Consider the following 461,373-nt stretch of genomic DNA (forward strand, 5'->3'; position numbering starts at 1 on the left):
CGCGTATTGCCGATCAGCACGTAAGCGCCCGGCCGCTCCTCCAGCATGAAGCCGAAGTCTTCGGACGTCATGTTCGGCGGCACGTCCCGGTACAGGCGCTGGTCTCCGAACGTGTCGCGAATCACCGCTTCGCACAGCGCCGTCTCGGCTGGCGTGTTGACCGTGGCCGGGTAGTACTGAAAAAACTCCACGTCGACCAGCGCGCCATGAGCCGCGGCTAGTCCCTCGCACGCAAGCTGGACGTCGCGCTGCAGCTTCTGCTGCAACTCGGACGACAGCGTGCGAATCGTGCCGCGCAACTCGGCAGTGTCCGGAATGACGTTGTCCGTCGTACCCGCATGGAACATACAGACGGAAATAACGGCCGGATCGACGGGATCCTTGTGTCGCGCGGCGATGGTCTGACACTGCAGCACCATCGCGCACGCGAGCGGTACCGGATCGATGCCCAGATGCGGCTGCGCTGCATGCGCGCCCTTGCCCGTTACCGTAATCCTGAAGCGGGAGCCCGCGGCCATGATCGGGCCGGTGCGCAGCCCGAAATGCCCGGCGGGCAAGCCGGGCCAGTTGTGCATGCCAAACACCGCTTCGGTGGGATATTGCTCGAACAGGCCGTCGTCGATCATCTTGCGGGCGCCCGCGCCGCCCTCTTCGCCGGGCTGAAACACGAAATGAACGGTGCCCGGCAATTGCGGCAGTTCCTTCAGGATGCGCGCGGCGCCCAGCAACATGACGGTATGGCCGTCATGCCCGCACGCGTGCATGATCCCGTGCGTGCACGATGCGTGCGCGAAGTCGTTGGCTTCGCGGATTGGTAACGCATCGAGATCGGCGCGCAGCACGATGCCGCGGCCCGGATCCGCACCGCCCAGGCTCGCGACGACACCCGTGCCGCCCAGCCCGCGCGACACCGAATAGCCGAGCGCTTCAAGCTCGCGAGCGACGACGCCGGCCGTTCTGTGCTCCTCGAACCGCAGTTCGGGATGCGCATGCAGATCGCGGCGCAATCCGGCCCAGTGCGCTTGATGCGCGCTCAGCGACATTTCGGAATCAACGGAGTCTTCCAATTCAGGCACCTTCGGAAAGTCGATGGCTTACATCCTGTACTGTCGGCGCCTTTGCGCGCAGCGGCCGCGTCAGTCGTAGTATCCGAGGATCGACTTGACCTCCATGTACTCCTCCATCCCTTCGATCCCGTACTCGCGGCCGTTGCCCGATTGCTTGTATCCGCCGAATGGCGCCTGCGGATCCCACGCCGGATAGTTCAGATGCACCTGCCCCGACCGGATGCGCGCGGCCACCGCGTGCACGCGTTCCATGTCCGTGCCCTGCACATGCGCGCCGAGCCCGTATACCGTGTCGTTCGCGATCGCGACGGCCTCGTCAACGGTGTCGTAAGGCAGGATCGCGAGGACCGGACCGAAGATCTCCTGCTGCGCGATCGTCATGTCCGTGCGCACGTCCGAGAAAATCGTCGGTCGCGCATAAAAACCCTTGTCGAAGCCCGCAGGCCGCCCTGGTCCACCGGCGATCAACCTGGCGCGTTCGTCGAGGCCTACGTCGATCATCTGCGCGACCCGCCCGAACTGCGCGCGATTGGCGAGCGGCCCATGCGTCGTTGCTTCGGCGAAAGGGTCGCCGACGATGAGCCGCTGCGCTGCCGCGATGGCCTGTTCTTCGACCGCGCCGAGCACGTTGCGCGGCACGATCATGCGGGTCGGCGCGCTGCACGACTGCCCCATGTTCCGGAACGCGGCGGCCACGCCCGGCGCAATAGCCCGCTCCAGGTCCGCGTCCGGCAAGACGATGTTCGGCGACTTGCCGCCGAGTTCCTGCGCGACGCGCTTGACCGTCGGCGCAGCCGCCTGCGCAACCAGCACGCCCGCCCGCGTCGATCCGGTGATCGACACCATGTCGACCTCAGGGTGCGCCGAAAGTGCAGCGCCTACCTCCGCACCGCTGCCGCTCACAAGGTTGAATACGCCGGCGGGCACGCCCGCATCGGCGATCACTTCCGTGAACAGCAGCGCGCTGAGCGGCGCTAGCTCGCTCGGTTTGAGCACCACCGTACAGCCGGCGGCAAGCGCCGGCCCGACCTTAGCGGTGATTTGATAGATCGGCCAGTTCCATGGCGTGATCAGCGCGCACACGCCGATCGGCTCGCGCGCGATCGCGGTAGTCCCCCGCCGCGTGACGAACGAGTAGCTCGCGAGGTTGTCGCGCGCAACCCGGATATGTTCGGCTGCGAGCGGCACATGCGCGGCACGCGCATAGCCGATGGGCGCGCCCATCTCCATGGCGAGCGCGGTAGCAAACAGTTCCGCACGCTCGATGATCAACGCATGAATGCGGTCGAGCAGCGCGGCGCGCTCTTGCGGCGAAGTAGCCGACCAACGCTCGAACGCCCGGCGCGCAGCGCTTGCGGCCCGGTCGGCGTCGCGCGCGCTGCCGAGCGGGATCTCGCACAGTGTGCCCTCGGTGGAAGGGCACACGACCGCGAACCGGTCGCCGCCGTCGGGCACGCTCCAATCGCCATCGATGAAGAACCGGTCCAGCCTTCCGGCTTGCATCAGGTGAGTCACGGGAGAAATCATTGCAGGATGTCCTTGAGTCGATAGCACGCTCCGCCGAACGGCAGAAACCAGGGCTTTCCGAAGTGACCTGGAATCGCCGGCCAGTCAAAGCCCGTCCACGTTTTGAGACCGGCGCGCCTGCCCATGATCTCCGCCATCAGCGTCGCCATGTGCGTGCCGTAGCTCACGAATGGCTCGCACGTATCCAAGCCAGCATGAGCCGAAATGCATGACAAACTCCAGGGCTGGCGGACTGATGCGAGCCCATTCGATCCGCCTCATCCCGAGGCCGCCACCGTCATCCGCGTGACGGCCCCGCCCTAGAAATCGGCAACCTTACCCCACGAGGAATCGTTGAACCGGCCCGGCTGATACGGCACCGGGTCGACCAGCGGTTGCGCGCCGGTCGCGAGATCCGCGATGAGGTGCCCGGCGCCCGGTCCTATCCCGAAACCGTGGCCCGAAAAGCCCGCAGCGAGGATCAGCCCCGGCACGCCCGGCACCTCGCCGATGCCCGGCACGCCATCCGGCGTGCTGTCCACGAACCCGGCCCATGCGTGCGTGATCTTTGCGTCGCGAAGTTCGGGCAGGAGCTCGACGGCGCGGCGGTACGTTTCGTGGATCGTCCGCATGTCGGGCTTCGGATCCAGGATGCGTACCGCCTCCATCGGCGTGGGCGCATCGAGGCGCCAGCGCTTCAGCGATTCATGGCCGCCGCGCATCCCTTCGAGGCCGCCCGGCAGTAGATTGCGCCAGCGCTTCGCGAACATCGGCACGAATTGCGGCGCAAAGCGCAGGAACTGTTGCGTCAAGTCCACGCGCGCGCGGCCGCTGATTGCCAGGGCGTAGCGTCCGTCGCTGCGGCGCGTAACGGAAACGCCGGACGTGTACAACGCATCCGGCAGCGGATGCTCGACGGGCGAAACGCTCAGGATCGACTGACGGATCGAGGCCTGCGGAAAACGGATGCCGAGCTGGCGGCAGAACGACGACGCCCATGCGCCACCGGCGAGCACGACCGTCCTGGTCTTGATGACGCCCGCCTCCGTGACGACGCCGCTGACACGCCCGCCCTCGAGTTCGATGCCGCGCGCCGCGCAGTGCTGATGGACACTGCCGCCGAGCTTCATCAGTGCGGTGGCCACGGCGGGTGCGGCCTTCCCCGGGTCGGCCGTGCCGTCGCTCGGCGAGAATACGCCGCCTTTCCACTGCCGCCCGGTCGCGTGCCCACGCTCGGTGGCCTGCTTGCCGTCGAGCATGTACGTTGTCACGCCCGCGGTCTTCGCGAATTCCCCCCAGCTGGCCCAGCGGGACAGCTCGGCGTCGTCATTGCTCAGATACAACAGCCCGCAGCGATGAAAGCCCGTGTCTTCGCCGGATTCGGCCGCGAATCGCTCCCACAGATCGATGCTCTTGCTCGCCATCGGCAACTCGCGCTCGTCGCGGTTTTGCTGCCGGCACCAGCCCCAGTTGCGGCTCGACTGTTCCGCGCCGATTCGCCCCTTCTCGACGAGCGCGACCGACACTCCGCGCCGGGCGAGGTAATAGGCGGCAAAGACGCCGATGATGCCGCCGCCGATCACGACGACATCGGCCAAAGCGGGCGGCGTGGCCGGAGTTGCGATATGGTGCAGCGGAGGGGACATGATCAGTCTCGCTCGGTGGATGCATTGACGTTCTGCGCGACGTAGAACTTCGCCACGCGTTCGCTGCTTTCCCAACCGATCGATGCACCCCGCGGCACGAACAGCGCGTCACCGGCACCGAGCGACAGTACGCTGCCATCGGGCGCGGCGAACCGTACGCCGCCGTCGAGGAGGAGCATGAACTCGTTCACGCGATGCGCGCGGACGATCCGGTGATAGGGCGTCGAATCCCACGTGCCCGCGCAGTACGCGGCGCCGTCGTCGACGAACACGTTGTCGCTGCGGCATTGCGGCGCCGGGCCGAGCAGCACCTCCGCCGGCAGCGTTGCGGACGGTTTGAAGTCGGCGTCGGCATGTAGCGCAAAGAGGCCGCGCTTCGTCGGTGTCGTGCATGCGGCCGCGCAGAACATCAGCAGCACCCGCGATTGCGCGACGATGCGAAGCGCGGTGCCGCCGCCGATGACGGCGCCTTCTCGCGGGCCGAGCACCAGCGGCGCGGCCCCGGCCGCCTCGAGCGTCAGCTCCCCTTCGACGACGATGATCGTTTCAATGTGCGGAAAGCTCGGCACGTCGAGCTCACCGACGAAGCCGATACGCCCCGCGGCCATCGCGTCGGGCCCCTCCCATGCAATCTCCCGGTATTGCGCGAACGGATCGCTCTCGCCGAACGCATGCTTGCGGAATGCGGTTGAAGAAGGTGCGCCGTCGGCACGGTGCAACACGAAAGCTGCCGTCATTTCTGCTCCTGTGCAGTGCGTGACGGTCTGACTGAAAACGCCACGCAATATCGGAAATCGTCGTTCGCCGGCTCTCCTGCCGGAAATCTTAAGGTCTACATACCATCTGTGATCGTTCTTACGCCGCGTGACACGTCGCTTCACGGCCTTCTGCGCACGTGCGCGTTTGCGACGTGCGCGTTTGCGACAGGCTCGCCGTCGCGCAGCCTTCCCGCGCGGCTACGTAATCACGCGGCGTGATCCCTAGCACCCGCCGGAAATGTCGGCACAGATGGCTCTGATCGAAGAAGCCGACGTCGGTCGCGACAACCGACGGCGCGAGACCGGCGCGCAACAGGTCCTGCGCACGCCGTACCCGCACGAGGCACAGATACCTGTGCGGCGACAACCCGGTTTCGCCGCGAAAGCGCGCAGTGAAACGCGACACGCTCAAGCCGGCTACCGATGCGAGTGTGTCGAGGTTCAGCGGCTGCGCGAACGATGCGTCGATCGTGCGCAGCACATCGCCGATCGCCGGCGATATGGGCCGCCCGGCACGAGCCAGGCCAACGAATTGCACTGTCATATCGAATCCTCCCGGCGCTCGTTTCAGTGCAGGAAATCCTGCATCCGGTAGTACGCGCCGACGAACGGCAGGAACCACGCGTGGCCGAAATGGCCGGGCATCGCGGGCCAGTCCAGCTCGCGCCACGGATTCGACGCGGCCGCGCCATACAGCACATCAGCCATCACGCGGCCCATATGCACGGACATCTGCACGCCGTGGCCGCTGTAGCCCATCGAGTAGTAGAGCCCGTCGTGCTGGCCCGCGCGCGGAAGGCGGTCGGCGGTGATGTCGACCAGCCCGCCCCAGCAGTATTCGAGCCGCACGTTGGCCAGTTCCGGGAAATAGCCGGCCATACCAGCACGCAGGATCTCGCCGCTTCTCGCGTCGGAGCGCGGGCTCGACATGGCGAAGCGCGCGCGGCCGCCAAACAGCAGCCGGTTGTCGTGCGTCACCCGGAAGTAGTTGCCGATCTGGCGGGACGTCACATACGCACGGCGGTTCGGGAACAGCCGGTTCAGCTGCGTGTCGGGCAGCGGCTCGGTGACGACGATGAAACTGCCGACCGGCGCGATGCGTCGCCGGAACCACGCGAACGGCCCGTGCTGCGATGCGCCGGTCGCGACCAGCACACGATCGGCGATGATCGTGCCACGCGTGCAGGCGACCGTATGGCGCTCGCCGTCGAGCCGCTCGAGCTGCGTGACGGCAGCGTGCTCGAAGATTCGTGCGCCGGAGCGCACCGCCGCCTGCGCCAGGCCGACGCCGAATTTGCCCATGTGCATCTGCGCGCCGTTGCTCTGCAAGAGCCCGCCGTAGAAACCGTTGGAATCGACTTCATCGCGGATCCGCGACGGCTCGATCAGTTCGATGTCCGGATCGACGTCCCGTCGCAACAGCTCGAACGTCTTCGCGAGTCCTGCGAAATGCTGCGGCTTCGCAGCGAGCTTCAGCTTGCCCGCACGCCGGAAGTCGCAGTCGATCGCATGTTCTGCGACGATCGACTCGACGCTCTTCACTGCGCTCTCGTATGCGCGATAGAACTGCTTCGCCGGCTCGGCGCCGAGTCGCGCGACCAGCGACGCGTAGTCCTGCGCAACGCCGGTGTTGCACTGGCCGCCGTTGCGGCCCGATGCTTCGCCCGCGATCTGCGCGGCCTCCAGCAGGACCACCGATGCGCCGCGCTGCGCGAGCGCGAGCGCCGCCGACAATCCGGTGAAGCCACCGCCGATCACGACCACGTCCGCACGCCCTTCGACGGGCCCTTCGCTGCCGGCCCCAAACGCGGGGCGGGTATCCAGCCAGTACGATTCCAGTTTCATCGAATCCTTCTCGATCATTCGTGCGACGACCATCGGCGACCGTCCATTGCAAGCCATTTAATCACTGTCCGAAAGCGCAGTTGCCGCGCATTTGCGTGCGGAACGCGTACAAATCGCCGTTTTGCGCGATCGCCGCAGCAGACTATGCGGAACGCCGGCTACCGCGGCACGCGGGTGACAAGCCGCGTATCGCACCCTACGGATGCACCGGCTGCACCGGCGCGATGCCAACCTGAAGCGGCTCGGCCTGGAAGCGCGCGAGATCTTCCTCGCTGCGATGGCACAGCACCTGCGCACCGTTCTCGAGCGTGCGCAGCGCCGGCGCCGTCCGGTTGCAGACGCCGTCCACCCGCATCGCGCAGCGCGGCAAGAACGAGCACAGCTCGGTGTCAACTGTGCTCGCGCCGATCGGCACCAGCGGCCGGTGGCAACGCTCGCCGGCTTCGTCGAGCCAGCCCGCGCGCAGCTCGGGCGCAGACGACACGAGCAAGTGCGAATACGGGTGGTAAGGCGGCGCACACAGCGCGTCGCGGCTGCCGGTTTCGACGCGGCGGCCCGCGTACAGCACGACGATGTCGTCGCTGATCGCGCGCACCTTCGCAATGTCGTGCGTGATGAACACGTACGACACGCCGAGCTTCGCCTGGAGCTCGCGCAGTAGATCCATGATCGCGGCTCCGACCACGGTGTCGAGCGCCGACGTGACCTCGTCGCACAGAATCAGGTCGGGCTCGGCCGCGAGCGCGCGTGCGAGGTTCACGCGCTGCTTCTGGCCGCCGGACAGCTCGCCGGTGCGCCGCGCTGCGACCGCCTGCGGCAGCCGCACCAGTTCGAGCAGCTCGGCGACGCGCTGCCGCGCGCGCGCGCCCCTGATCCCGTGATAGAACGCGAGCGGCCGCGCCAGCGTACGCTCGACCGTATGCACCGGATTGAGCGCGGTATCGGCGTTCTGGAACACGATCTGCACGCGGCGGTGCTGCTCTTTCGTGCGCTTGCCGATGTCGAGCGCGAGCGGTTCGCCGTCGAGCAGGATCTGCCCGCCCGTCGCCGGCACGAGCCCCGCGATCACCTTCGCGAGCGTCGTCTTGCCGGAGCCCGATTCGCCGATCACGCCGACCGTCTGTCCGCGCCCGATGCGCAGGTCCACTTCGTGCAAGATCACCTTCGCGGGCCAGCCGTTCGCGGCGCGGCTGCCATAGCCGGCGATCACACCGCGCACATCGAGCAGCGGGCCCGGTGCGGCGGGCGTCGGTTTCTCATCTCGTTGCGCATCGCTCGGCGTGACCGCCGCGATCAGGCTCTGCGTGTAGGGGTGCGTCGGCGCATGCAGGATCTGTTCCGTATCGCCGGTTTCGCGGATCACCCCGTCGCTCAGCACCACGATCCGGTCGGCCATTTGCGCAACCACGGCCAGGTCGTGCGACACGTAGACCGCGCTCATCCCGCAGCGCCGGATCACGTTCTTGAACGCCTGCAGCACGTCGATCTGCGTGGTCACATCGAGCGCGGTGGTCGGTTCGTCGAGGATCACCAGCTCCGGATCGGTGATCAGCGCCATCGCGGCCATCAGCCGCTGCAGTTGCCCGCCCGACACCTGGTGCGGATAACGCTTGCCGATCGTCTCCGGCTCGGGCAGCGCGAGCGCGCGAAACAGCTCGACCGCCTTCGCCTGCGCTTCGCGCTTCGTCAGCGTCCGGTGGATCAACGCGCTCTCGATCACCTGGTCGAGGATCGTGCGCGACGGGTTGAACGCGGCAGCCGCGCTCTGCGCGATGTATGCAACCTTGCGGCCGCGCAGCGCGGTCAGCGCCTGCGCCGGCAGCCTGCAGACGTCGATGCCGCCGAGCTTCACCGAGCCCCCGGCGATGCGGCAGCCGGCACGCGCATGGCCCATCAGCGACAGCGCGATCGTTGTCTTGCCGGAGCCCGACTCGCCGATCAGCGCGAGCACCTCGCCGCACCCGATGTCGAAGTCAACGTCGTGGACGATCGTCGTTTCCGCGCCGCCCGGACGGCCGCCGACCACGCGCAGCCCGCGAACCTCGACGAGCGGAGTCGATTGATCTCGCATCAGTGTTCTCCCGCGGCCACGGCTGCGCCCTTGCGGCGGCCGCGATGCGGCAGGCCGTCGATCAGGAGGTTGACCCCCACCGTCAGGATTGCGATCGCGACCGCGGGCATGATCGCGACGGCCGAGCCGTCGCCGAGGCTGGCGATGTTCTCGCGCACGAGCGAGCCGAGGTCCGCATACGGCGGCTGTACGCCGAGCCCGAGAAAGCTCAGGCCGCTCAGCAGCAGCACGACGAACGTGAAGCGTAGCCCGGTATCGGCGAGCATCGGGTGGATCATGTTCGGCAGCATCTCGACGCACGCGATGTACAGCGCGCTCTCGCCGCGAGCCCGCGCAACCTGCACGAATTCGAGCGTGCTGATGTTGACCGCCAGCGCGCGCGCGATCCGGTACGAGCCCGGCATGTAGCTGACCGCGGCGGTCAGGATCAGGAGCGGCAGCGACGAGCCGAACGCGGCGACGAACATCAGCGCGAACATCTTCGACGGAATTGACGTGAGCGCGTCGAGCAGTCGGCTCATCGTCTCGTCGACCGCGCGGCCCGACACGGTCGCGAGCAACCCGAGCGTCGTGCCGGTCAGCGCGGCGAGCAGCACCGCCGCGAGCGCGAGCAGCACGGTGAGCCGCGTGCCGTACAAGATCCGGCTCAGCATGTCGCGGCCGAGGAAGTCGGAGCCGAACGGCAGCTTCGCGCTGAACGGCGCGAACACGTCCGACGTGACGATCTCGCCGACGTCGTGCGGCGCGAGCAACGGCGAGAACGCCGCGATGAACAGCATCAGGCCGACCATCGACAGCCCGACGCGGCCGCCGGCCGTCAGTTTCATGCGCGGCGCGCGGCGCCTGGGCGGCTGATCGGGGGAAGGCGCGGCCGGCGGCACGCCGCCCCGCGGCGGGGGGGGCTCGCTTGACGGCTGCAGCGTGCTGCTGCGTTGAACGGATTCGCTCGGGTGCATGGTCGGTATCTCTGTAGAAGGACGAAACACTCAGCTGCGCAGTCGCGGGTTTGACACGATCGAGCACAGATCGGCGAACAGCACGAGTGTCAGGTAAGCGACGCAGAAGATCAGCGTGCAGGCCTGAACCAACGGGAAATCACGGTTGCCAACGGCATCGACCATCAGGCTGGCGAGGCCGGGATAATTGAAGATCGTCTCGACGACGATCACCCCGCCGAGCAGATACGACAGGCTCAATGCGATCGCATTCGCGATTGGACCGATCGCGTTCGGCAGCGCATGACGCAGCACGACTCGCGCGGGGCTCGCCCCCTTGAGCACGGCCATTTCGACATACGACGCGCTCAGCTGCTCGATCACCGCGGCGCGCGTCATCCGCGCCATCTGCGCGATCACGACCGCGCACAGCGTCAGCACAGGCATCGCATACGCACGCAGGAAATCGTGCACGCTGTCGATCGGGCCGCCGTACGACAGCGCGGACAACCACCGCAGCTTCACCGCGAACACGAGCACCGCGACCGTCGCGATCAGGAATTCCGGCGTCGCGACGAGAGACAGCGTGCCGAGGCTGATCACTCGATCGATAGCCGACTCGCGCTTGACTGCAGCGACGATGCCGAGCAGCAGCGCGATCGGCACCGACACGGCGGTCGTGATTGCCGCGAGCGCGAGCGACTTCGGCAGGCGTCCGCCGATCATCTCCGACACCGGCATATCGCCGGACAGCGAACGGCCGAAATCGCCGTGCAGCAGCCCCGCGAGCCAGTGCAAGTAGCGCACGTGCGCCGGCAGGTCGAGGCCGAACTGCTGGCGCAGCGCGGCGATCGTCTCCGGCGTCGCCGACTGGCCCAGCGCGGCCTGCGCGGCGTCCCCCGGCAGCAGGTTCGTGATCGTGAAGATGATGGCGGACACGATCAGCAGCGTCAGTGCGGTTACCGCGATGCGCCGGCCGATCAGCGCGACGAGGATTCGGTTCATGAAGCAAGACTCCCGAAAAAGCCGCGCGCGGCGGCGGCAAGCGACAGCGTCAGGCGTTCCACCACACGTACTCGGCGAACATGCCGCCCATCATCGGGCCGGTGGGGATCGAACCGAGGCCCCCGAGCCGCTTGTCGTACCCGTCGAGGAAACTGATGAACGCGGGGATCCCGACCCGGCCCTGCTGCGACACGATCGTCTGCATCTCGCCGTACATCTGCTTGCGTTTCGCATCGTCGGTTTCGGAGCGAGCGGCAAGCAGCAATTGGTCGAAGTTCGCGTTGTTCCAGCCCGACTCGTTCCACGGCGCGTCCGACTTGAAGAACTGCGTGAACAGCACATCGGCACTCGAGCGCGGGTTGATGTTGCCGAAACCGAGCGGATGCTTCATCCAGTGGTTCGACCAGTAGCCGTCGGCCGACACGCGGTTCACCTGCAGGTTCAGGCCGATTTTCTGGCCGGCCTGCTGCAGCAGCACGGCCATCTCGATCGAACCGTTCGCGTCGGACGTCGCATAGATCGGCGGCAGCGTGGTGCCAAGCGCGCCGGCCTTCTGGAACAGGAATTTCGCCTTGTCCGGGTCGTGCGGCCGCTGCGGCAGCGACGCGTTGAAGTAGCGATGCCCCGGCGGAATCGGCTGGTCGTTGCCGATCACCGCGTAGCCGCGGAACACGGCCGAGCGGATCTGTTCGCGATCGAACAGGTACTTCATCCCTTCGACGAAATCGGGGTTCGCGGTAATCGGGTTTTCGCTACGCACGATCAGATCGGTATACAGGCCCGACTTGGTTTCCTTCAGCGCATAGCCCGGCGTGGATGCGACCCGCTGCGTCGAGCGCGGATCGATCGCGTTGACCAGGTGCACGTCGCCCGAAAGCAGCGCATTCAGCCGCGCTGCGCTGTCGCTGATGCCGATCAGCTCGATCTCGTCGAGATGCGGCATGCCCGGCTTGAAGTAGCTGTCGTTGCGCACGCCGACCGTCGACACGCCCGGCTTGAACGTCTTCAGCTTGTAAGGGCCGCAGCCGATGCCGGTCGAGAAGTCGGTGGTGCCGTCCTTGACGATCACGAACTGCGGCGTCGCGAGGATCACCGGCAGGTCCGCGTTCGCGCTGGCGAGCGTGAGCGTGACTTCGTCTGGGCCGCTCGCCTTCGCGTCCGCGAACTGGTCGGCGAGCGTCTTGACCTTCGACGCGGTGGTCGGGTTCTTGTGGCGCATCAGTGAAAACACTACGTCGGCCGGTCCGACCGGTTTCCCGTCGTGGAACGTGACCCCCTTGCGCAGCTTGATGACCCACGTCTTCGCGTCTGCCGTGTGCAGCGACTCGGCGAGATTCATCTGCGGCGTCAGGCTCTGATCGAGTTGCGTGAGACCGCTATAGAACATGAAGAAGCGGATGTAGTCCGCGCCCGTCGAGCCCTTGGCCGGATCCAGCGTATCGGCCGTCGAACTGGCATCGTTCGCGACCCGGATCTTGCCGCCGCGCTGCGGCGCGGGCGCGGCGAAGGCAGTCCGGGGGTGCACCAGCAGTCCGCCGGCGCCGGCGGCCATCATGCCGCTTGCCGCCATGACCCGCATCATGTCGCGGCGCGTGAAGCCACCGTTGCCGCCGCCGTTGTCGATATCGTCGCTCATCCGAACTGCTCCTGACTGTGGTAAGTGGATCGTGGGGTCCAGCGTGGTTCTTCAACCCCGCCGCGCCCGCTTGCTGGTGGCGGGCGTGACGTCGTGCGCATGCGATTCATTTAAGCACCGCCAAAATGCGGTTTGTCGCGATTCGGGCCGCCCTCACGATATGAATCGACCGTTTTGAGCCATCCGCGCAGCATTGTTTGCTGCGTGCGCGCATGTATCGCCGTTTGCCGAACGCAGAATGACGGCCGCCGCCTGTTAACCGTTCGGTACAGAATTCGGCGCGGGCGCTGCTTACAGCCCGAGTTGCGTCGCGAGATGGCCGATGTCCGACACTTCGTAATAGTTGTAGAAAGGCGTGCCCGGCTCGTGGCCGCGATTGACGAACGCCTTGTGCTTGATGCCGAGATCCTCGGCCGTCATCAGGTCGTAGCGCAGGCTCGACGACACGTGCAGCACATCCTCCGGCTTGCATCCGAGCTTGTCGAACATGTATTCGAAGCCCCGCATCCGCGGCTTGTACGACTGCGCCTGCTGTGCGGTGAACACCGCATGGAACGGCGCGCCGAGCTTGTCGACGTTGCTCATGATCTGGTCGTCCGACGCGTTCGACAGGATCACCAGCCTGTATTTCGTCGCGAGCCGCGACAGACCCGCGGGCACGTCCGGGTGCGGACCCCAGGTCGGCACTGCCAGATAGAAGCGCTCGGCTTCGGCTTCGTCGAACTTCACGCCGACCCGCGCGCAGGTGCGCCGGATCGCATTGACGACGACGTCGCGAAACGGCTTCCACGCGCCGAGCACCTCGTCAAGCCGATAGGCGGCGAACGCGCGCACGAACTGTTCGAGCGCGACCGGCGACAGCCTGTCCGCGTAGACCTCGCGCGCCATCTCGGCCATTCGGAAGTGGATCAGCGTGCCGTAGCAGTCGAACGTGATGTACTTCGGTTCAAATTGAATCATGGTGACGTCCTGTCGGTGTGAAGCCCCGGCAGGGCCGGGGACGGGCTGGGTTCAACGAAATTGAATCAGGGCAATAAGTCGTTCGCGCATCGTTCGGCGCGGCTCCAAACGCAGAATCGTCGCGTATTGCACGCAGCGAGCAGCACGATCTGCCGCGGCCGAACGAAGCGCTGCCGTGGCCTTCGCGGTCCTGCCGCGCGGCCTCCAGCGGTGCGGCATGGCGACGAACGACGACGCCGCCATGCTTGCATCGTAGTGGCATGCGCGCAGCAGAAGCTGCCGGATCGATGCGCCGCGGCGGCACGAAACGCGCGTTCGTCGGCACCGGGCACGCCGGATTGCGTTGATTTCGAACGCGCGGCCACTGCCGCGGCGAAACAGGCGAATCGTCCTATCCGGGCCGCACCGGCGCTGGCAGAGTGAGGACGTCATTTCTACCGCTTTGGAGTCTGGCGTGGCCGACCTCAATCCTTCCCGCACGCTTATCTATCGCCCGTTCACCGAAACCGACCTGCCCGCCGCGCATCGACTGTCGGAGGCGGTCAAGTGGCCGCACCGGCTCGACGACTGGCGCTTTGTGTTGCAGCTCGGCAGCGGCTTCGTCGCCGAGGACGAATCCGGCGTCGTCGGCACCGCCCTCGGCTGGCCCTTCGGCGACGCGCACGCGGCGCTCGGCATGGTGATCGTGTCGCCCGGGCATCAGGGCCGCGGCATCGGCCGCGAACTGTTCTCGCGTGTTCTCGACAGCCTCGGCACGCGCACGATATTCCTGCATGCGACGCCGTCCGGAGAACCGCTCTACGCGAAGTTCGGCTTCAAAGCGATCGGCACGATCGATCAGCACCAGGGCGCGGCGTTCCAGCCGCCGCTGATCTCGCTGCCGCCGGGCGAGCGCCTGCGACCGCTCGGAATCAACGACGGCCCGCGCCTGGCCGCGCTCGCATCGCGCGCGGCCGGCTACGAGCGCGGCGCGGTGATCGACGCACTGCTCGACTTCGCAAACGGGATTGCGCTCGATCGCGATGGCGAACTGCTCGGCTTCGCGCTCTTTCGCCGCTTCGGCCGCGGACATGTGATCGGCCCGGTGATCGCGCCTGACGCGCTGCGCGCGCAGGCGCTCATCAGCCACTGGCTCGCGCTGCACGAGGGCATGTTCCTCCGTCTCGACGTGCCGGGCGACAGCGGGCTGTCGGACTGGCTGCAGGGGCTCGGCCTGCCGCGCGTCGATACCGTCGTCGCGATGGCACGCGGCGCTGTGCCCGCCCGCGAACCAGCGCCGCGGGCGTTCGGGATCGTCAGCCAGGCGCTCGGCTGAGCAGTACGGGATGAGTTTCCTGTACAAATCCGACCCGGTACGGGGCGCGCAATGGGCTCAGCGCTTCGCACAAAAAGCGCCCGACCTCGCGTTCCGGATCTGGCCCGACATCGGCGATCCCAACGCCGTCCGCTATCTTGCCGCGTGGCAGCCGCCGGACGACCCCGTCGCACTGCTGCCGAACCTCGAGGTCGTGTTCTCGGTGGCGGCCGGCATCGACCAGTTCGATCTGTCGAGCGTGCCCGCGCATATCCCCGTCGTGCGGATGATCGAGCCGGGCATCGTCGAAGGCATGGTCGAGTACGTGACGCAGGCGGTGCTGACGATCCACCGCGACCTGTTCGACTACGCGGCGCAACAGCGCGCGCAGGTGTGGGGCGAGAAGCCGGTGCGCGCGGCCGCGTCGCGCCGCGTCGGCGTGCTCGGCATCGGCACACTGGGGCAGGCCGTGCTCGACATGCTGCGCCGCTTCGGTTTTCCGTGCGCCGGCTGGAGCCGCACCCCGCGCACGCTCGACGGCGTCGACTGCTACGCGGGCGACGCGGCGCTCGATGCGTTCCTCGCCCGCACCGACCTCCTGATTTGCCTGCTGCCGCTCACCGAGAGCACGCGCGGGCTGCTCGGCGCGCGCGTGTTCGACGCGCTGCCGGCCGGTGCATCGCTCGTGCAGGTCGGGCGCGGCCCGCAGCTCGACGCGGCCGCGCTGCTCGCGGCGCTCGATGGCGGCCGGCTAGACAGTGCGATCCTCGACGTGACCGATCCGGAGCCGCTTCCGGCAGGCCACCCGTTCTGGACGCATCCGCGCATGCGGATCACCCCGCACATTGCCAGCGCAACGCGGCCCGGCACCGCGGTCGACGCCGTGCTCGCGAACATCGCGCGCCATCGCGCAGGACAGCCGATGATCGGCGTGGTCGACCGCGCGCGCGGCTACTGACGCGCGCGCTGCCCAGCGAGGCGTACAGCAGAAAATGCGGAAGCGTCCCGTGCAAACGCCGTGTCCATACGTTTCAGGCCGCAAATTGAAGGCGCATGCGGACTTCTCGCCCGGTAGCATGAACTCACCGCTGACAACCGACGAGAGCCCCGCCCCGCCATGAACCAAGCCGAGCTGATCGAAGCCGATCGTCAACACCTGATCCACCCCGTCGTCAACTATCGCGCCCACGAGGCGCGCGGCGTCACCATGCTCGAGTCTGCGGAAGGCGTGTTTCTGCGCGACGCCGAAGGCCATACGCTGCTCGACGCATTCTCGGGCCTGTGGTGCGTCAACGTCGGCTACGGCCGCGACAGCATCGTCAAGGCCGCGGCCGCGCAGATGGCGAAGCTGCCGTACGCGACCGGCTATTTTCATTTCGGCTCGCAACCCGCGATCGAGCTGGCCGACCGGCTCGCGTCGCTCGCGCCGCCGTCCCTGAACCGCGTGTACTTCACGCTCGGCGGCTCGGACGCGATCGACTCCGCCATGCGTTTCATCACGCACTATTTCAACGCGACCGGCCGCCCGTCGAAGAAGCAGATGATCGCGCTCGAACGCGGGTATCACGGTTCATCGTCGATCGGCGCCGGCCTTACCGCGCTGCCGGCGTTCCACCGCCACTTCGACCTGCCGCGCGCGGACCAGCACCATATTCCGTCGCCCTACCCGTACCGCCACCCGCTCGGCGACGATCCGCAGGCGCTGATCGCCGCGTCGGTCGCCGCGCTCGAGGCCAAAGTCTCGGAACTCGGCGCGGACAACGTCGCGGCGTTCTTCTGCGAGCCCGTGCAGGGCTCCGGCGGCGTGATCGTGCCGCCGGCCGGCTGGCTGCGTGCGATGCGCGACGCGTGCCGGCGCCTCGGCATCCTGTTCGTCGCCGATGAGGTGATCACCGGCTTCGGCCGAACCGGGCCGCTGTTCGCGTGCGAAGCCGAACGGGTCGACCCGGACCTGATGACCGTCGCGAAGGGGCTGACCGCCGGCTACGCGCCGATGGGCGCAGTGCTGATGTCCGACGAAATCTACGAAGGCATTGCGGGCAGCCGGTCAGAGTCGGCCGTGGTCGGACACGGCTACACGTATTCCGCTCATCCGGTCAGCGCGGCGATCGGCCTCGAGGTGCTGAAGCTCTATCACGAAGGTGGACTGCTCGCGAACGGCCAGGCGATGGGGCCGCGCTTTGCCGCAGGACTCGACGCGCTGCGCGCGCATCCGCTCGTCGGCGATGCGCGTTCGATCGGCCTTCTCGGCGCGCTCGAACTGGTGGCCGACAAGGCGAGCAAGACGCGCTTTGACCCGGCGCTCGACTTGCCCGACAAGATTGCCGCCGCCGCGTATGCGAACGGCGTGGTGTTCCGCGCCTTCAGCGACGGCGTGCTCGGTTTCGCGCCGGCACTGAGCTTCACCGCGGGCGAGTTCGATCTGCTGTTCGAACGCGTGCGCAAGACGCTCGACGACGTGCTGGCCGATGCGGCCGTGCAGCGCGCGCTGGACGTCGCGCACTCGCAGCCAGCATGAGCCAGTATGCGAAGCCGGGCTTGTGGCGGCCAACGTTCGACTCTAAAGTAACCAGACATTCCATTTTCGCCTTTTCACGTGAACATTACGGACAGCAAGCTGGATCGCATCGACCTGCGCATCCTCTCCCAGTTGCAAAAGCGCGGCCGCATGACCAACGTCGAGTTGGCCGATGCGGTCGGGCTATCGCCCAGTCCATGCCTGATCCGGGTGAAGCGGCTCGAGAAGGCCGGCTACATCGGCGGCTACGGCGCGCACATCCAGCTCGAGAAACTCGGCGACGTGCAGGTCGTGTTCACCGAGGTCACGCTGGCCGACCACCGGCGCGAGGACTTCGACCGTTTCGTCGCTGCGATCCGCAACGTCGACGAGATTGTCGAGTGCCACCTCGCGAGCGGTGGCTACGACTATCTGCTGAAGTTCGTCACACGCAGCGTGAGCCATTACCAGACGATCGTCGAAGGGCTGCTCGAGCAGAACATCGGCATCGAGAAGTATTTTAGTTACGTGATCATCAAGTCGCCGTTCGTCAAACGGCACTATCCGCTCGAATCGCTGTTCGGCGAACGAAACTGACGGTCGATGTGCGCCCCTGCAACGCGGCAGCCCGCTGTCCGCGCGGGAGTCGCGCGCCCGCACCGCCGCCGTCGTCGCTGGATCGCTTCATCCAAGGACCTGCCATGCCGCTTACGCTGACCCGAACCGAACTCCTGCGCTCCGCCAACCTGATCGACGGCACCTGGCGCAACGCGCTCGACGGCGCTCGCTTCGACGTCGTCGATCCGGCGACGCTCGAGACCGTCGCCCACGCACCCGACAGCGGCGCGGCCGACGCGCGCGCCGCGGCCGACGCGGCCGCACGCGCGCTCCCCGCATGGCGCGCGACGCCCGCTCGCGAACGCGCTGCGATCCTGCGCGCCTGGCACGCGGCAATCGTCGCGCACACCGACGATCTCGCGAAGCTGATGTCGCGCGAACAGGGCAAGCCGCTCGCGGAGGCGCGCGGCGAAGTCGCCTACGGCGCATCGTATGTGCTGTGGTTCGCAGAGGAAGCAACGCGCACATACGGCGACATCATTCCGCAGCAGCAGCGCGGCAAGCGGCTGAGCGCGGTCAAGGAGCCGATCGGCATCGTCGCCGCGATCACGCCGTGGAATTTCCCGCTCGCTATGATCGCGCGCAAGATCGCGCCCGCGCTCGCGGTTGGCTGCACGGTGGTCGCAAAGCCTGCGGAGGACACGCCGCTGACCGCGCTCGCGCTCGCGTTCCTCGCGCAGGAAGCCGGCGTGCCGCCCGGTGTGCTGAACATGATCGCCGCGTCGCGCGAGCACGGCATCGACGCGGTAGCCGATTGGCTCGCCGACGGCCGCGTGCGCAAGATCACGTTCACCGGATCGACGCCCGTCGGCAAGCTGCTCGCGCGTGAGTCGGCCGCGACGGTGAAGAAGCTCTCGCTCGAGCTCGGCGGCAATGCGCCGTTCATCGTGTTCGACGACGCTGAGCTCGATGCCGCGGTCGACGGATTGATGGCGGCCAAGTTCCGCAACGGCGGCCAGACCTGTGTGTCGCCGAATCGCGTGTACGTGCAGACCGGCATTTATGATGCATTCGCCGCGAAGCTCGCCGCGCGCGTGGCAGAGCTGAAGGTCGCGCCCGCGACCAATCCGGCCGCGCAGATCGGCCCGATGATCAACGCGCGCGCGGTCGACAAGATCGCGCGTCATGTCAGCGACGCCATCGAGCGCGGCGCACGCGTGCTCGCGGGCGGCAAGCGTCTGCCCGAACTCGGGCCGAACTACTACGCGCCGACGGTGCTCGCCGACGCCACCGCCGACATGCAGCTCACCTGTGAGGAAACCTTCGGTCCGGTCGCCGCGCTGTTTCCATTCGACACCGAGGACCAGGCCGTCAACGCCGCGAACGACACGCCGTTCGGGCTCGCTGCGTATTTCTACACGCAGGACTTAAGGCGGATCGCACGCGTGTCGGCGCGGCTCGAGACGGGCATCGTCGGGATCAACGAGGGGGCGCTCGCGAGCGAGGCCGCGCCGTTTGGCGGCGTGAAGGAATCGGGCTACGGGCGCGAAGGCTCGCGCTACGGCCTCGACGACTACTTGTCGATCAAGTACCTGTGCCAGGGCGGGCTCGACTGAGTCGCGCCGAATCCGCGAGCGCCGGCGCCTATAAGCCGCCGCGATAGCGGTCCGGGCCGACCTTTCCTGGCCGCGCCAGTGCGGCCGCCGAGCCCGTGATTCCGCCGCCCTACCAGCGCCGGATATCGGGATTCGCCGCCAAGAGAGGAACGTTCACAACGGATTCCATCTCCATTAATCTGTTCTACAAAATATTTGAGTTCCAGGCGAGCGCAACCACTTGGGGCTATACAACTGCAACCGCCTCGATCTCGATCTTCAGACCGAAGTGCAGTGCCGGAACCGGCACGACGGCGCGAGCGGGTCTCGCATCGCCGGCCCAGCGCGCGTAGATCTCGTTGAAACTCGCCCAATGCCCGACATCGACGATATAGACGCGGACCTGGGCCAGTTTCTTGACGTTGCTGCCTGCACCGACAAGCGCGGAAGACAGATTTGCCAAAACCTGCTTGGCCTGCGCTTCAAAAGAGCTGTCCGTGAGTTTTCGGCCGGTTGCATCGATCGGAAGTTGACCCGATACAAAAACCAGGCCATTTGCCATTGAAACGTGACTGTAGTGGCCGCCCGGCGTTGCCAGCCCAGCGGGGTTCATCGTTCGAGGGTACTGCGTACCGTGTTCATACTGATCCATAAAGGCCACTTTAAGTACAATAAACCGGCCGGCGCGCTTGCGCCGTGCCAGGCGGGAAGGCTGTCAGTTTTAGAGTCGCCTCGCCAGTCCGCCTCCAGTGTGGATCGGCCCACGGCGGTTGCCAGCTGACGCGACGTACTATAGAAATAAATATCTTGGTCGTGTTTAATAACTGATGAATCCGTCGTTAGCGAGTTCTTAATGCTTCAGCTCGAAGACATGCAGTTACTCCGTGCGCTTGGCGTATCAAAGTCGCTTGCGGCAGCGGCCAGGCTACTGGATCTAACGCCGCCCGCGGTTACGGTACGTCTTCAGCGCATAGAAGAACGTATCGGGGTGAGCCTTGCGACACGCGCAGCCAGAGGCATTTCTCTCACTGATGAAGGCCACCGCTTCGTTCAGGAAGCGATCGAAATCCTGGAGCGGATCGAGTCCATTGCGTCCCGCGTCTCGGGAAAGGCGAGCGGTGTTAGCGGCCATTTACGCGTCGTAGCACCGTTCGGGTTCGGCAGGGAATACGTCGCGCCGCTCGTTCGGGACTTGCATCGCTCGCATCCCAATTTGGGGATTTCGCTCGTTTTGTTCGAAAGTCCGCTCGCTGCCGCGTCGGGCGCCGACGTAGTCATTTCAATCGGCCACATCAAAGGATCGTCTTGGGTAGGACATTACCTGGCCCCGAACGAGCGCTTCCTCTGCGCGAGCCCCGCTCTTGCACATAGCTTGTCACAGCTTAAGCATCCGTCCGAACTCACCCGGCACGCGTACCTGACGCTACGAGAAAACGATGAAGACGTGACGCGTCTGCGTTTCAGTCAATACGACGCCAAAGGCAAACGCATCAGCAAGGCCGTAACAGTTCGCCTGAACAGCATTTTGTCTTCGAACGACGGCACCGTGGTGAGGGATTGGGCGGTTGACGGCCTCGGCGTTGTCGCGCGATCCGAATGGGATTGCGCACGGCTAATCGCCGAGGGAAAGCTAAAGCGCGTGTTGCCGGCATGGCGCCTTGAACCCGCACCGGTAATAGCCCTGACGCCCACGCGTCAGGGCTTGACCATCCGTCAGCGCGTGTTTTTGGAAGCCGCGAAGCAAGCCTTCGACCCAGTGCCCTGGCGGAATTGACTCAGCATTGAACGTTGCTTAAAGGTGGATTTATCGGTCATTAAGCACAAGTTCGCAGCGAACTCCTATAGTGGCTTTTCTTCACGCGCGAGATTGGCATCGAACATCGATCGCGCGAATACTCGCCAGGAGTTACAGATGAACTTGGAGTCATTGAACACCCCAGCAGCGTTGATCGATGTGGTTCGCATGCACCGCAATATCGAACGGATGCAGCGACGCATGAATGCGCTCGGCGTGAATTTCCGGCCGCACGTCAAGACAACCAAATGCGAGCAGGTGGTCACTGCGCAAATGAAGGCCGGCGCACACGGTATCACGGTGTCCACGCTCAAGGAAGCCGAACAGTTCCTGGCACGCGGCATCCGCGACATCGTATACGCAGTGGGCATGGCCCCGACGAAACTCCCGCAGGCACTGGCGCTGCGCCGGCAAGGCTGCGACCTGAAGATCGTCGCCGATAGCGTCGTATGCGCCGAAGCCATCGTTGCATTCGGGCGGGAACACAATGAACGGTTCGATGTGTGGATCGAGATCGACGTGGATGGCCATCGCTCGGGCATTGCACCCGAGGATGACACACTTCTCGCAGTCGCAGCGACGCTTTCCAACGGCGGGATGCATCTCGGCGGCGTCTTGGCCCACGCGGGTTCCAGCTATGACTACGACACGCACGAGGATCTCGTCCGCATCGCGGAACAAGAACGTTCGGGCTGTGTGCGCGCCGCCGAGCGCATTCGCGCGGCCGGCCTGCAGTGTGACGTCGTCAGCATCGGATCGACGCCGACAGCGCTGGCCGCCGAACATCTGGAAGGCGTGACGGAAGTTCGCGCTGGCGTCTACGTGATGTTCGATCTCGTCATGCATAACGTGGGCGTCAACGACACGTCAGAGATTGCATTGAGCGTATTGACTACTGTCATCGGCCACCAAAGCGAGAAAGGCTGGGCCATCGTCGATGCGGGCTGGATGGCAATGAGCCGCGACCGGGGTACTCACCGCCAGAAGCGCGATTTTGGCTACGGCCTCGTCTGCCTCGAAAACGGGGAGGTGCTAGACGGATTTGTGATGAGCGGCGCGAACCAGGAGCACGGCATAGTGTCCCGGTCAGGAACGCCAGATCACGAGATCGAGCAGCGCTTTCCAATCGGGACACGTCTGCGCATCCTGCCCAACCATGCGTGTGCCACCGGCGCGCAGCATCCCGTCTATCAGGCCGTCGGTCCTGACGGAAGAGTCGAAACCTGGCCACGCTTCTATGGCTGGTAAGACGAACGGTGGGCGCGTGATTCAACTGTTGCCATTCTCAATTTCCGGGCGCGGACGAAATCGGGGGGAGATGCTCCGAGGCTAGACTGTAGCGGTTGATCTACCCGGGGAGTCGGCCATGAAACTGCGCTGGCAAATTCTTCCGAAACGACAGGGAACGGACGAGACGGTCTCCGTTTGCTCTCTTCGGCGCTATGAACTGGCTTTGTCGCAGTAAGATTGAAGGCGCAAGCGGTGTTGAGATGCCAAGTACTGCTTATGTTACGAGATCGTAGAACTGATCGACAGCAGACGGTTGGTGTTGCCGTCCCTGATGACGGCCCGGTCGAGATAACGCCATTCCCCGTTGACGCGAATGCATGTTTCGTCCATTCGCCAGTTCTTGCCAACCAGGCGCTTGCGGCGGCGGAACGCCTTCTCCAGCACCGGCAACAGCTTGATGGCCCAGTGATGCACAGTCGAGTGATCGACCGAAATGCCGCGCTCGGCCATCATGTCTTCCAGGTGCCGCAGGCTCAGCGGACAGGCCACGTACCAACGCACGCAAGTCGGGATCACTTCGAGCGGTAATGCAGGCGCTTGAGCACTCGGGCTACCGCCGGCTTCAACGTCTTCATCGAGCTTTCTGTCATTCATGTCGTTCCGCACATCATAGCGGAGCGCCTTATTGCAACAGAACCGCCGATGCGGGGGTTAATGCCGCCCGCAGCCAATCCACGATGATTCGAGTTATTAATCAGATTTCTACGCAATATAAATCCCGCGAGCGCACCGCGTTGCACTGGAGATTACCTGAACGAAACGAACATACGCCCTCGCGCCTGACCGAAGCTCATGCACCGAACTGACGAGTGGTTTTGATATGATTTCCCAAAAATCGTAGCGAGCTCCGTCCATGAAAGACGTCGGCGCAATTCGGGGATCATTTGCATGAATACAGTGCCGTCGACGGCGACTCGCGCACGCACGCTCCTGCAAGCCATTGCGCTCGGCACGCTCTATTACCTGCTCGCCCGCCCCGTCGCGAACCTCGAGAGCGCCAACTCCCTCGCTGCCATCGCCTGGCCGGCGCCGGCCACCGCAATTGCTTTTCTCTGGCCGCTGCCGCCGCGACAGTGGTTCCCTTTTCTGCTCGCAGTCCTGGCCGCAGTCGCGTCCAACGGCCATTTCAGTGCCGAATCCTGGCGTAGCGACGTCGGCTTTTGCCTCCTCAACGTCTTCGAGGTGGCGTTATGCGCGTGGCTGGGCCGGCGCTATGTCGGCGCGAGCGGCATACTGTCCACCACCTCGGCGCTGATACGCTTTCTCGTGCTGCTGCCGCTCGTGGGCATCGGGCTCACTGCCATGCTGGGCGCCACATTCGCGGCCGATCTGGGCGGCGACAGCTGGTGGCGGGAATGGCAGATCCTCTTCGTCGGCAATGGCGTCGCCGTGCTGGTGCTCGTGCCTGCCCTGCTCGCATGGCGGGACCGATCATCCGCCGCGGCGCCCGGCGGGCGTCTCAGTGCGCTGGCAGGATGCCTCGCCGTCGTCACGATACTCGCCGCAACGGCCGCCCTGCACCTTTCCGAAGAAGTGCAGCGCGGGATGCTTGCGCTCGTGCTCGCCGCCGTTGCCATTTACGGCGGCCTGCCCGCGGCTGCGGCGACAGTGGCGACCGCGGCAATACTCGGCGTCAGTCTGACGCTCGTGCATCTCGGCCCCTACCAGTACGAGGGTGCGAACAGCTCCTGGAGCCTGCAGGTCGATATAGCCGGGCTCGCCATTCTGACTTTCTTCGTCGCCGTGGCCACGCGCGAGCGCCGGCAGCTTGCATTGCGCCTCGAGCGGGCGCGGCGCATGGAGTCGCTCGGCCTGCTGGCCGGCGGCGTTGCGCACGACTTCAACAATATCCTCGCGGCCGTCGACGGCTACGCGGAAATCGCCCATGATCGCCTGCCCGAGGGTTCGTCCGCCCGCCCGGCGCTGGACGAGGTGCGGACCGCATCTGCGCGGGGCCGTGACCTGACCGAGCAGATTCTGCTCGCCGCGCGCCGCGGCGATCGTGTGCGCGAAATGCACGAGCTTGCGTCGGTCGTCGGCGAAGCCGTCGCGCTCGCGCGCCCGCTCAGCCGCAACGGCGTCGTCATCGATATCGAGGCAAACGCAGGCCCGTGGCCCGTCATCGCGCACCGTGGCCAGCTCGTGCGCGCCGTGCTCAATCTCGTGCGCAATGCATGCCTCGCCGCGCGCTCGCGTGTGGTCGTGCGCGTGGCCAGCGCCGGGTCGATAGCTGCGCCGCTCGCCGTTGGCGACGCGCCGCCGGGCTCCTCCGTCTGGATCGAGGTGGAGGACGACGGCGGTGGCATTCCCGCGGAACACCTTGCGCATCTGTTCGAGCCGTTCTATTCAACGCGCGCACAAGGAAACGGCACCGGTCTTGGCCTTGCGATCGTTGCTGGCGTCGCCTGCGAGCACCAGGGCGGCGTGAGTGTCGAGACGAGCGGCGCTGGCACGCGCTTTCGACTCGTCCTGCCACTGGCCGAAGCAGCGCCCTTCCCGCCAGCCGGGCAATTGGGCAACGGCGAGGCCGTCGTGCTGATCGGCGGCGATCCGGCTTCGCGCGAGCGCAGCGAAAACTGGCTCGCGGAACTGGGCTTCGAGCCGCTCGGCTATGGCGACGCGAGCGAGGCGTTCGAAGCGCTCGCCGATGCCACCGATCTGCGCGACAGCATTGCGCTATTGCTGGCCGACCTCGACGGCCTGTCGATGGACGGCGCCGACCTCGCTGAGCACCTGCGCGACCAGGTGCCGGCGCTGCGCGTGATCCTGTGCTCGGATAACTCCGATGTCGTCACTGTCGCGCGGGCCGCGCGTGCGACGGTCCTCCCCAAACCTTTCGACCGCGAGGCGCTCGGCCGCGCCGCCGCGTCCGCCCTCAAGAGCCTGCCATGACCCTGCCGCCGCAACCTTCCATTCTGATCGTCGACGACGACCACTCGATGCGCACCATGCTGATCGAGTACCTGTCGGGTCACGGCTATCGCGTGGATGGCGCCGCGAGCGCCGTCGAGGCGATGAGCGTGTTCGACGCGAAGCCCTATGATCTCGTGCTGCTCGACCTCGGCCTGCCCGACGGCGACGGCACGGAGCTCGCGCGCCGCTGGCGCGAGCAGGCGCCGGTGCCCATCGTCTACATCACGGGGCGCAACGAGGAAGCCGACATGGTGATGGGGCTCGAGCTCGGCGCAGACGACTACATCACCAAGCCCTTTTCGCTGCGCGAGGTGCTGGCGCGCCTGCGGGCCGTGATGCGCCGCGCGGGGCAGACGACGCAGGCGCCGATGACGCGCGGCAAGCATCCGCGCGCCTATCGCTTCGCGGGCTGGACGCTGAACCTGAACACGCGCCGGCTCACCTCGCCCGACGAAAGCGTCGTGCCGCTCACCAACGCTGAATTCAATCTGCTCGTGGTGTTCCTGAGCTCGCCGCAACGCATCATCTCGCGCGAGAAGCTGCTGGAGAGCACGCGCGCGTTCGACGACATCTACGACCGCGCCATCGACGTGCAGATCCTGCGGCTGCGCCGCAAGATCGAGCGCGATCCGAAGAACCCGACGCTGTTGCGCACCGAGCGCGGCGCGGGCTATCTCTTCGATGCGGTCATCGAGCCGCTGTGGACCTGAGCGCCCTTCCCGACCAACTTTTCCAGACAGCCCATTGCCCAGTGAACGACTACACGAGCCTCGCAACACAACCGGTCAGCGAAGCGCAGCCCTGCGGCGCCGACGTGCGCGACGAACCCGAATTCGAGTCGCTGCAGAACGAAATCGCCAGGATGTCGAACCCGGCGGCTAGCGGCACGCCGGACTGGGAGCAGGTGGTACAGCTCTCGTCGACGCTGCTCGCGAGCAAGGGCAAGGATGTGCTCGTCGCCTGCTATCTGGCCGGCGGCCTGCTCGTCACGCGCGGCCTGCCGGGCTTGAGCGACGGCGCGCAGATGCTGGCCGCGCTGCTCGACATGTGGTGGGATCAACTGCATCCGCCGCTCCCGCGGCTGCGCGCGCGGCGCAACGCCGTGCAATGGCTGATCGACCGCGTGCGCGCGCATGCCGAGGAACACGACTGGTCGAGCTGGCCGCCGCAGGACCCGCAGCAGGTCGAGAGCCTGCGCACGGCGCTCGATACGATCGATCGCGTGCTCGCCGACAAGGACAGCGAAGCGCCCTCGATGCAGCCTTTGCGCGCACTCGCCGGCACCGTGCCGATCGCCGAAGCCGCGCCGCCCCCGCCTGTCGCCGAAACGCCGGCGGCAACCGATGCCCCCGCAACGGCAACCACGCCGGCCAGTGCGCCGCGCAGCGAGGCCCCTGCTGTGGCCCCAGCGCTCACCTCCGCCGCGCCTGCCGCAACGGCGTCCGGCTTGGCGGACACCGCGCTCGCGTCCACGGCAGTCGATGGGCCCGAAAGCGCCGAGCGCGCCGCGACTGAAGCGCTCGAGCGGCTCGCGAATATCGGCGCCTGGTACGCCGAAGCCGATCCGTCCAACGCGATGGGTTTCCGCCTGCGGCGCATCGCTGTGTGGACCGGCATCGAACGCGTGCCGGTGGGCGCCGGCACGGACACCGCGCTGCCCGGCCCGATCCCGCCGCTGCAGGACGCGCTGCGCGCGCTGCAGTCGCGCGCGGCGCACGCCGATCTCGTGAGCTTCGCCGAAACCCAGCTGCGTCAGCATCCGTTCTGGCTCGACCTGAACTGCGTCGCCGCGGCGGCGCTCGCGCAACTCGGCGAGACATGGGCCGCCGCGCGCAAAGAGGTGTGCAACGAAACCGCGAAGTTCGTCGACCGCATGACGTGCATCGCACAGCTGAAGTTTGCCAACGGCGTGCCATTCGCGAACTCGGACACCGTGCAATGGCTGCAGTCGCTGGCGGCAGGCAGCGGCGGCGAAGCCGCGGCGGCACCCGATCCGCTCGCCGGCGCGCTGTCGCGGGCGCGCGCGCTCGCGGCCGAAGGTGAACTGGCCGACGCCGCGCAGTGCCTGCAGGACGCGATCGAGTGCAACGCCGCCGTGGGTGCGCGGCTGCGGCTGCGCACGGCGCTCTGCGATCTGCTGCTCGAGCATCGCCCGGGCGCGCGGCTCGATTCGTTCGCGCGCGCCGTGGTCGCGGAGATCGACCGCTACGGCGTCGCCGCATGGGACCCGGCGCTCGCCGCCGACGGCCTGCGCGCGGCCTGGGCAGTGCTTAGCCGCAACGACGAAAACCAGGCTGAAACCGACGCCCTGCTCGCGCGCATCGCGCCACTGAACGCGGCCACGGCCGTGCGCCTGATTATCTGATTGCCTGAGCGGCGCGTCGCCGCTTCGTACGCCCCCACCACGCACAACAATGCAAGCGAGAGACCATGAAGACGAACCCGGCAGTGACTCCCCATTTCCTGATGCGCCGGCGCGTGCTAGGAACGGCGCTGTGCGGCGCACTGAGCGCGTGCGGCGGTGGCGCGGTGGTCTCGCTCGGCCCGGACGGCCCGGTGTCGGACACCCAGATCGACAACGCGCTTGCGCAACTCGACGCGCTCGCCCGCAACCTGATGGCGAGCTCGGGCATTCCCGGAATGTCGGTCGCGGTCGTGCAGGGCGCGAAGTCCGTCTTCGCCAAAGGCTATGGCGTCACGAGCGTGAAAACGCAGCAAAGCGTCGACGCCGACACCGTCTTCCAGCTTGCTTCGGTATCCAAATCGGTCGGCGCGACGGTGGTCGCCGCGCAAGTCGGCAAGGGTGTCGTGAAGTGGGACACCCCCATGTCCAGCGTGCTGCCGTGGTTCACGCTGTCCGATCCGGCCGTCACCGCGGAGGTGACGGTCGGCGATCTCTACGCCCATCGCTCGGGATTGCGGGACCATGCCGGCGACAGCCTCGAAGAGATCGGCTACGACCAGACGCAAATACTGCAACGTCTGCACTACCTCGGGCTCGACCCGTTCCGCACGACCTATCACTACACGAACTTCGGGCTCACTGCGGGCGCGGCCGGCGTCGCGGCCGCGGCGGGCACGGACTGGGCCACGCTTTCGCAACAGGCAATCTACGCGCCGCTCGGTATGACACGCACCAGTTCGCTCTACGCCGATTTCGCCGTGCGCACGAATGCCGCGGCGGGCCACGTCCTGGTCAACGGCCAATACGTGCCCGGCCCGCTGCGCGACCCCGACCCGCAATCGCCGGCGGGCGGTGTCAGCTCGTCCGCGAACGACATGGCCCGATGGCTCGCGATGTTGCTCGGCAACGGCACCGTCAACGGCCAGACGGTGATTCCCGCCAGCGCGCTCCAGCCGGCACTCTCGCAGCAGATCCAGAGCCGCGCCGCCAGTGCGACGCTGCCGGCCTCGTATTACGGTTTCGGTTTCGTCGTGAGCACGCTCGATAGTGGCCGCGTGACGTTCAATCACTCCGGTGCATTCACCACCGGCGCCGCCACCACCTTCATGGTCGTGCCGTCGATGAACCTCGCGATTGTCGTGCTCACCAATACGGCGCCGATCGGTGTGCCCGAAACGCTCGCCTACCAGTTCCTCGATCTCGTGCAGTATGGCAAGGCCCAGCGGGACTGGGCGACGTTTTTCAGCACGACGTTCGGCCAGTACTCGAAACCCACGGGCGCGCTGGCGGGCGCAACACCCCCGGCATCGCCGACACCCGCGCAGCCGCTCGCAAATTACGCGGGCGTCTACGCCAATGATTATTTCGGTCCGCTACAGGTTGCCGTCCAGAACAATGCGCTCGTGCTCACGCTCGGTCCCGCCGGCACCCAATTCACCTGCACGCACTGGAGCGGCGACGTGTTCAGCTACGTCCTGCCGCTCACGGAGGCGCCGGCCGGCTCGCGCTTCGAGGTCAGCTTCGCGGGGCAGCAGGTGACGCTCGACTATTTCAACGACGAGGGCCTGGGGACGTTTACGCGCACCGCGTAGCCGGGCGCACAAATGCGGTTCGGCGGCGCGGCGCACGCGCCGCCCGCCTGACTCGCCCGCCGTCGCGGCGCGCCTTACATGCCGTCGCCGCGCGCCGCGCCCGCGAGCACGGGCGCATGCCAGCAGGCGCCGATGATCGCGGGCAGCCCGAGAGTCGCAAGGCTCGGCGCGCTGCCCGCGACGCTCGGCACCGACGCCGGCAGCGGCGGATTCTGCGCGGCCATCTGATCGACAATGCTCAGTTGCTGGCGTTGCGCCTGCGCGTCCTGGATCTGCTGCTTCTGCTCCGCCGTGGTCTTCTGCAGCGTCTCGTAGGTATTGATCGCGCGCGCCGCGTCGAGCACCGTGTCGTTGCCTGTGAACGCGTAGCTCACCGTGAGCGTGCGCACGCCGAGCGCATCGAGCGCGGCCTGATCGGCCGGGAAGTCGGCCGGCACGAACTGGCGCTGGCCGTTGGCGAAGTCCTTGAGGAACGCGGCGACGCCAAGGGGACCCGGATAGCTGCGGGTCAGCACGAGATTGCCGATCTTGATCTGCAGCCGCGTGTCGCCGCACTGGCCGGCCGTCCACGCAAAGCTGCTGCTCACCGGGAAGTTGTAGTTGTTGAGCGTCTGCACGCCGGCCGCGCACTGAACGGTGAGGATCGTCGCGTACGGCTTGGACTTCGCGCCCGCGTTGACGCCCGTGGGCTGCGCCGTGATCGTGAGCGGGACCGAGAGCGCGCGGTCGGCGTCGGCCTGCTGCTTCGCCGTAGCCAGCGTCCGGTCGAGCTGGTCGAGCGTCTGCTGCGCCTGCAACTGGGCTTGTTGCGCCTGCAACTGCTGCGTCTGCTTTGCGGCGGCGCTGCGCTGCTGCGTCTGCTGCTGGGCGACCTGGCGTCCGAGCGCACCGTTGAGCAGGGTCACGAAGGCCGGCGTGAACGGCACGCTGTAGCCCTGCGTCTGCACGACGTCGTAGCGGCTCGCGTCGCGCACGAGGAAGGGTTTGGCGGCCCCGTCCGCGAACGCCCATACCGTGCCCTTCGCGCCGAATAGCTGATCGACCGCCGCGCTCTTGTCGAGCGCGCCTTGCAGCGGCCACACCACGCTCGAATCCCAGTTGCGCTGCAGCTCGCACGAGGTCTGCTGCTCGATATAGCTCGAGAGGAAATCGAACGGCCCGCGAATCAGCCGCCAGGTCACGAGATCGGAACCGTCGCCGGCACCGATCAGCGTATGCAGGCGCGTGAGCGGCTCCAGCGCGCCCATCATCAGCGAGGGCTGTGGCTGCGCGCTCGTTGCGACCTGATGGAATTCCGCCGCGAGCTGATAGTCCTTGCCGCTGCCCGTGCCGCTGTCGATCGCGAGCTTGTTCAAGGCTCCGAGGTAAAGGCTCAGCGCGTCCACGGCGCCCAGGTTGCTGTTGACGGTCTGGCCGCCCGCGATCGGGCCGCCCGCCAGCGTCTCGCGGATGGCCGAGGCGCCCACCGCGTTGAGCGCGCCGGCCAGCTTGATGGCCCGGTTCGTCGCGCCGAGTCGTGTCGCCTGCTCGCGTAGTTGCTCGAACTGCCGTGCGAGCGTGAGCCAGCCCGGCAGCGGCGCTTCGTCGGCGGCGGCACCGCGCGAGGTTTGGAAGTCGTCCTTGAACTCGTCGGCGAGCCGTGCGATCAGGCGGAAGTAAGGGCTCTGCGCGCCGCTCACGGTGCCGAGCGCGGCGCGCCAGTCGGCTTCGTTCGAATACGGCGTCGCGCCGCTCGCGAACGCGTCGGTGAAGCGTTGCCACGCCGTCACGCGCTGCGCGCGATACCAGGTATCGAAGGCGGCGCGCTCGCGGTCGAACTGCGCCGTGTCGCTCACGGCAGCGCGGATCTGCGCCGCGAGCCGGTCGAGCGCCTGCTTGCCCGCCACCGTGTAGACGGCCGGCACGACGACCTCGGGTGCGCTGTCCACCTGGGACGCTTGCGCGATCTGGGTGGGTTGCCCCATCGGCGCTGCCTGCGGCGCGCGGCTCACGAGGCCGCTGCCCCAGTAGTCGCTCGCGCGCACGGGTGCCGCGCCCGCGCCATCCGGCACGAGGCCGACAAGCCAGGTCATCTGCGGATCCGCGCTCACGAGCTGGTCGAGCAGCGCGCGCTGCGCCTTCACGCGTTCGCGCAGCCACGGCGCGTCCTCGTGCGACCAGACGAGCGACGAGATCGCGAGCTGGTTCAGTTGCTCGTTCAGGCGCGTGGGATAGAGCTGGGTCGGCACCGGCTGCGGCAGCGCCTCCAGCGCTGCGCGATCCGCGCCGCCGAGGCGCGCCTGCTCGATGCCGATGGAGCGCGCGAGGTTCAGGATCTGGCTCGCCGCCTCGACGGGCGCGTTACCCGCGGACGCGAGCGCGGCCTGCTCATTCTGGTCGACGGCGGGCTGGATCGCCTCGCGGTACTGCTTCACGAATACGCCATGCAGGCGCGCTTCCAGATCCGGCAGTCCGGCGCCGTTGCCAAGCAGTCCCGACAGCCAGCGCCGGTCGTTCTGCGCGACCTGCGTGAGCACGTCGTTCGACACGGCCAGCACATTGGCATCGTGAGCCAGGTTGCCGTTCAATGCGGGCTGGTCGGGGCGCGTGCTGCGCACGAACGCAAGAGTCTGCATGTTGCCGGCGAACGAGACCGACAGCAGGATGCCGATCATCACGAGCAGCAGCAGCCACGCCGCGATGCCCACGCTTTGCGTGACGCGCCGCCAGTGATTGACGAGCACGGCCGGCTTCGCCGTATGCCGGTCTTGCGGCAGGATGCGGCCGAAGAAGTCGTGCAGGAACAGCCCGGCGCGCCCGCCCGCGTGCACGGGCGTCGGCGGCAGCGGCACGCCCGGCAGCGACGACACCGCCCCGCCCTCCTGCTGCCCGCTGCTGAAGAAGATGCCGCGCAGCAGCGGCCGCTCGAGGTACGGGTTATCGGCGAGACAAGCCGCGAGAAATTGCGCGAGCCCCGTGCGCAGCTGATGAAGCTCGTTCGGAAACATCAGCAGGTCGGGCGACGCGTCCGGGTTGCGCGCGACGAGCGCGAGCCGCAACGCGGCAAGACGTGCGCCGATCGAGTCGAGCGCGCGCGCCGCGAAGGCGGCCTCGCCGTCGCTGGCTTCGTCGGCGAGATAGCCCATCGCCTGGTCGAGCGCGTCCGCGGGCAGCGCCTGCGCCCACGCCTCGAAGCCGTACAGGCGGTCGCATTTCGTAATCAGCACGTACACGGGAAAGCGCTTGCCGAACATCTTGATGAGTTGCTCGATGCGCGCGCGCACCACGCGCCCTTCGTCCGCGAACCCATCGGCGTCGGGCGCCGCGAGCCGGTCCGCGCTGACCGCGAGCACGAGACCGTCGAGACCCTCGCGTGGCCGGTAGCGCCCGAGCAGGTCCAGACCGAGTTCCCACTCGCGGCGATCCTGGTCGATGTCCTCGGCCTGGACGTAGCGGCCCGCGCAGTCGATCACGACGGCGCGATCGAAGTACCACCAGTCGCAGTTGGCGGTCTGGCCGATCTCGGCCTGCTGGCTGACCTTCTGGATCGGCGAGGACAGCCGCGCGCGCGTAAGCGCCGTGGTCTTGCCGGTACCGGAGCGGCCGATCACCATGTACCACGGCAGCACATAGAGCGGATCACCCTGGCTGCGCAGGTTCGACTGGCGCAGCGTCGCCACGGCGGCTTTCCACTTGCGCCGCAGCAGCGTTTCGGGCGCCACGGTCGTGACGGTCTCGCTACGCAGCGCCGCCGACTGCTGCGCGAGACGGCTGCGCGAGCGCATCATGACGATCATGCGTCGCACGAAGCCGGCGAAAAAATACAGCGCGAGCACGCCGATGAAGATCGCCAGCGCGACCCACAGCGGCCAGCCGAAGTACAGGACCACGCCCCAGCTCACGAGCGCGAGCACGATCAGGGCGAGCAGCCAGAGCAGCACGAGGCCGAGCTTTTTCATAAGTGGATCTGTGCAAGAAGCGTATCGACCGATTGCCCGACGACGTAGTGATAGGTGCCAAAGAGAAGCACCAGCAGAAACAGCGGCAGCAGGATCGCGGCCAGCGCCGCGCGCGACCAGCGCGTGGCGAGGCGCGCGCGCAGCGTCGGCCGCGCGGAGTCCTGCGCACCGGAGGCCACGCCGTAGCCGTCCGGAAACAGCAGCGCCTGCGCGCTCGCGCTCAGTTCGGTGTCGGGCAGCAACATCGCCAGGTTGGCGCGCTTGATGTCGGTGAGCGCCTTCTGGTTACGGTCGTATGCATAGCGCCCGCCGAAGCCGAGCGCGAGGCACAGGTAGAACACCTCGCGCACCGCCCGCTCTGCGGGCGCGAGCTGCGCGAGGCGCTCGTAGAACGCGACGCCGGCGTTGCTCAGGTTAAAGTAGCGGCGCTGCAGCAGGTGGCGCTGCCATTGCGCGGCGCCCTCCCAGCGCGTCGTCAGCAGCACTTCGTCGGCCCATGCGGCGAACGCGAACAGCGCGGCATCGACGTCGGCCTGCGCGTGGCCCGCGTCCTGGGCGCGGTGGCGCGCGGCGGCGATGGCGTTGTCGAGCTGCACGGTGAGCGTTTGCGCATCGCCCGAGGGCGCCTGGGCAAACGCGCGAACCTGCGCGAACAAAGGCATCAGGCAGTCGATGAGCGTCATGCTACCTCCGCAGCACGACGATTTCCGCGCGCAGATCCTGCGGCGCGTCCGGCCATTGCAGCGCGATGCTTTCGTCGCGCTCGACGGCGTCCCATAACTCGCTCGCCTGCTCGATGCGGAAATAGCTCGACGACGAGCGCCGCGGCAAGCCTTGCGGCGCCTGCGGCAGGTGAATCAGGTCGAGGCCCGGCAACGCGTGCGCGACGAGGCGCGGGACGTCGGCGGCATTGGCAAGACGCGCGTCGCGCAGCGCGCCGTCCACCACCTGCGCGGCGTTCTCGTCCGAGCGCAGCACGAGATAGAAGCGATTGCGCCGGTCGAAGAACGCGCGCGGCAGCTCGCCCGCATACAGCCCGTCACGATACTCGAGCACCGCGAGGTGCTCGGGGCCCGTGGCGATCTCGCCGAGCAGAAAACCGATCAGCACCTGCGCGCGCGAAAAGCACGCGTACAGATCCATGTGGTCGTAGGCGGGCAGCCCGGGGGTGCCGTCCTGCGCTTCCCCGAGCATATCGAAGCGCTCCGAAAACGCGCTCAGCTCGCCGATCAGCCGGCGCAGCTCGCCGTACAGCAGCCATGGATGTACCGCGGGTGTCTGCGTCAGATGCACGAGACCGGGGCTCGCGCGCGAGAGCGTGCGCATGGCGAGCAGCAGCGTCATGTAGCCGGGATCGAACTCCGCCTTCTGCAACTCGCGCGGGCTCTTGAGCTCCTGCAGATGATGCGCGCGCCCCACGACGTCGTCGCGGATCTCGCGCGCGATGCGCAGCAGCGCGTCGGACGCCGTGAGCGCATAGCATGGCGCGATGTAGCGGTCCGAGAGCTTGACCGTCTCGCCCACGCGCACGAGCTGCGCGACCGGAATCAGGTCGTACTGGCCGAGGTTCGCCTGCTCGCCCTCGAAGAACACCTTCACCACGTGCAGGAGCGTGTGCACCGACGCGGGCGGTCCGTCCGAATGGAGGTCCGGCACCTCGGGCGGGTTCGCGATGCTGGCATAGCGCGTCGGCGCGGCCATGGCCTCGTCGGGCGTCTCGCACAGCGTGACGTTGTTGCCGTCGGCGGCGAGCTTGCGCACGCCGAGGTAGACGGTGAGCGCGCGCCCTTCGCCGACGGCAGCCGCATCGAACTCGCGTGGCGCAATCACGGCATTGCCGGGAAACTCGACGTAGGTATGGTCGGGGAAGATCAGCTGCGCCGCGCGCATCTCGATCACCTGGCGCGCGATCGCGCTCGGCGCGATGTCGAGCGCGCCAGCGCCCCAGAAGTGCGGCAGCCCGGTTTCGAACACGGGCTTGACGCGAAACTGCTCGTACAGCGCTGCCAGCTGGAAGTGCTGGGGCTGCATGAACATGCCCTGATGCCAGTAGATGCCCTTGTTGTGATCCATGCTAGTTCCCGACCTTGCGCAAAGGGGTCTCCTGAGTATTTGCGGCGCCGACCACGCCTGTTTCGCTGCCGCTCGCGCCGCCGGACGCCGTGCCGCTCGCGTTGCCGTTGCCATCAAGGCGGATCTGCTTGCCGCCGCCCTCCACCTGCTGCGCGCGTTGCAGCGCCGCCTCGTCGGGACCCTTGGGCAGCACCACGGCGTTGAGAATGCCCTGCGCACCGAGATTGAGCTGCACGACGAGCGGCGCGGGCAGCTTGGTGCGCGTCTTGAAGATGAAGCCGCTGGTCTTCGTGACGACGGGCACGTCGAACTGGCGCGCTGCGTTGGCCACGCCCATCTGCGCATAGCCGGCCGCGATGCCGACCGAGCGCGTGTTTTGCGCGCGATCGAGGATCAGGTATGAATGCTGGCCCGGCGCCACCACGTAGCGCGAGAACTGCGAGAACGTCGTCGGCGCTTTGCCGCCCGCCATCGTGCCCGCCAGTGCGGCTGGGTCGGCCGCGAGATTGCGGAACGCCTGCGCGTCCGCCGTTTCGTAGATGCCGAGCAGCAGCGTGTGCGGCTGCCCGTCGTAATCGTTCAGGCCAGCGTCGGCCGTGATTTCGAGTATCACGGCGTCCGTGGCGTAGCTCCACGAGACGTCCGCGAGCGGGTCTTTCGGCGGCCCGCCGCCGCAGCCGCTCAGCACGAGCGCGGCGCTTAATGTACCCAACGTACCCAGCGCGCGCACCGCTCCAGCCAGCCATGCCGGCCGGCCCGCGCTGTTCCGGTCAACCGTTGCTCCGGCGCCCCCCGCTACCGCCCCTCTCATTCGCTCTGCCCCACTCTTGTCTTATCGAGTCTAACCGCCCGTCCAGCCGAGCATTCTCCAACAAAAGCCTTGCCCGTATATAAAAAAACCAATGCAGTTACTGTGACGCCGCGATTCTGTTGCATAGATGTCTCAGAAAAGCCGCGCCGAAGGATCTTCAGGCAGCGCGGCGCTGGCGCGACTTCAGACCAGCGGCAGGATCGTTGCGTCGGCCTCGTTGTCCTCGGTATAGGGCATGAAGAGGATCGACTCGGGCTCGCCTCTCACGCGCGCGTAATAGGCTTCGCCCGGACCGAGCCGGTTGCGCACCGCCCAGGCCGTGAAGGCGCGCTCGCCCACCTGCAGCGTGAGGCCCTCCTGCGCGTACTCGAGCACGGTCTTCTCGGGCAGCGCGCCGCGCGGGCCGACTGCCTGAAAGTCGATCTTCGCGTCACCGCCTTGCACGCCGAATACGACGCCCGTCCATACTCCCTCGCGCGGGCCGATTGCGAACCACTGGCCCAGTTGCTCCTCGCCGACCACCTCGAGCCGGTAGTCCTGCGCCTCGCCCGCCTTCGCGACGTTCGCGCGCGCAACGATCTTCGCCGGCCACGCGGGATGACTCTCCACGAGCGTGATGGCGTTTTCGAGCATGGGGGGAACAGTATCGGCGCCCATACTGGCCGACTGCGCGGACAGCACGACCGGGAAGCCGAGGCCGCGCGCCTCGCGCAAGCTCGCCGCGAAGAGCGACAGGCCATAGCGCACCGAAGGCTTCGCCAGGGCGTCGGCGTCGGCGAGCACGAGCCACAAGTCGGCGCGCGCGGCCGCGAGCGCTTCCAGCCCGACGCGCCAGGCAAGCCTGGCCGGCTCGTCCACCCAGAAGTGCCCCTGCGTGGCGAGGCCGTAGCGCTTGAGCAACTGCGAGACGGCGCTCACGCGCGCGGCGTCCTTTTGCTTGTCGAAGGCCGTGATCCAGACGGTTTTCATGATGTAGCGCGCCCCCTCAGCTCATGACCATCACGACCGACTGGCTCGGCGCGAGCACGGCGCCGACGATATTGCCGTCGTTATGCTGGGTCGGGTCGGAGAGCCGCACGGCGGGCGAGCCTTCGAGCTTGACGGTCATGCTGCCGCTCGCGAACTGCACCTTCCCCATCACCTTGGACGACACGACGCCGCCGGCCACGCCCGCCTCGTCGCCCGACGTCATCGGAATCTCCGACGACTTGTTGAGCGCCGGCATGCCCGCGATCAGCACCGTGGTGGTGGCCGGGTTGCCCATCGGCGGCATGCCGATGTTCGGATAGGGCATGGGCACCGGCGGCGCAGGCGGCGCAGGTGTCTTGCATACATCGGGCGCTGCCATGCACTGGCCGCCCGCCTTGGTGACTGCAAACATATCGCACTCCTATCCCAGATCGATCTTGCTGGCGTCGATCTTCACCTGCCCTTCGGCCAGCACCGTAGCATGGCGCGCCGACACGTGCAGCCGCTCGTCCACCTGCATGCGCAGGCGGCCGGCGCGCGTTTCGTCGGCGTTGTCGGTCCAGCGCAGGCTGTCGCGGGCGCGCTGGACCAGCCGGCCAACCGTCGTCGTGATCTGCTGTGCGACCGTGCTCACGGCGCCAAGGCCCGCGTGCAGCTGCTGGATCGCCGCATCCACGCGCTGGAATTTCATCTCGCCGCGCACGCCGTCCATCACGATCTCGGGCGCGTGCACCGCTACGCCGCGCGTGGCGCTCAGGTCCACCTGGGCCGCTTCGACGCGCAGTGCGCCTTCGCTCGTATGCAGCGCCACGTCGCCGGGCAGCACGAGCGCCGCGCCGCTGGGCACCGCGCGCGCGAGCACCGCGAGGATATACGGCACCGTGCCGGGACCGCCGGAGCAAACGAGCACGGTGTCGCCGCAATCGGGCTCGATGAGGCAGCTGTCTGCGCGCAGTGCGCGCTGCGGCGCGTTCGGCGAAGCGTCGAAGAGGTACCACGGGTCGGCGCGGCCAGTCACCGTGGCGTACGTGAGGCCGGCCTGCAGATCGTTGCCGGGTCGGGACATCGTGACGAGCGTGCGGTTCATGTCCAGGGTTCCTTTACGGATGTTTATTTCGGCGCGCCCGGCTTAGGGGCGTCCGGCCGGGGAGCGGCACGCGGCTGCCAGCTTTCGGCGCGCGCGAGGACGGGATCGGTTTCACGCACGCCGTCGAGCCGCGCGCCGTTCAGGCGCGTGCCGTTCTGCGTGAGCGCGTGCAGATTTGCGCCGCTGAAGTCGGCCTGCGAGCAATCCGCCACGGACAGATCGGCATGCGAAAGATCGCAATAGGTGAAGCGAGCCGATTTCAGCGAGGCGGCGCGCCAGGCGCTGGCGGTCAGCACCGCCTTGTTCCAGCGCGACGCCTCCGCACGTGCCTCGCCGAAGTCGGCTTCGCTGGCGTTGACCATTTCACAGACGGCGCCGCTCAGGTCGGCCTGCGTGAAGACCGCGTTCATGAACGCGGCGAAGGTGGCGTTCACGCCCTGCAGGTTGGCGTTCTGCAACTGCGCGCCGATCAGGCTTGTGCGGTCGAGCCGCGCGAGCGCGAGGTTGGCGCCGCGCAGCCGCGCGCCGTCCATGATCGTCATGGTGAGGTCGCAACTGCGCAGGTCCTGGCCGCTCAGGTCGCAGCCGCGCAAAAACGCCTGCACGAGCGACGCGCCGTCGAACCGCGCGCCGCTCAGGTCGGCGTCCATCGCGGTGTGGCGATGCAGGTCGGCGCCCGAGTAGTCTGTGCCCGCGTGGACGCAGCCGTGCGCGTCGCTGCGCACGAGACGCGCGGATGCGAACGAGGTGCCGGTGAAGTTGCAGCGATCGAAGGCGGCATGGGTGAAATCCGCGCCGCGCGCCTCGGCCCCGCTGAAGTCGACGTTTTCGAAGCGCGCCTGCTGCGCGTTCGCGGCGCCCAGCAACGCGCGCGCGAGCGACACGTTCTGCAGATCGGCATCGGCGAGATTCGCGCGCTGCAGGTCGGCGCCGGCAAGCACGACGTTGTGCAGGCGGCAGCCGGCCAGATCGGCGCCGGCAAGGTCGGCGCCCGACAGATCGGCGTCGGCCAGCGCGCGGTTCGCCGCGAGCGCCGCGCGGGCTTCGTCCGCGCTCATGCGTGCCGGGGCGGTGGTGTGCGTGGTGCTCATAGGACGGGCGGCCTGAATTGAAGAATGGTGCAGTCGATGTTCGAACCTTCGAGCATCGCGACAGTGGGCCGCGTGCCGTCGAAATCGACGCCGTACAGGTTCGCGAAGCGCAGGTGCGCGCCGCTCACGTTCGCTTTACGCAATGAGCCGCCGAACAGGTTGACCGCGTCCAGGTTCGCGCCGCTCAGGTCGGCGTTCGCGAGGCGCGCGCCCTTCGCCGACGACATGCCGAACTGCGCGGCCTGCGCCTGCGCGCCAGTGAAATCGGCGTAATCGAGCACGGCTTCCTCGAACTTCGCACCGCGCAGCTGCACGCCTTCCCAACAGGCGCGGTTGAGCTGCGTGCGCGCGAAGCGCGCTTCGTCGAAACGCGTGTCGGCGTCGGCGCGCGAGCCGTTCAGGTTGGTGCCGGCGAACTGCGCCGCCTGCGCATCGGCGCCGTAGAACTCGGCCTGCTGGCACGCCGCGGCGGAAAAGTCGCTGCCGGCAAGACGGCTGCCGCTGAAGCTCGCCTTCGCGAGCGCCGCGCCGCCGAACTTCGCGTTTGCCAGATCACAGCCCGTGAAGCTCGCGTGCTCGGCCCGGCAGGCCGATGCGTCGACGCCCGGCATTTTCGCGGTGTCGAACACCGCACGGCGCAGATCGGCGCTCGCAAGCTGCGCGGCGGAAAAATCGGCACCCGTAAAGTCGCCGACGGCCAGTTGCGCCTCCCGCAGGTCGGCGTTTGCGAACGTTCCGTTCGCAGCACTGACTCCCCCCAATTGCGCGCGCTGCAGACCGGCTTCGCTGAAATCGGACTCGCGCAGCAGGGCCTGGGTGAAATCGGCGCCGTCAAGGCGGCTCTTCGCGAACGAGGCCTTGTCGAGCGCGGCGCCCGAAAAATCGGCACCGGACAGATCGAGGCCGGAGAGATCGAGACCAGAGAGGTCGTAACCCGCAAGGCTTTGCCGCGCCGCGTAGCGAGCGATCACATCTTCGCGCGTGAGCGGCGCGGCCGCCCGCACCGGCAGTGCCGCCGCCGCGGCTTCCGGCAGCTTGCCCGACAGTTCGAGCGCGGGTGGCGACGGCGGCTTCAGCACCGCGCCGAGCGCGGCAAAGGCGGATTGCGCTTCGCCCCCCGCAAACGACAGCGGTCCCAGAGTAGCGGCGGTTTCGGCGGGCAGCATGCGCGCCACATCCGCTTCGGTCAGGTTGTGCTGCTGCATCAGCGCGCGCGCCTCGATCTTGACGTCGTCGGCGAGCTTGCCGATCTCGGCGAGCGTCGGCACGCGCTCAGGCGTATCCGCCTTCAGGAAGCGCGCGATATCGGCATCGGTCAGGTTGTGCTGCTGCATCCTCGCGCGCGACTCGGCATTGAGCCGCTCGGCCATCTGCTCGACCTCGGCGAGCGAATACGTGCGCTCGGGCGCTTCCGGCTTCAGGAAGCGCGCGATATCGGCATCGGTCAGATTGTGCTGCTGCATTCGCGCGCGCGACTCGGCATTGAGCTCCTCGGCCAGCGCGCGAGCGATCGCGAGATGCGGCTCGGCGGCCAGCGCCGGGTCCGCCACTGCGGTGGCAGACGCCGCGGCGGCCAGCGGTACCGCGGCAGCGGGTTGCGCTTCGGCGACGGCCGCCCCGGCCTCGGGCGCAATAGCTGGCGCCGCTGCGGGCGTCGCGCCGGCCGCTTGCGTCAGCAGTTCATGCAAGCGCGCGCGATAGTGTTCGAACGGCAACGGCGCTTCGTCCATGCGCTCCCATTCGGCCATGACGTGGATGACGTCACTGCCGTCGGCGTCCGCCACGTCGGCGAGCGCGCGGTACAGCACCGCGCCGCATTCGAACTCGGGGAACAGCCACACCGTTTCCGCACGGGTCTGCAACTCGCGCAACGCTTCGCCCTCGGACGTGCGCACGTTCACGAAGCACCGCGCGCGCAGCGCGGGCAGCGAGCCCGCGAGGCGCCGCGCATGCGGATGCAGGTTGTCGAGCTCGAAGCGCTCGTCTCCTGCGAAGTAGCCGGACAGCCTCTGGTCGAGCGGCGCGCTCAGGAACAGCTCGGGCCGCGTATCGGACGGCAGGTGCGGCCACTCCTCTTTCACCCAGCGCTCGTCGCAGACGCCGAGGTGCTGCTGGCGCAATGGCGCCGCCATGTCGAAGCCCCAGAATCCGGCTGGCACGGCACGCTCGCCGCGGCGCAAGAAACGCTGCCCCTCGGCTTCGACATTGGGCAGCGGCCAGGCGCGCGTACCGTCGTCGTTGACGATTTCGGCAAAGCCCTTGCCGTGCGGATTGTCGACGCATCCGGCGCCGCCAAATGCGGTGGCCGGCGCAATCGGCATGCGTGCGTAGGGCTTGGGCGCCGTGATCGCGCCCAGCGCATTGAACTCGCGGTCGCCGAGGACGATCAGCGCCTTCGACAGCGCGCCGATCCGCACGCCCGCGCGCATCTCCGCGACCTGCGTGCCGGCCGGCGCATGCGCCGTGCCGTAGACCTTGTATTCGCCGGCCGGCTTGGGATAGCCCTCGTCGAGGATCGCGTCCTTGCCGAGCGCTGCGGCGACGACCGGCCAGAACGCGTCTTCCGTCATCAATCCGTCGAGGCCGGCCGGCTCGAAGCGAAAGCCCGCGATCATGCCGACGGCGAGCGTGTCGCGCCGCGCGAAGCGCAGCGCGCGGTAGACGAGCGCGAGGTTGTCGGGCTTGAGGATCTTCATACCGTCGTCATTCCAGTTGGCTCAGCGGGCCGCTGAACTTCGGCGTCGAGCCGTTGAATTTCACCTGCGCCGCGTTCGCGCTGAACGCATTGCCGACGCTCAGGCCGATATCGGTGGCGACCGGAAACTGGCCGAAGGGCTTGTCGTGAAATCGGATACGCCGAACGGCGGGGCGGTCACGTCCCGTCACCGCCCGCTCACCACGTTCAGCCCGCTCAGGACTTCGGCGCGAGCCACGAGTCTTCCGCCTCGATGCCGTCCGGGTCGAACGTCCACGTGATCTTCTCGTAGGTGAACGAGATATCCTCCATGTGACCCATCTGCTTGTTCTCCAGCGCCAGGCAGTTCGGCGTCCATGCGCGGACGTTCGTCAGGATCGCGTTCGACAGCTTCACCGTGTAGTACTTCTCTTCCGTGCCCTTCGGCGAGATGCGGTAGTACTCCAGCGTCACGTCCTTCATCTGCTCGCCAGAGGTCAGCGCCTGGAACAGCTTGGGCGAGGACTTGTCGATTTCCTTGGTCAGCGTCATCGGCAGGTGCACCCGCTTGCCCGTGGGCAGCCCCGTCTGCGGGCTCTTCGGAATTTCAATGGTGTGGTCCACCGCCTGCACAAGGATCTTTCCCTCGTGGCCCTTGACCTTCGTCGAGCCTTCGATCTTTCCCTGGTTCTGGCCTTCGAGTACGAGATAGCACGGCATCGGCATGATAGTTTTCCCCGGTTTAACTGGTGGCAAGTCGTCAATGGCGCCAGGGCTCGGCGCCCCGGCTGTTCTGCCCAGCTTCCTGTGTGCGCTGCGCATGATTCACATCATGCAGGCGCTCCGTTAGCGCGGCGTTTCAGCTGTGTTACATACGAAACATCGAACCGAAACTTCGCCGCAGCTCTTTTATTTCTTCTCCAGCTTGCCCACCAGCGACAGCGTGAACGACGCACCCATGTACTTGAAGTGCGGACGCACCTTCAGGTCCACCCGGTACCACCCCGGATCCCCTTCCACATCCGCCACCACGATCTCCGCCTGGCGCAGCGGCCGGCGGCTGCGCACCCCTTCGGCCGGATTGTCCATGTCCGCCACGTACTGCCGGATCCACGTGTTCAGCTCGCTCTCCAGATCCACACGCTCCTTCCACGTGCCAATGTGCTCGCGCTGGATCACCTTGATGTAATGCGCCAGACGGCTCACCACGAACATATACGGCAGTTGCGTGCTCAGCTTGTAGTTCAGCTCCGCTTCCTTGCCTTCCTTCGTGTTGCCGAAGAACTTCGGCTTCTGCGCCGAATTCGCCGAGAAGAACGCCGCGTTGTCGCTGTTCTTGCGCATCGTCAGCGCGATGAAACCCTGCTCCGCAAGCTCGAACTCCCGCCGCTCCGATATCAGCACCTCCGTCGGGATCTTGTTCTGCAGCTCGCCCATCGACTCGTACGTGTACACCGGCAGGTCGCCCACCGTACCCCCGCCCTGCGGCCCGATCACGTTCGCGCACCACCGGTAGTCCGCAAAGCTCGACGTCAGCCGCGAGGCGAACGCGAACGCCGCGTTGCCCCACAGGAACTGCCCGTTGCCGCCCGACACGTCTTCCCTGTAGTTGAACTTCTTCGCCGGCACCGTATCCGCCCCGTACGGCACACGCAGCAAAAAGTGCGGCAGCGTCAGCCCCACGTAGCGCGCGTCCTCCGACTCCCGGAACGCGTTCCACTTGACGAACTGCGGACCCTCGAAGATCGACGACAGGTCCTTCAGGTTCGGCAACTGGTCGTAGGTGTCCACCCCAAAGAACTGCGGACCCGCCGCCGCGATGAACGGCGCGTGGCTCATCGCCGATACGCTCGCCGCGTACTGCAGCAGCTTCACGTCCTGGGTGCCCGGCCCGAACTCGTAGTTCGCCACGATCGCGCCGAACGGCTGTCCGCCGAACTGGCCGTACTCCGCCGTGTACAGGTTCTTGTACAGCCCCGAATTGGTGATGTCCGCCGCGTCCTGGAAGTCGTCGAGCAGCTTGCCCTTGCTCACGCTGAGCACCTGGATCTTGACGTTCTCGCGGAAGTTGGTGCGCTCGACCAGGAACTTCAGCGAGCGCCACGCCGACTCCATCTTCTGGAAATCGCCGTGATGCAGGATCGCATCGACCTGCGCGCACAGCTTCTGGTCCAGATCGGCGATCATGCTGTCCACCGTCGCCTGCGTGATGCGCTCCACCGCATGCTGCGGCTCGAGCAGCTGCGAGATGAACGCCTGGATGCCCTGGCGCGTGATCGAATACGCCTCGTCGCCGGGCTTGATGCGCGCCGACTCGATCAGCTGATCGAGCAGCGAGCCCCCCGCGGCCGCCTGCTCTGCGACCGCCTGCTCCTGCTGCTTTTGCTCTTCACTCATGTGCTGTCCCCGAATGGATACGGACGAAATCGACGATATGGACGATGCCCGCCCGGCGCAATCACTTCTCGCCGATGCCCAGCTCGCTCAGAAGACGCGCGCGCACGCCCTCGTCCTCGATGAGATCCTGAACCCGCTTGCGGAAATCCGGGATGTTGCCCAGCGGCCCCTTGAGCGCCTTGAGCGCATCGCGCAGCGCAATCATCTGGCGCAGCTCCGGCACCTTCTCGACAATCGCGTCCGGCGAGAAGTCGTCGATCGACTCGAACTTCAGGTTCACCGCGAGCGCGGCGTCCGGATCGGCATTCGCTTCCAGGCGGTTGGGCACCGCCAGATCCAGCGACAGTTTCTGCCCCTTGAGCACGTCGTTGAAATTGTCCTTGTCGACGTTGACCGGCTTCATTTCCTCGATCGGCGTGTCGTCGTCGCGCAGCGTGAAGTCCCCCAGCACCAGCAGCTTCAGCGGCAACTCCACCTCCGCCTTGGCATCCCCTGTCGCCGGACGATATACGATATTGACGCGCTCCTTCGGAGCGACTGACCCGTCAGATGCCATGGCCGATCCCCTTCTTCTTTGTACCGCTTCGTTAGTTAGTAAACCCGAGCGCTTTCTTACAGCGCGATGAGCATAGCGCTTAGCTATTCTTCACGCTACAAGAATCTGCCGCGCACCTATGGGCACCGCGAATCTTCAAGAAAGCGAACCTTCGTTCGCTGCTTTAAACAAGGGCTATCCGGCATCGACGACATGCCGCGCGGATGATTCCCTTGTTATTTTTTTGAAAACCTCGAAGTTATTGCCCTGCATACCTTAACAAAGCACACATAAAGCAGGAATACACATCCTGCCCCAGCTCGTTTTGCAACGAATAAATGAAATGCATATCGGGTGATATGGGTCGCCAATTGCAATTCGGTCCTCATACCGTTGTCATCCGAGCTGGATCAGCCTGCCGTTGATCTTGGCGGTCACCGCGGTCACCCTGAACGCATTGCCTGCCTCCAGGGCGACGTCCATGTCTGCCACAACGGAGAGCTTGGCGCCGGTGATCGATACGTTCGACACCGCCTCGACCGAAACGCCCGCACCGGCCTTGACGCCGACACTACCGGCCGTGGCCTCGATGCTGACAGCACCGGTATCGGCCTTGACGCCGACACCGGTACCGCCCGTGACGCTGGCGCTGGTACCGGCTTTGACGCTGGCGGTGCTCGTGCCTTCGAGGCTTGCCATCGCGCCCTTCGCGGCGACGCCCTGGCCATCCACGACCACCGTGTTCGTGGCCGCCGCCGTCACTGTGACACTCAGGCTCGTGACGTCGATGCTGCCCTTGGCTGCGGCGTTCGTTACCGAGAACTCTCCCGTCAGCGGCGTCAGCTTAAGCTGTCCGCCGGCGGCGGCCACGCCGGCCATGGCCGTGATGCCGGAAATATCGAGGTCGATATTGCTCGAATAGGTCGGCGCGGCCGCAACGGCTGCGGCAATCGAATTACCGGCATTGCGCAGTACCCGGAACAGGTTGAGGCCGGCGCCGACCGCGCCGGCCATCTGCCCGGCCGTCGTGCCGTAACCCCACGGGTTGGCGATGTCGAGCTTGCCGTTGGTCTTCTCCCCGCCGCCGAGGTACACGCCGGCAGTCACCGTGCCGCCCGCCGCGACGCCCAGCGCAGCATTGACGGCCGTGCTGATCTGCGCGGCGCGCAGAACCGATTTTTTCGCAGCCTGAACCGCCGTATCGATTGCCGGCTGCATCCCGCCGGAAAGCTTCAAGGTGGTACTGCCCTGCAGCTTGGCGTCGGTCTTCAGCATGACGGTTTCGGCGTCGCTCAGCGACACATTCCGTCCTCCGGTCCACCCGACATTCTGGCCCCACGTCACGTTCACGTTCGAGCCCAGCGTGTAATTGCTGTTCACGCCGGCCGAAAGCGCAACCGAGGTGCCGACCGTGATGGCGGTCTTCGGCCCGACCGTCACACCGTTGTTCGCGCCCACGGTCACGCTTTCCGAGGTGCCGGCCGTCGCCATCCACAGGCTGCCGCCGCCCTTCGGGTCGGTCGAGCCGATGCCCACCGAGCTGTTATGGAACGGCGAGTGCAGCCAGATCACTTCCTTGCCCTCGCCGTCGCCCATGTAGACCTGATTGCCGCCCGCCGTGCTGATCCGGTTCGCCTGCGCGATCTCCTGCGTCACCACGCTGGGATTCTCCGAATTCGGCAGGCTGCCCACGATCACCGGCTGGTCGGGGTCGCCGTCGATGAACGACAGCAGCACCTCCGCGTCCTTGTGCAGCGGAAAATGCATGCCGTGGTCCGTGCCTGCGTAGGGTGTGGCCATACGCAGCCGCGCCGAGCCCTTGTTCGGATTCTTGTCCGTCACGTCGAACGGCAACTGCACCTTGTACTGGCCGAACTCGTCGAGCTCCGCGTACTGGCCGTCGCCTTCGCTGTCGATCGTCGCGTTCATCGTGCCCGCCACGCGCGGCTTGGCCGTCACGCGCTCGGGGCGAAACTGGGTCGCCGCGGGAATCGCGCGGAAGCTGTTGCGATAGGCGATTTCGCCGCCGCGCGCGCCGTCGCTGTACGGGCTCGCCACGCCGCTGAGCAGCGCGCCTGCCTGGGATCCCTGATGATGCACCTCAGTCACGAGGTACTCGCCGTTGAAGTCGTCGCGATAGTGATGCGAGAGCGTGCAGAAGTAGCCCGCGCGCAGCCCCATCGCCGTGCCTTCGCCGGAAAACACCTTGCTTGCGCAGACGATTTCCTGCGCGCGCAGCTTCGCGTAGCGCTCCCCTTCGTCCTGGGTGCGGAAGTTCTCGCCGTACAGCACGACTTCGCCGATCCCCGAATCCGAAACCGTTGCGCTCGCCTTCAACTGCAGCGCCGCCTTGCGGTAGTTGTAGTCCTGCAGTACGACTTCGTGCGGCAGCGGGCGCTGCCGGCACACGAAGTCGCGCACCGAATCGGCCGCCACACCCGTATCGAGCGAATCGTCGGGCCGGTACGAGACCGGCAGCGCCTGGGAGTCAAGCATGACCTTGTCGTCGACGATGACGAGCTTTTCCGTGCTGCCGGAATGGTCGAAGTAGTAGTAGATGCCTTCCTTCTCCATCCAGCGCGAGAGGAAGTCCAGATAGGTCTCCTGGTACTGGCACACGAAGCTGCGCGGCCGGTACGTGCCCGTGAGGCGGAACTCGTAGTCGGCCGAGTTGAGCCGGCCGTTTTCGAGCACCGTGCGCAGCGTGTCTACAATCGACTGCTCGCCGAGGTAGACCTCCGAGATGCGGAACAGCGACAGCCGCCACAGGCGCGGCACCAGCACGGCGCGGTAGAACACGTAGCCATCCGCGCGATGCAACTGCTCGAATTCGGCGAGGATGCCGTGCCGGGGCGTGCGGATCTCGCCCTCCGGGCCGAAAATCTCGAACGTCGCCGGGTGGCTCAGCATCGAATCGAAGTCGATCGACGCATCGTCCGATACCAGCGTGAGCACGAAACGGAACGGCTGCGAGATCGACTCGAACCCCTCCATTTCCACGACCGCGAACTTGTCCGCGCCAAACGCTTGCGAGCTGAACGCGAAGCGCTTGTTCGCCAATATCCGATCGGCCATTGAGACCATGCTGATTCTCCGTACAGGTGATTTCTTTCTATTCTCGCGGCGCTGCTTTGCTGCGAGATTGCAATCGCGTTACATCTGAAACGGTGCTTCGCGGCTCACGCGTGAGCGCCGGGGAAGGTCACGACGAACTCACCGTCCTCGTCCACGTCGAGCGCCACCTCTTCGAGCGCCACGCCCTCGCTCATGCGTGCGAGAATCTCCTGCGACATCAGCGGCAGCACGTTGCCGCGCAGGATGAAGTCGATGTTGCGCGCGCCCGTTTCCACCTCCGTGCAGCGCGCGGCGATCTGTGCCACCACCGCGTCGCTATAGGTGAAGCGCATCTTGTTGTTGTGCGCGACGCGCCGCACCACCTTGTCGAGCTTCAGGCGCACGATGCCCGCGAGCGCCTCGCCCTGCAGCGTGAAGTAAGGAATCACGGTCATGCGCGCGAGCAGCGCGGGCTTGAAGTGATTCGAGAGGATCGGGCGCACCGCGGAAAGCAGCGTCGCCGCGTCGGGCTTGTCGTCGCCGACCGTCATTTCAGTGATGACGTCGGTCGCGAGATTTGAGGTGAGGAAGATCACCGTGTTCGAAAAGTCGATTTCCTTGCCCTCGCCGTCCGAGAGCATGCCTTTGTCGAACACCTGGTAGAACAGGTTCATCACGTCGAGGTGCGCCTTCTCCACCTCGTCGAGCAGCACGACCGAATAAGGCCGCTGGCGCACCGCCTCGGTCAGCACGCCGCCCTCGCCGTAGCCCACGTAGCCAGGCGGCGAGCCGATCAGGCGGCTCACGTTGTGCTTCTCCTGGAACTCGCTCATGTTGATGACGGTGGTGGACTTCTCGTCGCCGAACAGGATGTCCGCCACCGAAAGCGCCGTCTCTGTCTTGCCCACGCCCGACGGTCCCGCAAGCAGGAACACGCCCATCGGCTGCTGCGGGTCCTTCAAGCCCGACTTCGCTGTCTTGAGCACTTCGGCGATCAGCTCCATCGCGTGATCCTGGCCGCGGATCCGCTCCTTGAGCGTGGCGGCCATGCCCAGTACGCTCTGCGCCTGGTCGCGCAGCATCTTGCCCACGGGAATGCCGGTCCAGTCGGAAATCACCCGCGCCACGACATCGGGATCAACGTCGATATGCACGAGCGGCTCGTCGCCCTGCGCGGTCCTGAATGCTTCGGCGGCCCCGGCGATCGCCTGCGCCAGCCGCTGCAGTTCCTCGGGCGCGGCGCCATTGGCCTTGGCCTCGTGGCGCGCGGTGCGCGCATCGAGCAGCACCTTCGCCGCTGCTTGCTGCCGCTGCCAGACTTCGCGCAGCGCCGCGGCTTCGGCAGCGAGGCTCTGCAACTCCGCGCCGATCGCTTCGAGACGCGCGCGGTCCACCGGCTGCTGGTTGTCCTCGTCGCGCTCGAGGCCGCGCTGTTCGCGCTCGAGCGCCTGAATGCGGCGCTCCTTGTCTTCGAGCACGTCAGGCTTCGCGCTTTGCAGCACCTTGACGCGGGCGCAGGCCGTGTCGAGCAGGTCCACCGCCTTGTCCGGCAATTGCCGCCCCGTGATGTAGCGGCTCGACAGCTCGGCTGCGGCGATGATCGCGTCGTCGCGCAGCACCACTTTGTGAACGTCCTCGTACTTCTCCTTCAGGCCGCGCAGGATCAGCACCGCGGTGGCGAGATCGGGCTCATCGAGCTTGACGAGCTGGAACCGGCGCGCAAGCGCCGCGTCCTTTTCGAAGTACTTCTTGTATTCGGCCCACGTGGTGGCTGCGACCGTGCGCAGTTCGCCGCGCGCGAGCGCCGGCTTGAGCAGGTTGGCCGCGTCCGAAGTGCCGGCCTGGCCGCCCGCGCCGATCAGCGTGTGGGCTTCGTCGATGAACAGGATGATCGGTTTCGCCGATGCCTTGACTTCGGTGATCACGCCCTTCAGGCGGTTCTCGAATTCGCCCTTCACGCTCGCGCCGGCCTGCAGGAGGCCCATGTCGAGGCCGAGGATCGTCACGTCCTTGAGCGAATCGGGCACATCGCCCTCGACGACGCGCAGCGCGAGCCCTTCCACGACGGCCGTCTTGCCGACGCCGGGGTCGCCCACGCAGATCGGGTTGTTCTTGCGACGCCGCGCGAGAATGTCGACCATCTGGCGGATTTCCGCGTCGCGGCCGAACACGGGATCGAGCTTGCCGGCCCGCGCCTTTTCGGTGAAGTTCTCGCAAAAGCGCGCAATGGCGCTACCGTCGGCGCCAGCGGGCGCCGCGGTCGCGCCCTCGCCGCCGCCGGACTCGCGCTCGCCCGCTTCGATCGAGCCGCCGCAGATCTGATCGAACGAACGCAGCAGGAGTTCGCGATTGAGCTCGCGCAGCGGCGCCGCGTAATCGCCCGTTGCGTAATAGGTCGGACGCGCGAGGAACGCCAGCAGCACGGCACCCGAGCGTATGCGCGGCTCCTGCAGGTCGACCGAGGCGATGAGCCACGCGTCCTGCAGCAGCTCGAGCAGGAGCGGCGAGAACGCCGGACGGCCCGCGTTGCCCGTCTTCATGTCTTCGATCGAGAGATTGATGCCGCGCTGCACGAGCGCGGGGTCGATACCGTGCTGACGCAGCAGCAGCGCGAGGTCGGCCTGGATATCGTCGAACAGCTTGACGAGCAGGTGCTCGACTGTGATCTCGTAGTGGCCGCGCGACACGCACAGCCCCACGCCATCTTCGAGTGCCTGCTTGCAGTAGGCGTTCAGTCGCCCCACGAGGGGCTTGAGCTCGACCAGCAGCATGTTGGTTCTCCTCTCTTGTTCTATCCGTAGCGTAAGGGTCTGTTTACATATGAAACGTGCATGCGTTGCCCCGAGAACGGCCGCTCGCGAGGCGCGCGACGCTGCGAATACTCGACGTATTCGCAAGTAGCGCAACGCGGCGAGTGGCCGTTCTCGGGGCAACCCCATTATTGAAATGTATTCCAGGGGAATGCCCGAAATCGCCCGTATGGCGGCGTCGATCGTCACTTGTTTGGCCGTGCCAAACGGCGCTCCTCACTCCTTGCCCTACGAGCGATTTCGGGCATTCGCATGCACGTTTCATATGTAAACAGGCCCTAAAGACGGTAGCGGACGCGTGTGGGCAGATCGGCCAGCCCGGGATTGAGCCACGTGTCGTAGCCGAGCCGCGACCAGGTGCTGCGACCACAGCGCGCCGCGTGCGCCTCCTCGCGGCGCAGATCGAGCTCGACTTCCACGTCAAGCGGATCGATCAGGTAAAAGCGCGTGAGAAAGCGCAGCCGCGCATGCCCCGCGCCGCCCGGCAGGAGTTGATGAAAGAGCGGCTGCGGCACGTCGGCGAACTGCACCTTGATCGTGCCGCCGTAATCGTCGATCAGCTCGCCCAGCCATGCATCGTCGCCAAGATGGCTGCCCTGGGCACCGAGTTGCCAGCGCTGGTCGGCGGGAATCGGCTGGGCGCGCCGCAGGCCGCATTCGACGCGGATCCGCGCCGGCGCGAACGCGTCGGCCAGCATCGTCTTCAGGCCGAGCGCCGAGCGCGGCCGCTGGTTGAAGAGGCCCGCGTAGCGCAGCAACTCCGCGCTGGCCGGCAGCAGCTCGACGCGCAGGTCCGCATCGTTCAGCCCGACGAACGCGTAGAGATGATTGAGCACCGTCTCGTCGCGGTCCTCGACGATGCGCTGCTCGATGCGGTACTTCGCCCACGCGTCGAACAGCAGCGGATACAGCGCGTGGTGAACGATGTCGAGAAAGTCGCGCGTGACATGACGTCCCTCGCGCTGCTCCTCGAACAGATCTTCGGTGTAGTACGTCGGCAGCGGCGAGGACACGCCATACAGGCCGAAAAAGTTGGCCGTGATGCGATAGCCGCCGCCGGGCAGCGCCTCGATGCGGTCGATGTCGTTTTCGGGGAAGCCAAGCCCGAGGCGCGGGCGCACGCGCAGATTCTCCTGGCGCAGGCCCGTATGCCGGTCGTACAGCCGCAGCAGACGGATCGCCTGAAACCAGGAGTACTTCTCACCGTTCGTGAGCAGCAGGTCCTTTACAGCGTCGGCTGTTGCCCGAGTCTCTGCGGCCATTTGAAGACGGTTCCTGAATGCGCGCCTTCGAGCTCGACGCGGGTGTACGAATTGATGCCGGCGTAATCGCCGAGAAAGCGCTCCAGCACGCAGCCGAACAGATACAGGTCGCCGAGCCCGGCGTAGTGATCTTCGCGGCAGCGCATGCGGATGAGCTGGCCGCGCTGGATGCCGCCGCGGCCGACGAGGCGCGTCTCGCGCGTGACGCTCAGCTCGAGAATGCCTTCGATGCGCCGGCGATTGGCCGCCTCCGGTCCCTGGCGCCCCGAGAACACGTACAGGCCGAGCAGTTTGCGCAGGTTCTCCGCGTTGGCAAGGGAAAGCAGGTTCAGCGAGACGTGCGAGATGAGGCACCACAGCAGTTCCTCGCCGGCCGGCGGATCCTGGGCGGGTGTCACCGCGCGGATGTTGCTGAACGTCATCTGATCCGGCGAGGTGCTGGTGGGCTGGCTGATGTCGCCGAGCTTGAGACTCTCCGGCAGCGCGCGGTTCGTGCAGGTGATGCGGATCGACAGCGTCTCGGGCAACGGCGTATCCGAGGGTGGATAGTTGAGCGAGAGATAAACTTCGCTGCCGCGCTCCACGTTCGCGCTGCGCACCGAGGTGCGGTAACTCAGCTGCGCGCCGCGCCCGTCGTGGCGGAACATGCCGAAGGGCTGGTAGACGCGCTCTCGCGCCTGGCCTTGCTGGTAGCCCAGCACTTGGTCGACCGAGTAGACCTGGTGATGGCGGCGGTCCCGCCCTTCGGGCACGACGCGGTATTCGGTGGCGCGATGGTTGTGCGCGATCGGATCAGCCGCGTGAGAGAACACGTTGATGGCCGGGACCACGTTGAGCATGAAGCTTTCGTTGCCGATCTCGGGCAGCCATTCGGGCAGCGAATCGAGCGTCATGACCACGCTGAAGCTGGTCCCCTTCGCGTTCGCCGTCCAGCGTTGCAGGCCCGCGATGTCGACGAACAGGAACTTCTCCGGCTGCGTGAAGAACTCCTGGATCGTGCGGTAGCCGCTGAACGCCTGGCTCGGATAGGGCAGCAGATCGTGGTCGAAGCCGCTCATGCGCAGGCACTTCGCGCCGAGCGAGAGCCGCTCGCCGTTGCCGCTCGAAATGCGCACGCCGACGACGTGGTTCATCAACAGCAGCAGCAGCTTCGAGGCATCCACATAGCCACCGCCGAGAAACAGCCGCAGGCTGTCGCCGCCCCACTGCGCGATGGACAGGCCGCCCTGCATCTCGAAATCGATCATGAGCACGGGCGCGGCGCCCGCGTGGCTCAGCAGATTGACCTCGGCGATGGCGAGCGGCTCCACATCGAGATCGCAGGCGGTGCGAAAGCGGCACGGCGTGCCATCCACCGGCACCGACGCGAGCTCGGTGCCAGCCGCCACGCGCGCCGCCTGCGAGCGCGGCCCTTTCGCGGCGAAACGGATCAGCGTGGACGCCGGCACGGGCCGCAGATAATGCGGGAACAAAAGGTTCGTGAGCTCCTGGACGAACTCAGGGAATTCGTCGTCGAGCTTCTGGCGCGTAAGGCCCGTGAGGAACGCCACGCCTTCGAGCAGGCGTTCGACGTCGGGGTCCGCGGACGCGCCCGAAAGCATGGGCGCAATCGCGGGATTGACCCGCGCGAACTCCGCAGCCAAGCCTTTCAGCTTGTTCAGCTCATCCAGGTAATATTGATTGAACATGGCTGCCCGACTGACTGACACAGGAGCGGAAAGATATGTGGACCCGACGCTCAGGCAATGCTCACCCGGCCGTTGGCGCCCACCGTTGTCGATATGCGTAGCGGAATTTCGCGGTCGTCCACTTCCAGCGCTCCTTCGAGCGCGAAGCGGATCGACAGCACGTCGGTCTCCTCACGATTGAGCGTGACGCGCGGCGACTTGATTCGCGGCTCGTAGCGCAGCACCATGCGGCGGATCTCTTCCTCGATCTCGCGCGTCGAGCCCATCGCCGTCGTGCCCGCGAGGTTCGTGAAGTCGGGCACGCCGAACAGCGGGTCGATCTGCACACTGCCCTGCCGCGTGTTGAGCAGGCGCGTGAGGTGATTCATCACCGAGCGCACGAGCACGTCCACCTGCGTCTGGTTGGTGCGGGCATCGCCCTCCTCGCCCGCCTCCCAGCTCGCAATCCGTTCGAGCAACCGACGCTCTTTCACCCTCGCCCCCGCTTTGTCAATGCATTGTCACCGCCCGCTCACCACGTTCAGCCCGCTCAGGACTTCGGCGCGAGCCACGAGTCTTCCGCCTCGATGCCGTCCGGGTCGAACGTCCACGTGATCTTCTCGTAGGTGAACGAGATATCCTCCATGTGACCCATCTGCTTGTTCTCCAGCGCCAGGCAGTTCGGCGTCCATGCGCGGACGTTCGTCAGGATCGCGTTCGACAGCTTCACCGTGTAGTACTTCTCTTCCGTGCCCTTCGGCGAGATGCGGTAGTACTCCAGCGTCACGTCCTTCATCTGCTCGCCAGAGGTCAGCGCCTGGAACAGCTTGGGCGAGGACTTGTCGATTTCCTTGGTCAGCGTCATCGGCAGGTGCACCCGCTTGCCCGTGGGCAGCCCCGTCTGCGGGCTCTTCGGAATTTCAATGGTGTGGTCCACCGCCTGCACAAGGATCTTTCCCTCGTGGCCCTTGACCTTCGTCGAGCCTTCGATCTTTCCCTGGTTCTGGCCTTCGAGTACGAGATAGCACGGCATCGGCATGATAGTTTTCCCCGGTTTAACTGGTGGCAAGTCGTCAATGGCGCCAGGGCTCGGCGCCCCGGCTGTTCTGCCCAGCTTCCTGTGTGCGCTGCGCATGATTCACATCATGCAGGCGCTCCGTTAGCGCGGCGTTTCAGCTGTGTTACATACGAAACATCGAACCGAAACTTCGCCGCAGCTCTTTTATTTCTTCTCCAGCTTGCCCACCAGCGACAGCGTGAACGACGCACCCATGTACTTGAAGTGCGGACGCACCTTCAGGTCCACCCGGTACCACCCCGGATCCCCTTCCACATCCGCCACCACGATCTCCGCCTGGCGCAGCGGCCGGCGGCTGCGCACCCCTTCGGCCGGATTGTCCATGTCCGCCACGTACTGCCGGATCCACGTGTTCAGCTCGCTCTCCAGATCCACACGCTCCTTCCACGTGCCAATGTGCTCGCGCTGGATCACCTTGATGTAATGCGCCAGACGGCTCACCACGAACATATACGGCAGTTGCGTGCTCAGCTTGTAGTTCAGCTCCGCTTCCTTGCCTTCCTTCGTGTTGCCGAAGAACTTCGGCTTCTGCGCCGAATTCGCCGAGAAGAACGCCGCGTTGTCGCTGTTCTTGCGCATCGTCAGCGCGATGAAACCCTGCTCCGCAAGCTCGAACTCCCGCCGCTCCGATATCAGCACCTCCGTCGGGATCTTGTTCTGCAGCTCGCCCATCGACTCGTACGTGTACACCGGCAGGTCGCCCACCGTACCCCCGCCCTGCGGCCCGATCACGTTCGCGCACCACCGGTAGTCCGCAAAGCTCGACGTCAGCCGCGAGGCGAACGCGAACGCCGCGTTGCCCCACAGGAACTGCCCGTTGCCGCCCGACACGTCTTCCCTGTAGTTGAACTTCTTCGCCGGCACCGTATCCGCCCCGTACGGCACACGCAGCAAAAAGTGCGGCAGCGTCAGCCCCACGTAGCGCGCGTCCTCCGACTCCCGGAACGCGTTCCACTTGACGAACTGCGGACCCTCGAAGATCGACGACAGGTCCTTCAGGTTCGGCAACTGGTCGTAGGTGTCCACCCCAAAGAACTGCGGACCCGCCGCCGCGATGAACGGCGCGTGGCTCATCGCCGATACGCTCGCCGCGTACTGCAGCAGCTTCACGTCCTGGGTGCCCGGCCCGAACTCGTAGTTCGCCACGATCGCGCCGAACGGCTGTCCGCCGAACTGGCCGTACTCCGCCGTGTACAGGTTCTTGTACAGCCCCGAATTGGTGATGTCCGCCGCGTCCTGGAAGTCGTCGAGCAGCTTGCCCTTGCTCACGCTGAGCACCTGGATCTTGACGTTCTCGCGGAAGTTGGTGCGCTCGACCAGGAACTTCAGCGAGCGCCACGCCGACTCCATCTTCTGGAAATCGCCGTGATGCAGGATCGCATCGACCTGCGCGCACAGCTTCTGGTCCAGATCGGCGATCATGCTGTCCACCGTCGCCTGCGTGATGCGCTCCACCGCATGCTGCGGCTCGAGCAGCTGCGAGATGAACGCCTGGATGCCCTGGCGCGTGATCGAATACGCCTCGTCGCCGGGCTTGATGCGCGCCGACTCGATCAGCTGATCGAGCAGCGAGCCCCCCGCGGCCGCCTGCTCTGCGACCGCCTGCTCCTGCTGCTTTTGCTCTTCACTCATGTGCTGTCCCCGAATGGATACGGACGAAATCGACGATATGGACGATGCCCGCCCGGCGCAATCACTTCTCGCCGATGCCCAGCTCGCTCAGAAGACGCGCGCGCACGCCCTCGTCCTCGATGAGATCCTGAACCCGCTTGCGGAAATCCGGGATGTTGCCCAGCGGCCCCTTGAGCGCCTTGAGCGCATCGCGCAGCGCAATCATCTGGCGCAGCTCCGGCACCTTCTCGACAATCGCGTCCGGCGAGAAGTCGTCGATCGACTCGAACTTCAGGTTCACCGCGAGCGCGGCGTCCGGATCGGCATTCGCTTCCAGGCGGTTGGGCACCGCCAGATCCAGCGACAGTTTCTGCCCCTTGAGCACGTCGTTGAAATTGTCCTTGTCGACGTTGACCGGCTTCATTTCCTCGATCGGCGTATCGTCGTCGCGCAGCGTGAAGTCCCCCAGCACCAGCAGCTTCAGCGGCAACTCCACCTCCGCCTTGGCATCCCCTGTCGCCGGACGATATACGATATTGACGCGCTCCTTCGGAGCGACTGACCCGTCAGATGCCATGGCCGATCCCCTTTCTTGTACCCGTAGCTGTTGGTGAAAACAGAGAGCTTTCTTGTAGCCCCGGAGAATAGCGTTTACCCAATTCGCACGCCACAAAAATCTGTTTCTCACGCATTGGGCAATGCTTTTCTTTGCATGACGCGATTACGATCCATAAGGAAATTTGCATACCACATCGATGTGGTATGCAAACGAGTCAGACTGAATATTTTTATCGGTTTTTTTCCCACTTCGATCCGCGCACGGTACGTGATACGCTACGCGCGCCATACGCCCGATTCACGTGGGCGCGACATTGCGAGAACTATGGATGCCATGGAGCATTGACGGTTTCTTTGTCAATCGTTTGAAAGCTTTTTAGTTGCCCCAACCGCCTGTTTCACAAGACGCAATCATAAAATTGGGCGCGTGAATTCCCTGGGTGGCGAGTACATGAACGATAACGTCCACACCACGGCTTACCGTTGCAACGGTAAACAGCGGTAAACCATTGCACGAGAGACCATGTTGGCAAACCAGTATGAAATGCACGGAGATGTGCTAGTAGCGAACCTCGAAGGCGCGCTCAACAGCACGAACTCCGCGCAAGTCGAGGCCGAGATTCTGCGGCAGCTCGACCGGGGGATCAATCAATTGCTGATCGACTTGAGCGCGCTCGACTACATTTCCAGCGCCGGGCTGCGCGTCGTGCTCGTGGCGGCCAAGCGGCTCAAGCAGTCCGCCGGCCTGCTCGTGCTGTGCGGCGTGCAGAACCAGATTCGCGAAGCCTTCGAAATCAGCGGCTTTCTATCGATCCTGAGTGTCGCGGACACGCGCGCGCAGGCACTCGAGCGCTTTAATCAGGTCGCCTGAGAGAAACACGCCGGGGCAGCGCGTATTTCATCGGTAACACGGTGCGGCTTTCCTGAAACAGGCTCGTAATGGCCCGCGACCAGAATTCATCCCATGCGCAGAGACGAACTCTGAGCAACGACTGAAGACAACGCCGCAACCGAATACCAACTGGAGAAATCATCATGCCGATGCCGTGCTATCTCGTACTCGAAGGCCAGAATCAAGGAAAGATCGAAGGCTCGACGAAGGTCAAGGGCCACGAGGGAAAGATCCTTGTGCAGGCCGTGGACCACACCATTGAAATTCCGAAGAGCCCGCAGACGGGGCTGCCCACGGGCAAGCGGGTGCACCTGCCGATGACGCTGACCAAGGAAATCGACAAGTCCTCGCCCAAGCTGTTCCAGGCGCTGACCTCTGGCGAGCAGATGAAGGACGTGACGCTGGAGTACTACCGCATCTCGCCGAAGGGCACGGAAGAGAAGTACTACACGGTGAAGCTGTCGAACGCGATCCTGACGAACGTACGCGCATGGACGCCGAACTGCCTGGCGCTGGAGAACAAGCAGATGGGCCACATGGAGGATATCTCGTTCACCTACGAGAAGATCACATGGACGTTCGACCCGGACGGCATCGAGGCGGAAGACTCGTGGCTCGCACCGAAGTCCTGAACGGCACACACAATCCGGGCCGCGCCTGAACCTGCGGCTGAGCGGCAAGGGGCCCGCCGCAAGGCGGCCCGTCACGCATGGGCAAGCGAGGCGCGACGCTCAGGCGCCGTTGCCCGAAAGCGCGGCAAGCGCCGCCGCGCGGTCTGGCAGAATGCGAAACAGCGAGTCGAAGCCGATCACCTGGAACACCTCGTGAACCGGCGCCGCGAGTCCCGCCAGCACGAGATCGTGCCCGGTGCCCTTCGCAATCTTCGCGGCCTTGAGCATCACGCGCAGCCCCGCCGAACTCACGTACTGCACGTCGGTGAGATCGAGCAGCACGCACGACGCGCTCTGCACGCGCTCGGGCAACACTTCTTCGAGCTGCCCCGCCGTCGTGCTGTCCACGCGCCCCGACACGGCGATTGCCAGCACTTCGCCCTCGTTGACTTCGCTGATATTCATGTTTCCCTCGTAGATCAGTTTCGCGCGGGCGCGATGCGCTTCGCGAAGCTCAAACAGTTGTACGGCTCGCGGCGTTCATAGGCCACCTTATCCATCATCTTCTTGACGAGAAAGACACCCAGCCCGCCAATCGCGCGATCCTCGACGCTGCTCGTCACGTCGGGGTCGGCGAGCTGCAGCGGATCGAACGCGACGCCGTCGTCGATCACCTGTGCCCACACCTCGTCGGCCGCGACCGTCACGTGAATGCGAATCGGCTGCTGCGCCGAGCCGTAGGCCGCGATGTTCGAAACGACCTCGTCGAACGCCATCGCAAAAGACTGCAGCAGCGCATGCGGCAAGCCGTGCGCGGCAAAAAATATGTCGAGTGAATCGACAAGGCCGCCGATATCCGGTGCGTGCACCGTCAACTGCGTATCGAATCGGTCGCTCACGTTCATGCCTTCATCGGCCCGGCCGCTCCATAGTGAACTGCCAGGCAGGTAATGTCGTCGGACTGCGGCGCGCCATCGGCGAACTCGTAGACGCTGTCGACGAGCCGCTTGAGCAGCGCCTCCACGCCGAGTCCCGCCGAAGCCGTAAGATGTCCGGCAAGGCGCGCTTCGCCGTACTCCTCGTCGGCGGGGTTGAACGCCTCGGTAATGCCGTCGGTGTAGAGCAGCAGCGTCGAGCCCGAAGCGATCTGGGCGCTCGCTTGCACGAACGGCACGCCTTCGATCACGCCGAGCGCCATGCCGCCCGTGCCCGGCAATTGAGAAACCGTGCCGTCCGGCGCGACCAGCCAAGGCGAATTATGCCCGCCGTTCGCGTATTCGAGCATACCCGTGCCCGTATCGAGAATACCGTAGAACAGCGTCACGAACATCGTGGCCTCGTTATCCTGCGCGAGCAGGTCGTTGGCAAGCGCGAGGCAGGCGCCGGGACCGGCTGCGCTTGGCGCGATCGCGCGCAGCAGCGTGCGCGCCACGGCCATGAACAGTGCGGCGGGCACGCCCTTGCCCGAAACGTCGGCGATCACCACGCCGAGCTTCTGGTCGGACAGCCAGAAATAGTCGTAGAAGTCGCCGCCCACCTCGCGCGCCGGAATCATGCGCGCGAACATCTGCAGATCGGGGCGCGAAGGAAAGCGCGTGGGCACGATCGACTGCTGCATGCGCCGCGCGACGTCCAGCTCCTGCTGGATCGACACGAGCTGCGTGTGTGCGTTGAATACGTTCTGGATCGTGAGGAACCAGGGGCGCCATGCCTGCGGAATATCGGGGATCGATTTTACCGAGCCGCGGTCTTCCTCCTGGATATAGCGCACGAGTTTTTGCGCGGGCACGATCGCGTCGCGATAGGTGAAGCTGCTCGCGATCAGCAGCATCAAGGTCAGGCCCATGACGAGCAGCAGCACGCTCGGCACGCCCGTTTCCAGCGCCACCTTCACGAGATTCCAGCGCGGCACGAGCAGCACGAGATGGAACGGCGCGTTCTGGATGCCAAGCGTCTCCACGTAATAGCCGTCCAGCTCGACGAGGTCGCCGTCCGCCGCCTGCAGCGTGGCTGGCAGATCGCGGCGCAATGCCAGAGGAAACGCTTCAGCGGCCTGCAGAATGGTTTGTGCTCCCGAACGCACGAGGGTGGGATGCGCGAGCAACTGCCCGCGATCGTTGATGATGAAGAGCGTGCCGAGGCTCTCGTCCCAGTTGCGCACGAACTGGTTGAGCCGCACGAGCGTGAGATCGAGCGAGACCGAACCGCGAAACGCCTTGTCGTCGTAGACCCCCGCCGAGGCCGTCACCATCACGCCCTGGCCCGCTTCGTCCAGATACACCGGCGTCCAGAGGATGTGCCGCGACGGATCCGCGGCGGGCTCGACGCCGGCGAAGAACTCCTTCTGCTTGAGCGAATCCGCGTAGAAGAAGTTTTTCGACGACACCCACGGATAGATATTGATGAAGCGGTACGCCGACGTGTAATAGACCCAGGTCGCGCCGGGCAGATTGGCCTTGAGGGTCTTGAATGTGCCGTTCAGGCTCAGCGCCATCTCCAGTTCGCGGTCGATGGCGGGCGTGCGCACGCCGACGAGCCCGGTCAGGTTGCCGGCGTCGGCGACGGTCCACGGCGGCGGCAACTGCTCGAGTTCGATGCTGCCGGGCGCGGCGCCCGGTTGCAGCGCGCGCAGCAGCACGGAAGGCGCGGCGCCCTGTGGATGCAGGCGAAACCAGGTTTGTGCCTGGATGCGCATCGTGTTGACAGCGTCCGAGGCGGTCTTGACGATGGCGTCGAGCGACACGGCCTGCTCCTGCATGCGCTGGCCCAGGCTGGACGTCTCGGCGCCCAGCGTCATCCGGAACTGGATGTAGACGAGCGCGCACGCGACGATCAGGACACCGACGAAGGTGCCGCGCATGACGCGGTTGTAGCGGGCGAACAATGCCGCCGTCAGGTCAGCCATACGCTGCCTCGCTCCGTGGGAATCCGGCGCCATGCCGGGTGAGGTCGCGCAGCATCATCGGGCCAGGTTCGCGGCCATGGCCGGCGCGCTTGCGGTGCGGTCCCGCTGCGCTTCGTCGAAGCCGATATGCGTGAGCCGCTTCTGGAACACGCCGAGGCTCGTCAGACGCAGGATCGCCGAAAACGCCTTGCGCGCCATCGAGCCAGGATCGGCAGCACGCGCGCCCTGCTCGGCGCCCAGCACGGCGATCAGCTCCTGGTAGTCCTCGATGCCGGCCACCATCACGTCGAACCAGCTGAGCCACGCCGCCTCGATCGACGCATCCTGCAGCAGCACCTTGCACATGCGGCCGATGCGCGTAGCCTGATCAAGCAGGATCACGTCGATCTCCTCGTCGTTGGCGCTCAGGCGCTGGCGCAGCTCGCGGTCCCAGCGCACGCTGATCTCGGGAAGAAAAATGTAGCGCAGCCCCTGCACGAGACCGATGCGCCGCTCGGCGGAGGGAATGGTCGTGAAGCCGTCGATGGGCCATCCGTCGCCCGGGAAATCGATGATCTGCCGCACGAGATCGGTTGTGTCGGCAATGCGCCGCGGCTCCTTGAAAAGCACCGTGAGGCCGGGGCGCGCATTGTCGGTCCATTCGCCTGGCGACAGCACCCGGCCGACGAACGCGTCGATCTGCGCGGCGGCCTGCGCGAGCCGGAACACGCCGGCGGCGAGCGCCGCCGCATTGAAGCCCGCCGCCGCCTTAACCTCCAGGCCGACCGAGAGCTCCTGGCTCACGCCATAGCGCCCCAGCACGGGGCGCAGCACGATCTCCCGCACGTGGTCGTCGCCATTGAGCAGGCGCAGCAGCGGCTGCACGAACTCGTCGAAGCGCGCGCCCACCGGATAGACACGCGAGGCCGGCAGCGTCACGACACCATGCCCGCGCAGGCGCGCCAGTCCGCCTGCGCTGGACTGCTGCGTCAAACCCACGAAATAATGGTCTGTATGGTCGACCATCCACATTCCCCGAACGCGGCCCCTTGAATGCAGCAGCATGCATGCGTTGCAACCGCCACCACCTCAGCGCAGAGGACAAACGGGAACGCACGCCTCGCGCCGCCTCGCGGCGAGACTTTCACAGGCCTGCCCCCTCATGCCGTCTTTCTCGGTATTGCTGTTGACTGCGCAGGGTCGCTGCTGACGACAACGAGACGAAAACTCGCGAAACCGCGCACAAGTTCGAATACGTCCGTACGTTTTTGTGCGGGACCGTCCATGCAGCAAAACGCGCAGTGAAGGTACCCAAACAAACCGGCAGTGTCAATCGCGACCTCGGCAAAGCGCGCATCGCCACATCGCTTCGAGCTTGCTGGCGACGGCGGTTCATTTCGGCGTGGCTCAAGTCTTGATGTTCATGGTCGTAAACCCGATTGCCGCGTAATGCAAGCCACTACCGTTGCAAAACAGGAAGAACCGTGGCGCCGAAGCGCAAGGGCTGTCCACCGGATGGCTCGACCATGGATTCGCCGCCGTGGTCCGGGAGGGAGTATCCCTGATGTTGAAACACGAACCTGACATCGGGCAACGCACTACATATGGCGTTGTCGTCCGCAGATGCTCGTTTCCCAATCTTCAATCGTGGCACGATTGCGAACGAAAGAAGCCGCATATTTATCTGGATTGCTTATTAATTTACCGGGATCGCGGCGGGATCATGCGGCGCCCTTTCCCCGCTGTCCGGGACGCACCGACCAGGCATCGCATCGCATCGCATCGACTAACCAGGGGGCATGATGAGTCTCGCGTTGCTGCTGGGCGGCGAAAGCTTTCAATGGCAGCGCCAAAAGAACCATTCAGCAGCGTGACCGATGCGCAGATGAAGCAACGGCGAATATGCCGACCTTCGCTCCCCCCGCAATTTTCCCTCAACTCACTTTAACAGCACGATGAAGTAATGGTGAACATGCCATTTTTCGCCCACGAATGCAATTTGAACCACAACACCCTCATGACGGCGACGGCAAACTCATCGCCGGGGCAAGTATTCAGGATGCTGGAGTAAACGTTCGACTGCCGACCGTCATGGTCGGCGTGCCGTTCACCGTTCCAAAAGCGACCTCGTTCAGGTCGCGGAACATGTTGACGGCCATGCGTGCACGTGCGCTGTCGTTCGGGACAGGCAGGAGCAACTGGCCGTTTTGGAGGATCGGTCCGCCACCGGTAAGGAGTACATAGCCTGGCAGTTCGTTAAGGCTGCCGATGACGGTGGGCGCTTCCATCACACTCGGAGCGACCTTCCATAGCGTGGAATCCGTGGATTCGTTACTGATCGTCCACTGTGTTCCCACGCGCTGCTGCCACACGGCGTCGAGTGCCGGCGCCCGCGGCAGTTGCTGGGCCAGCACGCTGACGTCACCGGAAGCGGCGCGCGCCATCAGATAGCAAAAAGTGGTGGCATTGCCGTTCGAATCCTCGCCCGGTACGACCTCGAAGCGGTAGCTCGGCACACCGCTGGTGCTGCTCCACCACCAGCCGTCTTCGCGATATTGATAGCTCGTCACGCCTTCATTGATGGGTGGCCATGTGTAGGGTGTGACGGTCGAGTCGAGCGTTGCGAGCGTGAGACTGCCGTCCGCAGGATTGACGGTAACCTGGATGGGACCGGTATTGTTACCGTAGATGCCGGTCATGGCCGCGACATTCGGGGCCGGGGCCTGCGATGGGATCTGCGCGGCAGTCGCGCTGGCCGGCAGCGCGGCAATCGTTCCTTCCTCCTGCAGCGCACGCAGCGCGATGCCTCGGGCAATGTGGCCCGGATAGAACGCGTCGTTCAGGAAATTTCTGCCGCCGCAGACGAGAACGGCCAGTTGCGCCTTCGGCACCACGATGAAGTCGGTATAGAAGCAGATGGAACCGCCGGTCTTCTCCCAGGCGGTGACGCCTGCCGCGGACAATGCGGGGAGCTGCACATTGTCCCAGCCCAGTCCCCAGCGACTTTCCGGCAACAGGTTGATCGGCAGTGTCGTCGTCTGGTCGGTGCCCATCTGGGCGACGCCGGCCGCGGACACGATGCGCTGCCCCTGAAAGACACCGCCCGCAATGAGCATCTGCGCGAGGTTCATCATGTCGCCCGGCGTTGTGTTCAGGCCGCCCGAAGCGTAGGTGTTGTAATACTCGAGCTGGCTGGTCGGGACGCCATTGATGTACGGATGCGCAAACTCAGCCCCCGCCGACGTCTGCGCGCTCGTCAGGAAGCCCGAATTCGTCATGCCGAGCGGCGCGAGAATGTTCTGCGTGACGAAGTCCGGGTAGCTCTGCCCGCTCACCGCCTGCACGACAGGCTCGATCATCGTGAAGCCGTCATTGTTGTAGCTGGCCATCTGCCCCGGCAAATGCTTCAGGTGCATGTTCGCGAATGCCTGCATCGTCAGTTCCGCGTCGCCGGGAACCGGCACGAACGCAGAAGCATCGTGACCACAGACGAACCCGGGCAGGCCCGAGGCATGCGAGAGCAGATGCCGCGTCGTGATCTGCGTATAGGCCGGTGAGAGCATCTTGAATGACGGCAGGTATTGAACGATCGGCGTATCGAGGTTCAGCAGCCCGCGATCCTGCAGGATCATCGCCGCCAGCGCGGCCACCACCTTGCTGACCGAACCGATGTTAAAGCGCGTGAGCGTGGTCGCCGCCGTATTGCTGGTGGCCGAGCCAAACGCTTTCTGCCAGACGATCTGGTTGCCTTTGAGCAGCGCCATCGACACCGCCGAGCCGTCGGTCTGTCCCAGATTTATGGCCTGTTGGACGGCGCTCTCGGCCCAAGCCCGGGTGTTGGCGTACGTGCTGGCGGAGCTATTGGCCGTGCCGCTGCCGCAGCCCGGTAACGCGACGGCCAACATGCCGGCTCCCGTATAGCCGAGGAATCTGCGACGGCCCGCGCTCTCCAGTATCGCCCCGGCGGCCGTTTCCAACGGCTGGAGCGTTTCCCCCGAAGTCCCTGCAATCTTGTTCATGGCGTGTGGTCCGTCTTTTCGTTTACATTTTGCCCACGCGGCACGCAAATCGTACCGGCATTCGTTTAAAGATGGCCAGCAAATAGAATTGTGCGGATGCAGTTTTGGCGATGCCATCATCCTGCATCTGCGTTTTTGGAGCGCGACAGACCGCTATCGCCTCTACTGGCCTGATTACACTGGAACCCTGACGAATTGCAGTCCGCCAACGGTCATGGTCTCCGAACCGTCAGCGGCAACGGAAAAGCTGATTTCATTCAATTCTCTGCCCGCCTCGTTGGGCGCCCGGACGGACACCCCGCCACGATCGTCCGCTAACGGCGTGAGCAACTGGTACCCCCACGGATCGTTCCCGCCAAACAGGATGTATCCCTCGAATTCGGAAAGGCTGCCGATCGTGGTGTGCCATGTGGCGGCTCCGCGGAGCGCGGTGATTTCGTCGGTGGAAGTCAGGTTGGTCGGCACCCATGTCGAATTCAGGCGCGCTTGCCATGCGGACGAAAGCGGCAGTGATTGCGCCGTCAATTGTTGGGCTATGACGTCGCCGCCCAGGGTACTGCTGCCGCTCGTGCGTTGAACCAGATAGCGGTAACTGAATGGCTGGCCGTCCAGATCGGTTCCGGACTGGATATTGAAGCTGTAGCTGTGTCCGGTGTTGTCGCTCCACCACCAGCCGTCGCTGCGATACTCGTATTTCGTCACCCCGTCGTCCAGTGGCTGCCACATGCTGTTGCCGGTACCGGTCCCCGCATACCGGTTGAGGACGAGACTGCCGTCCGTGCCGACCTGCACGTGGATCGGCGCCGAATGGTTGCCATACATGCCCGCGGCTGTCGTGACGTCCGGTGCCGTCGCAACCGGTGGGACGACCGCCCCGAGCAGAGGCGCCGACGCACGGATAGAACCGTCTTCCTGCATGGCCTGCTCCACGAGCCCGTAGGCCAGCGCAAATGGGTTGTAACCCGTATGGCCCGTCAGCATCACGGCCAGTTGCGCATCCGGCAGCACGATGAACATGCTGGAGAATGCGGGCGTCTCACCGTCCTTTATCCACGTCGTATTGCCTGCATAGGCCAGTGCGGAAGACTTGACCCAGTCCCAACCCAGTCCAAATGAATACACCGGCGTCGGATTGACATGAAGCTTCGTTGTCTGGTCGCGGCCCATCTCGGCGATCGCCGCAGGCGACACGATTTGCCGTCCCTGGAACGCACCGCCGTCCAGCAGCATCTGGGCGAAGTTCATCATGTCCCCCGGTGTCGAGCACAACCCGCCGCTCGCGTACACGTTCGAGAATTCCTGCGGATACCATGCGCCATTGATGCCATAGGGCATGGCAAACGTGCCGGTGGTCGGCGCGCTTGCCAGGAAGCACGAGTTGGACATGTTCAGCGGAGTCAGGATATTGTGCTGCACAAACTCGACATAGCTCTGTCCGCTCACCGCGGCAACGACAGGGTCGACGAGCGTGAAGCCATCGTTGCAGTAGTTCGCCATTTCCCCCGGCGGATACTTGAGGTGTTCGTTCGCGAGTGCAGTCAGGGTGTTTTCGACGTACCCGGGCATCGCTACGCCGCCCGTGAATATATTCCAATTGTTCTGTCCGCCTAATCCCGAGGAATGTGACAGCAGATGGCGTGTAGTGATCCGCGTGTAGTGCGGCGAGAGCATGGAGAACGACGGCAGATATTTCGCGATCGGCGTATCGAGGTCCAGCAGCCCCCGGTCCTGCAGGATCATCGCGGCCAGCGCGGCGACGACTTTGCTGACCGAGCCGATGTTGAAACGTGTCTGGTTCATGGCCGGCGTGTTGGCCGACGCGTTGCCGAAGGCCTGTTGCCAGACGATTCGGTTGCCCTTCATCAGCGCGACCGACAGGGCGGCGACTTTACCCGTAAGCGCGGCCTCACACTGCTGCCGGCCCCATGCAATGGTGTGGCTGTATGCGTTGCCGGTGCTGCTGCCGGAGCATGCGGGCAGCAGCGCGGCGAGGATCCCCGCACCCGTATAGCTGAGGAACTGCCGGCGGCCTGCGATGCCGAGCGTTGCGTCGATGTTTCCGATCGGATTCCAGCTGTCACTATTCTTCACGTCTTCCCCGTTTGCGTTTCAGAATGAGTCTGCGCCCATCGCCGGCCGACACGGACGCCGGCCGTCCCCTCGAAATGAGGGAGATTCTGGCACAAGCGTAGTCAATCCGTCTCAACTGCTTACTCGCTCGTAAAACCAAAGCCGTGCCTACGTTGTGCACCGCTCAATTTCGCGCCACCGCCGGATAAGCATCGGCGGAATTTTCCAACGCAAGGAAAAAAGGTCGTATCGAGTTGCTGTTTGTACCGACGCGGACGTCGACCTTTTTACCCTTCTCACTCTATCCGAGGGACCATGCGCACAATTTTGTGCTTGCGCACCCGGCATGTAATCGCAGCAAATCCGACACGCTCGCGGCAAGTCCCCACCTCGAGCGCTGGCTGGAAAAACTGATGACAAAATCTGATGCACTCGACGAAATCGGCGTTTTGTCGCGCCTGGCAAATGACAGGATCACAGCGAATCGCGTCGCGGCGTGGGCTTACGCTGCCGCAAATGCTACTGGTGGGCCCGCCTGGCTGTCCGCGTCGAACTATGAACCCGTAACGCCCCGCTATCTTCGCCTCCTGGAGGCAGAGTATTGAGCGAGCATGTGTTTCGACGAGAGGTAATGTCGATAGCAAAGACGCTTTGACGATCTAGCCGCGTCTTGTTCCGCAGGATAGCTGGGGAGGAGCAAGAAAGACAGCCGAGCGGTTTAACCAAACTATTGCATCCACCGGTTGAATCCGCCAACCTCAAGCTGCCTCAAGAACGGCGACACCTGAGCGTCAGCAACCGCCGACAACTTGTCGGCGGCGACCCGGCACGAATGGCGCAACGTCCACTTTTTATTCTTCTCGCATACACCGCTCTTCAGTTTAGTTCGCTTATGCAATTCGCTTAACAATATTCAGGATCGCCCATTGCTCACTTTGCATAGCGTCGATTCGTTTTCTAGAATCGTCTCTAATGCGTTCATCTTGGGGGAGAGGAATGTGCAACGAAATAAAACGGGGAAGCGACAACAGACAATTGCCGGACCAAAAGTGGACTGTGAAAAATGTAGCAAACCGAACTATCTTTCTTGAGTTCCCAAAGAATTTTATGCGGCGACACATCGCGCTCGCGTCAAAAAATGGGGTAGACGGTCAAACGAAGATAGCAAACAAGGCCTCAAAACGACACATCCTTACCTTGAAATCCGATGGTGTAAAGAGCTTCGGTTACTCGTCCCGATCTGCAGCTCATAACGAATTGAGGGCCCGCTATAACGGCGGCGCCACTGGAGCGCAGCATATCATCGACTGCTCGATCACTGACATCAACATAGTAATGACGACCTTGGCGACAAAGCTTGCAGAACTCGACAGCGGCGATTGGAATCGGGGAGACGAACGTTCAGTCCCGTTCACTTTTGAGCACGCATGCGTTAAAAAAGCAGACCCGACTGGCGCAACAAAAAGTGATTACAAGCCGAATTTAACCGCACTTCAAAATATCACGATCGACGTTGTAAAAACTAACGACAACACCTTCGCGTTTATGCATGTTGGCGGGTGACTCATCACTGGCGCCTTTCTCCAGCTACGACCTTGATTCGCCGGTTGTGGTGCAAATCGGGTGGACCGAGGTGTAACGCTCAGGCTTCTTGCGAAAACCAGGCCGCCGTGAGCGACCTCGGAGGCATCGACTGGTTGTTCAGTGGCTGTCACTTCGACCGCGATGTCATCGTCATGTGTGTTCGATGGCACCTGCGTTACAAGCTCACCCTTCGAGACCTCGTCGAAATGATGACGAACGTGGCTTATCGCTCGTGCGGCGAGCTGTCGTTCGGCTCGGTGATGCGGCCAGCGCCAGCAATCCGCCACGTTGCTGCCATAGAACCAGGCGCGCCTCAATGTCCGCTATGACCGAGGACTTGCCGGCCGATACGCCGCGCGAATGGCCGCTCCAGTTTGCAACCGGCCATAGCCATCGCGCTGGGTCGAAAGGCAGCAACGAATCGACTACTCCCCTTGACAAAAAGCATCCGGAGCGATGGCTTCCCCGGTTGCAAGAATGTTGGCGGAGACAGTGGTGTCATGCGATGCACGAACCCAAAATATCCGCATGACGGGATTCGCATTTCACTGCCGTGTGTGCTCATCGGCTTGCACAGGAAGCACGCGTTGGCGACGAGGCGAAGATTTACACCGCTGAGATAATCAGTTCACCGATGTCGAATGAATTGACGGCTGGACCTGGCCGGCGGCTGTGGCGATTTTGTCGCCGACGTCGTCGGGAACAACAATGCTTGGAGCATAAATGTCGAAACGCGTATTGTTTGCGTTGTTGCTGCTGACGCTTGGCGTGATTGGGCATCATGCGGCCGCCCAGCCCGCGATCGAACTTACGATAGCGGGGAAGACCCAGTCGTTTAGCCAAGAAGCGTTGCTGGCGCGTCCAGACACCGCCGAGATCCACGTTCCGCGAGATGTCGCCTACAGTGCGTCGACGACCTACCGCGCCGTGCCGCTGGCCGCCCTGCTCGACGGTGCGGCGTTACCTTCGGACAGCGTGCTCGAGGCGCGTGCAACTGACGGCTTCGCCGCGCAACTGCCGATGGATCTCGTGCGCAACCGTGATCCAGCGACAGCCGTCGCTTGGCTCGCGGTCGAGGATCCGGCTCAGCCGTGGCCAAAGCTGCCGGGCAAGCCGGTCAGCGCGGGACCGTTTTACCTCGTTTGGGTCGGCAGGGAAGCGGCATCCGTGCGCAGCGAGCAGTGGCCCTACCAGGTCGCGCAGCTTGCTACGCAACCGTCCCCATCCGTGCGCTGGCCGGCGCTCGCCGTCGATCCGGCGCTACCGGCAACCGATCCGGTCCGCGCGGGCCAAAGTCTGTTCATCATGCAGTGTCTGGCCTGCCATCGGCTCAACCACGCGGGCAGCGCGGACACGGGCCCCGACCTCAACGTGCCGATGAATCCTGTCGAGTACTTCAAGCCGCCTGCATTGCACCGCTATATTCGCAATCCGGCATCGGTTCGAGACTGGCCCGGCCGGACCATGCCGGCTTTCGCGCCAGATCAACTGAGCGATCGCGAGATCGATCTGATCGTTGCCTATCTTGCTTACACGGCGCAGCGAAAGGTCGAACCGTAAGTCCTACGGATTAAGGCCCGGACGATGCGCAATAGTCCTCGACCGGCCAGTGCAACGTGGAATTTGCTTTGACAGGCGGTCGCTGTCGCGGGCAGGGTTCGGCCAACTGCAACCTTTGGGCCAAGACGAGGTTGCCAACGATCCATCGTCCGCAATGCCGCCGCATGCGGCCAATTCTACATACGTATTACTGGCCGTTGCCTGGCTAACGTGCGCGTATCTTCGCTGGAAGTCCGGCTGCGCTAATGACACTGGCTGTACTGGCACGCACAAGCGGGGCCAGCAAAAAGAGCCCGTAGCGTCAGCTGTGCGCCGCAACTGACGAGCAATGCATCGATCTGGTCCAATGCGCTGAGAGGAAGATCCTGTGCAAGCAGTATGCGAGCCTCGTAGGTACGGTTTCGACATGCAGGCTTGTCTGAAATAGCGCGTTCCAACAAATCGATAAATCGCGTGATTTCGGCGAGCAGACCCTTTCGATCGATAGATCCGGTGCCCACGGCCATATTCCGAAGAGCGACGTCCAGCACGAGAAAATCGCTGATCTCTGAAGTCAGTCCGAAGCCGTCCATTGCAGCTCTCCCTGTGAATGATCACAGCTTCCGCGCGTGCTGCTTGAGTCACTGTACTGCATTCCGGACGATGGCGGGGCGGCCGAAAGGCAAGCGTTTTGGCCAGCGATGATGCACTGGGCCTGGGGCGTCTGAGAATTGCATGCTACGGTCGAAAGGCCGAGAGACTCCTTTAAAGCAGCCATTGATGCCGCGCCAACGCAAACGGCTGCTCCGGATCGTTTCCGGAAGCTCGCGCGACGCCCACAGTCAGCGGTCACCGCGTGGTTAGGGAACTTCCGGGATCGGACCAAAAGCTGTCCTTGACCGTTACATTTCGCTTCGGCGCTCGAATGCGCGCCCCTCACTGGCCAATCACCACCTGAGGGCTGACGATGACGGCTGGAGCAGGTTGATAAATCACGGCGGGAGACGGCCCGCCCTTGCACTTGCTCTTCTCCTTGTATTCGCCGTTTCCTTTCCATTTGCGCTCAACCTTGCACGCCCCATCCCAATATTCTTCCTTGTAATCCCTGCCGTGATGTTTTTCATCTTTCCACGGGTCGGCATGAGCACCAAGGGACACGATGGCGAGCAGGGCGGGGAGCAAGGCGCTCGACAGCAATTGGCAGGACACTTTCATGGCGGATATGGAGTGGGTCTTCAAGCTAGCAGGTTAGCGACTGGCTCATCGGCAATGTGTATCAATGGGTTACTGTTGGTAAAGCTTCCACACGACGTTAAGCGCGCAGGCATGCCGGCAACGTCCGCCCTGGCGAATATTGAGTGGCCGCAGCGGGTCGCGTGCTACCGATCACTGCTTGGCTTTCAACGGCAACCTCTGCGCGCGCTCGATCGCGCAGCCTCGCTCCTGCTGAACTGCGGGGCGCGACGAACGATCCGGCTTCAACGAACGCGCACCCCGGGGATCGGAGCCGATAGCGGCCCGCGACCGGGTATCCAGGCGCTTTCCGTTTGACCCGCGCGAAAAGGGGCGACAGTTGCTACACTTGTGCCGCAGCGAGGTGTAAGCAAAAGCGTCGCCGATGCTCACCATGATCCGCTCGATCGCTGCCTTGTAAATGGAGATGGCGCCAGATCGCCGTTCTCAGTCCTGCCGGATCTCAACAAAGGAACGAGTTGACTACTGTAATTCTGAAACCCGACGAACCCGTGGACGTTGCGTTGCGCCGCTTCCGTCGCGCCATTGAGCGCACAGGCCTGATTCCGGAACTTCGTGCCCGGACAGCCTATGAAAAGCCTACTGCAGAACGAAAGCGCAAAAAGGCTGCCGCAGTGGCGCGTGTGCGCAAGCAGATAAAACGGTCGTTACCACCGAAAAAGCGCTACTGACCGAAGCGACGGCGGCCGCCGCTGATAAAGCGGCCGTCCATCGCATAGCCCAGGCTGCTCACGCGGAACATCGGCAAGGAGGCCGTACAAAGTGGCGAACGCCTGCTGGCGCAGTCCAGCCGTACGCCATGCCTAATGAGGGGTGCAGGCAATCGGGGCCGCATTGTTCAACCACCTGAACGGCTGCATGGAGCAACAGTTACAAGTTAAGTCTTGACGCTGGCACGCACGCGCGGTTAGTGTGTCACCCGAAGGTCAAGAAGTTCGATTGCTGTTCATCAATTGCTCGCTCCTCAGCGGTATTCGTGGTCCTCTCCCTCCTTGTCGCTTCACGCGCTCTCATTAAGAGAGCGAATCTTCGTATTTTCCCTTCAAGGATTATTCATGGAAACCGGTACCGTTAAGTGGTTCAACGACAGCAAAGGCTTTGGCTTCATCACCCCGGACAAGGGTGGCGACGACCTCTTCGCTCATTTCTCCGAGATCAAGACCGACGGCTTCAAGACGCTCGCTGAAAACCAGAAGGTGAGCTTCGAAACGAAGCAAGGCCCGAAGGGTCTGCAAGCGGCTAACATCAAGCCGATGTAAATTTTGAAGAACCCGGCCACCGACGACGGACGCCGGGTTGCAGCGACACCCTCGCGGAGCGTTGTCTCCCAAAGTTGGCGCGATTGCCCTTAGCTGCCCGTATATCCGGCAGCTTGCCAGACGCCATATGCCTCGTTGCACCTCACTCTCTCCCTCGACTCCTACGCCTTTTCGCTTTCCGACTGCTCCAGACTCGGCTCGCAATGGCATTGAATCGGCTCGCCTGTGCACGTTTCTCACGACACACGCGCATTCGGATATCAATAAAATTAAAATGCAAAACAAACACTTTCAACAATACAACGGCTATGCCGTTCAGCCGTCCGCACATCGTTTGCCTGACGGTAGTTTTTCATCCAATCTGCTGCTCGAACGCGCCGATAGCGCGCAATTCGAAGGCTGCTATCAGTTCTATTCGCTCAACTACTTCGCGAGTGAAGAACAGGCACTGGAGCACTCGACGCGCTGGGCACGCAACTGGGTCGACACGCGCGGATAGAGCGCCCCCCACTTGACGCATCATTGGCCCCAGAGCGAGCGCAATAGCCAAACTGACAGTTAAGGCCCACCATTCTCGTTTGGTGAAAATGTCAATACAGTCGGCTGGGACCCGTCATTCACCACGATATTCGCTGGCCCCGCAGCCGGTCCGCGTGGTGCGTCAGGGCCTCCCTTGCCTTGTGACCGATGGGCGCCGCAAAGCGCATGCGGCTCAAAAAAGACGACCCTTAACGTCCGGTCGGCTATCATGCCATTCCTCTCCGAAGTAGCTCCTTATGATTTCCGTCCGTAATGTCACGCTGCGCCGCGGCGTTAAAGTCGTGCTCGACCGCGCGTCCGTCACCTTCACCCCCGGCGAAAAGATTGGTCTTGTCGGCCGCAATGGCGCCGGCAAGTCGTCCTTCTTCGGCCTTCTCAACGGCACGCTGCACGAAGACAGCGGCGAGTTCTCGATTCCAGCCGCATGGAGAATGGGCCAGGTCGCGCAGGAGATGCCGGAAACCGAGCAGGGCGCGACTGACTTCGTGGTCGAGGGTGACACCGCCCTTCTGGCTGCCCACGCCGAAGTCGCCGCCGCCGAGGCCAGCGACGACGGCATGCGCATGGCGCACGCCTACATGGCCCTGCATGATGCCGGAGCACACGATGCCCCCGCACGTGCCCAGGCGCTGATCCTGGGACTGGGCTTTACGGCCGCGCAGCTTGATCAGCCGGTCAACAGTTTCTCCGGCGGCTGGCGCATGCGACTTCAACTGGCGCGCGCACTGATGTGCCCGTCCGACCTGCTGCTGCTCGACGAGCCAACCAATCACCTTGACCTGGACGCGCTGGTTTGGCTGGAAGCCTGGCTCAAGCGCTATCAAGGAACCCTGGTCGTGATCAGCCATGACCGCGAATTCCTCGACGCGGTGACACAGGTGACGGTGCACGTCGACAACGCCAAGCTGGTGCGCTATGGCGGCAACTACAGCAAGTTCGAAGACATGCGCGCCGAGCAGCTCGAGTTGCAGCAGGCCGCGATGGCCAGGCAGGCGGACAAGATCGCCCACCTGCAGAAGTTCATCGACCGTTTCAAGGCCAAGGCCTCGAAGGCTAAACAGGCGCAGAGCCGGGTCAAAGCGCTCGAACGCATGGAGAAGATCGCACCGGTGCTCGCGGAAGCGGAGTTCAACTTCGAATTCAAGGAACCCCTCAACGTCCCGAACCCGCTGTTGTCGATGCTGGACGCGAGCTTCGGCTACCCCGCGCCGACTGGCGCACTGTCGGGGACGCCGCCTACGGTCATCGTGCGCGGCATCAATCGTTCCGTACTGGCAGGGCAGCGCATCGGCATTCTCGGTGCCAACGGCCAAGGCAAGTCCACGCTCGTGAAGACGGTAGCGCACGCGCTGGAGCCGATTGCCGGCGAAATCAGCGAAGGCAAAGGCCTGAACATCGGCTATTTCGCCCAGCAGGAGCTGGACGTGCTGCGCCCGCTCGACACGCCGATGGAACACATGATCCGCCTCGCCAGGGACACACCGGCGCACTTGCGCGCTCCAGGCCAGAGCGGCACCGAGCAATCGCTTCGCACCTTCCTCGGTACCTTCAACTTCAGTGGCGACACGGTCCACCAGGCGGTGAGCACGATGAGCGGCGGCGAAAAGGCGCGGCTCGTGTTGTGCATGATCGTATGGCAGCGCCCCAACCTGCTGCTGCTCGACGAGCCTACCAACCACCTCGACCTGGCAACACGCGAAGCGCTAGCGATGGCGCTCAACGAATTCGAAGGGACGGTGATGCTGGTCAGTCACGACCGGGCCCTGCTTCGCGCCGTCTGTGACGAATTCTGGCTGGTCACCAAGGGCGGCGTCGAACCCTTCGACGGCGATCTGGACGATTACCAGCAGTTCCTGCGCGACGAAGCCCGTCGCATGCGCGAACAGGCTGACGCAGAGCAGAAGGTTATCGCCTGAAATCCAGCGCAGGATTTCGTCAGGGGTTGTCGAGCAGCGGCGATAGCGCTTCGATCGTCGCGAAGAGTCCGCGAGAGCCGCGATGCGATCGCATGCGAGTTATTCCGCACAGACTTTGCTGTGAGACCGCTCAGTGTCGGACCAGATATTCAAAAAGAAATAGAACGCAGTCAGGAGGGGCAAACGCAACCTGCTAAACTCGGCGATTGCTGGCCTTTATGTCTTTGTGTATGCCTATCATCAAGAGCAGTTCGAAGGGTGGCCTCGTTTACTCCACAGATGGCGGGCGGATGTGTCCCGAGTGCCGGCACACGGTCACGGAATGTATATGCAAGACGATTGCCAGGACACAACCCGCAGGGGACAGCGTCGCGCGGGTAGTTCGCGAGACCAAAGGGCGGGGCGGGAAGAGCGTGACGGTCGTGAGAGGGTTGGCGCTCGACCCCGTTGCCCTGGCCTCGCTGGGCAAGCAATTGCGCGCCGCTTGCGGCTCGGGTGGAACGGTCAAGAATGGTCTGATTGAAGTGCAGGGTGACCATTGTGGCCGTATTATCGAAGAACTCAAAAAGTCCGGTCATCGGGTGAAGCGCGCCGGGGGCTAATTCCTTCGGTTGGCGCAGGCGAAAAGCGCAATCGACCACGCTCGGGCGGTAACACGCCAATATCGTCTATTCGCGAATGTCGTCTCGCAAGTGAGCGCTGCCCGTCACAGTCATCCAATCCAGCATGGATCGACCCCACCACTCTCTGGGCGCACGGATGACGACACAAGCCGCGCCATACGCTCCGACCTCGCGACGAACTAGCGGATCGCGCCAGATCAAGATCACCCGCCCGTTCAAACACGCGTGACTTCTGTTGTCGGGGCCATGGTATTCGCGAGACATCAATCATGCTGAAGAGGAGCAAATGAAGAAAGGAAAGACGAAACTCACGCGTCTTGAAGCTGAACGACTCTTCGAGGGACTTCCCGCCTCGAACGCAAGCGTGTCGAGTCGGCCCGAGAACCCATTCGACGCAGGGACGTTCACCGAGATCAGGCGCGTCGACGACGAAGCCAAACTCTGGAAAGACAACCTCATCACACTCCCGCTAGCGATCGCATTGCCTGCTGGATACGAATCGATATCCGCCTTGCGCGAGGCGATGGTGCGCGCATGGCGCGTGAGGTGGGTACGGGAGGAGGAAAGCCACGTTGTCGCCGAATTTCCTGAGGGATGGACAGCCGTTCGTCCGCAAAGTGGGCCCATAGAGTTGCGCGATTCCACTGGTGTTGTCCGCGCCCTTTTTGGGTGGGCCGAGGACGCTGAACTCCGGATTCTGCCCAGGTATCTGGTTGAGTCGCAGGCGAACAGTTCAAGTGGGCTGGGCAGCCTGGTTGTCCGTGATCGAGGAAACGGCCAGATTCTCGAGAGATCGTCAATCTGGTCCGCGAAAACGGGTACTCATCATCCGGATTGGAGCAGGCTGTCACTATGGCTCAGTTCACGTTACCCACAACATGGGGATCCGCTGCGCTACTGGAACGATTGCGAGGAAAATATCAAAAATTAGGCGACTTCTGCGGGCCCCGTTCCTCGTGCGCAAACTACCGAATCCGAAGTTGAGGGCGCGCCAGCAGGGGGCGGCGCTTCATTGAGCTTCCGCGTTCGGCACCAGGATCAGATTCGCTCGTCTCGTTCTCTATGCGCCTTTCAGCCAAGACATTTCCACAGGTGACACCACCAATTGTCGGAACTCACGCTCCAGTTCGAAGATGAACCCGACCAGGATCATGGAGTCGGCATAGGGAATCGGGAATACGTGAGGGTTTTCTGCAGCACGTAGCGGGCGCGTGGGCGTGTCCGCCGTCGTTGCGGCGTTCTCGCGGACGCTTTCCAGTTCGTCAGCCATTGCCTGCCCACTTACTTTCATGACGCGGCTACGCAGGTCGCTGAAGGGTTCAATGCGCGCCCCGTCTTCATTGTATTCGGGCACTTCATAGATAAACCAGGACATTTGTCTCTCCCAGAAAAAGGCCGCTATTCTAACAGCGGGGGTAAACGGTTGTCCCAGGCAACCCAACGCTGCTGCTTCGATCGTTCACCGTCAAGTGACGACAATGCAACGGGTTACGCTGTGATGCAGATGTGCTGCCAAAGAACTCGGCTTGGATTGCTAATCAATTCTGGCATGACCGGTTCAGATGATGGTCAAGGAACATTTGCGTACAGCCGGTAACGGCATCGCGAGACAGCCCCTCCGTAGCGTAGGCGTTCGCAGCAGCGCGGACCGACCATCTGCAATGAGTCGGGTTGCGCGCCAGGCATGAGGGTCGCGCTCTAGACGAATCTCGCGCGCGGTCATAGGGTGTTGTCCTGCCAATTGCGGACGTTCAAAGTCGATATCGTTGTTGCCAACAATTGAAAGCCCGGATTGACGAACAAGGCTGCGGCCACGTTGTGGTCCGCTTGGCTCGAGCGCGCAATACTGTTGATGTTCGACGCATGCCGTCGGAGCATCGTGAAGTGGCGAGGGTACGGCCACCATCAGCCAGTCAGGCACATTGAATAAGTGACGTTTGACAGTCTTTCCTGCATTCGAGAGCCGTCATTCGCCGTATCACTTATCTCTGTGGCAGTAGCCGGGTTGCAATTCAGGCGCGCCGCTCAATTGCGGATCTCCGCATGGACAGCCCGCAGTTGCCGAACATGTTGTGATTGATGCCATGAAGCATCAGGACGCTTTTCATCGGGTTCTCCTTTACGCGATCAGTCGAGCGGCACAGTGAGAGAGTCGATGACCGCGGCCGTCTGTGGACGCACGCCGCGCCACCATGCAAAGGCTTCGGCGGCCTGCTCGACCAGCATGCCCACGCCGTCGGCGACGCCATGCACGCCTGCGTTGCGCGCGAGCCGCAGGAACGGCGTGAGCCGCTTGCCGTACGCCAGTTCATAGGCGGTGCCATCGGAACTGAATACGCTCGGCGGGACGGGTGGCAGTTCGCCCGTCAGGCTCGCGGAGGTCGCATTGACCACGAGATCGAATCGGCCCATCGCCGCAAGATCGCCATAGCCGCGAGCACGCAGCGCAGCGCCACGCGCACCGATCTGGGCTGCCAGCGCCTCGCCCTTGGCAACGTCGCGGTTGGCGATGACCAGTTCGGCGGGACCTGCGTCGAGAAACGGCAGCAGCGCACCGCGGGCCGCGCCGCCTGCACCAAGCATCAACACGCGTTTGCCGGCAAGCGGAACGCCGAGATTGACCTCGATATCGCGCAACAAGCCAATGCCATCGAAATTCTCGGCAATGATCCGGCCGCTTTCGAACTTCAGCGCATTGGCGGCACCGGCCAACGCCGCGCGTTCGCTGCGCTCGTCGGCGAGCGCGAAGGCCTTCAGCTTGAAGGGCGCGGTGACGTTCATGCCCTTGCCCCCTTCCGCCGCGAACTGTCGCACGACCTTCGCAAAGCCCTCTTCAGGGTCAAGCGGTCCTTCTATCGAGACGTAGGACATCGCCTGTTGCGTCGCTTCGGCAAACAGACCGTGAATCAACGGCGATTTCGTGTGTCCGATCGGATTCCCGATCACTGCATACCGGTCAGTCATGGTGTCTCACTTCGAGTAGAGAACGCCTTCGCTTTGCATCGCGTCGATCTCGGCGGCAGAAAAGCCGAGCGATTGCGCGACCTCCGTGTTGTGCTGCCCGAGATCAGGCGCGACATCACGAATGGTCGTGTCGCAATGAGAAAAGCGGAAGGGCAGGTTGGGCAGACGCAGCTTTCCATAGCGCGGATGATGCTGCTCGACCACCATGCCGCGCGCCTGGATTTGCGGATCGTCGAGCACCTCGTCGATGCGCTGCACCTTCGCACAAGGCACATCGATGCCATCCAGCAGTTCGAGCACCTGCGCGACGGGGCGCGCGGCAACCCACGGCTCTACGACGGCGAGAATCGCCTGCCGATGTGTATTGCGGCCGACGCTATCGTAAAAGCGCGTATCGCTCCCGAATCCCGCAGGTCCGCCATGCGTTTCGATCAGCGCGGCGAGGCGCTTCCACGCGTCGTCCACCTGCGCCGCAATCACGAGGTCGCCGTCGGCGGCGCGAAATACGCCATAGAGCGTCGAGGTCGGCATGTCGTGGCCTGTCTGCTCCGGCAGCACGCCTTGCAGCGTGTAGCACTGCACCGCGTACTCGTGCATCGAGACGAGCGTGTCGTAGAGCGCCATGTCGATGTACTGGCCGTGTCCGCTCTTAACCCTTCCGAACAGCGCCGCGTTGATCGCCGCCACCGCGTGAATGCCCGTGTACATGTCGCCGAGCGAAATGCGCAGCAGCGGCGGCGGCTCGCCGGGCGTGCCCACCATCTGTATGATGCCGCTCTTCGCTTCCGCGATCAGGCCAAAGCCGGCGCGATGTGCGTCGGGGCCCGTGTGGCCGTATGCCGAAATCGAGCAGTAGACGAGACCTGGATTGCGCGCGGATAACGCCTCATAGCCCAGCCCGAGCTTGTCCAGCGCGCCGGGACGGTAGTTCTCGACGAACACATCTGCCGAGTCGCACAGGCGGCGCATGAACTCCTTGCCGCGTGCGTCTTTCATGTTGACGCTGACGCCGCGCTTGCCCATGTTCAGTTGCAGGAAATAGCCGCTTTGCTGGTCGTCCAGCACGGTCGCGTGCTGGCGTCCGGCGTCGCCGCTACCGGGACGCTCTACCTTGATGACTTCGGCGCCAAGCGCCGCGAGGCAGCGGCCCACGTACGGACCGGCGAGGAAGTGGCTATAGTCGATAACGCGAATGCCTTCGAGAGGACGGGCCTGCATCAGTGCGCTCCCGGCCGGCGCGGCACCATCAGGCGATGCTCGCCGCGCTGAACTACCTGGTCATCCTGATTGATCAATTCAGATGGCAGCACGACGATACCCCAGCCCGGACGGCTGTTGCTGGGCCGCATGGCGCCGACGCGAAACTTCACATGCAGAACGTCGTTGACCCGGATGGGCAACAGGAAATCCCAGGTCCAACCAAGCGACATGCCGGGCAGAAAACGATATTCGCTCTGGGTCTTGAGGCCGTCGGCAATCGAAAGTCCAAACAGTCCATGCGCAACGAGGCAGCCGAAGTGGCTCGCTTTGGCATAAGCTTCGTCCACATGCACGGGCGTATGGTCGCCAGTGAGGTCGGCGTAGGCGAAGATGCGCTCCTTCGTCACGGTGTAGTTCGGGCTCACGCACTCGTCGCCTTCGCGGGCGTCGTCCCAGTATTTCTCGATGATCGTCATGCTCACGCCTCCGCGCGCGGGTTGATGCTCATCGCCTGCGCGACACACGACGCAGGTTTGGACTGAATCAGTTCGACAGCGAGCCCGTCGGGCAGACGCAGCCAGTTTCGTCCTTGCGGCATTTCGCTTACGCCATAGGCCTGGGCCGCAGCCAACGCCGCTTCCAGGTCTTCGCACATGACGCCCAGATGGGCAAGGCGCCCTTCGGGGCCTTCGTGCTGCGGGGCATGAATGAACTGCAGGCCGCCGAGCGTCCAGTACTGGCGCGGTGCGTCGGCGGTGCCGTCGACTTCGCGCATGCTCATGCCGAGCACGTCTTCGAAGAAGCGGATATGCCACTGGATGTCCTTCACCCAGATCGCAACATGCTCCAGATAAGCCTTCGTGCCGCTCATGCCGTTGCCTCCTTGCGCTGCTCGTCGGCCATCGCGCGTTCGATGCCCTTGATGCATGCCACCAGCGTCGCGTTGACGGGCGTCGGCACACCGAGTCGTTGTCCCCAGCGCACCACCGAGCCGTTGATGAAATCGACCTCCGTGACGGAGCCTTTCTCGAGGCTTTGCAGCATCGACGTCTTGAACGCGGGAGAGAGGCCTTCGGCCGCAAGTGTCCAGGCCTGTTCGGGGTTCGTCATCGACAGCGCGATGCCGGCCGCCTGCGCGGCCGCGATGGCCTCGCCGATGGCCGCGAGCGCCGTCGCCTTCAACAGCGGTTCCTCATAAAGCTGACCGTAGGTCAGACGCGTGATGCCCGTGATCGCGCCCGTGGCGACGTTCACGAGCAGCTTGTCCCACATCGTGCCCATGATGTTGTCGCTGACTGTGGTCATCAGCCCGGCAGCGTTGAATGCCTCGGCGATCGCCCGCACGCGCGGCGTGATCTGTCCATCGAGTTCGCCGATATAGGTCGCCTTGCCGGCGACACCCGACTGGATATGCCCCGGACCGCACAACACGCCGCCGACATAGGTCTTGCCCGCGAGCACGCGTGCGCGGCCCACGATATCGGCGAGGACGTCTTCGTGCCCGAGTCCGTTTTGAAGCGACAGCACGAGCGTTTCGGGTCCGATCAGCGCGAGTGCGCCGCGCATCGCAGCGTGGGTGTGGAAGGACTTGACCAGTACGACGACCACGTCGGCCACACCGACTTCGCTCGCCTGCGTCGCGGCGCGCACCGCGATGCGTCGCGAGCCGCTATCGTCGTCGACCCGCAGACCGTCGCGACGCATTGTTTCGACATGAACGGGCGAACGGTCCAGCAGCCAGGTTTCGTGGCCGCCTTCCGTGAGAGTGGCGCCGATCGCGCAGCCTAGTGCGCCGGCGCCGAGAATCGCAATCTTCACTGAGTTTCTCCTTGACGTGCAGGCACACGATAGGCGTTGCTGCTCATATGGACAATGCAATGCCTACAATGGTGTCATTGCACCAGACAATAATGTGCGCTACGCCATGATGCCGACCGACCTGCCCGATCTGAAACTGTTACAGCTGTTCGACCTTCTGTACGACGCGCGCAGCGTCACGCGCGTGGCCGAGCAACTGGGCCAGAGCCAGCCCACCATCAGCATCTGGCTCGGGCGGCTGCGAGAGTATTTGCAGGACCCGCTTTTCATCCGCACGCCCGGCGGCATGGCGCCGACGCCGCAGGCCGACGCGCTGATCGGGCCTTGCCGCGAAATTCTCGAATCGCTCAGGCGCTTCGTCGCGTGGGAGATCGCGTTCGATCCCGAAACCGCGCAGCGGCGCTTTCGCATCTGCATGACGGACGCGAGCCATATCACGCTGCTGCCGAGACTGCTCGCACATGTGCGAGCGCAGGCGCCCGGCATCCGGCTCGAGGCGGCGCGAATCGACGGCAACACGGAACGGGCGCTGGAGTCGGGCGAAGCCGACCTCGCCATCGGCTATGTGCCGTGGCTCAGCGGCGGTATCTACCAGCAGCAGCTCTATCAACAAGACTGGGTGTGCCTGACGAACCGGCACCATCCGCGCGTTCGCGGGCGGCTCGGGTTGAAGCAGTACCGTTCTGAGGGGCATGTCGCCATCGAAGCGGGCACGGGTGCTCAGTTGCTCGAACAGGCGCTGGCTCGCGAGCGCATCGAGCGTGACGTCGTGCTGCAACTGCCGGGTTTCCTGGGGCTCGGAACGATCGTCCAGACCACCGACCTGGTCGCCACGCTGCCACGTCACATTGGCGAAACGCTCGCTCAGGCCAACGATCTCGCCGTTCATTCATGCCCGATTCCCGTGGATGGCTTTGCCGTCCGGCAACACTGGCATGCGCGGTATCACCACGAGGCCGGGAATCGCTGGCTGCGTGGTGTGGTCGTTCAGCTGTTCGGGGTTTCACTGTGAGAATGACCTTAAGGCACCGCGCCCCATTTCACGAAAATTCGACCGTTGTACCTCTGTAGCATGGGCATCGCGCGTGTCTCCCCGCGCACGGATCTCACAAGGCAAGCCCCGGATATTGCAGTGCAGCGAACCTGCACGGCTTTAACGCGTCAGACGACGTGCTGAAAGCCGCCGGCGTTCGATACGACGCCCATTGGACGCTCATGCTGCGCGCGCTCGCGCACAAGCCGTGCGCGCTTGTATTTGGCAGAGCGCCCGAATTTCGCCAATAATTGCCGGACATCCACTACTGGACGATGGCGGCCATGGATTACCCTCCCGAAGCCATCCGCACAGTCGCGCTCGTTGGGCACGCCGGCTGCGGCAAGACCTCGCTCGCCGAAGCGCTGCTGCATCAAGGCGGCGCGCTCCACGCACCGGGCAGCGTGAATCGCGGCACCGCCCTGTGCGATTTCGATCCGCTCGAGCGCAAATACCATCATTCGCTCAATTCCGCGCTCGCGCATCTCGACTACCAGGACACGCGCATTTATCTGCTCGACACGCCGGGCTACCCCGACTTCGCGGGCCTGTCCATCAGCGCGCTGGAAGCCGTGGAAACCGCGGCCATCGTGATCGACGCGCGCACCGGCATCGAGATGACCACCAGCCGCATGATGAGCTGGGCGCAGCAGCGCAAGCTGTGCCGGATGATCGTCGTGAACGGCATCGACGGCGAAAAGGTCGATCTGCCCGGCCTGCTCGCGCAAATTCAGGAACTGTTCGGCAAGCAGTGCCTGCCCATCAATCTGCCCGCGCAAAACGGCAGCGAGGTAGTCGACTGTTTTTTCAATCCCTCAGGCGTGGCCGATTTTCATTCGGTGGAAGCCGCGCACAATGCGCTGGTGGACCAGGTCATCGAACTGGACCCCGACTTGATGGAGCTGTATCTGGAGCAAGGCGAAGCCATCCGCCCCGAGCAATTGCACGAGCCCTTCGAGCGGGCGCTGCGCGAAGGACATCTGGTGCCGGTGTGTTTCACTTCGGCGGCAACGGGCGCGGGCGTTGCGCAATTGCTCGACGTGTTCGTGCGTCTCCTGCCCAACGTCACCGAAGGCAATCCGCCGCTGTTCTATCGCGAGAGCGAGGGCAAGCGCACGCCCATGCAAGCGGAGCCGGATCCGGAGAAGCACGTGCTCGCGCATGTGTTCAAGATCGTGGTGGACCCGTATATCGGCAAAGTGGCCGTGTTCCGCATTCATCAGGGCACGGTCACGCGCGACAGCCAGCTGTATATCGGCAACGGCCGCCAGCCCTTCAAGGTCGCGCATCTGCTGATGCTGCAGGGCAAGGATCACACCGAGATCCAGCGCGCCGGTCCCGGCAATATCTGTGCGGTGGCCAAGGCCGACGACATCAGCTTCGACGACGTGCTGCACGACGCCCCCGAGGATGGCGATATCCACCTCACACCGTGCGAGTTTCCCAATCCGATCTACGGCCTTGCCATCGAGCCGGCGCGGCGCGGCCACGAGCAGCGGCTCTGGGAGGTCCTGCAAAAGCTCGCCGCCGAGGACCCTTGTTTGCTGATCGAGCATCCCGAGGGCACCAACGAGACGGTCGTGCACGGCCTGGGCGAACTGCATCTGCGCTACATGCTCGAGCGCCTCACGGAACAGCACAAGCTCGAAGTCATCACGCGGCCGCCCACCATCGCGTGGCGCGAGACCATCGGCGGCAAGGCTGAGGGCCATTGCCGCCACAAGAAGCAGACGGGCGGCGCGGGCCAGTTCGGCGAGGTCATGCTGCGCGTGGAGCCGCTGCCGCGCGGCGCGGGCTTCGAATTCGTCGACGCGGTCAAGGGCGGCGCGATTCCCTCGCAGTTCATTCCCGCGGTGGAGAAAGGCATTCAGCAGGTGATCGAAAACGGGCCGCTCGCGGGCTTCCCGATGCAGGACGTGCGCGTGACCGTGTACGACGGCAAGAGCCATCCGGTCGATTCGAAGGAAGTGGCGTTCGTCACGGCGGGGCGCAAGGCTTTTATCGATGCGGTGCTCAAGGCGCAGCCCATCGTGCTCGAACCCATCGTCGACATCGAGGTGATGACGCCCGAAGCGGCCATGGGCGACATCATCGGCGATCTGTCCTCGCGGCGCGGCCAGGTGCACGGCACGCGCACGGCGGGCGGCCATGCGATGGTGATTGCAGGCAAGGTGCCGCTCGCCGAACTCAACGACTACCAGTCGCGCCTGAACTCGCTCGCAGGCGGCCACGGCAACTACAGCATCCAGCTAAGCCACTACGACCCCGTGCCGCCCGCGCAGCAGGACAAGCTCGCAGCGCAGCACAAGGCGCGCGGCGAAAGCGCCGAGTAAACGCCGGGAAGCAGCGAACCGCTGCGGCGTCGAGCGCGTCCAGCCGGCCGCCCGGCGCCTGCCGCGTTTCGGCGCGCGCCGGCGCGCCATGAAGCGCGGCGTGCGGGCGGCTAACGACGCCTGGCGTTTCCGTACCCGCAACATAGCGGGTGCGTTCTATGTGCTGGCGGCCAAAAAATGGCTTACTCCTTGCATCGCTACGATACCTGGAGACCCTCACATGTCCACCGACGTTCGCCCGCATCAGTACGTCCTGACCCTGTCCTGCCCGAGCGCCGCCGGACAGGTGGCCGCCGTCGCCAGCTTTCTGGACGGCCACCATTGCTACATCGACGAACTGACCGTCTTCGACGACGACATCAGCTCGCGCTTTTTCCTGCGCTGCGTCTTTCACGAAGTGATTCGGGGGGCCAACGGCGAGCTCGACCTCGCGAGCCTGCGCAGCGAATTCGAGGCCACCGCGCGCCAACATGAAATGACGTGGGCGATCCACGACCTGCAGGTCCGGCCCAAGGTGCTGATCCTGGTGTCGAAGCTCGAACACTGTCTCGCCGACCTGCTGTTCCGCTGGCGCATGGGCGAACTGCAGATGGACATTGCGGCCATCGCCTCGAACCATGCCGATTTCGAGCCGCTCGCGCGCCAGCACGGGCTGCCGTTCCGGCATCTGCCGGTCACGCCGGAAACGCGCCAGCAGCAGGAAGCCGCGATCCTCGACCTGTTCGAATCGACGGGCTCCGAACTGCTCGTGCTCGCGCGCTACATGCAGATTTTGTCTGACGAAACGAGCAAGCGCCTCGCGGGCCGCGCGATCAACATCCACCATTCATTCCTGCCCGGCTTCAAGGGTGCGCGCCCCTATCATCAAGCGCATGTGCGCGGCGTGAAACTGATTGGCGCGACGGCCCACTTCGTCACCGACGATCTCGACGAAGGCCCGATCATCGAGCAGGAGGTACAGCGCGTGGATCACAGCTGCAAACCGGAGCAACTGCTCGCGGTGGGCCGCGACGTCGAGTGCGTGACGCTCGGACGCGCGGTGAAGGCATTCCTGGAGCGCCGCGTGTTCATCAACGACGGCCGCACGGTGGTGCTCTGAATCCCTGGGTACCCGGGTCCCGCTAACACCACCATCTGGACAACTGGCCACGGCCGCCGTCTCCATGGCGGCATGGCCAGACGAAAAATCGGCAATGACTCTGGAGGATTGAGCCGGATGCGATCGGGCGTTGCCGACCCAGATCGGCCGCGCAGATCGTGCTCGACATTTTGACCGCGCGGCTACAAGGGTCATTGAAACTGCGAGCTCGCGGGTCGAGTCAACTGATCTTCTGCTGGAGCCAGGGCTCGGAGTATGATGCTTGGGTATTCACGCATTGGCGCGAACCAGAACGAAAACAAATCGCCCAGGCGGCGCTCAAAGTCGCCTTCCTTGATTAACAACTTCTCCAAACCATCATGCGTTTATGGCGGCTCGAACGTCCCAGTCTCTCAGGGAACCTCGATCTTTCGCGGGCAACGAGCCTGGTTTCCGCCATTGGGTCTGATGATGCCAACGCATTCGCCGCAGAAGTTTTGAAGTTACTAGGCGACGCCGCAGGCATCTCGCAATGCACGGTGTTTGCGTACGAATTCAACAATCGCCCGCGAACGGTGTCGGTGGCAGACCACCGCGGCGGCCGATTCCTCCGCAATGTCGCGGATGTCTATGCCAGGACCTTTTACGCGCTGGACGGTAACCAGGCGGTCATTTCGGCGGCCCGGCCGGAGAAACCCGACTCGGCAGTGCTGCTCCACCAGCAAGCCGTCGAAGACATCACGCATGAGGGATATCGAGCCGCGTGTTACCACCAACCTGACGTGTCAGGCCGTGTCTCCCTGCTACTGCAGCCGGCACAGGACATCTGGCTTTCCGTCAATCTCTACCGCGACCGCCGGCGCGGACATTTTCATCCAAACGAGATCGCGCTGATCGAAGCGTTTTCTCCGCTCATCACCCAATCCGCAAAGCACCATTACTCGCTGTGCGGGCCGATTCAGTCCGGGATTCCGCAACTCATGCTCGCGCGCATCCGCAGGATATGCCCCGATTTATCGAAGCGAGAGGTCGATGTGCTTTGCGGAGTTCTGGAAGGCCGCACCGCGCAGGAAATCGGCGATGTAATGGGGGTGAAGGCTTCAAGCGTCGCGACCTATCAGAAGCGCGCGTACCGCCGCCTTGGCATTTCGAGCCAGCGGCAATTGTTCGCCTTGTGCCTGGCTCCGGATAAAAGCTGACCCGCGCGGTCCGTCGCCCCACGTCGGACGCCCGCCCGGTCGATTCGAACCAGGGGTTTTCTCTAGTCCGCTTCCCCTGCCAACTTGTACCCGTTTTGGGGACAGCGCCAGTTCGTCGCCCTCGCATACTCCAGTCATCGCCATACCTCGCATCCCTGCCGAGCCGACGCGATTGCATTGAGTGCCGTAGCGCTCGACATAGACCTGGATCTGGAGACGACTCATATGGAAACCACCCCGCTGGCTGACCGCAGCCTGGTTCCTGGTGGACCGCACCATAACGCTGGACCGCGCGCTTCGCGCTCCGAGCAGCATGTCATTGCGAAGGTATCGCGACATCTGCTCTGGTTTCTCTTCATTCTGTTCTTCTTCTCGTTTCTGGATCGGATCAATATCGGCTTTGCCGGACTCACGATGATGAAAGACCTTGGTCTTTCGGGAGTCCAATTCGGTCTGGCGACGACATTGTTTTATATCGCTTACATTGCGTTTGGCATCCCGAGCAATATCGTTCTGACGCGCATCGGCGCACGCAAATGGATCGGGGCCATCATGATCGCGTGGGGCTTCGCATCCACCGCAACCATGTTTGCATCGAGTCCAGGCACGCTCTATCTTTTACGCATCCTGGTCGGCGTCACGGAGGCGGGCTTTCTGCCCGGCATCTTGCTGTATATGACCTACTGGTTTCCGGGCGCTTATCGTGCGAGAGCGAACGCCATGTTCATGATCGCCATGCCAGTGACAGCCGCACTCGGGTCTGCGCTCTCAGGGTACATCCTGGCCCTGGATGGAACACTTGGCCTCAAAGGCTGGCAATGGCTGTTTTTTCTTGAGGGCTTGCCTTCCGCAATTTTGGGTCTGCTCGTCTTCGCCTACCTTCGCGACGTCCCTGAAAAGGCAGCGTGGCTCAACCCGGAAGAGAAACGTACGCTCTCACATATCCTCGCGGCCGAGCACAAAACCGATCCCGTGCCTCATGGCGAATCTGTGGCAGAGAAAAGCCTTCTTGGCGAACTCTTGTCGCCGACCGTCATCAAGTTCGCGTTGGCGTACTTCTGCCTGGTCAACACGCTTGCCATGGTTGCCGTGTGGACTCCGTTGATCGTGAAGAGTTTCAGCGCAGGCGCGAGCAATCGCACCGTGGGCCTTCTGGCTGCGATCCCGCAAATCTGCACTATCGTCGCCATGATCTGGTGGGGAAGGCGCTCGGATCGGAAGCAGGAACGCAAATGGCACTTGATGTTGCCGATGCTCTGCTCCGCTGCAGGCTGGCTGTGCACGGCCTACTCGACGCTGCCTGTGGTCCAGCTGCTGGGCATCTGCCTGGCGTCCGCAGGATCCTATACCGCCATGTCGATCTTCTGGACGACCCCGGATCACGCGCTGAGCTTCCGTGCCCGCGCCGTTGGCATTGCGGTGATCAATGCGACCGGCAACATTGGCTCGGCTTTGAATCCGTTGATTGTCGGCTGGATGAAAGATCTGACGCACAACTTCTCGGCCGGCTTGCTCTATGCGGCGGCTTTGCTTGTGATCGGCGCCCTCATTGTCGCGGTGCTGCCGATCCAGGCCAAGCGCCCGCAGCATGCGGAATTATCAAATAACGCGCGTTAACGCGTGCCGACTTTGCGCAATGCGCCAGACCGCGAGATGCTCCGATGAAACCGGACGCTTATGGCTCTGGCGCGGCAATTCCAGGAACACGTTATGGAGCAAACGATGGAGTTTAAGCCCTACCCTTTCAGTGCGAAAAAGTTCGCTGCTACCGTACCGGCACTCGACAACGGTCTCGAGATAAAGCGACATGCAGTGACGATTGTGGGCGGCGGCCCGGTCGGACTGACCGTGGCACTCGGCCTTGCCAATCACGGCGTCCCCTCGGTTTTGATCGAAGCCGACGACTCCGTTTGCTACGGTAGTCGCGCCATCTGTATCTCCCGCCGCAGCCTCGAAATTATGGATCGTCTCGGCGCGGTAGACGGGTTCTTGAAAACCGGGCTGCCGTGGACCGGCGGTCGCAGCTTCTATCGCGACACCGAAGTGCTGCACTTCAAGATGCCGCAGGACGAAAACCAGAAGCTGCCGCCCATGGTGAACCTCGCGCAATACCATATCGAACAGTTTCTTCTGGACGCTGCGCAGCGACGGTCCGACCTGATCGATATTCGATGGCAGACCCGCGTAAGCGCCATTGAATCTCGTCCGGACGGCGCAACGCTGCGCCTCACGACGCCGGAAGCCGACTATTCCCTCAATACGGACTGGGTGGTCGCGTGCGACGGCGGCCGCAGCACGATTCGCGAGGGACTCGGTCTGCAGCTCAAAGGAACAAGTTACGAGGGACGCTACGTCATTGTCGATATTGAACTTGAGAGTGATCGACCGACCGAGCGGCTTGCGTACTTTGATCCGTCGTCCAATCCAGGCTCGACTGTGTTGGTCCACAAGCAGCCTGACAATGTTTGGCGCATCGACTACCAGCTGCGTGACGGCGAGGACGCCGAGCAGGCAGTGAAGCCAGAAAACGTCATGCCGCGAGTGCAAAGCCTGTTGGACATGATGGGTGAGCGCGGCGCCTGGTCGCCTATCTGGATCACCATCTATAAGGCTAACGCTCTGACATTGGAGCGCTATCGTCATGACCGCGTGCTGTTTGCGGGCGACGCTGCCCACCTGGTGCCGATCTTCGGTGTGCGTGGCGCAAATTCAGGCATCGATGACGCAGACAATCTGGCGTGGAAGCTTGCATTTGTCGTCCGTGGCGTCGCTGGAGAGGGACTGCTCGACAGCTATTCCGACGAGCGAGTTTTTGCGGCGCACGAAAATCTCAGACACGGCACCAAAAGCACCGAGTTCATGGCGCCACCGTCGTTTGCGTTCGACTTGATGCGAAAGGCCGTGCTGGGTCTGGCGGCAAAGCACGAACGGCTGCGTTCATTGATCAACCCGCGGCAGACCTCGGCTATCAGCTACACGGCATCTTCGCTCAATACGCCGGAAGCAGATTCAAGCGCATTTGAGGCGGGGCCCATGCCAGGAGCCGTGCTTACCGAGTGTCCGTTGACGATTGTCGAGCGCGGCGAGGCCAGAGAAGCTCACCTGACCGACTTGATTGCGCCCTGCTTCACCGTCTTGCACTTCAGCGAAGACGGCGCAGTGCCCGCCGATTTCACCGACCTCGAAGCAACACTCAAGCATGAGAAGCTGCCCTTCAAACTGATCCCGGTAACGGCTCATTTGCATTCCGGGACGAAGAGCGATCACAACTGGGACCATACGGGTCGATTGTTCGCCATGTATGGCGCGAGACCGGGCACGGTGTACCTCGTTCGCCCAGATGGTCATGTGCTGGGGCGCTGGCACTCGACGGCCGCCGCTGACGTCGGCGCCGCGATCCACCGGGCCCTTCAAAAATGACCATGACCCATCCTACCCAGGAGTACGCCATGACCGATAGCGACCTCGACAACGTCTATACCCAACTGTGCAAAACCATGACCCAATTGGGCGAGGCCAACGCTCCCCTGTTTCTCGCTCGCTTTGCGATGCTTGCGATCGATACGATTGACGATCCGACCATCGCGCTAAGCCTGATTGAGAATGCTAGCGCGGGTATGCCCGAATAAGGATCATCGGCAAGCCCATAGTGCTTGCCGATGGACCCGGTTAGTTCAGCGGCTTTGCGTTATCAATGCGCGGGCAGGAGCTCGACGTCTCCGTACCAGGCGCGCGTCGTAGTACCGGTATTGTCGGTATCGGTCAACAGCCCGTAGCCGGTGATTCGTCCTGGCGATTCGTGAAAGACCCGCTCGTAGTCTTGCACGATATTGCGGCGCAGGCTTTGCCAGTGACCCGCGTCGCCGGACAACCCAGAAACCACGATCATTTGTACGCGGTTCGTGTGAGGATTGGCAATGATGGTGCCTGGCGCAGCGGTGGCCGACCAGATATACATCAGCGTGGCATAGGGCAGTTCTTCGCCACCCATGCGCTTTGCCAGGTCCATCTTGGCGCGGTCGAAAAACGATAGCTTGCTTTTGTCGCCGTCAAATGTGAAAACCAGTCGCGCCGGCGCGTCTTCTTTGGATCCGACGCGGTTGTCGGCGCCCTCTATCGGCTCTTTTGCTTTCCAGCGCCACGCCACGACGGGTGTGCGAACGAGGTCGATATTACCTTCGTGCATCAGCGCCGAAGCCGAGCGGTTCGCGTCCGCCTGCAGGACGGTGGTGTTGCCGTCGTGAACGAGCGTGTATTGCGTCAAGCGCTTGCCGTGCGCGACCGGCAGGTTCTTCCAGCCTGCGGGCAATGGTTCGCCGGGCTCGATCGTGGAAAAGGCAACACCCGGCTTTTCGTCCTGGGCAACGAGGGCTGCCGGCAACAGCAGGAGCGCGACGCACACGGCGAGCCAGACTGGCCGGGCTGTTCGTTTCCGCGCTTGATGAATCGAGGTAAGAGGCATGGCTGGTCGCATTCGTCTTTTTGACAGCATCCATTGTAGTCGGCTCAGCCGACGGCATTTCAGCCGAGCCACCGCCCCGGCGGTTATCCGAAGGGCGCCGCGAACCGAACGCTAGCGGCCGACATATTGCGCATTTGCTTTTCACCATGGATGGGCGAGCTGCGCCCAGCGGCGCTCCTTCGGCAAACCGCCATATGGAACGGCGCCATACGAACTCTACCCCCTCGATTTATTTTCCAATCCGAACTAAATTTGCGCGCAACGCCGCTTGGCCCATTCACTGACGACGGGAAGTTCCAGATAGCGCCGGTCGATGGGCCATGCGGGTTCACCAACGACAGGCGAACGTTGGCGCTTTAACCCCGATGGCGGCGCTGCGCCTCCTGCGCGAGGCAGGCCAGCGCCGTTTCGCTGAGCCGCGCCGTCACGCGCTGCGCATAGTCGTGATGCCGGCCCTCCAGCGTGGCCCCGAGGCACCGCGCGTGCAGATAGCGCAGCAAGCCGATGCGCTGGTGCCCGCGCGCCATGCTCTGCTCGAGCAGGGCGAGCGCAGCGGCGGCGTCGCCATGGCTGGCACGCTGGTTGAGATCGACGGTTTTGGCGCGCGGCTGGTGCGGCACGGTGGAGAGCCCTGGCGGTGGAATCGGGTGAAACCCGGTGGAATCGGGTGGAGTTGGGTTGAATCGGCTCCGCCGAGTGTCGCCAAGCCGGCCAAGCGCCGATAGAACAAATGCGCCGTGGCCGCGGAACACCCCCGCCACGGATCGCGCCATGGCCGCTGAATTTCGCTTTGACGCAGATCCCTGACGCATAATCACAAGTGCCGGCGCGCCGGATAAGCGACGCTTGAGCGGACTGCAGCGCCACGGGTTTGATGCGTTTTGGCATTCCCGGGCCGCAGACGTTCATTCGCATGCGTTTTCCCGAGCCGCCCGCCGCCATGTCCCACCCGCTTCCGATCGCTCTCTCGCCCGACGCCCAACCCAAGGAGCGCATCCGCTTCGGCATCGTGCTGCTGCCCAATTTCACGCTCACGGCTTTTTCGGGTTTCGTGGACATGCTGCGCCTCTCGGCCGACGACGGCGATTCGAGCAAGCCGGTGCGCTGCTCGTGGCGCGTGATCGGCGAGACGCTCGCGCCGGTGCGCGCGAGTTGCGGCATCCAGGTCACGCCATGGGAAACCTTCGAAGAGGCCGAGCCCGTGGACTATCTCGTCGTCGTGGGCGGTCTACTGCATTCCGGCCCGCAGGCGAGCGAGGAAACGCTGCGCCATATCCGCAGCGCAGCGGCCAACGGCACCACGGTGGTGGGCATCTGCACCGGCGTGTTCGCGATGATGCGCGCGGGCGTGCTCGAGCAGCATCGCATCTGCGTAAGCTGGTTCCACTACTGGGACTTCATCGAGCGCTTCCCCAACGTGAACGCCGACGCACTGGTTGCCGACCGGCTCTTCGTGATCGACCGCCGCCGCATTACCTGCTCGGGCGGGCGCGCGTCGATCGACGTGGCCGCCGCGATCCTGCTGCGCCATTTCGACCACGCGACCGTGCAGAAGGCGCTGCGCATTCTGCTGGTGGGCGAGATGCAAAAGGGCAACGCGCCCCAACCGCATCCGCCGGGCCTCGAGCCCGCGACGCATCCGAAGGTCAAGCGCGCGATCCTGCTGATGGAGCAGCAAGTCGGGCGCAACATCCCGCTCGAAGAATTGGCCTGCAAACTCAATCTTTCGCCACGCCAGCTCGAACGGCTCTTCAAGGCCGAGACGGGCAAGAGCCCGCGCGCGTTCGCCAACGTGCTGCGCCTGCGCACCGCCGCGTGGCTGCTCACGAGCTCGGACCGCACCGTGGCCGATATCGCTTCGAGCTGCGGCTTTGCGGACGCCTCGCACCTCGGGCGCGAATTCCGCAAGCAGTTCGGCGTGCCGCCGATCATGTACCGCGAGCAGCGCAGCGGCCAGGAGCCTGCGCAGATGCCAGACCTCGACGCGTTCTTTCGCACTGGTCTGCCCGGGGCGACAGCTGAGGCGAGTGCGCCGGTTTCTGCCGCGCTGCACTGACCGCGTCTTGCCACCTACTCGTCGAACTGAATCTCGCCGCCCTTCATCACCAACTCGATGCGCTCGCCCTGCCCGAGCAGGCAGGAAATATCCCCGATTTCTATGCGATCGCGCGGAGATGGCCGGCGACCTCGTCAGCGTGCGTGCGCCGTTCGAAGCCCCCGACCGGGTGATCAGTCTGTACTGGCATCAGCGCAACGAAACAGTGCCCGCGCACCGCTGGTTGCACGAGCAACTGGTGGATATGTTTGCTTCGCCGCAGTTGGCCGTGCCCGGTCCGAAAAACATGCAGCAACAGTGAGTCCGCGGGCCTGGAAGTCGGCTGGAAGTCGGCTGGAAGTCGGCTGGAAGTCGACCGGCATACGGCCGGCCGCCCGCCCCCTCACTCGCCACCGCGCCGCTCATGGCTCGGCGCATGACCGAACTGCACGCGATATGCCTTGCTGAAATGGCACGGCGAATTGAACCCGCAAATCGCCGTCACGCGCGAGATCGAAGCATCGGTCGTGCGCAGCAGCTCGCGCGCGCGCTTCAGGCGCAGCGTGAGGTAATAGTGCGTGGGCGATACGTTCAGATACGCCTTGAACATGCGCTGCAAATGCCGTTGCGAAAGCCGCACGAGCCGCGCGAGCTCTTCCAGCGAGAGCGGCTCGCGAATATTCGCTTCCATCAGCCGCACGACCTCGACCAGTTCCGCACGCGAAAAACCCACGCGCGCATCCACGGGAATCGGCTGCAAATCAGTCGCGCCGCGAATGCGTTCCAGAATGAATTGCTCCGAGACCTTGGCGGCAAGCTGCTGGCCAAAGCGCGCGCCCACGAGATCGAGCATCAGGTCGAGCGGCGCCGTGCCGCCGGTGCAGGTCAGCCGGTCGCGGTCGACCACGAATAGCTCGTCGGCGAATTGCACGTGCGGAAACCGCTCGTGCAGCGCCGAAAGATTCTCCCAGTGCACCACGCAGCGGTAGTCGTCTAGCAGCCCGCTCGCCATGAGCGCGTAAGCCCCCGTGCAGATTCCGCCAAGCGGGATGCCCCGCTCCGCGAAGCCGCGCAGCGCGTCGCGCACGTTGTCGTCCACCGCATCCTGAATGTGAATGCCGCCGCAGACGATCATCACGTCGGGGAGGTCGTCGGGGTCCGGCGCCTGGGCCGGGCGCACCGAAATGCCGTTGCTCGCGCGGGCGGGCGCGCCGTCGAGCGTATAGACCGACCAGCGATAAAGATCGCCGCGGCCCACATAGTTGGCCATGCGCAGAACTTCGACGGCGTTGGAAAACGCGATCATCGAAAAATTCGGCAAGGTCAGGAAACCAAAATGTTGCAATGAAGCCAGCGGCTTGGTGAGTTCGGTGGCTTCAACAGCTTCGGCGGTGCCGGATGTCACATTGCGCCCCTATGGAGACAAGCCTGCACGGGCTGAGAATGAAGAACCGGCCCGCACGCGCGAGCCGGTTAATCTGATCAGGACAACACGCTTAAAACAGACGTTTCGCCATTCAAGCCTGCGCGACTATGGCGCGCGGACGAAAGAGCTGCTTCATGCCCGAGAACAGCGGCGCCTTTGCGGCACCCGGCGCGCGGCCGAAGCTCTCCGTGATGCGGTCCAGAATGATCGCCAGCAGCACCACCGCAAGCCCGCTCTCGAAGCCCAGCCCGATATCGAGTCGCTGGATGCTCGCGAGCACGTCGTTGCCGAGGCCGCCCGCGCCCACCATCGAGGCAATGATCACCATCGAAAGCGCCATCATGATGGTCTGGTTCACGCCTTGCATGATCGAGGGCAGCGCATTGGGAAACTGCACCTTGTAGAGCAGCTGCCACGGCGTGCAGCCGAAGGCGTGGCCCGCTTCCACGATCTCGCGGTTCACGTGCTTGATACCGAGGCTCGTGAGACGCACGGCGGGCGGCATCGCGAAGATCACGGTCGAGAGAATGCCGGGCACGCGGCCAAGACCAAACAGCATCGCCGCCGGAATCAGGTAGACGAAGGCCGGCATGGTCTGCATCAGGTCGAGAATCGGCCGCACGATGGTCTGCACGAGCTTGTTCTTCGCGGTCCAGACGCCGAGCGGAATGCCCAGCACGAGGCTAATGAGCGTGGACGAAAGCGTGAGCCCCAGGGTGACGATCATCTGATCCCAGAAGCCGGTCGCGTAGATGAGCAGCAGCGAAGCCGCCGCAAAGATCGCGAAGCGCCAGCCCACGCGCCACAACCCGAGCGCGATGAAGAACGCCATCATCGCCCACATGGGCACGACCTGAAGGCCATGCTCGATGAGTTTCGCGAAGCTTTCGATCGCCTTACCGATGGCGTCGAAGGTGTTGGCATCGTGGTCGAGCAGATAATGAACCGACTGATCGACCCATTGGCCGAGAGGAATGAGCTCAGACATGGGCACCCCTGTTGCGCGTAATGACCTTGAGGACAGCGGCCTGATCGATGGAACCGCAATAGCGGCCTTCATCGTCGACCACCGGCAATGCTGTATTCGTTGCGCACACGCGCGAAACCACCTGATCGAGCGGCGCGCCGAGCGCGATGCTCTCGACCTTGCGCACCGAAGGCTTGTCCACGCCGATCGCATCGCGCGTGACGAAGCCGCTGATGCGGCGCTGCGCGTCGAGCACGAACGCATATTCATTGCTGCCGTTGAGCGACGCGGCCACGCTCTTCTTGTCGAGCGTGCGGATGAGCGGCACGGCTTCGCGCTGCATCAGATCGCCGGCGGTGAGGTAGCGGCTCGTGTCCACGCCGTCGAAGAACGCGCGCACATAGTCATCGGCAGGATTGCTGATGATCTCCTGCGGCGTGCCGATCTGCACGATGCGGCCGCCTTCCATGATGGCAATGCGGCTGCCGATGCGCAGCGCCTCTTCCAGATCGTGCGAGACGAACATGATCGTGCGGCGCTGCTCCTTTTGCAGTTGCAGCAGCACGTTCTGCATTTCCTTGCGCTTGAGCGGGTCGAGCGCCGAAAACGCTTCGTCCATGATCATGAGCGAGGGGTTGACGGCCAGTGCGCGCGCGAGACCCACGCGCTGCTGCATGCCGCCGGAAAGCTCGGCGGGCAGCTTGTGGGCGAACTGCGCGAGGCCCACCTGTTCGAGCACCGTGAGCGCGCGTTGCTCGCGCTCCTTGCGCCCGACGCCCGCGACTTCGAGGCCGAAGGAGGCGTTCGCGAGCACCGTGCGCTGCGGCATGAGCGCGAACGACTGGAACACCATGCTCATGTCGGTGCGGCGCAGCGCGATCAGCTCGCTTTTCTTCACCGCGGCGATATCGCGGCCATCGATCACGACCCTGCCCGCGGTGGGCTCGACAAGACGATTGATGAGACGAATCAGCGTGGATTTTCCGGAGCCCGAAAGGCCCATTAGCACGAAAATCTCGCCTTCGTTCACCGAGAACGAGGCATTGTTCACGCCCAGCACATAGCCGGTTTTCGCGAACATCTCGTCCTTGGTGGCGCCGCTCGAAAGCAGCTCGCGCGCCACTTTCGGATTAGGCCCGAAAACCTTGCATAGTCCATCGACTACGATCTTTGGGGATTCCATCGACTCCATCTCCTAGTCATGCAGGCGCCGGCCCGCTTCGTGTAACTACATGTTTGCCAGAAAAAACCCCGCCGGGATGGCTATTTGCGACAGGAGCTTATGTAAAAGCGACACGCCACGAATTGAGACTTTTTTGGTGCTTTTTCGCGGGTAAACGCGTGTTGGCATTCAAAGAAAAGTTGGCTCAAAAAAGGCGACGAACACCGCGCGCGAATCCGCGCGGAAAAGCTTACGAGTGCCATGAAAAAACGAAGGCGCGAGCGAGCGCCCCGTCGGTTTGGAGTTATGCCCCACGGCACGCGCAGCGCCGCTGGAGGAATGAGCCCTTTGTCACTCCGGCTGAAGCCGGGTGATAACAGGCGCCCGGAGCCACTACCTGGTGTGGCGCGGGGTGAATGGTGGCTGGCATGAGCGGTTGGAGGGGCATTCTATTGCCTGCTTTTCTTTGCCGCTGCAAAGAAAAGCAGGTGCCGCCCCGCACATAAGCACCGCTGGCAGAGCGCCGCGAATACAAGGAAACGCGACGATAAACCCGCAATAAGCGAAGCGCTTACTGGGCAGATTGCACCCAGTCATTGACGCGCTCGCCGTGCGCGGCAATCCAGGTATCAGCGGCAGCCTCCGGCTTGGCTCCGTTCTGAATGGCGAGCATCACGCTATCGATCTCACCCGGCTTCCACTGAAACTTCTTGAGAAACGACACCACGGGCGGCGCCTTCTTCTCGAGTTCCGGGTTGGCTACGCTATCCACGTGCTCGGCCGCGCCGAAGACATTCTTGGGATCCTCGAGGAAGCGCAGCTTGTACTTGGCGAACATCCAGTGCGGCGTCCAGCCGGTCACGATCACCGGCTTCTTCGCATTGACGTCGCGCGCAAGCTCGGCCGTCATGGCACTGCCGGAACTCGGCATGAGCGTGTAATCGAGCCCATACTCCTTCACGGCGGTGTCGGTCTTTCTCATCACGCCCGCGCCCGCGTCGATCCCGACAATGCGCCCGCCGAACGCGCTCTTCTGCGCATTGAGATCAACGATGCTCTTCGCACTCACGTAATCAGGCACCACAAGACCGATCTTCGCACCCGTGAAGTTCGTCCCGAGATCGACCACCTTGTCCTTGAACTGCGCCCAGTAAGCACCCTGCGTGACCGGCAGCCACGCGGAAAGCGTCGCATCGAGATCGCCGCGCGCCACGCCCTGCCACATGATGCCCGCCGCCACCGGCACGAGCTGCACCTGGTAGCCGAAGCGCTTTTCGATGATGCGTGCCGCCACGTTCGACGTGGCCACGCTGTCGTCCCAACCTTCCACATAGCCGATCTTCAAGGTCGGCTTTTCGTCGGCCAAGGCCGAACCGCTCAACACCACCATCGCCGACACCATGCCGGTCCACAACAGTTTTTGCAGCAGCTTCACGGTCTTCTCCTCAAGTATGGGCAGACTTGCCCTGTACGCCTCCAGATTCCCCCGCCACAATGTGTTGTTATCGTCGTTTTACGACACGATCTTATTTTGGCGCGACATGCGCGGGCAGCATGCGCGCGATTCTTTGCCTTGCGTTATTTATCGATGACGAGATCGGACAGCGGCTTCGAGCAGCACATCAGCGCCATGCCCTGATCGATTTCGCGCTGGCGAATGCCGCCCTTATGATTCATCTGCACCTGGCCCGAGACGAGCTTGACCTTGCAGGTGCCGCACATGCCTTGCGCGCACGATGACGGCAGGCGCACGCCGGCCTGACGCGCGGCTTCCAGCACGTGCTGGTCCGTGCCGCACTGGATCTCGCGGTTGCTCTTCGCGAACGTGACCTTGAAGGTGGCCGCTTCCGTACCCGCTTGTGCGGGCGCTTGCGCAAGGGCCTCGGGCTCGTCCGCATTCAGTGTCTCGAACGAGAAGCTCTCTTCGTGATACTGCTTGTGCGGGAACCCTGCTTCGTCGAGCAGATCGCGCACGGCCTTCATATACGGCGCAGGACCGCACGTGAAGATTTCGCGCTCCATGAAGTCCGGCGCAATCAGCTTCAGCAGCGGCAGCGTGAGAAAACCCGTCACGCCGGGCCATGAAGTGCGCGCGCCCAGCCGCTCGCAAACGAACGAGGTGCGGAAGTTCGCATGGCTCGCGGCAATCAGTTCGAGCTCGCGCGCGAAGATGATGTCGTCGGGCGTACGGGCGCTATGCACGAACACGATGTCGCGATCCTCGGCGAGATCGTGGTGCGCGCGGCTCATCGACATCAGCGGCGTGATGCCCGAGCCGGCCGAAAGAAACAGATACTTGTTGGCCGGATGGCGCGCGCAGGTGAATTCGCCGCCCGGCCCGAGCACGCGAATCGACGCGCCCGGCAGCAGGTTGTCGTGCAGCCAGTTCGACACCTTGCCGCCCGGCACGCGCTTGACGGTGATGGAGATCGTGTGCGGCCGCGCCGGCGACGACGAAATCGTGTAACAGCGATTCACCGCTTCGCCGTCGATGTCCAGTTCGAGCGTCACGAACTGTCCCGGCTCGAACGAAAACGTGCGCCCTTGCGGCGATCGAAAGAAAAAGCTCTTTACGTCGTGTGTTTCCTGCCGCACATGGCAGCACACCAGCGTTTCCTCCGCATCGCTCGTCCAGCGCTCCGGCAGAGCGCCCCAGAAGGCAGGGCGCGTCACCCGGCTGTCGGTGGGATCGAATTGGGCCGCATCTCGCATCATGTCAAACTCCGCTCTACTCGCGCACCGGCTTAAGCGCCGATTTTTTCGGCAAGACGGCCCACATACCAGGCCGTGAATTTTTCGACAAGGCCCTCGGTGTACGGCGAGTACGGGCCCGGCTCATAGGCGCTGCTTCCCGCGCCGCGCTGCGAATACTCCACCAGCGTGCGGTCCTGGTCATTGGTCGCGTTCCACACTGCCGTGAGATTCGCCACGTCGTAATCGACGCCTTCCACGGCATCCTGATGCACGAGCCAGCGCGTGCGCACGAGCGTTTCGCCGGCCGACAGCGGAATCACCGAGAACGACACGATGTGGTCGCTCATGAAGTGATGCCACGAGTTCGGCTGGGTCCAGAACGAGAGGCCGCCGAGGTCGGCCGTGCGGAACTCACCCAGCAGCTTCTTCGAAGCCACCTTGGCGTCGAGCGTCTGCGATTCGCCGCTGCGGTCGAGCGGCAGGCGCTGCGTGCGAAAGCCCGTGACGTCCGAGAGCTTTTCGATCTCGACGGAAGGCAGGTTCATCTCCTCCCACTGCTTCGCGCGCTCCTCGCAGGTGCGCGCGAAGGCGTCCATGCCTTCAGCGTTGGCTTCCGAGCGCTGATAGCCGAAGCCGTATTCGTAGAGCGAAATCGTGAGTTCAGGATGGTTCGCGACGCAGTGATAGCACTCGCGATTGTTCTCCATCACGAGCTTCCAGTTACCCTTTTCGACGATGTCGACTTGCGCGGCAACCTTGCAGTTGGGCAGATCGTGCGGCAGCAGATACGGCTCCATGGCGGCGCGGATCATCGAGAAGTCGGGCGGATTCTCGGCCAGGCAGATGAAGATCAGGCCTGCCAGGTTTTCCACGTGGACCGTCTTGAGGCTGTGCTTGCAACGGTCGAACTGCTCGCCCATGTGCTCGGCGAACATCAGCTCGCCGGTCAGGTTGTAGGTCCAGCTGTGATACGGGCAGACGATGTTGCCCACCGTCCCCTTATGCTCGTTGCACAGGCGCGCGCCGCGATGGCGGCACACGTTGTGGAACGCGCGCACTTGCATGTCGTCGTCGCGTACGATCAGGATCGACTCGCCGGCCAGCTCGACCGTGACGTAGTCGCCCGGTTCCGGAAGCTCCGGCTCCGTGGCTACCTGAATCCAGTGTTGACGGAAAATCGCCTCCATGTCGAGCGCGAAAATGTCCTCGCTGCGATAGAAGGGTGCTTCAAGGCTGTAGCCTGCCTGGCGGCGTTCCACCAGTGCGCGAATGTCTGCCGATACGTTCATCGTTTGCTCCGGATTTTTCATCCCTGGTTCTTGCCTGTTTCTTGCCGACAGCTCAGCAAATATCAGTAATCGATGAGTTGATGCTCGCGCAAATACGCGAGTATCACTTGTGCTTTTTCGACCGAACTCCCCTCAATTACGACGCTCCCGCCACGGCTCTCGGTCGTGACCGCCGCGAGCATCCGGGAATGCCCTGAGCGCTTCTCGGGGGCGGCGAACTTGACCGGCTTGCGCTCGATGGGACCGACCTTCCAGGCGGCCGCTTCATCGCTCGCAAAACGCGCCGCGCGCTGGGGACGGATCGTGCCCGAACGCAGCCGCGCATAGGCGTACTGAGGCTGGCCGCTCGCCAGCGGATGCACGGCGATCACCGCCGGCAGCGCCGTTTCCACGCGGCGGCGCAGGCCCTTGGGCAAGAACTGGCGCACCGTCGCCCGGCCCCCTTTTACGTCGACGTCCACAGCGCTGCCCACGAGCGGGCAGCGCAGCGCCGCCGCCACGCTGTACGGCAGCATGCCACTGTCGTGCGCGCCCTCGGCGCGCGTGCCGGTCAGCACGAGGTCGTAGCCGCGCACGCGTTCGGCGAGCGCGCGCGCCGCGTCGTCGCCGGGCGCGCATGCCAGCACCTCGACTTCGCGCGCGCCCAGCGCGAGATACTCGGCCAGCGCAGGCTCATTGGCGTCACCCGCGTGAATCACGTCGAGTTGCGCACGGTGCTGATCGGCGAGCTTGCGGCCGATTTCCAGCGCCTGCGCGTCGTTGCGGCTGTAGCGCGGCGCGCCGCTCACGGGATGGCGGCCCGCCGAGACCAGCACCGCGATGCGTGCAATCTGTTGTTGAGCGTTCATGCCGCTACTCCCGCGGTTTGAGCTTTCGGTTGACGTGGTTCACCGGCAGCCGGCGCTTGCCCGCGCGTTGCACGCGCGCTCTGCACCTGCTGGATCAATGCCGCGATGGTCTGCTGCGCGTCGCCCACCACGGTCAGGTTCGCGCGCTTCGCTATCGGCGCGCTGCCGTCCATGTTCACGGCAATCACGTGACGGCAATCCTTGATGCCCTGCAAATGCTGCACGGCCCCGGAAATGCCGAACGCGATATACACGCTCGCCTCGACCGTCTTGCCGGTCGCGCCCACCTGCTTGTCGCGCGTGAAATGGCCGTTGTCCACGGCCACGCGGCTCGCGCCGATGGCCGCGCCGAACACGCCCGCGAGTCGCTCGAACGACGCAATGTCGGTCACGCCATTGCCCGCCGAGACGATGAAGTCGGCCTCTTCGAGCGCCACCTGGGCCGCGTCGATTTCCTCCAGACCCAGATCGAGATAAGGCTGCTCGATATCGCCAGCGGGACGGATGAAGTCGCCTGCGAGACGCTCGCCCGCCCCCACGAAGGGCAGCTTCGCATCCACCGCGTTGGGCTCGAGCAGAATCACATCGGGCAGTGCGCGCGTTGCGAACGCGCGCTTCGCCTGTTCGTAGGCGCCCACATGTTTCGCGTCGATCTCGACCACGTGCGCCGCCACGCTCGCGCTGGCGCAGGCCGCATAGCGGCGGCCCAGATCGCCGTCGCCGGTCGCGTTGTCGGGCACGAATACGTGCTTGGGCGCGAGCGCCGCGGCGCAGGCCTGCAACGCGCGCAATTCGCTTTCGGGTGCGAACACGCGGCGCTCGAAGCCCGGCAATTCGATCAGCTTGTCCACGCCGAGCGCCGCCGCATCATCCTTCAATTCGCCGAACACGAGCAGCGCCACTTCGGTTTTCGCATCGGCCAGCAACGCCGCCGCCGCGATGGTCTGGCACGTATGGTCGTCGAGCGCGCCACGCTCGGCGTGAGCCACCACCAGCATGACTTGATTCGGATCGCTAACTTGACGGCGAGGCTTGGCTGCCGCTGCGCCATGCGCGTGGCCGCTCCAGTGCTCCGCGCTGGCATCCGCGCTGCCGCTCTCGCCGAGCGTGATGCGCCTGAGTCCTGCCGCCGTAATGATGAAGGGGCGGCGCGGATCGATTCGTTTGATCGCGTTCATCGGTTCACTCCAGCGAAGCAGCAACGAGTTCGGCCACGTCGAGCACCTCGGGGCGCGGACCCACGACGCCTTCGAGCATCGCCGTGCAGTTCGGGCACGCCACCGCGACTACCTCCGCGCCCACGGCCTTCGCGTCGGCGATGCGGATATCGGGGATGCGCTGCTTGCCGGGGATATCGGTCAGCGGCGCACCGCCGCCACCGCCGCAGCAGCGTCCGCGCATGCCGTTGCGCTCCATCTCCACCACCTGGATGCCGATGGTCTTGAGCAGCTTGCGCGGCGCTTCGGTCTCGCCGTTATAGCGGCCCAGATAGCAGGGATCGTGATACGTGGTGCGCTTCTCGCGCAGCGCCTCGACGGCCTTCGGCGCAATCTTGCCGCTCGCGGCAAGTTCGGCGAGGAAGGTCGTGTGATGCAGCACCTCGTAACGCGTGCCGAGCGCGCGGTATTCGTTGCGCAGGCTATGCATCACGTGCGGATCCGCGCTCACGATGCGCTTGAAGTTCAGCGTCGCGAGCGTGCCCATCATTTGCTTCGCCATGCGCTGGAAGGTTGCCTCGTCGCCGAGACGGCGCGCCACGTCGCCCGTGTCCGTTTCCTGGCCGCCCAGCACCGCGTAGCTCACGCCCGCCTTGTTGAGCACCTTCACGAGCGCACGCAGCGTGCGTTGATAGCGCATGTCGAACGCGCCTTCACCCGCCACCAGCAGCACATCCACAGGCTTGCCCGGCTGTGCGATGGGCGCGTTCAGATCGACCGACCAGTCGTAGCGCGCAGCCTTGTCGTAGCCGCCCATCGTGCCGGTCTCGCGCAGGTTCGCGAGCACCTCGGGGCCCTTGCCCGGCACCGTGCCGTGCACGAGCGTCTGGTTGCGGCGCATGTCGACGATGGCATCCACGTGCTCGATCAGCATCGGGCACTCCTGCACGCAGGCGCGGCAGGTGGTGCACGACCACAGCGTTTGCGCTTCGATCAGGCCCGAGACGATCGGACCGTTGGGCGCGCCGCCATGCTGGCCCACCGCAATGCCAGGCGTGGGGCTGCCCGCATAGGCCGCGTCAGTGCCGCCTGCCATGCCCACCACGAGATCCTGAATCAGCTTCTTCGGATTGAGCGGCTGACCCGAGGCGAACGCGGGGCACGCAGCTTCGCACTTGCCGCACTGCACGCAGGCGTCGAAGCTCAGCAGCTGGTTCCAGCGGAATTCCACCGGCTTGGCGACGCCATATTCCTGCTGCTCGATATCGGGCAGCTTGAGCGCCGTGGGCGGCGTGTCGGTACCGTTGCCGGTCCAGCCTTCACGCGTGGCGGCAAAGCGCTCCTGGCGCGGGTGAAACGCGAGATGCAGCAGGCCTGCGATGGCATGCTTCATCGGGCCGCCCCTGGCTGCACCGAAGGTCATCGCGAATGCGCCCACGCCGATCAGCAGCGCGCACAGCACCGCGAAACCACCCGACATCGCGCCGGTCGGCACGACCATGAACAGCACGAGGCCGAGCGCGAACGAACCAAGCACCCAGGGCAGCGTATTCCACGGGCCCTTCGACAGACGCGCGGGCACGTTCTTCGCGTGACGGCGACGCCACACGAACACCACGCCAACCAGCATCGCGAGCGCCGCGAGGAAGATCAGCTTGTCGAGCCACGGCGAGTAGATCGCCAGACCGTAGTTGATGAACACGAGCGCGAGCGCCCCAATCGCGCCGCCGGCGGTCGCCACGTGCGTCTTCGCAATGTACGGGTCGCGCGCGACCACGTGGTGCAGATCAACGAAATAGCGCTTCGGAATGCTGAACAGCTTGGTGAAACCGAAGGCGCCGAACGAACCGGGCGCCGCTGCACGCCCGACGCGCCAGTAAGCGGCCCGCTTCGCGACGGCGAACGCGAGCCCCGCCATCGACAGCCACAGCAGCGCGGTAATGAGCCAGGTCGGGTTCATGGGTCAGAAGTCCTTCACGAGCCGCAGCGCGTCATAAATTGCGCCGTGGATGTTGTGCATCGAGATGCAGTCGCCAACGCGGAACAGCAGGAAGCGGCCGTTGCCGAGTTCTTCGGTAAGGCACGGCTGCGCTTCCGACGCGAACAGCTTGTTCACATCGACCTGGCCGCGGTTCACCGATTCGTTCTTGAGCTTCCAGTAGAGTTCGTCGTTCGGCCGCGTGCCGTTCTCGATCACCACCTGATCGACTGCGCGCTCCTCGAGCTCTTCCGTGTACTCGTTGCGCAGCACCGCAATCTTCTTGCCGTCCTCTTCGTAGACGCGGTCGAGCCAGTAATTCGGCGTCAGCACCGCGCCCTGCGCGTACAACCGGCGATAGAAGATCGGGAACGTCGTGCCGCCCACGTCGTCGGCCACCTTGACGTCCGGCGTCACGATCTCGACCTTCGAGCCGCGGCTCGCGACGAAATCGGCCACGCCCGAGCCCGCGTGCGTACTGATGCCGTCATAGATCAGCACGTTCTGTCTGGGCTCGACCTTGCCCGTGAGGATGTCCCACGAGCTGACCGCGAGGCCTTCCGCCACGCCCCAGCCCGGCACCTCTTCGGTGTAGCTGTGACCGCCAGTTGCGAGCACAACGATGTCCGGCTTCTCGGCCATGATCATCTTTTCGTCGGCCGCGACGCCCAGCCGGCGATCCACGCCGAGGCGCTTGGTTTCCATGTCGAACCAGCGCACGATGCCGGACATCTGCTCGCGCTGCGGCGCCTTTGCCGCGATCATGATCTGGCCGCCGACTTCGGTGTTCTTCTCGAACAGCACGACGTCATGGCCGCGCGAGCGCGCAACGCGCGCTGCTTCCAGGCCTGCGGGGCCCGCGCCCACCACCACTACCTTGCGTTTCGGGCCACGCGACTTTTCGATCACGTGCGGCATCGTCTCTTCGCGCGAGGTCGCGGCGTTCTGCACGCACAGCACGTCGAGGCCGTTGTACTGGCGGTCGATGCAGTAGTTCGCGCCGACGCACTGCTTGATTTCGTCCTCGCGACCGTCGCGGATCTTGATCACCATGTGCGGATCGGCGATCTGTGCACGCGTCATGCCGACCAGGTCGATCATGCCGTTCGCGAGCAGGCGCTCGGCCTGGCCCGCGTCGCGGATGCTCTGCGCGTGCATCACCGGCAGTTTCACCACCGACTTGATGCCGCCGGCCAGATGCACGAACGGCTCCGGCGGCAACGCCATCGGCGGCATGCAGTTCACGAGGGTGTTGTGCGTGTCCGCGCCCGAACCCACCACGCTGATGTAGTCGATCAGGCCGGTCGCTTCCATCGCCTGGGCGATTTCCTTCGCGTGCTCGTGGTCGATGCCGTTCTCGTGGAACTCATCGCCGCACATGCGCAGGCCGACGCAGAAGTCGCGGCCCACGGCTTCGCGCACCGCCTTCAGCACTTCGACGCCGAAGCGCAGGCGGTTCTCGAAGCTGCCGCCCCATTCGTCGGTGCGGAAGTTCGTGCGCGGGCTCCAGAACTGGTCGACCAGTTGCTGGTGCGCGGCCGAAATTTCGATGCCGTCCATGCCCGCGCTCTTCACGCGGACCGCGGCGGCCGCGAAGTCCTTGATGATGCGCTTGATGTCCTCGACTTCGATGATCTTGGCGTTGCCGCGGTGCACCGGCTCGCGCACGCCCGACGGCGTCACCAGGTGCGGCCAGTGCTCGCCGTGGTAGGCATTGCGGCGGCCCATGTGCGTCGCCTGGATCATGATCTTCGCGCCATGGCGATGCATTGCTTCGGCAAGGCGCGACAGCGGATCGATGACCTTGTCGGTCGTGAGATTGACCGACTTCCACCAGCCCTGCGGGCTATCCATCGAGACCGGGCTCGACCCGCCGCAGATAGCGAGGCCGACGCCGCCCTTGGCCTTCTCCTCGTAATAGCGGATGTAGCGCTCGCCCGGCAGGCCGCCCGGCTCGGCATAGACCTCGGCGTGTGCCGTGCTGACAATGCGGTTACGCAGCGTCAGCTGATTAAGCTGGAGGGGTTTGAACAGGTTGGGATAGCGCATCGCAGGCGACCTCTGGCGTTCGTATGTCTCGTGTTACTTGGTGTAGTTCTTTTTAGTGGGCGATCGGCGACACTTCAAAGACGCAGTGATCGTGGTTTTCGGCCGCGCACTGCACTTCCTTCGATTGCGAGCGCGGTGCGCCCTTGCCTTCCGGCGTCGTGTCGTTGACCCAGTCCATCGCGCCGGCGAACCAGCCCGCGAACATGTAGCAAAGCTTGCCTTCCTTGCCCGGCTGCTGGAGCACGAACGACGAATGGCGCAGCTCGATCCTGGCGCGCGCGCTCGACGGATCGGCCTCGATGATCGAGAACAGACCCCAGCCGCGCTGCGAGAGGCGCTTCAGGTAATGCTCGAATACCGCCATGCCGGTCAGGCCGTGCAGCTTCGCTTCCTTGTCGCACCAGTGATAAGCGGACTTGTAGCCGGCCTTGTAGAGAATTTCCGCATAGGCCTCGACGCCGAGCGCTTCCTCGACGGCGACGTGATTGTTCGTGAAGAAATGACGCGGAACGTACAGCATCGGCAGCGCGTCGGTGGTCCAGACGCCCGTATCGGGATCGACGTTGATCGGCAGTTGCGGTTGCATCGTAGTGACTCCGTGAGGAAAAAAGCCGATTGCGTCGTTGCGCAGGCGCGGCATCGCCCGCGTGCCCCGCGCGTCATGCGCCGGGCACGTCCCGTTGTTTCGTGTTTGGTGTGCTGGCTAGACCGTCGTGCGGCTTACGCGCCCCACACGTCCTTGTACACGCGCACCCAGTTCTCGCCCATGATCTTGCGGATGCGCGATTCCTTCCAGCCGGCGCGTTCCATCGCGGCGGTCAGGTTCGGGAATTCGCCGATCGTGCGGATGCCTTCCGGATTGACGATCTTGCCGAAGTTGGTGAGCTGGCGATAACGACCCTTGTCGTGCGTGAGCATGTCGAAGAACTCTTTCGCGTAATCCTGCGTGAAGTCCGTGCCGATGCCGACCGTATCTTCGCCCGCGATGTTCACGACATAATCGATCGCTTCGATATAGTCTTCGATCGTCGATTCGATGCCGCGCTTCAGGAACGGCGCGAACATCGTCACGCCGACGAAACCGCCCGCATCGGCGATCTCCTTGATCTGCGCATCGCTCTTGTTGCGCGGATGGTCCTTCAGGCCCAGCGGCAGGATGTGCGAGTAGCACACCGGCTTCTTCGAAAATGCGATCGCTTCCGACGACGTGTTGCCGCCGACATGCGAGAGGTCGACCATGATGCCGACGCGGTTCATCTCGGTGATGACTTCGCGGCCAAAATCGGAGAGGCCGCCGTCACGCTCGTAGCAGCCGGTGCCCACGAGGTTCTGCGTGTTGTAGCAAAGCTGCACGACGCGCACGCCCATGTCGGCGAACGCTTCGATGTAGCCGAGGTTGTCTTCGAACGCGTGCGCATTCTGGAAGCCGAGGATGACCCCGGTCTTGCCTTCCTTCTTCGCGCGGAAAATGTCTTCGGTCGTGCGCACCAGCGTGAGCAGTTCGCTGTTGTCGCGAATCTGCTTTTTCATCACGCCGATGTTGTCGACCGTCTTGGTGAAGTTCTCCCACACCGACACGGTGCAGTTCGCAGCCGTGATGCCGCCCTTGTGCATGTCTTCGAACACCGGCCGCGCGAACTTCGAAATGTTCAGGCCGTCGATGATGATGCTGTCCTGATGCAGCGTGCTCATGTGTCTCTACTCCAGTATTGTCTGACGTCGGTGGGGTCGACCGTGTTCGGGGAACGGGCCCGGCGCGCCGGGCCCCTCTGCAATCAATAGATCGGGAAGCGTTCGCACAGCGCGAAAATCTCGCGGCGCACGCGCTGCTCGGTGGCGGCGTCGCCTTCCGGATGCGCGCGCAACGAATCGAACACTTCGAGAATCAGGCGGCCGATCTCGCGGAACTCCGCCACGCCGAAGCCGCGCGTCGTGCCGGCCGGCGTGCCCAGGCGAATGCCCGAGGTGACCGTGGGCTTTTCCGAGTCGAACGGAATGCCGTTCTTGTTGCAGGTGATGCCGGCGCGCTCGAGCGCCTGCTCCACCTGGTTGCCCTTGAGGCCCTTGGGACGCAGATCCACCAGCAGCAGGTGGTTGTCGGTGCCGCCCGTGACCAGATCGACGCCGCCCGCCTTCAGCACTTCGCCGAGCGCCTGCGCATTCGCGAGCACGCTGTCGATGTAGGTCTTGAAGCTCGGATCGAGCGCCTCGCCGAACGCCACCGCCTTGCCGGCGATCACGTGCATGAGCGGGCCGCCCTGCAGGCCGGGGAACACGGCCGAGTTGATCTTCTTGGCGATTTCCTCGTCGTTGGTGAGCACGAAGCCGCCGCGCGGACCGCGCAGGGTCTTGTGCGTGGTCGACGTGACCACATGCGCATGCTCGACCGGGTTCGCATGGCGGCCGGCGGCGATCACGCCCGCAATATGCGCCATGTCGACCATCAGCTTCGCGCCCACGCTATCGGCGATCGCGCGGAAGCGCGCGAAGTCCAGCTGGCGCGGGTAGGCGGAAAAGCCCGCGATGATCAGACCCGGCTTATGCTGATGCGCGAGCTCCTCGACCTGGTCGTAGTCGATACGCATCGTTTCGCGGTTCACGCCGTACTGCACCGCGTTGAACCACTTGCCCGACAGCGCGGGCTTGGCGCCGTGCGTGAGGTGGCCGCCCGCGTCGAGCGACATGCCGAGCACCGTCTCGCCCGGCTTGGCCAGCGCGAGCATGACCGCGCCATTGGCCTGCGCGCCCGAGTGCGGCTGGACATTGGCGAAACCGGCATTAAAGAGCTGCTTGATGCGCTCGATCGCCAGCGACTCGATCTCGTCCATGAATTCGCAACCGCCGTAATAGCGCTTGCCGGGATAACCTTCCGCGTACTTGTTGGTGAGCACCGAGCCCTGCGCTTCCAGCACCGCGCGCGACACGATGTTTTCCGACGCAATCATTTCGACCTGCGACTGCTGCCGCTCGATTTCTTTCAAAATGCTTTTACGCACCGCGGAGTCGCGCTCGGCGAGCGGCTGCGAAAAGAAAGCTTGAGTGTTCGACATAGAGCATCCGTGACGATGTGAGATGAATGGCCCGGCCCGTACCGGAAGGCCCCGCCCCGCCTGGGTTTCGTGCCCGTCGGGACGGTGGCGGTTGACGGCTCTATTCTTGTCGTTCGTATTTGCGGCCGATGTATGAATTCAGACGCGTTCTTTTCCTTTTCCGCCATCGGCGTCCGTTTTTCACAAGTACCGGGAACATTCGCTAACCACGGGTGGAAGGTTTCCGATTCCAACAATCATCAGACGTTATTCGCGGTGAATTGAATGCACCGGGCCGCCGCACGCCAAATTCCTCCGAACACGCTTTAAATCTGACCGCGCGTATTTTTGTCGGGTTTGAATTAGGGTTTAGCCGCATGGCACACCTGGCACGCCAGATTCGAAAATGAGCTAGCTTGGCGCGGGCTTCCGCCCAGGCTTCAGAATTAAAGGAATCGTCCTCTCATGGTCCCCGCCCGTTCGGCGACGTTGGCGCACTTTGCGTTCATGCCGCTGCCCAATTTCACGATGATTGCGTTCACGAACGCCATCGAAGTTCTTCGCATGGCGAACTACCTGAGCGGCCAGCCGCTCTACCGGTGGTCGATCATCAGCCCGCAGGGCGGCCAGGTCACGGCAAGCAACGGACTCTCCATCGACAGCGGCCCCGCCGAATGCGTGGGCCAGCCCGACATCGTGTTCGTTTGCGGCGGCGTGGACGTGCAGCGCGTCACCACCGCCGATCATCTCTCCACGCTGCGCCGCTTCGCGCGCATGGGCGTGGCGCTCGGCAGCCTGTGCACGGGCACCTATGCACTCGCCAAGGCAGGGCTGCTGTCCGGCTATGCATGCGCGATCCACTGGGAGAACATGTCGGCGCTCAAGGAGGAGTTTCCGTCCACGCGCTTTCTCAAAGAGCTATTCGTGATCGACCGCGACCGGGTGACCTGCACGGGTGGCGTGGCTCCGCTCGACATGATGCTGAACCTGATCACGGAGCGGGTGGGTACTGCGCGCGTCACGCAGATAGCCGAACAGTTCGTGGTCGAGCATGTGCGCGATACCAGTGCGCAGCAGCGCATGCCGCTGGTGGCGCGGCTTGGGTCGGCGAACAAGTCGCTGTTCGAGGTCATCGCGCTGATGGAAAACAATATCGAGGAGCCGCTGTCGCGCGAAGAACTCGCAAGGCTCGCGAATATGTCGCAACGGCAGTTGCAGCGGTTATTCCATGAGCATCTGGGGATGACACCGACGCATTACTATCTGACCCTGCGGTTGCGGCGTGCGCGTGAGCTTTTGCTGCAGACCGACATGTCGATCATGCAGATCACGATGGCTTGCGGGTTTCAGTCGGCTTGCCATTTCAGCAAGAGCTACCGGGATGCGTTTGGGAATGCGCCTACCGGCGAGCGACGCAAACGCATTGCGCCGCTTTCGGGGGTGGATACGCCGGCTGTTATTGCCGCTGCCCCGTCGCTATCGGCTCACTGATTGCCTTGCTTTTTCGTGTGATTGGCGTCACGGCACGCTCAGAAAGCGGAATGCCTTATCAAGGTCCGCGATCAAGTCCTCTTTTGCTTCAAGGCCGATATGGAGACGGAACGCAAATCCGTCGTATGGCCAGTTGCTACCCGGTCGCTCGTGACGGGGATCGAAGGGCATCACGAGGCTCTCGAATCCGCCCCATGAAAAACCCAGTCCGAAGAGTTCCAGGTGGTCGACGAACGAGCGGAATCCTTCGCGGGTAAACCCGGGTTTCAGCACAACGCTGAAAAGGCCGGAGGCTCCCTTGAAATCACGTGTCCAGAACGCGTGGCCCAGGGTACCCGGCAGTGCTGGGTGGAGTACTCGTTCGACCTCGCGACGCGAGGTGAGCCAGGTGGCGACATCCACGCCATGACGGAAATGCCGATCCATACGCACGGCCAAAGTGCGTAGACCTCGCTGCACGAGATAGGCGTCGTCGGCGCCAGCATGAAGCTCCGCGGCGAAAACATACTCGCGCACCATCGGCCAGGTCTCGCGGTTGGCGGTGATTACACCCATCGTCGCATCTGAGTGGCCGCCGATATATTTGGTGGCCGCATGCACCGACACGTCGACACCGTGCTCGAACGGCTTGAAGAACAACGGCGTTGCCCACGTGTTGTCGATGACGACCTTTGCGCCTCGCTTGTGAGCCACGCTGCAGATCGCCGGCACGTCCTGCACTTCAAAGGTCTGCGATCCCGGCGACTCGAGGAAAACAACCGCAGTATTGGCTTCGAACAGGGCGGCAATATCCGAGCCGGCCATCGGGTCGTAATACGTCACCGCAACGCCGCAGCGTTTGAGAACAGTATCGGCAAAGTGCCGTGTCGGACCGTACACGCTATTGCAGATGAGAACGTGGTCACCCGACTTGACGAGCGCCATGATCGCGCTTGTGCAGGCCGCGAGGCCCGATGAAACCAGCAACGATCGATGTCCGCCTTCGAGCTCCGCCACCATGTCCTGTAGAGCGAACTTGGTTGGGGTACCTTTGCGCCCGTACCACAGTTCCCGGCCCTCAGGGTTGGACATCGCCCTGGCTCGCGCCTCCATGTCCGCCATATCGCGGAAGACAACCGTCGATGCCCGGTGAACCGGCAGATTCACAACGCCGCCGAAGGTGTCCGGATCGTAGATTCCGTGAAGCAAAAAGGTTTCAGAATGCATGACTAGTCCCTATCGGATGCACTTCGGCAACCGACTGTTTTTCAGTAACGGGCGACTACGCGAATACGCTCAGTGGGGCAGCACGCGCAGCAGGAACTCCTTTGCGCGATCGGATTGCGGATTGTCGAAGAAGACTTCGTTGCGGGCGTCCTCGACAATGATGCCCTTGTCCATGAACAGGACCCGGTGCGCCACTTTCCTCGCGAAACCCATTTCGTGCGTGACGCACATCATCGTCATGCCTTCCTGGGCGAGTTCGATCATCACGTCGAGCACCTCGTTGATCATCTCGGGGTCCAGGGCGGACGTGGGTTCGTCAAACAGCATTGCGATCAGATCCATCGAGAGCGCCCGTGCAATCGCAACGCGTTGCTGCTGGCCGCCAGACAGTTGAGCGGGATATTTGTCGGCGTGCGCGCGAAGCCCCACCCGGTCAAGCAGCGCCAGTCCTTTCACGGTTGCGGTATCGCGGTCCCGGCCGAGAACCTTGATCTGAGCGAGCGTCAGGTTCTGCGTGATAGAGAGATGCGGGAACAACTCGAAATGTTGAAACACCATCCCGACCTTGGCGCGGAGCTTCGAGAGGTTAGTTTGCTTGTCTCCCACCGAATGACCGCCAACGACGATTTCGCCTTCCTGGAAGGGTTCGAGGCCATTCACGGCCTTGATCAGCGTCGACTTGCCGGAGCCGGACGGACCACACACCACAACCACCTCGCCTTTTTTCACGTCCGTTGTGCAGCCGGTAAGAACCTGAAACTGCCCGTACCACTTCGAAACGTTTTTGAGTGAAATCATCTCGCTATCTCTACGATTCCCAAGTTACCCGTTGTCTCAGCGCACATGTGCCTGCGCAAGCCGCACTTCAACGTGACGCTGCGCCCACGACATTGCCGTGCTCAAAATCCAGTAGATTGCGGCGGCGGCCAGATAGAGCGGCAACGGTTGATACGTCGCTGCAATGACTTCCTGCGCGGCGCGCAGCATCTCCGTCACGGTGATCACGGAAACTAGCGACGTGTCCTTGATCAGGCTGATCAGCGTATTGCCTAGACTCGGTACGGCCATTCGCAAGGCCTGCGGGCAAATTACGTAGCGCAACGTCTGCAAGTGGGTGAGGCCCAGACTATGCGCCGCACTCCACTGTCCGCGGCTGATGCCGAGAATGGCGCCGCGCATGCTCTCGGAGAGATAGGCCCCGGCGTTGGCGGTCAAAGCGAGAATGCCCGCGCTCGTTGGCTCGAGAGAGATGCCAATATCGGGCAACCCGTAGTAGATGACGAAAATCTGCACAAGCAGTGGTGTGCCGCGCATGAGGCTGACGTAGCCCCGGGCAACGCCCATGATGAACGGCCGGCCGCTGATACCCATGATGGCGACGATCAGGCCGACGCACAGCCCGAGAAACGCGGAGGCAAGCGCGAACTTCAGGGTAATCAATGCACCGATCAGGAGTAGCGGCAATGCCTGAATAACGAGGTCGATTGGAGCCATAGAATGATCTGCTGCGCGGGCGCATCGCCCGGGCCGCAGCCCGGGTGACGCAAACAGAAAGAAGGATGAGCAATTACTGCGAGACGGGCTGCGTTACGTCGGTGTTGAACCAGTGCATCGAAATCTTTTTCAACGTACCGTCCTGCTTCAGCGAACTGAGAGCGTCGTTCACCGCCTTTTCGAACGCGGGATTGCCCTTGCGGAACGGAATGCCCATTTCCTGCTCGCCCCCTTTGAGTACCGCGCCCGGGCGAAGCGGGAGATTCGAAGTCTTGATGATGTATGGCAGCATCAGGCGGTCGTCGAGCGTCGCGTCGATGCGGCCGGACGCGAGATCGCGCAGTTTCTCCGGCGCGCCAGGATAGGTTTGGACGTTGATGCCCGAAACCGCGCGGGCCATCTGGTCATAGTTGGTGCCGAGCGTTACGCCGATTTTCTTCTCGCCGCTGAACTCGCCGAGCGATTTGAACTCGCGCTTGTCGTTGGTGCGCTGAATCAGCTGGGCCGCCGAGAAGGTGTAGGGCTGGCTGAAATCCAGCGCCTGCTTGCGCTGGGGCGTGATGGTGACCTGATTGACGATCACGTCGAATTTGCCGGCCTGCAGGCCGGCAAGGATACCGCTCCACTCGGTGGGGACGAATTCCGGCTTGACGCCCAGTCTGGCAGCAAGGGCCTTGGCGACATCCACATCGAAGCCTTCAAGCTCGCCGGCAGCGTTCCTGTAGTCGAACGGAGGATAGGTGCCCTCCAGGCCGACGTGCAGCACACCGCTCGATTTCACCGTTTCGAGCAGGTCCTGGGCGTGGGCAGTGGCGCCCACAAAACCGAGCGCGGTCATGACGAGCGCACCGCGCATAAGCAGACGCCTGGTGTTCGAAAAATTCATGGTCTCCTCGTGGATTCAAGTGGGTCGTTCTAATGGGTGTCGAAAGCGGCATGCCTTCAACGGGTTGCAACGGGAACTGCGTGCGTTGTCATCCAGGGGCTACCGCGCGACATGCGTTGAACATGCGGCTCGGCCCGTCCGGTCACTGGAGATCGTACGGGGGCAGTAAGAGAATTTTTTTTTAAAATCTCTAGTATTTATCCACTAGGACGAAGAATAGAATTCTTTGCGGGGCAGCCGTTGCAGTAGAGATGTTGTTTGGACGGGTGCGCCGCCCCCCTGGAATCGTTGCGATCACCCGCGGAATCGCGGAGGCTGCCTGGCTTAAGCCGATACCGGCATGGCAACGGTATTGCCGAATTGCCAATAGTGGTTTGCCTTAGCGCCAGCTTTGGCACAACCGATAGCCGACGCCTCTCACAGTCACAATCTTCTCCGCACCCAGCTTGCGCCTCAAGCCATGGACAACCACATCCACGGCATTGTTGTCCAGCGCGGCACGCGGTTGCCCGTCGAGGTGCAGTGCCAGTTCCGAGCGCGTGAATACCCGCGTAGGCTCGTTGACCAGCGCACTCAGAATCCGGTATTCGCTTGGCCTCACCGAAACCGGCAAGCCATCGAGCAATACGGAATGATCGAGCGTGTTCACCGACAAATTTCCGAGCGCCACCCTGCCTTGAAGGCGGTGCGGGCGCCGCATCGACAGGCGAACCCGGGCTCTCAGGTCCTCCAGCTCGAACGGCTTCATGAGGTAGTCGTCAGCGCCGCTGTCCAGCACGACCATGGGGCTCGCGAACAAACCTTGAGGAATCAAGGCAACGACAGCCGCTTGAGTTCCGCGCTTGCGATAACGCCGCAACAGATCGAACGAGTCCAGGCAGGCGCAACCGAAGTCGAGCAGCACGAGATCGTGACATTGCGCCTGCAAGCTCAGTTCGGCCTCGTAGGCGCTGCTCGCCCAGTCGACCTCATGCCCCATAAGAGGCATCACCGAAACGATCTGTAGTGCGATCGAATCGTCGTCTTGAACCAGTAGCACTCTCACATTGATCTCCAGTCATCCCGATGGCTTGCAGCTTCGCCAGTCATGGGGCTATGCGAGCGTGCCGATGCGATAGCCCACGCCTCGCACGTTATAGATTGCGTCGCTCCCCAGTTTGCGGCGCAGATTGTGAACATGCACCTGGATGGCGTTACTCTCGATCTCCTCGTTCCATCCGTACAGGCGTTCCTCGAGCTGCGAGCGCGTGACGACCATTGCAGGATCGCGCATCAGCTCCTCCAACAACACGAACTCGCGTGTCGTCACCGGCACCTCCCGGTCGCCTAGCCATACGCGGTGCTGCGCGGGGTCGAGCCGCAGCGTGCCAACTTGCAGCAACGGTTGCACGCGGCCCGTCTGGTGCCGGTTCACGACGCGGATGCGGGCCAGCAGCTCGTCGAGCGCAAACGGCTTGACGAGATAATCGTCAGCGCCGCCGTCGAGACCCGCCACCCCGTCCGGCACGGCGTCGCGAGCGGTAATCACGATCACCGGCGTTGCATCGTTTCGCCGGCGCAACCTCGCGAGCAGCGCGAGCCCGTTCTTTCCGGAGCGCGCGATATCGAGCAGCACAAGGCCATACGAGGTCGCGGCAAGCGCCAGCATGGCCGAATCCCCGTGCTCCACCCAGTCGACTGCGAAGCCCTCCTTGTGCAAGCCGCGCTTCAATTCACCATCTATCGATGCGTCATCTCCCACGAGCAATATGCGCATGGTGTTCCCCGTTATTCAATTCACTGCAAGTCAATGACTTCGATGCGACATATCGTGATCGCCGCATGAATTGACCGTGTTAAGAAAAACTCCCCATGAAAGCAGCACCAACGATTTTCAAGAGCTTAAGGTTTGCCGCAGTTTTTAAAGCGGGCAAACACTCAGTGAATTCCCTGGCGAGCGGTCCGCACCTGTACATCCTTGTGTCAGCAACGCTCTTGCCACTTTACGTTTTGCTTTATGACGATCCAACGAATTTCCGGACCGTGGGCCGGCCTGCGCAATCGTCAGGAACGTCCGGTAGCCGCTCCCATCGGTGCTCTCCAGCAAACGGCGCGATGGTTCGCCCGGGCGCGCAAGGGCTGCGCGACAGCCGGATCGTAACCCTCGATCATTTAAACGGCTTTCAGGCATAAGCTGCCTTTTATCGTGGACATAAAATTATTCGATTGTCCTTAAGCTTGGCGCGCCGTCAAAGTTCGATCCGGAACAGTTGATGCCCGCCGCGTAACCCCGGTGAGCGGGTTCAACACGACGCGAAAAAGATTGCCGACACGGCAGCAAAAATCTGGAGCTGGCATACCTCCATTCGTTCCCAAGCATCGATCTTCGGCACCGAATTTTATTTCCTTAAATTCGCATTACAAACTACTACCAATGAAAGGAGATGTTGTGGTCAATTTCAGATATCGATCCATTTTTATCGGAGTGCTTATCGTTTCGGCGTCGTCCGCGGCACATGCGCAGAGCAGCGTAACGCTGTACGGCTCGATCGACGAAGCCGCGGCCTACTACAACAACACGGGCGGCCACTCGCTCGTGGCAATGCAAAACGCCGACAATGGATCGACGTACTGGGGCCTCAAAGGCAAGGAAGACCTCGGTGGCGGCCTGAATGCGATCTTCACCCTGGAGAGCTCCTTCGACATTACACACGGATCGCTGTCGAACAATCGCATTTTCGCCCACCAGGCCACCGTCGGTCTTGGCGGTGACGCCTACGGCACGCTCACGATGGGGCGGCAGTTCGATCCGACGGTCGACCTGATTCAGCCGATTACCGGCGACAGCTTTGCGGGACCCGTTTTCACCACGCCGGGCGATGCCGACAATAACGACAACTCGGTGTGGATCAACAGCTCGATCAAGTACGCGAGCCCGACCTACGCGGGCTTCCAGTACGAGCTGATGTACGGGGTTGGCGGAATCGCCGGCAACGCCACCGGCGGCCACGCGTACGGGGCGGCCGCCTCGTACAACCATGGCGGACTGACGCTCGCCACCGGCTATCTGTTCGCGAAGAACGATGCCAACGGCACCGGGGCAGCGGACCTTACGCAAGATAACTCGGTCACGCCCCTCTTCGGCGCGACGCCCATGTTCGGCTCCCGGCAGATCGTCCAGGTCGCGGCGCAGTATGTCATCGGCAACCTGACCGCCAACATCCGCTACAGCAACGCGCAGTACAAGCCGTACACGGATTACGGCGCTTTCAACCGCACCGAAACATTCAATGTTGGCGGTGCTGCGCTCCAGTATCAATTCACTCCGGCGCTATCCGGCGCGCTCAACTACGTGTACACGCACTCGAGCGGCGCGTCGTCGGCCACTTACAACAACTTCGGTGCGAACGCAACTTACTCGTTGAGCAAGCGCACGAGCTTCTATGCCGACGTCGCGTACTCCCACGCGAGCGGCACGACGTTCAGCGAGGACGGTTCCGGGATCGTCGCGGCGGGCGGCACGGTGGGCGATCTCGCCGCGAGTTCGAGCACCCGTTCGCAGGTCGTGGCGATCATCGGCATCACGCACAAATTCTGAAGTCGCATTCAAGGTAGTCGATAAAACTCACTAAAGAAACGCGTTCATTTCCTACTGGAGGCAACATGGCATTTTTCAGGCACAAAACGTTGACGATCACTCTCGTCGCAATGGGGTTGTGCGCCGTCGGGACATATGCGCAGGCGTCGCAGTACCAGCTCGTCAAAACGATCGACCTGCCCGGCAGCAAGGGCGGTCACGGCGATTGGGTCACCTACGACAAGGACACCCACGCGGTCTGGCTGTCCCAGTCGCCCAATCACAATGTGGTCGTGATCGATGCGAAGACCATGGCGATCAAGAAGACGCTCTCGGGCGTCGATTCCGGCAACGGCATCGATTTCGACGCGAACCACGCCTACGTCACCGATGCGACCACGGGCAAGTTGATCGTCTATGACAAACACTCGTTCGACCGCATCGCCGCCGTCGACAGCGGCGGCAAGACCCCCGACGGCGTGAACGTGGACACGAAGTCGGGCGCCATCCTGCTCGCGAATGACGACAGCAACAACGAGGCCATTTTTGAGCCGAAGGCGCCGTACAAACTGACCACGACGTTCAAGCTCAAGCCTGAAGACGACAAGGATGGACCGGACGTCGCGCTCTACGTCGCTTCCACTGACCGCCTGTATCAACCCGTTGGCGGCAAGATCGACGTGATCAATCCGAATACCCATGAGATCGAGGCGGTATGGGACTTCGGCCTGAAGGGCGCGGCCAAGGGCGGTGTCTACGACAGCAAGACGAATCATCTGATCTTCGGCACCAGCGACAAGAAGATGCTCGTGGTGAACCCGGCAACGGGCAAGCTCGTGGCGACCATCGACGTCGCGGGCGCGGTGGACCAGACGGCTATCGACACCGACAAGCGCCGCGCGTTCATCGGCGACAAAACCGGCAACCTCGAAGTGGTCGACCTCGACACGAACCATGTTATCGACCACATCCAGACCGAACCCAAGGTCCACACGCTGACCGTCGACACGGCAACCCATCGCGTCTACGTCTATCTCAACGAAAGCAACAAGGTTGGGGTGTACGAGCAGAAGTCCTGATATCGCACACCGGATACGGGTGGCGCAGCAGCATGGTCCCCTGCCCCGCCCGCGCCGCGCCTGCACCGCATGAATGGAAAGTGGGGGGCGGCGCGCAAGATCGCGAAGGATCGCATCGACGCGTGCCGTCACCCGACCGCTAATTTGTAGGAGAAGTCGTTATGTCATCCGCTGCCTCGCCGGCAGGCAAGCCCTTGCTCAGAAGCCGCTGGACTCAGCTGTTCATCGGCATTGCCTGCATGGCACTCGTCGCAAATCTGCAATATGCGTGGACACTCTTCGTTGTCCCAATGAAAACCCAGAACCTCTGGAGCGCTGCCGAAGTTCAAACGGCATTCTCCATTTTCATTCTGGTCGAAACCTGGCTCGTGCCGGTCGAGGGATGGCTGGTGGACCGCTTCGGCCCGCGCCCCGTCGTCATGGCCGGCGCGGTATTCGTTGCGCTTAGCTGGGTGATCGACTCGTGCGCCACCTCGCTGCCCGTGCTCTACACCGCCTCGGTCATCGCCGGGCTCGGCGCGGGCTGCGTGTACGGCACCTGCGTCGGCAACGCGCTCAAGTGGTTCCCGGACCGGCGCGGGCTCGCCGCCGGCCTGACCGCCGCAGGCTTTGGCGCCGGCGCCGCGCTGACCGTCATCCCGATCGCGAACATGATTCACCATTCCGGATATCGGCAGACGTTCTTCGTGTTCGGCATCATTCAGGGCATCGCGATCTTCATCCTGAGCATTGCGTTGATTCGCCCCAATCCGGGTCCCGGCATCAAACCGGTGGCGCGCGTGGTGACGAGCAAGATCGATTATCCGCCGAGCCAGATGGTCAAAACGCCGCTTTTCTGGATGATCTATCTGCTCTTCGTGCTCGTAGCGGCCGGCGGCCTGATCGCGACGGCGCAGCTCGGCCCGATTGCGAAATCGTTTGGCTTCGCGAAGCTCCCTGTGCAATTCCTTGGCACGACGTTGCCCCTGCTGACGCTTGCGCTCTCGGTCGACAATCTGCTCAACGGGCTGACGCGCCCCATCTGCGGTCTCCTGTCCGACAAGATCGGCCGCGAAAACACCATGCTGATCGTGTTCATCGGCGAAGGGCTCGCTTTGCTCGGAATGAATGCATATGGTCACGATCCATACGCATTCCTGATGTTCGCGCCGCTGATCTTCCTGTGCTGGGGTGAGATTTACTCCATCTTCCCGGCGATCTGCGCGGATACGTTCGGCGGCAAATACGCGTCGTCGAATGCCGGCACGCTTTATACCGCCAAGGGCACGGCGTCGCTGCTCGTCCCGATCGCCTCGCTGGTGGCCGCAGGCGGATCGTGGGAGCACGTGCTGATCGGCTCCGCCGTGGTGTCGATCGTCGCGGGCGTGTCGGCCAAGTTCATTCTCGCGCCCATGCGAAAGCGCTGGTTCAAGGGCATGAGTGACGAGGTTGCTCCAGTACTCCAGACTCAATGATCGCAACCGCCAGTTCCGCGCTGGCGGGTATGCGCGACCGCAAAGCTGGATGGCGGAAAGCGCCGATATGCGCATCGCCTCCGGCCCCTGCTCCCGGCATCATCTGGGCGTCAGCCGACGCAGTGCTTTGTGCCGCCATTGCTGGCGCCCTTCTCCAGTTAACTGTTCCTTAAGTCTGCGCTGTCAAGCTAATTGTGCCAGCCGCTGCCCCGCCCCGGGTCCACAGCGCTGATACCTCACTAGCTGGAGGCACAGACGATGAATCGGACACTTAAAATAGCCGCGTTTGCGGCTGCATTGCTTGTACCGGCCCTTACTTTCGCTCAAGCACCGCAAGCATCCAATGGGCCGCTCACGCGTGCCCAGGTGCGCGCGGAATTGGCCCAGCTCCGGCAAGCCGGCTACAGGTCCACCGGACGCGATAACCATTACCCTGACAACCTGCACACAGCCCAGGCGCGTATCGCTGCAGCGGCCCCCGGTACGACGCCAGGCCAAACCACTCCCACGATGGCACCGAATATGCAGTGAAAACATGATTGCGCCGGCGTGAACCTGCGCCGGCAAAGGGCTCGAGTGTCCGGCGCGTACGTCCGGTCAGGCGATGGCGGCCACCCGTCTCGGGCAGAGCCAGCGCATCGAATCGATAAGGGGCTGGGCCAGCGAAGCAAGGGGCCCGCAGGCCAGTTCGAAGAGTTCGGTGGGAAGTGCGCGTCGCGCCTTGCTGAAGGCCTGCGCGCCGGCACCGACATCATCCATGCAGCCATGCGGGGCAACGCTGGCAGACCTGCACAAAATCAGGGAAATGCCAACGCCGCCCGTACCACGTAAAAGCGTAAGCGCTTACGCGCTACCGCTCATCAAGCCGCCAACAACCCATGCGGATCGATTACAAACTTCCGCGGCGCGCCGCCATCAAACTTCTTATACCCTTCAGGCGCTTCATCAAGCGAAATAACCGAGACATTAACGATCTTGGCGATCGGCAACCGATCAAACAAAATTGCCTGCATCAGATTGCGGTTGTACTTGAGCACCGGCGTCTGCCCGGTATGGAACGTGTGCGACTTCGCCCAACCCAGGCCAAATCGAATGCTCAGGCCGCCGTGCTGCGCGGCAACGTCCTTCGCGCCCGGATCCTCGGTCACATAAAGCCCCGGAATACCGATCATGCCCGCGGGACGCGTGATTTCCATGAGCGAGTTGAGCACCGTGGCCGGCGCTTCTTCCGAGTGGCCCGACGCGCCGTGACCGTGCGCCTCGAAGCCCACGCAATCCACCGCGCAATCGATCTCCGGCTTGCCGAGAATCTGCTCGATCTGCTCGCCCAGCGAAGCGTCCTTCGAAAGATCCACGACTTCGAAGCCCATCGCCTTCGCATGCGCGAGACGTTCCGCATTCATGTCGCCGACGATGGTGCAAGCCGCGCCAAGCAAACGCGCAGAAGCCGCCGCAGCCATGCCAACAGGGCCCGCGCCCGCGATATACACCGTCGAGCCCGGCTTCACGCCCGCCGTCACTGCGCCGTGATAGCCCGTGGGCAGAATGTCCGAAAGGCAGGTGAGGTCGCGAATCTTCGACATCGCCTGTTCCTTGTCCGGGAACTTCAACAGATTGAAATCGGCATACGGCACGAGCACGTACTCGGCCTGGCCGCCAATCCAGCCGCCCATATCGACATAACCATACGCGCCGCCCGCGCGCGCCGGGTTCACGGTCAGGCACACGCCCGTGTTCTGCTCGCGGCACATCGCGCAACGGCCGCATGCAACGTTGAACGGCACCGAGACCAGGTCGCCGAGCTTGAGCGTCTCGACGTCCTTACCAATTTCGACCACTTCGCCCGTGATCTCGTGACCGAGCACGAGGCCGATCGGCGCGGTGGTACGGCCGCGCACCATATGCTGGTCCGAGCCGCAGATGTTCGTGCTGACCACCTTGAGAATCACGCCATGGCCGATCGCGCGGCCGGACGGATCGACCATCTTCGGATAGTCGATCTTCTGCACTTCGACCTTGCCCGGTCCTTGATACACGACGCCTCGATTGCTCATCACCTTGTCTCCTTCAGAGTTGGCGCTGCGCTTCTCTAGCGGCGCGCAGCGATATGTGGAGCGTAGCCCGCCGCACGCACCCCGCGATGTGCAAAAGCCGACGCGTGCTTGCCTCGATCCGACATCCGCGGAAAACATCAAATGCTGCGGCGCACTACGCTACCAGCGTCCTGTGGCGCTCCACTGCAGATAATCGGCGCGCGTCCATTCGAGCGACACGCCGATGCGCTGCGTGCCGGGCCGGATCTTCGGCTTGTGCACTTCGATCGTGAGCGTATCGAGCGCGGGCCACTCGCGAAACGAAAGCGCCGCAATATCGGCCACCAGCGTTTCGAGCAGCCGCGTATGCGGCTTCTTCGCGAGAAACTCCGCAATGCGCGCGCAATAGCGCTCGTAATCGATCCAGTCGCTCTCTTCCTTCGGCATCGAGCGATAGCCCAGTTGCGCATCGATCACGAGCGGCTGCGGCTGGCCATGCTCGTGCGCATGAATGCCGATGCGCGCGGGCACGCTCAGGCCCTCGACGAACACGCTCCAGCCGCGGCCGCGCGAGGGCGGCACATCGCGCGCCGCCGGCGCATCGAACGGTGCGGGCGCCGGATCGAAGGTTCCGTCGACGATCTTCATGATGCAAGCGACGCCGTGGCGTCGAGCATGATGCGGCAGAAGTAATCCGCGAAGCTGCGGCGCACGACGATCTCGAAGCGCTCACCGCCCATCGGAACCAGCACGATCGAGGCCTTGAAGAACACGCTCTGCGCGCACTGCCCTTCCTTGAACAGCCCCGGATGCAGGTCGAGCGGGCAGCCGCGCGAGAGCAGCTCGCGCGTGCGCGCGCCGTCGATCTCCACCACCGTGTAGCCGCTGCCCACGTCCACGGCAGCCGCGTACGCCTCGCCGAATGCGGGCGCGAGCTTCGCTTCGAGCACGCCGGCCTGCACCGCCGCGTCCGAGCGCACGAGCCATTCGTCGGGGCCGAGCCACAGCACGTCGTAGCCGTTGCCGCGCGTGACCGTGTTGGGCGTCGAGGGCGGCTGGCAGCCGACCACCTGGGCAAACCCGTCCACGAACGCCGGATCGCTCAGTTCGCCGCGCACGTTCACCAGATCGCGGAACGGCAGCTCACGCAGGGTGAAGCCCTTCGGCGCGCGGCCCTCCTGGGCCTTGATGAGCCCGGCCACGCCGACGAAAGGCGACTCGAGCCGCACCGCCGCTGCTGCGCGCTCCGCAAGGGGCGCCGTATCCATCGTTTCATTCAACATTCTGACGCACCCCTTCAGTGTCATAGAAAATCGGGCTGGCAATCTTCGCCTTCACGCGCCGGCCATCGGCCATCGAGATCGCGACGTATTCGCCGGTTTTGTTGTGGCCGCCCTTCACGACCGCCAGTGCGATCGAGCGGTCGAGAATCGGGCTGTAGTAGCTCGACGTCACGTGGCCCAGCATCGGCGTGGTGCCGTCGGCCCTCTGCTGCGCATTCACGTCCACGATCTGGCCGCCTTCGGGCAGCACGAACTTCGCATCGTCGGTCAGGAGTCCGACGAACTGCTTGCGCCCGTCCTTCGCGGTGTCCGAGCGCTTGAGCGAGCGGCGCCCCAGGAAGTCCTTGGTCTGCGAAACCAGCCCGCCCATGCCCAGGTCGAACGGCGTGACCGAACCGTCGGTGTCCTGGCCGACGATAATGTAACCCTTCTCCGCGCGCAGCACGTGCATCGTTTCCGTGCCGTACGGCGTGATGTTGAACTCGGCGCCCGCGGCCATGATCGCTTCCCACACTGCGCGGCCCGCGTTGGCCGGCACGTTCACTTCATAGGCCAGCTCACCCGAGAAGCTGATGCGCATGACGCGCGACTTCACGCCCGCAACGGTGCCGTTGCGATACGACATGAACGGGAACGCGGCGTTGTCGAAGTCGATGTCCCTGCACACCTTCTGCAGCACCTTGCGGCTCTTCGGGCCCACCACGGCGAAGGTCGCCCAGTGATCGGTCACCGAAGACAGACGCACCTTCATGTCGGGCCACTCGGTCTGCAGCCAGCGTTCGAGCCACGTGAGCACGCGCGCCGCGCCACCCGTGGTGGTCGTCATCATGTAGTGCTGCGCTCCGAGGCGCACGGTCACGCCGTCGTCGAACACCATGCCGTTCTCGTCGAGCATCAGGCCGTAGCGGCACTTGCCCACTTCGAGCTTGAGCCACGGATTCGTGTAGACCCAGTTGAGCAGTTTCGCGGCGTCCGGGCCCTGGATGTCGATCTTGCCGAGCGTCGACGCATCGAGAATGCCCACGCTGTTGCGCACCGCGAGGCACTCGCGCCTGAGCGCCGCGTGCATGTCCTCGCCCTTCTTCGGGTAGTACCAGGGGCGCTTCCAGTTGCCCACGTCCTCGAACAGCGCGCCGTTCTCTTCGTGCCACTCGTGAATGCAGGTCTTGCGGATCGGGTCGAGGAAGTCGCCCAGTTCGCGGCCCGCCACGGTGCCGAACGTCACGGGCGTGTAGTTCGGGCGGAACGTGGTCGTGCCGGTTTCCGGAATCGTCTTGCCGAGCGCATCCGCGAGGATCGCCATGCCGTTGATGTTGCCGAGCTTGCCCTGATCGGTGCCGAAGCCCATCGCCGTGTAGCGCTTCACGTGCTCGACCGACTCGAAGCCTTCGCGCGCCGCAAGCAGGATGTCCGATGCGGCCACGTCGTTCTGGAAGTCGACGAACTGCTTCGGTCCGCGCGGCGCGGCCTTGCGGCTGCCCACGAGCCACAGCGGCTGCAACGGCGTTTCGGTGATCTCGGCGGCCTTCGGCACCTGCGGACGCGTCACCTTGAAGCCGAGCGACTTCGTCGCATCGATGCCGGCGTCGACGGCCTGGGTCAGGCCGCGTGCCAGGCTGAATTCGCCCACTGCCGCGCCCACGCTCACTTCCTGCTGCATGCGCTTGCCCGGCGTGAAGCAGGCCTTCGCATCGTTCCAGTGCGCCTTGCCGCCCGACTGCGCGAACAGGTGCAGCACCGGGCTGAAGCCGCCCGACATCGCCACCAGATCGCACGGCAGGTCAGCCAGCTTCGCGCCGGTCTGGCCGTTCTGATACGCGACCACCTCGACCGAGTTCACGCGCAGCTTGCCGTGCGCAGCCATGATGGCCGCGTTGTTCATGATCTTCACGCCCTGGCGGCGCGCAGCGTCCTGCAGCGCGCCCTTGCCCTGCGCACGCGAATCGACCACCGTGACTTCCGCGCCGCAGGCCTTCACGTCGAGCGCGCAGCGGTAGCCCGCGTCGTTGTTCGCGAACACCACGACCTTGCGGCCCGGCAGCACGCCATAGCGATGAATGTAGGTGCACACCGCCGAGGCCATCATGACGCCCGGCAGATCGTTGTTGCCGAACACGATGGGACGCTCGTGCGCGCCGGTGGCGAGAATCACGCGCTTCGCGCGGATCTTCCAGAGCAGTTCGCGCGTGCCCTTGCGCGTCGAGACCGGCAGATGCTCGGTCAGGCGCTGCGTGACGGTCACGAGGTTGTGATCCTGGTAGCCGAAGGCCGTGCTGCGCGAGAGGATCTTCACGTCCGGCATGGCCGCGAGTTCCGCCTCGATCTTTTCGACCCACTGGATGGCGGGGCGGCCGTCGATCTCGCTCTTGCACGACAGCAGGCTGCCGCCCAGTTCGCGCTGGTCGTCGACGAGGATCACGCGCGCGCCGGCACGGCCCGCCGTGTGCGCCGCCAGCAGGCCCGTGGGGCCGCCGCCGACCACCAGCACGTCGCAATGCGCGAAGCACTTGTCGTAGCGGTCGCCGTCGCGCACTTCGGGCGCCTTGCCCAGACCCGCGGCCTCGCGGATCTTCTCCTCGTACTTCGGCCAGAATTTACGCGGCCACATGAAGGTCTTGTAGTAGAAGCCCGCCGGCAGGAAGCGCGAGAACTTCTGGTTGATCGCCATGCGGTCGTGCTCGAGGTCCGGCTCCGCGTTCACGCTGGTCGCCACGAGCCCCTGATAAAGCTCGATTTCGGTCGAGCGCGCGTTCGGCACGGTGTACGCGCCGCGCTCGAGCTGCACCACGGCATTCGGCTCGGCCACATCGGCGGTCACGATGCCGCGCGGGCGGTGGTACTTGAAGCTGCGCGCGACGAAGTGCACGTCGTTGGCCAGCAGCGCCGAGGCGAGCGTGTCGCCCTGATAGCCCTGATAGGTGCGGCCGTTGAACGTGAAGCTCAGCGGAATCGCGCGGTTGATGCGCCCGCCGGCGCCGAGACGGTTCTTCTGGCTCATCGCTGCTTGCTCCCCTGCGTGCCTTGTTGTGCGCCTTGTTGTGCGCCTTGTTGCGCCCTGGCCTGGACGTTCACCGCCGAGCCGGCGTCGCCAAACGTTTCGTAACCCTGAATGTCGTAACTGACGGTGTCGCGCGTCACCTTGAACCAGCGCCGGCAGCCCTGCGTGTGCAGCCACTGCTCCTTGTGCACGCCGCGCGGGTTATCGCGCATGAACAGGTACTCGCCCCATTCGCGGTCGCTCAGCTTGTCGGTGTCCAGCGGCCGGGCGATGTCCGCCTCGCCGCCGCAGGTGAATTCGAGTTCGGCGCGCGGCCCGCACCATGGGCATTCGATCAGCAACATAATGTCTTCTCCTGTTTCAGGTGCGTAATCAGTGCGCCACGGCAGCTGCGCCGTGCTCGTCGATCAGATGGCCGTTATAGAAACGGTCCAGTGCGAACGGCGCGTTGAGCGGATGCGGTTCGTCGTTCGCGATGGTGTGCGCGAACACCCAGCCCGAGCCCGGCGTCGCCTTGAAGCCGCCGGTGCCCCAGCCGCAGTTGAAATAGAGGCCCTTCACGTCGGTCTTGCTGATGATCGGGCAGGCGTCGGGCGAAACGTCGACGATGCCGCCCCACTGGCGGTTCATGCGCACACGCGAGAACACCGGGAACATTTCGACGATGGCCTGCAGCGTGCCTTCGATGATGTGATAGCTGCCGCGCTGGCCAAAGCCCGTGTACTGGTCGACGCCCGCGCCGATCACGAGGTCGCCCTTGTCGGACTGGCTGATGTACGCGTGCACCGCGTTCGACATGATGACCGAGTTGACCACCGGCTTGATGGGCTCGGAAACCAGCGCCTGCAGCGGATGGCTTTCGATCGGCAGGCGGATGCCGGCCATGTCGGCGAGCGTGGTGGTGTTGCCCGCGGCCACCACCGCCACCTTCTTCGCCTTGATGAAGCCCTTCACGGTATCCACGCCGGTCACGCGCCCGCCATCGCGGCGGATGCCCGTGACCTGGCAATTCTGGATGATGTCCACACCGTGACGGTCCGCGCCGCGCGCGAAGCCCCAGGCCACCGCATCGTGGCGCGCCACGCCGGCGCGACGCTGAATGGATGCGCCCAGCACCGGATAGCGGCTGTTCAGGTTGATCGTGGGCTCGATCTCCTTGATCTGCTCGGGCGTGAGGAACTCGGCGTCCACGCCGTTCAGGCGGTTCGCGTTCACGCGGCGCTCGGTGTCGCGCACGTCCTGCAGGTTGTGCGCGAGATTCATCACGCCGCGCTGGCTGAACATCACGTTGTAGTTCAGGTCCTGCGAGAGCCCTTCCCAGAGCTTCATGGCCTTCTCATACAGCGCCGCCGACTCGTCCCACAGATAGTTCGAGCGCACGATGGTGGTGTTGCGCGCCGTGTTGCCGCCGCCGATCCAGCCCTTCTCCAGAATCGCGACGTTCTTCACGCCGTGCTCTTTCGCGAGGTAGTACGCGGTGGCGAGACCATGCCCGCCGCCGCCGACGATCACGACGTCGTACTCCTTCTTCGGCTCGGGGCTCCTCCACTGCCGCTCCCAGTTCTCGTGATACGACAACCCGTTGCGGAACAGACTGAATATCGAATAGTGGCTCATCTTGCGGACCCCTTGCTCATTACCTTGATCGTTTCGATTAGCATTCGATGACGTTCACGGCCAAACCGCCGCGCGACGTCTCCTTGTATTTCGTTTTCATATCGGCGCCGGTCTCGCGCATCGTCTTGATGACGTTGTCGAGCGTGACGTAGTGCTGGCCGTCTCCCTTGAGCGCCATGCGCGAAGCGTTGAGCGCCTTGATCGCGCCCATCGCGTTGCGCTCGATGCACGGAATCTGCACGAGGCCACCTACGGGATCGCAGGTCATGCCGAGGTTGTGCTCCATGCCGATTTCAGCGGCATTCTCGACCTGCGTTGGCGTGCCGCCCATCACGGCTGCAAGCGCTGCCGCCGCCATCGAGCACGCCACACCCACCTCGCCCTGGCAGCCTACTTCCGCGCCCGAGATCGAGGCCGTTTCCTTGTAGATGATGCCGATGGCCGCAGCCGTGAGCAGAAAATCGACGATGCCCTTCTCGTTCGCGCCCGGCACGAACTTCACGTAGTAGTGAAGCACCGCGGGGATCACGCCGGCCGCCCCGTTGGTGGGCGCGGTCACGACCCGGCCGCCAGCGGCGTTTTCTTCGTTCACGGCCATCGCGTAGAGATTGACCCAGTCGAGCATCGAAAGCGGGTCGCGCAGCGACTCTTCCGAACGCGAGCGCAGATGCACCGAAAGATCAGCGGCGCGGCGCTTCACGCCCATCGGGCCGGGCAACTCGCCATGCATCTTGCAGCCGCGCTCCACGCAGGCGGCCATCGCGCGCCAGATGCCCAGCAGCCCTTCGCGCACTTCTTCTGGCGAGCGCGACGCGCATTCGTTGGCGAACGTCACTTCCGCGATCGAAAGGCCGCTCTCGCTGCATACGCGCAGCAGGTCGTCGCCCGTGCGGAACGGATACGGCACCTCGCGGCCGCTGCGCACGCCGTTCACGCGGTCGCCGTCGCGGTTCACGACAAAGCCGCCGCCCACCGAGTAGTACTCTTTCTCGACCAGCAGCTGGCCGTTTTCATCGAAGGCCTGAAAGCGCATGCCGTTCGAATGCAGCGTGTTTGCGCCGCCCATGGTCTTGCGATAGAAGCCGATGCCTTCCTTTTCGTCGAAGCGGATCGACTGCTTGCCCAGCAGCACGAGCGTCTTTTCCGCACGAATCGCGGCGAGGCGCGGTTCGATGCGGTCGGGGTCGATCGTGTCGGGCAGATTGCCCTCGAGACCGAGCAGCACGGCCTTGTCGGTGCCGTGGCCCTTGCCCGTCGCGCCGAGCGAGCCATACAGCTCGATCTTCACGCGGCGCACGAAAGCGAGCAGGTTGGCGTCCTCGATATGGGACGCGAAGCGGCACGCGGCGACCATCGGTCCGACCGTATGCGAGCTCGATGGCCCGATCCCGATCTTGAACAGGTCGAAGACGCTGACGTTCATCTGACGATTCCCTTTAGTTGCCTGGTGGCCTGGTTAAAACGTGGCGTGACGCGCAAGGGTTGGAAATTGCACGGCTGACGTTAGACGCAAGTAGATCAAAAGCGCCGATGCGTCAGATAGAACAAAAACGCCATTGCCGTTGGACGCCCGCGCCAGCACGGCTTTCTGGCGGATTGGAAGTGCGTTTTGGCGATGATTCACGGCGAAAAAACACAACTCGGCGGGACCGCTGTTTGGCCGTGCCGCCGATCCGTTCCGTCGTTGCTGCGTCGCAGCGCAAGCGCGCTGCGATCTTTGGCGAGTATCAAGCGAATATGAATTTGAGCGCCGCGCGATGCGCGGTGAATCGCTTTCGGCCCATTTTCGGATTTTTCGTGTTCCAGGTGAAAAATAGCTCGTAAAGGATAAGCGTCTGCCGACAACGCAAGTTGCCGCCATTCCTTGTCCTTTGGAGGCCGGAGCCGATGAGAGACGCAACAACGGGGCGCGATGTCGCGCGCCTGGGCGATACCACAGACCACGGCGGCGAAGTCATTCAGGCCGCGCCCAACCTCACACACCAGGGCATACCCGTCGCGCTCGACGGCCACCTTGTGCGCTGCCCGAAGTGCGGTGGCGACTTTGCAATTGTCGCGACGGGCGGGCGCACGCACGGCGGCGTACCGGTGGCGTTCATCGGCGACACTACAACCTGCGGCGCGACATTGCAGAAGGGAACCTGAGCATGTGGTTCCCCAGGAAGTACAACACCCCAGTACGCATGCACGGCCACGCATTGCCCGTACGGGAAATCACCCTGCAACACCGCAGGCGGGAACAGGATTACCGCGAGGATGTCCTGCTGCCGCGACGCATTACAGGTCATGAAGCTATCGGCCAGCTTTTCGAATATCGCATCGAGGCGGTCAGATCCGTTCCCCACCCGGAGTGGTTTGCAACCGACGAATTCGAAGTCGATCTCGATGCCATCAAGGGCTCGGCCATCACGCTGACGTTCAAGGATGTTTTCACACGGGCACGTGGCTGGCGTGAGCCCCGTGACCGTGAACGCACGGGCCTGCGCGAAATCACCGGTATGGTCGCAGAGGCCGGAATTCTGGACACCGAAGGAAACGATGTCGTCTATGAATTCGTATTGCGCCCGCAATGGTGGTGCGCGACGCTGCGCAAGAACTCGCGCATCTTCATCCACACGGATATCACCAATATCCTCTACACCATCCTTAAGTCGTACAGCCACGATATCGATTTTCGCTGCGGCGAGCACCCAACTCCCCGGCGCGATTTCATCCGGCAGGCATGGGAGACGGACTGGGACTTCTGTATGCGCCTGTGCGAGGAATTCGGCTATCTGATCTGGTTCGAACACCGTGAAGGCCGCCATTTCCTTGTCATTGCCGACAGTATTCGTGCCTGCAAGGCGCAGACCCCGCCCTACGCGACATTGTCTTACCGTCCCAAAGGCGGGCATCTCGACAGGGAATATGTCACGCATCTTTCCTGGCGCACGTCGGTTGCGCTTAACAAGGTCGTGGTCCACGACCACAGTTATATTTCGCCGCGACTGAGCGCGAACAGCGCGCCGTATCGCGAGCAGCACAGCATCAAGCATGGAGACGGACAAGAGTACGTCTTCGACAGTGAACGAATCGAATCCTACGAGCCAGCCGGGTACGCACAGCCGGAGACAATCGACTACCACGCGGAGCCGGTGAAAAGTCAGGGACCCCAGGAAACGAAGGTTTGGCGCGGGGAAGCGCAGCATCTCGCGCGCGTGAAACTCGAAGCCGCACGCTGCGGGCGCATGCGTGCGAAGGGCCGCGGCGCGCTGCGCGGCATCGAAGCCGGCAGGACGTTCACGTTGACGGATCACCCACACGCCGGAGCGAACGACACGTATCTCGTGCTGGATTGCCGGATCGATATCCGCAACACCCAGGGACTGTCGTCGAAGCTGGACGGCGCAGCAGCGAAGTATGAGTTTGAAGCGCAGTTCGAACTGCACCCGACGCGCGAGCCGTATCGCATGCCGCAGGTCACACCGCGTCCACGCATCGACGGGTACGAACATGCGGTGATTGTCGGATGGGAACAGTATCCGATGACGGTCGATGCCTATAACCGTGTGCGCATCCAGTACGCGTGGGACCGCGAGGGCAACCATCACGGGAATACGTCCATCTGGGTGCGCCTCGCGCTGCCCTGGCAGGGGGACGGCATGGGCGTGGTGATGCATGGGCGACCCGGTCAGGAAGTGCTGGTCGCATACGTCAACGGCGATCCTGACCGCCCTGTCGTTGCGGCGTTCGTGCCGAATCGGGACAACATGCCACCGTGGAAACTGCCGGATAATCGTGCGCTCACCGGCATCGTGAGCCGCACGCTCGGCAACGGCGGCGCATCAAACCATCTTGCACTGGACGACACGGACAATCGTCAGCAGGCGCAACTGGCATCGGATCATGGCAAGAGCAGCCTGAGTCTGGGCTATGTCACGCGCATCGAAGGCAATGAGGGGCGGCAGGACGCGCGCGGCGAAGGCTTCGAACTGCGCACGGACATGCGGGGCGCGGTGCGCGCAGGGTTGGGCCTGATTATCACAACCATCGCGAAGCTTGGCGCAGCGGGCAAGATGCTGGACATGCGTGAGACCATCGCCCGCCTCACGCGTGCGCGCGACATTCACGAGAGCCTGGCGCAGCAGGCGCAGCGACATGGCGCGCAGGACGCTGGCAGCGATCAGTCCGGCGTGACTGCGAACATGCAGCGCGACAACGCCGAATTGCGCGGCAAGCCTTCGGTCAGCACGCGCCCGGGCGTGGATGACTTCCCCGAGTTCGAAGCGCCGCATCTCACCCTTGCCAGCGCGGCGGGTGTCCAGACGGCGGCGGCGGGCAGCACGCACATCGCGAGCGACGAACACACCGCGCTGACCACGGGCGGGCATGTTTCCATCGCCACGGGCAAATCGTTCTTTGCATCGGTGCGAGAACAGATTGTGCTCTTCGCGCAGAAGGCGATTCGCCTGCATGCCGAATCCGATGAAATGACGTTGATAGCCGGAAAGGGCATCTCGGTCACCAGCGAAGAGGAGACCATTCATCTTGGAGCGGCCAAACGGATCATATTGACCGCAGGCGGCTCACGCCTGGAGATCGGCCCGGATGGAATTCGCGGCTACACGTCTGCGCAATTCCTCGTGCATGCCCAATCGCACGCAACCGATGGCCCCATGTCGGTCCCGTCACACACTGCGCCAATTGCCCCCTATCCGGTGCAGCTTTCGTGCAGCGCGTTGGCGGCTGTCATGCCTGCTGGAACCGGTCCGGGTGAAAACGCGGTGCAGGCATCGGCACCCGCGCCAACTCCAGCACAGCAGCGTTCCGCTGGTGAACTCAAACCTGCCGGGGATGCACCGCCGGCATTCGATGGCGCCCTTGCCGGTGCGTCCGGGCAATCGTCCTCCGGTACTGCGCGAATCATTCCAGTCAACGCTGCCAGCGACGAACCGTGTGAGCACACATTGCAGAATATTCCCGTCTCTACCGTTACATGGGACATGGAGACCGGGAACTACTGGGGCCTGCTCGAAAACGGCCAGCCCTGGCTGGACGCGACTGGCGAACGAAAATTCGTTCAGCTTGCGGGCGCACGCGGGACGTTCGATATCGGCTTTGATCGGGCAACCAGAACTATCGCCATGAGGGTCATTGTGCTGGTGGTACCGATGCGTGTTCGCCAAGTCGACCCTGCCAATCCCAAAGCGCTTGAATATGTTCCCTATGAATCGGCGAGAGAGCACGACGACAATTTTTCAGCGACCTTCATCAAGGAACCACGCCCTGCGAGGGAGATCACAAACCTGCCGGCAATGAAGTCAACGATTGAGGCATTTCTCAATGCCAACAGCTACAAGCTGGCAATCAGGAATTGCCCGAAAGCCGGAGCCGCGAGTGATTGCAAGGCGCAGGTCGCGGTCAAATTCGAAATTGACTTCGTCACGAAGGCTGATGAGCGTCATCATGCACAGGTGAACCTCTATCCGAGTGCAAACCGCGCGGACTCGGGTAACTGGGGGGAGTTGAATGTACGACGCAACAAAACTAACACCGCATGGGAACCGATCCCGAACGAACACGTCCAGCAGCATGAGACTGGACACCTCTTTTCATTTCCCGATGAATATTTCGATCAAGGAGGGGCCATTCACAAAAGCTACATTGACGCCAAGACCCAGACAGTCAAGTTCGCGGACGCTGTTGCGAGTGCCGACAAGGATACCTGGCAGGGCATTGGCCGAACAACGCTGATGGGTCCTGGCGTCTATACGCCAGGCGTAAAAGCTCCTTCGTACTATCTCAACCGCGTGAAGCACTGGTTTTCAACGCAGACAGGGTGGGACTGGGTCGTGGTTCCGCATATTCAGGCGTGAGCGTGAACAATTTATCTAAAGCATTAGTTCTCATTTCTCTTTTTTCAGTATGCGAGGGCGCGATGGCAAAAGATGATCCTATTGGCTTCAGCAGAACCGGCAGCACCATGATCAATGCGATTCAGTCGGATTGAAAGGTGACCGGCTAACCGCTGTCTTCAGGGGCGATACCATGAGCTACGGACCCAGTGTGCCAGGTATCGGCGTGTTCGAGGAGAAAATTTCGGACGCTGACCGCAGGACTATGTTCAGCATGCGAGACGCAATATGCGCGATGAAGAACATACCGGCCATGCGCCCTGGCAACCCCGGACTACTTTTGGCGAGCGTGACTTGCCCGGATGGTCGGCACATACCTAACGTACTGGATATAACCACCCTGCCGCGAGACGTTAACCGCGCCGTACTCGGTCCAACGGGTGACCTGATCGAGAAGCTCTACAAAACAGGTACGCCTCTCGCAAGACTCGACGCCGCTGCGAAGTTTTCAATCGAGAACGGGAAACCACTATTCATCTTCGCGTTCAAGAACAGCGGCCTCTTCGAGAAGGTCGCCTTCAAGAGCCCGTCGACCTGGGAGGGTGAGTTCAATCCCATGTCGAAATCCTCGAATATATCGACTGGAGGTGCACCCGTAGATGGAAGTGCTGAAGAGTTCTCTGTGACGCTCGGAGCGAAAGAGTTTCTTAATGCCGCTGACTTCCCAGATGGCATCGTAGAAATTCCACCGGGAGAAACGCGTATTCTGAAATTCTCGGCTCAGCCAGACAACAGGATTCCGAAGGGGCAAATAGAGATCGGTGGCACGATAACGATCAAGGAAATACTCGCACCAAAGCTGCTGGAGGGCGCTGTGGAATTTCGCATACCCAATTCCATATCGAATGTCACGGAAGCGTATCCCTCCACCCGGCAGGAACTTGAGCAACTGGAAACCTACCGCCGCAAGCTGCTGTGGGACTCCGTGCACCCACCAGGCGCCACTGTGAGTGAGGCGGCCTACTACCGGGCGTATGCCGACTATGGTAACGACGCAGCGCGGGACGATTACCCGCAACTTCTACGCAAGAACGAGAAGTTTCCGGAGCGCACCATGCGAAAGAGCGACGGCGTCAAGGTTCATGACGCAGGCCCAGTAAAGATCTGGCGGTGGGATGCATTTCCAAAGGGCGCGGACGCCCGATGACACTGTGAATCGAACGTATGGTCGAGCATCAACGCAGCACTCATTCTTCACGCGTCTGCGTTTCATGCTCGGGTACCCATTCAAGAATGAAGCATCTGTTCGCCAACGATGCACGCGCCCGCACGGCGTTGATCAACAACGCGACAACGCTTGAGTATGTCGCCAGGCCGGGTGCGCTGCCACGAACAGCAACCGGGCTTTGCCACCTTGCCCCGTCGCTGGTTCGTGGAGCGCACCTTCGACGACGCGCTTAGAACGAATGCCGCATGCCGATGCGCACATCTGCCTGGTTCGTGCTCGACGACGGCGTGAAGCTGTAGCCGATCACGGCATCCACGCCCTGCGAAGCCTTGAGCCAGTCACCCGAGATATAGACGTCGGTGCGCTTCGACAGCAAGTAATGCAAGCCCGCCGAAATCATGTTCCAGTGATTGCCGTCGAAATGCGTGTACTGGTAGCCGCCGATCAGGTTCATGGCAGGCGTGACTTGCCAGTTCGCGCCGCCTTCGGCCACCTGCATGTGCTCGCTCTGCCCGAACGCCTTGATCTGCGTGTAAGTGAAGTCGCCGGATAGCGTGACCGGACCCACAACATAGCTCGCGCCCACGCCGAACGCGCCCTGCTTGTCCACCGGGAACGGCGAGCTCGCATAGAGATCGGTGACGGCGCCCGTGGCCGGGTCCACGCTCACGGTAGGCCGGCCAAAGAACGTGTGCGTGCCGATCATCGCGTACGGGTCGAATGCGTAAATACCGGACGGGTTGTTCAACTGGGTGTAAGCCGTACCCATGGAGAAATTGCCGTTCTGGTATTGCGCACCCACGCTCCATGCACTGCCTGTGTGGAATTCTCCCGGCGTATTGCTGAACGAATACATGCCGCCGAACTGGAAGCCGCCGTAGGTATTCGACGTGAACTTCACGGCGTTGGGCAGGTGGTCGCCGTTCATGCGGTCGAAGTCGCCCTGGTTGATGGCGTAGCCGCTCGCCCATGCGGAAATGTTGTACGTGTACACCATGTCCTGCGTCAGGTCGGACTGATTGCCGAACGTGAGCGTGCCCCAATCGCTTTGCAGACCTACGTAGGCCTGGCGCCCGAACAGCGAGCCGCCGTTGGTGAGTTGGCCATTGCCCACGTGAAAGGCACTTTCCAGCGTGAAGATGGCCTTGAGGCCGCCACCCAGGTCTTCGGTACCCTTGATGCCCCAGCGATTCGCATACGAAATGCCGTCGTCGAACTTCACCTGGTGCGAGCCGCCCGCGTTGCTCACATAAGTCACGCCAGCATCGATGATCCCGTACATCGTCACGCTGCTCTGCGCATTGCTCTCGGTGGAGAGCGAGGCCACCGCGAGTGCGATGCCAGTCAATGCCGCCGCTTTTACTTTCTTCATGGTGTAGGTCTCTCTTGCCTTGCGATACGGTTGAAAGGCCGCACAAAGAAACGTGTCCAATGGCACGCCTTATGCGGATTGAGAGAACGTACAAATCCAAATCTCGCGCGACTTTCGTAGACACGACGCGTACTTGGGGAAATGCGTCGCCCCGCTATGACGCCGTTTTTATTGATTGCTCGTTCAATAAAAAACGACTAGAGTGAGAATCCTCCCCGGGACCCGCCCTGAAGAATCGCCATGCCCAAGATCGGAATGCGCGACGTGCGTCGCGCGCAACTCATTGATGCGACCCTGCAATCGATCGACCAGTCCGGACTGTCGGGCACGACGCTTGCCACGGTCGCGCAGCACGCGAATATTTCCACCGGGATCGTCAGTCACTATTTCGGCGGCAAGGACGGCCTGCTCGAGGCCACCATGCGCCATATCCTGCGCGATCTCTGGGAAGCCACCATGCGGCGCCGCACGGCGGCGAAAGACGAGCCGCGCGCGCGTTTGCGCGCCATCGTCGCGGCCAATTTCGACGTCTCGCAGGTGAACACACCGGTCATGAAGACCTGGCTCGCATTCTGGGCCGAGAGCATGCACCAGCCCGCGCTGCGCCGCCTGCAGCGCGTGAACACGCGGCGGCTCTATTCGAACCTGTGTGCAGAGTTCGAGAGGGTTCTGCCACGCGCGGCGTCGCGGCGCGCGGCCACCGGTCTGGCCGCCATGATCGACGGCCTGTGGCTGCGCGGCACCCTCACCGGCGAGCCGTTCGATACCAGGGCCGCCCTGCGGGTCGCCAACGAATACATCGATTTGATGCTCGAAAAGCGCGCCAAGGCGCGCTCGGGCAAGTCCGCCTGATCGCGCAAGCACTGGAAGTCACGGAGTAATCCATCATGTCTGTTTATCCGCTCGAACGCCTCTTCATCGACGGCGCATTCACCGACGCCACCAGTGGCGAGACCTTCGAAACGCGCGACCCCGCCACCGGCGAAACGCTCGCGACGGTGCAGCAAGCCAGCGCCGCCGATATCGACCGCGCCGTCCAATCGGCGCGCGCCGGTCAGCGCGTTTGGGCCGCCATGACGGCCATGGAGCGCTCGCGCATCCTGCGCCGCGCGGTCGAGCTACTGCGGTCGCGCAACGACGAGCTAGCCGCGCTGGAAACGCGCGACACGGGCAAGCCCATCGCCGAAACGAGCGCCGTGGACATCGTCACGGGCGCCGATGTGATCGAGTATTACGCCGGGCTTGCCACCGCCATCGAAGGCCAGCAGATTCCGCTGCGCACCGATTCCTTCGTCTACACGCGCCGCGAGCCGCTGGGCGTCACAGCCGGCATTGGCGCATGGAATTACCCGATTCAGATCGCGTGCTGGAAGTCGGCCCCCGCGCTGGCCGCCGGCAATGCGATGATCTTCAAGCCGAGCGAAGTCACGCCGCTGTCTGCCTCGAAGCTCGCCGAAATCTATCTCGAAGCGGGCGTGCCGCCGGGCGTATTCAACGTCGTGCAAGGCGACTCGCGCGTGGGCGCGATGCTCAGCACGCATCCCGACATCGAGAAAATCTCGTTCACGGGTGGCGTGGAAACGGGCAAGAAAGTCATGGCAGCGGCGGGCGGATCGTCACTCAAGGAAGTGACGATGGAGCTCGGCGGCAAGTCGCCGTTGATCGTGTTCGAAGACGCCGATCTCGATCGCGCCGCCGATATCGCGGTCACCGCCAACTTCTTCAGCTCAGGCCAGGTCTGCACCAATGGCACGCGCGTGTTCGTGCATGCGTCCGTGCTGCCCGAATTCGAAAAGCGCGTGCTCGAGCGCGTGGCGCGCATTCGCGTGGGCCACCCCGGCGACCCCGCCACCAACTTCGGCCCGCTCGCGAGCGCCGGGCAGCTCGACAAGGTGCTCGGCTTTATCGAAAGCGGCAAGCGCGAAGGCGCACGGCTGCTCGCAGGCGGCGCGCGCCTCGTGGAAGGCGAATTCGCACGCGGCCAGTATGTGCAGCCGACCGTGTTCTCCGCCTGCCGCGACGACATGAAGATCGTGCGCGAGGAAATCTTCGGCCCGGTCATGAGCATTCTCTCGTTCACTGAGGAATCCGAAGTCATCGCACGCGCGAACGACACGATTTACGGTCTCGCCGCCGGTGTGGTCACCGAAAATCTGTCGCGCGCGCATCGCGTGATTCACCGCCTCGAAGCGGGCATCTGCTGGATCAACACCTGGGGCGAATCGCCCGCCGAAATGCCGGTGGGCGGCTACAAGCAATCGGGCGTGGGACGCGAGAACGGCATCACGACGCTCGAACACTACACGCGCATCAAATCCGTTCAAGTCGAGCTGGGACCGTATCGTCCCGCTTTCTGAGCGAATTCGAGGGAATTGGAGGAGGCACGGCATGGCAGCGCAAGAGTACGACTACATCATCATCGGCGCGGGATCGGCGGGCAACGTACTCGCCACCCGCCTTACCGAGGACCGCGACGTCACGGTCCTGCTGCTGGAGGCGGGCGGGCCGGACTACCGCTTCGACTTCCGCACGCAGATGCCGGCCGCGCTCGCGTATCCGTTGCAGGGCCGCCGCTACAACTGGGCCTACGAGACCGACCCGGAGCCGTTCATGGATAACCGGCGCATGGAATGCGGGCGCGGCAAGGGGCTCGGTGGATCGTCGCTCATCAACGGCATGTGCTACATCCGCGGCAACGCGCTCGATTACGACGGCTGGGCCGAGCGCAAAGGGCTGGAAAACTGGAGCTATCTGGATTGCCTGCCCTACTTCCGCAAGGCGGAAACGCGCGACGTGGGCGCGAACGACTACCACGGCGGTGAAGGCCCCGTGCATGTGACGACCAGCAAGCCCGGCGTGAACCCGCTGTTCGAGGCGATGGTGGAAGCCGGCGTGCAGGCCGGCTACCCGCGCACCGACGACCTCAACGGCTACCGCCAGGAAGGTTTCGGGCCGATGGACCGCACCGTGACCGCCAAGGGCCGGCGCGCGAGCACCGCGCGCGGCTACCTGGACCAGGCCAAGCAGCGGCCCAACATCGACATTGTCACGCACGCGATCACCGACCGGATCCTGTTCAGCGGCAAGCGCGCGAACGGTGTGGTGTTTCTCGACGGCGGCGCACAAGTGACGCGCTACGCGCGCCGCGAGGTGCTGGTGTGCTCGGGCGCGATCGGCTCGCCGCAACTCTTGCAGCGCTCGGGCGTGGGCCCCGGCGCATGGCTGCGCGAACTCGGCATTCCCATCGTGCTCGATCTGCCCGGCGTGGGACAGAATCTTCAGGATCACCTGGAAATGTACATGCAGTACGAGTGCAAGGAGCCCGTCTCTCTCTACCCCGCACTGCTCAAGCGCAATCAGCCCGCCATCGGGCTCGAATGGCTGCTGCGCGGCACCGGCATGGGCGCGAGCAACCATTTCGAGGCGGGCGGCTTCATCCGCACGCGCGACGACGACCCGTGGCCCAACATCCAGTATCACTTCCTGCCCGTTGCGATCAATTACAACGGCAGCAATGCGATCAAGATGCACGGCTTTCAGGCGCACGTCGGCTCAATGCGCTCGCCGAGCCGTGGCCGCGTGAAACTGCGCTCGCGCGACCCGAACGAGCATCCGTCGATTCTCTTTAACTACATGTCCGAAGCGCTCGACTGGCGCGAGTTCCGCGACGCGATTCGCATCACGCGCGAGATCATCGCGCAGCCCGCGCTCGATCGCTACCGTGGCCGCGAGTTGAACCCCGGCGCGGAGCTCAAGACCGACGCGCAGATCGACGCCTTCGTGCGCAACCGCGCCGAGACGGCGTTTCACCCGTCGTGCTCGTGCGCCATGGGCTATGACGATATGGCGGTGGTCGATGCGGAAGGCCGCGTGCACGGCATCGATGGGCTTCGCGTGGTGGATGCGTCAATCATGCCGCGCATTACCACCGGCAATTTGAACGCTCCGACGATCATGCTTGCCGAAAAGATTGCTGATCAGATTCGCGGTCGTAATCCGCTGGCGCGGTCAACGGCACCGTATTACGTGGCCAATGGCGCGCCGGCACGCGGCGGGGATTTGCCGCTGCGTCCGGCGAGCGGAACGGGAATGAAAACGGCGCCGGGCGGGAACAAGCGGAAGACGCACGCGGTATCGTAAGTTGTTCAGTCCATCGGATACCTGAATAACCGGGTATGCGTTGCGGGCCGGAATCGAAGCGCGAAGCGCGGAGATTCTGGCCCGCTTGCTTTATACGAGTGAGATCCGCAGGATCTTTCCGCATGCCGCTGCGTACTTGCGCAGCGTCGCCAGCGACGGCGAATGCTTTTCGCTCGCGAGGGACGACTCGAGACGGGATACCGCCGATGTCGTCGTACCCATGCGCTCGGCAACCTGCGCCTGCATAAGACCCGCCTCCTTGCGGGCCGTGAGCAGCGCGTCAAGCGCCGTGAATTCTTTTGCCAATGCCTCGTACGCAGCCTTGAACCCGGGGTCGCGCATCATCCGGTCAGTGTCGGCTTTTGTGTGCGGTACAGGGTTGTATTTATCTTCGAGTTCGCGCTGCACCCTCGCCTTAGCCAATTCAGCAGCGAGTGTAGCCAATGAAACTGAATATATACTGAATTCTCACCTTTCATCGAGGTCTGGATTCGTGAAAAAACCCCTTAAAACAGCCTCCAATTCATCCAGCGCGCCATCGCGCCTGTTCATCTACGGCCGCTTTTCCAGCGCCAAGCAGGCCAGGGGCGACAGCTTCGCGCGCCAGATGGACTACGCGCGTCGCTGGGCTGTTGAACACGACCATGTGATTGACGAGTCACTGACCATGTTTGACCACGGCCTGAGCGCCTACAAGGGCGACCACGTCAAGAAAGGCGCGCTGGGTGCGTTTCTCGTCGCCATTCGCGAGAAGAAGCTCGTTCGCCCAGGAGACGTGCTGCTGGTCGAATCACTCGACCGACTGAGCCGCGCCGAGCCTATCGACGCGCAGCGCCAGTTCGCCGAAATCATCGACTCGGGCGTCGCCATCGTTACCGCTGATACCGGGCAGATCTACAGCCGTGAACGCCTCAAGCACGATTCCTCCCCGCTGTTCGTCGCGTTGGCGATCATGATCCGTGCGCACGAAGAAAGCGCATCAAAGGGTCGACGCATTCGCGATGCGCTCCGGCGCCAGTGTGAAGGATGGGTTGGCGGTACGTGGCGCGGCAAGCTCAATATCAACACCGATCCCACCTGGCTGCGCTACAACGCCGAACGCCGCGTCTTTGAGTTCGACCCACAGCAGGCCGAAAGCCTGCGGACACTCATCGACCTGTATCGCGAAGGGTATGGCCCCCTGCGGGCGATTGCCCTCATGCACGAACGCGGCGTACCGATTCCGGCAGGCATCTCTGACGCTTACCGCCTGCATGTCGTGATGAAAAACCGCGCACTGGTCGGCGAAAAGGTCGTAACCGTCGAAGGCAACGAGGAGGCCGGAATCGATACGCAGACCTTTGTGCTGCGCGGCTACTATCCGCCGCTCATGAGTGAAGCGGAGTTTGCCTCGCTCCAGTACGTCATGAGCCAGCGCGGACGCCGCGCGGGAAAGTCGGACATCGTCGGCATCATGACCGGCCTGGGGATTACCTTCTGCGCGCATTGCGGCTTTGCAATGGCCGGCCAGAATACGCTGTCGCGCGCGCGGAAGGAACCTGGACGCGTCGGACAGGTAAGCGACGGGAGCCGTCGGATATTGTGCAGTGGGCTTCTGAAAATGCAATCGCGCTGCCAGGTCAAAACGTGTTCAATTGCGATGATCGAACGCGGGCTGATGAACTATTGCGCCGATCAGATGAATCTCGCCGCCCTGTTCGCCGACAGTAACGAGAAGTGCCTGCACTTGCGCGAGTCACTCGCTTTCGCCCATCAGGCCGTTATCGATACCCAGACGCAGATCGACAAGTTCATGGCCGCTGCCGCGTCGGACGATGACGAAACACCTGAATCGATGATGCAGTTCATCCGCAAGCTCGACAGTCGCCTGCGCGCCGAAAAGCTCAAGGTAACTGGGTACGAGCACGAAATCGAAGCGCTGAGCCACCAGTCTCAACCGGCGGCGGCGCAGGCATGGGCGGAATTGCGTGAAGGCGTCGACAGTCTCGATATCGAAGCGCGGACCAAGGCTCGACAGCTTGTCGCGAATACATTCAAGCGCATCGAAGTCAGTCTGCTCGACCCGGCCTGGGTGGGCATGAAGCTCGTTTCGAAACGGGATGTCACGCGCATTCTCTGGATCAACCGCAAGACCGGCGAACTGATGGATCAGGTCACGGTGGAAGATACGACACCCCACGAGGCAAAAAAGACGCTGAACCGTCTCAAGCGCGCCGCCTGAGGACTACACCCTGTCCTTCCCTTGGAACAGCCCTGACGGTGAGGACCACACCGTCAGGGTATGCTCGTCAGCCAGCAGGCTGCGATAGGCCATAACTGCCACCGTCCAGATTTCAGACACAAGCTCCGGTCCGCTCTCGATCACCCGGCCCGTCTCGTCGACCACAGCAAGAGTCGCGGTCCGTCCATCCACCGTCGTTACGGCAAGCCCTTCCCACCCGCTCGCGCTGATGACCGCATGATGCAGCCTGGCGCCGTCAATCGCTTGGGTATCCGAGGTATCGGCCATGATGAACCTCCTCTGAAAATCTGCATCGGCTTTTCTGCAAGCTCGCGCCTGACGTTCTGTCCACCCGGCAAGAATCCGACCATCGCGCACGACACAGGCGGCAGTGAGCACGCCCGGCGCACTACCTTGCGCATATCTGCACGCGCGGCATCGCCGGGCTCCGGTCTATTTGTGGACAGGTCGCAAAATGGGAATTCATGCCCTGCCCCCTCGCAACATGCGCTGCCAGTCGGCCATGAACGAATCCTTTGATTCGCGTTCGGCGGCCTGAATGTTCAGCGCGTGTTTCCACGCGCCAAGGTCGAGGCAATCGGTGATGCAAGCCCGCACGCGCTCGCGCAGATCGTTCGGGTTCATGGCGTCGAGTTCCCAGCAACGCGAGCCGTAGCGGCGCACAAACCACTCGTGCCGCGCGTCGCCGCGCTTCGTGTCAGCCGGGAAATACGGCAGGCCGCCAACATCCTCGCGGATCAGCGCCACGCGGCGCAGATCGTAAGCGTCCGGGTCAGCGCCATAGCGGGCGAGCCGTTCGGGCAGATCGGCTTCGCTCATGTAGAGCCCGGACGGGTCGTAATCGCCCACATAGAACAGGATCGACGGCACGGCGCTTTCGTTGATCGCGCGGGCCATATCGTTTAACGCCGTCGCCGATCCGAAGCCGTGCATAACCCGGAACGCCGCGCCAAAGTGATCGAGCACGGGCGCAAGCACGCCCCGAACGGTGCCTTTTTCGCTGATAACTTCGACGCGGCAGGGTTGATCGAGCCAGCAATTGCGGCGGTACTGGCGCACGACCTGTTCGATGAATACCTCGCCGTCGCTCCATTGGGCGGCCTGCTCGATCTCGCGGGTTTCGTCCACGATCCAGTGCCACGGAATCACGCCGCTTTCACGTGCGCGAGCGAGCAGGCGTGAAACCTTGCCGGCTTCGTTCTTTCCCATGTCGACAATCAGGCCGCGCGTGAATAGCTGCTTTCCAGCACGCCGACCACGGGCACCGTGCGGGGCTTGCCCCATTCGTCGGTACCCAGCTCCACAGAATCGAAGCGGGCGGCCAGCGTGATGCCTTTCGTGCCGAGGCTTCGTTGCTTGTTCACGCGGACGCGGTAAACGTCACTTCCTTCGTCGTGTTCGCACGAAATTTCGGCTTCGGCGTTTGAGTAAATGACGCTTGATCCGCGCCCGTGTTTTGATTCGCTGCGGCCCGTGTGATGAACCACAAACACGGCGGCATCGGTTGATTCTGCGATGTTCGTGAGGTTGCGCGAGACAATCCCCATGTCGCGAGTCGAATTCTCGTCAGCGTCGCCGCACGAGCGCGCGAGCGTATCTACCACGATCAGCGCCACGGGCAGGCCACAGCGCGCCGCGAATTCCTTCGCGCACGCCACCACGCGCGCGGCGTCTTTGAGCATGTCGCCGGTTTCGCCGCCGTACAGGTCGATGGGTTCGCGCACGATGGCGAGCGGCAGGCGCTCAGGGTTGGCGAGCAGGTTTTTTGCGCCCTGCACGCGCATGGCGACATTCGCCCACGATTCGGACGCGATATAGACCACGGCGCCGCGCCGCGTGCGCTTGCCCAGAAACACCCCGCCGCGTGCCACGCACAGCGAAAGATGAACGGCGAAAGTCGTTTTGCCGGAATGGCTCGGCCCGTGAAAATCAATCACATCGCACCTGCAGATCAGGTCTTCGACTACCTGCGGCGGGCCTTTCATGTCGGCGTCGATATCGTCGGCGAACAGAACGCGCAGTGGCGCTGGCGTGGGTTTGCTGTCGTGCCCGTTCGCCTTCACCGTGGCCATTTTCTTCGGCGCCGGTTCGGCGGGCGGTTTGTCGAGATATGAGGCGCTAGTCATGGGTCGCGCCCTCTGCCACGCTCACGCGCGACACTGCGAGGCGCACGCGCTCAAACTCGGTCGGCGTGATCGAGCCGCGACGCACTACGGCGCCCAGCACGATCAGCACTTCGAGCAGTTCGAGATTGACGGCGGCCAGCGCCTGCGCCGGATGGAAGCGGCGCCCTTTCTTCACGGGGCACGCGATGTGAACGCCTTCAACGCGCGGCGGGAAAAGGTCGGCCAGGTCAAGCCCGAGCGCGGCGGCGATGTCGCCGGCGCCGCAACCGCTATGAAAGCAATGGAGCAGTACGACGCCGTCTGCTGTTTCGGCCACGGCCAGCACGTCGCGGCGCGAGTCGCAGACGGGACAACGCGCACGCCAACGGCCCGGACCGCACACGCGTGCGCCTTCGAGCTTGTCGAGCAGCACATCGGCGGACATGACGGCCCCTTCAGGCTGCGGACGTACCCGCCTCCGTGCGGCCGCGCTGTGAGGCGCGCGGCGTCTTCGTTTCGTCCGCTGCCAGCGCGCTGGCGATGCGTTCATTGATCCAGCGTTCGATTTCGGACTCGCGCCACGCGACGCGCGCGCCCACGCCAAGCGGCACGGGCTTGGGGAACTGGCCGAGTTGAATCAGGCGATAGAGCGTGCTCTGGCCCAGGTCGCCCACGTACGGACGGACCTGTGCGAGGGATAGAAGGCGTTCCATAGGATTCTCCGGGTTCCCCACACAGGACTGCGGGGCTTCCCGGGAATCTATGCCGAAAGGAGCCGGGTGTTAACGTAGCTGGAGAGGCGCCGGAATTACCTTGACAGGTTCAAGATTTTGGAGGCTCCTTTGACAGGAGATATTTGATCCGTTCCTTCCTGCTCATCCGGGCCATTCTCTCCTTTTCCTCCCGCGCCGTCCTTTCTTCCCGAGCCTCATCCTTAAACTGGTCGTACGCCTTGGCGATTGCGGAGTCCCTCAGAATTGAACTCACCTGATTCGGCCACGCTCCATATTGCCGCTTCGCGTGTCTCGCCTAGAGCGATGCGTTCATCGACGCGCGCGGCTATCAGCGAGTCGCGCTCCTCCCGCTTGAACCGCTCATCTTCCGCGCGTGTCGTGCTCGCGAACGGAACCGGCACCGATCCATCATTGTTCTTATTGCCCAGTTGAAGGTGGGCGGCCACAATAGCGCTTGCTGCTGACTCGCCTGCCAGTATCGGGACGGTCCAACCGCCTGCGCCGTCGAAACTCATCGGGTTCGACGCCATGAAAAGTTCAACAGCAAGTCGAAACGCCTCAGGATAGCGATCGGGATCACATGCCACCGCAAGCCAGGCATCAGACCGTTCGATCTCGCCCAGCGCCTCATCGAGCTCTGCTGCGATTGAAGCCCGTTCCAGCTGGTTTTCTTCAATGGCCGCTTTCAGGGTAATCGGGGCTTCGTACTCGTCCATCCCGTCATCGTGATCGTCCATTTCGTGCGCTCCGGTGGGAAAGCTAACCGGCATTATGGCGCATCAGCGCACACCCGGTAGCGCCTGTGGATTCCCACGAGTTCTAGCTTCCGGTGCGCCCTACAGAAGCAGGTAGACCACAGCATGCGTCATGACATAGAGTTGTACTTATTATTCGCAACCGGTCCGTACGACGAACGTCCTCGCAATGACGAAAGGAGTGTGAGATGGAAGACCAGGGAAGCGGTTATTCCGGTGTGGCAAAAATCGAATCCTTCGACCGGTTGCGCGATCTGATGGCGCGCAGGGAGCGCATGATCGACTCCATCCGTGCACTGCCGGCGCAGATCGAACAGGCACGCACGGATGCGCTGGCGCTGCGCGAGCAGTTGACGCAGGCCGATATCGCCTTCGAGGCTTCGTCGGACGCGGCACTGGCAGACAACGCGAGTGCGCACAAGGCGAAGACCGATGCGCTCATGGACGCGGTACTGCGCGCGGAGGCGACCGAACGCCGTCTGCGTGAGCGCCAGATCGCGATGGAACCGGCTATCGGGGAGCTTGACGACGAAATCATCACTGAAATCGGCATCGTCCGCTCGGACGCCGACAGCCTGCTCGAATCGATGATGCTGGCCATGGAGCCGGAAGTCGAATGCCTGGCCGGTGCATTGCGTCCGCTTCTTGCGAAAATCGCGGTGATCCGCGCGGTGTATCCGGGCAGCCATAGCGCCCGCTATCTTCGCGATGCCTATCTGCCGTCGGCGAACGGGGGCACCGAGTTTGATCCAGTCTCGCGCGAGTATCGCGCGGCCAACCGCCTGAAGCTCAATGACGATCAACTCGGAAGTGCGCGCGCCGAACTCGGCCCGCAGCTACAACCTTTGATCGATGTGCTGAAACTCGCGGGCAGTTTCTCGCGCTACTCACGCCTGACCTTGCAATTGGGGAACACGGGCAAGAAAGGTATCGCTGTTTCGTTCAGCGGCGGCTCTCCGGTTCCACCGCATGAGGTGATGCAGCGCTAGTGGCTGCGCTGCCCGATTGTCCCTGAAGGAGGATTGCCATGAAGCAGCGTACATTTGTCATCGGACGCGGCTACGTCGATATCGCATCACCCGAGGCCATCATCAAAGACTGGGACCGTGCGTTCGCGGCGGTACGTGGGGAACGCGTGGCCGAAAAACCGCGCGCAAAGTCTAAAACGCCATCTGCGGATGTGTCGTGGGATTCAGCATTTGCACGAGTCCAGTCGCCCCGCACGGGCAGCCGGTAAAGCCCGGATGATTGCGCCATATCCCTGGCGCCGTTCGTGCTTTCCCCGCCCAACACGCCACCGGCGATGATAGAAGCAGGCCTCCATCCATAAAGGGACGTCAACGTCCACAGTGTTCGTCAAATCAACCGGGCTGCACATCGTGAGGCCATACGCACCGCGATGCAGGCAAACCCCGCCGAGACGAAAACCTCCATCGCAAAGCGCCTGCATGTGTCACGCGACACGGTAATCAAGGCCCGCCGCGAGCTGGCCTCTACCTCGCCACAAGGCCAACCCATGACGACCGCCGAAGTCGATGTGTTTTCGCTGCCTGTGCACCCGTGGGCGGCAATGTTCCCGATGCGCGGCGATGACGATCTCAATGCGATGGCTGAGAGCATCAAGGCCAACGGTTTGCGCATGCCAGTGGTGCTCGGCATGTTGCGTGAGGAAGGCAGTGAGCCGACCCTGTGTGTCGTGGACGGCCGCAATCGTATCGCAGCCTGCAAGCTCGCAGGTGTGAAGCCGCACACCATCACGCTCAACGGTGAAGATCAGGATGCCTTCATTGCCGATGCCAACCTTGAGCGCCGTGACCTGACCAAAGGGCAAAAAGCCATGCTTATCGCGATGCGCTTTGGTGAAGAGCGCAGGGGCGGTCGTGGCAAGACTGCATCGACTAACTACGCAGAATCTTCGCAGTTGTCAGTGCGCAGAGTGCAGCAGGCCCGTGCTGTACGCGATAACTGCCCGGAGATGGTTCCTCAGGTCATTGAAGGTGCGCTCGGTCTCGATGAGGCCTATACCGAAGCACAGCGCCGTCGTGCTGCACAGCAGACCAACGAGGCACGCTTCGACGTGCTACGCAAGTCGGACCCTGATCTAGCCGTCAGGTAAGCGAGGAAAAGTTCAAGCTCGCGGAAGCCGAAGCGGCGGCGCTCACGCGCGCGAGACGCGGCAACGTCGCTGGCGGGCTGCCGTGCGGCTACGTGCGACACTTAATGCGACGCTGGCATCGGCGCAGCGGGCCGCTGAGCCCCCCTGCCACGTACTTGCGGGAGCCTCCCACCCCCTGGGGGCGAAAGGTACTTTGACAGCACTACAAACCAACGGGCAATTGCACACCCCGTTTTGTCTCCAGCTACAGGATGGAACAGGTCTTTGCACTTTGCAGTGAGGCTTTGTGCGGCCGCCAGAGCGCAGGCAACTACGCACGAGTGCAAACCCATTTTCACGCTTGCAAACCCCTTTGCACGCGGAAATCCATTTTGAAACCAGCATGCCTTGGAAACGTACAAGTTCCCGGCCACCCATCCAATCCAGTCAAACATGACGATCCGCACTGCACGGGCTCTTTCTTGCCCATCCAGGCTACATGATTCCAGGTGCGCCTTCGATCAGACGAGTCCGATTTGCAGCAATCTGTTGTTTCTGACGCCTTGTCGCATCGCGAAATAAATTGAGAATCGCTATTTTACGGGTCGTTTACAAATAAATAAGCATAACGACCTGTCAGCATGAACAAAAAGCTGCACCGTCTCGTATTCAGCAAGACCCGGGGAATGCTCGTTGCGGTTGAAGAAACCGCAACGTCTGCCGGCAAGGAAACCGGCCAGACGCGCGCACGCGTGGGACACGCCGAGGTCCGTCGCCCGCTGTTTACGCTACGCCAGATTGCATTCGCCGCGCTTGCCCTGCTGGGTGCGATGCCGGTGCTTTCCCATGCGCAGATCGTCGGCGGCGGCACGCACGCGCCTAATGTCATCCAGACGCAGAACGGCCTCGATCAGGTGAACATCAACCGGCCAAGCGGGGCCGGCGTCTCGGTCAACACCTATAACCAGTTCGACGTACAACAGCGCGGCGCAATCCTGAACAACTCGCCGACGATGGTCCAGTCGCAGTTGGGCGGCATGATTAACGGCAACCCGAACTTCGCGGCAGGTCAGTCCGCACGGGTCATCGTCAACCAGATCAACAGCGCGAGCGCATCGCAATTGAACGGTGCGCTCGAAGTCGCGGGCCAACGCGCGAATGTAATTCTTGCGAATCCGTCTGGGATTTCCGTCAACGGCGGAACGTTCATCAATACGAGTCGGGCTACGCTTACGACCGGCACGCCCAACTACGCCCCGGACGGCTCGGTGTCCGGCTTCAACGTCCGGGGCGGCAACATCACGGTCAGCGGTGCGGGCCTGAATGTCGCGAACGTGGATCAGGTGGACCTGCTCGCGCGCGCCGTGCAAGCCAACGCGGCGATCTACGCGAAGACCCTGAACGTCGTGACGGGCGCGAACAGCGTCGACTACACCACGCTCAACGCCACGCCCATCGCGGGCGACGGCCCCGCTCCGGGTGTCTCCATCGACGTGTCGCAGCTTGGCGGTATGTATAGCGGGAAGATCACACTCGTCGGAACGGAGGCTGGTGTTGGTATCTCCCTGAAAGGCATCGCCGCGGCACAGTCGGGCGACCTGGTGCTCACCACACAGGGCAAACTCGTGCTTGCGGGCCAGACGAACGCGAGCGGCAATATCGTCGCGAACGCGCGCGATGGGATCGACAATACCGGCACCACCTACGCGCAGCAGAGCGTGAGCCTGAGTACGGGCGGCACGTTCTCCAACAGCGCCACGCTTGCCGCGCAGCAGAACACGGGCATCAATGCGGGCAGCGTCTCGTCGACCGGTACGCTTGCGGCGGGCGTGAACGGCGACGGCTCACTGGCGCAGTCCGGCGACCTGAACGTGAACGCGTCCGGTGGCGTCACGGCGACCGGCCGCAATGTGGCAGGAGGCAATGCGAGTGTGAGCGGTGCGGCGCTCAATCTTGCGGGCAGCACCAACTCCGCCAAAGGCGCGCTCGTCCTTGCTGCGAACGGCGGCGACCTGAACCTGTCGGGCGCGACCACGACGGCAGGCGGCACGCTCGACGCACGCGCGGCGGGCACGCTCACGAACGATAGCGGCGCGCTGTCTTCGGGCGGTGCGCAGACCATCACGGCCGGCGCACTCTCGAACCGCAACGGGCAGATCGTCTCGAACGGCACGCTGTCTGAAACCATCGTGGGCACCGCGAATAACCAGGGCGGCACCATGCAGTCCTCGGGCGCGTTCAGCGCTTCGACGGGCGCATTCGACAACGCGGCGGGCCAGGTGACTTCGCTCAGCGCGGACGGCCTGAGTCTCACGACGGCCAGCCTGCTGAACAACGGCTCGGGCGGCAGTATCGGCGGCAACGGGAGCGTCGCGCTGCAAGGCGGTCAGATCGCCAACGCCGGATCGATTACGGCGGTGCAGACACTGATTGCGCGCGCAGTGCAGACGCTTTTCAACAGCGGCACGTTCGCGGCCAATGGTGCGCTCACGCTTGCAGCCGGAACCACGCTGTCCAACACGAACCAGCTTTCGTCGGCGGGCGCACTTGGCCTTTCCGCTGCGACGTTCGACAACAGCGGCGGCACCGCGAGCGCCGGCCAGATCGCGCTGCACGCAACGAATCTGGTGAACCACGCCGGCCGTATTACGCAGACCGGAACCGGCGCGACAACGCTCGACGTTTCGGGCACGCTCGACAACTCGGCGGGCGGTACGCTCCAGACCAACAGCACGGACCTGACGCTTGCACCGGGCACACTCGACAACGACGGTGGCACGATTACGCACGCCGGTAACGGCAGGCTGTCGATCAATGCGGGCAATGGCGCGAGTGCGCTGTCCAACGCCGGGGGCACGATTGCCAGCAACGGACAGGTCGCCCTCCAGGGCGGCACGCTGAACAACGCAGCCGGTTCGGTCACGGCACAGAACGGCCTGACGGCAACGCTCGGCGGCGCGCTGAACAACACGAACGGCAAACTGCTCTCGAACACGGACCTGGGCCTGACGAGCGGCACGCTGAACAACAACGGCGGCCAGATCGGCGCGGGTTCGAACGCATCAATCCGGAGCGGAACGCTGACGAACAACGGCGGCTCTTTCGTTGCGCCGAACCTCACGGTCTCGACCAGCAGCACGCTCGACAACACGGGCGGCGACATCGAGGCGAACCAGCTCGCGCTGAACGCGGCGAACCTGCTGAACCACAGCGGCACGATCACGCAATATGGCGTGTCGCCGATGGGCTTCAACGTAAGCGGTCTATTCGACAATTCGAACGGCGGCACGCTCCAGACCAACAGCACAGACCTCACGCTTGCATCGGGCACGCTCGACAACGACGGCGGCACGATTTCGCACGCCGGTGACGGCAAGCTGTCGATCACTGCGGGCAATGGCGTGGGTACGTTGTCCAACGCCGGCGGCACAATTACCAGCAATGGACAGGTCGCCCTCCAGGGCAGCACGCTCAACAACGCAGCCGGTTCCCTCGCGGCACAGAATGGTCTGACGGCAACGCTCGGCGCGCTGAACAACACGGACGGCAAGCTGCTCTCGAACACGGACCTGGGCGTGACGAGCGGCACGCTGAACAACAACGGCGGCCAGATCGGTGCGGGTTCGAACGCATCAATCCATAGCGGAACACTGACGAACAACGGCGGTTCAATCGTCGGGCCGAACCTCACGGTCACGACCGACACCACGCTGGACAACACTGCGGGCGACATCGAGGCGAACCAGCTCGACCTGAAAGCGGCGAACCTCGTGAACCACGGTGGCGCGATTACGCAATATGGCGCGTTGCTGATGGGCTTCAACGTAAGCGGCCTGTTCGACAACTCGAACGGCGGCACGCTCCAGACCAACAGCACCGACCTGGCGCTTGCACCGGGTACGCTCGACAACGACGGTGGCACGATTTCGCACGCCGGTAACGGCAAGCTGTCGATCAATGCGGGCAATGGCGCGGGTGCGCTGTCGAACGTCGCAGGCACAATTGTCAGCAACGGGCAGGTCTCGGTTCAGGGCGATGCGCTCGACAACACGTCGGGTTCGATCATCGGCCAGAACGGTCTGACGGCAACATTCGGTGGTGCGCTGAACAACACAGACGGCAAGCTGCTCTCGAACACCGGTCTGAGCCTTGCGAGCGGCACGCTGAACAACAACAGCGGCCAGATCGGTGCAGGTTCGAACGCATCAATCCATAGCGCGTCGCTGACGAACAACGGCGGCTCTTTCGTTGCGCCGAACCTCACGGTCTCGACCAGCAGCACGCTCGACAACACGGGCGGCGACATCGAGGCGAACCAGCTCGCGCTGAACGCGGCGAACCTGCTGAACCACAGCGGCACGATCACGCAATATGGCGTGTCGCCGATGGGCTTCAACGTAAGCGGTCTGTTCGACAATTCGAACGGCGGCACGCTCCAGACCAACAGCACAGACCTGACGCTTGCATCGGGCACGCTCGACAACGACGGCGGCACGATTCTCAGTGCCGGTACGGGCACGCTGACCATCGCACCCGGTTATGGTGCTGGCCTCTTCTCTAACATCGGCGGCCGGATCATTGCGGCGGGCCAGATTGCCGTGCAGGCGGCCAGCCTGAACAACCTGTATGGCGTGCTCGCGGCACAAGGCAATATCGCGGCGAATATCGCGGGAGACCTGAACAACACGCAAGGCTCGGTTCGCTCGCTTTCGTCGCTGTCGCTCACGAGCGGCGGCACGTTGACGAACACGAACGGGCAGATCCAGTCCGGCACTGGCGTGGCAGGCGACGCAAGCACGCTCGCGATTCAGGCCGCAGCGGTCGACAACACGAACGGTCTCGTGAGTGACCTGGGCACGGGCGACGCGACCGTGCAAGGCGACAGCCAGACGGTCAACAGCGGCGGCGTGATAACGGGTAACGGCAATGTTGCCGTCAACACTTCGGCGCTCCTGAATACGCAGAACGGGCAATTAAGCGGCGCGAACGTCACGGTGCGGGGCGACACCGTCGACAACAGCGGCGGCCAGATTGGCACCTTCGCCGGGTCCGGTTCGGGATCGACCGGCGATGTCTCGATTACGACAACCAGCACGGTCACGAACACGAACGGCCAGATCGGCGCGACACATGACCTGTCCGTAACGGCGGCGGCGCTCACGGGCGGCGGCAGCTATAGCGCCGCCAATGATGTTGCAATCAGCGTTCAGGGTGACTTCACCCCGACACCGGAAGTCCAGTTCGCCGCCGGTCATGACCTCGCCTTTACCCTGCCGGGCACATTCTCCAACGACGCGTTGCTGGAGGCCGCAAACAACCTGAAGATCAATGCGGGCGATGTCCAGAACACCGGCACGATGATGGCGGGCGGTACGCTCGCGACGCACTCGAACACGCTGGAGAACACGGGCGTCATCGTGGGCGGTAGTGTCTCGCTCAACGCGACGCAAACCCTCTCGAACCTTGGACCGACCGCACTGATTGGCGCGACCGACAGCAACGGCACGCTCGAACTGCTGTCGAACGACATCGAAAACCGCGACGACACCACAGCGACCGACACCCAGGCGACCACGGCGATTTACGGTCTCGGCAAGGTGGTCCTGGCGGGCGGAAAAAACGCGGACGGCAGCTACACGAACGCGGGCCTGATCCGCAACCAGTCGGCGCTGATCGAGTCGGCGGGTGATATGGAACTTCACGCCAGCCAGGTGACGAACACCCGCACGACGATGACGACGACCGGCTTCAATCAGCCCGTCGATCCGGCGCTGATGGAGCAGCTAGGCGTGAGCATGTCGGGCTGCACCGCTTCGGTCATGGCCGCCTGCGACGCCAGTCACCCCTTTGTCGGCTGGACTACGGGTGATGCCAGTCTCATCGGCGGGATGCCGGTTGTTCCTCCGCACGGTGGCCAGTGGAACAGCGGCTGGCAGTACACGACCTATACCGGTGTGGCGGTCGCGAACCTGATCGCGGGTATCAGCCCGCAGGCGCAGATTATCGCGGGCGGCAATCTGGACACATCGAACGTGGGCCTGTTCCAGAACGACTGGAGCGCGGTCGCGGCGGTGGGCAATATCGCCGCGCCCATGACGCTCGACCAGAATAGCTGGCGGGGGCAGACGGCGCCGGGTGTGCAGGTCACGTACTCGGGCTACTACCACTACACGAACTACGACCACAGCATTGCGGACTGGACCCTGCCATTTGGCAATGCGCCGTTCGTCGGCTCCAATCCGGGCGGCTACACGCAGGCCGCACCCGCCGATATCCGCAACTACGCGCTGCCCTCTTACGAATCGAGCTTCGTGGCGGGCGGCACGCTCTCGGGCAACGGTATCAGCATCAATAACACGGCGGGTAATGCAGGCATTCCTTCGCTCGGTCTTGCGCCCGGTCAGGCCATGTCCGGCGTGAGTATCAGCGGCTTGAGCGGCAACGCGAGCGGCACGAACGCCGGGGGCGCGTCGACAGTCTCGGGCAACGCAGGCGGAACGAGTGCCGGAGGCGCGTCGACAGTCGCGGGCAATGCGGGCGGCACGACGAGCGGCACGACCACCGTTGCGGGTGGCGGCAGCGCGACCAGCCCGGTCATCGCGAGTGCAACCGCGCAGGCCGTGCTGCAAAATCTTTCGATTCCCCAGGGCGGGCTGTTCCGTCCGGTGACCACGCCGGGCGCGGGCTACCTCATCGAAACGAATCCGGCGTTCACGAACCAGAAGACGTTCATCTCCAGCGACTACTACCTGCAACAGCTCGGCCTGAATCCGCAGACCACCGAAAAGCGCCTGGGCGATGGCTTCTACGAGCAGCAGCTCGTGCGTAACCAGATTACGTCGCTCACCGGCAAGGCGGTACTCGGGCCCTACACGGACCTTCAGGGGATGTACGAATCCCTGCTTGCAGCGGGCGCGTCGCTGTCGAAGTCGCTCGATCTGCCGCTGGGCATGAGCCTGTCGCCTGAGCAGGTGGCGGCGCTCACGGGCAACGTCATCATCATGCAGACGGAGACCGTCAACGGGCAGTCCGTGCTCGTGCCGGTCGTCTATCTCGCGAAAGCCAGCCAGCAGAACATGAACGGGCCGCTCATCGCGGCAACCGACATCGACATCCAGAACGCACAGACCTTCACGAACAGCGGCACCGTGCAGGCGAGCAACACGATGTCGATCCAGGGCCAGCAGATCAACAACGCATTCGGCGCGCTGCAAAGTGGCGGACTGATGTCGCTGACGACGAAGGGTAACGTCGACCTGACCTCCGCAAAGGTGAACGCGGGCAGCCTCGCGTTGAACGCGGGCGGCGACGTTCTTCTCAACACCGCGGTCAAGACCGTGAACCAGGTCAGTGCTACGGGCGCTACGCGCACCACGTCTACGCTTGGGCCCATTGCAAGCGTCAACGTGGCGGGCGATGCAGTCGTCGTGACGGGCGGCAACTTCGAGCAGCACGCAGGCAACCTGAACGTGGGCGGCAACCTCGGCATGGCCGTGGGCGGCAACTACGACATCGGCACGGTGCAGACCGGCGAACACAAGGTGGTCGAGCGCGCGAACGGCGTGTCGAATACGGACATCAACCAGGTAACGGGCAGTTCGGTCAACGTCGGCGGCGTGTCGCAGATCGGCGTCGGCGGCGATCTGACCGCGACGGGCGCGAACATCAACCTGGGCGGTGGCGGCGTTGTTGCGGCGAATGGCAACGTGACCTTGCAGGCGGCGAAGGCCACCTCGACCATCGACAGCAACAGTTCGGGCAGCGACAGCCACGGCAGCTACTCGGAGTCATCGCACCGGTCCGACGACACGCTCACGGCAACCACGCTCAACGCCGGTAACTCGCTGACCGTGGCATCGGGCAAGGATATCAGCCTCACCGGCAGCGCGATCAGTCTCGACAAGGGCACCGCGACGCTCGCGGCGGCAGGCAACGTCAATATCGGTGCGGCCACGCAAACGCACGTCGACAATTCACAGGAACAACACAAGCACAGCAACGTCGTCAGCGGCAAGGAAGTGGCGAGTTCGAGCAACACCACCGCTACGCTTTCACAGGGCAGCATGGTTTCCGCAGACGCAGTGACCATCGCCAGCGGCAACGACATCAACGTGAAAGGCGGCACAATTGTCGGGACGAACGATGTCGCGCTCAATGCGGCGCACGACGTGAACATCACGACGACGCAGGACACCATGCAGTCGTCCAGCAGCTATCAGGAAAAGCGTACGGGCTTGGGCACGAGCGGGCTGACCGTCACGGTTGGCACGAACAAACTCGCAACGACCGATGAAGCATCGAGTGTCACGAACAACGCGAGCACCGTTGGTTCGCTGAACGGCGACCTGTCGATCCATGCCGGCAACACCCTGCATGTTACGGGCAGCGACCTTGTCGCGGGCGGGAATCTCGCGGGCACGGCGGCGAACGTCATCATCGATGCGGCAACCGATACCGCGCACCAGGCGCAGACACAGAAGACGAGCAGCAGCGGCCTGACGATTGGCCTGGCGGGTTCGGTGGGCGATGCAATCAACAACGCGTACTCGGAGAGTCAGGCGGCGAAGAATTCGACCAGCACGGGCAATGACCGCGCGGCTGCGCTGCACAGCATTGCTGCTGCGGGCGATGTTGCGCTCGCGGGTGCGGGAGTCGCGAATCCGGCTGGTGGTGGCAAACCTGACATCGGCATCAAGGTCAGTATCGGTTCGAGCAAGAGCGAAAGCCAGTCATCGGAAGACCAGGTCACGCAGCGGGGCTCAAACATTCAGGCGGGCGGTACGGCGGCATTCGTTGCGACCACCGGCGACGTGACCATCGCCGGCTCGAACGTGAGCGCCAATGATGTCGTTCTGGCGGCAAAGAATCAGGTCAACGTCATCAACACGACGGACACCGACTCGACGCGTAGTTCGAACAGTTCGAGCAGCGCGAGCATCGGCGTGCAGTACACGGCTGGGGGCGGCTTTGGCGTGTCGGCGGCGATGTCGAACGCACACGGCGACGCGAACAGCGACGCGTCGATCCAGAACGCATCGCATGTGAACGGCGCGAACAGCGTCACGGTGATATCGGGGGGAGACACGAACATCATCGGTTCGCAGGTGAATGGCAAGCAGATCGCGGCCGATGTGGGCGGCAACCTGAACATCACGAGCGTGCAAGACGTGACGAACAGCGCCGCGCACCAGAGCAGCACTGGCGGCGGATTCACGATCAGCCAGTACGGCGGTGCGAGCGCGAGCGTGACCGCGCAGAGAGGCCACGCAGACGGCGATTATGCGGGGGTGAGCGAGCAGGCCGGCATCAATGCGGGCGATGGCGGCTTTAACGTGAACGTCAAGGGGAACACGGACCTCAAGGGCGGCGTCATCAGCAGCGCGGCCGACGCTTCGCAGAACAGTCTCACGACCGGGACGCTTACGTTCAGCGATGTGGAGAACCACTCGCACTACTCGGCCAACAGCGCGGGTATCAGTGCAGGCGCAGGCGTCGGCAGCACCGGCAAGGCAGTGGGCCCCGGCTCGACGCCAGGTGGAGCGATACCGATGGCGCTGAACGAGAGCGGCGACCAGAGTGCGACCACACGCAGCGCGATTGGCGCGGGTACGATCAACATCACGAACGGCGCAAGCCAGGCGCAGGACATTGGCACACTCAGCCGCGACACGACGGACACGAACGGGACGGTCGCGAAAACGCCGGACGTGAATAACATCCTGAACCAGCAGGCGGACACGATGGCGGCCGCGCGGGCGGCGGGTCAGGTGGTGGCACAGGGCATTGCGGCCTATGCAGGAGGGAAGCAGGCCGAAGCGCAGAAGGCAGCGGATGCGGCGAAGCTCGCGGGCGACATGGACGCCTACGCGAAGTACCAGGCCGAGGCGAATTCGTGGGCCGAGGGTGGCCAGGCGCGCACGGAACTGCACATTGCGGGTGGAGCGCTGCTGGGTGGTCTTGGCGGGGGCAGTATCGGGACGGCGCTGCAGGGTGCGGCGGGCGCGGGTGTGGCATCCGCGTTCGCGGACAAGCTGAACGGCCTGGCCGGTGAGATCGGCAGTGCAACGGGTTCAACGACGCTGGGCAATGTGGCGTCGAACGTGCTGGCCGGAGTGGGCGGAGCGGCAGTGGGTGGTGGCATGGGCGGGTTCACGGCATCGAATGCTGACCTGTACAACAGGCAGTTGCATCCGGATGAAAAGAAGAAAATCGCTGATAAGGCGAACGGAGACGCGGCTGAAGAGAAGAAGCTGACACAGGCGGCGTGTTATGCGGTGAAGTGCTGGGCGGAATATGCGCCGGGCAGTGCCGAGTACAACGCAAATTACGTGAGCCAGCTTGAAGCCTCACAGCTTGTGCCGGAATTGCAGTGGGTGAACAACCAGAAGGAAGCCGGGCTGTTTAACTACACGCCGACGCAGAAGATTACGGACATGGTACAGAGCGATCCGCTGGGCACAGCGAAGGATGCGGCCAAGGTTGTTCTTGGTGGAGTGACGACGAAAACCGGAGTGGGACTCTGTACGTCGGGGCTTGGATGCGCGGCTGGTGTTCCAATGGCGGCATTCGGTGCAAGCGATATGGTCGAAGGTGCTGACGGACTGTACAACCGCTACAACGGCATTAGCTCGCCAGGTACGAATCCGTTGCGCAACGAGTTCAATCAGGCATTGCCTGATGGCTGGGGGAACGCTGTGTATGATGGTTTGAACCTTGCCACCGCAATTGGAGCTCTATACGCACCGGTTCCACTCAAGATGGGTGTTGCGGATGGACTGAACCGTCCCGGTTCAATGTTTGACGTGACAGTGCCGCGTATCAACAACAATTGGCTGATTCCATTTACCGGGCAGGCTGCACCTTATGGAATAAACCAAGGTATTCTGATATTCGGCGTAGGCTCGAAGGGGGCTGCGGTTATAAATGACATTCGCCATGCCGGAGACCAGAAGTGAACTGGAAACGCCTGTACGCAGCTAGCCAAATAGCCGGAGTTGTAGGAGGGGTATCAATCGGGGCTGCTGGCTTTTACGCGGTAATCGTGGTCGGCGTATGCAGAAGGCTGATTGGCTTGAGCGATAACATAGCTTTATTTGCTATCGGTCTCCCACTCTTTATTGTGTTATTGATCGTGTTCGTAAAATATCTACCTGCTCGGCTTCGCAAGGCAGGCATGTTGAGCGACGATCCCTCGAAATTCGGCCCCTGGTTCAAAAGCTGAACGAGGCTAAAACAATAAACCCAGCCTTCGAGCTGGGTTTATTGTTTGCCGTGTTGCTCAATCGTGCGTGATGACGAGCCTGCCGTGTTCGACCTCGATCCTCACCTGCTGCCCCGCTTCGAATCCCGCAATCTCAAGCCATCTTCCCGATAGCTTGATCCACGGATAAAGCGGCGGCTCGGTGCGCGTTCGCGCATTGATGCGCCGGTACCGCCACGACTGCTGGACGGTGACGCGCCGCCCGGGATGGGCGGTGCATGCATTAAGATTGGCATCAGCCATGATCAACTCCTTGTGCGAGTTGGTTGTGGTCAGCGGGTCGCATGGGTTGCCGCCCATGCGACCCGCGCTTCGTTTACGCGGTACTTCTCCTTCAGTTGCTCATGACGCGGTTGACCTTGGCCCGCTTGACGAGGCTGTCCATCAGGATCACCAGCGCCTGCTGGTCCTCATCGGGCAAGGCATCCACTTCCTTTAGCAGCGCGTGCAGCTTCGGGTTATGCACGGTCGGCTCACTGGCCGTTACCGCACGCCCGGAAAGCTCATCAAGAGTCACGTTCAGCGCATCGGCAAGCTTGATGAGCGTGTCGAGTTGCGGAACGATGCCCCCACGCTCCCACCGGTTATAGGCGCGCGAGTTCACGCCGATCAGTTCGGAGAGTCGCGTCTGCGTGAGTTTGCGGGCTTCGCGCAGCGTCTTTAGTTGCTCTGCAAAGGCTGCCATGTTCAACGTCGTGAAAGACAAGGAGGAGGCAGTCATTGTATGAGTCCCTTTCTGGCAAACCCTTCAACACATCAAACATGTTTACATGGTAACCTACAAATGTGTCTATTGACAGGTTTTAGCCGAAAGGACGATCCATGCCCCGGATTCCGCATGACGAGCTGGAGAGGTTGAAGCGCGAGGTGTCGCTGGTGCGGCTGATCGAGTCGCAGGGGCACGAGCTCAAAAAGCGCGGGCGTGACTGGGTCATGCGCTGCGTGTTCCATGAGGAGGACACGCCCAGCCTCTCGGTGTCGGAGGCGAAGAACGTGTGGCACTGCTTCGGCTGCGGGGCCTCGGGCACGGTGCTGGACTGGGTCATGAAGACACAGGGCGTTTCGCTGCCGCACGCGGTGCAGTTGCTGCGCAACGATGCGCCGCTCGATGGCGCGGCCAGGGTGGGCGTGGCGCGTTCGCACGTGCGGCACCTGCCCTCCTTAGCCGCCGATGCCGACGAGGCCTCGCTGCTGCGCGAGGTGGCAGATGCGTATCACGGCACGCTGAAACAGAGCCCGGAGGCGCTGGGCTATCTCACGCAGCGCGGGCTCGTGCATGGCGAACTGGTCGACACGTTCCGGCTCGGGTATGCCAACAAGAGCCTGACGTACCGGCTGCCGCCGGGACACTCGAAGGAAGGCCGCGAGGTGCGCGAGAAGCTCCAGCGCGTGGGCGTGTATCGCGCCTCGGGCCATGAGCACCTGAACGGGTGTCTGGTGGTGCCGGTGCTGGAGCTTGAAACGGGCGCGGTGCGCCAGATGTACGGGCGGCGCATCGTGGCCAACCACAAGATTGCGGCGGGCCAGCCGAAGCACCTGTATCTGTCGCTGCCGCTCGCGGGCGTATGGAACGAGGCGGCGCTCGTCGCGAGCCGTGAAGTGATCGTGTGCGAGGCGCTGATCGATGCGATGACGTTCTGGTGCGCGGGGTATCGCAACGTGATCGCGGCGTATGGCGTGAATGGCTTTACGCAGGATCACTGGGCGGCACTGAAGCGCCACGGCACACGTGCGGTATGGATCGCGTATGACCGCGACGACGCAGGCAACACGGCGGCGGAAACGCTCGGCACCGAACTGCGCGAAGCGGGCATGGAGACATGGCGCGTGCTGCTGCCCAGGGGGATGGACGTCAACGAATACGCGAGGAAGGTGACGCCGGCGCAAAAGAGCCTGGGCGCGCTGCTGCACCAGGCTGAATGGATTGGCAAGGGCAAGCGGCCAGCGATTGCGGCTCCTGTTGAACCGGTGGTGATTCAGGAAGCGAAGGAAACCGAACCATCTCCTTCTTTAGCCGCCATTGCTGCGGTTGAAGCACCGGAAGCGCCAGCCGTGGCGCGGGTGGCCAGTGAGGAAACACCGCCCGCGCCGGCGGACGAACCGGACGTGAAGCAGACCGAAGGTGGCGAACTGCTGTTCACGTTTGGTGAGCGTATCTGGCGCGTGCGCGGCTGGCAGAAGAACCTCGGGCCGGAGCAGATGCGCGTGAATGCGCAGGTGCGCCGCGGCGACGCGTATCACGTCGATACGCTGGACGTGTACAGCGCGAAGGCGCGGGCACTGTACCTGAAGTCGGCGGCGGTTGAGCTCGGCTCACAGGAAGACACGCTCAAGCGTGATCTGGGCCGCGTGCTTCTGAAGCTCGAAGCGTTGCAGGACGAGGCGATCCGCGCCACGCTCGCGCCGAAAGAGGGCCCCGCCGTCGAGCTCGATGCGCTCGAGCACGCGGCGGCGCTGGACTGGCTCAAGGCACCGGACCTGGTTGCACGGCTCGAAGCGGACATGGCGCGCTGTGGCGTGGTGGGTGAAGCGACCAACCTGCTGGCTGGCTACATGGCGGCGGTGTCGCGCAAGCTCGATGCGCCGCTCGCGGTGCTGAACCCATACGCCGAACAGTTGACGTTCATGGACGGCAAGACGCGCACGCGGCGCGATCACATGAAGTACCTCACGCTGATCCGCGCGATTGCGCTGCTGCACCAGTACCAGCGCGAACACAAAACGCTCACGCATCGCGGCGAGGCGCTGACGTACATCGAGGTGACGAAGGCGGATATCGCGCTGGCGAACCGGATCGCGCACGAGGTGCTGGGGCGTACGCTCGACGAGTTGCCGCCGCAGACGCGGCGTCTGCTGGGGCTGATGCAGGCGTGGGTGAATGGGCGATGCGTGGCCACGGCGCAGAAGCAGAACGAATTCCGCTTCACGCGGCGCGACGTGCGTGAAGCAACGAGCTGGGGCGATACGCAACTGAAGGTTCATCTGGCGCGCCTGGTGGAACTTGAATACGTGATTGCGCATCGTGGGTTGCGCGGCCTGACGCACGAATACGAGCTGCGCTATGACGGCGCAGACGATGGCAAACCGCACCTGATGGGACTGCTGGATGCGCAAATCCTCGACAACGATGCAAACCGGTCGGGGTTAAACACAGACCGGTCGGGGTCTGGTCGGCCCCTGGTCGGGGGGCGGTCGGTGGGTGGCCGGGGTATCGAAACAAGCCGCAAAGCCATGCCGGATAAGGCTGATGTGGAAAACGCCGCGGCAGATGGCAAAAAAGCCGTATACAGGGAGAAAAATAACCCGCCCGAACGCCATCGTACTGACGCCCGTATTGCTGAGGATGCCAGATGAAAAAGCGCAACCTGCCGCGCGCGCCGCTGCCGGTGATCGGCCCGGTGGACGATGCACGCAGCCTGTATCACCAGATGCGCGCGTACCTGGAATGGCTGCGCACGCATCACTACAGCGCGGCGACGGTGACGGGTCGCGAGCACAACCTGCATGCGTTCATTGCGTGGTGCGACGAGCGCGGGTTGAGCTGGCCGCAGGAGGTGACGCGCCCGGTGCTGGAGCGCTACCAGCGGCACCTGTTCCTGTACCGCAAGGCCGATGGCGAGCCGCTGTCGGGTCGCAGCCAGTGCGCGCGGCTCACGCCGGTGCGGGCGTGGTTCCGGTGGCTGGTGAAGCAGCACCGCATCCTCTCGAACCCCGCAGCGGACCTGGAAATGCCGCGTGCGCAAAGACGCCTGCCACGCCACATCCTGAGTGCAGCCGAAGCCGAGCAGATCCTGAACGTACCGCGCGTGGACACGCTGCTGGGGTTGCGCGATCGGGCGATGCTGGAGACGCTGTACAGCACGGGGGTGCGGCGCGCGGAGCTCGTGTCGCTGGAGGTGGGCGACATCGACCCGGAACGCGGCACGCTGATGGTGCGCCAGGGCAAGGGCAAGCGCGACCGCCTGATCCCGATTGGCGAGCGTGCGCTGGCGTGGATCGGGAAGTACCTGGACGAAGCGAGGCCGCAGCTGGAGCTGGGCGATGGCAGACGCACGCTGTTCCTGACGCTGCACGGCGAGGCGCTGGGCCAGGCGCAGGCGGGCGAGCTGGTGCGGGGATATATCGATGCATCGGGATTGCACAAGAGCGGCGCGTGTCACCTGTTCCGTCACACGATGGCCACGCTGATGCTGGAGAACGGAGCGGACGTGCGGTTCGTGCAGGCGATGCTCGGGCACGCGGACCTGAAGAGCACGCAGATCTATACGCACGTGGCGATCCGTGCCCTGAAGGAGATCCACACGGCGACACATCCGGCGCGGCTGGAGCGGCGCGAACAGGACAGCATCGACGCCGCGAAGCCGGTGCGGGTGCTGCACCGCGTGGACGCGAAAGCGGTGGGCGGCGACATGGCAGCGGATGAGGATGGCCAGCAATAAAGTGAAGGACGAAGAACCGGCGTGCAAGGATCATGCGTCAGTTGTTGGGTGTCTACAGTAAGGAACGGCGGCCTGCGGCCGGAGGTGCACGAGGGCCGGGGGTAAATGCCGTGCCGGCTGTGCCGTCCCGGCATTTAACATAAGCGCGAGGGAATTAACGAATGTTGCATGCGCAACATTCGTTAATTCGCCTTATGTCTGGCGCCCCCGGCCCGCCGGGTGCGCGAGGCGCACAGCAAGAAGTCAGGGCCATAAACCGGCCATGATCCTGGAGCACGTAAAAGACGATGCAAGCGCGCTACGCGCGAAGGGTCACGGCCCCGCCCTCCCAGGGGTCTGCTGCGCTCGGGCTGCGGCCCTGCGGGCCTCCGCTCCGTGCTCGCAGCCGCCTCTGCCCGTCCGCCCCCGAGGGGCTCCCTCTTTAGCCGCCTCGGCGGAAAACAACCCCAACGACAAAAGCCAAAGCGTGCTTCGCATGCGGTGCAAGCCGCCGTGTCGTCTTGCACCGCATGACTGAGCGTCACACACCGCCCGCCGTCAAGGCTGCCCTGCGGCGCGCGTTGCGCGGCCTTGACGGGGTGAGCGCCGGACCTGCTGCAAACGTGATCGGGGGACTCGCACTGCTGGCCCCCGGAGGGTAACGCCGTGCTCGCCACGTCAAGGGTTCGCTGCGCCGGGCTTCGCCCGCCCTTGACGTGGCTGCGCGCGGCGTTGTTGGGAAAGGGCCAGCAGCGCGAGTCACGCGCGGCGGCCGAACTGGAGAAACGCCATGGAAATCGTGCTGAAGGTGGAGCGTGAGTTTGAACAGATCTGCGAGAACGCGGGCACGCGCCCGGAGGTGGTGCTGCGCTGCTTCATGTGGGACGTGACGGTCGCGGGCGAAGCGCAGCGCCCGCAGGCGCAGCACAGCGTGATGGAGCAGTTGCGGGAGCACGCGTGGGCGTACTTCCTGCGGCTGAACTTCCCTGAGCGGTACCGGGAGTAAGCGGCAGCAAACCGGGCTGTGGCGCGCCACGGCCCGGAACACCCAGGCCTGCGCGCAACTGGAACAGTGGTCCACCACGGTCGTGCTCCGCCGGGTTTGCCGTCGGCCTGCGGCCGCCGTCAAACCCGGCGGGAAATTGGGATGGCCGAAGAGGCATCTCTGGCAGACTCGCGGCTTCGGGCCAAAACCCGCGTCGGGGCAAAAATTGCAGGCACAGGGGCACGTCAGGGCGAAACGGTCTGCAAGCCGTTGGTGCATCAGGCAAAAACCGGATTCGACAACGGCGGTCGCGTCGGAACTGCGAGTTGCGGCAAAGAATCAGGTGAATGTGCTGAACACCACCGATACGGACAGCACGCGGTCGAGCAACAGCAGCAACAGCGCGAGCGCGGGCGTGTCCATCGGCACGAATGGCGTGGGCGTGTCGGCGGCGATGAGCAACGCGCACGGGGATGCGAACAGCGACGCGGCGATGCAGAACGCCTCGCACATCAACGCCAAAAACAGCGCGACGATCGTGAGTGGCGGTGACACGAACATCACGGGTTCGCAGGTGAACGCGAAAACGGTTGTGGCCGACGTGGGCGGCAACCTCAATATCCATTCGATCCAGGACACGACGACGAGCGCGGCGCACCAGAGCAGCGTGGGCGGCGGGTTCAGCATCAGCCAGACCGGCGGCGGCGCGAGCATCACCGGACAGTACGGTCACGCGGATGGCGACTACGCCCAGGTGAAGGAGCAGGCAGGGATCAATGCGGGCGATGGCGGGTTCAACGTCAACGTCAAGGGCAACACCGATCTGAAAGGCGGCGTGATCACCAGCACGGCGGATGCGGAAAAGAACAGTCTCACCACTGGCACCCTGACCTTCTCCGATATCGAGAACAAGAGTCACTACTCGGCCAACAGCATCGGTGGTTCATACGGTCTGTCGCCCGGCCCGACATCGGACAAGGCGGTCGGCCCCGCTTCGGTGCCGGGCGCGGGTGGCGTGGCGCCGATGATCGCGCAGAACGAAAGCGGCGACCAGAGCGCTACCACGCGCAGCGCCATCAGTGCGGGCACGCTCAACGTGACCGATTCGGTGCACCAGACGCAGGACATCGCGAGCCTGAGCCGCGACACAGCCAATACCAATGGCACGGTATCGAAAACGCCGGACGTGAACGATATCCTGAACCAGCAGGCCGACACGATGCAGGCCGCGCAGGCGGCGGGTCAGGTGGTGGCCCAAGGCATTGGCGCATTCGCCGACAGCAAGCGCGATGCGGCCATCGACAACGCGAAGGCAGCGGAGGCGCGCGGCGATACCCAGGCGGCACAGGGCTACTGGAGCGAGGCGAAGTCGTGGAGTGACGACGGGTCGAACCGGCTTGCGCTGCACATTGCAGGCGGTGGCCTGATCGGCGGGCTGGGCGGTGGCGGAATCGGCAGCGCGGCGATGGGTGCGGCGGGCGCGGGCATGGCGTCGTACCTGGCAGGGCAGACACGGCAGATTGCGGACTCGGTTGGCGGTGAGACGGGTTCAGAGCTGGCCGGCAAGGTCGCGGCGAACATGCTGGTGACGCTGGGTGGTGGACTTGTTGGGGGTACGGCGGGCGCGGCGTCGGCGTCGAACGTGAACCTGTATAACCAGTGGAACGACAAGTCGGGCGCGTATGCGGATGAGCAGATCGCGCAGGCGATGGGCGAAAGCGGCCGGAAGTCGGCGTCGCCGTTCGAACTGGTGATGATGGGCATTGCCAACGGGCTGAATGCTATCGTGGGTATGGGAGGTGGCAAGCCACCGACCGCGAGCCCAGGGGCGGTGCTGGTAGATGGCGCGGGACAGGCGCTCGCGGGTAGCACGAGTTCCAGTGCGTCCGTCGCCGGGTATGCGCCGGGTAATGCCATCTTCAATAGCGGTGATAATGGCAATGCACAGGGCTCAAACGGGGGCGCCAGTGCTGGCAATACCAGCGATCTACAAAATGCAGCGAATCAACCAATTAACGATTCTGGTCTGTCGTCTGCTGCGAGAGCGTGGGACAAACATGCTGGCCGTCCTGGCGGCACGTTTGAACCACTTACGGGCTCTATTGCTGACAAGAATGCTGCCGCAAGCGAGTTTGTGAACCAGGTCTTAAACGACCCGTCTACAACACAGACGAACCTCTCGCGCGGTGGTGTTGAATTCCGTTTGCCCAATGGCCAGGGGATAAGGTTTAATGCCGACGGCTCGTTCTCTGGCTTCTTGGATCCGAGGAAATAAGGTGAATCGAATGACTGGATTTAGTATCGACTTCGTTAGTGATATGGATCACGAACACCTTATGGCAGAGATAAGCTTCAACGGCCAGCGGCTCTGTGTGTTAGACAAAGAAGGCGGAAATGACGAGATGGAAATCGAGTTCCTGGCTGATTTGTATATCTTGCCGGAGAGTGTGAGAATGAAGTTCAGTCTTGCAGAGCTTCTGAAAACTATCGAGATTGCACGGTCTGACTTGGAAAAATGCGCATAGAGACGTAACAAGACTAACAAACCCGGCCTTGCGCCGGGTTTGTTGTTTGCCGTGTTGCTCAATCGTGCGTGATGACGAGCCTGCCGTGTTCGACTCCTCGATCCTCACCTGCTGCCCCGCTTCGAACAATCCCGCAATCTCAAGCCATCTTCCCGGATAGCTTGATCCACGGATAAACGGCGGCTCGGTGCGCGTTCGCGCATTGATGCGCCGGTACCGCCACGACTGCTGGACGGTGACGCGCCGCCCGGAATGGGCGGTGCATGCGTATAAGATTGGCATCAGCCATGATCAACTCCTTGTGCGAGTTGGTTGTGGTCAGCGGGTCGCATGGGTTGCCGCCCATGCGACCCGCGCTTCTACGCGGTACTTCTCCTTCAGTTGCTCATGACGCGGTTGACCTTGGCCCGCTTGGACGAGGCTGTCCATCAGGATCACCAGCGCCTGCTGGTCCCTCACCGGGCAAGGCATCCACTTCCTTTAGCAGCGCGTGCAAGCCAGTTATGCACGGTCGGCTCACTGGCCGTTACCGCACGCCCGGAAAGCTCATCAAGAGTCACGTTCAGCGCATCGGCAAGCTTGATGAGCGTGTCGAGTTGCGGAACGATGCCCCGCTCCCACCGGTATACGGGCGCGCGTTCACGCCGATCAGTTCGGAGAGTCGCGTCTGCGTGAGTTTTGCGGGCTTCGCGCAGATCTTTAGCTCTGCAAAGGCTGCCATGTTCAGCGTCGTGAAAGACAAGGAGGAGGAGTCGATTAAGCGAGTCCCTTTCTGGGCAAAACCCTAACCACCAAACATGTTTACAGGCCGGTAACCTAGCGCAAATGTGTCTATGACGGTTTAGCCGAAGGACGATCCATGCCCCGGATTCCGCATGACGAGCTGGAGAGGTTGAAGCGCGAGGTGTCGCTGGTGCGGCTGATCGAGTCGCAGGGGCACGGAGCTCAAAAAGCGCGGGCGTGACTGGGTCATGCGCTGCGTGTTCCGCGAGGAGGCGCGCCCAGCCTCTCGTGTCGGAGGCGAAAGAACGTGTGGGCACTGCTTCGGCTGCGGGGCCTCGGGCACGGTGCTGGACTGGGTGAAGACACAGGGCGTTTCGCTGCCGCACGCGGTGCGTTGCCGCGCAACGATGCGCCGCTCGATGGCGCGGCCGTGGTGGGCGTGGCGCGTTCGCAACGTGCGGCGCCTGCCCTCCTTAGCCGCCGATGCCGACGAGGCCCGCTGCTGCGCGAGGTGGCAGATGCGTATCACGGCACGCGGAAACAGAGCCCGGAGGCGCTGGGCTATCTCACGCAGCGCGGGCTCGTGCATGGCGAACTGGTCGACAGTTCCGGCTCGGGTATGCCAACAAGAGCCTGACGTACCGGCTGCCGCCGGGACACTCGAAGGAAGGCCGCGAGGTGCGCGAAGCTCCAGCGCGTGGGCGTGTATCGCGCCTCGGGCTGAGCACCTGGAACGGTGTCTGGTGGTGCCAGGTGCTGGAGCTTGAAACGGGCGCGGTGCGCCAGATGTACGGGCGGCGCATCGTGGCCAACCACAAGATTGCGGCGGGCCAGCCGAAGCACCTGTATCTGTCGTCGCTGCCGCTCGCGGGCGTATGGAACGAGGCGGCGCTCGTCGCGAGCCGTGAAGTGATCGTGTGCAGGCGCTGATCGATGCGATGACGTTCTGTGCGCGGGGTATCGCAACGTGATCGCGGCGTATGGCGTGAATGGCTTTACGCAGGATCACTGGGCGGCACTGAAGCGCCACGGCACACGTGCGGTATGGATCGCGTATGACCGCGACGACGCAGGCGCAACACGGCGGCGGAAACGCTCGGCACTGAACTGCGCCAAGCGGGCATGGAGACATGGCGCGTGCTGCTGCCAGGGGGATGGACGTCAACGAATACGCGAGGAAGGTGACGGCTGGCGCGCAAAGAGCCTGGGCGCTGCTGCACAGGCTGAATGGATTGGCAAGGCAGCAGCGGCCAGCGATTGCGGCTCCTGTTGAACCGGTGGTGATTCAGGGAAGCGAAGGAAACCGGAACCATCTCCTTCTTTAGCCGCCATTGCTGCGGCTTTTCGAAGCACCGGAAGCGCCAGCCGTGGCGCGGGTGGCCAGTGAGGAAACACCGCCCGCGCCGGCGGACGACGGACGTGAAGCAGACCGAAGGTGGCGAACTGCTTTCACGTTTGCGAGCGTATCTGGCGCGTGCGCGGCTGGCGTAGAGAACCGGGCCGGAGCAGATGCGCGTGAATGCGCAGGTGCGCCGCGGCGACGCGTATCACGTCGATACGCTGGACGTGTACAGCGCGAAGGCGCGGGCACTGTACCTGAAGTCGGCGGCGGTTGGAGCTCGGTCACAGGGGAAGACACGCTCAAGCGTGATCTGGGCCGCGTGCTTCTGAAGCTCAGCGTTGCAGGACGAGGCGATCCGCGCACGCTCGCGCCGAAGGGCCGCCGTCGAGCTCGATGCGCTCGGAGCACGGCGGCGCTGGACGGGCTCAAGGCACCGGACCCGCTGCACGGCTCGGCGGACATGGCGCGCTGTGGCGTGGTGGGTGAACGACCAACCTGCTGGCTGGCTACATGGCGGCGGTGTCGCGCAAGCTCGGTACGCCGCTCGCGTGCTGATCCAGTCGAGCAGCGCTGCGGGCAAGAGTTCGCTGATGGACGCGGTGCTGGACCTGATGCCGAAGAAGAGCATCCAGTACAGCGCGATGACGGGACAAAGCCTGTTCTATCTGGGCGAGACGGACGAGCACCGCATCCTGGCGTCGCCCAGGAAGAAGGCGTGCGGCAGGCGGCCTATGCGCTCAAGCTGCTGCAAAGCGATGGCGAACTGACGATTGCCTCGACGGGCAAGGACGGCGCGACGGGCAACCTGGTGACGAAGCAGTACCGCGTGAAAGGTCCGGTGATGCTGATGCACGACCACGGCCATCGACGTGGATGAAGAGTTGCTGAACCGTTGCCTGGTGCTGACGATCAACGAGCCATGCGAGCAGACAGATCCACGCGATGCAGCGCGCGGCAGAACGCTCGAAGGGCTGCTGGCCGACACGGAGCGCGCGCCATCGCTTGACCTGCACCGCAACGCAGCGGTTGTTAAAGCCCGTGCACGTGGTGAACCCATACGCCGAACAGTTGACGTTCATGGACGGCAAGACGCGCACGCGGCGCGATCACATGAAGTACCACGCTGATCCGCGCGATTGCGCTGCTGCACCAGTACCAGCGCGAACACAAAACGCTCACGCATCGCGGCGAGGCGCTGACGTACATCGAGGTGACGAAGGCGGATATCGCGCTGGCGAACCGGATCGCGCACGAGGTGCTGGGGCGTACGCTCGACGAGATGCCGCCGCAGACGCGGCGTCTGCTGGGGCTGATGCAGGCGTGGGTGAATGGGCGATGCGTGGCACGGCGCGAAGCAGAACGAATTCCGCTTCACGCGGCGCGACGTGCGTGAAGCAACAGCTGGGGCGCGCAGCGAAGGTTCATCTGGCGCGCCTGGTGGAACTTGAATACGTGATTGCGCATCGTGATTTGCGCGGCCCTGACACGAATACGAGCTGCGCGCTATGACGGCGCAGACGATGGCAAGCCGCACCTGATGGGACTGCTGGATGCGCATCCTCGACAACGATGCAAACCGGTCGGGGCTAAACACAGACCGGTCGGGGTCTCGGTCGGCCCCTGGTCGGGGAGGCGGTCGGTGGGTGGCCGGGGTATCGAAACAAGCCGCAAAGCCATGCCGGATAAGGCTGATGTGGAAAACGCCGCGGCAGATGGCAAAAAGCCGGCCTACAGGGGAGAAAATAACCCGCCCGAACGCCATCGTACTGACGCCCGTATTGCTGAGGATGCCAGATGAAAAAGCGGCAACCTGCCGCGCGCGCCGCTGCCGGTGATCGGGCCCGGTGGACGATGCACGCAGCCTGTATCACCAGATGCGCGCGTACGGAATGGCTGCGCACGCATCACTACAGCGCGGCGACGGTGACGGGTCGCGAGCACAACCTGCATCGTTCATTGCGTGGTGCGACGAGCGCGGGTTGAGCTGGCCGCAGAGGTGACGCGCCCGGTGCTGGAGCGCTACCAAAGGCACCTGTTCCTGTACCGCAAGGCCGATGGCGAGAGCCGCTGTCGGGTCGCGCGCGCCGCGGCTCACGCCGGTGCGGGCGTGGTTCCGTGGCTGGTGAAGCAGCACCGCATCCTCTCGAACCCCGCAGCGGACCTGGGAAATGCCGCGTGCGCAAAGACGCCTGCCACGCCACATCCTGAGTGCAGCCGAAGCCGAGCAGATCCTGAACGTACCGCGCGTGGGGACACGCTGCTGGGGTTGCGCGATCGGGCGATGCTGGAGACGCTGTACAGCACGGGGGTGCGGCGCGCGGAGCTCGTGTCGCTGGAGGTGGGCGACATCGACCCGGAACGCGCGCTGATGGTGCGCCAGGGCAAGGGGCAAGCGCGACGCCTGATCCCGATTGGCGAGCGTGCGCTGGCGTGGATCGGAAGTACGACGAAGCGAGGCCGCAGCTGGAGCTGGGCGATGGCAGACGCACGCTGTTCCTGACGCTGCACGGCGAGGCGCTGGGGCCAGGCGCAGGCGGGCGAGCTGGTGCGGGGATATATCGATGCATCGGGATTGCACAAGAGCGGCGCGTGTCACCTGTTCCCGTCACACGATGGCACGCTGATGCTGGAGAACGGGAGCGGACGTGCGGTTCGTGCAGGCGATGCTCGGGCACGCGGACCTGAAGAGCACGGATCTATACGCACGTGGCGATCCGTGCCCTGAAAAGGCGGAGATCCACACGGCGACACATCCGGCGCGGCTGGAGCAGCGCGAACAGGACAGCATCGACGCCGCGAAGCCGGTGCGGGTGGGTGCTGCACCGCGTGGACGCGAAAGCGGTGGGCGCGACATGGCAGCGGATGAGGATGGCCAGCAAAGGAAGGACGAAGAACCGGCGTGCAAGGACTCGCGCGACCGTTGTTGGGTGTCTACGGCAGTAAGGAACGGCGGCCTGCGGCCGGAGGCACGGGCCGGGGTAAATGCCGTGCCGGCTGTGCCGTCCCGGCATTTAACGCCAAGCGCGAGGAATTAACGAATGTTGCATGCGCAACATTCGGGTCATTCCCTTGCTCTGGCGCCCCCGGCCCGCCGGGTGCGCGCGAGGCGCACATAAGAAGTCAGGGCCATAAACCGGCCATGATCCTCGAGTGCGCAAAAGACGATGCAAGCGCGCTACGCGCGAAGGGTCACGGCCCCGCCTGTCCGGGTCTGCTGCGCTGGGCTGCGGCGCCCTGCGGGCCTCCGCTCCCGTGCTCGCAGCCGCCTCTGCCCGTCCGCCCCCGAGGGGCTCCCTCTTTAGCCGCGTGCGGCGGAAAACAACCCCAACGACAAAAGCCAAAGCGTGCTTCGCATGCGGTGCAAGCCGCCGTGTCGTCTTGCACCGCAGCCCCAAGCGTCTAACACCAGCGTCCGTCAAGGCCAGGCCCTGCGGGCGCGCTCACGCGCGGCCTTGACGGGGTTGGCGCTGAATCGCGGCGCGACGGCCACCGCTGTCATGGAGCGGTGGTCCACGACGGCCCTGTTCCGCCGTGCTTGCCGTCGGCCTTCGGCCGCCGTCAAACACGGCGGGAAATTGGGATGGGCAAAAAGCAATCTCTGGCAGACTGCGCCTCCAGGTCAAAACGCGCGTCGGGGCAAAAAATTGCGGGTACAGGGTCACGTCAGGAAAAAAGCGGTTGCAAAGCCTTGTTGCATCAGGAGAAAACCTGTCTCGACAACGGCGGGCGTGTCGGGGTGTACTGACCTGTATAACCGGCAGTTGCATCCGGAGGAAAGGACGCTGGCGAAGCAGTTAGCGGACAAGAGCGGCGGGCAGTACACGCAAGCGCAGATCGAGGATCAGATGCGAATCATGGGCGTGTCCGTGAATGGTGGGTCGGTGCCGTCTGGTGTTGCAGAGGAACTGAACGGTCGCACGCCGACCGATCCGGGCGCGCAGTGGATCAATACCGGCTTGACCAATGCAAACGGGAATCCGCTGGTTATCCAGTCGCTGCCACAGACGAATCAGGCGTTGCAGACCTTCATCATGGAGAACTACAACTCGGCCTCGCCGGGGGCGGTGCCGAGCGGGTATGTGTATCAGCCAACGCCGATTCCGGCGGATGTACGGGGGACGGTGGCGAATGTGGCGGGGGGTGTTTCGACGGCAGCCGGACGGTTTGGGGCAATCACTGCGGCGGGAGCCAGCATACCGTCGCCTTATGCACCGGGTCTGGCCACGGCAGCCTATATCGCTACCGCGACAGGCATGGCAGCCGATGCGGTCGTGCAGATTGCGAAGCCGGATGTGGGGCAATATGCCGTTTCGGGCGGAATCGGAATTGCGGCTGATGTTGCTTCGCGAAAGATTCCCGGTTTAACTCCGGCAATCAATGAAACCGCAAATGCGCTAAATAATACTGAACTATCCAATTCAGCCAAGGACTTCATTAACAAATTCTTTAACAAGTTTAACAAGTAATATGGGCGAAACTAATTAGGTGGATGAGATGCGAAACATCAGAATCATCAAGGATGGTAACTTCACGCAATGGTTTTGCTTGGTGTTGGTCGTCGTCGGTTTGGGGATTATGTACTTAACGCTTAAATTTGCGGAGCCCTCAATCTGGAGTAAAGGGCTGGTGCTTGTGGGATTTGGCATTGCGGCAGTGGGAGGCATGGCAAGCCGTGCTGCACTAGTTCACATAAAACCCTTCGGTAACAATTGGAAGAAGACTCGCAAGCGCTACGAAGTGAAGAACGACGAGCAGGACAAGTCCTGATAACAATAAACCCAGCCTAGAGCCAAGTTTATTGTTTGTGGTACTACTCAATCGTGTGTGATGAAAAGCCTCCCGTGTTCGACTGCGATCCTCACGAACTGCCCTGCCGCGAAGCCCGCAAGCTCAAGCCATCGCCCCGAGAGCTTTATCCACGGGCAAAGCGACGGCTCTGTGCGGGTTCGCGCATTGATGCGCCGGCAATCTGCCTCTGCTTGACGGTGTCTCGATTTATACCAGCGCTGCAACGTGCTGCACGTCATCGACCACGACGGTCAGCTACGCAAGCTGTAACGAAGAACTACGGAATAGTCCTTAAATGAAAATCTCAAAGAGGCTGGCGGCGTTGCCGCTCACAGCCCTGGTCGCGCTCGCGTCCGGTGTGCAGGCACAAAGCCTGGGCGGTATCGAAACGGAACAGAACCAGCAACAGCGGCGCGACGCGCAACAACGCGAGGCTGCGGTGTCGGCGCCCGCCGTGCGCTCGACCCTTCCGAAGCTGGAAGCGTATCCCGAACTTCCTCACGAATCGCCGTGTTTTCACATTGACACGTTCAAGCTCGACGTGCCAGATACGCTGCCGGCTGCGTCGCTCAAGAAAGGCGCATCAGCATTGCCGCTCGACCCGTTCGCCTTTGCACGCGAATGGCTCGACCACTACAAGGGGCAATGTGTTGGCAAGGCGGGAATCGACACGCTCACGAAGGGCTTGCAGCAGGCCATACTGAGCCGCGGTTACGTGACAACGCGCGTGCTCGTGCCGGCGCAGCAGGACCTGACGACGGGCGCACTGGCGTTCGCGCTTGTGCCCGGTGTCATTCGCGAAGTTCGCTTTGCCGATCCTTCAATGTGGGGCACGCCAAAGAACGCGTTTCCGGCCGGTAATGGCGACTTGCTGAATCTTCGCGATCTTGAGCAGGGGCTGGAGCAGATGAAACGCGTCGCGAGCCAGGACGTAGACATGCAGATCACCCCCACTGGTAACGCTGGCGAAAGCGACGTCGTCGTGACCGTGAAGCGCTCGAAGCCCTGGACGTTCGTGGCGTCCGTCGACAACTCCGGCACGGACGCGACCGGCAAATGGCAAGGCAATGTCAGCCTTGGCATCGACAACCCGCTTGGCCTGAACGACATCTTCTATGTCGGTGCGAATCAGGATTTGTCGTTCGGGAACAAGGCGCTCGGCTCGCACGGGTTCAACGGATCGTATTCGGTTCCCTGGGGCTACTGGACCGCAACGCTCTCGGGCAACACGAACACGTACTACCAGAACATCGCGGGCGTCAATCAGACCTTCGTGTCGAGCGGCAATTCGCAGAACGCTGCGCTTCGGATCGCGCGCGTACTCTCGCGCAGCCAGAACGATGTACTCGGCGGCTACGTGCAGCTATCGAAGCGCTTCGGCGACAGCTTCATCGACGACACGACCATCCCCACCCAGGCGCGCAACAACACGTTCCTCGAACTCGGCGCCACAGACCGGCATTATTTCGGTGCGGCGCAGTTCGACGGTACGCTCGCCTATCGCCAGGGTATCGGTGGATTCGGCGCGACGGCCGATCCATACCCGGACGGCCCGACGTACCGCTATCACATGGCTGTGCTCGACGCAAACCTCTCGGTTCCGTTCGCGATTGCCAGCCAGACTTTCCGCTATGTCGGAACCGTCCACGGCCAGTTCACGAATGACACGTTGTTCTATATCGACGATATCACCATCGGCAGCCGCTACACCGTGCGCGGCTTCGACGGCGAAACCATGCTTGCTGCCGAGCGCGGTTTCTACTGGCGCAACGAACTGCAATGGCCGGTATTCCAAACGGGGCAGACGCTGTATGCGGGAATCGATTACGGGCGGGTGTTCGGGCCGAACACGGCTGTATTGGCGGGAACGCAACTCGCTGGTGCAGTGATCGGGATTCGCGGCGGCCTGCCGGCGAAATATGTCGGCGTCTCCTACGACCTCTTTGGAGGTACGCCGATCTACAAGCCAGAGGGATTCCCGACCGCACGGTGGACGGTCGGGTTTCAGATTACCGCCGCGTTTTAGGCCGGCTGCGCCTGCTGAGCATAGGAACGGCGCAGAATGCTCGGCGACTCGTCCATCAACTTGAACGCTTCGTCGGCACTCAGACTGACATGAGGTAGCCGACGCGCGTCACGCACGACTGCCTCGACGAGTTCCCGCCAGGCTTCACTATCGGCGGTGTAGTTCTCGACAGTATCGAGCAGGAGCAGCAAGGCGGTCCGTTCGTTGGCCCGGTCTTCGACCGTAATGGCGGGATTGCGAAGGATGTTCGCGACGATAAGCGCGACTGCGCGGTGCTGCGCGATGGACACGTCGCAACGTCGTAACGACGATGTCGCAAGTTGAGTGTAGCGATCGGCCCTACGTTGCTGTTGTTTGCTTCGGTGGTGTTTCACGGTATTGCGTCCTCCTCTGTCAAAGGGAAGCCCGCAACCGGGTGATGGTGAGCGGGCACGATGACAGGGTTGGCGGACCGGGAGTGAAACAAACCGGCAGACCCGAAGGTCTCCCCGCCACGGCCCGCCCATTGAAGTAGACGCGCGTGGACAAGCGCACGGCCTGCTTGCGCAGGCGTGCGGTTTCACTCATCAGGCCGCCAAGCCTGAGCCGCCGTGTTTCGGCGACATCTGGAGTATAAGAGCGCCGCGCGGGCAAAGAGTCAACCGCGCGGGCGAAATCCAGCGCGCGCTATTATTTCAGATTTTTCCTAGGGCGCAATTGAGCGCTCCGAATGTCGGTGGCGCGCGAGGCCGTGGCCATCAGCGCCGGAACAGAAGGCCCTTCTGTGCCCGCTCCAAAATTTTGACAAAAATCAAATATATCGAGTGTCTTTGGCCGTTTCCTGTGTCTTCTTGACGAATGAATGCAGGATGACGATGCACTCGCCCACTTGCGTGCAATAGAAAACGCGCCCGATGCCTTCATGACCGCGTGGACGAAGTTCAAACAGTCCACTTCCCATGGCACGTGCACGCGGCATCCGCAGGTCGGCGCCAAATTTCTCCATGACGCCGAGCAGCCGCACGTAGCCAGCGCGAATACACATGCCGGTGCCCGGGTATTAGCAAATTTGTGAAATTAGAGCAAATTTGCCCGAAGCCAGCATTCGGGGCCATGAGGACGCGCAAGAGAACGGTAGATGCCAGATCGCGGGAGAAGGGTTAGCCACCCCGATGGTTGCGGCAGCACACAAAAACAAAACAGCGCCACGCGGCACCGAAACTCCCGATGCCCACGTGACGCCGCAAAACCAGCCACTGGAGATTAAAACCGCCCTGCTAAACCTTCGACGCGAAATAATGTGAAACCGCAATCGTCAACGCTGCGCCAATCAACGCGGCATAAGGCAACATATCGCGCCACTTGCTGCGTGCCGGAATCTGCACCTCCATATCGAGCGCGCTGCCCACCGGAAAATGGCCGCGATCCTGCCAGTAATGGCGATACGCAAACACCGGCACGATCAGCAGCATCGCAATCAAGCCATCGCGCAGGGTATTCTCGCCTTGCAGATTCGCACCCGCGCCAACGAACACGAGATTCGCGTAGCCGCAAAGCGCGCCCAGCGCCAAGAGCCACGTCGGGCAGCGGAACGGACGGTCCCATGCCGGGCGATCCATGCGATGAATCCAGCCCGATTGCAGGTTAAGAAACACAAACAGCATGTAGCAGACGTTCGAGATGGACAGTACCGTCATGTAGTCGGACATCGCCAGCAGCACGAGGTTGAAGCCCAGATCCGTCCACATCGCAGCAGTCGGCGCGCCGTGCTCGTTCACGCGCGAGAGGTAGCGCGGCAGCCAGCCGTCCACCGATGCCTGATAAAGCGTGCGCGAGGATCCCATCATCGAAGTCATCACGATCAGCAGGATCGAGAGCATCAGCATCACGACCACCGCGTTGCCGACCCATGCGCCGCCGCCCACGATGGACGCCATCGCCATGCCCACGCCGGTGCCGTCACCAATGCGCGGATCGAGCATGGCCTGCATGCCCAGCGAGCCCTGAAAAGCGAGCGGCACGAGCGTCATCACCACGAGGCACAGTGCGCCCGACCAGAAAATCGCACGCGCGGTGTCGCGGCGCGGATCGCGGAATTCACGCGTATAGCACACGGCGGTCTCGAAGCCGTACGAGGCCCAGCCGGCCATGAACATGGCGCCCAGCGCCATCACCACGCCCTGGCCATTCCATGCGCCAAACACCGAGGCGGTCAGATTGCCGTGCGCGTCGTGGCCGAGCGGCAGCAGCGGAAAGAGATGCGTGGCGGGCACGTCGCCGGTCACGAACGGCACGAGGCCCACGATCAGCAGCGGGGTAAGTGAGGCAATGCCCAGAATCTTCTGCGTTTTTGCGGCTTTCGACGCGCCGCTATGCTGAAGCCGGAACGTGATGAGCAGGAACGCCGCCGCAATCAGAAAAGTCGCGTTGATGCGCAGCGTGAGGCCGGGCTTGATGAAGTCCAGGTTCGCGAGCGTCCAGCGCCATTGCAGAATGGCCGCGTCGGGAGCGAACAGCGTGGATAGCGCGTAATTCGCGGCGAGGCCGCAGCCGAGTGCGAGCATGGGCGACCAGGCGAGCCAGTTGCACCACACCGAAACCGGCGCAATCATCTTGCTGTAGCGTACCCAGCCAATCGCGCCGTACACCGACGCGCCGCCCGATTTATGCGGGAACAGGCCGGAAATCTCGGCATACGTGGCGCTTTGCACGAGGCCCATCGTGATCGATGCGATCCAGATGGCCCAGGCCGGCTGGCCTATCGTCGCGCATACGCCGCCGATCGTGAAAAGCACTCCGGCCGGTACGCCGCTCGTGACCCAAAATGCGTCTTTCCAGGTGAGGCCACGCTGCAACGCGTGGCTGTGTTCGCTCCGTGCGCCAACTTCGTCGGCACTCCGCGCACGTATTCCCGCTTGCTCCATCCAATTCCTCCTGAGGTCTTACGCTAACTAAACAAAATTGCCGCGCCAATTGGGGCGTTCAGGGATCGTCAAAGGCGCGCAATTGCATCGCGCGCCCTTGACGCCCTGCGTCCCGGCCGTCCGCAAGCGGGTGCGAACGGCGGCGGCGTGCCTGAAAAGGCAGGTCAGTGCGCGCCCAGATACGCGCGCACCGCGGGCAGGCCCGGCTTGCCGTCGAGGGTCGTCACCCCGGCGAGCCACTTGTCGAGCATCTGCGGATTGGTCTTGAGCCAGTCGGCAGCGGCCTTGTTCGGGTCTTCCTTGGCCGCGATAGGCACCATCAGGTGGTTCTCGATGGCGGTCGTGAACTGCAGGTTGGAGACGAACTTCGCGACGTTCGGGCAGCGCGTGCTGTAATCGGGCGGTTCCGCGGTCAGGACCTTAGCCTCGCCGTAATTAGGCCCGAAGACGTCGTCGCCGCCCGAGAGGTAATCGATCTTCATCTGCACGTTCATCGGATGCGGCTCCCAGCCGAGGAACACCACCCATTGCTTGTCGCGCACGGCCCGGTTCACCTGCACCAGCATGCCCGCCTCGCTCGACTCCACGAGCTTGAACTTGCCGAGGCCGTACTGGTTCGAGGTGATCATTTTCTGGATCAACTGGTTGCCGTCGTTGCCCGGCTCGATGCCGTAGATCCGGCCCTGCAATTTATCGGCGAACTTCGCGATGTCCTGGAACGAATGCAGGCCGCCCTGATACACATAGTCGGGCACGGCGAGCGTGTATTTGGCGCCGGTGAGGTTCGGCGTCGGCAGCACCTTGATCGAGCCCGCTTTCGTGAACGGCGCGATCATCGGGTCCATGGTCGGCGACCAGTAACCGAGGAACACGTCGATCTGCTTGCTCTTCAGACCCGCGAACGTGATGGGCACCGACGCGATGGTCTTGGTGGGCTCATAGCCGAGCCCGGCCAGTATGGTGGACGCGACACCGGTGGTCGCCGCGATGTCGGTCCAGCCGACGTCGGCGAAGCGCACCGCCTTGCATTCGGCGGGATCCGCCGCATAGGTGCTGGAACAGGCAGCCGCGGCAAACAACAGCGCGCAGGCCTGCAGGGTCTGGAATCGGCTCATCTTCGTCTCCTCGAGATTGGCACAGCGTCGATCGGTTCCGCATGGAAGGGATGGCGGCAAGCTCGCGGACGGACTGCGTGTGGCCCGGCGCAAGCTGCGTGCCCGCCCCGCTTCCCCGGTCCGTCACTCGCTGTGGCGGGGCTTACGGGAAGAAAGCAAGCGAAGGCGTGCATCCCACGGTCAATAGTCGTTTGGCAAAAAGCGGACAAACGTAGCAATTACGACGAGGTCTTGCGCAGATGCGACAAAACGGGGCTGCAAGCGCCGCAGGATGGGGCTTTAAGTTGATTGAACGATCAATCGAAATACGGCGGAGGGCGATTGACCCGGAATGCATGAGCGAAATCTCCGGGTTGCTTTCAGCATCACTTCATTTTCATGACGGGATATTTCGGCTGCTTTCGATTTATTTACATTGCAGGCGAATAGCCGGCTGCGGGGCTGGAAACGCTCCCATTCATGGCCGGCCCGGCACGGTTTATTTATTCAGGATTCCGATTGATACGCCGATGGATCGCATGAGATCAGCGCATCTCCCGATCGATATCGCGCCGCAAGACAATCGACGTCGTCAGGTCATCAACCGTCTCGTAGTTCGCGACCCAGTCGCGGACACGATTGAGGCCATCGATATTGCCTGCCTCGATCTCAACGATCAGATCCAGTTCCCCGCTGACCGATGAGACGCGCCGCACTTCGGGCTGCTCCGCCAGCAAGTCGAGCAGTTGATTCGCGGGCGTGCGCTTGAGGCTCACCATCAGGATCGCGCGAATCACATTGGGGTTGATCTCGCCGATGTCCGCGCGATAGCCCCGTATCACGCCGCTCCTTTCGAGATTGGCGACGCGCTCGCTCGTCGCGCTGCGCGACAGCCCGATGCGGGCCGCCAGGGCCTTCAACGCAATGCGGGCGTCCTTGGAGAGGACAGTCAGAATCTCACGGTCAGTTGCATCAAGCTCTCGCATCAGTCACCTTTCCTGTCCACCGCCTACATGCCGGTCCATTCCGACATTTTGCCGGGCAATCCGACAACATACATGATGTCGTAAATCCCATCGCATGCCAACATATGGTCAGGATGCGCGTTCAACGAAACGCCGGTCCGGCTAAGGACTTTCCCGGCAAGCCGCGGGCCCTGGCCCGACTCACCGTTTGGTCCGGATTGCTTTGCGTATTCTCACGATTTTCGAGTCCACGCATGGCCGTCAATATGGATTCCTTATCGTTAACGCTTTGAACAGGCCTTTAGTCAATCCACGCTGGAAGCACGAAATGACCGATCTCTCCCGTCCCGCACCTCACTACACTGTCGCCGATGCCGAAAAACTCGGTGAAGAGACTTTTGGCGTGACAGCCACGGCTTCCTTGCTCGACGGCGAGCGGGACCGGAACTTCCGTCTGAAAACGCAGACCGGTGCGCACTGGATTCTGAAGATCGTGAACGCCAGCGAACCCAGGGTCGAGAGCGAACTCCAGACGGCGCTGCTGCACCACCTCAACGAAGCCGGCTCGGGCATGCCCGTCCCGTACCTGAAGCCGAGCCTGTCCGGCGAACTGCTGGCGTCGACGGTATCGTCTACCGGAGAGGAGCACGCCGTGCGGCTCGCGAAATGGATTCCGGGCACGCCGCTCGCCACGGTCGAGCGCAGCTTCGAATTGCTGCGCAATCTTGGCCGCGCGATGGGCGATCTCGATCGCGCCTTGCAAGGGTTCATGCATCCCGGCGCGTTGCGCAATCTGGATTGGGACGTCCGGCACGCGGCCCGCGCCCGCACCCGTTTGCACTTCGTGCGCGACGAAGACAACCGATCGATGCTCGAACGCTTTATCGCGCGCTTCGAGAATCACGTCGCGCCGAAGCTGCCGCGCCTGCGCGCCCAGGTCGTCCATAACGACGCCAACGACTGGAACGTGCTGGTCGACGAAGCCGATCACAGCCGCATCGCGGGATTGATCGACTTCGGCGACGCCGTCCATACGGTGTTGATCGCGGACGTTGCGATCGCGTGCGCCTATTCGATCCTCGGCACCGAAGATCCGATCGGCGCTGCGGGCGCGCTGGTCGCCGGCTTTCACGAGCAGTACCCGCTCCTGCCGGAAGAGCTCGACGTGCTGTTCGATCTCGTCGCCATGCGCCTCGTCATCAGCGTGACTTTCTCGGCTTCGCGCCACGACCGCACGCGAGACAACCCCTATCTCTCGATCAGCGAGGCACCCGCGTGGCGGCTGCTGCATCGGCTCGACGCGATGAATCCGCGCTTTGCCACGGCCATTCTGCGCAAGGCTTGCGGGTTCGATGCGGTGGAAGGCGCAGGCGCGACGCGCCGCTGGATTGCCGCCAACACGAAACACTTCGCCCCGATCCTGCGGCCGCATCCGGCCACCTTGACGAAGGCCCTCGTGCCCTATGGCGACGCCTCGCATGAGATGACGATCGACTCGGCCGCACAGCGTCCCGACAAATCCACCGCGTGGTGGAACGACTTCTGCGAACGCCATCATATTCAGCTCGGCGTGGGGCCGTGGGGCGAGCAGCGCACGGTCTACAGCAATGCCGCGTTCGAATCGCGATTCATCAGCGGCCAGCATCGCATTCATCATCTCGGCGTCGATCTGTTCATGCCGGCCGGCACCGCGGTCTACACGCCGCTCGATGCCACGGTCCGCAGCGTCCAGATCGAGCCCGAGCCACAGGACTACGGCGGGCTGATCACGCTCTTGCACGAGCCACAGGGCTGCCCATCGTTCGTGACGCTCTGGGGGCACATGGGACACGAAGCGCTCGCGCGCCTGAAGCCGGGGCAGAAGCTGGCCGCAGGCGACCTCGTCGGGTATATGGGCCGCAGCGGCGAGAACGGCGGCTGGACCCCGCACCTGCATTTCCAGGTGTCGACGGACGTGAGCTTGTCGGCAACCGAAATACTGGGCGTGGGCGAGACCGCTTACCTCGACGTATGGGCCGATCTGTTTCCGGACGTCGCGGCGCTCGCCGGCATTCCGCCCGAGGCATTCAAGCAGACCGGACGCACGCGCGCCGAACTCGTCGAGCGCCGCAAGGCCATCCTGCTGCCCAATCTGTCGATTTCCTATGCGGAGCCGATCAAGTTCGTGCGCGGCGACGGCGTCTGGCTGATCGACCATCGCGGCCGCGCCTACCTCGACTGCTTCAACAATGTCTGCCATCTCGGCCATGCGCATCCCGACGTGGTGGAAGCGATCACGCGGCAAGCCGCGATCCTCAATACCAACACGCGCTATCTGCACGACACTATCGTGACGTACGCCGAGCGCCTGACCGCCACGTTGCCCGCAGGGCTATCGGTGGCCTCGTTCGCGTGCTCGGGGAGCGAGGCGAATAGCCTGATGCTGCGCATGGCGCGCAACCACACCGGCAACCGCGACGCGCTGGTGCTCGACTGGGCCTATCACGGCAACACCCAGGAGCTGATCGATCTCAGCCCCTACAAATACAAGAGCAAGGGCGGCAAGGGCAAACCGGACCACGTATTCCAGGCCGATATTCCCGACAGCTACCGCGCGCCAGCGGACTGGCCGCTCGAAGAGCATGGCAAGCGTTTCGCGCAGAGCGTCGCCGAGCAGATCGATGCCATGAACAAGCTGGGCCGCAAGCCCGCGCTGTTCCTGGCCGAATCCATTCCCAGCGTGGCGGGGCAGATCTTCTTGCCCGAGGGCTATCTGCAAGCGGTCTACGCGATGGTGCGCGCAGCCGGTGGCCTGTGCGTAGCCGACGAAGTGCAGGTGGGCTTCGGCCGGGTCGGCAGCCACTGGTGGGCGTTCGAAATGCAGGGCGTGGTGCCCGATATCGTCACCATGGGCAAGCCTATCGGCAACGGTCATCCGATGGCCGCGCTGGTGACCACGCGCGAGGTGGCCGACAGCTTCAACAACGGCATGGAATACTTCAACACCTTCGCCGGCAACCCGGTGTCGTGCGCCGCGGGTCTCGCCGTGCTCGACGTGATTGAACGCGACGGCCTGCAGCGCAACGCGCTCGAAGTCGGCCACTATCTGCTCGATGGTTTCCGCGCGATGCAAAAGCGCCACGAGGTCATCGGCGACGTGCGCGGGCGAGGCTTGTTCCTCGGGATCGAACTGGTGCTGGAGCGCAAGAGCCGCGAGCCCGCCACGGCCCTCGCGAAGAAGATCTGCGAAGGCGCACGCGAGCGCGGCGTGCTGATGGGCACGGAAGGCCCCTTCGACAACGTGCTGAAAATGCGTCCGTCGATGATCTTCAGCCGCGCCAATGCGGATCATTTGCTCAGCGTGCTCGGCGACAGCATCGAGGCCGCGCTGCGCTAACGAATGCGATGTGCGGTTGCCGCCGGGCGGCAACCCAACCGGCAAAATGCCGGTCAATTCCGACGCAAATTCCGATTCGCGGACACATTGCCGGGTGTCCGCCCACTGGAACTATGTCAAGATTTTTACGACGCATCGTCTTGGTCCTGGCATAGACATACGATCAAAATAGCAGGAGACAACTTCCATGATTCTCAATCTGAAGCGCCTGATCTCGATGGCCACCGCAGCTATCGCACTGTCGCTTACCGTTCACTCCGCCGCCACGGCCGACGAACTCCAGACGCTGCAGAGCAGCGGCGAGCTTCGCATCGCGATGAGCGGCCAATACCCACCCTTTAGCTTCGCCAACGACGAGAACCAGATCGTCGGCTTCGACGCCTCGATCGGTTCAGAGTTAGCCAGGCGATTGAAGCTCAAGCCCGTGATTGTGACAGCGCCTTTCGACGGCATCATCGGCGGCCTGCTGGCGAAGAAATACGACATCGTCGTCGCCTCGATGACGATCACGCCGGCGCGCGAAAAAGCCGTGGACTTCGTCGGCCCGTATTACCACGTCGAACGGGTTGCCGTGGTCTCGGCGAATTCTCCGATTCAGAAAATCGATCAACTCAAGGGCAAGACCGTCGGCGTGATCCTCGGCGACACCAACGACAAGTGGGCGCAAGCCCAGGACGGCTGGAACGTGCGCACCTACAAGGGGCTGCCCGAGATGCTGCTGGAGCTTCAAAGCGGCCGCATCGACGCCATCATCATGGATAGCGTGCCGGTCATGGTCGCGGTGAAGGAAACGGGCCAGAAGGTCCGGATGCTCACGATCACGAATGCGCAAGCGGCGCCGGATAGCATCGGCATCGCGGTCCGCAAGGGCAATCCGGAACTGAAGGTGGCGTTGCAAAAGGCGCTCGACGACATGAAGGCCGACGGCACCTACGAGAAAATCTCCAAACAGTGGATCGGCAGCGATATTCGCTGAACGTCCCGCATGACCGGCCCGGTCTCGCGCCCCTGGAGATTTCATGGATCTTGCAATGACCTTGATGCTACGAACCCTGCCGTTTTTTCTGGAGGCGGCATGGGTGACCGTGCAGATTTCGACGCTTGCCCTGCTAATCGGACTGGTCGTCGCCGTCGTCCTGGTGGCCGGACGGCTTTCCGATAACCGCGTCCTGCGTACGCTCTGCACGGCATACGTCAGCCTCTTTCGCGGCACGCCCAATCTGGTCCAGCTATTCCTTCTCTACTTCGGCGGCTCGCAGATCGGGCTGAACCTCGATCCCTTCACCGCCGGATACATCGCGCTGGGGTTGAACATTGCCGCCTACATGTCGGAGTCCATTCGCGGCGCGATTGTGAATGTCGAGCGCGGGCACATCGAAGCCGCGCGTTCGATCGGGCTTTCACGCGCACAGACGATGCGGCTCATCGCCTTGCCTCAGGCGGCGCGGCTGATGATACGTCCGCTCGGCGTGAACACGATCGGGCTAGTCAAGGGATCGGCACTGGTTTCGACCGTGTCCGTGGTCGAGCTGACCTATACCGCGCAACGCTATATCGGCTCCACCTACAAGCCATTCGAAATCTTCGCGATCGCGGCCGTCCTGTACATGATCATCATTTACGTCGTCGCGAAGGCCGTCGATCTGCTGGACAGGCGCTTCGCGCCCCGCTGAGGAAGCACGGATGTCACCACTCGATTTCAGCGTCGTTTTTCCCTACACTGGACTGCTGCTCAAAGGCCTGCTGTGGACGGTGATTCTCACGGTCACGGCATCGTTCCTGAGCCTGGTGTTCGGCATCGTGTTCGCGCTTGCCGTGCTCTACGCGCCCAGGTTCGTCTGCTATCCGGTGCGCCTTTTCATCTGGCTGTTCATGGGCACGCCGCTACTGTTGCAGCTCTTTCTGATTTACTTCGGGCTCGCGCAAATCGGCATCGACATACCCGCTTTCGGCGCCGGCATGATCGGTCTCAGCCTGCATTTTGCCGCGTACAACGCGGACGTCATTCGCGCGGGCATCGTGTCGGTCGACCATGGCCAGACGGAGGCGGCGCGCTCCATCGGTTTTGGCCGTTGGCGGACGCTGCTCCATATCGTGATTCCGCAGGCGGTGAGGAAAACCATTCCGCCCATCGGCAACAACATGATTGTCCTGTTGAAGGACTCGTCTCTGGTGTCGGTGCTCGGCATTGCGGAACTCGTCAATAGCGCGCAGCACGCCATCAGCGACACGTTCAGTCCGTTTGAATTTTATTTATGCGTGGCCGTGCTTTATTACGTGTGCAATCTGGCAATGGAATCGGGCTTGCGGCGTGTCGAAAAAATTATCGAGGTGACGCGATGAGCGCATTGCAACCCATGGTTGAAGTGAAGGACGCCCGCAAAGCTTATGGCGCGGTGGAGGTCCTGAAGGGCATCGATCTGTCCGTTTCGCGTGGCCAGATCGTTGCGATCATCGGGCCGAGCGGGTCGGGAAAAAGCACGCTGCTTCGCTCGATCAACCATCTGGAGACCCTGAATCAGGGCGAGGTGTGGCTCGACGGCATGCAGGTGAATCAGCCGCTGAAGGGGCGCGCGTTCGAGAAGCACATCAACGCCGTGCGGCAGCAGATGGGCATGGTGTTTCAGCACTTCAATCTGTTTCCGCATTTGACCGTGCTGGAAAATATCATTCTGGGTCCGGTCAAGCTCAAGGGCATGAACAAGGATGCCGCTCGCGAACTCGCGCTGAACTTGCTCTCGAAGGTGGGGCTCGCCAACAAAATCGATGCTTACCCGTCGCAATTGTCGGGCGGGCAGAAGCAGCGCGTCGCTATTACGCGATCGTTGGCAATGCAGCCCAAGGTCATGTTGTTCGACGAAGCCACATCGGCACTGGATCCGGAACTGGTCGACGAGGTGAATGCGGTTATGAAGCAATTGGCCGCCGAAAACATGACCATGCTGATCGTCACCCACGAAATGCGCTTTGCCGGCGAGGTGGCCGACAAGATCGTGTTCATGGACCGCGGGGTGGTGGTCGAAGAAGGACCGCCGGATCAGTTGCTTTGCGATCCGCAGCAGGACCGCACACGTGCGTTCTTGAAGAATCATCTTTCGGCTTCGGCGCGGCGATGAGGTGATGAGGTTCGGCTCGCCGATGCAAGTACCACTGGGCGAGCAGCATGCCATGGTTACGCCGCCGCGTATCTCCCATGCGACTATCTTGACGCAAGTCAATTACCAATTCGGCTGCAACTTAGGCTGGTTTCAACCGTTTGCAACCGCTGTTAGCCGTTTTCAAACGTTAGCCAGCGCCGCAGGCCTTGCAAGAGGCTAGTTCCCGCGTTGCACAACTGCAGCGCCGTGACGGCGCCAGCCGTCTGCCATACGAGGAGCAACCGGCTGCTCGATGAGATGCCGGGTCATTCGCAAACCCGTTTTCGACGCATATCGAGTGGAACGAGCCGATAAACCTCTCGGGTAACTCCGCGTAGAGTCCCGCTTTCGAAGTGCATATATTCATTCGGATACAGGCTGAATCTCCCGGCGCGACCAAAGCGCCAACCTGTTCGCAGACTCGGAGAAAGCGATGATCGACGGATACAACATCAGGCGTCGTCAGTTGCTGCAGTCCTTCATGGCAGCCGGCGCTGGTTGCCTTACGTGGGGGCTGTCGGACGTTGCGAGAGCAGCAAATGCAATCACCCTGCCCTTTGAAAACGGGCTGCGGGAATTGACTACGGCGTTTCCACAAAAAGGCGAAATGCTGTTGGTCCGCAGCCGTCCGCCGCTGCTGGAGACACCATTCTCTGTTTTCGATCAGGGTGTTTTCACACCCAACGATCAGTTCTTTGTGCGCTGGCACCTGGCCGGCATACCGACGAGCATCGACGCACGCAGCTTCCGGGTCAAGGTTCATGGCGCAGTGCAGCGCGAAGTCGTGCTCGGACTTGCAGAGCTGTCCAGGGAGTTCGAGCGAGTCGAGGTCGCCGCCGTCAACCAGTGCGCGGGGAACTCGCGAGGCTTCTTCAAACCGCGCGTTGCGGGCGGAGAGTGGGGCAATGGCGCGATGGGTAACGCGCGCTGGACCGGCGTGCGCCTCAAGGACATTCTGGACCGCGCGGGCGTGAAGGCGGGCGCGGTTCAGGTGCGCTTCAATGGCGCCGATGCGGGCGCGATTCCGGCTACGCCCGACTTCGTCAAGGCGCTGAGCGTCGATCACGCCCGCGATGGCGAAGTGATGGTGGCATTCGCAATGAACGGCAAGCCGCTGCCCTTTCTGAACGGGTTTCCGCTGCGGTTGGTCGTCCCCGGGTGGTATTCGACTTACTGGGTGAAGATGCTCGATGACATCGAGGTCATCGACACGCCGGATACCAACTTCTGGATGACCAAGGCCTATCAGATTCCGGACACGCCTCATGCGGACGTGTCACCGGGTCAGAGCGGAATCAAGACCGTCCCGATCACCCGGATGGTGCCACGCTCATTCATCACGAACCTGAGCGACGGCGCTGTCGTGGATGTCGGCAGGTCGCAGCCGGTACGCGGTATTGCGTTCGGGGGCGATGCCGGCGTCCGGGAGGTCCATTTCTCGGCCGACAACGGGATGACATGGACGCCCGCAAAGCTTGGGCCGGACCACGGAAAATATAGCTTTCGTCGCTGGGAAGCGTCGTTCCTTCCGCGGCATGCGGGCCAATTCGCGCTAAAGGTGAAGGCTGTCAACAATGACGGTGTCCAGCAGCCGGACAAGCCAAACTGGAATCCAGGCGGCTACATGCGTAATGTGATTGAGTCGATGACCGTCGTTGCGGCTTGAGGAGCGAATCATGAGGGCTTGGGTTGCATGGGTCACCATCTGTTTCGCGGGCACCGTCGCAACGGGTGTAGCCGCCGCCAAATCACCGGGCAGCGTGGCGGAGAACACCGCGCAGGTTATGCTGCCCACAGGCAACCCTTTCCCGCAGGGAGCGGGATCGGATCTCGCAAACGCGCATTGCCTGATATGTCACTCCGCGGGTATGGTGATGCGGCAACCACCGCTGACGTTTGACGACTGGAAAGCCGAAGTGACCAAGATGCGTGCAGTCTACGGCGCGCCGCTTCCACCCGAAAGTATCGAAGAGATCGCCCGGTATCTGGTGACGATCAACGGGAAGCCCTGACCCGCAATTGCGGCAGGGTTCAAGGCGAACGCGTTCTGGTCTGCGAAGGCAGGTCGGTCGCACGAACGGCGGCGCGCTTACTCGGGCACCTGTGGCACGGCTACACGTGACTCGTCGATTTTCAACGCGCACGGTCGCACCGACTCAGGTGCCCTACGCCGAAGCCGGCAAATCAGGCCTGCCGATAATAAACATTCTGCGGATGCCGCGCTTCCGCGAAGAAGAACCACCGCTCGGCCACGAGCCCCGCATACTGAATCACCACAGCGGCGCACAGCAGCGTCAATGAAGCGCCCACCGGCCGCACGTTCGCGCCGAATGCGACGAGCGCGAACGGCACGGCAAAGGCGGCCACGAGGAAGGTCCATTTGATCCGCTTGAGCGTGGCCGGCGTCTTGCCGTGGAAGAACTCGCGCAAGTTGAACGCGCCCGCCGTGAAGCCGCGCGACTTCTGCTCGACGCGTGCGCTGCGGATGCCGGTCGCGCTCTGTACCGTCGATTTGGGCCGCAGCCGCGCATTGCGCACGAGCGAGGCGACGCGCGAAGCACAGCCGCCGAGCGTCAGCACGCAGGCCAGCACCGCGAGCGGCCCGACCAGCGCAGGTGCGAGCCACGCCGCGCATGCCGTTGCCAGCGTGAAGCCCGAGGCGCAGCCGAGCAGCGCGAAGTTGACGAGCGTGAGCGGCGTCGCCCATTCCTGGAGGAAGCGCAGGCACGCATAGATCATGCCCGTGCAGACGAACAGCAACCCGCTCGCCAGCACGGCAACCGCGCCAATTGCGAGCGCATGCGGCCAGCCGAATACGTGCGCCATGCCATAGGCGAAGGTGCAGGCGAGAAACAGCGGCAGGCACAGGCATTCGCGCGAGAGCCACGAGGTGCGCCACATCGCGATGGCGCGCCACGCGCGCTCGGGATGCCCGAGGTGGAAGAACGACGCCAGCAGCCCCGCCGCGCCGAGCACGCACGACAGCGCCGCGCCCACCACGTAGAAGAGCTGCGGCACGGCCGCTCCATCGACGAGGCCAAGCTGCCCCGCTGCCTCCACGCCCACGAGCGCAATCACGAGCCCCTGCGCCGCGCCGATCAAGGTGGTGAGAAACACCACGGAAAATGCCGGATTCATATTGGTTCCTTTCTGGCGTAATTAATGCGCCGGCGAGCGGGTCGCGATCGACGCGAGATTCAGCGCGCCGCGTTCGACCTGCGATTCGATCGAGGCCGGTACGCTATCGGCGGCTTCGCCCTTGCACGAGCACGATCCGCTGCCGCACGACGACATCGTCTGGCGCGGCAAATAGTGATTGGCGGGCCGCGTGCCCCACTCGGGCATCAGCTGATAGCCGCCGCGCTCGCGAATCGCCTTCGACACCACGGAATCCGGGTCGTGGATGTCGCCGAACAAACGCGCCGAGGTCGGGCATGCGAGCACGCAGGCGGGCTTGCGGTCGCGTTCGGGCAGCGCCTCGTTATGGATGCGGTCCGAGCACAGCGTGCACTTGGTCATCTCCTTGCGCTCTTCGTCCAGCTCGCGCGCGCCGTACGGGCAGGCCCATGAGCAGTACTTGCAGCCGATGCAGCGGTCGTAGTCGACCAGCACGAGGCCGTCTTCCTTGCGCTTGTAGCTGGCGCCGGTCGGACAGACCGGCACGCAGGGCGGATCTTCGCAGTGCAGGCACGACTTCGGGAAATGAATCGTGTCGGCCAACGGGAATGTGCCGGCCTCGAAGGTCTGCACGCGATTGAAGAACGTGCCGGAAGGATCGGCGTCGTAGGGGCGGCTATCCGATAGACTGCCCGCCTCCCCCGAGGTGTTCCACTCCTTGCAGCTCGTCACGCACGCGTGGCAGCCCACGCACACGTTCAGGTCGATTACGAGCGCCATCTGTGTCATAGCCGTTTCCTCGGTTCAATGGTCTTGCGGGGCTTTGCGCAGCCGCCGGGCGAATTCGCCGCGTCCCGCGAAATAGGTCTGCACAACGCGCTTGAGCACGCCTCCCGGTCCCGTGCCGGTCACGCCTGGCAGCGCCTGCATCGGCGCGAACTGCGGCAGCGTGTGATCGGCGTCGGGCTCGGCGGGATAGATGCGCACGCGCACGTCGTACCACGCCGCCTGCCCCGTGATGGGATCGGAGTTGGAGACGCGCCCCGGGCGCTGGGCCGGTTGTGACGCATCAGGAATTTCGTCCGAGATCAGATGATTGAGCAGGAAGCCGCGCTGCGATTCGTTCGCGTCCGGGCCCAGATTCCATGCGCCCGCCGCCTTGCCGATCGCATTCCACGTCCACACCGTGCCGGGCTCCACCGCTTCGCTATAGCGCGCCATGCAGCGCACCTTGCCCCACTGCGATTCCACGTAGATCCACCCGCCGTCCGCGATGCCCTGCGCGGCGGCTGTGCCCGGATTCATGTACAGATAGTTCTCCCCATGAATCTGGCGCAGCCACGCGTTTTGCGAATCCCACGAGTGATACATCGCCATCGGCCGCTGCGTGAGCGCCGCGAGCGGATACTTCGCGTGATCGGTGGAGGCGTGCTCGAGCGGCGCGTAATACGACGGCAGCGGATCGAAATACTGCGCCACGCGTGCGCGCAGATGATCGGGCGGCTGGCGTCCTTTGGTCTTGCCCTGGGCCGCGAGGCGAAACTTCTGCATCACGTCCGAATAAAGCGCAATGACAATAGGCTCGTTGAATTTGCGGAAGCCCTTTTCGACCGCGAAGTCCAGATACGGCCCGTTGCAGTTGCGCATGTACTGAATCGACTCGGGCAGCGTGTAGTGATAGACGCAATTGTTCTTGGCGTATTCCTCCCACTGGCGCGGATTGGGCTCGCCCACCAGGGCGTCCTTGCCATCCTTGCCGCGCCAGCCGATCAGGAAACCCACGCCCGAACCCGGCGCCGTCTGGTGATTGACGATGAAGTCGGGATAGTCGCGATACTTGCGCGTGCCTTCCGGCGTCATGAAAGCGGGCAGCTTCAGACGGCTCGCGAGCTCGACCAGCACTTCCTGGAACGGCTTGCATTCGCCCGTGGGCGGCACCACCGGCACGCGCACGGAATCCACGGGACCGTCGAACTCCGAGATCGGGCGGTCGAGCATCGACATCGCGTCATGGCGTTCGAGGTAAGTCGTGTCGGGCAGGATCAGGTCGGCAAACGCCGTCATCTCCGACTGGAACGCGTCGCATACGACGAGGAACGGAATCTTGTACTCGCCGTTTTCGTGCTTGTCCGCGAGCATCTTGCGCACTTCCACGGTATTCATCGACGAATTCCACGCCATGTTCGCCATGAAGATCAGCAGCGTGTCGATGGGGTACGGGTCGCCGCGCCAGGCGTTCGTGATCACGCTATGCATCAGGCCGTGCACGGCGAGCGGATACTCCCACGAGAACGCCTTGTCGATACGCACCGGGCCGCCGTGCTCGTCGATGAACAGGTCCTCGGGCGCGGCGGGCCAGCCGAGCGGGCCGTTGGCGAGCGGCGTGTTCGGCTTGACGTCCTCGGGCTTGTTAGGCGGTTTCGCCGAGGGCGGCACCGCGCGCGGATACGGCGACTTGTGGCGGAAGCCGCCCGGCCGGTCGATCGTGCCCATCAGCGACATCAGCACCGCCAGCCCGCGGATCGACTGAAAACCGTTCGAATGCGCCGCGAGGCCGCGCATCGCGTGAAACGCGATCGGCACACCGGTCACGGTTTCGTGCGTTTCGCCCCAGGCGTCGGTCCAGCGGATCGGCAGCGTGATCTTGTGGTCGCGCGCCACCTCGGCCATTTCGCGCGCGAGCCGGCGGATCGTTTCGGCGGGAATACCGGTGATCTCTGCGGCCCATTCGGGCGTGCACTCGGCCATGCGCTCGCGCAGCAACCCGAACGACGGCGCGACGGGCGTGCCGTCTTCGAGCGTATAGCGGCCTTCCAGCGCGGGCCGCGCGCCGGGCGTGTGATGCGGCACGGCGCGCTGCGTGTTCAGGTCCCACCACATGTGGTTTTGCGGAAACAGCGCGTTGCGCTCTTCCACTGCGGGGTCGCGCACGAACAGGCCGAACGTGTCGCTTTCCGTGCGCATGTCGAGCAGTTCCGCGCCGTTCGTGTAGCGCTCGACGAACTCGTGATCGTAAGCACCGCTCTCGATCAGCTCGTGCATCAGCGCCATGAAGAGCGCGCCGTCCGTGCCGGGGCGAATCGGCACCCATTCGTCGGCAATCGCTGCGTAGCCCGTGCGCACCGGATTGATGGCGATAAAGCGGCCGCCCGCGCGCTTGAACTTCGAGAGCGCAATCTTCAGCGGATTCGAGTGATGGTCCTCGGCGGTGCCGATCATGAAGAACAGCTTCGCGTTGTCGAGGTCGGGACCGCCGAACTCCCAGAACGAGCCGCCCATCGTATAGATCATGCCGGCCGCCATGTTCGCCGAGCAGAAGCCGCCGTGCGCCGCGTAGTTAGGCGTGCCGAACTGTTTGGCGAACAGACCGGTGAGCGCCTGCATCTGGTCGCGGCCCGTGAAGAGCGCGAATTGCTTGGGGTCGGTGGCGCGCAGGTGGGCGAGGCGCTTTTCGAGCATGTCGAACGCCACGTCCCACGAGACCGGCTCGAACTGCGCTGTGCCGCGCTCGGCGCCGCGCTTGCGCACGAGCGGCTGCGTGAGCCGCGCGGGCGAATACTGCTTCATGATGCCGGACGAGCCTTTCGCGCAGATCACGCCCTGGTTGAGCGGGTGCTCGGGGTTGCCGTCGATATAGCGCACCTCGCCGTCGCGCAAATGAACGCGGATGCCGCAACGGCAAGCGCACATGTAGCAGGTCGTCGTTTTCACTTCGAGCTGCTCGTTCTGGGTGCGGGCCTTGTGCTCCATCGTTCCTCCGGGTCCTGTGGGGCGGCTTTTGTGTGAATGCCCTCTTATCGTATAAACCCGGTGAACATAATAAAAGTCGCGATTGGCGATCTGTTCTATCGGCTAGTCTTATGGTTGTCGCGCAGGCGGGCAGAATGAGGGCCTCATTGGCCCATTTTGCCCGCCCCTGACGCTTACTGCCCGAGAGGCCGCTGCACCGTGAGCTTGTTGGTCACCGACTTCACGCCCGGCACGGCCTTCGCCACAGCTGCCACGGTGTCGATCTGCGACTGTTCTTCGACCGTGCCGTTGAGCGTCACGGCGCCGTCACGCGCCACGATGCTGATATTCCCCGCATCGATTTCCTTGTGCTTGCCCAGCGCGGCGTACACCTTGCGGCTGAGCGCACGGTTGGCCTTTCGCACCTCTCGGGCTGTGGAGGCTGCCGGCGCGGCTGTCGCCCCCTGAGCCGCCGATGAAGCCGATGCCCCCGCCGTCTCGCCGCCCTGTGCGCGCACACCCACCGCCCCGCCCGCCAGCAAGGCCGCCATCGAGGCGGCCACACTCATGCGCAGGATTCCTTTTTTATTCATGGCAACGCTCCCGTTAGCCGAACTGCGAAATCAGAAAGTGTGGCGAATGCCGAGCATCGCCGCCGTGGTCGAGACGCCAGGCGCAACCGGCGCGCCATAGGTGATCGCCTGGTTCATCGTGCCATGGTTGTCCACGTAGCCCACCTGCGCGTAGAGCAGGGTGCGCTTGGACACGCCGTATTCGGCGCCGACTGCATATTCGCTCGAATGGTTTGCCGAGACGTTGCGGTCCTTCAGATAATAGAACCCCGACGTGACCTTGAAGTACGGCGTGAACTGGTAGCCAAGGCCGCCTGAAATCATTTCATAGTCGCCGTGCTGCGTGTTCGCCGGATTCTTGCCGATGCCGTACGAAGCCGACACCGAAAGCGCGTGGAACGTGTACTTGGCGCCCAGGTAGTAGAGCCGGTTGTTGTTGAGCCCGGTGGCCGGGGCATTGGCCGGCAGGTTCGTATCGTGGCCGTTGTAATAGACGGCGGCCAGATTCAGGCCATAGTTCGAATACTTGAGCACGGCCGACTCGCGCGTGCCGCCCTGGATTTGCCCCGGCACGCCGCCCGGCGCATATTCGAGCGCCGCTGAAACACCGTAGAACTTCGGCGATTGATAGACGATGGCGTTGCTGTCGTACAGCGCGCCATACGGCACGTTGGTGCTCGTGCCGGGCCACCCCGACGCCTGGCTCAGCCCGAGCCAGGCGCTCAGGATACTGCCGAAGTACTGCGCGTTGCGCACATCGGTGTCCGCCATCGCGTAGATCATCGGGGTGTATTGCCGCCCCGCGTCGATCGAGCCGAACGGCCCTGAAATGCCAATGGTCGTCTGCTGATTGAACATGGCCGTGGCGCCCGCGGTGTCCGCGAGGCCGAGCTTGCCCGTGGAGCTGTTGAACACGCCTTGCAGCCGGAAATTGACCTTGTAGCCGCCGCCGAGGTCCTCAGTCCCCTTGATGCCCCAGAAGCTGGCATAGATGCCCGCGTCCTTCAACGCGAACACGTGGCCCAGATTCTTCGCGTTCGGCGCGAACGAGGCCGCCGAAGTGCTCTGATACAGCAACCCCGTATCGATGGCGCCGAACAGCGTCACCGACGATTGCGCGTGTGCCGCGCCGGCCGTGACCGCGAGTACGGCCAAGACGCTCAACTTCCGTTTCATGCTCTCTCCTCCAAACTATTGTCAAGGCCGTGCGGTGCTGCCCTTTGCGTGCGACCCGCTGTCTTCCTCTTTGTCAACGGCTGTTCTTCTTGTTGTCTTGCTGCTTTGCTGACTACCTGCCGTGGCTTGTCCAGCCGCGGCATTATTCATACCTCTCGCTGCCGCGCAAGATCACCCGCGTAGCGGCGCTTGCCGAGCACGAACAGCAGCGCCGACACGAGCGCCGCGAACGGAATCCATTGCAACGCCATGTGCAGACCCATGCGATCGGCGATCAGCCCCACGATGACCGGGCCGGCGGCCAGGCCGAGCAGGTTGTTGGCGAGCGACCAGAGCGCCATGGCCGTGGCATGAATCGAAGGCGCCGTGAGTTCGGCCACCAGTGCGCCGGTCGGCCCGCACACGCCCGAGGCCATAAACATGCCGACACCGATCAGCACGAGTTGCAGCGGCCCCGGCGGCACGTGAAATGCGCTGGCGAACGCCGCAAACACCAGCACGCAATACGTGATGGCCATGGTCCATTTGCGGGTCCCGTTGAGACGGCTGACGCGGTCGGTCAGCACCCCGCACACGATCATGCCGATGCCCGAGATCAGCACGAAGCCGGCGGCCAGCACGCTCGCGCGGTCGAGCCGCATCGCATAGGTGCGCACGAGATAGCTCGGCAGCCACGCGAACATCGCGCCCGGCAGGATCAGCTGCACGCCGCAGGCCACATACGCAAAGCCGACCGATTTCGAGGTGAACAGCGCCTGCGCGAGACCGCGCGGCGTGAAGCGGGGCCGCGCCGCGCTGGCAGCAACGCGTGCGCGCTCGGGCGCGAGCCGCCGTTCGGTCACGACGATGCGATAGATCACCGAGAGCACGAGGCCGACCACCGCCATGGTCGCGAACGACCAGCGCCAGCCGAAATGCGCGGCCACGATGCCGCTCAACGCCATCCCGAGCATGGAGCCGAATGCGCCGCCCGCGAGAAACGAACCCGAGAGCGTGGCGCGCAGATGCGCCGGAAACACGCTGAGCACGACCGCGAGGCCGACGCTGCCGTAGGCCGCCTCGCCCACGCCCACGAAGAAGCGCGCCGCGAACATCTGCCCGTAGCTGGCCGATACGGCGCAGCCAAGCGTGGCGATGCTCCACAGCACGGCCATCAGAATCAGGCTGCGCACGCGTCCCCAGCGGTCCGCGAGCAGCGAGAACGGAAAGGTCAGCAGACCCACCATCACCGAGACGATGCTGCTCAGCGATCCTAACTGCGTATCGGTGAGCATCCACTCGGCTTTGAGCAGCGGAAAAACGGCGTTGAGGACCTGGCGCGACATGTAATCGGCGAGCAGCAGGCCGAAAGTCAGCGCGAAAACACTCCAGGCATAGGCCCGGGATACGGATGGTGCGCCCGCAGGGGCGTCTCCCAGTGCGGCAGTCGCTTGCATTCCCACTTTTGTCTCCATGAATCATTATCACGGTGTCCGGGCGCGGAAACGCGCCTCGGATATACCCATCTGGCGTGTTTTTTTATTTGGTGCTGCAGCGAGAGCGGGGTCGGCCCGCCTTGTATCGCTTTGACCCGCGCGCGCCTTGCAGCGTAGAGCGCGTGAGCCCATCGATGAATCGGTTACGACACGGGTACGGCCCGCCGCGCGAGCGCGGCGATCAGGTCGTCCGCGCCGGGCCATTCGCCAAACCCGCTGGCCGGGTTCAGGTGACCGACGTTGCCGAGATCGACCACCTCGCTGCGCCACGCGCGCGCAAGTTCGAGCACGCGTTCGTAGCGGGCGAGCGGGTCGTCGTGGCTCGCCGCCACGATGGACGGGAACGGCAGCGGCGCGCGCGGCACCGGCAGCCATCCGCTCGCGTCGAGCGCTTCGAGCGTCGGATAGCCTTCGGGCATCGGCGCCTCGAAGTCGGGCGGCGCCGCCAGCAGCGCCCCCGCGATCGCACGCGGATAGCGCCTCGCCCAATGCGCGACCATCACGCAGCCGCCGCTATGCGCGACGATGATCACGGGCGCGTCGATGCCCGCGACCACGGCTTCGATGGCCTCGACGCGCGCGGCGCAATCGAGGTCGTCGCGGCCCATCGGCGGCACGGCGGCCACAGGGCGGTTCTGCGCGCGCAGGCGCGCTTCGAGCAGGGTCTGCCAGTGCTGCGCGACGTGGTCGCGCAACCCCGGGACGATGACGATGACAGGTTCGGGGCGCGCCATGATCAAGCCGCCGATTTCACGAGGCCCAGACCCGCGGGCTTGTGGTTCGGCAGATAGCCGTTGGCGGCCAGCGTCTCATCGGCGTCCTTGTAGAAGGTGCCGATGCGGTAGATCTCGCGCGCTTCCTTGCCCGACGCGATCTCGCGGCCCAGTTCGTGCGCCACGCGCACGCACTGCTCGATCTGCTCGACCGAGGTCATGCGCTGGCCATGCTGGCCGATGATCGTATCCTCGATGCCGCAGCGCGGGTGCAGGCCCATCGCCATCGCCATCATGTTGAACGGCAGCACGTTCTTGAGCAGCGACTCCGCCGTGAACGTGCAGCCCTGCGGGGCGCGGTGCACGAAGTTGAAGAAGTTGAACGGGTTCGGGCCGTCGAAGCCGCCGCCGATGCCGATCCACGTCAGGTTCACCGGCCCGAGATAGGCGCCCTTGCGGATCAGGCGTTCGAGCGTTTCCAGTGCATGGATGCCGGTCAGCTGGAAATGCGCCTGGATGCCCGACGCATGCAGGCGGCGCAGATGCTCCTCGAGCCACTGCGGGCCGGCCGGCACCGTCATTTCGCTATACGCCGCCTGGAGCGCCGGATTCGCCAGCGAGGTGCCCGCCAGATACTCGGGGTAGAGCAACTCCATGATGTTCATCTGCGTGGTGTTGATCGCCACGGTCACCTGGTCGGGCTTCGGCTCGAGTTCCGCGAGCATGTGGCGCGTGTCGTCCGAGAGCCACTTCGCGGCCTGGCCGTCGTCTTCTGGCGCGAACGAGATCGAGCCGCCCACCTGGATGATCATGTCCGGCACCGCCGCGCGCACGCCGGCAATCAGCTCGTTGAACTTGGACAGGCGCTTGGAGCCCTTGCCGTCCAGTTCGCGCACGTGCAGGTGCAGCACCGTTGCGCCTGCGTTGTAGCAATCCACGGCCTTCTGGATCTGCTCTTCCATGGTGACGGGAATGTCCTCGGGAAAGTCTTCGGGCATCCATTCGGGGCCATACGGCGCAACCGTGATGACGACCTTGTCCATGTTCTCGGGGTGCAGCGAATTGTCGAGAAATTGCATGTCTTCCTCCAGTATTGTGTTTTGCTGTCGTGCGCAGGTCAGGCAGTGGCCAATCAGTACGGCACGTCGCCGATGATCCCCGCGCGCTCCATCTTGCGGTGGCAAGGCGGGTAGTCCATGACCGCGTAATGCTGCGTGCTGCGGTTGTCCCAGATCGCCACGCTGCCCGGCTGCCAGCGCCAGCGCACCTGGTACTCGGGGATGTACGCCTGGCTGATGAGGTACTGGAGCAGGTGTCCTGCGCCCGGGTTGCCGTCCTGGCCGTAGCGCACGCGCGCGGGCGTGTGGTAGTTCACGAAGTGCGTGGTGAAGGCGTTCACGAACAGCACCTTCTCGCCCGTTTCCGGGTGCGTGCGCACGACCGGATGTTCGGCGTCCGGATACTGCGCCTTCAGCGCGAGGCGCTTTTCGATCGGCATCGCCGCGCCGAAGCTTGCCTGGATGCTGTGGCTTGCGCGCAGGTCCGCGATTTGTTCCTTGACGTGCTGCGGCAGGTTCTCGTAGGCGAGCACCATGTTGGCCCACATGGTGTCGCCGCCCACCGGCGGGCATTCCACGCAGTGCAGCACCGCGCCCATCGGCGGCGCGGCGCGCCAGGTGGCGTCGGTGTGCCACGAGTTTTCGTAGCGGTCGTTGGGCTGGTCAGGCGTCTTGTATATCTGCACGAGACCCGGATGATCGGGGTGGCTGCCCGCCACCGGATGACCCTCGAGCTCTCCGAATCGTCTGGCGAAATCCACATGGTCGGCGCGCGTGAGTTGCTGGTCGCGCAGGAACAGCACCTTGTGCTTGAGCAGCGCCGCCTTGATTTCCCCGAACAGCGCGTCGTCGCGCACCGCATCGCCCAGACGCACGCCCACCAGTTCCGCGCCGATCGCGCAGGTCAGTTGCTCGATTCTCATGATGGGCGGCCTCAGATCGTGAAGACGGAAGAACCCGTCGTCTTGCGTGCTTCGATATCGCGGTGCGCCTGCACGGCGTCCTGCAATGCGTAGCGCTGGTTGATCTCGATCTTGATGCGCCCCGCCGCCACGTGGCCGAAGATTTCATCGGCCAGCGCGGTCTTCTCGGCGGGGTCGGCGATGTAGTCGGCCAGCGCGGGGCGCGTGACGTAGAGCGAGCCCTTCATCGCGAGCACCTGCGGTTCGAACGCGGGCGCCTTGCCCGAGGCCGTGCCCACGCAGACCAGCAAGCCACGGCGCTTGAGCGAGTCGAGCGACGCCGCGAAGGTGTCCTGGCCGACGCTGTCGTAGACCACGGAAACGCCCACGCCATCGGTCAGCTCGCGCACGCGCTTCGCAACGTCTTCGCTGCGATAGAGGATCACGTGATCGCAACCGTGCGCGCGGGCCACCGCGGCCTTCTCCTCGTTCGACACCGTGCCGATCACCGTCAGCCCCAGCAGCTTCGCCCACTGGCACAGGATCAGGCCCACGCCGCCCGCCGCCGCGTGCACGAGAATCGTCTCGCCCGCTTGCAGCGGCCAGATGCGGCGCATGAGGTACGCCGAAGTGAGGCCGCGCATGGTCATGGCCGCCGCCGTTTCGCAGGCGATGGCGTCGGGCAGCTTGATGAGCGGCGCGGCCGGAATCAGCCGTTCCGTGCTGTATGCGCCCAGCGTGTTGATAAAGCCGGTGTAGGTGACGCGGTCGCCGGGCGCGACGTTGGTCACGCCCGCGCCCACCGCCTCCACCACGCCCGCGGCTTCCACGCCCATGCCCGCCGGCAGCGGGACGGGATAGAGGCCGCTGCGGAAATACGTATCCGCGAAATTCAGGCCGACCGCTTCGTGCCGCAGCCGCACTTCGCCCGGACCGGGCGCGCCCACGTCGACTTCTTCCCAGCGCATCACTTCCGGTGCGCCGGTCTCGTGGAACCTGATCGCATGTGCCATCTTCTGTCTCCTGGTTGTTCCTGCTTGCTGCTCGTTCCGATCGATAGGCCGCCGCGGCGCTCGTGGTGCAGGCGCACGCACGCGGCTATCGTGACTGAATCCATCGTAGGACGCCGTGGTGCGCCGCGCGCCCTCCTTCCAGGAGGGGGAGCCCGCCTACCCCTGCGAATTTCGCCCGTTTACCGGGTTATCACTGAGGAAATCGCCAGGCGCTCGACGCGCTGTTGCCGCGCTGTTGTCAAATCGTCAGCCAGGGCGCCGCCGTGCATATAATCCTCCGACCGATTCCCGGCATTGCGCGCCGCGCGGCCTATTCCGATTCACCCGATGACCTTTGCGAACCGCGGTGCACCGCCCCCGTTTTCCGAACTCACGCTCAAGACCACGCCACCGCGCGCGCCGCGCCACCTGCTCGCGCGCGAGCGGCTGAACCTCGACAGCGAGCCCTTGCGCAATCAGTCCGCGATCGTCGTGCAGGCGCCGCCCGGCTTCGGCAAAACGCTGTTGCTCGCGCAATGGCGGCGCGAGCATCTCGCGCGCGGCGCCGCCGTCGCGTGGGTGTCCGCCGATGCCCACGACGACCCGCAGCGCTTTTTGCATAGCCTCGTGCTCGCCGTGCGCGTGGGCGGCGCGCAGCCCGCGTTCGGGCACACGCTGCTCGACAGCCCCTTTGCCACGCCCGACGCCAACGAGGGCTTGACCGCCTGGCTCGCCGAAGTCGCGCAGGCCGCGCTCGACCTGGTGCTGATCGTCGATGAAGCGGAGCGGCTCTCGCCGGTCGGCAGCGCGGCGCTGCTTTATCTGCTGCACAACGCGCCCGCGAATTTGCGCATCGTCGTGGCCGCGCGCAGCGGCTTCGAAACCGCCGTCGACGACTTGCGCGCCTATGGGCAATGCGTCTGCCTCGGCCCCGAGGCGCTGCGCTTTCGCCTCGACGAAACGCTCGCGCTCGTGCGCCGGCGCTTTGGCGAGCGCGTGGACACCGACAGCTGCGCACGCCTGCACGAGATCACCGACGGCTGGCCGCTCGGCCTGCAGCTCGCGCTCGCCGCGATGGAAAAGAGCGGCGACCCGCGCGGCGTCATCGACGCGATGCAGGGGCAGCCCGGCGTCGAAGGCGAGCATCTGGTGAGCAGCCTGCTCGCGCGGCTCGCCCCCGAGGACCTCGCGTTCCTCACGCGGCTCGCGCTCGTCGACATGCTGCATCCCGACCTGTGCCGCGCGCTGCTCGACAGCCCCGACGCCCCGGCACAATTCGCACGGCTCATGCGCGATACGCCCATCTTCATGGCCAGCGACGGCAGCGACTGGTGCCGCCTGCACACGCTCGCGCGCGCGGCGCTTGGCGCGCGTCTGGCCGAACTGCCGCCCGACGAGCGCGCCGGCCTGCACCGGCGCGCGATGCAGTGGCTCGCCGAGCACGGCATCCACGAAGAAGCGGCGCGCCACGCGCATGCCGCCGGCGAGCGCGAAGTGGCCTACGAACTCGCGGGGCGCTCGCTCTACGGCGCGGTCATGCAGGGGCGCCTCGCCGCCGCGCTCGACTGGCTCGAACTGCTGCCCGCCGACGAGCTCGACCGCCAGCCCGACCTGCGCCTCGCGGCGGCCTGGGCGCTCGCGCTCAGCGAGCGCCACGCCGAGGCGAGGCAACTCGTGGCGCCGATGGCCGAAGCGCACGATTGCACGCCCGAGCGGCGCTACGAATGCGCGCTCATCCTGAGCATCGCGGCCTATTACGCCGACGAGCCCGACCGCTTCCTCGCGCTGCTTGCACCGTGGCGCGAGCCGCCGCCGCTCGCCGAGCCGCGCCGGCTCCAGACGCACGCGAACCGCCTCGCGCTGGCGGAGCTGCTGCAGGGCGAACCCGCCAACGCGCGCCGCCATCTGCAACTCGCGCCGCGCGGCGACTTCGGCAAGGCGCACCGCTACGCCGCCTACTGGGGCGAGTTCATGTGCGGCCTGAGCTATCTGAACGAAGGCCAGGCCGTGCTCGCCGAAACGGTGCTGCGCCGCGCGCTCACGAGCGCCGAAACCGAACTGGACCGCCGCCATCCGCTGCCGTGCATGCTCGCGGCGGTGCTCGCGGCTGCGCTCTTCGAGCGCGACTTCGTGGACGAAGCCGATGCGCTGCTCGCGAACCGGCTCGACGTGCTCGAACGCTCCGGCACCGCCGAGACCTCGCTGATCGCCTATGTCTGCGCGGCGCGCGTGGCGCAGGCCCAGGGCGCGGAGCGGCGCGCGCTCGACCTGCTCGATGCGATGCACGCCGCCGGCACCGCTCGCGGGTTGCCGCGTCTGTCCATCGCGAGCCTCGCGGAGCGCGTGCGGATCTACGCCGGACGTATCCACGCCGGACGTGGAAACGCCGAAACCTGCCGCGCGTTGAGCGCCCAGCTCGACGCGCTCGTCGAACAATCGCAAACCGCCGAACCCACGTGGCGCGGCCCGCTCTGGCGCCGCGACGTGGCCCGACGCCAGGCCATGGCGCGTGCATACACGGCGCTGGCCCAGCAGGACTGGCCGCGCGCGCTCGAGTGTCTGGGCCGCGCGCAAACGCTCGCCGACGCGATGAAGCTCGGGCGCGAGCGCATCGAGATCATGGGGCTGCGCGCACTCGCGACCCGGGGCAACGGCGAGGACGGCTTGCCGCTGCTGCACGAGGCGATCGGCCTGACCGGCACCTATGGCCTCGTGCGCGTGCTCGCCCAGGCACATCCGGCGCTGGCCGACTGGATCCACGAAGTCGCAACGCAAGGCAGCGGCGAGCCCCTCACGCTCGCCGCGACGACGCTCGCGCCCACGACCCAGCCCGGCGGCGCGCCCCGCCGCGCGCAAGCCGCGCCGCGCGCAATGCCGAGCACGGTGCTCACGCCCAAGGAGCGCGAGGTGCTCGAACTGCTCGCGCGCAATCTCTCCAACAAGGAGATCGCGCAGGCAATCGGCGTGGGCGAAGTCACCGCCAAGTGGCATGTAAAGAACCTGTTCGGCAAGCTGAGCGCGAGTTCGCGCAAGCATGCGGTGCTGCGCGCCCAACTGCTGGGGTTGCTGGAAAGCGGCGAGTGAAACGATCGAGGCGAACCCGTCACAGCGCCGGCCTGGAACCCCATTGTGTGAATTGCACCTCGCGCGTGCTTGATCCTGCACGCCACGGCCTGACGCGCGACGACATGCGCACGCTCATGGTTATTCCGCACAGACGAAGCGTATGTGCGCCGCTACGCTCGGCAAGTTCCGCCGTGTTGCGTCCGTTTTTCTTGTGATCCCATGCCCATCCTGGTTCGCAGCGCCTCCCTCACCAAGTATTCGGAAATTGCCCATCATGCGGGCATCGATCCGGTGCGTGCGCTGCGCGAAGCGGGGCTCGATCTGTCGTGCCTCACGACGCCGGACCTGCGCATTCCCGAGGCCAGCCTCGCACGCGTGTTCGAAGTCTCGCTCGCGGGCTGCGCCGGGCGCGCCGAGTCCCGCACGCTTGGCGCGCGCATTGGCGAAGCGTGGCGGCTCTCCGACTTCGGCTCGCTCAGTCTCTTGTTGCAGCATCAGCCCACGCTGCGCGAGGCGCTCGCGCGCGTCGAGCCCTACCGGCATCTGCTGAGCGATTCGGTATCGGTTCAGCTGGAGGAAATCGACGACACCGCGGTGCTGCACGTTGCGCTCGTGACCGCGCGCCCCGATCCGGGGCCGGAGATCGTCGAATTGACCGTAGGCGCGGTGCTGAGTCTCGTGCGCGCCATGCTCGGCGCGCAGTATGCGCCACGCGCCGTGCATTTCTCGCACGCCGCTCCCGCGCGGCTCGAAGTGCACCGGCGTTTCTTCGGATCACGAATCGAATTTGACAGCGAGTTCGACGGCATCGTGCTGGCCCGCCAGGATCTCGACCGTGCGAGGCCGCTCGCCGACGCCTCGCTCGCGCGATATGCACAGGAGCTGCTCGATTTGCAGCCCCGCTATGGCGAGGCATCGCTCGCCGACAACGTGCGCCGCGCAATCCATCTGCTGCTGCCGCGCGGCGCCGGCACGATCGAGCCCGTGAGCGAGCGCCTCGGCCTCTCGACGCGCACGCTGCAGCGCCAGCTCGAACAGCGTGGCGAGCGGTTCTCGTCGCTCGTGAACGAGGTGCGCGCGTCGCTGGCGGCGCGATATCTGGCGCAGCCGCGCCATTCGGTATCCGATATCAGCGACCGGCTGGGGTTTTCCGAACCCAGCGCATTTTCGCGCTGGTTTAGTGCGGAATTCGGGCAGCCGCCGAGCCGCTGGCGCGCGGCGAATTTCGGCGCGCGCCAGCAAAAGCCGCAAGGCGACCGGCACTGAGCGCTCCGGGCCGCCGCGCGCCAGCGGCGCATTTCGCTCAGGCCTGCTCGACCTCGACCATCAGCTTCCCGTCAACCGTCCTCACCGGCAGCACGCCCAGACACAATCCCCCCGCCCCCGGCATGCAACCCGTGCGCAGATCAAAGCGCAATCCGTGCGCGGGGCAGGTGATCAGACTGCCTTCGAGATGCCCGCTGGCCATCGATGCACCGTTGTGCGGGCAACTATTCTCGATAGCATGCAGACTGCCTTCCACATTGAAGACCACCACGCTGCGCCCATCGATGAAAGCGAGCTTGCGCTGCCCGGGCGCCAGGCTATCCGCCGCGCCGATGTCGACTTCACGCTTCATGATCGTGCGCCTGAGTCAGATCCGCCGCGTGCAGCATCGCCTCGATCAACACTTGTGGCGGCTGCGCGCCGCTGAGCGTATAGCGCCCGTCGAACACGAAATAAGGCACGCCATCGACGCGGTTCGTCGCGCCGTGCGCACGCGACTGCGATGCCGATGCCGCATCGTCCACCCCGCATTCGCGTGCGATGCGCGAGAGCGTGGCCGCATCGCCGATGTCCTCGCCCTCGATGAAATACGCGGTAAAGAGACGCTCGATGAGCTCAGCGTGGGTGCCGCGATAGCGTCCCCCGCCTAATTCAGTTGTGTGCGCAACCAGTTTATGAGCCGCCGCCGTGTTCGGCAACACGCGAATGCGCTCGAACGCGAGCTCGACGCCCGCAGCGCGCGCGGCCTGGCGAACCTGCGCGCGCCGCTGCGCGACGGCCTGCGCGCTGCCGAGACGCGCCAGATAGAACGCCTCGTAAGGCAGGCCGCCCACCGGCGTATGCGGCAGCAGCTCGACCGAGTGCCACGCGACCTGCACGCTCACATGCGGCCAGCGCGCCTCGAGCGCCGCGATCGCGGCTTCGAGATTGCGCTTGCCAATCAGGCACCACGGACAAACGAAGTCGAAATAAAAGTCGATGTGCAGCACCCGGTTGGGCGCTGCGGGAGAAAGCGGTTGAGTCATCGATACAGGCTCCACGGCAGAATCATTGAGGTGCGCGCGCCGGATGGCGGCTGCGCACGGCTTGCAGCCCCGCGTCATAGCGCCGCTTGCCGAGCACGAACGCGAAGGCCGCCACCAGCGCCACGAGCGGCGCGACCTGCAAGGCGCCGAGCAGGCCGATGCGGTCCGCGATAAAGCCGACGACGAGCGGCCCTGGCGCAAGCCCGACCAGGTTGTTCACGAGCGTGAGCGTGGCGAACGCGGGCGAATGGATCGACTCGTGCGTGAGATTGGCGACCATCGCGCCAGCCGGCCCCGAGGTGCCGGCCACGACGAAGATGCCCGCGCCGAGCAGGACCAGTTGCAGCGGGCCCGGGCTCAGATGAAAGCCGCCGCCTAGCAGCGCGAACGACAGCAGCGAAAATGCGATCGCCATCGTCCACTTGCGCTCGGGCGCGTGCCGGCTCACGCGATCGGTGACCACGCCGCACACGATCATGCCCGTCCCGCCGAGCAGCACGAACACGGCAGCAGCCACCGCCGCACGGTCGGGCGGCAGGCCGTAATAGCGGTTCAGGAAGCTCGGCAGCCAGGCAATCACGGCACCCATGATGAAAAGCTGCAGGGCACTGCCGAGATAGGCGCAATTCACCGAGACCGTGGAGAAGAGTCCCGCCAGCACGCTGCGCAGGCTGGGCCGCCGGGCTTCCCCGGCTTCGCGCATCGCGCCCTGAACGGGGATCTGCGCGCCGCGGTTGCGCGCGATGCGCGCTTCGGTGACGACGAGGCGAAAAGCGAGCACGAGCACGAAGCCGAGGCCCGCCATCATGCCGAACGCGGCGCGCCAGCCCAGATGCACCGCGAGCACGCCGCCCGCCGCCATGCCCAGCACCGAGCCGAACGCGCCGCCGGCCATGAACGCGCCGGTGAGCGTCGAGCGCAGGCGCGCCGGAAAGATGCTGATGATCAGCGCAACGCCGACGCTCCCATACGCCGCCTCGCCCACCCCGACGAAGGCGCGCGCCAGCAGCATCTGCCCATAGCTGGCCGCGGCGGCGCAGCCGAGCGTGGCGAAGCTCCAGAGCCCCGCCATCAGCACGATGCTGCGCACGCGGCCCCAGCGGTCGGCGACCACGGAAAGCGGAAACGTCAGCACGCCGACCATCAGCGCGACGATGCTGCTCAACGAGCCCAGACGCGTATCGGAGAGCCCCCATGTGGCCTTGAGGAGCGGAAAGACCGCATTGAGCACCTGGCGCGACATGTAGTCGGACAGCAGCAGCGCGAAGGTCAGCGCGAACACGACCCACGCATAGACGCGCGGGGATGAATCGGCGGCGCCTTGCTCGGGCGCGCCGGCCTCGATGGGATGCGTATGCAACTTTGTCTCCTGCAATATTCGTTTTTTCTGTCGCGGCGGTTTATGACGTGGCGCTGGCGACGTCGATGCTGCCGATAGCGAAAGCCGCCTCCAGATCGCGCCAGTCGTCTTCGCGCAGATAACGCTGCGCGGCCGGCACGATCACGCCTTCCTTGCGGCCGAAGTATTCCCAGACGAACTGGGCATAGCCGCGCAGGGCCGCTTCGACGTTCGCGGCCCCGGCGGCGACGGCGCGCTCGAGCTCCGCGAACAGGGTCGCGCCGCGCTGGTGCTGCCGCTCGAGTTCGCCAAGCTCGGCGTCGACCACGCTCGTGCGGCCGCTCAGCAGCGATGAAAGCCGGCACGCATCGCCGGTGCCGAGACGCGGGATCCGCAGGGCATCGAGCCCGCGAAGATCCAGCCCGGGATGGGCCAGCCCGAGATGGGCCAGCCCGAGATGGGCCAGCCGCTCGCACAACGCGCCGGCGGTCGCGCGATGGAGGCGATAGAGCGCCGCCACCACGCGCACCACCGCCGGAGCGCGCCGCACGACGCAATGGAGCACCGGCACCTCCGACGCGGCGGTGGCCTGCGACGCCACGCAAATGAGATCGCAGCCCCGCGCGCTCGCGGTGCTCGCAAGCTGCGCCGCGGGGCTGGCCCATTTCGGGCCGGCGACGCGCATCGACTCGCAGGGCACGCCCAGCGCGCGCGCGGCCGCCTCGGCCTTCACGATGAGCATCTCCCGCACGCAGTCGTCGAAGCGACGCCCGGCCGCCAGCCGCTCGCCGTCCTGCTGCGCTGGCGCCGGCGAATCTGCCCGATAAGCGAGCGGGTAAGCGAACGTGATGCGCGCGCCGACCGAACGCGCCAACGCAACCGCTTGAGCCACCGTGTCGATGCCGGCATCGGAATCATCCACGGGAACGAGAAAATGACGATACATGGGTTCCCACTCACACAAATCCGGAGGGCGCGGCAGGCGGGCCTCATTCGAGCCGCACCGCTTCCTTCATGAAAACGATGATAGTGGCGCGGCGCGCAAACGCCCCCCTCGGCACGGAGGGGCTGGCAGATGCGAGCGGGCTCGAAGCGGTGGGCTAAATGCACGACGGCACAAGAGGGGCTTGACGCAGCCCGCCTGTCCAGCCGATGCTTTCGTGTCTCACCTATGTCGCACCCCACGCCCGCCAGCCCGCAAAAGCTGCCAGGCCGATTCGACCCCGCCTCCAGATGCCTTCCTCAGTGTCCCCTTCCGCGCCGTCTTCCGTGTCCTCCCCAGCCTCGAGCACTCCGGACGCCGGGCGCGCCGCCAGCGAGTTCGTCCTGAAGACCGTCGCGCCGCGCGAGCCCGCGCACCTGTTCACGCGCGCGCGGCTGAGCGCAGCGAACGCGGGCTTGCGCGCGTGCCAGGCGGTGCTCGTGCAGGCGCCCGCGGGGTTCGGCAAGACCTCGCTGCTGGCGCTCTGGCGGCGCGAATACCTCTCCCAGGGCACCGCCGTCGCGTGGTTTTCCGCCGATGAGCGCGACGAGGCGCAGCGTCTCGTGCCCGGGCTCGTGCAGGCGGTGCGCACGGCCTGCGCGCGCCCGGCGTTCGCGCGCCATCTGACCGATGGCGCAGCGGGCGCCGCTCACGAGCTGGAAAGCGTGACGGCCTGGCTCGCGGAAGTGGCGCAGCTCGCGTTCGAGCTGGTGCTGATCGTCGACGAAGCGGAACGGCTGCCCGCCTCCGGCGTGCGCGCGCTCGTCTATATCCTGCACAACGCGCCGCCGAATCTGCGCACTGCGGTGGCGGCACGGCACGGCCTGGACGCGCCGCTCGCCGATCTGCTCGCCTACGGCCAGTGCGCGCGCGTGGACGCCGACGCGCTGCGTCTGCGCATCGACGAAACCATCGCGCTCGCGGCCGCGCGCTTCGGCGAGCGCATGGACGCCGACGCCGGCGCGCGGCTCTTCGAGCTCTGCGAGGGCTGGCCGCTGGGCCTGCAACTGGCGCTGGCCGCGATGGAGCGCGCGAGCGACCCGCGCCAGATCGTCGAGCCGCTGGAGGGTGCGTCCGGCGAGTTGCGCGAGCGTCTGCTGCAGGCGCTGATCGCCCGGCTCGCGCCCGCCGACGTCGACTTTCTCACGCGCATCAGCGTGGTCGACACGCTCCATCCCGCGCTCTGCGTCGCGCTGACCGGCGAGCCGGAGGCGGCCGGGCAACTCGCGCGGCTCGCGCGCGATACGCCGATGTTCACGGCCGCAGACGGCAATGAATGGCTCCAGCTCCATGCGCTCGTGCGCGACGTGCTGCGCGCGCGGCTTGCGCAATGGCCGACGCCGCAGCAAACGGAATTGCACGCGCGCGCCGCCACGTGGCTCGCGGCACAAGGCATGGCCGAGCCGGCCGCGCGCCACGCGCATGCGGCGGGACAGCACCGGCTGGCGTTCGAGCTGGCCGAGCGCAGCCTGCTGGACGCGGTGCGCCAGGGCCATCTGCCCGCCATGCTGAAGTGGCTCGAACTGCTGCCCGAGGCGGAGCTCGAAGCGCGCCCGCGCCTGCGTCTTGCGGCAGCCTGGGCGCTCGCGCTCGGCGAGCGCCATCCCGAGGCCGCGCGGCAGATCGAACGCGTGCTCGCGGGGCCGGACGCCGCCAACGACGCCGAACTGCGCTACGAATGCGCGCTGATCCTGAGCGCCGCCGCCGTGTTCGCCGACGACATCGACCGCTGTGTCGCCCTGTTCGAGCCGTGGGTGAACGCCGCGCCCAGCACGCATCCATGGCTCGCGCAGATGCACGCGAACCGGCTGGGCGCGCGCGCGCTCGCGCTGGGCGAGCCCGCCCAGGCGCGGCAGTTCCAGCAGCGCGTGCCGGTGCCGGCGCAAAACTCCGCGCAGACGAGCTACGTCGGGCGTTGGGGCACGTTCGTGGTCGGCTTCAGCTACTTTCACGAAGGCCAGCTTCAACTGGCGGAAACCGTGCTGATGCCGGCGCTCGCCAGCGCCGACGCGGATCTCGGCCGCCGCCATCCGCTCAGTTGCATGCTGGCCGCGCTCTGCGCGACGCTCGCCTACGAAGCCGACCGGATCGAAGAAGCCGCCGCGCTGCTGGCCAACCGGCTCGATGTGCTGGAGCGCAGCGGCACGCCGGACACCGTGATGCTCGCCTGGCGCACCGCGGCGCGCGTGGCGGTGGCGCGCGGTGCCGAGCACCGTGCGCTCGACCTGCTCGAATCGCTGCATGCGCTCGGCGTGACGCGACGGCTGCCGCGCCTGTCGATGGCGAGCCTCGCCGAGCAGGTGCGCATGCACGCGAACTGCTACCGCGTGCAGACTTGCGAAGCGCTCGTGCAGCGCATCGATGAACTCGCGCTCGAAAACGCCACAGCGCAACGGCCGCTATGGCGTCGTCACGTCCTGCTGATGCAGGCGCACGCCCACGCGAGCGCCGCCATCGCCGCGCGCCGCTGGCAGCAGGCGCTCGACGCGCTCGGCGAAGCCGCGCAGCTTGCGGACGCCATGAAGCGCCGCTGCGAAAGCATCGAAATCATGGCGCTGCGCGCCTACGTGCTGGAGCAAACCGGCGCGGACGGCCGCGCGCTGCTGCTCGAAGCCGTGGACCTCGCACAGACGTTCCATCTGTCCCGCACACTTTCCGATCTGCACCCGGCTGTGGCCGACTGGGCACGGCGCACGCTCGAAACATCGCCGGGCGCGCCCGCGCACAACCCCAACCCGATCGCAGCACCGCGCGTGATCCGCGCTGCACCGCAAACGCGTGCCGTGTCGGGCGTCATCCTCACCCCCAAGGAGCGCGAAATCCTCGAACTGCTCGCCCGCGCGCTCTCGAACAAGGAAATCGCGCTCGCACTGGGCGTGGGCGAAGTCACCGTGAAGTGGCATCTAAAAAATCTGTTCGGCAAGCTCGACGCGAGCTCGCGCAAGCACGCCGTGCGCCGCGCGCTCATGCTCGGGCTGCTCGAAGCGGCGGAGTAGCGGAGGCGTGCAAGTTGCGCATGGCATAATCACGCGGTTTTCCACCGCTGTTTCCCCGCTGTTTCCTGTTACGCCGTGCGCCGTTTCCACCTCAAGCTGGTCAGTTTATTAGGGACGCTTGCAATCCTGATGACCACGCTCGCGCCGGTGATTTCGCATTTGCTGGCAGCGCAGGCTGCGCAGATGTCCTCGATGAGCGGGCATTGCGACATGCCGTCCATGCGCGCCGCGCAGAGCGCGCACGGCGATGCTATCCACGCGCATGTCGCCCCCGGCGATCCGCTGGATTGCGGCTATTGCAACCTGCTCGCTCATTTGCCGGCTGCGCCTGGCGTGCCGGTGTCGCTCATGCTCGCCACGCGCCTCGTGAATGCGCGCGTTTGCGCGCGCTTCGAGCGCCTCGCGCGCGCCGAGCCGCACACCCTCGCGCTCGCGCGCGCCCCGCCTTCCGCCTGAGCCGATCGCAGCCGCCTTTGCGGCTTCATGCAGCAACATGCACAGCAACTTGCCGGAGGTGTCGCAGCGCGCATCGAACGCCTTGCGCGCAGCGACCCACAGCATCGGCATACCGCTCTACCTGTACCCGTAGTTATTCTCAGGACTCCATCATGCTGAAACTCAGCACGCATTCCCGTTCCTTGCGCCTCGCAATGGGTGCGCTCGCACTCGCCGGCGCACAACTGACCTGGGCGCACGCGCATCCGACCCACCAACAGCCGCTCGCCGGCTCGACCGTGACGACGGCGCAAAACACCGTCGTGATCGACTTCGACGATGCGCTCGAACCGGCCTTCAGTTCGATCGACGTCACCGATGCAGCGGGCAAGTCGGTGGTCCACGGCAAGTCCGCCGTCGATCCGGCCAACGGCAAGCGCATGTCGGTGGCGCTCGACGCGCTCGCCGCAGGCAAGTACACGGTCAAGTGGGTCGCCGTGGCCGCCGACGGCCATCGCACCACCGGCCACTACGGCTTCACCGCGAAGTAAAACACGGACGTGAGGCGCAGAAGTAGCGCCCACAATGCGGGCATTCGCGCCACGCCGGATAATGGCGCGACTGCCCGCAGCCGCCTCCCCAGGGACCACTTCGGGTTCCTTGAGTCTGACCGTGCCACAGGGAGCGACCATGACCCCATCCGAACAAATCGACGCATTGATCGCTAGCATCACCGACTGGCGCGGTGCGACCTTCGCCGCCGTGCGCCGCGCCATTCTCGAAGCGGACAAGGAAATCGTCGAGGAATGGAAGTGGATGGGCAGCCCGGTGTGGTACCGCGACGGCATCCTCGCGGTCGCCAATGCGCATAAGGGCAAGGTGAAGCTCACGTTCCAGTACGGCGCGAGCCTGCCCGATCCCGACAAGCTGTTCAACGCGGGGCTCGATGGCAACGCGCGGCGCGCGATCGACTTCTTCGAAGGCGACAAGGTCGATGCGCGCGCATTGAAAGCGCTTATTCGCGCGGCAATCGAATTTAATCAAATCAAGAAGACGAAGAAGAAGACCGGCTAGGGCCTTTTCAAGGTAAACCAGACGTGTCTTCGCCATCTTCGCAACTGCAACAAAACTGAGGTCACAATGAATTCACCGATTTCCAGGACGAAATCGTTTTCGACAGTGTTTCTGATCGAAATGTGGGAGCGCTTCGGCTACTACGGCATGGCCGCGCTGCTCGTTCTTTTCATGGTCCAGCGAGTCGGCTTCACCGAAGAGCATGCAACCCTCACCTGGGGCGCCTTCACCGCGCTCGTGTATGCCTCGCCCGCAATCGGCGGCTGGATCGGCGACCGCGTGCTGGGCGCGCGGCGCTCGATGGTGCTCGGCGCCATCATCCTGCTCGCGGGCTATTTCATGCTGGCGATGCCCGACGACCGGCTCACGCACCTGTACGCCTCGCTCGGCGTAATCGTGGTGGGCAACGGCCTCTTCAAGTCGAACGCCGCCAACCTCGTGCGCCGCATTTACGAAGGCGACGAATCGGGCATCGACGCCGCGTTCACGATCTATTACATGGCGGTCAATATCGGCTCGACGTTCTCGATGCTGCTCACGCCGTGGATCAAGGACCATTGGGGCTGGCATGCCGCGTTCGCCGTCTGCTGCGGCGGCATGGCGCTCGGCATCCTCAACTTCCTCCTGATGCAGCGCACGCTCGCGAAGATCGGCTCCGCGCCCGACAACGAGCCCGTGCAATGGAAACGCCTCGCCTGCGTGATCGCCGGCGGCATCGCGCTGGGCGCGGCCACGCTCGTCGTGCTCAAGGACAAGCAGCTTGCCGTGGCGTGCGTTTATACGGCGGCGGCAGCCATCCTCGCGATCTTCGCGTGGATGCTCGTTCGCTGCGAGCGCCACGAGCGCGCGGGCCTTGCCGCCGCGCTGATCCTCACGCTGCAGGTGATTCTGTTCTTCATCTTCTATCAGCAGATGTCGACCTCGCTCACGCTGTTCGCCGTGCACAACGTCGACCCCGCGTTCAACCTGTTCGGCACCGCGCTCTTTAGCTGGAGCGCCGCGCAATTCCAGGCGCTCAACCCAATCTGGATCATGGTGCTGAGCCCGATTCTCGCGGCGATTTACTCGGGCCTCGCGCGCCGCGGCGGCGACGTGCCGGTCGCGGCCAAGTATGCGCTCGGCTTTGTCGTGGTGGCGGCAGGCTTCTTCGTGTTCGCGGCGAGCGGGCGCTATGCGGTGGACGGCCGTGTTTCGTCGTGGTTCATGGTGGCGGGATACGGTCTTTACTCGCTGGGCGAATTGCTCGTGAGCGGCCTGGGTCTTGCGATGATCGCGCGCTATGTGCCCGCGCGCATGAGCGGCTTCATGATGGGCGCGTATTTCGTGGCCACGGGCGTGTCGCAGTATCTCGGCAGTGTGGTCGCGACTTACGCGAAGATGCCTGAAGGCACGCTCTCGCCGATTGAATCGTTGCCGCTTTATCAGAAGCTTTTCAATGGGCTTGGCTGGGTCGCTGCGGGTGGGGCGTTGCTGGCTATCTTGCTGTTGCCGCTGATGGGCAGGCTCTCGCGTGCTCACCAGGTGGGGAGCGAGCAGGCTGAGGCGCAGTTGGCGGCCACCGAATCAGCCCGCAGCCCATCGACATAGGCTGCCAGCTTCCCCGCATACCAGTCGGTGAAGTGGTTGAGCATGAACTCCGAAGGCGCATAAGGCCCCGGCCGATACCCCTTCGAATTCACGCCGCGCTGATAGTGCGCCACCAGCGTGGCATCCTGCTCGTTCGTCGCGCGCCACACCTGCGTGAGCGTCTCGATGTCGTAATCCTCACCTTCCACGGCATCCTCGTGCACGAGCCAGGTCGTCTTGAGCGCTGTTTGCGTGGCCGAGAGCGGCAGCACCCGGAAGTGGATGATGTGGTCCGAGAGAAAGTGGTTCCAGTTGTTCGGAACCCTGAACATACGCACGGAGCCGATATCGGGCTCGGTCATATCGCCGAGCAGCTTCTTGCACGCAGGCCGTCCATCCCACGTAAACGACACCGCGCCGCGATGAAACGGCAAGCGGATGCAGCGGAATTCCGTGCCGCCGTCCGCGGGCAGATGCGGCAAGCCGAGGCGATCCCAGAGCCAAAATCAATCAAGGATAGCTCCTCCTTTTCATTCGGATTCGAGGTCGCGCTCCCTTGCAACCGTGCCCTCAGCCGTGCGTCCACCCGTATCGCGCGCCATGGCATCGACATCGCCTGTCGGCATTCGCAACCCGGCCTGCGCAAACGCTTCGGCGAGAAAATCCACGCACACCTTCACCTTCGCCGATTGCGCGAGGCGCTCCGGAAACACCGCCCATACATTGGCCGGTTGCGTCACGTCGGGCAGCACGCGCTGCAGCTTCCCTTCGTCGAGCAGGGGCTGCACGTCCCAGATCGAACGCAACACGATGCCGCGCCCGGCCAGCGCCCATTGCACCGCCGCCTCGCCGTGGTTCGTCGAGAGCGGCCCGGTTACTTTGACTGCCACCGTCTCGCCGCCTGCGTCAAGACGCCAGACGCCGAACGGATGGTCGCGCTCCTTGATCGCGAGACACGCGTGGGACTCCAGATCTGCGACGCTCTGCGGCGCGCCATGTGCCTCGATATACGCCGGCGCCGCGCAGAGCACCCGGTAGTTCGTCGCGAGGCGTCTTGCGATCAGATGGCCCGCGATTTCATCGCCGATGCGCACGTCCAGATCGAAGCCCTCGCCCGCCACGTCGACCACGCGATCGAACAGATCGAGCCGCACGTTCAGTTGCGCATAGCGGTCCGACAAATCCGCCAGCGCGGGCGCGACGAACTTTCGGCCGAAGCCGAAGCTGCTCGACACGCGCAGCGTGCCGCGCGGCATGCGCCGCGTGCTGGAGACGTCCTCGACGAGCTGATCCACGTCGTCGAGGATTTTCTCCGCCCACGCGAACACGCGCTCGCCCGCCGCCGTCATCGCCACGCGGCGCGTCGAGCGGTGCAGCAGGCGCGTGCCCAGGCTCGCCTCGAGCACGCCCACGCGCTTGCTCACATAGGCAGCCGACGCACTGAGCGCCTCAGCCGCCGCGCTGAAGCTGGACTTGCGCGCAACCATGCAGAACACCCGCAGGTCGTCGAGTTCGGGGGAGCCGGGAAGTTTCATGGCGGGGATTCCGGGAAATGCGCAGGCGGCAAGTGCGAAGCGGGCGCGGCTCGATGGCCGCGCCCGCTTCGTCATGGCGTCAGAACGAATGACGCATGCCGATGCGCACGTCAGCCTGCGTGGTCGTGGTGGATGGCGTGAAACTATAGCCGATCACCGCGTCCACGCCTTGCGACGCCTTCAACCAGTCGCCCGAGATGTAGATATCCGTGCTCTTCGAAAGCAGGTAGTGCAGGCCGGCCGAAAGCATGTTCCAGTGGTGCCCGTCGAAGTGCGTGTACTGGTAGCCGCCGATGAGGCTCGCCGCCGGCGTGATCTGCCAGCTCGCGCCGCCTTCACCCACCTGCATGTGCTCGCTCTGCCCAAATGCCTTGAGCTGAGTGTAGGTGAAGTCGCCCATCAGCGTGACGGGACCGACCACGTAGCTCGCGCCTACGCCGAACGCACCCTGCTTGTCCACCGGGAACGGCGTGTTCGCGTAGAGATCCGTGATCGCACCCGAGGCAGGGTCGACGCTCACGGTGGGCTTGCCGAAAAACGTGTGCGTGCCGATCATCGCGTAGGGATCGAACGCGTAGATGCCCGACGGGTTGTTCAGCTGCGTGTACGCGGTGCCCATCGAGAATGCGCCATGCTTATATTGCGCGCCCACGCTCCACGCACTGCCCGTATGGAAGTCGCCCGCCTTGTTGCTGAACGAGTACATGCCGCCGAACTGGAAGCCGCCATACGTGTTCGACATGTACTTCACGGCATTCGGCAGATGGTCCCCATTCATGCGGTCGAAGTCGCCCTGGTTGATGGCGTAGCCGCTCGCCCATGCCGACACGTTGTAGGTATAGACCATCTCCTGCGTCATGTCGATCTGGTTGCCGAAGGTGAGCGTCCCCCAGTCGCTTTGCAGGCCTACATATGCCTGACGCCCGAAAAGCGAGCCGCCGTTCGAGATCTGCCCATTGCCCAGGTGAAAGCCGCTTTCCAGCCTGAACACGGCCTTCAGCCGGCCGCCCAGGTCTTCCGTGCCCTTGATGCCCCAGCGGTTCCCGTATGAGACGCCGTCGTCGAACTTCACCTGATGCGAACCACCGGCGTTGGAGACGTAGGTGACGCCACCGTCGATGATCCCGTACAACGTGACGCTGCTTTGCGCATGCGCAGCCGAAGGAAGCGCAGCCAGCGTGAGCGCCGCCGCTTGCCATGCCGTAAGGAGTGCGACGGTCCGCATGTTGTTGGTCGATTTCATGATGTTGTAGTAATAAGCGGGATCAGTTCAGGCCGCGGTCAGCCTCGCGCACGAGCTGGCGTTCCTTTTCGATATCGAGCGAGCGGCAAGTCCACAGGTAGACCAGTGCGGCCACGGGCAGGCCCACGAGCATCGCCACGTCGGTGCCGCCCAGTGCGCGGGCGACCGGTCCGCTGTACATCTCCGTCTTGAAGAACGGAATCATCGCGACGAAACCCACCGCGTAGGCCGTCAGGCCACGCCAGTTCCAGCGCCCATAGATGCCGCGCGGATTGAAGATCTCACGCACCGAGTAATGCGAGTGGCGCACGATGAAGAAGTCGACGAGGTTGATCGCGGTCCACGGCGTGAACAGATAGCCCAGGATGCCGAGGAAGTCGCCGAACTTGCCCATGAAGTTGTCCGACGCCGAGAACGCGAGCGAAGTCGCCACCACCGCCACGATGATCAGGCTCGCGATGCGCTTGGTCGCGCTCGACTTGAGCGGCTTGAACGAGTCAGTGATGCTCAGGAGCGTGAGCGAGGCGCCGTAGAAGTTCAGGCCCGTGATGGCGAGCAGCCCCAGCAGCGAAAGCAGCAGCGTGACCGTGCCGAAGCCCGGGAAGATCATGTCGCCCGCACGCTGAACGGCGTCCGAGATTTCGATCTGCGCGTTGAGCGCCGCCGCCGCCGTGCCCACCAGCATCATCCAGATGCCGCCGATGAGCGCGCCGAGGAAGGTCCACCAGAAAGTGGCCCGCACGCCGGTATTGGGCGGCAGATACCGCGAGTAGTCCGAAACGTAGATCGACCACGAGAGCTGATAGGCCGCCGCAGAAAAGAGTTGCACGAGGAACGGCGTGGTCTTGAAGCCGGCGAGGCTCAACTGGCCTGCGGGGAACTGCACCTTCACGCACATGCCGATGCTGAAGACCGTGAGCGCGGCGAGCAGCGCAAACGCCAGCCAGCGCTGCGCCTTGTGGATCAGGTCATAGCCGAACACCGCGAGCGCGACCGAAGCCAGCGTGAAGACGATGTAGCTCAAATGCGGCTCGGTGCCGAGCAGGTGATGCGCGGTCTGCCCCGCCATGAGCTGGTTGAACGAGTTGTAGCCGATATAGGTGACGAGTGCGACCACCCACACGAGCAGCGCGCCCATGTAGCCGAACTGCGGGCGCGACTGAATCATCTGCGGCAGCCCGAGCTGCGGCCCCTGGCTCGAATGGAACGCCATGAAGAAGGTGCCCAGCACGTTGCCGAGCACGATGGCGATCGCGCTCCACAACAGGTTGCCGCCCATGCTGATGCCGATTGCGCCCGCCGCGATGGTCGCGAGGTTCGCATCGCCCGTAAACCACACGGGCCATAGGTGCCAGGCCTTGCCCTTGCGCTCGGCAAGCGGCACGTAATCGATCGAACGCGATTCGATTCGCGATTTGGCGCGCGACGGCTCGCCGGCCAGCGCGTCGGCTATTGCGTCTTGTGACGACATGTCTCCTCCAGTGGTGGGGTGGCTCGAGCGGGGCCGCACGACGCGGCTCCGACTCCCACGCCTGTTCCGATACCAGAGGTTCCAGTTTCCGGACACGGCGTGGTTACCTTTTAGTTAACATAAAACTACTGATTAACAATAGTACGCAGCCTGGAGGGTTTCGTCTCATTATCGGATTCTCCTATTGACGCCCACAGAAAAATGCATTTGCAATGCCGAGAATCAAATTTCTTGAATTTCAAACGGTAATAATAGGTGCCTTGCATCAATCCAGCACCTTTTTGATGCAAGCATGAGGGATAACCCTGATCCACCGTCATTGGGATTTCTCCTATAGTTTGGTTAACCGTTAGTTTTATTGTAACTGCCAGTTAATCATTTCCGGTGCGACGTACCCCATGACCTACCTCCCGATCGAATTCCACAAGAAACCTGAACTGCCGAAGTTGCCGGCCGACTTCTGCGCCAACCCGGAACTCGCCTGGACCATCCCGGCTAGCTACTACACTTCCGAAGCGGTCTACAAGGCGGAAGAAAAGAAGATCTTCGAGAACACGTGGATCTGCGTCGCGCACCGCAGCGAGCTGGCCGAGGCGAACGCCTACGTGACCCGCGAAGTCGTGGGCGAAAGCATCCTGCTCGTGCGCGGCAAGGACAAGGTCCTGCGCGCCTTCTATAACGTGTGCCCGCACCGCGGCCACCAGCTGCTCGAAGGCAGCGGCAAGGCGAAGAACGTCATCACCTGCCCGTACCACGCCTGGGCGTTCAAGCTCGACGGCGCGCTCGCGCACGCCAACAACTGCGACCACGTGGAATCGTTCGACAAGGACAATTCGACGCTCGTGCCGGTGCGCGTGGAGGAACACGCGGGCTTCGTGTTCATCAACCTGAACCCGGACGCGCAAGGCGTGGAAGCGCAGCTGCCCGGCCTCGAAGCGAGCCTGCGCGGCGCCTGTCCGGTGATCGACGACCTGAAGCTGGCCGCGCGCTTCGTGACCGAGACGCCCGCCAACTGGAAGTCGATCGTCGACAACTACCTCGAGTGCTACCACTGCGGCCCGGCGCACCCCGGCTTCTCGGACTCCGTGAAGATCGACCAGTACTCGCACACGCTGCACGGCAACTGGACGGTCCAGTTCGGTCACGCGCAGTCGTCGGAGCGCTCGTTCAAGCTCGATCCGTCCGTGACCAACCCGAGCTTCAACGGCTACTGGGCGTGGCCGTGCACGATGTTCAACGTGCCGCCGGGCGGCGACTTCATGACGGTCATCTATGAATTCCCGATGAGCGCCGAAGTCACGCTCCAGCACTACGACATCTACTTCCTGAACGACGAGCCGACCGAAGAGCAGCAAAAACTGATCGAGTGGTATCGCACCGTGTTCCGTCCGGAAGACCTGCGCCTCGTGGAAAGCGTGCAAAAGGGACTGAAGTCGCGCGGCTACCGCGGTCAGGGCCGCATCATGGTCGACAAGGCGCGCAGCGGCATCAGCGAGCACGGCATCGCCCACTTCCATAACCTGCTCGCCCAACAGTATCAGGACTGACATGAACTCACTGCAGAACCCCGGCCTGTTCCGCCAGCAGGCCTATATCGACGGCCAGTGGCGCGACGCCAACGACGGCGCCACGCTCGACGTCACCAACCCCTCCACGGGCGAGCGCATCGCGAGCGTGCCGAACATGGGCGCGCCCGAAGCACGCGCGGCCATCGAGGCCGCGAGCCGCGCCTTCCCCGCATGGCGCGCCACCACCGCCAAGGAGCGCGCGCGCCTGTTGCGCAACTGGTTCGAGCTCATCATGGCGAACCAGCAAGCGCTGGCCGAGCTGATGACGCGCGAGCAAGGCAAGCCGCTCGCCGAAGCGCGTGGCGAGATCGCCTACGCGGCCTCGTTCATCGAGTGGTTCGGCGAGCAGGCCAAGCGCATCGACGGCGACGTGATCCCGAGCCCGAACCCCGACCAGCGCCTCGTCGTGACGAAGGAGCCGGTGGGCGTCGTCGCCGCCATCACGCCGTGGAATTTCCCGGCCGCGATGATCACGCGCAAGGCCGCACCGGCGCTGGCCGCCGGCTGCACCATCGTCATCAAGCCCGCCAACGAGACGCCGTTTTCCGCGTTCGCGCTCGCCGCGCTCGCAGAACAGGCCGGCATTCCGGCTGGCGTGATCAATATCGTCACGGGCAAGTCGCGCGAGATCGGCCTCGAACTGACGTCGAGCCCGCTCGTCAAGAAGCTCACTTTCACGGGCTCGACCGAAGTGGGCCGCCTGCTGATGCGCCAGTGCTCTGACACGGTCAAGAAGGTCTCGCTGGAGCTGGGCGGCAATGCACCGTTCATCGTGTTTGACGACGCGGACATGGACGCCGCCATCGAAGGCGCCCTGCTCTCGAAGTACCGCAACGCGGGCCAGACCTGCGTCTGCGCAAACCGCTTCTACGTGCACGACTCGGTCTATGACGAGTTCTGCCGCCGCTTTGCCGGGCGCGTGTCCGCGTTCAAGGTGGACGACGGTTTCGCCGAGGGCGTGAACATCGGCCCGCTCATCACGGAAGCGGCGCGCGACAAGGTCGACGGCCTCGTGCGCGATGCCGTGGCGCAAGGCGCACGCGTGGTCACGGGCGGCGCGCCGCACGCACGCGGCGGCAACTTCTACGCGCCCACCGTGCTCGCCGACGCGAAGCCCGGCATGGCCGTGCTGTCCGAAGAAATCTTCGGGCCAGTCGCGCCCATCGTGCGCTTTTCGAGCGACGCCGAAGTCGTGCAGCTCGCGAACGATTCGATCTACGGGCTCGCAGCGTATTTCTACAGCCGCGACATCGGCCGGATCTGGCGCGTGGCCGAGCAGCTCGAGTACGGCATCGTCGGCATCAACACGGGCCTGATCTCCAACGAAGTCGCGCCGTTCGGCGGCGTGAAGCAGTCGGGCATCGGCCGCGAAGGCTCGAAGTACGGCATCGAAGATTTTCTGTCGATCAAGTACCTCTGCATGGCGGGCGTGGCGCGCTAATACTCGCTGGCACGCGCTGACGGGCGGGTGCGGTCCGCGCCGCATCCGCTCCTTTTTCCAGATTCAGAATCGACCGCCCGGGGCAATCCCACCGGGCAATAACGAAGCAACCTCAGGCCGGCGTCCGCGCTCTTCGGAGCAGCCTGGCCCGGGGCAAAGGAAGGCATCATGAACGCCCGCGAATCGATCACTGTCGACGTTGTCGCCGTCGAGCAACTCACCCCGCTCATCAAGCGCTTCACGCTTGCGCTGCCCGATGGCGCACCGCTGCCGTCGTTCAACGGCGGCGCCCACGTGCTCGTCTCCATGCAGGACGGCGAGGCGTGGCACCACAACGCGTACTCGCTGCTGAGCTCGCCGCACGACACGCGCCAGTATCAGATTGCCGTGCGCCGCGAAGAGGCGTCGCGCGGCGGTTCGGCGTTCATGCACGACAAGGTGTCGGCCGGCACGCGTCTCGCCATCGGCTCGCCCGCCAATCTCTTCGAGCTCGCACCGGGTGCGAAGCGCCATGTGTTCATTGCGGGCGGCATCGGCATCACGCCGTTTCTCGCGCAGCTCGCCGAACACCGCCCTGACGATGGCCAACTCGAGCTCGAACTCCATTACGCATACCGCAGCCCCGAGCACAACGCCTTCGTCGATGAGCTGAAAGCCGGCCCGCACGCGGCCAACGTGCACTGCTATGTGGACAGCGAAGGCCAGCGCCTCGACCTGCTCAAGCTCTTCAAGAGCCTGCCCGCCGATGCGCATGTCTACGTGTGCGGCCCGCAGGGCCTGAACGATGCCGTCTACGCGAACGCCGCGCTGCTCGGCTGGCCGAAGGCGCAACTGCACTCGGAGCAGTTCGCCGCCACCGACATCGCCGGCAAAGCCTTTACGGTGGTGCTCGCGAAGTCGGGCATCGAGCTCGAAGTCGGCGAGGACGAGACCATCCTCAAGGCCATCGAGCGCGCGGGCGTGACGGTGGAGTCGCTGTGCCGCGAAGGCGTGTGCGGCACCTGCGAAGTGGCGATCCTCGAAGGCGAGGCCGACCATCGCGACCAGTATCTCGACGACGACGAAAAGGCAGCGCAGAAGACCATCCTGCTGTGCGTGTCGCGCTCGCGCACGCCGCGCCTCGTGATCGATCTGTAAAAACCGCGCACCGCACGACGGCTTTGCGCCTGGCCGCGAGGCCGCTATACTGCCCCGAGACGTTGGCCCAGGCGCCAATCCGTTAAACTAGCGGGCGATTTGCGGCTGGAAGCACGACATTCGGGCCGCGCGCCCGGGCGTCCACTGGCGCATCACCGGCGGCATATGCCCCGCCCGATCGGCGGACTGAGGCGTATGCCGCCCTTTTCATTTGATCCGCTCGTTTGATCCGTTCGTTTGATCCATTGATTCGATCCGTTTGACCGCGCGATTCGTCATAGAGGGAAATGGATGTCCGAGGATACGTTCGCGTTCCGTCTCAAGGTGCTGCTCGAGCACAAGAAGCTGAGTTTGCAGCAAGTGGCCGACGCCGTCGGCATTTCACGCCCCGCCGTGCATAAGTGGACACGCGGCGGCGAAATCGACTATTCGAACCTGCGCCGCCTCGCGGCGTTTCTCGACGTGAACTGGGTCTGGCTGCGCTATGGCGACAACGCAGTGAAGGACCTCGGCATCGCGGGCACAACCGAGCTGCCCATGACCGACCTGCGCCGCCGCTACACGGCCGAAATCATGTCGAACGAAGCGCGCATGAAGCAGGCCCAGGAGTTGGCGGGCATCGTCACGTGGGAATGGAATCTGGTCGCCGACGAGCTCATCTATTCGAGCAACTGCGCGCAAATCTACGGCCGCGAGATCCATAGCAACGAAGAGTTCTGGGAAATCCTCCATCCCGAAGACTCGATCTGGCTGAACGATGAAGCGATGAAAGAGCTGGTCGCCAGCAAGACGCCGCGCGTGTGGGACTTCCGCATCATCCTGCCCGATGGGCAGATCCGCTGGATCGAATCGCGCGTGGCCACGCTGCTCGACGACGCGGGACGGCCCGTGCGCGTGGTGGGCACGACCATCGACGTCAGCGCGCGCAAGCAAGCGGAGTTCGTCATGCAGCGGAACCTGCAACTGCTCAACGACGCCGCGCGCATCGCGGGCATCGGCGCGTGGCGCTGGCTGCGCGCGCCAGACGAACTGATCGTTTCGGACGAGTGGTGCCGACTGTTCGGCGTCGATCCTGCAAAGGCGCCGCGTCATTATGTGGAGCTCTCGCAGCACATTCATCCGGACGACCGCGCGGCGCGCGAATCGGCTGTGAACGATGCGCTCACGCATCGGGCTGACTATCGCGTGCTGTATCGCGCTTCGCTGCCGGACGATACGTGGCGCCTCGTGGTGGAGCAAGGCCATGCGCGCGTGGCGCCGCATGGTGAGGATGTATGGCTTACGGCGTTGTGTCGCGCGGCCCAGCCTGCGGACATGGCGCAGAGCGCGACGGCAGCGGCTGTGCAACCGCCTGGCGAGGCGTGAGGGTTTCGGTCGGCGGCCTCGCCAAAATCACGATTGGGGTCCCCTTGGCGCGCGCCAATGCGCACGCCAAGGGCGAGGATATTCAATCGAGGGTTTTTCCCGGGTAAGCCGCTGGTCACAAAAAAGCGCCTGGGTTCCGCACTGGAACACCGGGCGCCTCTAAAGCCATTACGTTCTCTACAAAGCCCAGACCAGGGCTCGACTCAAGCTCAAATCAGGGCGGCCACGGCCTTGCCCACGTCCGCCGTCTTCGCCGCGCCGCCCATGTCCGGCGTGCGCGGGCCTTCCACCAGCACCTTTTCGATCGCCTGCATGATCGCGTCATGTGCGGCCTTGAACTGCGCGTCGCCGTTGCCGAGGAACTCGAGCATCATCGCACCCGACCAGATCATCGCGATGGGGTTGGCGATCTCCTTGCCGAAGATGTCCGGCGCCGAGCCATGCACCGGCTCGAACAGCGACGGGAACGTGCGCTCCGGGTTCAGATTCGCCGATGCCGCGAGACCGATCGTGCCCGTGCATGCGGGGCCGAGGTCGGAAAGAATGTCGCCGAACAGGTTGGACGCCACCACCACGTCGAAGCGGTCCGGCTGCAGCACGAAGCGCGCGCACAGGATGTCGATGTGCTGCTTGTCCCACTTCACGTCCGGGTAGGCTTGCGCCATCGCGGCCACGCGCTCGTCCCAGTACGGCATGCTGATCGAGATGCCGTTGGACTTGGTGGCCGCCGTGAGCTTCTTGCGGCCGCGCTGGTTCGCGAGCTCGAACGCGTACTTGAGAATGCGGTCCACGCCGTGACGCGTGAACACCGACTCCTGCAGCGCGAACTCGCGATCGGTGCCCTCGAACATCTTGCCGCCCACCGAACTGTATTCGCCTTCGGTGTTCTCGCGCACCACGAAGAAGTCGATGTCGCCGGGCTTGCGGTTGGCGAGCGGGCACGGCACGCCGGGCAAGAGGCGCACCGGACGCAGGTTCACGTACTGGTCGAATTCGCGGCGGAACTTCAGCAACGAGCCCCACAGCGAGATGTGATCGGGCACCTTGTCGGGCCAGCCCACCGCGCCGAAATAAATAGCGTCGAAACTTTTGAGCGTCGTGAACCAGTCATCCGGCATCATCTTGCCGTGTTCAAGGTAGTAGTCGCAGCTCGCCCAGTCGAAATGCGTGAATTCGATCGACAGACCGAACTTCGCCGCCGCTGCCTGCACCACGCGCACGCCTTCGGGCATCACTTCCAGGCCAATGCCATCGCCGGGAATCGCCGCGATCTTGAAGGTCTTGCTCATGTCTCGTTCTCCGTTGCCTCGCACGCCTGGATTGACGCGCTCTCGATGACTGCAAGGATGCCTCAAAGGGCGCCGGAAATAAGCCCCCGGCCCGTGGAGACATTGAACACGATTCGTGAATAATCAGCAGCGGGGAATCGAGGCCGGCATGTTCCCGCAACGCGTGGCACTGCGGATACGACCTGTAGATAGGGGGCGATGAAACCCCGGCAAACGAGCAGAACAGTTTGGCGAAGGTATCGATGTTGTTCGTCAGGCCCGGCTTGCCGGCTGACGCCTTCACGCAGGAAGCGCTTCTATGCCGAACCACGCAGAAACGCGCTCGACCGCCTGATCCAGGCTCTCGAGTACCGTCAAGCTAACCTCCATGACCTCGGCCGACGGCTGCTTTAGATCCGGCACCGTCACAACTCGTATCCCTGCTCGATGTGCGGCAAGCACACCGTTCTCGCTATCCTCGAACGCCAGGCAATCGCCCGGCGACTTGCGCAGACGAGAAGCCGCGAGCTCATACACGGCCGGATCCGGCTTGCCACGGGCGACTTCATCCCCTCCTGCAATCGCACCAAAAAAATCGAGCACGCCGACCCGTGCAAGCCGGGATCGAATCTCCTGGCCACTCGATGACGAGGCTACGGCACATGGGACGCCTGCATCGGCCAATGCGGTGAGCAGGCGGTGGACGCCCGGCTTCAGGGGAAACACGGGCGGGGTCGTCGGAGATTGCAAACGTTGCCGAGCTTGCGCAAGTGCTGCCTGAAAGAGCGGCTCTGCGCCGAACATTCCGGCTAGCATCCTGTGGCACTCAGGCAGCGTCCTCCCGATGATCTCGACATAGTCGACAGGGCGGATGTGAACCCCAAGTTCGTGTCCGACGGCTATCCACGTGTTCATGATCGTTCGTTCCGAATCGATCAACAACCCGTCCATGTCGAAAATTGCTCCAGAGAACATATGCAAGAATCTCGAGTGCTTGAAGGTGTATGCCACTATAACCGTGTGCCGGAATGCCATGTGGTTGATACCGACGAAAATCTGCCGAGTTCCGTCAAGCTCGAATTGCCGGTTGAACAACGACACACCCTTGATGGTCAGCGATCGAGGGGTAACGGAACGAATATCCCCGGCGGCGTCTGCCGGAAAGTCGTAGCCAAATCGATCCGCCGCGAGCGGGAAGCCCGCTGCTTCATGCAGTTCTGGCTTGGAAGCAATTGGTTACCGGTCGTATAAGCCCGCCCCCGAGCGCGTGCAGCCCGCACCCACTACCTGAGCGCCTGGCCGGAAACCCCGCAGGATCAGTGGCAAACCGATATTTGCGTTCCGCCCGCGTGAGAGGCCGAGCAGTCGTGCAAGCGAGCTAACGGACGCGCGCCACTCCACGCACGCGGATCATCGCATCGACCGCGGCGGCCAGTTCCGAATCGAGCTGGGGCCAGCGGTCCACCGGAATCGTGGGCGCCCGGCGCGACCGGTCGCGCATCGCGCCCGGCAGGCAACCGGCTGGCTGCGCGGTCCCGCCGTAGCGAAACACGCGCGCACGGCCAGGCGCGACCTCCTCGACCACATGCACGATTCCCGCGTCAAGCCACATGCGCAGAACGGCCCGTACGCTGCGCGCGTCGATCCTCACGCGCGCCGCCAGTTCCGTTGCCGTACCGCAGACGCCCTCTTGCATCACATCGATCAGCCGAGCTGCTACCTCCCCTCTTTCCCGCATGCTGGTCTCCTCTCAGGAAAGCCTGCCCTGTAGCCGGGATGCAGGCATTGTCGACTAGGTTCCCGGCCAGCGCCGGCAATCGCATTTCAAGCAGGCGCTCGTAGGGCAACGCTAACCCGATTGGCCGCACAGTCATCTCAAAATGGGATGCGTGCACGTGCCGGCATGGCGGGCAGGCAATCCTGCAAATGATTTGGAATCCTTTTTTGTAGTGCCGACATCGTTGCAGACTGATTTTCGCGGTTGTTGCGCGGTTTTTTCGTGGTTGCTGCCCGCCATCGCAGCGATCTTGAGGTCTTGCTCATGTTTCGCTCTCCGTTGCCTCGCGCCCGGATTGGCGCACTCGATAACCGCAAGGATGTCTCAAACATCGCCAGCGCAGGGCAATCCGTCGCTATCGGCCATGCCGCTATCCGGGATAGATTGCCGGTCGCCCGTGCGGGGATCGGCGCGCTCCGCATTTAACCGAATGCGCCCTGCAACCGGAATACGCAAGGCGGACTAGTCCGAAAGAAGCAAGCGCGCACCCGCACCCCATCCTCACGCAGGATGGACAGCGGCCCCGGCGCTCTCTAAGGTCTGCGAGCCCGCGTTCGCACCCGCAGCGACCACTGCAAGCGGATTCGCACCGGACTCGCACCAGGGCATGGCGACGTTCGCAGCCCGCCGCACGACGTTCGTGCATGGCGGCGCACGCAGCGTTGGTGATTTGAATATCGATGGGAGGATCCCGGTGAAAGCCGATATCGTCGTTGTGGGGGCTGGCCCGGCGGGTCTGTGCTTCGCCCGTTCGCTCGCTGGAACAGGCCTGAAAATCGTGATCGTCGATCAGCAGAGTGAGGATGAACTTCGCAATCCAGACTTTGACGGACGTGAAATCGCGCTCACGCATAAATCAGTGGGCATGCTGAAACAGCTTGGACTATGGAAGCGCATCGAGAGCCAATCGAAGTCGCGTCTGCTCGACGCACGCGTTTTCAACGGCAAGTCTTCGTACGCACTCGAGATCGGGCGCGACCTGAGCCCGCACGACGAACTCGGCTGGCTGGTCGCCAATCACCAGATTCGCAAGGCCGCCTTCGAAGCGGTGCAATGCGCGAAGGAAGACGGCGCGGACATCGACGTCCGCACATCCCAACGCGTGGTCGGCGTCAAGTCCGACGACCACTGCGCCACCGTGCAGCTCGAGGGCGGGGCATCGATCGAAACGCGCCTGATCGTGGCGGCGGACAGCCGGTTTTCGTCCACGAGGCGGATGATGGGCATCTCCGCGCGGATGCGCGACTTCGGCAAGACGATGCTGGTGTGTGGCATGACGCACGAAAAGCCGCATCATCATGCCGCGTGGGAATGGTTCGGGTATGGCCAGACGCTCGCGTTGCTGCCCATGAATCCGCACCCGGCGTCCGGCGCGTTCCAGTCTTCCGTGGTGCTCACGCTCACGGGCCGCGAAATCGAGCGGCTCACACACGTGGACGCGCGCACCTTCGCCGACGAAATCGAGCGCCGCTTCGACCACCGCCTCGGCAAGATGGAACTGGTCACGACGCGACACGCGTATCCGCTGGTCGCGGTTTATCCGGAGCATTTCGTGGCGCGACGCTTCGCGGCGGTGGGCGATGCAGCGGTGGGCATGCATCCGGTCACGGCGCACGGCTTCAACCTTGGCTTGTCGGGCGTCGGCACGCTCGCCGGCTCGATTCGCGAAGCCTGCCTCGCCGGGCGCGACTACGCGTCCGATGCGCTGCTGCAGCGCTACGAGCACAAGCATCGTCTGGCAACGCGCCCACTCTATCTGATCACCGGCATGATCGCGTCGATCTACACGCGGGATCATCTGCCTGCACGCCTGGCGCGCGATGTCCTGTTGCGCGCGGGCGATCATCTACGTCCCTTCAAGCGAGGCGTGGCCGCTTACCTGGCGGGAGGGCTCTGAGCCATGACCAGCAACGGCAAAACCCATGCGCAGCAGCAAGCCACGCGCGCCGAAGACAAGCGCGTCGTCAACGGCCGCGGAGATATCAATCAGCTCGCGCCGTTTCGCTATCCGTGGGCGTGGGAGTGCTTTCTGAGCGCGAACCGCAATCACTGGACGCCGCTCGAAATTTCCATGAGCGACGACGTGCACGATTACCAGCAGCGCCTGACCGAAACGGAACGACACGTTTTCGAAAACGTGCTCGCCTACCTCACCACGTCGGACATTCTGGCGATGCGCAATATCGGGCTCGCGGTAATGGAAAAGATGACCGCGCCCGAATTGCAAATCTATCAGGCTCGCCAGGTCTACGAAGAAGCGTTGCATACCTGGACTTACCAGCACTGCATCGAAACACTCGGGCTTGACCAGCAGGAAATCTATAACCGCTATCGCGTCGTGCCCGAAATTCACGCCAAGATCGCGCTCGCGAACCAGCGGCTCGAACGCATTCTGGCGCCCGGCCTCGACCTCTCGAACCGCGACACGCTGCACGAATTCGCGCTCGCCTACCTGTTTTTCGCGGCCGTGTTCGAGGGCTGCTGGTTCTACAACGGCTTTACGCCGGTGTTCGCGCTCCAGCGGCGCGGGTTGATGAAGGCGACCGCGCAGCAGTTCCAGTACATCATGCGCGACGAGGTGCTGCATTGCGGCTTTGGCATCCGCGTCATCCGGCAGCTACTGGAGGAGGAAAACCTGCAACTCGATCCGCGCGCCGTGCAACGGATCTGGGAAGAAGCCGATGCGGCGGAAACGGCTTATGCGGGCTATATCCTGCGCGAGCCGATTCTGGGTTACTCGGCCGATTTGCATTGCGCACAGTTCCGCTACATCGCGAACCGTCGCGCAGGTCAGTTGGAGATGCCCGCGCCGTTTCCCGGTGCCGAAAACGTGCTGCCCTGGCTCGACGAGCAGGCCAATTTGCGCAAGGAGAAGAATTTCTTCGAAACTCGCGTGACCGAGTATCAGACGGGCGGCGCGCTGGACTGGAATTAGGCCTCGGGGCTGAATCGCCGTGCCCTTGGGCCCGCGCCCAAGGGCGTTTTCACAACGCCCGATGCATATCGGGTTGACGCCCGCCACGCGCGGCCATTACCCTTGCGCCCTGATGGTTCCCGGCGACGGGATCAAAAGGGAACGCAGTGGGGCCGCCCCCGACCCCGAGTCTGCGGCTGCCCCCGCAACTGTGAGCGGCAAGTCCATGCCAAACGCGCCACTGGGAAACCGGGAAGGCCGGCAAGGGGCGTCGACCCGCGAGCCAGGAGACCTGCCATCGACCGAGGTCCAAGCAGCCGCACGGGGCGGGGTGTCCCGATGCGCAAGCACCGCCCGTGCGCGGTCGCCCGTTGCAAGGACAGCCCGACCTCAGGATCAGTTGCATGTCCACCACGATTGAAACGGCTTCCGCCCAGGAAGCCCGTTGCCGCTGCATTGACGAACGCTTTGGCCAGCGCACAAGCTACATTCCGCCGGCTCCCGGCGGCTCCGGACAAGACCGCCGGCCGAAACTCCGCCATCTCGCCGCCGCGTGCGCCATGAGCGTTTATGCATGGCACAGCGCTGCCGCTGCCGCGCCCGTGACGCCCACGATGCCCGCGACGCAGCCGCCGGCCGCCGCCGCATCCACCGAATCCGCCGCCTCGGACAACGACACCACGCTGTCGAACATCCTCGTGGTCGGCGACACCCAGCATCTGCCGCAATCGTTCGACCAGCGCTACGCGAGCACGCAAGTGCTCACGCGCGAAGACCTCGACCGCCTCTCGCCCGCCGACCCGAGCATCACGCAGGCGCTCGCCACGCTGCCGGGCGTGACCGTGTCGCAAAGCGGCGGGCCGGGCTCGCTGGCTTCGGTGAGCATTCGCGGCTCGTCGCCCGAGCAGGTGGCCGTGTTCATCGACGGGATCCGCATTGGCTCCGTGACCACGGGCATGCCCGAATGGGCCGACCTGCCGACCGATGCGTTCGACCGCGTCGAGGTGATCTCGGGCCCCGCTGCCGCCTCGTTCGGCGCGGACGCCGTGGGCGGCGTCGTGCAACTCTTCACGCGCCACGCGTCGAATCAGCCGAACCGGACCACGGTGTCGTTCGGCGGCGGGTCCAACAAGACCTTCGACACGATGCTGAGCACCTCGGGCACCGTGCCCTCGAGCGGACCGCTCGCGGCGCTCGAAGGCCTCACGTATTCACTGGGGCTGCACGACTACAACACCGCGGGCATCGACGCGACCCGGCCCTGGGCCTACGGTCACGAGGACGGCCGCAATCCGTATCACGCCCAGGACGTGAATGGGCGGCTTGGCTATGCGCACGACAACTGGTCGATTTCCACATTTGCGCTGTATCACCAGTCCGATCTGTCCTATGACAACGCGGGCGGCAACGACCGGCAGCGCGACCATCAACTCACGACCGGCGCGGCGTTTCACCTCGACATCACGCCGTTCACGCAATTCGACCAGTCGGTGGGCTACGCAACCGATCGCCAGTTCATCTACTCGAACGATCCCGCGATACCGACCGATCAATTCGACTCGACGCGCTTCTCCACGTCGACTTCGATCACGCATCAGGAGCGTGGGCACACGCTGTTCGGGCAGCCGCTTTCAGGCGAAACCAAGCTCGCCTACGACTTCTCGCGCGAACTGGCCTACTTGCCCGTCGAGGTGCCCAGCGGCTTGCCGGCGCGCAACGACTCCGCAGTCTCTTTGCACCAGTCGGCAACGCTCGGCGACGTGACGCTGTTCCTCGCCGGACGCCACGAGATCGTCCAGGGGCAGGCCGTCAATACGGGCAACGCCGCGCTCTCGTGGGCGATCACGCCGGTCTACACAGCGCGCGTTTCCTATGGCAACGCGTTCCGGCTGCCGACCTTCAACGATCTGTACTATCCGGGCTACGCGAACCCCAACCTCCAGCCAGAACGCAGCGACACGATCGAAGCGGCGCTCGATGCCAACACGTCGTACGGCACCTTCACGGCCGCCGTGTACGACACGCGCGTGCACGACCTCATCACCTACGATTCGCAGACCTTTCTGCCCGTAAACGTCGGGCGTGCGCACATTCAGGGGCTCGACCTCTCGTACAAGGGCACGCTCGGGGCGTCCACACCCGTGAGTCTGGCGATCGGCATTCTGAATCCGCAGGACGTGACCGACCAGACCTGGCTCAATCGCCGCCCGCGCCAAACCGTGAGCCTGAGCGTCGACCATACGTGGGACGAATTCAACCTCCACGCGCTCAACACGGGCGTGTCATTGCTTTACGGCGGCTCGACCTTCGACGATCAGTTCAATACGCTGTATTTGCCGTCGTACACGACGGTGAGCCTGCGTGCTTCGTATAAGGTGAATGCGCACCTGTTGCTGTCCGCGTCGATATCGAATCTGTTCAACCGGCAGTACATGACCACGTACGGCTATAACAGCCTCGGCCGGACCGCGTTCGGCAAACTCACCTATACATTCTGATTGCGCGCCGCACCGATTACACCTGCCTTTCAGAAATTGCCGCGCGCAAATGGTAATGACGCAAATGCTGGCCGAAATAATCGGGCCCAGCATTACGGAAATTGTTAATTGAGGATGATGGAAAAAAGATGCCGCCAGTCGATCTGCGGCGACACCGGTAGCCTGTGTTGCGCTGTCCCGTTCGGGAATGGCGTGACACCGGCTACGGTCAGGTGAGTTATCGAACAGCTTGATCCAGGCGTTCGATCAGAGAAGGATCAGGCTGCAGTTGCGGGCGCTGCGGCGGCCGGCGCGGATGCGCGTGTCTTTCTTGCAGTCATCTTGCGCGGTGCTGCAGCTTTCTTTGCGGGAGCAGCTTTCTTGCGCCCAGGCCTGCCAGCCGCTGCTTTTTTAACGGCGGTGGTTTTTGCGCCAGCCTTTTTTGCTGCCGCACGTTTCACCACGGCCTTCTTCACGCCAGCGGCTTTGGCCGATGCCGCCCTGGGCGCCGCGCCCGCCGTGATCAGGAATTTCGAGCGGTCCTTGGCGTCGCGAATCCAGGCGGGTGCACGCCCGCGTCCGCTCCAGGTTGCGCCGGTTTTCGGATCGGCGTATTTCGCCGCGACCGGATGTGCGTTGGGATGCAGCGCTTTCGCTGCGCCATTCGCAGCCTTGACGCCGGGCCTGCGGCCGCGTCTTTTGCCAACGAAGCGCTCGATATCGGCAACGCTCAAACCGTGCTTTTGCATCAGATCGCGAATTCTCGCGAGACCGATGGACGATTGCTTTTCGGCAATCGCTACCGCCTGTTTCTCAAGCTTTGCAATCTTCAGCTTGATTGCGTCCAACGTAACCATACTCATTCTCCCTGTCAGGAATTCCACCCCCAAGCAGCTGTTTGAACTTCGTTTGCATGTCGAAGTTTGGCTTGGCCCATATAGGCAATGCCATCATGGCATACCCAATTATGACGGCAAAGCGACAATACATGCAAATCGACTGCTATTGGCCCAACGATTCGCAGACTCAATCCACGGCAATTTCGATATCGAATTCTTCCAAATCCTTTCACTCGACGATATCTACTTGCACGATAGTCGCAAGCCGGTCCGCACACAACTGATTTGGGCCGCACGATGTGGATTTCGAAAAAATTCGAGTTTGTCGCGAGACGCTGTGGACTTGCGAAATGACAGGTGGCGCTTTTAGCCCGTTTCAAGTGCGGATGATCGCCTTCGCGCAATGACGATTACACGTTATTTCAGCAAATGCGGGGCAGCCAGCTAGAGGTATTGAGTTTCGCGGCTCTTGTTGACGAGAATGTTGGACCTCACCACTGCCATGCGCGTGCAGTAGTCGGCGCCGAACGCCGCGCCATTGACGATCGCGTTCCGGTGATTCCGCGGCGGCTTGCCGAAGATGTCGAAGTTGGGGAGGTGCTACGGATTGGATCGGCCTCGAACGCAGGATTGCGCGGCCTTCTCGCGGCAGTCGCCCACGCGGAACACGCCGCAAACTACGCCGACCAGGACGGCCGGCGCGGCTTGCGGCGAAATGAGACGAGTACAGCGTTACTGCATGTGCTGGCCGCCGTTGATGGGGATATTCGCGCCGGTCACGAAACTGGCGTCGTCCGAGCAGAGGAACAGCACGAGCGCGGCAACTTCATTCGGGCTGCCGAGACGGCCCATCGGGATCTGCGGGATGATCTTCGTATCGAGAATCTCCTGCGGAATGGCGGTTACCATCTTCGTTGCAAGATAGCCCGGCGAAATCGTGTTCACCGTCACGCCCTTGCGAGCGACTTCGAGTGCGAGCGATTTCGTGAAGCCGTGCATGCCGGCCTTCGCCGCTGCATAGTTCGTCTGGCCCACGGCGCCCTTGGAGCCGTTCACCGACGAAATATTGATGATGCGGCCCCAGCCGTGCTCAACCATGCTGTCGCACAGCGGCTTCGAGATATTGAAGATGGAGTCCAGATTGGTGCGCAGGACCATATCCCAGTTGACCTTGTCCATCTTCTTGAAGGTCATGTCGCGCGTGATGCCCGCATTGTTGATCAGAATGTCGACGGGGCCGACTTCGTTCTTGATCTTCTGCGCGCCGCGCTGGCACGAATCGTAGTCGGCAACGTCGATGGAATACGCGTGGAAATCGCGGCCCGTCTCGTTCATTCTGGCCAGCCAGTCTTTGACACCAGCATTGTCCGGCGAGTGCGTGACGACGACCGTATAGCCCGCGTCATGCAAACGGACGCTAATTGCCTCACCGAGACCGCCCATGCCACCTGTTACCAATGCAATACGCTTAGTCATCCTTTCTATCCGCGAGAGAAAATTTCAATGATCCACATGGCGTACCGTTGTTGAAACGCCACTTCTTGCATGCCCGGCATCCTCGCATGCGAGGCGAAGACCACTCGGGCAAGATCGCGCGGCTTATTGTGTCCGTCTAATGTTGCGCGAAACTTGTCCGGTTTGCCCGCCAAGGCACATCACGTGCTGCGCGGGCAAACCGTTTGACTTCAATGCGGCCCGATCAGCGGATCAGGCGCGCGTTGCCCGGCTCAATCGTGTTCAATCGAGCTCAATCGTGTTCAAGCGCGCTCGAGCGCAAGCGCCACGCCCATGCCACCGCCGATGCACAGCGAGGCCAGACCGCGCTTTGCATCACGGCGCTGCATCTCATGCAGCAGCGTCACCAGAATCCGGCAGCCCGATGCGCCGATCGGGTGACCAATCGCAATCGCGCCACCGTTCACGTTGATCTTCGACGTGTCCCAGCCCATCTGCTTGTTCACGGCCAGCGCCTGCGCCGCGAACGCCTCGTTGATCTCCATGAGATCGAGGTCGCTAGCCGACCAGCCCGCGCGCTCCAGCGCTCGCTTCGATGCCGGCACCGGGCCCATGCCCATCACCTTCGGATCCACGCCGCCCGCCGCATACGCCTTGATGCGCGCAAGCGGCGTGAGGCCCAGCGCCTCGGCCTTCTTCGCTGACATCACCACCACCGCCGCCGCGCCGTCGTTCAGCCCCGACGCGTTGGCCGCCGTCACCGTGCCTTCCTTCGAGAACGCCGGCTTCAGGCCCGCGAGCGACTCCGCCGTCACGCCATGGCGCACGAATTCGTCGGTCTTGAACACCAGCGGATCGCCCTTGCGCTGCGGAATTTCCACCGGCACGATTTCCGCGTCGAAGCGGCCCGCCTTCTGCGCGGCTTCCGCCTTGTTCTGCGACAGCGCCGCGAATGCGTCCTGCTCTTCGCGCGTGATGCCGTATTCCTTCGCCACGTTCTCCGCCGTCACGCCCATGTGGTACTGGTTGTAAACGTCCCACAGACCATCGACGATCATGGTGTCGACGAGCTTCGCGTCACCCATGCGGAAGCCGTCGCGCGAGCCCGGCAGCACGTGTGGCGCCGCGCTCATGTTCTCCTGGCCGCCGGCCACGACGATCTCCGAGTCGCCCGCGATAATCGCGTTGGCCGCGAGCATCACCGCCTTCAGGCCCGAGCCGCACACCTTGTTGATCGTCATGGCGGGCACCGCTGCGGGCAGCCCGGCCTTGAGCGACGCCTGGCGCGCAACGTTCTGGCCCGAACCCGCGGTCAGCACCTGACCCATGATCACGTCGCTCACCTGCTCGGGCTTCACGCCCGCGCGCTCCAGCGCCGCCTTGATGACCAGCGCGCCCAGATCGGGCGCGGCAATCTTTGCCAGCGAACCGCCGAATTTGCCCACCGCGGTACGCGCGGCCGAAACGATCACGATGTCAGTCAATTTCCACTCCTGCGTTAAAAATATTCATGGTGCCTGCGCCATACGGCGCCGCAGCAAACGAAGCGGCGCCACAGCTACGTCTCAAGAAGCGTAGCTGCGTCTTGTCACACAAAGATGACAAATCAGAGAATGCGCGCATTAAATATGCGCGACGTATTGGTATGGATTAAAAGCGTGGAGGGGAGCGGATGGCGCGGCGCAATCGTATCGATTTGCAGCCGCGCCGCGCCGTGAGGGATCAGCGCCGTAGCGATCAGTTCGCAGCCGGCCCCGTTTGCGTCGCGCGCTGCGTAGCGGCGGCGACCTTGTCGAATTTGCCCTGCGCGGCCTCGATAGCCTTGCGGGTCATCGTGCGCACAGAATCGGCAGCGTTGCCATAAGCGGCAAACGTCGAGTTCATGGCAGCCACGAACGGCTCCGCACCAGCGGGCGCGCCTTGCGAGAAGCGTTCGGCCAGCGCCTTGACGCACAGCTCCTGGCGCTCGGATTGCGCCTGCACGACCTGGGTCCATTCGGCATGCGCATGGGCCGCGATATCGAAAACCTTGCGCCCATACGAGATCGCCTTCGAAGCAGCCTGCTGCGAAGCATTCAGTTGCTGCGTGAAAAGCTCCACGGGATTGCCGCTTTGTAGCGCGCTCTTCAGCGCGGCCTCGTTATCGGCAATGGCCGTGCGAACCGTCTGCAGATTGAGCGCGACAGTTGCCTCAAAGCTTTCGAACGCCGGGCGAGCCAGAGCAAAAAATACCGCGACGCCAGACTCATAATGGGCGCGGAGACGATCGGGTGCGGAAAAGGTCACGGACTCGGTCATCGGCAATGCCTCATGATTAGTGATGCTAAATGGATGAATTGCGGGCCGCCATCCAACACGACCCTAAAACACTACGATCGGCGCGGCGCGAAGAACTTCCCCTCCACGGCTGCACCGAAATTAGAGGGTTCATTCTAAGCGGAGAATTTAACAGTTTTGTGGAAGAGTGCTTAGGTATAAACCCTTATATTCATGCATCCCGGGTCATTCCGTGCTTTTGTAAGCGGAATGCATCATCGAAGGGCATGCCAGGCATGGAACACCTGGCGCTCACATCGAATTCTAAATAGGGCGCGCGCGCAAAGTGGCGTAATGCATTGATTTCGGGAATTTCGGAAATATGAAATGCCATGTGTTGGTGAAAAATGGTCCGCATGGCGTCAGTGCATCGGCCAGGCAAATGGAGGACCTGCGCCTTTATCCCCGCAAAGCCGGGACCAAAATCGCCTATGAATTGGGCTTTAATAGCGCATCAGATTTCAATCGCGCATTCCGGCACGCCGATGAAACGTCGCCGCCCGATTTCCGGCAATTCAGACTTTGAGCCGGAGGCGGGCCAGAACGGCCCGCCTCCAGATCGCTAAAAGGACTGCACTCAAGGATTGCCAAGCAGATGGCCGTTCACCACCGTGCCGTACAGCGAGTTCGGCGTGTCGTGATACTTCGCGCGCGTTTGCGCGACCGAACCCTTGAAGCGTGGATCCTGCGGCCGCTCGTGGCTGTCCATGAACGTCGCCACGTCCCAGGCTTCCTGATCCGTTAGCGTGCCGCCGAGACCCAGCGGCATGTTCGCCTTGATGAAGCCGGCGGCGTTTTGTGTCTCGTGCATGCCCGCGCCCCAGTTGAACGAACGCGCGCCCCATAGCGGCGGGAACACCGTGTGGTCATTGCTCGTCCTGCCCTGCCCATCCGCGCCATGGCATGCCGCGCAATGCTGCTCATAGACCTTGGCGCCGCGTGCGTAGTCCGCTTTCTGTGCGGGCGCGGGCAGCTTCGGATAGCCCCTGCCAGCCACCTTGCCGCCCACCGGCGCGCCCGTGGCCAGCCAGTACGAGTAGCTTTCCAGCGCGACCAGCACCGGATCGCCCAGCGGCGGCGCCTTGCCGTTCATGCTGTAGTTGAAGCAGCCTTGCAGCCGTTCGGCGAACGTGTTCACGTGCCCGTTCTTGGCGCGATACGCCGGGTACGAAACGAAGGCGGCCCAGAGCGGGCTCGAATTGGCCTTGCGGCCTGCATCGAGGTGGCAGTTCGCGCAGCTCAGCGAATTGCCCACGAACTTGCCCGCGTATTGGCCGGTGTTGCGGAAGATTTGCTCGCCGAGCTCCACCGATTTGCCGAAGTCGCCTGCGGGCATGGCGCTTTCGGGCGGCGGCTGGAATGGCGTGGCGTGCTCGCCGGCATTCGCCTGAGGTTGTGAAGCTGGTTGTGAAGCTGGTTGTGAAGCTGGTTGTGAAGCCGGTTGTGCAGCGGCTTGTCCCGATGCCTGTGCAGCCGCAGCCGCTGCGCCCGCTTCGGGCGAAGGCTGTTGCGCGTAGTACAGCGCGACGGCGTGCATGTCGGCGTCGCTCAGCTTGCTCGCGACGGCCGGCATCAGCGCGAGCGTGCCGGGTGGCCGCTTGCCGTTCTTCCAGGCGTTGAGCTGTGCTTCGATATACGCCGCGGGCTGTCCCGCCAGCGGCGGGAACCCGGCGCCGACGCCCGCGCCGCCTGGCCCATGGCATTGCACGCACGCGGGCAGGCCTTCCTGCCAGCGGCCTCGCGTGGCGAGCCATGCACCGCTATCGGATGGCGCGACCTCGGACGGATCTTGCGTGCGTATACCCTTCGGCGCGGGCAGGCTGCTGAAATACTGCGCCACGGCGGTGCGCTCGCTGGCAGACATGTTCTTCGCGAACGGTTGCATCACGGCGTTCTCGCGGCTGCCGTCGGCGAATGCTGCAAGTTGCGCTTCGAAATAGTCCGCGCCCACGCCGGCGAGCCGCGGGAATCCCGCTGCCGCGTTGCCTTCGCCACTCGCACCATGGCAGCTAATGCATGCCGGGACGCCGTTGGCGGTGCCTTGCATGGCAATCGTACGGCCCGGGGATGCCGGCTCCTTTTGCGTTTGCTTTGGCTGCTGCGTTGACTGGGCATACGCTGCCGCTGTGCTCAATACCGGCAGCGCGATGGTCACTGCAAGCGCCACCACAAGTCTCTTGAAGTTCATTATCTTTCCCGATGTCGTTTTTGTCTCCGCGCCTATTTTCACTCAATCGGCATTAGAACGCTGCACCGCCGGCCCACATGCTCTGGCATGGCGCACCGTCGATGACCGCGATGAAACACATGCGATCACTGTGCTCGCCGGTTTCGTCGCTGCGGTGGCGGCGGGTCCGCTGTATTGGATTCTGATCGGACTCCTCAGAGCACCCACGCGGTCCGTCGCCGTTCTTCTTGTCGGTCGTGCGGTGCTCGGAGAGGCTGAGAGCTTCGCTCGGGGCCCTATCGGGTCCAGCCTGCATCTGTGGGTGACCCGCTTGCCAGCTTCGGTTAATGGGAATGTGAATTCGGCGAGCAGTTTCGCCTTCTCTCGCACCACCCTCTTGCCGCGCGCCGCATGTAACAGAATGTAATTGAAAGTTGTCGTTCATCGCCTCGACGCATGGGCCCGGCACATTGCCACTTCTGTTTCGCGTGATTCCCCCCACAAACACGAACAAAGAGGTGAGCGATGAAAACGGCAAGGAGATGGTCGGCAGGTCTGGTGGCGCTCAGCGCGATGGCGCTCGCCGTGGGTAGCGCACTCGCATCACCGTCGACGCAGGCGAGCGGCATCAAGCACGTCCTGCTCATCAGCTTCGACGGTTTGCACGAGCAGGACGTCGCGCGCTGCGTCGGCGGCAACACCTGCCCGAATCTCGCGCTGCTCGCCAAGTCGGGCGTCACCTATACGAACGCCTATACGCCTGGGCTGTCCGATTCGTTTCCGGGTCTCGCCGCGCTCGTGACGGGCGGCTCGCCCAAAACCGCCGGCCTCTTCTATGACGTTTCGTACGACCGCACGCTTTACGCGCCCAACGACACGGGCTGCGTGGGCAAGCAAGGCTGGAACGTCGTGTTCGACGAAACCACCGGCATAGACGCGCAAAACGGCGGCGCGCTCGTGCACCTCGACGGCGGCGGCGACTTCAATCCGCAAGCCATTCCACGCGCGCGCAAGGGTGCCAAATGCGTGCCCGTGTATCCGCACGACTACGTGAAGACCAACACGGTCTTCGAAGTCGTGAAGGAAAACCTGCCTGGCTCGCACACCGCGTGGGCCGACAAGCACGCATGGGGCTACGACTGGCTCAATGGCCCCTCGGGCCGCGGCGTGGACGACCTCGCGCGCACCGAGATCAACTCGATCGACCCGGCCACGCAGACCGACTACACCGATATCTACACGCACACCGAGAAGTTCGACGACTACCACGTGCAGGCGCTGATCAACCAGATCGGCGGCAAGGACTCCACGGGCACGCGCAACGAGCCCGTGCCCACGCTGTTCGGCACCAACTTCCAGACGCTGAGCGTGGCGCAAAAAGCCACCGTGGCCAACGGCGGCGGCTATCTCGACGCCAGCTTCACGCCGGGGCCGAACGTGTCGGGCGCGATCACGTATCTCGACAATTCGCTCGGCCGTATCGTTGCCGCGCTCAAGCAGCAGAACCTCTATGCGTCGACGCTCATCATCGTCACGGCCAAACACGGCCAGTCGCCCTCCGATCACACGAAGCTCGTGAAGAACGGCGACACGCTCACGCAATTGCTCGAGGCAAACAACTATCTCGATCCTAACGGCAACTTTGGCCAGAACAACACCGGGAGCGGCAACCCGAACGACGGCACGGGTCTCGTCGGCACGGGCTTCGTGCAGACCGACGACGTGGGCCTCATCTGGCTGCGCGATCAATCGCAGCGCGACGCCGTGGTCGCCACGCTCAAGCAGAACCTCTCGTGCAACGCGCCCGGCATCTGCGCGGACGGTCCGCAAGCGTACATTCTCAGCGGCAACGCGCTCGCCGCGCGCTTCGGCGATCCGGCTGCCGGCCGCACGCCCGATATCGTCGTGCAGCCGAATCCGGGCGTGATCTACACGTCGAGCAAGAAGAAGGACGAGGAGCACGGCGGCAATGCGCCGGATGATAGCCATCTCGGCCTCGTCGTCTCGTATGCGGGCCTGCATGGCGGCGGCCGCGAGATCCCGGCGCGCGTGCAGACCACGCAGGTCGCACCGACGATCCTGCGCGCGCTCGATCTCGATCCGCACCTGCTGCACGCCGTTGCCGCCGAAGGCACGCACTCGCTGCCGGGGCTCGGCCTCGGTCGCGGTTCGGACGAGTAACGCCTGTTACCCGCCGCATCGGGGCCGGCGTTTCGCACGAAGCGCCGGCCCTCCCCTGGGCCGCCGCCCGGCGGCGTTACAATTCCCGCAGACAACACAGGCCTGCGGGTACGCACAGTGACCGAGCTTCAACCCGGCTTCGAGCCGGGCTTCATTCTGACGCGACATTGGCGCGACACACCCCACCATACCGAAGTCGACTTCTGGCTCGCGACGCCCGCTGGCCCACGGCAACTGCGCCTGCGCCCGCAAACGTCCGTCGCTTTCGTGCCTGCCGCGCAGCGCGAGGCGGCGCTCGGCGCGCTTGATAGCAACCAGATCGGCAACCAACGCGGCAATAAGGGCGCCGAGCTGCGCCCGCTCGATCTCAAGGACTTCCGGCAGCGGCCCGTGCTCGGCCTCTATGCGCCGCAATACCGCCAGCTGACCGGCACCGCGAAGCGCCTGACGAAAGCGGGCGTCGACGTCTACGAAGCCGATATCCAGCCGCCCGAGCGCTACATGATGGAGCGCTTCATCACCGCGCCCGTGCTGTTTCGCGGCACGCCCGATGCCTCGGGCCTGCTGCGCGATGGCGAACTGAAGCCGGCCACCGGCTATCGCCCGGCGCTCAGGCTCGTTTCGCTCGATATCGAAACGAGCGCGCAGGGCGAGCTTTACTCGATCGCGCTCGAAGGATGCGGCCAGCGTCAGGTCTTCATGCTCGCCCCCGCAAACGGCGACGCGAGCGGACTCGATTTCGACTTCGAGTACTGCGAGGGCCGCGCGCAGATGCTCGTGCGCCTGAACGAGTGGATGGCGCAGCACGATCCCGACGCGATCATCGGCTGGAATCTCGTGCAGTTCGATCTGCGCGTGCTGCACGCGCATTCGCAGCAGTACGGCGTGCCGCTGCGCCTCGGACGCGCCGGCGCCGTGATGGAATGGCGCGAGCACAGCGTCAACCAGAACCACTACTTCGCGGGCGCGGCGGGCCGGCTCATCATCGACGGCATCGAGGCGCTACGCTCGGCCACCTGGAGCTTTACGTCGTTCAGCCTCGAGTTCGTCGCGCAAACGCTGCTGGGCGAAGGCAAGTCCGTCGACAACCCGTATCAGCGCATGGACGAAATCCAGCGCCGCTTCGACGAAGACAAGCCCGCGCTCGCGCGCTATAACCTCAAGGATTGCGAACTTGTCACGCGCATCTTCGAGAAAACCGAGCTGATCGCGTTCCTGCTCGAGCGCGCCTCGGTCACCGGATTGCCCGCCGACCGCAGCGGCGGCTCCGTCGCGGCGTTCACGCATCTGTATCTGCCGCGCATGCACCGGCTCGGTTACGTCGCGCCGAATCTCGGCGACGTAGTGGGCGAAAACAGCCCCGGCGGCTTCGTGATGGATTCGCGGCCGGGGCTCTACGACTCCGTGCTGGTGCTCGACTACAAGAGCCTCTATCCCTCGATCATCCGCACGTTTCTGATCGATCCCGTGGGGCTGATCGAAGGCCTGCGCAACCCCCGCGACGACCAGTCCGTGCCGGGCTTCCTCGGCGCGCATTTCTCGCGCACGATGCATTGCTTGCCCGAGATCGTGCGCCAGGTCTGGGAAGGTCGAGAGAACGCCAAGCGCAACAAGAATGCGCCCCTTTCGCAGGCGCTGAAGATCATCATGAATGCGTTTTATGGCGTGCTTGGCTCCACGGGCTGCCGGTTTTTCGACCCGCGCCTTGCATCATCGATCACCATGCGCGGCCACGAGATCATGCGCAAGACGCGCGAATTGATCGAGTCACAAGGCTATGACGTCATCTACGGCGACACCGACTCCACCTTCGTGTGGCTCAAGCGCGCGCATACGGAAGCAGACGCGACGCGCACCGGCCGCGCGCTGGTCGAGCACGTCAACCGGTGGTGGCAGGCTGAGTTGCGCGAACGCTTCGGTCTCCAGAGCGCTCTGGAACTGCAATTCGAGCGGCATTATTCGCGCTTTCTCATGCCCACCGTGCGCGGTGCGGAAGAAGGCAGCAAGAAGCGCTACGCGGGCCTCGCGCGCGCGAAGGACGGCAGCGACGAAATGGTGTTCAAGGGACTGGAGACCGTTCGCACCGACTGGACGCCGCTCGCCCAGCAATTCCAGCGCGAACTGTACCGGCGCGTCTTCAAGCGCGAGCCCTATGCCGATTACGTGCGCGATTATGTGCGGCGCACGTTGAGCGGAGAATTCGACGAGCAACTCGTATTCCGAAAGCGGCTGCGCCGGCCGCTTGGCGACTATCAGCGCAATGTGCCGCCGCATGTGCGCGCGGCGCGCGTCGCCGACGAATTCAACCGTGCCAAAGGCCGCCCGCTGCAATATCAGAACGGCGGCTGGATCAGCTACGTCATGACGACCGCAGGCCCCGAGCCGCTAGAGACGCTCAGCTCGCCACTCGATTACGAGTTCTATTTGAGCAGACAGTTGCAGCCCGTGGCCGACGCCATTTTGCCGTTTCTGCGCGAGGAATTCGAAACGCTGGTGTCGGGGCAAGCGAGTTTGTTCTAAGAACGGCTCACACCGTGAGCGCCCTCCCCAACGGGCATTCTCATGGCAACAATGCGGCAAGCAGGCGCCTCAACTCCAGACCTTCCTTCTGGCTCAATCGGGCCGTGAGGATGCGCTCCACTTGCTCCACACGCGGCCGCAAGATCGTATGCTGCTTCTTGCCGGCCGCAGTGAGGAATAGCACGTAACTGCGCTTGTCGGCAGGATCGTCCGAACGCTCGACCAGGCCATTGCGCACCATGCGGGCAACCAGATCGGCGATGGTCGAACGGTCCACGTCGAGCGCATTGCCGAGCTGCCGCTGATTGAGCCCCGGCATTTCGCGCAAGATTTCGAGCGCCGCGTACTGCACGCTCGTAATTTCGGCGGACACTTCGCTAAGCCACACTGCCGCGTGGCGTTGCTGCGCACGGCGCACGAGGCTGCCAGTGAATTGCGAAAGCGAATCGGGATGGTCGGGTAGGGTCGGCAATTTCCAGTGTCGTCCTGAATCAGGGCATAAGGAGTATCGGCCCGAAGAAGGCATTCAATTCCGCGTAAGCATTCAGCGGAAGCACGTGGGCGACATATTGATCCGGCCGAACCACGACTATCGCGCCGCGCTCGCGGTCGATGCCACGCGCCTCGAAGATATCAGCCGCGGCGTCGCACGTAAATGCCTTTTCGTAATCGACGAGGCCGTAACGCCCTTTGCGCGGCCGCAGGAGCGCGGGAAGCTCCTCGAAGCGGACCTCGCGATGCGGCTGCTGCAACACCGCGCGCACATCGAAAATCGCGTCGATGTCCGCACGCTCCGGCGTGGCCCGCCGCAACACGGAGTCGGGCGCGCAGGCAAGGTAATCGCATAACGCCCGCAGCGCATCGCCGCCAGCGTCCGCGAAGGCATAGAGACGCCAGCGACCATCCGCGCGGGCGGCATGGCCCAGATGCATGGGTTTCGCATCCGCCACGCGCACGACCGGCGCCGAATGAAATCGCATGCCGATTGGAAAGCCCGTGGCAAGCGCCTGATGCGTCGCTTCGCCGGTCAACGTGCCCGCTCGATAGCGTGTAGCGACACCCGCCGTGTAGCGGCCCGCGCGAACGAAGTACGCCTGAAGTTCCGCGGGGTCGACGCCGCCTGCCTCCGGGCGGGCGGGATCCTTCGGAGGGGCGGCCATCATGGCCGACCACTGCTTGTCAAAATCGATCAACTCCTGCGCAACGGGTTGGCGCTCATCGGAATACGTGCGCAGCAGCATGGCATCGCTTCGCCCTTGCAGCACCGCGCCCAGCTTCCAGCCGAGATTGAACCCGTCCTGCATCGAGACGTTCATGCCCTGGCCGGCCTTCGCGCTATGCGTGTGGCAGGCATCTCCCGCGATGAAGATCCGGGGCTCGCGAACCGTGCCGTCGGGCGCGATTGCGTCGTCGAAGCGGTCGGTCAGACGCTGGCCCACTTCATATACCGAGAACCACACCACTTCCTTCACGTCCAGCGAATACGGGTGCAGGATGCCCTGCGCCGTCTCGATGATGCGCTCGACGGTGGTCTGCTTGATGTCGTCGCGGTTTGCCGGCGTGACTTCGCCAAGATCGACATAGAAGCGGACCAGATAGCCGCCTTCCCGGGGAATGATGAGCAGATTGCCTTTGTTCGCCGACTGAATCGCCGCTTTGAGCCTGATGTCCGGAAAGTCGGTGACGGCCAGCGCGTCCATCACGCCCCACGCGTGATTGGCGGCGTCGCCGCGTAGTTGCTGTCCGATGGCTGTCCGCACGCGGCTGCGCGCACCATCGCAACCCACAACGTAACGTGCGCGTATCGTGACCGTTTCCTGAGGTCCGCTTGCACCGGTGCGTTGCAGGGTGACGAGTACGGGGTAGTCGTGGCTGTCGTCGCGTTGCACGTCGACCACTTCGAGGCCGTAATCGGGTTCGAAACGCTGCGTGGTCCGGCGCATGACATCGAGCAGATAGTCCTGAATGCGCGCCTGATTCACGATGACGTGCGGAAATTCAGAAAGCCCTGTTTCGGTATCCTGCACACGTCCGGTACGCTTGATCGCGCTTCGATCCTGCGCATCGGGCCGCCAGAACACCGTTTCGTTGACCCAACAGGCTTCGCGCAACAGGCGATCGCTGAGCCCGAACGCTTCGAACATCTCTACGGTCCGGCACGCGACGCCGTCTGCTTGCCCCATCAGCAGCGGGCCGCCGCGACGCTCGACGATGCGCGTCCGGATTGTCGGGAATTGCGACAACTGTGCCGCGAGCACGAGCCCCGCGGGCCCACTTCCCGCAATGAGCACGTCAACCGTATCGGGCAGCGCGGAATGCGGCGCACCATCGGCCGGTGAATCGGTCATCGGGTCACCGGTACGGAATCCGTTGAGATAAAACTGCATGACACCTCCTCAATTCTCTGCTTGGTTCGTGTGCCAACCAATATACTCCGTATGCCAACCATTCGAAAGCATTTTGTGGCGACACCGATGTTTACCCCGATGTCTCGCGGGTCACACGACCATGAGATCGTATCCATCCGGGTGCGGTGGCGGTAGAACGCGTGCTGATGAATTTCGACGTCGTCTGCGCTTACGCCCAGCGCCTCGAACAGCGGCCACACCTGCTCGTTCGTCGAGAAGTCCGCTTCGGTCTCGCCCGGCTTGAGCGGCAGTTCCCAGCGGTGATTGCCGCCTGAAAGCGCGACGTCCACGACCGGCCTCTCCTTGTCGGACCAGAAGGTCAGCAGATTGCGGTCCGCCCTCCAGCGCTTCACCCGGCAGTCGATGACGATCCACAGCACTTCCAGCGTATCGCCGAGCAGCTTCACGCCGAGCGCGCCGCGAGTCGCGCTGCTCCCGCCGTCACAGCCGATCGCATAGCGCACGCGCACGCTGGTCTTCGCGTCCGTCGCGACGTCTTTCGCCGTCAACGTGACGCCCGTTTCGTCCTGATCCAGCGATACCACATCCATGCCATAGCGCACGTCGATCTGTGCATGCCGGGTTGCGCATTCGCGCAACGTCGCTTCCATCGTCGGCTGGTAGATGTTGAAAAAGCGCGTCCGGGTGCCCAGCGTCGAAGGCGGATGCTCGATGCGCATGATCTCCGTGCCGTCGTTGCGTATCCAGCGCAGCGCGCGCTGGGACCATAGCCGACGATCGCAACGTCGGCGTCAAAACGTCTTTCATGGGATGCGTCCACTCGATGATGTGCGGCGTTTCAGCGTTTCAGAAAATCGGTGACGAGGCGGTTGAACTCGTCGTCCAGGCGGTGCCCCGGTACCGGCTGCGCATGCCGGCCGCGCTGCCCGCCGAGTGATCCCTGAGCAGCGGGGCCGCCCGCTAATTCGCGCCCCATCGGCAGGCGAATCGGCGCAAAATAGCTGCGCAACCGGCGGCGCGCACGGCGCCTCCCCGGAGTTGCGAACACACACGCTCGACGCCACGGGGCTCCATGTACGGCTTGTTGATAGGACCCGCTACGCGCAGGCAGGCAATCTTCGCCAGCCTCTGCGCGCTCGCGATCATGCTCACACTCGCGCTGACGGCGCCGCGCGCCCGCGACGCCCTGCCCGCCATCGGCCCATTCATGCCGATGTGCGCGCTGACCGTGTTCACCACGTCGGGCATTGCGGCGTTCATGCTCGGCGCGCGCTTCGCGGTCACGCGTTTGCCGATGCTCGGCGCGCTCGGGGGCGCCTATGCTTTCACCGCCATTACCGTTGCATTGCAGTTGCTGATGTTTCCCGGCGTTTTCACGCGCACGGGATTGCTGGGTGCGGGCCCGTATAGCGCGGCGTGGATGTGGGTCTTCTGGCACGCGGGCTTCCCCGCGCTCGTGATCGTGGCCGAACTGGTGCGCAGCCGCGCGCCGGACGACCCGTCCCAGCGCGCGGGCCTGGGCCTCGATGCCCGCGCCTGGCTCCTGATCGCCGGCCCCGCGATGCTCGCCGCGGCGCTCGGGGTGTTCGTGGTTCGCGTCGATCTGGCCGAGCCGTGGCATGCGTCCACGGCAGCGTCGGCCGCCACGCGGATTGCGCCAGCAGAGCTGGCCGCCGGTTCCATGGGGCTCGTCATCTGCGCGCTCAACCTTGTGGCCATCGCCGTCGTCCTGTTGAAGGGTCGGCTGCGGCTCGTGCTCGACTGGTGGATCGTGGTGGCGCTGCTCGCCTCGCTCGTCGACGCCGCGCTCAATACGCTGAGCATCGAGCGCTTCACGCTGGGCTGGTACGTGGCCCGCATCTTCAGCATGTTCGCGCCGGGCGTGCTGGTGTGCGTGCTGGTCTGGGAAGTCACGGCGCTCTACCGGCAGTTATCGGAAGAGCATGCCTCGCTGATCCAGACATCGGCGCATGACGCGCTCACGCACGTGTACAACCGCAGCTATTTCGACGAGCAGTTCCGCCGTTTGTTCGAGCGTGCGGCGCGCGGTGCGCAACCGCTTTCGCTCGTGATGGTCGACGTCGATCACTTCAAGCTCTACAACGATGCCCACGGCCACCTGCACGGCGATGCGTGCCTCAGCGCCGTGGCCGGGGCGCTCGCACTCACGCTGCGCCCCGGCGACTTCGTCGCGCGCTACGGCGGCGAAGAGTTCGCGCTGGTGCTGCCCGGCGCCAACGCTGACGAAGCCTGCACCGTCGCAGAACGCGCACGCGCGGCAGTCGCGCAGCTCGCCATGCCCTCGCCTGCGCCGGCGGGCCGGGTCACCGTGAGCGCCGGCTGCGCCACGAGCAGCCCGGGCGGCGCGCCCAACCCGGCTGCTAGCGCGGTGCCCCATGCGCTGATCGCCGCCGCCGACGCAGCGCTCTATGCCGCCAAGCGCGCCGGCCGCAACCGCGTCGCGAGCGCCGCACAGGGCTAGTGCAGGCGACGGCGGCGCGCGATACAAAGCGCTCGGGCCGCAAGGCTCACTCCGCGACCGGCCCCGAGTCCGCCGGCAGATGCGCCAATGGATCCACCGCGTGGCTGCCTTCGCGCATCTCGAACTGAAGCAGCGCCGCGCCGTCGCCTTGCACGCCCATTTCGGCAATGGCTGCGTCCTGCTGCACCGCATCGCCTTCACGAACGAGCAGACGGCGATTATTGCCATAGGCCGTCACGAAGCCATTGTCGTGCTTGAGGATGACCATGAGGCCATAGGTCTTGATGCCGTCGCCCGCATAGACGACGCGTCCCGCGGCGGCGGCCTTGATCGGGCTGCCCGCGCTGCCGGCAATCTCGATGCCGCGCGAGCCGCCTTCGCCGAACTCGCGCACGACCATGCCGTTGACCGGCCAGACGAATTGCGGCGATGCAGCCGCGGGCGTAGCGCCTGACGTTTCCGCAGCCTGGTCGGCGCCCGCAGGCGCGGGATTCGCCTGCGCCGGCCCGGCATCCTGCGGCGCCACCCGCAGCACCTGGCCCACGCGCAGCGGGGCGCCGGCCGCCAGATCGTTCCAGCTCGCGATGTCTTGTGGCGTGCGTCCGAATCCCAGCGCGATCCTGGCGAGCGTATCGCCCGGCTGCACGCAGTAGTACCCCGCGCTCACCTGCCGGCAATGCATCGCGAAAACCGGGGACTTCCGCTCCATATCGAGCGCACACCCCGACAGCATGCCGCCGGCGCCAATCAGGACACTCAGCAGGACGCCCCAAACAACGCCGTGCCGCCGCACTTTCAACCTCGATCTCATTAATTCGTCATCCTGCATTTAATCGGTGAGATGCGCATTATGAAAGGCGGGCGCGGCACCTCATCTCAGTTTTTCAGGCGTAACGATGCCGTGTTCGAAGCCGGGCAATGCGCGGATTAATGGATGAAAAAGCGGAATAAAAAGCGCACGAGAAAACGCGCGCTTCAAAAGACACCGAGCGCGAGTCCGGCGGCCAGCCCCGCGCCCAGTTCCGCACAGCGTTCGAGATCGTTGGCACCGATGGTCTTGGGCGCGAGAATGCGTTCAGGCGTCTGCGCATGGGTGCAAACGATCACGCCCGGCGCCACCGTCTTTAGCCGCCAGCCCGTGGCGATGCGATCGATCTGGCGCAGCGCGTTCTGGCCGTCGCTGCCCGCGCAGATCATGACCGCGTAGGGGCGGCCGTTCACGCGGTCGAGCGCCGCGTAGTAACTGCGGTCGAAGAAGTCCTTCATCAGCCCGGACATGGCCGCGAGATTCTCGGGCGTCGCGAACAGATAGCCGTCCGCGGCGAGCACGTCTTCGGGTTGCGTGGCATCCGCGCGCTGCAGCTTCACCGCGACGCCCGCTTGCTCGCGCGCGGCCGCCGCCGCTGCTTCGGCCATTTGCTGCGTGCCTCCGGTCATTGTGTGATAGACGATCAGCAACGTCTTCATGCGTATTCACTCTTCGCTTCGCCGACGCGCCGGAATGGCGCGCCCCATCGTTTCGATGATACCGCCACGCACCCCGCGCTTCGCGCGAACCGCTGTATCATGCGCGCATGCCTACCTTTATCGCCCTGCTGCGCGCCGTGAACGTCGGCGGCACCGGCAAGCTCCCAATGACCGAGCTGCGCGCGATATGCGAGGCGCTCGGCTTTGCCGGCGTGCGCACCTATATCGCGAGCGGCAACGTCGTCTTCCAGAGCCGGCTAGCGGCCGCGAGCGTGAAGAAACAACTCGAACGCAGCCTCGAAGATTACGCGGGCAAGCCGGTTGGCGTGCTGCTGCGCACCGCCGACGAAATGGCCGCTGTGCTCGCGGCAAACCCCTTCCCGAGCGCGCCTCCCGAGCGCACGCTCGCAATCTTTCTTGACACCGCCGCAAGCGCCGACGCGCTGGAGAAGGCGAGCGGCCAGGGCTCGGAACTCATGGCCCTCGGCACGCGCGAGATCTACGTGTACTACCAGGACGGCATCGCGCGCTCGAAGCTCAAGATTCCCGCCGCGAAAAACGGCACCGCGCGCAACATGAACACGGTGGCCACACTCGCGCAGTGGGCCGCTCAGAGTTGAGGCAACGCGCGCCGCACCCCTGTCACGCAGCGGCGCGATGATGGGCGGCCCCACTTCGAGGAGATGCAAGCAATGGCACTTCCCTACGGCTACGCGAAAGGCAAGATCGTGACCACGCCGAAACTCAAACCCACGCAGCGGCCTCATGAAGTGCAGTACCACCTGCATTTCGGGCTCTCGGTCGCGGGCGCGCAATGGGACATCGCGGTGAACGTCGGCACCACCGACGCCGACGATCTGCTCAAGTACAAGCTGCCGTTCGACTTCAGCCACCCCGTGCTCGCGACGCTCCAGAGCGCCGCATCCGGCTCGCACGATCTCACCGGGCAGGACGCGCTGCCCGCGCTCGATTTCCAGCGCAGCGACTTTCTCGCCAACACCGGCAACTGGCGCGACAGCGACGTCATGGACGGCTCGAACGCAGTCGAGCCGGTCGCCACGCTGGAGCGCCTGCTGGTGCGCGCGATGCAGTCGGGCTTCGACGTCTACGTGTTCGGCCGCTTCTATAGCGAAGGCAACGGCGTGCACGACGTGCACATGAACCAGGGGTCGAAGGGCGAATTCATTCATCGCCCCGGCGACGACAGCAACGACCACAACGACATCTGGCAGGACGGCGCGTTGCTTGTCGATCTGGGCGCGCCGCAGTGGGCGCTCTATGTGGCGGCGTTCGATCAGCAATGGCTGCCGACCGACGACCTTGGCAATCCGACGCCGGATTCGAAGCCGCTTTCGTAAGCGCGCTCACGCGCTCGATTCAGGCGATTGAAGGTCAGCCAATCGAGGCAAGGGTCTGCTTGAACGCCTGCACGAGGCGTTGCGAGGTGCAAGCGGGACGCGCCGGGAAAAAGAATCGGCATACGCCCCCCTTGCCAGTCACCGGTCATCGATCACCGTTCACGCGGCGCGCGCACAGGCCGCCGCGTTCGTCGCGGATTGTGCGACCACGGCGCGAATGCACGCGATCGCATGATCGACGTCTTCCTGCGTCGTATAGCGGCCGATGCTGAAGCGCAGCGTGCGGCTGGCCGCCTCGGCGTCGAGCCCCAGCGCGCTCAGCACGTGCGAAGGCGCGCCCGAGGCGGAGTTGCACGCCGAAGTGGACGACACGGCAAGATCGGCGGACAACATGAACGGGAAAAAGCCAGGCAGGTCGATGGTGAGGCTCAGCGTATGCGCGATCCGGCGCGCCGCGCGCGCGTTTTGCGTCACGCCTTCGAGGCCACGCACGCCGTCGAGCAGGCGTGCGGCCAGGCCCGCGATGCGCTGCGTGTCGGCCTCCATCTGTGCAGCGGCCAGCGCGCAGGCCGTGCCCATGCCCACGATCTGGTGCGTGGCCAGCGTGCCTGAGCGCAGCCCGCGCTCGTGGCCGCCGCCGTGCATCTGCGGCGCGATGCGCGCGGCCACCTCGCGGCGCACATAGAGCGCCCCAATGCCCTTGGGCCCATAGACCTTGTGCGCCGACATCGACAGCAAGTCGATGCCCATCGCCTTCACGTCGATGGGCGTCTTGCCGAGCGCCTGCGCCGCATCCACGTGCAGCAGCGCGCCCGCTTCGTGCACGATCGGCGCGATCGCGGCGATGTCCGTGAGCGTGCCGATCTCGTTGTTCACGAGCATGAGCGAAACGAGACCGGTGTCGCTGCGCAGCGCCGCCTTCACGGCCTCTACGCCGATGGTGCCGTCGGCATCGGGGCGCACATAGGTGAGCGCCATGCCGCGCTGCTCGAGACTCGCCATGGTGTCGAGAATCGCCTTGTGCTCGAGGCAGCTCGTGATCAGATGGCGCGCGCCCGTGGCCGCATCGGCATAGCCCTTCAGCGCGAGATTGTTCGATTCGGTGGCGCCCGAGGTCCAGACGATTTCGTCGGATGCCGCGCCGATCAGCGCCGCCACCTGTGCGCGCGCCGCTTCCACGAGACCGCGCGCCTTCGTGCCCGCCGCGTGCGAACTGGAGGCCGGATTGCCGAATGCACCCTCGATGCCAAGGCATTCGCCCATCGCGGCGATCACGCGCGGGTCGGCCGGCGTCGTGGCCGCGTAATCGAAATAGTGCAGTTTGTCGCCCATGATCCGTTGTTCTGTCGCTGATTGAATGGACGATCATGCTACGCGGCAGACTGTAGAAAGTGTTTTCATAATTCCGGCCGCCGCCGGCCAGCCGCAGAATTATTTTCTCTGTTCGACTGTTAATAGGCGCCGCTCTTAAAGGAAATAATCCGGTGGCGCCAAACCCACGGCGCCAGGCGCAATGCACGCCCCTTCCATACGGCTTTTTCGAGTCTCTTCCGGCGCCGTGCAGACCTATGCGAATTTAGGGCAAGAAGCCCGACGGGCGCGGCTTTGCCGACGGCCGCTCGACTTTGCGGGCCGCGCGGCACGGCACTTGCTGGCCGCTTTCGATTTTCTTTTCAAACTCTCGTACCATTCGCGCGGAATTCCCGCCAGATGCGTGTTTTCCCGCATGACTCCGGCTTACGATTTATTTTTCATTTCTTTCTAGTTTTGTTGGCTTACCGTCATGCCAGCCGAATGGCGTTCGCAATGCGAACCTCTTCATCGTCCCGAAGGAACAAGGGGTAGGCCCATGACGATAACAACCAAAGTCTCGATTTGTCTGCCCACGTACAAGCGGCCGGATCTGTTGATCGACTGCATCGAATCGTGCTTTGCGCAGACGCACAAGAATATCGAAATCGTGATCGGCGACGACTCGCACGATGACCAGACCGAGCACATGATCGCCGAACGGTACGGCAACGACGCGCGCATCGCGTATCGGCGCAACACGCCCGCGCTCGGTCAGGCGCGCAACGTCGCGAGCCTGTTTGCGCGCGCAACCGGCGACAAGATCCTGCTGATCCACGACGACGACTACCTCGCCGAGCGCTGCATCGAGCGCCTGCTCGCGCAATGGGAGCGCTACCCCGGGATTCAGGCCGCGTTCGGCAATCAATACGAAGTCGACCACGACGGCAGCGTGGACCACGCCTCGAGCGAGCACATGAATCACGCGTATCACCGCACGAGCGCGGCGGCTGGGCTGCAAACCCTGCCTGGGCGCACCGGCATCGTGCAGATGTTCCCGAATAATGGCTGGCTCGCCGACGCCGCGCTCGTCAAGCAAATCAGCTACGACGAGCAGCATGCCGTGTGCTGCGATTACGTTTTCGGCGTGCGCCTGTGCCTCGCGGCGCGGGGCGTGTGCTACATCGACGAACATGTCTCGTACTACCGGAAAACCGATGTCTCGGTTTCGCAGTCCACGCGCAATACCACCAGCGCTTCGTCGCTCGCGGCCTGGCGCTTCCTCCACGGACTGACGCTGCCGCCCGAGCTCGAACCCGCGCGCAAGCTCGCCATGCGCCGGTTCGTGCCGATCGTGGTTTCGCTCTACGCGCGCAACAGCCAGGCGCGCGAAGGCCTGAGCCTCGCGCTCGGCAACCTCCACGCGTACCGGTACGGATTGAGCGCGCGGCTCTACTACCACCTGCTGATGATCGGGAAGGGCTTGCGGCGCGCAAAAGGCCGGCCGCAGGCGATGGCGTTCGACGCCGACGAGATGGGCGTGGATGCGGCGCCGGTTGCGCCAGTCGCACCGGTCGCGCCGATGGTCGATGTCACGCGCACGCGCGTGCCCTGATCGCGATTTCACGACCCGAGCCGCCTTCACGCAGGCCCGGGTCGTGCGCCCGCACGATCATGCGGCGCTCTCCTCCACCATATAGCTGCTCACCTCGCGCCGCTCCAGCAGCGGAATGATCTCCCCCACGCCGATGCGCTGGAAATGCGGCGTCTCGCGATGCTCGGCGAGACCGTCGGCATCGCTGTACTGCTCGAGAATCACGAAGTGCCCGGGCCGCTCCGGCGAGCGGAAGTACTCGTAATAGCGGTTCTTCGGCTCGGTGCGCGTGGCCACCGCCAGTTCGGCGAGCCGCGCCGCCACCGTATCGCCATTGCCCGCCTTTGCGTAGTAATGCGCGATCACCTGCAAATAACGCTTAGCCATTCATTGCTCCTGCAATGCCAAGAGTGCGACCTTCGAGGTCGAGATTCCAGAGTTCGGTGTCGCTGGTCGACACCGCCACGGCGCCGCCGCCGAGAATGCCGAGCACGTCCGCTTCGTTGCACACGAAGCCCGACGCGACAATGGGAGGCAACGCCTTGCGGTCCTGTGCCGAAAGCCGCGCGAGCATGGGCGCGGGCATCAGCTGCACGAGGTTCGGGTCGCTCTGCTCGAGCGCCTTCACGCTGCGCGGCCAGGTCGAGCGGTCCGTCACGAAGACCTTCTGCATCGTGACGAGACCGGCCCGGTTGCCGCGCTGGATCGTGGCCACGCGGGTGGAAACAAGGCTCGTCACGCCAATGTCCGCCAGATATTCCACGCCGCCCTTGTCCTGCGAAAGGCCGTCGCAACTGTCGATATTGACGATGACGTACTTGTCCGCCTTCGCGAGCGCCGCCACGACCCGGTGCAGCTTGCGCAGATCGACGTTCGCAACGATGGCGACTTCCGCCGCGCTTTGCACGAAGCACTCGATCTCGTCGGCGCCGTAGAGCGTCGCAATGACCGGATGGCGCGTGAGGCGCCCGCCAAGTGACCTGTCCATGGGTATCGTTACTGGGTTTCGTGGAGCAGCTCGTCAGTCAAGCCGAGCTTTCCGGGGTTGAGGATGTTCTGCGGGTCGAGCGTGCGCTTGATGGCCTGCAGCACGGGAAATGCCGAGCCCAGCGAATCGCTCATGTACGGCGAGCGCAACAGGCCCACGCCGTGATGATGGCTCAGCGTGGCATTGTGCCGGATGATCACCGCATTCGCTGCATCCCATGCCGCGCGATACCACTGTGCGCGCGAGGCCACGTCCACCTCGCCGCGCAGCGAAAAATAGAGACACGCGCCGTCCACATAGGCATGCGACTGGTGCGCCGACCCCGCGAGCGTGCCCGGCACCGCGTTGATGGCCGCCACCACGTCGCGATAGATGGCCGCGAGATCTTTCCACGGCCCGATCATTTCGAGCGTATCGGCCACGAAGCCAGGGCTGCGCTTGAAGCCTTCGGCGCTCTTGCCCGTGAGGTAGCGCGTATCGAGCCAGCGCTCGAAGATGGCCTCGTGATCGAGCCGCTCGCCGACCGCCGCGCACACGCGCTCGCTGATCGTCAGCACCGCATCCACCATCTCGCGCGGCCCTTCGTCGGCCACCAGCAGCACGTTTGTATTGGGCAGGCCGAATTGCACGCCGCTTTCGAGTTCGTCGTAGAGCCGCAGCGCCGCCGGGTTCGCGCCGCGCTGCAGGATCTCGCGGCATGCGTCGAGCCCGGTGGCGAACGACTCGAAGCCGTATGCAATCGCGCGCCCGTAGTCGGGCAGGCGATGCAGCTTCAGGCGCACCCGCACGATCACGCCGAGCGTGCCTTCCGAGCCGATGAAAAGCTGTTGCAGATCGGAGCCCACGGCCGCGCGCGAGTATCCGCCCACAGTGACAAGCCGGCCATCGGCCAATACCACGTCCATGCCGAACACCATGTCCTCGATCTTGCCGTAGCGCGTGGAAAGCTGCCCCGCGCCGCGGCACGCCACCCAGCCGCCCACCGTGCTGATCGCATACGACGATGGCCAGTGCCCCATCGTCATGCCGTATTCGCGCTGGATGGTCTCCTCGAAGATGTCGCCGAACATGCCCGCTTCGACCTCGACGATCTGGCTCTCGCGATCGAAGCCGACAAAGCGGTTCAGCCCGCAGACGTCGAGCACGATGCCGCCGCGCAACGGCAGCGCCGCGCCTGTGACGTTGCTGCGGCCCGCCGACGGCGTCACCGGTATCGCACCGGCGTGCGCGATGCGCAATACGGCCTGCACCTGCTCCACCGTCGATACGCGTACGATGACCGCACGCGGCGTGGCGGGCTTGCCCGCCGTCTCGGTGACCATCGAGCGTGCCCACCAGTCGCGCGTGAACGCGACCACCTCGGCGTTCTGCGTGAGCACTTCGTCGGCGGCCGCGCGCAGCGCGTCGAGCTGCTCTCGCGTGAGCGCAACCGGGTCGCGCTGCAGGCCCGCCTCGGTGCCGGGCTTGTCGATGCCTGCCGCCCAGGGCGGCGGCGTGTGCGCACCCACGATGTAATTGCCGCGGTTATAGCCTCGCTTGATGGCTTCCTTGCTGATCATGCTGTATCTCCCATAAGGACGGATTTATCGTGCTCGACAGCGGCGACGTAGTCGCTCACCTGACTTGCAACGGTGGCAGGCGGCAGGCCCAGCTCGGCCTGCAGAATGTCGCCCACGCGCGCGGCGGCGCGCGCTGAGGCATCGCGCGCCATCAGGCGCGCGCGCATGCGCCGCGACAGCACGTCGTCGACGGTGCAGGCGAGTTCGTGGCGTGCGGCGTAGAGGACTTCGGCTTCGGTATAGGGCAGGCCGTCGACAATGGGCCGCAAAAGCTGCGGATCGGCCTGCGCCAGATCCGTGACGAAGCGCGCTTCCGTGCCGTAACGTTCGCCGAAATGCGCGCCCAGTCCGCCCGAAGCGACGATCGCCTGAGCGTCATAGCCCGCCGCGCCCAGCAGATACGCCGACTTCGTCGTGCAGCGGGCGCGCTTGCCGATGACTTTCTGGGCGGTGTCGATGGTCTGCTCCGCCATGTGCCGCGAGGTGGTCAGCTTGCCGCCGACGATCGTGACGAGCCCATCGGGTGCGACGTGAATCTCGTGATTGCGCTTCATTTCCAGCGTCTTTCCACCGGGCGGCCCGACCAGTGGACGACAGCCGGCGATGCTGCCCACCACATCCTCGGCACGCAAGTCGGTTTTCAGCGCCGAGCATGCGCCCTCAAGCAGAAAATCGAGCTCCTTGCGCGTGCAACAAACGTCGTTGAGATCGCCGCGATAGTCTTCGTCGGTTGTGCCCAGATAGGAGACGTTGCCCCAGCGCGTGATGGTCGCGCGCCGGCTGCGGCCCGGCACGGGAATCGTCACCGTGCAGTCGTTGCGGATCTTCAGCCACGGAATGGCCACGTGCACCCCTTTCGCCGGGCGAATCTGCAGAGCGGGCTGATCGCCCTTCCTGCGGCCGCTCCAGTCGCGCAGCCAAACTCCCGTCGCCATGATGACCACGCCCGCCCTCACGCGCAGCTCGCGGGCATCCGCGTGCACGATCAGGCCATCCACGCGCCCTTGCTCGTTGCGCGTGACTTCCATCGCCTGCGCGTGATTGACCACGGCCGCGCCGTGAAAGGCCGCCGTGCGCGCGATATTGAGCGTGAGGCGCGCGTCGTCCACGCGCGCGTCGAAGTACATGAAGCCGCCCGTCAAATACGTTTCGTTGAAGGTCGGGCAATGCGAGAGCACCTCGGCCTTGGTAAGCTTCTGGTGGAGGATGCCTTCGCGCCAGCCGCCCGCGAGGTCGTAGGTCCACAGCAGGCTTTCGAAGGCCTTGGCGAGGCGCTTGTCGAATACGCCATCGCGCTCCATCACCGGGAACAGAAACGGCAGGCGCTGCACGAGATGGCGCGCATTGCGGCGCAGGCGCTGGCGCTCGAGCAGCGAATGCCGCACGAGGCCGAGATTGCCCTGCTCGATGTAGCGCAGGCCCCCGTGCACCATCTTCGACGACTTCGACGAGGTGCCCGCAGCGAAGTCGCTTTTCTCCACCAGCGCGACGCGATAGCCGCGCAAGCTCGCGTCGAGCGCCGCATAGGCGCCGGTCACGCCGCCGCCCACGATGGCGATATCGAACGTCTCGCTCGCGAGCCGGTCGAGCTGCTCGGCCCGCACGAGACGCAGCGGCTCCGTTCCCGTCATGCTCGCCCGCTCGCGATTGGCCTTTCTCGATGGAATCCACACCATGTAGTTCGTTCTCCTGCTCAGCCTTGTTCGAATGCATTCGCGTGGGCAAGCTCATGCTCCACGCGCGTGCGCCATGAGGCGCGGCGCTGCTCTCGGGCGTCCGCCGACGCGCGCGGCTCGAACACCGCGTCGGTCGCAAGCGTTGCGCGCGCGGCGTGCAGCGACTCCCACAGCAGGCCCGACGCGCCCGCCAGGAAAGCCGCGCCGCGCAGGCTCGCGCGATCGCTCCCGCGCATGCGCCGCACGGGCACGCCGCTCAAATCGGCCTGAACCTGCAACAGCGTGTCGCTCGCGCACAAGCCGCCGCCCACGATCAGCTCTGCGGCGTTCACCTTGGCCACCGCTGCGTTCGCGTCGTTGCACAGCGCCACCGACTGGGCGATGCCTTCGAGAATCGCGTAGGCCACCTCGGCCCTGGTGGTGGCGATCGACAGGCCCGCGAGCGAAGCGCGCGCCCCTGGCTGCAATTGCGGCACGCGCATGCCGGTCAGCGCGGGCAGGAACGCCACGCCGCGCGAGCCCTGCACGGTGGCCGCAAGCGCGCTGATCTGCTTCGGCTCGTCGAACCATTGAAGCTTTTCGCAGATCCAGTTCAGCGCGGAACCCGTGGTCGGCACGAAGGTCTCGAGCGAGAAATGCGAGACCTTGTCGTGGCGGCGCGCCGTCATGGTCAAGGTGCCTTCGTGGCCGCCCGCGTCGTGCGGCAAATCCGTGCCGATCAACAAGTCGACGAAGCTGCCCGTGCCGTGCACGCACAGCGACTGGCCGCGGTCGAGGCAGCCGAGCCCCACCGCGCCCGCGAGCTGGTCGCCGGCACAGGCGAGAATGGGCACGTCGATGCCAAGCACGTCGGCGCGCGTGTGACCGAACATGTCGGCGTCCTCGCGCAATTGCGGCAGCAGCGCATGAGGAAAGCCCAGCGCATCGAGCCAGTCCGCGCAATAGCGGTGCTCGGCAAGCACATAGGCACTCGCGGAGGTCGCATTGGTGGGCGTGGTCACACAAACGCCTGCGTTCGACAGATGCCACAACAGCCAGCTGTCGACAGTGCCGAAAGCGAGCCGTCCCGCGCGCTGCGCTTCGATCACGCCAGGCGTTTCGCGCAGATGATGGACGGCCCACAGATACGGCGAGCGCACGCCCACGGGACGCCCCACGCGCTCGAGCAGCGTGCGGTCCCAGCGCTCTGCCAGCTCCGCGAGCTCGCCGGCGTAGCGCGTGTCCTGCCAGACCATCGCCGGCACGAGCGCACGTCCGCTTTGCGTGTCCCAAAGCACCGCCGTGGCGCGCTGCGTGGCAATGGCCAGCGCCACCACCTCCAGGCCCTCGGCGGCGGCGCATGCGAGCGTCGCCCGGCAGACTTCGATGGTCTTCGCGAGCGTGACGTTCGCGTCCTGCTCCACGACGCCTGCCCGTGGGCTTTGCACCTGCAGCGGACGATACTCGAGACAGGACACGTGGCCGCGCGCATCCACCACGGCGGCGCGCGTGCCCGACGTTCCTTCGTCGATGGCGAGAATGACTTGCTGGGTTCGGGTCATCGCTGGGACTTCTCCATCGCAGGATTCATGAAGGTGCTCTCGCGCGCCGCGTCGCCGCCGAACTGCGGCGCGCCGGACTCGTTATCGGGCGTGACGGTCGTGCGCGTGGGATCCCAGCGAATCACGAAGCAGATCACGCTGGCGACGAGCGGCACGACGGCGAGAATGAGAAAGGTATGCTCGAGCCCGTAGCGCGCGCGAAACAGCGGAAAAACAAACAAGCCGAGCGCGGCGCCAATCGAGCCGAGCGCGCCCACGACGCCATTGGCGCCCGCGCGCAACTCGCTGCGAAACGACAGCGAAGAAAGGGTTTTGCCGTTCGCACCCGGCCCGGACGAATGAAACAGGATGAACAGCGATGGCACGATGGCGGCAAGCCACAACGGCATCTTCGCGCTATAAAGGCCGAGTATCAGCAACATCGCGAAGACCGCCGCGAAGCCGAACGCGGAAGCGCGGCGCAAGCCGATGACCTTGCCCACGACCGGCGACATGAACCCGCCCACAATGCCGAAGAGATTGAAGAGCAGCGCGCCGAGCGTCGCATAGACGAAGTCCTTGCCGAACAGCGACGCGCTGATGAGCGGCAGATACCAGCCAATCGCGAAGTACTGGATGGACTGCGCGATCTGCACCGTGGCCGCCAGGATCGTGCGCGGCAGATAAACGCCGCGAAAGATCAGCGCAATATTGGCGAAGCCGCGCTGCGCCTGATTGAGCACAGGAATGCGCTCCCCCAACGGCGCGGCCACGAATGCCCGCGCATAGATGCGGCTCATCGCATCGGCGGCTTCGTCGAGACGCGCTTTGCGCGCGAGCCACATCGGGCTTTCGACGAGGTACAGCAATTGCAGCACCAGAATCGCCACGCCGAATATCGCGGTGGCCGCAATCGAATAACGCCAGATCGAATCGCCCACGTGCCACGAATGAAATAGCAGCGCGAGCACGAGATTCAGGCAGACGGCCGTGTACCACATGCCTTGCCATGCATTGAGCCGGCTTTTCAGGCGCGCGGGCGTGAACTCCGCGAGCATCGCCATCGCAATCGCGAAGTCGATGCCGTAGGCCATGCCCACGAAGAAGCGCCCCGCGAGAATGACCGCGTAGCCCGGTGCGAACATCACGAGCACGGCGCCGGACACGGCCAGGCATTTCGCCAGCACGAGCGGACGCACGCGGCCCCAGCGGTCGGCCATCCAGCCGCCAATGGGATTGAACGCAATAGCGACCCATGAAGCGAACGACGTCATCAGCGCGACCTGCGCCGCGTCCAGATGGAGATCGCGAGCCATGGGCCCGAGGCCTGCGCTCAATGCGGAATTGGAGAATGCGTCGAGAAACAGTCCGCCTAGTGCGAGCCACCACACAACGCCGGCTCGACCGGGAATGCCACGACAGGAATCGATGAAGGAAATGACGTCGTCGACGCCACGAATCTTGATCGCGACCGATTGCACAATCTGCCTCCAGTATGTGTACTGTAAGAGGCCAATGCAATTGCGACGCGCATAAGAGACCACCTTACAGATAGTCTCTTATCTAGATCTGCGCCCACACATTAAGACGCGAAATTCAAGGTGTCAAGTGGGGACTGCGCGTGGATGGCGCGTTACTTGTGCTTCTTTTCAACGCGTCAAGCTGGCGTGCACCTTGCCCACGCTGCTTCTTCAATCCCGCTAGTATTACGGCTCGATTGTTGTTCCGCGCAGCCCCCGCCGCGCATTCACCTTGAAGCAGAACCTTGAATCAGGAGTACGGTAAATGTCTTTCCGCATGACGATGTTGACGGTTGCGGTTGTGGCCGCAAGCGTGGCCAGCGCAGGTGCGCAAGCCCAGGTAGCCGGCACACAGCCGCTTTCCGTGACGGTCGAGCAATCGCAGGCGCTGCTCGAAGGCTGGAGCGTGAAGAAGAGCGTGCTCGGCAAGGCCGTCTATAACGACGACAACGCCAAGATCGGCACGGTGCGCGATCTCATCGTCGCGCCAGACGGCACGGTGTCGGCCGCCATTGTCGCAGCGGGCGGTTTCCTCGGCGTCGCCGCGCATGACGTGGCCGTGCCTATCGCCTCGCTCGACGTGCGCAACGGCAACCTGTATCTGCCGGGCGCAACCAAGGAGGCGCTCAAGGCCACCCCGGCATTCCAGTACGCCAAGATCGACTCGCCGCCCAAGCCCAAGCGCGTCGATAACAAGCACTAATCGCGCGCGAGGCCAGTCTCACCAGGGCTGGCCTCCGAACCCCAGGCGGTCTCGCGCCGCACCTCAGCCCGCCGCCCCCATCCCTGCCTCCCGCAGTTCGATCCCCGTCCACACACCGCTCGCACGAAGCTCCTCGATCAACTCGCAGAGCGTGCGCCGCACGGCAAGCGAAGCCGAACTCACCGGCAACGCATTCGGCCAGCAGATGCTCGCCGGTCGCCTGATCACCGGATCGACGATGCGCCGCATCTTCGGCCGCTCGGCCGGTGCGCGCAGCGCCAGCGCCGATGCGGGCAGTATCGTGCATGCCGCGCCCGACTGCGCGACCGAGAGCAGCATAGGCAGCGAGTCCACATCCGCGACGATATTCAACCGCACTTGCTCGCGCGCGAAGATTCGTTCGAGCAGCAGGCGCAGTCCGTTGGCCACGCCCGGCGCCACCAGCGGCACGTCGGCGAGCGCCGCGAGCGCACACGTGCGAGCCCTGGCGGGCAGCCCAGGCTCGCCGAGCACGTAAAGCTCTTCATCGAGCACCGGCAACGCGGAGATGCCCGGCGTGGCCGTGTCGCGAAACAGAATGGCCAGGTCGAGACGGCCGTTCGCGAGCAGTTCGTTCAGATAGCCACTCATGCTCTCGAAGAACTGCAGGCGAATGCCGGGGTAGCGCTCGCGCACGCGCTCGAAGACCGGCATCGCCAGCACCGAGGCCATGGTCGTGGGCAAGCCGATGGCGACCGTGCCCGATTCCGCCCCCACGCCCTCGCGCACTTCCTGGCGCAGTTGCTCCATCTGATGCAGCACAAGGCGCGCGTGACGGTACAGCGCCTGGCCCGCGGCGGTGGGCTTCACGCCCTGCGGGCTGCGCACGAGCAGCGGCACGCCCAGATCGTCTTCCAGTTTCGCGATCTGCTGGCTGAGCGACGGCTGCGCCACGTAGAGCTTTTCCGCAGCTTTGCCGAGACTGCCGTAATCGACGATGTGCACGAAGTAACGAAGCTGGCGAACGTCCATGAGCCTGGGCCCTTCCTGCCCTTGCGATGCGAGAGCCATAGGATACGCTTATGACCGGCACATTCAATCCGTATTTCCGCGTCGCGGAACATTCGCCTACAGTCGACTCATCTTTTCTATAGCAATGCGTTGGCCTAACCAGCGCTGGAGACGGCGATGAATCACCCCTGCCGGCATCGCTCATACAGCCGTTTCAGACGATCACCGACCTCATCCCTCCGACCCGCGCCGCCGCGCTGGCCGCCACGCTCGACAACGGCTGCACGCCGGAAACTGGCGACGCGCGTCCGCCCATCTGGCACTGGCTCTATTGCTGGTCCGCACATGGGCGGCTTCCTTCCCGATCCCGGCTTGCCACGGCGCGTCGCCACGCTGCTGCTCGACACAGGACGCGCTTCGCGCGCCATGCTCGCCTGAACGCAACCCATCCGAATAAACGCAGGAATCCGTGCAATGAACGAAGCAACCGATCAATATCAGGACATCCGCGAAGCCGTGCGCGATTTGTGCGGCGAGTTTCCGGCCGAGTATTTCCGCAAGATCGACGAGGAGCGCGGCTATCCTGAAGCCTTCGTCGATGCGCTCACGAAAGCGGGCTGGCTCGCCGCGCTGATTCCGCAGGAATATGGCGGCTCGGGCCTCGGCCTTACCGAGGCCTCGGTCATCATGGAGGAGATCAATCGCAGCGGCGGCAATTCCGGCGCTTGCCACGGCCAGATGTACAACATGGGCACGCTGCTGCGCCACGGCTCGGACGAGCAAAAGCGCAAGTATCTGCCCAGGATCGCGAGCGGCGAGCTACGCCTGCAATCGATGGGTGTGACCGAGCCCACCACCGGCACCGACACCACGAAGATCAAGACCACGGCCGTTCGCAAGGGCGACCGTTACGTGATCAACGGCCAGAAGGTGTGGATCTCGCGCGTGCAGCACTCCGACCTCATGATTTTGCTTGCGCGCACCACGCCGCTCTCGGACGTGAAGAAGAAGAGCGAAGGCATGTCGATCTTCATGGTCGATCTACACGAAGCGATCGGCAAGGGGCTGACCGTGCAGGCGATCCTGAACATGGTCAATCACGAAACCAACGAGCTCTTTTTCGACAACCTCGAAATTCCCGCGGAAAACCTGATCGGCGAGGAAGGCAAGGGCTTCAAGTACATCCTCGATGGGTTGAATGCCGAGCGCACGCTGATTGCCGCCGAATGCATCGGCGACGGCTACTGGTTTATCGACAAGGTCTCGCAATATGTGAAGGACCGCCAGGTATTCGGCCGCCCGATCGGTCAGAACCAGGGCGTGCAGTTTCCCATCGCGCGCGCGTTCGTGAACGTGGAATCCGCCAACCTGATGCGTTTCGAGGCGGCGCGCCGCTTCGATGCGCATGAGCCTTGCGGGGCGCAGGCGAACATGGCCAAGCTGCTCGCGGCGGATGCCTCGTGGGAAGCCGCGAACGCCTGCCTGCAATTCCACGGCGGTTTCGGCTTCGCCTGCGAATACGATGTGGAGCGCAAGTTCCGCGAGACGCGGCTCTATCAGGTTGCGCCGATCTCGACGAACCTGATTCTCTCGTACGTGGCCGAGCACATTCTCGGCCTGCCGCGTTCATTCTGATCGCTTGTGACTGCACCAGGGAGACTCTCATGCGCCCTCTCGAAGGCATCAAGGTCGTCACGTTCGAGCACGCGATCGCCGCGCCCTTCTGCACCCGCCAGCTCGCGGATCTGGGCGCGCGCGTCATCAAGGTCGAGCGCCCCGGCGCGGGCGACTTCGCGCGCGGCTACGACGAACGCGTGCACGGCCTCGCTTCGCATTTCGTCTGGACCAATCGCTCGAAAGAAAGCCTCACGCTAGACGTGAAGCGCGCCGAGGCGCTCGCCATCGTGCACGCGCTGCTCGCCGACGCCGACGTGTTCGTGCAGAATCTCGCGCCCGGCGCCACGCAGCGTCTCGGGCTCGACTACGAGGCGCTGCGCGAGCGCTACCCGCGCCTGATCGTCTGCGATATCTCCGGCTACGGCAGCGACGGCCCTTATCGCGACAAGAAGGCCTATGACCTGCTGATCCAGAGCGAATCCGGCTTTCTCAGCATCACCGGCTCGCCCGACGAACCGGCCAAGGCCGGCTGCTCGATCGCCGATATCTCGGCGGGCATGCATGCGTATTCGAGCATCCTTGCGGCGCTCATCGAACGCGGCAAGACCGGGCGCGGCCGGCGCATCGACGTGTCGATGCTGGAAAGCATGGTCGAATGGATGAGCTACCCGCTCTACTACGCGATCGACGGCCAGACGCCGCCGCAGCGCAACGGCGCGGCGCACGCAACGATCTATCCCTACGGACCGTTCAAGGCCGGCGACGGCAAATCCGTCATGCTCGGCCTGCAAAACGAACGGGAATGGAAGGGCTTCTGCGAGACGGTCCTGCGCCAACCGGCGCTGGCCGGGGACGAGCGCTTCTGCTCGAACAGCCGCCGCGTGACGCATCGCGCGGAACTGGGCAAGCTCATCGAAACGGCGTTCGGCGCGCTCACAGCCGGCGACGTGATCGAACGGCTGGAAGAAGCGAAGATCGCGAACGCGCATATCAACGACATGCACGCGGTTTGGGCGCACGCGCAGCTCGCCGCGCGCGAGCGCTGGACGCGCGTGGGCACGCCGGCAGGCGAGATTCCCGCGCTGCTGCCGCCGGGCGCGACGCTCGCCGATAACCCGCGCATGGACCCCGTGCCCGCGCTCGGCGAGCACACCGATGCGATCCTGCGAGAACTCGGTTACGACGAAGCGCGCATCCGCACGCTGCGGGAGAGCGGTACGGTTTGATCTCGCAACGCGGCTCCATCGACACTGATTGGCCGCAAATCACTTTATACCGTAGTAGTCCAGAATTTATTGGACGATACGCAAGCCGCCAAAAAACCAACTTCGCGGCGAATCCATTCAGGAGACGACACCATGCAACACGCGGTCAACGCCGCCGGGCGTTTGGACAGGCTACCCATTTCCCGCTTTCACTGGAAAATTCTCGGCCTCATCGCCGGCGGCGCATTTCTCGACGCCTTCGACATCTATCTCGCCAATGGCTCGGTCGCGGCGATGGTCAAGGAGGGTTTCACCGACCTTCACCACGGCGCGATGTTCGTGTCGTCCACGTTCGTCGGCATGATGCTCGGCGCGTTCGTTGCGGGCTGGCTCGGCGACCGGCTCGGCCGGCGCTATTCGTATCAGCTCAATCTTGCCGTGTTCGGGCTCGCGTCCATCGCCGCGTGCTTTGCGCCCAACATCGAATGGCTCATCGGGCTGCGCTTCGTCATGGGTCTCGGTTTGGGCGCCGAGCTCGTCGTCGCGGCAGGCACGCTCGCGGAATTCGTGCCGCCCGCCACGCGCGGCAAGTGGGTATCGCTGCTTGCCATCATCACCAATAGCGGCCTGTTCGCCGCGCTCGCGGCGGGCTACTGGGTCATTCCGCATCTCGGCTGGCGCTATATGTTCGCGCTCGCCGGCGTGGGCGCGCTCGTTGTCTGGTTCCTGCGGCACCGCATGCCGGAGTCGCCGCGCTGGCTCGAATCGGTCGGCCGGCTCGACGAGGCGCAAGCCACGCTCGCGGCAATCGAGCGCGAGGTGAGCGACCAGGTGGGCGAGTTGCCGCCCGTGCAGCGCGCCGTCGATCTGAACAAGGGCAAGGTGCCGCTCGGCGTACTGTTCGCGAAGGGCATGCGCAGCCGCACGGTCGTGGCGGCGCTCACGGCCGTTGGCGTGAATGTGGGCTTGTACGGATTTATCGCATGGCTGCCGACGTTTTTCGTCGCTCAAGGGCTCTCGGTCGTCAAGTCGCTCGGCTTCGTGTTCGTGATGTCGGTGGGCTCGCCGGTGGGCGGCCTGGTCGGCTATCTGATCGCCGATCGCGTGGGCCGCGCACGCGGCATCCTGATCTCCTCGGTCGTGAGCGTCGCGCTCGGCTGGGTCTATGTGACATTGCGCGACCCCGCCGCCATCATGCTCGCGGGCTTCTGCCTCGTGAGCGCGATCTACACGATCTGCACGCTGGGCCTGTTCGGCTACATTCCCGAACTGTTCCCCACCGAAGTGCGGCTGCGCGGCACGGGCGTGGCCGGAACAGTCGGGCGTGCTTCGTCGATCATCACGCCGTGGCTCGCGTTGCTGCTGTACGAGCGATTCGGCGTGTCGGGCGTGATCGCGATGGTAAGCGGCGTTCTTGCGGTGCTGTGCGCGGCCATTCTGGTGCTGCGCGTGGAAACGAGCCGCGCCGCGCTCGAAGACATCAAGCCTGAAACCGGCGATGCGCGAGAACTGGAGAGCGACGCCGCAGTCTCGTGCGGTACCGAGGGGCGCTGAGCATGTCCGGCGGGGCGCTTTGCTTGCTTCGGGTTAGGCCACGCGAGCGCCGGCCTGGCAACGCGGCCAACTTACCAGCGCAGCAGCCGCGGTCCGAGCCACGCACCCAACGCAGCAGGCAACAGCATGCCGATCGCGTACCAGATGCTCCAGAACGCCGGGCTCATTTCCGGGCAGTGCACGCAATAGGCGATGGTGGCCAGCCCGCTCGCAAAGAGGCCCGCGGCGGCGCCCGCAAGGCGCGGGCGCGTCGGTGCGAGGCCTCGCGCGGCCCAGAACACCGCCACGAAGGTCGGCACCGAAAGCAGCAGGATGTTGAACGGACAGGTGCGCCACGACATGCCGAGCACGAGCGGCACGCGCTCGGCGGGCGCGGCGGCGCCCAGCGTGAGCCACCCTGCCAGCCACACGCTAACGAAGGGCACGGCCGCCAGCGCCCACGCATAGCCGCCGCGCACGCCCGGGCGTCCCAGCCGGCTCACGACCAGTGAGGCGGTGAGCGCCACGGCAACCGGGAAGGCGAGCTTGGCCCAGAAGATCGGCGTTTGCGCCACGCTCATGAGGTCGGGCCGCACGCCGAACACCATCATGACGATCGCGAGCGATCCGGCCAGCCCCAGCGGCAGAGCACGCGCGAAGCGGCGCAGGACCGCCTTGTGATCCACACGCACGACACCCGTGGAAAGCAGGTTGATGAGATCGTCGGTTTTCATTGCCCCCCCCGGATACGCGCGGCGAGCGCCTTCAGGCCACGGTGGATGCCCACCTTCACGGCCGACTCCGACAGCCCCGTGAGCTGCGCGGCCTCCACGACCGAACGTCCTTCGAGCTTCACGTGAACGATGGGCAGGCGCTGCTTGTCGGGCAACTGGTCGAGCAGCTTGCCGATGTCGCGGCGCGCTTGCGCCGGCTCGTCGTCGGCGGTGGCGAACAGGTCGGTGTGATCATCGAGAGGGTCGTTCAGCGATTCGCGGCGCGAGCGCGAGCGGAAAAAATCCATCAGTTTGTAGCGGGCGATGGCGTGCACCCAGGCGGTCAGCGGTTCATCGGAACGCCAGGTGTGGCGCGCGTTGTGCACCGCGAGCAGAATCTCCTGCACGAGGTCTTCCACGTCCTCGTGCAGTTGCGGGATGCGGCGGCGCAAAAAGCCGCGCAAATGCCGCGTGAGTTCCTGGAGGAAAAGGCGGTAGGCGTCGGCGTCGCCTTCGAGACCGTCGACGAACAGCGCTTTGAGACGGATTTCCGCGGGATGCAAAGGGCGTCCTGTGTGCTCCGGCCGAAGGGATGGCGCCCCAGCGCCAAGCTCCGCACCCGCAGTGAAGCTTGCGGCAGGCTTGCACGTGGCGGCGCCGGGATTGCCGCCGTCCAGCGCGGGCACGGTCGACAGAGCGTAGCCCATGCCGTCCACCGCCGCAATAGCGCGGGCGGCGCGGCCCGTGCCACGCGTCCGCCGCGTGCCTCGCATGTCGCGCTCATCGGCCTGCATCCATCCCGCCGCTGTGTCCGCCCAGCTCACGCTTTCGTTCTCCGCCAATGAACCTGCACGCGCACGCCTTGCGCCACCCACCACCCGCTTGCGGGTCCGTTCAAGCTAATTCGTCGCCAACGCTCAACGGGTTACACCCCGCGCGAATTTTCATCCGGGATGCGCACTGCAGCCATGTGGCCCCAACGAAGGCACGCTCCGTGGATCTTTGCAAGGGGCCACGCGCGCGGTACTTTAGTGCTGATTCCCGATCAATGGTGTCGCGCAAACGGAGCATGTCAGGCATGGCAACGAGAACGAACGAGTACGAACAACCCATCGGCGTTGCCCTTTCCGGCTGGACGGCGCGTGAGCGGCCCGCGCGCGTGAGCATTGAGGGCGCGCGCTGCCGCCTCGAGCCCATCGACGTCGAACGGCACGCCGCCGACCTTTTCCATGCGTACAGCCAGGCCACCGACGGCCGCGACTGGACCTACCTGACGATCGGCCCGTTCACGGATCTCGTGTCGTATCGCGCGTACCTCACGGGCGCGGCGGCCTCTGCCGATCCACTGCATTACGCCATCGTCGACCGGGCGAGCGGCAAGGCCGTGGGCACGCTCTCCCTCATGCGCATCGATCCGGCGAACGGTGTGATCGAAGTCGGCAACGTCACGTTCTCCCCGCTGCTCAAGCGCACAGCGCTCTCCACCGAGGCACAGTATCTGCTCATGCGTTACGCATTCGACGAACTGGGCTACCGCCGCTACGAGTGGAAATGCGACAGCCTCAATGCGCCCTCGCGCCGGACCGCGCTGCGACTCGGGTTCCAGTTCGAAGGTATTTTCAGGCAGGCCATTGTTTACAAGGGGCGCAGCCGCGACACCGCGTGGTACGCCATCATCGACAAGGACTGGCCCGCAGTGAAACGCGGGTTCGAAGCGTGGCTCGACGCAGGCAACTTCGACGCCGAAGGCAATCAGCGCGAATCGCTTGCGCGCTTGCGAGAGGCGCAAGCCCACGGGTGACCCGGCGCTCACACACGGCGTGCATGTTCATGTCACGCCGTGATACATTGGATCCTGCACGTGTTGTCGAAGTCGATGCACGACGGGAGACACTCGACGTACGCGGACCCAGAGCCATGCTTGACATGTGCATGGTGTTCCGCCGGCTCCCGTTGGATCCCCCCACATACAGGAGTCCATGTCATGCCAGTCTCTCGCCGACGCTTCATGATCATTGCCGCCTCTGTCGCGTCGACCACGGTGCTTTCCACCGAGTCGCGCGCCGACGCCCCGCTGCTCTCCGAAAGCGATCCCACGGCCCAGGCTCTCGGTTACAAGGAAGACGCCACCAAGGTCGACAAAGCAAAGTTCCCCCGCTATCAGGTCGGGCAGACCTGCGCCTCTTGTCAGCTGTATCAGGGCAAACCCGGCGGAGCGACCGGACCCTGCCTCGCCTACGGCGGCAAGCTGGTGTATGCAAAGGGGTGGTGCAACTCGTACGTCAAGAAAGCCTGATTTTCAGACCTGACGCTCGCGGGATACGTGATGGATCATGAAGGAGGTCCATCGCGCCGCCTCTCTTCTGAGAGGCGCAAATACAACGGCATCCTAAGTAACCATCAGAAGCTTGCGTGTTTGAGAAACCGGCCCTGCGGGGCCGTTCGCCGTTTACTTGACCGCTCCGGTGGAGCAGTACTGCGCGAAGTTCGCCTCGGATGCGGCAAAGCCTTTCTGCTTCGCGAGTTCCCAGGGGCGTTCGCAGCGTTGCGTATGTTCGCACCACGAATAGCCTGCGGATCCGATGCACCCGTGTGCGTCGCGATCTGCGCCGACCGCATTCGACGAGGGTGTGGAACTCGCAGCACTGCAAGCGCCGAGCAAACACATGGCCGCGCCAAGACAGGCGCGAAGCAGGTTTCGAGGCATGAATGAACTCCGGTAAATGGGTACTGAATGCCGGCGGAGTCTACCAACGCCACACCGCGGCCGGCATAAGCGGTTCCTTTCAATTTATTTTCAATCAGAAAATCTGATTGCAACGTTCAATTTATTGCGTTTCCCTTAAGCGTTGCCATGCGGCAAAGTGTCATCTCCGCGACTGGAGTGATCTCCGTGAATCAACGCATTGACCCGTCCCTACTTGCCCCGCCTGATCTGTCGTTCGCGACGCTGGATTCGGGCGTCGTTCTGCCCTACCTCGAACGGGGCGCGGGCGAGCCGCTGCTGTTCGTGCATGGTTCGCTGTGCGACTACCGCTACTGGGCGCCGCAACTGGACGGGCTCGCGAACGATTTCCGCTGCATCGCGCCAAGCCTCAGCCATTACTGGCCGGCCGCCGACGCCTGCATCCAGGGCGAGTTCGGCTGGGAAAGCCATCTGCACGAATTGGCCGATTTCATTGTCGCGATGGGACTCGAGTCGGTGCATCTGGTCGGCCATTCGCGCGGCGGCTCGATTGCGTATCACCTTGCGCGCCGCTATCCGCGTCTGGTGCGCACGCTCGTGCTCGCGGACCCGGGCGGCCCGCTGCGCCGCGTCGAAGACGACGCCGACGTGCTCCCGCCCGCCACCAATGCGCTGCGTACACGCGCGGCGGACCTCATCGAGCGCGGCGATCTGGAAGAAGGGCTTGAATTGTTCGTGGATTCGGTGAGCATGCCCGGCGCCTGGCGCAAGAGCCCACATGCTTTCCGCGAAATGGCCATCGCCAACGCCACGACGCTGCCCAAGCAGTTGCTGGACCCGCTGCCCGCCTATATGCGCAGCCCCGCAGCCGACGTCAAGTGCCGCACGCTGCTGATCGACGGCCAGCGCAGCCCGCTCATGTTCCGCAACAACGCGCAAGCGCTCGAAGAGTGGATCGACTTCGCGCAGCGCATCACGATGAAAGGCGCGTCGCACGGCATGAACGCCACGCACGCCGACCTGTTCAATACGCACGTGCGCAACTTCATCACGCAAGGTTGATGCACGGCTGCCCCCGGCGACGCTGGGGTTCATTTGGCAAATAGCTGCCCGATGTCCTTGAACGCCTTGAATTCGAGCGCGTTGCCGCACGGGTCGAACAGAAACATGGTGGCCTGCTCGCCCACCTGCCCCTGAAAGCGGATATACGGCTCGATCACGAATTGCGTGCCGAACTCGCGCAGTCGCTGCGCGAGCGCTTCCCACTGCCCCCATTCCAGCACCACGCCGAAATGCGGCACCGGCACGTCATGCCCGTCCACCGCATTCGTATGCGCGTTCTCCTGCAAAACGGTTTTCGGATGCTCGTGAATCACGAGCTGATGGCCGAAAAAATCGAAATCGACCCACTGGCCGCTCGAACGGCCCTCTTCGAGGCCGAACACGCGGCCATAGAAATCACGCGCAGCGGCAAGATCATAGACAGGAATAGCCAGGTGAAACGGGGAAAGGCTCATGCTTGACTCCATGCTCGGCATGCAACAGGTTTTAGCGTTTGATCGGGCCATCATAGGCGACGCCGTTTAAAAATAAAATCAATATATAATTTCGTCATCCACAAACAGAATTTGTGAATGATCCGTGAGTTGAAGACGTTGATCGCCGTTGCCCGCGAGGGTACGTTTGCTGCCGCCGGCAACCGGATCGGTCTCACGCAGGCCGCCGTGAGCGCACAGATGCAACGCCTCGAAGCCGAACTGGGTTTCGCGCTGTTCGACCGCGAAGGACGCACCGCGCGCCTGAATGCGCGCGGCCAGCAGATTCTCGTGCAGGCGCAGGAAGTGATCCGGCTCTATGGCAACCTGAGCGCCGTGACCGTGGACCCGGCCGTGGCCGTGCGAGTCAATATTGGCGCAATCGCCTCGGTGCAGCGCGCGTTGCTGCCCGACGCCCTGGCGGCATTCCGCAAACAGTGCCCCGGCGCGAGCACGCGCGTGATTCCGGGTGTATCGATGGAACTGCTCAACCTCGTCGATGCGGGTGAAATCGAACTGGCCGCCCTCATCCGTCCACCGTTCGCACTCCAGAGCGATATGCGCTGGACGCCGCTTGCGCAAGAGCCGTATCGGCTCATCGTGCCGCGCCGCATGAAGGGCAGCGACTGGATGGAGTTGATCGCCACGCAGCCTTATATCCGCTACGACCGCGCTTCGTTCGGCGGCAGGCAGGTCGACCGTTTTTTGCGGCGCATGCAGTTGCCCGTGCAGGACGCATGCGAGCTCGACGAGTTGGAAGCCATCGTCAAGCTGGTAGAGAACGGCGTCGGCGTGGCGCTCGTCCCGCAGACTGCCACGCATACGCGCTGGCCAGCCAAGGTGCGCGCGCTTGACCTCGGCCATCACACGTTTCACCGCGACGTGGGCATCGTGCATCGCGACGCGAGCCAGATGAGCGAGGCGGCCAGGGTGCTGCTTAATTTGCTGGAAAGGGAGGCGAAGGGAGCGCGTTAGTGCGGCTGCGCGTTAGTGCGGCTGCGCGTTCGATTGCGCGCAGCCGAACGTCGCCTAATGCCTGCCCCTCGCCATTTCGAATTGCGCGGCAAAGCCAAAACGCGGAGCATGTGGGCTCACGCAGATGGAGTCGCACATGAACTATCCCGTAGCCGTCTTTGCCGGCCCGATTCGCGATTACCCCGGCAGCCGCCCGAGCGCGATCGCCAAGCGCGCAGTGAACGGCACGCTGATGTTGACCGAGCAGGGCCTTGAAGGGGACGAGCATGCGGAGCCCGGGATTCACGGCGGCCCCGACCGCGCGCTGTGCCACTATCCACGCGAGCACTACGCTCACTGGGCGTGTGAGTTTCCCGCGCAGGCCGGGCAATTTTCCGCGCCGGCCTTCGGGGAAAACCTCTCTACCGTCGGGCTGACCGAAGAATACGTCTTTATCGGCGATATTTTTCGCTGGGGCGAAGCGCTGATTCAGGTCACGCAGCCGCGCTCGCCTTGCTTCAAAGTGAATTTTCACTTCGACATCGAAGACCTTTCGCAGCACATGCAGAACGCGGCGCGCGTGGGCTGGCTCTACCGCGTAATTGCTGCCGGTCGCGTCAGCCCCGATGCACCGCTGGAACTGGCTTCTCGCGTCAGCAACGTTTCCTTGCGCGACGCCGCCGCCATCGCCTGGCATTCGCCGTTTAGCGACGAACAGTGTCTCCGGCTACTGAGCGCAGCAGGACTATCGGCAAGCTGGACTCGCACCCTGCAGAGGCGGCGCGTCAGCGGCAAGATCGAAGACTTCTCGCGGCGCCTTTGGGGTGGCGCGCAACGTTAATGCGCGGATCATTTCAGAAGATCCACGGCACCAGCCTCCAGCTTCGCTTCATATAGGCAGCATACACGTCGCCGAACTGCCTGAGCAGTACAGCTTCCTCGATCGCCATGCGCTTTCTCATTACGACGAACACAGGTATAAACGCGACCGCGAAACCCAACCAGTTATTCAGCGCGAAACCGTATCCAGCGAACGTGATGAGCATGCCCGTATACGAAGGATGGCGCACGAGGCGGTAAAGACCAGCGGTGACCAGTTCGTGCCCATCGCGAATGGCGACGTTATACGTGAACATTCGCCCAAGCGACACGATGGCCGAGATTCGCAGGACAACCCCGCTTACGATAATCGCGATGCCGACATAGCGGAACGCGGGCATCGGTCCGATCGGAAAGTTGGTGAAGCGGCTGACAAGCGCAGCAATAATGACAGCCGAAACGGTGACAATCCAGATGGCTCGCAGCGTATTGCGGTCGCTGTTGGATCCAGTTACGCGCTTTTCGCGCATGATCGATGACAGCGTGACTTCGCTGCCGATCCAGATGACAAAGACGACACCAAAAAGCAGGTTCATAGTGCTGGCAATGGAGTTGTGTTGGAAGAATGGCTGACTGCGCCGCAGTCTGTGCGTGACTATTCACGCACCGCTGCCGACGCAACAAGCAACGCACCGGCGGCAATGCAGAATGGCGTATAGATCCACTTGTCCATGCGCGCAAAGGGACTTCGCCGGATAACCCGGAAAATGCCGACGTGGCGAAAATCCCCGACCGCCCGCGCGAGCATCGCGACACCGAGCGCCCCCACGGCAACTCGAAGCGAAGCGCGCGACAACGGCAGTGCAAGCACGCCGGCCCACGCGTACAGCAGCACGCCGCATCCGGCGATCAAAAGACCAACGCTCAATATTGCGACGCGCCCGGGCTGAAAAACGAAGCGGCCGTCGACCGAGGGAACCGCTGCGGCTATGCCGAACTTCGCGCCTAGCGCCCAACACAGATGGAGCAGCGCGATGGCAAGGTACGCCGTGGCCAGAGCGATTTCGAGCATACGGAAACAGTTCGCGCTCAGGTCAGTTTCCATATGCATCCAGATGGCCAGGCGAAAACGGCGCTTTATTGCTCGTGATGACCGGCCTGATCAGCGGGCCGGCGTGATTGAGCCCGACAACGTGGGACATGAATGGCTCCGGATTAGCTGGCTCAGGCGCTCATGCCGCCATCGACTGCGAAGCATTGACCGGTGATATAACGCCCCTGCTCGCCAATCAGGTACTCGGCCATTGCCACGATATCGTCGACAGCGCCGGCGTGCCGCATCGGAATCGATTTGCACAGCGCTGCATAGGCCTTTTCAGGCATGTTACGGGTCATGTCCGTGTCGATAACGCCTGGCGCAATCGCATTGACCCGCACGCCGAAGCGTGCAACTTCGAGCGCAAGCGAACGCGTCATGCCGATCAACGCCGCCTTTGTTGCGCTGTAGTTGGTCTGGCCGGCATTCCCCTTGATACCGGAGACCGAAGACATCATGAGAACCGTGCCGCGTGTGGCTTCGACCATGGCGGGCAACAACGCCCGCGTCCAGTAAAACGACGCGTTCAGGTTCTGATCGATCACGTCGAGCCACGCGGACGTGTTCATGCTGATGAGCGCACCGTCGCGCGTGACGCCCGCATTGTTGATCAGCGCGAGCGGCGCGCCATGCTGTGCGATTAATAGTTGTGCAAGATCGTAGACCGCTTGAGCGTTGCTGCCGTCGCATCGGACGGACTGAACGTCATGTCCCTTCGCCTTGCACTCGTCGACGAGCCGCCGGGCTTCGTCGGCGGAATGGCGCCACGTGAAGACAACACGCTGCTGTGTCGCGAGACGCCGGACCAGTGCGAGACCGATGCCGCGTGTGCCGCCCGTAACGAGGACCCATGGATAATTGGTTTGATTCATGAAATGCGTTCCGAAACCTGGAAGCCGAGCAGCGCGCCGTAGCCAATCGAGGCTTCGTAGCCACCGCCCGATGTCCAATGGCTGACGAATTGAAGGTTGCGAAAGGGAAGCCGACGCGAAGGCGCCCGTTTGCCGTCCGAAGGGGCCGCGATGGCGCCATAGCCCGAGCCATCGGTGTTATGCGTGTAGCGCAGGGAGGTGCGAGGCGTGGCCACTTCCGCGTAGCGCACATGTCCTTCGAGCGCCGGAAAAGCGGCAAGCAGCCGGCCAAGCAGCACACTCTTTGCGCGTGCCTTCTTCGCCCGATACTCCGGAGTCTTGCGCATGGGCCAGTGGTGAATCAGATCGAGCGCATTGACGACAACGACACACCCGCGTGCAGGGTCGAGCTGGTGGTAATTGGTCACTTCTATCGCCGAGTCGTGCCAGTAGGCGCGCTCGCTTAGAGTCTCGTCTGCCTGCGCTGCGCGCGCCGCCTCACGAGAGCCCCGCGCCGCGTCGGGATCGGGTGCCAATAGCATCATTTCGCATCCCGAAATTCCGTAGTTCGATGGGGGAGAGTCAAGAACCAGATACAGCGTCGTGGTTGCGCTGGCCGGCTGTTGCGCCGCAATGGCGGCAGCCGGTGCCTCGACGCCGGGCAACGTGTGGTCGATCAAATGCTCGAGTGCATACCGTGGCGCCACATTGGCGATGATTTCGTTTGATGCGTAGGTTCCCGCATCCGTTACAACGCCTTGCGCAGTCAATGTATCGTGATCGATAAGAATCTTCTGCGCTTCGGCCCGCGTGACGACTTTCCCACCGAGTTCCTGGATGCGTGCAACGAAGGCCGCCGTCAACGCAGTCGCCCCGCCACGCAGATAAGCGGATTGTGCAAACAGCGCGGCGTACCAGACATGCAAAAAATAGAGATAACTGATTTGCTCGGGAAACGCTCCCACGTAAATGCTGGGCAGCGACAGCAATTCGCGCAGCAATGGGTCCGGGATGCGCTCATGCAGTGCCGCCGTAACAGACAGCGATTTCAGATTGGCATGCGCGTAGCGGAGCCGGCGAATATCCGGTTCGTACTCGCCGCTGAGCGTCTGAAATTGCATGTAGCTATCGAAACCGTAGCTGCCAATTTCGTCGAATACCGTTTGCAGACCTGCTTCGCAGTGCGGAAAGCGCGCGAGCAGTGCCGCCCGCGCGGACTCCGCGTGGGCGGGCACGATGACGGAATTGCCTTCATGGCACAGCGTGAAAACGGTATCGGGAAACACGAGATCGAGTTCCGCAAGCACCCCGAGCCGCTCGAGGGTTGCGCGCAAATTGCCGCATGAACCCATGCCGGTCAACTTGTGCAGGCTGACCTCGAAGTGCGCCTGCAAACGTGGCCGGAAAAACCCGGTGGCATAGCCGCCGGGTATCCGGTGCTTTTCGACGATCAACAGACGCGTGCCCGGATCGCGGATCAGCCTCGCAAGCGAATACGACAATGCAGCGATACCGGAGCCAATGCAGACGACGTCGAAAACATCGTTCATGCGTAGAGTCCCAGATCGATGAACCAGTCGCGCTGCTCCTTGAAACGTTCTTCGTTCACTTTGAGGTTATTCGGAGATTCACGGATCTCCTTGATGACATTGGGGTCGTTCAGATCCGCAGGAAACGGGAAGCTCACGTGCACCGCAACCTCGGGATTGAACGTCACCATGTCGTACAGATTGCGCAGCACCGGGCTGAACTGGGTACGCACGATTTCCTGCTCCGCGTGCGAGGCCGTGTTGAAAAACGATTCGATGACGCGACGCCCGAACGTGATGTGCCGCAGCTCTTCGACGTGATGCGCGTGGAACATGCCACGCACCAGCGGCTCGACGCCTTCGCCCTGAGTGCCATGAACGGCGGCGAGTTCGGCTGCCCATTCGAGCGTCAACGTCCACAAGATACCAATTGCGGGATGCAGTCGAGGCAAGCGAGCCAGCAGACTGACATACGGACTCGACGGTGGCGAATAAAGGTTGAGTTCGGCGAGCTTCATGAACCGCCGGAACATCAGTGTATGAACGATTTCCTCCTTCGAGAAAATCATTAGATATTCGTACACTTCCTTGCTCAGCGTTTCCTGATAGGTGTTGACGTATCCAACGTACAACGGCGGTAACGTCTGCTCGAGCCAGATGAACATCGACACATCGCGGGCACACTCGGCCCAGAGCAGTTCGAGCCGCTGCTTCTCCGAAAGTGCGTCCCAGTACCGCGTGCCGTAGATCCACGAGGTCTTCTCGTCCTTGGGCGGGAGGTTCCGGTCAACGCCGTCGCTCCACGGCAGCACGCCGTCAACGTCCATGAACGAGCGGTGCGAGAACTGGATCAGCTTGCGGATGTTCTCCGCCTTCTCCGGAGGAATGACGACAGGACATGCGGGATCGATTGCGACCGTATCGAGCGGGTGCGTGGAAGGTGTACTCATCTCAGACCTCCTGTTTCGCGGACTCTTCCACGATGTACGTGCAAAGTTGGCCAACGGTTTTGATCTTCGTTTCAAAGAGCGTCGGCGCAAGTGTCACCAGAAATTCGCGGCTGACATTCACCTTGATTTCGACATAGTCGAGACTGTCGAGTCCCAGTTCGTCGATGCTGGTTTCCGGGGTAAGGTCTCCCGGCTCCATGTCCTTCATTTCGACGAGCATGTCTCTGATGAATTCGAGAACGGTGTTCGTATTGTTCATCGCTAGACTCCTGTCACTGCGGGAAGAAATGGGGGTAGTGCGAGCAGTCCGATCGACGTGCGCGTCAGCATTGCATCGCTGATGCGGGCCACCAGCGAGCCCGTGATCGCGAGGCCGCTGGACGCGTCTCCAGTCATGGCGGGCAATCCGACTTCGATATGCAGACCCATGGCGCCCATATCGTCGAGCAGTCCGTCGAGCATGAGCAATTTCATGGGCGCCGGAATCAGCGTCTCGTGATGGGTTTGCAGAACGGCCACATCGCTCATTAGCGCGCTTGCCGAATTCACGCCGTTGACGCCGAATACTCGCGCGACGCCGCCGAACAACTCGCTTTCGTTCACAAGCAGATGACGGAACAACAGTGCGTCGAGTATCAGCCATGCCGGTTGAGCCTGGCCCACCATCGAAATGAAGTGCGTCATCTGCTGAGCCAACTCGTCTTTTTCAAGCAGGAAAGGTGGTGCCGATTCTGCGTCGCGCACGGTTGCATCGCCCACTGCGGCTTCCTTTTCCGAAGCCGGGCGCAGATATCCGCTGATGCAGCTTTTGCCGCTTATGTCGTCCACCACCGAAAACTTAAAGCGACTCCCGCTCGGCTCGATATGGAGTTGATAGGGGCGGTCGCGCAGAACCGGTGCGCGAAGCGTTGCTTTGAACAGCAACGGCTCGTGATCCGCGACCGGATATGCGCATGCCTCCCCGTAAAGCGCAGACTTTACGTCGAGCATGACCCGCATCCCATGCACCGGCACGCCGGGCAGACCCACGCGTGCGGCGACGTCGGGATCGAAATGGATGGGATTGAAGTCGCCGGAAAATTCAGCCCACGCGCGAACATCGTCGCTGCTGTATCGCAGCCGTTTCATGGCCGGAAGCCCTCGATAACGAGCGCCGCGTTCGCTCCGCCAAAGCCAAACGACAGGTTCAGCGCGGTATCGACCTGCGCTTCACGATGGCAGTTGGGCACGTAGTCGAGATCACAGGTGGGATCAGGCTCATTCAAATGAATCGTGGCGGGTATGAGCCCGGTTTCAATTGTCTTCAGGCAGACGATGGCCTCGAAGCTACCCGCCGCCGCTATCAGGTGGCCGGAGTATGATTTCGTGCTCGAAGCGGGAATGCCGTAGGCGGCATCGCCCAACGCCGTCTTGATCGAGGCTGTTTCGTTCTCGTCGTTCAGCGGTGTGGACGTGCCATGTGCATTGATATAGTCGATCTGCGAGGCGTGGATGGCGGCATCGGACAACGCCGCCTGAATGGCCGCGACACGGGCTACCATGTCTTCGGCCGGCGCGGTAAAGTCGCGCGCATCCGAATAGTTGCCGTAACCGGTGATTTCGCCGAGGATGCGTGCGCCGCGTTGCAGCGCGGATTCGAGATCCTCGAGAACGAGCACGGCTGCGCCCTCTGACAACACAAAGCCGCTACGCGCTTTGCTGAACGGACAGCAGGCCTTCTCGATGTCAGTCTGCTCCTTGCTGAGCGCCTGCAGAATATCGATGTTCCAGACATTGGTGCGCGAGTTCAGCGCCTCGGCACCGCCGGCCAGCATCATCTTCGCACGGCCCGAGCGGATGACGTTGGCGGCATCGCCGATCGCAATCGTACCGGTGGCGCACGCGGCGACTGGCGTGTTCTGATAACCACGCAACTCCCAGATCAGGCTGCACGCAGCGGTTGCGACGTTGGGCATCGTCAGCAAGCTGCCAAGCGGACTGCCAAAGCCGGTGCCCAGATAGCGGTCGTGGCATTCGTACCCTTCGTCGAGACCGCCCCAACCCGTGCCGATGATCACCCCGCAATCCGTCGGCGCGTAGAAGGCGCCGGGCTTATGCTCGCCGAACGCCATGCTCATGGCTTCGCCGGCTGCAATTGCCGTGTAGCGGGCAAAACGCGGCAGCGCCCGCCGCACTGCGGCCGGAATGCGCTTGAGTATCTTGTCGTCGATGTCGACCTTGCCGAAGAATTTTGCTTTGATCGATGGGTCGTCGGGCTCCCACGTGCTGTAACCGCAGCGGTACTGAACGATACTGTCCCACGATTCGGCAACAGTGTTGCCCAAGGGAGTGACGCAGCCGTAACCCGTGATTACGACTCTGCACTTCGCAGTGCCAGGGGATTGATTTTTAATATTCACAGCTCTGGTTCGCAAGGAGGATTTCGAAATTCCAACAGGACTGGTTTATTCCGGTTTTTTGTACGACCCGGCTTTTAGTTAAGGTTGACATGCAAGTGCACCGATAAAAAGGGAGACTTGCATGGATATCGCTTTGCAGCAGGCAATAATGTATTTATGTGGAATGCATATATCAGTATGCGTTTATTGATCGAAACGTCTTGTTCATCTTCAATCCGATAGGTCGTGAAAAGACGTCCATGAGGAACGCTCGATTTAAGTGCGCGATATAGCCGCAGATCTTTAAGTTGCGCGATTAGTACACCGATTTATTTGAAGCCAGCTTCCTACTCGTTCCATATGCATTCGAGTCAACCAGGTCGCTGAGACGGTCCACAGGTGCCCTGTTAAACTACGCTGTCGCACGCGCCGTCTCGCACGCCTCCGGCCTGCTCATTCCCCGAGTCCTCGCCACCGCATGATCTCCCCGTCCTCCATTGCCAGTGCGCTCGCCCAAAAAGGTGTCGTCGCGGACGAGAGCCAGCAACGGGCGATCGACGCACTGTGCGTGTTGCTCGACGATGAACACGCACATGCTGACGAGGTTCAGTATCGTGGCGTCTACTGTCACGGTCTGCCTGGTCGCGGCAAGAGCCTGATCGTCGATACCCTCTATGCGCTTGCCACGTGCACGAAGCGGCGGCTCCATTTTCATCAGTTCATTCGCGATGTGAACCGTCTGCTCGTGCAGGCGCCCAAAAGCGACGACCGGCTCGGCGACGTCTCGCGAGCATGGCTGAAGGACATCGAACTGCTGTATTTCGACGAATTCCATGCGCACGACATCGCCGATGCGTTCCTGATGGGCCGCTTTCTGGAGACGGCGCTCGCATGCGGCACGCGCATCGTGCTGACGTCGAACTACAGCCCGCGCAGTCTGCTGCCAGACCCCGAGTTTCACGAACGCTTCGAACCCACGATTGAACGAATCGAACAGCATTTCAAAATCGTCGCGTTCGATGGTGAGCGTGACTATCGCGAGCAAAGCGATGCCAGTGGCGCGGCAACCATCGAGCAGCGTTTTTTCGCGCCACTAGAAGGCACACGCGAACCGCTGTGGGAAATTTTTGGCGAATACGAAGCGCAAGCGGCCGTTCATCCGACAACCATGGAAGTAGCCGGACGATTGCTGCCCGTCACGGCGGCGGGCAAGCAACTGGTGTGGGTCGACTTCGATGCGCTGTGCGGCGCGCCCCGCTCGCATCTCGACTATCTCACGCTTGCCGAGCGCTGGCGCGGCGTCATCGTCGATCGTCTGGAGACGGAGATGCTCAAGCGCCGCGATGTACTGCAGCGCTTCGTGTGGCTCGTCGATATTCTTTACGACCGCAAGCATGCGCTATTCATCGCCTCGGATCAGCCGATTCGCGCGGCGCTCACTGGACTCGACGGCGCGCACGATGTTTCTCGCACCACGAGTCGTCTAGCCGAAATGCAATCGCGTGGCTATGCGAGCAGCCTCGTGCGCAAGCATCTCGCCGCGCCTTCACGTGGGGCTCTCGACTAGCGGTGCGGTTTCACGCGAACTGCAAGCGCGGTCCGCAGACTATTTCCACCTGGTGTACAGTCCGTCGGACTTCGACACGACACGGACACACTGCACGATGGACGCCCTCTCCCGCTTCAAGCCCGTTGCGCTCGAACATGCGAGCCGCCTCATCAATCACGGGCCCACGGTGCTCGTCACAAGCGCAGATGGCGCGCGTCGCAACGTAATGGCCGCCGCGTGGTCGATGCCGGTGGAGTTCACACCGCCACGTATCGCGATCGTGATCGACAAGAAAACCTTCACGCGCGAACTGATTCAGGGGAGCGGAACCTTCGGCATCTGCGTGCCGGGCGCGGCTGCTATGGATTTGACCTACGCGGTCGGAAGCGTCAGCGGACGGGATGCCGACAAATTCCGGCGTTTCGATATCGAAGCCGTTCGTGGGCCGGTGCTCGGCGTGCCGCTGCTCGAAGCGGGCTGCGCCGCGTGGTTGGAATGCCGGCTCATTCCCGAGCGACACACCGAAGACGCCTATGACACGTGTTTCTGCGAGGTGGTGTCGGCAGCGGCCGATTCACGCGTGTTCGACCGGGGTCACTGGGTGTTCGATAGCGGCAACCGCGACCTGCACACGATCCATCACCTCGGTGCCGGGAATTTTGCTTTAGCCAGCGATGCCATTAAGGCGCGGGAGTTTGCTGGATAAGGCATAGCGGTAATGCGCATGCGCGGCCTCTGACATATTACAAAATACGTATTGAATGATACGGCTCTGGGTCAATTTTTAGAATTTGCCGAGTGAGTGCATTGAGGAGTGCGCTTTTGGGGTCGGGAAACGCATTTTCCGTGAAACATTATGTCCCGTGGGTGCCTGCAATGCGCTGAAATCCCCGTGCCATAAGGATTTCGTAGATTTCCCGGAATTTCACTGAATGTTTCACGGAACGGGGCGGGCGGGTTTGCGGAATTAGCGAATACCTCCGTAACCCCGCCCTGAAGAAGGAAGCTCTTATAGCTTCGCTTGCGGACGCCTCCGTTTTTGTCTGCGCGAGCAGCGGTGACGCCTGACTATTTGCGTGGCCCGACGAACTTCTATTTCAAATCTTTGCAGCAACGGATTGTGAGATTTGAACTCGCATCAAGTTGCGCTTCGCGCTGACGAGCGAACCCCGACATCGGTGTATCGCGGATGCGCCATCATGTTGCATAGCCAGCTAGACGGTTAGTTGCGTTCATGATTTGCTGTCATGGCACGCGGCAATTAACCAAGCGGGGCATAGCCTCGACTGGCATGAGGCTTTCTACTCGGGCATAACTCGATAAGTCGACAGACTACGCCCCTGACTCTCCCGATACTGAACTGGCTCCCTGACCCCCTGATGAAAATTTGGTCGAATGCGTCCCGATACGCTCACACCCGCTCACGATCGAACAGGCAATTCTCACTCTTTCTGCGGACATCTCATCTTCAGCAAGATCACTGAGCCAGCCCGTCTCAGCGTAGCTCAGTGACAGCATCAGATGCCTCGCTGTCGCCGCGGATTGGCGAGGCGAGATCACCCGATGCGCACAACATTACCTCCTGCCCAGAATGTGTCGAGTCGACACACATTGGCGAACGGCGTGAGTTGCGTCGCGTCGCTGGATTTGCCCGAGGCGGCTTCCGAGTATCGTGTCTCGTCATACCCGAGTCCGGCCTTCACATAAGACGTCGTTGCTTACAGGAAGGCAGGCAACGGGCTCCGCATTATGCGGTGTGTCGAGTCGACACATTTTTTGTGCACGAAGTCGTAGCGATATCACGTGATGCTGGATGCGTCAGGCGAACATACGTCTTTGGGCGCACGGAATTATGCACGCCGACGTGAGCACCACCGATCGAATTGGGCATGCTCGCTGCTGATTTCCACGTGTCGCGGCAGCGCAGCTGAGGGACATTGAACCAGGGCTTGCTCTGTGTGTCGACTCGACACACTGCCGCCGTTCGATTGCGCGTCTGGCACTCGGGAAAGAGTTGAGCCTCACTGGATCGACCTATCCGGTTTCCGGTGTTCGAGTGGCGCTTGGGCCATCATCATGTGCTGCTGCTATCGACTTGATGTGTACGGCCGCGCCCAACAGAATCGGCCACTCGGATCTGAAGTATCGTGTGTCGACTCGACACACATTCGCCACGACTAACACAGCGTCACGGAGATACAGCCACGCGCGCCGCCCATAATAGTTCTCATCCGAAAGCCGCCAGGGGGACACGAGCGATCTTTCCTAAACAACTGTGTCGAGTCGACACAGTTGTTCACCCACCAGGATCGGCCACTCCACAGCCAAAGTTCGTTGTGTCGACTCGACACACCAGGAGCCGGCCCATAAAAAAAGCCCGCATGCGCGGGCCTTTAACACCATCGAACAACCTGGAACTCATCCTCAGCCGGGCTTCACATTGAACAACTGGCTGATCAGTTCGCGAATCTGCGTCTCCTGTGCATCTGAAAGAACGCCAGTCTTCAGCTTCACGGTGAAGCTATTCGTATCCTTCGTGATGCTGCCTGCGTGGCTCTTGCCCGAGAAAATCTTCTCAATACTCCGCTCCGAAACGCTCTGCTCGCTCTCGCCTCGATCCGATTGCGCACCAATGGCTGCAGCCAGCTTCCCTTGATCAAGCGTCCCGGCGACGACCGCCGGCCAAAGCTCGCGCGTTGCCTTCAACCCTTGTGCACCGTGCTTCTTGAGCGCTGAAACGATTTCGTCCGCGGCGGATCCGCCAAGCAAGCGAGGATTCAGATCAAGGTCACGGCGAATAAAGTCGGGAAGCTTCTCGAACGCGAGGAATCGATACAAGCCTTTGCGCGACATGCCCAGCGCCTCCGCCATCCGCGTGCGCGTCGGAAATTCCCGCTCGGCGCGGCGCAGCGACTGGCCAATCTCATAATCAGTCAGATCTTCGCGGCCTACGTTCTCGACCAACGCGAGCACGGCCATGTCCTGATCCGAGCACTCGATCACCGACGCACGAATCTCTTCCTCGTGCAGTAAAACGTGCGCCCGCAAACGCCGCTCACCGGCAATCAACTGATAGCCGTTGTCGGCGCGCCGCACGACAACCGGCTCCACCAGCCCCACTTCGCGAATCGATTCAGCCAGCGATGCAAGACCCTCATCGCTGAAAATCTTGCGTGGCTGCCACGGGTTGGGCTGAATCGCACTGACGGGAAGCATGAGCTTGTCGCTCGTGCTTTCGAGTTCCTGGATGCGCTGCTGGGCCACGGCCAGCGCCCCCAGCATTCCCGGGCCCGTCTTGAACGCGCTGCTGCGGCGTGGCTCCGGTGCGGCGGGCACAGGCCGTTCGGTCGCCTGGCGCTCCGAAGCAGAACCGAGCTCGGCGGTTTTGGCCGCCATTTTGTCGCGAAACGAGCTCATTTTCCGGCCCTCCATTGCTCTACATAAAGATCATCGATCCAGCGCACATAATCGGTGAGCGGCTGCCGGACGCGCGCGACGGTCTTGTCAGCGAGATCGCCCTTGCTGATATCGAACACGGTGGCCATCGCCAGAGCACCGTTACTCATAGCCGAACTGGCCGGCACTTCCACGGCGCTGACCCAATCCTTGTAGGTGCGCTGCACCCAGGAGCGAACCACAGGCGCCGACGACGTCTTGCCATAATCCACTTTCGACAGCAGCACCGAAACAAAGTCGTAGGTTTTTTCGTCGCCGCGCTCCATGATCGTGTGCGCGAGATCGGAGAAAAGACTCCAGAACGACACCGAGCTGATGAAGTCGAGGCTCTCCGGAACTAGCGGCATGACCATGGCATCGGCGGCCATCAGCGCGTTGATGGTGAGGTAGGACAGCGACGGCGCGGTATCGAGGATGATGTAGTCGTAGTGCTGACGCAGTGACTCAATACCTTGGCGCAGCAAGTCCCAGAACTTGAAGCCGGGATTCTTGATGACGGTGCCGGGAATATGGAACTCCGCCGAGAAGAGCGTGGGGTGCGCCGGAATGACGTCGAGCCCGTCCCAATAGGTCGGCTGCACGAAGTTCCGCAGGCCGCCTTCCATCTGCGGATCGTAAATGAACGGCAGGACCGTGCTGTCCTCCGTGACTTCTTTTTCCGCATAAAGGCCGCAAAGCTCAGTGAGTGATGCCTGTGGGTCGAGGTCGATAAGCAGCACCCGCCGGCCGCGCAGCGTCAAGCCCTGGGCGAGGCACATCGTGGTGGTGGTCTTGGTGGAACCGCCCTTGAAGTTGGCGACCAGAATGACCTTGCCGTCGGCATCGCGCACGCCAGTATGAAGTGGCGTTTGATAAATATCCGAAACCTGCTGGACCCACGTGCGCGCTTCAGGCAAGGTAAACACCCGGCTGCGCCCCGAGCCTTGGGCCTCGCCTTGTGGCAGGCCCTCGCGTGTAGCGAGCAGATTGTTGAGCTTGATGCGGTCGATGCCGCACAGTTCGGCAACTTGCGCGGACGTGAATGTGGGCGCCATCTTTCGCGGCTTCGGCGCCAGCATCATTTCCCGAAGTTCTTCTGATAGTTGACCGGCTTCCTCTGCAAACTGCGTGACCGCAGAAAGGTCGACACGCCGATCAATCGATGGAAATTCGATAGTCTTTGCCATTAATACGCTTTTCATCGGAATTTAGATAAAGCGTAGAATACAGGAAAAGCGTATCGAAACACACTGATTGAGGGCGATTTTTAAAAAAATCGACCTTTTTATTTGCGCTATGACGGGCTCCGGAGCTTCGGTCCAGCCTTGGACCCTCGTCAGGGCGCCAGGCCGCCTACGCGGCATTTAAGGGCATTCCTGCCGATTTGCCTATTTTTTAAGCATGCACCCGCCGGAATTCTCTCGATTCTGATGGAGATCGCGGCACCCTCTGATTCACAGCGCTGCGCAGACATTCGTATAAGCAGACAAAATCTTCAGAGGTCACGATTTTTGTGCACTTTCGCTAATCCGCGAAACGACGGTACCGATTCGGGTTCCACAGTAACGGATTTTGTGCACGCACAGGAGATTCAACGACCCCAACACCGAAAATTGACACAAAAACCGTTACCCAATCCAACACCCGCCGCAACCGGAACCGCGCAAGCGCTGAACTGCACAAAAAACGTGACTATTGCGCAGTCCCGGAGGCAAAGATGTCGGCAAGCGCAGACAAAACGACGATAGCCGCCGCCACAAGAAGATGGGCGAACGCCAAAGTCCCCAAGAGTCAGCACAAAAAACGTTACCGGCCTTCGCCCCAAACTCGCGTTCGCGTCCATGGAGGCCCATCGCACGCTCTTGCACATTAAACGTTGCCTCGTCGGACTCCCTCTTCTGCACAAAAACCTCCACCTTCGTTCCTCCACCCGCTGTTTGCACAAAAAACGTTACTGAAGAGGGCATCGGGAAGAAGAAATTCAGCAGCGGACGCCGTCCTCCGGCCGGCCGCACACAAACCATTACCACCAGCGCGAACAGGTGCACATAAACCGTTGCCCTCGATGATGGCCAAGTACGGTTTGATCGACCGGTAGCACAGCAAATCCTCGAAGATTTGCGCTCAAATCCCCATTGGCGAAGGATCCTGCGGCTTTTCCTATAAGAAATACGCCCATGTGTCCTCAGCCAATTTGCGTAAATTTTTGCGCGAAGCGTCTTTGCTTCTTGCCGTTGGTTTGTTTACTTAAACAAAGAAAACCTACTAACCCACTAACGAACGCCTTCGAATCCTTTGTCTTCAAGGACTTGCTGCTGAAAAGCACCGGTCTATGTGCTGAAAGCATTGGTTTATGTGCACGAGGGTGATGTTTTTTGTGCTGGGGATGGAGAGGTCTATGTGCAATTCGGCACGGTTTTTGTGCGGACCCTTCAAAGCCTGCCGTTTGAGGTAACGGTTATTGTGTTGACTTGTGTTCGGGGAGTGATAGAGTCGCGGCCAATATCGACGGAGAGCACACGAATGTCGGAGGACAGCGGACGCAGGACGACCACCCAGCAGATGTCGCTCGGGTTGTTCGAGGAAATGTCCGGCCAGCCTATCAATGAGAGCACGAGGGAGATCGGCTTTCAGCGCAACAACGTTTTCGTTGCGATCAACGGGCTCGGCCTGTCGTCGCGACGTTTTATCGATGCCGCCTATTTCATCGCGGCCCAAGAACCGCTGCCGCGCGAGATCTACGACGTCGACCTGAACTACTTCAAGTGGCTCATGCGCTACGAGAGCCGCAACGTGCGTCATCTCCAGAGCGTGATCAAGGAAGCGCAGCGGGTGCTCATCGAAGTGACGGACACGCCGCCCGATCGCGCGCCCAGCGAAGAGGACCAGTGGATTTCCGAGCAGTTGATGGGCAGCGTGAAGATCGGCAAGGGGCGTATCCAGTTTCGCATCCCGCCGCTGATGCTGCGACACATCACCGGTCCGGACAAGCATCACTGGCTCAACCTGTGCATCACGGCCGCCTTCTCGCAGACTTTCGCGCGGGCAATCTACGACTACGTGCTGCCCTACGTGAGCGCGGGCTTTACCGACTGGATCGAGCTCGACGTCATGCGCCGCTGGCCGGGCAAGCTTGGATCGAGCGCGTCGGAATTCAAGCACTTCCGGCCGAAGTATCTCGATCCGGCCGTGCGCCAGATCAACGAGCTCTCGGACATCGACCTGAGCTACGAAACACGGGCCGACTCCGAAACCTCGCGCAAGATCAACAAGATCCGCTTCCGGCTGAAGCGCAAGGACACCGTTGCCGCCATGCTGAGCCGTCAGCCCGACGCCCACGACCTGCTGCTCACGCTGAAGGAGGAGTTCGGCCTGAGCAACAAGCAGTTCGATGTGATCGCCGAGCATCGCATGAGCTGGACCGACGAGCGGATCCAGCAGGCCATCGAATACACGCGTTTTCGCCTCAATCAGGGCAAGGTCACCAAGAGCCCGGCCGGCTACCTGATGAAGGCGCTGAGCCACAACTGGCAGGTGTCGGAGGCCGAGCGCAAGATGGTGGCGATCCAGACCGAGCGGGCGGCGGCCGAGAGCGCGGCGGAAACGGCGAAAGCCGCGGCCGGCAGCGCCGTGAAGCAGAGCATCGCCGCGCGCGACGAAGAAGCGCGCGCGCGCCGCAACGACGAAGTCCAGCGCGGGCGCGAGCATTTCGAGTCTGCCGACGAGAAGACCCGCAAGGAACTCGTGCGCCTGTACATCGTGTCGCAAGCCGGCAAGCTCATGCTGCGTCGCCTGAAGCTCGAAGCCTCCGCGTTGTCGGACGCGAATATCCTCAGCCATTCCGATCTCGCGTGGTATTTCGGGCAGTTCGTGTACGCGAGACTCAAGCAAAGCGCCGCCTGAGGCACGCCGCGATGCGCGGCATTGGATTCACCGCCAGTTGCGGCGGCCCCCGGGGTAATGGCGGCAATTGCGTGATTTATCTGGATTCCTGATCAAATCGCCGATGTGAATGGTTGCTTTACATCGGCGGGTTCACACCGCTAAAACAAGTGCACCCGCGGCCAATGCTCCCAGCATGGTGCCGCGGCAGAGCGGGGCGCCGCAGCGGCAGGCATAGTCGCGTTGCGCGTCGTCGTCGGCGTGCTGCTCGATCTCGAGCGCGTAGTCGATGAAGAGCTCCTCGCCGGGTGCGATATCGCGGATTGCCTCGATGAACACGCGCCCGTTTCCTTCGACTGCCTCGCAGTTCGCGGCGCACGCGTGATTGAGCCAGCGTGCGCCATTGCCGCCGCGCCCGCCGTCGATCACTCGCCCGTCGGACAGGCCGAACAGGAAGGTGTGGCCCAAGTCGCTGCGGCGCGCGTTCCAGCGCGCCGCCTCGCGCCACGTGGTCACCATGCCCTTGTACTCGAAAATGCGCTCCCCGGCGCGCAACGGAAGCAGCGCGAAAACGCCTTTGCCATGCACCGGCGATTGCCGGACGGTCACACGTTTCATAGTCGTCGGAACGTCGCGGAGGGGAGGGGAAGACGCCGAGTATATGCCGAGAAAATGTCGGCGCGTACAGAGTGACGGTGGCCTGGCCGAGCAATTCCATCGTCGTACGCGATGCGGTAGATTGGCGTGGCGCTTGCGAACCCGCTTGCCCCCTTCGGAGACCCTGATCGATGCATCGAGATGAAACCCGCGATTCCGCGCCGGAGCGCAAGCACGCGGACGCGCAGCATGACGCGCGCGAGCTGCCGCCTTCGCTCGTGCGCGCGCTGGACGGCGAGCACCTCGAGACGCGCGCGGACGAAGCCTTTCGCCTCTCGACCGTGGGCGCCGATGGCTGGCCGCACGGTGCGCAGCTAAGTGTGGGGGAAGTGCTGGCGCTCGACGCGCAAACCCTGCTCGTGGCGATGTGGCCGCGCTCGAACACCGCGCAGAACATGCAGCGCGACGCACGCCTCACGCTCACGCTGGTGCATGACGGCGCGGTGCTGGAGATACGCGCGCAGGCAAGCCTCGTCGCCGAGCATCAGACCGCGCTCGACCTCAGCGTGTTTCGCCTGCGCGTCGAGCGTGTGGACGTGCATCGCGCGAAATATGCCGAGGTGCTGAGCGGGGTGACGTTCCGCCTGCACGAGCGCGAGAAGGTGATGGCGCGCTGGCGCGAGCAGATCGCGATGTTGCGCACGCACGCCCCCCAGCCATGAGCGCGACTGTCACCGGCTGCCTTTAAAGGGCGATGCCGGCACGAAGCGCGGCACGCGTTTTTCGATGTTCGCCGCGACGGTTTCGCGCTGGTTTTCACCGCCTATCAGCGCCTCTTGCTCCACGGATTCGGCGATCAACGTCGCCGCCGCGTTGCCGCGCGACGCGACCTGCAGCAGGCGCTTGGCGGCGCGAATCGCGTCGGGGCTGCGCTGCGCGATTTCACGCGCGGTGGTGAACGCGAGGGCCAGCGGATCGTCGGCGCATGCGCGTGGCGAGCCCGACTCTCCAGCCGCTGAAAGCGCGTTTCACATTGCGGGATATGCGGGGAATTTCCGGGGTGAGATTTTTTCGTCACTCGAAAATCTGTTTTGTATCGCAAAAAGATGTGCGTATCTTATTGAATTTAAAGCGTAAATTATGTCTTATGTCTTATATAAGACTTCACCCAAACGCGGTGGGCGGCGTTACTATTGAGTCATGCAGTTCGCTTCGACAAACGGGGCGGCACGCTGAAACCATTTGATCAAACGCGCTTTGCTCTTAGGAGAGACACATGGCTCAGTATCAAGACGACATCAAGGCAGTGGCTGGCTTGAAGGAAAACCACGGCAGCGCCTGGAATGCCATCAATCCCGAATACGCCGCCCGCATGCGTGCCCAGAACAAGTTCAAGACGGGTCTGGACATCGCGAAGTACACCGCGAAGATCATGCGCGCCGACATGGCCGCCTACGACGCCGACCCGTCGAAGTACACGCAGTCGCTGGGTTGCTGGCACGGCTTCATCGGCCAGCAGAAGATGATCTCCATCAAGAAGCACTTCAACAGCACCGAGCGCCGCTATCTGTACCTGTCGGGCTGGATGGTGGCTGCGCTGCGCTCCGAGTTCGGCCCGCTGCCGGACCAGTCGATGCACGAAAAGACCTCGGTCAGCGCGCTGATCCGCGAGCTGTACACGTTCCTGCGCCAGGCCGACGCCCGTGAACTGGGCGGCCTGTTCCGCGAACTCGACGCCGCAAAGGACGCGTCCGCCAAGGCCGCCATCCAGCAAAAGATCGACAACCACGTCACGCACGTGGTGCCCATCATCGCCGACATCGACGCGGGTTTCGGCAACGCTGAAGCCACGTATCTGCTGGCCAAGCAGTTCATCGAAGCGGGCGCATGCTGCATCCAGATCGAAAACCAGGTGTCGGACGAGAAGCAGTGCGGCCACCAGGACGGCAAGGTCACCGTGCCGCACGAGGACTTCCTCGCGAAGATCCGCGCGATCCGCTACGCGTTCCTCGAACTGGGCGTGGACGACGGCATCATCGTGGCCCGCACCGACTCGCTGGGCGCCGGCCTGACCAAGCAGATCGCCGTGACCCGCACGCCGGGCGACCTGGGCGACCAGTACAACTCGTTCCTCGATTGCGAAGAACTGACGGCTGACCAACTGGGCAACGGCGACGTGATCATCAAGCGCGACGGCAAGCTGCTGCGTCCCAAGCGCCTGCCGAGCAACCTGTTCCAGTTCCGCGCCGGCACGGGCGAAGCGCGCTGCGTGCTCGACTGCGTCACCGCTCTGCAAAACGGCGCCGACCTGCTGTGGATCGAAACCGAAAAGCCGCATATCGCGCAGATCGGCGGCATGGTCAGCGAGATCCGCAAGGTCATCCCGAACGCGAAGCTGGTGTACAACAACAGCCCGTCGTTCAACTGGACGCTGAACTTCCGCCAGCAGGCATACGACGCGATGAAGGCCGAGGGCAAGGATATGTCGGCCTACGAGCGTGGCCAGCTGATGAGCGTGGAATACGATCAGACCGAACTGGCGAAGCTCGCCGACGAAAAGATCCGCACGTTCCAGGCCGATGCCTCGCGCGAAGCCGGTATCTTCCACCACCTGATCACGCTGCCGACGTACCACACCGCGGCACTGTCGACCGACAACCTCGCGAAGGAATACTTCGGCGACCAGGGCATGCTCGGTTATGTGGCTGGCGTGCAGCGCAAGGAAATCCGCCAGGGCATCGCTTGTGTGAAGCACCAGAACATGTCGGGCTCGGACATCGGCGACGACCACAAGGAATACTTCAGCGGCGAAGCAGCGCTGAAGGCGGCCGGTAAGGACAACACGATGAACCAGTTCTGATATCGGCAGTACCCGAAGCGAAACGCCAACCCGGGAATAATACGGGTTGGCGTTTTTTTATCCGGGCAATAAATCGCGCCAGGCGATGGTGCGTGATTCAACACGGGCTACACGCCTTCTTCCCATCGGCACCAGCCGCGCCAATCTCGCCTGTCGCCAGCGCGAGCGACGCAGCCGCGGACATCGCCGCGCTATCGCCGGGAGGCGGCACTAACCACCACCGATGCCCTGCAGGACCTTGCCCGTACCGCCGCAGACGGCGCAGCGCTGTCCTTCGACGAGACCGGTGCCATGGCAGGCGCCGCACAGGTCTTCACCGACGCCGGGGGTGCCCGGGGGGCCTTCGTCGCCCGGGTTCAGAGGGCTCTCGTTCTCGCTGGGTGCGGGCTTCGCAGGTTGCATGATGATCACCTCGAGGTTCGATGCTGAATCAATAGAGCGGCGGACGTAGCAGGTGTCCTGCCGCACGGAACGTGCCGCGCCACTTGTCCGAACGATGCCGAATACAGGATGAAGGGCGGTGGCGCCGGCGGTGCGAATCAGTGCGGATGCTTTAAGAGGCGGGCCTCTCGAACGCGGCGGTCCACACCATGAAGTCATGGTTAAGACGGCTTTCAGTACCGCTAACGCAATCGACGATCGCGCCAAGCATGATCTCGTTGACGTGCCGCCAGTAGGCCGCAGTCTTTGCAGTGCCCGCTAATGCATAGCTTGCATTCAGGCGCCATGTGTCAAACGCCGAATGCCCGGCGGCCGATTCCAGTGCGATGGCGCGCTGCTCATTCAGGGCGGTATTGAACGCGCGGCTATTGAGTTCCACGATGCGGCCAGCGGTCTCGACGCAAAGGCGTGCGAGATCGGTCATTCCTGTACTCAGTGACGCAACGCGTTCAGACGCCTGGCCCGGGCCTGCGTCGGGGAGGGCGATCGTCGGTTCAGTCATCATTGGCTCCACTTGGGGGTTGAATCGGGTGTCCGGGTGTTTGTGCTGCATTGCTGGATTGCCGCATTGAATATTCCCGGTTCGGCTCAACGGTTCGTCGAAGTGCGGCAAGTCCGGCTGAGCGCTGGTCTCGCGCAAGAATCGCAACGGCGTTCGCGGCACGGGCATTGCTCGTTCGTTACCCAATCAGGCCAATCGACCGAGGCAAGCCGTGGCAAACAATCAGGAAAATGCTGGAGAGCCGGGCCGCAAAAGCGCCGCGCGCGAGCGCAGCGCATCCTTTACTGACGTCATGCCCTCGGGCCTGCGCTACGTCGACGACTCGCATCGCGGGTACACGCGCGAGCGGATCGATGGGGCGTTCGTCTACTTCGATACGCGAGGCAAGCGCATCAAGGACGATGCCGAGATTCGCCGTATCAATGCATTGGCGGTGCCGCCTGCCTATACCGACGTCTGGATCTGCCCGGATCCGCACGGCCATTTGCAGGCAACGGGCCGCGATGCACGCGGGCGCAAGCAATACCGGTATCACCCGCGCTGGCGTGAAACGCGCGACGCGACCAAGTACGAGCGCTTGCTGGCGTTCGGCACGACGCTGCCGAAACTGCGCGCCCGGTTGGCGCGCGATCTGGCGCTCGACGGCATGCCGCGAGACAAGGTGCTGGCCACCGTCGTGCGCCTGCTCGATATCACACTGATTCGCGTGGGCAGCGAGGAGTATGCTCGAGAGAACCGCTCGTATGGCCTGACGACGCTGCTCAAGCGGCATTTGACGGTGTCGTCTGACCGGCTGCGCTTCCGGTTTCGTGGCAAGAGCGGCATCGAGCACGATGTCGCGGTCAGCGACGCGCGCGTCGCGCGCATCGTCAGGCGCTGTATGGAACTGCCGGGCCAGGAGCTCTTTCAGTATCTCGACGCCGATGGCGCGAGGCATTCCGTTAGCTCCTCGGACATCAACGAGTATCTGCGCGAGATCACCGGCGTAGAGTTCACCGCGAAAGACTACCGCACGTGGGCGGGCAGCGTTTTCGCGCTGGCGGCGCTGCGCAAGCTGGAATGGGAAACGGCGACGCAGGCGCGCAAACACGTCGTCGGCACCATCAAGCAGATATCGCAACTGCTGCGCAATACGCCGGCGGTTTGCCGCAAGTGCTATGTCCATCCGGCCGTGATCGAAGCGTTCGAGGCGGGTGCCCTCGCCCAGGCGCTGCCCGCCGCGCGCCGCCGCGGACTCAAGGCTGACGAGGCAGCGCTCGTCGCTTTTCTGAAGAGCGACGCAAAGCGGCGGGTGCGCGAGATGTCGAGCCGCGAGCGAGCGGTTCTTCGGCGAAACCAAACCGGGTCATCAAGCGGCGCGCGTCGAAGGGCGCTTCCGTCTTCTGATCATTGTCGAAATAGCAGTACACGTCGCGCGGTTTGCATTCGCGATTGCCGAGCGCGGGCGCGATGAGTCGCGCGTGCGCTGCGGTCTTTCCCTCGCTCCATGCTCTGAAGCGGGCTTCCCATTCGTCTAGCGCCGCGTCGCTGTAGGCCCCCGCATATTTTCCGGTTGAACCGTGCAGCCGTGCATAGGTAAAGTCGGCGGTGGCATCTTCGGCATAGGGCCAGGGTTCCGTGGAATCGGATACCACGAGCGCCACGCGATGGCGTAGGAGCAGATCCACGAAAGAGGGGTCAACGAAACTCGCATGGCGAATTTCGATGGCGTGGCGCATGGGCCGGTTGCGGTCGATGGTGAGCCGCGGCGTCTTCACCCGTGAGTCGTGGCGTCTCGCCAGACGTAGCGCAGCTTCCGTATCGCGCGGCAGCAGTGCGAGGAACCGTTCCAGGCGATCGGCATTGAAGGGGTAGGTTGGCGGGAACTGCCAGAGTAGAGGTCCTAATTTTTCGTTCAACGCCAGCAACCCTTGCGCAAAGAAGTTCGCACACGCAACGATTGCCGACTCGTCCCGAAACCGCAGCATGTGTGTGAGGTAGCGTGCGCCCTTGATGCTGAAGACGAAACCGTTCGGCGTTTCGTCTCGCCACTGCTCGAACGACGCCGGCGATTGCAGGCTGTAGTGCGTGCCGTTAATTTCGATGGTCTGCACGGCACGCGAGGCGAAGTCGAGCTCGCGCTTTTGCGGCAGACTTTGTGGATAGAACGTGCCGCGCCAGCCGTCGTAGCGCCAGCCGGAAATGCCGATCCGCACTTCGCCCATGATGTCCTCCTCGCCGACCTGCGAGAGATGTGCGTGCATGCGGGCTAATTAGCACAGTCTGTTCCCACGCGCCGTGCTTGACGAAGCCCGCGCAGAGCATCCGCTTTGAGCGGAACAAAAATGCGTACACCCGGGTTCGGCCTGCCCAAGGGGCCCACCTGGCGATATGAAAAAGACCACAAGCATGTTGAGGGCGGTAGCAGCCCGTCGACGCTCGCTGGGCCGCCGCACCAGGCGATGCCGGGCTTCGCCGGGACGCTCGCGGACGTGGAGATCGCCAATGTGCTCATCTATATTCGCAGCGCATGGGGCAACAATGCCCAAGCCATCACGACGAATGACGTGAGCGACCTCGCGTCGGCCTCTCCACAAGTGAGAGGCGGCGTTTGCGGCATCGGCTCGCTCTCAAAGCGGCATATCGAAATGCGAGAGCACCAGCGTCTTGTCGCCCGTGGTCTTCGCTCCGGCGGCTTCGAGCTTGGCATCGAGTTCGGCCTTGCGCGACGCAATACGCCGGCCCAGCGCCGCAAGATCAACGTTGCTGCCGCGCAAGAGCGGAAACAGTCCGTTTTCTTCTTCTTGTACATGGTGGCGGACCAGTTCGGCTAGCACGCGGAACGTCGCGTCGTAGCCCGCGTGCGCGGGCGTGAGCGTAACGAAACGCTGGATGAGCATTTTCACGAGATAGTGTTCGACCCGTGCCTCGTCCACATCAAGCGTATCTTTGGACAATGCGTCGCTTGCGGCGGGATACAGCAACTCCTCCTCGAGCATCGTATGCACAGTCAGTTGCTCGCACGTTCGTTTGACGATCGTGAAGCGGGCGTCCTCGCTGGCTTGCCCGGCTTCCTGGTACGCATCGAAGAGTTTGTCGACGGCGCGGTGGTCGGCGGTCAACAGCTCCAGCGCGTCGGTGGATTGTTCAGGTTTGCTCATGGTATTGCTCCGCAGGGACATGCCTCGATTAAGCACTGTGCATACCCGACCGGCGAGCTCAGACGAGGCGCAAACGGTTCGCTTGATCGGCGACGAGCCACGCGGGCAATTGCATCAGGCTTCGCACCGGGAAATGCAGCACGTGTGCAGCGACCTGCGCTGCACGCAGCCGAACCGGGAACGACGAGTGCGGAATAGCGTTCCCCGGCGCCGGCCGGTCCTGTGAAGGAATGCCATGCGTATCGCCCAGGTCGCTCCGCTCTATGAACGCGTACCGCCCGTGCGTTACGGCGCCACTGAGCGGATCGTTCATTACCTGACTCAAGCACTCATCGACCGCGGCCACGACGTGACGCTGTTCGCGAGCGGCGATTCGCAAACCCACGCCGTTCTCGTACCTTGTTGCGCACGGGCGCTGTGGCACGACCGGGACGTAACCGACACGCTGGTCCACCACGTTGCGCAACTCGAGCGGGTGGCCGCGCGCGCGCATGAATTCGACGTCGTGCACTTCCACACCGAACCGCTGCATCTGCCGCTCGCGTGCAGATTGAACGTCGCTTCGCTCACCACGATGCACGGCGTAATTCGCCGCCAGGACCTGGGTGTGCTGCTCGACGTGTCGCGGGGCGAAGCGCTCGTCGCGCTATCGCAAGCGCAGCGCAGGAGCGCTCCGCACGCGAACTGGCTAGCGACGATCGCGCACGGCTTGCCCTCCGATCTCTTCGTGCCCAGCGCGGCTCACGACGGCTATCTTCTGTGGATGGGCCGCATGATGCCGGGCAAGGGGCCGGACAGGGCAATAGACATCGCTCGACGAGCCGGCAAGCCGTTGAAGATGGCCGCGGCAGTCCATCCGGGGGAGCGTGCATGGTTCGAGGACCATATGCGTCCGCTGATCGCGCGCAACGCCAACTGTGTGGAGTACGTAGGCGAAGTGGGGGGCGGTTTGCGCGCGATGTTGCTGCGTCGCGCCGAAGCATTGCTGATGCCGATCAGTTGGGACGAGCCGTTTGGCCTGGTGATGATCGAGGCGCTCGCGAGCGGAACGCCCGTGATCGCCACCCGCCGCGGCGCCGTCGCCGAAGTGCTCTCGGATGGCGTGAGCGGGTTCGTCGTGGATGGACCGGATGCGGCAGTCGACGCCGTTGCACGCTTGCCCTTGCTTTCCCGTGAGCGCTGCCGCGCCGAGTTCGAGCGACGCTTCACTGCGGAGCGCATGTGTGACGATTACGTTGCTGCATACGACGCGCTCATCGCGCATCGCGAAGCGCGGCGCCCGTCAAGGATGCCGGGCCTGTGCGATGGCATGTAATTCTGGGCGGTCATGCATGAAACTTTGTAGGGGGCGGAAGATAGAACAACGACTTCAATTCGCGCTATCAAAATGACCGCAGACCGGAACGCCGCTTGCGCTCTGCGCTAGTCACCTAAACGGAGGCACAAATGGCGGCGAAGGCGAAAGCGAAAACGCAGGAGCAGAACAGCGCAACCCAAAAGTCCGAAGGGAAGATCGATAAAGCGGTCGAGGCGACGTTTCCAGCAAGTGATCCGCCGGCGGTCGGGGGCGCCACGAGGATAGAAGAGACACCGGCGCAGAGCAGCCGCGAAGAACGTATTCGGCGGCGTGCGTACGAGTTGTGGGAAAAGGCGGGCTCGCCCGATGACCACACCGACGAGTATTGGCATAGGGCGGAGGCAGAAATTTCAGCAGAAAGCGAGATTTCGCCCTTGCAACAGTAAAGCCTGTGTCGGCGGAAATAATCTCGAAGATCCGGCGATTCCATACATCGACGCGCCGGGGCGTCAAATGATGCGCACCGGAATTGACTTCGCTCCCGGCACCTTGCTTTCCTTCGCATAATGCCAGAGCGGCAATAGCACATTGCACTCGGGGTAATAACCGCCGATACAGCCTTCTGGTATTTCGTAGGCCTTGATTTCGAGGCCGGCAAGGCGTCGATCGATGCCATCGTCGGCGATCGTCTGGAGCGTGATTTTTTGCCCCTCGGCAAGATTGCGTTTCTCGATGTCAACCTTATTCATCAGGATGACCATGCGGCTGCCCTTTACCCCGCGGAAACGGTCGTCCAGGCTATAGAGCGTCGTGTTGAACTGGCTGTCGCTGCGCAGCGTCATCAAACGCAGCCCTTCGGGAAACTTGTCGGGCATGTCCGGGTCTTCGCCGAGCGAATACGTTACAAGGAATTCGGCCTTGCCTGACTTCGTCTTCCATTGTCGGTGTTGTGCCGGAATAGGGCGATGAAAGCCGCCGGGTTCCCACATGCGCGAATTGAAATCGTGAAATATGTCGGGGTACGTTTTGGTGATTTCATCGCGCACCAGCGAGTAGTCATCACACCACACGTCCCAGTTGACGGTCGATCGATGACCGAGCGTCGCCTTCGCAATGCCCGCGACGATATACGGCTCCGGCCGGGCCTTGTCGCTTGCCGGTTCCGTTACGCCCCTTGAGCCGTGCATGCAGCCCGTGCTGTCTTCCATCGACACCGCTTGCTCGCCAGACGGGGTGCGATGGAACTCGATCCGGCTCAGGCAAGGCAGTATGTACGAAACTTCGCCGTGGACGAGGTGGCTCCGGTTCAGCCTGGTGGCCACATTCACGGTCAGGCGCAAGCGTGCCCACGCCGGCTCGGTCTGTGAGCGGTCGGGTACGGAGCGCACCAGGTTGCCGCCCAGGTTGACGACGGCATCCACCTCGCCTTTGACCATGGCCTCGAATGCTTCGACCGTGTTTAAGCCTTTCTTGCGTGGAGGCTCGAACGAAAACTGTTTGGCAAGCTGATCCAGCGGTGCGAGTTCAGGCTTCTCCGTCACGCCGACGGTACGCTGACCCTGGACGTTCGAATGGCCACGGACAGGCGAGGGGCCGGCTCCCGGTTTGCCAACGTTGCCGCGCAGGAATAGCAGGTTGCAGAGCATTCGCACGTTCTGCACACCAAGTCGATGCTGCGTCAATCCCATTCCATAATGCGCCATCACCGCGTTGGCGCGCATATAGTCGGTCGCGGCTTCGAGCAGTGCTGCGCGTCCCAGGCCGCTGACCTGCTCGATTTCTTCCCATGAGGTGCTTCGCACGCACGTCGCGAAGCCTGTAAACCCGGTTGTATGTTCGTCGATGAACGCGGTGTCGATCACGCGCGGTCGCCCATGTCGGAGCGCATCGTCGTCGGCTTCGATGACGGCCTTGCAGATGCCGAGGATCGCAGCGGTGTCGCCACCGGTTTTGACCTGATGATATTGGGTGCTGATCCGCGTTTCGGCAGGCGTGAGCATATCGCGCGGCGACTGCGGATTGGCGAAAGAGACGAGCCCCGGTTCCCGCAGTGGATTGAAGGTGATGATGGGCACGCCGCGCTCGCGCGCATGCTGAAGCTGATGAAGCATCCGGGGACTGTTGGTGCCGACGTTCTGGCCGAAGAAGAACATCAGATCGGTCTTGTCAAAGTCTTCCAGCGTGATGGTGCCAACGCCCACGCCAATCGCTTCTTTCAGACCTACGCTCGTGCTCTCATGACACATGTTCGAGCTGTCGGGCAGGTTGTTGCAGCCGTACATTCGTGCGAAGAGCTGGTACATGTAGGCGGTCTCCAGCGACGCGCGCCCCGACGTATAGAAGACGACTTTCTCCGGATCGAGTGAGCCAAGCTCCCGGCCGATCTCCGAAAACGCGTCATCCCAGCTTACTTCGACGTATTTATCGGTCGCGGTGTCATACCGCATCGGAGCGGTAAGTCGACCTGTTTCCTCGAGATCATGATCGTGCCATTGAAGCAGCGACGTTACCGTATTGCGGTTGAAGAATTCCGGCGGTGCTCGTTTGGCCGTGGTGTCCCAGGCGGTGGCTTTTGCACCGCTTTCGCAGAACTCGAAGGCATGAGTGTCGGCCGGCTTCGCCCATGAACAGCTTACGCACATGAAGCCGTCCGGCTTGTTTTGCTTCAGGAGTATGGCACTGTCTTTCAGCGGGACCTTTTCCTGCAACAGAATTTTTGCGACCGCCTTGAGCGACCCCCACCCTCCGGATGCGAACGGGTAAGACGGCGTTTTGGTATCTCGGTTCACGATCGCTCCTCTGAGAAGATAAAGGCGCTTCCATACCGCAATTGCCGTTCCGCGTTTTCCTTTCGACTAATTCGTTTATCGAAAAAATTCGCCTCGATGGCGTCACAAGCGCGGCCAGTGCCTGCATGCCAAGCTCGTAGCCCTGCGGCAGTTTCGCGAAGATCTTCGAGTGAGCTCCGATATCTGTGCCCAGCAGCCGCTGAGATGTGAACGGGCCCTCTGTGGCGATATAAACCTGCGTCACATACTGCCTTGTGAAGCTGCCGGAGATGATGCTCGACGCCATGCTGAAATTGCTGTCACTGTCGGCGTTGACATAGTATTGCGTCCTGCCGAAGCCGGTCGGATCGGGCAGCGAATCTATCGGGCCTGACCTGGCAGGACGCAGATCGAACTGATAGTAGCCCGCGCCTGTGTCCTTCATGAAGATGCCGTCGAAGAAGCTGGCGTTCGTTGAGGGCGTTGGCGGCATCGTATTCGTGTTATCAGCCACTGTTTCGCTGCCAGTGGAATTCGTGGAAACGCCGCTGTTTTTGCTGCTGCTTCCACCGCAGGCGGCCAGCTAAATCATCAATGCAATAGCGACAGTGGTGTTCCTCGTGCGCACGCCGGTATTCCCGCGATTCGGTATATTTCACATCTTCTTTTTTCTCCATGATGCGCTGCGCGCTCAGTTCATTGAGCGTGGGCGCCGTTTCCCCGCTGCGGTGGCCGTTTCCTCGACAGCCACGAGCATATTGCGCACGCGCGAAAACACCAGCCCTGGTTCATCCCGTCACCCCCGTAGATTTTTCGAAATCCTTACAGGGGTAGCATCTCAAAAAACGTCAGATTGCCCGTTTCAATGAACTTCGGATTTATCCTGGTCAGGATCATGCGTCGCGCATTGCACGTGTTGCAGGCAGACAACTTCGGGGAACTGCGCGCCGACCAGCCGTCAGGTGGCCAGGTAACGGACTGTGCCGACGCCTACCGAACGAGCGGCCACACCAGCGACATGGAGAAGGTCGCCACCACCATCGCGGCGCAACGCTGAACCCGCGCGGTCCGAATGCCCGGCACGCGCCCGCTGCGAGGCGCGGCGCCGATGGCGATCCACACGAGGCCAATGGGCACCAACAGGGCCGAGAAGATCGCCATGGCCGCGAGCCACGTTGCGGGGCGTGAAAACGCTGCGGCAGGAAAAATCGAGCCCGCGAATAGCGTGGCCTTGGGATTGAGCAGCGTTGCGCAGAATAGCGAGCGCGCGCTGACCACGCCGATAGCCGAGGACGAAACCGAATCCGCCGTGAGCCACAGGCGAATGGCGAGCCACGCAAGGTAGACGCTGCTGGCCACGCGCAGGAGCTTGGGCAGCCAGCTCATCGAATGCGAGGCATGGGTGAAGCAAATGCCCCAAAGAGAAATCGAAACGAGGTAGCCGGCCAGTTCCGCAGCGGTGAGCGGTGCCGATCGGCGCACGCCCTGTCTCAGCCCGGCGGCGGCGAGGAGGGTGTTGGTGGGGCCCGGCATGAGGAGCACGATCGCGCAGCTCAAAGCCATCAGTCCGGCGGTCGGGAGGGAGAGCATGAAAGGTTGGTGAGAAGAGGGGCTGGCGTGGGCGATTAAAACGGCGCGAAAATAGCTCGAATTTTAACGACTGCGCGTTCGAGCGCGTGTTCGGAGTCGACCTTACCCCTTATATGCGTGCGATCCGTTCAGTCGAATATTTTTCGGAATTTTATCGAGGAGAATGACAAACCATGAGCCGGCGTGTCCTCGTCACCGGCGCGAGCCGCGGCATTGGCCGCGCGATCGCGCATCAACTGGCCGCGGACGGCTTTGCCGTCAGCGTGCATTGCCGCACCGGCCTCAACGAAGCGCAGGCCGTGATGGCCGATATCGCCGCGCAGGGCGGCGCGGCCAGCGTACTGCAATTCGACGTGCGCGATCGTGCCGCGTGCCGCGCGATACTCGAAGCGGATGTGGCCGCGCACGGCCCGTACTACGGCATCGTCTGCTGCGCGGGCGTGACGCGCGACGCGGCGTTTCCGGCGCTCACCGATGAAGACTGGGACATCGTGCTGGAAACGGGCCTCGACGCGTTCTACAACGTGGTCCATCCGCTGATCATGCCGATGGTGCGCGCGCGCAAGGGCGGCCGGATCGTGACGGTGTCGTCGGTGTCCGGCGTGACCGGCAATCGCGGCCAGGTCAACTACAGCGCGGCCAAGGCTGGCCTGATCGGCGCGACCAAGGCGCTGGCAGTGGAACTGGCCACGCGCAATATCACGGTCAACAGCGTCGCGCCCGGGCTGGTGGACACCGGCATGCTCGACGACGTGCCGCTCGAGCACGCGCTGAAGGCCGTGCCGATGAATCGCGTGGGGCAGCCCGCCGAAGTGGCGGCCGTGGTCGGTTTTCTGATGTCGGATGCGGCCTCGTATGTCACGCGTCAGGTGATCGGCGTGAACGGCGGGATGGTCTGATGAAGCGTGTCGTCATGAACGGCATGGGTGGCGCGCGCATGCTCAACGGCTCGCCGAAGAGCGATATCGGGCATACGTTGGGTTAGAAGGTGCAGGACGCACAGGATATACAGGATCACAGGACGGAACGAAGCATGGAACATAACCCCGCAGAAGCTGTGCAAACCCTCGCGACCCGGCACGAAGCCGTGGATGTGGCGATCATTGGCGCCGGCCCGTCCGGCGCGGTGGCGGCTGCGCTATTGCGCAAGTCCGGCCATTCGGTGCTGGTGCTGGAACGGCAGCATTTCCCGCGCTTTTCGATTGGCGAGAGCCTGTTGCCGCAAAGCATGGCCTACCTCGAAGAAGCGGGCATGTTGCAGGCCGTGGTGGAGGCGGGCTTTCAGTACAAGAACGGCGCGCATTTCGTGTGGCGCGACCGTGCGTCGTCGTTCGACTTCCGCGACAAGCATAGTCCGGGCTGGGGCACGACCTATCAGGTCGAGCGCGCGAAATTCGACGAAGTGCTGATCGGTTGCGCCGCGCAGCAAGGCGCCGAAGTGCGCTTCGGTCATACGGTGCTGGCCATGCGCACGGGCGCTGCGCAAGTGCTGGAGGTCGCCGACGAGAGCGATGCGCGCTACGAGGTGCACGCGCGCTTCGTGCTCGACGCGAGCGGCTTCGGCCGGGTGCTGCCGCGACTGCTGGATCTGGAAGCGCCCACGCGCCAGCCGACGCGCACCGCGATCTTCAGCCATGTTCGCGATGGGCTGGCGCTCGACGCGTTCGATCGCAACAAGATCTGCGTCGCGACGCACCCCGAGCATCGCGACGTGTGGTTCTGGATGATTCCGCTCGCGGGCGGGCGTTCCTCGGTGGGATGCGTGGCCGAGGCGGCTTTCCTCGATGTTCCGGAAGCCGCGCGCGAGGCGCGCCTGCGCACGCTGATTCGCGAGGAGCCGACGCTGAACCGCCTGATCGGCGACGCGCCGTTCCTGATGCCGGTGAGGCAGATCAGCGGTTATTCGGCCAACGTCGCGAGCCTGCACGGAGCAGGCTATGCGCTGCTCGGCAATGCGGGCGAGTTTCTCGACCCGGTGTTTTCGTCGGGCGTCACGATCGCGTTGCGATCGGCGCATCTGGCCGTCGAGGTCTTGAGGCGCGCACTCGCCGGCGAAACGGTGGACTGGCATGCCGAATACGATGTGCCGTTGCGCAGGGGCATCGACACGTTCCGTGCGTTCGTCGATCGCTGGTACACGGGCGAGTTGCAGGACATCATTTACTACCCGCAGCAGGCCCCTTCGATCCGGCTCATGATCAGCGCGGTGCTGGCGGGCTACGCATGGGACGAAAGCAATCCCTTCGTGGCGGACCCGGTGCGCAGGCTCAACGTGCTGCATGAGGCGTGCACGCAGTAAGCGACGCTACGCGTGCGGCCACGGCTGCATTGCCGCGCTAGCCTCCGGCCAACGACAATTCCAGCCGCTTGCGTTGCAGGAAGCGGCGCACGGCCGGGTCCTGTTCGAGACCGATCGCGAGATCATAGGCATCGAGCGCCTGAGCTTTCGCGCCCGCTCGCGCGAGGAGATTGGCGCGCGCCGCCCAGTACGGCTGATAGTCGGCCAGCCGCGGATCGTCCGCATACGGTTCGAGCGCGTCGAGCGCCGCCTGCGGGCCGTCGCGTTCCGCGAGCGCGAGCGCGCGGTTCACCGCGACCACCGGCGACGCCGCAATCGCGAGCAGCGCGTCGTAGAGCTGCACGACCTCGTCCCAGTTCGGGCGGCGCGTCTGGCAGCGGTGCACATGCGCCGATTGCAGCGCGGCTTCGAGTTGAAAGCGGCCGATCACGTTGAAGGCGCTCGCACGCCGAAGCAGCGCGTTGGCGGCGTCGATCATCGGCGCGTTCCATGCCGACGGATCTTGCGCCGATAACGGCACGTACTCGCCGGCTTCATCGCGTCGCGCATCGCGCCGCGCTTGCGCGAACAGCATCAGCGCGAGCATGCCGAGTGTCTCCGGCTCGTCGGGCATCAGTTCGACGAGCAACTGCGCGAGAAATAGCGCCTCATCGGCGAGATCGCGGCGTTCGGTGTCGTTGCCGAGCGGGTCGGTCCACCCCTGTGCATACGCGGCATAAACCGCTTCCAGCACTGCAGCGAGCCGGCCGGGCAGCGCCTCGCGCTCGGGCACGTCGAACGGAATGCCGGCCTCGCGGATCTTGTGCTTCGCGCGCACGAGGCGCTTGGTCATGGCGGCGGGCGACATCAGGAACGCGGACGCGATCGTCTTCGCTTCGAGCCCCAGCACGACTTGCAGCATCAGCGGCGTGCGAATCGTGGCGTCCAGCGCGGGGTGTGTGCACGCGAACAGCAGCGCGAGCCGCCGGTCGGGCAGCGCATCTGCTTCATGCTCGTCGATCTCGTCGGCGAGGATCGCGAGCTGGCTCGACACCTCGTCGCCGATGCGGCGATGACGTGCGCCATCGATCGCCCTGCGTTGCGCGACCGTCATCAGCCACGCTTCGGGATTCGCGGGGCAGCCGCGCTCGGGCCAGTCCGCGAGCGCGGCGGAAAACGCTTCGGCTAGCGCATCCTCGGCGGCGGCGACGTCGCGCGTGCGCATCGCCAGCAGCGCGACGAGCTTGCCGTAGCTGCGGCGTGCCACGGCCCCGGCAATCGAATGCGCGGCGGTCCCGGCGCTGCGTGCGCCGCTGCCGCCGCTGTCGTTACCGCCGCGAGAAGGACTCATGCAGCGGCGGGCGCGTCGTAGGGCGCGGTCCAGACGGGGCGCACCTCCATCACGCCGTGCCCCGCGCCGGGGCAACGCGACGCCCACGCAATTGCCGCGTCCAGATTGGGCACGTCGATCAGGTAGTAGCCCGCGAGCTGCTCCTTCGAGTCGGAATACGGCCCGTCGAGCACCTGCGGCTTGCTGTCGACGAGCCGCACCGTGGTGGCGGTGCTCGTTGGCTGCAACCGGTTGGCGCCCAACAGCACGTCGGCCTTTTTCAGCGCTTCGGTGTACGCGTGATAGGCGGCAACGCCTTGCTGCCGCTCGCTGTCGGTCATCTGGCTCCAGCCGGCTTCCTTCGAATAGATCAGCAATAGATATTGCATATGAGCCTCCGTCATGGGGTTGAGGCGACCGAACGATAGCCGGGCGATGGTCAGGTGATGGTCGCCGCAATATCGGGCCGTCATCACAATGACGCGCGAGCCGCGGGCCGGCGGACAGGGTGGCGTCGAAAAGTTCGCGGATGGCGGTTCGGCCAGCGGGATGGGTGATGAAATTGTAGGACGCAAATTCGCCGCGCCGCCCGAACGTGCCGATCTCGCGACCTCGTTACCAATAGGCGCGAACTATGACGGGCAGAGTTAAACGATAGTTGCCGTTCGCCGCGATCCCACGTGTAATGCGTGCTCTGCTAGCGCAAATGAAATCGTGGAGAAGACGAAATGGGGATTGCGTCGCCCGATGGGCGTGTTGCCGATAACAACGCTGACGACGCGGGGCGAGCAACGTTCTCGCCGCAGTCGTATCTGTTTGTGCCGGGCAGTCGTCCGGAGCGCTTCGAGCGGGCGCTTGCGAGCGGCGCGGATGCGGTTATCGTCGACCTCGAAGACGCCGTCGCGCACGACGCGAAGGACGCGGCGCGTGAGGCCATCGCCAACTGGGTATCGCACCGCCATCCGGTGCTCGTGCGCATCAACGCGCGCGCGACGCAGTGGTTCGAGCAGGACGCGAAGCTCGGTGCGCTCGATGGCGTCGCGGGCATCGTGCTGCCGAAGGCCGAGTGCGCGGAGGACGTCGCGTCGGCCATCGCGCTCGCGCGCCGCGGCGTGCCGGTCTATCCGCTGATCGAGAGCGCCCAGGGGATGTGGAACGCGATGGCCATCGCAAAGGCGACCTGCGTGAAGCGGCTGATGTTCGGCACGCTCGATTTCATCGCCGAAATGGGCATGCCCGACGACGGCGAGCCGCTCAATCACTATCGCAGCCAGCTTGCGCTGATTTCGCGCGTGGCCGGCATCGATGCGCCGGTCGACGGGGTCACGCCCGATATTCACGATCTCGCGCGCATCGAGCGCGATGCGCTCAATGGCAAGCGGCTTGGCTTTGGCGCGAAGCTCTGCATTCATCCGCAGCAGATCGAGCCGGTGCACCGCTGCTATCGGCCCAGTGAGCAGGAGCTCGCGTGGGCGGCGCGCGTGGCTGAAGCGGCAAGCAAGGCCGATGCGGGGGCGATCACGGTGGATGGGAAAATGGTCGATCGCCCCGTTATGTTGCGAGCGCAACAAATTCTCGTGCTGGCGGAATCGCTCAGACGGCAAGCGGAAAAACCGTGAAATAAAGCCCAGCCTTCATGCCCGCTCCATGCGCGGCTGGCCATTCAGCCCCGCCACAACCGGCGCAAGCACCTCCACTAATTCCGTTTTCCCGAAGCGCCGCTCGGGCATGCCGAACTCGACGTCGATCTTGCCGGCGTTGTGCGCATCGTAGAGGTCCATGATCAGTTGCGCATGCCGCTCGCCTAGCCCCGCGCGCAGCAGCACGGGCGTCCACTGGTCGCGCGGCAGTTCCCGCGCGACGATTTCCCGGTTGCTGATCTCGGCAAGCACATTGGCGACATACGCTGCGCTGATGCGACTCGGGCCTTCGATGCTCACGACGCGCGTGCCGTGCCTGTGCGCCGGGTCGCGCAGCAGTTCGGCTGCCGCCACGCCCACGTCTTGCGCCGCGACCGTGGGAAAGCGCTTGTCAAGCGGATGATGAAAGCTCGCCAGCACGCCAGAAGCCAGCGCGGCAGGAATCGTGCGGCGCCAGTTCTGCATGTGCTCGGCGGAGCGAAGCAGAATCAGCCGCGTGGACACGGCCTTCAACTGTTGCTCGAGATAGTGATAAAGCCGCGTGATGCCGGTGTTCCCTTTCAGCTCGGCGCCGTAGTCGGACAGCGCGAGCACGGTCTCAGGCGGGTCCACGCGCAGCGCCCCGGCGGCTGCGTCGATCATCGTGCGCATCGTCTCCTCGGGATGCGCATCGGCCATGGGCACCGGGCAGAGGATTTGCACCGCCTGCGCGCCGCGAATCGCTTCGGCCACCGAAGCGCAGTCGCTCAGCTCCGCGAATGCGATTTCGCAGCCGAGCGCGGCCAGACGGTCGCGCTGATGTGAACTGTGATGCGAACCGCGATGCGAACTGAGCCGGGCGCTGCGATGCGCACCGCGACGCGTCTCGTGCAGCACCGCGCGCACGGCGTGGCCCGCGCCGCGCAAGGCCGTGGCGGTGGCGAATCCGGCGTTACCCGACGCTCCGAAAATGACGTACATGACGACTCCTCGTGAATGTGGTCGTCATGATCGTAAATGGGCCGGGGCAGCGAAACGCGCAGGGAAGGATCGCGGCGAGCAAAACTAGATGATGGATTCGAGACGTGCAGCCTGCCCCGTACTAGACTGGCCGCTCTGATAGCGCGCCAAGGGATAGGCCATGAATGCAGTGCTGGAAGACGCGATGGCGCCGGCCGCCGGCCGGGTTGTACTGAAAAGCAGCAACGTATTGGGCTGGCGTGGCTTTGGCGCGCAAATGCTGGCGATTTCGGCGGGCCGCCATCGTATTGCGGGCACGGCGTATCACCGTGTCGGCGTGCATTTCGGCGCGCCGGTGCGCACCAATTGCGTCTGCGATGGCCGGCGTCTCGCGCGCATGCAGGCGCAAGGCGATGCCGATGTCATTCCCGCAGGGCTCGACGGCGTATGGGTCGACGACGCCGATTGCACCGTGCTGAGCATTCGCCTGGAAGACGCCTTTGTGCGCACGATTGCCGAGCAGCTTGTGCGCAAGCCCGACACCGCCACCATTGCACCGCGCCTGCAACTGCGCGACGCGCGCGTGCAGCATCTCGCATGGGCGCTGCGCGCCGAGCTCGATGCGGGCGAGGCCTCGGACCCGCTCTACGCGGAGAGCATCGGCACGGCGCTCGCGGTGCGTCTGCTCGACGCCGCCGAGCCGCTTCAGGCGCGCCGCGCCGCGCTGTCGCCGCGTCTCGCCGCGCGCGTGACCGATTACATCGAGAGCCATCTCGATGCGCGTCTCACGCTCGCTGAGTTGGCCGCCCTCGTCGATCTGAGCGTGCCCCATTTCAAGGTGCTGTTTCGCGGGACGCTGGGCATGCCGGTGCATCAATACGTGGTGCGGCGCCGGGTGGAGCGCGCGCGGGCGCTGCTGCTGAAGGGCGGCCTCAATGCGACCCAGGCGGCGCTGGAAGTGGGGTTCGCGCATCAGAGCCACCTCGCGCACTGGATGAACCGCGTGCTCGGCGTGACCCCGCGTGAACTCATGCGCGAGGCCGCGAGCGAGGTCATGAGCGTCACGGTGATCCAGCTTACGGTTTGCGCAGATCCACGAGCGCTCGACCCACGCAGTCGATGACACCGGCCCAGTTGCCGGGCTCGGTCTGACGAAACAGGCGCGCGCACGGATACCACGGCGAATCGTCCCGGTCGCGCAGCCAGCGCCAGCAGCCGTCGTGGCGCGAGAGTATCCACACGGGCTTGTCCAGCGCGCCGGCGAGGTGCGCGACCGAGGTGTCCACGCTGATGACCAGGTCGAGGCATTCGACGATGGCTGCCGTGTCGGCGAAGTCGCGCACTTCGTGCATCGGGTCGAAGGGGCGCAGGGGCCGCGGCAAGTCTTCGATTTGGGACTGCGAGTCGGCCCCTTTTTGCAGGCTCACGAATGTCACGTCGGTGGCACCCGCGAGCTCGAGCAAGGGCAGGAACGCCTGCGCTGGCACGGAGCGGCGCTTGTCGATTGCATTCGAGCCGCGATCGTGAGTGCGCGGGTCGCCCGACCACACGAGACCGACCTTGAACCCGTGCGCGGGCAAGCGTGCGCGCCACGCGCGCGTCAGGTCGGCGGATGCGTGCAGGTAGGGCGTGCGTGCCGGGATCGTTTCCATGGTCGTGCCACAATGCATCGGCAGGCTGAGCATCAGGCACCAGTAATCGTGGCCCGGAATCGTGGTTTTGCCGTCGAGCGGATAGATCGCGTCCACGCCTTCCAGGCTTGCGAACAGCCGCGTGAGCGCGGGCGGGCAGGCGAGGCCGAGGTGCGCGACGCCGCGCGACTTCAGCAAGGTCAGATAGCGGCAGAATTGCAGCAGGTCGCCGTAACCCTGTTCCGGCCAGACCAGCAGCGACTTGGCCCGCAGCGGCTCGCCGCGCCATTTCGGGTAGGGCACGGGCGGCAGCGTCCCGTTTGCCGCGCCTGCGGATTCGTCGTTGCGCGATTCGTAGAGGCGCCAGCCTTCCTCGAAGGCGCCGAGCCCGAGCAGCAGCATGGCGAGGTTCCCGCGCGCCGTCGAGTAATCGGGCCGCAGCGCGAGCGCCTGACGATAGGCCGCAATGGCCTCGTGCCCGCGCCCTTGCCGATTCAGCGCATTGCCGAGGTTGTTGTGCATTTCCGGCGCGCTCGCGTCGATGGCGAGCGCGTGCCGGAACGCGGCTTCCGCGTCCTTTGGCCTGCCGAGATCGAGCAGGAGCAGGCCGAGATTGTTCTGTGCGAGCGGGTGGTCGGGCTGAACGCGGAGAATCTGGCGATATTCGGCTTCGGCATCGGCAAAGCGCTGTGTGTGCCACAGCAGCACCGCGAGGTTGATTCGGGCCGAGGCGTAGTCCGGCGCGACGGCCAGTGCACGCCGAAAAGCGGCCTCGGCTTCCGGCTCGCGCTGTTGTGCGCGCAATGCGAGGCCGAGATGATTCAGCGCCGACGGCCAGTCCGGATGGCTCGACAGCGCGAGTTCGAAGGCGTGCTGCGCTTGCGGCCATTGCCTGCGGCCATAAAACCAGCAGCCGAGATTGTTGAGCGCCTCCAGTCGATCGACCGGACGACGGTGCGCATGCTGGCATTCGTGGAGGCACAGCGCGGCAAGCTCGATGGCCGGCTGGTGCGAGGGCGAGTTCTGAAGCAGTTGATCGAGGCGAGCCAACGCCTCGTCGTAATGGCCCGATGAATAAAGCGACTGAGATGTCGGCCAGGATTCGGCATTCGACATGCTTTCACCTACGTCTGTCCGGAGATCGCTTATCCTCCTACGCTTTTTTCGGACCTTGAACGGGATAATTCCTAAAAACCGCTCTCCCCGTGCATTTCGCATTCGCGATGCACGGCTGCGCCGCTGCCCGTTTCACCGGAGCAGCGGCGCAGCACGTTGACTTCGCAATTACTTCGATATGCGAATTACTTCGCCACGGGCATCGTGAACTCCGCGCCCTTTTCGGTGCTTTCCGGCCAGCGCTGCATGATCGACTTCTGCTTCGTGTAGAAGCGCACGCCTTCTTCGCCGTAAGCATGCATGTCGCCGAACAGGCTGCGCTTCCAGCCGCCGAAGCCATGCCATGCCATCGGCACCGGAATCGGCACGTTGATGCCCACCATGCCCACTTCGATCTGGCGGCCGAACTCGCGCGCCACGTTGCCGTCGCGCGTGAAGCAGGCCACGCCGTTGCCGAACTCGTGATCGTTGATCAGCTGCACGGCTTCGGCGAAGTCCTTCACACGCACGCAGGCCAGCACCGGTCCGAAAATTTCTTCCTTGTAGATGCGCATTTCGGGCGTGACGTGGTCGAACAGCGTGCCGCCGGTGAAGAAGCCGTTCTCATGGCCCGGCACCTTGTGGCCACGACCGTCCACCACGAGCGTCGCACCTTCTTCCACGCCGTTCGCGATGCAGCCTTCGATGCGCTCCAGCGCCTGGCGCGTGACGATCGGGCCCATTTCGGCATCGGCTTCCATGCCGTTCTTGATGACGAGGTTCTTCGCGCGCTCGGCAAGGCGCGGCACGATCTTGTCGGCCACTTCGCCCACCAGCACCGCAACGGAGATCGCCATGCAGCGTTCGCCCGCCGAGCCGTAGCCCGCGCCGATCAGCGCGTCCACGGTCTGGTCGATGTCGGCGTCGGGCATCACGACCATATGGTTCTTCGCGCCGCCGAGCGCCTGCACGCGCTTGCCGTGCTTCGCACCGGTCTCGTAGATGTAGTTCGCGATCGGCGTGGAGCCGACGAAGCTCACGGCCTTCACGTCGCGATGCGCGAGCAGCGCGTCGACCGCGACCTTGTCGCCCTGCACGACGTTGAACACGCCGTCGGGCAGGCCCGCTTCCTTCAGGAGCCGCGCCATCAGCAGCGACGCCGAAGGATCGCGCTCGCTCGGCTTGAGCACGAACGTGCAGCCCGCCGCCAGCGCGACCGGGAACATCCAGCACGGCACCATGCACGGAAAGTTGAACGGCGTGATGCCGGCTACCACGCCCAGCGGCTGGCGCACGGTCCAGTTGTCCATGCCGGTGGAAACCTGCTCGGTGTAGTCGCCCTTGAGCAGTTGCGGAATGCCGCAGGCGAATTCGATGATTTCGATGCCGCGCGTGACTTCGCCCTGCGCGTCGGCGAACACCTTGCCGTGCTCGGCGGTGATGATGGCCGCGAGGTCGTCCTTGTGGCGGTTCATCAGCTCGAGAAAGCGCAGCATGACGCGTGCGCGGCGAATCGGCGGCGTGTCGCGCCAGGCCGGGAACGCGGCTTTCGCGCTGGCCACGGCGGCGTCGACGTCGGCCGCTTCGCCCAGCACCAGCCGGCGCGCCACTGCGCCCGTGGCAGGGTTGAACACCGGCTGGCTGCGCTCGCCCGTGCCGCGCTCGCTCTTGCCGCCAATGAAGTGGACTACGTCCGCGCTATCCGTGTAGGCCTGCATATCGTCTCCTCGCGAAGTGGGTTGATGCAGGCCAGTGTACGGAGGCGCCGGCGCGCTGCAAAGGCGCGCGCGCTGAATTGATTGTTTTTATCGGTGAACAATCACCGGGGTCTGTTCAGGGAACCCACGCTGAAGGAAGCGTGCCCAGTCGAGCGCTTTCAGTGCGAATCGCGCGGCACGTCCGCGCCGCTCGCGCCCACGAGGAAGTCGAGATCCGCGCCCTGGTCGGCCTGCAGCACGTGCTCGACATAGAGCCGGTAGTAGCCGCGCTCGGGCAGCGGCGGCGCTTTCCATTCGGCCCGGCGGCGCGCGAGTTCTTCGTCGGATACGTCGAGATGCAGGCGGCGCGCCGCAACGTCGAGCTCGATCATGTCGCCCATGCGCACCAGCGCGAGCGGGCCGCCCGCCGCCGCTTCGGGCGACACGTGCAGCACCACCGCGCCATACGCGGTGCCGCTCATGCGGCCGTCCGAGATGCGCACCATGTCGGTGATGCCTTTTTGCAGCACTTTTTTCGGCAGCGGCATGTTGCCGACCTCGGCGAACCCGGGGTAGCCCTTCGGCCCCGCGCCCTTGAGAACCATGACGCAGTGTTCGTCGATATCGAGCGATTCGTCGTCGATCTTCTCGTGCAACTCCTCCACGTTCTCGAACACCACCGCGCGCCCGCGATGACAGAGCAGTTCGGGCGTCGCCGCCGAGGGCTTGATGACGGCGCCATTGGGCGCGAGGTTGCCGCGCAGCACCGCGATGCCCGCCTTCGGCTTGAACGGCTGGTCGAGCGGTGTGATGACCTCGTGGTTGTAGTTCGGCGCGTCCTCGACGTTTTGCCAGATTGTTTTGCCGTTGACCGTGAGCGCCTGGCGATGGAGCAGGCCGTGCTCGCCCAGTTGCCGCAGCACCGCGGGCAGGCCGCCCGCGTAGTAAAAATCTTCCATCAGGTGCTGGCCCGAGGGCTGGAGATTCACGGTGCAGGGCACGTCCGAGCCTAGCTCCCAGTCGTCGAGCGAGAGCGGCACGCCAATGCGCCGCGCCAGCGCGATCAGATGGACGACCGCGTTAGTCGAGCCGCCAATCGCCGCGTTGGCGCGGATGGCGTTTTCGAACGCCTCGCGCGTGAGGATCTTCGACATCGTGAGGTCTTCGCGCACCATCTCCACAATGCGCCGGCCCGCGAGTTGCGCGAGCACCTGGCGGCGCGCGTCGACGGCGGGAATCGCCGCGTTGGGACGATCATAGAAACAGCGCTATCGCGCGTCAATATTGGGTCCGGCATTCCCGTATATGGGAAACGCGGCGCGGCGTGCTCACTCCTCGCCCAGGCGCTTTTCTATCGAGACGCCCAGCTCCCCAGCCATGCGCTCGACCAGCATCCGCAGGTCCGCGATCTCGTCGGCGAGGCGCTGCTGCTCGGCCTTGAGCGCTTCGTATTCGTCGAGCGATACGCCGCCTGTCTCGCTGCCCATCGCGCCGCCCATCGCGCGCTCGCCGGCTTGCGCGCTGGCCGGCGAGTAAGTGCTCACGTTCACGTCGCCGCACAGCAGATGCATCCAGCGGCTTTCGCGCTCGCCCGGCGCGCGCGGCAGCTTCACCACCAGCGGCGGCTCGCGTTCGGCCAGTTCGCTCAGAAACGCCTCGACCGACGACACATCGGCGAAACCATGGAGGCGCGCGGAATTCAGGCGCAGTTCGGCGGCGGTTTGCGCGCCGCGCAGCATGAGCACCGCGAGCAGCGCAACGGCCTGCGCCGGCACGCCGAGCACGCGGTTCAGGTTGTGCTCGAAACGCGGCACGCGGCTGCTGCTGCCTTCGAACACGAGACTGAGCAGCTTGAGGTCTTCGATGGCGCTCAGCACCTCGGCCTCGCTCGCGTTCATGACCGGCGTGCGCGCGGTCTTCTGGTTGCAGCCCGAGGTGAGCGCGTTCAGCGAGAGCGGGTAGGTGTCCGGCACGGTGTGCTGCTTCTCGATCAGCACGCCGACGATGCGCGCTTCAAGCGGCGTGAGCGCACGCAGCGTGCGCGGCGACGAAGCATCGGCAGGAGTGTTCATAAGCGCGGTCCGGCAGGGAGTTTTTTAACGGGATTCGATCATACCTGCTCGGCTCGCGCTTGCGTATCGCCGCAAGGCGCGCCCGGATCCAAGGTTTGGCGTTGCAAACGCTGTAATTCTTATTTCATTTTGCAACGTGATGTGTCGATGGTTTTCTCGAAGTCCCAATATTCAGATCAACAAGCATGCAGCGGCGCAAACAGTCCGTAACAATCCTTATTGCAGCGCAGCAAAATGATGCCTACACTGATCCAATCCGCTCACAACGTGGAAAGTTCCCGAAAGGAGGGCGTGCCACCATGACGTCCGAAACGCCAACACTGAACTCATCCCCAAAGCTGCACGTCTTCGAACAGGAAGGCGGCTGGCACTGGGGCATCACCATTCCGAGGGCCGGTGGCAGCGGTTTCAAGGTCATCGCATACAGCGAGACCACGTTCATGCACGAAACCGAAGCCTGGCGCGATGGCGATCGCGCCCTTGGCGATCTTCGCGAGGGCTCGCTCGCGGTTCTCGCTCCTTAAAAAAGGGGTGCGGACCTGCGAAGTGCTGCGCCCTGCCTGCCACTTACCGATGCAGCGGCCACGCTGAAATTCGGCCCCTGCTGAACAAACTTTCTGGTCTACTCGGCCTTCTGTCTTGCAAGTCACGCAACCAGAAAAGGTCTGACGATGATCACGTACCCCGAGACTGAGACCGAGACGCGGCGCAAGCGTTACGCCATGCATCGCCTGAGCCTGGCGATGAAGCGTCTGATCCAGATCGATGCCGATGCCAGTCAAGAGCGCATCATGGCGACGCGCTGGGTGGTTGCGTGGGGTGCCGCCGTGGGCGAGCGGCGTTTTGCGGGACTGCCGCATGGCGGCGGCGGTCACGCGGCTGCGGCGCGAGCACAGTCCCACGGTGTTACCGGCTGGGCGCAATAACACGGTAACGCGGTAGCGCGGGCTGCAGCTTTCTTGTGCCGGGTTTTCAGAGGTATGTCTCGGGTGTGCCGGTCGTCGCGGAATCACAGGCCCTGCGCCATAGTCGCCAGCCCGGCAATAACGCCGGCCACTCCGATGATGCGCGCCACCTGCACGTGACACGGCGCGATGCGCTCGGCGGCGATGACCGCCGTGATCGCTGCCATCGCGCGCGGATCCATTACGCCCACCACGAGCAGCACCGCCATCCAGTTGCCGCAGCAGAGGCCGCACTGCACGCCGAGGCGCAGTCCATGGCGCAATGCCGCACTCGCGCTGGCGGGCGCGTACGATCGCATCGGCGCATCGACGCATCGGCGCATTGTGCGGCAGCAGGCAAGCTGCTGCGCTTTCCATGACGTGAACTGAAGCAGGCTGGGGAGCACGAGGAGCGCGCCCGCACTGGCCGGCGCAGCGCGAGCGAGCGCGGGCACGCGTATCGCGCCGGTTGCCATTGCGCTGCCCAGCGGAAATACCGCGCAGCCGGCCAGCATCCAGAACATGAAGTAGCCCGCGCCGATCAATATCGTTAGCAATCCGGATTGAGTGGGAGGCAGGCGGCTCCACGTTCCGCGCTCGCGCAGCACCATCGGCACGAGCACGGGCAACATCATCGCGGGCATCATCACTGCCCACATGGAGGCAAACGAGGCGGCGGCCTGCCACCACGTTTGCCCGCACATCGGCGTCCAGATCGCCGAAAGCATCCAGCGGCCCGCCATCGGCGTGCCGCTCATCGCCGCCATGTAGGCGTAGCGCCGCACCGTTGCGGCCGCGCTCGCCGCGAACAGCAGCGCCGCCGCGCCGATCAGGATGCCGTTCGACGCGGTGCGCCGGGACATGCCGGGCATGCGCGTCATGTCGACGATGCTCATGGCCAACTCCGGGGTTTCAGAGGCGGGCGTACTCGTCGTGCCGCTTCCACCAGATGCCCGCTTCGTTGCGTCCGGCGGCGCGCGGTCGAGCCACTGGTACATGCTCCACAAGCCGTCGAGGCCGCGCGCGTAGGTTGAATACGTGTGGTAGACCACGCCGTCATCCAGCACGAATGCGCTCATGCCGGGGCGGTCGCGCGCATAGGTGGCGGCGTCGGTGCCGCAGCTCGCCGCGAATTGCGCGACCGGCGCGGGCGGCGGCTCCATGTCCATCGCGTGGCTGCCGCGCACGTAGTTGTATTTGACACTGCCTTCGCGCTGCTGCTCGGCCGTGAACGAGACGTTGAAGTCGAAGTTGAAATCGTTGCCGCGCGACGACGCCCACGCGAACGTCCACCCCATGCGCTGCCGGTAGGCCAGCAGCTTCGCGAGCGGCGCGCGCGAGACCGCCATCAGCGTCACGTCGTGATTCGCGAGATGGGTGACGCTGCCGGCGAAGCCATCGGCGAGCGCCGAGCATGACGGGCAGCCCGCCGCGTAGTCGGGGCCGAACATGAAGTGATAGACGAGCAGTTGCGCGCGTCCTGCGAAGAGGTCGGGCAGCGTGGCCTGGCCTTGTTCGGTCTCGAACGTATAGGTCTTGTCCACGCGCACCCATGGCAGCGCCCGGCGTTGCTGCGCGAGCGCATCGCTGCGCCGGGTGAGTTCCTTTTCGGCTGTGAGCAGTTCGAGCCTTGCCGCGAGCCATTGCTCGCGTGTTCCAGTCGTGTGCGTTGCCATGGTTGCCTCCTGTGTGGGTCTGCTGGTGTGCGTCCCCGTGCGTCAAAGCCGCCTGAATGCCGTGGTAGATTAGGTCCGGCCTTGGTACGGGAGGGAGTGACAAGTGTGTCGGGATTCCGATGAGCATGGACTCGCTGATCACGGCGGCGGCGCACGCGCTCGCCGCTGGTGACCCGCTCGGCGCGCTGAATCGCGTCGCGTTGCGCGACGACCCGCCCGCGCTTGCGCTGCGCGGCATCGCCATGGCGCAGCTCGGCGATCTGGAGCGTGCGAAAGCGCTGCTGCGCCGCGCGGCGCGCGCGTTCGGCGCGAGGGAGGCCGTGGCTCGCGCGCGCTGCGTCGTCGCGCAAGCGGAAATCGCGCTGGCTTCGCGCGATCTCGGCTGGCCCGTGGCCACGCTCGATGCGGCGCGCCGCACGCTCGAAGCGCACGGCGACCGCCTGAACGCCGCCCATGCGCGTTATCTGGAGATTCGCCGGCTGCTGCTGATCGGCCGGCTCGACGACGCACAGGGGCTGCTCGCTGAAATCGATCCCGCGCCCTGGCCGCCCGCGTTGCGCGCGGCGCACGCGCTGATTGCGGCAGGCATCGCGATGCGGCGCATCCAGACCCAGGCGGCGCGCAAGGCGTTGGCCGACGCCGCGCAGGCAGCGCGTCTTGCGCGCATCGCGCCGCTGCTCGCCGAGGTCGAGAACGCGGCGCAACTGCTCGAAGCGCCCGCCGCGCGTCTCGTTACGCACGGCGAGGCGCGTGCGCTGCTGCTCGAAGAAGTCGAAGCGTTGCTGGCGTCGCGGGCGCTGGTGGTCGACGCGTGCCGTTACGTCGTGCGTCAGGGCACGGCGCTGGTGCCGCTCGCGCGGCGGCCCGTGCTGTTCGTGCTGGCCCGCGCGCTGGCCGAAGCGTGGCCCGGCGACGTGCCGCGCGACGCGCTCATCGCGCGTGCTTTTCGCATGAAGCACGCCGACGAAACGCACCGTGCGCGTCTGCGCGTCGAGATCGGGCGGCTGCGCGGCTTGCTCAAAGGCGTGGCCGGCATCGACGCCACCCAGCAGGGTTTCGCGCTCGCGCCCCAGCATGCGCGCGAGGTGGTCGTGCTGGCGCGGCCCGTCGAGGAGCAGCACGCGGCGGTGCTGGCCTTGCTCGCGGACGGCGAGTCGTGGTCGAGCTCGGCGCTCGCGCTCGCGCTGGGCGCGAGTCAGCGCACCGTGCAGCGCGCGCTCGACGCGCTGGCGGCGGGGCGCAAGGTGCAGGCGTTCGGCCAGGGGCGCGCGCGCCGCTGGACCGTGCCGCCCGCGCCCGGATTCGCGACCAGCTTGTTACTCCCCGCGCCGCTGCCCGGCGATTAGGATGAAGGCGTGAACGAACAGGAGAAAACGATGAAGCACGCCAATGCCACCATCATTCGCGAGTACGGCCCTTTTGCTGGCGTCGACAATGTGCATGGACTCACCTACGACGGCAAGCAGGTCTGGTTTGCCTCGGGCGAACGCATCACGGCGCTCGATCCGCACAGCGGCGAGACGCTGCGCTCGCTCGACGTGGCTGCGCACGCGGGCACGGCCTTCGACGGCCAGCATCTGTATCAGATCGCCGAGGCGCGGATCCAGAAGATCGATCCGCAGACGGGTCGCGTGCTCGCGACATTGCCCGCGCCGGGCAAGGGCGGCGATTCGGGGCTCGCATGGGCCGACGGCACGCTCTGGGTGGGCGAATACCGCGAGCGCAAGATCCACCAGATCGACCCGCAAACCGGCGAGATCCTGCGGACGATCGAAGCGAACCGCTTCGTCACCGGCGTGACCTGGGTGGACGGCGAACTCTGGCATGCCACCTGGGAGGGCGAAGAGAGCGAACTGCGGCACATCGACCCGAACACGGGCAAGGTGCTCGAGCGGCTCGACATGCCGCCGGGGGTAGGCGTTTCCGGGCTGGAGTCGGACGGCGGCGAGCAGTTCTTCTGTGGCGGCGGCAACAGCGGCAAAATCCGCGCGGTGCGCCGGCCCGGGCGCGTTGCAGCCCATCAGGGGGACGATGAAGCGGCCGGCTGAGCGGCGCTTCCATCGGCGGCTATGGCCCGCGAGATTCGGCGAGCCGAGTGTCCGGCTGGCCGCGCGAATTGCGTTCATTTCCGCTTCGCGCAGGCGCTGTCGAAGTTTTGAGGCCGGCGCAGGGGGCTTATGCGACGGCACGCATTTCGTCCGTCTCGGCGAACACCGTCTGTCCGCTGCCACGGGATTTCGCGCGATACATGGCGCCGTCGGCGGCTCGCATCAACGCGCGAGCGGTGAGCGGCGCGAGTGGTGACGCACCGGCCTCTTGTGCCAGCATGCACACGCCAATGCTGCCGGAAACGGCCACAGGATGTCCGCCGACGGTGCGCATGGCGCCCAGGATCGCGTGGATGCGCGTGGCAATGCTCAATGCGTTGGCCTTGCTGGGGATCTGGTGGGCCAGCAACACGAATTCGTCGCCGCCGAGGCGGGCGAGCGTGTCGCCGCGGCGCACGCAACTCGCCAGCGCGGCAGCAAAGCGGCGCAGCAGCTCGTCGCCAACCGCATGGCCGTGCGCGTCGTTGACCTCCTTGAAACCGTCGAGGTCGATGAGCAGCAGCGCGGCCTGGCTTGCTTCGGGGCTGCGCAGGGCGAGGGTCCGGCCAATCGCCTGCTCGAGCTGAACGCGATTGCTCAGCCCCGTGAGCGGGTCGGTCGCGGCCTGCTTTTCGAGCCGGCGCACCAGCACCGCCAGATAGATCGAGGTGGCGGCCAGGCTGAGCGCGACGCCGAGGCCGGCCGTGAAATTCGCGTGCCACCACGGCTGCCAATGCATCAAGCCCGCGATACCGGTCAGCGCCACCGCGCACGAGAGCCCGAGCATGCGCTGGCCATAGCGGCAGCCCGCGCCGACCAGAAACCAGAACACGACCCAGAGCAGCGGCAGCGTGGCCTGGCCGCCCACCGCGAGCAGCGCGATCAGGAGCGACTGATCGGCGAACGTGGTGAGGGTCAATCTCCGGCGCGAGCGGCCGGGCGCGACCGTCGCGGCAATGTATGTGACGCCGCCGTAGGCCACGTAAAGTGCGACCAGCGCCGTGGTTTCATAGATGTTTTTGGTTCGATAAACCGAGGCGGCGGCCAGATAGGCTAAAAAAACCAGGCCGCCCAGCGACACGCGCAGCACGGCCTGCTCTTTTTCAGGGTTCTTCTGGAATGCGCCCAGAAAACCCTGCCCGGGCCAAAAATGAGAATAGGCCTCGCTCATGCCAACTACCCCCGATCGAATTCTGGTTTTATCGTCCGGCAGTTTAACTCGCACACAGGGGTTGTTGGCGCAGCAACCGATTTTGTCTGGTGCGGTTGCGAGTGCCGTAAAAAATACCGCAGGAGCCGCGTGATCGATCAAGCGTGCCGGGGTGTATGTCCACCATTGCCCGGCGACCGGGCATCGTCGTATTCACGCGAAATGTCCTTGTTTGTGTAATCGCCCATGCGCCACGCGGCCAGCAGGCTCACCACACCGCACACGAAAATATAAGCGGCGATTGCATAGCCCGTGCGGTAATACGCGAACAGCGCGGTGGCAATCAGCGGCGCGGGGCCGCCTGCAATCACCGAAGCCAATTGATAACCGAGCGACGCGCCGCTGTAACGCAGCCGCCCCGTGAACGACTCGGCGATCAACGCCGCTTGTGGCCCGTAAAGCATCGAATGAGGCACCAGCGAAAGCACAATGGCCGCGAAAATCAGCGCTGGATTACGGGTGTCGATCATCGCGAAGAAAACAAAGCCGAACAGGCCGGCGCAAGCAGCGCCAATCATGTACATCCGCTTGCGTCCGATCAGATCGGACACGTGGCCAAAGAATGGGATGGTGAAAAATTCCACCACCGCGGCGGCCAGCACGGCCGTGAGCATGAGGTCGCGCGAGGCGCCGAGCGTTCTCACGCCATAGGCGAAGACGAACGCCGTGAAAATATAGAACGGCGCCTGCTCGGCCATGCGCGCGAATGCCGAGAGCAGGATGTCTTTCGGCTGGCGGCGGATCACCTCCGTCATCGGCGTCTTCTCGATCTTGTGTTCGGCGAGAAGATTCGCGAAGATCGGCGTTTCAAGAATGCTCAGACGAATATACAGGCCGATGGCGACCAGCACGATGCTCAGGAAGAACGGCACGCGCCATCCCCACGTGAGAAAGCTGCTGCCGGAGATCTGGCTCATCGCCAGCACCACCAGATTGGCGATGAAGAGCCCCGCCGGCACGCCGAACTGCGGCCAGGACGCAACGAAGCCGCGGTGCGCATTGGTGCGCGCCCACTCCATCGACATCAGCACCGAGCCGCCCCATTCGCCGCCCACGCCCACGCCTTGAATGAAGCGCAGCACGGTGAGGATCACGGCGCCCCAGATGCCGATCGACGCATAGGTGGGAACGAAGCCCACGGCGAAGGTAGCGAGCCCCATCAGCAGCAACGTGACGATGAGCGTGGCCTTGCGGCCGACCCGATCGCCGTAGTGGCCGAATATGGCCGCGCCCACCGGCCGCGCGACGAAGCCCACGGCGTAGATCAGAAACGCCTGCAGCGTGCCGACCAGCGGATCCGACTCGGGAAAATAGAGCTTCGCGAAAACGAGGCCTGTGACAATGCTGTAAAGGAAGAAGTCGTACCATTCGATCGTCGTGCCGATCGTGCTGGCGATCACGGCCCGGCGCAATTGACGGTGGGCTTCCTGCTCGGTCAGGAGCAGCGCTCCCGGTTTTTCGTCACTCATTTCGCACCCCCAAGGAATAAGGGTGAAGGGGTCTGATGACTCATGGCGCGCGCGACGGCCTTATCGGCACCCATGTACGCGACGCGTGACAGGCTACGTGCGCCGGGTCGCCAGGGTAGTACCGTAATGATATGTCACGTTGTGATGCATTGCGGATTCGATTGAATGGCGCAAGAGCCGATCCCGGGTCGCGGGATTCAGGCCGTATTCAGGGTAAATCCTCACGCGGCCGAATCACCTCTCATCTCCCACCTTGAACACCGCCACCAGCCTGTCGAGCTCCTCCGCCTGCTGCTTCAAGCTCTCCGCCGCCGCCGCGCTTTCCTCCACCAGCGCCGCGTTCTGCTGCGTCACCTGATCGAGCAACTGCACCGCGTCGCCGATCTGCCCGATGCCCGCGCTCTGCTCGAGGCTGGCCGAGGTGATCTCGCTCATCATGGTGCTCACGCTCTGCACCTGCGAGACCACGTCGTCCATGACCTTGCCGGCGTCGGCAACGAGGCGCGAACCGGTGTCCACGGTCCCGGCGCTATGTTCGATCAGCGCCTTGATTTCCTTGGCGGCCTGCGCGCTGCGCTGCGCGAGGTTGCGCACCTCGGAAGCCACCACGGCGAAGCCGCGGCCTTGCTCGCCGGCGCGCGCCGCTTCCACCGCTGCGTTGAGCGCGAGAATATTGGTTTGGAATGCGATGCTGTCGATCACCACGATGATCTCGGAGATCTTGCGCGAAGCATCGCTGATCTGCACCATCGTGCTCACCACCTGGCCGACCACCTCGCCACCCTCGGCGGCGGCCGAGGAAGCGCGGCTCGCCATTTGCGCGGCGGTGTGCGCGGTGTCCGAATTGTTCTTCACGGCGGCGGTGATCTGCTCCATCGACGCCGCGGTGCGTTCGAGATTGCTGGCCTGTTCCTCGGTACGCTGGCTCAGGTCCGCGTTGCCCGTTGCGATCTGCGTGGAGCCGATCGCGATCGAAGTCGACGAGGCCCGCACGCGGCGCACGAGGGTGTTCATCGACGCGACGAAGCGGTTGAACGCATCGGCGAGCTGGCCGATCTCGTCGCTGCTTTCGACCTTCATATGGCGGGTGAGATCGCCCTGGCCGCTGGCGATTTCCGCGAGCAGCGTGGCCGCGCGGCGCACCGGCGCGGCGATGGCGCGGCCCACCAGCAGGATCACCGCGAGCGCGCCGGCCAGACCCACGACGGCGGCGATGACGGTCGCCATGCGGATCGCGCGCTCGAACGGCCCTAGCAATTCCGCTTGCGGCACTTCGACCACCACGTAGGCATTGAGCTGCGGCACGAACGAGGTGGCGATGTAGCGCGTGCCGCCCGGCGCCGGGTAGGTCATGAAGGTGTAGCGCTTGCCGGCCAGCAGCGTGGAGCCCGCATTCGCGGGCATGCCGGGCAGGTCCTTGAGGAAGTGCTTGCCGTCGACCAGCGCGGTGTCGCGATGGATCATGATCGAGCCGTCCGGATGCACGAGATACGCAAATCCCGTCTCGCCGAGCTTGTAGTTCGCGACGCCCGCGGCCAGCGCATCGACGGAGAGCCCCATGGCGGCGACGCCGGTCGGGCCGCCGGAACCATTGAGGCTTTCCACGCGCGCATTAATGAACATCATGTAGCCGCCCAGGCTCACGTCGCGATCCATGCTCACCTCGTAGGGCTTGCCCGTGGCGAGGAAGCTCTGGAGCCACTGATCGTGCTCGCCGAGCTTGCGTTGCAGGCCGGCTTCGGTGAAATAGTTGCCGCTCTTCGTGGACGCCCATTGCACGCTCACGGCCTTCTGTTCGGTTTTCACGTTCTGCGCGAGACGCATCCATGTGGCGGTGGCGGCCTCGGGTTCGCCATCGGCTTCCCATTGCTGAAGAAACGGATCGGCCGCCATCGCCCGCGCGGCGGTGATCGGCCCAGCAAGCTGGCGCTCGATGTCGGCGCGAATGCCCTTCACGGCCGTCGGCAGTTCGTCTTGCACGACGCGCTCGCGTACGGTGTCGCCAATCAACCAGACGCTCAGCCCGCTTGAAATGCCGATGAAAATCAGCAAGCAGGTAGTCATGCTCAGAACCAGCTTGTTCTGAATGGAAAGCTTTCGCCAAATGGACATTAGGGGCTCTCGACAACGTTAAACGTGGTTTCGTAAAACGTTATCGGTTGCCGATTCGAGAACTTAAGTAGCGAACAGATATAGGCAGTATGCGGCGCACGCATCCTGCATGAGCGCATTCGATCCTGTCGCGCCCCGCACGCTTCACCTATTCGGTGGTTACGGTCCGGCATTGCTAATTTTTCGTTGATAATCGACGGAGCGTGGAAAGTACACGGCGTGAGCGGTCAGCGGGCATACTGCGACCTCTGACCGGACAAATCATTGATATCCGAACGAGCATGAGCGAAACGCAAGCCATCACCCAGCACCAGCAGGACCCGCAGGACCCGCAGGACCCGCAGGACCCGCAGGACCCGCAGGACCCGCAGGACCATTGGATCGAGACCCAAAAGGGCCGGCTGTTCGCACGCAGCTGGGGGACAGATGCTCCGCACACCGCGGCGAGCGAAGCGGCGGCGCGCCGCGCGCCGATTGTGCTGCTGCACGACTCGCTGGGCTGCGTCGCGTTGTGGGGCACATTTCCGCAGACGCTTGCGCGCGCAACCAACCGGCGTGTGATTGCGTACGACCGCGCTGGCTTTGGCGCTTCCGGCGCGCGCACGGACCGGCTAACCGCGTCGTTCGTGCGCGACGAGGCTCGGCATGATGTGCCGGCGCTGTGCGATCAGTTGGGGATCGATCGCTTCGTTGCATTTGGCCACAGCGTGGGCGGCGGCATGGCGATCGAATGCGCCGCGCAGCACCCGCAGCGTTGCGTGGCGCTCGTGACCGAGGCGGCGCAGACCTTCGCGGAAGATCGCACGCTGGCGGGCATCCGCGCGGCGCGCGAGCAGTTTCGAGATCCCGCGCAGTTCGCCCGGCTCGCGCGCTACCACGGCGAGAAGACGCAATGGGTGCTCGACGCGTGGATCGAAACGTGGCTCTCGCCCGAATTCGCCGACTGGTCGCTCGACACGGTGTTGCCGCGCGTGGAGTGCGCCACCCTCGCGATTCACGGCAGCCTGGACGAGTACGGCACGCGCGTGCACCCCGAGACCATCGCGGCGCGCGTGAGCGGCCCGGCCCGCGCGACGATCATGGAAGGCATGCGCCACGTGCCGCACCGCGAGCAGGAAGCGCGGGTGGCGGCGATGGTGGGCGAATTTCTGCAAGGCGTCGAGGGCTGACCCGAGCGCACGAGAGGCCTCCGGAACGTGATTCGCGCCACCGGAATTTTTTCGGAAATTTTTGGATTGGGGGACTTCAAAAATCGGCAATGAGCCGATACAATCCCGTTCCTCTTGCTCAGGTGGCGAAATTGGTAGACGCACTATCTTGAGGGGGTAGCGCCGAAAGGCATGCGGGTTCGAGTCCCGCTCTGAGCACCAGAATCTGTTCCGGCATCTTCCGCCGGAATCCTGAAACCCGCGCTGGCGTTAGGCCGCGCGGGTTTTTTGTTTCTGGGGTGGTCTGGGTTTGAACATGGACAGCCGGTGATATCTGGTGGTATTTTTGGTGGTATACGCCTTTCTTTGTACCAGTGCGGTCGGGAGATACCACCATGGCGCTCACCGATACCCAAGTCAAGCATGCCCGCTACAACCCAGAGGGCACGGGCAACCGTCTATCTGACGGCGGTCGGATGTACCTTCAGATCGACAAGTCCGGCGCAAAATATTGGCGGATGAACTATCGGTTCGCAGGCAAGGACAAGACGCTGGCGCTCGGCGTATATCCAGATGTCTCACTTGCGGCAGCCCGCAAGAAGCGAGACGAGGCCCGCGAGAAGCTTGCTGGCGGCGTCGATCCTGTAGCTGCAAAAAGGTTGGAAAAGCGCGCCACGCGTCGTTCGGCGATCAATACTTTCGAAGCTGTTGCGCTTGCATGGATGGAGGAGCGTCGCACATACGTTGAACCGGCGCAGCACGACAAGACGCTGGCTCGTTTTAAGAGCGACGCGTTCCCATGGCTCGGCAAGCGCCCCATATCGGAAATCGACGCGCCGGAGATTCTCAATGTGCTCAAACGCGTGGATAGTCGTGGAGCGCGCTACACAGCACATCGCCTTCGCGGCGAAATTAGCCGTGTGTTCCGCTACGGCATCAAGGAGGGTTTCTGCAAATCCGATCCCGCACGCGACCTCGTTGGGGCCATTCCTCCGGCGCAAACGACCCATTTCGCGGCGATTACCGATCCGACGAAGGTTGGGGAGATGCTGCGAGCGTTCGATGGTTTTAGCGGAACATTTCCTGTGCTATGCGCACTGAAACTGGCTCCTATGCTATTCGTACGGCCGGGCGAACTGCGTAAGGCGGAATGGTCTCAATTCGACCTCGATCGTGCGGAATGGCGGTACGTAGCGACGAAGACTGACACGGCCCATTTGGTTCCCCTGGCGGCGCAAGCCGTCGCGATTCTTCGTGAACTCCATGCACTGACTGGGCGGGGCCGATACGTATTTCCTGGTGCACGCTCGAGCCGTCGTCCCATGAGCGATGCGACAATCAACGCGGCGCTGCGCAGGCTCGGCTATGACACGCGTACCGAAATTACCGGCCACGGTTTCCGGGCGATGGCGCGCACGATCCTGCATGAAGAGTTGGAGCACAAACCTGAGGTCATTGAACACCAGCTCGCTCATGCTGTTCCAGACAATCTTGGCACCGCATATAACCGGACGAAATTCATCCGCGTGCGACGCATCATGATGCAAGAATGGGCTGACTATCTGGATAGGCTAAAGTCAGGCGGCGAAGCCATTGTTAATGATGCGCTGGCGCGGTAAATGGCAAAAATGAAACCAATTGCTTTTGGCGTAGCGACCGCAAATACATTTTTTCGCCAAGAGTCAACGCCACAACGAGATGGCGTGGTGCAACCGGAAGGCGTGCATTGCATGGGCGTTTTTCGCAGGTAATTGCGCTTGCTGCTCGCCAGTTACGCAATATGAACAGCGTAGCGAATCGTTCGAAGTCCTCTCCACACGACGTTCGAAGAAGGCCGGCATGCATGATGGTGGAATAGGTCAAACCTCGATTAGCAAAGCCTGATAGCCCGCGCGCACAAGCACCGACTTCACATGAGGACCTCACTGAGCCTTCCACCAAGGCCAGGGCAATGTCCATTCAACGGGCCGATAACGATGCAACCTATCTAACCGTCGGAACGCGGGTGCTGCTTGGCAAACGGGTGGCCGCCCAGATAAGGACCGAACTAGCTACATGTTCACCAGTTTGTCCCGTCTGAGCAGTAGCCTCGCCGTGTCCTCGCCAGTCAGCCTTGTGCCGATCTCCCAGTTTCTGGGCGCATAAAATTGGGTCGGACCCGTAAGAAAATAGAAGTCACTTTGAGCTTGCAGTGGGAAGTATTCGTCTATGGATTGACGTATTAGTGGCAGAATAGGTGTCGGGCGCGTACAAGACGCCGACGAGAGGGAGTATGGTATTCGATCGCCAGCAGTTGGAGACCTTCGCTGTTGTTGTAGAGCTGGGGCATTTCGGGCGAGCAGCTAGTGCGTTGAACATCACCCGCGGTGCGGTTTCTCAACGGATCAATGCACTGGAAGCTTCGCTGGGGACGCCGCTGCTAGTGCGAGAGGGGGCAGTGCCGACACCTCCGGGCGAGGCTCTCCTTCGACACATCCAGGTGCTACGAACTCTGGAGGCGGAGACATTTAAACAAATCAAGCCCGAAGCGAGCGAACGTACGCGAGTGGCCATCGCGGTCAATGCTGACTCCCTCGCGACGTGGTTCGAGAGCGTCGCCTGCGATATTGCGAAAGACGAGTTCGTGCTGGAACTCATTGTTGATGATCAAGACCATACGCTTCCCATATTGGCTCGGGGGGAGGCTATGGGCGGCGTGTCGACGGAAAACACAGCTCCGATCGGATTTGTTGCAGAACACATCGGGGCGATGGAATACGAGTGCGTCGCCAGTCCATCGTTTGCACAAGCGCACTTTGCCCACGGCCTTACTTTGCACAGCATCCTGGCCGTGCCCGCTGTTCTCTTCAATCGCAAAGATGGTTTGCACGGGCACTTTCTGGAGCGCTTGCTTGGATTTCCTGTGAGCGGCTATTCAACGCACTATTTTCCGTCGCCCGGCGCTTTGCTGGCTGCGATCCAGGCAGGGGTCGGTTACGGTCTCGTACCGTGTCTGCAGGCGAGACCGTTGACGGACTCTGGAGCACTGGTTGCCTTGGCTCCAAACCACAAAGTCTCCGTTGCGTTGTATTGGCATCATTGGACAACGGCGCCAGCGAATGCGCGAACAGTTAGCGAAAAGGTGATGTATCACGCTCGCCGTTGTTTGGTGCAAACGACTTCTGCGTTGCCCAGCGAGTGAGATGCACGGCCTTCACAGAGCGCCCATGTGCGCGCAACTCTTTCGGGCTGCGGTTTCCACGATGCCAAGTCACGGTGCAGTAGTGAACCGCTCCTGCAAATCCCAAGGCGATCGGAATCGCAAGACACAGTGCCGACGTTTCTGGCAGGGCGATCATACCTGTCCACCGCAGCAAATAGCAGGATAGGGCAACTGCGGATCCCGCCGCCATTGAAGCGTTTGCAGTCGTATCGGAAGCCCGTACCCGAAGCAATCGGAACACCAGTATCGGACTGATTGCCGCGAGGTAGACCATGCTCAGTTCAACCATCGTATCGACAAGACTCTGACCTCGTGACGCGACGAGAGCGCTCAGTCCGACCGTTAGCAGGCGCGCCCAGACGGAGCCTCGAATGAAGTTCGGCCCGACGGCAGCGAGTGCATCGATCATCGCGCGCAAGATCGCGCATCCAGCTCCGAGGGCCGCCGTAATCAACGTTGAAGTCACGATGCTTGAAGCAACGCCACTCGCAACGCTGTGCGCGAGCAGCATCGGTACAACCGTTGATGAATCGGTTGTATCGCTCAGATGCCAGAGCGACCGGGCTGCTATTACCGCCGACGCCGGAAGGAACCCCAAGATGAACACAAGGATAGCCGCTAGCAGACAGCCAGTTCGAGCGGCAGTGGGGCTATCTGCGACCAGGACGAACTGCTGGTAGTCGGCGCCCCAGACCACCATAGCGACTACAGTGGCTACTGTAAATCCAATTCGGCCAAATGTATCTTGTGGTAGCGCGCGGATAAACAGGATTGGCGAGTGCAGCCATATGCCGAGCCCAGCCGTTTTTACTAGCGCGTGAGCGAGAAGCACGGCACTGGCAAGCATGCAGAATGCAAGCCCCGCAGAAAGCCACGGCAGTCGGACGAAGGAAAGAGCGATCAACCCAATGCACACGAGAGAAAGTGCGACTGCATCTGGTATGCCCACCATGGCGAGCACCGCCGATCCTCCACGGATCTGTGCGGCGAGGGCGCCGATCATCCAGATCAGAGAGAGCAGCGCGATACTGCGGCTGACGGACGAGCCATAGAAGCGGTCGAAACGATTCCAGATGGATGAGCCAGAGTGCCATAGGGCAGGTGCATACAGGCCCAGAAGAACCAGCCCTGTTGCCGTTGCAACTGCGTAGAGGCAACCCGCCATTCCTTCACGCAAGGCCAATTCGCCGGTACCCAGTAGAAACCCCATGCCGCAGCTCGCGGACACCAGCAGAGTCGCAACTTCTGCTGTGTTGAGTGTGCGCTCATGCATGGCGTGCTCCCCATCCGTCGACGCAGGCATGCTGCCCATGTAAATACGCATTGCTGATTCTTGCGCGCTTTGCGAACTCGGGGATCTGGACCAATAGTGCATGAGCACGGGGCAGGGCGTAATACGGAACATGCGGAAAGAGATGGTGGGTGACGTGGTAGCCGTTGTGATGTGGGTGGAGCAAAATCGACACCGGTCCGTGATCCGGAACCTCACGCGTGTATTCGAAGATGCCGCGCTGATTGAGCCCGTAGTGATCGGTCATCTCGCGAAACGTCGTAATGGCATGGAACGCAGTGCCTCGCGCGACAATCCAAAGCAGTAGGAATAGCCATGCCGCATGCGTTCCGACCAGTACGGCGAGCGCAGCCTCAAACCAGAACCACCAGAGAACGATCGTCAGCCGTTGATCGAACGTGATGTGCCTATCGGTCAGGTGTCCGAGAAGCGAGCCTTTCCACGCAGGGTATGCTCGCAGCACGCGGATATATACGTGAAGCCAACAATCCCCCTGATTGACGGTGCAGCAGATCAAATCGGGATCTCGTTCGAGATCGCCGAGCCAGGCATGATGCTTCGCGTGTTGACGGCGATAGTGGGGCAAACTGTTGAGTAGGGGTGCAGCGAGTAGCAGCGTGCCGATCATGTCGTTGATGGGGCGCTGGGGGCTGAGATTTTGATGGCTGGCCTCGTGGAGCAGATTGCCTAGCGCCCGTTGACGATTGCCGATGACGACAATCGCGAGGGGGGTGATGAGCATGCCCATCCGGTACACTGCCCACACAATCAGGCCGACGACGATCCAGTCAAACGCGATGTCCCGAAGGGACCGCCACGTGCTCGCTGGCGCAGCGACGAATTTTTCGCGTATGGCCGAACGTATCGTCGCTTGATCGGTAATGATTGACGCTGATGTTGTGATTGACATCGCGTTCTCCTTCCGATGACACGAATCCCCCGAGGGTTCGGAATCTGGGTTCCGTTCGTCAGTCAAGCAGAAGTAATGATCGGATCATAGGAGGGCCGCCGCAAAGCGAAAGGGGTGGTTAATATCGCTATCGAGCGGTCAGATTTTCTATACGCTAATCGCAGCAAGTGACCTGATGGCATAACGTAGCTAAGAAAGCATGGAGGGCAGACATTGGGTGAGCAAGACCTTCTCAAGTTATGCGCGTCGCTGGAGCCGATCATGGCGCCGGCGGTGTACGTTTATTGTTCATTTCCGGACTTCGTCTTGCCAGTTGGGGTTCCTGCTTTTTGCACGATACGCGAGAGTGAAGGCTTGACAGCCATTGTTGAGCGTTCGGACGCTCGACGACTTCGTCTGGCGTACATCTACGACGCCCGTCTGATCACGCTATCTGTTCACTCGAGTCTCAATGCCGTTGGCTTCATCAAGGTGATAAGCGGCAAACTCGCCGATGCGGGTATCCCTTGCAACGTCATCGCGGGCTACTACCACGATCACATTCTCGTGCCTGTTGACCGCGCAGACGAAGCGATGGATCGACTGCGAGAGATTGCTGCATCCGCGTCGTGATCTATGACCTCTCGTGCAGGTCAGTTCGACTACTCGCTCGAAGTCCGTTACTTTTTTTGTTCAGTCGATAGCATTTCTGCAATCGTCGGCTTTTACCTTGCTGACGAAACAATCGATCGATAGATTGAAGAAGATAATGGCGACCTCATCAGGAACGCTGGAATAACTGGTCCGGTTGTGCGATCGACTGACGCTTCCACTACGATCAAGCATCCGGATGCTTTGATGCAGTGGAGGGAACATGTTCGAATCGACTGATGCTCCTGCAGAACATCGAGGACAAGGCCCAGATTGTTCGTTCGATGCCGAGTACTGGCGACAATGTGCTGAAGCATCGCAGGCGTCCGTGCAGCGCCTGATGGTCCGCTTAAGAGGCCGTGAAAAACGCATTCAGCTTTTAGAGCGGGCCTTGGCTCGGACTGCAGTTATGCATCACATGTGGGCATTGCATCTGGAACGGAAGCTCGATCGGACGACTGCGATGGATCCAATCGAAAAGTCTGGCGATGCTTCGCTATCCTCAGGAGGTGAGAGTGATGGTGTCGTCGTAAAGCTCCCGCATATGAACACGACACTTGCGTCGCTCTTCGAGGTGATGTGGTCATATTGGTCTCATTGGGACCCGGAGCATCCGCCCAAATCCTCAGTGGTTGCCCGTGCAATCGACGAGAGGCTCGGATGGAAGTGTCAAGCCAACGGCGAGGCATCCAGAAGTGCGCAGACGATCGCAGCTGCTATGAGGCCGGACTCGGTCAATGAGACAGATGGACGGCATCACCAACGCATGCCATCGAATTGATATCTCGACCAGCGTTCGCGATCCGCTACCGCCACTTGTTCCAGCTACAAGGCAAGCACGGCTCCAAAATGATTGCATGGAGATCTAAAAATTGCCCCGTTTGGAAAGCGCTGTTGGTTCCGGATCTGGAGAGCTGGTAGCAAAGGACCGGTCAATGGTGAAGCATCGCACAGTGCGTTGCCGTTCCGTGCTGCATTGCCGTCGGATTTGTTCAATTGAAGTGAGAGATCGGCGCTAGCGATCACATCCCCCGACGGGACATTCCGACGATAAGACGGAATTGCCCGTCAGACGCTCCCGCTGCTTGAATGGGACCTATGCAGCAATCATTCAGGCGGCACAAAAGGAGGTGGGCGATGTCGGTTCAACTACGCGCGGCAGGCGCGATATTGCGGCGCAGCCAGGTCGAACAGGAAGTTGGGCTCAAACGTTCTACCATCTACCAGCGGATGCACGAGGGAACATTTCCGCGCCCGATTCGTCTGGGCGAACGGGCGGTCGGCTGGCGCGCATCGGATATCGAGGATTTTCTTGAGGATCCCGCTGGATATCGCGTCCCTTGCCAGACGAATGAGGCATCGTGATGCCTGAACGTATGGCTATCCGCACGATCGACGCCCGTCTCGACAACTGGGCGAGTGCAAACCGAGGCCGCTACGATCCGACAGATGCGGCTCGAATCGAACATGCGTGGCGACGGCTCACGGTGCGTCAGCGTGACCTGCTCCGAATGGCATATCTCTGGCGAGCCGGTCGCGAGGTGATTTGCCGCCGACTCGGCATTCCACGACATCCGTGGTGCCGGTATGAGATTGAGTTGGCGGCCGCCAAACAGGCACTGGTGAGCCTGCTAGCGGAGAAGCGGTGAAGCAGAGCGGTCCGGCGTTGTGCCGGAAAGCAGGGCTGATGGTGGGTGCTCACTTGACTAAGCTGGCGCTGTCACCGCCCATTCGTAGTTCGACAACCTGGTCCGGTCAACGTGCCCACGAGCGACGGGCGCGACCGAGTACGCGTGAGCGGCCCCGACGTATCGACGGGTACGTATGGTGATCGCATGGCGTGCATCTGCTGCTTTACGTTGTGTCCACCAATTGTAGATCCCCCTTGAGCCCGCGGAGCAGCCTCCCCGGCGCCGCGGGTTCCATTTTTCGCTTCCGTCCGTGTGCGTTGGTACCGCATGAACCGAAGGAAGCGAATCATGGAACGGTTTCAGTCGGGTGAGAATGTGCGGCGGGGCAGCGCTAGGCGCGTAGCTCTGCGCCGGTGGGTAATTGCGTTAGTACTATTTACCAGTACGTCGATCCTCACTCCCGGGCTGGCACATGCAGACGACTGGGGCTGTCAGGTGTTGCTGTGCTTGTCCAATCCGGGTGGCCCAGAACAATACAGCTCGTGCGTGTCGCCCATCGAGAGGCTGTGGGCTGCGTTGCGTCATGGGGATCCCTTCCCGACTTGCGATTTCGGCGCGCGGGGGTCGCAGGGGGCGTTTGCGCGCAACACGTTCGCGAGCGGCGGCTACTGTCGGGAGGATCTGCTGTATTGGGGCGGTCCGAAGCAGAGCGAACTGCTGTGCCGCGCGGCTGGGGCAATCAACGTCGATATCGACAACCAGCTCTATACCCGCGTCTGGTGGGACGTGAGCGGCCAGGATCCCACGATCACCGAATTCTACGGCGTGGGGAGCGCGCAGGTGCCGTACGACCCGGCTCGATCGGCAGCACTGTTCCAGCAGCAGAGCGAACAGCCGGACGGTGCCAACGGTGGGGGCTGGTAATGGTACCGTTCGATTTCATCACACTCGCGCAGCAATGTGCACCCCAGGTCTCGCTGTCGACGATGGAAGCCATCGTGCGAACCGAGTCTGGCTTCAATCCATTCGCAATTGGGGTCGTCCACGGCCGGTTGTTGCGTCAGCCGGCGAGTGAGGGCGAGGCCGTCGCGACTGCGCGGGCGCTTACCGCCGGCGGCTGGAATTTCAGCGTGGGGCTGGCACAGGTGAACCGCGCAAACTGGCCCGCACACGGATTGAACGAACGCAGCGCCTTCGACCCGTGCCGCAATCTGGCAGCGGGGGCCGCGATTCTGCAGGGCTGTTTCGAGCTGGCACGGCGCACGAGAGCGAATGCCCAACCCGATGCACAGTCGACGCTGCGCGCAAGCTTTTCCTGTTACGCGAGCGGCAACTTCTCGACGGGCTATCGCACGGGGTACGTACAACGGGTGGTCGACAACGCCCGCGCTCCGACGGTGCCACCGGCACCCGTTGTTGTGCCGGCCATTGCGCCGATTCCCGTTGTCCCGATCGACTCGGGCATTCCGGTCCGACCAGAGCGATCTCGATCGCACCGGGGGTTGGGATCCGAGCCGATCCATACCTCGCCGACTGCGCCGAGCGGTGACCCAGACCATAGCGCCGTGGTGTTCTAGCCCGGCGACCGGATGAGATGACTGAAATTTTGAGCGGAAAGGAATTTGCCATGCATTTAGGTATGCGAATTAAATGGTTAAATCGTCAGAAGCCCCCAATTGCAACTCAGTCGGATGGTCGCGTGGCGCGACGGTTCGCTATGACAATTGCGGGGCTGCTGCTGATTTCTCCGGCTTGGGCACAACTCTCGCAGGTCAATATGCTACTGAACACGATCCAGGCGACGCTGTTGGGCGTGGGTGGTGTGATCTGCTCGATCTCCATCATCTGGGCCGGCTTCCGGATGATGTTCCAGCATGCCCGATTCGGAGACATCGCGAACGTGTTCATCGGCGGCCTCTTCGTCGGTTGCGCGACCGTCATCGCCGGCATGCTGATTCCGGCAGGTTGATCCAGGAGCGCCGAACCATGCACTCGCTCAAGGATCCCGTCTTCAAAGGCTGCACGCGCCCCGCGATGCTCTGGGGTGTGCCGCTCGTGCCGTTCCTGGTGATCGGTGGCGGCATGCTGATCCCGGCCATCTGGGCGCTGCTCGCGAGCCCGCCATTCGGCGTTGCAATCTTGTTCCTCATGATCCCGGCGTTCGTCGCGATGCGCGTGATCACGCGCCATGACGACCAGCGCCTCGCGCAGTATGCGCTACGCGTTCGCATGGCGCTGCGCCAGGGCAATCGTCGCTTCTGGGGCGTACATGCCTATGTGCCAGTCCGCCTGAAGAGGAGGACGTGACATGCCGGCCAAACCGCAACTCGTTCCCATCGCGAATCGGGAAGTGCCGCTCGCCGACTATATCCCGTACTCGACGCACGTAACCGACAACGTGATCAAGACGAGGGAAGGCGACTACCTGCAGATCTGGAGGATTGCCGGCATCGCGTTTGAGGCGGCGGATCCTGCCGACATCCTTGCGCGGCACGACGGGTTCAATCAGTTCGTGCGTGGACTCGCTGGCGGCCATGTGGCGCTGTGGTCGCATCGTCTGCGTCGGCGTATGTCGGATCATTTTTCAACGCAGTACCGCAACCGCTTCTGCGAGGAGCTGGCGACGCGGTACTACGCGAGCTTTGCGGGCTACCGGATGATGGCCAACGAGCTGTACCTGACGGTGGTCTACCGGCCGAACCGTACACAACTCGGTCGTGTCTTCAGCCGTGCGGCGCGCCGCACGCGCGACGATATCCGGCGCGACCAGCTCAACGCGCTGAAGGTGATGGGCGAACTGGCGGCTCAAGTCGAATCGAGTCTAAAGCACTATGATCCGATTGCACTCGGTGTCTATACGCGACAAAGTCCTTTCACGCTGCGCCCGCGTCGCTATTCGTCAGCGCTGGAACTGCTCGGCTACCTCGTAAACGGCGTCTGGGAGCGCGAGCCTGTGCCAGCCGGCCCGATTCGCGAAGCTCTGCCGACTTCGCGGCTCTTTGTCAGCGCTGAGAAGGTCGAGATCCGCATGCCGGCGGCGACCCGCATCGCTGCGATGCTCGATCTGAAGGATTATCCGGAAGATACCGAGCCGGGTCTGTTCAATGGTCTGCTGTACGGCGACTTCGAGTATATCGAGACGCAGAGTTTCACGATCTTGGACAAACCAACGGCGAAGGAGGCGCTCGAGCGGCAGCGCAATCAGCTCATCGCCGGTGAGGATGTCGCCGTGTCCCAGGTCGAGGCGATCGACCGGGCGCTTGATGATTTGATCAACGGCGATTTCGTCCTCGGCGAGTACCACTATTCGCTGGCGGTACTTGGAGACACGCTGGACGAGGTGTCCAGAAGCGTCGCGAAGGCCCGCACGCAACTGGCCGATGCCGGCTTCCAGACGGCGTTGATTGATCTCGTGGCCGACGCGGCCTGGTTTGCACAGCTACCGGCAAATTGGCGCTATCGGCCGCGTGAGGCGAAGCTCACATCGCGCAATTTCTGTGGGCTTTCCTGTTTGCATAACTTCGCGACAGGCAAGCGTGATGGCAATCCGTGGGGCGAGGCGATCACGATCGTCAAGACACCCAGTGGCCAGCCGCTATATCTGAATTTCCACGCGACGCCTGACAAGCAGGACTCGCTCGACGAGAAGGCGCTCGCAAACACCCAGATCATCGGCCGGGCCGGTGCAGGCAAGACGGTACTCGAATTGTTCCTGCTGGCGATGGCGACCAGGTACGAGATCACGGCCGTGCTGTTCGACAAGGACCGCGGCACGGAGATCGCAATTCGGGCGATGGGCGGTACCTATACGGTGTTCCGCCGCGGCGAGCCGACCGGACTGAATCCCTTCCAGATGGCGCCGGGTGATTCCGTGGTTGACTTCTGGGAGCGGCTCGTACGCAAGCTCGTCGACATCGGGGAGCCGCTGTCCGCACGGGATGAGATTGACATCTCGCGCGCCGTGCGTGAGGTGGCACGCATGGATAAGCCTCTTCGCCGCTTGTCGATGGTGCGGCAGCTCCTGCCTAACGTGGGCGAAAACAGCCTGCATGCGCGGCTCGCCAAATGGTGCGCTGGCGGACGCCTGGGATGGGTGCTCGACAATCCGACCGACAGCATCGATCTCGCGCGCGCGAGCCTGTTTGGTTTCGACGACACCGAACTCCTCGACGACACGGAGATATCGACGCCGGTCACGATGTACCTGCTGCATCGGACCGAAAATCTGATCGACGGCCGACGCTTCATCTACGTGATGACCGAATTCTGGAAGCGCCTCAGTGATCCGGTCTTTACGGACTTTGCGAAGAACAAGCAGAAGACGATCCGCAAGCAGAACGGGCTCGGTATTTTTGATACCCAGTCCCCAGCCGATGTTCTCCGCAGTGACATCGCAAGTGCGCTAATCGAGCAGAGTGCGACGTTCTTCTTCCTGCCGAATCCGCGGGCCGACTACGACGACTATGTGCGCGGCTTCAAGCTGACCGAGGCGGAATTCAACATCGTTCGCAATCTCGGCGAGAACAGCCGCCTGTTCCTCGTCAAGCAGGGCCATCGGTCGGCCATCGGCCGGCTCGATCTTGCCGGTCTCGGTGATGTGCTCGACGTGCTCTCAGGCACGACCGACAACGTGGAACTGCTCGACACGATCCGCGCGCAGGTCGGTGATGCGCCGCGGGACTGGTTGCCAGTCTTCCATGAGCGGTTGGCGACGCGACGGGCGGCCCAGGTTGGCGCGCGTCCGTCGCCGTTGCCGGGGCAGGGAGGTGGGCGATGAGCGGCCTCTTTAACGCAGTGGGCGGCACCCTCGAAAACGGCATGTCTACCTACGTCACGAACGTGTCGTCGGCGCTATCCGGCGCGCTCGTGCCCGTCGTCATGACGGCCGTCACGATCTGGGTGATGGCCTATGGCCTCGCGGTAGTGCGCGGTGAAGCGCACGAGGCGGTGCCGGCCTTTGCCTGGCGCGGACTGAAGATGGCGATCACGCTCGGTTTCGCACTGAGTACCGGCATCTACCAGCAGCAGGTCGTGAACGCCATTGATGGCGCGACGTCGGGGCTGGCCCAGACGATCCAGAACGCGGCGAACACGACGGGTGGTGGCAATCCCGGATGCGGTTCGGTCAACGGCAGCAGCGTGACGGCCCAAGGTTCGGCAACCAGCATCTATCAGACGCTCGACTGCTACGACCAGCAGATCGATCTCGTGATGGACGCCTACTTCAACAAGGCAACGCATGAAGGAATCAGCCCGAGCGGCCTGGCCGCTGCAATTGGCGATTTCGTGTGCGGACTGGTTGCCGCGCTCGGCGGCTCGATCTTTCTGATCGTCCTGGCCTTCGAGGTCGTGATGGCGAGAATGCTGCTCGATCTCGTGCTCGGACTCGGCCCGATCTTCATTGCGTGCGCGGCGTTCGCGCCGACTGCACGTTTTTTCGAGGCATGGACCGCAAAGGTCGCCAATTACGCATTGTTGCAGGCTCTCGTTGCCGCGTTCCTTGGCATGGCGCTGACGGCGTTTTCCGCAGACCTCGCCCCGTTCCATGCAACGGGCAGCTCGCCTGGCGCGGATGCATCGGCGCTTGTGCAAGCCATCTCCGCTTCCCTTGACGATGCCGCGGCTGCTGCTGCCGCGATTGGTCTGTTTGCGACCGGTGTGTTTCTCGCGATGGTCGGTTGGCAGTTGCCGGCCGTGGCGGCGGGCCTGTCGGGTGGCGCAACGTTGACCGGCTTCGGCGCTTTCATGGCGGGCATGGCATCGCGAAGCCTCGCAACAGCGATTGGACGGGCATTCAACCGTAGTGATGGAGGGCCACGCTCCGGCGGCGCGATTCGCGATCGGACGGGTTCAGATGGCGGGCCCGGTGGAAATTCGGCGAGTGGTTCGACACCGGCATATCAGCGTGTCGCGCGCGCAAATCTGGGCCGGCAGGGTGGTTGAAGAGGAGGTGATGACCATGAACGGACGAAACAGCTGGATGATTTCCGCAATCGTATGTATGGCATGGTGCGCTGGCGCTCGGGCCCAGGGTATTCCGGTTTTCGACGCACAGAACGTTGTACAAGCCATTGCGACAGTGGGTCAGCTCAAGCAGCAAGTGCAGCAGGAAATGCAGATCTATCAGTCGACGGTCGGCGCGCGCGGCTTCGGTACGCTCCTGAGCAATCCAGTCGTCGCCAATTCGTTACCGCCCAACTGGCAGAGCGTCTATACGGCGATTCAGGACGGCGGCTACGTGGGCCTGACCGGCAGCGCACAGGCATTGCGCTCGGCGAACACGATCTACAACTGCGAAGACCAGACCGGAATCGACCAGCAGGTGTGCCAGCGCGCGCTCAACAAGCCCTATCAGGACAAGGCATTCGGCCTGCAGGCGTACCAGACCGAGTTGCAGGAGCTGAACCAGATCCAGAGCCTGGCTAAACAGATCGATGCGACGCAGGACCCGAAAGGTATCGCGGAGCTGCAGGCGCGTATCCAGACCGAATCGACTGTGGTCGGCAACGAGATGACCAAGCTGCAGCTTTTCCGGATGCTGGCCGAGACCGAGGACAAGCTCGTGGCTGAGCAGCAAAGCGAATTGGTGCTCAGCCGGGCAGGCAAGACCAACCGGCTGCAAGACCAGATGGTACCGGCCTCATTCGGAAACTGAGGAGACCGCCATGTCCACGCTGAGCTCCTTGACGCTGGCCGGTTGCCTTGCCTGGAGCCTGGCCGGATGCAGCAGTGGGCCGCCGAAGCCAGCATTACCGGACGGTCTGCATCGCGTGCCGATCAATCGCGTTTATCCGGTGCCTGATGTACCGGCTACGGTGCCCGTTGCTCCGGACCGGTCCGTGTCTCCCGACGCCGGGGAGCCGTCATGAGCCCGCTGCACGATTATGGTCGCGTGCTCGACATCGAGGCATCACTGACCTACCTTCAGGAGCGCTCCGAACGGCGTGCCTGGCATGTCGCTTATGCGGCGATCGGCGTTGCCGTGCTTAGCGCGACGGCGCTCGCGGTCATGGTGCCGTTCTATCGGGTGGTGCCGCTGCCCATCGAGGTCGATCAGCTGACAGGCCAATCTCAGGTGATCGATGTGCTCGACGCTCGCCATGTGCATACGAAAGAGATTCAGGACAAGCACTGGGTCGAGACCTATGTGCGCGCACGCGAGCGCTACAACTGGGGCCTGTTGCAGATGGATTACGACAGCGTGCTTGCGATGAGCGATGACGTTGTTGCCCGAGACTATCGGGGCATCTTCAGCGGTCCCGATGCGCTGGACCGGAAGTTGGGGCCCGGTCTTGAACGACGCATCCGCATTCTCTCGATCACACTGCCGCCGGACGAACCGGGCCATGCAGTGGTGCATGTCGAGCGCACGTCGTTCAAAAACGGCGAGGCACTTGCCGAGCCGACGCAGCGTTTCGTTATCACGCTCGCCTATACCTACCGGCCTCCCGTGTTCACTCGTGAGAGCGTGGCGATCGCGAACCCGTTCGGCTTCAAGGTGACCGCCTATAGCCGGGACGCGGAATATACGCCGTCTGCCTCCGCTGTCGTCGCTGGAGGCGCGCCATGAATGCACTTTCGATTTATGCAGCGCTGGCTGGCATGGCGATCATGGGTCTTGCACACGCGGTCGAAATACCCGGATGGAGCGACGACTCGCGGGTCCGCCAGGTGGTCTATCAGGTGGATCAAGTGGTCCGCATCGAGGCACAGCGAGGCTTTGCCACGCATATCGCGCTCGGTACAGACGAGCATCTTCTGATCGTCGCGCCGGGAGATCGGGATGGCTGGCAGGTAGTCGCAAACAAGGGTGATCACGACGTGTACCTGAAGCCGCAACTCGCTGCGCACAATTCGAATCTCGAAATTCGCACTGACCGGCGCAGCTATAGTTTCGATCTAGTGGTCCTGCCGCTCAAGTCGAAATTTGGCAACAACCGCGTGATGTACCGCGTGACCTTCGTCTATCCGGACGAACTGGCGAAACAGGCACATGGAATTTCGAACGCAGAGATAGTCGCAAAACTCATGGCCCAGCCGTCGGCCGTGCGTAACTCGCGTTATTCGATGCAGACGCTGCCGAACTCCGACGACATCGCGCCGACTGCGGCATGGGACGACGGGCGCTTTACTTATCTGCGCATCCCGAACAACCGGCGCATGCCGGCGGTTTTCCGGGTGGCTGACGACGGCACGGAAAGCGTGGTCGACAAGCACGTCGAAGGCGACACAATCGTCGTGCACGAGGTGGCGAAACGGTTTGTGCTCCGGCTCGGGGCCGAGGTCGTTGGGATCTGGAATGACGCTTACGACATGGACGGTGTGCCGCCACATGACGGCACGACGGTTCGTGGGGTGAGGCGTGTTCTGCGGAGCCGCGGCGATGAATGAGGATATCCCGCGCAACGTTATCGAGCCCGAAGATGCTGGCACTCAGCCGGGCGGTGGCCACCACGAGGAGGCATCGAGCATCGCTGCGGATCGCGGAATGCCCGCACTCGGGCAATTCCGCGGTGCCCGCCCACGCGCCTGGTGGCTGACACCGGTCGTGCTCGTGCTGATGGTATGCGCCGGCGCAGTCTGGACTGTGCACGGTTTCCTCGCACGGCATGATGCGCAGGTGAAGGCGCAGCGCGATTCAGTGGCCGATACGCCTTCGCAGGGGCGCGTGTTCCGGGATCTACCCGCGTCGTCGGTAAATAGCGCGGCCTCGGCTCCGGCGTTCGCGAGTGCGGTTGGGGTACATCCGACGCCAGCGTCCGGTACGGCAATACCAACTGCGCCGGCTCGCACCGTGCACACAGGTGCATCTCGCAGCTACTACGATGCGCCTCTGCTCGCGATGAGCCAAGGTGTGCTGGAGCCGGGTGGGATGGCGAACGACGCGTCTTCTGTAGCGGCAGCGAATAGCAGCGCGGGACCGTTAGCGCACGGGCCGGGACAGTCGGGGGGCGCACTCGCACAGGCGTTGACGTCGACCATCGCGCCGCGCGTACAGGCCGGGACGCTGGGCAACAGGAGCCTGGTGCTCGCCCAGGGCGCCAAGGTCGACTGCGTAGGCGACACGGCTTTCGATTCGACCCAGGCCGGCATCTCGACATGCACGGTGACAAAGAACGTCTATTCCGACGATGGCCGTGTGGTGTTGATCGAGCGTGGTTCGCAGATCAACAGTGAGTATCGTTCGAACCTGTCACCGGGCCAGAAGCGGGTGTTCGTGTTGTCAGCCCGCATCAAGACACCCCACGGCGTCACGGTCGAGATCGATTCGCCCGCCGCCGACGCGCTTGGTCGCATGGGCATTGACGGATACGTCGACAACCACTGGCATCAGCGCATCGGCGCGGCGATGCTGCTCGGAATAACCCAGGATGCGATCGGCTATCTGGCGACGCGTGGCGGCAACACCAACGGATCGGTCGTGTTCCAGAACACGCAGCAGCAGGGCAACGATACGGCCACGCGCGTCCTCGACAGCACGGTCAATATTCCGCCGACGCTGACCCAGAGCCAGGGCGCGGAGTTCACGATCGTGATTGCGCGCGATCTGGACTTTGCATCGGTATACGCGCTGCTACCGGAGGACACCCAATGATGCCGACCACGCACTTGCCAGACGCATCTCTCGATCGGATGCAACACCGGCTGCCTGATGACGCGTCAGTGCGCGAACTGATGCGACCGTTCGTACCACTGCTCGATGATCCCGAGGTGACGGAGCTTGTGATCAACCGGCCGCAGCGCGTCCTGACCGAGAATGCGCTCGGCTGGCACGGTCACGATTGCGAGGATCTCGATTTCGACCGGCTGATGTCGTTTGCCGTGGCGGTGGCCACGCTGACCAACCAGGAAATATCGGCTCAGCATCCCGTCCTGTCGGCGTTGTTACCGGGGGATGCACGCATCCAGATCGTAGTACCACCGGTCGTACCATCGCGAACCGTGTCGATCACGATCCGCCGTCCCTCGGCACGTGAGAAGACGCTCGACGCTTATCGAGACGAGGGCCTGTTCGACGATACGGTCTGGCATCGTCCGGATGGGCTCGACACAGCTCTGCCCGGACTGCCCGCCGATGATCGAAGGCTTGTTCAGTATCTGGATGCACGGCACTGGGGTGCATTTTTTGTCGGCGCGGTAACTGGCCGGCTCAACATCGCCGTCGTTGGCAACACGGGCTCCGGCAAAACCAGTTTCATGAAGACTCTTTGTCGTTCGATCCCGGCGACCGAGCGAATCGTGACGATCGAAGATGTCCGCGAGTTGTTCATCCGACACATCGAGAACTGCGTGCATCTGTTGTACAGCAAGGGCGGGCACGGCCAGGCGCGCGTGACGCCCGCTGATTTGATATCGAGCGCGATGCGCATGCGGCCGGATCGCGTACTGCTGGCCGAACTGCGCGGCGCCGAAGCCTATGACTTCCTGAAGCTCCTGACGACGGGACACGCGGGCTCTATCACCAGCTACCACGCGCCCAGTGCGACTGTCGCCATCGAACGCTTCGCGTTGATGGCGAAGGAACATCGGGAGGCTGCCGCCTGGGACGATGCGGCGCTCAAGCGCCTGCTGTTCCTTACCGTCGACGTTGTTGCACACATGGAGGCGCGCCCGGTCTTCAATGCATTGGGCGAGCAGACCGGCAGGCACTGGGGCATGACGGAAGTCTGGTTTGATCCGGTGCGCAAGGCGCACACCGCGTTCATGTAGAGAGAGCGGCCATGAGTCATCCACCTTCCGCTTTGTATCAGCATGCTCGAACGGCCGCAATAACGCTGACCGTACTTGCGTGCCTGATGGGCGGACTAGCCGCGTCGCTGTGGCTTGCATCTTTCCTTCTGTATGCCAGCTTGCGGATCAATTCACTGCACGCCGGACTGTGGGGCTGGTTTGATGCGACGCTAGCTTGGCGACACGGGATGATGCCGAGCGTCGGGCGCAGGTTGGCCGGTGCCGCGCTGCTCGGCGTGCTCGGGGCCTTTGGTGGTCCAGTCTTTGGCTTGCGTCTGCTATGGGAGAGCTCGAACCGACGTCGTCTCTATGGCAGCGCGCGTTTTGCGAACGAGGCGGAAATTCGCCATGCGGGGCTGCTATGAACACGCATGCATGCCTTAATAGTCCGCCCGCGATTGTCGTGGGAGTGTGGCGCGGGCGCTACCTTCGCCTCACCGGGCAGCAGTTCGTACTGCTTGCGGCCCCTGCCCGCTCAGGCAAGGGCGTCGGCATCGTGATTCCGAACCTGCTCAGTTTCCCGGATTCAGTGGTGGTGCTCGACATCAAGCAGGAAAACTATGTTGCCACGGCGGGTTTCCGCCGAGCGCATGGGCAGGACGTATTCCTGTTCAATCCATTTGCAGAGGACGGCCGTACGCACCGTTACAACCCACTGTCGGCGATCTCGGACGGTTTGTTCCGAGTGGGCGACATCCTTGCGATCGGTTACGCGTTGTATCCGCCGGGCGGCCACGACGATTTTTGGAAGGATCAGGCACGAAACCTGTTCCTCGGGATCGTGCTCCTGTTGTGCGAGTGGCGTGACGCGCGCCGCGCAGGCAATGGGGCGTCTGTTCCGGACTTTCCGGTCACGATGGGCGAGGTGCTGCGGCAGTCGTCGGGTAACGGTATGCCGATCAAACCCTACCTGCAGCGGGCTCTTGTCCAGCATCGTGCTTTGCTCTCGGGGCAATGCGTTGATGCGTTGAACCGTTTCCTCTCCAACGACGACAAGGTACTGGCGAGCGTGTTGGCGACGTTCAACGCGCCGCTTACGATCTGGGCCAATCCGATCGTGGACGCGGCGACGAGCGCAAGCGATTTCGATCTGCGTGAGGTACGCCGACGCCGCATGTCCGTGTATATCGGCGTCACGCCCGACCATCTGTCGGAAGCGGCACTCCTTGTCAATCTCGTGTTCTCGCAGCTCGTCAATCTGAACACGAAGCAACTGCCCGAAGCCGATCCCACGCTGAAATTCCAGTGCCTTGTGCTGCTCGACGAAATGACGTCGATCGGGAAGATCCACATCATCGCGCGTGGGGTTGCCTATATGGCCGGTTACAACCTCCGCCTGCTGTCGATCGTCCAGTCGATCGCGCAACTTGAATCTGTTTATGGGCGGGCTGACGCGCGCACCTTCATTACGAACCATGCGATGCAGATCCTCTATGCGCCGCGGGAGCAGAAGGATGCGAACGACTACTCGGAAATGCTTGGTACGTTCACCGACCAGTCGCGCAGCGTGAATCGTCCGAGCACCTTCTTTGGCGGTCGAGGTGGATCGAGCGAGAGCGTATCCGAACAGCGCCGGCCGCTGCTGCTGCCACAGGAGCTGAAAGAGTTGGGGCGCGACAAGGAAATCATCGTGCTCGAAAACACCAAGCCGATCCTGGCAGACAAGATCTGCTACTGGCGTGATCCTGAGTTCGCGTCGCGCATTATGACCGCGCCGTCCGTGCCGGCCCTGGACCTTGCCCACTTCAGTGCAGTGGTTGAGCGGCGGCTGCGCGATCTGCAACCCGACCAGATCGATGCGGACGGGGCAGGGCTCATCCATCTGCCGCCCGAATACCTGGAAGTTTTGCAGGCGTGGGATCCGCGCGATTTACCGCCAAACCTTGCCGACATCAGCGAGGAAGAGGCGGTGGCCTATGTCGAGCACCACTTCATGCTGCTTGGTGTGCCGGCGCGCCAAGTGGCGCAGGCGAGACGCCATCTGAGCGTGAACGATCTTGACGTCGCGGAACTCGATTTTGTCGAGCGGGCGCGGTGTGCAACCGAGACCGGCTCGGGGAGCATGGGAGCGCTGCAATGACGACACTCTATGTGAACGATGTGGACCGCGCGCGTGCCGCGCTTGCTGTGATACCGGCTGACGAATACGAGACCTGGGTCGACATGGCCTTCGCGCTCAAGCAGGGATTTGGCGACGAGGGTTTTGAAATCTGGGACGCGTGGAGTCGCACGGCGGCTAACTATAGCGAGCGTGCGGCCCGGACAACATGGCGTTCGGCCAGCGCGGCGGGTGGCAAGACGCTTGCCACACTGTTCTGGCATGCGCGTCAGCACGGCTTTGACCTGAAGCGAACGAATTATCCAGACCGCGTGACGGCGGTACTGGCACCGTCTCCCGAGGTGCTGGCTCAGCGAGCGCGTGAGGAGGCCCAGCGACACGCACGCCATGCGGCTGTCGCCCGCGAAGCTACATCGATCTGGCAGTGGGCGAGGCCGGTTGGGCCAGAGCACCCGTATCTCGTGCGCAAGCGGCTCGAGCCGATGGATACGCTGCGCGAACTGGACGCACTCGAGTTGCGCGCGCTGCTCGGCTATACGCCGGCTAGCGAGGAGGAGCCGCTGACGGGGCGCGTGCTGATCGTGCCTGTCTGGAACGGACCGATCTCGACACTGGAGCTGATCGACGAACATGGGCAGAAGTCGTCACTGGCCGGCGGTGCGAAGAAGGGCGGCTACTGGATGACGGAGCCGTCGTTGGTTCCGGCCGACGAATCTTCGCTGATCCTGATTGCTGAAGGTATGGCGACGGCTTTGTCCGCTTCACAGGCAACAGGGTGGTTTGCGGTGGCGGCGCTATCGAGCGGGAATCTGGGAATGGTGGCGCAGAGCCTGCGCGAACGGTATCCAGATACAGGTCTGATCGTACTGGGCGAGCCGGGCAGCGGCGAAATACAGGCTCGGCGCGCAGCGGAAGACGCAAAGGCGCATCTGGCCTGGCCACGGTTTGCAGCAGAGGCTCGCATCGACGACAAGGTGCCGAACGATTTCAGCGATATGGCGGTGCTGTCGGGTTTTGACGCGGTCGGCGAGCACCTGCGCGCCGTGGCTCGCTCTCTCGTAAAGACGAATGGCCGGCTGGATGCCTCCACCGCATCCGACATGGCCGAGGTTGAGGTGGATGAGAGTGAGGAGGACGCAGTGATGAGCAACGTGAAGGAAAATCTGTTGGCCGATGACGAAGGCACCCCACGTCGCCGGTCCTCGAAGCGCAGTGCGCCGAAGCAGCCGGCGCCGAGCGGGCCGGTGCTGAATGGGCCGGCGGATGCGGCATCCACTTCCGAACCACCATCATCGGATTCTCCTGCTTCCGCATCGTCGGGTTCGGCCCGCCAAGTCGCCGATCTCCCGCGGTTTGCGTCGACGCGCCCGCCGGTTGGCGAGCCGCTGTTTGGCGTAGGCGACGTTCCCAATGACGTCAGAGCGTTGGCTGAGCACCGGTTTGGTTCGCCGCTCAGGATGGCGACGCCGCGCGAGAACGGCGGGCCGTATCGCGGCGAGGTGTTCAACACGGAACATTATCTGATCCAGGAAGTCGCGACGCGCAGCGTCGTTTTTCACCGCAAGGACCAGATGACGTTTGTTTCCGAGCGTCTGAAATGGATGGACGAAAACGCACGGTTGAACGGTTCTGAACTGCAAGTGGGTTACGACGGCGGCAAAGCGAAGGTCTATCCGTGGGACCGAGGGCGCGAGCTTCTTGAGCGCGCGGTTGGCTCACTGAAGAAGTCCGCCCGCGAGCTGAATTACAGCCCCAATCTGGAGGTGATGCTCGACCAGTTGCAGGCGAGATCCTGGACGCGCATCCGCGAAGCACGGGCGGCCGCACTGGAGAAATCCAGGGAGCAGGATGCGTCCCGTGAAGCAGGCTCTGCGCCTGATCGATGAGGACGGAATCCGTAGTGCCCACGTGCAAAGCCGATCTTTAGGATGCGAGGTGGCGACATGGCTCAGACAACTTCCGCTCACGAGGCCGATCCAGTCATCAACGTTATTGAACAGGATGTGCCGGACAACAGTGGTGGCCCGGAGCCGTCGGACGAACGACGGGACGGGCTCGAATTGGCCGCGATGGACGCGGTAACCGCCCGACGCCGGCGCGAGTTTGATGCTGCTCGGGCGAAATTGCGGGATCAGGCAATCCGTGACGATGCCGCAACGTCGCGGCAGTCCGATACCCGATCGTCGACCGGCACGGCGGCTGAGATGGATCGGGGGCGTGCGCCACCCGATCAACTGCCCGAACGCGTGCGCAAGCGCTACCTGCGCGCGGGCAATCAGTATTTCCTGAAGGATGCGCCGTATCAGCTTGCGTTCGAGGATCTGGGCCTATATCTCGTCACCGAGCACAACCGGCCGGACGTGGTTGAGTCGATGATCGACATGGCGCACGCGAAATCGTGGCGGCGCATTCGCGTGTCGGGCCACGAAGCTTTTCGGAGCGAGGCGTGGCTGCAGGGCACGCTGCTCGGCATTGAGGTGAGTGGCTACGAGCCAAAAGCTGCGGACTTGGCTCGCCTCGCGGAAGCTCGCCAGGCAAGGCTGGAAAATCGAATAGAGGTCGCGGCGGACGTGGGTGCAACGGCTACTGCGGGCACGCAGGGGCACGGAGACGATCGACCCATGGCCTCCGCCATGCCTCTGATCGGTGCTGGGACGGCCAGCAACGGAATTCCAACTTTCGCGGCGGTGCATGAGCTCGCATCGGAACCGCCTATTTCGGACACGAACCGGAACGCCACCAACGACGAGGCCGATGGTTCGCGGTACGCCGGGGAATTGCGCGAGCATGGCCGCGCGCCATACCAGCACAATCCCGCCCGCAGCGACTCGTACTATGTCTTGTTTCGCGACGACACCGGAACAGATCAGGTAGTGTGGGGCGTCGATCTTGAGCGTGCGATGCTCGAAGCGAAAGCTCAGGTCGGCCAGCAGGTGATGCTCGAAAATCTCGGCAAGCGCTTCGTCACCGTGCGAGCACCAATTCTAGATGACGAAGGGCGCGTGATCGGCGAAGACGAGAAAAGCGTTTATCGCAATACCTGGCAGATCGAAATTGTCCAGCGAGATCGTGTCGATTCTATCCCGGACAAGCCCGACAATCCGTCGCGCGGCGAAGCGGAATCGCCCGATTTTCACGTTGAATCTGCTACAGCACAGGAGGAGACGCGTCGCCGCCGCAACGCGGGAAATGCGGAACGTGAGTGCGCATTGCATCTGGCAGTGCTGGCAGTGGCCATGCGAGAACAGGGTTTCAGCGAGCGATCGATTGCCCGGGTGCAACTGCGTGCTCAGCGCATGCTGACAGCGTTTCAGATCAACGGCATTCCAGTTCCGATACCGAAGATATTCGACCCGACTGCGCCATCGAGCCGGGATCGCCGCAAGCGCCCAGCTTCCGAACGTGCCTCGCTCCGCGAGATTGACAGGACACCAGTTGAGCCGTCACCACCATCTCCATCTCGTTGAGGTGAGGCGTGGTCGGGCGCGAGCGTCTGTGCGTTGAACTCGGGGCGGCTAGGTCGCGCTGGGACGATTGGTGTGCCCGTCGCGGTCTGACAGCCGGAGAAGGCGTGCGCCAGTTGATTGCAACGGCTATGCGCGATGAAGCGGATCGGGAATCCACCGCGATTATTTGTGGTTTGCCCCAGCCGGTCGTTGGGGAGTCGCGTAGTCGCGTCGAGATCCGCCTCACCGCTGCGGAACTGAGCGCGGTCGAGCAGTGTGCGACTGCTTTGGGTCTGAGCGGGAATCGCTGGATTGTGTCGCTGATTCGCGCACGATTAACGAGGGAGCCTCAGTTGGGCGATCATGAGTTGCACGCGTTGTCACTCTCCACTCAACAGCTTGCCGGGATCAGTCGCTTACTTGGCCAGCTTGCGCGCGCTGGCGGTGCTGAGCTCGCATGTCACGACCTGGGGTGCGATTGGGCAGATATGCGAAAGCAAATTGACGATCACTTGCGTGCAACGGCGGCCGTCATTCGCACGAATCTCGATCGATGGAGCCGATGATATGACTTACCCGAAAATCTACATCGACGCCATGCTCGTGAACTGGGGCGACCGGCTGTTCCAAGAGCCGCTGCGTCATGCGCGTGCGGCGCGACTCCCGCGTGCGGGCATTCGTGACGAAGCAGCCCGCATGCGCGCTCAAATCGCCCGCACCCTTAGGCGTACCCCGGAGGTCATGGTCAAGATCACGAATAAGGCGGCCAGTGCGCAGGGCATGGGCGCCGTGCGTCGGCATCTGCGCTATATCTCTCGTAACGGAAGAATCGAACTGGAAGATCAGGACGGCGACCGTATTGCAGGCAAGGATGCGTTGCGCGATCTCGCGATAACCTGGCAGCTTGGCGGATGGGGCATCCCGGAGACCAGCACGCGCCGCGAGGTATTCAATATCCTGTTGTCGATGCCGCCAGGAACTGACCGACTGGCAGTGCGCGATGCGGCGCGGGATTTCGCGGCGCTGGAATTCGGCGACGGCCGAGCGTATGTCTTCGCGGCGCACGATGACGAAGCGCATCCGCACGTGCATCTGTGCGTACAGGTGCGTGGTCCGCACGGCCGTCGACTAAATCCACGCCATAAGGATCTTCAGCGGTGGCGTGAGGGTTTCGCTGAGAAGCTGCGTGAGCACGGTGTCGAGGCGAATGCGACGCCCCGGCGTGCACGCGGCGTGACTCAGCGCTATCCGAAGCCGGCCGTCGTCCATATGATGGCGCGGGGCGAAACGCCGAGATACTGGAAACGAATGCCGAATGACGCTCAGCGCGACGCAGGCTGGGTAGCGCAGGGCGGCGTATTCGCCGCCTGGCGAGAGATCGCCTACGCGATGGCGAGGTCGCGAGCGCGTGAGGATCGCGCGATGGCTGTCGAAATGGCGTACTTCGTTGGATCCATGCCTGTGCAACGGGATCGACCAGTGGTAGCGCGTAAGCGGGATGACGCACGAGATCGGCGGGACCGTCAGGTGCCGGATACCGTAGCTCGCTCAGATGGCCTCAGGCCGGACATAGAGCGTTAATGCCCGCAGGCCACGATGGTCTACCTATTGCGTCGCGGATCTGTTGTAAACGCATTCGCGAGCCTGGATTTTGAGTATTTGGAATCCGGGACACGGTGCGGATACACGGCGTCTTTTGCGCCATACGGCTTGCCGATCATCTACTGCCGGACGCGGCGGATGATCCTCCGGCCTGCCTTGACTGTAGCCTTGATCGGATGGTGGCACGACTGCTTGTTTTGATCCAAGCCGAGGGAGGCCGTCTCCTGCCAGGATCATTCACCGATCGATGAACCTGACCGGCGCGGCCTTGAATGTTGCGAAGAGCAGAAACAACAGGGTGATCGCGAGAATAGGCAAACCGTACAGTGCTACCGGGAAGAACAGCGCGAACTGGAGGGCTGACCCAGCCGCGCCATACGGCAGATTCGTGTCTCGGATATTCGTAAAGACGATCCAGGCGACGACTGCAAGACCAATTGCCATGAGGATGATGCCGACAAACGTCGGTTCGTGATGCACGAATGCAGTGCCCCACGCGACGTATCCCCACCAGAGCAGATTGATGCCGATAGCTGCAAGCCAGAATCCTTGCACAGTAAAGAAACTATAACCAAAACGCTGTCGGCAGTTATGGCTGAAGAGTTGAATACCCTTGGCAACCCCGGAAGCCGCGCCAAGAATAATCAAAAATCTCAGAAGTCCCATGAAACGTTCTCCCAGAGATCCATCTGACTGCATGGCTTTTGCAGTTACTCAGACAGAGGAGAAGCAAAAATTCCGAATTTTTATAATAGGCGAACTCGGCGAAAATGAAACCATCCCTATTTATGGAAATTCGTGGATTACTGGATGACGATTAGTGGGATGAGAGCGATCGCCCGGCGATTCTAGCGGAAGAACTCGCAACCGGCAGGGCTTATCGCAGCGAACCTTGCGCACGCAATCAGAGACACTCTCCGTCGGGCCTGTAGTCGCACGACCATTCTTAGCTGCTACATCCATAAAATTTCGGGTCTCAACCACCCGGTGTTCAAGGAAGAGCCGGTCAACCACGATCCGCGAAGTGTTCATTCGCAAGCTGATGCGGAGCGCGACGAGTACAACGATCTACCGCATGCTGGTGGAGACACTGTCCGGGACTGGAGTTTCTCGCAATGTGTAGTGCGTCGACGTCGATGTAGTGATCACAGCACCCTTGCTGAATGTGCTGTAGCGGCCGTACCGCGACGGTGAATATGATGGTGCCGAGTTTGAGGAGATCGCTTTCATGATCTTCCCGTATGCGTGCATGTTCGGTTGCGCGGCCGAAGTTGACCACCACATGAATCGCGATCGGAACATGGACACGCGTACGCTGGCAATCGGTGCCGGTTTGTCGCTTGACTCGGCCGGATTTGCGGGCCGTACCGTGACAAAGAAAGCAACACGTTTGTATCGCAGATGGCGCCCAAAACCGGCGGTAGCCTATCCTGCCATCCCTTGTTTCAATCTCGTTTTTTATCTGTCAGATAAAGGCTTTCGGCGAGGTCGTTCGGAGATTTCCATGGGGTAATCAGCGGTGTCCGCGGGGCACTCCCGATACGTCCGCTGGTCTCTCTTCGCGCGGCTGCGTGCCGCGCCGCGTGAATGCGGGACGTCGATTGGTCGAGTCTGCGTACTGGCGGACTGATTCCTGCGTAGTAATCTGGTTCACGCCCGATTTCGGAATGCCAGATGTCGGCGCGGGCAGTAGTTGGAATCGGCAATCGCGTGCGCTGAATCTGTTGGGTCGATCCCACTTCGGGCGGCTGTTGATCCTCCCAAAATCTGCACGGTCATTCTCAAGGATATGCCATCAGGGCTATCGGGAGTTCGTCGGGCAGGGGACATAGTCTACGAACTTGTCGTGTTGCTGTCGGCGGGCAGTTCTTCGGGCCCGTCCTGATGGTCAGAGCGCCTCTCTCCGATGGTAGGGGTGTTCCGCAACTCGCCGTCGTGGCGTCTGCCTGAAGTTTCTCCATGCGTTTCCTGGACGCCAGCCTGCGCCTGTTGCTCCTGCCAGACGCGTCCAAAATATTTCTTTTATTCCGACGCCATCCGTCTGAGTCCATGATGTTCCGATAGCGTAAATACGGCCGAAAACAGGTGTTGACGGCGTATTCCTGAGTGAACAAGATGGGATGAAGAAGGCACGACGGAGCGAGCCATGCCGGTTGCGAAAAGCTATACCCGAGCGCAATGGGATGAGCTTGTCCGCTCTCTGGAATCGCTGCCCGTCAAACCAGAGGCCGAGCAGCGCGTCTCGATTACCGATGCGATGAAAGAGATGCGTCCGGTGATCGGTGCGGTGAGGAAGAAGGGATATACGCTGGAGGAAATTGTTGAGCATGCAAGGAAGAGGGGCGTCGATTTTAGCGTTGGCTCAGTCAAGTATGCGTTATATCCCTCGAAGAAAGACAACCCAGCTCGACAGGTTGTAAAGGAATCAGCACGGCGAAATGCCGCGCCATCGCCCCGTGTGAAGAGGGTAAGCAAGAACAATGTACCGCGCGCGGAGGCTGTCAGAGAGAATCAGAAGCAGGATGGGGGAAAGCCAGTCAGCAGGCCGGGGAGCATGGTGATGCGTGACGCGTTTTCATTCGAGATCCGGCCCGATACCGAGAACCTTTAGAGGATTCCAATGGACATGACGACTTACCCCATCTATCTCGTTGGCGGCAGCAAGGGCGGCGTAGGCAAAAGCTTTGTTGCACTCGCGCTGGCCGATTATCTGTTACGGAGGGATATTCGCGCAGCGCTGGTGGAAACCGATACCTCCAATCCGGACGTAATGAAAGCGGTTCAGGACGAGATGCGTTGCATTGCCTATAACCTGGACGATGCAGACGGCTGGATCGGGCTCGTCAATTTTTGTGACGAGCAACGGGACGCTGCGATCGTTGTCAATACGGCGGCGCGGAGCCAGACGGGTGTCGAGCAGTTCGGCGCGACACTCGCTGGCGCGCTTGGCGAGCTTCGGCGTCGGCTTGTTGTCCTGTGGGTGATCAACCGGCAACGCGACAGTCTTGAACTGCTGAACGCTTTCAGCGAGACGTTCCCGGACGCGGTAACGAATGTCGTGCGCAATGGCTACTTCGGTCCGGCGGACAAGTTCACGCTGTATCAGGGGTCGCAGCTTCGCCGCTCCATCGAGGCGCGCGGTCATTCGCTGGACTTTCCCGATCTCGCCGATCGGGTCGCGGACGAGCTTCGCAGCCGGCGCATGTCGATCCGCAAGGCGGCGGAGACGATGCATATCGGTGAGCGGGTCGAGCTATTGCGTTGGCGTTCGCTGTGCGATGCCATGTTCGCCAAGGTGACGGTCGATGGATAACGGGCGGGGCAGGCCGGTAGATGCACTTGCCTCTCTGTTTCTCGACGTCACGGGCGAATTACCCGACGACGCCAGTGTGCTGCGAATGCGGCGGATATCGGGCGTACTCAACCTGCGTGATAACGATGCGCTGTGGTCTGTGCTGGTCATGCTCGAGCACTACGGGCGACTCTACGAGACCATGCCGGAGCGCATCCGGCAGGCAGGCGCGGGCAGCCTGGATGCCGTGCGGACGGAGGCACGGGCGGCGACGGATGCGCTCATGACTCAGCATCGTGACGCGCTCGCGCGCTGCAAGGCCACGATCGAACTGGCCGGGCAGATGACCGATGAGCACGAGGCGCGCTACCGGACCGCGCTTGCGGCGCTGAATGACGAGGCACTGGCTGCGCTTACGCAGCGGGCGGCGAGCCACATTGCTCGCGTTGCCGGAAACCGGATCGTGGGCGCAACTGCGGTTGCCGCGCGCGAGCAGCGGCAGCGGTTCGATGCGGCGCTCGCGTCTGTCGAGCGGGTCGCCATGAGGCGGATCATGCGGGCGTGTTGCGGACTGGTCGCTGGCGGGCTGGTCGTGATGCTGCTGGCGGCAGGCGCGGGTGGACTTGTGGGATGTTGGGCAGGTATCCATTGGGGACGGGCGGACGGCGTGCCGTCCGCGCGCACGGGTCATACCTCGTCGGTATCGCCTTCCATGAACACGGCGGCGAGGCGGAGCATACCTGTCGCAGTGTCGTTCTGGCCGACGGCGATCATCGATGGCCGATAGCCTTCATTTTCGGTGCGGGCGAGGGCCATGGCGTAGGGCTGGCCTTCGTTGTATTGCAGGTCGGTGGCGTCGACGAAAGTCAGGTAGAGGACCGGAAGCCTTCGGCATTGGTGGCGAGTACGGCCATGCGGATACGGTCGGACACGAGATGTTCCACCGGTCCAGTCTGGCAGGCGGTGGATACGGGCTTGCCGCCTGCCTTGCCCCGTTGCCGGGGCGAGGGGGGCGTTACGCCCCGAGCGGGCGGGATTGCTCTCCGTTCATGCCGTCGGCAGTCGGGAAAGGCCACGGCGTCAGCGGACTAGCGGCCGCGGACACAGCTTCTGCGTTGGTGGGCGTGTCGTTGACGTGTTCCGTGCCGTTACCGGCGTCGGGTTCCGCGTCGGTGTCTCCGTCCTCTGGCGTTTCGTCCGCGACGTCTCCGGTATCCGCGTCGTCGCGGTCGTCCTCATCCTCGTCGTCACGGTTTTCCCATGACGGCGCGGCCGGGACATCACGATCGGTGAGGATTTCCGGGAGCCATGCTGCCTTGGCGAGCCGAAGCTCGGCGGCGGCGGCTGCGTCGGCCTTCCTCATCTTTTCGAGGTCGGCTGCGGACTTGGGAGACACGGTGGCAGACACGACTTCCGCGATACGTGCCTTGCTGACGTGATCGAAATACGTAGCGCGCGTCGGCGTCCAGTACCGGGTCATGTCGAGGTTCAGCGCGCCCGCAAGCTGGTTGATTGCATGCGGCTTTTCCTCTCCTGCGATGCCATCGAGCAGCGTGCCGGTGCAGAACGCGAGCAGTTCGAGCAGAGTCGTACCGGGATCCTGCTCGATGAGCCACGGCAGCAGGTCGCCCCGTTTTGCGGGCAGTTCCGCAATCCAGCGTGCCCGATGCGTTTCGATGGCATTCCATGCGAGGCTGGCGGGCAGGTCGTCGGCTACTCGCAGCAGGCTATCGTGGTTGTTCTCGCCCGACAGCGCGAGATAGCCGTGAGAGGACACATGCCCGTAGTGCTCGGGCAGTGCCTTCGGGATCAGATAGTGCAGCATGGCGGCGAGCGCCACGGCGGGCTGCGCGACCAATTCCGCGTGGACGGCAGCGGTGCGGTGCGCGGTGAGCCGCTGGCAGAGTTTTGCGCTGTGGACGGGCTTAACCTTCGGAGCCTTGGCAGACCCGGTGTCCGGGCCTTCGGCTGTGGCCATGCCGGTGACGGTCGCGCCTGCCGCGTCGAGCGCCGCGCTGTTCTCGCGTCGCACGAGGCCGCGTTCGATGACGAGTTCACCTTGCGGTCCGACGATCACGAATGTACCCGCCTCGGCCATCTGCTGCGCGTCCCATACGAGCGCGCGACTTTCGAGTGCGATGATTGCCGCATTGACCCGCTCGATTTCGTCGTTGAGCTGGTCGGCTTCTTCGTAGGCATCTTCATCGTCCTCCGAGAGTGCATCGATCTTTTCAGCGAGTTCATCCTGCCGCGCGGTGAGGGCGTCCATTTCACGCTGCTCGTCGTCGGTGTATTGGCGCTGCACCGGGCGCAGTCTGCCGTGGCGGTTCAGTTCGGCAAAATCGCGCTCAACACGAGTTTCCGTCCATCCCCATCCCTCGGCCCGCACTTCGGCGGCAGCTGCGTCGAGCGTCTGCGCGACGAGTTTCTGCAGCAGTTCGGCGTCGGCAATGTATCCGGCGTTCTCGTCGTCGCTGAACAGGTCGCGGCGCACGTATCCGCCCGCTGCCTCATAGACGGCGAGGCTGACGAAGCGCACGAGGCGGCTGTGGCTCGCGTCGATCTCGGCGCGCGTAATGGCCTGTCGCAGGTAGTTCGGCTGGCGCTGCCACTCGTTCGCGTCGAACCAGATATGGTCCTGCGTTTCGTGGTCGTCTGCGAGGGCGAGTGAGACTCCAGGATGACCCGCTCTATTTCTTCAATGAGCCCGTCCGAGATTCCGTGCGAAGAACAGAGTTCTTCGACAAATTGTTGGGAAAGGTACCGCGCTCGGGGAAAGGCGAGATGGTCGTCGGCGTTTCGTCCGTCGAGCGATCGCGTCGTCTCGCTTCCACCTCCCCAGGTCAGGGTGACCGTGCTCTCGCCAACCAGTTCGCGTGCACGCACGAGAAACGAAGGACTGGTATTTTCATGGGCCGTCCACAGCGCAGGCGCTATCGCATCACAGCCGGCGGCGATCATGTCGGCCAGCGCAGTCTTGCCTGACCCGCGTGCGCCGATGATGGCGACCAGGCCGGGATTCAGTGGAATTTCGGGGGTTTTCGCCCAGCTCGCGTTGGATATCGACACCTGGGCGATGACCTGGGAAGGCATTGCGGAACGGGGTGCCTCCTCACCGACGTAGGCCCGTCCCTCCGGGTCAATGCATGCCTGTCGAAGAGCGTCGAATTCCAGACCGCCCTTGATCCACGAAAATCGGTTATCGACGGGTTTCCCGACCGTTCCCAGTCCATGCGAGTCGCTGCCATGCAGGCAGGGTTTGCAGCCGCTGTATCGCTCGCGCAGCGTATCGACTGAGACATTTCGCTGGCCCAGCCAGAACTCGCGCTGGGCAGGGCTGCTGGCGAAGATGATGTGGGCAAATTTCTCGATCTCCTGGCGCATCGTTGCGTCTGCCGCCTGGCGGACGCCCGAGGTTCCGTCGCCTGCACCGCCTGCGACAGCAATCAGGATGTTTTTCTTGGCCCAGTCACTCTCCTGAATGACCCTTCGTAGCTGGTCGAAGTTTACCTTGAACTGGGTGGCCCCATGTTGCAGCGCGGCGTGATCAGTTGAGATTGCTGGATCCGCGCGCTTGCCCAACGCGACAAGATCACCCCGTGTGCAATCGAAACGATCGCCGTAGGCTTGGAACTGGAGCCGGGTCAGGATCCGGTGGAGTTGACTCAGGTGGTCGGAATCTTCCGGGCTGACAAGCAGGTGAACATTGACGAATCCCGTCTTTGCGGCGACATCCAGACGTAGCTCGACATTTGGAAAGATTAACTGAACGTCTGGTAGTCGTCCGGCTGCCTTGTGTCGAAGGACCTCCTCGTAGGCGTCGGTGACGTAGTAGTCCGTGACGGCGATCGCCTCAATCTTGGGGGAAAGGCCTTCAAGTGCCGTCAAATAGCTTTCCCACGGATTGTCTCCCCCGAACTGGTTGTTGAGCAAAGTACCTGGAGCGTGGATATGTGGTTCCCACCGCTTCCATTCTGAGCCTCGATTCATGGTTCCCCGTCTTGCTGATGGTTGATCGCTTCTTGGTGCTACAGCATCTTCGATTTTGGCGATGCCACGAGGATACCCCGAACACGCGGTTGTACTTGCACATCTCGCGTGAAAATGAGCCGTTTCATTGCAAGTGAGCTGTGCGAGTTCTAAATGGAGCTACGGTGTGCACCAATGGAAAGATGGACGATGGGATGATATATGCCTTTTGCATAAATCAACCCGCAGCAGTAGGTCGAACCCGCTGGAACGACCTAGCGTACCTGGGTGAGGCTGGCGCTTCGTCATCGTCGGCTCGAACCTCGCTCTTCATCCCGCTCAACTTGGGGCAGATGTGACGAGCGCCACCGATGGCGACTCCGCACGAGCGTTGGCGGCTCCGCCACCGTCAATCATGATTCAGGTAGAGCGCGGGTTGCCGACTACCACTTCACCGAATCGGCATCGCTGGAGTTTACGCACTCTCATGAATCGCTTGGGATCCAGATGGTCGACGTCATCGCTGGCGCAACGATGCGCTACTACCGGTCCTTGTATGTTGACCCTGCGTCAATTGCGCCAGGCATAGCACGTGCGATGGAAGCCTTGCGCAACGCGGGTGACCCGGAAACTGGGCAGGGGCTGAACCAGGTCGTTCCCACACGCATGGCGCTCTAGGTCGCGGAGAGAGGCTCATCTTCCAGTCAAATGCATGTTCATTCGACGGAACAGAATCCATCAGACCAAGACAGCTATTCTCAAAAAGATCCTGTGTCAGCACCTTGAAGCCGACCTCGACGCGGCCAGCAGAGTTGCCATCACCCGGCTTGCTGCGGCCGTTCCTGAGCGCAAAACCATGCGTGACAGATTTGATGAGGCTGGCTATGACGGGATGACACGCTGACAGTCAAGTTTGCGGATCTGCATTCAGAATCAGAGGTGCTGCTCCTGAAAATTGCGTTGTTTTTCCGGCTGTGCGTTTTCACAGATCGTTTTCATTTTTGCGCGCAACGCAGTCCATATTTCCGATTGCCACTCGCTTTCACGCAACTGATCGGCGTATTGTCGAAGTACGAGATGCAAGGAGTTTGCAAATGCGGTGGCATTGATTGTCTTTCCCAGCAGCATTGGACCAGATCGACGTATGCGCCATCCGCCGGTGGTTTCCGCCTGATGGAGAATGCCGCAACGGATACTCGACGATTACAAAGGAATCGTGAATCGGTCAGGTGTGAGCGCCACGCGGCGCTGTACAGAACTGATTGAGCGCATTTTTCACGACGCAAACGAAACTGATCTACCGAAGTTCCTGTTTGAAATCTGGGCCTTCGCTCAACATGAGTCATATGTTGCGGATCTCGTTGACGAGATGTATGCCGAATATCGCGGCATCTTCGCGAAGTTGCTAAAGGAGATCCAGCCAACCTTGAATTCCGAAGAGTGCTTCGTGCGCGCATCCATTCTTGTCTCGCAGACAGCAGGAATGATGATATTCGCGTACCAGGGCGGAGACTCGGAAAAGGATTTCGTGGAATTCGTCCGCCTGACAAAGCGAGCCGTGAAGATGATTGTTGGCATGTCAGCGCAGACGCTGGAATTCGACGTGCACCTTCAGGCGTCGCTCGATCGTCAGGCACAGAGTACGAGCAGTGCGCACACCAGTATTTTTGGATCCGAGGGGCATCTCACTCATGGGCGACTCGAGTTGGGGACTCGCCAAAGCGGAATGGGTGACATCTATTGCCGACCTACGGTTCAGGGAAAACACCGGGAGATAAAGGTCAACGAGATAGTCAGTTGTGCATCGAATCTTTTAATGTCGGAGGGCTATGCGAATTTTACCCTGGCGCGGGTGTCCAGAGAACTTGGCATCTTGCCATCTGCGCTCCAGAACTATTTTCCGACACATGATGACCTGTTACGCTCGACAATTGGCGCGCTATTGAATGCCTATCTGGAGCGCTATGAAGCAATGGGCAAGCCGAGCGGGAAACCCGCACTCGAGCGCCTGTGCGAGATTGTCGAGGACGTTTTTGAGGAAGCCCGTGATCCACAGGTTTGTCGTGTCTCCTTCGAATTGTTCGCCCTGGCTCAACATTCAGAGATGACACGCGAACTCGTGAGAAGACTGTACGCCGCCTATCGCGCAATTTATGTTGGCCTGGTGCGTGAGATAGACATGTCTGCTACTGCGCGCGAATGCCTTGCTCGCGCGACACTGATCGCAGCGCAGGTGGAGGGTGCAGCGACGTTGACGTTTGGTACCCGGCAGAGCCAGCCGGATGTTCACCGCATCTTCGAACTACTGAAAGGCGTGACGATTCAAATCGCATACGGAAACATTTCCGCTAAGCGCGCGGAGTAGGTCTGGATTAACGGGCCAACGCAACAAATGGATGCCCTGACCTTACGTCGCATTATTTGTCGCAATTCCTCCGTGTGCTATGCGAATTCTCATAGCCATCGTCATTTCAAAAACACGGTCGATATTCAGCGATTGCTTCTGTACACAAAATATCAGCGTCGCTGTACTCTCCACCTGCGCTGCGATCAGTGTCGCACGAGCAGGGGTATGCGTACTTTCCGTGCGAAGAATGGCGGTTTTAGGGGCTGAACCGCCTGCAGCAAGGCTTTTGCGCTCTCGGGATTTTGCGCGATCCGTGCAATCTCAAGCTATAGATTTTTTAGCCCGACTTGCCTTGGGCGGCCAAGGAGTTATCGTCGAATGTGGTGTACGCGGGAGGGAGGCAGGAGAAGGCGGTGGCGATTGCAGGAGAATGTTGCTTCTCACAGTAACACTTCCCCAATCGAACTCCACCACCATGGCGAAACGTACGCAGGAAACGAACGACAGTCAAGCAGCAGAAGCGGAATTTACGGGTGCGCCCAGTATGGACGACCTGATCCAGCAAGGCGCACGGCGCATCATCCAGCAGGCCATCGAGGCGGAACTGGCAGCAATGCTCGAGCAATATTCGAATGTGAAGACGATAGATGGCCGACGGGCCGTGGTGCGCAACGGCTATCTGCCTGAGCGTGAAATCGTCACGGCCGTGGGTCCTGTGCCGGTCCAGGTGCCGAAGGTGCGCGACCGCTCGGGCTCGGGCATCAAGTTCAATTCGTCGATCGTGCCGCCCTACGTACGCAAGTCACCGCGCGTGTCGTCGTCGCTGCCGTGGCTGTACCTGCGTGGCGTGTCCACAGGCGACATGGGCGACGCGCTGTCCGAGCTACTTGGCGAGCAGGCCAAGGGCTGTCGGCGAGCGTTGTGAGCCGCCTGAAGGCCTCCTGGTCCGACGAGTATGAGCAGTGGAAAAAGCGCGATCTGTCGAAGGCGCGATGGATCTACTGGTGGGCCGACGGCATCCACACACAGGCACGCACGGAGGATTCCGACGGCCAGTGCCTGCTGGTGATCATCGGCGTAAAGCCGAATGGCGAGAAAGAGCGCGCGTAGCGCTCAGTGACGGCTATCGCGAATCGAAAGCGTCGTGGGTCGAGCTGCTGCTTGACCTAAAAAACGCGGTCTGCAGACGCCGCCGTTGCTGGCTGTCGGCGATGGCGCGATGGGGCTGTGGGCGGCACTTGAAGAGGTGTTTCCGCAGGTTCGTCACCAGCGCTGCTGGTTTCACAAAATTGGAAACATCCTTAACGTCATGCCCAAATCGCAGCACGGCAAGGCCAAAGCGGCGCTCGGGGAAATCTGGAATGCAGCAACCAGAGCCGATGCGATCATCGCGTTCAACCGGTTCGTCGACACGTACGCGGCCAAGTATCCAAAGGCCGTCGAGAAGCTCGTGAAAGATCGCGATGAACTGCTCGCGTTCTACGACTTTCCTGCCGAACACTGGCAGCACGTGCGGACCACGAATCCGATTGAATCAACGTTCGCTACGGTGCGCCACCGTACGAGCCGCACGCGGAACTGTCTGTCTCGTGCGACGTTCCTCAGCATGGCGTTCAAGCTGATCGAAGCGGCCGAGCAGTCATGGAGAAAATTCGCGGCGTAGACAAGATCGAGGCCCTTCTGAAGGGCATTGCCTTCACGGATGGAACCCCGGTGACTGAAAGCACACCGGCTCCTCAAGCGCTGGCTGCCTGATCATGCCGACCGACCCGCATACACCAGTCTTGACGATTGCTCCTTGGGCGGTGGCTTTGACCACAAGTCCCAGAGATTCGTTTTCCCGGATCCGCGCAACCACCCCCGCTTGAAGCGGTCGTGCTTCATTTGTTCGCTGCCCGGCGTTGAGGTAGTGAAGCGGCGATGCCGGTGTCTAAAGGTGAGTAACCAAAAGTCTTCTAGCAGGAAATCGGATGTATTTTGTGGAACTCATTCCGAGGGTACATTGCCAGTGCTTGGCTGTCCTCGCTAAATGGCTGTTGCTGGGTCTGGGAACATCCCCCAGATCCAGTCAACTCAAAAACGGTTCATAAAAGATCGCGACCGTATAAATAGTCAACCTTGGACAATCCGCGGAAGCTTATGCCGTAAGGCTTCGAGGCCGAAATGGCATTGTGGGATTTGCAGAGACCTGGCATATTGATGCGTGAATCCTGCAAATCCTGACGAGGTGCGGATGGGTCCGAAGACGCCTGTGACAGAGGGAGATTTTTTCCGGCAGCCGCTGCGCGAGCAGATCAATCTGAAACATCCGCTGGTGCGGCTGGCTGAACTGATCAACTGGGATCGGCTGGGCACGGCGATGAGCGAGAGCTTCGTCTCGCGCAAGGGACGGCCGGCAACCTCACCCAGGCTAATCGCCGGCCTACTGTATCTGCAGCACGCATTTGACCTGTCCGACGAAGAGGTCGTCTGGCAATGGGTGGAGAACCCGTACTGGCAGGTTTTTACGGGCGAAACGTACCTGCAGACTGAGCCGCCGATTGACCCATCGAGCCTGACACGCTGGCGCAAGCGGCTGGGTGAAGCCGGCGTCGAAGAACTGCTGGCCGAGACAATCGAGGCCGCAAAGCGTGCCGGCGTAATCAAGGCTGCGAGCGTGAAGCGTGTGATCGTCGACACGACCGTCATGCAGAAGGCGATCGCGCACCCCACTGATTCTCGCCTGCTGGAGCGGTGTCGCGAACATCTGGTGAAGGCTGCGGCACGCCACGGCCTGAAACTGCGGCAGAACTACAACCGCGAGGCGCCACACCTGGCGCGTCAGATTGGCCGCTACGCCCATGCAAAGCAGTACAAACGGATGAAGAAGGTGTTGCGTACGCTGCGCTCGCGCGTGGGTCGGGTGATGCGTGACGTGGAGCGGCAGATCGATGCGGTGTCCGATGGCAGTCGCGCGGCCCTGCACGAACTGATTGGCCGCACGAAGCGGATCCTGTCGCAAAAGGCAAAGGACAAAAGCAAGCTCTACGCACTGTATGCGCCAGAGGTGGAGTGCCTGGCAAAAGGCAAGGCGCGCACGCCGTATGAGTTTGGGGTGAAGGTGTCGATCACGACGACGCACAAGGAAGGCCTGGTCGTGGGCATGCGCTCGATGCCGGGAAATCCCTACGACGGACACACGCTCGCTGAGGCACTGGAACAGGCGGCGATCCTGAGCGACGTCACGCCGGAAATCGCCGTCGTCGACCGTGGTTACAAGGGTGTCGCGCTCGACGGCGTGAAGATCTACCACCCGGGCCTGCGGCGGGGCATCACGCGAGGACTACGGGCGATGATCAGACGGCGCAGTGCGATCGAGCCAGCGATCGGTCACATGAAGACCGACGGAAAGCTCGATCGGAATTGGCTAAAGGGGGCGCTCGGCGACGCGATGCACGCCGTGCTATGCGGCGCAGGCCATAACCTTCGGATGATCCTGAGGAAGCTGCGGTTTTTTTACACCCTCGTTCTCATCGCCCTGTTCATCCCTGTCGCTCAGAGTGCACCCGCCGCCTGACGCTAACGACGGCCAAAACGAATTGTTCAGGGGCGACTAAATAATCACAATATAAATATTCTACGAGACGTTGTTACGTACCATTTCATAAACCACAGAGAGACCTTTTGAACCGAGACCTGTCTTTTGAGCTATTTTCACGTAATCAAAAAATGCTTCAACAGATCGTGATCCGACGCCTGCCCCTTGCAGTTCAGACAGCGCAGCCTTGAAGCCATGGATATACACATCGATTGTCGCCTGATCTCCGTCATCGGAATTCGAAGAGATACGATTACCCAGGTAAGCAATGCATTCACTCATCCAGGGCAGACCGGAGGTACGGACATATTCGGACATTGTCGCTACGGATACGCCGCAAGTTTCCGCGAAGGCGACTGCCTCGAAAAGCCCACCTACTGCCACAAAACCCATGAGAGCGAGCGCCAGCGCTACCTTTGCACCCGATACCAAATCCGAACTCACAAAGTGCTGCGCGCCTCCGATATGTCGCAAAAGGTGCTTGTTTTCTTCAAATATCTGGGCATCCCCTGAGTAAAAAACTGACGTATCGGCGCTGCCGACCGATCGCGGATACGCCAAAGTGGCGCCGACCAGAAACGATATTCCGGCGTCCCTGGTGCGCACGGCGAGTTCCTTGAACTCCGCTTCCGTACCCGTCGTCAGATCAATTAGAGTCCTTTTGTGAGAGGCTGCCAATACCTCATCGGACATAATTTCCCGGATTGAATCATGATCGACAACGGCAAGTATGGTTAGCGGGCTTGCAGCAATTGCCGTTTTCACATCCGGAGACAGGACTGCACCTTCGCGTACCAGGTTATCCGCTTTGCTTAAAGAGCGATTCCAAACGGTTACTCGCTTCCCGCCTTTAAGAAATGCTCGTGCATATGCGCTACCCATCGCACCCAGTCCAAGAATGGTAACGTCGGTTTTTTTCTCGATATTGGTCATCTGTCTTCCTCTATTTCGATTAATAACCCTTTGAGCAGAGACGCTACCGTTCACTAGATCGACGGCAACCGCGCCTTCAGGCGAATACGCGTTATAGAACACGGTCGTCAAGCCGGACACGACCATCCCAGTCAGGATGTTCCTCGCTGGCCGACTGCCAGGATGTCGGTGCGGGCGGGTCGGGCGTTGTGCATCGATCCGATAAGGCCATCTTCCATGCGATCGCGTTTGATTCGTGCGCGCAGGACAGCATGCCGGATTGCGTGGCCAAGCGGGGGAGGATGAGTGTGTTGCGTTCAATGCTCCGCGATACGCTTTGCTGACCGGCATTCGCGTGGCCGAAACGACGATGGCGTCAATCGTGGCATGTCCTTCGGAAAAAATAGGTTAACTGTGCAATGGAACCGGAACTGCTGGTTTAGAACCACTGCTCTGGCATGTTCAGTGGGGTTGTCTCTACCGGATCAAGCACGGCAAGCCACCCAGGCACTTTGGGCATTTCCCATCCGAAGAAGTAGTCGCAGGCAGCAAGCTTGCCGCGATGAAAGTCACCTCCCGTCGGGCCGCTTACGAGAGAGTTTGCAACAATTGCTTGATCAAGCCAAAGCCAACCGACGACGACATGGCCAAATGCTTCAAGATAGGCGGCCGCATTCGCCAGTTGGAGTTCCGGGTCATCGAGTTGATGCAATCCGCTGGTTACGATGCGGATTCGCTCCCACGCAGATTCGAGCCTACTGGCGTGCCGTTGCAGTGAGGCGGTCGACTGCGCTCTGAAGACCGTACTGGAGATTTTCCTCTCGAGAACAGTCATGGCCGCATTTCCGTTCATACGTGTCTTTCGGCCAAGCAGGTCGATCGCCTGAATGCCGAATGTGCCTTCGTGTATCGGATTGAGCCGATTGTCACGATAGAACTGCTCGACGTTGTATTCGCGCGTGTACCCATAACCGCCATGAACCTGAATGGCGAGATCGTTGGCGACGAGACCCCATTGGGACGACCAACTCTTGACAACGGGCGTGAGCAGATCGAGCAGGCACTGCGCCTCTTCGCGGGCGTGGGCGTCTTCAAGCGAATGAATATCGTCACTAAGACGAGCCGCATACAGACACAACGCGAGCGCACCGGACACATACGCCTTCTGCGCTAGCAGCATGCGCCGTACGTCGGCATGGTAGATGATTGGCGTTTGGGGAGATGTCGGCGATCGTTTGTCAGGTGTGCGTCCCTGAAGGCGTGTTTTCGCGTAATCGAGGGCGTGCAGGTAACCCGTATAGCCAATCGCTGCGGCACCAAGGCCGACCGAGATGCGCGCCTCGTTCATCATGTGAAACATGTAAGCAAGCCCTTTGCCGGGCTCGCCAACGATTTCACCAACAGCACCAGCTTCGCCGTCCGGGCGAAAGCGACCCTCGCCGAAATTCAGCACACAATTCACGGTGCCACGATATCCCATCTTATGATTGATACCGGCGAGTACGACATCATTTCGCTCACCTGGCAGTCCGTCGGTGCCGATCAATTTACGCGGAACTGTGAAGAGCGATATGCCTTGAATCCCTGGAGGAAGTTGGCCATCCTGGTTGGGAATTTTTGCCAGCACCAGGTGGACGATGTTCTCCGAGATCTCATGATCTCCACCCGAGATCCACATCTTGTTACCGAACAGGCGGTAGCGACCACCGGCAGCCGGGACCGCGCGCGTCCGAATATCGGCAAGACTCGACCCAGCTTGTGGCTCCGATAAACACATCGTCCCAAAACATCGGCCTTCTGACATGGCCTCGACATAGTGCTCCACCCGATCCCGTTTGCCGTGGGCAATCAGTAAATTTGCGTTCGCAATAGTGAGGAATGGGTAGCCTGCAGTTCCCGGATTTGCGGCAAGCAAGTAGGCCATGCCGGCTCGCTCCACCGTACTCGGCAAGCTCATGCCGTTCCATTCGGCAGGGAATGCAGCACTGACCAGGCCGGCGTCTGCAAATGCGCGCAATGCGACACTGACCTCTGGGTTGATAGTTACGCGTTCTCCGTCAAATAAGGGCTCGTTGCTATCGTTCTTTTTGTTATGTGGCGCGAAGAGGTCGGTGGCGAGCGATTCGTAGACATCCAGAACAGATGTGTAGTCGAATCGATCCTGTCCGGAATACCGGGGGCGATGAGCAAGCGATTCGACTTGCAACCAGTCAAAAAGGATGAACTCCAGGTCACGTCGGGGGAGGATAAGTTCGCTAGTCATGGGGAACCGATTGGTGAATTATTTGCGACACCGATCTGATGTCGTGAGATAGGTAAAAAAAGGAGTCCATACGAATAAATCGAACCAATGGCTCTCACAAGACTCGCGAGATGTTACGTGATGGTCAGCGTCATCCATTCCGCAACAAGTGCAGGCTTCTGATGATCCTCGTCAGTGTCGAGCGGAGCCGACCGCTGGGGTAGTGGGAGCGGAGCACGCGCATTGTGTCGACTGGCCGTCGTGCGGCCATCCCGACAGTTGCCTGAGATCGAACCGGACTCGTCACACATGGGAATTCGCCTGGGCGTTCGAAGCAGCGATGCGGGCCTTCTTTAATTCTAGATCGCCTTGAGCAACACCAGACGTCGGAACGTTCTCGCCGCTTCTGTTTGCCACTTCGTCGAGACGTCGAGCAAGCTGGTGCGGCACCTGCTCGCCAGTTCCGATATGGATGCCGGGAGTCAACGTGACGTGTGCCGCCTCGAAACTGCCCGCGCCGGCGCACAATACCATGCGGCTGGGTGCGTCTGCACCCACAAGTACCGCGACCGCAGGGCTAACAGAGGCAGGCGACAGGGTGTCGAGGACGTCCGCGGACATCAGGCCCTCAAGCATGCGCGTACCAGCCGTTGGAGCAATGCAGTTCACCCGAATGTTGTGCCGCTCGCCCTCGATTGCCAGTGTTTGCATCAGGCCAACCAATGCCATCTTTGCAGCACCGTAATTCGATTGCCCAAAATTGCCATACAGCCCTGATGATGATGTAGTCATCACGATGCGCCCATACTGCTGTTCTCGCATGACGTCCCATACTGCCTTGACGCAATTGACTGATCCCATCAAGTGAACTTCGATCACGGCGCGGAAATCGTCGAGGGTCATCTTGCTAAAGCTCTTGTCTCGCAGGATGCCGGCATTGTTCACCAGAATGTCGACATGCCCCCAGCGGGAAAGCGCTTGATCCACCATTTGCTGAACCTGCCCGGAATCGGTGACTGATGCACTGTTCGCGATCGCCTCACCTCCAGCGGCTACGATTTCATCAACGACATTCTGTGCGGTCGTAGTGGAGCAGCCTCTACCGTTCACATCGCTACCCAAATCATTAACCACGACCTTAGCCCCCAGTCGTGCAAGCAGTAGAGCGTGCTCCCGCCCGAGACCTGCGCCAGCTCCGGTCACGATCGCGACACGATTCGTCAGATCAATTTTCATGGATTGCATCCTTGGTAGCCGTTTTGTACTGGTCTGCGAACGCGCGTCAGGGTTAAGGGCATGGTACGTGATTGCTGCACCAAAAAATTCACCCCACCGCGAGGTGGTCATGATGGCTCGATCCGGCGATATGGACACAAAAACAGACGTTTGTACAAATACAATGTGCAAAAAATATCGGAAAAATTAAGACTTAGGCCGATGATTAGGCTCATGGTAGAAGGGTATGCGGGAGCAGTCAACATATTTTCGATCATTTGTACTGTTTTTTGGCGCTGGACGATTTCATGTATCCTAACGCGTCAAACGCCATCGTGAATTCGAGTCGAAGGTCGCTCAAGGCTGCGACGGTCGCGCCAGTTGCCAGCAGGCGAATCTGCATGCCGGTGAACAGGCTGGCAATAAGGAGTCCGCTTGCTGTCGAGGCGTTGTCGTTGAACTTGGTGAGCAGTCTGTGCCACGCTCGACTCCGGTCACTGACCCACTGACCGACCATGGGTCTGAGTGCAGGCTGTCGAGCGGCTTCCACTTCGACTGCGAGTGTTGCCAGGTTGAAGTCGCTGAACTGCGTAACCTCGCGCGTCAGCACAGCAGTGGTTAAATCGGCAATTTGATCGAGGGATGCGGTCGCCAGATCAAGTCCCTTGACGCTCTCGCGGTAGCGCGTCTTCGCAGCTTCGTAGAGACGTTCGCGCGCTGCGTCGATCAGTGTGCTAACGGGTTTGAAGTAGTAGGGGGGGACTGCAGGAGCGACACCGGCTTTCGAGGCTACGGAACGCCCCGTCACTGCCCCAACGCCGTGAGAAGCCATCAGTTGGATGGCCGCATTTAGCAAATGTTCGCGCGTTTCGTGTCCTTTGCTGCGTTTGATGGACTCTGTCGATGTGGTGGGCAGATCGAGCAACGGTGCTGGGCCTGGTATATCCAGGCCGGTTGAGATACAGGCAGAAACCTCATCCGGGGTTAAGCCCAGAGACAGAATGATAAACAGCAAGCCAATGGTCTGGTCGATTGTTACCTGGACGGCACGTGGCTCGATATCAGCTCCAAGAAGCGACGCAATATCGGTCCAGATTTCTCGAAGCTTCGCATACCAGACTGTTGCGAGCGTGCGGGTGCTGTCGTTGCGGGCCGAAATGAGCATGATTTCGCACCACGCGATTGAGCGCAGCCTGTCTCGTCCGGCAGCGTTGCGTAACAGGTGGACAATGAACTGATTGAATGTCGGGTGGCCTGAGATGAGCCTTGCCTGCTGCGATGCGAAGCTCCGAAAGCGCGTCACATAATCCTCGAGGAGCACTGAAGAAGCATGTTCAAGGAGATCGAATTTCGACGCGTAGTGGTACGTCGTGGCCGCGAGGGAGACCTGCGCGCGCGCCGCGACCTCGCGATGTGTTAGCCCAGCCTCGCCGATTTCGCCCAACAGGTGAATGGTCGCGTGAGCGATTCGGTCCCGTGTCACGTGCGAGCGATGTTGCTTGGGTTGCCGCGAAGATTCCGTTTTAGGAAGCATGTGGAGCGATTTCCGGTGTAACAGATGTGCCATTTTGCCAAAAATCGGAGGCGATGAGGCTGTGGCTCGGTGACGGAAGATGCGATGCCCATGTCGACATTCAGGTCGCAACGCCTTCATGCGCGGTTGCTCTGACGTAAAAGAGATGGTTTGAATGTAGTCGGTGAGCAGGAGTCCGACCCGGTCAGCGCATCGTGGAAAGGCATTCATGAATTGAATGCAGCGAGATTCAGGAGATAAATTTCAAGAAGACTCCGATACTCGATATGCTTGGAAGATATGGGCAATTTAGAAAGGACACCATATGTTCATCGGCGAGAGCAAGGCGTCGCAATGAATCTGTTTGATCTGCTTGGGGAGGTCGCGATTTAGCAAATCTTGAGTTTGGTAATTTGAAACGCGGGCCCAAATTTCTGGCGGCGGCCACTACTGACAGTGCACGATATGACATTACTGATTGGAGTTCCTCTGGAGACAGCCAGCCAGGAACGGCGCGTAGCGACCGTACCTGACGTGGTCGAGAAGCTGATCAAGCTGGGTTTTTCGGTTGCCGTGCAAAGTGGCGCGGGAGCAGGCGCAAACTTTAGCGATGGTGATTACCGCGCTGCTGGTGCGAATGTCGTGGCTTCGGCCGCCGATTTGTGGGGCCGCAGCGACATCGTTCTTAAGGTGCGTCCGCCGAGCAGCGAAGAAGTCGCACTGATGCGGAAGGGCGGCACGCTGATCGGCTTCGTCTGGCCGGCCCAGAACCCGGAACTGATGCAGCAATTGGCCTCCCGTGAGGCGACGGTGCTGGCCATTGATTCGCTTCCGCGGACGCTGTCGCGCGCGCAGAAGATGGATGCGCTCACGTCGATGGCTGGCGTGAGCGGCTACCGCGCCGTCATTGAGGCGGCTAATGCGTTCGGTCGTTACTTCAGCGGCCAGATCACGGCTGCGGGCAAGGTGCCGCCTGCCAAGGTCTTCATCGCTGGAGCCGGTGTTGCGGGCCTCGCTGCCATCGGCACGGCCGTGGGTCTGGGCGCAATCGTGCGCGCTAACGACACGCGAGCCGAGGTGGCCGATCAGGTCAAGTCGCTGGGCGGCGAATTCGTCAAGGTCGACTACGACGAGGAAGGCTCGGGCGGCGGCGGCTACGCCAAGGTGATGAGCGAGGGTTTTCAGCAGGCACAGTGCGCAATGTACGCGCAGCAGGCCAAGGACGCAGACATCATCATCACCACCGCGCTGATTCCTGGCAAACCTGCACCGAAACTCATCACGGCCGAGATGGTGCAGTCGATGAAGTCGGGAAGCGTGATAGTCGACATGGCGGCCGAGCAAGGGGGAAACTGCGAGCTGACGGTGCCTGGCGAGGCGGTGGTGCACCACGGCGTGACCATCATCGGCTACACGGATCTCGCGTCGCGTCTGGCGAGACAGTCGTCCACACTGTATGCGACCAACCTGCTTCGCGTAGTCGAGGAACTGTGCAAGACCAAGGATGGAACGATCAATGTCGACTTCGACGACGAAGCGATTCGTGGTCTCACGGTCGTCAAGGAAGGTAGCATCACCTGGCCGCCACCGCAGATCAAGCAGCCGGCAGCTGCACCGCAACCTCAGACGCCGCCGCCCGCGGTGGCCGCGACGAAAGGCAATGGACACGGCAGCGGCGAGCCGATTTCAGTCAAGACGTTCGCCATCGTCTCAGGCATTGGCGCACTGGTTTTCCTGCTGGTTGGCCAGTTTGCGCCGGCTACGTTCCTCTCTCACTTCACGGTTTTTGTGCTGGCCTGCTTCGTCGGCTACATGGTGATCTGGAACGTCACGCCTTCGCTGCACACACCGTTGATGAGCGTGACCAATGCGATTTCGTCGATTATCGCAATCGGTGCGCTCGTGCAGATCGCGCCGCCGCTGGGCGAGCCCGGTGTGGGACACCGGCCGTCGGGGCTGATCTTGGGCCTGGCGGTGGGCGCGCTGACGCTCACGGCCGTCAATATGTTCGGCGGTTTTGCGGTGACGCGACGCATGCTCGCGATGTTCCGTAAATGAAGGGGGGCGACAACAATGACTTCTAACCTGACTACCGTCTCCTACATCGGCGCGGCCATCCTGTTCATCCTCAGCCTCGGCGGGCTAGCCAATCCAGAGACCGCGCGCCGCGGCAACTTGCTCGGCATGGTCGGCATGCTCATCGCCGTGCTTGCAACCGTACTCGGTCCAAGGGTGTCGGTTGATGGTATTCCATACGTTGTGGTTGCGCTGGTCGTAGGCGGTGCCGTCGGCCTTTTTGCAGCGAAGAAGGTGCAGATGACGCAGATGCCCGAGTTGGTTGCGCTGATGCACAGCCTGGTCGGTCTGGCGGCCTGCCTGGTGGGCTTTGCCAGCTATGTCGATACGTCGGTGCAGTTTATCGGCGCAGAGAAGGCCATCCACGAAGTGGAGATCTACATCGGCATTCTGATTGGCACAGTGACCTTTGCTGGCTCGGTCATTGCGTTCGGCAAGCTCTCGGGCAAGATTGGCGGCAAGCCGCTGCTGCTTCCGGCGCGGCACTGGCTCAATCTGGCAGCGCTGCTGACGGTGATCGTGTGCGGCAACGCGTTCCTTAATGCGCAGACGATTCAGATCGGCTTGACGCCGCTTATCGCGATGACTGGGGTCTCGCTGCTGTTCGGCGTGCACATGGTGATGGCCATCGGTGGCGCCGACATGCCCGTGGTGGTGTCGATGCTGAACAGCTACTCGGGCTGGGCGGCGGCGGCCACCGGCTTCATGCTCAGCAACGACCTTCTGATCGTGATCGGTGCGCTGGTGGGCTCGTCGGGCGCGATTCTGTCCTACATCATGTGCCGAGCGATGAACCGCAACTTCATCAGCGTGATTGCCGGCGGTTTCGGCGGCGGCACATCCGCGCCGGCGGGCGGCGGCACGCAACCGGCTGGCGAAGTGGTGGCAGTGAGTGCAGTGGAGTCTGCCGAGATGCTGCGCGAAGCCAGGAGCGTTATCATCGTGCCTGGTTACGGAATGGCCGTGGCACAAGCCCAGCATACAGTGTATGAACTGACCAAACTGCTCCGGGAGAAAGGCGTCGACGTGCGCTTCGCGATCCATCCTGTGGCCGGTCGCATGCCGGGCCACATGAACGTGCTGTTGGCCGAAGCGAAGGTGCCCTACAACATCGTGCTGGAGATGGACGACATCAACGCTGATTTCCCCGAGGCCGACGTGTCGATGGTCATTGGGGCGAACGACATCGTGAACCCAGCCGCCCAGGACGACCCGGCCAGCCCCATTGCCGGCATGCCCGTGCTGGAGGTGTGGAAGGCCAAGACCTCAATTGTGATGAAGCGAAGCATGGCCTCGGGCTATGCCGGCGTGGACAATCCGCTCTTCTACAAAGAGAACAATCGCATGCTGTTCGGCGACGCGAAAACGATGTTGAGCGAGATTTTCGGGGCACTGAAGGGCTGACGAGGCGGAATGCTCGAGCAGGTGCGCGGTCGACGCCTACGCGTTGAAGCAAGCTCCAGATCCGTCCCGCCTCTGTGAACTGATCACAGACCTGATATAGCGTTTCGGCTCAAGTCGCTGGCAAACCTGTGCGTTGCTGAATCTGCCCGGAACGGCTTGCTGTTACGAGTCAGACGCTCGCTGGAAATGCGCATCAAGGCGATCACGGACGTGGGGTGCATCAAGGTGCACCCCACGTCTACGTGATGCTTTTCCGGGAAGGCTGGAGGGATAGCGACAAAAGGGCGGAACACGTGTTTCTCAAATTTGGCCTGTCGTTCGCCGCAACTGGCAGTGGCGCAACAGGGCGCTCGGGTGCCGCGAGTCTTACGCTGCCTCCTTCGCGGCAATGTTTCCGTGTGCGAGGCGAATCGTGATGGCTCTCATCAACTCGAAAACGCGGTCTACGTCTGGCGGCTGCTTTCGGGACCCGGACATCAAAATTATCGCACCCTCCATTTGTGCAGCGATTAGTCTCGCGCGTGCATGGCATTCGCGTGCGGTGGCTGACGCGTCTATCTCGCGCACCAGATCGACATAGATCGCGCGATAGGCCGTGTACAGTCTCCTCAGGAGTTCAAGCGTGATGTCTGAGTGTTGTGCCAACGCCAACAATTCGAATTCGAATTGACAAATTCTTGGGTCACGTACTTCTTCAAAAGCATCATCAACGATTTCACGCAGTCGTTCCATCGCTGGTTTACCGGTGGGCCTGCCCATATCTGCATAGCGATCTAAATACGTGTTGACGAGTGCGACAATTGTCGAGCGAAGCAGATCTTCGTGCGTTGGGAAGTAGTTTTTTAGTGCAGATCGCGGAATGCCGAGTTCCTCGGCCACCCGCGCTAGCGTAAAGTTCGCGTACCCTTCTGTCGCTAGAAGGTTAGCGGCAGAAGAGATGATCTCGTTGATCTTCACCTCACGACGTTTCCCCTGGACTGTGGGCCGGTAATAGGGCGCATCTTGTCCTGCTTGTCGCAAGCTCAGCTCGAACAATCCATGTTTGACGTGCTCTTCAGATCCCAGGACGCGGCTATGTGCACCGCCCTTGCTATTTGCCTGATGTCTGGATGAATCATGAGAAGGGACGCTACCTTCCAGTTCCTGCTGCGACAAACTCGTAATCATTTTCGCGATGCGTCTTGTCAAGCGAACGAATTCTGTAAAGTCCTTATCGGAGTCTCTCCCGAAATGATTGGCTATCACCAATCCTGCCATCTGTACGACAAGAATGGATGCGCGCACCAGCCGCTGTTCGTTGGTTAGAGTTGGATGAATTTCTGCCAGCAGTTTCGCGAAGCTACTCCGATATTCGGAATGCATCTCTTCAACGAGTTCTGCGGCATAAGGCTCATGCTGAGCGAAAGCCCAAAGTTCAAGCAGGAACTTTGGCATGTCCGTTTCGTTAATGTCGTGAAAGACGCGATCTACCAGCTCGGAGCAACGCCGCGTCGGGCCAACGCCCGACTGGTTTGCGATGGCCGAGTGGTCTTTCACTATTTGGCGCACGTATGTTTCCAGCGCCACGCGCAACAATTCTTCTTTCGTTCGAAAGTAGTATTGAAGGTTCCCCAGTGTGATGCCTACGCGTCCCGCTACCCCGCGGGCCCCGAATCCCGCATAGCCATCCTCCTGAAACGCTTGCTGAGCCGCAAGAATGATCTGCGCAAGGCGTAGTTCCCGGTTGCCTCGCGTGGTCGGCCCGGTATCGGACCGTGTCCCCCCAGATTCGTGAAGCGTCTCTTGTTCTGGCGCCTTTCCGTGCACGTCGGTTCTCCTTAAAACTGACAGTAGCCTGTCGGGGATTATAGGTCGGTCCGGCGGCAGGAGGAAACACCATCGTGAACTTGCACGGTTGATGCGTCCTTGCATCGAGGCCGCAGGTGACGTCTGCACTTGCCTTGCGACAACCTCGGACGAAAGACCAGGCCTGTAGGACGTGCAGTACATGGGGGCTTATCGCCAAGAAGGGGTACGGCTGCGAGTTGGTGTTTTCCCTGCCACCGGGCTTCTTGATGATAGGTCATTGTGGCGCTATAATTAGGTCAATAAGGCGTAGTAGATAGGTCGTAATGTCGCAACTATTGATGTGGCTGATTCGCCTGACCCTGCTGAATTGCGTGCGAGGGAGGCTCATTGGGCACATTGGTATGTAGTTTCATCAGGTACCAGGATCTTGGCCTGTTTGTGCCAGCGAGACTTGCCTTGAGACTCCGCACGTTGACGTGTTCGTGATCGGACCAGAGTGGCTCGCCTATGAGATTGCTGCAAGGCGTCTTGAAGTGAAGTCTTCCGGTTTCCTTGCATTTGAATCAGTCTAATTTTTTTGAGAGGTCAAGACATGAGCATCCGTAAGCTGTCCAACACAGCGTCACCCGATGAAATCGCCGCTGTCCTGAGTGAGGATGGGGTTGTCTGCGTAACTGGCTTTGCATCGCCAGAAACACTCAGCGGCTTGAAGGAGGATCTGATGCCCCTTCTAGACCAGATTCCGGCTGGCGACGACCCATTTTTTCACGGGGAAAAAACGCGCCGTCTCTCGCGGCTTTTCGGACGCACGGATCACGCAGTTTCCATTGCGCTGAATCCGCTGTTTCTCGAGACCGCCCGCAAGATCTTGCAGGTGAATCCAGTCAAGATTTGGCTCGGAGATCAGATGCTCGAGAGCGTGTCGGACATCCAGGTTGGCGCCACCCAGGCTATCCAGATCTGGCCTGGTCAGCCTGGACAGCCTTTGCATCGCGATGATGCTGTCTATCTCTGGCGCCATCCGACCTTTGAGCGGGAGGCCCGCGTCAATGTGATGGTGGCGCTGACCGAATTTACCCATGAGAACGGCGCGACGCGGGTCATCCCCGGCAGCCACAAATGGGATGACGAAAGGATGCCGAGGGTTGAGGAGACGGTTTCCGCGGAAATGAGCGCGGGCGACGCGCTCATGTGGCTTGGCTCGACATACCACGGTGGCGGCGAGAATACTTCGAATGGACCGCGCACTGGCATCTCGATGCCCTACGATCTGTCGTTTTTGCGGCAAGAAGAGAATCAGTATCTTTCGGTTCCCATTGAGAAAGTAAAAGCCTTTCCTGAGGAAGTCCAGCGTCTTCTGGGATGGTCGAGGGGAGAAACGTTCCTGGGTTGGGTTGAAATCGGCGGCAAGATCGTGGATCCGCTTGAGTTGCTCAAGCTGGAGGGCTTCAAGGAAGTCGGCTTGATTCCGTAAATCAGTGACCCAGACTTTGAGCGTTCTGGCCGACACTGGATTGAAAAGGATAACTAATTATGGAGACGTTTACAAAACGACAGTCTATCGTTCCGCCCTCGTTCCAGGCGTGGCACGACAGTTTTCATTTCACCCCGGCAACTCGCGTCGGAGACATCATCTGGGTTTCAGGCCAAGTCGGACTCACTGCCGAAATGAAGGCGGGCGAAGACATGCAGGCGCAGGCCAGGATCGCCTTCGAGTCCTTGAAAGCCATTCTCGATTCAGCCGGGGCAAGTCTGGCTGACGTGGTCGAACTGACGACCTTCCATACGGACCTGCGGGGCGAAATGGAGGCGTTCCAGGCCGTCAAGGACGAGTACTTCCCGCACCCTTATCCGTCGTGGACTGCGGTTGGAGTGACGCAATTGGGCCTTCCTGAGTTATGCGTCGAGATTCGCGCGGTAGCTGTTGCGGGGTCTGGTGAAGGCTAAGCACCGGAAACTGACGGCATGAAGACGGGCATGCCTTATACGCCCGTGATTTGAAGGCAGAAGTTGAACAGGAACCTATGATGAAGACGCACAAAATCGTAGTTGTGTTGACTGCCGCGCTTGCTGCATCGTTGACGATCGGGACAGCTGTCGCTGCGGATACCCTGACGCCAGAGGGGGCAGAACGCGCGGGAAGCAAGGATGGCCTGGTGCCGGCCTATACCGGAGAGCAGTCGGCTGATTCCGGTTGGGAGTACGGAAAGTTCCGCGGAGATTTCTGGAAACACCGGAACGAGAAGCCCCTCTATTCAATCGATGCGACGAATGTCGACAAGTATGCACAGCTACTCTCGCCGGGCCAGATCCAGCTGATCAAGCAGAAAAAAGGCTATCGGATGGATGTCTACCCGTCGCATCGGGAATGCCAATTGCCTGAAGTAGCTGCACAAAATTCGCAGTCAAATCTGACGGCGGCTAAGCTTGATCCAACCGGAGAAACGGTGCAGACGGCGGCCCTTCCAGGGGTGCCGTTTCCGCAGCCGAAGAGTGGCGCCGAAGCGATCCTGAATTACGAGCTGCGATATCGCGGCGAAGGCATCGATTGGCCCATTGTGGTCACCACTGTTTCTCCCCGGGCGGGCAGTACTGAATGGATCGATGCTGTCAGCTCGGCAAGTGAATATTTTCCGACAGGAAAATTAGGGCAGCGCACCCCGCAAGAAGTCGACCAATTGGCTCAGGGCAGCTTTTACCAGATCAACTCGCCCGCTGCGCTGGCTGGCCAGGCATTTGTACAGCGCCAGTATTACGATAAGGATGCCGAAACATACTACTACTTCCCTGGGCAACGCCGCGTCCGGCGGATGCCTGCCTACACGCATGATGCCCCAGCGATTGGCTTTGAAAACCAATACCTGGTTGACGAGGCCAATATGTTCTACGGCTCCATCGATCGGTTCAATTGGAAGCTTGTCGGAAAGCGCGAAATGATCGTGCCGTACAACTCCTTCGGCATGTACAAGTTCAACGAGAATCTGCATGATGCGCTGACCCCCGATGGTCTTGCCTCCGCAAATCGACGATACGAGGTACATCGGGTCTGGGTTGTTGAGGCGACGGTCAAGCCCACTGCGCGCCACGTCGATTCGAAGAAGGTGTTCTATCTGGATGAGGACAGCTGGCTCGCACTCGTAGGTGAGGACTACGACGCGCAGGGCAAGCTGTGGAAGGTGCGAGAAAGCTATCCGATTCCAGTGTATGAGCTGGGCGGAAGCTGCGATAACGAGCCGTTTGTGCAATATGACTTGATTGGCGGCCGTTACGTCGCCGATATGTCGTCGATTGGTCAGAAAAAGGACGTCCGCTGGTACAAAGAGATCACTGATCCTCGATTCAATTCGGATTTTTACACTGCGGAATCTCTGAGGTCGGTCAGTGAGCGCTAAGGCCTGTTGATCAAGAAGGAACGCTCATGTTTGCCTGAGGCACATGTCAGCCAATCAAGGCAGCGAATCAGGACTGAGAGATTCACCGCTTTACAACCGTATTATCAGGAGACAAATCGTGGCAAAGCACCCAGTCGTCATCTATGGCGCAAGTGGTTACACCGGCATGCTGATCATGGACTGGTTGATCGATCAAAGCATTCCGTTTACTGCGGTCGCTCGCAACGCAGCTCGCGCGAAGGAAATGATGGCACAGCGCGTCGTGCGCCTGGAGTCGGCGACGTACGAGATCATCGAAGCCGAACACAACGTCGACTCACTTGTCGCAGCGTTTCGCGGCGCGCAGGTTGTGTGCAACACCGTTGGGCCGTTTTCCAATTTTGGCCTCGTTGGCGTAGAAGCCGCGCTGAAGGCAGGCTGCCATCACCTCGATACCACGGGCGAGCAGATCTACATCCGCCAGGTGCGTGATCAATTTGGGGAGCTGTATCGGCAGGCAGGCTTGCTCGTGTCCCCTTCGAATGCGTACATGTACACCTTCGCCGAAATTGCCGCCGAGTTGGCGCTCGAGACGCCGGGTGTCGACGCACTCGAGACTGCCACGTTGTGTCGCGGACCGCGTGAAACGGCAGGGGTGAGCGTGGGCTCGGCCGCGACGATCTTCGAGGGCGCCCGGAACGAACAGTGTTACTTGTGGGAGAAGAAGCTGGTGCCGCACGCTCCGCAAGCGTCGTTTAATGTCGTTGATCCTGCTTTCATGCAACCGGTGTTCTCGCTGCCTTGGGGTGGTACGTCACTGCCCATCTACTTCGAGCGGGATCCGCGCGTGCGTAGCTGCATTTCGTGCGTCGGCTTCTACGACAACAATGTGATGCAAGCCGTGCACGCGTTCGAGCAGAAATGGCATGCCGAGTACAACGATCTGCCGCGAGAGCAGCAGGATGCGATCCTGAAGCAGGTCGTCGATTCGACTACGCCGACGATGCCGCCACGAGAACGTACGACGATTCAACGCACTGTTGACTTCGCTATCGGCCGTGGACAGATGTCTTCGGTGCGTGCGACGCTGCACGGCGTCACGCCATATATCTCCACTGGCGCCATTCATGCTGCCGCTGTCGCCAAGCTTCTGGACGGCGACACTGCCAGGGTCGGTTTCGCGTCCGGCTCGAAGGCGTTCGGACACCGCTACCTGCTTGGTTTCCTCGAACAGCGGGGGTTGGCGCGCGCCACGATCTCGCAGCTGTAACAGTAACAGCCGTGCGGCCTTGACCCAGTCGTCGGGCCGTATCGGAACACTCACCAGAGCACGCTCCGCACGGCTTCTGTTGGGAGTTGCGCCGAGAATCGGTTGTAGAAGGGGTGCTCCATGCAACTCAAGCGCATTGGTATTGCAACGGCGATCGTCGTGGCTGGGCTGGTGGAAGCCCATCCATGCGTGCAGGGCGATCGCGTTGGCGCATTCGATCGATTCACGAAGCATGCGCGCGCGGATACCGGCACCGGTAGCGGGGGCAACTCCGACTCATTCAAGCAGGGCCGCCGCACGGACTGGTTCGACCTATACACGGAAGGCATGGGCAGCCCCGTCATCGGCCCGCAGTGGATCCCAGGGAAAATGTAAATGGCAATCATTGATTTTTTTGACCGTGGATGGCGCATCAACCCTCACGGCATCGCTTATATCCAGGGCGAACGCAGCTTCTCCTTCCAGGAGATCGGTGAGCTTTCGTGCCGAGTCGCCAATGGGCTGCTCGCTGCAGGGTTCGAAAAGGAAGCGAAGGCCGCAGTCTGGGCAGACAACGACGTGATCGCCTGGGGCTGCGGACTCGGCATGTGGCGTGCCGGCATGGTGTATATCCCCGTCAACGGGCGCAACGCACCGGCCGAGAACCAGCACGTGCTCGATGCCTTCGACTGCGAAGCGCTGTTCTTTCAGAAGGCCCTCGCACCTGCGGTCGAAGCGCTGCGTCACCGTTTGCCGAAGGTCAAGCTCTGGGTGTGCATTGACGGTGATTTGCCGTGGGCGCCGTCGCTTGAAGATTGGAGCGCCGGTCAATCGTCGACCATGCCGCGCGTCGATTACGACATGGATGACATCGTCACGCTGTCGGCCACCGGAGGCACGACGGGCGCGCCTAAAGGCGTGATGAACACGCATCGCGCGTTTCAGACCTACTTCGCGCAATTCATGATCGCGTTCCCGTATGGCACGCAGCGCCCAGTGAATCTCGCCGCTGCCCCAATGACGCATACCGCGGGGATGATGTCGCTTCCGTGCACGGCGCGCGGCGGCACGGTGGTTGTGCTGCCGAAGCCGGATCCCGCGCTGCTGTTGGACGCCATCGCCAGGCACCGCGTCACCGAATTTTTCCTGCCACCGACGGTCATCTACCGTCTGCTCGACATTCCGGGCATCGAGCAGCAGGACTTCTCGTCGCTCAAGTACTTTCTCTACGGCGCTGCGCCGATGTCGGTGGAAAAGCTCAAGCGCGCGATCGAGGTGTTCGGCCCGGTCATGGCCGGTGGTTACGGGCAGACCGAAGCCGCGGCGTCGATTTCCAACATGGCGCCGGACGAGCATTTTGTTGATGGCGGGATCGCGTCCGATGAACGGCTATCTTCGGTGGGCCGTCCGAACCCGCTGATCCGTGTCGAGATCATGAACGATCAGGGTGAGCCGCTGCCGCAAGGCGAGACTGGTGAAATCTGCGTGCGTGGCGACCTCATCATGAAGGGCTACTACAAGGCCCCGGAAAAGACCGCCGAAACCATCGTTGATGGTTGGCTGCATACCGGTGACATCGGCCATCTCGATGCCGAGGGCTATCTTCACATCACCGACCGCAAGAAGGACATGATCATCAGCGGCGGCTTCAACGTCTACCCGAGCGAAGTCGAGCAGGTCATCTGGGCGCATCCTGCGGTGCAGGATTGCGCGGTGATCGGCGTACCCGACGAGAAGTGGGGCGAGGCGGTAAAGGCAGTCGTGGAGCTCAATGTGGGCCAGACGGTGAGTGCCGAGGAACTCGTTGCGCTGTGCAAGGAGAGGCTCGGTGCGGTCAAAGCGCCGAAGAGCGTGGAATTCGTGGGCGCGCTGCCACGCAGCGTCGTCGGCAAGGTGCTGAAGAAGGACCTGCGCGAGCAGTACTGGCAAGGCCTGCAACGCAAGATCTGACGAGAGTGATAAACGAATGAGCAACATCTACATTGCCGGCATCTGCATGACGGTGTTCGGCAGGCACCTCGAACGTAGCGTCGACGATCTGGCGGGGGAGGTGCTGCGCGGTGCGTTGAAAGATGCCGGCTGCGGTGCCGACGTGATCGGCGCGGCTTACTACTCGGGCGTCACCAACGGCATGCTGCAGGGTCAGTTGTCGATTCCGGGTCAGGTTGTACTCAGCAAGATCGGGATCTCAGGGATTCCGGTGTTCAATCTTGAGAATGCCTGCGCGAGTGGCAGTACTGCGGTACACCTGGCGATACAGCATCTGCGTGCAGGCGGCAGCGATGTTGCGCTTGCGCTCGGTGCAGAAAAGATGAACGTCGAGGACAAGTCGAGGACGTTTGCACTGTTCGAGACGGGCTGGGATGTATCGAGGGTCGATGAGAACTTTGCGGCGTTGACGAAACTGGGAGATGGCATCGTGCCTCCGCCCGGCTCGGAGTCTGACCGGCCCTACAGCCGCTTTATGGCGATTTATGCCGCGTTGTGCCGGTATCACATGAAGACGTACGGCACGACGCAACGTCAGATCGCCGCGGTCTCTGCGAAGAACCACGGACACTCGGTGCATAACCCGCTGTCACAGTTCCGAAAGCCATTTACGATCGAGGAGGTACTCTCAGCGCCGCCGATCACATATCCCATCACGTTACCCATGTGCGCGCCTGTCACGGACGGTGCGGCCGCCGCCATCTTGTGTACCGAGGAAGGCTTGCGACGCATCGGTGCCGATCGCAGCCGCAGTATCCGGGTCGCGGCAAGCGTAATTCGCAGCTCCACCCCTCGGCGTATCGACGAACCGGAGAAGAACATTGGCCGTCTTGCCGCACTTCAGGCGTACGAGCAGGCCGGCCTGAGCCCCGAAGACATCGATGTTGCCGAGCTTCACGATGCTTCGGCAATGGGGGAGATCATTCAGGCCGAAAACCTCGGCCTCGTGCGGTTGGGCGAAGGCGGTCCCGCTGCTGAGCGCGGCGAGTTTACGATCGGTGGGCGAATTCCGCTCAACACGTCGGGCGGCCTCGAATCTAAAGGTCATCCGCTCGGCGCGACGGGCATCGGCCAACTGTACGAGCTGGTCACTCAGTTACGCGGGGAGGCTGGCGCACGTCAAGTACAGGGTGCACGGCATGCGATTCAAGAGAACGGCGGCGGATTCCTGAGCATCGAGGAAGCCGCGCTTGCGATTCACATCCTGAGCAAAGATTGATGGAAGCAGCGGCCGCGGTCCGGCCGCTGTGCGGCTTGTGATTGTGACGCTGCAGTATCGGCTATTCAAAGAATGCGGTCCGATATTGGGCACTATTTTCCCAATACGTTGAACTCAATTCTCTCCTGGTGCTTACATCGACGCACCGAATCATAGGTCACCTTGGTGTAGATAGAAGACATCATTGTGAACTACTGCGCTTGACCTGATCCGCTATGAAGATCGCGACGGAAGCCGGCGTCGGCTCGTTGTCGACTTCCGTGTGACCAGAAGAAGCACAGGACAAATGCGGGCATTCCATACCAGGAACGTCGTCGTCGCGAAGGTTGGCGTTTTCCCTAGCTTTCTGTTTCTTGATTGTAGGTCATCGTGGCGTTATGATTAGGTCATAGAGGCGTACATTGATACACGAGGGCGATTGGCTCGATAAAGCTGATCAGCTCATTTGTCAAGAAAATTAATTACAAGCGCTGGGCCTCCATAAATCCAGTTGGCGTGTGCCCAAGATAGGAGCATCGAAATGATTCGTCTGCACAAGTCGGTTGCGTTGCCGTTGGTCGGAATGAGCGGTTTCGAAACGCCTTTGAGCGAAGAGGAAGCCGCAATTCAGAGCACCGTTCATCGTTTCGCGCGCGACGTGCTACGTCCTATTGGTCGGGAACTCGACCGCATGAAGCCTGAGGATGTAATCGCTGCCGGGTCGCCATTCTGGACCGCCATTGCCGAGAGCGCAAAGCTGGGGCTTGATCCTCAGTTGATCGCCCAGTTTCCGCCCGAGGTTGCTGTCCGAATCGAGTCGCTCATCGGAGAAGAGTTGGGCTGGGGCGATTCGGGTATTGCTGTCTCGATGGGCGTGACAATGATGCCGTTGTTGATGGCGCACTCGGTGGGCAATCAGGAACTGATCGATATGTGCACGAACAAGATCGGCTGCTGGATGAACACGCAGCCGGACCGCGGTACGGATTCCGCGATCCTGTGTCGCGGAGAGCTTAGCGCACATGGCAAACAATCGGTGGGCAACATTACCGCGAAGGTGGGAGCCGACGAGATCGTTATCAACGGGCAGTATTCGTCGTGGGTATCGAACGGGACCGTGGCGCAGGTGGGCCTCGCTTATATGGCGGCAGACTATGGTGACGGTTTCTACGGTACCGGCGAGCAGAGCAGCATGACCAATGGTATCGGCATGATTATTCCGTTGGATCTGCCGGGAATTTCGCGCGGCAAGCCGCTCGACAAGATCGGTCAGCGTTCGCTGCCGCAAGGTGAGATCTATTTCGATAACGTGAAGGTACCGAAGCGCTTTGCGATTGCGCTGAAAGACGAGTATCTCGGCAACCTCACTTCGGCATGGTCGTACGCCGGCACGCACATGTGCCAGGTGTTTGTCGGCACGGCGCGTGCCGCTCTCGAACTGGCGCTCGAGTATTGCAACGAGCGCAAACAGGGCGGTGCGTCGCTAATAGATCACCAACTGACACAGTTCCGCATCGGTGAGATGGTGCGCCGGCTGGAGACGGCGCGTGCGATCGCGCGCCGCACCCTCGCGTTCTCGCGGATATCGCCACGGGCCCACCCGTATGTGACCGCCATGGGTAAAGTGAGCGTGACCGAAGAAGCAATGAAGATCGTGCACGAGGCATTTCAACTGTTTGGCGCTAATGGCACCACGCGCGAGTTTCCGATCGAGAAGCTGTTCCGCGACGTACGCTCCGCGTTGATCGAGGACGGTGAGAACTACATTGCGACGACGCGTCTGGGTCTGCTGGCGAGCCAGCTCTACCAGAACGGGTGGGGCAAGCAATAGGCGCCGTCGTGGATGCGGGCCGCGCTGCGCTGGCGGTGCGCATCCCCCACGCTTCCTTCAACTCGAGCGGACATGGACGGCCGATCGAGTGATTGCGGCGGCGGGCGGGCACCTGGAATCAAAGATTGAGGCGGAAAGTGTAATGAAAGTACTGGTAGCGGTAAAGCGTGTCGTAGATGCAAATGTGAAGATTCGCGTCAGGGCAGATGAATCAGGCGTTGATCTTTCGAACGTCAAAATGAGCGCTAATCCTTTCGACGAAATTGCCGTCGAGGAGGCCGTGCGTCTGAAGGAGGCAGGGGCTGCGACGGAAGTGATCGTTGTGTCATGCGGAACGAGCGCTTGTCAGGAGACACTGCGGACCGCCTTGGCGATCGGTGCCGATCGCGCCATTCTCGTGGAATCGAACGACGGTATTGAACCGTTGGCAGTGGCAAAGATTCTGAGGGCGCTTGCCGACAAGGAGCAGGCACAGCTCGTGATCCTTGGCAAGCAGGCCATCGATGACGACTCGAATCAGACCGGCCAGATGCTGGCTGCATTGGCAGATCTGCCGCAGGCAACGTATGCCGCGAAGCTGACGATCGCAGATGGCAAGGCAATTGTCGCGCGCGAAGTGGATGGCGGGACGGAAACACTGTCGCTGACGCTGCCGGCCATTGTGACTACGGATCTTCGCCTGAACGAGCCGCGTTATGTGACGCTGCCTAACATCATGAAGGCGAAGAAGAAGCCACTGGATATAGTCAAGGTGGAAGATTTCAGCATCGATGTGACGCCGCGTCTGAAAACGCTGAAGGTAAGCGAGCCGCCGAGGCGCGCGCCCGGTGTGATGGTTCCGGACGTGAATACGCTGATCGAGAAAATGAAGATCGAAGCGAAGGTGCTGTAAAGGGAGCGAATGGAAATGAAGATTCTGGTAATCGCCGAACACGATAATGTATCAATCAGGACTGCTACGTTGAATACGGTTGCGGCAGCGGCCATTGTTGCAACCCTCTCGGGAGCGGACATTCATGTGCTGGTGGCGGGCCACGATGTGGGCGATGTGGCGGATGCAGCAGCGAAGCTCCCTGGGGTAGAGAAAGTGCTTGTGGCCGACGCGCCGCAACTCGTCGACGGCCTCGCGGAGAATATTGCTGCAACCACGCTGAATCTTGCGGCGAGTTATTCGCACATCTTCGTGCCGGCGACCGCATATGGGAAGAATATTGCACCGCGTATTGCAGCGAAGCTCGACGTCGCCCAGATTTCGGACATCACGGCAGTTGAGAGTGCCGATACATTCGAGCGCCCGATCTACGCAGGCAATGCGATTGCGACAGTTCAATCATTGGATCCCATCAAGGTGATCACAGTACGCTCCACGGGCTTCGACGCGGTGGGAAACGAAGGCGGCTGCGCAGCCATTGAGAAGATCGAAGCTGCGCCCGATGCCGGCGTGTCGCAGTTCGTGAGCCGCGCAGTGACGAGACTCGAGCGTCCGGAACTGACGAGCGCAAAGACTATTGTGTCTGGAGGCCGCGGACTCGGTAGTGGGGAGAACTACAAGACAGTGCTGGAGCCGCTCGCGGACAAGCTGAAGGCGGCGCTCGGCGCGTCGCGTGCGGCAGTGGATGCAGGTTTCGCACCGAACGACTACCAGGTGGGTCAGACCGGCAAGATCGTCGCGCCACAGCTATACATCGCGGTCGGTATATCGGGAGCCATTCAGCACCTGGCCGGCATGAAGGATTCGAAAGTAATCGTCGCAATCAATACGGATCAGGAAGCTCCAATTTTCAGCGTGGCGGACTACGGTCTTGTCGGTGATCTGTTCAAGGTGGTCCCTGAGTTGACGATGGCGATCTGATTGTATACCGGGCTTGCTGTGGAAGATGCGATGGCCGCGTGCCTTTTTCATGTCGCTGGAAGAGCGCGAGGTCGCAGATAATTCTCTTGCAAGCATTTTACGGAACGGGAAGTGGTTATAAATCTGCATAGTCGATTAGGCGAAAATCATGGATCTTCGAACTGGTGTTCTTTGTTTTTCTTGCCTGGTTCTGGCGGCAAGTGGGCTTGTTTTTGGTGCAAAATTCATTAAAAGGAAAAATCATCTCCTTGGCCTGGAGTTTTTTATTCTGAGCACATCGGCAACAAATTTTCTGATATTCAATATAACCGGTTCTCCGACTCTTTATTCAATTGCGCATTTTTTTGATGCGTTTTCCAGAGGCTTTGGTGTTCCAGTTGTAGGTGTGGCGGGCTTGATGGCTGTCACACATAATTACAAGCCGTCGGTGCGGCAGGAGATTTTTCTGTTCATGATCTCCATCACAGGGACAATTTTCATTGTCAATTTTGATTTTCTGGCCAAGCCCCTGCCTTATTTTTATTTGATTATGTGGGGGGTAATGATGATCTACTTGTGTTATATCGTAAAGCGATTGCTTGAGATTGGTGAGGCTCTTAATGTCGTGATGTTGACATTGGGAATTGTTTCCTCATCTATTATTGCCGGAGTTTATGATTTCTATAAAATACCCGGAGAAGAAACGAATGTTGTGTTTAATTTTTTCACTCTCGCTTTGCTAGTTTGGTCATATTTTGAAGTTGCTATCTATTACTCATATTGTGCGTTAGAGCGTGGGCAAGGACGTTGGGCGGCGGTGGCGGCATAAGTTTCACCGAAATAGCGCCGGGAATTTTCCGCGCAAACAACTGATGCAACGTGAGATCAGCGAAAGAGCGTGGGGCGATGGCCGGCTTTCTTGCGATGTGAATGGCCGGGATGGAACTGTGGCCGCGGTACAGCAGGTCGTAGACGAGGTCGTGGCTGCATGCGGTGAAGCGACTGCCAACGGCGCGTCCATCGCGGACACCGAGCATGTGCAGAACCCTTTTGTCGGCGAGACGCTTTTGCATGCGGCTATGGGGTCCCGACGTTGTTCCGACGCTGGAGGGTCAATGTGCGGCCATCATTGGCTTCAACAAGTCCAGGATTCTTTTTGACCACCTGGATTGCTCATGGCAGTCACGGAAACAACATGATAAAGAAATCTCCCTCAGATGCTTCAGCCAACCTGCAGCGCAGGCAATGGCTCAAATACGCTGGTGCCACGGCTGCGGCGGGTAGTCTGGTTTTCGGCGCCAAGCCGGCAAATGCCAGCATCGCTGCACCTGCGCAGAAGTCGGAAGGTGTTCTTGACGTCGCCATCATCGGCGCAGGCCTGGCGGGCCTGACAGCGGCACGTGACCTGCAACGGGCGGGTTGCCAGTCCTTCGTGGTACTGGAAGCGCGCAATCGCGTTGGTGGGCGCACGTACAACCAGGACCTGGGTCACGGTGTTGTGTCCGAAGCTGGCGGCCAGTGGATCGGCCCTGGTCAGACAGCGATTGCTGACCTGACGCGCGAGCTCGAGGTCGAGACGTTCCCAACCTTCTACGCGGGCAAGACTGTCATTCTGGCGGGGGACGTCCGGGTGACTCAGGACCTCCATGGTACCAGCGGTGGCGACGACGCGATTGCTGCCAAACTTGACGAACTGGCTCGCGGCGTGCCGGCCGCCGCACCCTGGAAAGCCAAGAACGCGGCTGAGCTCGACAAGTTGTCGTTCGGTGATTGGTTGCTGCAACAAGGTGTGAATTCTGAGGATGGGTATTTCCTTGGTATCGCGGCAAAGCTGTCGCTTGGCGGGGCACCGGCGCAGCTTGGGCTGTTGCAGTATCTGGCGGCGATCAATAGTGCGGGCAACAGCCGCGCCCGACTCGAATCCATCAAGGACGGCGCGCAGGAAACGCGCTTTGTTGGCGGTTCCCAGGTTCTCAGCATCAAGATGGCGGACGAGCTTGGTAGCAAGGTCCGGCTGTCGTGCCCCGTGCGTAAGATCACCGGCTGGGAGCGCGAGATTGTTGAGTTGAACACCGATCAAGGTGTAGTGCGTGCGCGCCAGGTGGTCATTGCGTTGAATCCGGCGCTTTGCAACCAGATCGCTTTCGATCCTCCCTTGCCCGATGGCCGTGTGCAATTGCAACAGCGTTGGCCCACGAATGCCCCAATGCGCAAGACGGTGCATGTCTATGACCGGCCGTTCTGGCGCGATGACGGACTGAATGGACAGATCTTCCAGGTCGGCGGGCCAGTCTACATGGCCTATGACAACTCCCCGCCAGATGCATCGGTTGGCGTGATCAGCGCATTCGTGCCACCTGGCTCGGTCCCCGGCGATCCCAAAGCTGCCGAGCGGATGCTGTCGGCGATCTATGCCCAGTCATTCGGGGACAAAGCGCTGCGCCCGACGCAGTTCCACGATTTTGACTGGGGTCGAGTCGATCCATGGACGTTGCAATGCATCCATCCCATACCTCCCGGCTTCTGGACGAAATGGGGCAAGTTCCTTCACCCATCGGTAGGTCGGTTGATCTGGTCGGGAACCGAGACTGCCGACCTTTGGGCCGGTGCAATGGACGGTGCGGTGCGCTCAGGTCACCGGGCGGCATTGCAGGCGCTGGCAGCCCTCGCACAACACAGCGAGGGGGTATAAATGAAACGTACCTTGATCATCATTGCCGTCGTGGCGGTTGCGGGCGCCATCGGCGCGGCTGCACTCTATGGGCCCGACCTGCTGGACGGCATGCGCTTCGAGAAAGCCATGTCCCAGATCAGCATATCGAACAAAGCCGACGCCGGTCCCTGGCCACAGCCGCAAGAGACCTGCTTCTTTTGTCACGGAGCGCACGGGCAGTCGCTCAATACGTCGTATCCGGCGTTAGCTGGCCAACCGCAGGCGTATGTGGCCGCACAACTGCATGCGTTTGCTATGGGGCAGCGTCAGAGCCCATATATGGTGCCACTCGCGAAGAATCTGACTGACGCGCAGATCGATTCACTGGCCGCCTACTTCGCCAGGCAAGTACCGACTCGAAACGAGGATGCGCCCGCCGATGCAGCGCTCGAACGGCGAGGTCTGTCACTGGTTCAAGCCAGGAGCTGTCAAGCCTGCCATGGGCCGCAGCTGATGGGCAAAGACCTGGCGCCACGGCTTGGTGGACAAGGCGAGGCCTATCTTGTGGCTCAACTAGCGGCGTTCAAGTCCGGTGAACGTCATGACCCGACTGGTGCGATGAACGGCGTCGCAGCAACGCTGTCGAGCGGAGACATTTCTGCCGTAGCTCGATACTTGGCCAGGGTGTCGCCGGGTCAGGGGGGTATCGCCGCACAGTAGTTTGCCAGGTGAGACAGAGTCGTGAAGGCTCGGCGGCAGTCGAAGTTGCCCAATTCGCGCTCTCTGGGCGCACGGTATTGCGGATCTGTTCAAGCAATGGATTCTCCGGTTATGGACGAGACGGGTTATCACATTGCATAGGATTACGAATAATTTCGAGTGGCGAATCCTGTCGAGAAACGCCCGTCACCAGACAGAGGCACCATGACAAAAATATCTACACCCAAAGGCTCTGCCAACCTGCAACGCAGGCAATGGCTCAAGTATGCCGGCGCCTCGGCAGCCGTCGGAACGATCGCCATGGGAACCCGGGAATCGTTTGCCGCCACGACCGGTCGAGGGTCAGGCGATGTTCTCGATGTCGTCATTGTCGGTGCCGGGCTGGCCGGGCTGACTGCCGCGCGAGACCTGCACGCTGCAGGGTGCGAATCCTTCGTCGTACTCGAAGCACGGAATCGTGTAGGCGGGCGGACGTACAACTTCGAGGTGCCCGGCGCTGGCGGGTTCATCTCGGAAGTCGGTGGCCAGTGGATCGGGCCGGGGCAGACCGCGGTGGCAGATCTGGCGCGTGAACTCGGAGTTGGCACATTTCCTACCTACTACGACGGAAAGACAGTCGTTCTTGGCGGTGATGGGCGTGTGGAAATGGACTTGAAAGGTACGTTCGGCACGGACCAGACCATCGGCGCCAGGCTGAGCGCGTTGTCGCGTGATGTGCCTTCGGGAGCGCCGTGGACTTCACCGAGGGTTGCGGAGCTCGACAAGCTCTCAATGGGTGACTGGCTGGCAAGGCAGGACATCAAGCCTGAAGACCGCATGGGCTGGAACGGTTCGTCGATGCTTTCCGGCGGTGCCATGCCGGCAAAGATGGGGCTGCTGCATTTCCTTTCCATGGTCAATTCGGCCAATTGCGACTTCTCGCAGCTCGACGAGATCAAGCACAGCGCTCAGGAAACACGGTTTATCGGCGGCTCGCAGATTCTCAGCACGAAGATGGCGCAACAGTTGGGCGACAAGGTGCGGCTGTCGACACCCGTGCGCGAGATTTCCGGTTGGGACGGCGAGGTCGTCACGCTGCACACGGACCATGGGGTGGTGCGCGCACGTAAGGTCATCATGGCCATTCATCCGGCCTTGTGTCATCAGGTGCACTTCGATCCACCTCTGCCGGAAAAGCGCGCGGCATTGCAGCGCGCCTGGCCGGGGCATTCGCCGGCGCGCAAGACGGCGATGGTCTATCGCCGCCCGTTCTGGCGCGATAAGGGCTTGAACGGTCATATTTTCCAGATGAACGGGCCAATTATCTGGGCCTTTGACAACTCGCCGCCGGGTGGCGAGATTGGAGTCATCAACGCCTTCACTATGGGTGCGCTGCTGCCTTCCGACCTGCAGGAGGCCAAGCGGATACAGACGGAAATCTATGCTCAGGCGTTGGGCGGCGAGGCTCTGACTCCGGTGGCCTACCACGATCACGATTGGGGTCGCGTTGATCCATGGACGATCACCTGCGTTTCGGCCATTCCCCCAGGCTTCTGGAGCGAGCACGGTGAAGCATTGCGTCCGTCGTGCGGGAACCTGATCTGGTCGGGCACCGAAACCGCAAACATCTGGGCCGGTTACATGGATGGCGCAGTTCGCTCCGGCCATCACGGCGCGCTGCAGGCGCTCAACGCACTGCGCCGGGCGTAGGAGAACAATAGTGAAGAAGAGAATTCTGCTGGTTGTCGTTCCCGTGGTTATTGCGTTGCTGCTGGTCATTTTTGGCCGCGATTTCCTCGATCTCTATCGGCTGCAGAACTATGTCGCGAATTCGAGCAAGGCCTACCTGGCCGACGGCGGGGCGTGGCCGCATCTGACCGATGTCTGCATGGGCTGCCATGGCGTGAAGGGCAATTCGCTCGCTCAGGGATATCCGAGCCTTGCCGGGCAACCGGCCCCTTACGTGACGGCCCAATTGCGCAATTTTGTCAGCGGCCAACGGAGCGATCGGAACATGGCGCCGCTCGCGATGACTCTGGGTGCGAGCGAAATCAAGCTGGTCGCTGATTACTACGCCCAGCAGAGCCCCGTCGAAAATCGCTACTTCCACCCTGATCCGCATCTGCAGGTAAAAGGCGAGCAACTGGTGAAGGCCAGTGCCTGCGTGGCATGTCATGGTGCCGCGCTGATGGGCCACGACCAGTTTCCGCGTCTCGCGGGCCAAGGCTACGACTACTTGGTGAAGCAACTCAACGCCTTTGCCGACGGCGCACGTACGGAACCCACGGGCACCATGAAGAGCCTCGCGGCGGCCATGTCGCCGGAGGACCGCGCGGCTGTCGCCAGCTATCTCGCAAGCCTCAAGCCGGACACGAAGTGAAGAATTGAAATCAATGCGCATCGGGAGTCTAGCCTTGGATCTCAAGTCTTATGTCATTTGTCTTTCTTGCATGGGCAATGACGACATCGGGATGTGGATAGGTGAAAGTTCAACCACAAGCGTAGTGACTTTTCGCTATGGAGTGCTCGATGACCGCGACCGAACCGATGGTTTTCGATTAGTGAGATTTGTATTGGAGACTATGATGAATCAAACCTCGCGCAATGCAATGCGCTTCACAGCCTGGAGCGCCATCATCGGCGGCCTTCTGGCCTACGCAAACGTCGGGCTGTCGGCGGCGGTGATCGGCACGGACGCGGATATGGTGCTGCACGGCGCATCGATGCTGGCACTGCCGCCGGAATCTCGCGACCTGTTCCGCTGGTGCATGGTTGCCGACACGTTCGGCTTCTATTTTCCTTTCCTCATTATCGGCGGGTATTTCGTGCACGTATTCCGTGAGGAGTTGGGAGCGCTCGGCAACATGGTGGCGTTCGCTGTCGTCCTGTACGTCGTGGTGGGCGTGACAGGTGCAGTGATGCAGTTCGCGATCCTTCATCCGCTCGCGCATCTGTATGCAGGTGGGGACGATGCTACGAGAGGCGCGGCTGCGGCGGTCTGGACTGCGATAGCCAATGCGACGCAAAACGGACTGTGGTGGATCGAAAGTCCACTCGTGCTGTTCTGGACGCCAATCGCAGCCAACCTGCTCAAGAGGGCGGGCTGGAAGGGATCGATTCTGCTGAAGATCGTCGGGTGGGCCTTTGGACTTTTTTTCCTGTTCGGCTTTTTCCCGGAACTTGATGCACTTTCGAATGTAAGCGAGGCGGTCGTGGTACTTGTCTTGCCGCTATGGATGGTGTGGTTCGGCTGGCAGTTGTTGCGCCGTTCGCGGACGTACGCCGAAGCGGCCCCGGCGTTTGCAGGATAAGGTAAGGCGCGCTGGCCGCATGGAGCCACGCGCAGAGTCTTGATGTGCTGTCCTCGCGGGTCAACATCGGGATCGAGAAGGCGCCGATTCCGGGCCGCGACGCGCCTACGCCGCCATGGCGACCGCGGAAACTCGAGCCTGATCCAGTTCCTATGCCGATCTTGGTTAATACGTAAGCCATAGGTTTTTGAAGTCGCTGTGCCTTGCCGGCACGCCAATTCCACAATAAAGGAGCATTTGCATGAGAACGTCCCGCCGTACTTTTATGATTACAACCGCTGGCGTCGCCACGGGGCTGGCGCTTTCGCGCCTCGCATTCGCCGATGCGGCCAAGGTGTCGGAAGTCGACTCGACGGCTCTCGCACTGGGTTACAAGATCGACGCGACCAAGGTCGACAAGACGAAGTACGCGAAGTACGGAGCGGGGCAGGCCTGCAGCAATTGCACGTTTTATCAGGGCAAGTCGATTGATGCATTCGCTCCGTGCCCGATGTTCGGCGGCAAGCAGGTCGCGGGCAAGGGGTGGTGCAGCGCCTATAGCAAAAAGGCCTGAATACACAAGGGTGCGCGCAAACCAGTTTCACGCCAATTAGCGCGGAAGCTGGCGGCGAGATCAACGGATAGCCTGATCGTCTGCCGACAAGGTGGTCATGCCGTACGGTACGGCATCCTGACGTGATGGATTGGTCAAATGAGAGCATTTACAGGCACGATCCGGTTCAAGATCATGCTGGCGCTTGGTGTTTGCGTCGCGCTGATGGCATCCATTGGTCTAATGGGGCTTCGCGGTCTCGCGAAGCTCAGCGCGGATATGGGCAGCATGTATTCGGCGAGCACGGTGCCAATCGAGGATCTTGCAGCGGTGCAGGCGGCCGCTCTGAAGATCCGTCTTCAGATGCGTTACATCCAGGCACTGCATGAACAGGACAAGGCTGCGGAGCTTGTTGCAAGTATCGGTGAAGAACAGCAAAAGCTCGACCGGGCCTGGCATGACTACTACCCAGCGAAAATTGCCACGTCCGATGAGCGCCGGCTGGCCATTCGGGTGGCGAAGGAACTGGCGGTTTTCCGGACGCAGTCGGACGATATCGTTTCGGTGCTGCGCGCGGGAAATCTGGACATGGCGGCATTTTCGATCGACGAACTCACAGAAACCGGCGATGCGGTGTCCGACGCGATTGGCAGAGACGTTGCGCTGAGCGCGATGCAGGCGAGGCAGTTGGCTGAGCGAGGCAATGCCACCTTCAACGCATTGAGATGGACGGTGCTGGGCGCGATCGGTCTGGGCATCGCGGCGGCCGCTACCGCTTCCGCATGGCTCGTGTGGACGATTACGACGCCGTTGAAGGCTGCGCTTGGCGTCGCCCGGCAGATCGCGGAAGGTCGGCTGGGCGATGCCGCCGGGATCCGCTTGCGAGGAGAATTCGGACAGCTGCTCAGTGCGCTGCAGGCAATGGATGGGCATCTCGCAAGGACCGTTCAGACAATCAAGGGTTCGAGCGACTCGATTCTGAGTGCATCCAGCCAGATAGCAGACGGGAGTGCCGACCTGTCAGCCGGAGCAAAGCGGCAAGCGACATCACTCGATGAAACGGCGGCGAGCATGGGCGAACTGATCCTGTCGGTTCAGCGTAACTCGGATCACGTGCGCCAGGCGGCGGAGTTTGCCAACGCGACGTCACTCGCGGCCGATAGCAGCATGGTCGCGGTCGAGCAGATGAGAGGCGCAATGCACGATATCGCTGCGAGTTCGGCGAAGATCGTGGAGATCACGGCGCTCATCGAAGGAATCGCTTTTCAGACCAACATTCTGGCGCTGAATGCGGCCGTCGAGGCAGCGCGCGCAGGCCAGCATGGACGCGGATTCGCGGTCGTCGCGGGCGAAGTCCGCAGCCTCGCGCAGCGCGCAGATGTTGCGGCGAAAGACATTAAGGTTCTGGTCCGGACCTCGGCTGAAACCATTTCGGGGGGATCCGCGCACGCAGACCAGGTCGTGCAAGCGATGCTCGATGTTCGGGAGGCAATTAAACACGTGGTCGAGATCAACGACGACATCTTCTCGGCCTCTGAAGAGCAGCTCGGGGGAATTGGACAGGTCAACGAGGCCGTGAGCCGTATGGGTCAGGTCATTCGCACGAATACGGCGGTAGTTCAACAGGCGGCAGAAGCAGCAGCCTCGCTGGAAGAGCAAGTGGCCGCCCAGAGGCGTGCGATCGCGGTATTCGAAGTCTATTCGCCGATGGACTTGGCATCAGTTTGATTACCCGCTGCCAGGACGTACCCAACAGGTCGGGTGAACAGACGGCTCGTGCAGGGACAGGGGTGGGCAAAGTCCGGTGCGGGCATCACCGATACGGCGCGAGATTCGCGTCTCTGCGCACTACCTCTTGGCGCTGGACAGCGGCAAGAACGTTGACCAGATGATCGCGGAACAGCGCAAGGCTGTGCGCCTATCCGTTTTGTCCGCAACTCGAAACAGGAACGGGGAATACTGATTTCAATGGTAAGACACGTGATGAAAAGGACTGCTCACAATCGGGATAGCCAATTTCGCGTCGGGACGGGCCGATGCGACTAGTGCGGCAACGCCGAAACGCCCAATCGAGACAGGATCATGACAGCGCCTACTCAGCGACATGGCAGGAAGCCGCGCACATCAAACGTAGCACCAGGAGGGGCTGCGACTGATGGCCTGCGAGCACAGGGCTTGCGTACACGTGATGCCATCATTCGCATCGCAAGAAAGCTTTTGCTTGAGAGCGGCCCGCTAGAATTCTCCTTGCGCGCAGTTGCTCTTCGCGCCGGGATCAGCGTTAGCAACCTTCAATACTACTTTCCCACGCGGCCGGCAGTACTGCGAGCCGTCGTCGCACCTGTAGTCGAAGCGTATTGGTGTGAGATGAAGAAGGCGCTTGAATACTGTGCTTCGCCAAATGACGCCGCCACGTACGTGGACAAGCGTGGGAATGTCTGCAGCAGTCAGTGTTTTCCCTATTTTTTTTGTCTTGTTTGTAGGTCGTTGCGGCGTTAGTATTAGGTCATAGAGGCGCAAATTGTGGTCCTTGATACGGCGTGCAGGACGTAGCCTTCAATAAGGGAAGGCTTCGAGTAGATCTCCAGCAAGCTGTGTATTAGGTTACGAAGGGATTATCTGCTTTGCAACGCAGCAACATTTTGCGTTTGCCCTGGCGCACTACCGTTGCGGTTTTTCCTTATCAATAGACGGCCATAAGAATTTGCGACCCCATTGCCGTTTGGTGAAGAGAGGGAGCAAACGAGCGAGGCGATTGTGCCGCGAGGAATTCATCGCTCAAACTGCTGTTTACGAGGTGCTTGGCAATTGGCAAGTTTCATCGCGCCAAGGTGGCTCTGAATGCGGATTGGAAATTCCCCTCGCCAGGCCGAAAAGGGCTTTTGTGGGGGGGGCCGCAAGCCTCAATGAATAGCACCGGAGCGCATGTATGCACGATGAGGCACGTGGCAATCTGGTCAAGGTGGTTTAATAAGCATAGCGTTGAAATTAAACATAGGATTGCGAATTTAGACGGCGTGCATCAACGATGGCCAAATAATGGCAGCAGAGATTAAGTATGCGCGGTTCCCTCGACCGGCATGGACGAGAACTGGATCGGAAGGAGCATGGTGATGAGGAGGCACACAGTCGGTACCGCGCAAGCTTTTGTGGTTGCCTGGTTGTTCGCGGCAGAGGCGGTTGTAGCAGGTGATCTCACCGCGGTGGGGGAGGCGAGCGCGGGGCGAGCCCGGACGGGCTGGTGCCGGCATTCGCAGGGGGCAGGCGCGTGTAGAAGCGCGCGAGCCGGCATCAAGGGAGACGGCAGGGGACTGACATGAAAACCAAGATCAACGGGCGACGCACTGCGATTTCGCTGGCCATTCTGGGCGCAGCGACCTCCAGCGCCTACGGCTATGAATTCACGACGGGTATCAACGACCTTAGTGGCTCGTGGGTGACCAACCTCACAGCAGGCGCGGGTATCCGCACCAAAAGCCCCAGTTGCTCGCTGACAGGCGATGCGGGTGCCAACAACTGTGGCGCGGCGGCGAACGTCAACCAGTGGGGCTTTGGTGACGACGGCGACCTGAACTACCGCAAGGGGCAGCCGTTCAGCACATACATCAGTGCGACCAGCGAACTGTTGTTAAAGATGCCGAGTGAAGGTCTCAAGTTCATGGTCCGTGGCACGGGCATGTACGACTTTCTCGCGGGCGACACGAACCGCACACCGCTCTCGAGCACCGCGGCGGCGCAGGTGGTCTATGACGCGCAACTGCTGGACCTGTGGGCCGAGAAGGACTTCACGATCAATAATGGGAGCGCCCACGTGCGGGTGGGCAACCAGGTGATCAACTGGGGCGAAAGCATTTTCGCGGTGGGCGGCGTTAACGCCACCAACTCGATCGACGTCCAGAAGCTGCTGATTCCGGGTTCACAGCTCAAGCAGGCGCTCCTGCCTGCACCCATGGTGAGCTTCGCAGCAGATCTCGGCCATGGGTTCAGTACAGAGGATTACTACCAGTTCCAGTGGAATGGGAACCGCTACCCTCCGGTAGGATCGTTCTGGTCCACCACAAACGTCCTGGGTCGCGGCGCGGAACCGCTCACGGTCAACACGAATAACTTTAACGTAGCCGGCCCCAGCGCGGGGACGATCGCAGGGGCAAACAGCGGCAACCAGAACGTGATCAACGGGATCAACAGCGGTCTCGTGAACGGCGTCTATGCCGGGCCGCCATGGAACGATATCGGCATCCCGGTGAACTGGCAGGCTCCGTCGAAGTACCACCCGCAGTTCGGCCTGAAGTTCAACTATTCGCCGCGCTCGTTCGACGCGAACTTCGCGTTCTACTATGAAAACTATACTGACAAGTCTCCGGTTCTTTCTTCGCTGGCAAACGGAACGGGACAGTGGTCGTATCTGGAGAATCGCCAACTCTTTGGTCTGAGTGCGAATTTCGGGCTGGGTGACTGGGCAATCGGCACTGAATTGTCGTATCGGCCTCATGACGCTGTAGCGTTGTCGAGTTGCTATGGCGCTGGCGGTCCACTGGACGCGAACACTAACGGTGTCGCGGGCGTCAATTGCCAGCAATGGGCCGACGAGAAGAAGATCCAGTACGACATCAACGGCCTGCTCGCGCTCACGCGCAGCGAGTATCCGTTCCTCAAGCTGCTGGGCGCGGATGCTGCGGCGCTGACCTGGGAACTCACGTGGATCTACTACCCCGGCTTGAGCACGCACGGCATCACGCGCACGATCAACGGACAAATGATCACGCAGGTGCCCCAGGCAGGTTATCTGCCATGGCTGAACAATAACTCCGGTCTGGGCTATCCGATCGCGATGGCACAGGGTACGTCGAGTTCCGTGGGCGCGACGGTCGACTTCAACTGGACCTATGACGGCACCCTGATCCATGGCTGGCAGGTGACGCCGGGTGTGACGTTCGCCGACGCGCTTTACGGCTATACGCCAACACTCACCGCGAACTACCTTCAAGGCGCGAAGTCGCTGAACTTATACGTGCTCTTCAACCAGAATCCCACCGTCTGGCAGGCAGGCATCAACTACACGCTGTTCTTCGGCGGGCACCAGACGGTCGGTCAGCCCTACGCAGATCGCAATTTTGTCGGGATGTTTGTCACCCGGAATTTCTGACAGGTTAGCCTGTGAGAGGCGGCGCACGCCATGCGCCGTCGAAATACTTGAAGGGATAACGTCGTGCTAAATCGTCTGGTCAGCAGTCTGGAAAGATTTTTCTTCGGTCATCGTGTGCTCGTGCTCGTGAGCATCGGCCTGTTCACTGCCGTCATGGCAGTTTTCGCCGTGCAGCTCCGCATGGATGCGGGCTTCGAGAAGCAGATGCCGATCGGCCACGAGTATATTCAGACGTTCCAGAAGTACCGGAACGACCTGCTTGGCGCGAATCGGATCACCGTGGTCGTGCGCGCACGCAAGGGCTCGATCTGGACGAAGGACGGCCTCACGCGCCTGTACAACGTGACCCAGGCGGTGACGTACCTGCCGAGCGTGGACCGCATTGGCGTGCAGTCACTATGGACGCCGAACGCCTACGTGAATGAAATCACCAATGAGGGGTTTCGTGCGGAACCGATCATCTCCGGTACGATCACGCCTGACCAGATGACGCCCGAAATTGTCGCGCAGATCCGCCGCGCGACGACGCTCGGCGGCTATGTCGGCACGCTCGTTTCGCACAACGAAGACAGCGCCATGATCACGGCCGAGCTCAATGAGCGCGACCGTAACGGCAAGGTGCTCGATTACGTGGCGTTCAACCACCTGCTCGAAGCGAAAATTCGCAAGCCGTTCGAGGACGCCGGCTATGACATCCAGATTATCGGATTCGCCAAGCAGATTGGCGATATAGCCGATGGTGCGACCGCCGTGCTCGGTTTCTGTGGAGTTGCTCTGCTGTTGACCGCGCTCGCGGTCTACTGGTACTGCCATTCGCTTCGCTTCACGGTGCTGCTGATTGGCTGCTCGCTGACCTCGCTCGTCTGGCAGTTCGGGACGCTGAAGCTGCTGGGCTTCGGTCTCGATCCGCTCGCGGTGCTGGTGCCGTTCCTTGTGTTTGCCATAGGCGTGTCCCATGGGGTTCAACAGGTGAATTACATCGTTCGCGAGATCGCGCACGGCAACAGCTCGTACGACGCGGCACGCCTCAGCTTCAGCGGTTTGCTGATTCCGGGCGTGCTGGCACTGGTGACAGCGTTCGTGTCGTTCATCACGCTGCTGCTGATTCCGATCCCGATGGTGCGCGAGCTCGCGATCACCGCAGCGCTTGGCGTCGCGTACAAGATCGTCACGAACCTGATCCTGCTGCCGGTCGCCGCATCGTGCTTCAACTTCACGAAGCGCTATGCCGACAACGCGCTTGGACGTGCACAGCAGCGAGCGAAACCGCTGCGCGTACTGGCGCGGGTGGCCGAGCCGAAGTTCGCGAGCCTCACGCTGGCCCTGACGGTGGTCGTATTCGGACTGGCTGCGTGGCAAAGTCGCGACCGCGTGATCGGCACGCTGCAGCCAGGCGCGCCGGAGCTGCGCGCGGAGGCGAGGTTCAACCGCGATGCGACCTCGATCGCGTCCAGCTACGACATCGGCCTCGACTGGCTCACGGTGGCCATCGAGTCGACGGGGAAGGCCTGTGACAACTCGGCGGTGGGCCTCTACGAAGACGATTTCGCCAGCACGATGCAGACGGAGCCAGGTGTGGTGTCGGTGCAGTCCTACCCGGGAATGCTCCGCCGCTATAACCAGGGCTATAACGAGGACTATCCGAAGATGAACGTGGTTCCGATCGATCCGGAGAACTACGGCGCGGTGTCGGTCGACGTCGGTCGTGTGAAGGGCTTCATGAAGCCGGACTGCTCCATGACGGCCGTACACCTGTTCCTCTCGGACCACAAGGCCACGACGATCAACCGGATTCTGGACGATGTGAAGGCGTACCGCGCAACGCATGCGTTCCCGGGCATCACGGTGCGGCTGGCCGCGGGCAACGCGGGCGTGCTGGCGGCGACCAATGAGGAAGTGGCGAAGAGCGAACTGCCGATGATGTTGTATGTGTACGCGGCGATCCTGGTGCTGGTGTTACTGGCGTACCGCGACTGGCGTGCAATGCTGGCGTGCTGCTTGCCGCTGACGGTGGCGACCTTCATCGGCTACTGGTTCATGAAGGAACTGCAGATCGGGCTGACGGTGGCCACGCTGCCGGTGATGGTGCTGGCTGTGGGGATCGGTGTGGACTATGCGTTCTATATCTACAACCGTCTGCAGGTGCATCTGGCGGGTGGCCAGAGCATCGTGAAAGCGGTGCAGCACGCGATGCTGGAGGTGGGGGTGGCCACGATCTTTACGGCGATCACGCTGGCGATTGGGGTGGCGACGTGGAGTTTCTCGGCGCTGAAGTTCCAGGCGGACATGGGCAAGCTGCTGGCGTTCATGTTCCTGGTGAACCTGCTGATGGCGATGACGGCGCTGCCGGCGCTGGCTTCGGTGCTGGAGCGGTGGTTCCCGCGGAGGAAGCCGGCGCGCGCGCCGGGTCTGTTCAGCCACTGACGCCTGAAGACGCAATCAAAGGATGCAAACCATGATCAGGACTCTTGTAACGTGCATGGCACTGTGCATGAGCGCAGTGGCCTTGGGCCAGACGCCGGGCACTGTGGCGGACTGGGCGGCGAAACCTGCCCACGCGTGGGCGGAACCCTCGCACAGGATGCTGCTGGACGCCACGCGTGCCGGAAAGCGCATGGTGGCGGTGGGCGAGCACGGCGTGATCGTTCTTTCGGATAACGATGGAAAGACATGGCGGCAGGCGCAGCAGGTGCCTGTTTCGGCCACGCTGTCTGCGGTGACGTTTGCCGATTCAGAGCACGGCTGGGCGGTAGGGCAGTGGGGCGTGATTCTGGCCACGAGCGACGGCGGGCAGACGTGGCAGAAGCAGCGCATGGACCTCTCGGTGGATCAGCCGCTGTTCTCGGTGCTCTTCACCAGCGCGCAGGATGGCATTGCGGTGGGCCTCTGGTCGCTGATGCTAGCCACGCACGACGGTGGACAGACGTGGACAAAGATGATTGTGCCGAAGCCGCCGGGCTCCAGCCGTGCGGACCGCAACCTGTACCACGTTTTCTCGGACGGACATGGCGCGCTGTACATCGACTCGGAGCAGGGGATGGTGCTGAAGTCGACGGATCGCGGTGCAAACTGGAGCTATCTGGCAACGGGCGGCAAGGGCACGCTGTGGTCCGGCGTAGCGCTTCCCAGCGGCCGCATCGTGGTAGGCGGCCTGCTGGGCAGCCTGTATCAAAGTAGCGATGGCGGGGCGACCTGGGTGCCGCTGAACTCGGGAGCGAAAAGTTCGATTACCGAGATCGTTGCCGCAGGAGATGGACTGATTGGAATCGGGCTCGACGGAATGGTGCTGAAGCAACGCGCGGACGGCTCGTCGTTCGAGGTTACTCAGCGTCCGGATCGCGCGACACTGACCGCGGCCCTGATCAATGCGGGCGGCAAACCGGTTCTGTTTTCTCAAACTGGGGTACTTCAAGACATCAGCGTGTCGAAATAATTCGGTATACGAATTAAGTATCCATGAGCGTGACTAAAGAGGAAGCATTTGGTCTTCTTAATTTTCGACAACATAGGTTTCAGGATATACACCACAGTTCCATGACGCGGACCCATGATGCATGGCGCAGATCGCAGGCTCTGGACGATCACCACTTTCGGCCATTGACGACGTACTCGTCGCCCAGGCGCTCGATCGGCATTGGTTAGCCCGCTCATTGCTTGCGTCGGTCCGTTCCGTTCCCAAACTTCAGGCGCCGGAATGTCCCGCGAGGCCGCTGTCCTCTTGATCAGATTGATTGCCAGGACTTGGCTCCGCCTTCTAAAGATTACCGAAACGTATGTTGTGACAATTCGTGGCGAGCCGGATTAGCGCCGTCAGCCTGTATGGCAAAGGTTCGCTTTTGTTGCTGAACCTGATTGCGTTCGGCCGGCATGGCGGCGTTGGCCGACAGCCGCGCGCGCAATACGGGATCAGATCTCAAGCTTTTGGATGAGGTTTTCATGTCAGAGAATAGAGTAGCCGAGTACGAGCAACTCGGTCCCATTGCCGTTATTACGATGAGCCATCCCCCAGTCAACAGCCTGGGGCACGGGTTAAGAAGCGCGATCGTCGCACTGATCGACCAGGCGCTCGCAGACCCGCAAATAAGCGCGATAGTGCTGACGGGCGGGGAAAAGATTTTCAGCGCCGGGGCGGATATCCGTGAATTCGACGCGCAGAAGCAGGCGTCCGCGCCCACGCTGCATGATGTGATCGAGGTGATCGAAGCGTCCGGCAAGCCGATTGTCGCTGCGATTGCCGGGGCCTGTCTCGGAGGCGGTCTCGAGCTGGCAATGGGGTGCCATTTCCGTGTCGCCCGGAGCGACGCCTCGCTGGGCTTGCCTGAGGTTAAGCTTGGCTTGCTGCCGGGTGCGGGCGGCACACAGCGGGCGCCACGCCTCCTCGGCATCGAACGTGCACTGAATATGATCGTTTCGGGCGAACCCGAGCGAGCCAGGCAGTTCGCGGGCACCGCGCTGCTCGACGAAGTGGTGGACGGTAGTGTGCTCGACGCGGCCGTTGCGTTTGCTTGCGAGGTTGTCAAGGGCCAGTTGGTGCCGAAGCGCGCGCGCGACATCAAGATCGACGCTCCGCGGGCGGAGCCGCTTTTGCAGTTCGCACGAACGGCCGTGGCGGCCGCATCACGTTCGTTTCCGGCGCCCACGCAGTGTGTCGAAGCCGTGGCGCACGCGGTGGGCAAGCGATTCGACGAAGGCTTGCGGCTTGAGCGCGAAATTTTCATGGGATTGATGGCCACGCCGGAATCGAACGCGCTGCGTCACATCTTCGCGGCCGAACGGGCCGCGTCGAAGTTGCAGGACGTACCTGCCGATACCCCGCTGCGGGATATTCGGCGCGTAGGGGTCATCGGCGCGGGGACCATGGGCGGTGGCATCACGATGGCGTTTGTTGATGCCGGTGTTCCGGTCGTGCTGCTCGAAACGAGGCAGGAAGCGCTGGATCGTGGCATCGAAATCATTCGCGGCAATTATGCCGCGTCAATGAAGAAGGGAAAGCTGTCGCAGACGCAATTCGACGAGCGTCTTTCACTAATCGAACCGACGCTCGACTATGCCTGCCTGGCAGACGTCGATCTGGTGATCGAAGCGGTGTTTGAGGAGATGAACGTCAAGCGTGCAGTTTTCGGCCGTCTCGACGAAACGCTCAAGTCCGGCGCTATTTTGGCGTCGAACACGTCGGCCCTCGATCTCAACGAGATCGCCTCCTTCACGAAGCGCCCTCAGGACGTGATCGGCCTGCATTTTTTCAGTCCGGCAAATGTGATGCGGCTGCTCGAAATCGTGCGCGGTACGGAGACTGCCCCCGATGTGCTGGCCACCTGCATGCATCTCTCAAAGCGGATTCGCAAGACCGCGGTGGTGGCGGGGGTATGCGAAGGCTTTATCGGCAACCGGATGATCGCGCGCTACGCCGAAGCGTCGAATTTGCTGATGATGCAGGGTGCTTCGCCTCAGCAGATTGACGGCGCGCTGCAGCGTTTTGGTCTTGCGATGGGGCCGTTCCGCATGAGCGATTTGGCCGGTCTCGACATCAGTACGGCCGCGCGCAAGCGCAAGGCGGCTGTGGATCCGGCATCACAGGAGCGCATCGTGGCCGATGTGCTGTGCGAGGCAGGACGCCTCGGACAGAAGACGGGCTCTGGCTGGTATCGCTACGAGGCTGGCAAGCGCGATGCTATTCCGGACCCTTCGGTGGACGCGATTATCGAGCAATTCCGCGGCGCGAGAGGTATCGCAGCGCGCAAGATTTCCGATCAGGAGGTGATCGAGCGCTGTATCTATGCGCTCGTCAACGAAGGCGCGCGCATTCTCGAGGAAGGTATTGCCGCCCGGGCCTCCGATATCGACGTTGTTTACCTCTCCGGTTATGGTTTTCCGCGCCATCGCGGCGGCCCGATGCTATACGCGGATACCGTGGGACTGGCGAACGTCGTGCGCGCGCTGAAGCGCTTCGCCGCCGAGCCGGGCGCGCAATCCTGGTGGGAGCCGGCGCCGCTGCTCGTGAAGCTCGTCGAAGCGGGTCGTTCTTTTAATTGACAGGAATTTCGATATGACTGAAGCAGTGATCGTATCCACGGCGCGCACCGGTCTCGCAAAGAGCTGGAAGGGCGCGTTCAACATGACTTATGGCGCGACGCTCGGCGCACATGCGGTGCAGCACGCCGTGGCGCGGGCAGGTATCGATCCCGCCGAAATCGAAGACGTGATCATGGGCGGGACGTTCGGCGAGGGCACGACGGGTGGCAACATCGCGCGTGCGATCGCTCTGCGTGCTGGACTGCCGGTGACGACTGGGGGCGTGACCGTGAATCGCTTCTGTTCTTCGGGTCTTCAGACCATCGCCATGGCGGCGCAGCGCGTAATACTCGAAGGTGCGCCGGCTATCGTCGCCGGCGGCGTCGAAAGCATTTCATGCGTGCAGAACGAATCGAACAAGCACATGATGCTCGATCCGTGGCTCGTCGAACATAAGCCCGAGCTGTACTGGAATATGTTGCAGACCGCGGAGACTGTCGCGAAACGCTATTCGATCTCGAAGGATGCCCAGGACGAATATGGGGCGCGCAGCCAGCTGCGCGCCGCAGCGGCGCAGGCAGCAGGCAGGTTCGGCGACGAAATCGTGCCCATGACGACGACCATGGGCGTGGTCGATAAAGCGACCGGACGGATCGCGACCCGGGAAGTGACGATCGTGTCCGATGAAGGCATCCGACCGGACACGACATTCGAAGCGGTGTCAAAAATTCGCCCGGCGTTGCCGGGCGGCGTGGTCAGCGCTGGCAACGCGAGCCAGTTCTCCGATGGCGCGTCGGCATGTGTCGTGATGAACGGCAAGCTTGCGGAGCAGCGAGGCTTGGAGCCTCTGGGCATCTTTCGTGGTTTCGCGATTGCCGGCTGCGAGCCTGACGAAATGGGGATTGGTCCGGTGTTCGCCGTTCCGCGCCTGCTCGAGCGGGCGGGCGTAAAGATTGCCGACGTCGGCCTTTGGGAGTTGAACGAGGCCTTCGCGGTACAAGTGCTGTATTGCCGCGACAGGCTCGGCATTCCGGACGATGCGCTGAACGTGAACGGCGGTGCCATCGCAGTCGGGCACCCATATGGCGTCAGCGGCTCGCGCCTTGTTGGACATGCGCTGATCGAGGGTAAGCGGCGCGGCGTCAAGTACGTTGTAGTCACCATGTGTATCGGGGGGGGCCAAGGTGCGGCCGGCTTGTTCGAAGTCTGCTGATCGCGAGGGCCGTTCAGCGTTCGTGGTGGGGATATTTCGACTCGAAGGGCGTGTCGCGCTCGTTACCGGCCCTGGCTCGCTGATGGCCGAAGCACTCGGCCGAGATGCGAGGTCGTGCTTGTGGGTGCGTAAGGCAGACGAACTCGCGCATGGGGAATCGTGGCGACCGTCATGGTCAGCGATCACCGACGGGTCGACCGCATTCCCGCGAGTTCGCAATCGAGCGGTGGCGCTACGGTATTGCCTCATCCGCTCGATCGGTCGATAGAGGGCGTGGATGCGGTACCCGAACGTGCTTTACCAATGATTAATAGTCAGCAATGCTGATTTGTCAATTGAAGATTGGCACGTCTGCCTCATCAGGCAGGATGCGTGGTGGGGCGCGCCGGCGTGATCATCGTAAAAGGCGGTTGAGCACCATAAAGCGAGAACGGTACGTTGCGGTTCGACGCCCGGCGCCCGGATGCTCGTATGGGAAAGCAGCCGGCATGTGGCAGCCCAGAAGATCTGGGCGACAGGTAACGAAATACACAATGTATTGTTGAGGAGTTTGTGTGACTACGCATTCGCTTCGGGCGCAGCAGTCCGGTCGCGCTACATTTATTGCCGCCGGCCTGATCTATTCGGTGGGTAGCCTGATCATCAATGTTTTGCCTGTCGTGTTTCAGGCATTGCACGAAAGTCTGGGGCTGAGCGATGAACAACTTGGAGCAATCGGCACTGCTTTCGTGTTGGGATCGGGTATGGCGTCAGCGGCCGGTCCATTCTGGGTATACCGCTGGAATCCGCGATGGGTGAGTATCGTCGCGCTTCTCGTGGCGGCAGCGGGACTATTGGCGGCGGCATTCTTGTCCGCCCCATCAAGTCAAGTGTACTGGTGGTTCGGGATTGGGGTGGCCAACGGATTCGTTGCAACGCCGGCATTTACGGCGCTGGGTTGCACAAAGAACCCGCTCAGAGCCTATAGTCTCGCACTGTTCGCGTCGGCCGCAATAGCGGCCGTAGCCTCGTTCGCGCTGCCGCTTCTCGTTCCCAAGTTCGGCGACCGGGGCGTATTGGCGGCGATTGCCGCGATATTCGCGCTGGGCTTGCCGCTGGCGTCGATGATCTCCAACGTTTGGGCGCACCCGGGCAACTCGCCGGAAGCGGCGGCCGCTGCGCCCGTGCAGTCCGAGCATGCGATTCGCCGTCGCACGACGCTCGCGTCACCAATACTCGCCACGCTGGCGGCAGCGATTTTCACGGGCGTTTTTATGGGCGGAATTTACAACTTCGTAGACGCTATCGCTACCACAGTCGGCGTATCCACCCAGGCCGTGGGATTCATCGTCGCTGGGTGTCTGGTGAGCTCCCTGATGGGGACTCTGCTGCCGTCGTTCTTGGGCGAGCGATTGAAGAGCGTGGTCGTGATCGGTGGCGCGAGCGTGGTTGTCATGGCGTGCTATGTCGGCATGATGAGCGGTTCGACCATCCTGTTCGGCATGGCTTTCGTGATCCACGGGTGCTTTGCTACGCTGATCTATACCTATTACCTCGGCGTGATCCGGCGTCTGGATTTCACGCACCGCGTCTATGTCGCGTATCCGGCGGTCCAGGCGCTAGGGCTCGCTGCCGGAACTACCTTTGCGGGCTTGGTCCTTGCGCGGTTCTCGCCGGCTGTCCTGTTCGCGGGATCCGCCGCACTGGTGATCGCCACATGGCTTTGCCTGGTGATTGCGGAGTGGCTCGCTGTGCCGTCGCGTGTCTGCCAGGACGGAGTGCTGGTGGAATCGTGAAGCCCGGATGATAGCGGTCATGAGCGCGGGCGGTTCTGTCGCGCTCAAGGCTGGTCGGCCGATTCAAGATCGGGGCAGCGCGGGGCATTTATCAGCGTTTCGTCGCAAGTGGGCATGTGGGAACCACACGCCCCACGGTCTACTGTGCCTCCAGGCATGCGCTCGCGGGGATGACTAAAAGCGCTGGCATGGGAATTGGGGGCGTCCGGCATACGCGGCAACACCGTTTGCCCGACTTTTGTCGAAACGGCGCTGACCGAAGCGATGTTCAAGCTCTCACGCGAGGCCGCGTTCGCCGTATGGTCGCGCTTGATGCCGGAGCTAACGTAATTGGCCAACGTGTACGTGAAAGTCAGTGTCCATGCTCATTAACGGTTTCGACTTCGAAAAGGGTGAAGGTCCGCCATCATCTGTCGAATTGGCGCAGACGTGGAAGCCGTGGATGTATACCTGCGTCGAGGCCTTCGGCACACGGCCCGCTCCATGTTCGAAAGCAATTTCCCCGGTAGATAAAGGTCTATCCGTGCATCATTTGATGTGGCGATGGTCCTGGGTTGTTCAGTATTTCGAAGACTGGACCTTCGCGTCTTCAGGCAGCAAACCATCGACCGTCATCTCGCGCACCGAACGGTGCGAGGCAGCCTAGCCGCCGAGCTCGATGGTCTCCGGGGACTCGCCCCGATGCCTGATCGCCTTGCCGAAAAAGGTATTGGCCGCGGCCACTTCGCGCCTCGTTATGGGCACGAAGTCAACCGTCTGTCCAGCCTTGCCGCTCGCCAGCCAGGTACAGCTAAGCCCACCTGGCACGAATCTTCAGATTCGCTACCTTGAACGCTTCCTTGTACCGTTTTACCGTATTCAATTCTCTCGTGGCGCTTACATCGACGCACTGACTCATGGGTCGCTTTGGTGTAGATAGAAGACATCATCGTGAACCGCCGTGTTTGGCCTGATCCTCTGTGAAGATCATAAGGGAAGCCGGCGCCGGCTCGTTGTCGACTTCCATGGAATAGAAGTGCCATGGGGCACTGAGGGCGTTCCGTACCGATAGCGTCATTACGGGGATTGACGTTTTCCCTAGCTCTATACTTCTTGATATTAGGTCATAGTGGCTCTATTATTAGGTCGTGTAGGCGTATATTTTTGGGCGGAGCTTCGCTGGCGATTCCGCGACGCCGGAGCTGGTCGGATCAAGAGCGAAAATGGTTGTCGTGGAGCATGAGTTTGCCGTTTTCGGCCCAATTGGGCGAATGCTTGTTACCAGATTGGCGCAATGGCACTCAAGTACGACCATTTTTCTCAAGGCAACGAGAATAGGCAAACGATTGCTAGATATTACGAAGGAACAAAGCGAATCGTGGCAGACCGGGTCCGACAGTTTTGGCTGATCGCTGATCTGATTTAGCCATCAGACAGCGGAAAGCAATTTAGAGGATTTTTCTTGAAAATTGGAAATTTATATAAATCAACCTAATATATTAGGAGTACGATATGAATGTCGCATTGCGCTATGCCACTCTGGTGGCACTACTGTTCTCCATGATGACTTCTGCACACGCACGCGGCATGAGTACGCCCTTCCCCGAGCGGGGGATTCGATATTCTTTGCCGGTGTCAAGTGGGGACCACGACGACACGAGCGTGGATCCTAAAAATGGTAACGCGTCCGGATCCCTTGCTGCGAGTGTCGGCCAGACATCATGCAAGTCACGGGCACAGGTCCAGGCCGAAATCCTGGAGGCGGGAGAGGAGGGTATGCTTCCGTTGCGCTGGGTCGACTATCCTCCCAGCGCAACAACGAGAGCGCGTACTCGCGAACGTTTTTTACGCCTGGAGGAGGTTTGGAAAAAGGAGGGAATAATTCCGGCGACAAACGTAGACAGTGTCAATGGCAAGTTGAAAGACTGAATTGAGGAGCAACTGGGCGAGGGCATTACGTTTGCCGATTTTGGGCAAAGTTGGCACTGGAAAGATGGTAAGTGCGGGCAGTATTCTTCGGTATCGACGACGGTATCATGTCAGTGTAATCCGGCGGAACAGCTGCGCGAGGGTCGAGTGTTGACAATCGAGTGAGCAGAATTCCCCGGCACGCATTCTGTGCAGTGCTTGCACCGGTAACTATCAAGCATTCCCCATCCTCTGTTGCCGGAATGCGACATCGGTGTCCAAGGAGTTGCGAAGAGATCCGGCGTAGGTTTTGGCGTAGGTTTTTGCTCGATGTCCTGCCAGACAAGGCCACGCGACTACTTCGATGATAACGAATGATGTGATAGTTGTTCCGCGAAGCCTTCTTTGCTTTAACCCACGTCGATTTGTCGGCAGCCGACCTGATACGCCAATTTTGCATAATTTTATTTGCCATCATTTTTGGGTGGGGGAGCGGCGTCCGCTTTCTTGATGGATGGAGCTAGCGGCTGACTGAATACCTGCTCAGGGCTGGCGACGGGCGCCTGGTCAGGTCACCCGGAGAAGCGGCGGAGCTGCGATACGGTGGTATCTTTGGTGGTATCCACTCAAGCGAAAAGTAATGGGCTGGCTACAGCAGGGCGATTGAGGAATATTTTCGAGTCCCGCTCTGAGCACCAGTAGATCTCCCAAGACCTCCCAGGATCTACCAAAGATCCTGATAAGTCAAGGCTTTGCGGCACGCGCATTGCCACACTTCCCCAATACTTCCCATTGACTGCCGCCAAAACGGGGGCATCGTTGGGGGCAATATTCGGCGATTCCGGGAAACTCAATGCCCCCCTCCCATTATGCCCCTGACTGACGTCGCTGTTCGCAAGGCTAAGCCTCGTGAGAAGTCCTATAGATTGGCCGATGGCCAGGGCATGTACCTTGAGGTCATGCCCAACGGCTCTAAATACTGGCGCCTGAAGTATCGCTTCGACGGCAAGGAGAAGCGGATGGCGCTTGGCGTCTATCCCACGATCTCCATTCTGGCTGCGCGTAAAGCTCGCGATGCAGCGAAGGACCAGTTGCGCGCTGGCCTCGACCCATCAGCAGAGAAGAAAAAGCAGCGAGAGGAGAGTGATCTTGAGGCTGAGGGAGAAAAGCCACGCACCGTCGCTGACGCATTCGAGGAATACGGCAGGAAGGTATCTCCGAAAAAGGAGGGCGGCCGTGCCGAGCTGCTCAGGCTTGAGCGATTCCTGCGGGACTTTCCGGCACTTGCATCCATGCCCATTGGCGAGTTCAACGCGCCGCAGTTGGCGATATGGCGCGACGCTCGCCTCGAAGGCTATACCCGGCCGGATGGCACGAAGGCGCGCCCGGTAAAATCGTCGTCCGTGTCTCGAGAGATCAGCCTGATTCGGCACGTATTCTCTGTCGCCCGCGACGAATGGCACTGGATGGAGCACAACCCCTTCAAAGGCCTGCGGTTGCCGGCGGAAGTTGCAGCACGTACGCGCCGCGTCGATCCATGGAAAGAAGTTCGGCCGATCGTGCGCTGGCTTGGCTATCGAACGGGGCATGCACCGCAGACCAAGAGCCAGGAGGTGGCGCTCGCGTTTCTCGTAGCACTTCGCACGGCGATGCGGGCCGGCGAAGTGCTGTCGCTCGGGAAGGCCAATCTAGACCTCAAGAAGCGCGTCGCCACGATCAAGCACAAGATGCAGTACGTGACAGGCCGTCCTCGCGAAGTGCCGATCCCCCGCGCCGGCGCGCGTCTGCTGAAGCCGGTGGCGGACAGGGAGCACTGCTTCACCGGCACATCGGCATCGCTCGACGCGCTGTTCAGGAAGGCCAAGGCGGCGCTCGAGATCGAGAACCTGCATTTCCACGACAGCCGGGCCGAGGCGCTGACGAGGTTGTCACGGAAGGTCGACGTCATGACCCTCGCGAAGATCAGCGGCCACAGAGATCTGCGGGTGCTGCAGGAGCATTACTACCGCGAAACGCCGGAGCAGATTGCGGCCCGGCTTTGATGATAGGATTTATATAGGGCCAGCTTATGTGGGTGCCATGGACGCGCGAGGCTCCCCGGCTGCAGTCAAAGGCTGATCTATCGGTTTGGTTCGGCGATGGCGGCCGGGAGTTGAGGGGTGGCAGACCGGGATTGGGCGACTGACTTCGAATCACAATACAAAGAGGTGAACAATGAGCATCTGGGGTTACTTGGCGATCATCGCTCTCAACTTCGTCGTAGCCGCTTACGCGTCAAGGAAGGGGAGGAGCAAGATTGTCTGGTTTGTGATTTCACTGATTATCAGCCCGCTCCTCGCTGCAATTGTGCTGTTTTTCATGAGACCCAATGGGGAGGCCGCAAGTCAGTCCCAGAAGTCCAGCAAAGACCTCCTTGCCGCTGGAGTAGTTCTCACCGCGGTGATTTTCTACTTTATCGGAAATGGCCCTAGCGGTCGCACTTCGGAACCCGTCGCACAGCAGGAGGCAAGCACATCGGAAGCCCCTGCAGCCGCAACGGCGGCTCCTGCCGAGACGCTTGCTGTTGTCTCCTCGCCAGCATTGGCGGCAGGGTTGACCGCGCCTCAGAGCAACGCTGTCAGATCGGCGAAACAGTATCTGAGCATGCAAGGCTTTTCGCGAAGGGGACTTATTCACCAACTCTCATCCGATGCCGGGGAGGGGTACGAAGTCGCTGATGCTACCGTGGCCGTGGATAGCTTGAGCGTTGACTGGAACGAACAGGCCGAGCGATCAGCGAAACAATATCTCAGCATCCAGGGGTTCTCCTGCAAGGGCCTCATCCATCAGCTTTCATCGAGTGCAGGTGAAGGCTACACCGTTCCTCAGGCAACGTACGGAGCCAAGCAAGCGGGCGCCTGCTGATTTAGGCTGGCTGAAATTTGGGGCTGCCGCTTCGCCAAGCCGTCGAAGTGGCGGCCGGATTGATGTGCGGCAGGCAACATTTGCCGCTTGCACCACATCTCACTTTGAGATATCGTGTGTTACATGCGAGTCATCTCCAACAAAGCTCTGATCGAATTCGCCGCCAAGCATCCTGACGCGGGCGTGCCGCTTCAGCTCTGGAGAAAGACGGTAGAGGCGGGAACATACGCCAGCTTTGCGGATCTGAAGAAGGCCTTCAATGCGACGGATAAGGTCGGGAAGTTTTATGTGTTCGATATTGGTGGCAACAAGTTCAGACTGATCGCTGCGGTGCACTTCGACGTGCAGAAGTTATACGTACGCTACGTGTTCACGCACAAGGAGTACAACAGATGGAAACCTTGAATTTTTCGCGGAGCGATATTGAGGAGTTGGCCGCGCATTTTGAGGCCATCTCTCAAAAGGTGCCGCTGCATCCGATCAACTCGGATATCGAGTACGACTTTGCTGTGCGTGCGCTAAATGCGTTACTTGACGCTGGTGCCGCCGACGAAGGGCACCGTTTGGCCCCGCTTGCGGATACGCTTGGCGAATTCATCGGCGAGTATGACGAGGCTCACCATCAACTGCCAGACGTGTCGCCGGCCGATATCCTCAAATACCTGATGATCGAGAATGACGTTCGCCAGGCCGACCTTCCGGAGATTGGGAGTCAGGGCGTTGTTTCGGAGATCCTCAATGGGAAACGAGAATTGAATGTGCGCCAGATCACGGCGCTTGGGCGCCGATTCAACGTGAGCCCCGTGGTATTCCTGCCAGCATAGAGTCCGCGGCGAAAGCCGTCTTAGTCTGCCGCAGCCCCCCCAAGCCCGCCACGCGCGGGCTTTTTCATTCCCGCGCCACCCGGAACACATCCGGGTACTCCAGCCGCACCCGTAGCGCCCCAACCACCAGTAGCGCCTCCGCGTCAGCACGTCATCTGGCGTCATGGTGACCTCCTGGTGGCGGCAGAATATCAGCTACTGGTCGGGCTTCGCACCATTCCTCAACCTCACACACCAGCCACGCAATCCGTCGCGGCGACAACAATCGCGACGCCGGAAACGCCTTCTCACGTACCAGCTTCTTCACAACCGACTCCGACAACGAGACTGCGGCAGCAACGGTTGGCAGATCAAGGAAGAGGGGCTTCATCGTGACGACCGGGCTCGAGTCTTTCGTCATTTGCTTTCCAAGTCGCGCAAGGCAGCCCAAGTCAGTTCTTCAGGGCCTTTCGGATAGCGTCACCAACGAGATTCGCGAACGTCTCTCCAATCTGCGAAACCTGAGCGTCGATCTCGCCACGACTGACAACTCGGCCACAGGCGGCACAGGTGGCTCCAGCAAGCGCATCTGGCGGCACATTGCCGTCTGCCCCCTCCTTGATGAACTGATCGCCGCCGCATTCGGGACATCTGATGTTCACTGAGCCGATGTTATGAGTTGTCATAGGGTGCGCGTTTCGTGTGGTTGCGGGAGCAATAAATTAACATGAAATGCGGTCGATTCGGTGCTTGGAACGTAGACAAGCCGGCGCCCCGTTCGCCCGGCGCCAAAGCGGCTACGTCATGTTTGCGAAGAAACTTGCTGCAGCGCGTTTCACAAGATAGGCCTGCAGTGTCGCAGCTTCGCGCTCTGTCAGCGAAAACTGGATCTCGCCCCCACGCATCAAAACGAGGCTGCCGTTGTTCGTGATCGCGCAGGCGAAGTCGTCACTGGCACCAACTCCTTTCGACGAGCCGGACGCCGTTGATCTCTTTGCGGCCAAAGGCTGCGGCACATCGAAAACACTGTTGCGCGTACCGTGTGACCGACCAGAGGGGATCACTTCATTTGCGTCGATGATCCTTTGGTTGATCCTCTCGACGGCATCCGGTGGCGCCTGGTCAGCCATGTAGTGCGCGTTCACGTAGCGACTGTCACGCTCGACGCGCTCGGTCATGATTTTTCCCGCGCGCACGTAGTTCCAGAGAGACGTAGTCACCTTGCTGGTATCCGTTCCCATGCGCTCTGCGAGTTCACTCGATGTGATACCCGGGTTCTGGCGGATGAGTTCGATTAGTGCGCCACGCTTGGTTTGCAGTTGCTTCGTGTTCATTACACAAACTCCAGTATTGTTAGAAACGCCGAGCTGCGAGCCCGACGCTCGCAAGGATAGTCGTCTCCCAAAGATGACGGGCGTTTACAAATTGGCGCTTGACGGCGATATGTTGGCGGACTAGGATTTAATCGTCGCTGAGACAACAGCGACCGGGCCTGGAAACCCGGGATAGCGTAGGCGGACGAACCGCCAAAAGGCGGTATTTTTTCGTCCGTAGTATCATGCGCGTACCCAGTTTATGGGTGGGCCATGGTGGGGAGGCGCTCGCGCCTGCCGGTTCCTACGTTCCGGTTTTCCAGCCCCGCCATGTGCCTGCCCACCCTCGCCTGGAAACGGAGTGTGCAGGCTTCTACAAAACGTAGGAGTCCAAGTCATGACCCCCAATGCATCCGCTCGTCCTGAGCAAATTTCGCAGACGCCTGTTTGCGGCGAATCACCATCCAATGTCACGCCGGTCGATGACCTCCAAAATCTGGCTCTCGTCCCGCGCAAAATCCGCGACGTGATCAACGGCATCGATTCGATGTGCCAGACCCAGCTTGGCCAGATCAACGCGATGATCACGTCGATGCTCCGCGCGATGGAAACGCCAGCGTATTGGCGGCATCCGCTCGTTATCCGCGACTCGCTCGGCTTGATGAAATACCTCGTCAGCGATTTGATGAATTTCGTTAATTCGACAGCAGAAGACGTCGGCTGTAACTTCGTCGACGATCTCGATCGCGAACGCGAAAATCGAGTCCTCACAGCGTTCCGCGAAGCTGCCCGGGCGGAGGATCGCCGAGCACGCGAAATCAACGAGATCGCGCCTCGGGAGGCTGATCATGCGTGAGCGCCACTACCTGACTGCTGACGGCTGGACGTCGCGCGACGAGCACGAACACTCGACTGTTAAATCAGCGTTCATCGCGGACATTACGCGGGCGTCCATCGCGGCCCGTACGCTTGCCCGAATGCTCCATAACAGCCTCAGCGAACCCGATGCGACTGGAGGACGTTCCCTCGGGGCTGGGGTGCACGATGACTTCGCTGATGCGATTTACTGCCTCAACGATTACATCTTCGAGCGTACAAACGAGATGCGCGAAGTCGCAGAGCGTTTCGAAGATTACAAGCGCACGCAGGGTGGCCATCATGCATGAGAGCCACGAACAATCGGCCGAGATTCATGATCGCCTTGAAGGCATGCTCATTGAGCAGTGCAGCCTGGCCTGGAGGGTGCACAACGTTCTGGCGTTTATGGCCGAGGCGCTTCCGGATGATGAAATGGGCGCTCTGCCCCATCGAGTACCGTGAAAGCTTGAGATTAACGACGTAGCCCAGTCCAAGAAAATGGCCGCATCCCCCGTGGGTCAGGATTCCGTGCAAATCAACATCACCTACTGACCTTGCCGCGCGTCGCCTCTACGGGAGTGGTCCGTCCTTTCCGTCGCTTCGCAACCGGACTTTGCACTGAAGCCTCGAACTGACTGGGACTGCACCCGTACCGCGATCTGAACCACCGTGTAAATGCACTGGGTTCGGAAAATCCAAGCAGGCCCGAGACCTCCGCAAACGGACGCTCGCGCCGCTCCAGATAGCGAAGCGCCAGTTCGCCCCGTACCGCCTCGAGTATCGAGGAAAACGTCATGCCTTCATCTGCCAGATGACGATGCATCGTGCGACGGCTCATGCCCAGCTGCTGCGCAACGGTTTCGTTTGAGCTTCGACCCGATGGCAGCAGCAGGAAAACGAGTTTGCGCACTTCATCGGACAGCGGGACGTCGGCGCTTTCGTCTGCGTTGCCCAGGTATTGCCGTACGTATTTCCCCATGACGGGATCCGCAGACGGTAGCGGCAGCCTGAGGTCGCTGACGTCGCATACGATGCCCGTGAACGCGTGACCGAACTCGACATTCGGCCCGAACACACGCGTATGCACGGTGCGGTCGGCGGGTGGCCCATGCGTGAAGCAGACTGTTTTCGGCCGCCACTCCTCGCCAAGGAAAAAGCGCAGCAACCGGAACATGACCGCAAGCGCAAGCTCGGCCGCCTGGCGAACCGGCACCCCCTGGCCCGCCAACAATTCTTCGCGAATGATCGCCACATTCGCCTCTTCCTCGACGCTGATGAAAAGTGCCTCGTTCTGCAGGTGGCTGTAACGCGCCGCCGCATTCAGGGCGTGGCGCAACGTCGGCTCATCGCGCACCGCGAGCGCCAGCGGGCCGAGATTCGACGCGCGGCGCGACTCGGCCATGCGCAGGCCGAATGTCTCGACTTCGCTGCGCTGGGCCGACAGTTCGAGCAGTAGCGCGACCTTTTCCGCCGGGATTCTGAGGTCGACCTCGCGGAGGCTTTCCGGTGGCAGCCCGACTTCGGCGAGCATGCGCCAGGGGTCGAGCCCCGAGGCACGCGCAATTTCAGCGTAGTGGGTCAGGCTCGCACTACGAACAAGTTTCAGCATTAGGGACTTCCCGAGATGTCCCATTATGGTAAGAAATTGGCCCATAAAGTCAAGCCTCGAAAAAAGCGGGTGCCTAGAATCGGTTCATCCCTGAACGGCCGCGGCACCGCCGGACCATACAGGCACCTCACACCGAACATGAAGGAAGTCCTCTGATGAATGCTACCGACGCCACGGCAACCCCGCTCTGCGATGCGTTGCGCGCGAGCGGCAACTGGAACCCGAACTGGGAGCCGTTCGCGGAACTCGATCCCGCCTGGACTGAAAAGTTCATGGCGATGGGAACGGCGCCCATGACGTCCGGCTTCCTCGACGCAAAGACGATCGAGTTCATCGCGATTGCCGTCGACGCCTCGTGCACGCACCTGTACGCCCCCGGCGTGCGGCGCCATATCCGCAAGGCACTTGAACTGGGGGCAACGAAAGAAGAGATCACTGCGGTCCTGCAATGTGTATCCGTACTCGGTATCCACTCGATGAGCGTAGCGGCGCCGATCCTCCTCGAAGAGACAGCGGCACATGCAACCCGCGTTGAAGCTTCACACAAGTAACCCATTCTGAAAGGACACGAACCATGCAATTTCTCGATGATTCACTGCTGCCGGAGAACCAGGAGAAGCTCGTCATCCAGGTCGCGCCCTATGGCCCGCAGTTCCTGCCCACCGACTCCGACGACATCGCGCTCACCATGGACGCGCAGATCCAGAAGGCAGTTGACTGCTACAACGCAGGCGCAACCGTCCTCCACGTGCATGTGCGTGAGGAAGACGGTAAAGGCTCCAAGCGCCTGTCGAAGTTCAATGAGATGCTCGCACGCCTGCGCGATGCAGTGCCCGACATGGTGCTGCAGGTGGGTGGTTCGATCTCGTTTGCACCAGAGGGCGAAGGCGAGGCAGCAAAGTGGCTCAACGACGACACGCGCCACATGCTCGCGAATCTCACGCCCGCGCCCGATCAGGTGACCATCGCCATCAACACCAACCAGATGAACGTCACCGAGTTGCTCACGCCCGAGGACTGCGGCGACACGTCACTCGGCCATCCGGCGTATTTCCAGGCCTACAAGGAAATGTGGATTCCGTCGGGTCCAGGTTTCGTCGAGGAGCACCTGAAGCGCCTGCAGGCCGCTGGCATCCAGCCGCACTTCATGCTCGGCGACGTCGGTCAACTGGAGAGCGTCGAGCGACTGATCCGTCGCGGCCACTACACGGGTCCGCTCGTGCTGAACTGGGTTGCCATCGGCGGCGGTGCCGACGGCCCCAATCCGCGCAACCTGATGGAGTTCATCAATCGATGCCCCCAGAACGCCGTGCTGACCGTCGAAAGCTTGATGCGACATGTGCTGCCGCTCAACACGATGGCCATCGCGATGGGTCTGCATGTGCGCGTCGGCATCGAGGACAACCTCTGGGGCAGGCCCGGCGAGCGCATGACGTCGGTGCAGCAGGTCGAACAGATGGTTCGCATTGCCCGCGAACTGCACCGTGATGTGGCGACGGGCAAGGACGCGCGTCGCATCTACCGCATCGGTGAGCACTACACCCGTGTCGACGAGACCTTGGGGGCGCTTGGACTTGCGCCTAACCGGCAGCCCGGACAGCGCGGATTCCGCGTGGCGGCCTGAGTGACGGGGGAGACCCGCACCGCTGTGGTGGCCCCTTGCGGATGGAGATAACCAGACATCGCTTGAGCGGTGCGGATTCGTGGAGAAATCGATGGCCTTGAAGAAGTACCCCTGCGCGATACTGGCGACGCTGCTGCTCACGCATATCCTCGCGCATATCGACCGCAACATCCTGCTGGGTTTCTCGTCGACGCTGACCGCCGAACTGGGACTCAGCAACGCGCAATATGGACTGCTTGTGGGGGCGGTGTGGGTCCTCAGCTACGCCGTGATGGCCGTTGTCACAGGGACTTTTGCAGACCGCTTCAGCCGCACGCGCGTCATCGCAGCCGGGCTTCTCGTCTGGAGCGTGTGCACGGCGGCGTCCGGTTCGGTTCACAGTTTCGGGCAACTGGTGGCAGCCCGCCTGCTCGTGGCGACCGGCGAAGCCTCGCTCGTGCCGGCTGCGGTCGGCATCCTTGCCGAAGTCTTTTCGGCGCGGCGCCGCGGCACGGCGCTCGGACTGTTCTTCGTCGGCATTCCACTCGGCGTCGGTATCAGCTTCCTGCTGGCCGGAACGTTCGGCGCGACTTACGGGTGGCGTACGACATTCCATGCCCTCGGCGTGATTGGCGCGGTGATGGCTGTGGGGCTTGTGTTCCTCAAGGACGAACGAGAACAACACGCCGACGCTGCGCGCGGCGAACCATTCGCCTTGCAACTGCGCGAAGTCCTGGGCGTGGTCCGCGCCAGCCGCGCGCTGCAACTGGCGATTCCCGGGTTCGTCCTCGCACATCTGGCCTTTGTGGGCCTCTCGTTTGCCCAGCTGTGGCTGGTACGCGAACGCGGGATCAATCCGGCAGAAATCACGCGCGTCATCGGCGGTGTGCAGATCGTCTTCGGCACACTCGGTTCCGTCGTCGGCGGCGCGGCCGGCGACCGTTTCGCGCGGCGCTTCTCGGGCGGGCACGCGGGCTTCATGGCGTTGCTCGTCGCCGTGTGTGGACCACTGATGATCGCCTACCGCTTCGCGCCCGCCGGCTCGCTGCTGTTCTACGCCGGCATGTGCGCGGGTGCCTTCCTGCCGCTCGCGCTGTACGGGCCCGCCATTGCCGTCATCCAGGGCCACGTGCCGGCACGGATGCGCTCGACGATCACGGGGTTGACGATGACACTCATCAATCTCTTCGCGATAGCGCTCGGGAACTTCGTCGCCGGTGCGTTGAGCGACCGGCTGGCAAACACCGGCGTTCATGCGCCACTGACGTGGGTTCTGCTCGGGACCGATCTGCTCGCCATCGCGTCGCTGCCGTGCTTCCTCGCACTCGCTGCACGCTCCCGCCCGGGGTCGTCAAATGGCGACGCACAGCCGGAGAAGGCATCTGCCGCTTCGCCGTGGCAACAACCTCAAAACTGAGGGAATGCTGATCATGAATAGCACCATCGAGCGGATCCGTCCGGGAACGCGCCACCTGGAGAATCGCGTGGCGCTGGTAACGGGCGTTGGGCCCGGTCTTGGCCGTGCGTGTGCAGTCGCGCTGGCGCGGGCCGGCGCCGACGTTGCGATCTGCGACGTCGACTCCGCAGCCCTGGAGGCGACACGCGCCAGCGTCGTTGAACAGGGCGCGCAATGTCTGGCAATCCGCTGTGACGTCTCGTCCAGTTCTGACGTGACGGACATGTTCTCGCAGGTGGCTGGGCATTTCGGCACGCTTCACATCCTCGTGAACAATGCGGCGCTGACCCCGAACAGACCCGAAGACACCGAGCGGCGCAACCGGCACTACGCCTATCTCACGACGCCCGTGCCCAGACAGTCGCTCGGTTTTACGAGCTGCATGAGCGACGAGGACTGGCATCGCTACTGGGGTGTGAACGTCCACGGTCTGTTCTATTGCACACGGGAGGCGCTCAGGCTGATGGAGCCACAGCGCTACGGGCGCATCATCAACGTCGCGTCCATCGCCGGCATCAGTTCGATGAGTGCGCACAGTCCGCACTACAGCGCGACCAAGGGGGCCGTTATCGCCTTCAGCAAGTCAGTGGCAGCCGAGGTGGCGGGGGCCAACGTCTACGTCAACGTACTGGCGCCCGGCGGGGTCGCCACGCCCGAGTTCAATGCGTATCTCGCGTCGGCCGGCGAAGAAGCCCGCAACCGGCTCTGGCAGATGGTTCCTTCCGGCCGTCTTGGTGCCCCCGAGGAATATGCGTCCACGGTCGTTTACCTGGCTAGCGACCACTACCTCGTTGGACAGGTCGTCAGTCCCAACGGCGGCGCCGTGGTCTGAGTCTGACCAGGACAGCCTGTTCACCTGATTCCCGGAGAATCAGGCGAACCCATTTTCATTACTCGAAGTACCAGCCGGATCCGTCCGGCAATCACAAATATGATTGGAGACGAAATGAAATTGAGATGGGGGAGCGCTGCTGCGCTTATCGCGTTCGCTGGTGCGGCAAACGCGCAATCGTCGATCACGCTGTATGGGGTGATTGATTCCGGTTTGCTCTATCAGAGCGCAAACGCGGCGAACTTCCAGTCGAAAGTGAATCTTGGTCACGTCTTCCAGCTCAAGGACGGTGGCATCTATTCGAGTATCTGGGGTTTGAAGGGTTCGGAGGACATCGGCGGCGGCTACAAGGTCAACTTCAAGCTGCAAGGCGCATTCAACAGCAGCAACGGCAGAACGGGGCTCGCCGACGCCCCAGGGGCCACCGCCGTCTTCAACCAGCAAACGACGATTGGCGTGTCAGGCCCGTTCGGCACAATCGATGCGGGCCGCCAGATCGTGCCGATGATCTACGCGATGGCTGAAACTGACGTTCGCAGCGCCCAGTATTTTGGCTCCATCCTCACTGGGTGGCTCGGCCTGAACCAGGCAGCGGGCTGGCAGGGGCTCAGCACGAACGGTCCTGTGGGCGCGCTCTATGACGACAATGCGATCGTCTACCGGTCACCGAAGTTCTACGGCGCATCGGTTGCGCTCGAGTACGCGCCGGGCGGCTCCCCCGGACAGTTCCAGGGCGGCACGCGCGAGTCGGCGGTGCTTCAGTATTCGAACTATGGCCTGAGCGTCGCAGCGGTGTACTACAACGGGCATGACACCAACCCGTTCACGCAGACGGGCCTCTCGACCATTGTCACGACACCGTCAACCGGACTGAACAACAACCAGTTCTACTTCCTGGGCGCGCAGTACACGTTCCACGACTTCTCCGTCTCGTCCTCGTACAGCCGGGCACGCAATCCCGCCAACGCCGGCGGTCCGAAAGGGTTCACTCTGGAGATGTTCTCCGGCGGGCTCGGCTACAAGTTCAGCCCATCTTTCAAGGTCACCTCCGGTTTTTATTACCTGCATGACCGCAACGTCGGGGCCAACCACTCTGCGGAATACGCACTGAGTGCCGAGTACAACCTCACGAAGCGCACGCTTACCTACGCGCAGGTGGGTTACGTCGACAACCACGGCAACATGAGCCAGACGATCACCTATGGCGCACCCGTTCCGGAAGGTCGCTCGAGCACGGCGGCGATGGTCGGCATCCGTCACAGCTTCTGATCCAGTCAAACAAAAAGTGGAGCATTTCATGAAGACAATAACGGCATTCTGGCTCGCCTGCGCGGCGTGGATCGCGATCGCATCCGTGCAGGCCTCGGCCCAGCCGGAAGCGAGCGCCGCATCGAATACAGTCGAAACCTCGAGCGCTGCCGCCGCCTCGGGCACCATAACAGCCGCGGAAATCCGCAAGGCCAACCGTGCGCTGCGCAGGAAGGTCTACGCCGCCATCGTCGCGCACAAGGAGATCAATGCGGGCAATATCAGTGTGGTCGCGAAAAGCGGCGCCGTGACGCTCGACGGCTCGGTCATCGACGCCGCACAGATCGACAGAGTCGCCGAGATCGCCCGCGGCGTCCCCGGCGTGATGTCCGTGTCCAACAGGCTGACCGTCAAGAAGCCGTTTGGTGGCCAGTAAGGGGTGGGTTACGGCTTCCGGCACGGCTGCGTCGTCAGGATTCTGGATAAGGCGCCGCGCCGGATGTAATCAACTCCCGATCTTCGCAGGCTCGACGACTGTAGCGAGTTCGATAACCGCCACTAGTCAGGCACATGTTTGGCCGTTGTTGGCCGATACCGGCAGTTCGACGTCCGGCTGTCAGTAAGCAAGCGGGCTGTCGGCGTTGCCTCGAACAGGCAGTTGACAGACAGCAGCGCGACGGCGCTGATTGACGGGCCCAGTTTTGCTGTTGGCGCACGATGCACAATTATTATCGCAACGGCGATGCGCTCGTCCGTCGGTACTTACGGCGTCCGACGGACCGGACGCACGCGCTGCGGCAAACGTCTTGTGGCCGCCTCAGGGCAAAGGCAAGGAGCCGCGTGGAGCAATCCGGACGATGGTTAGATTATTCAGGATGCCGAATGCGTGGCCCGTGTTCCGGCGTGTGTTGCTGACCGAAGTGATGAAGCGGCTGACCGCTCAAGCCCGTCCTTGAGCCTCACGGCGAGAAGTAAGTATCGACCTGGGCAATACGCGGTCCGTAGGCGTTCGTCAGTTGATGAAACAGTTCAACCTCGACGGCTAGACTCAGGGCGCTCACGCCCGAAGGTATGGCACATCGATGCAGTGGCCGGTGCAGTCATAAGCCCAGCCGTGATAGCCGCAGCGGATGGACTCGCCTTCCACCACGCCCGCGTGCAGCGGCACCTGTCGGTGTGCGCAACGATCTTCCAGTGCGAATATGTACCGGACCCGGTACGCACCAGCACGATCGGATTGCCGGCGAAGTGCACTCCGACGGCTTTGCCGCGCTTAACCTCGTTCGACCAGGCCAGCGGATACCAGTGATCGGGATGGATGGGTGCACGGCGCAGGTCACGCCCGGGCGCGCTTGCGAGTGGGTCGATGGCGCTGCTCTCGAGCATAGGCATTGCCTGCATGCTTGACGCCTCCTTGCATAACTGGAGCTTCGACCATCGCCACCAGCGCAAGCATGAGCGACCGGGGATCTTGCGCAGTGTACGCGAAGTCGGGATGAAGCGAAGCTCCCGGCACAGATGTCCTGCGTGACGTGCAGCACAGCGCGGAAGTTCCCGCCTCGGGGCCCTTTCCCGTAGAAGTAGGTGGAACTCGCCCGGCGCGCAGAGCTTCAGTCCGTCGTGGAGGAGATGCGGGCCAGGTACCGAATATGGGGCACGGAACGCTGCCGCTTCGGTAGCAGGCGAGGGGGCGTCCTTGCCAGCATTACCCAAGTCAAGCAGACGCCCCTGGAGCGTCCCGCCGCCGGGTTCCCGCTGCCCAGGACGGTCACATACCGCTGGCCGGGGCCGGGGTGTGGCGCCGTGCGCTGGTTGGTGGCCCTGCGTCACATCCCCGTTTTATCTGCTATCCCGCGATGTGATCAAGCCGTATTGGTAATATATTGCGGCGCACAATTTTGTCTGGTAGTATTTAGGATTCCCCAATCTGCGCGCATCAATTCCGTCGGAGGCGTTCCCGCCTCGATTGTCGTGCGTCATTCCACGATTCCGTTCGCACCCCGACAGATCAACCCGATCTGCCGGCCTGCAACGTTCGTCGGCCAACCTGTCGAGGAGAATGTAGTGGCAAATCCCGTTTGCGTGGATTCAGCATCCCGCGTGATTGCGGTTGCATCAAAGTCCGGCCGCCGCGCGCCAAAGGGAAAGGCCCGGGCGGTCGAAACGCCGCTGGACATCGAGTCGATGGCCCGACAGGACGAGGAGCGTCAACGCCAGATGCGCGCGCTGATTGCGCTTGGCCGTGAGCGCGGCTATCTCACGCACGTGGACATCAACGATCACCTCTCAGACAACGTTACGCAAACGGCTGCGATGGAGGCGATCGTCAGCACGTTCAGCGACATGGGGGTGGCCGTGTACGAGCAGGCGCCAGACGCGGCGACGCTCCTGTTAAGCGGCGCCGCGCCCGCCGTGGCATCCGACGATCAGGCGGACGAGGAAGCGCAAGCTGCACTGTCGACCGTCGATTCCGAATTCGGCCGCACGACGGATCCGGTCCGGATGTACATGCGTGAGATGGGGGGCAGAGAACTGCTGACCCGCGCTGGCGAAATCGAGATCGCGAAACGCATTGAGAACGGCCTGCAGGAGATGATTCAGACGATCGCCGCATGTCCGTCGGTTGTGGGCGCCATTCTTGCCGAGGTGGACCGCATCGTTGCCGGCGAACTGCGTATCGACGAACTGGTCGATGGCATCAACGACGGAGTGAACGAAAGTGCAATGACGCACGACTCCGAAGGAGATGAGGTGGAAGCCTCCGGCTGCGGCGATGACCCGGACGGTGGCGATGTTGAGTCGGACGTCGGGGATCCGGAGGCAGCGAATGCTGCCCGCCTCGAGCAACTCACGAACGACGGCCTTGCGGTTTTCGCACGTGTGCGCGCACTGCTCGAGCAGTTGCCGGGTGTACCGGCTACTGGCGCGGCCCGTTCGGCAGCCGTTGCGCGAGTGCAGTTGGAGATCCAGCGCGAACTGGCGCCAATCCGCTTTACGGGCAGAACCATTGATCGCCTGTGCGCCAGTGTGCACGAACAGATTACGGAAGTTCGTGCGATCGAGCGCAGCATCCTGCAGATCGTCGTCGACCGTTGCGGCATGCCACGCGAGTCGTTTGTGGAGTCGTTCCCGGGCCACGAGACCGACCTTGAATGGACCCGCCGCATGGCGGCCACTTCGCGGCAGTTTGGTGCGGCGCTTGAGCGACATCTGGCGGCCATTCAGGCCGCGCAGCTGAAACTCACTGACATCGAGGCCAAGGTCTCACTGCCGCTGCGGCAGCTCAAGGAGATCAACCGCAGGATGAGTACCGCCGAGTTGAAAATGCGGCAGGCCAAGCGGGAGCTGATCGAAGCCAATCTTCGTCTTGTCATCTCAATTGCCAAGAAATACATGAACCGCGGCATGCCGTTCCTGGATCTGATTCAGGAAGGCAATATCGGCCTGATGAAGGCGGTGGACAAGTTCGAATACCGGCGCGGCTGGAAGTTTTCGACGTACGCCACCTGGTGGGTCCGGCAGGCTGTCACGCGTGGCCTTGCCGACCAGGCCAGGACCATTCGTGTGCCCGTGCACCTGATCGAAACGATCAACCGGCTGAACCGGATTTCGCGCGAAATCCTGCAGCAGACGGGACAGGAGGCGCATCCCGCCGTTCTCGCCGAACGGTTGGGGATGTCCGAGGAAAAGGTACGCAGTATTATCAGAATTGCGAAGCAACCCGTGTCGCTCGAGACGCCGGTGGGTGATGATGCCGACGCGACGCTCGGTGACCTGATCGAGGATGTCTCCGCAAGTTCACCGGCTGAGGCCGCAATTCACGCGAACATGCGTGTCGCAATCGATGAGGCGCTCAACGGGCTGTCACCACGCGAGGCCAAGGTCCTGCGGTTGCGATTCGGGCTCGATACGACCTCGGAACACACGCTTGGAGAGGTCGGCGAGCAGTTTGGCGTGACCCGTGAGCGAATCCGCCAGATTGAGATCAAGGCGATGCGCACGCTGAGGGAGCCCATTCGCGCTGACAGGTTGAGGCCGTTTGTCGAGCGCTGAGCAAAAGCGGAGCACGCCCCCTGTCGACGCCCGGCTCCGGGCGGCAGCGATCCTGCGTCGACCTGATCGCTGCCCCGCAGGACGCGTACGTTGCCCGGGAAACTTACAACGGCGTGATGTTCGCTGCCTGTTTCCCCTTGGGGCCCTGCTTGACTTCAAAACTCACCTTCTGGCCTTCCTGAAGGGATTTGAAGCCAGCTCCCTGAACCTCGGAGAAGTGTGCGAACAGGTCTTCGCCGCCATCGTCTGGCGTGATGAAGCCAAAACCCTTCGAATCGTTAAACCACTTGACGGTACCGGTTGCCATGTTCTGAATGTTCCTGTGAAGACGGGTTGTAGAGGAGGAGGCCACGGGCCTGCGCCAGCGGTGCGGTTATCTTGTAGCACAGGTGGGCGATTGCCGACTATCGAGGTTTTCGAGCGGCACTGGGGAACCCGTAGGCCAGCCGGCACCTTGATGCCGTGCGCATGCAGCACGCACGGCCCGCAGCGTGAACCCCTGCGCCACCCGTCCGAAATCTGCGCGTCGGCGATCTGCGATTCCGGAGGGCGTGCGGTGCGTAGCTGGCCGGTCATATGCCCAAAATCTGGCGGAGAGCGCGGCCGTTGCGCGGCTGGCGCCGAACGGCCGTACGACCCCCGAGCCCGTCCGCGATCGTGCGCATGAGCACCATCACGGGAACAGGTGCGGGCGTCGCAAGTTGCATATGAACGTGAAGCGTGCCCGACCGGGGGCCAATGGGGGCAAGCCAATAGCGGTTCAGGGCTGACCGCATTTCTGCCGGTCGATGGGGATGCTCAGGCGGCCAGTAGGGGGGGCTGTCATTCAGGCGGTTGCGGCGCGGGCGCGGCGTATCGACACCGGTTTATCGGTGGATCCCGTTGCCGGTGTCTTTCGGGGGCGCCCCCCTTGCGACCGTTCTCGCGGCTTGCTGCCGCCTTTGCGGGCGACGTGCGGCGGCCAAGCTCGCGCATCCACGCTCGCGAGCCATAGACCGCGCCAAAAAGAAGCAAAAACAAAAAGCCCGCTTGCTGACGCCGAGCGGGCTTCGATGTTGGTTGCGGGGATAGGATTTGAACCTATGACCTTCGGGTTATGAGCCCGACGAGCTGCCAGACTGCTCCACCCCGCGGCGCGAAGTCTACTGAGGTCGTTGGTTCTGGTCAACATGTTTTGCTTTCGGACTCACAAAAATCCCGCAAGCCATATGCACCGCTCCACGTTCAGGCGAAGACATGCGTGTCAGATCGCGAGAGGCGGCAACGTATCTTCACATTCCGCGTCGGGACCTCAAAAATAAATATTCGAGATTCTCTTGACGAGAGGTTCATTGGCCTTCATAATTCGCCTCCCTTCTGATGCGGGGCGCGAGAAAATAGCTGATTTAAGCGCTGTTTTTGAGCGATTGCTCTTTAAAAATTTACAGCCGATAAGTGTGGGCGCTTGATGGGTTTCGTGACCTGGTGACTCTTTCGGGGGTGACCGGGAATTAGCGAAAGTATCAAAGTCTCACACAAAAAAGTAAGTCGGGATTTTCTTGAATTTGGTAGAACCTGTCAGCTTTAAGTGACGACCTGTCTCGGAGGGACAGAAAACAGTAACAGGTATTGAACTGAAGAGTTTGATCCTGGCTCCAGATTGAACGCTGGCGGCATGCCTTACATGCAAGTCGGGCAGCACGGTGCTTGCCTGGTGGCGAGTGGCGAACGGGTGAGTGTGTCAGAACATGTCCAGTAGTGGGGGATGGCCCGGCGAAAGCCGGATAATACCTTGATCTGTGGATGAAAGCGGGGATCGCAAGACCTCGCGCTATTGGGATGACCGATGGCAGATTAGGTAGTTGGTGGGGTAAAGGCCTGCACCAAGCCGACGATCTGTAGCTGGTCTGAAGGACGACCAGCCACACCTGGGACTGAGACACGGCCCAGACTCCTGCAGGAGGCAGCAGTGAAATTTTGGACAATGGGCGCAGAGCCTGATCCAGCAATGCCACGTGTGAAGAAGGCCTTCAGCAGGTTTATAAAGCACTTGTCCGGAAGAAAACCTCTGGGTTAATACCCCGGGGGATGACGGTACCGGAAGAACCAGCTGGCCCCAGCTACGTGCCAGCAGCCGCGACAATAGCCGAGGTGCAAGCGTTAATCCGGAATTACTGGGCGTAAAGCGTTGCGACGGTTTAAGGTCGTCGCCAAATCCCCGGGCTTAACACCGGGGCTGCATTGGTGACCTGCAGGCTGATGGCAGGGGTAGAGATTCCGATGTAGCAGTGAAATGCGTAGAGATGTGAATACCGATGGCGAAAGCGTACCGGGCCAATACTGACGCTCATGCACGAAAGCGTGGGGAGCAAACGGGATTAGATACCACCTGGTAGTGCGCCCTAAACGATGTCAGCGGTTGTCGGGCGCCGATGGCCCATAGTAACGTAGCTAACGCGTGAAGTTGACCGCACAGGGAATACGAGTCGCAAGGTTAAAGCTGGCGTTGACGGGACCCGCACAAGCGGTGGATGATGTGGATTAATTCGAGTCGCGCGAAAAAACCTTACTACCCTTGACATGGACGGAATCTGGTGAGCCGGGAGTGCCCGAAGAGCCGTCACAGGTGCTGCATGGCTGTCGTCAGCTCATGTCGTGAGATGGTGGGTTAAGTCCGCAACGAGCGCAGCCTGACTCCCCCGAGACCTACGCAAGAGCCTCCGGGAGACTGCGGTGACAAACCGGAGGAAGAGGTGGGGATGACGTCAGTCCTGTGGCCCTTATGGGTAGGGCTTCACACGTCATACAATGGTCGGAACAGAGGGTTGCCAAGCCGCGAGGTGGAGCCAATCCCAGAAAACCGATCGTAGTCCGGATCGCAGTCTGCAACTCGACTGCGTGAAGCTGGAATCGCTAGTAATCGCGGATCAACATCTTCGCGGTGCGTCGTTCAGATCTTAGCACACACCGCCCGTCACACCATGGGAGTGGGTTGCCGAAGTGGCTAGTCTAACCACAAGGAGGACGGTACCACGGCGGGATTCATGACTGGGCAATCCGTAACAAGGTAGCCGTATCGGAAGGTGCGGCTGGATCACCTCCTTTCCAGGAGCTCATTTGAAGCACATTGAAGCGCTCACACTTGTCGGCTGCGAAAGAACCAGACTCAGGGGTCTGTAGCTCAGTCGGTTGACACCGTCGTCTTGATAAGGCGGGGGTCGATGGTTCGAATCATCAGACCCACCCTTTGTCTGCCGAAGGCCAGGCAATCCCTTGGTATGTGACTGGGGATTAGCTCGAGCTGGGAGAGCACCTGCTTTGCAAGCAGGGGGTCGTCGGTTCGATCCCGTCATCCTCCACCAATCCTAATGCACAGCGTTCTGCTGAAGTTCAGCGGAGCCTTTTGCGTGGCGATTGAGCCAGTCAGAGCGGTGTAATATCGTGTTCTTTAACAATCAGGAAGAAGTAGTAAGAGATTTATCTGAAACACGCACTTAGAGATGGGTGTGGGTAGGTGAATCAGGGTTGTGATTGTATCGATGTATTTTTAAGTTCCTCGAAGAGGGCAGGTCTGGCACAACGCGCGAAAACTCGGCCTGTAGTGGGTCGGGCAGGAAGCCGCGGCGGGCACCCGTTATAGGGTCAAGCGAACAAGTGCATGTGGTGGATGCCTTGGCGATCACAGGCGATGAAGGACGCGGTAGCCTGCGAAAAGCCCCGGGAGCTGGCAAACGACACGATCCGGGGATGTGAATGAAGCCTCCAGATGGACATCGTACATTGAATACATGGGTCACGTGAAGCGAACGCGGCGAACTGAAACATCTAAGTAGCCGCGGAAGAATCAACCGAAGTTCCCAGGTAGGCTGGCGAGCGAAATGGGATCAGCCTGCATTCTTTATCTGTACGGCCAGTCGAACGGCTCTCCTTGGAAGCGTGGCCATGGCAGGTGATAGCCCTGTAGACGAAAACGGAACGGAAGGACGGGGACCGACAAGTGGACTGGACACGTCAAATCCTGTCTGAAGATGGGGGGGACCATCCTCAAGGCTAAATGCTCGTGATCGACCGTTAGTAAGACCATTTACCGTGAAGGCGAAAAGAACCCCGGGAGGGAGATGCAGAACAGATCCTGAAACCGCATCGCCTGACAGTCGGAGCCTCGCGGTGACGGCGTACCTTTGCATATGGCCGGATCAGCGACTTACATTCAGTGGCAAAACAACCGAATAGGGCAGGCGGCGGCGATCCGAACAGGGCGTCAGTCGCTGGGTGTAGACCCGAAACGGTGATCTATCCATGGCCAGGTTGAAGGCACGGTAACACGTGCTGGAGGACCGAACCCACTGGTGAAAAGTTAGGGGATGAGCTGTGGATAGGGTGAAGAGCTAAACAAACTTCAGAAGCCGCTGGTTCTCTCCGAAAACTATTTAGGTAGTGCCTCGTGTATCACCTTGGGGTAGAGCACTGTCATGGTTGATGGGTCCATTGCAGTTACGTCGCCATAGCAAACTCGAATACCGAAGAGTGCAATCACGGGAGACAGACATCGGGTGCTAACGTCCGGTGTCAAGAGGAAGCTGCTTGAACCGCCAGCTAAGGTCCCAAATGTAAAGTGGAAGCGAAGTGGGAAGGCTAAAACAGTCAGGAGGTTGGCTTAGAAGCAGCCACCCTTTAAAGAAAGCGTAATAGCTCACTGATCGAGTCGTCCTGCGCGGAAGATGACAACAGGGCTAAGCCATATACCGAAGCGCACGGATGCACATTTATGTGCATGGTAGGCTGTTCGTATTGCACTGCGAAGGTGCGGAGGTGTGCTGGAGGTATCGGAGGGTGCGAATGCTGACGCGAGTAGCGATAAAGGGAGTGAAAAGGCCCCTCGCCCGTAAGCCCAAGTTTCCTGCACAACGTTCATCGGCGTAGGGTGATCGGCCCCTAAGGCGAGGCGAAATGCGTAGCTGATGGGAAGCAGGTCAATATTCCTGCACTAGTGTTGAATGCGATGGGGGGACCGGATCGCGGAAGGTTGTCAGGTGTTGGAAGTCCCGGTCGCTGCATTGGAGAAGGCGCTGGCCGTCGGGCGCGCAATTCAAGGGTGTGGCGCGAGCTTCTTCGGAAGCGAAGCAACTGGAAGGTTCCAGGAAAAGCCTCTGGCTTCAGTTCAGCATTAACCGTACCGCAAACCCGACACAGGTGGGCGAGATGATGATAAGGCAGCAGAGAACTCGGGAGAAGGAACTCGGCAAGTGGTGCCATAACTGGGGATGGGGCGCCACTGGTAACGAGGCCTGCGCTCCGAGGGTGAAGAGGTTACCGTAACTGGTGGCTACGACTATTTAATAAACACAGCACTCTGCAAACACGAAAGTGGACGTATAGAGTGTGACATACTTGGTGCCGGAAGATTAAATGATGGGTGCAAGCTCTTGATTGAAGTCCCGGTAGAAGCAAGCGGCCGTAACTATAACGGTCTAAGGTGTGAAATTCCTTGTCAGGTAAGTTCCGGCCACTGCACGAATGGCGTAACGGTAAATACACTGTCTCCTCGAGACTCAGCGAAGTTGAAGTGTTTGTGATGATGCAATCTCGCGGCTGACTGAACGGAAGAGACCCCATGAACCTTCACTGTAGCTTTGCATTGGACTTTGAACCGGTTTGTGTAGGATGGGTGGGAGGCTGTGAAGTGTGGACGCCGTCTGCATGCAAGGCCGTCCTTGAAATACCACCTGATCTGTTTGAGGTTCTACAACCTTGGCCCGTGATCAGGTCCGGGGACAGTGCATGGTAGGCAGTTTGACTGGGGTCTCCTCCCAAAGTGTAACGGAGGTACGAGAACACGCTAGGTACGGTCGGAAATCGTGCTGATAGTGCAATGGCATAAGCGGTAAAACTGCGAGGACTGACAAGTCGAGCAGGTGCAACGGTCGCTGGTGATCCGGTGGTTCTGTATGGAAGGGCCATCGCTCAGCGGATAAAAGGTACTCTGGGGATAACAGGCTGATACGCCCAGAGTTCATATCGACGGCGGTGTTTGGCACTCGATGTCGGCTCATCTCATCCTGGGGCCTTGGCGGTCCCAAGGGTATGGCTGTTCGCCATTTAAAGGGTACGTGAGCTGGGTTTAAAACGTCATGAGACAGTTTGGTCCCTATCTGCCGTGGGCGCTGGAAGGTTTGAGGGGGCCTGCTCCTGGTACGAGAGGACCGGAGTGGACAGACCTCTGGTGTACCGGTTGTCACGCCAATTAGCATTTGCCGGGTAGCTATGTTCGGAAGAGATAACCGCTGAAAGCATCGAAGCGGGAAACTCGCCTCAAGATGAGACTTCCCCGGGGCTTGATCCCCTTGAAGGGTCGTTCGAGACAGGACGTTGATGGGTCAGGTGTGGAAGCGCAGTAATGCGTTAAGCTAACTGATACTAATTGCCGTAAGGCTTGATCCTATAACAGGTGTGTCTTGAGGAACAGACGCACGGTTGAAGATGTTGTGCCGAAACAACACAGCCCCAAGAAACAGCACCTCTTTACGCTTCTTCCCGATTGGCTGTGGCGCGAGGTTGACCCAAACCCGTGCGGCCTTAACCGGCATCATGCCTGATGACCATAGCAGCTGGTCCACCCCTTCCATCCCGAACAGGACCGTGAAACGCTCACGCCGATGATAGTGCGGATTGCCCGTGTGAAAGTAGGTAATCGTCAGGCTCCTTGCAGTATGTCCAGAACCCCGGTGGCTCAGAATAGGCGCGCGAGTTCCTGAATTCTGATGCGTAGGAAAATAGCGGAGCTGACCTGCCCCCGCAAACAGGGCCATCCGGAGTCTAGTAAAGTTCGTTTTTAGACGGCCCCCAGTAAACAGTGCCATGATGTAAGCGAGTTTTCAGCGGACACACTGGTATGAAGGAGCCGTACGATGAAACGCAAGCGCTGTGTCGAGCGGGTGTAGCGGTGTTGAAACGGGCCAGAAGCAGGCATGCCGGTAGCGGAGATGATTCGTCACGTGGGCATTTCGGGCAAACCTTCTATCGCTGGAAGAAAGGTGTATGCCGGTTCTGCAGACGGACCAGGTGCGACAGCTCAAGCAGCTTCAAGACGAACGCCCAACTGAAGAAGGTGGTCGCGGAGCTGACGTTGAGACAGGCGATGCTGACTGACGCTGAAAAAAGTGAGTGAAGTCCTCGCCGCGGCGCCACGTCGTGGATTATCTGGGAATCGCCTATGGAGTAGCAGGGCGGCGTGCCTGTCGTCCTGGTGGCCATATCGCGCTCGGTGTACCAGTATCGCAATCACCGCGACCAGAGACTGCATTGCGGCAGCGCATGTGAAATCGCGGCGACGCGGGTGCGCTATGGTTGCAAGACCGTGTGCTGCTGCTACGGGAAGGCTATCAGGTAGCGAGATCAACAGCCTGCCGTCATATCGTGAGGAAGGGCTGTCGCTGCGCTACAGACCAAATCATAAGCGACGATGCACAGATGAGCCGCCCGGCACGTGCAAAGTCGACGGCGGCCGTCCAGGCGTGGGCTCGGACTTCGTTGCCGACCAGCTTTCGAACGGCCAGAGGTTCCGCGCGCTGACCATCATCGACGTCTTTACGCGCGAAGCACTAGCCATCGATGTTGGCCAGCGACTGAGCGCTTCCAGATGTCGTGCGTGTACTGGATGAGCTGAGGGCAAACGCGGAGCGCCCCGCACGCTGTTTTGTGACAACGGCTCAGGTGCGTCCCAGGTGATGGACCTGTGTTCATCACAAGGTCGAGATTGCCTTCAGCCGGCCCGGCAAGCCAACCGGATAACGCATTCGTGGGTCGTTCAGCGGCACGCTACGCGATGAATGCCTGAACGTGCACTGGTTCACATCGCTGGCCGACGCCGGGGGCAAATTGAACGATGGCGGGTCAGATACAGCGAGTCGGTACTCACGGGGCTCTCGGTGAAGTGCCGCCTGCCGAATGCGTCCGTCAGTTGGGCCTGCAGGCAACTGACGGATAACAAGCGCCGAAGACTAACATTGCCTTTGGCGCACTGAAAACCGGGCCGTTCATAAAGGGACTTTGCTAGAAGACCATTGGCCCTATTGAAGGGGGCAGGTCATGGGCAGCGCGTCGCGCAAAAGTCCCATTATCGACGCCGTGGTTTTGCCCCGCCTGTCAGTTAGCATCTACGGCTGTAGTACTAGGCCGGGAGCCGGTTGATCCAGGCCGGAACAACCGGCATGTCACCCGAGACCCAACGTTCGTCGCCATTGGATAGCGTGAAACCGTGATCACGGAAAAACGATGCGCAGGTCTTGTTCTTCCCGGTATCGACGAAGCGTCCGACTACGGGAGATGAAGCGCTGTCCGCGTACATTCGTTGTATGACGCCTTTTAGCAAGGCCGACTCGATTCCAAACCCGAACACCCGGCACGACATCACGACCTGAACGATTTCTCTGTCTTGCACGATCGCGGCCGCGACCAACCCGTTATCTCCGAATCGGTCGGAAGCAGAAAGGGTGATGATCTGGCCGCCGTTCGCAAACAGTTCATCGAAGTCGGCTGTCGCCCAACGCTTGCCAGTCGTATTGAACTGGTTCGTCTTGTTGATGAGTTCCGACGCGCGCGCGAACTTTGCATCCGACGCGTTGGTCGATGCGTTGATCGAAATACGTATTTCCAACGACATGAGATAGCTTTCGCGATCCATTTCAGTAGCTAGTTGGTCGCGCTTCTGCTTCGCCTGGGTCAATTCCGTACGATTGGACGACTCGTCGGAAATGCGCTGAACCTGCGTATGCGGCGAGTAGATGATTACGTTGCGCCACAGAAGCGGGTCGCCCGAGAGTGTCCGCATGGCAGGGAACACGCGCGTCACTTCTTCGATCTCGCGCGGATTATCATCGATGAACAGAACATTCTCCGGAAGCAGATTAGTCTCCTGGAGAATCTGCTGGATGTTCTCCGACTTGTGTTCCCAGTTGATCCTGGTTGAGCAGAAGTCTTCGATGCTCAGGCGAGTGCCCCAAACCTTCCTGAACCGCTCAAGTGTGGCGTCGTGATCGTTCTTGCTGGCAATCGCCAGCAAACCGCCGCGTCGCTTGAATTCGAGCAGCCCTTCCACGTAAGCGAGCGGCCATCCTTCGATGTGGTGATGTGAAACGATGGAGTCGAACTCCGCCAGGACACCTTTCCAGAGCGTGTTGTCGAGATCGGTGATGATCAGTTTCACGGGTGTCTCCGCCCGGAGGACCTGCATGGCGTTCTCGACACGACTCAGGATGGACCTGAAAATCTTCTGTGAGTCGTTCGTGCCGAGAAAGCCGGCGTGCGTGAAATGACGCAAGTAGACGTCAGAGATTGACTCGTCGCCGTGATATCTGATCAGATCGTTGATCTCGAGGTAGTGCGAGTTTGACTCGGTTTCGAGGAGTGCCGCCATCTCGTCGTTCAACGTGCGAACGAGGTGATAGAGCGACTTCCGACGGTTGTTCAGCAGGACACCCTGATACGTGCTCGAAGGCTCGGAAAATGAGAGGTAGAAGACCGGCTTTGACGATCCGACAGCTTGCCCGACCTTGTTGATGACGTTCCTGACTTGTCCGGATGTAGCGTTCAGCGCGTCACGGTACTGCGAGTCCGTGAGTGAACGCGTATGCAAGAAATCGTGACTATGGTCAGATGCGCTCCAGACGACGTGCCGAAGCGTAACGTGAACGACGATCGCGTCATACAGACTCCAGTCGACGGCCGGCGGACGATCCATTGCCCGCGATTGCATCAGGTAGTGGTCCACGATGCAATTGTCCCGGGCTAGGTCCTTGCATTTGGCAAAGCCGTCGGCAATACATGTTCCCAGCACTGCGATACGCAGCGGCACGGAGGGCTTCGAGTCGAGCGATGTCGGGAAAAAAGGAAGTGACATCCGGGTGGCGGCACTGGGTCCTTGTGTAGCCGGCGCTGATTCGACGATCGAATGCTTGAGGATGATTGATACTCCAAGAAATTTTTTGAACACGTGTGCCCCAGAAAATTCTACTTCGCAATTTAAGCCGTAATAGAAGGACGCAAGACGATTCGAACGTCTCGCGTTCTTACCTCATCGTCACCTTGTCTTTGGCGGACTGCAGCGCATCGCGGACTGTCAGCATCGACGAGTGACCGAACCGCTTTTGCACGAAGTCGACGCCGTTCGCATATCCCGGAGGCAGGAGCACAGACAACGCCGAACCGACGAAAACCAGCGTCGTTAGCGCGAACGCCTGGCCGGCCAGAATGCCGATGACGCCGAGCACGAGCGGAATGAGCGCGATCATCAGCGATGCGTGCTGGGCCACGCCGAGATAGCGAAGCGAGAAATACATGAGCCCGAAAAAAACAATCGATTTGGCGAATTTGAAGAACATGCTCTGGAGTCCCGTTTTATGTAATTTTTTTGAAGCGTCGACGCGCGGCATTACGCGGCGTTGACGCGCCCATAGGTGTCTTCGAATCGAACGATATCGTCTTCACCGAGATACGCGCCGGACTGCACTTCAATCAGCTCGAGGGGAATGTGGCCCGGATTGCGAAGGCGATGCGTGACGCCGAGTGGAATATACGTCGACTGGTTCTCGCTCAGGATGATCTCCTGGCTGCCATTGGTGACGACGGCCGTGCCCTTCACGACGATCCAATGCTCGGCCCGATGATGATGCATCTGCAGGCTCAGCTGCGCGCCCGGATTCACGACAATGCGCTTGACCTGGAATCGCTCGCCCTGATCGATGCCTTCGTAGGAACCCCACGGACGCACCACGCGACGGTGCGTCACTGACTCATGACGACCTGACGCATTCAGACGCTCGACGATCTTCTTGACGTCCTGTGACTTGTCGCGATGCGCGACCAGCACGGCATCCGCCGTCTCGACGATCACCACGTTATCGAGGCCAATCGCCGCGACCATGCGATGCTCGGCACGCACATAGGAATTCGACATGTCGTCGGCGAGGACATCGCCAAAAAGCGCGTTGCCGTCGTCGTCCGCATCGGCAATGTCGGCAAGCGCGGACCATGAACCAATATCGTTCCAGCCGAGGTCAGCCGCTGCGATGACGGCCGCGCGATCGGTCTTCTCCATCACGGCGTAATCGACGGATACGTTCGGGCAGCGCTGAAACGCATCGGCATTGAGGCGAATGAAATCGTTGTCCGTCTTCGCTCGTTCGAGGGACAGCGACGATGCCTCCGCAATCTCCGGCGCAAGACGCTCCAGTTCCTTCAGATACGCCGAAGCCTTCAGCATGAACATGCCGCTGTTCCAGTAGTGGCCGCCTTCCGAGAGAAAGCGTTCGGCCGTCGCCGCGTCGGGCTTTTCCACGAAGGCCTCAACCGCGTGCGCGCGCGATTGCGCGCCCAGCGCCGCGCCCGCCCGGATGTAGCCATAACCGGTATGCGCACAAGTCGGCTCGACGCCGAAGGTGACGAGCTGGTTGTCGTTTGCGATTGCGCTCGCCGCATGGACGAGTTCGACGAACAGGCTTTCGTTCAGCATGACGTGATCGGAAGGCAGCACAAGCAGGAGCGAGTCGCCCGCTTCGCGCATCGCGAGTTGCGCGGCGACGGCGATGGCCGGCGCGGTATTGCGTCCGACCGGCTCGAGCACGATCGCTGACGGCTGGATGCCTGCCTGGCGCAATTGCTCCGCGACCAGAAAACGCTGCTCGCCATTGGTGACGACGATCGGCGCGGCGATGCTCTCGACGCCGTCCAGACGCTTCGCGGTTTGCTGAACGAGCGTGAGTTCGCCGGTCAGCTTTAGATATTGCTTGGGGTAGCCGCCGCGCGACATGGGCCAGAGCCGCGTGCCGCTGCCGCCGCATAGAATGACGGGCTGAATTTTCACTTTAAATCCTCTGAATCGAGCGGGTAAGCAAAGGGATGCATGGGCCTTTTCACCTGCGTCAATGCATGCAGAAGCACGTTGCGGCTCCATCGGTAACTTTTCCTGATCATGCGCGCGGGCGTGGCTGCGCCCAGATCGAAAGGCCGGTTCGCGCGCGACTTGAGTTCGGCCACGACGGCTTCGGGGCTCGTGAACATGCGCATCTTCCAGTCCCAGTAGAGCGGATAGCGGATGAGCGCTCCGGCGACCAGCATGTCGAGCGTGAGCGCGCGTGCGCGGTTCGGCAGCGGCGCGAGCGCGTCGTGGGTGAGGCCCCATCCGGCGTAGAACGGCAGGCCGTAGGTGAAGACCTGCTTGCTACGTAGCAGGGCGTCGAAGCCTGCGAGGGAAGACAGCGTGTGGACTTCATCGACGGCTTCGATCAGCGAAATCAGGTCCGATGCGGCATCGACGACATCGGCGATCGCGCCAGCATCCGTTACGCCCTGCCTGTTGCCGGACAGCACGTCCGGATGCGGTTTGTAGACGAGAAAACTATCCGGATGGCGCGCGCGGACTTCGGCGAGCAAGGCATCGATGGTGGCGAAGCGGCCTGTGCCGTAGCGCACGGATGCGTCGTCGGCCACTTGCCCCACAACGAGCAGAATGCGCCGACCTGCTGGCGCGCGCCAGACAGGCGTACGCACGCCCAGGTTGTACTTGGTGAGCCGCGCCTTGGCGATCGACCGCCGCAATGTCGCTGCGCGCGCGAGTTCGGCTTCGTCGAACGATGTGTCGTTCAGTATGCGCGTCAGTTCGCTCGGACGACGCGGATCGAAGTAGATCCCCTCCCGGTCGATTACCTGGCTGCGCGGCGCGATCATGTCCGAGCCAAGGCCCCACGAGTGCAGGAAGCCGTCCTCCATGCGCACGACGCGCGCGCCCGCCGGAAGCCCCGCGATTTCTCGCGCGCCCCACAGCACGGCGTGTTCGTTGCGCCTCAGGTCATGCGGTTCGTTTGACCAGCGGACGATTCCGCCGCCCGCGGCGATGAAAGGCGCAGCGAAGCGGCGCTTCCAGAACTGGAAGCGCAAGGCGCTCAGCCGTTCGAGATCCGCGAAGCGCTGTTGCACTGCGCGTTGTGCGTCGATGGCGTCGAGTACGGCCGCGAGCGTGCCGGTGCTCCGCGTCACGGGATCGATATAGCGCGCGAGGCGCAGGTAGAAAGCATCGAAGAGCGCGTTGACGTCTGGACGCGCGATGCGCCCGGGAAAGTCGTGCTCGTCGTCGGTGAGACCCCAGCCCGCATAGAACGGCGTGCCGAACACTCGCACGCGTACGCCCGCGAGAATGCCATACAGACCTTCGATCGAATCGACGGTGTAAATGCACGCGATCCCGTGAAGCGCCGCCAGCAGATTGCTTCCCGGCGGCGCGGCGCGCGGTGCGCTGGATGAGGCGGTCGTGCACCGATGCCCAGCTTCCGGCCAGAGCCAGAGTTGCGCGTAGGGGTACTCGCCCCGTGCGGCTGCGAGCATGGCGTCCATGCGGACACGCCGGTGACGCGAATTCATCGCTGAACCGCCCGGCACGACGATGACGACGCGCGTTACCCGCTGTGCGCAAGCGAATTCGCGAGGCAGATGCAAGCCTTGCTCGTGCATGCCCGCGCCAGCGCGCAGCACGCGCCGGATGAGCGACGGGATGTCTGCGTCGAGTCCGGTCGATGGATCATCGAACTGTTCGGAGAGCGCGCGCACGAGCGCGTTGCCCGGGCGTGCCGCGTTCGGCACGATCGAATGCGATAGCGGCGGGCCGCCGTTCGCGCGCCGAGACCAGACCGGCCCGGACGCGCACCGTTCGTTCGTGCCGCGCGGTCGAAGCAAGCCCGGTTTCATCGCGGCAACGCTTCCAGGAAGCGGTCGACCACATCGAAATGAGCCTGCCACGTGGGCTGCACAAAGTTCCTCATGCGCGCAATCTGCGCCGCGCGCGGCGCGGAGTCCTTGCGGGCGTATTGCCCGATTGCGGCGCTCCAGCCAGGCCCGTCGAGCGGATCGAGATACTCCGGGATATCGCCCGCTATCTCGCGAAAAACCGGCAAGTCGCTGGCGATGACTGGCACGCCAGCCGCGAGCGCTTCGGCGAGCGGCATGCCGTAACCTTCCACGAAGGACGGGAACAGCAACGCGCGACAGCCTTGCAGATAGCCGCGCAGGCGGTCGTCGCGGCAATGCGTTTCCTCGATGACGACATCGCCCAGTGTGCTGCAGCGGTCCAGCATGTCGAGCGCGTTCTCGCATTCCCAGCCGCGCTGCCCGATCACGACGAGCTTGGGTGCGCGCGAGCCGATGCGCTCGACGATCGAACGCCAGACCTGCAGCAGGAACCAGTGATTCTTGCGTGCCTCTATCGTGCCGAGCATGACGAAATAGGGACGCTCTTCTTTCGTGCGTGCGTGAGCTTCGCCGATCGTGAAACCGCAGCCAAGCGGCGCGACGGCGGCGGACGGTAGTGGCAATCCCGACGCGCTTGCCTCCGAATGCAACGAGTGCAGTGTCGCGGCCGAATTGGTCAACACTCCGGCCGAATGCTTCAGCACCGTGTGTATACGGCGCCGGTGAATCGCCGCGCTTTCCGGCCTGCAATGCTCGGGATGCGTGAGCGGAATGAGGTCGTGAATGAGCGGAACCGTGCGGATGCCGCGCCGTCGCAGCGATTCGAAATAACGTGGGAACTCCAGTCCCGAATGACACGTATGCAGCAGCGTCGTGCCGACGTGGGACGAGCGCGCGCCGATCTCCAGCGCCGCGTTCATCACTGATCGGGCAACTTGCATCCGCAAGGCGTGGCGGCCGACGGCGGGCTGATCGAGCAGCATCTCGAAGGTTCGTTGCGAGTCGTGCTCCGACAGCATCAGGTGAAACCCGCGCGCGCTCAGCAGCGCCCGCGCGCGCGGACCATAGTGCCGCACATATTCAAGCCCGACGCGGTCGATGCCCGTCGGAAGCCTGCCGCGCAGGGTCCGCCGCACCAGACGCGTCAGGTCCAGTGTGATGGGGGCGGTGCCTGTGCTTCGTTGCGCGCAGGCGGTTGCAATTACAGCCGTCATTTCGTCGCGTTGATCACGCTCAGCGTCGGATACAGGCCGGAGAACACGAGATTCATGAACTTCTGCAGTTCGGCCACCGGCGCGTTGGACACATACATGGTGTCCTGATTGCGCATCAGGAATTCTTGCGAGACGAAGAAACTACCCGGATCTTTGAGATCGAGGCGATAGATCACAGGCACGCGACCATCTGCGGTCATATGAACCGGCTGCGACTTCCACGGCAGCGCGTTGGCTTTTTCCAGGCGGAAGATGAAGATGCCCTGCGGATTCGCGCGAGCGTCGTTGAGCCCGCCCGCGCGCGCGAGCGCCTGCGAAAGCGTGATGCCCTGGGCCTCGAAGCTGATCTCGTCGTTCTTGCCGGATGCGCCGAGCACGTTGAAGCTATACGGCTGGAACAGCGCCGTGACCACGTCGCGCGGCGCGAGCGCGATATTCTGACGTGGATCGCGGATGATAGTCTGCAGCGGTAAGGACTGCACCGTCCCACTGCGCGTGAGTTGAATCGTTGTCTTGTCGACCTGCTGACGCACGCCGCCCGCGCTGGCGAGCGCATCGAGCAGACGTTCACGCCCCGCCGTCAGTTCCACGCGCGTACTGCTCGTGACGTCGCCGACCACCGTCGCATAGGAATTCGCGCTTTTCACCATCCTCACGACCACCTGCGGCTGATTGGCCTTGCCTTTTAGCCGTTGCGCGATGTCGCGGGAGAATTCGTTCACAGTGCGGCCCATGGCGCGCAGGCGTCCGGCGAAGGGCACGTCGATCATGCCGTCGGAATCGACAATCTGCGCCGGCAGCACTGTCGCGCGCGAACCGCTCATGCCAGACGCCGCGTCCGGTTGCAGCCCTGCACTACCGAAGAGCGTGGCGGGCGGCGCTTCCCACACGGATATCTCGAGCAAGTCGCCCGCGCCGAGGGTCTGAGCAGTGGCTTGCGTATTGCCGAAAATGGTGGCGAAGTCCGTCTGTTTTTTCTCGCGCAGCAGCGTCTGCACGACGTGTTCATCGAGATCGACAATCTGAATGCCTTCGATTCGCGGCGAATCGCTGGAGCGTTCCTCTACTTGGGACTTGGTGGGTCCGGAGGAAGGAACGATGCCGCAGGCGCTAAGGGCGAAGGCTGCGACGAGCAGGGCGGCTGGGCGAAAGATAAGGCGAAGCGTCATAGCGTTCGTGCGTCTGTTTCGGTTCGAGCAATCACGTGCGCGTAGCATCTCAGCACGGGCTCGGGTCGGTTTGCAAAGAGGGTTTGCGCACCTGGGCGCGGATTTCCGTGGTCGACACGTCCGGCGTGCGCGGCAGATAGACGACCTCGCAGATGTCGCCCAGATCATCGAAGCGGCCTTTCCAGTCGTCGCCCATGCCGAAGACATGAGCGCCGAAGCGGGCGATATCCGTACGCTTCTGATCCCAGTTGTCTTCGGGAAAGACGGCATCGACGACGGACAGCGCGGCCACGATCGCCGCACGGTCGATATAGGGAATGGTCGTGCGCTTGCCCTTTACCGCGTTGAATTCGTCCGTCGATACGCCGACTACGAGCCGGTCGCCGAGCGCGCGCAAGCGCGTGAGCAGCTTCAGATGGCCGATGTGGAACAGGTCGAATGTGCCGTAGGTAATGACGATCTTATTCATTCAAACCCCGGCGGTAGCGAACGTGACGGCGGGACCGTCGGCGGGCGACGTATCGCGCCGTAGAAAGGCGTGGATTGCGTCTGCGGCCCGCTCGGCTGCTTCGTCACCGTGACAGAGCAACAACTCCTTCAGCGCATCCGAAGGCGCGAATGACGCGCCCTGACGCACGCGAAGCGCGACCTCGTCGACCTTCGCCTGAAGCGAGGCGCTGTCGACAACCGCGCAGAAATCCCAATACTGGCCGGTATGCGGAATGCGGATGCGCGCTGGTGCTTCATGAAAGCGGGCCTCGAAATCTGGGATCCGCGCCATCGCCAGGCAGACCACGGGTTTGCCGAGCACCGCGAATTCGACGGCGGTCGAAGACACATCCGACACGAGAATGTCCGCTAGCGCGTAGTAGTCGCTGATCGATTCCCCTGCCTGTAAAACATGGATGCGCGCACCGTGCGCGGCGAGTTCGTCGGCGAACTTCACGTCGCCGTCGTGAGGCACGGCGAACATGTTGGCCGTCGGGTTCAGATGCCGGATGTTGAACAGGCCGCAGGCGCGGTCGCCGCCGCTCCAGGTGGGCGCGAAGAGAATGATGGGCTGCTTGCCGTCGAGGCCGAGACGCGCGCACGCTTCTTCGCGTTGCTCCGGCGACAGGACCGGCACCGAATGCTTCGGATAGCCGACCGGTTCGTAGTGCGTCGCGGCCTGAGGATAGAGCGCTTTGAGCCGTTCGGTCCACAGTCGACCAGGCAGTAGTGCGAGATCGTAGCGTGTGTAATGGCCGCTGTAGGTGTACCCCTTGAGCGGTGATGCGCCGTGTTCGGCATAGATGAACGTGCCGTCGAGTCCCGCGTTGTGGATACTCGCATAGGCCTGCGCCGACGCGATCAGGAAGACACCTTTGTCGATACCGCGGCCGCGGATGCGCCTGCCCAACTGCGATGTCGCGACGCTCTCGCATTCCAAGCCCCGACGCATCAATGCGGGCAGAATGGCCTTGAGGCTGTCTTCCTCTTTCTTGGAGTCCGACACGCAATAGATCTTCTGCGTCGGCTTCAGGCCCGACAACCTGAGCGGCTGATGCACGATCGGCAATGGCGGCGCCTTGAGCCAGAGCTGGAACGAGAGCGGGCGGCCATCGTTGGAGACGCCGCGATCCTTCGGCGACATGGCGCCGTTCGCGCGGAAGCGGATGAACACGGGACTCTCGCCGCCGGCAGTGATTTCGTGTGCGGCGTACGCGTCCGTCAGCGTGATCGTGGTCGTCGTGCCTTCGGATTCGACGTTGACTTCGCGCTGCTCTCCGGGAAACAGATAATTGCAGCTCACATACAACGTGACGTGCCCGGTTACCACGAGGGACGAAGTGCGCTTGCTCCACACGAAGCCCGCTTCGTTGTCGAAGAAGCCGTCGATCAGCTGAACCGACTGCGCGTCCGCGAGCTTGTCGCAACGAACGACGCGAATGCCGTTGTCGAGCATGGTCGTGGGCGCTTCAGGCGGCCGCGCTTCCTGGCGCACGCGCGCCTGCGCGTAGCGATCGGCTAGCGCGCAGATGTCCGCTGGCGTGGCGAGCGAAGACATTGCGCTTTGCAACTCTTCGGGACTCGGCGCTCTCTTTGTTGCACCGGCATGAATGTTCCTGACGATGTCCGCCTTGAACGATGCGAAGCTGGCCTCGCGAACTGGCGCCAGAGCGGCGATCCGGGCGACGAGCTGATCGATGCGTCCGCCTTTGGCCGCCGCCGATAGCGCTGCGCGATCTTCGCCAGACATTGCTTCGGGCTCGCATCCGGTCAATCCGCGGAAGATCATCGCGAACAGCGACTCGACGGATGAATCCAGCAGGCGTGTGCGATGTTCCTTCGATTCTACAATCTCGGACAGCACCTGACGCAGCGTGTCCAGGTTCGCGACGCGTCCTGCGTAAGCATCGATAGCCGCCGCTTCCGCGTCACGGCCGAGCAGGGCGCGGAACATCTCCCGCACGATATCGGGCGCGGTCGTTGCGAGCGCGAGACGGCGGAACTCGTCCGAGTCGCGTAGCGCGCGGAGGAAAACCGTCACGCCATCCTGGTCGGCGCGAACTAGTTCCGTGTAGCGCTCCAATGCGCCCTCGTCCACTGGACGTTCCAGCAGACCCATATAGGCGCTGCTCACCAGCGCAGGCGCGTGCATGCGCCTGCCCATGTCTTGCGAAAGCTTGCGGAATCTCACGTTCATACCTCGACGATTCGCGCGCCCGGCTCAGGCGTTAACGGTCGAGACCGTGCCGAGATGCGCCTTCCGATCCAGAGGCGCGCGCCTGGCCACGCGCTCAATGAAGTTTTCCCACTGCGGCAGAATCACATCCGGAAGATAGCGGGCCGAGACCGGATCGCCGTTCTTGCGAAGCGTCTCCTGAACCTGCGCGGCATCCGGCTGATAGAGCATCTTCGTCAATGCCTTGACGAGACTGCCAGTCGAGTAAGGATCGAAATACTCGGCGGCATCCGCATACACTTCGCGGTGCACCGGAATATCCGACGCGGCGACGATGCCACCGCTGCGCATCGATTCGACGCCCGAGAAGTCGAAGCCTTCGCCGAGGCTCGGGCATACCGTTGCCGCCGCGTTGCGATACAACACGCGCAGATCCGGTGCGGGCACCGCGTTCAGCATGAACAGCTCGCCGCGGTCGATCCATGAACGGAAGTTTTTCACGATCGACATGTAGTCCCATCCGAGCGTACCGACGATGACCAGCTTGATATCGGGATCCACTTCCGCCTTGAGTACTTCCCAGGCGGCGAGCAGTCTCGTATGGTTCTTGCGTGGTTCGATCGTGGAAACGACCAGCAGATACTTGAGCGGCTTTTCGGTCAGTACGCGTCGATAGAAGCCTTCCTGCTCGCGCAGACTGAAGAATTTCGGACGAAGCTCAATGCCTTTCACGGCGTCGCTCTCGTAGAGGCGTCCGCGAATGATGTCTGGCACGCGACTCAGTTGCGCCTCTTCTTTGTAATAGTGATGCGAGACCATGTTATAGATGGTCACCGCACGGTGTTTGACCTCGGGGAACATGCGCAGGAGATCCTGCCGCGTTGCCTCGGACACGCACGCGAAGTACGCGCCGGACTTCACGTTGCTGGACAACGCGTAGAAGTGCGTTGCCTGATGCAGCGACTTGTCGGGAATCGTGTGCGGCATGAGCACGGGAATCGCATCGTGGTAGCGGACCACAAAAGCAGTTTTCCGGTTAATGCGCGCGGGGTATGGCGTCTGCGCGATGAAGACATCGACCCCCTCGGTTTCGAGTTGCGCATAGTGCGGGTTCGGCACGACGCTCATCGACTTGAGACCGGCCATGTGCATCGTGTGCCACGGCACGGAACAGATGCGGTGGTTGGCGTGCGCCACCAGATCGAAGTCCGTTGCGGGAAGCGTCTTCGAGAACAGCGTGCGCCAGGTGAAGTCGGCGAAATTCGCGGCTTCGAACTGCGTCAGCTTGATGCGCCCGAGGCCCGTGAGCGAGCGCAGCGACAGTGCTGTGGCCGCCAGGCGCTTTTCGATGTAGCCAAGGATTTCATCCAACAGCGTGCGATAGGGCTTCTCCGCCAGCGACACGATCACGCGCGAATAGCGGTTCAGCCGCCGCGCCTGACTCAACCGGCGAAAGGATGTGCCCTTGATCGCCGTGCCGCGCGCGAGCGTGCGTTGCGATGTCTGGATCATGCCTTCGGTATCGACGCCGTCGAGCATCCGCAAGCCGCGGAAGAGAAGGCGTGTTTCCTGCGGAATGCCCGCGAAGCCCTCGAAGGCGGGGCGCATTTCCAGCAGAACTCTGATCTGCTTCTTGTCGATGGGATGCTTCAACTTTACCTCGAGTTGTAGTAGTCGTACGCGGCATCGATGTCCGGGAATTCGGTCAGTACGCCGTTATGCAGCACGCAGGCCCGTGTGCAGTGGTCGCGAATGTTGTGTGTTTCGTGCGAAACGATGATTTGAGCTCGGTCGCGTCGCTTGACGAACAACTCGTCGTGACACTTCTGGTGGAACCTCGCGTCGCCGACGGAGATCACTTCGTCGATCAGAAAGCAGTCGAACTCGATCGCCATGGACAGCGCAAACGCCAGACGCGCGCGCATGCCGGCGGAATATTTCTTGACCGGTTCACGCATGTAGACGCCCAGTTCTGAGAAGTCCTCCACGAAGGCAAGGACACCTTCGTGCGGCACGCCGTACACGCGGCAAATGAAGCGCAGATTGTCGAGACCGGTGAGACTGCCCTGAAAGCCGCCGCCGAATGCAAGCGGCCACGACACGCTCATGCCGCGCTCGATCATGCCCGACGTCGGCTCCTCGGAACCGCCGATCAAACGGATGAGCGTCGACTTTCCCGAGCCATTCCTGCCGAGAATGCCGATCTTGTCGCCCGGGTTCACGATGAGCTCGACTTTGTCGAGAATGCGCCGGCGTCCATTGCGCGTCTTGTAGTACTTCGTCACGCCCTGCAGATGGATCACTGTGGCTCCACCCGACCGGAAATGTCGCGGATGACCCAGAGGCCGGCAAGCGTCAGCACGGACAGAATCGCAACCACATATGGGATATCGTAATAGGGCTTGAATTGCTTGCCGAAATAGCCTTCACGAAAGATCTCGACGCAGTGTGGCACGGGAAAGATCATCACAATGTTGCGCAGCTTTTCGGGCAGCCACACGGCCAGCGCGAACGAGCCGGACACTGGCAACTGGAAGTAGGCAATGGGGTGCCACAGACGCTCGACAAGCTCGCTATATTCGCAGAGCCCGCCGATCAGCAGCGCCATCGCCGCTGCGTACCAGCACAGCAGCGCCCAGCCGAACATCATCTCCAGCAGGTCGGCTGGTGGCGGAATCACGCCTGTAACGATGAGGACGAGCATCAGAATACTGACGGACAGCGTCGCGCCGGTCAGCTCGAGGGCGATGCGCGAGAGAAAGAGATCGAAGATGCGCACGTTTCGATGGAACAGCAGCGCGGTATTGGGTTCGACGGCCAATGTGCAGCGACCGATGGTATTGCGCCAGACGAGCACCGTCGAGTAGCCGGTCAACGCGAATGCGACGATGTTGACGTGACGCGATGAGTCCACGTCATGCAGGGTGCTCCACAATGCAATGATGCCGACCGTGAACAACATCGGCTCCGCGAACAGCCACGCGAAGCCGATGTTGTGCCGCCCATATCGCGTAATGATCTCGCGCATCAGCAGCGCGTGCACAACGCGAAGCTGAATGCGTAAAGATGTGGCGAAGGATGTGGAGGTGCTCATGCGCAGACTTAGCTCTTGTGCTCTCGCACGCTCGAAATCAGCAAGCTCAGCGAGCCCCAAGCCACCAGTCCGGCAACCAGGACCGTAATCACCCCACGAATGCGCTTGGGCAGCAACGCCTGATCCGGCATGCCCGGCGCGGCAATGCGTTCGAGATACAACTGTTGCTTCTGAACCTGCGTGCGCGCAGTTTCTAGCGAGGCCATCGCCGATGAAAGCTGCTTCTCCGCGAACTCGCGTTCGAGCATCAGCCGCTCGTAGCCGGGCGCCTTGAGCGCGAGCGATGACTTGTCGCCCACCACCGTCCCGGTTGTGTTCGCGATCTCGTTTTGAAGCGCAGTCATGCGCGTGCGCAGCACCGGGATCTGTGGATTGTCGGGTGCCACGGACTGAAGTTGCGCCGTAAGCGGTAAGCCACTGAGCGTTGCAAGTTCGCGTAGATGTCGTTGCAGAATGCTCCTCGTTGTGCGATCCAGGAGCAGACGATAGAAGGCAGCAGCGAAGCGAGAGAAGTGGAATTAGCGTGGCGCCAGAGGCCGGCACGCTACCCAGAGCGCGGATGACGGTCCCGGAAGGAAAAGCGTTCTGCCGTGAAGTCAGTGTCGGAGTTTCGCTTCTATCGTGGCGGCGGCGCTTGCGGGCACGGCATCTCCGCTGTGGCGTGGATACCATCCGCCGGGGACTCGGCCTTTGTCGATCTGGGGACCATTGCCTGGCAGCGGCTGCGCACATCAACCCAGGCACGCCGGCTGGACAGGCGAATCGACGATCCGCCTCGATCTGCCCGGCATCGTTCGACAATCCATGAGAAGCTTGATGTTCTTCCTCGAGCAGCAAATTGCGTGTGTTCCTGTACAGCGCACCCGTGGACATGCGGCGCTCGTTCGATGGCTTGCACGCGATCGCACGCCACAACATGCCGGTCGATCGCTTGGGGCCATGCAGGCTTCGCGTTCATCAATCGTCGTGCCACACCGTCAAGGTGCTTTATTTCGATCGCGACGGCTGGTGCGTTTGGGCCAAGCGGCTCGAGGCCGAGCCATTCGGCCAGCTGGAACCGGGCGGACACGCGTGGATCGTCACCCAACTGAAGCTGTTGCTCGAGGGAATCGAGGTCGTCCGGCAGCATCGTTACCGGCACACGCAGCCAGTCGCCGGTGAGGCCCTCGCCATGAGGCGCCGTTGCCTATGGTGGTAGCCCGTACCGCATCAGCTGCCGCCACCGACGAAACGCTCGTAGCGCTCACTGCGCACGTGGCGGCGTTGACCAGCGCGATGCAAGCGGTACTGGGCGAACGCGCAGTACGCGCACCGTCGCGTGGTTCCAGCGCCAGCTGTTCGGCCTAGGCGAGCGTCGCATCGTACAGCCCGATGCGGCACAAGGCACGCTTGGGCGAAGCCTTCGATGCTGTTCTTGATGCCGGCGCCGGGCAGGAAGACGCGCGCCAGCAGGCCACGAGCGCGGCACCACGCCCAGTCGCCGGGTGTCGACGAATCAGCGCTGTTCTTCGACGAGGGCAGGTGTAGTCGAAGTCATCGAGATCGCGAACCCCGAGCGCAGGTCTCGATCCGGGGATTATTAATCGGCGAAGCGTGTGAACCCTGGCTGGCCCCCAACGTCCCGGCAGCTATGTCGTTAACTCAAGTACGTGCGCCCGGTGATCAAACGGCGCGATACGCAGGCACTGTCGTGTCCTGCACGGCGCCGGTTGGTGTGATCGAAGAGCAGCCGCGCCGATGTGTCGTTCATCGCCGGGCTGCTCATCGACCTGTTTCGGTGCCGCACCTGCCGCTGGCCGCGCCAGCATCAGCGGCTTGCCCAGTGCGGCATCCGCGTGTCGCGGCAGTGGCTCCGCGAATCGCGGCGGCCATTTGCGCGTCAGGCCGTCCACGACGCGCAGTGGCAGTCGATCCTGACTCGCGTGTCAGCGCATGGACGAGACGCCGATCAGGCCGGACGGGACGGCCCAGGCGAATGAAGTCGGCGTACTTCTGGCCGGTGATGGGCGAGCTCGAGGAGATCTGCTTCCACTACCAGCCGAGCCGGCGGCAGGGCACGTCGAGCAGGGTTGCTCGGGCAAACCATGACGGCTGGCAGCGTCCTGCACACGGACGGCGCTGCAAGGCGTACGCACGGTATGCGAAGAAGACGGGTCTGGCCCACGCGCAGTGCTGGGCGCACAGCAGGCGTGCCTTCGTGAAGGCCGAAGTCGAGCCGGCACGCGCGTGGCCAGCGCTGGAGCATATCGGCAGCTGTATCGCGTCGAGAAGACATCCGGCAGAAGGGCCTGACAGGCTCCGGCCAAGCGCGCATGGAGGCGGCGTATCACCGGCCGGTGGCGCGGCAGTTCCTTCGTCTGGGTGGACAGGCAGTTCGGCCTGCAAGGCTTGCTGCCGAGCAGTCCGCTCACGAAGGCGCTGGCCTATGTCCGTGAGCGCCGCGATGTATTGCTGTATCTGGATGATGCGGATGTCGAGATCGATACGATTCATTGGAGCTGGGCGCTGCGCGCCGTCCCAATGGGCAAGAAGAGCGGATGTTCTGCTGGCAGGACGAACTCGGCGCCAGGCAGATCGGTATCGCGCAAAGCCTGCTGGTGACGTGCAAGCTGCACGACATCGATCCTACGACTATCTGGTCGACGTGTTGCAGCGCGTGGGCCAGCATCCGTACATCGCGCGTGCATGAACTCGCCGAGGATGTAAATCACTCCTTCGCCAGCAATCCCACCGCTCGCCCTTGCATCAGAGCGCCTGAGATCACAAGAACGTCGGTGAATTACCGATTGCGTTGCGCCAGTTGTGTCCTGGTTTCGACGAGTGCCTGCTGCAGGCTCGCGACCTGCTGGAGCTTCAGTGTCGACTGCTTATCCGGATCGAACACATTCTGTTCGTTGCGATAGCCGGACAGCGCAGCCGATGCTTCCTTCACACGGTTTTCAGCGCGCGCGACTTCATCGCGTGCAATCGCCAGCGTGTCTTGCCGTGCGCGGTCGTTCATCCGGTTGACGAGTTGTTCCGCGAGTTCGAGCAGACGCTCGTTGATGCGATACGCGTCTTGCGCCGTGAACGCATTGACTTTGAGTGACGTAATCGAAGTCGTGCTGTCGAGGGACACGTCGACCTGCTTGCCGTAGTACCGGTAGAGACCTTCGAAGCTGCGGTCGAAGTCGAAAGCCGGGAAGCGGCTGATGAAGTCACCGTGCTTCCCTGAATACGCCTGAGCGAAATAGTCGCTTTGGTTCAGCGCCGCGAGCGCATCACGCGAGGCCATGTAGTCGTTGACCGCGTACGTGTCGTCCTGCGACCGGGCGAAACCTGTGCTTTCGAGAAATGAACTGAAGAGGCCGGTTTGCGTCTCCTTCTGCGGACTCCGCACTACAAACCGCGATTCCGAAACATACACATCGGAAGCGACCAACCCGTAATACAACGTGGCCGCGACCGTTGGCAATATGACGGTAAAAAGGCACAGCCGATTAACACGCTTCAGCCGCGCCAAAATCGCACGGCTTTCCTTGCTGCCAATCGTCTGAACGGGAAAATGCTGAGTTTTTTCCAAGGTATTTCCAAGGCATGAAATCGCGATTTCAACATGCGAATCAGCATGGCTGGTGTGTCACCACGATGATGTGACACACGAAAAGCGGTCGAAGGCGTATCCCTTTCGGATTTGTAAGATCAGGAATCTTGTAAGTCCGTAGGAGGTAAATGTTGCACAAGAAAGATGCAAGTACAGCGCATGAAATTTCTGCCGTCTATCACTTATCTAGTAGGTAAGCAATGCGAAGACGTCTGCATTTTTCTGGTTAAGACGTGCTAGTAGTCCATGAAACCGCTATAAATAAAGCGTTTTGGCGATCGCGGCGGATTATAGTCGAGTTACACAAAACAACAAAAGTTTACAATTTGCTGTATCATCCTTGCAACATATGCTTGAAAGCATGCGCAAAATCCAACATCCATATCGTAAGATTGCAAAAAATGAGAGGTCTGGTGTTGTAAAAAATACCTTCTCCTGAAGGGCTGGCTGAGGCTTCTCTACTGCTTTCTTTCAATTTTCTAGCCCGATGCCGCGATCGTTCCTCGCCCTTCAAGGCACCGCTTCCCATTTTTTTTCGCGTTTATCTGAATCGCTGAGTGAAAAAGGGCATTCGGTGCAGCGGATTAATTTCTGCGGCGGCGATCTACTGTATTCTTCAGGAGAAACGCGTGCGCTGAATTTCACGGAGCGCACTCAGGATTTACCGGCCTGGTATGAGCAGAAAATCGGCTCGGGGTCCTTTTCCGATATTTTTCTTTTCGGCGATTGCCGCGCCATTCACACGCCCTTGCATCCAGTTGCCGAGCGCCATGGCGTGCGGGTGCACGTCTTCGAGGAAGGTTATGTGCGTCCGTATTGGCTCACGCTGGAGCAATATGGTGTCAATGGCCGCTCGCGCATGCCGCGAGATCCGGCGTGGTATCTGGAGCATCGGTTCGCATCGGTGCCGCAAGCGCAGGCCACGGGCTATAACCTCTACGAGCGCGCGTGGCACGACATCCGTTATCGGTTGGGCAATGCCTTTTATGCAGCGCGTTTTCCTGGCTACAAGAGTCATCGTCCGTACAACGGCATGAAAGAGTATTCGGCGCTTGCGGCGCGCTTCGCGCGGCAGAAGGGTCATCGCGACGATGCGGTGCGCGCCACCACCGATCTCGTCAATTCGAAGCGCTCGTGCTACCTGTTCCCGCTGCAACTCAATTCCGATTCGCAGATCGTCGTGCACTCGCCGTTCAGCGGCGGCGTGCGCGAAGCTATCGAGCGCGTAATGCGTTCCTTCGCACAGCACGCGCCTGCGGATGCGTTACTTGTCATCAAGAATCATCCGCTCGATACGGGGCTCGTCGAATATAAGCGCTTCGCGCGCGAGTTGGCGAAGTCGCTCGATATGGCGCAGCGCCTCGTGTATCTCGAAGCCGGGCATTTGCCGACGCTGCTGGAGCATTCGCGCGGCGTGGTCGTCGTCAATAGCACCGTGGGGCTGTCGGCGCTGCATCACAGGCGCCCGCTCGTCGCGCTCGGCAACGCGGTCTACGACATGCCCGGCATGACATGGCAAGGCCGGCTCGACGACTTCTGGCTCGATGCGAGTCCGCCCGACATGGAACTGTATCAGGCCTTTCTCCACTACGTCATCTGCAACACCCAGATCAACGGCGACTTCTATACGCAGCGCGGCATCGCCATGGCGACGGCCGGCGCCGTGGCTCGTCTGGAGGCATGCGGCGATGCCTAGCGCACCTGCCCGCGTGATCGTCGTGACGGGCGCGAGCGCCGGTCTTGGCGAAGCGCTCGCACATACGTATGCCGCGCCCGGTGTGACGCTCGGGCTCATCGGCCGCGACGCGGCGCGCTTACAGGCATGCGCCGATCGCTGCCGCGCAGCAGGTGCACGTGTCGTCGAAGGCGTGCTCGATGTCTGTGATGCGCAAGCCATGAACGCGTGGCTCGAAGACTTCGATCATCGTCACCCGATCGATTTGCTGATCGCCAATGCCGGTGTCGCGAGCACGCTGTCGTCGCCGGATGATTGGGAGGACCTCGCGCGCACGCGCATGGTCGTCGAGACCAATTTCTTCGGCGCGATTCATGCCGTGCAATCCGTGGCGGACCGCATGCGCGCGCGCATGCGCGGGCAAATCGCGCTCGTCGGTTCGCTCGCCGCGATTCGCGGCATGGCCATTTCTCCGGCGTATTGCGCGAGCAAATCCGCGTTGTGCGCATATGGCGAATCGGTGCGTCCGTCACTCGCGCGCGACGGCATCGCGTTGTCGATTATTCTGCCCGGCTTCGTCAAAACCGCGATGAGCGATGTGTTCCCCGGCAGCAAGCCGTTCCTCTGGAGCGCATCGAAGGCCGCACGCGTGATTCAGCGCCAGCTAGCCGTGCGCCGCAGGGTCATCGCGTTTCCCGGTCCGCTCTATCTCGGCATGCGTTTCGTTCGTGCGATGCCCGCGGCCCTCGGCGACGCGCTACTCCACCTGTTCTACCCTTTGCGCGCGGCGCGCCCGCGGCGGTGATGGCGCTCGCGTGTTACCTCATTGCGCTCACGGCGTCTTCGTTCGCCGATGCCGGCGCAAGGCCGGGCGCGAATGCGTTCTGGCGTCGCTCGCTGCGTGCGAAGTTGCTTCACGTAAGCGTCGTCACATTGCTGTTCTGCATCGCGCTGGTGGCGAGTGTGCGGCCCGCGTTCTCGGCGTTCGTGGTGTTCGCGTGCGTGGCCGGGCTCGTTATCATCGGCAATGCGAAGTATGAGGCTCTGCGCGAGCCGCTCGTCTTCACCGACCTCAGTCTCTTCTCGCAGTTGTTCCGGCATCCGCGGTTGTATCTGCCATTTCTGAGCGCAGGCGAGGTTGTCGCGATTCTGCTCGGTGCCGGTGTTTTCGCGACCGCGTTCTTGATCGATCCGCCGCTTACGCATCTCCACTACGCATGGCTTGCATGCGTCATAGCGGTCGCGCTCGGCGCATGCGTCGTGCTCCCGCCACGCTTGCCGCTTACGCTCGATGCCGCGCTGGATCAGGTCATGCATGGCTTTGTGGCCGTGTTCGTTGCCTATTTCTTGAACGGAATGCGCACGCGGACATTCCGCGCGTTGCAGGAAGCACTCGACACAAGCGGGTTCGCCCGAACCGGCGCTCCTGCCCACCGCCCCGATATTCTCGTCATCCAAAGCGAATCCTTCTTCGATGCCCGGCGCCTCGACTCGTCGATCCGCACCTCGATCCTCGAACAGTTCGACCGCGCCCGCGCCGAAGCCTGGCTCCACGGCGAGCTCGATGTCCCCGCGTGGGGTGCAAACACGATGCGCAGCGAATTTGCGCTGCTCACCGGCCTCGATCAGTCGAAGCTCGGCTACGCGCGCTTCTACCCCTACGCATTCGTGCGGCGGGCTTGCGCTTCGCTTGCATCGTGGTTCAAGGGTTCAGGGTATCGCACGCTCGCGATCCATCCGTATCACGCAAATTTCTTCGGCCGCGATCGCGCATTCCGCCATTTCGGCTTCGAGCACTTCGTCGATATCGATGCATTCGCGTCCGCGCGCCGCGCCGGTGCTTACGTCGCCGATGAAGCAGTCGCCGACAAGGTGATCGACACGCTGGAAGCCAGCACGGACCCGGTCTTCATTTTCGCGGTGACGATGGAAAACCACGGCCCGCTTCATCTGGAACCGGTCGAGCCGGGCGAGGGTGCGGCCTACCACGCGCTCGGTGACGCCCCCGAGCTGCACGATCTCACCGCGTACCTGCGCCATCTCGTGAATGCGGATGCCATGATCGGCCGCCTCCTCACGTATCTGCGCACGCGCGAACGCGACACGGTCGTGTGTTTCTACGGCGATCACGTGCCCGCGATGTCACGCGCGTACCGGCATATCGGTCGGCTGCCGCACCGGAGCGACTTCTTTATCTGGACGAATTACAGCGCGACGTCACCACGGTCGAGCAAGTTGCGCATCGATGAGCTGGGTCGGGCGCTCATCGGCGCAATGGACAGCGAGCGCACGACTCGGCGTACGCCGGAACCGCAGTTCGCGCCAGCTGAAATGAACTGAGAACATGAACGAAAAAATTGCGATCGTCGGCATGTCCTGTCGTCTACCTGGCGGCGTGACGAATCCGGACGAACTTTGGACACTTCTGCGCGACGAGCGCGATGCCGTCACCGAAATCCCTGCCGACCGCTTCGGCACCGACTATTATCGCCACCCGTCGAAGCCGGAGCCGGGCAAGAGCTACACGTTCGCCGCCGGGGTTCTCGACGACGTCAGTCATTTCGATGCCGCGTTCTTCGGCATCTCGCCGCGCGAAGCCATGCAGATGGATCCGCAGCAGCGGCTGTTGCTCGAGCTCGCCTGGGAAGCCTTCGAAGATGCCGGCGTGCGTCCCGCCGACATGAGGGGCCGCAACTGCGCTGTCTATGTGGGCGTCGCGAGCACGGATTATGGCAATCGCAGTATGGACGATCTGTCGTGCGTCGACCCGTATTCCGCGACTGGCAATACCATGAGCATCGCGGCGAATCGTGTCTCGTATCTGTTCGACCTGCGCGGGCCGAGCATGGCGGTCGATACGGCGTGTTCGTCGTCGCTGGTCGCGCTGCACCAGGCGTGCCGCGCGCTTGCATCGGGCGAAGCGGATATGGCGCTCGCGGGCGGCGTGAATCTGCTGTTGCATCCGTTCGGCTTCGTCAGTTTCGCCAAGGCCTCCATGCTATCGCCGACGGGCCGCTGCCGCGCCTTCGATTCGCGCGGCGATGGTTACGTGCGCTCGGAAGGCGGTGCGTTCGTGAT

Annotated in this window: 389 protein-coding genes, 2 tRNA genes, 2 rRNA genes, 21 pseudogenes and 1 riboswitch (2 of these 415 running past the window's edge); of the genes and pseudogenes, 208 read left to right on the forward strand and 206 right to left on the reverse strand. The window is 62.6% G+C overall.

Features of this window, described 5'->3' with window-relative positions; all coding sequences use genetic code 11:
* From PWP93_RS26345 to PWP93_RS26400, 12 genes and pseudogenes are all read right to left on the reverse strand, one after another.
* Positions 1-1,043, reverse strand: the 5' portion of a protein-coding gene (locus tag PWP93_RS26345) for a M20 aminoacylase family protein (protein WP_421047005.1). It extends 121 nt beyond the left edge of the window; the window shows 1,043 of its 1,164 coding nt (coding positions 1-1,043); its start codon is at positions 1,041-1,043; the stop codon falls past the left edge of the window.
* A gap of 93 nt (positions 1,044-1,136) precedes the next feature.
* The gene (locus PWP93_RS26350; RefSeq protein WP_421046661.1) at positions 1,137-2,594 is read right to left on the reverse strand and encodes an aldehyde dehydrogenase family protein; all 1,458 of its coding nucleotides are present in this window, start codon (positions 2,592-2,594) and stop codon (positions 1,137-1,139) included.
* Positions 2,591-2,764 (reverse strand): annotated as a pseudogene (locus tag PWP93_RS26355) (FAD-dependent oxidoreductase); the annotation flags it as partial. The gene PWP93_RS26350 and the pseudogene PWP93_RS26355, both read right to left, overlap by 4 nt.
* Positions 2,765-2,893: 129 nt before the next feature.
* The gene (locus PWP93_RS26360; RefSeq protein ID WP_421046662.1) at positions 2,894-4,219 is read right to left on the reverse strand and encodes an NAD(P)/FAD-dependent oxidoreductase; all 1,326 of its coding nucleotides are present in this window, start codon (positions 4,217-4,219) and stop codon (positions 2,894-2,896) included.
* A gap of 2 nt (positions 4,220-4,221) precedes the next feature.
* Positions 4,222-4,956 carry a cupin domain-containing protein gene (locus PWP93_RS26365; protein ID WP_421046663.1) on the reverse strand — a complete coding sequence of 245 codons (735 nt, stop codon included), beginning with the start codon at positions 4,954-4,956 and terminating at the stop codon, positions 4,222-4,224.
* A 118-nt stretch (positions 4,957-5,074) separates the two neighbouring features.
* Positions 5,075-5,521 carry a helix-turn-helix domain-containing protein gene (locus tag PWP93_RS26370; protein ID WP_421046664.1) on the reverse strand — a complete coding sequence of 149 codons (447 nt, stop codon included), beginning with the start codon at positions 5,519-5,521 and terminating at the stop codon, positions 5,075-5,077.
* Positions 5,522-5,544: 23 nt separating this feature from the next.
* On the reverse strand, positions 5,545-6,822 hold the full coding sequence (locus PWP93_RS26375; RefSeq protein WP_421047006.1) for an NAD(P)/FAD-dependent oxidoreductase: 1,278 nt from the start codon (positions 6,820-6,822) through the stop codon (positions 5,545-5,547).
* 196 nt (positions 6,823-7,018) lie between these two features.
* The gene (locus PWP93_RS26380) at positions 7,019-8,893 is read right to left on the reverse strand and encodes an ABC transporter ATP-binding protein (RefSeq protein ID WP_421046665.1); all 1,875 of its coding nucleotides are present in this window, start codon (positions 8,891-8,893) and stop codon (positions 7,019-7,021) included.
* Positions 8,893-9,849: an ABC transporter permease gene (locus PWP93_RS26385; RefSeq protein ID WP_421027938.1), complete on the reverse strand. Its 957-nt coding sequence runs from the start codon at positions 9,847-9,849 to the stop codon at positions 8,893-8,895. Before PWP93_RS26385 ends, PWP93_RS26380 begins: the two co-directional genes overlap by 1 nt.
* A 30-nt stretch (positions 9,850-9,879) precedes the next feature.
* Positions 9,880-10,833, reverse strand: a complete 954-nt coding sequence (locus PWP93_RS26390; RefSeq protein WP_421027939.1) for an ABC transporter permease — start codon at positions 10,831-10,833, stop codon at positions 9,880-9,882.
* 49 nt (positions 10,834-10,882) lie between these two features.
* On the reverse strand, positions 10,883-12,469 hold the full coding sequence (locus PWP93_RS26395) for an ABC transporter substrate-binding protein (protein ID WP_421046666.1): 1,587 nt from the start codon (positions 12,467-12,469) through the stop codon (positions 10,883-10,885).
* Between the two features lie 291 nt (positions 12,470-12,760).
* Positions 12,761-13,429 carry a haloacid dehalogenase type II gene (locus PWP93_RS26400; protein ID WP_421046667.1) on the reverse strand — a complete coding sequence of 223 codons (669 nt, stop codon included), beginning with the start codon at positions 13,427-13,429 and terminating at the stop codon, positions 12,761-12,763.
* A gap of 454 nt (positions 13,430-13,883) precedes the next feature.
* Here PWP93_RS26400 and PWP93_RS26405 point away from each other — a divergent pair, with 454 nt between their 5' ends.
* The 5 genes from PWP93_RS26405 (at position 13,884) to PWP93_RS26425 (ending at position 19,394) form a co-directional block, all read left to right on the forward strand.
* Positions 13,884-14,744: a GNAT family N-acetyltransferase gene (locus PWP93_RS26405; RefSeq protein ID WP_421027942.1), complete on the forward strand. Its 861-nt coding sequence runs from the start codon at positions 13,884-13,886 to the stop codon at positions 14,742-14,744.
* 10 nt (positions 14,745-14,754) lie between these two features.
* Positions 14,755-15,681 carry a 2-hydroxyacid dehydrogenase gene (locus PWP93_RS26410; RefSeq protein ID WP_421046668.1) on the forward strand — a complete coding sequence of 309 codons (927 nt, stop codon included), beginning with the start codon at positions 14,755-14,757 and terminating at the stop codon, positions 15,679-15,681.
* A gap of 159 nt (positions 15,682-15,840) precedes the next feature.
* Positions 15,841-17,241 (forward strand): aspartate aminotransferase family protein, encoded by a 1,401-nt coding sequence (locus PWP93_RS26415; RefSeq protein ID WP_421046669.1) that lies wholly within the window; start codon positions 15,841-15,843, stop codon positions 17,239-17,241.
* 84 nt (positions 17,242-17,325) lie between these two features.
* On the forward strand, positions 17,326-17,817 hold the full coding sequence (locus PWP93_RS26420) for an Lrp/AsnC family transcriptional regulator (protein WP_421028052.1): 492 nt from the start codon (positions 17,326-17,328) through the stop codon (positions 17,815-17,817).
* Positions 17,818-17,921: 104 nt separating this feature from the next.
* Positions 17,922-19,394, forward strand: a complete 1,473-nt coding sequence (locus tag PWP93_RS26425) for an NAD-dependent succinate-semialdehyde dehydrogenase (RefSeq protein ID WP_421046670.1) — start codon at positions 17,922-17,924, stop codon at positions 19,392-19,394.
* A 226-nt stretch (positions 19,395-19,620) separates the two neighbouring features.
* On the opposite strand, the gene PWP93_RS26430 is transcribed toward PWP93_RS26425, so the two are convergent.
* Positions 19,621-20,025, reverse strand: coding sequence for a RidA family protein (locus PWP93_RS26430; protein WP_421046671.1), 405 nt, complete (start codon positions 20,023-20,025; stop codon positions 19,621-19,623).
* 201 nt (positions 20,026-20,226) lie between these two features.
* Between PWP93_RS26430 and PWP93_RS26435 the strand changes: the two genes are divergently transcribed.
* Positions 20,227-21,147 carry a LysR substrate-binding domain-containing protein gene (locus PWP93_RS26435; protein ID WP_421046672.1) on the forward strand — a complete coding sequence of 307 codons (921 nt, stop codon included), beginning with the start codon at positions 20,227-20,229 and terminating at the stop codon, positions 21,145-21,147.
* A 138-nt stretch (positions 21,148-21,285) separates the two neighbouring features.
* The gene (locus PWP93_RS26440; protein WP_421046673.1) at positions 21,286-22,416 is read left to right on the forward strand and encodes a DSD1 family PLP-dependent enzyme; all 1,131 of its coding nucleotides are present in this window, start codon (positions 21,286-21,288) and stop codon (positions 22,414-22,416) included.
* Positions 22,417-22,713: 297 nt separating this feature from the next.
* Here PWP93_RS26440 and PWP93_RS26445 read toward each other — a convergent pair.
* Positions 22,714-23,033, reverse strand: a pseudogene (locus PWP93_RS26445) (IS6 family transposase); the annotation flags it as partial.
* Positions 23,034-23,346: 313 nt separating this feature from the next.
* On the opposite strand from PWP93_RS26445, the gene PWP93_RS26450 reads away from it, so the two are divergent.
* From PWP93_RS26450 to PWP93_RS26465, 4 genes are all read left to right on the forward strand, one after another.
* Positions 23,347-25,350, forward strand: coding sequence for an ATP-binding protein (locus PWP93_RS26450; protein WP_421046674.1), 2,004 nt, complete (start codon positions 23,347-23,349; stop codon positions 25,348-25,350).
* Complete coding sequence (locus PWP93_RS26455) at positions 25,347-26,081, forward strand: response regulator (RefSeq protein WP_421046675.1); 735 nt, start codon at positions 25,347-25,349, stop codon at positions 26,079-26,081. The genes PWP93_RS26450 and PWP93_RS26455 overlap by 4 nt, the downstream gene beginning before the upstream one ends.
* Entirely contained in the window at positions 26,072-27,736 is a 1,665-nt protein-coding gene (gene tssA, locus PWP93_RS26460) for a type VI secretion system protein TssA (protein ID WP_421046676.1), read from the forward strand. The genes PWP93_RS26455 and tssA overlap by 10 nt, the downstream gene beginning before the upstream one ends.
* Positions 27,737-27,801: 65 nt before the next feature.
* A complete protein-coding gene (locus PWP93_RS26465; RefSeq protein ID WP_421046677.1) occupies positions 27,802-29,367 on the forward strand; it encodes a serine hydrolase in 1,566 nt (521 codons plus the stop codon).
* Between the two features lie 74 nt (positions 29,368-29,441).
* On the opposite strand, the gene PWP93_RS26470 is transcribed toward PWP93_RS26465, so the two are convergent.
* The 21 genes from PWP93_RS26470 to tssB (PWP93_RS26570) all read right to left on the reverse strand — a co-directional run bounded on the left by PWP93_RS26470 (position 29,442) and on the right by tssB (PWP93_RS26570) (position 57,001).
* Positions 29,442-33,305 (reverse strand): type VI secretion protein IcmF/TssM N-terminal domain-containing protein, encoded by a 3,864-nt coding sequence (locus tag PWP93_RS26470; protein WP_421046678.1) that lies wholly within the window; start codon positions 33,303-33,305, stop codon positions 29,442-29,444.
* Positions 33,302-33,988 (reverse strand): DotU family type IV/VI secretion system protein, encoded by a 687-nt coding sequence (locus PWP93_RS26475; RefSeq protein ID WP_421046679.1) that lies wholly within the window; start codon positions 33,986-33,988, stop codon positions 33,302-33,304. The genes PWP93_RS26470 and PWP93_RS26475 overlap by 4 nt, the downstream gene beginning before the upstream one ends.
* Position 33,989: 1 nt before the next feature.
* Positions 33,990-35,378, reverse strand: coding sequence for a type VI secretion system baseplate subunit TssK (gene tssK / locus PWP93_RS26480; RefSeq protein ID WP_421046680.1), 1,389 nt, complete (start codon positions 35,376-35,378; stop codon positions 33,990-33,992).
* 1 nt (position 35,379) lies between these two features.
* Positions 35,380-36,189, reverse strand: coding sequence for a type VI secretion lipoprotein TssJ (locus PWP93_RS26485; protein WP_421046681.1), 810 nt, complete (start codon positions 36,187-36,189; stop codon positions 35,380-35,382).
* 183 nt (positions 36,190-36,372) lie between these two features.
* The gene (locus tag PWP93_RS26490; protein ID WP_421046682.1) at positions 36,373-37,158 is read right to left on the reverse strand and encodes a hypothetical protein; all 786 of its coding nucleotides are present in this window, start codon (positions 37,156-37,158) and stop codon (positions 36,373-36,375) included.
* A gap of 16 nt (positions 37,159-37,174) precedes the next feature.
* The gene (locus PWP93_RS26495) at positions 37,175-37,570 is read right to left on the reverse strand and encodes a DUF4150 domain-containing protein (protein WP_421027992.1); all 396 of its coding nucleotides are present in this window, start codon (positions 37,568-37,570) and stop codon (positions 37,175-37,177) included.
* A gap of 9 nt (positions 37,571-37,579) precedes the next feature.
* The gene (locus PWP93_RS26500; RefSeq protein ID WP_421046683.1) at positions 37,580-38,245 is read right to left on the reverse strand and encodes a DUF3540 domain-containing protein; all 666 of its coding nucleotides are present in this window, start codon (positions 38,243-38,245) and stop codon (positions 37,580-37,582) included.
* A 23-nt stretch (positions 38,246-38,268) separates the two neighbouring features.
* Positions 38,269-39,336 carry a pentapeptide repeat-containing protein gene (locus tag PWP93_RS26505; protein WP_421046684.1) on the reverse strand — a complete coding sequence of 356 codons (1,068 nt, stop codon included), beginning with the start codon at positions 39,334-39,336 and terminating at the stop codon, positions 38,269-38,271.
* Positions 39,333-42,032: a DUF2169 family type VI secretion system accessory protein gene (locus PWP93_RS26510; RefSeq protein WP_421046685.1), complete on the reverse strand. Its 2,700-nt coding sequence runs from the start codon at positions 42,030-42,032 to the stop codon at positions 39,333-39,335. The genes PWP93_RS26505 and PWP93_RS26510 overlap by 4 nt, the downstream gene beginning before the upstream one ends.
* 7 nt (positions 42,033-42,039) lie before the next feature.
* On the reverse strand, positions 42,040-42,222 hold the full coding sequence (locus tag PWP93_RS26515; RefSeq protein WP_421046686.1) for a hypothetical protein: 183 nt from the start codon (positions 42,220-42,222) through the stop codon (positions 42,040-42,042).
* Positions 42,223-42,247: 25 nt separating this feature from the next.
* Positions 42,248-42,736, reverse strand: coding sequence for an Hcp family type VI secretion system effector (locus PWP93_RS26520; RefSeq protein WP_421029157.1), 489 nt, complete (start codon positions 42,734-42,736; stop codon positions 42,248-42,250).
* 183 nt (positions 42,737-42,919) lie between these two features.
* Positions 42,920-44,407 (reverse strand): type VI secretion system contractile sheath large subunit, encoded by a 1,488-nt coding sequence (gene tssC / locus PWP93_RS26525; RefSeq protein WP_421046687.1) that lies wholly within the window; start codon positions 44,405-44,407, stop codon positions 42,920-42,922.
* 61 nt (positions 44,408-44,468) lie between these two features.
* Positions 44,469-44,963 (reverse strand): type VI secretion system contractile sheath small subunit, encoded by a 495-nt coding sequence (gene tssB, locus PWP93_RS26530; RefSeq protein WP_421029155.1) that lies wholly within the window; start codon positions 44,961-44,963, stop codon positions 44,469-44,471.
* Between the two features lie 375 nt (positions 44,964-45,338).
* Positions 45,339-48,026, reverse strand: coding sequence for a type VI secretion system Vgr family protein (locus tag PWP93_RS26535; RefSeq protein WP_421046688.1), 2,688 nt, complete (start codon positions 48,024-48,026; stop codon positions 45,339-45,341).
* Between the two features lie 95 nt (positions 48,027-48,121).
* Positions 48,122-50,767, reverse strand: a complete 2,646-nt coding sequence (gene tssH / locus PWP93_RS26540) for a type VI secretion system ATPase TssH (RefSeq protein ID WP_421046689.1) — start codon at positions 50,765-50,767, stop codon at positions 48,122-48,124.
* 317 nt (positions 50,768-51,084) lie between these two features.
* Positions 51,085-52,068, reverse strand: a complete 984-nt coding sequence (tssG, locus tag PWP93_RS26545) for a type VI secretion system baseplate subunit TssG (protein ID WP_421046690.1) — start codon at positions 52,066-52,068, stop codon at positions 51,085-51,087.
* Positions 52,032-53,756: a type VI secretion system baseplate subunit TssF gene (gene tssF / locus PWP93_RS26550; RefSeq protein WP_421029151.1), complete on the reverse strand. Its 1,725-nt coding sequence runs from the start codon at positions 53,754-53,756 to the stop codon at positions 52,032-52,034. Before tssF ends, tssG begins: the two co-directional genes overlap by 37 nt.
* Positions 53,757-53,806: 50 nt before the next feature.
* Positions 53,807-54,214 (reverse strand): type VI secretion system baseplate subunit TssE, encoded by a 408-nt coding sequence (gene tssE / locus PWP93_RS26555; protein ID WP_035535285.1) that lies wholly within the window; start codon positions 54,212-54,214, stop codon positions 53,807-53,809.
* A gap of 71 nt (positions 54,215-54,285) precedes the next feature.
* Positions 54,286-54,774: an Hcp family type VI secretion system effector gene (locus tag PWP93_RS26560; protein ID WP_421029157.1), complete on the reverse strand. Its 489-nt coding sequence runs from the start codon at positions 54,772-54,774 to the stop codon at positions 54,286-54,288.
* A gap of 183 nt (positions 54,775-54,957) precedes the next feature.
* Positions 54,958-56,445 carry a type VI secretion system contractile sheath large subunit gene (gene tssC / locus PWP93_RS26565; RefSeq protein ID WP_421046687.1) on the reverse strand — a complete coding sequence of 496 codons (1,488 nt, stop codon included), beginning with the start codon at positions 56,443-56,445 and terminating at the stop codon, positions 54,958-54,960.
* A 61-nt stretch (positions 56,446-56,506) separates the two neighbouring features.
* Complete coding sequence (gene tssB, locus PWP93_RS26570) at positions 56,507-57,001, reverse strand: type VI secretion system contractile sheath small subunit (protein WP_421029155.1); 495 nt, start codon at positions 56,999-57,001, stop codon at positions 56,507-56,509.
* A gap of 504 nt (positions 57,002-57,505) precedes the next feature.
* On the opposite strand from tssB (PWP93_RS26570), the gene PWP93_RS26575 reads away from it, so the two are divergent.
* Both PWP93_RS26575 and PWP93_RS26580 read left to right on the forward strand, forming a co-directional pair.
* Complete coding sequence (locus PWP93_RS26575) at positions 57,506-57,853, forward strand: STAS domain-containing protein (RefSeq protein WP_035532714.1); 348 nt, start codon at positions 57,506-57,508, stop codon at positions 57,851-57,853.
* A gap of 164 nt (positions 57,854-58,017) precedes the next feature.
* Positions 58,018-58,506 carry an Hcp family type VI secretion system effector gene (locus PWP93_RS26580; RefSeq protein ID WP_421029157.1) on the forward strand — a complete coding sequence of 163 codons (489 nt, stop codon included), beginning with the start codon at positions 58,018-58,020 and terminating at the stop codon, positions 58,504-58,506.
* A gap of 99 nt (positions 58,507-58,605) precedes the next feature.
* Here PWP93_RS26580 and PWP93_RS26585 read toward each other — a convergent pair whose 3' ends face one another.
* The 6 genes from PWP93_RS26585 to PWP93_RS26610 form a co-directional block, all read right to left on the reverse strand.
* Positions 58,606-58,950 carry an STAS domain-containing protein gene (locus tag PWP93_RS26585; RefSeq protein WP_421027110.1) on the reverse strand — a complete coding sequence of 115 codons (345 nt, stop codon included), beginning with the start codon at positions 58,948-58,950 and terminating at the stop codon, positions 58,606-58,608.
* A gap of 14 nt (positions 58,951-58,964) precedes the next feature.
* A complete protein-coding gene (locus PWP93_RS26590; protein WP_421027111.1) occupies positions 58,965-59,390 on the reverse strand; it encodes an ATP-binding protein in 426 nt (141 codons plus the stop codon).
* The gene (locus tag PWP93_RS26595) at positions 59,387-61,390 is read right to left on the reverse strand and encodes a SpoIIE family protein phosphatase (RefSeq protein WP_421046691.1); all 2,004 of its coding nucleotides are present in this window, start codon (positions 61,388-61,390) and stop codon (positions 59,387-59,389) included. The genes PWP93_RS26590 and PWP93_RS26595 overlap by 4 nt, the downstream gene beginning before the upstream one ends.
* 54 nt (positions 61,391-61,444) lie before the next feature.
* Positions 61,445-62,395, reverse strand: a complete 951-nt coding sequence (locus PWP93_RS26600) for a hypothetical protein (RefSeq protein WP_421046692.1) — start codon at positions 62,393-62,395, stop codon at positions 61,445-61,447.
* A 1,028-nt stretch (positions 62,396-63,423) separates the two neighbouring features.
* Positions 63,424-65,508 carry a serine hydrolase domain-containing protein gene (locus tag PWP93_RS26605; RefSeq protein ID WP_421046693.1) on the reverse strand — a complete coding sequence of 695 codons (2,085 nt, stop codon included), beginning with the start codon at positions 65,506-65,508 and terminating at the stop codon, positions 63,424-63,426.
* Between the two features lie 54 nt (positions 65,509-65,562).
* The gene (locus tag PWP93_RS26610) at positions 65,563-67,479 is read right to left on the reverse strand and encodes a serine hydrolase domain-containing protein (protein WP_421046694.1); all 1,917 of its coding nucleotides are present in this window, start codon (positions 67,477-67,479) and stop codon (positions 65,563-65,565) included.
* Between the two features lie 975 nt (positions 67,480-68,454).
* Here PWP93_RS26610 and PWP93_RS26615 point away from each other — a divergent pair.
* From PWP93_RS26615 to PWP93_RS26625, 3 genes and pseudogenes are all read left to right on the forward strand, one after another.
* The gene (locus tag PWP93_RS26615) at positions 68,455-69,021 is read left to right on the forward strand and encodes a hypothetical protein (protein WP_421046695.1); all 567 of its coding nucleotides are present in this window, start codon (positions 68,455-68,457) and stop codon (positions 69,019-69,021) included.
* Positions 69,022-69,128: 107 nt separating this feature from the next.
* A pseudogene (locus PWP93_RS26620) lies at positions 69,129-69,275 on the forward strand (IS6 family transposase); the annotation flags it as partial.
* 490 nt (positions 69,276-69,765) lie between these two features.
* Entirely contained in the window at positions 69,766-70,602 is an 837-nt protein-coding gene (locus tag PWP93_RS26625) for a c-type cytochrome (protein ID WP_421046696.1), read from the forward strand.
* A 242-nt stretch (positions 70,603-70,844) separates the two neighbouring features.
* Here the strand turns inward: PWP93_RS26625 and PWP93_RS26630 are convergent, their stop codons facing one another.
* Both PWP93_RS26630 and PWP93_RS26635 read right to left on the reverse strand, forming a co-directional pair.
* On the reverse strand, positions 70,845-71,174 hold the full coding sequence (locus PWP93_RS26630; RefSeq protein ID WP_421046697.1) for a hypothetical protein: 330 nt from the start codon (positions 71,172-71,174) through the stop codon (positions 70,845-70,847).
* A gap of 343 nt (positions 71,175-71,517) precedes the next feature.
* Positions 71,518-71,820, reverse strand: a complete 303-nt coding sequence (locus tag PWP93_RS26635) for a hypothetical protein (protein ID WP_421046698.1) — start codon at positions 71,818-71,820, stop codon at positions 71,518-71,520.
* A gap of 473 nt (positions 71,821-72,293) precedes the next feature.
* Between PWP93_RS26635 and rpsU the strand changes: the two genes are divergently transcribed.
* From rpsU to PWP93_RS26665, 6 genes are all read left to right on the forward strand, one after another.
* Complete coding sequence (rpsU, locus tag PWP93_RS26640; protein ID WP_322061210.1) at positions 72,294-72,506, forward strand: 30S ribosomal protein S21; 213 nt, start codon at positions 72,294-72,296, stop codon at positions 72,504-72,506.
* 384 nt (positions 72,507-72,890) lie between these two features.
* Positions 72,891-73,094, forward strand: coding sequence for a cold-shock protein (locus PWP93_RS26645; protein WP_421027121.1), 204 nt, complete (start codon positions 72,891-72,893; stop codon positions 73,092-73,094).
* Positions 73,095-73,368: 274 nt separating this feature from the next.
* A complete protein-coding gene (locus PWP93_RS26650) occupies positions 73,369-73,593 on the forward strand; it encodes a hypothetical protein (protein WP_421046699.1) in 225 nt (74 codons plus the stop codon).
* Between the two features lie 277 nt (positions 73,594-73,870).
* The gene (locus tag PWP93_RS26655) at positions 73,871-75,550 is read left to right on the forward strand and encodes an ABC-F family ATP-binding cassette domain-containing protein (protein WP_421027123.1); all 1,680 of its coding nucleotides are present in this window, start codon (positions 73,871-73,873) and stop codon (positions 75,548-75,550) included.
* A gap of 239 nt (positions 75,551-75,789) precedes the next feature.
* Positions 75,790-76,152 carry a translation initiation factor Sui1 gene (locus PWP93_RS26660; protein WP_421047007.1) on the forward strand — a complete coding sequence of 121 codons (363 nt, stop codon included), beginning with the start codon at positions 75,790-75,792 and terminating at the stop codon, positions 76,150-76,152.
* A 307-nt stretch (positions 76,153-76,459) separates the two neighbouring features.
* Complete coding sequence (locus PWP93_RS26665) at positions 76,460-77,104, forward strand: hypothetical protein (RefSeq protein ID WP_421046700.1); 645 nt, start codon at positions 76,460-76,462, stop codon at positions 77,102-77,104.
* A 129-nt stretch (positions 77,105-77,233) separates the two neighbouring features.
* On the opposite strand, the gene PWP93_RS26670 is transcribed toward PWP93_RS26665, so the two are convergent.
* The 6 genes from PWP93_RS26670 to PWP93_RS26695 all read right to left on the reverse strand — a co-directional run bounded on the left by PWP93_RS26670 (position 77,234) and on the right by PWP93_RS26695 (position 82,155).
* Complete coding sequence (locus PWP93_RS26670; protein ID WP_421046701.1) at positions 77,234-77,548, reverse strand: helicase; 315 nt, start codon at positions 77,546-77,548, stop codon at positions 77,234-77,236.
* A gap of 752 nt (positions 77,549-78,300) precedes the next feature.
* Positions 78,301-79,137 (reverse strand): shikimate dehydrogenase, encoded by an 837-nt coding sequence (aroE, locus tag PWP93_RS26675; RefSeq protein WP_421046702.1) that lies wholly within the window; start codon positions 79,135-79,137, stop codon positions 78,301-78,303.
* 6 nt (positions 79,138-79,143) lie between these two features.
* Complete coding sequence (locus tag PWP93_RS26680) at positions 79,144-80,355, reverse strand: CaiB/BaiF CoA transferase family protein (RefSeq protein WP_421046703.1); 1,212 nt, start codon at positions 80,353-80,355, stop codon at positions 79,144-79,146.
* The gene (locus tag PWP93_RS26685) at positions 80,355-80,813 is read right to left on the reverse strand and encodes a MaoC family dehydratase (protein ID WP_421046704.1); all 459 of its coding nucleotides are present in this window, start codon (positions 80,811-80,813) and stop codon (positions 80,355-80,357) included. Before PWP93_RS26685 ends, PWP93_RS26680 begins: the two co-directional genes overlap by 1 nt.
* A 2-nt stretch (positions 80,814-80,815) precedes the next feature.
* Entirely contained in the window at positions 80,816-81,208 is a 393-nt protein-coding gene (locus PWP93_RS26690) for a VOC family protein (RefSeq protein ID WP_421027130.1), read from the reverse strand.
* On the reverse strand, positions 81,205-82,155 hold the full coding sequence (locus PWP93_RS26695) for a ketopantoate reductase family protein (RefSeq protein WP_421046705.1): 951 nt from the start codon (positions 82,153-82,155) through the stop codon (positions 81,205-81,207). Before PWP93_RS26695 ends, PWP93_RS26690 begins: the two co-directional genes overlap by 4 nt.
* Positions 82,156-82,261: 106 nt before the next feature.
* Between PWP93_RS26695 and PWP93_RS26700 the strand changes: the two genes are divergently transcribed.
* From PWP93_RS26700 to PWP93_RS26730, 7 genes are all read left to right on the forward strand, one after another.
* On the forward strand, positions 82,262-83,167 hold the full coding sequence (locus tag PWP93_RS26700) for a LysR family transcriptional regulator (RefSeq protein ID WP_421027132.1): 906 nt from the start codon (positions 82,262-82,264) through the stop codon (positions 83,165-83,167).
* 305 nt (positions 83,168-83,472) lie between these two features.
* On the forward strand, positions 83,473-85,521 hold the full coding sequence (gene fusA / locus PWP93_RS26705; protein WP_421046706.1) for an elongation factor G: 2,049 nt from the start codon (positions 83,473-83,475) through the stop codon (positions 85,519-85,521).
* 220 nt (positions 85,522-85,741) lie between these two features.
* Complete coding sequence (gene purU / locus PWP93_RS26710; RefSeq protein ID WP_421046707.1) at positions 85,742-86,620, forward strand: formyltetrahydrofolate deformylase; 879 nt, start codon at positions 85,742-85,744, stop codon at positions 86,618-86,620.
* A gap of 359 nt (positions 86,621-86,979) precedes the next feature.
* Positions 86,980-87,798 carry a LuxR C-terminal-related transcriptional regulator gene (locus PWP93_RS26715; protein ID WP_421027140.1) on the forward strand — a complete coding sequence of 273 codons (819 nt, stop codon included), beginning with the start codon at positions 86,980-86,982 and terminating at the stop codon, positions 87,796-87,798.
* Positions 87,799-88,023: 225 nt separating this feature from the next.
* Positions 88,024-89,415 carry an MFS transporter gene (locus tag PWP93_RS26720; RefSeq protein ID WP_421046708.1) on the forward strand — a complete coding sequence of 464 codons (1,392 nt, stop codon included), beginning with the start codon at positions 88,024-88,026 and terminating at the stop codon, positions 89,413-89,415.
* A 105-nt stretch (positions 89,416-89,520) separates the two neighbouring features.
* Positions 89,521-91,218 carry an FAD-dependent oxidoreductase gene (locus PWP93_RS26725; protein WP_421046709.1) on the forward strand — a complete coding sequence of 566 codons (1,698 nt, stop codon included), beginning with the start codon at positions 89,521-89,523 and terminating at the stop codon, positions 91,216-91,218.
* Positions 91,219-91,247: 29 nt separating this feature from the next.
* Positions 91,248-91,427: a hypothetical protein gene (locus tag PWP93_RS26730; RefSeq protein ID WP_421027143.1), complete on the forward strand. Its 180-nt coding sequence runs from the start codon at positions 91,248-91,250 to the stop codon at positions 91,425-91,427.
* Between the two features lie 62 nt (positions 91,428-91,489).
* On the opposite strand, the gene PWP93_RS26735 is transcribed toward PWP93_RS26730, so the two are convergent.
* Together PWP93_RS26735 and PWP93_RS26740 are read right to left on the reverse strand one after the other, a co-directional pair.
* Positions 91,490-92,260, reverse strand: a complete 771-nt coding sequence (locus PWP93_RS26735; RefSeq protein ID WP_421046710.1) for a DUF3047 domain-containing protein — start codon at positions 92,258-92,260, stop codon at positions 91,490-91,492.
* Positions 92,261-92,616: 356 nt separating this feature from the next.
* Positions 92,617-92,880, reverse strand: coding sequence for a hypothetical protein (locus PWP93_RS26740; protein WP_421027145.1), 264 nt, complete (start codon positions 92,878-92,880; stop codon positions 92,617-92,619).
* A gap of 320 nt (positions 92,881-93,200) precedes the next feature.
* On the opposite strand from PWP93_RS26740, the gene PWP93_RS26745 reads away from it, so the two are divergent.
* Positions 93,201-94,316 carry a GlxA family transcriptional regulator gene (locus tag PWP93_RS26745; protein WP_421046711.1) on the forward strand — a complete coding sequence of 372 codons (1,116 nt, stop codon included), beginning with the start codon at positions 93,201-93,203 and terminating at the stop codon, positions 94,314-94,316.
* 118 nt (positions 94,317-94,434) lie between these two features.
* Positions 94,435-94,617 carry a hypothetical protein gene (locus PWP93_RS26750; protein WP_421046712.1) on the forward strand — a complete coding sequence of 61 codons (183 nt, stop codon included), beginning with the start codon at positions 94,435-94,437 and terminating at the stop codon, positions 94,615-94,617.
* 81 nt (positions 94,618-94,698) lie between these two features.
* Here the strand turns inward: PWP93_RS26750 and PWP93_RS26755 are convergent, their stop codons facing one another.
* The 13 genes from PWP93_RS26755 to PWP93_RS26815 form a co-directional block, all read right to left on the reverse strand.
* On the reverse strand, positions 94,699-95,700 hold the full coding sequence (locus PWP93_RS26755) for a GlxA family transcriptional regulator (protein WP_421046713.1): 1,002 nt from the start codon (positions 95,698-95,700) through the stop codon (positions 94,699-94,701).
* Between the two features lie 112 nt (positions 95,701-95,812).
* Positions 95,813-96,709 carry a choline ABC transporter permease subunit gene (gene choW / locus PWP93_RS26760; protein ID WP_421046714.1) on the reverse strand — a complete coding sequence of 299 codons (897 nt, stop codon included), beginning with the start codon at positions 96,707-96,709 and terminating at the stop codon, positions 95,813-95,815.
* Positions 96,702-97,871, reverse strand: a complete 1,170-nt coding sequence (locus PWP93_RS26765) for a quaternary amine ABC transporter ATP-binding protein (RefSeq protein WP_421027150.1) — start codon at positions 97,869-97,871, stop codon at positions 96,702-96,704. The genes choW and PWP93_RS26765 overlap by 8 nt, the downstream gene beginning before the upstream one ends.
* A gap of 550 nt (positions 97,872-98,421) precedes the next feature.
* Positions 98,422-99,285, reverse strand: a complete 864-nt coding sequence (locus tag PWP93_RS26770; RefSeq protein ID WP_421027151.1) for a glycine betaine ABC transporter substrate-binding protein — start codon at positions 99,283-99,285, stop codon at positions 98,422-98,424.
* 143 nt (positions 99,286-99,428) lie between these two features.
* Positions 99,429-100,565 carry a 2Fe-2S iron-sulfur cluster-binding protein gene (locus PWP93_RS26775; protein ID WP_421046715.1) on the reverse strand — a complete coding sequence of 379 codons (1,137 nt, stop codon included), beginning with the start codon at positions 100,563-100,565 and terminating at the stop codon, positions 99,429-99,431.
* A gap of 29 nt (positions 100,566-100,594) precedes the next feature.
* Entirely contained in the window at positions 100,595-101,833 is a 1,239-nt protein-coding gene (locus PWP93_RS26780) for an aromatic ring-hydroxylating oxygenase subunit alpha (protein ID WP_421027153.1), read from the reverse strand.
* A 62-nt stretch (positions 101,834-101,895) separates the two neighbouring features.
* Entirely contained in the window at positions 101,896-102,681 is a 786-nt protein-coding gene (locus tag PWP93_RS26785; protein WP_421046716.1) for an electron transfer flavoprotein subunit beta/FixA family protein, read from the reverse strand.
* Positions 102,678-103,859, reverse strand: a complete 1,182-nt coding sequence (locus tag PWP93_RS26790; RefSeq protein WP_421046717.1) for an electron transfer flavoprotein subunit alpha/FixB family protein — start codon at positions 103,857-103,859, stop codon at positions 102,678-102,680. Before PWP93_RS26790 ends, PWP93_RS26785 begins: the two co-directional genes overlap by 4 nt.
* Before the next feature lie 4 nt (positions 103,860-103,863).
* The gene (locus tag PWP93_RS26795; protein WP_421046718.1) at positions 103,864-105,798 is read right to left on the reverse strand and encodes a (Fe-S)-binding protein; all 1,935 of its coding nucleotides are present in this window, start codon (positions 105,796-105,798) and stop codon (positions 103,864-103,866) included.
* Positions 105,799-105,801: 3 nt separating this feature from the next.
* Positions 105,802-107,865: an FAD-dependent oxidoreductase gene (locus PWP93_RS26800; protein WP_421046719.1), complete on the reverse strand. Its 2,064-nt coding sequence runs from the start codon at positions 107,863-107,865 to the stop codon at positions 105,802-105,804.
* 52 nt (positions 107,866-107,917) lie between these two features.
* Complete coding sequence (locus PWP93_RS26805; RefSeq protein WP_421027158.1) at positions 107,918-108,451, reverse strand: DUF5943 domain-containing protein; 534 nt, start codon at positions 108,449-108,451, stop codon at positions 107,918-107,920.
* Positions 108,452-108,585: 134 nt separating this feature from the next.
* Positions 108,586-109,557, reverse strand: a complete 972-nt coding sequence (locus tag PWP93_RS26810) for a dipeptidase (protein WP_035534843.1) — start codon at positions 109,555-109,557, stop codon at positions 108,586-108,588.
* Positions 109,558-109,640: 83 nt separating this feature from the next.
* A complete protein-coding gene (locus tag PWP93_RS26815; RefSeq protein ID WP_421027159.1) occupies positions 109,641-110,915 on the reverse strand; it encodes a serine hydroxymethyltransferase in 1,275 nt (424 codons plus the stop codon).
* Positions 110,916-111,359: 444 nt separating this feature from the next.
* Between PWP93_RS26815 and PWP93_RS26820 the strand changes: the two genes are divergently transcribed.
* Positions 111,360-112,385: a GlxA family transcriptional regulator gene (locus PWP93_RS26820; RefSeq protein WP_421046720.1), complete on the forward strand. Its 1,026-nt coding sequence runs from the start codon at positions 111,360-111,362 to the stop codon at positions 112,383-112,385.
* A 27-nt stretch (positions 112,386-112,412) separates the two neighbouring features.
* Here the strand turns inward: PWP93_RS26820 and metC are convergent, their stop codons facing one another.
* From metC to PWP93_RS26850, 6 genes are all read right to left on the reverse strand, one after another.
* Entirely contained in the window at positions 112,413-113,591 is a 1,179-nt protein-coding gene (gene metC / locus PWP93_RS26825) for a cystathionine beta-lyase (protein ID WP_421046721.1), read from the reverse strand.
* A 69-nt stretch (positions 113,592-113,660) separates the two neighbouring features.
* A complete protein-coding gene (locus PWP93_RS26830; protein WP_421046722.1) occupies positions 113,661-114,389 on the reverse strand; it encodes an amino acid ABC transporter ATP-binding protein in 729 nt (242 codons plus the stop codon).
* Between the two features lie 36 nt (positions 114,390-114,425).
* On the reverse strand, positions 114,426-115,085 hold the full coding sequence (locus tag PWP93_RS26835) for an amino acid ABC transporter permease (RefSeq protein ID WP_421046723.1): 660 nt from the start codon (positions 115,083-115,085) through the stop codon (positions 114,426-114,428).
* A gap of 73 nt (positions 115,086-115,158) precedes the next feature.
* Positions 115,159-115,971, reverse strand: a complete 813-nt coding sequence (locus PWP93_RS26840) for a transporter substrate-binding domain-containing protein (RefSeq protein WP_421027163.1) — start codon at positions 115,969-115,971, stop codon at positions 115,159-115,161.
* Positions 115,972-116,350: 379 nt separating this feature from the next.
* Positions 116,351-117,016: a winged helix-turn-helix domain-containing protein gene (locus tag PWP93_RS26845; protein WP_421046724.1), complete on the reverse strand. Its 666-nt coding sequence runs from the start codon at positions 117,014-117,016 to the stop codon at positions 116,351-116,353.
* 48 nt (positions 117,017-117,064) lie between these two features.
* Positions 117,065-117,727: a response regulator gene (locus PWP93_RS26850; RefSeq protein WP_421046725.1), complete on the reverse strand. Its 663-nt coding sequence runs from the start codon at positions 117,725-117,727 to the stop codon at positions 117,065-117,067.
* 95 nt (positions 117,728-117,822) lie between these two features.
* Here PWP93_RS26850 and PWP93_RS26855 point away from each other — a divergent pair, with 95 nt between their 5' ends.
* The 5 genes from PWP93_RS26855 to PWP93_RS26875 all read left to right on the forward strand — a co-directional run bounded on the left by PWP93_RS26855 (position 117,823) and on the right by PWP93_RS26875 (position 122,591).
* Positions 117,823-118,143 carry a hypothetical protein gene (locus PWP93_RS26855; RefSeq protein ID WP_421046726.1) on the forward strand — a complete coding sequence of 107 codons (321 nt, stop codon included), beginning with the start codon at positions 117,823-117,825 and terminating at the stop codon, positions 118,141-118,143.
* Positions 118,144-118,399: 256 nt separating this feature from the next.
* Positions 118,400-119,548, forward strand: a complete 1,149-nt coding sequence (locus tag PWP93_RS26860; protein WP_421046727.1) for a porin — start codon at positions 118,400-118,402, stop codon at positions 119,546-119,548.
* Positions 119,549-119,637: 89 nt separating this feature from the next.
* Complete coding sequence (locus tag PWP93_RS26865; protein WP_421046728.1) at positions 119,638-120,606, forward strand: YncE family protein; 969 nt, start codon at positions 119,638-119,640, stop codon at positions 120,604-120,606.
* 161 nt (positions 120,607-120,767) lie between these two features.
* On the forward strand, positions 120,768-122,060 hold the full coding sequence (oxlT, locus tag PWP93_RS26870) for an oxalate/formate MFS antiporter (protein WP_421046729.1): 1,293 nt from the start codon (positions 120,768-120,770) through the stop codon (positions 122,058-122,060).
* A gap of 258 nt (positions 122,061-122,318) precedes the next feature.
* Positions 122,319-122,591 carry a DUF4148 domain-containing protein gene (locus PWP93_RS26875; protein ID WP_421046730.1) on the forward strand — a complete coding sequence of 91 codons (273 nt, stop codon included), beginning with the start codon at positions 122,319-122,321 and terminating at the stop codon, positions 122,589-122,591.
* 66 nt (positions 122,592-122,657) lie between these two features.
* On the opposite strand, the gene PWP93_RS26880 is transcribed toward PWP93_RS26875, so the two are convergent.
* From PWP93_RS26880 to PWP93_RS26915, 8 genes are all read right to left on the reverse strand, one after another.
* Positions 122,658-122,819, reverse strand: coding sequence for a hypothetical protein (locus PWP93_RS26880; protein WP_421046731.1), 162 nt, complete (start codon positions 122,817-122,819; stop codon positions 122,658-122,660).
* A gap of 101 nt (positions 122,820-122,920) precedes the next feature.
* Positions 122,921-124,117 carry a formaldehyde dehydrogenase, glutathione-independent gene (gene fdhA / locus PWP93_RS26885; RefSeq protein WP_421027172.1) on the reverse strand — a complete coding sequence of 399 codons (1,197 nt, stop codon included), beginning with the start codon at positions 124,115-124,117 and terminating at the stop codon, positions 122,921-122,923.
* Between the two features lie 156 nt (positions 124,118-124,273).
* The gene (locus PWP93_RS26890) at positions 124,274-124,741 is read right to left on the reverse strand and encodes a dihydroneopterin aldolase (RefSeq protein ID WP_421027173.1); all 468 of its coding nucleotides are present in this window, start codon (positions 124,739-124,741) and stop codon (positions 124,274-124,276) included.
* On the reverse strand, positions 124,738-125,376 hold the full coding sequence (locus tag PWP93_RS26895) for a sarcosine oxidase subunit gamma (RefSeq protein WP_421046732.1): 639 nt from the start codon (positions 125,374-125,376) through the stop codon (positions 124,738-124,740). Before PWP93_RS26895 ends, PWP93_RS26890 begins: the two co-directional genes overlap by 4 nt.
* Positions 125,366-128,374: a sarcosine oxidase subunit alpha family protein gene (locus PWP93_RS26900; protein ID WP_421046634.1), complete on the reverse strand. Its 3,009-nt coding sequence runs from the start codon at positions 128,372-128,374 to the stop codon at positions 125,366-125,368. The genes PWP93_RS26895 and PWP93_RS26900 overlap by 11 nt, the downstream gene beginning before the upstream one ends.
* Complete coding sequence (locus PWP93_RS26905; protein WP_421046635.1) at positions 128,371-128,718, reverse strand: sarcosine oxidase subunit delta; 348 nt, start codon at positions 128,716-128,718, stop codon at positions 128,371-128,373. The genes PWP93_RS26900 and PWP93_RS26905 overlap by 4 nt, the downstream gene beginning before the upstream one ends.
* 28 nt (positions 128,719-128,746) lie before the next feature.
* On the reverse strand, positions 128,747-129,991 hold the full coding sequence (locus tag PWP93_RS26910) for a sarcosine oxidase subunit beta family protein (RefSeq protein ID WP_421027177.1): 1,245 nt from the start codon (positions 129,989-129,991) through the stop codon (positions 128,747-128,749).
* Positions 129,992-130,028: 37 nt separating this feature from the next.
* Positions 130,029-131,414 carry an L-serine ammonia-lyase gene (locus PWP93_RS26915; RefSeq protein WP_421046733.1) on the reverse strand — a complete coding sequence of 462 codons (1,386 nt, stop codon included), beginning with the start codon at positions 131,412-131,414 and terminating at the stop codon, positions 130,029-130,031.
* 107 nt (positions 131,415-131,521) lie between these two features.
* Between PWP93_RS26915 and PWP93_RS26920 the strand changes: the two genes are divergently transcribed.
* From PWP93_RS26920 to PWP93_RS26940, 5 genes are all read left to right on the forward strand, one after another.
* Positions 131,522-131,815: a hypothetical protein gene (locus tag PWP93_RS26920; RefSeq protein WP_421046734.1), complete on the forward strand. Its 294-nt coding sequence runs from the start codon at positions 131,522-131,524 to the stop codon at positions 131,813-131,815.
* Positions 131,816-131,878: 63 nt separating this feature from the next.
* A complete protein-coding gene (locus PWP93_RS26925) occupies positions 131,879-132,136 on the forward strand; it encodes a PAAR domain-containing protein (RefSeq protein ID WP_421027765.1) in 258 nt (85 codons plus the stop codon).
* A 2-nt stretch (positions 132,137-132,138) separates the two neighbouring features.
* The gene (gene tssI / locus PWP93_RS26930) at positions 132,139-135,846 is read left to right on the forward strand and encodes a type VI secretion system tip protein TssI/VgrG (RefSeq protein WP_421046735.1); all 3,708 of its coding nucleotides are present in this window, start codon (positions 132,139-132,141) and stop codon (positions 135,844-135,846) included.
* A gap of 2 nt (positions 135,847-135,848) precedes the next feature.
* Positions 135,849-135,980, forward strand: a complete 132-nt coding sequence (locus tag PWP93_RS26935; protein WP_421046736.1) for a hypothetical protein — start codon at positions 135,849-135,851, stop codon at positions 135,978-135,980.
* Positions 135,981-136,018: 38 nt separating this feature from the next.
* The gene (locus PWP93_RS26940) at positions 136,019-137,032 is read left to right on the forward strand and encodes a hypothetical protein (protein ID WP_421046737.1); all 1,014 of its coding nucleotides are present in this window, start codon (positions 136,019-136,021) and stop codon (positions 137,030-137,032) included.
* A 250-nt stretch (positions 137,033-137,282) separates the two neighbouring features.
* Here PWP93_RS26940 and PWP93_RS26945 read toward each other — a convergent pair whose 3' ends face one another.
* Positions 137,283-138,425: a porin gene (locus PWP93_RS26945; RefSeq protein WP_421027183.1), complete on the reverse strand. Its 1,143-nt coding sequence runs from the start codon at positions 138,423-138,425 to the stop codon at positions 137,283-137,285.
* A gap of 240 nt (positions 138,426-138,665) precedes the next feature.
* Between PWP93_RS26945 and betI the strand changes: the two genes are divergently transcribed.
* From betI to betA, 3 genes are read left to right on the forward strand one after another with little or no spacing between them, the layout of a single operon-like run.
* Positions 138,666-139,277 (forward strand): transcriptional regulator BetI, encoded by a 612-nt coding sequence (betI, locus tag PWP93_RS26950; protein WP_421027184.1) that lies wholly within the window; start codon positions 138,666-138,668, stop codon positions 139,275-139,277.
* Positions 139,278-139,312: 35 nt separating this feature from the next.
* Positions 139,313-140,782: a betaine-aldehyde dehydrogenase gene (gene betB, locus PWP93_RS26955; RefSeq protein WP_421046738.1), complete on the forward strand. Its 1,470-nt coding sequence runs from the start codon at positions 139,313-139,315 to the stop codon at positions 140,780-140,782.
* Between the two features lie 31 nt (positions 140,783-140,813).
* The gene (gene betA, locus PWP93_RS26960) at positions 140,814-142,565 is read left to right on the forward strand and encodes a choline dehydrogenase (RefSeq protein WP_421046739.1); all 1,752 of its coding nucleotides are present in this window, start codon (positions 140,814-140,816) and stop codon (positions 142,563-142,565) included.
* Between the two features lie 90 nt (positions 142,566-142,655).
* On the opposite strand, the gene PWP93_RS26965 is transcribed toward betA, so the two are convergent.
* Positions 142,656-142,973 carry a helix-turn-helix domain-containing protein gene (locus PWP93_RS26965; protein WP_421046740.1) on the reverse strand — a complete coding sequence of 106 codons (318 nt, stop codon included), beginning with the start codon at positions 142,971-142,973 and terminating at the stop codon, positions 142,656-142,658.
* Positions 142,974-143,058: 85 nt separating this feature from the next.
* Between PWP93_RS26965 and PWP93_RS26970 the strand changes: the two genes are divergently transcribed.
* Positions 143,059-144,786, forward strand: a complete 1,728-nt coding sequence (locus PWP93_RS26970; RefSeq protein ID WP_421046741.1) for a recombinase family protein — start codon at positions 143,059-143,061, stop codon at positions 144,784-144,786.
* 3 nt (positions 144,787-144,789) lie between these two features.
* Here PWP93_RS26970 and PWP93_RS26975 read toward each other — a convergent pair whose 3' ends face one another.
* From PWP93_RS26975 to PWP93_RS27000, 6 genes are all read right to left on the reverse strand, one after another.
* Entirely contained in the window at positions 144,790-145,074 is a 285-nt protein-coding gene (locus PWP93_RS26975; protein WP_421046742.1) for a hypothetical protein, read from the reverse strand.
* Between the two features lie 195 nt (positions 145,075-145,269).
* Positions 145,270-146,016, reverse strand: coding sequence for a hypothetical protein (locus tag PWP93_RS26980; RefSeq protein ID WP_421046743.1), 747 nt, complete (start codon positions 146,014-146,016; stop codon positions 145,270-145,272).
* Between the two features lie 8 nt (positions 146,017-146,024).
* A complete protein-coding gene (locus tag PWP93_RS26985) occupies positions 146,025-146,933 on the reverse strand; it encodes an AAA family ATPase (protein ID WP_421046744.1) in 909 nt (302 codons plus the stop codon).
* Positions 146,926-147,357, reverse strand: a complete 432-nt coding sequence (locus PWP93_RS26990) for a hypothetical protein (RefSeq protein ID WP_421046745.1) — start codon at positions 147,355-147,357, stop codon at positions 146,926-146,928. Before PWP93_RS26990 ends, PWP93_RS26985 begins: the two co-directional genes overlap by 8 nt.
* A gap of 10 nt (positions 147,358-147,367) precedes the next feature.
* Complete coding sequence (locus tag PWP93_RS26995; protein WP_421046746.1) at positions 147,368-147,625, reverse strand: helix-turn-helix transcriptional regulator; 258 nt, start codon at positions 147,623-147,625, stop codon at positions 147,368-147,370.
* Between the two features lie 221 nt (positions 147,626-147,846).
* Complete coding sequence (locus PWP93_RS27000) at positions 147,847-148,383, reverse strand: hypothetical protein (protein ID WP_421046747.1); 537 nt, start codon at positions 148,381-148,383, stop codon at positions 147,847-147,849.
* 206 nt (positions 148,384-148,589) lie between these two features.
* Between PWP93_RS27000 and PWP93_RS27005 the strand changes: the two genes are divergently transcribed.
* The 5 genes from PWP93_RS27005 to PWP93_RS27025 all read left to right on the forward strand — a co-directional run bounded on the left by PWP93_RS27005 (position 148,590) and on the right by PWP93_RS27025 (position 161,717).
* A complete protein-coding gene (locus PWP93_RS27005; RefSeq protein WP_421046748.1) occupies positions 148,590-149,390 on the forward strand; it encodes a hypothetical protein in 801 nt (266 codons plus the stop codon).
* Between the two features lie 38 nt (positions 149,391-149,428).
* Entirely contained in the window at positions 149,429-149,638 is a 210-nt protein-coding gene (locus tag PWP93_RS27010; RefSeq protein WP_421046749.1) for a hypothetical protein, read from the forward strand.
* Between the two features lie 279 nt (positions 149,639-149,917).
* Positions 149,918-150,517: a ParB N-terminal domain-containing protein gene (locus PWP93_RS27015; protein WP_421046750.1), complete on the forward strand. Its 600-nt coding sequence runs from the start codon at positions 149,918-149,920 to the stop codon at positions 150,515-150,517.
* Positions 150,518-151,137: 620 nt separating this feature from the next.
* Positions 151,138-161,451 carry a hemagglutinin repeat-containing protein gene (locus PWP93_RS27020; protein WP_421046751.1) on the forward strand — a complete coding sequence of 3,438 codons (10,314 nt, stop codon included), beginning with the start codon at positions 151,138-151,140 and terminating at the stop codon, positions 161,449-161,451.
* Positions 161,448-161,717, forward strand: a complete 270-nt coding sequence (locus tag PWP93_RS27025; protein ID WP_421046752.1) for a hypothetical protein — start codon at positions 161,448-161,450, stop codon at positions 161,715-161,717. The genes PWP93_RS27020 and PWP93_RS27025 overlap by 4 nt, the downstream gene beginning before the upstream one ends.
* A gap of 57 nt (positions 161,718-161,774) precedes the next feature.
* Here the strand turns inward: PWP93_RS27025 and PWP93_RS27030 are convergent, their stop codons facing one another.
* Both PWP93_RS27030 and PWP93_RS27035 read right to left on the reverse strand, forming a co-directional pair.
* Positions 161,775-161,999 (reverse strand): SymE family type I addiction module toxin, encoded by a 225-nt coding sequence (locus tag PWP93_RS27030; RefSeq protein WP_421046753.1) that lies wholly within the window; start codon positions 161,997-161,999, stop codon positions 161,775-161,777.
* A gap of 91 nt (positions 162,000-162,090) precedes the next feature.
* A complete protein-coding gene (locus PWP93_RS27035; RefSeq protein ID WP_421046754.1) occupies positions 162,091-162,441 on the reverse strand; it encodes a helix-turn-helix domain-containing protein in 351 nt (116 codons plus the stop codon).
* A gap of 137 nt (positions 162,442-162,578) precedes the next feature.
* Between PWP93_RS27035 and PWP93_RS27040 the strand changes: the two genes are divergently transcribed.
* The 4 genes and pseudogenes from PWP93_RS27040 to PWP93_RS27055 form a co-directional block, all read left to right on the forward strand.
* Positions 162,579-165,110, forward strand: a complete 2,532-nt coding sequence (locus tag PWP93_RS27040; protein ID WP_421046755.1) for a CHC2 zinc finger domain-containing protein — start codon at positions 162,579-162,581, stop codon at positions 165,108-165,110.
* Positions 165,107-166,195, forward strand: coding sequence for a site-specific tyrosine recombinase XerC (gene xerC, locus PWP93_RS27045; RefSeq protein WP_421046756.1), 1,089 nt, complete (start codon positions 165,107-165,109; stop codon positions 166,193-166,195). The genes PWP93_RS27040 and xerC overlap by 4 nt, the downstream gene beginning before the upstream one ends.
* A gap of 769 nt (positions 166,196-166,964) precedes the next feature.
* Positions 166,965-167,180 carry a hypothetical protein gene (locus PWP93_RS27050; RefSeq protein WP_421046757.1) on the forward strand — a complete coding sequence of 72 codons (216 nt, stop codon included), beginning with the start codon at positions 166,965-166,967 and terminating at the stop codon, positions 167,178-167,180.
* Positions 167,181-167,490: 310 nt separating this feature from the next.
* Positions 167,491-168,829 (forward strand): annotated as a pseudogene (locus PWP93_RS27055) (hemagglutinin repeat-containing protein); the annotation flags it as partial.
* Between the two features lie 705 nt (positions 168,830-169,534).
* On the opposite strand, the gene PWP93_RS27060 reads toward PWP93_RS27055, so the two are convergent.
* Both PWP93_RS27060 and PWP93_RS27065 read right to left on the reverse strand, forming a co-directional pair.
* Positions 169,535-169,966 carry a hypothetical protein gene (locus PWP93_RS27060; protein WP_421046758.1) on the reverse strand — a complete coding sequence of 144 codons (432 nt, stop codon included), beginning with the start codon at positions 169,964-169,966 and terminating at the stop codon, positions 169,535-169,537.
* 173 nt (positions 169,967-170,139) lie between these two features.
* Positions 170,140-170,724 (reverse strand): helix-turn-helix domain-containing protein, encoded by a 585-nt coding sequence (locus tag PWP93_RS27065; protein WP_421046759.1) that lies wholly within the window; start codon positions 170,722-170,724, stop codon positions 170,140-170,142.
* Between PWP93_RS27065 and PWP93_RS27070 the strand changes: the two genes are divergently transcribed.
* The 5 genes from PWP93_RS27070 (at position 170,656) to PWP93_RS27090 (ending at position 172,626) form a co-directional block, all read left to right on the forward strand.
* A complete protein-coding gene (locus PWP93_RS27070; RefSeq protein WP_421046760.1) occupies positions 170,656-171,174 on the forward strand; it encodes a CHC2 zinc finger domain-containing protein in 519 nt (172 codons plus the stop codon). The genes PWP93_RS27065 and PWP93_RS27070 overlap by 69 nt on opposite strands.
* Positions 171,086-171,337 carry a hypothetical protein gene (locus PWP93_RS27075; protein WP_421047025.1) on the forward strand — a complete coding sequence of 84 codons (252 nt, stop codon included), beginning with the start codon at positions 171,086-171,088 and terminating at the stop codon, positions 171,335-171,337. Before PWP93_RS27070 ends, PWP93_RS27075 begins: the two co-directional genes overlap by 89 nt.
* A 16-nt stretch (positions 171,338-171,353) precedes the next feature.
* Complete coding sequence (locus PWP93_RS27080; protein ID WP_421047008.1) at positions 171,354-171,680, forward strand: toprim domain-containing protein; 327 nt, start codon at positions 171,354-171,356, stop codon at positions 171,678-171,680.
* 551 nt (positions 171,681-172,231) lie between these two features.
* On the forward strand, positions 172,232-172,516 hold the full coding sequence (locus PWP93_RS27085) for a hypothetical protein (RefSeq protein WP_421046761.1): 285 nt from the start codon (positions 172,232-172,234) through the stop codon (positions 172,514-172,516).
* The gene (locus PWP93_RS27090; RefSeq protein ID WP_421046762.1) at positions 172,465-172,626 is read left to right on the forward strand and encodes a hypothetical protein; all 162 of its coding nucleotides are present in this window, start codon (positions 172,465-172,467) and stop codon (positions 172,624-172,626) included. Before PWP93_RS27085 ends, PWP93_RS27090 begins: the two co-directional genes overlap by 52 nt.
* A 198-nt stretch (positions 172,627-172,824) precedes the next feature.
* On the opposite strand, the gene PWP93_RS27095 is transcribed toward PWP93_RS27090, so the two are convergent.
* Positions 172,825-173,307, reverse strand: coding sequence for a hypothetical protein (locus PWP93_RS27095; protein ID WP_421046763.1), 483 nt, complete (start codon positions 173,305-173,307; stop codon positions 172,825-172,827).
* Positions 173,308-173,757: 450 nt separating this feature from the next.
* On the opposite strand from PWP93_RS27095, the gene PWP93_RS27100 reads away from it, so the two are divergent.
* From PWP93_RS27100 to PWP93_RS27115, 4 genes are all read left to right on the forward strand, one after another.
* Positions 173,758-174,249, forward strand: a complete 492-nt coding sequence (locus PWP93_RS27100) for a tyrosine-type recombinase/integrase (protein WP_421046764.1) — start codon at positions 173,758-173,760, stop codon at positions 174,247-174,249.
* Positions 174,250-174,394: 145 nt separating this feature from the next.
* Positions 174,395-174,784, forward strand: coding sequence for a hypothetical protein (locus PWP93_RS27105; protein ID WP_421046765.1), 390 nt, complete (start codon positions 174,395-174,397; stop codon positions 174,782-174,784).
* Positions 174,785-175,246: 462 nt separating this feature from the next.
* Complete coding sequence (locus PWP93_RS27110) at positions 175,247-176,215, forward strand: hypothetical protein (RefSeq protein WP_421046766.1); 969 nt, start codon at positions 175,247-175,249, stop codon at positions 176,213-176,215.
* A 28-nt stretch (positions 176,216-176,243) separates the two neighbouring features.
* Positions 176,244-176,516: a hypothetical protein gene (locus tag PWP93_RS27115; RefSeq protein ID WP_421046767.1), complete on the forward strand. Its 273-nt coding sequence runs from the start codon at positions 176,244-176,246 to the stop codon at positions 176,514-176,516.
* 47 nt (positions 176,517-176,563) lie between these two features.
* On the opposite strand, the gene PWP93_RS27120 is transcribed toward PWP93_RS27115, so the two are convergent.
* Positions 176,564-176,776 carry a SymE family type I addiction module toxin gene (locus tag PWP93_RS27120; protein WP_421046768.1) on the reverse strand — a complete coding sequence of 71 codons (213 nt, stop codon included), beginning with the start codon at positions 176,774-176,776 and terminating at the stop codon, positions 176,564-176,566.
* A 56-nt stretch (positions 176,777-176,832) separates the two neighbouring features.
* Between PWP93_RS27120 and PWP93_RS27125 the strand changes: the two genes are divergently transcribed.
* Positions 176,833-178,563 (forward strand): ShlB/FhaC/HecB family hemolysin secretion/activation protein, encoded by a 1,731-nt coding sequence (locus PWP93_RS27125; RefSeq protein ID WP_421046769.1) that lies wholly within the window; start codon positions 176,833-176,835, stop codon positions 178,561-178,563.
* On the opposite strand, the gene PWP93_RS27130 is transcribed toward PWP93_RS27125, so the two are convergent.
* The 5 genes from PWP93_RS27130 to PWP93_RS27150 all read right to left on the reverse strand — a co-directional run bounded on the left by PWP93_RS27130 (position 178,560) and on the right by PWP93_RS27150 (position 183,546).
* Entirely contained in the window at positions 178,560-178,853 is a 294-nt protein-coding gene (locus tag PWP93_RS27130) for a hypothetical protein (protein ID WP_421046770.1), read from the reverse strand. The genes PWP93_RS27125 and PWP93_RS27130 overlap by 4 nt on opposite strands.
* A 500-nt stretch (positions 178,854-179,353) precedes the next feature.
* Positions 179,354-179,587: a type II toxin-antitoxin system RelE/ParE family toxin gene (locus PWP93_RS27135; protein WP_421046771.1), complete on the reverse strand. Its 234-nt coding sequence runs from the start codon at positions 179,585-179,587 to the stop codon at positions 179,354-179,356.
* A 232-nt stretch (positions 179,588-179,819) separates the two neighbouring features.
* Complete coding sequence (locus PWP93_RS27140; protein ID WP_421027188.1) at positions 179,820-181,466, reverse strand: APC family permease; 1,647 nt, start codon at positions 181,464-181,466, stop codon at positions 179,820-179,822.
* A 164-nt stretch (positions 181,467-181,630) separates the two neighbouring features.
* Positions 181,631-182,581: a choline ABC transporter substrate-binding protein gene (locus PWP93_RS27145; protein ID WP_421027189.1), complete on the reverse strand. Its 951-nt coding sequence runs from the start codon at positions 182,579-182,581 to the stop codon at positions 181,631-181,633.
* A gap of 524 nt (positions 182,582-183,105) precedes the next feature.
* Positions 183,106-183,546: an Lrp/AsnC family transcriptional regulator gene (locus PWP93_RS27150; protein ID WP_213306635.1), complete on the reverse strand. Its 441-nt coding sequence runs from the start codon at positions 183,544-183,546 to the stop codon at positions 183,106-183,108.
* A 307-nt stretch (positions 183,547-183,853) separates the two neighbouring features.
* Here PWP93_RS27150 and PWP93_RS27155 point away from each other — a divergent pair, with 307 nt between their 5' ends.
* The 7 genes from PWP93_RS27155 to PWP93_RS27185 all read left to right on the forward strand — a co-directional run bounded on the left by PWP93_RS27155 (position 183,854) and on the right by PWP93_RS27185 (position 192,050).
* On the forward strand, positions 183,854-186,901 hold the full coding sequence (locus PWP93_RS27155) for an aminotransferase class III-fold pyridoxal phosphate-dependent enzyme (protein WP_421046772.1): 3,048 nt from the start codon (positions 183,854-183,856) through the stop codon (positions 186,899-186,901).
* 187 nt (positions 186,902-187,088) lie between these two features.
* Positions 187,089-187,877: an ABC transporter substrate-binding protein gene (locus PWP93_RS27160; protein WP_421046773.1), complete on the forward strand. Its 789-nt coding sequence runs from the start codon at positions 187,089-187,091 to the stop codon at positions 187,875-187,877.
* 43 nt (positions 187,878-187,920) lie between these two features.
* The gene (locus PWP93_RS27165) at positions 187,921-188,574 is read left to right on the forward strand and encodes an amino acid ABC transporter permease (RefSeq protein WP_421046774.1); all 654 of its coding nucleotides are present in this window, start codon (positions 187,921-187,923) and stop codon (positions 188,572-188,574) included.
* 10 nt (positions 188,575-188,584) lie between these two features.
* The gene (locus tag PWP93_RS27170; protein WP_421046775.1) at positions 188,585-189,244 is read left to right on the forward strand and encodes an amino acid ABC transporter permease; all 660 of its coding nucleotides are present in this window, start codon (positions 188,585-188,587) and stop codon (positions 189,242-189,244) included.
* Between the two features lie 14 nt (positions 189,245-189,258).
* Complete coding sequence (locus PWP93_RS27175) at positions 189,259-190,017, forward strand: amino acid ABC transporter ATP-binding protein (protein WP_421047009.1); 759 nt, start codon at positions 189,259-189,261, stop codon at positions 190,015-190,017.
* Between the two features lie 454 nt (positions 190,018-190,471).
* Entirely contained in the window at positions 190,472-191,704 is a 1,233-nt protein-coding gene (locus PWP93_RS27180; RefSeq protein ID WP_421046776.1) for a molybdopterin-dependent oxidoreductase, read from the forward strand.
* Between the two features lie 10 nt (positions 191,705-191,714).
* Positions 191,715-192,050 (forward strand): c-type cytochrome, encoded by a 336-nt coding sequence (locus tag PWP93_RS27185; protein WP_421046777.1) that lies wholly within the window; start codon positions 191,715-191,717, stop codon positions 192,048-192,050.
* A gap of 172 nt (positions 192,051-192,222) precedes the next feature.
* Here the strand turns inward: PWP93_RS27185 and PWP93_RS27190 are convergent, their stop codons facing one another.
* The 10 genes from PWP93_RS27190 to PWP93_RS27235 form a co-directional block, all read right to left on the reverse strand.
* Positions 192,223-193,176 (reverse strand): dimethyl sulfoxide reductase anchor subunit family protein, encoded by a 954-nt coding sequence (locus PWP93_RS27190; protein WP_421046778.1) that lies wholly within the window; start codon positions 193,174-193,176, stop codon positions 192,223-192,225.
* Between the two features lie 21 nt (positions 193,177-193,197).
* Positions 193,198-193,944 (reverse strand): 4Fe-4S dicluster domain-containing protein, encoded by a 747-nt coding sequence (locus tag PWP93_RS27195; RefSeq protein WP_421027197.1) that lies wholly within the window; start codon positions 193,942-193,944, stop codon positions 193,198-193,200.
* Positions 193,945-193,959: 15 nt separating this feature from the next.
* The gene (locus PWP93_RS27200; RefSeq protein WP_421027198.1) at positions 193,960-196,905 is read right to left on the reverse strand and encodes a molybdopterin oxidoreductase family protein; all 2,946 of its coding nucleotides are present in this window, start codon (positions 196,903-196,905) and stop codon (positions 193,960-193,962) included.
* A 173-nt stretch (positions 196,906-197,078) separates the two neighbouring features.
* The gene (locus tag PWP93_RS27205) at positions 197,079-197,477 is read right to left on the reverse strand and encodes a BON domain-containing protein (protein WP_421046779.1); all 399 of its coding nucleotides are present in this window, start codon (positions 197,475-197,477) and stop codon (positions 197,079-197,081) included.
* A gap of 30 nt (positions 197,478-197,507) precedes the next feature.
* The gene (locus PWP93_RS27210) at positions 197,508-198,632 is read right to left on the reverse strand and encodes a porin (RefSeq protein WP_421027200.1); all 1,125 of its coding nucleotides are present in this window, start codon (positions 198,630-198,632) and stop codon (positions 197,508-197,510) included.
* A 146-nt stretch (positions 198,633-198,778) separates the two neighbouring features.
* The gene (locus tag PWP93_RS27215; RefSeq protein WP_421046780.1) at positions 198,779-200,068 is read right to left on the reverse strand and encodes an MFS transporter; all 1,290 of its coding nucleotides are present in this window, start codon (positions 200,066-200,068) and stop codon (positions 198,779-198,781) included.
* A gap of 182 nt (positions 200,069-200,250) precedes the next feature.
* Entirely contained in the window at positions 200,251-200,841 is a 591-nt protein-coding gene (locus tag PWP93_RS27220) for an RBBP9/YdeN family alpha/beta hydrolase (RefSeq protein ID WP_421027202.1), read from the reverse strand.
* A 2-nt stretch (positions 200,842-200,843) separates the two neighbouring features.
* Positions 200,844-201,899, reverse strand: a complete 1,056-nt coding sequence (locus PWP93_RS27225) for a 3-keto-5-aminohexanoate cleavage protein (RefSeq protein WP_421027203.1) — start codon at positions 201,897-201,899, stop codon at positions 200,844-200,846.
* A gap of 53 nt (positions 201,900-201,952) precedes the next feature.
* Positions 201,953-202,801 carry a TauD/TfdA dioxygenase family protein gene (locus tag PWP93_RS27230; RefSeq protein WP_421046781.1) on the reverse strand — a complete coding sequence of 283 codons (849 nt, stop codon included), beginning with the start codon at positions 202,799-202,801 and terminating at the stop codon, positions 201,953-201,955.
* Between the two features lie 11 nt (positions 202,802-202,812).
* Complete coding sequence (locus tag PWP93_RS27235) at positions 202,813-203,793, reverse strand: quinone oxidoreductase family protein (RefSeq protein ID WP_421027205.1); 981 nt, start codon at positions 203,791-203,793, stop codon at positions 202,813-202,815.
* Between the two features lie 327 nt (positions 203,794-204,120).
* Here PWP93_RS27235 and PWP93_RS27240 point away from each other — a divergent pair, with 327 nt between their 5' ends.
* Together PWP93_RS27240 and PWP93_RS27245 are read left to right on the forward strand one after the other, a co-directional pair.
* Positions 204,121-206,856 carry a LuxR C-terminal-related transcriptional regulator gene (locus PWP93_RS27240; RefSeq protein ID WP_421046782.1) on the forward strand — a complete coding sequence of 912 codons (2,736 nt, stop codon included), beginning with the start codon at positions 204,121-204,123 and terminating at the stop codon, positions 206,854-206,856.
* 201 nt (positions 206,857-207,057) lie between these two features.
* Positions 207,058-208,104 carry an AraC family transcriptional regulator gene (locus PWP93_RS27245; protein WP_421046783.1) on the forward strand — a complete coding sequence of 349 codons (1,047 nt, stop codon included), beginning with the start codon at positions 207,058-207,060 and terminating at the stop codon, positions 208,102-208,104.
* Between the two features lie 37 nt (positions 208,105-208,141).
* Here PWP93_RS27245 and PWP93_RS27250 read toward each other — a convergent pair whose 3' ends face one another.
* The 4 genes from PWP93_RS27250 to PWP93_RS27265 are packed head-to-tail and all read right to left on the reverse strand — an operon-like array spanning position 208,142 to position 211,414.
* On the reverse strand, positions 208,142-208,456 hold the full coding sequence (locus tag PWP93_RS27250) for a Rieske (2Fe-2S) protein (protein ID WP_421027208.1): 315 nt from the start codon (positions 208,454-208,456) through the stop codon (positions 208,142-208,144).
* Entirely contained in the window at positions 208,446-209,129 is a 684-nt protein-coding gene (locus PWP93_RS27255) for a DsbA family oxidoreductase (protein WP_421046784.1), read from the reverse strand. The genes PWP93_RS27250 and PWP93_RS27255 overlap by 11 nt, the downstream gene beginning before the upstream one ends.
* 22 nt (positions 209,130-209,151) lie before the next feature.
* Positions 209,152-210,489, reverse strand: a complete 1,338-nt coding sequence (locus PWP93_RS27260; protein WP_421046785.1) for an MFS transporter — start codon at positions 210,487-210,489, stop codon at positions 209,152-209,154.
* A 40-nt stretch (positions 210,490-210,529) separates the two neighbouring features.
* On the reverse strand, positions 210,530-211,414 hold the full coding sequence (locus PWP93_RS27265; RefSeq protein WP_421046786.1) for a universal stress protein: 885 nt from the start codon (positions 211,412-211,414) through the stop codon (positions 210,530-210,532).
* A 287-nt stretch (positions 211,415-211,701) separates the two neighbouring features.
* Here PWP93_RS27265 and PWP93_RS27270 point away from each other — a divergent pair, with 287 nt between their 5' ends.
* The 5 genes from PWP93_RS27270 to PWP93_RS27290 all read left to right on the forward strand — a co-directional run bounded on the left by PWP93_RS27270 (position 211,702) and on the right by PWP93_RS27290 (position 217,542).
* The gene (locus PWP93_RS27270) at positions 211,702-214,446 is read left to right on the forward strand and encodes a LuxR C-terminal-related transcriptional regulator (protein WP_421046787.1); all 2,745 of its coding nucleotides are present in this window, start codon (positions 211,702-211,704) and stop codon (positions 214,444-214,446) included.
* A 75-nt stretch (positions 214,447-214,521) separates the two neighbouring features.
* Complete coding sequence (locus tag PWP93_RS27275) at positions 214,522-214,902, forward strand: DUF2946 domain-containing protein (RefSeq protein WP_421046788.1); 381 nt, start codon at positions 214,522-214,524, stop codon at positions 214,900-214,902.
* A 152-nt stretch (positions 214,903-215,054) separates the two neighbouring features.
* On the forward strand, positions 215,055-215,432 hold the full coding sequence (locus PWP93_RS27280) for a copper resistance CopC family protein (protein WP_421046789.1): 378 nt from the start codon (positions 215,055-215,057) through the stop codon (positions 215,430-215,432).
* A 139-nt stretch (positions 215,433-215,571) separates the two neighbouring features.
* Entirely contained in the window at positions 215,572-215,955 is a 384-nt protein-coding gene (locus PWP93_RS27285) for a DUF1801 domain-containing protein (RefSeq protein ID WP_421046790.1), read from the forward strand.
* 66 nt (positions 215,956-216,021) lie between these two features.
* Positions 216,022-217,542, forward strand: a complete 1,521-nt coding sequence (locus PWP93_RS27290) for a peptide MFS transporter (protein ID WP_421046791.1) — start codon at positions 216,022-216,024, stop codon at positions 217,540-217,542.
* Here the strand turns inward: PWP93_RS27290 and PWP93_RS27295 are convergent.
* From PWP93_RS27295 to PWP93_RS27310, 4 genes are all read right to left on the reverse strand, one after another.
* Positions 217,470-218,003, reverse strand: a complete 534-nt coding sequence (locus PWP93_RS27295; RefSeq protein ID WP_421046792.1) for an SRPBCC family protein — start codon at positions 218,001-218,003, stop codon at positions 217,470-217,472. The two genes, PWP93_RS27290 and PWP93_RS27295, sit on opposite strands and share 73 nt — an antisense overlap.
* A 48-nt stretch (positions 218,004-218,051) precedes the next feature.
* On the reverse strand, positions 218,052-219,056 hold the full coding sequence (locus PWP93_RS27300; RefSeq protein WP_421046793.1) for a LysR substrate-binding domain-containing protein: 1,005 nt from the start codon (positions 219,054-219,056) through the stop codon (positions 218,052-218,054).
* A 79-nt stretch (positions 219,057-219,135) separates the two neighbouring features.
* Positions 219,136-220,281, reverse strand: a complete 1,146-nt coding sequence (locus tag PWP93_RS27305) for a porin (RefSeq protein WP_421046794.1) — start codon at positions 220,279-220,281, stop codon at positions 219,136-219,138.
* A gap of 40 nt (positions 220,282-220,321) precedes the next feature.
* A complete protein-coding gene (locus PWP93_RS27310; RefSeq protein WP_421046795.1) occupies positions 220,322-221,770 on the reverse strand; it encodes a purine-cytosine permease family protein in 1,449 nt (482 codons plus the stop codon).
* Between the two features lie 398 nt (positions 221,771-222,168).
* On the opposite strand from PWP93_RS27310, the gene PWP93_RS27315 reads away from it, so the two are divergent.
* The 4 genes from PWP93_RS27315 to PWP93_RS27330 all read left to right on the forward strand — a co-directional run bounded on the left by PWP93_RS27315 (position 222,169) and on the right by PWP93_RS27330 (position 227,281).
* Positions 222,169-223,317, forward strand: a complete 1,149-nt coding sequence (locus PWP93_RS27315; protein WP_421046796.1) for an aromatic ring-hydroxylating oxygenase subunit alpha — start codon at positions 222,169-222,171, stop codon at positions 223,315-223,317.
* 1 nt (position 223,318) lies between these two features.
* Complete coding sequence (locus PWP93_RS27320) at positions 223,319-224,779, forward strand: NAD-dependent succinate-semialdehyde dehydrogenase (RefSeq protein WP_421046797.1); 1,461 nt, start codon at positions 223,319-223,321, stop codon at positions 224,777-224,779.
* A 168-nt stretch (positions 224,780-224,947) separates the two neighbouring features.
* Entirely contained in the window at positions 224,948-225,916 is a 969-nt protein-coding gene (locus tag PWP93_RS27325) for a PDR/VanB family oxidoreductase (protein ID WP_421046798.1), read from the forward strand.
* Positions 225,917-226,207: 291 nt separating this feature from the next.
* Positions 226,208-227,281: a PAS domain-containing protein gene (locus PWP93_RS27330; protein WP_421027224.1), complete on the forward strand. Its 1,074-nt coding sequence runs from the start codon at positions 226,208-226,210 to the stop codon at positions 227,279-227,281.
* Positions 227,282-227,490: 209 nt separating this feature from the next.
* Here PWP93_RS27330 and PWP93_RS27335 read toward each other — a convergent pair whose 3' ends face one another.
* Positions 227,491-228,570, reverse strand: coding sequence for a tartrate dehydrogenase (locus PWP93_RS27335; RefSeq protein WP_421027225.1), 1,080 nt, complete (start codon positions 228,568-228,570; stop codon positions 227,491-227,493).
* A gap of 279 nt (positions 228,571-228,849) precedes the next feature.
* Positions 228,850-229,524, reverse strand: coding sequence for an HAD family hydrolase (locus PWP93_RS27340; RefSeq protein WP_421047010.1), 675 nt, complete (start codon positions 229,522-229,524; stop codon positions 228,850-228,852).
* Between the two features lie 60 nt (positions 229,525-229,584).
* Between PWP93_RS27340 and PWP93_RS27345 the strand changes: the two genes are divergently transcribed.
* Entirely contained in the window at positions 229,585-229,800 is a 216-nt protein-coding gene (locus PWP93_RS27345; RefSeq protein WP_421047026.1) for a hypothetical protein, read from the forward strand.
* Between the two features lie 127 nt (positions 229,801-229,927).
* On the opposite strand, the gene PWP93_RS27350 is transcribed toward PWP93_RS27345, so the two are convergent.
* Positions 229,928-230,287, reverse strand: coding sequence for a hypothetical protein (locus tag PWP93_RS27350; RefSeq protein ID WP_421046799.1), 360 nt, complete (start codon positions 230,285-230,287; stop codon positions 229,928-229,930).
* A gap of 137 nt (positions 230,288-230,424) precedes the next feature.
* Positions 230,425-230,592 carry a hypothetical protein gene (locus PWP93_RS27355; protein WP_421046800.1) on the reverse strand — a complete coding sequence of 56 codons (168 nt, stop codon included), beginning with the start codon at positions 230,590-230,592 and terminating at the stop codon, positions 230,425-230,427.
* 341 nt (positions 230,593-230,933) lie between these two features.
* On the opposite strand from PWP93_RS27355, the gene ubiM reads away from it, so the two are divergent.
* From ubiM to PWP93_RS27370, 3 genes are all read left to right on the forward strand, one after another.
* Positions 230,934-232,223 carry a 5-demethoxyubiquinol-8 5-hydroxylase UbiM gene (ubiM, locus tag PWP93_RS27360; protein ID WP_421046801.1) on the forward strand — a complete coding sequence of 430 codons (1,290 nt, stop codon included), beginning with the start codon at positions 230,934-230,936 and terminating at the stop codon, positions 232,221-232,223.
* A 3-nt stretch (positions 232,224-232,226) separates the two neighbouring features.
* Positions 232,227-233,261: a ribonucleotide-diphosphate reductase subunit beta gene (locus PWP93_RS27365; protein WP_421046802.1), complete on the forward strand. Its 1,035-nt coding sequence runs from the start codon at positions 232,227-232,229 to the stop codon at positions 233,259-233,261.
* Between the two features lie 96 nt (positions 233,262-233,357).
* A riboswitch (cobalamin riboswitch) is annotated at positions 233,358-233,555 on the forward strand.
* Between the two features lie 299 nt (positions 233,556-233,854).
* A complete protein-coding gene (locus tag PWP93_RS27370; RefSeq protein WP_421047011.1) occupies positions 233,855-235,738 on the forward strand; it encodes a TonB-dependent receptor domain-containing protein in 1,884 nt (627 codons plus the stop codon).
* A 257-nt stretch (positions 235,739-235,995) separates the two neighbouring features.
* Here the strand turns inward: PWP93_RS27370 and PWP93_RS27375 are convergent, their stop codons facing one another.
* The 6 genes and pseudogenes from PWP93_RS27375 to PWP93_RS27400 form a co-directional block, all read right to left on the reverse strand.
* Positions 235,996-236,601 carry an H-NS histone family protein gene (locus PWP93_RS27375; protein ID WP_421046803.1) on the reverse strand — a complete coding sequence of 202 codons (606 nt, stop codon included), beginning with the start codon at positions 236,599-236,601 and terminating at the stop codon, positions 235,996-235,998.
* A 687-nt stretch (positions 236,602-237,288) separates the two neighbouring features.
* A complete protein-coding gene (phbB, locus tag PWP93_RS27380; RefSeq protein ID WP_421046804.1) occupies positions 237,289-238,032 on the reverse strand; it encodes an acetoacetyl-CoA reductase in 744 nt (247 codons plus the stop codon).
* Positions 238,033-238,313: 281 nt separating this feature from the next.
* On the reverse strand, positions 238,314-239,495 hold the full coding sequence (locus PWP93_RS27385; RefSeq protein WP_421024050.1) for an acetyl-CoA C-acetyltransferase: 1,182 nt from the start codon (positions 239,493-239,495) through the stop codon (positions 238,314-238,316).
* Between the two features lie 253 nt (positions 239,496-239,748).
* Positions 239,749-240,309 carry a TIGR01841 family phasin gene (gene phaP / locus PWP93_RS27390; RefSeq protein WP_421046805.1) on the reverse strand — a complete coding sequence of 187 codons (561 nt, stop codon included), beginning with the start codon at positions 240,307-240,309 and terminating at the stop codon, positions 239,749-239,751.
* 595 nt (positions 240,310-240,904) lie between these two features.
* Positions 240,905-241,864 (reverse strand): c-type cytochrome, encoded by a 960-nt coding sequence (locus tag PWP93_RS27395; protein WP_421047012.1) that lies wholly within the window; start codon positions 241,862-241,864, stop codon positions 240,905-240,907.
* A pseudogene (locus PWP93_RS27400) lies at positions 241,856-242,515 on the reverse strand (c-type cytochrome); the annotation flags it as partial. The gene PWP93_RS27395 and the pseudogene PWP93_RS27400, both read right to left, overlap by 9 nt.
* Between PWP93_RS27400 and PWP93_RS27405 the strand changes: the two are divergent.
* The 3 genes from PWP93_RS27405 (at position 242,505) to PWP93_RS27415 (ending at position 247,195) form a co-directional block, all read left to right on the forward strand.
* A complete protein-coding gene (locus PWP93_RS27405; protein WP_421046806.1) occupies positions 242,505-242,921 on the forward strand; it encodes a hypothetical protein in 417 nt (138 codons plus the stop codon). The pseudogene PWP93_RS27400 and the gene PWP93_RS27405 overlap by 11 nt on opposite strands.
* Positions 242,922-243,019: 98 nt before the next feature.
* On the forward strand, positions 243,020-244,675 hold the full coding sequence (locus PWP93_RS27410) for an alkaline phosphatase family protein (RefSeq protein WP_421046807.1): 1,656 nt from the start codon (positions 243,020-243,022) through the stop codon (positions 244,673-244,675).
* 117 nt (positions 244,676-244,792) lie between these two features.
* Positions 244,793-247,195, forward strand: a complete 2,403-nt coding sequence (locus PWP93_RS27415; protein WP_421046808.1) for a DNA polymerase II — start codon at positions 244,793-244,795, stop codon at positions 247,193-247,195.
* A gap of 40 nt (positions 247,196-247,235) precedes the next feature.
* Here PWP93_RS27415 and PWP93_RS27420 read toward each other — a convergent pair whose 3' ends face one another.
* The 3 genes from PWP93_RS27420 to PWP93_RS27430 are packed head-to-tail and all read right to left on the reverse strand — an operon-like array spanning position 247,236 to position 250,283.
* Positions 247,236-247,667 carry a MarR family winged helix-turn-helix transcriptional regulator gene (locus PWP93_RS27420; protein ID WP_421027236.1) on the reverse strand — a complete coding sequence of 144 codons (432 nt, stop codon included), beginning with the start codon at positions 247,665-247,667 and terminating at the stop codon, positions 247,236-247,238.
* Between the two features lie 19 nt (positions 247,668-247,686).
* A complete protein-coding gene (locus PWP93_RS27425; protein WP_421046809.1) occupies positions 247,687-249,582 on the reverse strand; it encodes an FAD-binding monooxygenase in 1,896 nt (631 codons plus the stop codon).
* Positions 249,540-250,283 carry an FAD-dependent monooxygenase gene (locus tag PWP93_RS27430; RefSeq protein WP_421046810.1) on the reverse strand — a complete coding sequence of 248 codons (744 nt, stop codon included), beginning with the start codon at positions 250,281-250,283 and terminating at the stop codon, positions 249,540-249,542. The genes PWP93_RS27425 and PWP93_RS27430 overlap by 43 nt, the downstream gene beginning before the upstream one ends.
* Before the next feature lie 353 nt (positions 250,284-250,636).
* Between PWP93_RS27430 and PWP93_RS27435 the strand changes: the two genes are divergently transcribed.
* A complete protein-coding gene (locus PWP93_RS27435) occupies positions 250,637-252,046 on the forward strand; it encodes a GGDEF domain-containing protein (protein ID WP_421046811.1) in 1,410 nt (469 codons plus the stop codon).
* Positions 252,047-252,092: 46 nt separating this feature from the next.
* On the opposite strand, the gene PWP93_RS27440 is transcribed toward PWP93_RS27435, so the two are convergent.
* Positions 252,093-252,857 carry a peptidoglycan DD-metalloendopeptidase family protein gene (locus PWP93_RS27440; protein ID WP_421046812.1) on the reverse strand — a complete coding sequence of 255 codons (765 nt, stop codon included), beginning with the start codon at positions 252,855-252,857 and terminating at the stop codon, positions 252,093-252,095.
* Positions 252,858-253,021: 164 nt separating this feature from the next.
* A complete protein-coding gene (locus PWP93_RS27445) occupies positions 253,022-253,513 on the reverse strand; it encodes a flavodoxin family protein (RefSeq protein WP_421046813.1) in 492 nt (163 codons plus the stop codon).
* A gap of 107 nt (positions 253,514-253,620) precedes the next feature.
* On the opposite strand from PWP93_RS27445, the gene PWP93_RS27450 reads away from it, so the two are divergent.
* The gene (locus PWP93_RS27450; protein WP_421046814.1) at positions 253,621-254,133 is read left to right on the forward strand and encodes a DUF1697 domain-containing protein; all 513 of its coding nucleotides are present in this window, start codon (positions 253,621-253,623) and stop codon (positions 254,131-254,133) included.
* Between the two features lie 72 nt (positions 254,134-254,205).
* The gene (locus tag PWP93_RS27455; RefSeq protein WP_421046815.1) at positions 254,206-254,871 is read left to right on the forward strand and encodes a DUF2278 family protein; all 666 of its coding nucleotides are present in this window, start codon (positions 254,206-254,208) and stop codon (positions 254,869-254,871) included.
* Between the two features lie 180 nt (positions 254,872-255,051).
* Here the strand turns inward: PWP93_RS27455 and PWP93_RS27460 are convergent.
* A pseudogene (locus PWP93_RS27460) lies at positions 255,052-256,203 on the reverse strand (cysteine desulfurase family protein); the annotation flags it as partial.
* Between the two features lie 517 nt (positions 256,204-256,720).
* Here PWP93_RS27460 and PWP93_RS27465 point away from each other — a divergent pair.
* The gene (locus PWP93_RS27465; protein WP_421046816.1) at positions 256,721-257,776 is read left to right on the forward strand and encodes a glycosyltransferase family 2 protein; all 1,056 of its coding nucleotides are present in this window, start codon (positions 256,721-256,723) and stop codon (positions 257,774-257,776) included.
* A 57-nt stretch (positions 257,777-257,833) separates the two neighbouring features.
* Here PWP93_RS27465 and PWP93_RS27470 read toward each other — a convergent pair whose 3' ends face one another.
* The 6 genes from PWP93_RS27470 to PWP93_RS27495 are packed head-to-tail and all read right to left on the reverse strand — an operon-like array spanning position 257,834 to position 264,979.
* On the reverse strand, positions 257,834-258,142 hold the full coding sequence (locus PWP93_RS27470; protein WP_421046817.1) for a putative quinol monooxygenase: 309 nt from the start codon (positions 258,140-258,142) through the stop codon (positions 257,834-257,836).
* Entirely contained in the window at positions 258,135-258,743 is a 609-nt protein-coding gene (locus PWP93_RS27475) for a glycerol-3-phosphate responsive antiterminator (protein ID WP_421046818.1), read from the reverse strand. Before PWP93_RS27475 ends, PWP93_RS27470 begins: the two co-directional genes overlap by 8 nt.
* An 8-nt stretch (positions 258,744-258,751) precedes the next feature.
* The gene (locus PWP93_RS27480) at positions 258,752-260,302 is read right to left on the reverse strand and encodes an FAD-binding oxidoreductase (RefSeq protein WP_421046819.1); all 1,551 of its coding nucleotides are present in this window, start codon (positions 260,300-260,302) and stop codon (positions 258,752-258,754) included.
* Positions 260,299-261,978, reverse strand: coding sequence for an FAD-dependent oxidoreductase (locus PWP93_RS27485; protein WP_421046820.1), 1,680 nt, complete (start codon positions 261,976-261,978; stop codon positions 260,299-260,301). Before PWP93_RS27485 ends, PWP93_RS27480 begins: the two co-directional genes overlap by 4 nt.
* A 17-nt stretch (positions 261,979-261,995) precedes the next feature.
* A complete protein-coding gene (locus PWP93_RS27490; RefSeq protein WP_421046821.1) occupies positions 261,996-263,519 on the reverse strand; it encodes an FGGY family carbohydrate kinase in 1,524 nt (507 codons plus the stop codon).
* Complete coding sequence (locus PWP93_RS27495; protein WP_421046822.1) at positions 263,516-264,979, reverse strand: MFS transporter; 1,464 nt, start codon at positions 264,977-264,979, stop codon at positions 263,516-263,518. The genes PWP93_RS27490 and PWP93_RS27495 overlap by 4 nt, the downstream gene beginning before the upstream one ends.
* 316 nt (positions 264,980-265,295) lie before the next feature.
* Between PWP93_RS27495 and PWP93_RS27500 the strand changes: the two genes are divergently transcribed.
* Positions 265,296-265,721: a PRC-barrel domain-containing protein gene (locus tag PWP93_RS27500; RefSeq protein ID WP_421028003.1), complete on the forward strand. Its 426-nt coding sequence runs from the start codon at positions 265,296-265,298 to the stop codon at positions 265,719-265,721.
* A 63-nt stretch (positions 265,722-265,784) separates the two neighbouring features.
* Here the strand turns inward: PWP93_RS27500 and PWP93_RS27505 are convergent, their stop codons facing one another.
* Entirely contained in the window at positions 265,785-266,732 is a 948-nt protein-coding gene (locus PWP93_RS27505) for a LysR substrate-binding domain-containing protein (RefSeq protein WP_421046823.1), read from the reverse strand.
* Between the two features lie 453 nt (positions 266,733-267,185).
* On the opposite strand from PWP93_RS27505, the gene PWP93_RS27510 reads away from it, so the two are divergent.
* The 3 genes from PWP93_RS27510 (at position 267,186) to PWP93_RS27520 (ending at position 271,087) form a co-directional block, all read left to right on the forward strand.
* On the forward strand, positions 267,186-268,346 hold the full coding sequence (locus tag PWP93_RS27510) for an acyl-CoA dehydrogenase family protein (RefSeq protein WP_421046824.1): 1,161 nt from the start codon (positions 267,186-267,188) through the stop codon (positions 268,344-268,346).
* 29 nt (positions 268,347-268,375) lie between these two features.
* Positions 268,376-269,554 (forward strand): CaiB/BaiF CoA transferase family protein, encoded by a 1,179-nt coding sequence (locus PWP93_RS27515; protein ID WP_421046825.1) that lies wholly within the window; start codon positions 268,376-268,378, stop codon positions 269,552-269,554.
* A 132-nt stretch (positions 269,555-269,686) separates the two neighbouring features.
* Complete coding sequence (locus PWP93_RS27520; RefSeq protein ID WP_421046826.1) at positions 269,687-271,087, forward strand: MFS transporter; 1,401 nt, start codon at positions 269,687-269,689, stop codon at positions 271,085-271,087.
* A 71-nt stretch (positions 271,088-271,158) separates the two neighbouring features.
* Here PWP93_RS27520 and PWP93_RS27525 read toward each other — a convergent pair whose 3' ends face one another.
* Together PWP93_RS27525 and PWP93_RS27530 are read right to left on the reverse strand one after the other, a co-directional pair.
* The gene (locus PWP93_RS27525) at positions 271,159-271,800 is read right to left on the reverse strand and encodes a DUF1109 domain-containing protein (protein WP_421046827.1); all 642 of its coding nucleotides are present in this window, start codon (positions 271,798-271,800) and stop codon (positions 271,159-271,161) included.
* Positions 271,797-272,342 carry a sigma-70 family RNA polymerase sigma factor gene (locus PWP93_RS27530; protein WP_421047013.1) on the reverse strand — a complete coding sequence of 182 codons (546 nt, stop codon included), beginning with the start codon at positions 272,340-272,342 and terminating at the stop codon, positions 271,797-271,799. The genes PWP93_RS27525 and PWP93_RS27530 overlap by 4 nt, the downstream gene beginning before the upstream one ends.
* A 515-nt stretch (positions 272,343-272,857) precedes the next feature.
* Between PWP93_RS27530 and PWP93_RS27535 the strand changes: the two are divergent.
* Positions 272,858-273,571 (forward strand): annotated as a pseudogene (locus PWP93_RS27535) (GNAT family N-acetyltransferase); the annotation flags it as partial.
* Positions 273,572-273,763: 192 nt separating this feature from the next.
* Entirely contained in the window at positions 273,764-274,075 is a 312-nt protein-coding gene (locus PWP93_RS27540) for a high-potential iron-sulfur protein (protein ID WP_421027263.1), read from the forward strand.
* Positions 274,076-274,228: 153 nt separating this feature from the next.
* Here PWP93_RS27540 and PWP93_RS27545 read toward each other — a convergent pair whose 3' ends face one another.
* Positions 274,229-274,486: a hypothetical protein gene (locus PWP93_RS27545; RefSeq protein ID WP_421046828.1), complete on the reverse strand. Its 258-nt coding sequence runs from the start codon at positions 274,484-274,486 to the stop codon at positions 274,229-274,231.
* 186 nt (positions 274,487-274,672) lie between these two features.
* Between PWP93_RS27545 and PWP93_RS27550 the strand changes: the two genes are divergently transcribed.
* Positions 274,673-275,527, forward strand: a complete 855-nt coding sequence (locus tag PWP93_RS27550; RefSeq protein WP_421027265.1) for an alpha/beta fold hydrolase — start codon at positions 274,673-274,675, stop codon at positions 275,525-275,527.
* Positions 275,528-275,556: 29 nt separating this feature from the next.
* Here the strand turns inward: PWP93_RS27550 and PWP93_RS27555 are convergent, their stop codons facing one another.
* Positions 275,557-275,982, reverse strand: a complete 426-nt coding sequence (locus tag PWP93_RS27555) for a VOC family protein (protein ID WP_421046829.1) — start codon at positions 275,980-275,982, stop codon at positions 275,557-275,559.
* Between the two features lie 117 nt (positions 275,983-276,099).
* Between PWP93_RS27555 and PWP93_RS27560 the strand changes: the two genes are divergently transcribed.
* Both PWP93_RS27560 and yiiM read left to right on the forward strand, forming a co-directional pair.
* On the forward strand, positions 276,100-276,975 hold the full coding sequence (locus PWP93_RS27560; protein WP_421046830.1) for a LysR family transcriptional regulator: 876 nt from the start codon (positions 276,100-276,102) through the stop codon (positions 276,973-276,975).
* Positions 276,976-277,111: 136 nt separating this feature from the next.
* Positions 277,112-277,795: a 6-hydroxyaminopurine reductase gene (gene yiiM / locus PWP93_RS27565; protein ID WP_421046831.1), complete on the forward strand. Its 684-nt coding sequence runs from the start codon at positions 277,112-277,114 to the stop codon at positions 277,793-277,795.
* Positions 277,796-277,808: 13 nt separating this feature from the next.
* On the opposite strand, the gene PWP93_RS27570 is transcribed toward yiiM, so the two are convergent.
* The 9 genes and pseudogenes from PWP93_RS27570 to PWP93_RS27610 form a co-directional block, all read right to left on the reverse strand.
* On the reverse strand, positions 277,809-278,369 hold the full coding sequence (locus PWP93_RS27570) for a methyltransferase family protein (protein ID WP_421046832.1): 561 nt from the start codon (positions 278,367-278,369) through the stop codon (positions 277,809-277,811).
* A 59-nt stretch (positions 278,370-278,428) separates the two neighbouring features.
* Positions 278,429-278,884, reverse strand: coding sequence for a DUF3995 domain-containing protein (locus tag PWP93_RS27575; RefSeq protein WP_421046833.1), 456 nt, complete (start codon positions 278,882-278,884; stop codon positions 278,429-278,431).
* Between the two features lie 113 nt (positions 278,885-278,997).
* Positions 278,998-279,741: an SDR family oxidoreductase gene (locus PWP93_RS27580; RefSeq protein ID WP_421046834.1), complete on the reverse strand. Its 744-nt coding sequence runs from the start codon at positions 279,739-279,741 to the stop codon at positions 278,998-279,000.
* Complete coding sequence (locus tag PWP93_RS27585; RefSeq protein ID WP_421046835.1) at positions 279,738-281,270, reverse strand: phytoene desaturase family protein; 1,533 nt, start codon at positions 281,268-281,270, stop codon at positions 279,738-279,740. Before PWP93_RS27585 ends, PWP93_RS27580 begins: the two co-directional genes overlap by 4 nt.
* The gene (locus PWP93_RS27590) at positions 281,267-282,199 is read right to left on the reverse strand and encodes a diiron oxygenase (protein ID WP_421046836.1); all 933 of its coding nucleotides are present in this window, start codon (positions 282,197-282,199) and stop codon (positions 281,267-281,269) included. Before PWP93_RS27590 ends, PWP93_RS27585 begins: the two co-directional genes overlap by 4 nt.
* A gap of 1 nt (position 282,200) precedes the next feature.
* Positions 282,201-282,458 carry an acyl carrier protein gene (locus PWP93_RS27595; RefSeq protein ID WP_421046837.1) on the reverse strand — a complete coding sequence of 86 codons (258 nt, stop codon included), beginning with the start codon at positions 282,456-282,458 and terminating at the stop codon, positions 282,201-282,203.
* Positions 282,459-282,460: 2 nt separating this feature from the next.
* Positions 282,461-283,198, reverse strand: a complete 738-nt coding sequence (locus tag PWP93_RS27600; RefSeq protein ID WP_421047027.1) for a hypothetical protein — start codon at positions 283,196-283,198, stop codon at positions 282,461-282,463.
* A pseudogene (locus tag PWP93_RS27605) lies at positions 283,199-283,327 on the reverse strand (MaoC/PaaZ C-terminal domain-containing protein); the annotation flags it as partial. It lies immediately after the preceding gene.
* Positions 283,324-284,598 carry a beta-ketoacyl-[acyl-carrier-protein] synthase family protein gene (locus PWP93_RS27610; RefSeq protein ID WP_421046838.1) on the reverse strand — a complete coding sequence of 425 codons (1,275 nt, stop codon included), beginning with the start codon at positions 284,596-284,598 and terminating at the stop codon, positions 283,324-283,326. The gene PWP93_RS27610 and the pseudogene PWP93_RS27605, both read right to left, overlap by 4 nt.
* A 457-nt stretch (positions 284,599-285,055) precedes the next feature.
* Here PWP93_RS27610 and zapE point away from each other — a divergent pair, with 457 nt between their 5' ends.
* Together zapE and PWP93_RS27620 are read left to right on the forward strand one after the other, a co-directional pair.
* Positions 285,056-286,144 (forward strand): cell division protein ZapE, encoded by a 1,089-nt coding sequence (zapE, locus tag PWP93_RS27615; protein ID WP_421046839.1) that lies wholly within the window; start codon positions 285,056-285,058, stop codon positions 286,142-286,144.
* 97 nt (positions 286,145-286,241) lie between these two features.
* Positions 286,242-286,832 carry a flavin reductase family protein gene (locus PWP93_RS27620; protein ID WP_421046840.1) on the forward strand — a complete coding sequence of 197 codons (591 nt, stop codon included), beginning with the start codon at positions 286,242-286,244 and terminating at the stop codon, positions 286,830-286,832.
* A 1,718-nt stretch (positions 286,833-288,550) separates the two neighbouring features.
* On the opposite strand, the gene PWP93_RS27625 is transcribed toward PWP93_RS27620, so the two are convergent.
* Both PWP93_RS27625 and PWP93_RS27630 read right to left on the reverse strand, forming a co-directional pair.
* Entirely contained in the window at positions 288,551-289,543 is a 993-nt protein-coding gene (locus PWP93_RS27625; RefSeq protein WP_421046841.1) for a ParB/RepB/Spo0J family partition protein, read from the reverse strand.
* Positions 289,540-290,748, reverse strand: a complete 1,209-nt coding sequence (locus PWP93_RS27630; RefSeq protein ID WP_421027271.1) for an AAA family ATPase — start codon at positions 290,746-290,748, stop codon at positions 289,540-289,542. The genes PWP93_RS27625 and PWP93_RS27630 overlap by 4 nt, the downstream gene beginning before the upstream one ends.
* 1,336 nt (positions 290,749-292,084) lie before the next feature.
* Between PWP93_RS27630 and PWP93_RS27635 the strand changes: the two genes are divergently transcribed.
* Positions 292,085-293,464, forward strand: coding sequence for a replication initiation protein (locus PWP93_RS27635; RefSeq protein ID WP_421046842.1), 1,380 nt, complete (start codon positions 292,085-292,087; stop codon positions 293,462-293,464).
* Positions 293,465-293,596: 132 nt separating this feature from the next.
* Here the strand turns inward: PWP93_RS27635 and PWP93_RS27640 are convergent, their stop codons facing one another.
* Complete coding sequence (locus tag PWP93_RS27640) at positions 293,597-294,061, reverse strand: SET domain-containing protein (protein ID WP_421046843.1); 465 nt, start codon at positions 294,059-294,061, stop codon at positions 293,597-293,599.
* A 170-nt stretch (positions 294,062-294,231) separates the two neighbouring features.
* Between PWP93_RS27640 and PWP93_RS27645 the strand changes: the two genes are divergently transcribed.
* Positions 294,232-294,762 (forward strand): pyridoxamine 5'-phosphate oxidase family protein, encoded by a 531-nt coding sequence (locus tag PWP93_RS27645; protein ID WP_421046844.1) that lies wholly within the window; start codon positions 294,232-294,234, stop codon positions 294,760-294,762.
* 9 nt (positions 294,763-294,771) lie between these two features.
* Here PWP93_RS27645 and PWP93_RS27650 read toward each other — a convergent pair whose 3' ends face one another.
* Positions 294,772-294,900 (reverse strand): hypothetical protein, encoded by a 129-nt coding sequence (locus PWP93_RS27650; protein ID WP_421046845.1) that lies wholly within the window; start codon positions 294,898-294,900, stop codon positions 294,772-294,774.
* A 416-nt stretch (positions 294,901-295,316) separates the two neighbouring features.
* On the opposite strand from PWP93_RS27650, the gene PWP93_RS27655 reads away from it, so the two are divergent.
* The gene (locus PWP93_RS27655; protein WP_421046846.1) at positions 295,317-296,900 is read left to right on the forward strand and encodes an isocitrate lyase; all 1,584 of its coding nucleotides are present in this window, start codon (positions 295,317-295,319) and stop codon (positions 296,898-296,900) included.
* Positions 296,901-297,110: 210 nt separating this feature from the next.
* Here PWP93_RS27655 and PWP93_RS27660 read toward each other — a convergent pair whose 3' ends face one another.
* Together PWP93_RS27660 and PWP93_RS27665 are read right to left on the reverse strand one after the other, a co-directional pair.
* Positions 297,111-297,302 carry a hypothetical protein gene (locus PWP93_RS27660; RefSeq protein WP_421028005.1) on the reverse strand — a complete coding sequence of 64 codons (192 nt, stop codon included), beginning with the start codon at positions 297,300-297,302 and terminating at the stop codon, positions 297,111-297,113.
* A 151-nt stretch (positions 297,303-297,453) separates the two neighbouring features.
* On the reverse strand, positions 297,454-297,765 hold the full coding sequence (locus tag PWP93_RS27665; RefSeq protein WP_421027277.1) for a hypothetical protein: 312 nt from the start codon (positions 297,763-297,765) through the stop codon (positions 297,454-297,456).
* Positions 297,766-298,135: 370 nt separating this feature from the next.
* Between PWP93_RS27665 and PWP93_RS27670 the strand changes: the two are divergent.
* A pseudogene (locus PWP93_RS27670) lies at positions 298,136-299,108 on the forward strand (DNA topoisomerase IB); the annotation flags it as partial.
* Here the strand turns inward: PWP93_RS27670 and PWP93_RS27675 are convergent.
* A complete protein-coding gene (locus PWP93_RS27675; protein ID WP_421046847.1) occupies positions 299,079-300,047 on the reverse strand; it encodes a DUF72 domain-containing protein in 969 nt (322 codons plus the stop codon). The pseudogene PWP93_RS27670 and the gene PWP93_RS27675 overlap by 30 nt on opposite strands.
* A gap of 405 nt (positions 300,048-300,452) precedes the next feature.
* Positions 300,453-300,983: a hemerythrin domain-containing protein gene (locus PWP93_RS27680; protein WP_421046848.1), complete on the reverse strand. Its 531-nt coding sequence runs from the start codon at positions 300,981-300,983 to the stop codon at positions 300,453-300,455.
* A gap of 235 nt (positions 300,984-301,218) precedes the next feature.
* Between PWP93_RS27680 and PWP93_RS27685 the strand changes: the two genes are divergently transcribed.
* Both PWP93_RS27685 and PWP93_RS27690 read left to right on the forward strand, forming a co-directional pair.
* Positions 301,219-302,298 carry a glycosyltransferase family 4 protein gene (locus PWP93_RS27685; protein WP_421046849.1) on the forward strand — a complete coding sequence of 360 codons (1,080 nt, stop codon included), beginning with the start codon at positions 301,219-301,221 and terminating at the stop codon, positions 302,296-302,298.
* A gap of 131 nt (positions 302,299-302,429) precedes the next feature.
* The gene (locus tag PWP93_RS27690; RefSeq protein ID WP_421046850.1) at positions 302,430-302,726 is read left to right on the forward strand and encodes a DUF2934 domain-containing protein; all 297 of its coding nucleotides are present in this window, start codon (positions 302,430-302,432) and stop codon (positions 302,724-302,726) included.
* 63 nt (positions 302,727-302,789) lie between these two features.
* Here PWP93_RS27690 and PWP93_RS27695 read toward each other — a convergent pair whose 3' ends face one another.
* The gene (locus PWP93_RS27695) at positions 302,790-305,069 is read right to left on the reverse strand and encodes an FdhF/YdeP family oxidoreductase (protein ID WP_421046851.1); all 2,280 of its coding nucleotides are present in this window, start codon (positions 305,067-305,069) and stop codon (positions 302,790-302,792) included.
* A gap of 422 nt (positions 305,070-305,491) precedes the next feature.
* Between PWP93_RS27695 and PWP93_RS27700 the strand changes: the two genes are divergently transcribed.
* A complete protein-coding gene (locus PWP93_RS27700) occupies positions 305,492-305,635 on the forward strand; it encodes a hypothetical protein (RefSeq protein ID WP_421046852.1) in 144 nt (47 codons plus the stop codon).
* Between the two features lie 104 nt (positions 305,636-305,739).
* Here PWP93_RS27700 and PWP93_RS27705 read toward each other — a convergent pair whose 3' ends face one another.
* Together PWP93_RS27705 and PWP93_RS27710 are read right to left on the reverse strand one after the other, a co-directional pair.
* On the reverse strand, positions 305,740-305,826 hold the full coding sequence (locus tag PWP93_RS27705) for an ESPR-type extended signal peptide-containing protein (protein WP_421047014.1): 87 nt from the start codon (positions 305,824-305,826) through the stop codon (positions 305,740-305,742).
* Between the two features lie 212 nt (positions 305,827-306,038).
* The gene (locus PWP93_RS27710; protein ID WP_421046853.1) at positions 306,039-306,638 is read right to left on the reverse strand and encodes a LysE family translocator; all 600 of its coding nucleotides are present in this window, start codon (positions 306,636-306,638) and stop codon (positions 306,039-306,041) included.
* 173 nt (positions 306,639-306,811) lie between these two features.
* On the opposite strand from PWP93_RS27710, the gene PWP93_RS27715 reads away from it, so the two are divergent.
* Together PWP93_RS27715 and PWP93_RS27720 are read left to right on the forward strand one after the other, a co-directional pair.
* Positions 306,812-307,537 (forward strand): 3-ketoacyl-ACP reductase FabG2, encoded by a 726-nt coding sequence (locus PWP93_RS27715; protein ID WP_421027284.1) that lies wholly within the window; start codon positions 306,812-306,814, stop codon positions 307,535-307,537.
* Positions 307,538-307,671: 134 nt separating this feature from the next.
* A complete protein-coding gene (locus PWP93_RS27720; RefSeq protein WP_421046854.1) occupies positions 307,672-308,937 on the forward strand; it encodes an NAD(P)/FAD-dependent oxidoreductase in 1,266 nt (421 codons plus the stop codon).
* 37 nt (positions 308,938-308,974) lie between these two features.
* Here the strand turns inward: PWP93_RS27720 and PWP93_RS27725 are convergent, their stop codons facing one another.
* Positions 308,975-310,267 carry an RNA polymerase sigma factor gene (locus PWP93_RS27725; protein WP_421046855.1) on the reverse strand — a complete coding sequence of 431 codons (1,293 nt, stop codon included), beginning with the start codon at positions 310,265-310,267 and terminating at the stop codon, positions 308,975-308,977.
* Positions 310,264-310,635 (reverse strand): YciI family protein, encoded by a 372-nt coding sequence (locus tag PWP93_RS27730; protein ID WP_421027287.1) that lies wholly within the window; start codon positions 310,633-310,635, stop codon positions 310,264-310,266. Before PWP93_RS27730 ends, PWP93_RS27725 begins: the two co-directional genes overlap by 4 nt.
* Positions 310,636-310,974: 339 nt before the next feature.
* Between PWP93_RS27730 and PWP93_RS27735 the strand changes: the two genes are divergently transcribed.
* Complete coding sequence (locus tag PWP93_RS27735) at positions 310,975-311,865, forward strand: HpcH/HpaI aldolase/citrate lyase family protein (protein ID WP_421046856.1); 891 nt, start codon at positions 310,975-310,977, stop codon at positions 311,863-311,865.
* 15 nt (positions 311,866-311,880) lie between these two features.
* Here PWP93_RS27735 and PWP93_RS27740 read toward each other — a convergent pair whose 3' ends face one another.
* On the reverse strand, positions 311,881-312,846 hold the full coding sequence (locus PWP93_RS27740) for an NmrA family NAD(P)-binding protein (protein WP_421046857.1): 966 nt from the start codon (positions 312,844-312,846) through the stop codon (positions 311,881-311,883).
* Positions 312,847-313,006: 160 nt separating this feature from the next.
* On the opposite strand from PWP93_RS27740, the gene PWP93_RS27745 reads away from it, so the two are divergent.
* Complete coding sequence (locus tag PWP93_RS27745) at positions 313,007-313,948, forward strand: helix-turn-helix domain-containing protein (protein WP_421046858.1); 942 nt, start codon at positions 313,007-313,009, stop codon at positions 313,946-313,948.
* Here the strand turns inward: PWP93_RS27745 and PWP93_RS27750 are convergent.
* The 4 genes and pseudogenes from PWP93_RS27750 to PWP93_RS27765 all read right to left on the reverse strand — a co-directional run bounded on the left by PWP93_RS27750 (position 313,902) and on the right by PWP93_RS27765 (position 319,320).
* On the reverse strand, positions 313,902-315,572 hold the full coding sequence (locus PWP93_RS27750; protein ID WP_421046859.1) for a tetratricopeptide repeat protein: 1,671 nt from the start codon (positions 315,570-315,572) through the stop codon (positions 313,902-313,904). The genes PWP93_RS27745 and PWP93_RS27750 overlap by 47 nt on opposite strands.
* A 185-nt stretch (positions 315,573-315,757) precedes the next feature.
* Positions 315,758-317,269 carry a CoA-acylating methylmalonate-semialdehyde dehydrogenase gene (locus PWP93_RS27755; RefSeq protein WP_421027292.1) on the reverse strand — a complete coding sequence of 504 codons (1,512 nt, stop codon included), beginning with the start codon at positions 317,267-317,269 and terminating at the stop codon, positions 315,758-315,760.
* A 158-nt stretch (positions 317,270-317,427) separates the two neighbouring features.
* Positions 317,428-318,495 (reverse strand): annotated as a pseudogene (locus PWP93_RS27760) (dihydroxy-acid dehydratase); the annotation flags it as partial.
* Between the two features lie 81 nt (positions 318,496-318,576).
* Positions 318,577-319,320: a YceH family protein gene (locus tag PWP93_RS27765; RefSeq protein WP_421046860.1), complete on the reverse strand. Its 744-nt coding sequence runs from the start codon at positions 319,318-319,320 to the stop codon at positions 318,577-318,579.
* A gap of 299 nt (positions 319,321-319,619) precedes the next feature.
* Between PWP93_RS27765 and PWP93_RS27770 the strand changes: the two genes are divergently transcribed.
* Both PWP93_RS27770 and PWP93_RS27775 read left to right on the forward strand, forming a co-directional pair.
* Positions 319,620-319,844: a hypothetical protein gene (locus PWP93_RS27770; protein ID WP_421046861.1), complete on the forward strand. Its 225-nt coding sequence runs from the start codon at positions 319,620-319,622 to the stop codon at positions 319,842-319,844.
* Between the two features lie 147 nt (positions 319,845-319,991).
* The gene (locus tag PWP93_RS27775) at positions 319,992-320,246 is read left to right on the forward strand and encodes a hypothetical protein (protein ID WP_421046862.1); all 255 of its coding nucleotides are present in this window, start codon (positions 319,992-319,994) and stop codon (positions 320,244-320,246) included.
* An 83-nt stretch (positions 320,247-320,329) separates the two neighbouring features.
* On the opposite strand, the gene PWP93_RS27780 is transcribed toward PWP93_RS27775, so the two are convergent.
* Together PWP93_RS27780 and PWP93_RS27785 are read right to left on the reverse strand one after the other, a co-directional pair.
* Positions 320,330-321,160, reverse strand: a complete 831-nt coding sequence (locus PWP93_RS27780) for a DUF2182 domain-containing protein (protein WP_421046863.1) — start codon at positions 321,158-321,160, stop codon at positions 320,330-320,332.
* Positions 321,161-321,176: 16 nt separating this feature from the next.
* Positions 321,177-321,940 (reverse strand): annotated as a pseudogene (locus PWP93_RS27785) (DUF899 domain-containing protein).
* 125 nt (positions 321,941-322,065) lie between these two features.
* On the opposite strand from PWP93_RS27785, the gene PWP93_RS27790 reads away from it, so the two are divergent.
* Positions 322,066-323,286 carry a helix-turn-helix domain-containing protein gene (locus PWP93_RS27790; RefSeq protein ID WP_421046864.1) on the forward strand — a complete coding sequence of 407 codons (1,221 nt, stop codon included), beginning with the start codon at positions 322,066-322,068 and terminating at the stop codon, positions 323,284-323,286.
* 30 nt (positions 323,287-323,316) lie between these two features.
* On the forward strand, positions 323,317-323,988 hold the full coding sequence (locus PWP93_RS27795) for a DUF5074 domain-containing protein (RefSeq protein ID WP_421046865.1): 672 nt from the start codon (positions 323,317-323,319) through the stop codon (positions 323,986-323,988).
* A 127-nt stretch (positions 323,989-324,115) separates the two neighbouring features.
* Here PWP93_RS27795 and PWP93_RS27800 read toward each other — a convergent pair whose 3' ends face one another.
* The 3 genes from PWP93_RS27800 to PWP93_RS27810 all read right to left on the reverse strand — a co-directional run bounded on the left by PWP93_RS27800 (position 324,116) and on the right by PWP93_RS27810 (position 328,818).
* On the reverse strand, positions 324,116-325,339 hold the full coding sequence (locus PWP93_RS27800) for a diguanylate cyclase domain-containing protein (protein ID WP_421046866.1): 1,224 nt from the start codon (positions 325,337-325,339) through the stop codon (positions 324,116-324,118).
* Positions 325,336-326,706 (reverse strand): MFS transporter, encoded by a 1,371-nt coding sequence (locus PWP93_RS27805; protein WP_421046867.1) that lies wholly within the window; start codon positions 326,704-326,706, stop codon positions 325,336-325,338. The genes PWP93_RS27800 and PWP93_RS27805 overlap by 4 nt, the downstream gene beginning before the upstream one ends.
* 234 nt (positions 326,707-326,940) lie before the next feature.
* The gene (locus PWP93_RS27810; RefSeq protein ID WP_421046868.1) at positions 326,941-328,818 is read right to left on the reverse strand and encodes a methyl-accepting chemotaxis protein; all 1,878 of its coding nucleotides are present in this window, start codon (positions 328,816-328,818) and stop codon (positions 326,941-326,943) included.
* 281 nt (positions 328,819-329,099) lie between these two features.
* Here PWP93_RS27810 and PWP93_RS27815 point away from each other — a divergent pair, with 281 nt between their 5' ends.
* The 4 genes from PWP93_RS27815 to PWP93_RS27830 all read left to right on the forward strand — a co-directional run bounded on the left by PWP93_RS27815 (position 329,100) and on the right by PWP93_RS27830 (position 333,147).
* On the forward strand, positions 329,100-329,987 hold the full coding sequence (locus PWP93_RS27815; protein ID WP_421046869.1) for an alpha/beta fold hydrolase: 888 nt from the start codon (positions 329,100-329,102) through the stop codon (positions 329,985-329,987).
* Between the two features lie 116 nt (positions 329,988-330,103).
* Positions 330,104-330,188 (forward strand) — tRNA-Leu (locus tag PWP93_RS27820).
* 173 nt (positions 330,189-330,361) lie between these two features.
* Positions 330,362-331,585 carry a tyrosine-type recombinase/integrase gene (locus tag PWP93_RS27825; RefSeq protein ID WP_035534347.1) on the forward strand — a complete coding sequence of 408 codons (1,224 nt, stop codon included), beginning with the start codon at positions 330,362-330,364 and terminating at the stop codon, positions 331,583-331,585.
* 653 nt (positions 331,586-332,238) lie between these two features.
* Entirely contained in the window at positions 332,239-333,147 is a 909-nt protein-coding gene (locus tag PWP93_RS27830; RefSeq protein ID WP_084226000.1) for an HTH-type transcriptional regulator ArgP, read from the forward strand.
* Here the strand turns inward: PWP93_RS27830 and PWP93_RS27835 are convergent.
* On the reverse strand, positions 333,077-334,441 hold the full coding sequence (locus PWP93_RS27835) for a hypothetical protein (protein WP_421046870.1): 1,365 nt from the start codon (positions 334,439-334,441) through the stop codon (positions 333,077-333,079). The genes PWP93_RS27830 and PWP93_RS27835 overlap by 71 nt on opposite strands.
* The gene (locus tag PWP93_RS27840) at positions 334,434-335,369 is read right to left on the reverse strand and encodes a fatty acid desaturase family protein (RefSeq protein ID WP_421046871.1); all 936 of its coding nucleotides are present in this window, start codon (positions 335,367-335,369) and stop codon (positions 334,434-334,436) included. The genes PWP93_RS27835 and PWP93_RS27840 overlap by 8 nt, the downstream gene beginning before the upstream one ends.
* A gap of 213 nt (positions 335,370-335,582) precedes the next feature.
* On the opposite strand from PWP93_RS27840, the gene PWP93_RS27845 reads away from it, so the two are divergent.
* The 21 genes from PWP93_RS27845 (at position 335,583) to PWP93_RS27945 (ending at position 355,447) form a co-directional block, all read left to right on the forward strand.
* The gene (locus PWP93_RS27845) at positions 335,583-335,981 is read left to right on the forward strand and encodes an ACT domain-containing protein (protein ID WP_213305900.1); all 399 of its coding nucleotides are present in this window, start codon (positions 335,583-335,585) and stop codon (positions 335,979-335,981) included.
* A gap of 241 nt (positions 335,982-336,222) precedes the next feature.
* On the forward strand, positions 336,223-336,780 hold the full coding sequence (locus PWP93_RS27850) for a hypothetical protein (protein WP_421046872.1): 558 nt from the start codon (positions 336,223-336,225) through the stop codon (positions 336,778-336,780).
* Between the two features lie 356 nt (positions 336,781-337,136).
* Positions 337,137-337,364 (forward strand): helix-turn-helix transcriptional regulator, encoded by a 228-nt coding sequence (locus PWP93_RS27855; protein WP_421046873.1) that lies wholly within the window; start codon positions 337,137-337,139, stop codon positions 337,362-337,364.
* A complete protein-coding gene (locus tag PWP93_RS27860) occupies positions 337,364-337,648 on the forward strand; it encodes a hypothetical protein (protein ID WP_421046874.1) in 285 nt (94 codons plus the stop codon). Before PWP93_RS27855 ends, PWP93_RS27860 begins: the two co-directional genes overlap by 1 nt.
* 330 nt (positions 337,649-337,978) lie before the next feature.
* A complete protein-coding gene (locus PWP93_RS27865) occupies positions 337,979-338,554 on the forward strand; it encodes a hypothetical protein (protein WP_421046875.1) in 576 nt (191 codons plus the stop codon).
* A complete protein-coding gene (locus PWP93_RS27870) occupies positions 338,554-339,207 on the forward strand; it encodes a lytic transglycosylase domain-containing protein (protein ID WP_421046876.1) in 654 nt (217 codons plus the stop codon). Before PWP93_RS27865 ends, PWP93_RS27870 begins: the two co-directional genes overlap by 1 nt.
* A gap of 50 nt (positions 339,208-339,257) precedes the next feature.
* Positions 339,258-339,599 carry a TrbC/VirB2 family protein gene (locus PWP93_RS27875; RefSeq protein WP_421047015.1) on the forward strand — a complete coding sequence of 114 codons (342 nt, stop codon included), beginning with the start codon at positions 339,258-339,260 and terminating at the stop codon, positions 339,597-339,599.
* 17 nt (positions 339,600-339,616) lie between these two features.
* A complete protein-coding gene (locus PWP93_RS27880; protein WP_421046877.1) occupies positions 339,617-339,937 on the forward strand; it encodes a type IV secretion system protein VirB3 in 321 nt (106 codons plus the stop codon).
* Position 339,938: 1 nt separating this feature from the next.
* On the forward strand, positions 339,939-342,407 hold the full coding sequence (locus PWP93_RS27885) for a VirB4 family type IV secretion/conjugal transfer ATPase (protein ID WP_421046878.1): 2,469 nt from the start codon (positions 339,939-339,941) through the stop codon (positions 342,405-342,407).
* On the forward strand, positions 342,404-343,573 hold the full coding sequence (locus tag PWP93_RS27890; protein WP_421046879.1) for a type IV secretion system protein: 1,170 nt from the start codon (positions 342,404-342,406) through the stop codon (positions 343,571-343,573). Before PWP93_RS27885 ends, PWP93_RS27890 begins: the two co-directional genes overlap by 4 nt.
* A gap of 16 nt (positions 343,574-343,589) precedes the next feature.
* The gene (gene virB5, locus PWP93_RS27895) at positions 343,590-344,285 is read left to right on the forward strand and encodes a P-type DNA transfer protein VirB5 (protein ID WP_421046880.1); all 696 of its coding nucleotides are present in this window, start codon (positions 343,590-343,592) and stop codon (positions 344,283-344,285) included.
* A 210-nt stretch (positions 344,286-344,495) separates the two neighbouring features.
* Positions 344,496-345,200: a virB8 family protein gene (locus PWP93_RS27900; RefSeq protein ID WP_421046881.1), complete on the forward strand. Its 705-nt coding sequence runs from the start codon at positions 344,496-344,498 to the stop codon at positions 345,198-345,200.
* 32 nt (positions 345,201-345,232) lie between these two features.
* A complete protein-coding gene (locus PWP93_RS27905) occupies positions 345,233-346,021 on the forward strand; it encodes a TrbG/VirB9 family P-type conjugative transfer protein (protein ID WP_421046882.1) in 789 nt (262 codons plus the stop codon).
* The gene (gene virB10, locus PWP93_RS27910) at positions 346,014-347,225 is read left to right on the forward strand and encodes a type IV secretion system protein VirB10 (protein ID WP_421046883.1); all 1,212 of its coding nucleotides are present in this window, start codon (positions 346,014-346,016) and stop codon (positions 347,223-347,225) included. Before PWP93_RS27905 ends, virB10 begins: the two co-directional genes overlap by 8 nt.
* Positions 347,222-348,340 carry a P-type DNA transfer ATPase VirB11 gene (virB11, locus tag PWP93_RS27915; RefSeq protein ID WP_421046884.1) on the forward strand — a complete coding sequence of 373 codons (1,119 nt, stop codon included), beginning with the start codon at positions 347,222-347,224 and terminating at the stop codon, positions 348,338-348,340. Before virB10 ends, virB11 begins: the two co-directional genes overlap by 4 nt.
* A gap of 11 nt (positions 348,341-348,351) precedes the next feature.
* Positions 348,352-348,726: a hypothetical protein gene (locus tag PWP93_RS27920; RefSeq protein WP_421046885.1), complete on the forward strand. Its 375-nt coding sequence runs from the start codon at positions 348,352-348,354 to the stop codon at positions 348,724-348,726.
* Positions 348,723-350,441 carry a type IV secretory system conjugative DNA transfer family protein gene (locus tag PWP93_RS27925; protein WP_421046886.1) on the forward strand — a complete coding sequence of 573 codons (1,719 nt, stop codon included), beginning with the start codon at positions 348,723-348,725 and terminating at the stop codon, positions 350,439-350,441. Before PWP93_RS27920 ends, PWP93_RS27925 begins: the two co-directional genes overlap by 4 nt.
* Positions 350,438-352,306: a PriCT-2 domain-containing protein gene (locus tag PWP93_RS27930; RefSeq protein ID WP_421046887.1), complete on the forward strand. Its 1,869-nt coding sequence runs from the start codon at positions 350,438-350,440 to the stop codon at positions 352,304-352,306. Before PWP93_RS27925 ends, PWP93_RS27930 begins: the two co-directional genes overlap by 4 nt.
* A 57-nt stretch (positions 352,307-352,363) precedes the next feature.
* Positions 352,364-353,887 (forward strand): LPD7 domain-containing protein, encoded by a 1,524-nt coding sequence (locus PWP93_RS27935; RefSeq protein WP_421046888.1) that lies wholly within the window; start codon positions 352,364-352,366, stop codon positions 353,885-353,887.
* A 104-nt stretch (positions 353,888-353,991) separates the two neighbouring features.
* Positions 353,992-354,432 carry a plasmid stabilization protein gene (locus tag PWP93_RS27940; protein ID WP_421046889.1) on the forward strand — a complete coding sequence of 147 codons (441 nt, stop codon included), beginning with the start codon at positions 353,992-353,994 and terminating at the stop codon, positions 354,430-354,432.
* A gap of 1 nt (position 354,433) precedes the next feature.
* Positions 354,434-355,447, forward strand: coding sequence for a relaxase/mobilization nuclease domain-containing protein (locus PWP93_RS27945; RefSeq protein WP_421046890.1), 1,014 nt, complete (start codon positions 354,434-354,436; stop codon positions 355,445-355,447).
* A gap of 258 nt (positions 355,448-355,705) precedes the next feature.
* Here the strand turns inward: PWP93_RS27945 and PWP93_RS27950 are convergent, their stop codons facing one another.
* Positions 355,706-356,134 carry a hypothetical protein gene (locus PWP93_RS27950; protein WP_421046891.1) on the reverse strand — a complete coding sequence of 143 codons (429 nt, stop codon included), beginning with the start codon at positions 356,132-356,134 and terminating at the stop codon, positions 355,706-355,708.
* A gap of 562 nt (positions 356,135-356,696) precedes the next feature.
* Here PWP93_RS27950 and PWP93_RS27955 point away from each other — a divergent pair.
* From PWP93_RS27955 to PWP93_RS27970, 4 genes are all read left to right on the forward strand, one after another.
* Complete coding sequence (locus PWP93_RS27955; RefSeq protein WP_421046892.1) at positions 356,697-356,981, forward strand: hypothetical protein; 285 nt, start codon at positions 356,697-356,699, stop codon at positions 356,979-356,981.
* A gap of 633 nt (positions 356,982-357,614) precedes the next feature.
* Positions 357,615-358,079 (forward strand): hypothetical protein, encoded by a 465-nt coding sequence (locus tag PWP93_RS27960; protein ID WP_421046893.1) that lies wholly within the window; start codon positions 357,615-357,617, stop codon positions 358,077-358,079.
* A gap of 9 nt (positions 358,080-358,088) precedes the next feature.
* Positions 358,089-358,781 (forward strand): protein mobD, encoded by a 693-nt coding sequence (locus tag PWP93_RS27965; protein WP_421046894.1) that lies wholly within the window; start codon positions 358,089-358,091, stop codon positions 358,779-358,781.
* Positions 358,774-359,547, forward strand: coding sequence for a hypothetical protein (locus PWP93_RS27970; protein ID WP_421046895.1), 774 nt, complete (start codon positions 358,774-358,776; stop codon positions 359,545-359,547). The genes PWP93_RS27965 and PWP93_RS27970 overlap by 8 nt, the downstream gene beginning before the upstream one ends.
* 228 nt (positions 359,548-359,775) lie before the next feature.
* Here PWP93_RS27970 and PWP93_RS27975 read toward each other — a convergent pair whose 3' ends face one another.
* Complete coding sequence (locus PWP93_RS27975; RefSeq protein WP_421046896.1) at positions 359,776-361,299, reverse strand: hypothetical protein; 1,524 nt, start codon at positions 361,297-361,299, stop codon at positions 359,776-359,778.
* 125 nt (positions 361,300-361,424) lie between these two features.
* Positions 361,425-362,750, reverse strand: a pseudogene (locus PWP93_RS27980) (TrlF family ATPase); the annotation flags it as partial.
* A gap of 267 nt (positions 362,751-363,017) precedes the next feature.
* Between PWP93_RS27980 and PWP93_RS27985 the strand changes: the two are divergent.
* The gene (locus PWP93_RS27985; RefSeq protein ID WP_421046897.1) at positions 363,018-363,407 is read left to right on the forward strand and encodes a DUF3800 domain-containing protein; all 390 of its coding nucleotides are present in this window, start codon (positions 363,018-363,020) and stop codon (positions 363,405-363,407) included.
* Between the two features lie 255 nt (positions 363,408-363,662).
* On the opposite strand, the gene PWP93_RS27990 is transcribed toward PWP93_RS27985, so the two are convergent.
* Positions 363,663-363,857 (reverse strand): hypothetical protein, encoded by a 195-nt coding sequence (locus tag PWP93_RS27990; RefSeq protein WP_421046898.1) that lies wholly within the window; start codon positions 363,855-363,857, stop codon positions 363,663-363,665.
* A 52-nt stretch (positions 363,858-363,909) separates the two neighbouring features.
* On the opposite strand from PWP93_RS27990, the gene PWP93_RS27995 reads away from it, so the two are divergent.
* The 3 genes and pseudogenes from PWP93_RS27995 to PWP93_RS28005 all read left to right on the forward strand — a co-directional run bounded on the left by PWP93_RS27995 (position 363,910) and on the right by PWP93_RS28005 (position 368,632).
* Positions 363,910-365,094: a TetR/AcrR family transcriptional regulator gene (locus PWP93_RS27995; RefSeq protein ID WP_421046899.1), complete on the forward strand. Its 1,185-nt coding sequence runs from the start codon at positions 363,910-363,912 to the stop codon at positions 365,092-365,094.
* A gap of 526 nt (positions 365,095-365,620) precedes the next feature.
* Positions 365,621-366,831 (forward strand): annotated as a pseudogene (locus PWP93_RS28000) (IS256 family transposase).
* A gap of 478 nt (positions 366,832-367,309) precedes the next feature.
* Positions 367,310-368,632, forward strand: coding sequence for an IS5 family transposase (locus PWP93_RS28005; protein WP_421046900.1), 1,323 nt, complete (start codon positions 367,310-367,312; stop codon positions 368,630-368,632).
* Between the two features lie 60 nt (positions 368,633-368,692).
* Here PWP93_RS28005 and PWP93_RS28010 read toward each other — a convergent pair whose 3' ends face one another.
* The 4 genes from PWP93_RS28010 to PWP93_RS28025 all read right to left on the reverse strand — a co-directional run bounded on the left by PWP93_RS28010 (position 368,693) and on the right by PWP93_RS28025 (position 374,556).
* A complete protein-coding gene (locus PWP93_RS28010) occupies positions 368,693-369,916 on the reverse strand; it encodes an NAD(P)-dependent oxidoreductase (RefSeq protein ID WP_421046901.1) in 1,224 nt (407 codons plus the stop codon).
* Between the two features lie 88 nt (positions 369,917-370,004).
* Positions 370,005-371,828 (reverse strand): acyl-CoA dehydrogenase, encoded by a 1,824-nt coding sequence (locus PWP93_RS28015; RefSeq protein ID WP_421046902.1) that lies wholly within the window; start codon positions 371,826-371,828, stop codon positions 370,005-370,007.
* Between the two features lie 282 nt (positions 371,829-372,110).
* Positions 372,111-373,043, reverse strand: coding sequence for an SDR family NAD(P)-dependent oxidoreductase (locus PWP93_RS28020; protein ID WP_421046903.1), 933 nt, complete (start codon positions 373,041-373,043; stop codon positions 372,111-372,113).
* A 253-nt stretch (positions 373,044-373,296) separates the two neighbouring features.
* On the reverse strand, positions 373,297-374,556 hold the full coding sequence (locus tag PWP93_RS28025) for a TetR/AcrR family transcriptional regulator (RefSeq protein ID WP_421046904.1): 1,260 nt from the start codon (positions 374,554-374,556) through the stop codon (positions 373,297-373,299).
* A gap of 444 nt (positions 374,557-375,000) precedes the next feature.
* Here PWP93_RS28025 and PWP93_RS28030 point away from each other — a divergent pair, with 444 nt between their 5' ends.
* The 3 genes and pseudogenes from PWP93_RS28030 to PWP93_RS28040 all read left to right on the forward strand — a co-directional run.
* Positions 375,001-376,593 carry a Re/Si-specific NAD(P)(+) transhydrogenase subunit alpha gene (locus PWP93_RS28030; RefSeq protein ID WP_421046905.1) on the forward strand — a complete coding sequence of 531 codons (1,593 nt, stop codon included), beginning with the start codon at positions 375,001-375,003 and terminating at the stop codon, positions 376,591-376,593.
* Between the two features lie 15 nt (positions 376,594-376,608).
* On the forward strand, positions 376,609-378,015 hold the full coding sequence (gene pntB / locus PWP93_RS28035; RefSeq protein ID WP_421046906.1) for a Re/Si-specific NAD(P)(+) transhydrogenase subunit beta: 1,407 nt from the start codon (positions 376,609-376,611) through the stop codon (positions 378,013-378,015).
* 46 nt (positions 378,016-378,061) lie between these two features.
* Positions 378,062-378,332: pseudogene (locus tag PWP93_RS28040) on the forward strand (IS3 family transposase); the annotation flags it as partial.
* Between the two features lie 49 nt (positions 378,333-378,381).
* On the opposite strand, the gene PWP93_RS28045 reads toward PWP93_RS28040, so the two are convergent.
* Positions 378,382-379,821, reverse strand: a complete 1,440-nt coding sequence (locus PWP93_RS28045) for a TetR family transcriptional regulator (RefSeq protein WP_421046907.1) — start codon at positions 379,819-379,821, stop codon at positions 378,382-378,384.
* 574 nt (positions 379,822-380,395) lie between these two features.
* Here PWP93_RS28045 and PWP93_RS28050 point away from each other — a divergent pair.
* From PWP93_RS28050 to PWP93_RS28175, 26 genes and pseudogenes are all read left to right on the forward strand, one after another.
* Complete coding sequence (locus PWP93_RS28050; protein ID WP_421046908.1) at positions 380,396-381,277, forward strand: phytanoyl-CoA dioxygenase family protein; 882 nt, start codon at positions 380,396-380,398, stop codon at positions 381,275-381,277.
* 59 nt (positions 381,278-381,336) lie between these two features.
* Positions 381,337-381,750: a RidA family protein gene (locus PWP93_RS28055; protein WP_421046909.1), complete on the forward strand. Its 414-nt coding sequence runs from the start codon at positions 381,337-381,339 to the stop codon at positions 381,748-381,750.
* 77 nt (positions 381,751-381,827) lie between these two features.
* Positions 381,828-383,195 carry a DUF1329 domain-containing protein gene (locus PWP93_RS28060; protein ID WP_421046910.1) on the forward strand — a complete coding sequence of 456 codons (1,368 nt, stop codon included), beginning with the start codon at positions 381,828-381,830 and terminating at the stop codon, positions 383,193-383,195.
* 118 nt (positions 383,196-383,313) lie between these two features.
* Positions 383,314-384,444 carry a saccharopine dehydrogenase family protein gene (locus tag PWP93_RS28065; protein WP_421047016.1) on the forward strand — a complete coding sequence of 377 codons (1,131 nt, stop codon included), beginning with the start codon at positions 383,314-383,316 and terminating at the stop codon, positions 384,442-384,444.
* A 120-nt stretch (positions 384,445-384,564) separates the two neighbouring features.
* A complete protein-coding gene (locus tag PWP93_RS28070; RefSeq protein ID WP_421046911.1) occupies positions 384,565-384,819 on the forward strand; it encodes a hypothetical protein in 255 nt (84 codons plus the stop codon).
* Positions 384,820-386,373, forward strand: a complete 1,554-nt coding sequence (locus tag PWP93_RS28075; protein ID WP_421046912.1) for a class I adenylate-forming enzyme family protein — start codon at positions 384,820-384,822, stop codon at positions 386,371-386,373.
* A gap of 16 nt (positions 386,374-386,389) precedes the next feature.
* Positions 386,390-387,631 (forward strand): thiolase family protein, encoded by a 1,242-nt coding sequence (locus PWP93_RS28080; protein ID WP_421046913.1) that lies wholly within the window; start codon positions 386,390-386,392, stop codon positions 387,629-387,631.
* Between the two features lie 520 nt (positions 387,632-388,151).
* Positions 388,152-389,441 carry an acyl-CoA dehydrogenase family protein gene (locus PWP93_RS28085; RefSeq protein ID WP_421046914.1) on the forward strand — a complete coding sequence of 430 codons (1,290 nt, stop codon included), beginning with the start codon at positions 388,152-388,154 and terminating at the stop codon, positions 389,439-389,441.
* Positions 389,442-389,583: 142 nt separating this feature from the next.
* Positions 389,584-390,333 (forward strand): electron transfer flavoprotein subunit beta/FixA family protein, encoded by a 750-nt coding sequence (locus PWP93_RS28090; RefSeq protein WP_421046915.1) that lies wholly within the window; start codon positions 389,584-389,586, stop codon positions 390,331-390,333.
* Positions 390,334-390,348: 15 nt separating this feature from the next.
* A complete protein-coding gene (locus PWP93_RS28095) occupies positions 390,349-391,293 on the forward strand; it encodes an electron transfer flavoprotein subunit alpha/FixB family protein (protein ID WP_421046916.1) in 945 nt (314 codons plus the stop codon).
* A gap of 148 nt (positions 391,294-391,441) precedes the next feature.
* Positions 391,442-392,101, forward strand: coding sequence for a hypothetical protein (locus PWP93_RS28100; RefSeq protein ID WP_421046917.1), 660 nt, complete (start codon positions 391,442-391,444; stop codon positions 392,099-392,101).
* A 366-nt stretch (positions 392,102-392,467) separates the two neighbouring features.
* Complete coding sequence (locus PWP93_RS28105; protein WP_421047017.1) at positions 392,468-393,964, forward strand: flavin monoamine oxidase family protein; 1,497 nt, start codon at positions 392,468-392,470, stop codon at positions 393,962-393,964.
* A complete protein-coding gene (locus tag PWP93_RS28110; RefSeq protein WP_421046918.1) occupies positions 393,965-394,645 on the forward strand; it encodes a c-type cytochrome in 681 nt (226 codons plus the stop codon).
* A gap of 204 nt (positions 394,646-394,849) precedes the next feature.
* Complete coding sequence (locus tag PWP93_RS28115) at positions 394,850-396,334, forward strand: flavin monoamine oxidase family protein (RefSeq protein ID WP_421046919.1); 1,485 nt, start codon at positions 394,850-394,852, stop codon at positions 396,332-396,334.
* Between the two features lie 10 nt (positions 396,335-396,344).
* Positions 396,345-397,004 carry a c-type cytochrome gene (locus PWP93_RS28120; RefSeq protein WP_421046920.1) on the forward strand — a complete coding sequence of 220 codons (660 nt, stop codon included), beginning with the start codon at positions 396,345-396,347 and terminating at the stop codon, positions 397,002-397,004.
* Between the two features lie 34 nt (positions 397,005-397,038).
* A complete protein-coding gene (locus tag PWP93_RS28125) occupies positions 397,039-397,935 on the forward strand; it encodes a hypothetical protein (RefSeq protein ID WP_421046921.1) in 897 nt (298 codons plus the stop codon).
* A gap of 241 nt (positions 397,936-398,176) precedes the next feature.
* The gene (locus PWP93_RS28130) at positions 398,177-398,488 is read left to right on the forward strand and encodes a high-potential iron-sulfur protein (protein WP_421046922.1); all 312 of its coding nucleotides are present in this window, start codon (positions 398,177-398,179) and stop codon (positions 398,486-398,488) included.
* Positions 398,489-398,626: 138 nt separating this feature from the next.
* Positions 398,627-400,195, forward strand: a complete 1,569-nt coding sequence (locus PWP93_RS28135; protein WP_421046923.1) for a methyl-accepting chemotaxis protein — start codon at positions 398,627-398,629, stop codon at positions 400,193-400,195.
* 354 nt (positions 400,196-400,549) lie between these two features.
* Positions 400,550-400,873, forward strand: a pseudogene (locus PWP93_RS28140) (TetR/AcrR family transcriptional regulator); the annotation flags it as partial.
* Between the two features lie 910 nt (positions 400,874-401,783).
* A complete protein-coding gene (locus PWP93_RS28145; protein ID WP_421046924.1) occupies positions 401,784-403,613 on the forward strand; it encodes a DUF1302 domain-containing protein in 1,830 nt (609 codons plus the stop codon).
* A 63-nt stretch (positions 403,614-403,676) separates the two neighbouring features.
* A complete protein-coding gene (locus PWP93_RS28150) occupies positions 403,677-406,037 on the forward strand; it encodes an efflux RND transporter permease subunit (protein ID WP_421046925.1) in 2,361 nt (786 codons plus the stop codon).
* Between the two features lie 31 nt (positions 406,038-406,068).
* Positions 406,069-407,046, forward strand: a complete 978-nt coding sequence (locus tag PWP93_RS28155) for a WD40/YVTN/BNR-like repeat-containing protein (protein ID WP_421047018.1) — start codon at positions 406,069-406,071, stop codon at positions 407,044-407,046.
* 503 nt (positions 407,047-407,549) lie between these two features.
* Positions 407,550-409,646, forward strand: coding sequence for a 3-hydroxyacyl-CoA dehydrogenase NAD-binding domain-containing protein (locus tag PWP93_RS28160; protein ID WP_421047019.1), 2,097 nt, complete (start codon positions 407,550-407,552; stop codon positions 409,644-409,646).
* Between the two features lie 13 nt (positions 409,647-409,659).
* Positions 409,660-410,838: an acetyl-CoA C-acyltransferase gene (locus tag PWP93_RS28165; protein ID WP_421046926.1), complete on the forward strand. Its 1,179-nt coding sequence runs from the start codon at positions 409,660-409,662 to the stop codon at positions 410,836-410,838.
* Between the two features lie 554 nt (positions 410,839-411,392).
* Positions 411,393-412,613: an MFS transporter gene (locus tag PWP93_RS28170; RefSeq protein ID WP_421046927.1), complete on the forward strand. Its 1,221-nt coding sequence runs from the start codon at positions 411,393-411,395 to the stop codon at positions 412,611-412,613.
* A gap of 261 nt (positions 412,614-412,874) precedes the next feature.
* Positions 412,875-413,117: pseudogene (locus PWP93_RS28175) on the forward strand (amidohydrolase); the annotation flags it as partial.
* A gap of 57 nt (positions 413,118-413,174) precedes the next feature.
* On the opposite strand, the pseudogene PWP93_RS28180 reads toward PWP93_RS28175, so the two are convergent.
* Positions 413,175-413,390, reverse strand: a pseudogene (locus tag PWP93_RS28180) (DDE-type integrase/transposase/recombinase); the annotation flags it as partial.
* Between the two features lie 714 nt (positions 413,391-414,104).
* Between PWP93_RS28180 and PWP93_RS28185 the strand changes: the two are divergent.
* From PWP93_RS28185 to PWP93_RS28205, 5 genes are all read left to right on the forward strand, one after another.
* Complete coding sequence (locus PWP93_RS28185) at positions 414,105-414,521, forward strand: DUF4148 domain-containing protein (protein WP_421046928.1); 417 nt, start codon at positions 414,105-414,107, stop codon at positions 414,519-414,521.
* An 848-nt stretch (positions 414,522-415,369) separates the two neighbouring features.
* Positions 415,370-416,542, forward strand: a complete 1,173-nt coding sequence (locus PWP93_RS28190) for a tyrosine-type recombinase/integrase (protein WP_421046929.1) — start codon at positions 415,370-415,372, stop codon at positions 416,540-416,542.
* A gap of 172 nt (positions 416,543-416,714) precedes the next feature.
* Positions 416,715-417,404, forward strand: coding sequence for an Ltp family lipoprotein (locus PWP93_RS28195; protein WP_421046930.1), 690 nt, complete (start codon positions 416,715-416,717; stop codon positions 417,402-417,404).
* A gap of 123 nt (positions 417,405-417,527) precedes the next feature.
* Positions 417,528-417,809, forward strand: coding sequence for a type II toxin-antitoxin system HigB family toxin (locus tag PWP93_RS28200; protein ID WP_421046931.1), 282 nt, complete (start codon positions 417,528-417,530; stop codon positions 417,807-417,809).
* On the forward strand, positions 417,797-418,228 hold the full coding sequence (locus tag PWP93_RS28205; protein ID WP_421046932.1) for a helix-turn-helix domain-containing protein: 432 nt from the start codon (positions 417,797-417,799) through the stop codon (positions 418,226-418,228). The genes PWP93_RS28200 and PWP93_RS28205 overlap by 13 nt, the downstream gene beginning before the upstream one ends.
* Positions 418,229-418,379: 151 nt before the next feature.
* Here the strand turns inward: PWP93_RS28205 and PWP93_RS28210 are convergent, their stop codons facing one another.
* The 3 genes from PWP93_RS28210 to PWP93_RS28220 form a co-directional block, all read right to left on the reverse strand.
* A complete protein-coding gene (locus PWP93_RS28210; RefSeq protein WP_421046933.1) occupies positions 418,380-418,628 on the reverse strand; it encodes a helix-turn-helix transcriptional regulator in 249 nt (82 codons plus the stop codon).
* A gap of 31 nt (positions 418,629-418,659) precedes the next feature.
* Positions 418,660-418,893 carry an ECs_2282 family putative zinc-binding protein gene (locus PWP93_RS28215; protein ID WP_421046934.1) on the reverse strand — a complete coding sequence of 78 codons (234 nt, stop codon included), beginning with the start codon at positions 418,891-418,893 and terminating at the stop codon, positions 418,660-418,662.
* A 111-nt stretch (positions 418,894-419,004) separates the two neighbouring features.
* Positions 419,005-419,541 carry a winged helix-turn-helix transcriptional regulator gene (locus tag PWP93_RS28220; protein ID WP_421046935.1) on the reverse strand — a complete coding sequence of 179 codons (537 nt, stop codon included), beginning with the start codon at positions 419,539-419,541 and terminating at the stop codon, positions 419,005-419,007.
* Between the two features lie 376 nt (positions 419,542-419,917).
* Between PWP93_RS28220 and PWP93_RS28225 the strand changes: the two genes are divergently transcribed.
* The 3 genes from PWP93_RS28225 to PWP93_RS28235 are packed head-to-tail and all read left to right on the forward strand — an operon-like array spanning position 419,918 to position 420,840.
* Positions 419,918-420,376 (forward strand): hypothetical protein, encoded by a 459-nt coding sequence (locus tag PWP93_RS28225; protein WP_421046936.1) that lies wholly within the window; start codon positions 419,918-419,920, stop codon positions 420,374-420,376.
* Positions 420,369-420,686: a hypothetical protein gene (locus tag PWP93_RS28230; RefSeq protein WP_421046937.1), complete on the forward strand. Its 318-nt coding sequence runs from the start codon at positions 420,369-420,371 to the stop codon at positions 420,684-420,686. The genes PWP93_RS28225 and PWP93_RS28230 overlap by 8 nt, the downstream gene beginning before the upstream one ends.
* On the forward strand, positions 420,679-420,840 hold the full coding sequence (locus PWP93_RS28235; protein ID WP_421046938.1) for a hypothetical protein: 162 nt from the start codon (positions 420,679-420,681) through the stop codon (positions 420,838-420,840). The genes PWP93_RS28230 and PWP93_RS28235 overlap by 8 nt, the downstream gene beginning before the upstream one ends.
* Before the next feature lie 79 nt (positions 420,841-420,919).
* On the opposite strand, the gene PWP93_RS28240 is transcribed toward PWP93_RS28235, so the two are convergent.
* Complete coding sequence (locus PWP93_RS28240; protein WP_421046939.1) at positions 420,920-422,032, reverse strand: AraC family transcriptional regulator; 1,113 nt, start codon at positions 422,030-422,032, stop codon at positions 420,920-420,922.
* 110 nt (positions 422,033-422,142) lie between these two features.
* Between PWP93_RS28240 and PWP93_RS28245 the strand changes: the two genes are divergently transcribed.
* From PWP93_RS28245 to PWP93_RS28270, 6 genes are all read left to right on the forward strand, one after another.
* Positions 422,143-422,538 (forward strand): carboxymuconolactone decarboxylase family protein, encoded by a 396-nt coding sequence (locus tag PWP93_RS28245; RefSeq protein WP_421046940.1) that lies wholly within the window; start codon positions 422,143-422,145, stop codon positions 422,536-422,538.
* Positions 422,539-422,561: 23 nt separating this feature from the next.
* Positions 422,562-423,611 carry a 3-keto-5-aminohexanoate cleavage protein gene (locus PWP93_RS28250; RefSeq protein WP_421046941.1) on the forward strand — a complete coding sequence of 350 codons (1,050 nt, stop codon included), beginning with the start codon at positions 422,562-422,564 and terminating at the stop codon, positions 423,609-423,611.
* Between the two features lie 91 nt (positions 423,612-423,702).
* Positions 423,703-425,007 (forward strand): MFS transporter, encoded by a 1,305-nt coding sequence (locus PWP93_RS28255; RefSeq protein ID WP_421046942.1) that lies wholly within the window; start codon positions 423,703-423,705, stop codon positions 425,005-425,007.
* 13 nt (positions 425,008-425,020) lie between these two features.
* A complete protein-coding gene (locus tag PWP93_RS28260; RefSeq protein ID WP_421046943.1) occupies positions 425,021-425,878 on the forward strand; it encodes an SDR family NAD(P)-dependent oxidoreductase in 858 nt (285 codons plus the stop codon).
* A gap of 114 nt (positions 425,879-425,992) precedes the next feature.
* Positions 425,993-427,147, forward strand: coding sequence for a porin (locus tag PWP93_RS28265; RefSeq protein ID WP_421046944.1), 1,155 nt, complete (start codon positions 425,993-425,995; stop codon positions 427,145-427,147).
* 28 nt (positions 427,148-427,175) lie between these two features.
* Complete coding sequence (locus tag PWP93_RS28270; protein ID WP_421047020.1) at positions 427,176-427,562, forward strand: BON domain-containing protein; 387 nt, start codon at positions 427,176-427,178, stop codon at positions 427,560-427,562.
* Between the two features lie 630 nt (positions 427,563-428,192).
* Here the strand turns inward: PWP93_RS28270 and PWP93_RS28275 are convergent.
* Positions 428,193-428,512 (reverse strand): annotated as a pseudogene (locus tag PWP93_RS28275) (Rieske 2Fe-2S domain-containing protein); the annotation flags it as partial.
* Positions 428,513-429,190: 678 nt separating this feature from the next.
* On the opposite strand from PWP93_RS28275, the gene rpoD reads away from it, so the two are divergent.
* The gene (gene rpoD, locus PWP93_RS28280; protein ID WP_421046945.1) at positions 429,191-431,179 is read left to right on the forward strand and encodes an RNA polymerase sigma factor RpoD; all 1,989 of its coding nucleotides are present in this window, start codon (positions 429,191-429,193) and stop codon (positions 431,177-431,179) included.
* A gap of 103 nt (positions 431,180-431,282) precedes the next feature.
* Here rpoD and PWP93_RS28285 read toward each other — a convergent pair whose 3' ends face one another.
* On the reverse strand, positions 431,283-431,486 hold the full coding sequence (locus PWP93_RS28285; RefSeq protein WP_133198258.1) for a cold-shock protein: 204 nt from the start codon (positions 431,484-431,486) through the stop codon (positions 431,283-431,285).
* 749 nt (positions 431,487-432,235) lie between these two features.
* Positions 432,236-432,312: transfer RNA gene (locus PWP93_RS28290), tRNA-Met, on the reverse strand.
* Positions 432,313-432,789: 477 nt separating this feature from the next.
* Here PWP93_RS28290 and PWP93_RS28295 point away from each other — a divergent pair.
* The 3 genes and pseudogenes from PWP93_RS28295 (at position 432,790) to PWP93_RS28305 (ending at position 439,145) form a co-directional block, all read left to right on the forward strand.
* Positions 432,790-434,263: ribosomal RNA gene (locus tag PWP93_RS28295) — 16S ribosomal RNA — on the forward strand.
* 535 nt (positions 434,264-434,798) lie between these two features.
* Positions 434,799-437,599 (forward strand): 23S ribosomal RNA (locus tag PWP93_RS28300).
* Together the 16S and 23S rRNA genes form the textbook arrangement of a ribosomal RNA operon.
* Before the next feature lie 467 nt (positions 437,600-438,066).
* Positions 438,067-439,145 (forward strand): annotated as a pseudogene (locus tag PWP93_RS28305) (IS3 family transposase).
* A gap of 183 nt (positions 439,146-439,328) precedes the next feature.
* Here the strand turns inward: PWP93_RS28305 and PWP93_RS28310 are convergent.
* The 12 genes from PWP93_RS28310 to PWP93_RS28365 all read right to left on the reverse strand — a co-directional run bounded on the left by PWP93_RS28310 (position 439,329) and on the right by PWP93_RS28365 (position 453,381).
* Positions 439,329-441,149, reverse strand: a complete 1,821-nt coding sequence (locus tag PWP93_RS28310; protein WP_421046946.1) for an HAD-IIIC family phosphatase — start codon at positions 441,147-441,149, stop codon at positions 439,329-439,331.
* A 76-nt stretch (positions 441,150-441,225) separates the two neighbouring features.
* Positions 441,226-441,588, reverse strand: a complete 363-nt coding sequence (locus tag PWP93_RS28315) for a hypothetical protein (protein ID WP_421046947.1) — start codon at positions 441,586-441,588, stop codon at positions 441,226-441,228.
* Positions 441,588-443,018 (reverse strand): mannose-1-phosphate guanylyltransferase/mannose-6-phosphate isomerase, encoded by a 1,431-nt coding sequence (locus PWP93_RS28320; RefSeq protein ID WP_421046948.1) that lies wholly within the window; start codon positions 443,016-443,018, stop codon positions 441,588-441,590. The genes PWP93_RS28315 and PWP93_RS28320 overlap by 1 nt, the downstream gene beginning before the upstream one ends.
* Complete coding sequence (locus PWP93_RS28325; RefSeq protein ID WP_421046949.1) at positions 443,015-444,895, reverse strand: capsular biosynthesis protein; 1,881 nt, start codon at positions 444,893-444,895, stop codon at positions 443,015-443,017. Before PWP93_RS28325 ends, PWP93_RS28320 begins: the two co-directional genes overlap by 4 nt.
* A complete protein-coding gene (locus PWP93_RS28330; RefSeq protein ID WP_421046950.1) occupies positions 444,892-446,109 on the reverse strand; it encodes a glycosyltransferase family 4 protein in 1,218 nt (405 codons plus the stop codon). The genes PWP93_RS28325 and PWP93_RS28330 overlap by 4 nt, the downstream gene beginning before the upstream one ends.
* Positions 446,106-447,278, reverse strand: a complete 1,173-nt coding sequence (locus PWP93_RS28335) for a polysaccharide biosynthesis/export family protein (protein ID WP_421046951.1) — start codon at positions 447,276-447,278, stop codon at positions 446,106-446,108. The genes PWP93_RS28330 and PWP93_RS28335 overlap by 4 nt, the downstream gene beginning before the upstream one ends.
* Before the next feature lie 49 nt (positions 447,279-447,327).
* Positions 447,328-447,747 (reverse strand): adenylyltransferase/cytidyltransferase family protein, encoded by a 420-nt coding sequence (locus PWP93_RS28340; protein ID WP_421046952.1) that lies wholly within the window; start codon positions 447,745-447,747, stop codon positions 447,328-447,330.
* Positions 447,748-449,964: a CDP-glycerol glycerophosphotransferase family protein gene (locus PWP93_RS28345; RefSeq protein ID WP_421046953.1), complete on the reverse strand. Its 2,217-nt coding sequence runs from the start codon at positions 449,962-449,964 to the stop codon at positions 447,748-447,750.
* A gap of 24 nt (positions 449,965-449,988) precedes the next feature.
* On the reverse strand, positions 449,989-451,596 hold the full coding sequence (locus PWP93_RS28350; RefSeq protein WP_421046954.1) for a glycosyltransferase family 4 protein: 1,608 nt from the start codon (positions 451,594-451,596) through the stop codon (positions 449,989-449,991).
* Positions 451,597-451,598: 2 nt separating this feature from the next.
* The gene (locus tag PWP93_RS28355; RefSeq protein ID WP_421046955.1) at positions 451,599-452,246 is read right to left on the reverse strand and encodes an ABC transporter ATP-binding protein; all 648 of its coding nucleotides are present in this window, start codon (positions 452,244-452,246) and stop codon (positions 451,599-451,601) included.
* Complete coding sequence (locus tag PWP93_RS28360; protein ID WP_421046956.1) at positions 452,243-453,037, reverse strand: ABC transporter permease; 795 nt, start codon at positions 453,035-453,037, stop codon at positions 452,243-452,245. The genes PWP93_RS28355 and PWP93_RS28360 overlap by 4 nt, the downstream gene beginning before the upstream one ends.
* Before the next feature lie 8 nt (positions 453,038-453,045).
* Positions 453,046-453,381 carry a hypothetical protein gene (locus PWP93_RS28365; protein WP_421046957.1) on the reverse strand — a complete coding sequence of 112 codons (336 nt, stop codon included), beginning with the start codon at positions 453,379-453,381 and terminating at the stop codon, positions 453,046-453,048.
* Between the two features lie 500 nt (positions 453,382-453,881).
* On the opposite strand from PWP93_RS28365, the gene tnpB reads away from it, so the two are divergent.
* From tnpB to PWP93_RS28385, 4 genes and pseudogenes are all read left to right on the forward strand, one after another.
* Positions 453,882-454,235 (forward strand): IS66 family insertion sequence element accessory protein TnpB, encoded by a 354-nt coding sequence (gene tnpB / locus PWP93_RS28370; protein WP_421046958.1) that lies wholly within the window; start codon positions 453,882-453,884, stop codon positions 454,233-454,235.
* A 541-nt stretch (positions 454,236-454,776) separates the two neighbouring features.
* Positions 454,777-455,016, forward strand: a complete 240-nt coding sequence (locus tag PWP93_RS28375) for a hypothetical protein (protein WP_421046959.1) — start codon at positions 454,777-454,779, stop codon at positions 455,014-455,016.
* A 23-nt stretch (positions 455,017-455,039) separates the two neighbouring features.
* Positions 455,040-455,240, forward strand: a pseudogene (locus PWP93_RS28380) (IS66 family transposase); the annotation flags it as partial.
* Positions 455,241-455,347: 107 nt separating this feature from the next.
* Positions 455,348-455,638: pseudogene (locus tag PWP93_RS28385) on the forward strand (IS66 family transposase); the annotation flags it as partial.
* A 178-nt stretch (positions 455,639-455,816) separates the two neighbouring features.
* Here the strand turns inward: PWP93_RS28385 and PWP93_RS28390 are convergent.
* Positions 455,817-456,416: a hypothetical protein gene (locus PWP93_RS28390; protein WP_421046960.1), complete on the reverse strand. Its 600-nt coding sequence runs from the start codon at positions 456,414-456,416 to the stop codon at positions 455,817-455,819.
* Positions 456,417-457,107: 691 nt separating this feature from the next.
* On the opposite strand from PWP93_RS28390, the gene PWP93_RS28395 reads away from it, so the two are divergent.
* The 4 genes in view from PWP93_RS28395 to PWP93_RS28410 are tightly spaced (at most 4 nt apart) and all read left to right on the forward strand, a layout consistent with a single transcriptional unit that may run on beyond the window.
* The gene (locus PWP93_RS28395; protein ID WP_421046961.1) at positions 457,108-458,316 is read left to right on the forward strand and encodes a capsule biosynthesis protein; all 1,209 of its coding nucleotides are present in this window, start codon (positions 457,108-457,110) and stop codon (positions 458,314-458,316) included.
* Positions 458,309-459,100, forward strand: coding sequence for an SDR family NAD(P)-dependent oxidoreductase (locus PWP93_RS28400; RefSeq protein WP_421046962.1), 792 nt, complete (start codon positions 458,309-458,311; stop codon positions 459,098-459,100). The genes PWP93_RS28395 and PWP93_RS28400 overlap by 8 nt, the downstream gene beginning before the upstream one ends.
* Positions 459,100-460,635, forward strand: coding sequence for an LTA synthase family protein (locus tag PWP93_RS28405; RefSeq protein WP_421046963.1), 1,536 nt, complete (start codon positions 459,100-459,102; stop codon positions 460,633-460,635). The genes PWP93_RS28400 and PWP93_RS28405 overlap by 1 nt, the downstream gene beginning before the upstream one ends.
* A 4-nt stretch (positions 460,636-460,639) precedes the next feature.
* Positions 460,640-461,373, forward strand: partial view of an SDR family NAD(P)-dependent oxidoreductase gene (locus PWP93_RS28410; protein ID WP_421046964.1) — the 5' end (the start) only. The gene runs 6,730 nt beyond the window's last position; only the first 734 of its 7,464 coding nucleotides appear in the window; its start codon is at positions 460,640-460,642; the stop codon falls past the right edge of the window.

Origin of the sequence: Paraburkholderia sp. A1RI-2L (assembly GCF_048957375.1) — a bacterium.
Lineage (GTDB): Bacteria > Pseudomonadota > Gammaproteobacteria > Burkholderiales > Burkholderiaceae > Paraburkholderia.

Coding starts and splice junctions, on each gene's coding strand:
- PWP93_RS26365 (WP_421046663.1), bottom strand. CDS start 4,956: ATGACGGCAGCTTTCGTGTTGCACCGTGCCGACGGCGCACCTTCTTCA.
- PWP93_RS27725 (WP_421046855.1), bottom strand. CDS start 310,267: ATGAGTCCTTCTCGCGGCGGTAACGACAGCGGCGGCAGCGGCGCACGC.
- PWP93_RS26945 (WP_421027183.1), bottom strand. CDS start 138,425: ATGAAGAAAGTAAAAGCGGCGGCATTGACTGGCATCGCACTCGCGGTG.
- PWP93_RS26840 (WP_421027163.1), bottom strand. CDS start 115,971: ATGAATTTTTCGAACACCAGGCGTCTGCTTATGCGCGGTGCGCTCGTC.
- PWP93_RS27680 (WP_421046848.1), bottom strand. CDS start 300,983: ATGAGCAAACCTGAACAATCCACCGACGCGCTGGAGCTGTTGACCGCC.
- fusA (WP_421046706.1), top strand. CDS start 83,473: ATGGATTACCCTCCCGAAGCCATCCGCACAGTCGCGCTCGTTGGGCAC.
- PWP93_RS26590 (WP_421027111.1), bottom strand. CDS start 59,390: ATGAACGTGAGCGACCGATTCGATACGCAGTTGACGGTGCACGCACCG.
- PWP93_RS26385 (WP_421027938.1), bottom strand. CDS start 9,849: ATGCACCCGAGCGAATCCGTTCAACGCAGCAGCACGCTGCAGCCGTCA.
- PWP93_RS27805 (WP_421046867.1), bottom strand. CDS start 326,706: ATGAGTGACGAAAAACCGGGAGCGCTGCTCCTGACCGAGCAGGAAGCC.
- PWP93_RS26370 (WP_421046664.1), bottom strand. CDS start 5,521: ATGACAGTGCAATTCGTTGGCCTGGCTCGTGCCGGGCGGCCCATATCG.
- PWP93_RS27810 (WP_421046868.1), bottom strand. CDS start 328,818: ATGTCCATTTGGCGAAAGCTTTCCATTCAGAACAAGCTGGTTCTGAGC.
- PWP93_RS26995 (WP_421046746.1), bottom strand. CDS start 147,625: ATGGAACGCCTTCTATCCCTCGCACAGGTCCGTCCGTACGTGGGCGAC.
- PWP93_RS27955 (WP_421046892.1), top strand. CDS start 356,697: ATGATCTTCCCGTATGCGTGCATGTTCGGTTGCGCGGCCGAAGTTGAC.
- PWP93_RS27520 (WP_421046826.1), top strand. CDS start 269,687: ATGCAACACGCGGTCAACGCCGCCGGGCGTTTGGACAGGCTACCCATT.
- PWP93_RS28025 (WP_421046904.1), bottom strand. CDS start 374,556: ATGCTTCCTAAAACGGAATCTTCGCGGCAACCCAAGCAACATCGCTCG.
- PWP93_RS28335 (WP_421046951.1), bottom strand. CDS start 447,278: ATGACGCTTCGCCTTATCTTTCGCCCAGCCGCCCTGCTCGTCGCAGCC.
- PWP93_RS27950 (WP_421046891.1), bottom strand. CDS start 356,134: ATGGGACTTCTGAGATTTTTGATTATTCTTGGCGCGGCTTCCGGGGTT.
- PWP93_RS27365 (WP_421046802.1), top strand. CDS start 232,227: ATGACCAGCAACGGCAAAACCCATGCGCAGCAGCAAGCCACGCGCGCC.
- PWP93_RS26615 (WP_421046695.1), top strand. CDS start 68,455: ATGTGCAACGAAATAAAACGGGGAAGCGACAACAGACAATTGCCGGAC.
- PWP93_RS26735 (WP_421046710.1), bottom strand. CDS start 92,260: ATGCCTCTTACCTCGATTCATCAAGCGCGGAAACGAACAGCCCGGCCA.
- PWP93_RS27600 (WP_421047027.1), bottom strand. CDS start 283,198: ATGCGGGTCATGCTCGACGTAAAGTCTGCGCTTTACGGGGAGGCATGC.
- PWP93_RS27510 (WP_421046824.1), top strand. CDS start 267,186: ATGAACGAAGCAACCGATCAATATCAGGACATCCGCGAAGCCGTGCGC.
- tssG (WP_421046690.1), bottom strand. CDS start 52,068: ATGGCCGCAGAGACTCGGGCAACAGCCGACGCTGTAAAGGACCTGCTG.
- PWP93_RS26850 (WP_421046725.1), bottom strand. CDS start 117,727: ATGCGCATATTGCTCGTGGGAGATGACGCATCGATAGATGGTGAATTG.
- aroE (WP_421046702.1), bottom strand. CDS start 79,137: ATGACTGACCGGTATGCAGTGATCGGGAATCCGATCGGACACACGAAA.
- PWP93_RS27330 (WP_421027224.1), top strand. CDS start 226,208: ATGTCCGAGGATACGTTCGCGTTCCGTCTCAAGGTGCTGCTCGAGCAC.
- PWP93_RS28360 (WP_421046956.1), bottom strand. CDS start 453,037: ATGAGCACCTCCACATCCTTCGCCACATCTTTACGCATTCAGCTTCGC.
- PWP93_RS27930 (WP_421046887.1), top strand. CDS start 350,438: ATGACGACACTCTATGTGAACGATGTGGACCGCGCGCGTGCCGCGCTT.
- PWP93_RS27250 (WP_421027208.1), bottom strand. CDS start 208,456: ATGAAGCGTGAAGTCGACATCGGCGCGGCGGATAGCCTGGCGCCCGGG.
- PWP93_RS26375 (WP_421047006.1), bottom strand. CDS start 6,822: ATGAAACTGGAATCGTACTGGCTGGATACCCGCCCCGCGTTTGGGGCC.
- PWP93_RS28340 (WP_421046952.1), bottom strand. CDS start 447,747: ATGAATAAGATCGTCATTACCTACGGCACATTCGACCTGTTCCACATC.
- tssK (WP_421046680.1), bottom strand. CDS start 35,378: ATGGATCACAACAAGGGCATCTACTGGCATCAGGGCATGTTCATGCAG.
- PWP93_RS27180 (WP_421046776.1), top strand. CDS start 190,472: ATGATCGACGGATACAACATCAGGCGTCGTCAGTTGCTGCAGTCCTTC.
- PWP93_RS27450 (WP_421046814.1), top strand. CDS start 253,621: ATGCCTACCTTTATCGCCCTGCTGCGCGCCGTGAACGTCGGCGGCACC.
- PWP93_RS26535 (WP_421046688.1), bottom strand. CDS start 48,026: ATGGTCTCAATGGCCGATCGGATATTGGCGAACAAGCGCTTCGCGTTC.
- PWP93_RS28405 (WP_421046963.1), top strand. CDS start 459,100: ATGGCGCTCGCGTGTTACCTCATTGCGCTCACGGCGTCTTCGTTCGCC.
- PWP93_RS28130 (WP_421046922.1), top strand. CDS start 398,177: ATGAGAACGTCCCGCCGTACTTTTATGATTACAACCGCTGGCGTCGCC.
- PWP93_RS28365 (WP_421046957.1), bottom strand. CDS start 453,381: ATGACTGCGCTTCAAAACGAGATCGCGAACACAACCGGGACGGTGGTG.
- tssH (WP_421046689.1), bottom strand. CDS start 50,767: ATGCTGCTGGTCGAGCTCAAGCCCCTCGTGGGGCGACTGAACGCCTAC.
- yiiM (WP_421046831.1), top strand. CDS start 277,112: ATGAACTATCCCGTAGCCGTCTTTGCCGGCCCGATTCGCGATTACCCC.
- PWP93_RS27995 (WP_421046899.1), top strand. CDS start 363,910: ATGCCGCAACGGATACTCGACGATTACAAAGGAATCGTGAATCGGTCA.
- xerC (WP_421046756.1), top strand. CDS start 165,107: ATGAAAAAGCGCAACCTGCCGCGCGCGCCGCTGCCGGTGATCGGCCCG.
- PWP93_RS27765 (WP_421046860.1), bottom strand. CDS start 319,320: ATGAACACTCCTGCCGATGCTTCGTCGCCGCGCACGCTGCGTGCGCTC.
- PWP93_RS26985 (WP_421046744.1), bottom strand. CDS start 146,933: ATGACTAGCGCCTCATATCTCGACAAACCGCCCGCCGAACCGGCGCCG.
- purU (WP_421046707.1), top strand. CDS start 85,742: ATGTCCACCGACGTTCGCCCGCATCAGTACGTCCTGACCCTGTCCTGC.
- PWP93_RS28210 (WP_421046933.1), bottom strand. CDS start 418,628: ATGACGAAAGACTCGAGCCCGGTCGTCACGATGAAGCCCCTCTTCCTT.
- PWP93_RS28050 (WP_421046908.1), top strand. CDS start 380,396: ATGAGCATCCGTAAGCTGTCCAACACAGCGTCACCCGATGAAATCGCC.
- PWP93_RS27850 (WP_421046872.1), top strand. CDS start 336,223: ATGTTCGAATCGACTGATGCTCCTGCAGAACATCGAGGACAAGGCCCA.
- PWP93_RS26905 (WP_421046635.1), bottom strand. CDS start 128,718: ATGTTGCTGATCGAATGCCCATGGTGCGGGCCGCGCGCCGAACTCGAA.
- PWP93_RS27780 (WP_421046863.1), bottom strand. CDS start 321,160: ATGAGCATCGTCGACATGACGCGCATGCCCGGCATGTCCCGGCGCACC.
- PWP93_RS28195 (WP_421046930.1), top strand. CDS start 416,715: ATGAGCATCTGGGGTTACTTGGCGATCATCGCTCTCAACTTCGTCGTA.
- PWP93_RS27395 (WP_421047012.1), bottom strand. CDS start 241,864: ATGCACGCCGTCGCGCTGTACTACGCGCAACAGCCTTCGCCCGAAGCG.
- PWP93_RS26815 (WP_421027159.1), bottom strand. CDS start 110,915: ATGTCGAACACTCAAGCTTTCTTTTCGCAGCCGCTCGCCGAGCGCGAC.
- PWP93_RS28250 (WP_421046941.1), top strand. CDS start 422,562: ATGCAATTTCTCGATGATTCACTGCTGCCGGAGAACCAGGAGAAGCTC.
- PWP93_RS26780 (WP_421027153.1), bottom strand. CDS start 101,833: ATGAACGTATCGGCAGACATTCGCGCACTGGTGGAACGCCGCCAGGCA.
- PWP93_RS27120 (WP_421046768.1), bottom strand. CDS start 176,776: ATGACGTGCAGCACGTTGCAGCGCTGGTATAAATCGAGACACCGTCAA.
- PWP93_RS27135 (WP_421046771.1), bottom strand. CDS start 179,587: ATGTGTATTCGCGCTGGCTACGTGCGGCTGCTCGGCGTCATGGAGAAA.
- PWP93_RS27700 (WP_421046852.1), top strand. CDS start 305,492: ATGAAGATGCCGTCGAAGAAGCTGGCGTTCGTTGAGGGCGTTGGCGGC.
- PWP93_RS27490 (WP_421046821.1), bottom strand. CDS start 263,519: ATGACCCGAACCCAGCAAGTCATTCTCGCCATCGACGAAGGAACGTCG.
- PWP93_RS27305 (WP_421046794.1), bottom strand. CDS start 220,281: ATGCGGACCGTCGCACTCCTTACGGCATGGCAAGCGGCGGCGCTCACG.
- PWP93_RS27935 (WP_421046888.1), top strand. CDS start 352,364: ATGGCTCAGACAACTTCCGCTCACGAGGCCGATCCAGTCATCAACGTT.
- PWP93_RS26410 (WP_421046668.1), top strand. CDS start 14,755: ATGAGTTTCCTGTACAAATCCGACCCGGTACGGGGCGCGCAATGGGCT.
- PWP93_RS26465 (WP_421046677.1), top strand. CDS start 27,802: ATGAAGACGAACCCGGCAGTGACTCCCCATTTCCTGATGCGCCGGCGC.
- PWP93_RS27965 (WP_421046894.1), top strand. CDS start 358,089: ATGGACATGACGACTTACCCCATCTATCTCGTTGGCGGCAGCAAGGGC.
- PWP93_RS26750 (WP_421046712.1), top strand. CDS start 94,435: ATGGCCGGCGACCTCGTCAGCGTGCGTGCGCCGTTCGAAGCCCCCGAC.
- PWP93_RS27300 (WP_421046793.1), bottom strand. CDS start 219,056: ATGAAACTTCCCGGCTCCCCCGAACTCGACGACCTGCGGGTGTTCTGC.
- PWP93_RS27875 (WP_421047015.1), top strand. CDS start 339,258: ATGCATTTAGGTATGCGAATTAAATGGTTAAATCGTCAGAAGCCCCCA.
- PWP93_RS27425 (WP_421046809.1), bottom strand. CDS start 249,582: ATGCAGTTTTATCTCAACGGATTCCGTACCGGTGACCCGATGACCGAT.
- PWP93_RS28030 (WP_421046905.1), top strand. CDS start 375,001: ATGACATTACTGATTGGAGTTCCTCTGGAGACAGCCAGCCAGGAACGG.
- PWP93_RS28105 (WP_421047017.1), top strand. CDS start 392,468: ATGATAAAGAAATCTCCCTCAGATGCTTCAGCCAACCTGCAGCGCAGG.
- PWP93_RS27555 (WP_421046829.1), bottom strand. CDS start 275,982: ATGAGCCTTTCCCCGTTTCACCTGGCTATTCCTGTCTATGATCTTGCC.
- PWP93_RS27235 (WP_421027205.1), bottom strand. CDS start 203,793: ATGGCACATGCGATCAGGTTCCACGAGACCGGCGCACCGGAAGTGATG.
- PWP93_RS28345 (WP_421046953.1), bottom strand. CDS start 449,964: ATGAACGTGAGATTCCGCAAGCTTTCGCAAGACATGGGCAGGCGCATG.
- PWP93_RS27435 (WP_421046811.1), top strand. CDS start 250,637: ATGTACGGCTTGTTGATAGGACCCGCTACGCGCAGGCAGGCAATCTTC.
- PWP93_RS27885 (WP_421046878.1), top strand. CDS start 339,939: ATGCCGGCCAAACCGCAACTCGTTCCCATCGCGAATCGGGAAGTGCCG.
- PWP93_RS28010 (WP_421046901.1), bottom strand. CDS start 369,916: ATGCCGGTCAGCAAAGCGTATCGCGGAGCATTGAACGCAACACACTCA.
- PWP93_RS26425 (WP_421046670.1), top strand. CDS start 17,922: ATGCCGCTTACGCTGACCCGAACCGAACTCCTGCGCTCCGCCAACCTG.
- PWP93_RS27350 (WP_421046799.1), bottom strand. CDS start 230,287: ATGCGGGAAAGAGGGGAGGTAGCAGCTCGGCTGATCGATGTGATGCAA.
- PWP93_RS26880 (WP_421046731.1), bottom strand. CDS start 122,819: ATGGATGATGTCGGTGCCGGCGCGCAGGCCTTCAGCAAGGCGCGACGC.
- PWP93_RS26690 (WP_421027130.1), bottom strand. CDS start 81,208: ATGAGCGGCACGAAGGCTTATCTGGAGCATGTTGCGATCTGGGTGAAG.
- PWP93_RS26500 (WP_421046683.1), bottom strand. CDS start 38,245: ATGAACCGCACGCTCGTCACGATGTCCCGACCCGGCAACGATCTGCAG.
- PWP93_RS27900 (WP_421046881.1), top strand. CDS start 344,496: ATGAGCCCGCTGCACGATTATGGTCGCGTGCTCGACATCGAGGCATCA.
- PWP93_RS27690 (WP_421046850.1), top strand. CDS start 302,430: ATGGCGGCGAAGGCGAAAGCGAAAACGCAGGAGCAGAACAGCGCAACC.
- PWP93_RS27710 (WP_421046853.1), bottom strand. CDS start 306,638: ATGCTCTCCCTCCCGACCGCCGGACTGATGGCTTTGAGCTGCGCGATC.
- PWP93_RS26800 (WP_421046719.1), bottom strand. CDS start 107,865: ATGCGCTATCCCAACCTGTTCAAACCCCTCCAGCTTAATCAGCTGACG.
- PWP93_RS27000 (WP_421046747.1), bottom strand. CDS start 148,383: ATGGACGATCACGATGACGGGATGGACGAGTACGAAGCCCCGATTACC.
- PWP93_RS27095 (WP_421046763.1), bottom strand. CDS start 173,307: ATGCGCATCCAGCAGTCCCATCAGGTGCGGCTTGCCATCGTCTGCGCC.
- PWP93_RS27730 (WP_421027287.1), bottom strand. CDS start 310,635: ATGCAATATCTATTGCTGATCTATTCGAAGGAAGCCGGCTGGAGCCAG.
- PWP93_RS26925 (WP_421027765.1), top strand. CDS start 131,879: ATGAGAGACGCAACAACGGGGCGCGATGTCGCGCGCCTGGGCGATACC.
- PWP93_RS27040 (WP_421046755.1), top strand. CDS start 162,579: ATGCCCCGGATTCCGCATGACGAGCTGGAGAGGTTGAAGCGCGAGGTG.
- PWP93_RS27475 (WP_421046818.1), bottom strand. CDS start 258,743: ATGGACAGGTCACTTGGCGGGCGCCTCACGCGCCATCCGGTCATTGCG.
- choW (WP_421046714.1), bottom strand. CDS start 96,709: ATGTCTGAGCTCATTCCTCTCGGCCAATGGGTCGATCAGTCGGTTCAT.
- PWP93_RS28270 (WP_421047020.1), top strand. CDS start 427,176: ATGAAGACAATAACGGCATTCTGGCTCGCCTGCGCGGCGTGGATCGCG.
- virB5 (WP_421046880.1), top strand. CDS start 343,590: ATGAACGGACGAAACAGCTGGATGATTTCCGCAATCGTATGTATGGCA.
- PWP93_RS27355 (WP_421046800.1), bottom strand. CDS start 230,592: ATGAGCAAGACCTCAAGATCGCTGCGATGGCGGGCAGCAACCACGAAA.
- PWP93_RS27675 (WP_421046847.1), bottom strand. CDS start 300,047: ATGGGCGAAGTGCGGATCGGCATTTCCGGCTGGCGCTACGACGGCTGG.
- PWP93_RS26730 (WP_421027143.1), top strand. CDS start 91,248: ATGACCGATAGCGACCTCGACAACGTCTATACCCAACTGTGCAAAACC.
- PWP93_RS26775 (WP_421046715.1), bottom strand. CDS start 100,565: ATGATGCGAGATGCGGCCCAATTCGATCCCACCGACAGCCGGGTGACG.
- PWP93_RS27990 (WP_421046898.1), bottom strand. CDS start 363,857: ATGCTGCTGGGAAAGACAATCAATGCCACCGCATTTGCAAACTCCTTG.
- PWP93_RS27630 (WP_421027271.1), bottom strand. CDS start 290,748: ATGGCAAAGACTATCGAATTTCCATCGATTGATCGGCGTGTCGACCTT.
- PWP93_RS26470 (WP_421046678.1), bottom strand. CDS start 33,305: ATGAAAAAGCTCGGCCTCGTGCTGCTCTGGCTGCTCGCCCTGATCGTG.
- PWP93_RS28230 (WP_421046937.1), top strand. CDS start 420,369: ATGCGTGAGCGCCACTACCTGACTGCTGACGGCTGGACGTCGCGCGAC.
- PWP93_RS27445 (WP_421046813.1), bottom strand. CDS start 253,513: ATGAAGACGTTGCTGATCGTCTATCACACAATGACCGGAGGCACGCAG.
- PWP93_RS27110 (WP_421046766.1), top strand. CDS start 175,247: ATGGAGCGGTGGTCCACGACGGCCCTGTTCCGCCGTGCTTGCCGTCGG.
- PWP93_RS26790 (WP_421046717.1), bottom strand. CDS start 103,859: ATGAACGCGATCAAACGAATCGATCCGCGCCGCCCCTTCATCATTACG.
- virB11 (WP_421046884.1), top strand. CDS start 347,222: ATGATGCCGACCACGCACTTGCCAGACGCATCTCTCGATCGGATGCAA.
- PWP93_RS28155 (WP_421047018.1), top strand. CDS start 406,069: ATGATCAGGACTCTTGTAACGTGCATGGCACTGTGCATGAGCGCAGTG.
- PWP93_RS26875 (WP_421046730.1), top strand. CDS start 122,319: ATGAATCGGACACTTAAAATAGCCGCGTTTGCGGCTGCATTGCTTGTA.
- PWP93_RS27720 (WP_421046854.1), top strand. CDS start 307,672: ATGGAACATAACCCCGCAGAAGCTGTGCAAACCCTCGCGACCCGGCAC.
- PWP93_RS27840 (WP_421046871.1), bottom strand. CDS start 335,369: ATGTCAATCACAACATCAGCGTCAATCATTACCGATCAAGCGACGATA.
- PWP93_RS26765 (WP_421027150.1), bottom strand. CDS start 97,871: ATGGAATCCCCAAAGATCGTAGTCGATGGACTATGCAAGGTTTTCGGG.
- PWP93_RS26490 (WP_421046682.1), bottom strand. CDS start 37,158: ATGAAAACCGTCTGGATCACGGCCTTCGACAAGCAAAAGGACGCCGCG.
- phbB (WP_421046804.1), bottom strand. CDS start 238,032: ATGACTAAGCGTATTGCATTGGTAACAGGTGGCATGGGCGGTCTCGGT.
- PWP93_RS26625 (WP_421046696.1), top strand. CDS start 69,766: ATGTCGAAACGCGTATTGTTTGCGTTGTTGCTGCTGACGCTTGGCGTG.
- PWP93_RS28265 (WP_421046944.1), top strand. CDS start 425,993: ATGAAATTGAGATGGGGGAGCGCTGCTGCGCTTATCGCGTTCGCTGGT.
- PWP93_RS28145 (WP_421046924.1), top strand. CDS start 401,784: ATGAAAACCAAGATCAACGGGCGACGCACTGCGATTTCGCTGGCCATT.
- PWP93_RS28100 (WP_421046917.1), top strand. CDS start 391,442: ATGGATCTTCGAACTGGTGTTCTTTGTTTTTCTTGCCTGGTTCTGGCG.
- PWP93_RS28235 (WP_421046938.1), top strand. CDS start 420,679: ATGCATGAGAGCCACGAACAATCGGCCGAGATTCATGATCGCCTTGAA.
- PWP93_RS28085 (WP_421046914.1), top strand. CDS start 388,152: ATGATTCGTCTGCACAAGTCGGTTGCGTTGCCGTTGGTCGGAATGAGC.
- PWP93_RS28185 (WP_421046928.1), top strand. CDS start 414,105: ATGAATGTCGCATTGCGCTATGCCACTCTGGTGGCACTACTGTTCTCC.
- PWP93_RS28135 (WP_421046923.1), top strand. CDS start 398,627: ATGAGAGCATTTACAGGCACGATCCGGTTCAAGATCATGCTGGCGCTT.
- PWP93_RS27815 (WP_421046869.1), top strand. CDS start 329,100: ATGAGCGAAACGCAAGCCATCACCCAGCACCAGCAGGACCCGCAGGAC.
- PWP93_RS28400 (WP_421046962.1), top strand. CDS start 458,309: ATGCCTAGCGCACCTGCCCGCGTGATCGTCGTGACGGGCGCGAGCGCC.
- PWP93_RS26665 (WP_421046700.1), top strand. CDS start 76,460: ATGAAGAAAGGAAAGACGAAACTCACGCGTCTTGAAGCTGAACGACTC.
- PWP93_RS27835 (WP_421046870.1), bottom strand. CDS start 334,441: ATGCATGAGCGCACACTCAACACAGCAGAAGTTGCGACTCTGCTGGTG.
- PWP93_RS26400 (WP_421046667.1), bottom strand. CDS start 13,429: ATGATTCAATTTGAACCGAAGTACATCACGTTCGACTGCTACGGCACG.
- PWP93_RS26450 (WP_421046674.1), top strand. CDS start 23,347: ATGAATACAGTGCCGTCGACGGCGACTCGCGCACGCACGCTCCTGCAA.
- PWP93_RS27715 (WP_421027284.1), top strand. CDS start 306,812: ATGAGCCGGCGTGTCCTCGTCACCGGCGCGAGCCGCGGCATTGGCCGC.
- betB (WP_421046738.1), top strand. CDS start 139,313: ATGTCTGTTTATCCGCTCGAACGCCTCTTCATCGACGGCGCATTCACC.
- PWP93_RS27060 (WP_421046758.1), bottom strand. CDS start 169,966: ATGCCAATCTTATACGCATGCACCGCCCATTCCGGGCGGCGCGTCACC.
- PWP93_RS28225 (WP_421046936.1), top strand. CDS start 419,918: ATGACCCCCAATGCATCCGCTCGTCCTGAGCAAATTTCGCAGACGCCT.
- PWP93_RS27255 (WP_421046784.1), bottom strand. CDS start 209,129: ATGACTCAACCGCTTTCTCCCGCAGCGCCCAACCGGGTGCTGCACATC.
- PWP93_RS26720 (WP_421046708.1), top strand. CDS start 88,024: ATGGAAACCACCCCGCTGGCTGACCGCAGCCTGGTTCCTGGTGGACCG.
- PWP93_RS26990 (WP_421046745.1), bottom strand. CDS start 147,357: ATGTCCGCCGATGTGCTGCTCGACAAGCTCGAAGGCGCACGCGTGTGC.
- PWP93_RS27645 (WP_421046844.1), top strand. CDS start 294,232: ATGCATCGAGATGAAACCCGCGATTCCGCGCCGGAGCGCAAGCACGCG.
- PWP93_RS27370 (WP_421047011.1), top strand. CDS start 233,855: ATGCCCGCGACGCAGCCGCCGGCCGCCGCCGCATCCACCGAATCCGCC.
- PWP93_RS28215 (WP_421046934.1), bottom strand. CDS start 418,893: ATGACAACTCATAACATCGGCTCAGTGAACATCAGATGTCCCGAATGC.
- PWP93_RS27410 (WP_421046807.1), top strand. CDS start 243,020: ATGAAAACGGCAAGGAGATGGTCGGCAGGTCTGGTGGCGCTCAGCGCG.
- PWP93_RS26505 (WP_421046684.1), bottom strand. CDS start 39,336: ATGAGCACCACGCACACCACCGCCCCGGCACGCATGAGCGCGGACGAA.
- PWP93_RS27865 (WP_421046875.1), top strand. CDS start 337,979: ATGGAACGGTTTCAGTCGGGTGAGAATGTGCGGCGGGGCAGCGCTAGG.
- PWP93_RS27640 (WP_421046843.1), bottom strand. CDS start 294,061: ATGAAACGTGTGACCGTCCGGCAATCGCCGGTGCATGGCAAAGGCGTT.
- PWP93_RS27590 (WP_421046836.1), bottom strand. CDS start 282,199: ATGAGTACACCTTCCACGCACCCGCTCGATACGGTCGCAATCGATCCC.
- PWP93_RS27210 (WP_421027200.1), bottom strand. CDS start 198,632: ATGAAACGGAAGTTGAGCGTCTTGGCCGTACTCGCGGTCACGGCCGGC.
- PWP93_RS26795 (WP_421046718.1), bottom strand. CDS start 105,798: ATGAACCCGACCTGGCTCATTACCGCGCTGCTGTGGCTGTCGATGGCG.
- PWP93_RS27790 (WP_421046864.1), top strand. CDS start 322,066: ATGGACTCGCTGATCACGGCGGCGGCGCACGCGCTCGCCGCTGGTGAC.
- PWP93_RS27505 (WP_421046823.1), bottom strand. CDS start 266,732: ATGGACGTTCGCCAGCTTCGTTACTTCGTGCACATCGTCGATTACGGC.
- PWP93_RS26585 (WP_421027110.1), bottom strand. CDS start 58,950: ATGAATATCAGCGAAGTCAACGAGGGCGAAGTGCTGGCAATCGCCGTG.
- PWP93_RS28080 (WP_421046913.1), top strand. CDS start 386,390: ATGAGCAACATCTACATTGCCGGCATCTGCATGACGGTGTTCGGCAGG.
- PWP93_RS27745 (WP_421046858.1), top strand. CDS start 313,007: ATGAATGCAGTGCTGGAAGACGCGATGGCGCCGGCCGCCGGCCGGGTT.
- PWP93_RS28395 (WP_421046961.1), top strand. CDS start 457,108: ATGCCGCGATCGTTCCTCGCCCTTCAAGGCACCGCTTCCCATTTTTTT.
- PWP93_RS27755 (WP_421027292.1), bottom strand. CDS start 317,269: ATGCAGGCCTACACGGATAGCGCGGACGTAGTCCACTTCATTGGCGGC.
- PWP93_RS27525 (WP_421046827.1), bottom strand. CDS start 271,800: ATGAAAACCGACGATCTCATCAACCTGCTTTCCACGGGTGTCGTGCGT.
- PWP93_RS26395 (WP_421046666.1), bottom strand. CDS start 12,469: ATGAGCGACGATATCGACAACGGCGGCGGCAACGGTGGCTTCACGCGC.
- PWP93_RS26435 (WP_421046672.1), top strand. CDS start 20,227: ATGCTTCAGCTCGAAGACATGCAGTTACTCCGTGCGCTTGGCGTATCA.
- PWP93_RS27175 (WP_421047009.1), top strand. CDS start 189,259: ATGGTTGAAGTGAAGGACGCCCGCAAAGCTTATGGCGCGGTGGAGGTC.
- PWP93_RS27455 (WP_421046815.1), top strand. CDS start 254,206: ATGGCACTTCCCTACGGCTACGCGAAAGGCAAGATCGTGACCACGCCG.
- PWP93_RS27545 (WP_421046828.1), bottom strand. CDS start 274,486: ATGCCTCGAAACCTGCTTCGCGCCTGTCTTGGCGCGGCCATGTGTTTG.
- PWP93_RS26455 (WP_421046675.1), top strand. CDS start 25,347: ATGACCCTGCCGCCGCAACCTTCCATTCTGATCGTCGACGACGACCAC.
- PWP93_RS27335 (WP_421027225.1), bottom strand. CDS start 228,570: ATGAGCAAGACCTTCAAGATCGCGGCGATTCCCGGCGATGGCATTGGC.
- PWP93_RS26830 (WP_421046722.1), bottom strand. CDS start 114,389: ATGATTTCACTCAAAAACGTTTCGAAGTGGTACGGGCAGTTTCAGGTT.
- virB10 (WP_421046883.1), top strand. CDS start 346,014: ATGAATGAGGATATCCCGCGCAACGTTATCGAGCCCGAAGATGCTGGC.
- PWP93_RS27860 (WP_421046874.1), top strand. CDS start 337,364: ATGCCTGAACGTATGGCTATCCGCACGATCGACGCCCGTCTCGACAAC.
- PWP93_RS28165 (WP_421046926.1), top strand. CDS start 409,660: ATGACTGAAGCAGTGATCGTATCCACGGCGCGCACCGGTCTCGCAAAG.
- PWP93_RS26890 (WP_421027173.1), bottom strand. CDS start 124,741: ATGAAGATCGTCGACGGAACCTTCGATCCGGCGCCCGCACCGTTCGAT.
- PWP93_RS26725 (WP_421046709.1), top strand. CDS start 89,521: ATGGAGTTTAAGCCCTACCCTTTCAGTGCGAAAAAGTTCGCTGCTACC.
- PWP93_RS27470 (WP_421046817.1), bottom strand. CDS start 258,142: ATGGCTAAGCGTTATTTGCAGGTGATCGCGCATTACTACGCAAAGGCG.
- PWP93_RS27500 (WP_421028003.1), top strand. CDS start 265,296: ATGACGATGTTGACGGTTGCGGTTGTGGCCGCAAGCGTGGCCAGCGCA.
- PWP93_RS26900 (WP_421046634.1), bottom strand. CDS start 128,374: ATGAGCCAGAAGAACCGTCTCGGCGCCGGCGGGCGCATCAACCGCGCG.
- PWP93_RS27170 (WP_421046775.1), top strand. CDS start 188,585: ATGTCACCACTCGATTTCAGCGTCGTTTTTCCCTACACTGGACTGCTG.
- PWP93_RS28200 (WP_421046931.1), top strand. CDS start 417,528: ATGCGAGTCATCTCCAACAAAGCTCTGATCGAATTCGCCGCCAAGCAT.
- PWP93_RS28205 (WP_421046932.1), top strand. CDS start 417,797: ATGGAAACCTTGAATTTTTCGCGGAGCGATATTGAGGAGTTGGCCGCG.
- PWP93_RS27215 (WP_421046780.1), bottom strand. CDS start 200,068: ATGCAAGCGACTGCCGCACTGGGAGACGCCCCTGCGGGCGCACCATCC.
- metC (WP_421046721.1), bottom strand. CDS start 113,591: ATGCATTCTGAAACCTTTTTGCTTCACGGAATCTACGATCCGGACACC.
- PWP93_RS27880 (WP_421046877.1), top strand. CDS start 339,617: ATGCACTCGCTCAAGGATCCCGTCTTCAAAGGCTGCACGCGCCCCGCG.
- PWP93_RS27660 (WP_421028005.1), bottom strand. CDS start 297,302: ATGCAACCTGCGAAGCCCGCACCCAGCGAGAACGAGAGCCCTCTGAAC.
- PWP93_RS27220 (WP_421027202.1), bottom strand. CDS start 200,841: ATGGCGCGCCCCGAACCTGTCATCGTCATCGTCCCGGGGTTGCGCGAC.
- PWP93_RS28020 (WP_421046903.1), bottom strand. CDS start 373,043: ATGAAAATTGATCTGACGAATCGTGTCGCGATCGTGACCGGAGCTGGC.
- PWP93_RS27225 (WP_421027203.1), bottom strand. CDS start 201,899: ATGCAATTTCTCGACAATTCGCTGCACCCCGAGAACATGGACAAGGTC.
- PWP93_RS27665 (WP_421027277.1), bottom strand. CDS start 297,765: ATGACCGATCTCGCACGCCTTTGCGTCGAGACCGCTGGCCGCATCGTG.
- PWP93_RS27655 (WP_421046846.1), top strand. CDS start 295,317: ATGGCTCAGTATCAAGACGACATCAAGGCAGTGGCTGGCTTGAAGGAA.
- PWP93_RS26915 (WP_421046733.1), bottom strand. CDS start 131,414: ATGAACGTCAGCGTCTTCGACCTGTTCAAGATCGGGATCGGGCCATCG.
- PWP93_RS26835 (WP_421046723.1), bottom strand. CDS start 115,085: ATGGCTCCAATCGACCTCGTTATTCAGGCATTGCCGCTACTCCTGATC.
- PWP93_RS26595 (WP_421046691.1), bottom strand. CDS start 61,390: ATGGCTGACCTGACGGCGGCATTGTTCGCCCGCTACAACCGCGTCATG.
- PWP93_RS27830 (WP_084226000.1), top strand. CDS start 332,239: ATGGTATTCGATCGCCAGCAGTTGGAGACCTTCGCTGTTGTTGTAGAG.
- PWP93_RS26940 (WP_421046737.1), top strand. CDS start 136,019: ATGAGCTACGGACCCAGTGTGCCAGGTATCGGCGTGTTCGAGGAGAAA.
- PWP93_RS27480 (WP_421046819.1), bottom strand. CDS start 260,302: ATGATCAGCAAGGAAGCCATCAAGCGAGGCTATAACCGCGGCAATTAC.
- PWP93_RS26920 (WP_421046734.1), top strand. CDS start 131,522: ATGCGTCAGATAGAACAAAAACGCCATTGCCGTTGGACGCCCGCGCCA.
- PWP93_RS28090 (WP_421046915.1), top strand. CDS start 389,584: ATGAAAGTACTGGTAGCGGTAAAGCGTGTCGTAGATGCAAATGTGAAG.
- tssI (WP_421046735.1), top strand. CDS start 132,139: ATGTGGTTCCCCAGGAAGTACAACACCCCAGTACGCATGCACGGCCAC.
- PWP93_RS28285 (WP_133198258.1), bottom strand. CDS start 431,486: ATGGCAACCGGTACCGTCAAGTGGTTTAACGATTCGAAGGGTTTTGGC.
- tssC (WP_421046687.1), bottom strand. CDS start 44,407: ATGAGTGAAGAGCAAAAGCAGCAGGAGCAGGCGGTCGCAGAGCAGGCG.
- phaP (WP_421046805.1), bottom strand. CDS start 240,309: ATGACCGAGTCCGTGACCTTTTCCGCACCCGATCGTCTCCGCGCCCAT.
- PWP93_RS27775 (WP_421046862.1), top strand. CDS start 319,992: ATGATCACGTACCCCGAGACTGAGACCGAGACGCGGCGCAAGCGTTAC.
- PWP93_RS27315 (WP_421046796.1), top strand. CDS start 222,169: ATGACCTACCTCCCGATCGAATTCCACAAGAAACCTGAACTGCCGAAG.
- PWP93_RS28315 (WP_421046947.1), bottom strand. CDS start 441,588: ATGCCGCGCGTCGACGCTTCAAAAAAATTACATAAAACGGGACTCCAG.
- PWP93_RS27770 (WP_421046861.1), top strand. CDS start 319,620: ATGACGTCCGAAACGCCAACACTGAACTCATCCCCAAAGCTGCACGTC.
- PWP93_RS26475 (WP_421046679.1), bottom strand. CDS start 33,988: ATGACGCTCATCGACTGCCTGATGCCTTTGTTCGCGCAGGTTCGCGCG.
- PWP93_RS26380 (WP_421046665.1), bottom strand. CDS start 8,893: ATGCGAGATCAATCGACTCCGCTCGTCGAGGTTCGCGGGCTGCGCGTG.
- PWP93_RS27465 (WP_421046816.1), top strand. CDS start 256,721: ATGACGATAACAACCAAAGTCTCGATTTGTCTGCCCACGTACAAGCGG.
- PWP93_RS26975 (WP_421046742.1), bottom strand. CDS start 145,074: ATGGCCGATACCTCGGATACCCAAGCGATTGACGGCGCCAGGCTGCAT.
- PWP93_RS26980 (WP_421046743.1), bottom strand. CDS start 146,016: ATGGGAAAGAACGAAGCCGGCAAGGTTTCACGCCTGCTCGCTCGCGCA.
- PWP93_RS26580 (WP_421029157.1), top strand. CDS start 58,018: ATGCCGATGCCGTGCTATCTCGTACTCGAAGGCCAGAATCAAGGAAAG.
- PWP93_RS26390 (WP_421027939.1), bottom strand. CDS start 10,833: ATGAACCGAATCCTCGTCGCGCTGATCGGCCGGCGCATCGCGGTAACC.
- PWP93_RS26670 (WP_421046701.1), bottom strand. CDS start 77,548: ATGTCCTGGTTTATCTATGAAGTGCCCGAATACAATGAAGACGGGGCG.
- PWP93_RS27190 (WP_421046778.1), bottom strand. CDS start 193,176: ATGAATCCGGCATTTTCCGTGGTGTTTCTCACCACCTTGATCGGCGCG.
- PWP93_RS26575 (WP_035532714.1), top strand. CDS start 57,506: ATGTTGGCAAACCAGTATGAAATGCACGGAGATGTGCTAGTAGCGAAC.
- PWP93_RS27560 (WP_421046830.1), top strand. CDS start 276,100: ATGATCCGTGAGTTGAAGACGTTGATCGCCGTTGCCCGCGAGGGTACG.
- PWP93_RS28330 (WP_421046950.1), bottom strand. CDS start 446,109: ATGACGGCTGTAATTGCAACCGCCTGCGCGCAACGAAGCACAGGCACC.
- PWP93_RS26350 (WP_421046661.1), bottom strand. CDS start 2,594: ATGATTTCTCCCGTGACTCACCTGATGCAAGCCGGAAGGCTGGACCGG.
- PWP93_RS27070 (WP_421046760.1), top strand. CDS start 170,656: ATGCGCTGCGTGTTCCGCGAGGAGGCGCGCCCAGCCTCTCGTGTCGGA.
- PWP93_RS27635 (WP_421046842.1), top strand. CDS start 292,085: ATGTCGGAGGACAGCGGACGCAGGACGACCACCCAGCAGATGTCGCTC.
- PWP93_RS27325 (WP_421046798.1), top strand. CDS start 224,948: ATGAACGCCCGCGAATCGATCACTGTCGACGTTGTCGCCGTCGAGCAA.
- PWP93_RS27205 (WP_421046779.1), bottom strand. CDS start 197,477: ATGAATAAAAAAGGAATCCTGCGCATGAGTGTGGCCGCCTCGATGGCG.
- PWP93_RS28255 (WP_421046942.1), top strand. CDS start 423,703: ATGGCCTTGAAGAAGTACCCCTGCGCGATACTGGCGACGCTGCTGCTC.
- PWP93_RS26700 (WP_421027132.1), top strand. CDS start 82,262: ATGATGCCGACCGACCTGCCCGATCTGAAACTGTTACAGCTGTTCGAC.
- PWP93_RS26805 (WP_421027158.1), bottom strand. CDS start 108,451: ATGCAACCGCAACTGCCGATCAACGTCGATCCCGATACGGGCGTCTGG.
- PWP93_RS27035 (WP_421046754.1), bottom strand. CDS start 162,441: ATGGCAGCCTTTGCAGAGCAACTAAAGACGCTGCGCGAAGCCCGCAAA.
- PWP93_RS27030 (WP_421046753.1), bottom strand. CDS start 161,999: ATGGCTGATGCCAATCTTAATGCATGCACCGCCCATCCCGGGCGGCGC.
- PWP93_RS27515 (WP_421046825.1), top strand. CDS start 268,376: ATGCGCCCTCTCGAAGGCATCAAGGTCGTCACGTTCGAGCACGCGATC.
- PWP93_RS26895 (WP_421046732.1), bottom strand. CDS start 125,376: ATGTTGAATGAAACGATGGATACGGCGCCCCTTGCGGAGCGCGCAGCA.
- tssB (WP_421029155.1), bottom strand. CDS start 57,001: ATGGCATCTGACGGGTCAGTCGCTCCGAAGGAGCGCGTCAATATCGTA.
- PWP93_RS28095 (WP_421046916.1), top strand. CDS start 390,349: ATGAAGATTCTGGTAATCGCCGAACACGATAATGTATCAATCAGGACT.
- betI (WP_421027184.1), top strand. CDS start 138,666: ATGCCCAAGATCGGAATGCGCGACGTGCGTCGCGCGCAACTCATTGAT.
- pntB (WP_421046906.1), top strand. CDS start 376,609: ATGACTTCTAACCTGACTACCGTCTCCTACATCGGCGCGGCCATCCTG.
- PWP93_RS28260 (WP_421046943.1), top strand. CDS start 425,021: ATGAATAGCACCATCGAGCGGATCCGTCCGGGAACGCGCCACCTGGAG.
- PWP93_RS26510 (WP_421046685.1), bottom strand. CDS start 42,032: ATGAAGATCCTCAAGCCCGACAACCTCGCGCTCGTCTACCGCGCGCTG.
- PWP93_RS27230 (WP_421046781.1), bottom strand. CDS start 202,801: ATGAGAATCGAGCAACTGACCTGCGCGATCGGCGCGGAACTGGTGGGC.
- tssF (WP_421029151.1), bottom strand. CDS start 53,756: ATGTTCAATCAATATTACCTGGATGAGCTGAACAAGCTGAAAGGCTTG.
- PWP93_RS27960 (WP_421046893.1), top strand. CDS start 357,615: ATGCCGGTTGCGAAAAGCTATACCCGAGCGCAATGGGATGAGCTTGTC.
- PWP93_RS26685 (WP_421046704.1), bottom strand. CDS start 80,813: ATGACGATCATCGAGAAATACTGGGACGACGCCCGCGAAGGCGACGAG.
- PWP93_RS28220 (WP_421046935.1), bottom strand. CDS start 419,541: ATGAACACGAAGCAACTGCAAACCAAGCGTGGCGCACTAATCGAACTC.
- ubiM (WP_421046801.1), top strand. CDS start 230,934: ATGGCGACGTTCGCAGCCCGCCGCACGACGTTCGTGCATGGCGGCGCA.
- PWP93_RS27005 (WP_421046748.1), top strand. CDS start 148,590: ATGGAAGACCAGGGAAGCGGTTATTCCGGTGTGGCAAAAATCGAATCC.
- PWP93_RS27925 (WP_421046886.1), top strand. CDS start 348,723: ATGAACACGCATGCATGCCTTAATAGTCCGCCCGCGATTGTCGTGGGA.
- PWP93_RS27620 (WP_421046840.1), top strand. CDS start 286,242: ATGGACGCCCTCTCCCGCTTCAAGCCCGTTGCGCTCGAACATGCGAGC.
- PWP93_RS27245 (WP_421046783.1), top strand. CDS start 207,058: ATGCCCATCCTGGTTCGCAGCGCCTCCCTCACCAAGTATTCGGAAATT.
- PWP93_RS26810 (WP_035534843.1), bottom strand. CDS start 109,557: ATGAGCACGCTGCATCAGGACAGCATCATCATCGACGGCCTGAACATT.
- PWP93_RS27015 (WP_421046750.1), top strand. CDS start 149,918: ATGACGACCGCCGAAGTCGATGTGTTTTCGCTGCCTGTGCACCCGTGG.
- PWP93_RS27920 (WP_421046885.1), top strand. CDS start 348,352: ATGAGTCATCCACCTTCCGCTTTGTATCAGCATGCTCGAACGGCCGCA.
- PWP93_RS26485 (WP_421046681.1), bottom strand. CDS start 36,189: ATGAGAGGGGCGGTAGCGGGGGGCGCCGGAGCAACGGTTGACCGGAAC.
- PWP93_RS27540 (WP_421027263.1), top strand. CDS start 273,764: ATGCCAGTCTCTCGCCGACGCTTCATGATCATTGCCGCCTCTGTCGCG.
- PWP93_RS27855 (WP_421046873.1), top strand. CDS start 337,137: ATGTCGGTTCAACTACGCGCGGCAGGCGCGATATTGCGGCGCAGCCAG.
- PWP93_RS27945 (WP_421046890.1), top strand. CDS start 354,434: ATGACTTACCCGAAAATCTACATCGACGCCATGCTCGTGAACTGGGGC.
- PWP93_RS27310 (WP_421046795.1), bottom strand. CDS start 221,770: ATGTCGTCACAAGACGCAATAGCCGACGCGCTGGCCGGCGAGCCGTCG.
- PWP93_RS26715 (WP_421027140.1), top strand. CDS start 86,980: ATGCGTTTATGGCGGCTCGAACGTCCCAGTCTCTCAGGGAACCTCGAT.
- PWP93_RS27155 (WP_421046772.1), top strand. CDS start 183,854: ATGACCGATCTCTCCCGTCCCGCACCTCACTACACTGTCGCCGATGCC.
- PWP93_RS28015 (WP_421046902.1), bottom strand. CDS start 371,828: ATGACTAGCGAACTTATCCTCCCCCGACGTGACCTGGAGTTCATCCTT.
- PWP93_RS27320 (WP_421046797.1), top strand. CDS start 223,319: ATGAACTCACTGCAGAACCCCGGCCTGTTCCGCCAGCAGGCCTATATC.
- PWP93_RS28055 (WP_421046909.1), top strand. CDS start 381,337: ATGGAGACGTTTACAAAACGACAGTCTATCGTTCCGCCCTCGTTCCAG.
- tssB (WP_421029155.1), bottom strand. CDS start 44,963: ATGGCATCTGACGGGTCAGTCGCTCCGAAGGAGCGCGTCAATATCGTA.
- PWP93_RS26560 (WP_421029157.1), bottom strand. CDS start 54,774: ATGCCGATGCCGTGCTATCTCGTACTCGAAGGCCAGAACCAGGGAAAG.
- PWP93_RS28190 (WP_421046929.1), top strand. CDS start 415,370: ATGCCCCTGACTGACGTCGCTGTTCGCAAGGCTAAGCCTCGTGAGAAG.
- PWP93_RS26415 (WP_421046669.1), top strand. CDS start 15,841: ATGAACCAAGCCGAGCTGATCGAAGCCGATCGTCAACACCTGATCCAC.
- PWP93_RS26440 (WP_421046673.1), top strand. CDS start 21,286: ATGAACTTGGAGTCATTGAACACCCCAGCAGCGTTGATCGATGTGGTT.
- PWP93_RS27750 (WP_421046859.1), bottom strand. CDS start 315,572: ATGTCGAATGCCGAATCCTGGCCGACATCTCAGTCGCTTTATTCATCG.
- PWP93_RS27440 (WP_421046812.1), bottom strand. CDS start 252,857: ATGAGATCGAGGTTGAAAGTGCGGCGGCACGGCGTTGTTTGGGGCGTC.
- PWP93_RS27795 (WP_421046865.1), top strand. CDS start 323,317: ATGAAGCACGCCAATGCCACCATCATTCGCGAGTACGGCCCTTTTGCT.
- PWP93_RS27870 (WP_421046876.1), top strand. CDS start 338,554: ATGGTACCGTTCGATTTCATCACACTCGCGCAGCAATGTGCACCCCAG.
- PWP93_RS28240 (WP_421046939.1), bottom strand. CDS start 422,032: ATGGGCCAATTTCTTACCATAATGGGACATCTCGGGAAGTCCCTAATG.
- PWP93_RS27020 (WP_421046751.1), top strand. CDS start 151,138: ATGAACAAAAAGCTGCACCGTCTCGTATTCAGCAAGACCCGGGGAATG.
- PWP93_RS27905 (WP_421046882.1), top strand. CDS start 345,233: ATGGCGATCATGGGTCTTGCACACGCGGTCGAAATACCCGGATGGAGC.
- PWP93_RS27050 (WP_421046757.1), top strand. CDS start 166,965: ATGGAAATCGTGCTGAAGGTGGAGCGTGAGTTTGAACAGATCTGCGAG.
- PWP93_RS28245 (WP_421046940.1), top strand. CDS start 422,143: ATGAATGCTACCGACGCCACGGCAACCCCGCTCTGCGATGCGTTGCGC.
- PWP93_RS27280 (WP_421046789.1), top strand. CDS start 215,055: ATGCTGAAACTCAGCACGCATTCCCGTTCCTTGCGCCTCGCAATGGGT.
- PWP93_RS27285 (WP_421046790.1), top strand. CDS start 215,572: ATGACCCCATCCGAACAAATCGACGCATTGATCGCTAGCATCACCGAC.
- PWP93_RS27625 (WP_421046841.1), bottom strand. CDS start 289,543: ATGAGCTCGTTTCGCGACAAAATGGCGGCCAAAACCGCCGAGCTCGGT.
- oxlT (WP_421046729.1), top strand. CDS start 120,768: ATGTCATCCGCTGCCTCGCCGGCAGGCAAGCCCTTGCTCAGAAGCCGC.
- PWP93_RS27740 (WP_421046857.1), bottom strand. CDS start 312,846: ATGTACGTCATTTTCGGAGCGTCGGGTAACGCCGGATTCGCCACCGCC.
- betA (WP_421046739.1), top strand. CDS start 140,814: ATGGCAGCGCAAGAGTACGACTACATCATCATCGGCGCGGGATCGGCG.
- PWP93_RS27825 (WP_035534347.1), top strand. CDS start 330,362: ATGGCGCTCACCGATACCCAAGTCAAGCATGCCCGCTACAACCCAGAG.
- PWP93_RS28325 (WP_421046949.1), bottom strand. CDS start 444,895: ATGAAACCGGGCTTGCTTCGACCGCGCGGCACGAACGAACGGTGCGCG.
- PWP93_RS28075 (WP_421046912.1), top strand. CDS start 384,820: ATGGCAATCATTGATTTTTTTGACCGTGGATGGCGCATCAACCCTCAC.
- PWP93_RS28060 (WP_421046910.1), top strand. CDS start 381,828: ATGATGAAGACGCACAAAATCGTAGTTGTGTTGACTGCCGCGCTTGCT.
- PWP93_RS28115 (WP_421046919.1), top strand. CDS start 394,850: ATGACAAAAATATCTACACCCAAAGGCTCTGCCAACCTGCAACGCAGG.
- PWP93_RS27685 (WP_421046849.1), top strand. CDS start 301,219: ATGCGTATCGCCCAGGTCGCTCCGCTCTATGAACGCGTACCGCCCGTG.
- PWP93_RS26605 (WP_421046693.1), bottom strand. CDS start 65,508: ATGATGGCATCGCCAAAACTGCATCCGCACAATTCTATTTGCTGGCCA.
- tssC (WP_421046687.1), bottom strand. CDS start 56,445: ATGAGTGAAGAGCAAAAGCAGCAGGAGCAGGCGGTCGCAGAGCAGGCG.
- PWP93_RS27585 (WP_421046835.1), bottom strand. CDS start 281,270: ATGAACGATGTTTTCGACGTCGTCTGCATTGGCTCCGGTATCGCTGCA.
- PWP93_RS27970 (WP_421046895.1), top strand. CDS start 358,774: ATGGATAACGGGCGGGGCAGGCCGGTAGATGCACTTGCCTCTCTGTTT.
- PWP93_RS26785 (WP_421046716.1), bottom strand. CDS start 102,681: ATGAACGCTCAACAACAGATTGCACGCATCGCGGTGCTGGTCTCGGCG.
- PWP93_RS26645 (WP_421027121.1), top strand. CDS start 72,891: ATGGAAACCGGTACCGTTAAGTGGTTCAACGACAGCAAAGGCTTTGGC.
- PWP93_RS27185 (WP_421046777.1), top strand. CDS start 191,715: ATGAGGGCTTGGGTTGCATGGGTCACCATCTGTTTCGCGGGCACCGTC.
- PWP93_RS27485 (WP_421046820.1), bottom strand. CDS start 261,978: ATGGTGTGGATTCCATCGAGAAAGGCCAATCGCGAGCGGGCGAGCATG.
- PWP93_RS26820 (WP_421046720.1), top strand. CDS start 111,360: ATGGTCCCCGCCCGTTCGGCGACGTTGGCGCACTTTGCGTTCATGCCG.
- PWP93_RS28110 (WP_421046918.1), top strand. CDS start 393,965: ATGAAACGTACCTTGATCATCATTGCCGTCGTGGCGGTTGCGGGCGCC.
- PWP93_RS27575 (WP_421046833.1), bottom strand. CDS start 278,884: ATGCATATGGAAACTGACCTGAGCGCGAACTGTTTCCGTATGCTCGAA.
- PWP93_RS27290 (WP_421046791.1), top strand. CDS start 216,022: ATGAATTCACCGATTTCCAGGACGAAATCGTTTTCGACAGTGTTTCTG.
- PWP93_RS27125 (WP_421046769.1), top strand. CDS start 176,833: ATGAAAATCTCAAAGAGGCTGGCGGCGTTGCCGCTCACAGCCCTGGTC.
- PWP93_RS26745 (WP_421046711.1), top strand. CDS start 93,201: ATGTCCCACCCGCTTCCGATCGCTCTCTCGCCCGACGCCCAACCCAAG.
- PWP93_RS26430 (WP_421046671.1), bottom strand. CDS start 20,025: ATGGATCAGTATGAACACGGTACGCAGTACCCTCGAACGATGAACCCC.
- PWP93_RS27200 (WP_421027198.1), bottom strand. CDS start 196,905: ATGGAGCACAAGGCCCGCACCCAGAACGAGCAGCTCGAAGTGAAAACG.
- PWP93_RS26360 (WP_421046662.1), bottom strand. CDS start 4,219: ATGTCCCCTCCGCTGCACCATATCGCAACTCCGGCCACGCCGCCCGCT.
- PWP93_RS27735 (WP_421046856.1), top strand. CDS start 310,975: ATGGGGATTGCGTCGCCCGATGGGCGTGTTGCCGATAACAACGCTGAC.
- PWP93_RS26680 (WP_421046703.1), bottom strand. CDS start 80,355: ATGCAGGCCCGTCCTCTCGAAGGCATTCGCGTTATCGACTATAGCCAC.
- PWP93_RS27160 (WP_421046773.1), top strand. CDS start 187,089: ATGATTCTCAATCTGAAGCGCCTGATCTCGATGGCCACCGCAGCTATC.
- PWP93_RS27890 (WP_421046879.1), top strand. CDS start 342,404: ATGAGCGGCCTCTTTAACGCAGTGGGCGGCACCCTCGAAAACGGCATG.
- PWP93_RS27010 (WP_421046749.1), top strand. CDS start 149,429: ATGAAGCAGCGTACATTTGTCATCGGACGCGGCTACGTCGATATCGCA.
- PWP93_RS27340 (WP_421047010.1), bottom strand. CDS start 229,524: ATGTTCTCTGGAGCAATTTTCGACATGGACGGGTTGTTGATCGATTCG.
- PWP93_RS26600 (WP_421046692.1), bottom strand. CDS start 62,395: ATGGTCGACCATACAGACCATTATTTCGTGGGTTTGACGCAGCAGTCC.
- PWP93_RS26655 (WP_421027123.1), top strand. CDS start 73,871: ATGATTTCCGTCCGTAATGTCACGCTGCGCCGCGGCGTTAAAGTCGTG.
- PWP93_RS28005 (WP_421046900.1), top strand. CDS start 367,310: ATGGGTCCGAAGACGCCTGTGACAGAGGGAGATTTTTTCCGGCAGCCG.
- PWP93_RS27240 (WP_421046782.1), top strand. CDS start 204,121: ATGACCTTTGCGAACCGCGGTGCACCGCCCCCGTTTTCCGAACTCACG.
- PWP93_RS27195 (WP_421027197.1), bottom strand. CDS start 193,944: ATGACACAGATGGCGCTCGTAATCGACCTGAACGTGTGCGTGGGCTGC.
- PWP93_RS27595 (WP_421046837.1), bottom strand. CDS start 282,458: ATGAACAATACGAACACCGTTCTCGAATTCATCAGAGACATGCTCGTC.
- PWP93_RS28070 (WP_421046911.1), top strand. CDS start 384,565: ATGCAACTCAAGCGCATTGGTATTGCAACGGCGATCGTCGTGGCTGGG.
- PWP93_RS27430 (WP_421046810.1), bottom strand. CDS start 250,283: ATGCGCATCGAGCATCCGCCTTCGACGCTGGGCACCCGGACGCGCTTT.
- PWP93_RS27265 (WP_421046786.1), bottom strand. CDS start 211,414: ATGTATCGTCATTTTCTCGTTCCCGTGGATGATTCCGATGCCGGCATC.
- PWP93_RS27140 (WP_421027188.1), bottom strand. CDS start 181,466: ATGGAGCAAGCGGGAATACGTGCGCGGAGTGCCGACGAAGTTGGCGCA.
- PWP93_RS27580 (WP_421046834.1), bottom strand. CDS start 279,741: ATGAATCAAACCAATTATCCATGGGTCCTCGTTACGGGCGGCACACGC.
- PWP93_RS26650 (WP_421046699.1), top strand. CDS start 73,369: ATGCAAAACAAACACTTTCAACAATACAACGGCTATGCCGTTCAGCCG.
- PWP93_RS27145 (WP_421027189.1), bottom strand. CDS start 182,581: ATGAGCCGATTCCAGACCCTGCAGGCCTGCGCGCTGTTGTTTGCCGCG.
- PWP93_RS26855 (WP_421046726.1), top strand. CDS start 117,823: ATGAAAGCAGCACCAACGATTTTCAAGAGCTTAAGGTTTGCCGCAGTT.
- PWP93_RS27570 (WP_421046832.1), bottom strand. CDS start 278,369: ATGAACCTGCTTTTTGGTGTCGTCTTTGTCATCTGGATCGGCAGCGAA.
- PWP93_RS28160 (WP_421047019.1), top strand. CDS start 407,550: ATGTCAGAGAATAGAGTAGCCGAGTACGAGCAACTCGGTCCCATTGCC.
- PWP93_RS26630 (WP_421046697.1), bottom strand. CDS start 71,174: ATGGACGGCTTCGGACTGACTTCAGAGATCAGCGATTTTCTCGTGCTG.
- PWP93_RS27165 (WP_421046774.1), top strand. CDS start 187,921: ATGGATCTTGCAATGACCTTGATGCTACGAACCCTGCCGTTTTTTCTG.
- PWP93_RS26495 (WP_421027992.1), bottom strand. CDS start 37,570: ATGTTTGCAGTCACCAAGGCGGGCGGCCAGTGCATGGCAGCGCCCGAT.
- PWP93_RS27270 (WP_421046787.1), top strand. CDS start 211,702: ATGCCTTCCTCAGTGTCCCCTTCCGCGCCGTCTTCCGTGTCCTCCCCA.
- PWP93_RS27115 (WP_421046767.1), top strand. CDS start 176,244: ATGCGAAACATCAGAATCATCAAGGATGGTAACTTCACGCAATGGTTT.
- PWP93_RS27150 (WP_213306635.1), bottom strand. CDS start 183,546: ATGCGAGAGCTTGATGCAACTGACCGTGAGATTCTGACTGTCCTCTCC.
- PWP93_RS26910 (WP_421027177.1), bottom strand. CDS start 129,991: ATGAGCCACTATTCGATATTCAGTCTGTTCCGCAACGGGTTGTCGTAT.
- zapE (WP_421046839.1), top strand. CDS start 285,056: ATGATCTCCCCGTCCTCCATTGCCAGTGCGCTCGCCCAAAAAGGTGTC.
- PWP93_RS26520 (WP_421029157.1), bottom strand. CDS start 42,736: ATGCCGATGCCGTGCTATCTCGTACTCGAAGGCCAGAACCAGGGAAAG.